Source organism: Mycolicibacterium confluentis (assembly GCF_010729895.1).
Taxonomy (GTDB): Bacteria; Actinomycetota; Actinomycetes; order Mycobacteriales; family Mycobacteriaceae; genus Mycobacterium; species Mycobacterium confluentis.
Map to the genome: position 1 here is coordinate 4,281,236 of NZ_AP022612.1, position 461,373 is coordinate 4,742,608.

Here is a 461,373-nt window from a genome sequence, read left to right on the forward strand (position 1 = left end):
GCGAGAGCACCTCCAGCGGCGCCGGCGGCCACGGCGGAGACGGCGGCGAATCCGGAGCGGCCGGCAACGGCGGTGCCGGCGGGGCCGGCGGCCACGGCGGCAGCAGCACCTCCGGTTCCACCGGCCACGGCGGCGACGGCGGCGACGGCGGCAACGGCGGCAACGGCACCCTCGGCGGCAACGGCGGCGCAGGCGGCAACGGCGTCGGCGAAGGCGCCACCGGTGGCAACGGCGGCCAGGGCGGCAACGGCGGTGCCGGCGGCCTGGCCTTGTTGGGCAAGGGCGGCAACGGCGGCAACGGCGGCGCGGCCATCGTGCTGGGCACCAACGGCGGCACCGCCACCGGAACCGCCCAAGGCGGCAACGGCGGCAACGGCGGCGACGGCGGCGACGGCCTCTTGGGCTTCGCCGGCGGCAACGGCGGTGTCGGCGGGGCCGCCGAGGTCCTCGCCTCCGGCGCGGGCAGCAGCGCCGTCGGCGACGCGGTCGGCGGCGCGGGTGGCGACGCGGTCGGCTCGGGCACCGGCGGCAACGGTGGCAAGGGCTCCCTCAAGGCTGAGGGCGCCAACAGCTCCGTGAGCGGCACCGGCACCGGCGGCAACGGTGGCGACGGTATCGACGGCGGCAAGGGCGGCAACGGCTCCATCGGCCAGATCTACGCCATCGCGAACGGCACTGCAGACGGCGATGCCACCGGAGGCTCCGGCGGCACCGCGACCGGTGTCGGCAGCGTCGGGGGCAACGGCGGCGCGGCCTGGGTCCAGGGTGGTTGGGGCAGCACCGGTAAGGCCACCGGCACCGCACTCGGCGGCACCGGCGGCGGTGCCGTCAACGGCGGCAAGGGCGGTAACGGCGGAGAAGCCCTGGTGATGGGCTTCGGCACCGTCGGCGTGGCCAACGGCACGGCCACCGGCGGCACCGGCGGCGCCTCCTTCACCGCGGACGCCATCGGCGGCAACGGCGGCTCCGGCCACGTCACCGCCTCGTTCGGCAGCGTCGACGGCAGCGGCACGGGTGGCGACGGCGGCGCCGGACTCGGCGGCAACGGCGGCACCGGCGGCCAAGGGTGGGTCACGGTCGACTCCTCCGTAGGCGCCGTCGTCGATGGCACCTCGATCGGCGGCAACGGCGGCGACGGCGGCCTGAACGGCACGAACGGGGCACGCGGCGGCAACGGCGGCAGGGGCGGCCACGCCGGGGTCCAGGCCACCGGCGGCGTCACCCTCACCGGGTTGACGTCCACCGGCGGCGACGGCGGCAACGGTGGCGATGGCGGCACCTTCGTGACCTCGGCCGCCTCGGGAGCGGGCGGCAACGGCGGCGCCGGCGGTGAGGGTGGCGCCATCTTCAGCAACCTCGCCGGTCACGGTGGGGACGGGACCGACGGCACCAACGGCGGCGCCGACGGCACCGTCGGGACCAATGGCGCCAACGGCGCCACCAATCCCTGACCGGAAGCGACTGGAGGGCCCCGCACACCGGGTGTGCGGGGCCCTTCCCGCGTCGTGACGTGCACCGATGACGAACGTCACCCGACACGCGGTCCGGACACGCCGAGCGAACATGCATCCGGCGAACCGGTTCGCGTACATTTCCTTCCCGGCAGAGAGGAGGCCATGGGTGCGGGCTGAAGCAGCGCCCAGCACCCAGGGTTTGCGGGGCTGGCAGAGACGAGCGCTGGTCAAGTACCTGACCGCGAAACCGCGCGACTTCCTCGCCGTGGCCACCCCTGGTGCAGGCAAGACAACGTTTGCCCTGCGCATCGCGGCAGAATTGTTGGCCGAGGGCACGGTCAGCAAGATCACCGTCGTCGTCCCCACCGAACACCTCAAGGTGCAGTGGGCCGCGTCGGCCGCGCGTATGGGCATCGCCCTGGACCCGAAGTTCAGCAACTCCTCGGCACAGACCTCCTCGGAGTACCACGGTGTCGTCGTCACTTACGCCCAGGTCGCCAGCCATCCGACGCGGCACCGGGTGCGCACCGAGAACCACAAGACCCTGGTGATCTTCGACGAGATCCACCACGGCGGCGACGCCAAAAGTTGGGGCGAGGGCATGCGGGAGGCCTTCGACGACGCGACGCGGCGCCTGTCGCTGACCGGTACCCCGTTCCGCAGCGACGACAGCCCCATCCCGTTCGTCAACTACGAGACCGGATCCGACGGTCACGCCCGCTCGCAGGCCGACCACATCTACGGCTACGCCGACGCCCTGGCCGACGGCGTGGTGCGACCCGTCGTGTTCATGGCCTACTCCGGCGAGGCCCGCTGGCGCGACAGCGCGGGCGAGGAGCATGCGGCGCGCCTGGGTGAACCCCTGACCGCCGAGCAGACCGCGCGCGCGTGGCGCACCGCCCTCAACCCGACCGGTGACTGGATGCCCGCGGTGATCGCGGCGGCCGATCGCCGCCTGAACCAGTTGCGCGAGCACGTGCCCGATGCCGGCGGCATGATCATCGCCACCGATCAGACCGCCGCGAGGGCCTACGCGGACCTGCTGCTGAAGATCACCGGCCAGGCCCCGACCGTGGTGCTCTCCGACGACCCCGGCTCCTCGGACCGCATCAGCGAGTTCTCCGCGGCAAGCACCAAGTGGATGGTCGCGGTCCGCATGGTTTCCGAGGGTGTCGACGTGCCGCGACTGTCGGTCGGCGTGTACGCCACGAGCGCGTCGACGCCGCTGTTCTTCGCCCAGGCCATCGGCCGCTTCGTGCGCTCCCGCCGGCCCGGTGAGACGGCCAGCATCTTCCTGCCGTCGGTGCCCAACCTGCTTCAGTTGGCCAGCGAGCTCGAAGAGCAGCGCAACCACGTGCTGGGCAAGCCGCATCGTCCCCAGGAGGACGATCCGCTCGAGGAGGCCCTGCGCGAGCAGCGCAAGGACGAGCCGGGCGAGATGGAGAACGGCTTCGAGTCGCTGGGCGCCGATGCCGAACTCGATCAGGTGATCTTCGACGGGGCGTCGTTCGGCACCGCGACCCCGGCAGGCAGCGAGGAGGAGGCCGACTACCTCGGCATCCCCGGTCTGCTGGACGCCAGCCAGATGCGCGACCTGCTGAGCCGGCGCCAGGATGAGCAGCTCCAAAAGCGCACGGCCTCAGGCGAACTGCCGCAGCTCGCGTCGACGCACGGCCAACTGCGCGAGTTGCGCCGCGAACTCAACGCGCTGGTGTCGGCGACCCACCACAAATCGGGTAAGCCCCACGGCTGGATTCACAACGAACTTCGGCGCCGCTGCGGCGGCCCGCCGGTTGCGGCGGCCAGCCGCGAACAGCTGAAGGAACGCATCGACGCGGTCCGCATCCTGAACCGCGAACTCTAAAGACCCAGCAGCTCCGGCAGGTCGGCCACCGAGTCGATGACGTGGTTGGGCTGCATCGCGAATTCGTCTGCGGCCCAACGATCCAGCGTCGCCTGGCGGAACTTCCCGGTGCGCACCAGCACACCGGTCATGCCCACAACCTGGCCCGCGAGCACATCGTTGTTCAGATCGTCGCCGACGATGTACATCTCGTCGGGCTCGACGCCCAGGCGTGCGGCCGAAGCCAGGAAGCCCTCGGGCGCAGGCTTGCCGACGGCCGTGGCCTTGCGCCCGCTGACCTCCTCCATGCCCAACAGGTACATGCCGGTGTCGATGCGCAGGCCCTCGGTCGTCGTCCACGAGGTGCTGCGGTGCATGGCCACCACCGGAACTCCTTGCGCCATCCAGTCATAGACCCAGGACAGCGTCACATGGTCGTACTCGGGTCCGGCCCCACCGAGCAGCACGACGTCCGGGGTGTCGGGCATCGGGCCGCCACGGGTGTCGACGGACGCGACGATGTCGATGCCCGGCATGTCGTCGGAGATGTCACCGCTGTTGACCAGGAAGCAGCGCGCGTCGGGGTACCGGTCACGAACGAAGTCGGCAGTCAGCACGGCCGCCGTGACCACCTCGTCGGGTGAGACGGCCATTCCCGCCGCGGTGAGCAGGTCGGCGATCTGCACCCGGGTCCGGGTCGTGGTGTTGGTCAGATACGAGCGCGCGATCTGCTGCTCCGACAGCGTTCGCAACGTCGCCGCCGCACCCTCGATCGGCTTCCATGACGTCACGAGCACACCGTCGATGTCGAAAAGCACTCCGCCGATGGCCATGCTGCGAGGTTATGCGCCCACCATCGACGCGCAAGTCGGGGGTCCTAAGAGTGAGCCCAGACACTCTCGGCGACCCACGGCGAAGCCTGCCCCGCGATCGCCCAGGCCTGCTCGGCGGGCACGTCGATCAGGACGTACCGCTTGGTGCCCGCCGCGGTCGCGGCCACCAGGGTGGCGACACCGGCTCGGCGCTGGAACCACGTCTGGCGCACAGTCCACCCGATGATGCCCGCAGTCGAGATGCAATCCCGTCGCCGTTCGACACTCCCACTTCCGGCCACCAACCAGGCCCCGTCCACGCGATGCCCGAGGGCCCGCACGCGGTCGAAAGCCAATGCGGCACTGCCCGCGAGCACAGCCAGCCACAGCGGCCAGAGCCAGAACGGCGCTCCCCCAGTCACATCGGCGACCAGCAGCACAACGGCCGCCAGCGCGGGCACCACCATGGCCCGCACCCAACGTCGGCGCGCCGCGGCGGGGCCGTGGGACACCAGGGCACCCGTCACCACATCGGGCCGTTCCACCAGACCGGTGAGCACGCGCCGCGCCGTGTCCGCGGGGCACGGCGGCAGCAGCAGCGACGACTCCCCCGTCCCACCGACACCGGTCATCACGGCATCCAGGCGGGCACCGCCGAAGGCGCGCACCAACAGGGGTTCGCGCAGGGTGCCGCCACGCAGGCGGCTCAGGTCGTAGGTGCGCTCACGCACGCGCAGAAGACCATGGACCAGGTGCAGCGTCTCGGCCCGCCGCGTCAAGACGAGATTGCCGTACGTCACCAGTGACCGGCCCACCGCCAGCACCACCGACAGCAGCACCACCGCCGTCACCACGACAGCGACCGCGGTCGCCACGCCGACGCGCGCGGCGGCATCCAACCCGGACTGCACCGCATCGGAACTGCGCAACGCCTCACCGAACCCCGCCTGGTACACCAGGCCCACTCCCGCCGAGACCGCCACCAGACCCGAGAAACTCAGCGGGCTGTAGCGCAGCCAGGCCGGCCGCCACGCGGCGAGCACCACCCCATCAGAACCCCGCTGCGGTTCCGTCGACGCCAGCGAGTCCGCGAGCAGGACGGCCCGCAGTCCCGGCACCTGATCCGACGGCACCGCGTCGAGCTCGAAAACACCGGCGCCGGTGGCCTGCTGACCCGTGGTCACCCGCACCACCGTCAGTCCGAGCAGCCGGTGCAGAGGGCGCGCATCGGTCTGCACCGAACGAATTCTGTTCCGCGGCACGGACAGTGTGTTGCGCTGCAGCACCCCGGTGCGCAGCGCGACGTTCTCGGCGTCGATGCGGTAGGTGGTGGTGAACCAGCGCGCCAGGCCCATCGCCACGATGAGACCCACGCCGAGCAGCGACCAGAGCGGGTTCTGGGTGGCCGAACCCAGCACGATCGAACCGATCACCAGCGGCAGTTGGCGCAGCACCTCATGCACGGGGTGCACCAGCAGCATGCGTGGGGAGAGGCGGCGCCAGCCCGCGCTGTCCGTATCGGCGGCGTTCACCGTCGCGCCGGTCATGTCGCGTCGTGCACGCCGAGCGCGGCGATATCGGTCAACTGCGCCACGATCTGGTCGGCCACGGTCTGATCCAAGGCGACGATGTGCACCGCGCCGGCCGAGGATGCCGTCGTGACGGACACGTTCGCCAACCCGAACAGCCGGTCGACGGGCCCGCGGTAGGAGTCGACGGTCTGGACGCGTGAGATGGGGGCGATGCGCCTCTCCTGCACCAGCCACCCGGTGCGCGTGTAGACCGCGTGCGGGCTGATCGCCCAGCGGTGCACGCGATATCGCCACAGCGGGACCACCACGACGCCCAGCACCGCGCCGACCACCGTGGTCACGGCCGCGACCGCGTGCAGCCACAGCAGGCGATGGTCCACGACGAACCAGATGAGTTGCCCGAGCGCGAGCACCAGCCACGGAATCGCGGCGCCGGTCGCCCACGCGAGAGGCGCCCGACGGCTCGGTGGGTTGGCCGGGTCGACCAGCCGAACTTCAGACATCAGCCCAGACTGCTATGCAGGTGCCCGCCACGTCCACCGCCGCCGTATGTTGTGGACATGAGCCAGAAATGGACTGAAGCCGACGTACCCGACCAATCCGGCCGCGTCGCGGTCATCACAGGTTCCAACACCGGCCTGGGATTCCAGACCGCACGCGTTCTGGCGGCCCGCGGCGCCAAGGTCGTGCTCGCGGTCCGCAACCTCGACAAAGGCAATGCCGCCGCGGCGCAGATTCTCGGGTTGGTGCCGCGCGCCGATGTCTCGGTGCAGCCACTGGACCTGGGTTCGCTGCAGTCGGTGCGCACCGCGGCCTCAGAACTCAAGTCCGCCTACCCGCGCATCGACCTGCTGATCAACAACGGCGGCGTGATGTACCCGCCCAAGCAGACCACCAAGGACGGCTTCGAGCTGCAGTTCGGCACCAACCATCTCGGCCACTTCGCGCTCACCGGACTGCTGTTGGAGAACCTGCTGGGCGTCGAGGGCTCGCGCGTCGTGGTGGTGGCGAGCATCGCGCACAACATCCGCGCCGGGATCCACTTCGACGACCTGCAGTGGGAGCGCAGCTACAACAGAGTGTCGGCCTACGGTCAGTCGAAGCTGGCCAACCTGATGTTCGCCTACGAACTGCAGCGCAGGCTGGCGGCCGCGTCGGCGTCGACCATTGCCGTGGCAGCGCACCCGGGAATCTCCAACACCGAGTTGATGCGCCATGTCCCCGGCTCGAACCTGCCGGGATACAACGCAATCGCTGGGCTGTTCACCAACAGCCCCGCCGTCGGCGCCTTGGCATCACTGCGCGCCGCGACCGACCCGGGCGTCAAGGGCGGGCAGTACTACGGTCCGAACGGTTTCCGTGAACTGCGCGGGTACCCCGTGCTCGTCGGCTCGAGCCGGCAGTCCCACGACCAGGATGTGCAACGACGGCTCTGGACGGTGTCCGAAGAGCTCACCGGCGTGACGTTCCCGGTCTGATGCGCAGCGTCTCCGAACATCAGCAGGTCGTGGCGGGCCTGATCACCCCCCGGCCGGCGCAGACCGTCCCACTGGCCGCAGCCGAGTCCTTGGCGCTGGCGGCCGACGTGGTGGCCGGGCTGTCGCTGCCGGGCTTCGACAACTCCGCCATGGACGGTTACGCGGTGCTGGCCGCCGACGTGGTGTCGGCAAGCGCGGATGACCCCGTGAGACTGCCCGTCGTCGAAGACATCCCGGCCGGCCGCACCGATCTGCTAGCCCTGGCGCCGCACACCGCGCACCGGATCATGACGGGCGCACCCGTGCCCGCCGGTGCGACGGCCGTGGTCCCGGTCGAGGCCACCGACGGCGGCACCGAGACCGTCCGCATCCGCGCGTCCGCCCGGCCCGGTCAGCACATCCGCAGGGCAGGTGAGGACGTCACCGCGGGCACCACGGTGATGCACGCCGGGCAGGTGGTCAGCCCGGCGGCACTGGGCCTGGCGGCCGCGCTGGGCATCGGCGAACTGACGGTGCGCCCGCGCCAACGGGTGCTGGTGATGTCCACGGGCACCGAACTCATCGCGCCCGGCGCCGAGTTGAAGCCCGGGCAGATCTACGAGTCCAACGCCGTCATGCTGGCCGCCGCGGTCCGTGAGGCCGGTGGTGTCGTCACCGCGGCGCCGATGGCCGAGGACGACGTCGACGAGTTCCGCGCCGCACTGCAGGCCCACGTCGGCGAATCCGATCTGATCATCACCACCGGCGGGGTCAGTGCGGGAGCCTACGAAGTGGTCAAGGACGCCCTCGGGGGTGAGGTCGATTTCGTCAAGGTCGCGATGCAGCCGGGGATGCCGCAGGGCAGCGGGCACATCGTGGTCGACGGCCGCGAGGTGCCGATCATCACGCTTCCCGGAAACCCCGTCAGCGCGTTGGTGTCCTTCGAGGTGTTCGTCCGTCCGGCGTTGCGGGCCGCTATGGATCTGCCGCAGCCGCACCGGCGTCGACGCGAGGCGGTCCTGCGCGAATCGTGCACGTCGCCGTGGGGCAAGCGGCAGTTCCGCCGCGGGGTGCTCGACGCCGAAGCTGGCACCGTGACCAGCTACGGGCCCCCGGCCTCGCATCACCTGCGGTGGCTTGCGTCCGCCAACTGCCTTCTCGAGATCGAGGAGGACGTCACCGAGATCGAGGCCGGGTCGACAGTGGCGGTGTGGGATCTCATCGATTAGCTGACAAGCGCGCGGATCCGCCCTCGGCGGGGCTCGAACGTGAGACTCTGGTGGGGAACGATCTGTCAGCAGAAGGAGATGACGATGCCTCGCAACGATCCCCCCAAGGTGGCCAAGACCTGTAGCTGCAAGTGCGGCAGGTGCAGCAACGGCGTGCACTGCGGCGCCCACTCCAGCGGCTGCAACAAGTAGCCCGACGTCGAACGATTCGACCGCCCCGGACACCACCGGGCGGCCAGATCGTTTGTGGGGGCGCTTCGACGTAAGCGAGCACTACCTACAATGGCGCTTGTGGCCCGACGCCCTCGAACGTCCGAATCGTCCTCACTGGATCCTGCACACATCGCGCGGTTGATCCGTTCCCAGGTTCCTCCGATGCATCCCGCTGGTCTGCCGTTCGTCGGCGCCAGCCTGGCCGTGGCCGCACTGGGCCGCAGGCGCAGGTGGGTCTGGACTACGGGCCTGGCGGCCGCGGCCGCCAACGCCGCGTTCTTCCGGCATCCGTCGCGCGTTCCACCGACCCGCCCCGGTGTGGTCGTGGCGCCAGCCGATGGAACCGTATGCCTCATCGAAAACGCTTCGCCCCCACCGGAGCTCGGCCTTCCCGACGAGCCGCGGCTACGCGTCAGCATCTTCCTGTCGGTGCTCGACGCCCATGTGCAGCGCGCACCCGTCGGCGGCGAGGTGGTGTCCGCGATCCATCGGCCGGGCCTGTTCGGTACGGCGGACCTGCCTGCCGCCAGCGCGGACAACGAGCGCAACAGCGTGCTCATCCGCACCCCCGACGGCGTCGACGTCATCGTGGTGCAGATCGCGGGCCTGGTGGCCCGCCGCATCGTGTGCGACGTCAAGGCCGGCGACAAGCTCGACATCGGTACGACCTACGGCCTGATCCGGTACGGCTCGCGCCTGGACACCTATCTTCCCGAGGGCTCCACTCTCCTGGTTTCGATGGGCCAGCGCACGCTGGCGGGTGAGACCGTGATTGCCGAGCTGCCGTGAAACCACGCATTAAAACCCCGCAGGTGAGCCTGCGGATGCTGCCGAGCGCCATGACCGTGGCCGCGATCTGCTTCGGGCTTTCGTCGGTCAAGATGGCGCTCGACGGCCGCGCCACCGAGGCCATGGCGTTCCTGGCCGCGGCGGCGATCCTCGACGCGCTCGACGGCCGGACGGCCCGGATGCTCAACGCCACGTCGAAGATGGGCGAGGAGATCGATTCGCTGGCCGACGCGGTGAACTTTGGCGTGGCCCCGGCCCTGATCGTCTACGCGACGCTGCTGCCGGAGTCCCGCATCGGGTGGATCGTGGTGCTGCTCTACGCGGTGTGCATAGTGCTGCGCCTGGCCCGCTACAACGCGATGCTGGCCGGCGATCAGCCCGAGTACGAGAAGCAGTTCTTCACCGGCATGCCCGCACCTGCGGGCGCCATCGGTGCGATCGGTCCGCTGGCCGCCAAGATGCAGTTCGGCGACGGCTGGTGGACGTCGGAAGCGGCCGTGTCGTTGTGGATGGTCGGGGTCTCGCTGCTTGTGGTCAGCACCATCCCGATGCGCAAGATCCACACCTTCGCGATCCCGCCGCGGATGGTGGTCCCGCTGCTGGCCCTGCTGGCCATCGGCATCGCCGCCTCGATCCAGTACGGCTACCTGGTGATCCTGACGATCATCCTTGCCTACGTCATCCACATCCCGTTCGCGGTGCGCACCAAGGCGTGGCTGGCCAACCACCCCGAGGTGTGGGACGACAAGCCCAAGCAGCAGCGCCAGGCCCGCCGCGCCATCCGCCGGGCGGAGCACCCCAACCGCGGTCAAGCGGCGCGCCGTTCGGCCGCACGACTGGGTCTGCGCAGGCCGGGGCGCCCGTGACCCGGCTGACGCTGACGGCCAGGCTCAACACCTCGGCCCTGGACGCACGCCGAGGGGTCGTCAGGTTGCATGCCGAAGCCATTGCCGCGCTGGGCATTCGGGAGTGGGATGCGGTCTCGCTGACGGGCTCGCGCACCACCGCCGCGGTCGTCGGAGTCGCCGGCCCCGGAGTGCCTGCGGGCACGGCCCTGCTCGACGACGTCACGTTGTCGAATGCGGGCCTGCGTGAGGACGCCACCGTGGTCGTCGCACCCGCGACGGTGTACGGGGCCCGGTCGGTGACGGTCACCGGTTCCAAGCTCGCGATGGGTTCGGTGTCGTCGGCGACGCTGCGTCAGGCCCTGCTCGGCAAGGTGATGACGGTCGGCGACACGGTCTCGCTGCTGCCGCGCGACCTCGGCCCCGGCACATCGACGTCGGCGGCCACCACCGCATTGGCCACCGCGGTCGGGATCACCTGGACCTCCGAACTTCTCACGGTCGCCTCGGTGGATCCCGCGGGGCCGGTCAGCGTGCAGCCCAACTCGGTGGTGAGTTGGGGCATCGGCACCGAGAGCGCGCCGGCAACGGCGTCGTCCCCGGTCCCCCGGACCGAGCACCCGACCGTCGCGTTCGACGACCTCAAGGGAGCCCACGCGCAGGCCGGGAAGCTCACCGAGTGGCTCAAACTCGCGCTCGATGAACCCCAGCTCCTCGAAACCCTCGGCGCGCCAGCCCATCTGGGCGTACTGGTGTCCGGCCCCGCCGGCGTCGGCAAGGCAACCATGGTGCGGACCGTGTGCGCGGACCGCCGCCTGGTGGAACTCGACGGCCCCGAAGTCGGTGCGCTGGCCGCCGAGGATCGCCTCTCGACCGTCGCGCAGGCCACGGCCACGGTGCGGGACGGCGGCGGAGTGCTCCTCATCTCCGACGTCGACGCGCTGCTGCCACTCGGCCGGGACGGCCGACCCGAACCCGTCTCGAGCCTGATCCTCGCCGAACTGCGCACCGCGATCAGCGCCCCGGGCGTGGCCTTCATCGCCACCTCGGCCGTGCCCGACGCACTCGACCCGCGCGTGCGGGCCCCCGACGTCTGCGACCGCGAGCTCGGCTTGAGCCTGCCCGATGCCGCGATCCGCGCCCAACTGCTCGAAGTGCTGCTGCGCGATGTCCCGACCGATCCACCCGGCGGTCTCGCCCTGAGCGAGATCGCGGACCGAACACCGGGTTTCGTCGTCGCCGACCTGTGCGCACTGGTCCGCGAGGCCGCGCTGCGGGCCGCGGCGCGGGCCAGCACGCACGGTGCCGAACCGGCGCTGATCCAGGACGACCTGGCGGGTGCCCTGACCGTGATCCGGCCGCTGTCGCGGTCGTCGACCGAGGAGATCTCGGTCGGGTCCGTCACGCTGGACGACGTCGGCGACATGGTCGCCACCAAACAGGCGCTGACCGAGGCCGTGCTGTGGCCGCTACAGCATCCCGACACGTTCGCCCGCCTGGGCGTGGACCCGCCGCGCGGTGTGCTGCTCTACGGGCCGCCCGGGTGCGGCAAGACCTTCGTGGTCCGGGCGCTGGCCAGCACCGGTCGCCTGTCGGTGCACGCCGTCAAGGGTGCCGAGCTGATGGACAAATGGGTCGGCTCCAGCGAGCGGGCCGTGCGTGATCTGTTCAAGCGGGCCCGTGACTCCGCGCCGTCGCTGGTGTTCCTCGACGAGATCGACGCGATGGCCCCGCGGCGCGGGCAGAGCTTCGACTCCGGGGTCACCGACCGCGTCGTGTCGGCCCTTCTGACCGAACTCGACGGCATCGAACCCCTGCGCGACGTGGTGGTGCTGGGCGCGACCAACCGCCCGGATCTCATCGACCCCGCGCTGCTGCGCCCGGGGCGCCTTGAGAAGCTGGTGTTCGTCGAGCCGCCCGACGCCGATGCGCGCCGCGACATCCTGGCTTCGGCGGGCAAATCGGTGCCGCTGGCCGACGATGTGGACCTCGACGCGATCGCCGCGGAACTCGACGGCTACAGCGCGGCCGACTGCGTGGCACTGCTTCGGGAGGCGGCGCTGACGGCCATGCGGCGGTCGATCGATGCCGCCGACGTCACGATGGCGGATGTGGAACAGGCGCGGGAGACGGTGCGCCCGTCACTGGACCCGGCGCAGGTGGAATCACTGCGACAGTTTGCCGATAAACGGTAGCAGATCGGCATCAGCGCAGATCAGGCCCCCCTCAGACAAAACAAGTTCAATGTCCACCCGATAGACTCTTGAACAATTGACCTAGCCCGTTTGTGGCTGACACCCCGAGGCCGGCGCCCGCCGCGCGCCGACAGGTAGGAGTGCCATGCTCGCCATTCTGTTCGCCCATGCGGTCGCTGCTGCCGTGGCGCCGCTTCTGGTGAACAGATGGGGACGGCAGGCGTTCTACCCGCTGGCGCTCGTTCCCCTGGTGTCGCTGGTCTGGGTTGCGGCGAACTGGCCCACGGGCCAGGAGTCGGCACACCAGCTCCGGATCGACTGGGTGCCCGAGCTGTCGATGGACATCGACCTGCGCTTCGACACCCTGGCCGCGATCATGAGCGTGCTGGTGCTCGCCATCGGCGCACTCGTGCTGTTCTACTGCGCCAGCTACTTCCACCACCACGACGGGCACACCGAGAAGCGCCTGCCCAGTTTCGCGGCCGAACTCGTCGCGTTCTCCGGCACCATGTTCGGCCTGGTCGTCAGCGACAACATGCTGCTGCTCTACATCTTCTGGGAACTGACAACGGTCCTGTCGTTCCTGTTGGTGGGGCACTACGCCGAGCGCGCCACCAGTCGCCGCGCGGCCACACAGGCGCTGTTGGTGACGACCTTCGGTGGGCTGGCGATGCTCGTCGGCGTCATCATCCTGGGCCAGTCGGGCGGCAGCTACCTGCTGTCGGAACTCGTCGCCAACCCGCCCACGGGCATGGCGGTCGATGTCGCACTCGTGCTGATCCTGATCGGCGCGCTGTCGAAGTCGGCCATCGTGCCGATGCACTTCTGGCTTCCGGGCGCGATGGCGGCGCCGACCCCCGTCAGCGCCTATCTGCACGCCGCCGCGATGGTCAAGGCCGGCGTCTACCTGATCGCGCGGATGTCGCCCGGCTTCGCCGATTCACCGCCCTGGCGACCGATCGTCGTGGTGCTCGGGCTGGCCACGATGCTGCTCGCGGGATGGCGCGCGGTGCGGGAGTACGACCTCAAACTGATTCTCGCGTTCGGCACGGTCAGCCAACTCGGTCTGATCACGATCATGGTCGGCAGCGGTGGCGGCGATCTGATGCTCGCGGGCCTGACCATGCTCTGCGCGCACGCGATGTTCAAGGCCTCGCTGTTCATGGTGGTCGGTGTGATCGACCACGCCACCGGTACCCGCGACATCCGGCGACTGGCCTGGCTCGGCAACCGTGCGCCCAGCCTGTTCGTGATCGCCGCGCTGGCCACCGCCAGCATGGCGGCGCTGCCGCCGTTCCTCGGATTCGTGGCCAAGGAGGCCGATTTCGAGACGCTGCTGCACAGCTCATCGTTGGGCCCCTGGGCGCCGTGGGTGCTCGGCGGTGTCGTTCTGGGCTCGGTTTTCACCACCATCTACAGCCTGCGCTTCATCTGGGGCGCGTTCGCGCGCAAGGGATTACGCGTGCCGAGCGCGCGTGTCGCCGATCTGCACCCGCCGAGCGCGGCGTTCCTCCTCGCGCCCGGCGTGCTGGCAGTCGCGGGATTGGCCTTCGGCCTGGCTCCCGGTGTCCTGGAGCAGATGCTCGACGCCTACGCCGACGCGGTCCCGGGCGGTTCGGACTACCACCTGGCGCTGTGGCACGGATTCAACCTGCCCCTGCTGCTGTCGGTCGTCGTCCTCGGGGCGGGAATCGCGGCGTTCGCTCTGCGTTCCAAGCTTCGCCAAGCGCGCATCGGCTACCTGCCTCTGGGCAATGCCGATCGGATGTACGACACGACCCTGCGCGCGCTGGACTATGCGTCGGTCAAGCTGACCGGGTCGACGCAGCGCGGTTCACTGCCGGCCACGCAGTCGGTGATCCTGCTGACCCTGGTGCTGCTGCCGTCGCTCGTGCTCGCGTTTGGTTCGCGCGATCAGCCCCATCTCGCCTTGTGGGACAGCACGCTGATGCCGATCATCGGCCTGCTGATGGTCGGCGGGGCGCTGGGCGCGACCATCTTGCGCAACCGGTTGGCCGCGGTGCTGCTGGTGGGCCTGACCGGCTACGGGTGCGGCGCGATCTTCGCGCTCTACGGCGCTCCGGATCTGGCGCTGACCCAGTTCCTCGTCGAGACGCTGACCCTCGTGGTGTTCGTGCTCGTGCTGCGCACGCTGCCCGCCGAAGCCGAAGTGCTGCACATGCGGCGGTTCCGGTTGCCGCGTGCGGCGCTGGCGCTGGGCGTGGGCGCCACCGTCACAGGCCTGGCCGCGTTCGCGATGGCCGCCCGGAACTCACGGCCCATCTCCGACCTGCTGCCCGACGCCGCCTACTACCGCGGCCACGGCGCGAACACCGTCAACGTGATCCTGGTCGACATCCGCGCGTGGGACACCCTCGGTGAGATCTCGGTGCTCCTGGTGGCCGCGACCGGCGTGGCCTCACTGGTGTTCCGGCATCGCCGGTTCGGCGCGGCACCCCGCGTGCCGGCCGGCAGCGCACCCGCGGGACAACCCGACATCGGCATGATCACCACCTACAGTCCCGCCGTCGGCGACATCACGTGGCTTCGCGGCAGCGAATACCGCGACCCGCGCTACCGGTCCCTGGTCCTCGAGGTCGCCACGCGCATCATCTTCCCGCTGATCATGCTGCTGTCGGCGTACTTCTTCTTCACCGGCCACAACACGCCGGGCGGTGGTTTCGCAGGCGGTCTGACCGCGGGCCTGGCTCTGGTGCTGCGGTATCTGGCCGGCGGTCGATATGAACTGGGCGAGACGCTGCCGCTGGACGCGGGCAAGATCCTCGGCGTCGGTCTGGGCCTGTCGGCGGGCACCGCGGTGGCGTCCCTGCTGCTCGGGGCCCCTCCCCTGTCCTCGGCACTGATCAGCTTCGACGTGCCGCTGCTGGGGTCCGTCAAGTTCGTCACGGCGCTGTTCTTCGACCTCGGCGTCTACCTGATCGTCGTGGGCCTCGTGCTCGACGTGCTGCGCAGCCTGGGCGCGCGCCTCGACGAGGAGATGCCGCCCGCCCAGATGGCACGGCGGGTGGCGCGATGACCACCTACATCCTGCCGCTGCTGCTGATCGGCGCGCTGTCCAGTTGCGGTGTCTACATGCTGCTGGAACGCAACCTGACCCGCATGCTGTTGGGTCTGCTCCTGATCGGCAACTCCATCAACCTGCTGATCCTCACGGTCGGCGGTCCCGCGGGCAACCCGCCCGTGCGCGGACGCACCAGCGGGGATCAGACGACGACGGCCGACCCGTTGGCGCAGGCGATGATCCTCACCGCGATCGTCATCACGCTGGGTGTCGCGGCATTCGTGCTGGCATTGACCTACCGGTCCTACCGATTGACCACCGCCGAAGAAGTCGCCGACGACATCGAGGATGCGCGCGTGTCGAAGCTCAAGGAGTCCGACGCGGCCGACGAAGACGAATCCGACCTCATCGCCACCCATCCCGACACCGACGAACCGGACGAACTCGACGCCCTGCCCGGCCGGGAGGGGTCCCGATGACGCCGCATCTCGGCGCGGTGCTCACGCCGCTGCCCTTCCTCATCCCGATGATTGCGGCCGCGCTGACGCTGTTCGCGGGTCGCCGCCCCAGGCTGCAGCGGTTCCTCACGCTCGGCGCGCTGGTCTCGGTGGTCATCGTGTGCGCCGTGCTGGTGTACCTGACCGACCGCTTCGGCACCATCGCGGTGCAGGTCGGCGGCTGGGGTCCGACCGAACCGGGCATGGGACCCCTGGGCATCACCCTTGTGGTGGACCGGCTTTCGGCCCTGATGCTCGTGGTCTCGTCGATCGTGCTGCTGGCGGTGGTCTTCTACGCCATCGGCCAGGGCATCCGGGACGGCGACGAACGCCAACCCGTGTCGATCTTCCTGCCCACCTACCTGGTGCTGTCGGCGGGCGTGTGCAACGCCTTCCTGGCCGGTGACCTGTTCAACCTCTTCGTGGGCTTCGAGGTGCTGCTCACCGCGAGCTTCGTGCTCCTGACGCTCGGCGCCAGCAAGGAACGCGTGCGCGCCGGCATCTCCTACGTCATGGTGTCGATGGTCTCGTCGCTGATCTTCCTGTTCGGGCTCGCGCTGGTCTATGCGGCCACCGGAACCCTGAACATGGCCGAGGTGGCGCTGCGCCTCGACGACGTCACCGAGGGCACCCGCACTGCGATCTTCGCGGTGCTGCTCGTGGCCTTCGGCATCAAGGCCGCGGTCTTCCCGCTGTCGACCTGGCTTCCGGACTCCTACCCCACCGCGCCTGCACCCGTCACCGCGGTCTTCGCGGGCCTGCTCACCAAGGTCGGTGTCTACGCGATCATCCGTGCGCACACGCTGCTGTTCCCGGGCGGGCAGATGGACCGCATCCTGCTGGTGGCCGCACTGTTGACGATGCTCGTCGGCATCCTCGGTGCCATCGCGCAGAACGACATCAAACGTCTGCTGTCGTTCACCCTGGTCAGCCACATCGGGTACATGGTCTTCGGCATCGCGCTGTCCAGCGCGCTGGGCATGTCCGGCGCCATCTACTACGTCGCACACCACATCATCGTGCAGACCACGCTGTTCCTGGTGGTGGGACTCATCGAGCGCCAGGCAGGCGCATCGACGCTGCGCCGCCTCGGCGGTCTGGCCGCCGCGAGTCCGCTGTTGGCGTTCGTCTTCGTCGTGCCCGCGCTGAACCTCGGCGGCATACCGCCGTTCTCGGGGTTCATCGGCAAGGTCGCACTGCTGGAGGCCGGCGGGGAGAGCGGCAGCGTGCTGGCCTGGATTCTGGTCGCGGGTTCTGTCGTGACGAGCCTGCTGACGCTGTACGTCGTGGCCCGGGTGTGGACCAAGGCGTTCTGGCGGGCCCGGGCCGATGCGCCCGAGGGTGAGCTGTCGGCCGCGGCGCCGTCGGTACTGCTCGCCGACCTCGACGACGACGTGACGTTCGCCGACCGCGACGACGTCGGCCGGATGCCCATCGGCATGGTGGTGCCGACGATGGCGCTGATCGCGGTCGGGTTGGCGCTGACGGTGTTCGCCGGGCCGATCTTCGCCTACAGCGAGCGGACCGCAGCCGAGGTCATCAACCGCGACGAGTACATCGCCGCTGTGGTGGGTGAGTACCGATGAAACAACCGACCGCGCGCTGGGCCTTACTGCGCATCTGGATCCTGGTCTGGCTGGTGATGGTTTGGCTCCTGCTGTGGGGCAACATTTCGGCGGCCAACGTGATCAGCGGCCTTGCCGTCGCCCTGGTGGTCACACTGCTGCTGCCGTTGCCGCCGGTTCCCGTCGAGGGCCGCGTGCATCTGCTGTCCCTGGCCAACCTCATCATCCAGGTCGCCTTCTCCCTGGTGGTCTCCAGTACGCAGGTCGCCTGGCTGGCCATCAGACCGGCCAAGCCGCCGTTGGCCGCTGTTCTGCGTGCGCACCTCAACCTCAAGTCCGATCTGGTGCTGGCGCTGGCGGTCAGCATCCTGAACCTCGTGCCGGGTTCGATCGTGCTCGAGATCGATCAGGTGCGGCGGATGATCTATGTGCACGTCATCGACGCCGGTTCGGAAAAGGCCGTGAGCAGCTTCTACCGGCAGGTCGCCAAGGTCGAGCGCCTGTTGATCCGGGCATTCGAACGCGACAACGAGTGGCGGCCCGCGGCGCGGGATGAGGACGCCGGAATGGACGGGGTGGATCGCGCATGAATACCGTCTGGGTGATCGCCGCGGTGATGCTGTCGTTGGCAGCCGCGGTCACGATGTTCCGGCTTCTCGCCGGGCCGAGCACGCTGGACCGACTGGTCGCACTCGACACCATGATCGCGGTGACGATGTGCGCGATCGGCACTTGGGCGGCCTTCAGCCTGGACACCACGGTGCTCTACAGCCTGGCGGCCCTGGCCCTGATCAGCTTTGTGGGCTCGGTCAGCATCGCGAGGTTCCGCGTGCGCGACATCGAGGGGCCGAACAAGTGAACATCCTCGACATCGTCTGCGCGGTCATGGTTCTGGGCGGTTCGGCGCTCGCGCTGACCGCGGCGATCGGCGTGGTCCGATTCCGCGACACCCTGTCCCGCATGCACTCGGCGACCAAACCGCAGGTGCTCGGCCTTCTGCTGGTCCTCATCGGTGCGGCCATCCGACTGCGCGGGCATCCCGACGTCGGCATGATCATCCTGACCGGCCTGTTCACCGTCATCACCGCACCCGTCGTCGCACAGCGCGTGGGCCAGCTGGCCTACCGCGAACAGAATCTCAAGGATCAGTTGGCCGTCGATGAGATGCGCGACTACGACAACGACTGAGCACCGCGCAGACTGACGGTCAGGTCGCGCGGGCCAGGTGCTCCCGGATCTCGTCCTGCCCGTCCGGTGGAAGCTCCAGGATCATCGTCACGATGCGCCGCACCTGGGGGTCGTGCGCCAACTGCAGCCAGCGCAGGTCGGCGTCGAGACGGACCAGGTACTGCAGATCCTCGCGGTCGTACGCATCGTCGAAGTACACCGGGCGGACACCGAAGAACTCGGCGAGCGCGATCACGGCCTGCTCCGACGGGCGCCTGCGCACGCCGCTGCGAAGTTGGGACATGTACGGCGCTGAGACGTGCACGCCCTTCTCGGCGAGCGCCCGCAGCACCTCGGAATTGGTGTAGGCACCGTTACCGGGGGCCCGGATCGCGGCGAACAGTCGGTTGAGACGGTCGGCGAAGGAGCCACCGATGCCGGCCAATGCCCGCACACTCCCGGCGTGGCGGTCCACACCGTTCCGCCGGCCACCCTGTGGCGAACGTCCGCTCCGGTGCAGGTCTGCGGTGATGTCGCGTGCGATGCACAGGATCTGACGGACCTGACCGTCGGAGTCGATGATCGGCGACAACAGGTTCTCCCAGTACTGCAGGCTGCCGCCGCGGCGCGTCGTCATGCCGACGAACGTGGCGCGGTCACCACCGACCGCGCTGTGCAGCGCGCGCAGGCCCCGGCCGCGGATCTCCTCCGGCAGCAGTTCGAGCCACGGCATCCCGAATTCGACCTCGTCCTCGGGGAGTTTCATCGCCACACAGCCGGCCCGGTTGGCGTGCAGCAGGGTGCCGTCGACACGGATGATCATGATGCAGTCGGTGCCGGCCTGCCACTCCCGGGACGGTGCCACCTTCGCGGCCGTCAGGTCCGCGTCGGCCGACAACTTCCACAGCGCATTCCGGCCCCGACTCTCGAGCTTGACCACCTCACCTCGCTTCTCCAGGATCGCCAGGCTGCGATAAAGGGTCTCGTTCATCACCGCCACGTTGAAGTTCTCGTCGAGGTGCCGACGCAGCTGGCTCGTGGACAGGGTCGGCCCCGCATTCGTCAGTGCAGTCACGATCAGGCCCCGCACGGCCTCACCGCCCGCCACCGTCACCGTCGGGCCCCCGCGGTTGAATCGGTCGCAAACACGTCGCGCCGCCAGTGTCCGATAGCCAGGTTTGCCAGCGCCCCACCGGAGGTCGGTCCCGCAGACATACTGACGCCGGGGTAAGCCGCCGATCTCCACTCAGCCAGCGCCTCCCACCCCCGCGACGCAGCAAACTGGACTACACGAAATCGACACCCCGAGGCCCACACCCTGGCGAACATTGCCTGCGCCCCAAGGGGTCGCCACTGCCGGCCTGCGCGCGGCCCGTAGGGCCTGGGCCTTCTCGCACACAGGGCAGAAAGGTCATGAAGACGCGCCTTCTGGTCACACGTCGACACCACCGAGAGGTCTGACTTCACGCTCTCCACATCAGCCATGTGACCCTGATCATCAGCCGTGCGCAATGGTCAAACCCATGAGCCATCACCTGATGGCACCCGAACCAGCAACTCACGCTAGACTCGCTGATGGCTGCATACGGGGGCAGGATGGGTGGCACTATTGGCCGACGGAATGACGATCGACGAGTTCGCTAGAGCGACGAACACGTCGGCCCGTAACGTGCGCGCCTATCACGAACGCGGAATCCTGCCGCCACCGCGGATGGTGGGCCGCACCGGGTTCTACGAGGAGATCCATCTGGATCGGATGGCCGCCATCCAGGCACTGCAGGCCGAAGGGTTCTCGCTGGCGTCCCTGCGCGCGCTGTTCGACGCATGGGAGGCCGGCGCCAGCCTCGACGATGTCGTGGGAGCCAAACACGCGCCGGTCGCCACCCGCAGCGGCGCCATCGACGTCTCGGCGCTGTACCCGCTGACCAAGTTCCGCCGCCCCGACGCCCGGGACGAGCACGTGCCACGCACCCGTCCGCTCAGCCTGCTGCCGGGCGCGGACAGCCCGCACATCCTGCTGAGCGCGCCGGGCGGCAGCGGCAAGTCCATCCTGGCGGCCGAACTGCTCAAAACCCTTCCCGGCGTGGGCGCCTGGGTGTCACTCGACGCCGACGACGACGAACCCAGCAGGTTCTGGACCGCTGTCCTGATCGCGGCCCGGACCTCGGTCCCCGATTTCGGCGACGAACTGCTCGGTCGCCTCGTGGGCGGCGGCAGTCTCGACACCGCACTGATCGACGCCGCCGATGCACTCTCGGCGCGCACCGAACCGCTCACGGTCGTCGTCGACGATCTGCACAACATCTCCGGCACCGCGGTGATGAGCCAACTGCAGTGGTTCCTGACACACGTCAGCCCGGCGCAGTGCCGGCTGCTGCTGTGCTCCCGCACGCGCCCGCAGATGTCCACGGCGAGGCTCGCGATGGGTGGACACCTGGTCATCCTCAACACCGAGGACCTGGCCTTCGACGAGGACGAGACCGCGGCGCTGCTCATCGACCGGCTCGGGGTGCCGTTGGCGCCGGCCGAGATCCACACCGTCGTCGCCCAGACCGACGGCTGGCCCGCCGGGATCTACCTGACGGGCATGGCGCTGCGCAGTGGTGCACCCGCGACGTCTGTCCTGCAGTCGCTCTCGCGCCCCGACCGTCAGACCCACGAGTACTTCTCCGAAGAGGTGCTGGCTTTTCTGGAACCCGCGCACGTGCGCTTCCTCGAGGAGATCGCGCTGCTGGAACGCTTCAACGCCGATCTGTGCGACTTCGTGCGGCAGGCCGCGGACTCGCAGCGCCTGCTCGATGAACTGGCCGACAACATGTTCGTGATCGAACTCGACGACGTCGGGTACTGGAAGCGCCTGCACCATGTGTTCGCGGGCGTGCTGCGGGCCCGGGTCGGCGCGTCGGAGGGGTTGGCGTCCCGGCACATCCGCACCGCCGCGTGGTGCGAGGAGCACGGACACCTGCCCGCGGCGGTGCACCACCTGGTCGAGGCCGGTGAATTCCAGCGGGCCGCGCGCCTGATCTCGAAGATCTACCCGATGTTCCTCAACATCAGCAATCAGGGCGCGGTGGTGTCGCAGTGGCTGCACAAGCTGCCGCCTGACCTGTTGACCCGCTCTCCAACGTTGAGCCTGGCGATGGCCTCAGTTGCGGGTCTGCGCGGGGAGCAGGACGACATGGATGCGTGGGTGGCGACGGTCGAGGCACTGTCCGCCGCGTCGGAGGCGACGCTGACCCGTTCGCTGCTGATGTTCGTGCGCGGCGCGTTCAACTTCGGCGAGGTCGAACGCGCCCTGCAGTGGGCCTGCTCGGGCTTCGCCCTGTGTCCGCCCGACGACCCGTGGGCACCCATGCAGGGCGCCTCCCTCGCGCTGCTGCGACTGCGTGTCGGCGGGCCGACGGACGAGGTGCTGTCACTGGCCGATCAGGTCCTGTCCTCAGCCCACCTGCCAGATCACCCCATCGCGCAGGCCGGTGCATGGGCGATCAAGGCCGTGGTGCTCGCCGAGCGCGGCGACCGCGCGGCAGGACTGGCCGCGGTGCTGCGAGCCAACGAGATCCGCAGCAGGTCGCGCCTGCACCGCGTGCCGCAGTCGGCCAACACGTGGGCGTCCTCGGCGCGGGCATATCGACTACTGGGCCGGACCGACTCCGCGGCGGCCGAGGCCGAGGCCGGGCACAAGATCATCGCCGGAGTGTCCGCCGAGAAGGACGCCACGGGTGCGGTGGTTCCGCTGCTGATCGAACTCATCCACGCGCGCCGCGCACAGGGCCGGGACGCCGACGCACGTCGTCTCGCCGCGGAGGTCCGCCGTCGCCTGCAGGGCATCAACGGTCCGGGCCTGATGCCGGTCTGGCTGGCCGAGGCCTGCGACGGGCTGTGATCCCCCGGTCAGTCGCCAGACAGTTGGAACTCGACCATGGCGGCCACCGTCTCGACGGCTTCACGCAACGCGGGCAGGCGCGTCGCGGGTGACGGCGCGGCCAACACCGCGTACCGGTCGGCGGGGTTCATCGGCAGCACCGTCGCCAGCGCGTACAGCCGACTTCCCGGGTCTTCCGGCATATCACCGAAGACGGCGTCGCGCGGAGGCGTCGGCGTGTTCCGGGCCGAGGCGATGCGCTCCATCAGCCGCATGATCTGATCCTCGACCGCCCCGATGTCGTCGGCCGTGACGCCCCCGGGTTCATCGGGCCACAACTCGATCGCCGCACGCGGATAGGGATCGTCGGGCAGCCATTCGGTGACCCGGAACCGTTCCCGCACAACGCATCTGAGTTGGTACTGGCCGTTCCCGTGATCTGCGAAGGTGACGATGTGGGCGAGCGCGCCAATGTCCTCGCGTTCATCGTCGCCGCCCACTTCGCGTCCTCGGGCGATGAGCACGACACCGAACGCCGGGTCGTCGGCGGCCAGGCAATCCCGCACCAGTGCGCCGTAACGCGGTTCGAACACCCGCAATGGCAGTGCCTCGCCCGGCAGGAAGGCGGACTGCAGCGGGAACATCGGTGTCTGCATCACGAACTCGTTATGTGTCGGTGTCGAGTTCTGCGACAAGGGCGTCGACGACGGCCCGCAGGTCGCCGTCGTGTTCCTCGGCGACGCGGCGCTGTCGCTGATACGACCCGCCCACCCGGGGGATGTCGGCGACGCGGGCCAGTTCCTCAGTGCACTCCAGCGATCGTGCGACGGGCTCCAGCCGGGTCAGCAGGTCGTCGAGGTCCTCGGTGACCAGGCGTTCGTTGCTCTCGTCGTCGAGGATGATGATCGCGTCGAGACCGTACCGCGCGGCCCGCCACTTGTTCTCCTGCACATGCCAGGGCGGCATGGTCGGCAGCGCTTCACCCGCGTCGAGGCGCCGGTCGAGGTCCACGATCAGGCAGTGCGTGAGTGCGACGAGCGCCGAGAGTTCCCGAATGTTGGAGACGCCGTCGAAGATCCGCACCTCGATGGTGCCCAGATGCGGCGACGGCCGGATGTCCCACCGGACCTCGTTGATGTGGTCGATGATGCCGGTCTTCTTCTGATCGGCGACGAAACCTTCGAACTCCGACCAGGTCTGGAACTGGAAAGGCAGGCCCGCGGTGGGCAACTGCTGGAACATCATCGACCGGTTGCTGGCGTAACCGGTGTCCTCGCCCTCCCACCACGGCGAGGACGCCGACAGCGCGAGCAGGTGCGGGTAATGGTTGAGCAGCGACGAGATGATCGGCATGACCTTGTGCGCCGACGACACCCCGACATGCACGTGCACACCCCAGATCAGCATCTGCCGGCCCCACCACTGCGTGCGCTTGATCAGTTCGGCGTACCGCGGCGCGTCGGTGAGCTGCTGCGTGGACCACGTGGCGAAGGGATGCGTTCCGGCACAGAACAATTCCATGCCCTGGCCGCGCACCACCTGTTGAACGGTGCGCAGCGTCGAGTGGATGTCGTCCATCGCCTCGGCCGAATTACGGCAGATGCCGGTGACCACCTCGATGGTGTTGCGCAGCAGTTCCTTGTGAACGTGCGGGTTCTCGCCGAGTTCAGCGATCACCTGCGCAGCTTCGTTGCTCAGGTCCCGGGTGGCGGCGTCGACGAGAGCGAACTCCCATTCGACGCCGACCGTCGGCCGGTAGGAGCCGGCGAAATCGATCCGGTTCCGGTGGGGGTCGAACCGACTACTCGCCGGTGATGACACCACAGGCCACCCGCTTGCCCGCGTCACCGGTGGCCATGGTGGTTTCGTCGGGGCCGGGCGTTCCGTTGACCTGGTTGTAGCGCTCCGGCGGGATGTTGGCGAAGTTGTCGGCCTTCTCGTGGATGATGATCGCGGTCTTGCCGCCGGCCAACAGGTCCTCTTCGGTGAAGGCGTCGGTGGTGGTCACCAGCTTGGCCGAGCCGTCCTCGCGCACCTGCAGCGAGCTCAGGTCGCCGCTGGCGGGGTGTCCGCTGTGGCCGGGCACCTGGAAGTGGCCACCGGCGGAGTTGAAGTCGCCGGGCGCGCCACCGTTGGGCGCCACCGAGTTCGGCTCACACTTGCCGACCGAGTGGATGTGCAGACCGTGGAAGCCGGGAGCCAGCTTGCCGGTGCCGGTGGTCTCCACCGTCACCGTCGCGTACCCGGAGCTGAACTCGAACGTCGCGGTCGCGACCTCAGCACCCGAGGCGTCGTTGATCGGCACCAGCAGCGAACCGGCCGCCGCACCGTGGCCGCCTTCCGACCCATGCCCACCGGGAGTCGACGGCGCCGGCGAACCGGTCCAGATCGACGGGGTGGTCGCCGGGGCGTCGCTGGGAACCTGTCCCGGCGGCGAGCACGCTGCCAGGAGCGCGACAGGGGCGGCAAGGACTGCGACTGAGGCGGATTTCACGGCGGTCTTGACCATGCGCAGCAGCTTATCCTGTGACCACAACAACAACGCCCGGCGGTTGGTCCAAGACCTGGGGATCCGGAATCCGGGCTTCCACTGGGGCCTCCAGAATCCGCCCGACTTCCTCAGCGGCTTCGCGCTCGCCCTCCGCGGGGCCGTAGAACACTGTGGTGACCGGGACGTCGGGCAGCGTCAGGTTGCCGGTCTCGGTGACGTTCCAGCCCTCGTCGCGCAGTCGCGTGGCGGTGCGATCGGCCGCGCCGGCCACCTCAGAGATGTTGTAGACCCGCACATCGGCCCTGGGCGCGTCGGGCGCGGCCTCGTCCGACTCGGGGGCCGGCGCCGGCGCCGCCGAGGTCGTCACGGTGGGGGTCGACGCGGTGTCGTCGCTGGAGTCGTCTCCCGAGCCCAGCGCCTGGAATCCGACGAGCAGAAAGACGACGCCGAGGAACAACAGCACCATCACCATGGCGCGCAGGGGGAGGCCGGATGAGTCCGGGACACGCTCATTCATCGGGACCAGCCTAACGTTGCGACGGGCCTACTCCGAACCGCCACCGCGAGCGGTCAGGTGACTTCGAAACCCAGGCGGCGTGCGGCGCGAGCCTTCTGGCGGCTGGCGCGCAGCCTGCGCAGGCGCTTGACCAGCATCGGATCGGCGGCAAGCGCCTCGGGGCGGTCCACCAACGCGTTGAGCACCTGGTAGTACCGGGTGGCCGACATGGAGAACAGCTCTTTGATGGCGTCTTCCTTGGAACCGGCGTACTTCCACCACTGCCGTTCGAAGGCGAGGATGTCGTGCTCGCGGCGGGTCAGCCCATCGGTGAGCTCAGCGTCATCACCCGACCGCTGTGCCCTCGCCATGGAGCCGTCCATTCGTTTTTGGCCCTTTCGCCACTGAGAAATCACCGCTGAGTACTGCGCGAACATTCAACCACGGCAGCGGGAGTTGAGACGGCAACAAACGCCGCGAGTCGGCTGACTTAAGCTAACCGACCATGGGAGTCAGACCAATCGTGATCGTGGGCGATCCCGTCCTGCACAATCCGACCCAGCCCGTGGCCGTCGGTGAGGACGGTTCGCTCCCGGCCGATCTGCCGGAATTGATCGCGGACATGTACGACACCATGGACGCCGCGCACGGGGTTGGCTTGGCCGCCAACCAGATCGGCGTCGGCCTCCGACTGTTCGTCTATGACTGCGCCGACGATCGCGGCCAGACCGCGCGCCGGCGCGGCGTGGTGATCAACCCCGTGTTGGAGACCTCCGAGATCCCGGAGACCATGCCCGACCCCGACAACGACGACGAGGGCTGTCTGTCGGTCCCCGGCGAATCGTTCCCGACGGGCCGCGCGGACTGGGCTCGGGTGACGGGCCTGGACGCCGAGGGCAACGAGATCACGCTCGAGGGCAACGGACTGTTCGCGCGCATGCTGCAGCACGAGACGGGCCACCTCGACGGGTTCCTGTACGTCGACATGCTGGTCGGCAGGCACGCCAGGGCCGCCAAGAAGACCGTCAAACGCAACGGCTGGGGTGTGCCGGGGCTGACGTGGATGCCGGGTGAGGACCCGGACCCGTTCGGTCACTGATGGTCGAACTGCCCGCGGTGGGTTCCCGGGTCAGCCTGCGCCACCGGCTTCCGCCGGGGTCGGCCAAGCCGTTGACCGACGTCGTCGGGCATCTCGTCGCGGTGGGGACAGAAGTCCTGGTGCGCACCAAGTCCGGTGAGATCGTGACTGTGGCGGCGGCCGACGTCGTCGCCGTCCGTGAGCTCTCCCACTCCCCCGTCCGGACCTCGGAGATCCGCGCGTTGGAACACGCCGCGGCGCTGGCCTGGCCGGGTGTCGAGCAGCAGTGGCTGAACGGCTGGCTGCTGCGTTTCGGGCGTGGAGTCACCAGCCGAGCGAATTCCGCTGTCCCGCTCGATGTCTCGGCCAAGTTGTCCGACCTGCTGGAGATCGCCGACTGGTACCGGCAGCGTGATCTGCCGCCCTGGGTGGCGCTGCCGGAGCGCTTGCTGCCCGTGCGCGCCGACGGCGTCAAGCACACGCGGGTCATGGTCCGCGATGTCGACGAGCACGATTCGGGTTCGGCTAGCGCGTCGGTGGCTCCTGCTTCGGTGGTACCTGCGTCGGTGGCTCATGCGGCGCTCCCCGACGCGGACTGGCTGCGAATCTACGAACGCGACGTTCCGGTCGACGTCCTCTCGGCTGTCATCGACGGCGAGGTGACGTTCGCCCGGATCGGCGACGCCGCAGTCGGTCGCGGCGCGGTGACCGCCGCTCCAGACGGCACCCGCTGGCTCGGCATCTCCTCGGTGCGCGTCGCGCCGGAGCAGCGCCGGCGCGGGCATGCCCGGACACTGTGCGAGTCGCTGTCCGCCTGGGGTGCCGCCCACGGTGCGCAGCGCGCGTACGTGCAGGTGCTGGCCGACAACGACGCCGCCGTCGCGCTGTACACGTCGATGGGCTTCCGCCTGCATCACGGGTGTCGGTACTGGCAGCCGCAGCACTGATCCGGCGCGTCGGCGGCGCCCCCTAGGATTTACGCCATGCGCTTGGCGACCTGGAACGTGAACTCCATCCGCACTCGAGTGGATCGCGTGGTCGACTGGCTTGAGCGCGCCGATGTCGACGTGCTGGCCATGCAGGAGACGAAGTGCACCGACGCGCAGTTCCCGAGCATGCCGTTCGCCGCGCTGGGCTATGAGATCGCCCATGTCGGGCTCAACCAGTGGAATGGCGTCGCGATCGCCTCGCGTGTGGGGTTGGACAACGTCGAGGTCGGATTCGAGGGGCAACCGACCTGGTCGGCCAAGCCTGACGTGGAGGCGGCCGCAGAGGCCCGTGCACTCGGCGCCACGTGCGGCGGGGTGCGGGTGTGGAGCCTGTACGTGCCCAATGGCCGCAGCCTGGAGGATCCGCACTACGCCTACAAGCTCGAATGGCTTGCCGCACTTCAGAAATCCGCTGCCAGTTGGGTCGCCGACGACCCGAGCGCGCCGATCGCACTGGTGGGAGACTGGAACATCGCGCCGTTCGATGAGGACGTCTGGGACATGGCCGCCTTCGAGGGTAGGACGCACGTGTCCGAGCCTGAGCGGGCCGCGTTCCAGGCGATGGGCGATGCCCAGTTCACCGATGTGGTGCGGCCGTTCACGCCCGGTCCCGGCATCTACACGTATTGGGACTACACGCAGTTGGCGTTCCAGAAGCGGCGCGGGATGCGCATCGACTTCATTCTGGGCTCACCGGCGCTGGCGCAGCGCGTGACGCATGCCGAGATCGTCAAGGATGAAAGGCGCCCCGGGAAGAAGGGCAGCATCGCGCCGAGTGATCATGCGCCGGTGCTGATCGATATCTGACGTTCGGCGCCGCTGCGCCGCTGTGGCCTGACGGCCCTCACCCGAACGGCTCACGCCTCACCCACTCAGCTCACCCCTCACTCAGCTCCACCCCCCGACCCGACCTCTGGTTGGGCCACGCCACCGTCACCAGCTATCGCCAACCGTCGTCGCCACCGTCACCGCGGCCCCGGCTCCCGTCTACTTCCGCCGCCCAGATCCGGGGTTGTCCACAGTTGCGACTTGGTCCACAGTCGCTGGCTTGACGTGCGTGATCTGTCGGCGGGTGAGGGCATACTCGAACATGTGTTCGATGATGATTCGCCGGACGGGCTGCTCACCGAGATCGAGGCGTGCCACCGCTTCGAGACGATGCTCATCGGCCGCCGCATGGCCGCCATCGCCCGCCTGGTCGAACACCGCACCGCTGAGGCCGAGGCTGACGATCCAGACCCCGGCTACTGCATCATCACCGGCCTGACCCGCACCAGCGCCGAGATCGGCGCCGCCCTGAACCTGGCGCCCAAACTGGCCCAGGACACCGTCGCCCACGCCGAAGCCCTCGACACCCGCCTGCCGCTGGTGGGGGCGCTGCTGCGCGGCGGCGACGTCGACTGGCCCACCGTCAAACTCATCCTGACCCGCACCGAACACGTCACCGCCACCCTGATGCCCCAGATCGACGCCCAGATGAGCCAGAAGCTCACCACCTGGTCGTCGTGGTCGCGGCGAAGGGTCATCGACACCGTCGACGCGGCCATCCACAGCCTGGACCCCGAGGCCGCCAAGGAACGCCGCGTGCACGCCGAGGCCGGGCGCCACGTCATCATCATCGCCAAACCCGACGGCACGGCCCAGTTGCGCGGCATCCTCACCGCCCCGGCCGCTGCAGCACTCGACGCCCGCCTCTCAGCGATGGGCACCGCGGTGTGCGCCGCCGATTCCCGCACGCTGCGGCAGCGCCGCGCCGACGCCCTGACCGCCCTGAACCAAGACCAGCTGCTGAGCTGCGACTGCGGACAGGCCCAATGCGCCAGCCGCACCGCGGCCCACACGGCCGCCGCCGACGCCGCGGCGGCAGCGGTTTCCCGCGGGGCAGGTGCCCGTGCAGGCGGCGCGGCCACCGGTGCCGCGGGGGTGCCGGCGGTGCGCACCGTGATCAACGTCATCGCGTCTGCGGCCACGGTCTCCGGCGACAGTGATCAGCCCGGCTACCTGCAGGGCTTCGGGATCATCGACGCCGCCCAGGTCCGCGACCTGGTGCCGACCGCCCTGCTGCGCCCCGTGTCCTGCCCCACCCTCACCACCGCCCAGGCGCACACCTACACCCCGTCAGCGGCGCTGGCGCGGTTCATCAAGACCCGCGACCTGACCTGCCGCTTCCCCGGCTGTGACCGCCCCGCCTGGTTCGCCGACCTCGACCACACCACCCCGTTCCACCACACCAACCCCGCCGCCGGCGGACCGACCGCGCCCTGGAATCTGGGCTGCTACTGCCGCGAACACCACCGCGACAAAACCTTCCTCGACTGGACCGACCACCAACTGCGGGACGGAACCATCGTGTGGACCTCACCGACGGGCCGGACTTACGAAACCACCCCCGCCGGAGCCGAACTGTTCCCCGACCTGCTCGGCCCACCACCGGCCCCCGACCTGCTCGGCCCACCACCGGCCCCCGACCTGCTCGGCCCACCACCAGCCCCCAACCCCTTCGGCCCACCGCCACCACCACGACGCCGCCACCCCCAACGCGACAAGGCCGCTCGTCGCGCCCAGGCCCGCGCGCAACTGGCCGCCCAACGGCCCCGCAACGCCGAACAACGCCGCCTCAACGCCGCCCGCCGCCAAGAGATCGACCAACGCCAATGGCGCAACCACGTGCGCAGAATGCTGCACCTGTTCAAAGGCACCCCCTCCACCAGCCCCTGGTGCACCTGGGTCAACGACCCACCCGAACCCGAAACCCTGCCCCCCGACTGGAAACCACCACCCCCACCACCCATCGACGACACCGAAGAACCACCGTTCTAGGAGGGCCCCAGAGCATGAAAATCCTTGTCGCAACGGCACTCACGCAGGGCACCAGCCCGCGCGACTACCACTACTGTGTGGAGCGCGAGTTGGTCTGGATCCAGGAACCGTGCGATCGCGACGTCAACGACCCGCAGGGTCCCTGCGGGTGCGGTCGAGGCTTCGCGGGCGCCGCCTCACACCGGGCGACCACCACCGCGGTGGTGGTCGACTCCGCCATGACACGGGACGAGGTGGTGCTGGCTTTCGAGACCAGCCTCGGCGACGGCGGCTGGCCGGCGGACTGGGCCGAGAACGTCGCCGACGACAACCTGGAGATCGCCGCGCAGCTGCCGGTGGGCGCGATCATCACGCGTGACCGCGACCGGTTCTTCCTGCGCGGTGCGCTGTTCCGCTAGCTTTCCGAGGGTTCGGTGCCATAACGGCCAGCATTGAACATTGAGGCGATTCCACCGATCACCATCATGATCGCGGCGGCGCCGAACACCACGACGAGACCGGCATGGAAGGGTCCGGTGATCAACTCGGGGAAGAACGTCTGCCCGGTCAGCACGTCGACATTGACCCCCGGATGATGAAGCGCGCCAGAGGGTTCGAGCAGTTCGGCGACCGGGTTGTAGCCCAGGAAGGCCGCGAACAGACTGCCGACGGGTGGCAGGTCAGCGACATCCTGCGCCACGGCGGCCGAAACACCTTGAGCCTGAAGACCACTGCTCAACGCGCCCGGCAGCGTGCCGGCCAACCCAACGATCATCAGCGAGAAGAAGATCCCGATCGACAACGACGAACCGGCGTTGAAGAACGTCGCACGCACACCCGAGGCGGCCCCACGCTGCGCCGCGGGCACACTCGACATGATCGCGGCGGTGTTGGGTGCGGTGAAGATGCCGCCGCCCAACCCGTTGAAGAAGATCAGGACCGCGAACACCCAGTAGTCGAAGTTCACCGGGATCAGCAGCAGCGCCACGAACGTCACGGCCATCATGACCATGCCACCCACGGTGAAGGGACGCGCACCGAACCTGTCGGACAGCGATCCGGCGATCGGGCCGGCGATCAGGAAGCCCACCGTGATCGGCAGCATGTAGATCGCGGCCCACAGCGGCGTGGACTCGAAGGTGTACCCGTGCAGCGGCAACCAGATGCCCTGCAACCAGATGATCAGCATGAACTGCAGCCCGCCGCGGCCCACCGAGGACATCAGTCCGGCCAGGTTGCCCATGCCGAACGACGTCGACTTGAACAACCGCATGTCCACCATCGGCTGGTCGACCTTGAGCTCGATCACGCAGAACGCCACCAGCAGTGCCAGGCCCACGCCGATCGAACCGAGCACCGCGGGATTGCCCCACCCGGTGGACGCGTTGCCGTAGGGCTGGATGCCGTAGGTGATACCCAGCAGCAGCACGGTCAGTCCGACGCCGAAGGTCAGCGTGCCCGCCCAGTCGATCCGCCCAGGAGTGCGCGTGCCGATCTCACGCAGCGACCTCAGGCTCCACACCGTGCCGAGGATGCCGATCGGCACCCCGACCCAGAACACGGCCTGCCAGTGGATCTCGGAGAGCACGCCACCGATCAGAAGACCGAGGAACGAGCCGGCGACCGCGGCAACCATGTTGACGCCCAACGCCACTCCCCGCTGATTGGCCGGGAAGGCGTCGGTCAGGATCGCCGACGACGACGCCATCAGCATGGCGCCGCCGATCCCCTGGATCACGCGCCACGCGATCAGCCACACGGCTCCCGCCCCCATGTGGAACGGGTCGAACGACACCGCGATCGCGGCCAGGGTGAAGATGACGAAGCCCAGGTTGTAGATGCGGACCCGGCCCAGCATGTCGCCGAGGCGGCCGAACGGGACCACGAGCACGGCCGTGACGACCAGATAACCCATCAGCATCCACAGCAGGTAGCCGACGTTGCCCGGCGCCAGCGGGTTCAACCCGATGCCGCGGAAGATGGCTGGCAGCGAGATCAGGACGATCGAGGCGTTGATGGTCGCCAGCAGCGTGCCCAGGGTGGTGTTGGACAGCACGACCCACTTGTAGTTCGGGTGGTCGTGGTCCATCTGGATGCGCCGGCGCGCGGTCGCGACCTCGGCAGTCGTCGTCTCGGTGTCGGTCGTCATCAGCCTCGTCATCTCGTCAGAATTCACATATATTAGCTATACAAATCATCTCCAAGCAATCCCTATTCCCCGCACCCGGCGTGACCATGCGCTAGGTTGGGCCCGTAACCACGGGAGCGCGCACCGAGCGTGCTGAGAGGACGGCTGGGGCCGTCGACCGGATGAACCTGACCGGGTAATGCCGGCGTAGGGAGTGATGAAGATGGCTGTACCCATTTCCGCCGTGACCACCGGGCCCATCTCGGGCAGCACCAAGGGCAGGCGCGATCTGCCCGACGGGTCGCGCGTGCCGTTCCGCAGAGTGCACCTGACCAACGGCGAGCACCTCGACCTCTACGACACCTCGGGGCCCTACACCGACCCCACCGCGACCATCGACTTGACCAACGGCCTGCCGCCGAGACCGAACGTGGTCACCGACCGCGGCACGCAACTGCAGCGGGCCAGGGCGGGCGAGATCACCAGCGAGATGGCGTTCATCGCCGAACGTGAAGGTGTCCCAGCGGAACTCGTGCGCGACGAGGTCGCTGCGGGCCGCGCGGTCATCCCCGCCAACCACAACCATCCCGAGGCCGAACCGATGGTCATCGGGAAGGCGTTCGCGGTGAAGGTCAACGCCAACATCGGCAATTCCGCGGTGACGTCGTCGATTGCCGAGGAGGTCGACAAGATGGTGTGGGCCACCCGATGGGGTGCCGACACCATCATGGACCTGTCCACGGGTGCCGACATCCATCAGACCCGCGAGTGGATTCTGCGCAACTCCCCCGTCCCGGTCGGCACCGTGCCGATGTACCAGGCGCTGGAGAAGGTCGGCGGCGACCCGACGCGACTGACCTGGGAGGTCTACCGCGACACCGTGATCGAGCAGTGTGAACAGGGCGTCGACTACATGACGGTGCACGCCGGGGTGCTGCTGCGACACATCCCGCTGACCATCGAACGCGTCACCGGGATCGTCAGTCGCGGCGGATCGATCATGGCGGCCTGGTGCCTGGCGCACCACACCGAATCGTTCCTCTACACGCACTTCGCGGACCTCTGCGAGATCCTGGCGCGCTACGACGTGACGTTCTCCCTCGGCGACGGACTGCGTCCGGGTTCCATCGCCGACGCGAACGACGCCGCCCAGTTCGCCGAACTGCGCACCCTGGGCGAGCTCACCAAGGTCGCGAAAAGCCATGGCGTGCAGGTGATGATCGAGGGGCCCGGCCACGTGCCGATGCACAAGATCGTCGAGAACGTCCGCCTCGAGGAGGAACTCTGCGAGGAGGCCCCGTTCTACACGCTGGGCCCGTTGGCGACTGACATCGCGCCCGCCTACGACCACATCACCTCGGCGATCGGCGCGGCCATCATCGCCCAGGCCGGCACCGCGATGCTCTGTTACGTCACCCCCAAGGAGCATCTTGGCCTGCCCAACCGCAAGGACGTCAAGGACGGCGTGATCGCCTACCGGATCGCGGCCCACGCGGCCGATCTGGCCAAGGGCCACCCGCGGGCCCAGCAACGCGACGACGCGCTGTCCAAAGCCCGCTTCGAGTTCCGCTGGGAGGATCAGTTCAACCTGTCCCTGGATCCCGACACCGCCCGGGAGTTCCACGACGAGACCCTTCCCGCCGCGCCCGCCAAGACCGCGCACTTCTGTTCCATGTGCGGTCCGAAGTTCTGCTCGATGCGGATCACGCAGGACATCCGCGACGCGATGGCCGAGAAGTCGCAGGAGTTCGCCGACCACGGCAACCGCGTCTACCTCCCCTTGGCAGAATCGACACCGTGAACCTGTTACCGCTCACCCCGCCGACGCAGACGCCGCTGCGGGTCATGACCATCGCCGGGTCGGACTCCGGAGGTGGCGCAGGCATTCAGGCCGACCTGCGCACCTTCGCCATGCTCGGGATCCACGGCTGCGTCGCGATGACGGCGGTGACGGTCCAGAACTCGTTGGGCGTCAAAGCCTTTCACGAGCTCCCGACCGACATTGTGGCCGATCAGATCAGCGCGGTGACCTCGGACATCGGCATCCAGGCCGCCAAGACCGGGATGCTCGCCTCCTCGGAGATCATCGGGGCCGTCGCCGAGACCTGGCGCTCGGAGGGGTTGGCCGGACAGGTCCCGCTGGTCGTGGACCCGGTGTGCGCATCGATGCATGGTGATCCCCTGTTGCACCCGTCGGCCCTGGATTCGGTGCGCAACGAACTGTTTCCGCTGGCCACCCTGGTCACGCCGAACCTCGACGAGGTCCGCCTGCTCGTCGACATCGACGTCGTCGACGAGAAGTCGCAGCGCGAGGCCGCACGCGCCCTGCACGCCCTGGGCCCGCAGTGGGCGCTGGTCAAGGGCGGACATCTGCGGTCCTCGAAGATGAGCCCTGACCTGCTGTTCGACGGCACGGACTTCCACGAGTACGAAAAACCACGCGTGCCCACGCCCCACGACCACGGCGCCGGTGACACCCTGGCGGCGGCGACGGCCTCGGCGCTGGCGCACGGTTTTTCGGTGCCGGATGCGGTGGAGTTCGGCAAATCGTGGGTCACCGAATGCCTCCGCGCGGCCTACCCGCTTGGCGCGGGCCACGGCCCGGTGTCGGCACTGTTCCGCCTGCAGGTCTCGCCGTGATCGACCTCGAGGCCATCGCGGGTGTTGCGCACGAACCCGACGGCACGCCGCAGGGCACCGTGGTGTTGACCCACGGCGCAGGCGGCAACCGGGAGTCGCCGATGCTCATCCGCCTCTGCGACGAGTGGGCCAGTCGCGGGTGGCTCGCGGTGCGCTACAACCTGCCCTACCGGCGCCGTCGCCCCAAGGGCCCGCCGTCGGGGTCGGCCAAGGCCGATCAGGCCGGCGTCGCCGAGGCTGTTGAGGCGGCACGCGCGCTGGGCGGTCCCGTGATCGCCGGCGGGCACTCCTACGGCGGACGGATGACGTCCATGGCCGTCGCCGAGGGCGCGCACGTCGACGTCCTGACGCTGTTCTCGTACCCGCTGCACCCGCCCGGCAAGCCCGAGCGCGCCCGCACCGAACACCTGCCCGCCATCACGGTCCCGACGGTGTTCACACACGGCACGTCCGATCCGTTCGGCACCATCGACGAACTCCGGACCGCGGCCGAGCTGGTCACCGGCCCGACCGAGATCGTCGAGATCACCGGCGGGCGGCACGATCTGGGCTCCAAGACACTCGACGTCCCCGCGGTCGCGGTCGACGCGGCCCTCAAACTCTTCCATCTTACTCTCGAGTAAGATACTGTGCGCTGGTGACGACTGACCAGAAGCGAAGCGGCAGGGGAACATTGACGAAGGTTCTCGGACTCGGCCTTGCGGGCGTGGGGGTGGCCCACTTCACCAGCCCCAACCTGTTCGAGCCGATCACCAAGTCGGCCTTCCCCCGTCGCACCCGCCAGCACATCTACACCAACGGCGGCATCGAGACCGCACTCGGACTGGGTCTGATCAGCGGACGGACCCGCAACGCCGCGATCGTCGGGGCCATCGGGTACCTGGCGTATCTGGGCGGCAACGCGGTGCGCAACAACCGCTAGCGCGACTCGACGCCCAGGGTCACGTGCATCATGCGGCGCACGCACGCCTGGGCATGCGCGGAATCCTGGTAGGACACCAGCCTGCCGAGGTCGATCACGAGCGCCATCGCGGCGTGCACGACGAAGCGGGCCTGCGCGCTGGAGAACTCCGGGCGGGCCTCGACGAGCAGTCGGGCCCATGACCCGACGGTCGAGCGCTGCACATTGCGGAGCATCTCCTGATCGGCGACGCCCAGGTTCACGCGCTCGGTGTAATACACATAGGACAGCTCGGGATAGGCGAAGGCGCTGGCCACGTACGCCTCGATCAACCGCTGCAGCGCCTCACGCGGGTCGGTGACGCCAGCCAGCACCGAAGTCAGCTCACCCGACACGCGGTCGGCGGCACGCCGAAACACCGCGGCCAGGATGTCCTGCTTGCCGGAGAAGTAGCGATAGATCGCCGACGTCGGAATCCCCACCGCGGCGGCGATCTGGCCCATCCCGGTCTCGTGATACCCCTGCTTGTCGAACAGCAGCAGCGACTGTTGAAGCACGGCCTCGTACCGGCCGACGGTGGCGGTCTCGGCGATTGGCCGAGGTGACACGCTCGGCTGTTCCGCGGCCTCCGCAGCGGTGGGCAGTTCGGCCTCCAGCACGGCCCCCACGAGTTGCTGCATGAGCTCCTTGATCTGCGGCGCGGGCAGTTTGGCGCGGTGGTCGGCGATGCTGCCCATGACGCTCATCGCGGCCGACGACAGCGTCCACCGCTCCGACGACGTCAGCGCCGGCCTGCGCCGCTGCAACGGAATCTGTATCCGACGGTTGACCAGCCGGATCTGCGCCATCAGGGCGGCCTGATCGTCACCCTCGAGGTAGCGACCCTCCCAGCGGTACAGTCCCGCGGAGTCCCGACTGGCCAACGCCACGTCGACGATGGAGTCGACGATGCGGGCCTGAAGTCGGGCGGTGTCCTCATCGTCGGGGTCCGGGGAGGGCTCGTCGCAGAAGTTCGTGGCGTCCACCAGTTGCTGCCCGAGCGTGAGCACCGCCGCGCGAAACATGTCGTACTTGTTGGCGTAGTGCCGATAGAGCGCCGTGGCCGAGATGTCGAGCACCGCGGCGATGTCATCCATGCCCACCGCGTGGTAGCCGCGCGCGCTGAACGCCTCCGCCGCAACCCTGGCGATCTGGGCTTTTCGGTCCTTGGGGCGCCGACGAACACCATCGGTCGAAGCGGTTCGCGATGTCGGCACGCACTCACCCTAGCGGCGATGGGCACAGTCCACCTCTGTTCCAGTCGGCCTTCCAATACCGCCGTCGGCAACGCGAATCGTGGTTAACATAGAGGTCAGACCGCCGTGCCCGCCGATCGAGAAGGATGCGCACATGCTCGCGAAGCTGCGCCAGGTGTTGAGCTACCAGTTCACGGTCGCGGAACTGATCGGCCTGGGCCTGATTCTCGGCACGCCGTACCTGATCATCGGCGTCATCTGGTCGATGACCCACACCGATCACCTCGACCACCTGACCGGCGCGGACCTGGTGGTGTCGTTCCTGGGATCGATCGTGTCCTGGCCCGTGCTGCTGATCTCCAACGTCTGCATGACATGAGCGCGCCCGCACTGTCCACGTCCGACACCCGCATCACCATCACGCGGCGCACCGCGCGGTGGGACGACCGCGAGGTGACGGTCGCCGACGCCATGGACTTCTGGTCGTTCGCGGCGGGGGCGGCCAACGTGGTCATGCAGTTGGCGCTGCCCGGCGTCGGGCACGGCGTGGCGGAGAGCGTGGTGGAGTCCGGCAGCCTCATGCACCATCCGTGGAAACGGGCCCGGACGACGTTCAGCTATCTGGCGGTGGCGATCCTGGGCACCCAGGAGGACAAGTCCGCATACCGCGAGGCCGTCAACGGCGCGCACCGGCAGGTCAGGTCCACCCCCGGGAGCCCGGTGCAGTACAACGCGTTCGACCGGGATCTCCAGATGTGGGTTGCGGCATGCCTTTTCGTGGGCCTCGAGGACACCTATCAGCTGCTGCGCGGCCAGTTGACGCCGCAGGCCGCCGAGGATTTCTACCGATCGGCCTTCCCCCTGGGGACCACGCTTCAGGTGACCGAGGACCAGTGGCCGCCCACCCGCGCAGGCTTCGACGACTACTGGAACTCCGCGTGTGCGCGGGTGTCGATGGACGACACCGTCCGGGACTATCTCACCGACCTCATCAATCTGCGCATGATCACACCCCTGCTGCGGCCGGGATACGTCCCCCTGCTGAAGTTCCTGACGACGGGTTTTCTGGCGCCGGTGTTCCGCGACGCGCTGGGCGTGACGTGGACGGCCCGCAGGCAGAAGTGGTTCGAGCGCCTGTTCCTGTTCGTCGCGCTGGTGAATCGGTTCCTGCCCAAGTTCATTCGCCAGGGCGGCAGTCAACTGTTGCTGACGGACATCCGCATCAGGGTGCGACGCGGAAAGAGGTTGATCTGATGAACGGTGAACTGACCACCCGCCGCCTGCTGGCGATGATCGCGGCCGCCGCAGTGCTCGGCATCGGCGTGCTGTTGATGTGGCAACCCGTCTACCTGCCGGAATTCGACAGCTACGGCCTGCAGATCCGTTGCGGGTCAGGCTTTCTCACCGACATGTCACATCCTGAACTCGTCGACGGCGGCGCCGGGCCGCTGCGCGACCGGTGCGAGTCGGCACTGCTGCAGCGACGGGCCTGGGCGGTGCCGATGATGGTCGTGGGCGCGGGCGTGCTGATTGCGCTCGCACTGCGCGGCACCCGCGTGGTCAGCCCGCGATCCCAGCAATGATCCGGTCGCAGACCTCGTACATCTCCTCGAGCGCACGCTCAGGATCGGCGGCCCGCGACACGTAGAGCGCGGCCTCATCGAGCGCGCCGAGCAGCACGTGCGCGGTGGGGCGCAGGGGCGTAGCGGGAATCTCGCCCTCGGCGACGGCCGCGGCGAGCATGCCCTCGATGACACCGAGCCCGTACTTGACGCCCATCTCGCGCCACCGGTCCCACCCCAGCACGGTGGGCGCGTCCACGAGGACGATCTGCTGCACCTCGGGCGCCGAACAGCACTCGAGGAACAGCCGGGCGCCCACCCGCATCGCCGCCGACGGCCCCGCCGGTTCGCGTGCGGCGATGCCGGCGCCGACGTCGGCCACCAACTGCTCCTCGACCTGCTCGTAGACCGCCGTGAACAGGTCGGCCTTGTCCGCGAACTGGTGGTAGAGCGCACCGCGCGTCACGCCTGCGGCCTCAACGATCTGCTGCGTGGACACGTCCGCAAAACCCCTGGTGGCGAACAGTTCGCGGGCCGCGGAAAGCAGGCACGCGCGAGTGGTCGCGGTGCGCTGCGCCTGGGTACGACGAGGTGAGCTCTTGACTTCCATACTGTGTGCACGTAACTTTCATACTCAGAGTTTGTAAATATGCAAAAGGATAACCCGCCATGCCACACGTCACGTTGCAGCAGTGCCGGATCGACTACCTCGACCTGGGACCCATCGACTCTCCCCACCCGCCCGTCGTGTTCGTGCACGGCATGATCGTCGACGAACGACTGTGGTCGAAGGTCGCGAACGCCCTGGCAGAACGCGGTCACCGCTGCCTGATGCCCCGCCTGCCCCTCGGCTCGCACACCACGCCCGTCACCGACCGCTCGGCCCTGACCCCACTTGCCCTGGCCGGAATCATCGGAGACTTCATCGCGGCCCTGGACCTCCACGACGTCACGCTGGTGGGAAACGACACCGGCGGCGGCCTGTGCCAGTTCCTGATCGACGCCAACCCCGAACGCATCGGCAGGCTCGTGCTGACCAACTGCGATGCCTTCGAGGCGTTCCCGCCGTTCCCGTTCGACGCCGTCTTCGCGATGCTGCGCGGGCCGCGGACGATCTCCGCACTGTTCAACCTGATGCGACTGCGTCCGCTGCGGCACTCCCCCGCGGGTTACGGCATGCTCGCGACGCACGCCGACCGCGATCTCACGGCGTCCTGGCTGGTGCCGGCCCGCACCGACCCGCGCATCGCAGGCGATCTGGCGGCCATGGCGCGCGGCATCGCGGCCACCGACCTGACCCACGTCGCGCCGCGCCTGCACCGGTTCACCAAACCCGTACGCCTGGTGTGGGGTTCGGCCGACAGGTTCTTCACGCCCGCCCTGGGCCGCCGCCTGGCCGCGGTGTTCCCCAACTCGGCGATCACCGAGGTGCCGGGTGCGCGGACGTTCGTTCCGCTGGACAACCCAGGCGCGGTGATCGACGCCATCACCGCACTGGCGGAGTCACCCGCCGCACCCTGACACGCGCCGATTGCGCTGCGATCCGGGCCGCGGTGGTGTGTAGTCATAAACCGTGATTCCGCTGACCTGGAAACCCGTCGCCAGCAGACCCGAACCTGACTTCGTCGTCGGCCCCGACGAACGTCTGAGCTGGCCCAGAACCATCGGCATCGGTGCACAGCACGTCGTGGCGATGTTCGGCGCCACCTTCCTGGTGCCCGTCCTGACCGGATTCCCGCCGGCCACCACACTGCTGTTCTCGGGCATCGGGACACTGCTCTTCCTGATCATCACCGGCAATCGCCTGCCGAGTTATCTGGGCTCGAGCTTCTCGGTCATCGCCCCCGTCACGGCCGCGGTCGCCGCCGAGGGGTCCGGAAGCGCGCTGGGCGGCCTGATCGCCGTCGGCGTCCTGCTCATCATCATCGGCGCGGTCGTCCACCTCGTGGGCACGCGCTGGATCGACATCGTGCTCCCGCCGGTGGTCACCGGCGCGATCGTCGCGTTGATCGGCTTCAACCTCGCCCCCGCGGCGAAGACCAACTTCGAGAAGGGCCCACTGGTCGGCCTCGTCACACTGCTGTTGCTGGTGGGGGCGCTCGCATTCTTCCGCGGCCTGATCGGACGCCTCGCGATCTTCGTGGCCGTCGTGCTGGGCTACCTGCTGGCCTGGGCGCTCGGCGACGTCGACACCTCGGGCATCGCGTCGGCGAGTTGGCTGGGCCTGCCGGAGTTCCAGACGCCGACGTTCTCCCTGGCCGTGCTGCCGATGTTCCTGCCCGCGGTGATCGCCCTGGTGGCCGAGAACATCGGGCACGTGAAGTCCGTCGGGCAGATGACCGGCGTGGACACCGACCCGCTCACAGGACGCGCGCTGGCGGCCGACGGTGTGGCCACGGTGCTGGCCGGCGCCGGTGGCGGTTCGGCCACCACCACGTACGCCGAGAACATCGGCGTGATGGCAGCGACCCGCGTCTACTCGACCGCGGCCTACTGGGTCGCCGGGTTCGTCGCGATCGCACTGTCGTTGTGCCCCAAGGTCGGTGCGGTCATCTCGGCCATTCCGGCCGGCGTGCTCGGCGGTGCGACGATCGTGCTCTACGGCCTGGTCGGCGTGCTGGGCATCCGCATCTGGCTGACCAACCGCGTCGACTTCAGCCTGCCGGTCAACCAGATGACCGCGGCCATCGCGCTGATCATCGGCATCGCCGACTTCACTTGGCAGATCGGCGATCTGACCTTCACCGGTATCGCGCTGGGATCGATCGCGGCACTGCTGATCTACCACGGGATGCGCGGCCTCGGCGCGCTGCGCGGCGGTCATCCCGAGGCGGTGCGCACCGACGACGTGGTCGGATAGCGCGTCAGCCCGGCCCGATCCGTTCGGAGTCGTACACCAGCAGCCTGCCGTCCGCCGAGACCACCGAGAACCAGCGGTTCTCGGTGTCGTTCTTGCCGCCCTTGACCACGTAGCGAAGCCGAGCCACCACGCTGTCGTCGTCGCGCGGTGTCACCGACAGGACCTCGACTTTCTTCACACCCGCCCAGAAGTTCTGGAAGTCGGCGTAACCGGTCTTGTTCTGGTAGTTGGTGTCGAACATGTTCCAGGCTTCACTGGTGTTCTCGGGCAACGCCCCGTACACCGCGAGCACCAGGTCACGCATGCCCTCGAAGGTCACCTCCCCGGTCGACGTCGCCGTCGGGGACGTCGGCGACGCGGGGTACGTCCCAGTCACAGGATCGGCCTGCTGGTCGTTCGACGGACCCAGGTACAGCACGAAGCCCAGCACCAGCATGAGCGCTGCGAGCACACCACCTGCCAGCAGCCACCGGGACGGGCGAGGCCGAGACCCGGCGGGCGTCGCGGCGGGCAGCAGCCAGTCCTGTTCGGTGCGCATCGCGGGAGGCAGCTGCGCGGTCGGCGTGGGCACGCGCCGCGCCGTGGCCAGGGCCTGCGCGAACTGCGTGCAGTTGGCGAATCGGTCCGCGGGATTCTTCGCCAGCGCCCGCGCCATCACGGGGTCCAGATCCGCCAGGTCTGGGCGCGATGCACCCAGCGCACGCGGTGCGGCATTCAGGTGCTGCCCGATCACCACCGCGGGGTTGTCATCGGAGAACAGCGGTGTCCCGGTGAACAGTTCGAACGCCGTCGCCGCCAGCGAGTACTGATCGGACCGGCCGTCCAGGGGCTGCCCCATCAACTGCTCGGGTGAGGAGTACGAGACGGTCCCGAGGACCGCGTTGGTCCGGGTCAACCCGTGGGTCTGGTTGAGGCTGCGGGCGATGCCGAAGTCCGCCAACAGAATCCGTCGCACCCCCGAAGCGGGGTCGGTGAGCAGGATGTTCGCGGGCTTCACATCGCGGTGCAGCAGACCGCGCAGGTGGGCATAGTCCAGGGCGTCGGCGACCGCCGCGACGATCTCGACGACCTGTTCCCGCGGGATCCCGGTCGGGTACCGCTCACGCAGCAGTCGGCCCGCGTCGGGACCATCGATGAAGTCCATCGAGATCCACAACCGGCCGTCGTCCTCACCACGGTCGTGCACCCCGATGATGTGCGGGTGAAACAGCGTGGCCACCAGGTCTGCTTCCCGGTTGAACCGCTCGCGGAACTCGTCGTTGGCCGACATCTGCGCCGGAAGCACCTTCAGCGCATCCCGCCGTGGCAGCCTGGGATGCGCGGCCAGATAGACCTCGCCCATGCCACCGGTTCCGATCATCCGCAGAACCCGATAGCCGGCGAAGGATTCGCCGTTGGTCAACGGCACGTGTCAAGTCACCTCCCGACACACGGTAAGCCCCGACCATACAGCGGTCGATCGCGGGTTTCAGATCGCGTGATTCGGGGGAACCGGCTGTTTCAATGATGACTTCTGAGTACGCCCCGTGGCGCTGGGCCGACGTGTTCGGCGACCCGGCGCAACCCGCGGTGCTGCTGTGGCACGGGATGCAGACCGACGCCCGCGAGGCGGTCCGCCCGCTCGCCACTCTGGTGGCCGAGCGTGGGTTCGGCGTGGTGGCGCCCGACTGGAACTCCCATGCGGACGACGGCGGACGGACCGACCTGCTGCGGTCGGTGGAGTTCACCCAATCGTGGAGCGACGGCGGTGGCCGCTTCGCTCTGATCGGATGGTCGCTGGGGGCGGCCGCGGCCGCGGGACTCACCATCCATGCCGACCGGTTCGGTGCCGACATCACCCACACGGTGTGCTTGGCCGGCGCCTTCACCTCACGCGACCCGATCTCGGGTGAACCTGCGGCACAGGGGCTTTCGGCGGCGCGCATCGGCGCGCCCTTCACGCTCCTGCACGGCGTCAACGACGACGTGGTCCCCGCGACCGCAAGCCGGGAGTTCGCGAACGCGCTCGAGGCGTTCGGCTGGCCAGTGAACATCGTCGAACTCCCCGCCGACCACGGCGAGATCGCGGGTGCGCGGTGGGACGCCGCGGCCGGCCGCTACGCCCCTGCCGACGACGCGCAGACCCTGCGGATCGCCGAGACCGTCGCCGACCACATCGCGGCTGCGCTGCGTTAGGGGCCGAGTGCGCGGCGGTGGCGTTTCGCGCGCTCAGGCACGCCGTTGACGCCCTCGATCGACGTCGCGTAGGTCGCGACGGCGAACGCGACACCCGAGCCCATCACCGCCAGTGCGTCCTCGTTGATGGCCTCCAGGTCATCGCGCGCGGTGTGGTAGTTCGGATCGAACGCCACGCCGGCCTCACCGCCCCACAACCGGGCCTGGACGGTGGTCTTTCGCCCGTCGGCGCCGGTGGTCATCCCGCCGACGGGCATCCCGGCGGCCAGGAAACTCTGGTAGTCGGTGCGCTGGGACAGGGGCAGATCGGCGGGGCGCTTCCCGGCCAGGTTGAGGTAGGAGGCCAGGGTGCGCTCAATGCCCTCCGACCCGATCGGCACACCCTCGGCGTCGGCGCGCGCCGACTGGTCCCCGTCGTAGGTGAAGTACCCGGCGTTCGGCGACCCGAGCATGTCGAAGTTCAGATACAGCGCAAGCGAATTCAGCTCGTCACGGCTCAACCCGTACACATAGTCCGCGGACCCCGCCAGGTTCTTCTCCTCGGCGCCCCAGAACGCGAACCGCACGGCGTTGGTGACCGAGGGTTGCGAACCGAGTTGCAGCGCGGTCTCCAGCACCGCGGCCACCCCCGAGGCGTTGTCGTTGATGCCTGGGCCCGCCGCCACGCTGTCGAGGTGCGCGCCGACGAGCACGATGTCGGTGGTGGCGCCGGTCTTGGTCTGCGCCACCACATTCCGTGAGCGCACCTTCACGTTCTTGGCGTCCAGCACGACCCGCGCAGGCGTGCTGGTGCGACGCAGCGCGGCACCGGCCTCCTCGCCCGCCACCGCGACCGGAATGGCCATCTGCTCGTAGTAGCCGCGCGGGAACAGCCCCGGCGGGCTTCCGTTGCGGCCTCCCGCACTGATCACCACCAGGGCCGCGGCGCCGCGATCGGCCGCCGCGTCGTGCTTGTCCACCACGGAGCACTTGGTGTCATCCACGACGGCGATGCCGCCCTTCACCGCGGCGGGGTAGTCCCTGGCCGAACACCCCGCGGCGACCCGCGGTGCGAACACCCGTCCGGTGGTTCCGCCTGCAGGGGTGGGGAGCAGCAGCGAGGCCTGGTCCACCTGGAATGTCCGCGCGCCGACGATAAGAGTGGGCCGACCCGGCGACACGGTGTCCAACCGCTGCAGTTCCGGGGTGTCGACCTCAAACCCCTTGTCCCGCAACAGCTCGACCACGTAATCCACGCTGGCCTCGTAACCCGCGGTACCGTCGGCCCGGTTTCCGTCGTGGTCCTGCGCGATCTCGGAGAACCGCTGCAGATGGATGCGCATCGCGTCGATCGTGACCTTGGCCGCCAAGTCCTGCGGCGACGGCATCTCGGGCGGCTCGGGCGGCGGCGAACCGCAGCCGGCCAGCACGGCGATCACCGCACAGACGGTCGCCGCGGCCCGGCGGCCGGTCATGACGGGGCGACGACGTGCCGAGTGCGGTCCGCGCGGTCCGGCATGCCGTTGCGCCCGCCCTGGTCCTGGGCGTAGAACGCCGCGACGTAACCCACGCCCGCGCCCTGGATGCCCAGTGCGGTGCGGTCGATGTGCTCGATGGTGTCGGTGTCCTTGTGGTAGTTCGGGTCGAACGGTTCGTCGGCCTTCCCGTCCCACAGCTTGGCCTGTTCGGCGCTCATCTTCTCCTCGGCGCCCGCGAACAGCCCGCCCGAGGGGATGCCGGCCAAGGTGAACGCGTCGTAATCCGACCGCCCGTCGAACGACGTGTCCTGGGATTCCTTATCGGCCGAGGCCAGGTATTCGACCAGCAGTCGTTCGATGCCCGCCGAACCCTCGGGCACCCGCGGCGCGCTGTCGTTGCGCGTGCGCGGCGCCGACTGGTCACCGTCGTAGGTGAAGTAGCCGGGGTTGGGCGAGGCGAGCATGTCGAAATTGAGGTACAGCGCAATGTCCTTGAGCTCTTCGACATCCAGTGTCTCGATGTAGTTCGCGGACCCCACTAGGCCCAGTTCCTCGGCGCCCCAGAACCCGAACCGGACGGCGTTGCGTACGTCCGGCTCCGCACCCATCTGCAGCGCGGTCTCGAGCACCGCGGCCACCCCGGATCCGTTGTCGTTGATGCCGGGGCCCTCGGGGACGCTGTCGAGGTGTGCGCCGACCATCACCACGTTGTCGGTCGCGCCGGTCTTGGTCTGGGCGACGACGTTGCGGGACTTGAACTCCCGGGTTTCGGCCGAGATCTTGATGGTGACCTGCTCGGGCTTGGCTCGCAGTGCTGCACCGTCGGCCTTGCTGACGCTGACGACGGGCACCAAGACATCGGTGTCTTCGCCGAGCGTGCCGCCCATCTCCTTCTCGTCGACGCTGTTGGCGATGATCACGCCGACCGCACCGCGGGCCACGGCGTTGGCCATCTTCTGCGCGAACGGGCAGGTGCCGCGATCCACCAGCACGACGGCGCCCTGCACCGGCAGGCCGTCGTAGTCGGTCGCGGCGCATCCCGGGGCGTCGCCCGGGCGGGCAGGCACCAGTGGCGCGGTCAGTCCCTCGGGTTTGGTGCCGATGGTGAACTGCAGCGGCATCGCCACCAGCGACGCACCGCCGGAGGTCACGGTGCCGTTCTCACCCTTGAACACCCTTACCTCGAACTCGGGGGTCTGCACGTCGAAACCCTTGTCGCGCAGGGCACCGGCCACATAGTCCACGCTGGCGTCGTAGCCGGGTTCTCCGGCCGCGCGGTTGCCTCCGTGCGCGTCGGCGATGTCCTGCAGTTTCTGCAGATGCGACATCATGGCGTCGGTGCTGATCCGCTGCCGGATCTCGTCGGCGAACTTCGCGGCATCCGCGCCCTCCCGGACGGCCTGCGGGCCTGCCGACTCCCGCCCACAGGCGCCGACGGCGACGATCAGGGCAACAACGGCGATCAGGGCAGACACTGCCCGACATAGGCGACGCACCCGCACCACGTTAGCCGTCCCGCCAAGCCTCGATCACCAGGTCCGCCACGGCGCGCATACCGTCGGCATTTGGGTGGAACGGCGCAGGGCGGCCGAACAGAAAGGCCAGCGGGAACCCGGCCCCAACGGTCCAGGGCTGCGTCGACCAGGCGTGGTGGGCACGACTCGCGTCGGCGGCGCGCACCAGTTCGCAGCCCGCGTCCGCGGCGGCCTCAGCCGTCACGTCCACCAATCCGGTGGCCAGCCGTCGTCCCAGATCGGCCTCGGCGTCGGACAGGGGCGGCGCGGGCTGCCCGGGCGGGGGCAGCAGGGTCAGGTAGTCGACGAAGAACACCCGGGCCCGCGGCGCACGGTCCCGCACGGCGGTCCCCACCGCCCGCATCGAGGCACCGAGCGCCTGAAGCGCGCGCTCGCGGGCCGCCGGGTCCAGCAGGTCGTGCATCCGGGATCCCAGCACCGGGAGGCGGCGCAGCAGCGCGGGCGCGGCGGCCGCCGACAGCATCGGCACATAGCCGATGTCGTTGCCGCCGATGGTCATCGTGACCAGCGCGGCGTCGGGCGTCACTGCCTGGATCTGGGGCGGCGTACCCCACTGCGCGTCGGTGAGCAGGTGTGCCGTCGTCGCCCCCGAGTAGGTGACGTCGACGAGGTCGAACCCCACCTCGGCGGCGACCAGGTGGGGATAGTTGCGGGCCGACCGCGCCGCGGGCCACGGCGAACCGGGGACGCGCGGCGGGATGCCGGGCCCGGCGGCCATCGAACTGCCGAGCGCGACGTAGCGGCCCGCGGTCACAGGGCCGGACTGGAGGCCTGGGCCCAGAACCGCTTGGGGATGCGGCCCGCGTGTCGGGCGAGGTGGCCTGCGGTGACGGCCGCGGCCATCGCGGCGGCCATGGCCGGCGGATCCGCGGCCCGGGTGACCGCGCTGGCCAGCAGCACCGCGTCACAGCCCAGTTCCATGGCCAGGGCCGCGTCACTGGCCGTGCCGATGCCGGCGTCGAGGATCACCGGCACGTGCGCGGCCTCCACGATCATCTCGATGTTGTGCGGGTTGGAGATGCCCAGGCCCGTGCCGATCGGCGAGCCCAACGGCATGACCGCGACGCAGCCGACGTCCTCGAGGCGGCGGGCAAGCACCGGGTCGTCCGTCGTGTACGGCAGCACGATGAAGTCGTCGTCCACCAACTGCTCTGCGGCGCGCACCAATTCGATGGCATCGGGCAGCAGCGTGCGCTCGTCGGCGATCACTTCGAGCTTGACCCAGTTGGTCTCCAGCGCTTCGCGCGCAAGCTGGGCGGTGAGCACGGCCTCGGCGGCACCGCGGCAGCCCGCGGTGTTGGGCAGCGGAGTGATGCCAAGCCGGTTGAGCAGGTCGAGAACGCCTGTGCCGGCCTCGGCGTCCACGCGACGCATCGCCACCGTCGTCAGTTCGGTGCCCGAGGCGACCAGCGCCTCCTCGAGGACCGCGAGGTTCGCGGCGCCGCCGGTGCCCAGGATCAGGCGCGAACCGAAGGTGCGGTCCGCGATGGTCAGCTTCGACTCAGCCACCCTGCACCGCCGTCACGACCTCGACGCGGGCGCCGTCGGAAAGCTCGGTGTGCCAGTCGGTTCGGGGCAGCACCGTCCAATCGACGGCCACCGCGATGCCCTTCAGGGGGTATCCGAGACGCTCCACCAGGTCTTCGACCGTGGTCTTGTCGTCGACGTCGATCTCTTCGTTGTTGACCAGGATCCTCATACCGCAACCCTCGCTTTCAGTTCGGCTGCAATGTGTTCCGCGGTCCACGGCGCCAGCAGGAAACCGGACCTGCCGTGCCCGGCCGCCACGAGCGTGGTGTCGTCGAGTCGCCCCACGATCGGGAGGTTGTCGGGGGTCATCGGGCGCAGGCCCGCGGCGCATTCGGCCAGTTCGTACTCGCCCAGCGCCGGCATCACCTCGCACGCGTCGTCGAGCAGATCCCGCACGCCCGACACCGTGGGCGCGGTGTCACGTCCGTGCTCGTACTGCGTCGCGCCGACCACCACACCGTCGGCCCGCGGCACCAGGTAGACGTGTCTGCCGTGCACCCGCGCGCGAATCACCCTTTGGGGCACAGGCATACAGCCCCTGCGCCACCGCAGTCGCAGCACCTCACCCTTGACCGGGCGGATGTCGAGCCCGGGCCACAGGCTCGGCGCGTCCACACCGTTGGCGACCACCCGCAGGTCGGCGTGGACGTCGGACAGGTCGCTCACGGGCCCGGCCCAGGTCACGCCGAGCCGCTCGCAGTGCTCGGTCAGCGCGGCGACCACGGCGCGGTTGTCCACGGACAGTTCGGTGCTCGCGGTGAATCCATGCCGGATGCCCTGGGCCAGCAGCGGCTCGATGTCGCGCGCCGCGGTCGTCGGCTCCACGGGGTGGCCCTGTTCGGCCAGCCAGTCGACGACGGTGCGCAGGTCGGCCGCGTCGGCGCGGTCCACGGCGACCACGAGCGACTCCCGGGCGGTCACCACGCTCGGCGGCAGGCCGTCCAGATAGGAGCCGGGCCCCTGCGCGCGCCACAACTCCAGCGACTCGAGGCCGATCCGCAGCAGCTCCTCTTCACCGGGCCAGGCCTCGCTGTGCGGGGCGAGCATTCCGCCCGCGACCCACGACGCGCCGGTCTGGGGGCTGCGGTGCACGCGCACCGACCACCCCTCCTGCGCCGCTCGGCGCGCCACGGAGAGACCGATGACACCGCCGCCGACGACGGCCAGGCTGGGTGCGCCGGTCATGTTGTCCTCCCTATCGCCGGCATGATCCGGATCAGGTTCGACGGTAAGGGCCCGGATTCGCTCGGCCCACTCTCAGCCCGGTTCGCCGGACTCCCGCGTTCACCTGTCCAGGGTACTCAAACCACTCTGGGTAGCCTCTACCCGTGACCCGACTCCCCCTGGACCGACTGGCCGACGCGCGCCTGTACCTGTGCACCGACGCGCGGCGTGAGCGGGGCGATCTCGCCGAGTTCGCCGAGGCCGCGCTGGCCGGAGGCGTCGACATCATCCAGCTTCGCGACAAGGGATCGGCCGGTGAGCGGGAGTTCGGCCCGCTCGAGGCCGCCCAGGAACTCGATGCGCTGGCGGTGCTCGCCGAGGCCGCGCATCGGCATGGCGCGCTGCTCGCGGTCAACGACCGGGCCGACATTGCGCGCGCGGCCGACGCCGACGTGCTGCACCTCGGCCAGGACGACCTGCCGTTGCACGTGGCGCGGGACATCATCGGCGCGCGACCGCTGATCGGCCGGTCCACACACGACAAGGCGCAGGTCGCCGCGGCCATCGACGAGGCCGTGGACTACTTCTGCGTCGGCCCGTGCTGGCCCACGCCCACCAAACCGGGCCGGACCGCACCGGGGTTGGACCTGGTCCGGGCCGCGGCGCGGTCCGGCACCGACAAACCCTGGTTCGCGATCGGCGGCATCGATCTGCCGCGGGTCCGTGAGGTGGTCGACGCGGGCGCGACCCGCATCGTGGTGGTCCGCGCCATCACCGCGGCGCAGGATCCGGCAGCCGCGGCGGCCGAACTGAAGTCGGCCCTACAGCTGGGCTGACCCCGGCAGCGGGATGTCCGCCGCGACCTCGCGCAGCCGCTGCCAACTGGCCGCGAAGCCGGGGTGCAGCGGCAGGTGCGCGACCTCGTCCTCGGGAACCCAGCGCAGTTCGGAGCTCTCCCGGTTGGGGACGGTCTCGAGCAGCGACGGCGCATCGGCGATCACCGTCGTGTAGGTCCAGCGGGTGCTGCCGTCGTCCGCACCGACCTCCGCAGTCACGACGCTGGTCCGCACGGTGACCTGATGCGCGGCCAGACCCGCCTCCTCGTGGGCTTCCCGGACAGCGGCCTGTTCGGGCGTTTCATGGCTGTCGCGCGCACCACCGGGCAGGCCCCAGGTCCCGCCCTGATGGCTCCAGGGCGCCCGGTGCTGCAGCAGAACCGCGAACGATCCGTCGGCGCGCACGGCGCGCAACAGCAGTCCGGCCGCGCCGTGGCGACCCCAGTAGTGGGCGCCGCTCTCGGAAATCACCCAACCGTCTCCGTCACCACGCACGCGCTCCACAATATGCGGGCGTCCCCCGGATGTGCGCGGCTGTCCGCCGCGTCTCCCTGCGATCACGCCCCATCAGTCACACGAGGCTCTTAGACTCGCTCTTAGGATCGTGACTACTGACGCAGATACGAAACCGCAGAAAGTGGGTTGACGGTGACGGTGGAGCTGACGCACCCGTCGACGGAACCGCTGGCGTCCCGCGCGCCCACCGCCTCCCATCAGCCTCGGCGCCGCTGGTTTCTGTGGACCACACCCGGGCGGATTCTCGCGCTCGGCGCCATCCTGGCGATGCTCGGCGTGCTGAGCGCGTTCGCGACGTCGACCACCATCGACCACCGTCAGCAGGCCCTGACCACGGTGCTCGACCACACCGAGCCACTGTCCTTCGCCGCAGGCGAGCTGTACACGACGCTGTCGGTTGCCGACGCCGCGGCCGCCACTGCGTTCATCGCGGGTGCCGAACCGCGCCCGGTCCGGCAGCGCTACGAGCAGGCGATCACCGACGCGGCCGCGGCACTCACGCGCGCCGCCAGCGGCCTGTCCGACGAGAACATGAGCCAGCTGCTGGGTCGGATCAACGCCAATCTCGCCGTTTACACAGGCCTGATCGAGACGGCCCGGACGAACAACCGCGCGGGCAATCCGGTCGGATCGTCGTACCTGTCGGAGGCGTCGTCGCTGATGCAGGGCACGATCCTGCCCGACGCACAGCGTCTCTACGAGGAGATGTCCTCACGCGTGGACGGCGAGACCACGGCTTCGACCCGGATTCCGGCACCGGTGATCCTGGTGATCACCGCGACGATCCTGTTCGGTGCGTTCGCGCACCGGTGGCTGGGCCGGCGCACCCGGCGACGGGTCAACATCGGGCTGGTCGCCGGCGGGCTGGCGATTCTGATCATGGTGATCTGGGTGGGCACGGCGCTGGTGATCTCCACCGCTATGAGCCGTAGCGCGAAGGACACCGCGGCCGAGTCACTCAAGACCGTCACCAACCTGGCGATCACCGCGCAGCAGGCCCGCGCCGACGAGACCCTGTCGTTGATCCGCCGCGGCGACGCCGATATCCGTAAGCAGTCTTACTACCAGCGCATCGAGGACATGCAGCGTCAACTCGCGGACTACCTCGAACAGGAGGACTCGATCGACAAGACCGACCTGGCCAACGCCAACACCCTGCTGGCCCGGTGGCGCGCCGCCGACGAGCGGATCAACGCCTACATCTCGGTGGGCAACTATCAGGCCGCCACCCAGGTGGCGCTCGGTACGGGAGAGGACGATTCGACGCCGGCCTTCGACAAGCTGGAGTCCGCCCTGAGCGCGGGCATCCAGGAGAGCCGCAGCCAGTTGCGCAGTGACATCGCCAGCGCCCGCCGCGTGCTGTCCGGCGCGACGATCGGCGGGGTGGTGTTGTCTCTGGGCGCCGCAATGGCGGTGGCCCTGGGACTGTGGCCGCGGATGTCGGAGTACCGATGAACCGCTGGCGCAGCATGTGTGCGTCCGTGGCGGCGGTCGTGCTGACCGGCGCCACTGCCTGCGGGCAGGCGCCGCCGGAGGCGGTGGTCCCGACGTTGACGCTGTCGCCACCCACTCCCGCCGGACTGCAGGAACTCCCCCCGGAGATCGCGCCTCCGCCGGCGACCAACGACGACTGCGATCGCACCGCGAGCCTGCGCCCGTTCACCAACCGGGAGGACGCCAAGGACGCGGTGACCAACATCCGCAACCGTGGGCGCCTGATCGTCGGGCTGGACATCGGCTCCAACCTGTTCTCCTTCCGCGATCCCATCACCGGCGAGATCACCGGGTTTGACGTGGACATCGCCGGCGAGGTGGCGCGCGACATCTTCGGCACCCCGACGCAGGTCGAGTACCGGATCCTGTCGTCGGCCGACCGCATCAACGCACTGCGCAACAACCAGGTGGACATCGTGGTCAAGACCATGACCATCACCTGTGAACGCCGCGAGCAGGTCAACTTCTCGACGGTGTATCTGACCGCCTACCAACGCATTCTGGTGCCCAGGGACTCGGCGATCAGCCAGGCCTCCGATCTGTCCGGGCGCCGGGTGTGCGCGGTCGACGGCACCACATCGCTCAAACGGATTCAGCAGATCTCCCCGGCGCCGATCATCATCTCGGTGGTCACCTGGGCCGACTGCCTGGTGGCCATCCAACAGCGCCAGGTCGCGGCCATCAGCACCGATGACACGATCCTGGCGGGCCTGGCCGCCCAGGACCCCTTCCTGCACATCGTCGGCCCGAGCATGGCGCAGGAACCCTACGGCATCGGCATCAACCTGGAGAACACGCCGCTGGTCCGGTTCGTCAACGGGACACTGGACCGGATTCGGCGCGACGGCACGTGGAACACGTTGTACCGCAAATGGTTGAGCGTCCTCGGCCCGGTACCCGCTCCCCCGACCGCCCGGTATGTGGACTAGGGGGTGGACATGAGCGAACACGACGAGGACACGACCGACTCGACCGACGAGGGCCCGTTCACCCAGCCTGCGGAGGTCGAGTTCGACTCGACGTCGACGTTGCGCCCCATGGCCACGCAGGCGATCTTCCGGCCAAACTTCGACGATGACGACGACTTCTCGACCGCGGGCACCGAACCGCAGGACCATCCGACAGCGATCACCCGCACGATCGCCCCCACCCGGCGCCTCGGCGGCGGACTCGTCGAGATCCCGCGCGTCCCCGAGATCGACCCACTCGCGGCGCTGATGAGCAACCCGGTGGTCGCCGAGTCCAAGCGGTTCTGCTGGAACTGCGGTAAGCCGGTGGGCCGCTCCAGCGCGGACGGCGAAGCCCTGTCCGAGGGCTGGTGCCCATACTGCGGGAGCGCGTATTCGTTTCTGCCGCAACTGGTTGCGGGAGACATGGTCGCCGACCAGTACGAGATCAAGGGGTGTGTCGCACACGGCGGACTGGGCTGGGTGTACCTGGCTGTGGACCACAACGTCAACGAACGACCCGTGGTGCTCAAGGGTCTGGTGCATTCGGGTGACGCCGAGGCCCAGGCCATCGCGATGGCCGAACGTCAGTTCCTGGCCGAGGTTGCGCACCCGTCGATCGTCAAGATCTTCAACTTCGTCGAGCATCCCGACAGCCACGGCGAGCCGGTCGGCTACATCGTCATGGAATACGTCGGCGGAACCTCGCTGAAGCCGAGCAGCAGCGAACGACTGCCGGTGGCCCAGGCCATCGCCTATATGCTCGAGATCCTGCCCGCGCTGGGCTATCTGCACTCGATCGGCCTGTGCTACAACGACCTCAAGCCCGAGAACATCATGTTGACCGAGGAACAGCTCAAGCTGATCGACCTCGGCGCGGTGTCGCGGATCAACTCGTTCGGATACCTGTACGGCACACCGGGTTACCAGGCTCCCGAGATCGTGCGCACGGGCCCCACCGTCCAGACCGACATCTACACCGTGGGCCGCACCCTGGCCGCACTGACGCTGAAACTGCGCACCAAGAACGGACGCTACGTCGACGGCCTGCCCGACGACGATCCGGTGCTGACCCGATACGACAGCTTCGGCCGCCTGCTGCGCCGCGCGATCGATCCCGACCCTCGCAGGCGGTTCGCCACCACCGAGGAGATGTCCTCGCAACTCCTCGGCGTGCTGCGCGAGGTGGTGGCCAACGACACCGGGGTGGCCCGACCCGGTCTGTCGACGGTGTTCAGTCCGTCGCGCGCGACGTTCGGCGTGGACCTGCTGGTCGCGCACACCGATGTGTACCTCGACGGCAAGCCGCATTCGGAGAAGCTGACGGCGGCCGAAATCGTCACGGCCCTGCCGGTTCCGCTGGTCGACCCCACCGACGTCGGGGCCACGGTGCTCAGCGCGACCCTGCTGTCCCAGCCCGTGCAGACCCTCGATTCGCTGCGCGCGGCACGCCACGGCACGCTGGACTCCGACGGGATCGACCTCGGCAACTCGGTGGAACTCCCTCTCATGGAGGTCCGGGCCCTGCTGGACCTCGGCGATGTCGCCAAGGCCACGCGCAAACTCGACGACCTGGCCGAGCGGGTCGGCTGGCGGTGGCGGCTGGTCTGGTTCCGCGCCGTCTCAGAACTCCTGACGGCCGACTACGACTCGGCGACAAAGCATTTCACCGAAGTCCTGGACATGCTGCCCGGCGAGATCGCCCCCAAGCTGGCGTTGGCCGCGACGGCCGAACTGGCCCGCAGCACCGACGAGGCCAAGTTCTACAAAACCGTGTGGAACACCGACAACGGCGTCGTGTCGGCGGGTTTCGGCCTGGCCCGCGCACAGTCGGCCGAGGGGGAACGCGAGGCCGCGGTCAAGACACTGGATCAGGTTCCGCCGACGTCCCGGCATTTCACGACCGCGCGGCTCACCAGCGCGGTGACGCTGCTGTCGGGACGGTCGATCAGCGAGGTCACCGAACAGCAGATTCGCGATGCCGCGCGCCGCGTCGAGGTGCTGCCCGAATCCGAGCCCCGCGTACTGCAGATCCGCGCGCTCGTGTTGGGCACCGCGTTGGACTGGATCGCCGACAACGAGGCCAGCACCAATCACATCCTGGGTTTCCCGTTCACCCAGCACGGTCTGCAGTTGGGCGTCGAGGCCTCCCTGCGGGCGCTCGCGCGGCAGGCGCCGACCCGCGAGCATCGGTACGCACTGGTGGACATGGCCAATACGGTCCGCCCGATGAGCACGTTCTAAATTCCCGCGAGCGCCCTGGGGTCCCCGCTTGCGGGGCGTCTGTACGCAACACGCCGGGTCAACCCGTACAAAGACGGGCGCTCGCGAAGAACGGAGTGGTCACTCGCCGTCCGCATCCCCTGGATCCACCACCGCGGCGCACGCCCGCGCGATGGCCAACTCCTCGTCGGTGGGGATGACCAGCACCTTGGTCGGCGAGTTCTCCGCGGAGATCACCCGCGCACTGCGCGCCGGACTGTCGTTGAGATGCTCGTCGATCTCCACCCCGAGCGGCGCAAGCCCCGTCAGGGCGTCACGCCGCACGTGCGCGTCGTTCTCACCGACGCCCGCGGTGAACGTGATCGCGTGGGTGTCACCCAGTACCGCCAGATAGGCGCCGATGTACTTGCGCAGACGGTGGATGTAGACCTCGTAGGCCAGTCGCGCGTCGCTGGATCCGGCGTCGATGGCCTTGTGCAGTTCGCGAAAATCGTTGACCCCGGCCAATCCCCGCACTCCGGAGCGCCGGTTGAGCATCGACTCGATCTCTTCGACCGGAATCTTCGCGGTACGGGCCAGGTAGAAGACCAGGCCCGGGTCGATGTCGCCGCTGCGGGTGCCCATCACCAGACCCTCCATGGGCGTCATCCCCATCGAGGTGTCCACCGGCCGGCCACCCGCGATCGCCGAGGCCGAGGCCCCGTTGCCCAGATGAAGCACGATCTGGTTGAGCTGGGACAGCGGGACGTCGAGGAACTTCGCGGCCTGCTGGCTCACGTACTCGTGCGACGTGCCGTGGAAGCCGTACCGGCGGATCTGCCAACGCTGCGCGACCTCGCGGTCGATCGCGTACGTCGCCGCCATCTCGGGCAGGTCATGGAAGAACGCGGTGTCGAACACCGCGACGTGCGGGACGTCGGGCAGGATTCTGCGCGCAACCTCGATGCCCAGGACCGCGGGCGGATTGTGCAGGGGCGCAAGCGCGGACAGTGCGTCGATCTTCGCCACGAACGCGTCGTCGATCAGGGTCGGCTGGTAGAGATCCCGTCCGCCGTGGACCACCCGATGCCCGACGGCGACCAGTCCGAGGGTTCCGAGGTGCCCACCGACCTCGGCGAACAGATCGAACGTCAGGCGCAGCGCGGCCTCGTGATCGGCCACCGACCGTTCCCGCTCGACCTTGAGACCGCCGAACTCGAGGCGCGCCAGCGAGTGGTCGTCCCCGATCCGCTCGATGATCCCGTTGGCCACCGACACCCCCGACTCCGGTTGCACGAGGCTGTATTTCACCGACGAGGAGCCAGAGTTCAACACCAGAACTGTTCGCTGCACTGCTCAGCCCTTCTGCGCCTGGATCGCCGTGATCGCCACGGTATTGAAGATGTCTTCGACCAGTGCACCCCTGGACAGGTCGTTGACAGGCTTGTTCAGACCCTGCAGCACCGGACCGATCGCAATCGCCCCGGCACTGCGCTGCACGGCCTTGTAGGTGTTGTTGCCGGTGTTGAGGTCCGGGAAGATCAGCACCGTGGCACGTCCGGCCACGGGCGAGTCCGGCATCTTGGTGACGGCGACGGAGGGTTCGACGGCCGCGTCGTATTGAATGGGCCCCTCCACAAGAAGTTCAGGTGCGCGTTGTCGCACCAGTTCGGTCGCGGTGCGCACCTTGTCGACGTCCGCGCCGGTGCCCGAACTCCCCGTCGAGTAGGACAGCATCGCAACCCGGGGATCGATGCCGAACTGGGCCGCGGTGCGCGCGGAACTGATCGCGATGTCGGCCAACTGCTCGGCCGTCGGGTCGGGCACGATCGCGCAGTCCCCGTAGGCCAGCACGCGGTCGGCCAGGCACATCAGGAAGATGCTCGACACCGTGGAGACGTCGGGTTGCGTCTTGATGATCTCGAGGGCGGGGCGCACGGTGTGCGCCGTGGTGTGCGCGGCGCCGGACACCATGCCGTCGACGAGGTCGTTGTACACCAGCATGGTGCCGAAGTACGAGACATCGTGGATGATCTCGCGGGCCTGTTCGACCGTGACGCCCTTGTGCCTGCGAAGCTCGGCATACTGCTCGGCGAACTGATCGCAGTACTCGCTGGTCTTCGGATTGAGAAGGGTTGCGGCCGACAGGTCGACGCCGAGTTCTGCCGCCCGCGAGCGGATCTGGGTCTCCTCGCCGAGGATCGTCAGATCGGCGACGCCGCGCTGCAGCAGTCGGCCCGCCGCCGCCAGGATGCGGTCATCCTCACCCTCGGGCAGCACGATCCGCCTGCGTGCAGCTCGGGCCCGGCACAGAAGCTCGTGGGTGAACATCTGCGGTGTGGTGACGGTGGGGATCGAGATCGACAACACCGTCAGCAGGTCGTCGATGTCCACGTGCTGTTCCATGAGTTCGATGGCCGTGTCGATCTTGCGGTGCGACGTCTTCGTGACGCGCCCGCGCGTCCCGGCCACCGCACTCGCGGTGTCGAAGGTGCCCAGGTCGGTGGTGATGATCGGCAGGCGCAGGCCGAGGCCGTCGACCAGCGCCGCGATCGACGGGTGCAGCGGCAGGCCACCGTTGAGGATCACGGTGGACAGCGACGGAAAGCCTTCTGCCGCATGCGCACTCATGACCGCGAGCACGACGTCCGACCGATCCCCGGGGGTGATAACCGCCATCCCTTCGCTCAGCCGTTCCAACACATGCTCGGCGGTCATGCCGGCCACCAGCACACCCATCGCCTCGCGGCCCAGCAGCGCGTCGGCACCGTTGATCAGCGTTCCCGAGACGGCATCCCGCAGTTCGCCGACCGACGGTGCCACCAACAGCGGCTCCTCCGGCAGGACGTAGGACCTGGGCGCAAATCGACTCAGTGCCTCGGCCACCGCCGCCAACTGTTCCGGATCGCAGCGGTTGGCGACGATGGCCGCGGTGTGCGCGTGCTGGTTGGAGATCTCGTCGAGACAGAGCCCGACCAACTGCGCGACGTCGTCGGGCGTGCGCTTCTTGCCATGGACGGCGAGAACCAGCGGTGCACCCAGATTGGCCGCGATCCGGGCGTTGACCGACAGTTCGGACGGGCTCGCGATGTCGGTGTAGTCGCTTCCCACGATCACCACGACGTCGCACAGATCCGCGACGGCGTGATACCGGTCGACGATCGCGACCATCGCGGCGTCGGGGTCCTCATGCAGTTGCTGATAGCTCACACCGACGCATTGTTCGTAGCTCAGTCCCGCGGTGGTGTGGTCGAGGAGGAGGTCGAGGATGTAGTCACGGTCCTCGCCGAGTCGGGTGATGGGCCGGAAGACGCCCACGCGGGGCGCGGTCGCGGCCAGTCGGCGCAGGATGCCCAAGGCAATCGTCGACTTTCCGGTGTCACCTTCCGGCGACGCGATGTAGATGCCGGAGGCGCGGCCGTTGTCCACCATGTCTCCAGCCTCGCACGCGCCGCACCCACCCCAAGCGGCAGCCACTCTCCATGCCAGGCGTGTGCACGCATTAGCGCCATTTTGGCAAACTTAAAGCTGAACCGCGGATCTCGAACTTATAACATTACATGCATATTGTGGCGAAGCTCACAGGGCTGCGACTCCCGATTGTGACCGAAGTCCCTAGGTGCTTTAGCTGCGCATATGTTCTCATTGTCCGGCCTCGGCGCTGCGACAAAGGATGCGACATGACGATTTCAGCAAATATCTTGCACCCGCCACCGCAGAACTCCGCCAACAAACTCGTTACCAACAGCAACAAACTTGACCATCCCAACGGCAGCGCCGAGGCGGAAGCGCCCGCGCCCGCCACGGCAGCACAGGGTTCAGACAGCTTCTGGCCGCAGGTCGCCGCGATTGTGGCACTCACCGGCGTCGGTTACATGTTCGTCTTCGCCGGCGTGGTGGCCGACGTGCTGAACGGATCACGCAATGCGTATCTGCTGACCGTTCCGGTGCTCATCCTCCTCATCGTCAGCAGTTATCGATCCTGCAATGACGGCGTCGGGGACTCGGAGTCAGACTGGATCCTCGCCGTACTGCTCGGCGTGGGTGGTCTCGTAGGCATCCACCTGTTCACCCAGCGCGGACCAACCGTCGCCGCGCTCTGGCACCTCGACCTGGTGGGCGTCGCCTTCTGGATCGCCTGTTGCGCGGTGGTGGTGGCAGGTTCGCGACGAGTGTTTCGGGCGTGGGCGGCAGGGGCGTTCCTGCTGTGCTGCCTGACACCGCTGCCCTCCCAACTCGCGGTCGCGCACTTGGGCGGTTCCGACGCTGACGCCGCGATGGTCGCCGCGGCACTGGGGGCGACGGCAGTCTTCCTGTGCGGCCGCGGAATCGCGCTGCACTGGCGCATCGCCGCTGCCGCCGGTTGTCTCCTGCTCGCCGCCATCACCACGACGACCCTCGATGGAGTGGTCGGTCTGACGATCCTGGTCCTCATCGCCGGGGGCGCGGTGCCTGTGCTGTGCGCCGCTCTCCTCTACCCGCTGCGCCCCGCGGCCAACCCCCTGCGCATCGGGGGCAGCACACCGCCGCCACTGCACCGCTCGCCCCGAACCATCGTGCTGCTCACCCTCGGTTCGCTCGGGATGCTGGCCGCGCATCCACTGCAGAGCCCACCCGCAGCGCCGGCGTCGGCACCCGCTGACTGGGTGACGAACGCAGGGTTGCTCCAGCCGACGCCCATTCCATTCATCAGTCGGTTCCTGGGCCCCGACGCGTCCCTGACCCGGTACACCGCTCCCGTCCCCGACGGGAGCCCCCCGGCCGTGGTGGATGTCATGACCAGCTCCAATCTGGCCGGGCTGCGGGACTACACCGACGCCGTCTGGTACCCCTCGGCAGAACCGCTGAACTATCGCCCGGCGGATCCGGAACTGGGCGCCCCCAACGGATCTCGGGTCGTCTACAACAATCCCGACATCGCAACCAGCGACGCCGAACAGCATTGGTACGCCGTGACATGGCTGTGGCGCACGCCGGACGCCTACGAACGTGTCACGGTGCTGGTCAACCAGTCGCAGACGTCGCACGAGCCACCCCCCATGCCGCGCCCGCTGTCGATCTCCAACACCCTGATCGATCCGACCCTGTGGTTGTCGCGCCGTCAATCATCCGACGCCGGAGAGCTGAACCCAAGCGTGATGCACCGTGCTGCCGAGGTGGTCCGTGTGATCACGGAGACCAGTGGCCGCGATGGGTGAGGACCACCAACACCGACCCCACCTGCATTTACCGCATCTCCCTCGACCGCACCTGCCCCCGCACCTGTCGGCGCGCACTGTGCTGCAAGGCAGGTCACTGAAGCGTCTGGGCGTGGCAGCGGTCCTCATCGCCGGTCTGAGCGTGTTGGCGCCCGGGTACCTTCCGGTCCTGTTGTTGACGGCGACGGCACTGGTGTACCTGGTGTCGACCGTCGACCGAAACCTTCTGATTCTCAAGGGACTTCGCTCCCCATCCTTCGTCACCATCAGCGACGAGCAGGCCTTGTCGATTCCCGACGACGAACTGCCCGTCTACACGGTGCTGCTGCCGGTCTACCACGAGCCCAAGATTGTGGAGGACCTGATCAACGGCGTCTGCCGACTCGACTACCCCAGCGACCGACTCGAACTGCTGCTGCTGGTGGAGGAGGACGACACCGAGACGCAGAACGCGCTGTCCAGCCTGCCGTTGGAGAACATCCGCATCGTCCTCGTGCCCCACAGCATGCCCAAGACCAAGCCGAAGGCCTGTAACTACGGGATGCTCCTCCCAGACCGCAGAGGTGAGCTGGTCACCATCTACGACGCCGAGGACATCCCCGACCCGCTGCAACTTCGGCGTGCGGTGGCGGCCTTCCGGAACCTGCCCGAGGACGTCGGGTGCCTGCAGGCTCGACTCGCCTATTTCAACGAACGCCAGAATCTGCTGACGCGTTGGTTCTCATTGGAATACGACCAGTGGTTCGGCCTGGTGCTGCCCGCGGTCGAGAACGCCGGCTGCGTCGTGCCTCTCGGCGGGACCTCCAACCACATGCCAGCCCGGGTCTGGCATGCGGTCGGCGGGTGGGACGAGTTCAACGTCACCGAGGACGCTGACCTCGGCGTCCGGTTGGCGCGACACGGGTACAAGACCCTGATCCTCGACTCCACCACTCTTGAAGAGGCCAATTCCGATGTCGTGAACTGGATCAGGCAGCGTTCCCGTTGGTACAAGGGTTACCTGCAGACCACGTTCGTCCACCTTCGTCACCCGCTGCAGTTGCGCCGGGAGATCGGCACCGTGGCCCTACTGAGGCTGGTCAACATGACCGGGGCGATTCCGATCACCAGCGCCCTGAACCTGGTCTTCTGGTCGACGATGCTGATCTGGATTCTCGGTCACCCCTCGATGATCTCGACGCTGTTCCCGCCGTTCACCTACTACATCTGCCTTGCCACCTTCATCATCGGGACGCCGCTGTTCATCTTCATCGAGCTGATCGTCGCGCAGGTGCTCGGCAAGCCGTACCTGTGGTGGGCGGCCCTGCTCATTCCGCTGTACTGGTTCCTGCAGTCGGTCGCCGCATTGAAGGCGATCTACCAGTTGATCTTCCGTCCGTTCTTCTGGGAGAAGACGGTGCACGGACTGGCCATTCCCTACTCGCTACAGAAATGACAGCGCCGACATGTTCCTTCTGCTCAGACTTCTCGCCGCTCTCGCGGTGGCCGTGACGGCCGTCGCGAACGCCACCTTTGCCGTTGCCGAACCGGAGGAGAACCCCGGTATCGGCTGGCGGCAACTCGGGCTGCCCGATCGAATCGACATCGTCGGTTCCGACCAGCCCAACGACGTCGCCCTTCCGGTGCCGCCCGGCGTGGTGCCAACCGTGCTGACCGGATTCATCGGATCGGTGGTCAACGTGGTCGCGGGGCGGGTCGACGTAGTCGACGCAGCCGGTATGGTGCTCGGCGGCATCGTCGTACCCGCGGACCAGAGCACCGTGTGGTTCGCCGTCGACACCGCCAACGCCAAGATCGTCGAGGGCAAGGCCAAGCTGAGTTTCGTTCTGCGTGACGGTAATCAACACGTCGACGGTTGCACTCGCCCACCCACCGTGGCCCTCACCCAGCTCGCCACCGTGTTCTCCGGCGACGTGCCCAACCCCGCCACGATCGCCGACTTCCTGCCTGGCTATCTCGAACGCATCGTGATCCGGGTCGGGCCGGACCCCGCCACCGATGTGCAGCAGGCAGCGCTGAGCCTCGTCGCCAAACTCACGCACCTGTATCGGCCGATCCCCGTCCGCATCGACGTGGACACCTCCGCCGAGATCACCCCACCAGGGGGCCCGCTGCAACGAGTGGTGGACATCCGGCACAGCGCGGATTCCGGCATGTTCATCGAGCATCCCGGCACCCCCGAGGCGGCCCTGGTGATCTCTGGCTCCGGCACCGACCTGCTCAACCAGACCCAGCTGTTCGCCGACCGACGAGTGGCACTGGCCCAAACCGCCGCCGCGAGCGTCGATTCGGTCGTGGACGACAAGCCCAAGACCACCACCATCAAGACCTTCGACGAACTCGGGATGACCACTTCAACGTCCGTGCAGGGCAGCACGACTCAGTATGTCGGTTTCGACACCGCGGCCTTCGGAGTCGGACCCGTCCAGCACGCCAGGATCCACGTGCTGGCCAACTACACGCCGATCGTCCGTGGTGAGGGTTCGGTGGTGATCCGGTCCGGATCGACCATCGTCGCCTCCCGGGTGCTCGACGACTCAGGACAACTCGATGTCACCGGTGACATCCCCAAGGAATCCATCACGTCCAACGTCGGAATAGCCGTCGAACTGCGCTACGTACCGCAGCAGCAGTGCGCACCGCCGTCGGATCGAATCACTTTCACCCTGAATCCGGCGTCGACGGTCACCGTCACACCGGGCACCGACAACCGCGGTGGGTTCCCGGTGCTGCCGGGTGCCTTCACCCCGGACTTCGATGTGGCAGTCACCGATGCGCACGGCATTCGGTACGCCTCCCACGCGATCAACCTGATGGGCCAACAGTCCAGTGTGATTCTGCAGCCGCGGTTGACCCCGCTGGCCGAGACCGGTGGGTCGGGCGCCGGCCTGCTCGTCGTTGCCCCGGGCGACGTGCTGCGCGACGCGGGGCTGAACGCACCGCTGCTGACCGGAGCCGACCACACCATCCTTGTCAGCGGCCTTCCCGTCACCGGGATGAATCTGAATGGGCCGGTGGGCGTCATCCAGGCGTTCACCGCTGCGGACCGCAACGTGTTGGCGATCAGTGGTTCCGCGGAACTGATCGAGCGAACCTTCGACCACATCCGCGGCCTGGAGGGGCGCTGGGCGTCGCTGACCGGTGATGTGGTCGCGACCGGGGCGGCCGGCGTCCCTGTGAATCTCACCGTGCGGGAGGGCGGTGCGCTGGTCAACGAGTATCCCGGTGACGGGTGGCGGTGGTGGGCGGTGGCCTCCGGGCTGATCGGGACGCTGCTGGTGATCGGCGCCGTTGCCGCAGTGCTGACCCGCCGTCGAAACCGCAATCGCGAATAGGCCCGTGACCATCGCCGCATCGGCGCCGAGCGCTCCGACCCCAGCCCCGGTGGAGCGCCCGCCGCACCGACCCCGACGCACAGTGGGCCTGGCACTGTTCGCCGGACTGACTGCGTTGTACTTCGCCATCGGCGCAGTGCTGGTCCTGCGCTACAACCTCTTCGATCCCGACTCCCCGAGTCGGGTGGCCAACGCGGGTTACGCGGTGATGAGTCGTCATGCGCATCTCTCGGCCATCGGGTTCGTCTGGAATCCCCTTCCCAGCCTCGTTCAGATTCCGCTGATGGGCCTGAGTCACTGGTGGCCGGCGCTCAAGACACACGGTCTGGCCGGTGTCATTCAAAGCTCGATGTTCATGGCCGCGGCCGCGGTGATGATCCGCCGGATCGCGCTGGACCGAGGGCTGGGTACCGCGTGGGTGTGGTTGGCAGTGGGATGTTTCGCGCTACAGCCGGCGATCATCGTCTACGGGGCATCCGGGATGAGCGAGGCGGCGCAGATGTTCTGCGTCCTGTGGGCGGTCCGCTACCTCCTGCTGTGGGTGGATTCCCAGTGGCCTGGACACCTCGGTTGGGCCGGAATCGCTTTGGGAGTCGGATATCTCGCCCGATACGAACTCGTCCCTGCCGTATGCGGGGTCATGCTGCTGATCGCCGTCCTCGCCTGGCTGCGCCCACCGCCGGGCGAACGGCTCGCGAACCTGCTGCTGTCCGTCAGCATCGTGGCCTTCCCGATCGTTCTGAGCGCGGCGATATGGGCGATCACCGGATGGATCGTCAGTGACCAGCTTTTCGCGACGGTCTCGTCGCAGTACGGCAACGAGAGTCAGGTGTCTGCCGCGGCAAGCCACGGCGGACCACAGGGCCTGGCAGCGTCCTCGGACTGGGTCGTGATCTCGGCCCGTCTGCTCGGCATGCAGCCGTTCGTCGTCATCGCGGTCGCCGGCGCGGTGGCACTCACCGTGCTTACCCGCAGGGTCGAACATCTGGTCGCAGTCGCCGCGATCGGCCCCATGGTCCTGTTCACGATGTGGGGTCAATACTCGTCGCTCACCTTCGGCTGGTTCAGGTTCTACCTGATGGCAGTCCCGCTGGTGCTGTGCATCGCGATGACCTGCTGGCGTCCCGGTGCCGAGCGGCCGACGCGATGGCACACCGGCACTCCGGTGGCGAAACTGGGCGCTGTGCTGATCTCGCTGTCGATTGCGGTCGGCTTCCCAGTGACGCTGCTGGCCTCCGCTGACCCGCGGATCGGCAACCAGCAGTTGCAGTTCGGCCTCATGTCGCTCATCCGCGACGGCGATGAATCCAGCGAGGGCCAGTGGTATCGGCGCCTCCTGGTCACCGACCGCACACTGGCCGACTACTTCGACCGACGGAACCTGCCGGACGGCTCGGTCCTCATGGACAGCTTCGTCACCTGGGGGGTCTGGTTGGAGTCCGACCGCCCCCACCAGTTCGTCATCACCAGTGACTACGACTTCAGGGCTGCCCTGAATCGGCCGTGGGACTTCGGAGTTCGATACATAGTCGCGGTCAATCCAACCGTGACCGACGCGGACGCCGTCAACCGGCGATACCCGACTATATGGGCCGACGGTGCCGGGATCGGAATGCTGGCGCTCACCGTCTACGGCGCCACCGGCGACGAGCGGTTTCGCGTCTATGAGGTCATCGAACCCCCCTCGTCGGTGGTCGACGAGCCGTCGGCGTCGACGGGGTGATCAGCCCACCAGCACCGCCGCAAACGCCGAGCAGAACCAGTCCACGTCCGAGGACGAGAACACCAGCGGCGGCCTGATCTTCAGCACATTGCCGTCCCGCCCACACACCGAGATCAGCACGCGCTTCTCCCGCATGGCATTGACGATCGTGTGGGCCCTCGCGCGATCGGCCACGCCTGCGTCGTCGACCACTTCGACACCGATGTACAACCCCGCGCCGCGCACCTCGCCGATGGTCGGGTTGTCGGCCGCCAGCGCGGCCAGTTCGGTGCGCAACGCTTCGCCGACCCGTGCGGCGTTGTCGATCAGGCCCTCGTCCTCGATCACGTCCAACACGGCGCCGGCGGCGGCCATCGACACCGGGTTACCACCGAAGGTGTTGAAGTAGGGCACGCCGCGCGCAAACGCCGACAACACCTCCGACCGCGCGGCCATCGCCGCCACCGGCAGTCCATTGGCCATCGGCTTGCCCATAGTCACGAGATCGGGCGTCACGCCGTGGCGGGTGAATCCCCACATTCCGTCACCGGTCCGGCCGAATCCCGGCTGGACCTCGTCGGCGATGAACACCCCGCCGGCCCTGCGCACCGCGGCCACCGCGGGGGCCAGCACCGTTGGATCCGGATGGATGCCGTCCGAGGAGAAGATGGTGTCGACGATCAACGCACTGCACCCGTAACCGGCGGCCCGCAAATCGGTGATGGCGTCCTCGACAGCGGCCAGGAACCGCGACGCGGTCTCCTCCCCCCACCGGTACGCGTCCGGCGCCGGCACCGTGCGCACATGGGCGCCGACGCTGGTCGCCCCGCCGATCGACGGCGAAATCGCGGTCACCGCTTCGGTGTTGCCGTGGTAGGCGTCGCTGGTGATGATCACTCCTGTTGCGCCCGTGGCCATGTGCGCCACGCGCAGGGCGAGGTCGTTGGCCTCCGAACCGGTACACGCATACATCACCTGGTCGACCTCGTCGGGCATGGTCTGCAGCAGGCGCTGCGAGTAGCCGACGATGCCGTCGTGCAGATAGCGGGTGTGGGTGTTGAGCAGTCCAAGCTGGCGCGTCACCGCGGCGACCACGCGCGGATGACAGTGCCCGACGCTGGCGACATTGTTGTAGGCGTCCAGGTACGGCGTGTCCTGCGCGTCGAAAAGCCGCGTGCCCTGGCCGCGGACCAGGTGTACCGGCCGTTCGTAGAACAGCCGGTACGCCGGGCCCAGCACCCGATCGCGCGAGGCGATCAGTGATTCGGAGTCGGGATCGAGGCCCTGGCCACCGCTGTAGCTGTTGGAATCCATGATGTTGGAAAACCCCTGTGCGGAAACCATTTTCCCGGCTCCTCATTCCTGTCTCTCGCTGAAGTGGTGTCAATGCGCGTGCGGCGTGGGCGTCACCGTTCGTGCGCCTCCTCCAGAACGGTCCGGCCCAGATCCGAATAGCGCTGCGGATCTTTATATTTGAGGTAGATGGCCAACACGATACCGGCCACACCCACCGCGCCGACCACAAACGGGATGGCGCTGAAGACCCAGTCACCCGCGGCCGCCCCGGCCGCGAACGACGCGTTCTTGGTCAACAGGTAGATCACGTACGCCATGCCGAGACCGCCGAGAAGCGGCGCCAGGAACGTCTTGAACCAGTGCGCGGTCTCGGGATGGTTCTTGTGCACGTGGAAGTACGAGATCACCGAGAACGCAGCCAGTGCCTGCACGATCATGATGGCCGTCGTGCCGAGCAGGGCCATCAGGCCATACAGGCCCGTGTACGGGTCGCGGCCGGTGAGGTCGAAGAACAGCACCACCACCGTCGCGAATCCGGTCTGCACGAACCCGGCGATGTGGGGCGATCCGTGCACCGGGTGCGTGGCTCCGATGGTCCGGCGCATACCCGGGACGACATTCTCACGGCCCAGGGCGTACAGATAGCGCGCGGCGCAGTTGTGGAACGCCATGCCACACGCGAACGATCCGGTCATCAGCAGGATCTTGAACATGTCGACGGCCCACATGCCGAAGTGTTCGTGCACGGGCGTGAAGAAGATGTCGCCGGCGGTCGACGCGTCCTGCGCCAGGGCGACGGCGTTCTCCGGGCCGGTCCCGACGATCGCCAACCACGACACCAGCACGTAGAACACGCCGATGCCGACGACCGAACTGACCACCGCGATCGGGATGATCTTCTTCGGGTTGCGGGACTCCTCGCCGTACATGGCCGACGACTCGAATCCCACCCACGACCAGAAGGCGAAGAACAGGCCGACACCGGCGGATCCCGCGACCGTGATCATGCTGCCGTCGGTTCCCGCGACCTCACCGGACAGGCTCGTGAAACCGTTCAGCGGGTTGAGCGATCCCCACGACCAACCCTGCGGGCCACCTCCGGTGAACAGCACCGAACCCGCCATCAGCGCGAGCATGATGATCTCGGTGATCAGGAAGACTCCGAGCACCTTGGCCGCGAGGTTGATGTCGAAGTAGGTCAGCACCGTGTTGACCGCGAGCATCACGACCGCGAACACGATCCATGGCACATCAACCCCGAAGAACGACTTGAAGAGATCGTTGCCGAAGAACGAGAAGATGCCGATCAGGGACGCCTCGAACACCATGTACGCCAGTGCGGTGAGGAATCCCGCGCCCAGACCGACGATTCGGCCCAGGCCGTGCGAGATGTATCCATAGAACGCACCGGTCGCCGTGATGTGCCTGCTCATGGCGGCGTAGCCGATGGCGAACAGGGTCAGGACGATCGTCGCGACGAAATATCCCGCCGGGGCGTACGCACCGTTTCCGAAACCGACTGCGATGGGCACGTTTCCGACCATCGCGGTGATCGGTGCGGCCGTGGCCACGGCCATGAAGAGCACGCCGACCAGGCCCACGGCGTTGGGTTTGAGTCGTTGTACGGATGCGCTGGATCCGGGAGAACCGGATCCAGCGGAAGGGGTGTCGATGGTCTCGCTCATTGTGATCCCGCCTGACTGCGCCGAATACCAGCCCCCTAATTGGTCTGGTATTGCCGAAGCCCCGGCACTGCAAGCTGTTCCGGGGCGGTGTGGATGCAATCGCTGACGACTCTGTCGCACGATGACGACAGAAGCTACTGACCCGAGGAATGCTGGTCAACTCCAAAAATTAGCTGTGAGAACGCTGTCAGTGCACCACATGTTGCAGGACGTGTCCGCGATGAAACGTCCATGTTAAATCGTCTTTTTTGGTCTGCTCGACGTCGCGTTCTGGTCCAGAATCTCCCCTATGCCTGGACTGCCCGAAGACCACGAGCGCTTCGCTCGGGCGGCCCTGGGCGCCTACGGACGCGCCCCGGACACGCCCCTGCGACTGCTCAGCCTCTCGGAGAACGCGACCTACCTTGTGGGCGACGTAGGGGGTGACGAGGGGTGCGACGACGAACCGGTGGTGCTGCGGGTGCATCGCCCCGGCTACCACAGCGTGGAGGAGATCCGATCCGAGTTGGATTGGATGGCCGCCCTGCGCACGCAGACTTCCGTGCGCACACCGGAACTCGTTCCGACCGTGACGGGTGAACCGGTGACGGCCGCGCACGTGGGCGACCGGATGCTGTACGTCGACGCGGTGAGCTACATCGCGGGGTGCACGGCTGAAGAGGACCCCGACGTGGTCGGATTCGACGCACTGGGCGAGCTGACGGCGATCATGCACCAACACGTGCAGTCCTGGACCGCACCCGCACACTTCACCAGGTTCCGCTGGGACCTCGACGCCATTCTGGGCCCGCATGCCCGCTGGGGTGACTGGAGGGCGGCGCATGCGTTGACCGCCTCCGATCGCGCGGTGATCGAACGGGCCGCCACCGAGATCACCGGCAGGCTCACGGAATTCGGCATGGACCCCGACCGGTTCGGCCTGGTCCACGCCGACCTGCGCCTGGCCAACCTGATGGTCGACCCGAACGCACCCGAGAGCGGCATCACCGTGATCGACTTCGACGACTGCGGGTGGTCCTGGCACCTCGCCGATTTGGGTGCGGTGGTGTCGTGGATCGAGGACACCCCAGCCGCGGAACGGATCGTCTCCGACTGGCTCTCGGGGTACCTGACCCGCCGACCCCTTCCGCCAGAGGACCTGGCGATGATCCCGACGTTCGTGATGCTGCGCCGCATCCATCTCACGGCGTGGACCGCCTCGCATCACGACGCCGATGCGGCCATCGCCGTCGGACCCGAATTCGCCACGGGTACAGCCGCGTTGGCCCACCGTTACCTCGACGAGCCGGACTGGCTGGCAGAAGCCATCGCCCGCGCCGACCAGCACGCGACCAGATAGGAGAATCCCATGTTCGACCTTCAGGGCCGCTCGGTGTTGATCACTGGGGGCAGCAAGGGCATCGGTCGCGGAATCGCGACAGTCTTCGCCAAAGCGGGCGCCAACGTCGCGGTGTCGGCGCGCTCGCAGGACCAACTCGACACGTGTGTGGGCGACTTGGACGGACTGGGCTCCGGCAAGGTCATCGCGGTGCGTGCCGACGTCAGCGACCGGGACTCGTGCACGGCGCTGGCCGAGGCCGTCACCGACGCGTTCGGCGGCATCGACGTGCTGTGCGCGAACGCAGGCATCTTCCCCGACGCGCGGTTGTCCACCATGACCCCCGAACAGTTGGAGGAGGTGCTCGGCGTGAACGTCAAGGGCACCTTCTACGCCGTACAGGCCTGCCTCGACGCGCTGACCGCCTCGGGCTCTGGGCGTGTGATCCTGACGTCGTCGATCACCGGCCCCATCACCGGCTTTCCCGGCTGGTCGCACTACGGTGCGTCCAAGTCCGCGCAGTTGGGCTTCATGCGCACGGCCGCGATCGAACTGGCACCCCATGGCATCACGGTCAACGCGATCCTGCCCGGCAACATCTTGACCGAGGGCCTGGCGGACATGGGACCGGACTACCTCGCGGGAATGACCCGCAGCATCCCGGCCGGTGCGCTGGGCACACCGGAGGACATCGGCCACCTCGCGGCGTTCCTGGCCACCCGGGAGGCCGGATACATCACCGGACAGTCCATCGCCGTGGACGGCGGGCAGGTGCTGCCCGAGTCCCCGGACGCGGTGACCCCCTAGCGGCAGGCTGCAGGCCGTGGAGGAGTCGGCCGGGGGGCCCGTCGCCGAGGACGTCCGTCGGCGGATTCTGTCGATGCTGGCGCGTGGGGACCTGCGGCCCGGCTCGCGGTTGGGCACCGAACGTGAGATGGCCGCGTCGTTTGCGGTGTCCCGCGCAACGCTGCGCAGCGCGCTGCTGCCGCTGAGTCAGGCCGGGGTGCTGGAGCGCCGAACCGGCCGCGGCGGAGGCACGTTCGTGCGCGCCGACATCGTCGAGCGCAGGGCGGCCGAACTGGCCGGACTGCCCGCGCGGCTTCACTCCGGCGGGCACACCAGCGCCACCAGGGTGCTGGCGACGGACCGCAGGACGGCGACGCCAGCCGAGGCGGCGGCACTCGAAATCGCCAGCGACGCCGAGGTGTTCCTGATCCGTCGGATCCGGTGCGCCGACGGTGTGCCGTTGTCGGTGGACCAGGCGTGCTTTGTCGCCGAACAGGTTCGGGACCTGCTGGAGCAGCCACTCGGCGGCTCGCTCTACGAGCTGCTGCGGATCCGCTACGGCCTGGTCCCGGCCAGCATCACCGAGACCATCGAGGTGGTCAGTGCCAGCCCGCGGGAGGCGCTGTGGCTCGAGATCGCCCAACGCAGGCCGCTGCTCGCGATCACCAGGGTCGCGCGCGATGCCCGCGGCCGGCCGTTCGAGTACGCCTACGACCTGTTCCGCGCGGACCGGGTCCGGTTGACCGCCACGATGTCGACCGCGGAGATCACGCCCGCACACCGCGAGCGGCGAGGTACCGACGGCCGAGTGGAGCTCGCTGTCTAACTCTGCCCGCGAGCCCCCTTACTCACCCGCGAGGGGGCTGGGGTCCGCGGGGCGTCTGTACGGGAAATCGCGGCGTGTCGCGTACCAACGCGGCCGTTCGCAGCGGAGATGTCGGCGGAAACTCAGCCCAGCTTGCGCAGCCGCGGCTCGAGATCGCGCTGGAACAGTTCCAGGAACCGCCGCTGGTCATGGCCGGGTGCGTGGAACACCAGGTGGTTCAACCCCCAGTCCACGTACTGCTTGACCTTGGCCACGGCCTCATCCGGATCCGAGGCGACGATCCAGCGCTTGGCCACCTGCTCGATGGGCAGCGCGTCGGCGGCCTTCTCCATCTCAATCGGGTCGTCGATCGAGTGCTTCTGCTCAGCGGTCAGCGACAGCGGGGCCCAGAACCGGGTGTTCTCCAGCGCGAGATCCGGGTCGGTGTCGTAGGAGATCTTGATCTCGATCATCCGGTCGATGTCGTCGGCGTTGCGCCCGGCGGCCTCGGCGCCCTCCTTGACGGCCGGGATGAGCTTGTCCTTGTACAGCTCTTCGCCCTTGCCCGACGTGCAGATGAAGCCGTCACCGGCGCGGCCCGCATACTTGGCCACCACGGGCCCGCCGGCGGCGATGTAGACCGGCACACCGCCTTCGGGAACGTCGTAGATCGAGGCGCCCTTGAGGCGGTAGTACTCGCCGTCGAAGTCCACCCGGTCGCCGAGCCACAGTTCGCGCATCAGCTTGACCGACTCACGGAGTCGCGCGAAGCGTTCCTTGAACTCCGGCCACTCCCCGACGTAGCCGGTGGCGATCTCGTTGAGCGCCTCTCCCGTGCCGACGCCCAGGAAGATCCGGCCCGGGTACAGGCAGGCCATGGTGGCGAAGGCCTGCGCGATGACGGCAGGGTTGTACCTGAACGTCGGCGTCAGCACCGACGTGCCCAACTGTAGGTTCTTGGTCCGCTCTCCGACCGCGGTCATCCAGGCCAACGAGAACGGTGCGTGGCCCCCCTCGTGGCGCCACGGTTGGAAGTGGTCGCTGACCGTGGCACTGTCCATCCCGTGCTCTTCGGCGGCCACCGCAAGTTCGACGAGTTCGCGCGGCGCAAACTGCTCCGCCGAAGCCTTATATCCCAGTTTGAGTTCAGCCACAATGTCCTTTCTACTCCACATCCCTTTCCGGACTGCGCGCCACTAGACTTCGGCGCATGACAGCCGCGCGCGTCGAGCTGAAACAGGTCACCGACTCTGTCCACCTCGCGCAGACGCCGCTGGTGAACTGGACGCTGGTGATCGGTTCCGAGGGCGTCATCCTGATCGACACCGGGTTCCCCGGCGACCGCCCGCAGGTGCTCGCGTCGCTGCGTGAACTGGGCTGCGCCCCTGAGGACGTGGCGGCAATTCTGCTCACGCACGCCCACATCGACCATTTCGGCACCGCGATCTGGTTCGCCGCCGAGCACCGCACCCCGGTGTACTCCCACGCCGACGAAGTCGGACACGCCAAACGCGAATACCTCGAGCAGGCGTCGCCCGTGGCCGTGGCGCGCCATGCGTGGCAGCCGAGATGGTTGAAATGGTCGTATGACATCGCCCGCAAGGGCGCGTTCAACCACGCCGGAATCCCGTCCACGAAACCGTTCTCCGAGGACGTCGCGCGGACGCTGCCGGGCCGACCGGTCGCCATCCCGACGCCCGGACACACCGGCGGGCACTGCTCATTCCTGGTCGACGGTGTCCTGGTGTCCGGTGATGCGCTGGTCACGGGGCATCCGACCTCGGCGCGGCGCGGGCCTCAGCTGCTGCACCACGTGTTCAACCACGACGAGTTGGGCTGTGTGCGCAGCCTCGGGGCACTCGCTCTGCTCGAGACCGAGGTGCTGATTCCCGGGCACGGCGACCTGTGGCACGGGCCCATCCGAGAACTCGCCGAGCGGGCCACCCCTAGACGCCGATGAGTCCGAGGTGTTCACGCAGCGTCGTTCCGGCATAACCGGTGCGGAACACGCCGCGCGCCACCAGCACAGGAACCACGGAGTCGACGAACTCGGTCAGACCGTCGGCGGGCACCGTGAAACCGGCGCACGCAGCGGACTGCACGCGCGAGATCATCTCGTCGGCCACCCGCTCGGGTGTTCCGCCGAACGCCGACACGTCATGAAAGTCACTGCCTGACACCAGAACCGGATGTCCACCAGGGCCCGTGGGCAGGGTCGCCAGCCCGCGCGCGACGAAGTGGTCGCCGGCGAAGTCGACGGACCGGATCCGGCCCGGGTCACTGTAGATGCCGGAATCGGTGTCGGCCAGCACCGCGTCGTCAGCCCAGGAGTCCCAGAACTCGTGCACCAACGCGACGAATTCTCGGGCGCGGGTGGCGTTCTCAGTACCGGTGACACTCCACCCGGCTCGGCCGGCGCTGAGGTGGTCCAGCGTCGCGAGCTGCCGTGAGACCTCGAAGGGTTCGGCGGACTCGATGTCCACAGCGGCGACCAGACCGATGCGTTCGGTCGCACCGGACACGGCCGCGAGCGTCGTCAGTGGATCGGGCCCACCCTGGTGCAGCACAACGAAGTCGAACCGGCCCCGCTCCGCCGTGCGGCCCAGCGACGTGATCTCGTCAGGAGCGCCGGAGAACATGGCGGCCAGGTGGATCTGGCTGCGGCCGAGCCCTTCTGACGTCACAGTCCCCACCGCTGCGCCAACAGTTCGTGGCTGCGCAGTCGGTCGGCGTGCCCGTGGGTCACCGAGGTGATCACCAGTTCATCGGCCCCGCTGAGCCTCTGCAGCGCGCTCAAGCGCTGCGCCACCTGATCCGGGTCCCCCACGAACTGTGTCGCGGTGCGGTCTTTGACGACGGCGGCCTGTTCCTCGCTCAGCGGCGGGCAGTCCTGGGGATCCGGGTAGAGCACGGCACCGCCCTGAGCCCGAATCGAATACACCCAGTGCCCATAGCTCGCGGCCAGTCGGCGCGCGGTGGACTCGTCGTCGGCCACCACAACGTCCGCCGAGATCACCACGTAGGGTTCGGCGAGTGCGGCCGACGGCTGGAACGCGGCCCGGTAGGCCTCGACGGCCTGGAGCGCCGTGGCGGGCGTGATGTGGTAGCTGGCCACGAATGGCAGCCCGCGGGCTCCGGCGACCTGTGCGCTCTGCCCCTTGCTGCTGCCGAATACCCAAGGTGTCAAACCACTTCCCTCACCCGGGACCGCATGCACGTCGACACCGTCGACGGCGAAGCTGCCCTCGATCATGTCCAGGATGTCGGCCACCTGATCGGCGAAGTCGGGCGCGGGCACACCGGGAGTCGTCAGCACGCTCGTCGCGGCTTTCATCCGCGCATTGGACATCACGGCCCGCACATCGAACGGCGGTGGGATCACGACGCCGTCGATCTCCTGCCATTCCCGCGGCGGACGGGGCGGACGGGGCTCGCGCGGGCGTTCACGCTGCGCCTCCGTGCGTCGCTGCCCGGATCGCCCAATCCCGAAGTCGATGCGGTCGGGATGCAGCGCCGCCAGGATGCCGAAGCTCTCCAGCGCCGCGATCGCGGTGGTGAAACCCAACTGGACGGCCGCCGCCCCGACGTGAATGTGGTTGGTGGCGGCGGCGATCTGTCCGGCCAGCACCGCGGGCTGCGAGCTCGCGACCGCGACGAAGTGGTGCTCGGCCAGCCAGTAGCGCCGGTAGCCCCACCGTTCGGCGTGCTGCGCCAGGTCGACGGCATTGCGCAGCGCGGTGGCGGTGTCGCTGCCCGCGCTGATCGGCGCGAGGTCCAGAACAGACAGCGGGACAGTGTTCGAATCACTCATAGCGGAGCCACATTTCGGTCGGCAGTACGTCGAAGTCCCAGGCGGGCGCGCAGTGTCTCGGAGTTTCGGTACGCGGAGCGAAACCGCCCGGTGCGCTGCAGCAGGGGCACCACACGATCTACGATGACGGGCAGGTCCCGGTGCTGCACGGCAGGACGTAACCTCACGCCGTGCACTCCGATGTCGTGCCAGCGCACGATCAGGTCGACGATCTCCTCCACGCAGCCGTCCAGAATCGCCGCATCCGAACCGAATTCGGTGTCCCCGCCGAAGGTGACGACCACGTCGGCATAGACCAACAGGTCCCCCAGCGCTGTCACTTCAGCGAGGATCGCGCGCAACTCGTCGTCGTCACTGGGCGTGATGAACACCAGATCAGCTGCGGCGGCGGCAAACTCGTAGATCCGGGTGGTATGGGCCAGGGCCGCGATCACCGGGTGGCCCTGCGGTGGCGGTGGGTCCGCGTCGTCCCAGCAACGCCGCGCGGCGTCGACGAAGCCCATCGCGTCGTCGAACAGAGCGCCGGGCTCGGCAGCCGCGCCGCCGAACAGTGCGGCCTCGTGCGCCGACGTGCTGACCCGCACCTGCCAGCCGGCCCGGCCGGCCGACACCGCGTCCAGCGTGGCGATAGCCCCGGCCACGCGCCGCGGCGCGGTGTGCGTCACGGTGGCCACCGGGATCACCCCGATGTGCTCGGTGGCGGCGGCGATGCGCGCGGCGGTCAGCACCGCGTCACCCCGGCCCGCGAGCCGGCCCGGGCTGATCTGGGCGCGCCGCCCGGGTTGCGGCGTCAATGCGTCGTCGACGGAGACGAAGTCGAGCAGGCCCCGCTCGGCCGTCACCGCCAGCGCGGCCCAGTGGTCGCCCGACAGCACCGACGGGGCATCCGGGTCGTCCCGCAGGGTGGTCCGCCACGCCTGCCGGTGCCAGCCATAGCCGTCCAGGGCCACGGCGACGTGCAGTTCGCCGCTCACCTGAGCACCTTCTCGAAGGCCACCGGGTACACCGGTCCCGCCGCGGGCAGCGGTTCGGACAGGCGGACGTACCCCGCCGATTCGTAGAGGCGCTCGGCCTCCGGTTGCCGGTCCCCGGTCATCAGGTAGACCCTGCGGTAGCCACGCTGGACGATATCGACCTCGAGTTCGTCCAGGACGCGGCGAGCGAAGCGGCGCCGACGGTACGGCGTGTCGGTCCAGATGCGTTTGAGCTCGGCGGTGGCGGCGTCGAAGCGGCGGAATGCCCCACCCGTGACGGGCACGCCGTCGAGCAGACCGACGATCAGTGCCCCGTCCGGCGCCGCGAACTCCGCAGCCGGATAGTTGAGCAGTGCCTGCCGATGCCGGTCGACCGCACCGCCGTAGCGCTGCGAATACTCGGCGGCCAGCGCGTCCAGCAGTGGCGCGGCCAGGGGGTCGTCCTGCGCGACGCGCACGAAGACCAGAGCTTCACCGGTACCGATCACCACACCAGGGTCCAACGTGGGGCCGCGGAATGCATTCCTGCGCCCAGTTCTGCTCACCGCGAGGCCAAGTTCGCCCTTGTCGCGCAAAAGTTGACACATGTAAAGTCCGGCGCATGGACAACATCCGGGGTAAGACCATCGCGATCACGGGAGCGGCCCGCGGCATCGGTTACGCGACCGCTAAGGCCCTGCTGGCCCGCGGCGCGCGCGTCGTGATCGGCGACCGCGACGTGGCCGTCCTCGACAAGGCGGTCGGCGAGTTGATCCGCCTGGGTCAGGCCACCGGATATCCCGTGGACGTGACGGACGCCGAATCCTTCGCGGTGTTCCTCGACAAGGCGCGCACCGACGGTGCGGGCCACATCGACGTGCTGATCAACAACGCGGGCGTGATGCCCGTCGGCCCGTTCCTGGAGCAGACCGACCAGGCCATCCGCACCTCCGTCGAGGTCAACTTCAACGGCGTGCTCACCGGGTGCCGCCTGGTGCTTCCGGAGATGGTCAAGCGCCACAGCGGGCACATCGTCAACATCGCCTCGATCGCCGGCATGGTCGCCGTGCCCGGTCAGGCCGTCTACGCGGGAACCAAGTTCGCTGTCGTGGGTCTGTCCACCGCGCTGGCCGACGAGTTCGCGCCGCAGGGCGTCAACGTCAGCGTCGTCCTCCCGACGTTCACCAACACCGATCTCATCTCGGGCACCAAGGCCACGGGCGCCCAGAAGCCCGTGCAACCCGAGGACATCGCCGCGGCCGTCGTCAAGGTGCTCGACAAGCCCTCGATCACGCATCTGTCCGTGCCCGGCCCGCTGCGGGCCGTCGGCGCCCTGACGCAACTGCTCCCGGCCCGGGGCCGGCGCTGGCTGTCGCACAAGTTGGGCAACGACACGGTGTTCCTGAACTTCGACGCCTCGGCCCGGGCGGCCTATGAAAAGCGCGCCCAGAACGCCACCGGCGTGCAGGAGAAGCCCGACACCTGATCCGGTCCTAACCCGGTCCCGCCCGCATGATCCGGGCGAGTTCGGCCCGCGACGAGGCTCCCACGCGCTGACAGGCCCGAAGGATGTGGCCCTCCACGGTGCGCACCGACGTCACGAGCTTGTCGGCGATCTCCTTGTTGGCCAGTCCTGCGGCCACCAACTCCGCCACCTCCCGCTGACGGCCCGTCAACGGTGTGGGTGTCGCTGGGCTGCGCGTCGCGGGGGTGCACAGGCCGCCGCATTCCTGGGCCAACTGCGCCGCGACCGAGGCCGCGAACAGGCCCCGGCTGCGGGACTGTGCGCCCGTGAACGCCACCGCGGCCTGGGCCGCGGCGTCGGCCGCCGTCGCGCGGTCGCCCACCTGCTGGTAGGCGGCCGACGCCGCGAGCAGACCCTCGCCGTCACGGGCCAGCAGGGCCTTGGCGTGCGACGCGACGGCATCGGCCAGCGGAAGCCGCAGCTGCGCGGCCAACTCACCGGCCCGCTGTGCGACAACGTCGAGGCCGTCGCGCACGCCCCACTGCACAGCGGCCTGCAGGCACGCCAGTTCGTGGGTGGGCTGGCCACGGCCGCGGGCCACGGCCGCCTCGGCCAGCACGGTGTCGATCGCCTCCTGCAGCGATCCGGCCGCCGCCAGCGCCCATCCCGTCGCGAGTGCCAACCCGGTCTGCATGAACAACGCGTCCGGTCGCACGCTCTGGCGTGCCTCGGCCAGCATCTCCGCGGCGGCCTCGGCCTCGCCCAGCTTGGCGTGCGCCTCGGCCAGGGCGAAGACGCACGCGGGTCGCAGACCCGTCGTGACGCCGTGCTTCTCGACCCCGGCCAGCGCCTCGTGCAGCTTCTTGGCCGCCGTCCCCACGTCGCCGCTCATCAGGTCCGCGACACCCGCCATGAACACCAGGTTCGCGTAGGCCAGGCTCGGCATGTCCTGCGCCAGCGCGGAGAGCGTGTCGGCCGCGCGCCGGCACTCGTCGATCCGGCCCGTCAACCGGCACGCCCGCGCATACACGCCGGCGAACCAGAACCGCATATGCGAGCTCTCATACGAATTGGCGGCCCGCTCCTGCGCGGCCCGCGTCACCACCCCGATCTCCTCGGCATGTCCCAGCGCACCCGCCGCCATGACCAGAGCCACCGCCGCGAGCATCGCGTTCTGGTCCGACAGCGCACCCGAGTCCAGCGCAATGCGTGCCTTGCGTTCCGCCTCCGAACACCTGGCGAACACCGCGTCCACGCACGCCTCGACCGAGTACCGGACGGCTCGCTGGTCGTCGGTCTCGTCGGGGCCGGCGAGGGCGGCCAGCAGTTCCTCGGCCTCGCGCGGGCGTCCCAGCATCCAGATCAGGTTCGCGGCCCGCAGCGTGGTCCAGCGGTGGCGATCGCCGACGTCGCGTTCCGACAGGTCGCGAAGGAACCCCTCGGCACCGTCGCCGTCACCGGCCAGGAATCTGTTGACCGCCATGACCTCAGCGGCGTCGTCGGACCCCGCGTCGGCAGCGGCCTTGGCGAACCTCTCCGCGAGGTCGAGGTCCAGCAGCTTCATGGTGTGCCGCGCAGCGTCGGTGAACAGCGGAGGATCCGGCGGCAGGTCGGACTCCAGCGTCAGCAGCGCGCGCCGCACCGTGACCTGCGGATCCCCGTCCGTGTGACGGGCCAACCGCTGCGCCAGTGCGCCGCGGACCTTCGACAGGTACATCTCCCCCACCGCGGCCCGGCGCAGTTCGCCGAACAGTGGGTGGGCCAACCGCATCGACAACAGATCGTTGCTGCGTTCGACCGTGATGAGCCGCATCTGCTCGGCGGCCTCCAGGGTCTCGCGGCCGACGAGGTCCTCCAGCACGTCGACGCGCAGGGGTTCACACTGCGACAACGCATCGACCACCGTGGCCAACTCGGGTGACAGCCGATCCAGTTGGTTGCCCACCAGGTCCGTCATGTTCTGCGAGACCGCGACGTCACCGTCCCAGATCCACACCCCCGCGACCTGGCGGACCCGGCCCGCGGCCACCTGGTCCTTCAACAACTGCTGCAGGAAGAGTGCATTTCCGCCGGTGAGCCGCCAAAACCGTTGGGCACTGCGAGCATCCACGGGACCCTCAAGCACAGCTTCGACCATGGCCCGCGCCGACTCGGCCGACAGCGGTTCCAGGTCCAGGCGCGCCAGCAGGCCGTCCTTCCACAACGCGCGCACGGCGTCGGGTTCCCCGGCTCCCGTGCGGACCGTGACCACCAACCGGGCCTCGCGCGTCTGCGCCAACTGATGCACGACGTGCGCCGAGAATCCGTCGAGCAGATGGGCGTCGTCGATGCCGATGGTGATGCGGCCCTGACGTTGCTGGGAGACAAGAGAATTGATTACGCGCCGCACGCTGGGGCTCGGCTCGTTGATGGTGTCGCCGAGCGCTGCCATGAAGGCACCCAGTGGAATCGGCCGCGCCGATGCCGTGCCAACCACCCAATTTGTCCGCGTGCCGGCCGCGGCGGCCTGGGTCAGCAGTTCACGCGCAAGCCTGGTCTTGCCCACGCCCGCAGGCCCGGCGATCACCACGCCCGCGTAGTTGCCAACCCCACTCAGCGCCCGACGAAGTGTCGCCAGTTCACTGTCCCGCCCGGTCAGCGCCTCCCCGCTGATCACGGGCCGACTATAACCCCGTCGGGCCTTTCAGTTGGGGCTAACGACCATTCGCGGTCAGGACAGCGCCTGATCCAGGTCGGCCAGCAGATCCTCGGTGCCCTCCAGGCCGATCGAGATGCGCACCACGCCGTCGCCCAGACCGATCGCCGCGCGACCCTCGGGCCCCATCGCGCGGTGCGTCGTGGTGGCCGGGTGCGTGATGAGCGATTTGGCGTCGCCGAGGTTGTTCGAGATGTCGATCAACCGCAGCTTGTCGAGCACCTCGAAGGCACGCTGCTTGCCGCCGTCCTTAGGCGCGTCGAGTTCGAACGTGACGACGGTGCCGCCGCCGGACATCTGCTTCTTGGCCAGTTCGTGCTGCGGGTGCGACTCGAGGAACGGGTAGCGGACCCAGCGCACCCCGGGGTGGCCCTCCAGGAACTGTGCGATGCGCAGCGCCGAGGCGGTGCTGTGGTTGACGCGGAGGGCAAGCGTCTCAAGCCCTTTCAGCAGCGTCCAGGCATTGAACGAGCTGATCGCGGGGCCGGTGTGCCGCATCAACGTCTGCACCGGGCCGTCGATGTACTCCTTGTCGCCCAGGATCGCCCCGCCGAGGACGCGGCCCTGCCCGTCGATGTGCTTGGTGCCCGAATACACGACGACATCGGCACCCAACGGCATTCCCTGCTGCAGCAGCGGGGTGGCAAAAACGTTGTCCAGCACCACCTTCGCACCTGCAGCATGCGCGAGTTCGCTGACGGCGGCGATGTCGACCAGCGACTGCATCGGGTTGGACGGGGTCTCGAAGAACACGGCCTGCGTCGGCTTACTGAGCGCGGCCTCCCACTGCTCGAGGTCGTCGCCGTCGACGAACACGGTCTCGACACCCCATCGCGGCAGGATCTCGTTGCACACCACGAAGCAGGACCCGAACAGGCTGCGGGCCGCCACCAGGCGATCCCCGGCGGACAACAGCGCGCCCAGTGCGGTGAACACCGCGGCCATGCCCGTCGCGGTCGCGAAGGCCGCGGGCGCGTCCTCGATCAGGCGAAGCCGCTCCTCGAACATCGTGATCGTCGGGTTGCCGTAGCGCGAGTACACGTAGCGGTCGATCTCGCCGGTGAACGCCTTCTCGGCGTCGGCCGCGCTGGCGTAGACGTACCCCGAGTTCAGGTACAGCGCCTCGGCGGTCTCCTCGAAGTTCGAGCGCAGCAGGCCGCCCCGCACACCGATCGTGGCCTGGCTGACGCCGTCGGGAAGCGGCTTGGGGATGCGGACGGAGGGCACCTCGCTCATGACTGCACCCACGGTAGGCCCACGGCGCGCCATCCGGTGCCGCCGCGATGCTTCTGGTCGTCGAGGTTGCCCTCGAAGCCGTCGAGCACGTTGTAGGACGGGCCGATGCCGGCCTCGGTGGCTGCCTCGGCGGCGCCGATCGAGCGGTTGCCCGACCGGCACAGGAAGATCACCGGACGCTCGCCGGGCGTGAGGCCGGCGGCCAAGAGGTCGTCGACGAACCCGTCGTTGCGGGTTCCGTCGGTGCGATTCCACTCGATGAACACGGCGTCGCGGCCGAGGCTGGACACGTCAGGCACCCCGACGAACTTCCACTCGGCGTCGGTACGACAGTCGACGAGCACCGCATCCGGGTTGTCGCTGAGTAACCGCCACGCCTCTTCAGGGGTGATATCGCCTGCATAACTCACGTGTCCGAGTTTTCCACATCAACGCAGACGGCTTGCAGCGAGACCACCCGCATGCGACCCCCGGCACACACTCCCCGGTGGGGGTCAGCGGGGCCCCAGCGTGCACAGCCGCCACGTGCCGTCCTCGTTGACGAACTCCGAGGGCGTCTCGATCTTGTCGTCCTCGGAGTTCTCGAAGTGATACACGACGGTCGCCGTCGCGCGGTCCCCGTCGACCGAGATGCCGAGCACGTCATCGACGTAGCGCGCACCTCGGGCGGCCACCGAGGCGCGCTGGTCATCGAGCACCGTGGCCTCGCTGCCCTGCTGCGCGGCGCACGTGCTGGCCTCGAATGCGGGGTAGTCGAGTCGCTGGAGCGCGTCGTTGTGGGCGATCGCGGCCCGCACGACGGCCTCGCGCCTGCTGTCGTCGCCGCCGCGAAACAGCGTCACGACGCCGATTCCGATCACGGCGAGCACAATGATCGCGAGCGCGGCCAGGAACGGCGCGGCGCTGGTTCCGCTGGAGTCGGGCTTGCGGCCGATCATGCGTCGTCCCCGCGAAGTGCCGCCGAGGCCTGCCGGGCCCGTTCCCGAGCCTGCTGAACATCCGGCGCCGTGGCGAGGGCCACCCCGAACCGAGTGCGACTCGGGCCCGGCGTCGCCGTGGGCGCCGGGAACACCAGCACGTCGCTCTCGGGGGTGCGCAGCGCCGCGCCGATGCGCGGCGCCAGATCGGCGCCGGCGGGCGGTTGGTAGGTCACCTCGGCCGCGCCCGGCGAGATCATGATGGTGTCGACGGGCAGACCCAGCGCGGCCCGCGCCTGCAGGTCGAACACCGACAGCCGTTGCGTGCGCGCCGTGACCAGCGCGCTGTCATGAGGCAGCGCGGTGACGTCCGAGAAGTACACCTCGTCACCGCGGACCAGCAGTTCCACTCCGAACACACCCCTTCCACCGAACGCGTTGACGATACGTGCGGCGATCGAGCGGGCCGAATCCAAGGCCACGGGCGTCAACTGCTGGGGCTGCCAGCACTCCAGGACGCCGTCGACGTGCCGATGCCCGATGGGTTCGCAGAACTGTGGTGCGCCGGCGTCGCCGCTGCGCACCGCCAGCAGGGTCACCTCGTGATCGATGTCGACCACCGATTCAGCGAGCACCCGCCGGTGCGCGAACCGCCCGCCCGCCGACACCGCGGCCTCCCAGGCCGGTGCGACGTCGTCGTCGCGCAGAAGCACCGACTGCCCTGCGCCGGGCACCGCGATCAGCGGTTTGACGACCATCGGATAGCCCGCGTGCAGCGCGACGCTCTGCAGTTCCTCGACCGACCCCGCGAACCAGAACGGCGCGGTCGGCAACCCGAGTTCGTCGGCCGCCAGTCGGCGCATCCCCTCACGATCCAGGCTCAGCCGCGCTCGGCGGGCACTGGGCACCACCGTCGCGGACCCGGCCTCAGCGGCCGCGAGCGCGTCCGCGGCGACCGCATCGGTGGCCGACACCACGCAGTCGGGACGGAACCGCTCGATCGCCGCGGTCAGTGCGTCGGAATCGGTGAGCGCGACCACTGCGGACTCGCCGGCGACCTGCAGGGCCGGCGCGTCGGCATGCCCGTCGACGGCGATCACGTGGGCGCCCAGTCGGGTGAAGCCGGCCACCACCTCGCGGCCCAGTTCGGCAGCGCCGAGGAGCAGCACGCGGGGCGGCCGCGGGCCCGGCGTGCCAGTCACTGCCGCAACTCCCGCACGGCCAGCAGGGCTGAACACCGTCGGGCCAGCCTCACGGCGCGCCCCGGTCCGCGAGATGCTGAATGCTGCGGAGGGGGGTACTGCGCATGGTTTCCAGGATAGGGGCACAGCCCCGAGCGGAGGTTTGCCTCGATGTCTGCCCAACTGTTGGTGGTCCTGTTGGGAGCGGTGCTGCTATCGGCGATCTCTCGGCGCTACAACCTGTCCTCCCCGTTGGTCCTGGTGGTCGCGGGGCTGGTCATCGGGCTGATCCCGGCGGTGCCGGACGTCGAACTGGACCCCGAACTGGTGCTGTTCGTGGTGCTGCCGCCGCTGCTGTGGTCGGCCGGCCTGGAGAGCTCGTATGTCAGCCTGCGCCGAAACTTCGCCCCGATCAGCGCGCTCGCGGTCGGGCTTCCGTTGGCGACGACGTTCGCGGTGGGTTTCGTCGCGTATCAGACCGTTCCCGAACTGACGCTGGCCGCCGCGCTGGTGCTCGGGGCGATCGTGGCGCCGCCGGACGCGGTGTCGGCCACGGCGATCGGCCGCCGCCTTGGACTGTCGCGGCGCACGATGACGCTGCTCGGAGGTGAGAGCCTGCTCAACGACGCGACCGCGCTCACGGCGTACAAGGTGACGCTGGGCCTCGCGATCGGCATGGCCGAGAGCGTGCAGCACGCGCTGGGTGTCTTCGCGTGGGCCGTGGCCGGCGGAGTGCTCGTGGGGTTCGTGATCGGCAAGCTGATCGTGCAGGTCCGCAGTTGGCTCGACGATTCGGTGGCCGAGAGCGCCATCGGACTGCTCGCGCCGTTCGCCATCTACCTGATCGCCGAGGAGGTCAACGGATCCGGCGTCCTGGCCGTGGTGGTCGCGGCCCTGGTCCTGGGGCACCGCTCCACCGAGGCCGGTTACGCCACCCGCCTGCAGGATGACGCGGTGTGGCGCGCCGTGCAGTTGCTCCTGGAGTCGTTCGCGTTCCTGCTGATCGGCCTGCAGCTGCCTCAGGTGGTGCGTGAGATGGAGGGCATCCCGGCCGCGACCCTGATCCTGTCGTCGGTCGCGGTGACGATGACGGTGTTGGCGGTGCGGATTGCCTGGGTGTTCGGCTTCACCTACCTGGTTCCACATCCGCGCCACGAAAAGCCGACAGCGGCAGGAACTCTGGTGGTCGCCTGGGCCGGTATGCGCGGCGTGGTCTCGTTGGCCGCGGCCTTCGGCGTTCCGCTGACGACGTTGTCGGGCGCGCCGTTCCCGGGGCGCCCGTATGTCATCTTCCTGACGTTCGTGGTGGTCGTGGGCACGCTGCTGCTGCATGGCCTGACGCTGCCGTGGCTGATCCGGCGTCTCGGCGTCAGCGGCGCCGAGGAGGCGCATTCGGACGCACTGGCCATCGTCGCAGTGCGCACCCGCGCTGCCGAGGCCGCCGAGCGTCGCCTCGATGCGAGGCTCGCCAAGGCACGTGCCGCAGGTAAACCCATGGACTCCTACGACAAGGCCGCGAAGGTGCTGCGCGAGTGGAGCCGGCGGCGACGCAACGAGGTCTGGGAGGATCGTCTCGGCCGCGGCGACGAGGAGTTGGGCCCCGCGCCCGCCGCGGCGTTCCGCCGCCTGCGGTTGGACATGTTGGCCGCCGAACGCGAGACGTTCATCGCCGAACGCGATGCCGACCGCATCGACGACGAGGTGCTGCGCACATTGATGCGCGATCTGGACCTGCAGGAGGCCACGCTCAACCGGTGACGGGCGGTACCTGCAGTTCCTCGGAGAACGACTGCATGGCCTCGACCACCGCCTCGAAGACCCGATGCGCGGCCTCCAAGTCGGTGTCGGGCAGGTCGGCCAGCGCACGGTGGTGGTGAACGGCCAGTGGTGTGAAGAAGTTGCGCGCCACCTCGACGCCGTGGTCGGCGTAGCGCAGGATCACCTTGCGCCGGTCGTCCGGATCGACCTCCCGGGTGAGGTGGCCGGAGGCGATCATCCGCTCCACCAGATAGGTGATGGCCGCACCCGACAGTCCGAGCCGTTTCCGCAGTTCCCCCGCAGTCAGCGGGGTCCCCGCGTCGTGGGCCACCATGATGTCGACCAGCGCGCGAAAGTCATTGCTGCCGAGGTCGTTCTGCGCCGCGAAAACGCGTCCGATCCGTTCGGACTCGGCCGTCAGCGAACGCACGTCGGCACCGATCAGACGTTCAAGATCGTCCCGTGGCGACACCGGCACAGGGTAGCCAGATCGGACAATGTTTAAGCAAATGAACTATCTGGGTACCTTTGGGCCTGTGAGTTGGAGTCGTCTTGCGCATGCCGTCACATCACGTCGATCCTGGCTGATCGCACTGCTGGTCATCCTGGCCTCGGGCGCCCTGATGGGACTCGCCGGCAGTTCGGACTCGTCCTCGCAGTCGCCCATCGCGCTGCCCGACACCGCCGAGTCCGCGCGGGTCGCGGCGCTGATCAAGGAGTTCCCCGGCGGCGACAGCGCGCCGGCGATCCTCGTGGTTACGCGCACCGACGGCGCACCGCTGAGCCCCGAGGACCGCGCCGCCGCCGAGGCCGCCAGCCAACGGATCAAGGGTTCCCCGCCCGCGGTGTCCGAGGACGGCCAGGCCGCGTTGTCGGCCGTGCCTGTGGACTCCAAGCTGTCGGGCTTCGCCCTCACCGACACCGTGACCTCGATGCGCGAGGCCGCGGCCGACGGTCTGCCCTCCTCGCTGCAGACCCAACTCACGGGCGGTCCCGCGTTCGGCGCGGACATCGCCAACGCGTTCTCCGGCGCCAACTTCACCCTGCTGGCCGTGACTGCCGCTGTGGTCGCACTGCTGTTGATCCTCACCTACCGCTCGCCGATCCTGTGGCTGGTCCCGCTTCTGGTGATCGCGATCGCCGACCGCGTGGGAGCCGTGATCGGCGAACGCGTCACGACCGCGGCGGGGCTGATCGCCGACGGTTCCACTGCGGGCATCACGAGCGTGCTGGTGTTCGGTGCGGGCACCAACTATGCGCTGCTGCTGATCTCGCGCTATCGGGAGGAACTGCGCCACACCCGTGAGCACCGGGTCGCGCTGGCGACCGCGGTGCGCACCGCGGGCCCGGCGATCGTCGCCAGCAACGCGACCGTCGTGCTGGCGCTGCTGACGCTGCTTTTCGCGGCGGCGCCCAGTACGCGCAGCCTGGGCCTGCAGGCCGCGACCGGCCTGGTGGTCGCGGCGGTGTTCGCGATCTTCGTGCTGCCGCCCCTGCTGGCGGTGTGCGGCACGCGGCTGTTCTGGCCCTTCATCCCCAATCCGGACGACGAGAGTTCCCAGGACACCGTCGAGACCGGCGTGTGGCACCGCATCGCCGCAGGCGTGGCCGCCCGCCCCGCAGTCGTGCTGACGGCCTCGATCGCGGCGCTGCTCGTGCTGGCCTCGGGCCTGCTCGGGGTGAACACCGGCCTGACCCAGGTCGAGCAGTTCCGGGTCAAGGCCGAGTCGGTCACCGGTTTCGAGGTGCTCTCCGAACACTTCCCGTCCGGTATGACCGACCCGACCACCGTCGTCGGTTCCACCGAAGCGGCCGCGGCGATCCAGCGCGCCATCGACGTCACCGACGGCGTGGTGTCGGCCGCCCCGCGCGGTGAGCACGAGGGCCTCACACAGTGGTCGGTGATCATCAACGCCGACCCGGCCAGCGACGAGGCGTTCGACACCATCACCGCACTGCGCACCGCGGTGCACGACGCCGACCCCGACGCCATGGTGGGCGGCGCCGATGCGACCGCGCTGGACGTGCGCGACTCGGCGAGCCGGGACCAGCTGATCATCATCCCGGCGATCCTGGCCGTGGTGCTGGCGGTGCTGTTCGTGTTGCTGCGGTCGGTGCTGGCACCTGTGCTGCTGGTCGGCGTCACGGTGCTGTCGGCGGTGGCCGCGCTGGGCCTCGGCGGCTGGGTCAGCCTGCACGTCTTCGGTTTTCCCGCACTGGACACCAGCACGCCGCTGTACGCGTTCCTGTTCCTGGTGGCCCTCGGCGTGGACTACACGATCTTCCTGGTGACGCGGGCCCGGGAGGAGACCATGACGTACGGCACCCGCACCGGCATCGTGCGTGCGGTCTCTGCGACGGGCGCGGTCATCACCAGCGCGGGCATCGTCTTGGCCGCGGTGTTCTGCGTTCTCGGCGTGCTGCCGCTGATCGTGCTCACCCAGGTGGGCATCATCGTGGGTCTCGGCATCCTGCTGGACACCTTCCTGGTGCGCACGGTCGTGATCCCGGCACTGTTCACGCTGATCGGGCCGCGGGTGTGGTGGCCGGCCCACTTCGACGCCGACGACCGTGCCGAGGCCGACCAGGCGCCCGGCCACACGCCCCGCCAAGCGGCAGCGCCCCGTCGCGACACGTAAACGTCTGCGACGACACTCCGCGTCGGTGCGCAGAGGTTTACGTCTCGCGCGTTCCGGAGGCGACGACAGGCCTCGGGGTGGCCCGCGCTCGCCGGTTGACGACCACGGCCCGGGCCAACGCCGCCGGGGTCAGCAGCGACAGCGGCGAGCGGGTGCGACTGCCCACAGCCGCCACTCGGTCGGCGGACCGCTGGTCTCGGCCCGCGGCCCCGTACATCAGTCGTTCCAGCCCGTTGAGGCTGCGTCTGCGGCTGTAGTCGATGGTGACCACCTGATGCGGCAACAGCTTTCGGCGGTAGCCCCAGCCCGTCGCGGACTCTACGCGTCACACGGTGTCGTGACGCCTGTCCTCCCCGAAGTGCAGATCGATCACCCCGGCCCGACTCAGCGCCAGCACGCTGACCACCAGCACCCAGGCTGGGAACGCCAGCACCGTCCACATGCTCAGGTCACTGGCGAACAGGAGCGCCACTGCGGCGGTGTACGTGCCGTAAATCATCCAGCGCGGCATCAGGCCGGTCTTGAGCCAGATGGTCGCCAGCGAGATCATGAAGACCGCGCCCATCCGCAGCCCGTAGGTCTTGGAGAACGTCAGCAGCAGAACTCTTCCGAATGCCGCCACCTCGGCGTGCACGGCGGGATCGACCGACACCGCGCGCGTGGCGATCAGCGCGGCGCCGACCGCCGACGTCGCGAACATCATCGCCAGGAACAACAGGCCGCTGCCGAAGAACACCGTCGCGAAGAACCGATCCTCGTACCGGCCCAGGCCGTCGCGCACCACGCCGATGAACCATAGGAAGGCGATGCCGGCGAACGGCATCAGCAGCGACGCCCACTTCAGATGGGTGGTGGCGCCGTCGAGCCACGGGGAGTCCACGTCCGCCCCCTCCGGCACGGCCGTGCGGATCAGCACCAGGGCTGCACCGAACAGCACCGCGAACAGCACGCCGGCCAGGCCGGCCGCGCGTGGAGTGGTCAAGCGACGCAGACTGTTCTGTTTCACCGGGACATTCAAACGCATTGCGCGTCAGACACCCCGCACAACGCCGAGACGGTGAGCGCGAAACCCTGGCTTCAGGGCTGCCCGGCGAGCAGACGGATCATCAGGCCGTTGGCCTCGGCCAACAACTCGTCGTCGGAGTTGCGCAGCTCGGCGTTGACGAATGCCTTGCGCCCCTCGGCTTCTCGGATCCAGCCGCGGGCGTACAACTCGACGTCGATCGGGGTGACCCGGCGGTAGTCGACGTGCAGGAATCCGGTGCGGCTGATCGGCCGGCCCGCGGCGTGGATGACCATGCCGAACAGTGAGTCGAACAGCAGCGGCAGCACACCGCCGTGCACCGCGTAGTTGCCGCCGACGTGGAACCGGCTGAACGTCACGCGCAACCGCACCTCGTCGGCCTCGAACTTCTCGACCAACCACGGCGGTGCGAGCAGGCTGCCCGCGCCGGGCAGATCGGGCACGCGGTTGGCCGGGCCCACGCCTTCACCCGCCTCGAACGGTGCGAGCTCGGACACCAGGGCCTCGGCGCGGTCGGCCACGTCGGTCCAGGTGTCCACGGAGGGGTTGGCCGAGACCGCGAGATCCTGCAGGCGGCGCATCGCCGCCACGAACCGGCCGAACCCCGGACCGGGCTGCGCGGCCTCGAAGACCGGGAAACCGCCATGCCGGTCGTACTCCGGATCCACCCTGCGCGGATCCAGACCGAAGTCGTGACTCACTACCGAGCCGCCAGGATGTCGCGGCGAACGATGGTCTGATCCCGGCCAGGACCCACACCCACGCACGAGACGTGCGCGCCGGCGAGCTCCTCGAGCCGCAGCACGTAGTCGCGCGCCTTGGCGGGCAGGTCATCGAAGTCACGGGCCTCGGAGATGTCCTCCCACCAGCCCGGCATCTCCTCGTAGATGGGTTCGGCGCGGGCGATGTCGGCCTGGGTCATCGGCATCTCGTCGGTGCGCTTGCCGTCGACGCGGTAGCCCACGCAGATCGGCACCGTCTCCAGCGACGACAGCACGTCGAGCTTGGTCAGGAAGTAGTCGGTGATGCCGTTGACCCGTGTCGCATAGCGCGCGATGACGGCGTCGAACCATCCGCAGCGCCTGCGTCGGCCCGTCGTCACACCGATCTCGCCGCCGGTCTTGGCGAGGTACTCACCGTGCTCGTCGAACAGTTCGGTCGGGAACGGCCCGGACCCGACGCGCGTCGTGTAGGCCTTGAGGATGCCCAGGACCGTCGTGATGCGGGTGGGGCCGATGCCCGAGCCCACGGCGGCGCCGCCGGCCGTCGGGTTGGACGACGTCACGAACGGGTAGGTGCCGTGGTCGACGTCGAGCAGCGTGCCCTGCGAACCCTCGAGCAGGACGGTCTCGCCGTTCTCCAGGGCCTGGTTGAGCAGCAGCCGCGCGTCGGCGATCCGGTGCTTGAAGCCCTCGGCCTGCTCGAGCAGGTTGGTCAGCACCTCGTCGGGTTCCAGCGCCTTGCGGTTGTAGACCTTGACCAGCACCTGGTTCTTGAACTCAAGCGCCGCGCCGATCTTGTCCGCCAGCAGACCCTCGTCCAGCACGTCGGCGACACGGATGCCGATCCGGGCGATCTTGTCCTGATAGCAGGGACCGATGCCGCGACCGGTGGTGCCGATCTTCTTGCTGCCCGCATAGCGTTCGACGACCTTGTCGATAGCCACGTGATACGGCATCAGCAGATGCGCGTCCGCCGAGATGAGAAGCCTGCTGGTGTCGACACCGCGCTCCTCGAGCCCGGACAGCTCCGTCAACAGCACACCGGGGTCGACGACGACGCCGTTGCCGATCACGTTGGTGACCCCGGGCGTCAAGATCCCGGACGGGATGAGGTGCAGCGCGAAGTTCTCGCCGCTGGGCAGCACCACGGTGTGACCGGCATTGTTGCCGCCCTGGTACCGCACCACCCATTGCACACGTCCACCGAGAAGATCGGTGGCTTTACCTTTGCCCTCGTCGCCCCACTGGGCGCCGATGAGGACGATTGCCGGCATGGCATAGTCTCCTGCTCGTTTGACCTGATCATTCAGGTCCAGCCGGTGACCCACCATATCCCAGTGAACTGTCAGGAGCCGCCTTGACCGTTGTGTTGCTCTTCGGAGACCGCCGCGCGCCCCGGCCTCTGCGGAGGATGCCGACCGTCCGGGTGACGGATTCGGACGACCCCAAGACCACGATCGACACCGCCACCGAGCAGGCCGAGAGAATCGTGGTGCTGGGTTCCTCGGCCGACCTGTCGACGGTCCTGACGCGCCTGATGCGCACCGAGCGGCTCGACGTCGAGGTCGCCCACGTGACGCGCCGCTGGGGTGCGGGCCGGGCCCTGACGGCAGCCGCACAGCGCGTCCCGCTCATTCGGGACGAGACGGGAACGGTGCTCGTCGGGGCCGCGCAGTGGCTGCCCGCCGACGGCGCCGAGGGGATCGAGGGCGAGGCCATCGTCGACGACACAGTGCTGTTCGACGGGCACGCCCCGGCCCTGCGCGTGGAACCCATCAACGCCATGCCGGGATTGCGCGCCGCCGTCCTGCCCGGCGGCCTGCTGCACAGACCACAGTGGGTGACGGGCCGGGCCGCCCAACTCGGCACCCCGGCGGCCACGGTGATCCGTGACGGCGTGCCGATGTCGCGGCCGGTCAAGCGGTCGACGTTCTACCGGCACACGCAGGGCTGGCTGCGGGTTGGCAGCGCGCGCGAGTAGTTTGCGGGGGTGAACGTGCGTCCCCTGCGCCAATCGGTGCGTCCGAGCCCGATCTTCCTGGCCATCGTGGCCGTCACCGCACTCGGCGGCGTGCTGGCCTGGCTCGCGACCGACACCGTGACCCCACTGGCCTATGCCGGGGTGTTCATCTTTGTGATCGCCGGATGGGTCGTCTCGCTGTGCCTTCACGAGTTCGGGCACGCGGTCACGGCGTGGAGGTTCGGCGATCACGACATCGAGGCACGCGGCTACCTGACGCTCAACCCGCTCAAGTACTCCCACCCTGGGCTGTCGATCGCATTGCCGCTGCTGTTCATCGCACTCGGCGGCATCGGCCTGCCCGGTGGCGCGGTGTACGTCCGCACGTCCGGGATGACGCCACGGCAGCGGACGCTCGTGAGCCTGGCCGGCCCGTTCGCCAATCTCGTGCTCGCGATCCTGTTGCTGATCTCGGTCCGACTGTTCTTCGATGCCGCCCATGCGGTGTTCTGGGCCGGGGTCGCGTTCCTCGCCCTGCTGCAGGTGATGGCGCTGGTGCTGAACCTGCTGCCCGTCCCCGGCCTCGACGGGTACGGCGCCCTGGAACCGCATCTGAAGCCCGAGACCCAGCGCGCGCTCGACGGCTTCAAGCAGTGGGGCTTCCTGGTTGTGGTCATCCTGTTGATCGCCCCGCCGCTGAATCGGCTGTTCTTCGGCGCCGTGGGCGAGGTCTTCGAACTGTCCGGTGTAAACGAGCAGTTCGCCTGGATGGGCAGCCAGCTCACCCGGTTCTGGTCAGCCTGGGTGTGACCCTTGCGATATATGCGTCATTACGCATAGATTGCCGGTATGGGTGCCGGCCACGATCACAGCCACAGTGACTCGCGGGTCAGCCGCATGGTCATCGCCGCCGCGATCCTGGCGGCGTTCTTCGTGCTGGAACTGACCACCGCACTGCTGATCAACTCGATCGCACTGCTCGCCGATGCGGGCCACATGCTCACCGACCTGGTCGCGATGTTCATGGGTCTGACCGCCGTGCTGCTGGCCCGGCGCGGTTCGGCGTCGGCGGCCCGCACCTACGGGTGGCACCGCGCCGAGGTGTTCACCGCCGTGGCCAACGCCGCACTGCTGCTCGGCATGGCCGCGTTCATCCTTTTCGAGGCCTTTGAACGTCTCGGCAACGCGCCCGAGGTGCCGGGCGTGCCGATGATCATCGTCGCCCTGGCGGGCCTGCTCGCCAACGCGGTCGTCGTGGTGCTGCTGCGCTCCCACGCCGAGAGCAGCCTCGCGGTCAAGGGCGCCTACATGGAGGTCATGGCCGACACCGTCGGCAGCATCGGCGTCCTGATCGCCGGCATCGTCACGGTGACCACGACATGGCCCTACGCCGACGTCGTCGTCGCGGTCCTGGTCGCACTCTGGGTGCTGCCGCGCGCGATCGCCCTCGCACGTGCGGCCCTACGGATTCTGTCGGAGTCCTCACCCACCCACATCGACGTCGAGGAACTCCGGAGTGCTCTGCAGGCCGTTCCCGGCGTCACCGGCGTGCACGATCTGCACGTGTGGACGCTCGTTCCCGGCCGCGATATGGCCACGGCCCACCTGACCAGCAGCGGTGACTCGGCTCAGGTGCTCGTCGAGGCCCGGGCCGTGCTGGCCGCGCGCGGACTCGAGCACGCGACCGTGCAGGTCGAACCGCCCGGCGTCGGCGACGACTGCGGCACCGGCAGGGACTGCTGAGCCCAGCGGGTCAGCTCAGGCCGAGTTCGGCGCGAGCCGACGGATCGCAGTCGTCGAGCAGGTCGAGACAGCGCGCGTATTCCGGGGTCTCGCCGATGGTCTCGGCGGCCCGCGCCAGCGCGGCCACGCAGCGCAGGAAACCGCGGTTGGGCTCGTGCGCGTAGGGCACCGGGCCGAAGCCCTTCCATCCGTTGCGGCGCAACTGGTCGAGCCCACGGTGGTACCCGGTGCGGGCGTAGGCGTAGGCCGTCACGGCCTTGTCGTCGTCGAGAGCCTCCTCGGCCAGCGTCGCCCACGCGACTGAGGCCGACGGATGCGCCGCCGCCACGATCGCGGGATTCTCGCCGGCTTCCAGTTCGGCTTCGGCTTCGATGTCACCGGGCAGCAGCACCGGGTCCGGTCCCAGGAGATCACCCATCCGCGTCATGGCGACCATTCTGCCGTGCCGTCGTGCGCGCCTCCCACGCGGTGGCGCCATCGTCGCGGCGCGGTCCCATGGCGCCACTCCTCACCACCTCGCACACCACTTCCCCACGCCCACCGATGCGAGGCGCCATCGTCGCGGCGCTAGGCTTGCGCTCGGACTTACTCAGCCCGCCTCATGAAGTGGAGGACCGCAGCACCGATGTCGAATCCACCTGGGCCCGATCAGGACGACGAGCAGCCTGCGCCGTCTGATCAGGACACCGCGCAAGATCCCTCGCAGCCGGACAACGCCGAGACCGAGATCTTCTCCGCGCAGGAGGATCCCGACACCGCCGCGAACCCGCTGCCCACTGTGGATCCCGGCGAACGCCGGTTCACCGCGCCGTCGGGCATGGACGCGGGCTCGACTCAGGTCATCGACACCGCCCCGGACCCCGTAACCGAGGTCTTCACCGCGGTCGGTGACACCTCTCAGGGGCCCGGACACGCCCCCAAAGTCGCTGCACCGCAAGCCATCCCGGCGCGTCCCGGCGCCACCAAGCCGCCGCGGAATCGGCGCAGCTGGGGTTGGGTGCTCGCGCTGATCCTGGTGATCGCCGCGCTCGCGGCCGTCGCAGTGCTGGGCACCGTGCTGCTGACCCGCAACACCTCGATCGGGGTGTCGCAGGAGGATCGGGTCAAAGACACGATCATGAAGTACGACACCGCGATCGAGAAGGGTGATCTGGCCACGCTGCGCGGAATCACCTGCGGTCAGACCGCGGAGAGCTACAACAACTACGACCAGAAGCAGTGGGATGAGATCCACCGACGGGTCGCCGACGCGGGCCAGTACCCCGTGATCGCCAGCGTGGATCAGGTCGTCGTCAACGGCGAACACGCCGAGGCCAATGTCACGACCTTCATGGAGTCCGACCCCAGCACGCGCTCAACCCGCAGCCTCGACCTGCAGTTCCGCGACGATCAGTGGAAGATCTGCCAGGACGCGGGCAACTGACCCACCCCCGCCGAACGCGGCGTCACTCGATCTCGAGCTCCTGGGCCAGCAACCGCATCAACCGGACGCCACCGATGCTGTTGGCCGAACCGTCGAGCGCCGGGCCGTAGATGCCGACCCCCGACCGCCCCGGGACCACCCCGATCATCGCGCCGGAGATCCCGCACTTCGCCGGAATGCCCACTTCACACGCGTACTGACCGGACTCCTCGTACATGCCGGCGAACAGCATCAGTCGCCGCACCGACCGGACATGGGACGCCTGCAGTCGCCGGCCCATCACCTCGACGTCGGCCCCCTGGGCCAGGACCCGCCCCGCGCGGGCCAGATCGACGACGTCCACCTCGATCGCGCACATTCGGCAGTACGCCGACAGCAGCTCCTCCACGTCGGTCGTCAGCAGGCCCCGACTGCGCAGGAAATACCCGAGCGCGCGGTTGCGGTCGGCCAGCTCGAGCTCGGATCGGGCCATGCCGTCGTTCACGGCGACGCCCGGGTTCCCCGTCACCGCGCGGACGAACTCCACCACCTCCTCGACTCGCCCGTCCGGGCCGTCGCCGGGAAGCATGTCGACCACGACGAGCGCTCCGGCGTTGACGAACGGGTTGACCGGAACGCCGGACTCTCGGACGAACGTCTCCAGCGAGTTGTACGAGCCGATGCCCTGGTCCCGTCCGACACGGCCGAAGACATAGTCCTCACCCCGGTGATGCAGGGCCAGCAGCAGCGTGAAGACCTTCACCACGCTCTGGATTGTGAAGCGCGCGTGATGATTTCCCGCGGTGAACAGCCGCCCGTCGCCATGATCCACCGCCACCGCCAGCTCCTCGCCGCAGGCCCGGCGAAGCCCCGGCAGGTAGGTGGAGACGGCCCCGTCCGCAAGGTGCGGGCGCACCTCGTCCACCAACATCGACAACCAGTCGTCTGCAATCACCGTCATCAGTCACCACTTCTGTGCCGTCGGAAACCGTCTCCTGCGCCTGGCCGGGCCCACTGCATGCGCGTCAGGCCCGGCCAGGGCTCGCTCACTCACGATCTAGAAATAGGGCAGGTGCGCATTCCTGTCCGCGTCTCCGACCGGCAGGTGAGACCGCTCCCATTCCGCACGCTTGGTCGCGGCGTAATCGGTGATGAAGTCCTTGCCGAACACCTGATGGCTCAACTCGTCGGCCTCGAACGCCTCCACGGCCTCCAGAAGCGTCCTCGGCAGGCGTTGGATCTCATCGCGATCAGAGGCCAACTCCGTGATCGGCTCGCCGGGATCGATCTCGTTGGCGATGCCGTCGAGGCCGGCCGCCAGGAGGAACGCACCGGCCAGGTACACGTTCGCCGAGGCGTCGGGGTTGCGCACCTCAATGGCCGGACGGTTCTCCGGCAGGCGAATCATGCACGACCGGTTGTTGGGCCCGTAGGCGATCTTGATCGGTGCCCACGAAACCGACCCGTCGACAAGGCGGGGCGTCAGCCGCTTGTACGAGTTGACCAGTGGGTTGGTGATCGCGGTCAACGCCCGGGCATGCTGGAACAGGCCGCCGACGAAGTACTTGGACTCCTTGGACCACTCCTCCTCGCCGTGGACGGCCGGATTCCCCAGCCTCAGCACGCTTTCGCCCGAACCACCGACCTCGTACAGGCCGAGGTTGAAGTGTGCGCCCGAGCCCCACAGATTGGCAAAAGGTTTTGGCATGAAGCTGACCGCGAGGCCGTGCCGCTTCGCCACCTGATGCATCATCAGGCGGAACAGCGTGAGCCGGTCCGCCATCTGCAGCAGATCCTTGTAGTAGAAGTCGATTTCGAACTGATTCACCCCGCCTTCGGCGCCCAGTGCGAACGCGTCCAGTCCGATCTGCCCCATCGTCGTCACGGCGTCGTCGAGGAAGTCCGCGACGTCATAGGTGGTCTCGACGTCGTATGCCGGACTCGGTTCGATCGCGCCGGTGGCGGTGAGCACCCCGAATCCACCGGAGGTGAGGTCCTCGGGACGGTAGAGGTAGAACTCCGGTTCCACACCCAGCGTGCAGCGATAACCCTGCTCGGCCGCGCGGTCGATCTGCTGTTTGAGAATCGAACGCGGGCACAGCGAGAACGGCTCACCCCTGTCCGACCACATGTCGGCGGCCATCCAGGCGAACCGGGTGTCCCACGGCAGCACCGTGAGCGTGTCGAGGTCGGGAAGGGTGGTGACCTCCTCCTCCACTGGATCCATCGCGCCGATGCCGTTGATGCCGCGCGGCGTATAGCGAGCAAAGCCGGCCATCAGTTCCGGCAGGAGGTGCACTGGGTGACTCTTGGCCCGTGATCTGCCGAAGATGTCGATCCACGACGCCGTGACGTACCGGACACCAGCGTCCGCCAACTCCTTGGCCTTGTCTTTGTGTGCCGGATCGATTGGTCTGAGGGTATCCATATTTCTTGGCTCTCAATTCTTTTCGCAATAGGGACGATCAGGTTCGGTTAGGGACGGAGTCTGACGCTCACCACCTTTCGTGTGCTGCGCACCGCAGCGGCCTAGCCGATCCGCCACCGGCCCCTGCTCATGTCCATCGGCTGAATGGGCATGAAGTCGCCGTACCGCTCCTGAGGAGCACTGGCGATCCGGGCGCCCTTGGGGCCGAAGGTGTATGCCGGTTCGGGGTTGAACTTCAGGAAGGCGACGTAGACCATCGCGGCCACGCAGGTGGACACGATGAAGCCGAAGTCCGCGCCGTCGAACATCTGGGCGCCCGGACCCACGTACCACCCGGTGTTCACGAACAGCATGCCGACGGTCACCGCCGAGACCCACGCGATGACGGCGCGGTGGTTGAGACCGAATGACGACCAGTACCGACCACCCATCTGGCCGCGGTTGTAGACCTGCAGCGAGTCCGGGTCGTAGTAGCCGCGGTTGTTGAAGTAACCGATCAGGTTGATGACACTCCACGGCGCGCCCAGAACGATCAGGATCGCCAGATAGGAGCTCACGATCGCCGAGAGCTGTTGGTAGAAGGCCCCGACGAAGACCAGCGCGGTCGACACGATCGACAGGTAGATGGTGGCCCGAACGCGGCTCAGGCCCGGGACGATCGACGAGAAGTCCAGCCCCATGTTGTAGATGTTGATGACCGCCTGGGCCGTGCCCGGAACGAAGGCGAGATACAGCGCGAAGAACAGGAACCAGTAGGGCACATTGTTCGCGAACTCCGTCGCGTAGGCGTTGATCGGGTCTTTGAAGGTCACCGCCGTGTAGGCGCCGAACATGAACGCGCCACCCATTCCGAAGAATCCGCCGATCCACGCTGCCCTGACTGACTGCTGGGGTGCGAACTTCGTGGTCGAGATGTGCCGCGTCCAGTCACCCACGTACGGCCCGTACGAGTTCACTGTTCCCGCACACGCGAGCATGCCCAGAATCCAGGTCGGCCAGAAGCTCCCCAGTGCGTAATCACCACCGGCGTAACTGGGGTCGAAATCCCGAGCCGCGATGAAGACGTAGACGATCATGATCGTCCCTGCTGTGGGCACCATCCACTTGGTGAAGGTGACCATGTTCGCGTGACCCAACACGGCGATGACGGTCATCACGACCGCGACGAGCGCGTAGGCCAGGATCAACAGCACCACGGTGGTGGTCTGACTCTCGATACCGAAGATCCGGACAACGCTGCGGGCCAACACCTCTCCGGCCGCCCAGATGCACAATGCGGCGAAGACGATGTCGGCTGTGATGCCCAGTGCCGAGCCGATCATTCGGCCCAGTGCACCGAAGTGCGCACCACTGGCCACCGGATTGTTGCTGCCACTTCGAAGTCCGAGCAGTCCCATCGGCGCCATCAGCGTCGCACCGATCGCCGAGCCGACAACGATCGCACTCGCTGAGGCCCACCAGCCGAGGCCCAGCGACACCGGGACCCAGCCGATGACGATGATGCCGAACGTCATGCTCCCGCCGAACAGAATCCACAACAGATTCCGCGGCTGGGAGTGGCGATCCTCATCGGGGATGTATTCGATTCCGTAGCTTTCGACCTTGCCGACGGCGTCGATCTTCGCCGCAACGGCCTGGGTGCCCTCCTGGGCGACTCGTTCTTGCATATCGGATTCCTTCGGTTTACCGGGATTGGATCAGAGTTCAACTGGGGGCGGGTCGTCGGCTATCCCGCCCTGAGCGCCTCCCATGCGCTCAGGAAGGGCCGCATCGGAGCCCGCGCCACCCCTCCTCCGATCTGCCGGCCGGAGCGGCCTGCGATGCCGATGTCCAGATACGGTGTGACGCTGCCAGACTCGGCGATCCTGGCCACATCCAATCCCAACGGGGTGCCGCGATAATTCAGAACCGGGATCAGGAAGTCAGGACTCTCGGCGACGGTGATGTCGTACATCGCTGTGGTCCGAGCGAGCATCGGCGCAACCTGCCCGCCGCTCGACCGCTGCAGGGGAAGACCTGCGGCCTGCGCGATCCCGCCCAGGCCGACCACCTCGGTGATGATGCTCTCGCCGCCCATGAATTCGATGTCGCTCTCGTCGAACCCCGGCTCGAGGCGGTGGTCCTCGAACGTCGGCAACGGGCCGGTGAACCAGGTGTCGCCTGTTCCTGAAACCTGGATTCCGAACTCTTTGCAGGAGAAGCCCATCGCGGTGACCACGCTGGAGTCCTCGTATCCGCGCATCGCGTTGGCCATCACCTTGCTCGCCGCCATGGACAGACGCAGGAAGAAGTAGTCGTCACACAATGCTGTCAAGGCGTATTCGAGGTCCAGGCCCAAGTTCTTGGCCCCGATCAGCAGCCGGCGCAGGAACAGCAGGGTGGCGGCGGCGTTGCGACTGTGCAGTTCATCGCCCATGGTGAGCGCGCGGGCCATTATCGGCTTGAGCCGCAACGGTTCCGATTGCACACTGACCAGGCCGTCCAGCGCGGGCGCCACCTGTAACCGCAGGGTCTCCAGATTCTCTCTGGTGGCCGCGGTGTAGGTGCCGTAGTTCAACCGGTCCGCGCTGTCCCCCTCGTAGAGCGTGCAGTACGCGCGGTCACCGGTCCTCTCGTCGGCAACCACCGCCACCGGCATCGACGCGGTGGTGACACCGGCCAGCGACCCCACACAACCGAACTCCTGGCAACCCCGGACGGTGATGTCGCCGCGCTCGAATGCCGCCACCGCAGCGGCTTCGTCGTCGGCCAGACCCTCGTACAGCGCGCCTCCGATGACCGCCGCGCGCTGTCCCCCGGTGTAGGCGCGGAATGGCAGGGTCGGGCCTGAAGTCAGCACGGTCGTGCGCGGCAGGCCCATGGCTCGGTGTGCGCTGTGAATTGCGACCAGAACCGGCTCGACGGCCAGCAGTGCATCCACCGCGGCACGGTTGGCCTTCTCCCGCGTACCCGACATTCCACGCCTTCCTGATAAAACGTTTTGGCACTGTCACGAATGGTCCGGCAGTTCTTGTGCGCGAGCCCATCTGGGCCCGCGCCCCACATCCGCCAAATGGTTTTGGCTGAATGGCGTGTGACGCTACTCACGTCATCGCATGGCTGTCAAGGGGGTCACAATGCGTGCGCACCGGCACTGGAAGCCCGCGCGATGAACTCCGTGGGGATCAACCGCCCCGAGTCGGCGTCCGACCCGTTCTCCAGACGGTCGATCAGCAGTTCGGCCGCGGTTTCGCCGGTACGGAACGGAAAGAGGTTGGTCGCCGAGATCTGCGGCGAGGTCAACGTCAGCGACATGCTATCCACCGCCGAGGCGACAGCTAACTCATCGGGAACCCGAACCCCGGCGCGGGCCGCCGCGTCGAGCAGCGCCAGCGCAAGGTCGTCCGAACTCGCATACACCGCGTCCGCGCCCACACCGGACAACTCCACGATCGCGTGGTCCAGATCGGCGCGGTTCAGCGAATCCACCGCCACCACAGATTCGGTCGCCTCGTGCTCGGCGATCCAGTTTCGATACCCGGCGAGGACGTCGTTGACGTAGGAGCGCTGCGTGGTGTCGGTCAGCAGCGCGGGGCGGTGTCGTCCATGTCCCGCAAAGTGATCCATCACCTGACGCGCCGCGTCGGCATGGTCGTTGTCGACGGTCAGCACGTTGCGCGTCCGGTGCAGAGCGACGCCGATCGTCACCATGGGGACGTCACTGCGGAACACCTGTTCGTCACCCTGCGGGTCGACGATGATGGCACCGTCGATGGCAAATCCGTTGAGAATGCTGGACTTCCCCCCGGAAGGCAACACCACCAGCGCGTACCGCAGACTGTCGGCCACCGCCGCAGCCCCGTTGATGAGCTCCAGGAAGTAGGCCGAGTGCGGCAGTGCCGGCCCCTGAGCCAGGCCCAGATCCGGCATCTGGATCGCAATGATCCGGCTGCGCCTCGTCACCAACTGCTGGGCGTGCACATTGGCCTGGTAGCCCAGCTCGCGGGCCGCCTCGAGGACACGATCACGCGTCTCCTCGGCGATGCGGCCGCGATTGTTCAGCACATGGGAGACGGTCGTCGGCGACACTCCCGCGGCCGCGGCCACGTCGACAATCCTTGCCACGGGTCAACGATAGCGAAGTGTGACCCCGCCCATACCAACGAACGTGACGGATATGGGCCGACGCGAGCCGGTTTCAGTGCATATCCGTCACGTTCGACGCAACGCTTAGCCCGCCGAGACGGAGCGACCCGCGCTGTGCAGGTCGTTGCAGGCCTCGATGACACGCTCGGTCATCGACGCCTCAGCCTTCTTCAGGTAGCTGCGCGGGTCGTAGACCTTCTTGTTGCCGACCTCGCCGTCAACCTTGAGCACGCCGTCGTAGTTGGAGAACATGTGTCCGGCGATCGGGCGGGTGAAGGCGTACTGCGTGTCGGTGTCGACGTTCATCTTCACCACGCCGTAGCGCAGCGAATCCTCGATCTCGGACTTCAGCGAGCCCGAACCGCCGTGGAAGACGAAGTCGAACGGCTGGGCGTCATCGGCCAGGCCCAGCTTCGCGGCGGCGACCTTCTGGCCCTGCGCCAGGATCTCCGGCTTGAGCTTCACGTTGCCCGGCTTGTACACGCCGTGCACGTTGCCGAACGTCGCGGCCAGCAGGTACTTGCCGTTCTCACCGACACCGAGGGCGTCGATGGTCTTCTCGAAGTCCTCGGGGCTGGTGTACAGCTTCTCGTTGATCTCGGCCTCGACGCCGTCCTCTTCGCCGCCGACGACGCCGATCTCGATCTCCAGGATGATCTTGGCTGCGGTCGACAGCTTCAGCAGTTCCTGGGCGATCTGGAGGTTTTCGTCGATCGGCACGGCCGAGCCGTCCCACATGTGCGACTGGAACAGCGGGTCCTGGCCCTTGGCGACGCGCTCGGCCGAGATGGCCAGCAGCGGGCGGACGAAGCCGTCCAGCTTGTCCTTGGGGCAGTGATCAGTGTGCAGCGCGACGGTGATCGGGTACTTCGCGGCGACCACGTGCGCGAACTCGGCGAGCGCCGTGGCGCCGGTGACCATATCCTTGATCCCAAGTCCGGAGCCGAATTCCGCACCGCCCGTGGAGAACTGGATGATGCCGTCGCTGCCGGCATCAGCGAAGCCCTTGATGGCCGCGTTGATGGTCTCCGAGGACGTGCAGTTGATCGCCGGGAACGCGAACGAGTGCTCCTTGGCGCGGCCCAGCATCTCGGCATAGACCTCAGGCGTGGCGATGGGCATGGGGACTTTCTCCTTCAGCGTTAAAGCCTGCAGCGGTTGTCCCTGGCAGTATCGCAGGAACCTTTTCTGTATGGCCTACCGGAGTCGATGCCTGCTCACACCGTAAGCACCATCCGGTAGCGCGCCCGGCCCGATTCCATCTCCGCGTATGCGTCGGCGGCCTCGGCAAGTGGGCGCTCCTGCACCACGGCCCGCACCCCGGATTGCACCGCGAACGCCATGGTCTCCTCGACGTCGCGGGCCGTGCCCGACGGGTGTCCCGACACCGACAGGCCCGCGGTGATCAGGTCCAGCGGGCTGATCGGCAGCGGTTCAGGCGTGACGCCGATGGTGACCAACTCGCCCTGCGGCGCCAGTCCGCCGACGGTCTGGCCCATGGCCGACGAACTCGCCGCCGTCGCGAGCACCACGACGGCCCCGCCGAGCTTCTGCAGTTCGGCCGCCGGGTCACCGGCCGTGGAGTCGATGTAGTGGTGTGCGCCCAGCTCCCGCGCGTCGTCGGCCTTGGCCGCTCCCCGTGCGATCGCGACGGTCTCAAAGCCCATCGCCCGCGCGAACTGCACGCCCAGGTGTCCCAGGCCGCCGATACCCAGAATCGCCACCAGGTCGCCGGCCTTGGCGCGAGTGTTCCGCAGGCCGTTGAACGTCGTGACGCCCGCACAGCCCATTGGCGCGGCCTCGACGAAGGACAGCTCGTCGGGGATCCTGGCCAGCGCGGTGGCCGGGGTGATCACCGACTCGGCGTACCCGCCGGCGTAGTGCAGGCTGGGCACCTGAAGTGCCACGCACTGCATGAACTGTCCCTTACGGCACGGGATGCAGCGGGTGCAGTTGCCGCCGAACCAGCCCACCGCGACGCGGTCGCCCACCTCGAAGCCCTCGACACCGTCGCCGATCTCCACGAGCGTGCCCGCGATCTCATGCCCCGGCGTCACGGGCCAGGCCAGGCCGGGGAAGCCGCCGCTGACGATGCCGTGGTCGGTGCCGCACACGCCGCACGCCGCGACCGCGATCCGGACGTGGCCAGGTGGCGGCGATTCGGTCTCGACCTGCACCAGAGTCAGCGGTTGACCTGCGGATTCGACGTGCACTGCGGTGTGGGTGGCCATCCGTTGAACCTATCGCCGGTGCGGCGCGCGCGGAAGGTCTGCGGCGCCGCGTTTACCGGGACGTATCCCGACGCCGGTATGTTGGGGCCTCATGACCAGCACGACCCTGGCGCTCATGCCGGACTTCTTGGATCCGATCAACCTGATCAACTCGTTCGGCACCTTGGCGCTGCTGGGAATCCTGGTGGTGGTGTTCGTCGAGTCCGGGGTGCTGTTCCCGGTGCTGCCCGGCGATTCGCTGCTGTTCGTCGCGGGCATGCTGGCTGCGGGCTCGGCCGCGGCCGCCACCGAGGGCGCCGATCAGGCCAACTTCCAGCTGTGGCAGCTCCTGCTGTTCATCCCGATCGCGGCGGTGCTGGGCAGCCAGGTGGGCTACTGGATCGGGCGCAACCTCGGCACCGCGATGTTCAAGCCCGACAATCGCTTCCTCAAGCAGAAGTACCTGGACGAGGCGCACGCGTTCTTCGAACAGCGCGGCCCGTTCGCGATCGTGATCGCCCGCTTCGTGCCGATCGTGCGGACGCTGGCCCCGATCACCGCGGGCGCGGCGCGGATGAACTACGGCGTGTTCACGATCTTCAACATCGTCGGTGCCCTGGTCTGGGGCGTCGGGCTGACGCTCCTGGGCTACTGGTTGGGCCAGTTCGAGATCATCCAGAAGCTGCTCGAGCCGATCTTCATCCTGATCGTGCTCGTGTCCGTCGCCCCGATGTTCATCGAGTACTTCAAGCGCCGGCGCGCGGCGAAGAACGCCTCGAACGGCGCCGAACCGGCCGCCTGAGCCGGCCCGGCCGCCTGACCGCCTAGTTCAGCTTCAGCACCTTCGCCAACTCGCGCAGTGCGGGCCGCGGGTCATCCGTCGGGGAGTTGCCCAGCGCCTGGATGACGACGTGGTCGGCGCCGGCGTCCAAGTGTGCGGTCACCACCTCCGCGGCCTGCTCGGCCGAGCCCATGCCCACCAGGGCACGGGCCAGCCGGTCTGAGCCGCCACGCACCAGGTCGGACTCGTCGAACCCCTGCCGCAACCACGAGTTGCGGTAGTTCGGCAGGCCGCTGTAGACCTCGAGATGGAGGTGCGCACGACGCAGTTGGTCCTCGTCGTCACCGCCGATCGCGACGGCCTGCTCCGACACCACCCACTTATCGGTGCCGAGGATCTCCCGGGTGACGCCGGTCTGCGAGGGCGTCACGAGGTACGGATGCGCGCCATCGGCGTGGCTGCCGGACAGCTCGATCATCTTTGGCCCCAGCGCGGCCAGCAGGCGCGGCGGACGGCCGACGCCGGGTTCGATCTGCTCGGGCAGTGCGGCCATCCGCTCCAGGTAGGTGCGCATGGTCGCCAGCGGCTTCTCATAGGTGCCGCCGAGGGCGCGTTCCACCAGCGGGCCGTGGCTGACCCCGAGGCCGAGCACGAAGCGGCCCGGATGCAGCGCGGTCAGGGTGCGGGCGCCGGCCTCGGCCGCCGAGGGCAGCCGGACGTGGATGTTGGCGATGCCCGTGCCGATCACCAACCGCTCGGTGCCCGCGAGGAACGCCGCGGACTGCGTCAGGCACTCCTTGGCGGCGGTCTCGGGCAGGAACAGCGAGCCGAAGCCGAGTTCCTCGATGTCGCGGGCCACCTGCTGAGCCTCGGCCATGGGCCAGGTGTCCGACGCCCACCAGACGCCGATACGGGACGGGAAATCGATGCGGGTGCGTTCGGTCACGCCTACAGATGCTAGGTGTCGTCGTGGTGGATGCGTCCCGCGGTCTCGGCCAACGGGCGGCCGTCGCCGCCCCAGCGCCGCGCGATGACCTCAGCGGCGATCGACACCGCGGTCTCCTCAGGCGTCCGCCCGCCGAGGTCCAGGCCGATCGGACTGCAGAGCCGGGACAGTTCGACGTCGGAGAGACCGGCCTCGCGCAGTCGCTGCACCCGATCCTCGTGCGTGCGACGCGAACCCATCGCGCCGATGTATGCCAGGTCGGGTATGCGCAGGGCGACCTCCAGCAGGGGGACATCGAACTTGGGGTCGTGGGTCAGCACGCAGATCACGGTGCGGGAGTCGACGGCGCCCGCCTCGACTTCGGCGGCCAGATACCGGTGGGGCCAGTCGACGATCACGTCGTCGGCGGTGGGAAACCTTGCCGCCGTGGTGAACACCGCGCGGGCGTCGCACACCGAGACCCGGTAACCCAGGAAGGAGCCCTGCGCCGCGACGGCCGCGGCGAAGTCGATCGCACCGAAGACCAGCATGCGCGGCCGCGGCGCACAGCTGGACACGAACACCTCCATGCCCTCACCGCGGCGCTGCCCGTCGGGGCCGTAGGTGAGCACCTCGCTGCGCCCAGCCGCGAGCAGTCCACGCGCGTCGTCGGTCACCGCGGCATCGGCGCGCGCCGATCCCAGCGATCCGTCGACATCGTGCGCGCGGACGATGAGTCGATGCCCGACCCACTCCGGGTCGGGATGGGCGATCACCGTGGCCACCGCGACCGGCACGTGCGCTTCGATGTCCGCGGCGACCTGCTCCAGCTGCGGAAAGCTGTTCTGCGACACCGCTTCCACGAAGATGTCCAGGATGCCTCCACAGGTCAGCCCGACCGCGAACGCGTCGTCGTCACTGACGCCGTAGCGCTGCAGGACGGGCCCGTCACCCGCGGCCACCTCGGTGGCCAACTCGTACACCGCACCCTCGACGCAGCCGCCGGACACCGAACCCGTGACCGTCCCGTCCGGAGCCACCAGCATGGCCGCGCCCGCGGGTCGCGGCGCGGACCGGAATGTCCGCACCACAGTGCCGACGCCCGCGGTGCCACCCGAGCGCCAGACTGCTAAGAGGTCGCTCAGCACGTCACGCACGATGCCATCTAACCGCAGCGCGCGGCGTCACTCGCGACCAGCCTCCAGCGCACGGATCAGGCTCGCGGCGTCCCAGGGCCCCTGGTGACGACGGCCGTTGACGAAGAACGTCGGCACCGAGTTGAGGTCCATCACCTCGGCGTCCTGCGCGTCGTCCTCGACGGGATGGCGCACGCGCGGAGACCGCAGGTCCTCGTCGAACGTCCGGATGTCGCAGCCGACGCTGTCGGCGTAGCGGTAGAGGTGCTCCCATTCCAGATAGTCCTGGAATCGGAACAGCGTGCGGCTCATCTCGAAGAACTTGCCCTGCAGCGCCGCGGCCTCGCTCGCAAGCGCGGCGTCCATGGCCCGCGGATGGGGGTCGGCCAGCGGCAGATGCCGCCACACGTACAGCAGTTGGTCGCCGAAGTGCGCCCGGACCTCGTCGATGGATCCGGTCGCACGACTGCAGAACGGGCATTCGAAGTCGCCGTACTCGACCAGCACAAGCGGCGCGTCCGGGTTGCCCCGAATGTGGTCGCGGTCCGGATCGACGGGCCGAACCAGCTTGGCGCCCACCGCCTCCGGTGGACTCATCCGGTCTGTGACCCGAAGGATCGTCCAGCCCAGCAGGAAGGCCGCCGCCGAGGCCACCAGCACACCGACCCGGGCCTCATCCTGTTTGACGGGGTCGGTGATCGCCAGGTCGATGATGAACAGCGAAATGGTGAAGCCGATGCCCGACAGCGCGGCCCCGCCGGCCACGCGGCGCAGCGTCAGGCCCGGCGCGAGCTGGCCGATGCCGAGGGCACGCACCAGCGCGGTCGCACCCGTGATGCCGATGAGCTTGCCCACCACCAGGCCCGCGATGATGCCCCAGGTCAGCGACGAGCCCATGGCCGCACTGATGGTCGCCTGGTCGAGGCGCACACCGGCGTTGGCCAGCGCGAACAGCGGCAGCACGACGAACGACACGTACGGGCCGAAGCCCGTCTGAAGCCGCTCGTTGATCGAGATGGACTCGCGCAGCGTGCGCGCAGCGTTACGGGCGTACTCGGAGTTCGGTGACTGCCGGAATGAGCGGATGACGTCGACGGCCTCCTCGACGCGTTGCCGCTGCGGCCGGAACACCGGGATCAGCAGGGCCACACCCACTCCGGCCAGCGTGGGGTGCACGCCGCCGAGCAGCAGCGCCGACCACAGCAGGAACGCCAGCGCGCAGTACGCGGGACCGCGCCACGCGGGCAGCAGCCGGACCAGGGCAATCGCGACCAACACCAGGCCCGCCACGACCAGCGGCCAGATCCGCAGTTCCTCGGAGTAGAACAGCGCGATCACCAGCAGCGCACCGACGTCGTCGACCACGGCCAGAGTCAGCAGGAACGTGCGAAGCCGGGCCGGATGCTTGGGCCCGATGATGGCCAGCGCACCCACCAGAAAGGCTGTGTCGGTGGAGATCACGACACCCCAGGCCCGCGCGTCCTCGCCGGAGTTGAACAGCAGAAACACCACGGCGGGGACGATGAGTCCGGCGACGGCCGCCAGCACCGGCACGACGGCCCTGGCCCGGTCGGTGAGCTCACCGATGGTGAACTGGCTGGTCACCTCAAGGCCGACGACGAAGAAGAAGAACGCCATCAGCGCGTCGTTGACGAAATGCTTGACCGACATCTCCGCGTGCAGAGATCCGAAGCTCACACCAATCTCGGTGTTCCAGAACGTCGTGTAGGTGTCGGCCCACGGCGAGTTGGCCCAGACGATCGCCAGCACCGTGAACACCAGAAGCATTGCTGCGGCAGTGTTTTCACCACTGCGGGGAGCGGTGGGGTCGCGGCCGAGCCGGCTCGGCAACAGCCGGGCCAGTATCGGCAGACTGCTGGAGCTCGACTGATCAGCGGTCACACTGCGCACGCTACCTGGCGATCAGGCCTTGAGCTGCCCTGATAGGACATGTGCCTTTTCCAGGAGCAGCGTGCCCAACTCGCGGTGGCGCGGCTCCCGGAACCTGGTCTCCACACCCGTCAGACTCAAAGCCCATGCGGGTCTTGCATTTCGGTCGAACACGGCCGCCCCGATACCCCAGCTCCCCTCCACGATCAACGCCGGGTTCACGGCATAGCCCGTGGCCCGGGTCGACTCCAGCCGACGCCGCAGCGCCTGCTCGGAATGGCTCTCACCCCATCTGGGTGTGAGGTCCACCCGGCCCAGGTACTCGTCGACTTCGCGCTCTGGGAGGTGACTCAGGATGGCGAGCCCCGCCGAGGCCACGCCCAGCGGGAACCGGATTCCCACGTGCAGCACATGCGACCGCAGGGGAAAGCTGCCCTCCTCGCTCAACACGCACACCGTCTCGTCTCCGCGGCGGGCGGACAGGAACGCACTCTCCCCCGTCTCGCGTGCGAGTTGGGTGACCACATCGCGGGCCTGCTCGATGATGTCGTACCGATTCGCCGCTCCGGCGCCCAGGAGGTAAAGCTCCGGACCCAACGTCCATCGGCCGGTCGCCAGATCCCGGTCGATCAGGCCCTCGTCGGCCAGGGACGCGAGCAGCCGGTGGGCGGTCGGACGAGCCAGACCTGCCGCTTTGGCGAGCTCCGTGGTCGACGCGCCGGTCGGCTCGGCGGCGCCGACCACCCGTAACAGCCTTCCGACACGCGCCACCACCTGGGATGTCTGCACAGTCGCCGGCACAGCACCGATGGTAGGCGTTCACATATTGGACGCAGGCGGCGGGTTCGACCATCCCGCGAACACTTTCTGTGTCATCGCGTCCATCACTTGATCGCCGAACCGGCCAAGTTGTTCACTTGACCCCACATCGCCGGCGTTTGCAGAGTGGACATCTGCGCCGAGACACGGATCAGGAGATTGAATGACTTCGAAGGTGTACCCGTCGGCCGCCGCGGCGGTTGCCGACATCGGAGACGGCGCCACGTTGGCGGTGGGTGGTTTCGGGCTGTGCGGCATACCCGACGCACTGATCCAGGCCCTCGCGGACCGGTCGACGACCGACCTGGAGGTCTTCTCGAACAACTGCGGCGTCGACGGCGTGGGCCTGGGCGTGCTGCTGGGGCTGGGCCGCATCCGTCGCGTCACGGCCTCCTACGTCGGCGAGAACAAGGAGTTCGCCCGGCAGTACCTGGCCGGTGAACTGGAGGTCGAGCTGACTCCGCAGGGCACGCTCGCCGAGCGCCTCCGCGCCGGCGGCGCCGGAATCCCGGCGTTCTACACCCCCGCCGGCGTGGGCAGCCCGGTGTCCGACGGCGGGCTGCCGTGGCGTTACGCCGCCGACGGCTCCGTGGCCGTGGCCTCCCCACCCAAGGAGACGCGAGTCTTCAACGGCAAGCGCTACGTGCTGGAAGAGGGGATCAACGCCGACTTCGCGCTGGTGCATGCCGAAGTCGGCGACACCGACGGCAATCTGGTGTTCAACAAGACCGCCATGAACTTCAACCCGCTGGCCGCAATGGCCGGTCGGATCACCATCGCCCAGGTGGAGAGGCTCGTCGAGCCGGGCCAGATCGACCCGGGAGCCGTACATCTACCCAGTGTGTTCGTTCAGCGCATCGTGCACACCGGCCCGCAGGACAAGAAGATCGAGAAGAGGACCGTCAGTGCGGCAGAGGGAGCAGGACGATGAGTGAACAGCCGACGGTGACGGGATGGAACCGCAATGAGATGGCCGCGCGCGCGGCCGCGGAGATGCGCGATGGCGAGTACGTCAATCTCGGCATCGGCCTGCCGACGCTGATTCCCGGGTACCTCAGTTCCGATGTGCGCGTCACGCTGCATTCCGAGAACGGCATCCTGGGGACTGGCCCGTACCCCACCGATGACGCGGTGGACGCCGATCTCATCAACGCGGGCAAGGAGACCGTCACGGTCAATCCCGGTGCGGCATACTTCGATTCGGCGCTGTCCTTCGGCATGATCCGCGGCGGCCACATCGACACCGCGGTGCTCGGCGGCATGGAGGTCTCCCGAACCGGCGACCTGGCCAACTGGATGGTGCCCGGCAAGATGGTCAAGGGCATGGGCGGGGCCATGGATCTGGTCCACGGCGCCGCGCGGGTGATTGTGCTGATGGAACACACCGATCGGGCCGGCAACCCGAAGATCGTCGACGTGTGCAGCCTGCCGCTGACAGGTCAGGGCGTCGTCCACCGGATCATCACGAACCTGGCGGTCATCGACGTCGTCGGCGACGGCACACTGCTTCTGCGCGAACTCGCCCCCGGCGTGTCGGCCGACGACGTGATCGCGGCCACCGGCGCCGAACTCACCCTCGCGCTGGACTGACGGTCTGGCGCGGGCTCACTCAGGAGTCCGCGCCAGCCTCCAAGGTGTGCGCGGCCTCCATCAGCATCCAACCCGACAACTGCACCGACAGATCGCGTTCGGGCACCGACGAGGCGTTCACGGCGCCCTGCACGAACTGGGCCTCCTCGCCGGCACTGGTGGGGGCGGACGGGATCACTGCGGTGCGATCCCAGAACGGCCCGAACAGTGGCAGGCCGTCGACGGTCTGCCGGTGATCCCACGCAGAGGTCGCCGAGGCCAGCACGATTCGGCGGGCGGTATCCCGCGCGTTCTCCGAATCCTGTTCGGCGCCAGGCAGTTCGGTGGCCGCCAGGGCGAGGTAGCGTGCGGTGATCCCGAAGAAGAGCCCGCCGTCCCCACCGCCGGCACCCTTGAGCACGCCGTCGGGAGCCATGTGCTCGGCGATCGCGGCGACCAGACGCGCCGCCCGCTGACCGTGTCGCTCGTCCTTGGTCCGCACCGCGAGTTCGGTTTCCAGGCCCACGACCACGCCCTGGCAGTAGGTGTACTGCGCCCGAACCAGCGATCCGGCCTTGATCCCGTCGAAGACCAGATGCGTCTCGGGGTCGATCAGCGTCTCGTCGATCCAGTCGGCCATCTGCTGCGCACGCCGCAACCGGTCCCCGTACCGCGCCAGGAAGATTCCGGCTGGGCCGTTGGCCGGCGCGTTGAAGAACTGGTCCTGTTTGCGCCACGGGATGCCGCCGCCGTCCTCGGGCACCCATGAGGTGACGAACTGGTCGGACAGCCGATCCAGGGCGCGGTGCTTGTCCACGCCCACGTGCCTGCCCGCGCGTTCGAGGGCGAGGCCGAGCCAGGCCATGTCGTCGTAGTAGCTGTTGACCCACCGGCCGTTGTTGCGGATCTGGTGGCCCCGGACCTGGCGGCGGATCGATTCGACGCGCTCGGGCTTCGGGTCACGCACCTGCGCATCGACCAGGCAGTCCAGCAGGTGGGCTTGCCACCAGTAGTGCCAGGTCTTGAATTTTCGGTCGCTGCCCGTGGGCGGCCACGCGACCACCCCCAACTGCGTGCCCGGCAGACCCCACAGCTTCTTGAGATGACGCTTGGCGATGGCAGCCTCCGCCGAGGCCGCCCGATTGGCCCATACCCGATCCATGCAAGGCATCCTGCCCTACCAGGCGTGGCTGAGGTCACCCCATTGGGTCAACCAGGTGTGCATCGCGATCCCCGCGGCCACCGATGCGTTGATGCTGCGCGTCGAACCGAACTGCGCGATCGAGACGATCATGGCGGCGCCCGCGGCCGCCTCGGCCGAGATACCCGGCCCCTCCTGGCCGAACACCATGAGGCAGTCCCGCGGCAACTGGGTCTCCTCGAGTCGCACCGCGCCCGGGACGTTGTCGACGGCCACCACCGAAAGCCCAGTGGCGCCTGCGAACTCGAGAAGCTCCGCGGTGGTGTCGTGATGCTGCAGCCGCTGGTAGCGGTCGGTCACCATGGCGCCGCGGCGGTTCCACCGGCGGCGTCCGACGATGTGCACGGTGTCGACGGCGAATGCGTTGGCGGTGCGCACCACACCGCCGATGTTGGCGTCGCTGCCGAAGTTCTCGATCGCGATGTGCAGTCGGTGCCTGCGGGTGTCGATGTCGGCGATGATCGCCTCACGCGTCCAGTATCGGTAGGCGTCGACGACGTTACGGGCATCGCCGTCACGCAGCAGTTCCGGGTCATACCGCGGGTCGTCAGGCGATGCCGTGCCGTGCTCGTCGGCCCACGGTCCGACGCCGTTGGTCCCAGTTCCCCATTCGGTCGGGCCCGGCGCGGTCACGGGGCGCCCGTCTCGGAGCTGAGATCCTCCGCCGCAGCAGTCCACAGCGCGGCATGGGTGCCGACGACCGAGACTGTCGCGTAGAGCACCGCGGCGTTGATCTCACCCTGGGTGCACAGCGATGCGTCGACGCGCACGGAGTCCAGTGAGGAGTCCGGCAGCACCAGAACCGAGGCGCCGTAGGTCGAGCACGCCGCACTCAATCCGGGCGGAGGCAGCGTCGGTGCGACCACGACCATCATCGGACCGCCACGCTGCGCCGAGTCGTCTCGATACCGCTCGGCGATGCCGCTGATCTGCAGGCCGAGAAGCATGTAGCCCCGGCCCTCGAACGCGGTCGGATCGCCGAGGGCGGCCGGGGTCAGGGGTTCACCGTCGGCGCGCCATGCCTCGGCGCTGGTGGTACGCAGCACCAGACCGGTGTCGGCGCCGTTCGTCTCGGGCAGGCCGACCGGGAACGCCGCGGGATACGCGACCACCGTGGAGGGGATGCGGTCCCGCGGTGAGTAGACGTGGACCCCGCGCACCTGCGATCTGTCCCGGATGGGGCCCAGGCACACCGTGCCTGACACCCGGCCGCCCTCCCGCGCCGCCAGGGGCGACAGATCGGAGCCCTGGACCCGCTGACAACTGCCGATCCCCGTCGCCTCGATCGGGTGCAGCAGCGCGCCGTAGAGGCCGAAGCGGAGGTCCTCCGGCTTGGCGTGCGGGGCGCCCGGATCGGAGGGCGCGGCGTCGACGTCGACGAGCACGTAGTCGGCCGCGAATCGCAGGTTGGCCACCAGGACGTTCCACCCGAGGACGGTCTGGGATTCACCTACGCGTGCGGTCGGGGCGCCGTAGGTCTGCGCGGTGTCACCGTCGTCGGCCGAGCACCCGGACAGGACCAGGGCCACCACCGTGAGGCCCACCAAGGGCGTCCGCAGCGTGGCCGCGAGGCGACCCCGGAACCTCCGTATGGTTTGCACCCTCGACTCCAGCGACTTCGTGTTGCACCTCGATCTGCTCCGCGGCAGACTCCCGATGCACTGTAGACGCAACCGTCTCATGGGCCACGAACGCGCAGAGCCAGCAAACACCGAGACGGTATTGGCCCGGACTCTGCGACAGGCGCCCCAGGCCGGTGTCGACGCCGCGGCCGACAGCCCGGGCGCCGCACGCGTCCCGGCTGCCGGGAGTGTGATCCGAACCACCACTTCACATGTGGGACAGTCGTCCCACATGTGCGAGCGCAGGGTTCGCTGATCGAAATCTACGGGTCCTTGCAGATTTCGCAAATTTTGACGCGGCCTTGAATCGTTGCTCAAAGAGTGACCTGGGTACGCATTCCGCAGCCGTGTGCGATTGCTCGCGTCAATTTTGGGTAACGATCTGGACGCGCGCCAGCAGCGAATACCCCCCAATTACGCCCTGAACAGCGGGAATAGTCCGACTTATGCCAGGGATCGCGCGATAATTGGAGGTGCTTATTAGCACGTTGGGGGGGCGCGCAAAGAAACCGTCAGCTCGACACAACCTCAGTGTGGGGCTGACCCTACGACAGGAAACAAGTGAATCTTCGCCAAGTCGAATTCCCCGCACATGTTCTTCGCCTTGACGCCAGCACCCAATGGTGGGATGCCGACACCGAGTGCACACTGCTGCTCGCCCGGCCCCAAGACGAACCTGAATTATGGAACGAGTACCTCGCTGGCGCAGAGCGCAGCTACTGCAAGCACGGTGTCGAGTGCGCACTCGACCTGGACGAGATTCGAGACGGTTCAGACACCGTCCTATTCTTCGTCGCCATCGACGATACCGGCCGGATCGTCTCCGGCGTCCGGGCCAAGGGGCCGCTGCGCAATGCCGACGACTCCCATGCCGTCGTGGAGTGGGACGGCCAGCCCGGCCTGGAGACGGTCCGCAAGATGATCGACGACCGCGCCCCCTTCGGAATCCTCGAGATGAAGACGGCCTGGGTCGCCGACGACCCCAACCGGGCCCGCAGCCTGACGAAGGTCATCGCCCGGTCGGGATTCCATGCCATGGCGATGATGGACATCCAGTTCTGCATGGCCACCGCCGGTGAGTACATCCTTGACCGCTGGAGGTCCTCCGGCGGCGTGGTGGCCGCGCACATCCCGCCGACGCCATATCCCGACGAGCGGTACAAGACGAAGATGATGTGGTGGGACCGCCGCACCTTCACCCAGCACGCCGAGCCTGAGCAGCTTGCGAAGATCCTTCGCGAAACCGCGATGCTTCGGGAGGCCACGGGCCGCGAAGGAGCCCTGGCATGACCGCGATCCTGCCCCAGCCCGTCACCACGCGCCGCGCACCCGTCACCACGCGCCGCGCGCCCGTCGCCGCGCCCACCGTCGAGACGCTGCCCGAGGCTCCGCTGAACCCACTGCCCTATCGCCAGCGGTTGGCGGCCGTGAAGTCGTATCACACGGGCACCGAACTGCTCCGCGACGCGGGCGGGCCCGTGACCAAGATCGTGCTGGGCCCGCGCTGGCTCATGCCGCCGATCGTGCTGGCCACCTCGCCGCAGGCCATCCGTGACGTGCTCGCGGTGCGGGACGGCACGGTCGACAAGATGTCGCCGGTGTTCGCCGAACTGCGGGCTGTGCTCGGCGAGAACCTTGTCGACCTGCCACACGACCGCTGGCTGCCCCGGCGTCGCACGATCCAGCCCGTGTTCACCAAGGCGCGCATCAGTGCCCTGTGCGGACACGTGACGGCCGCGGCGTCCTCAGTCGGCCGACAGTGGGAGGACGGCTCGGAGATCGACCTCGGACAGGAGTGCCGCAAGCTGACGCTGCGCACGCTCGGCAAGTCGGTGTTCGGACTGGATCTCGACGATCAGGCCGAGCGCATCGAGGAGCCCCTGCAGGTCGCGATGACGCACGCCGTGCGGCGGGCCCTGAGGCCACTGCGCGCACCGGCCTGGCTGCCCACCCCGGCGCGGCGCCGCGCTCGCCAGGCGAGCGCGGAACTGCACCGGTTGGCCGACGACATCCTGCAGGCCTGCCGCGCAGACCCCAACCGGGACGCACCCCTGGTGCAGGCACTGCTGGCGGCGACCGACCCCGAGACGGGGCGCGGGCTCACCGACCGCGAGATCCGCGACGAGCTGATCATCTTCCTGTTCGCGGGTCACGACACCGTCGCGACGACGATCACGTACGCGCTGTGGCAGCTGGGCCGCCACCTGGCCGTCCAGGACCAGGTGGCCGCCGAGGTCGCGGCGCTGGGTGATCACGAGCTCACCTCGGCGGACCTGCCCGCGCTCGAGTACACCTCGCAGGTCGTCAAGGAGGCGCTGCGGCTGTGCCCGCCCGCGCCGACCGGAACCCGCACCGCCACCCGTGATCTCGAAGTCGGCGGGTATCGTGTTCCCGCGGGCACCACGCTGGCGTTCGGTCGCATGGCGGTGCAACGGGATCCCGCGCTCTGGGACAACCCACTGGCATTCGACCCCAGCCGATTCAGCAGCAGCCGATCGGCGGGCCGGGACAGGTGGCAGTACCTGCCGTTCGGCGGCGGAGCGCGCTCGTGCATCGGCGACCACTTCGCGATGATGGAGGCCACGCTGGCGTTGGCAACTCTGCTCCGGGAGGTCGAAATCCACTCAACCGACGAGACATTCCCGCTCGCGGTGCATTTCACCCTGGTCGCCGACGGCCCGGTGCGGGCACGCGTGCGGCGGCGCCCATGACGGAGTCCGAGGTCGTCGCGTGGCGTCCGATCGTGCTCGATGAGCATGTGGCACAGGACAGTCAAAGGCTGGCCGAACTGCGCGACGACCCACGGGTGGAATTCGTCGACCACACGGCGGCACAACGGGCAGGCTTGGCCGAACTGCGCCCGGCCGTGCCCGCCGAGGTGCTCGCCGAACCGATCCGCTGGGTGCACTACCCGTGGCGACGCAGTGTCGTTGCGGTGCTGGGACCACGTGGTTTTCGCGCGTTGCGGCTCGACCGCAACCGCAACCTGATCACGTCCGCCGAGCAGGATCTGCTCAGCACGCTCACGGTCGCGGTGGCCGGGCTGTCGGTCGGTCACGTCATCGCGCACACCCTGGCGGCCCAAGGGCTGTGCGGTGGGCTGCGATTGGCCGACTTCGACGAGATGGAACTGTCGAATCTGAACCGGGTTCCGGCCACGGTGCTGGACCTCGGCGTCAACAAGGCGGTCGTGACCGCGCGCCGCATCGCCGAACTCGACCCCTATCTGGTCATCGACGTACAACCCCGAGGCGTGACCGCCGACACCGTCGAGGACTTCCTCGACGGTGTCGATGTCGTGGTGGAGGAGTGTGATTCGCTCGACATCAAGGCCGTCGTGCGCGAGGTGGCTCGACGCCGAAGGCTTCCGGTCGTGATGGCGACCAGCGACCGCGGGTTGATCGACATCGAGCGGTTCGACCTCGATCCGGAGCGCCCGATCCTGCACGGACTGCTGGGCTCCGTCGATTCCGAACTGCTGGCTGGGATGTCGGCGCGCGACAAGATCCCGCACATGCTCGGACATCTCGACGTGCCACGCGCCTCCCCGCGTGCCGCCGCGTCGATGGTCGAGGTGGGCCGCACCCTGACCACGTGGCCCCAACTCGCCGGCGATGTCGTGCTCGGGGCCACCACGATCGCCGAGGCCGTGCGCCGGATCGGGCTCGCCGAGCCCCTGCCCTCTGGCCGCAGCAGGATCGACGTGGCGGGCGCGCTCGACAACCTCGAGGACCCCCTGTCCGCAGCGGCGCCCACGCCGGTCGACGACATCGCGACGGACCCCGGGACACAGCAACCCGATGTCGCCGTCCTGATCGCCGAGGCCGCCAACCTGGCGCCGTCAGGAGGCAACGCCCAGCCATGGCACATTGCTGCACGACCGGATTCGGTCACCGTGCGGTTGGCCCCCGAGTACGCCTCGAGCATCAACGTGGACTCGCGCGGCAGCGCCGTCGCGGTGGGCGCGGCGATGTTCAACGCACGCATCGCCGCCGCGACGCATCACGTGCTGGGTCCGGTGACCTGGCGGCAGGACGACCAGAGCCCACTGGTGGCGACCCTGCGACTGGGCACTGAATCCAACCCCGCGTTGGCGGCGCTGTACGAGACGATGCGCAGCCGAGAGACCAACCGGCACCGTGGGTCCGGGAAGGCGCTCGACGACGACACCGGCGCAGCCCTGGAGCGTGCGGCAGAGTCCGAGGGCGGCCGGCTTCGGCTCGTCACCGGCGACGACGAGACGATGGCGCTCACCCGGATCCTCGCCGCGACCGACCGCATCCGGTACCTGACACCGCTGCTGCACGAGGAGATGATCGGCGAACTGCGCTGGCCCGGTGATCCGGACCCGGACTCCGGCATCGACGTCCTCACGCTGGGTCTCGACGAGAGCGACCTCGCGGTGTTGGATGTGCTCCGCAGACCCGATGTGATGGCACACCTGGCCCAGTGGGACGCCGGATCCGCGCTGGGCGACGACGTCGCCGAACGGGTGCGGTCCAGTTCGGCCCTGGGCCTCGTCTCCGTCGAGGGGCGGACGCTGCTCGACTACGCCCGGGGCGGTGCCGCCACCGAGGCCGTCTGGATCGCGGCGGCCCAGCACGGGCTTGCCGTGCAGCCCATCTCTCCGGTGTTCCTGCATGCGCACACCGCCGACGAACTTCGGATGCTCTCGCCTGCCTTCGCCTCCGACCTCGAACAACTGTCGGCGGAGTTCCGCTCGTGCGTCGGCGTCGGGCCTGACGACGGCCTGGCGCTGCTGCTGCGGTTCTCCTATGCCCCGGCGACCACCCTGCGCAGCAGGCGGCGCAGACTGGCGAGATCACCTCAGAATCAAGACAATGGATGACAGGCATCGAACCGACTCAGGGGGCAACAAGCTGTGACGCGAAGTCTCGACCTCGTCGTCACCGCCGTCGCCACTCAGCTGATGGCAGCCAATGCCGCCAACGCGGCCGAGGTCAGCGAGCGCATCCTGGCCGATCTGGTGGCCTATTTCGATGTGGACGTGAGCTTTCTGCGCCACAACGACCATGAGATCCACGCGTCCATCCTGGTCGCCGAGTGGCCTCCTCGGCCCTTCGTCCCTGACCCGGACCCGCTGCGGGTGATCTACTTCGCGGACGCCGATCCGGTGTTCAAGATCTCCGAGCACAGCAAGAAGCCGCAGGTTTTCCGGCCCGAACCCGCCACCGACGAGTACCGCCAGACCATCGAGGGCGGCGGTGGCGTACCCGACATCTCGATGGCAGCGGCGCCGCTGGTTTCGGGCGACGTCACCACCGGCGTGCTGGGATTCGTCAAGTTCGGCGATCGCGAATGGCTGCAGGCCGAACTCAACGCCCTGGAGGCCATCGGATCGCTGTTCGCCCAGTTGCAGGGGCGCATCCTGGCTGAGGAGCAGTTGCGCTACCTCGCCGAGCACGATGACCTGACCGGCGTGTACAACCGGCGTGCCCTGGTGGCGCACCTCGAGGAGCGGTTGGGCCCCGACCACTCGGGCCCGGTGACCGTGCTGTTCCTCGACCTCGACCGACTCAAGGCCGTCAACGACTATCTCGGCCACAATGCCGGTGACCGGTTCATCCGGGTGTTCGCCGAGCGACTGCGCACCAAAACCGCCGACGACTGCCTGATCGCACGCCTCGGCGGCGACGAGTTCGTGGTGGTCCCCGACAGCTCGATGGACACCACCGAGGCCGAGGCGCTGGGCCAGAGACTGCAGTCCGCGCTGCGCGAGCGCGTGTCGATCGACGGCGAGATGCTCACCCGCACCGTCAGTGTCGGTGTGGCACTGGGACATCCGGGCGTGGACTCCGCATCGGACCTCCTGCGCAAGGCAGATCAGGCCGTGCTCGAGGCGAAAGACGCCGGCGGCAACAAGATTGCGGTGTTCTCCGAGGATCTGTCCATTCGGACGGCCTTCCGCAACGACATCGAACTCCACCTGCAGGGTGTCATCGAGAGCGGCGCCCTGGTCCTGCACTATCTGCCCGAAATCGACGTGTGCACAGGCGATGTGCTGGCCACCGAGGCGCTGGTGCGCTGGCAGCATCCAACCCGGGGACTGCTGTTCCCCGATTCGTTCATCGGCGTGGCCGAGTCGATCAACCTCGCAGGCGAACTCGGCCGCTGGGTGATGCGCACGGCCTGCGCGGAGTTCGGACGCTGGCGCTCAAAGGGCGTGGGGCTCAATGCGGTGCTGCGCGTGAACGTCTCCCCCGTGCAGTTGGTCGCCGAGGGATTCGCCGACACGGTCGGGGAGATCCTGCGGGAGTTCGACCTCTCGGGCGACTCGGTGTGCCTGGAGATCACCGAGAGCCTCGTGGTGCAGGACATCGAGACCGCACGCATCACGCTGGCCGCACTCAAGGCCGTGGGCGTGCAGATCGCCATCGACGACTTCGGTACCGGTTACAGCGTGCTGTCACACCTGAAGTCACTGCCCGTCGACACCGTCAAGATCGACAAGAGCTTTGTGCGTGAACTCGGTTCCAACGCAGGCGATCTGGCGATCGTGCGGGCCATCATCGCGCTCGCCGAGGCCTTCGGTCTGGGCGTTGTGGCCGAGGGCGTCGAGACCGTCTCCGCGGCGCGGACGCTGGCCGAGCACCGGTGCCACCGCGCGCAGGGCTACCTGCTGTCGCGTCCCCTGGAGGGGGCCGCGATGGAGGCTCTGTTCGCGAAGGGTCGCATCGACCTTCCGTTCGAGGTGGCCGCGCCCGTGTCGGGCTGATCAGTCCCCGGTGACCAGGAGTTCCAGCCGGGCGAATCGACTCGCCGCCATCGTCACGAACGCCAGGTCCACGGTTGCGCCGTCGGGTACGCCCGCGCTGGGCCAGGTCAGGTCTGCGCCATCGTTGAGGGCCAGCACGACACCGTATTTGGCGCGAACGGTGCGTAACCCGTCGGGGGTGTCGAGGACCGCGCCGGTCACCCGTCCGTCGTCGAACACCAGGCCCGCCAAGATGTCCTCTGACGTCGTGGGCGCATCCTCGTCGTCCGCCTGGTCGTCCAGCCACTGCTCGAACGGCGGCAGATCCGCGCCGGCGGTGACCTCGCAGACCGGAATCACTTCGGTCACCCGACCGAACCCGGTGTACCGGGTGGTCATCCGCGGGTCGGCGACTGACGTCGACAGCACCCCACCCGGGGCGGTCACGCACTTCGCCGCCCACGTGCGCAACGACGCCCCCATGAATGTCACTGCGCCCGAGGGGTTCTGATCGGACTGACCGGGCGGGCCGTCGACCTGCCGGACCGGGAGTTCCGGCCCCACACCCTCGGGGGACGGGTCGGCGAGGTCATCGGTGACCGAGCTCAGATAGGTCGCGGTGTCCTCGTCGACGGTGTCGGAGGATGCCGCCAGGCGCACCCGAAGACCCAGTCGGACGGCGGCCAGGGCCGCGGCGGTGGCCACCGCGGAACCCGCGCACACCACGTCGACGACGTCATCCCAGTGCTGGTCGCCCAGTTCGGCGGTCTCGACGGGATCGCGTTTCGCGGGACGCTGCGTGCGCTGCGGCCGTGGCTTGCGACCGTACCGGTCAGCCATCGGCCAGTCCGAGATCAGCCAGGCCGAGCACGCTGCGGTAGGGCAGCCCTTCGGCCTCGATGATCTCGGCGGCTCCGGTGGCACGGTCGACGACGGTTGCCACGCCAACCACTTCGCCGCCACTCTCCCGCACCGCGCGGACCGCGGTCAACGGTGATGCGCCGGTGGTGCTGGTGTCCTCGACCACCAGAACCCGCTGCCCCGCAACGTCGAAACCTTCGATGAGGCGTTGCATGCCATGGGCTTTCGCGGACTTGCGGACCACGAACGCGTTGATGGGCCGGCCGGGTGCGTGCATGATCGCGGTGGCGACTGGGTCCGCGCCCAGGGTCAGACCGCCCGCGGCCGCGTAGTCCCAGTCCGCGGTCAGTTCACGCATCAGCGAGCCGATCAGGCGTGACGCGCGGTGGTGCAGCGTCGCGCGGCGCAGGTCGACGTAGTAGTCGGATTCCTTGCCGGAGGACAGCACGACCTTCCCGCGGACCACGGAGAGCTCGCGCACCAGTGCGGCGAGTTCGGCACGCTCGGGCGCCGAGAGTTCAGGTGTCAGAGTCACAACAGTGCCGGACTATCGCTGATAGTGGGGGGCCTGCCTGCCGTTGCGCGGCGGCGGCATCCGACGGACCGGTTCTGCAGGCCTGCCCGGATCGGGCCGACCGGCGGGGGCGCCTGCACGCGCGGGCGCAGACATCTCCGAGCGTCCGGCGGGCGCCAGCGGCCGACCGGGGGCCGAGGTGCGACGCGGCGCAGCGATGGCCTTCTGCGCGGTCGGGGGCAGCACCCGCAGCAGGTCGTTGAACTGACGGACGGTGCGCAACCCCTCGTCCCACTGCGCGCGGGTGCTGGAGATCGGCATGGCGACCAGGGTCCAGTTCTCCTCGTTCCACATGATCTCCGCGCAGTCCGGCGCGGTGTGGGCGAACGTGACCATCCGGCGGTCGCAGGCGCGCCGTGCGGCGTCGAGGTTGGTGGAGTACACCATGCGCGGTCCGATCGCGCCGAGCAGCCAGATGTCGTTCTCGCGCGGCTCCTTGATGCCCTTGAGGCGCAGGTCGACGACGACGCTGGTGCCGACTTTGCGGTGCAGGGCGATCACGGTGGCGACGTCGTCGAGGTCGAAGACGAAGACGGCCTCACCGCGGATCTGACCGAGCACGACGTTGCGTGCGGTCACGTCGCCGACGGTGGACATCACCCCGCGCTTCCAGCGCTGAAGCACCTCGGTGGACTCCGGCTCGTAGTCGAAGCCGTGGGACCGAGCCCAGGACTTCCGGCGACGGCCGAGCCCTCGACGCCGATCGATGTCGACATAGAGCAGCACAGCCGCACCCACGAAACAGAGTGCGGACAGCGTGAACCAGAGCGGGACCATTGCGCCTAGCCTATCTGCTGAGTGCCCGAAGAGAGAATATCCGCGGGTCACAACCCCGTTAAGAACCCCGCGAGCAGACACAGAATCGCATACCCGAGGGCTCCTCGGCACAATTCTGTGTCTGCTCGGCGGGTGGATCAGCCCAGGATCAGGCTGTCTCCGTCCGGGCTCACGTTCACCGGGACGGTGTCTCCGTCGTGCACCTCACCTGCCAGCAACATCTTGGCGAGCTGGTCGCCGATGGCCTGCTGCACCAGGCGGCGCAGCGGGCGGGCACCGTAGACCGGGTCGAATCCGCGCTGGGCCAGCCACTGCTTGGCGGGCACCGACACCTCCAGCGTGAGCCGGCGCTGCGCCAACCGCTTCTGCAGCTGAGCCAGCTGGATGTCGACGATCTCGACCAACTCCTCGGGCTTGAGCCCCTCGAAGATGAGCACGTCGTCCAGGCGGTTGATGAACTCGGGCTTGAACGCCGAGCGCACCGCCGCCATGACCTGCTCCTCGTTGCCACCCGACCCCAGGTTCGAGGTCAGGATCAGGATCGTGTTGCGGAAGTCGACCGTGCGTCCCTGACCGTCGGTCAGCCGACCCTCGTCGAGCACCTGCAACAGCACGTCGAACACATCCGGGTGCGCCTTCTCGACCTCGTCGAACAGCACCACGGTGTACGGCCGACGCCGCACCGACTCGGTGAGCTGACCGCCCTGGTCGTAGCCGATGTATCCGGGCGGGGCGCCGACCAGTCGGGCCACCGAGTGCTTCTCGCCGTACTCGCTCATGTCGATGCGGGTCATGGCGCGCTCGTCGTCGAACAGGAAGTCCGCGAGCGCCTTGGCCAGCTCGGTCTTACCCACGCCGGTCGGGCCGAGGAACAGGAACGAGCCCGTCGGGCGGTTCGGGTCGGCCACGCCGGCCCGGCTGCGGCGCACCGCATCCGAGACCGCGGTGACGGCCTTCTTCTGCCCGACGACCCTGCGGCCCAGCTCCTCCTCCATGCGCAGGAGCTTGGCGGTCTCACCCTCCATCAGGCGTCCGGCCGGGATGCCGGTCCATGCCGCGACCACGTCGGCGACGTCGTCGGGTCCGACCTCCTCCTTGAGCATCTGATTTTCCTGGGCTCTCGCGGTCGGTTCCGCGGCGTCGAGCTTCTTCTCGACCTCCGGGATCCGGCCGTAGCGCAGCTCGGCGGCCTTGGCCAGGTCACCGTCGCGTTCGGCGCGGTCGGCCTCGCCGCGCAGCGTCTCGAGCTGTTCCTTGAGGCCGCGGACGATATCGATCGCGTTCTTCTCGTTCTGCCACCGCGTGGTCAGCTCGGACAACTGCTCCTTCTTGTCGGCCAGTTCGGAGCGCAGTTTCTCCAGGCGCTCCTTGGAGGCGTCGTCCTCCTCCTTGGCCAGTGCCATCTCCTCGATCTCCAGGCGCCGCACGACACGTTCGACCTCGTCGATCTCGACGGGCCGCGAGTCGATCTCCATCCGCAGCCGGGATGCGGCCTCATCGACCAGGTCGATGGCCTTGTCCGGCAGGAAGCGGCTGGTGATGTAGCGGTCGCTCAGGGTGGCGGCGGCCACCAGCGCGGAGTCCGTGATCCGCACACCGTGGTGCACCTCGTAGCGCTCCTTGAGGCCACGCAGGATGCCGACCGTGTCCTCGACCGAGGGCTCGCCGACCAGCACCTGCTGGAACCGGCGTTCCAACGCCGCGTCCTTCTCGATGTACTTGCGGTACTCGTCGAGCGTGGTGGCACCGACCAGACGCAGTTCACCGCGGGCCAGCATGGGCTTGATCATGTTGCCCGCGTCCATCGCGCCCTCACCGGTGGCACCGGCGCCGACGATCGTGTGCAGTTCGTCGATGAACGTGATGACCTGACCGGCCGAGTTCTTGATGTCGTCGAGGACGGCCTTGAGGCGCTCCTCGAACTCGCCGCGGTACTTCGCACCGGCCACCATGGAACCGAGGTCCAGGCTGATGACGGTCTTGTCGCGCAGGCTCTCCGGCACGTCCCCGGCCACGATGCGCTGCGCCAGGCCCTCGACGATGGCGGTCTTGCCGACGCCGGGTTCGCCGATGAGCACCGGGTTGTTCTTGGTGCGACGGCTCAGCACCTGGATCACGCGACGGATCTCGGTGTCACGCCCGATCACCGGGTCGAGCTTGCCCTCCCGCGCGCGCGCGGTCAGATCGGTCGAGTACTTCTCCAGCGCCTGATAGGTGCCCTCGGGATCGGCGCTCGTGACGCGCGCACTTCCGCGGACCTTGACGAACGCCTCGCGCAACGCCTCGGGTGAGGCGCCGTGGCCGGTCAGCAGCTTGGCCACCTCGCCACTGCCCGTGGCCAGGCCGACCAGCAGGTGCTCGGTCGAGACGTACTCGTCGTCCATCTCGGTGGCCAGATGCGTCGCGGCCGTGATCGCCGAGATCGAGTCGGGTGCCAACTGCGGTGTGGAGTTGGCGCCGGTGGCGCTGGGGAGCCTGTCGAGCAGGCGCTGCGCCTCGGTGCGGATGGTCGCGGGCTCGACTCCAACCGCCTCCAGCAGTGGAGCGGCGATGCCGTCATTCTGAGTCAGCAGTGCCATCAACAGGTGGGCCGGGGCGATCTGCGGGTTACCGGCGACCGTGGCCGCCTGCAACGCAGACGTCAACGCCGCCTGGGTCTTCGTGGTGGGGTTGAACGAGTCCACGACACCTCCATTTCTTTCATGCGAGGAGCCGGTATGCGGCTCCGTTAAATGCTTGTCCCCTTTGTCAACGCCGTCAAGGGTTGAGTCTGTTCCGCTCAACTTTAACTTCTTCGCCAGCAGTTCTACGGCACCCGTTCCGGCGCGCCGTCACCAGCGCGACCAGTGCGGCCGGGATAACGTCGGGTCATGTCCGACTCCGGCGACTTCGAGTTCGAGCGGAAGTTCTTCGTCCAGGACTTTCCGGCCGTGGCAGCGTCCGACCCCAGCCCCTCCCTGATCGCGCAGGCGTACCTGTTCGCGGCCGACGGCTACGCGGTGCGGGTCCGCCTGCAGGGACCGGCGCCGGTGGAACTGGACGCCAGCCCCGCCGAACTGGTCACAGCCCTGGGCGACGAGGCGATCGGGACCATGACCGCCAAGGGACCCGCTGCGGGCGGCACCCGTTATGAGGCCGAGCGTGACCTCGATCCGCTGGTCGCCGGCCAGATCGTGTCGCGGGCCGAGCACGTCGTCCTCAAGATCCGGACCTCGATCTGGCTGGGCGAGGACGGCTGGATCATCGACCGGTTCCTGGCGGGCAACGCTCCCCTGATGCTCGCCGAGGTGGAGCGCAACTCCCCCGTCGTCGACCTCGCGATCCCCTCGTTCTGCACCACCGAGGTCTCCGAGGACGACCGCTTCCGCAACGAGCATCTGGCCCACCATCCATTCAGCACGTGGGCGCAGGGCTACCGCGACGAGCTGGACCTCGTCGGCCCGCGGTTCGTGAACAGCCTGGGACAGAATCAGTTCGAAGGCACCTGAGCGGGGCTCCCGACCGCGACGGATCCGGCAATTGGTGGCGGGTCGATTCGAACATATGATCGAAGAATGGGTGCGTCGCCGTATCACGGGCAGCCACTGCGCGACCCGTTTCGCGTGGTGCGTCCCCCGCTGCCGGTGCTCGTCGACCTCACGGTGCTGTTTCCCCGCGAACCGCACCGAACCGGCCGCTATCACCCGCACGGTCTGCAGATGCACAAGGTGGTCGAGGGCAGGCTCAGCTGCTGGGGCCTGTGTGAGCAGGGCGACTGGTGGGGACTGGTGACCTACGAGATCGACTACGGAAGCGCGCGGCGGGCGGTCACGCACTGGGTGCCCGCATGGACGCTGCGGCGCGCCGACGCGGGTCGCGGCAGTTCGGTACAGCCGAGATAGGTTCACCCCGTGTCAAACAGCCTTGGCTCGGGACTGACGGAACTGATCCCGCTCGCAGCGGTCATCGCGCTGTCCCCGCTGTCGATCATTCCCGCGGTGCTCGTACTGCACAGTCCGCGACCGCGCCCCACCGGCTTGGCTTTCCTGGCCGGCTGGGTCGTGGGACTGGCGACGCTGACCGCGCTGTTCATCGGAATCTCCGGACTGCTGGGCGGCATGCACGACAAGCCCCCGGCGTGGGCGTCGGTGGCGCGTGTGGTGATCGGCGCGGCGCTGATCGTGTTCGGCCTGTACCGATGGTTCACCCGGCACAGCAAACCGCATCAGATGCCGGGCACCGCGCATCTCACGAGCGCGCGCCCCGGCAAAGCGCTGGTGTTGGGCGCGCTGTTGTCCGTCGCCAACCCGAAGGTGCTCTTCATCTGCGCCGCCGCGGGTTTCGCCATCGGGACCGCCGGCCTCGGCAGCGCTGTCCCGGCGGCGGCGATCATCTTCGTCGCGGTCTCCGCCTCGACGGTGGCCCTGCCGATCCTCGCCTACACATTCTCGGGTGAGCGCCTGGACCCGACGCTCGAGCGCCTCAAGGCCTGGATGGAGAAGCACAATTCAGCACTGGTGGCCGCAATCCTGATCGTGATCGGACTTCTGGTGCTGTACAAGGGGATTCACGGCCTGTAACCCTCAGGCAGACTGAGTTCGTCGATGTCTGCGGTGGGATAGCGCTGCACGCTGGGGGCGATCATCCGCCATGAACCGCCCGCGGCCGCCAAGGCCGTCGGCATCGTGGTCAACCTGACGCTCCTGCTGTCACTGATCTTCATCGCGTTCGCGCTGCCCGCTGCCCCGTCGAAACCCAACGGCGTGCCGATCGGCGTCGCCGGACCCCCGCCCGCCGCCGCACTGCCACTGGCCCTGGCCGGCCTGCTGCCCGGCATCGTGTTGGTGCTGGCGTTCCGCAACCAGACCTGGCTCCAGATCGGAACGCTGTTCGCGTCTCCGCAGTGGCGTCGGTGACCATCACAGCCCTGCTGAGGTACCTGCGGGTGGGCTGTTCCTGGCTCATCGCCGTGGCTGCGCTGAGACAACGGCGCAGCAGCGCCTAAGATCGGGCATCGTGGGCCTGGAAGACCGTGATGCACTCGCCGTCCTGCGCGACGCTGTCATCAGGCCGGACGCCGAGGAGTTGATCGGGCGGTTCTACACCTGCTGGTTCGCGATCGACCCCCCGGTGCGTGACCTGTTCCCGCCCGACATGACAGACCAGCGCAAGGTGTTCCGGCAGGTGTTGGACTGGGTGCTGGGCGAATTCATCGCCCAGCGTGCCGAGGAGCCCGTCGCGTTCCTGGCCCAACTCGGCCGCGATCACCGCAGATACGGTGTCACGCAAGAGCATTACGAGACCATGGCGCATGCGCTGTACGCCACGCTGAACAGCGACCTCGAAGAGCAGTGGACCGATGAGGTCGACGACGCGGCCCGGCAGGCGATCAACTTCATCGCCGGGGTGATGAGCGGGGCGGCCCAGGCCGAGCCGGGGCGGGGCTGGTGGGAGGGCACGGTGCTCGAACACCACCGGGTGTCCCGGGACCTGGCCGTCGTCCGCCTTCAACTCGACTCGCCCCTCGACTATCACCCCGGGCAGTACGTTCAGGTCGAGGTGCCCCAGTGCCCGCGGCGGTGGCGATACCTGTCCCCGTCGATACCCGCCCAACCCGACGGGCGCATCGAGTTCCACGTGCGCGCGGTGTCCGGGGGCATGGTCAGCAATGCGGTCGTCGCCGAGACTCGGCCGGGTGACGTCTGGCGGCTCTCGAGCCCACATGGCGCCATGCAGGTCAATCGCGACGACGGCGACATCCTGATGGTGGCGGGCAGCACCGGCCTGGCGCCGCTGCGGGCGATCCTCATGGATCTGTCGCGGTACGGCGACAATCCGCGCGTGCACCTGTTCTTCGGCGCGCGCTACCCATGCGAACTGTATGACCTGCGGACCCTGTGGGAGATCGCCGCCAACAACCCGTGGCTGTCGGTGACGCCGGTCGCCGAGTACTCCACCGATCCCCCCTGGGCGGCCGACTACCCCGACCCGCAGCCGCCGCGCGGGCTGCATGTTCGGCAGACCGGTCTGCTCCCCGACGTGGTGACGCGCTACGGCGGGTGGGGCGATCGGCAGATCCTGATCAGTGGCAGCCCGGGGATGATTACCGCCACCACGGCCGCGCTCGTCGCCAAAGGCGCTCCGCCGGAACGCATCCAGCACGATCCGACGACGGGCTGACCCGCATGCACGTCGTCACCCTGCAGGACCAGACCGCGCCGGTGACGGCCCAGTTCGTGCCCGGCGCAGGCATGATCGGCATCTCGCTGGCCGACGACGGAGTCGAACTGCTTGGACAGCGCCGCGGACTCGACGCCTACCTGTCGGCAGGCAAGACCATGGGCCTGCCGTTGCTGCATCCGTGGGCCAACCGACTCAGCGCGCGCACCTACCGGGTGGGCCACGACACCGTCGAGATCGCCGAGGGCGCTGCGGGCGTCCGCACCGACGAGCACGGACTGCCCATCCACGGCCTGCTGGCCGCCCGCCCGGACTGGCGGGTGCGCGCCGAGACCGCGGATCGGTTGGTGGCCGAATACGATTTCGCGGCAACGCCGGAACTGTTGGCCAGCTTCCCGTTTCCGCACACCCTTGAGATCACGGCGACTCTGCGCGAGCGCACTCTGAGCATTCGAACCGTCGTGACCGCCACTGCCGACCGACCTGTGCCACTGTGCTTCGGCTTCCATCCCTATCTGCGACTGCCCGGTGTGCCGCGCGCCGAGTGGACCGTCGAGACGCCACCGCTTCGCCACCTCGAGGTCGACGACCGAGGCCTGCCGACAGGCGCCACCCGACTCCAGCCCGCGGCGTCAGAACCCCTGGCCGACAGGACTTTCGACGACGGCTACGACGAGGTCGCCGAGGGTGCGGTGTTCGCGGTCTCCGGTGGCGGACGACGGATCACGGTGCGATTCGACCGCGGTTACCCGGCCGCCCAGATCTTCGCCCCGGCCAGCGAGGACGTCATCTGCTTCGAACCCATGGCAGCGCCCACCGACGCGCTGACCGGGGGTGGATACGACACTGCGCGACCGGGGACACCCGCGGTCGCGCAGTTCTCGATAGGGGTTTAGCGGCGGGACTGCCGAGGTTGCCACACCACCACGGCCGTCGACGGCGTGGACTTGGAGGCCTCGCGGCGCTGGTTGGCCCGCAAGGTGTCGATCTCCGCGGCCATCTCGGACATCCGAGACTTGAGCGCCTCGACGTGGTTGGTGAGTTCGATGATGCGCTTGATGCCCGCCAGGTTCACGCCTTCGTCCTGGGACAGGCGCTGCACCTCACGCAGCAGGTCGACGTCACGCTCCGAATAGCGGCGTCCGCCACCGGAACTGCGACTCGGTGAGACCAGCCCCAGCCGGTCGTAGGTGCGCAGCGTCTGCGCATGCATACCAGCCAACTCGGCCGCAACCGAGATCAGGAACGTCCGCGCCTCATCTCGCTCTGACTTGCTCATTGCACATCACATCCGATTCCCCGCCCAGCCCGCACGCGGATCGAACCCGCTGGCCCGTTCGGCGGCAGCATAGGCCTCGAGCGCTTCGAGCGCTTCACCTTCGAGATGCGGCGGCACCGCGACCTTGACCGTGACCAGCAGGTCACCATGGCCGCCACTGCGTTTGGGCACACCCCGTCCGCGGACTCGGAGGATTCGACCGTCGGCGGTGCCCTTTGGCACTCGCACGCCCACCTTGCCCTCCAGCGTCGGCACGGAAAGGGTTGTGCCCAACGCCAACTCGGAGAAGCTCACGGGGACGGCGACAGTCAGGTCGTCACCGTCGCGGCCGAACACCTTGTCGGGCCGGACATGGACCGTGACGTACAGGTCGCCCGACGGCGCACCGCGCAGTCCGGCTTCACCCTGCCCCGCCAACCGAATCCGCTGGCCGTCCTCGACACCGGGAGGGATGCGGACGTTGATGGTCCGCGTCCGCGTGGTGACTCCGGTGCCGTGGCACTCGTCGCAGGGGTGCTCGATGATCGACCCGCTGCCACGGCATTCCGTGCAGGGCTCGGAGAACCCGAACGCCCCCTGGTTGCGGTTGACCACGCCGGCACCGTTGCAGTTCGCGCAGACCTTCGGGCTGGTGCCCGGCCGCGCACCGCTGCCGTGGCAGTTGGTGCAGGGCGCAGGACTGGTGAGCCGCAACGGCATCGCCACGCCCTTGGTGGCCTCGAGGAAGTCGAGTTCGGTCTCGGTCTCCAGGTCGTTGCCGCGGCGCGGACGACTCGGGCGGGGTTGTGCGCCCCGGCCGAACAGTCCACCGAACAGGTCACCGATGTTGGTGCCACCGGTCTGTCCCGCGGCGTCGAACAGGTCGCCGAGATTGAACTCGACACCGTCACCGCCGAAACCGCCGCCACCGCCGGGGAAGCCGCCGCCGCGCCTGCCGAATCCGCCTCCGGCGAAGAGTCGACGGGTCTCGTCGTACTCCTTGCGCTTGGCGTCGTCGGTCAGAACCTCCTTGGCCTCGGACGCGGCCTTGTACTTCTCCTCGGCCTCGGTGTTGCCCGGGTTCCGGTCGGGGTGATTGTCGGCGAGGATCTTGCGCGCAGCGCGCTTGATCTCATCCTTGCTGGCGTCGGAGGTGACGCCCAGTTCCTTATAGAAGTCCTTCTCAACCCATTCGCGTTGGGCCACCGCACGTCACCTCCTCACCTGTGTTCAACGTGTTCTTCTCATTCCGATTCTGGGGCCTGCTGGTCCGCAACGGGGGCGTTGTCGGCCGTGTCGGCGGGTTCGGCTTCCCCCACCGAATCGACCACGCCGACCATCGCGTGCCGCAGGACCTGTTCGCCAAGCCGGTAGCCCTGGCGCATGACGGTCCCGATCACCGGGTTCGCGCCGTCGCCCTCGTGCTGCACAGCCTCGTGCAACGCGGGGTCGAACTCGTCGCCCTCGGCGCCGAAAGCGGACAGCCCCAACCCTTCCAGAGTCGCGGTCAGCTTGTCGGCCACCGCCTTGAGCGGCCCGGTCTCGAGGTCTCCGTGGCTTCGGGCCCGGTCAAGGTCGTCGAGGATCGGCAGCAGCTGGCTGACGACACTCGCCTTGGCCCGGTCACCGGCGGCCTGCTCCTGGCGCAATGAGCGCTTGCGGTAGTTGTCGTACTCCGCCTTGACGCGCTGCAGTGTGCTCTTGAGATCGGCGACCTCGCCGGTGTCGGACGGAGCGCCCGCCTCCGCCTCCGGCCCACTGGGGGCCGGGGCGGAGGCGGCGTCACGAACTTCACCGGTCTCGGGATCGAGGCGCCGCTTATCGGTTACGGTCACCGGCTCCGACGAATCCCGTTCGCTCACTTCTTCTCCTGGTCATCCTCGACAACCTCGGCGTCGACGACATTGTCGTCGGCCGGTGCGCCCGCACCGCCTGCGCCGCCCTGCTCAGCCTGAGTGGCCTCGTAGATGGCCTGGCCCAGAGCCTGGGATTCGACGCCCAGCTTCTCCATCGCGGCCTTGATAGCCGAGATGTCGGTGCCTTCGAGGGCCGACTTGGCCTCGGCGATCGCGGCGTCGACCTTGGTCAGGGTCTCCTCGGGAACCTTGGAGCCGCCCTCGGCCTCACGCTGCTCGGAGACGAACTTCTCCGTCTGGTAGACCAGCGACTCGGCCTGGTTGCGGACGTCAGCCTCTTCGCGACGCTTGCGGTCCTCCTCGGCGTGCGCCTCGGCGTCCTTGATCATCCGGTCGATCTCCTCCTTGGACAGGCCGGAGCCCTCCTGGATCTTGATCGTGTTCTCCTTGCCGGTGCCCTTGTCCTTGGCCGTGACGTGCACGATGCCGTTGGCGTCGATGTCGAAGGTGACCTCGATCTGCGGGACGCCGCGCGGAGCCGGCGGGATGCCGGTCAGCTCGAAGCTGCCGAGCAGCTTGTTGTGCGCCGCGATCTCGCGCTCACCCTGATAGACCTGGATCTGCACCGACGGCTGGTTGTCGTCGGCCGTGGTGAAGGTCTCCGACCGCTTCGTCGGGATCGTGGTGTTGCGCTCGATGAGCTTGGTCATCACGCCACCCTTGGTCTCGATGCCCAGCGACAGCGGCGTGACGTCAAGCAGCAGAACGTCTTTCACCTCACCCTTGAGCACGCCGGCCTGCAGCGCGGCACCCACGGCGACAACCTCGTCGGGGTTGACGCCCTTGTTGGGCTCGCGGCCCCCGGTGAGCTCCTTGACCAGATCGGTGACCGCGGGCATACGGGTGGAACCACCCACCAGCACGACGTGGTCGATGTCGCCGACGGCGATGCCGGCGTCCTTGATCACCTGCTGGAACGGCTTGCGCGTACGGTCCAGCAGATCCTGCGTGATCTTCTGGAACTCCGAGCGGGTCAGCTGCTCGTCGAGGAACAACGGGTTCTTGTCCGCGTCGACCGTGATGTAGGGCAGGTTGATCGAGGTGCTCTGCGAGCTGGACAGCTCGATCTTGGCCTTCTCAGCAGCCTCGCGCAGGCGCTGCATCGCCATCTTGTCCTTGGTCAGGTCGATGCCGCTGGTGCTCTTGAACTTGTCGACGAGCCATTCGACGATGCGGTCGTCCCAATCGTCACCGCCGAGGTGGTTGTCACCCGAGGTGGCGCGGACCTCGACGACACCGTCGCCGATCTCGAGCAGCGAGACGTCGAACGTGCCGCCACCGAGGTCGAAGACCAGGATGGTCTGTTCCTTGCTGCCCTTGTCCAGGCCGTAGGCCAGGGCGGCCGCGGTGGGCTCGTTGACGATGCGCAGGACGTTGAGGCCGGCGATCTGACCGGCTTCCTTGGTCGCCTGACGCTGGGCGTCGTTGAAGTACGCGGGAACGGTGATGACCGCGTCGGTGATGTCCTCACCGAGGTACGCCTCGGCGTCGCGCTTGAGCTTCATCAGCACGCGCGCGCTGATCTCCTGAGCGGTGTAGTTCTTGTCGTCGATGTTGATGGACCAGTCAGTGCCCACATGCCGCTTGACCGACCGGATGGTTCGGTCGACGTTGGTGACGGCCTGGTTCTTGGCGGGCTGACCGACCAGCACCTCGCCGTTGCGCGCGAACGCGACGACCGACGGGGTGGTCCGGGAACCCTCTGAGTTGGCGACGACGACCGGATCGCCACCTTCGAGCACTGAGACGACGGAGTTGGTGGTCCCGAGGTCGATTCCGACCGCACGAGCCATAGTTACTGCCTCCTGTATAGCTTCAATAGGATCTGAGTGAACCTCGCTCAAGACTGCTCCCTCACGGGGCCGGCTGTCAAGCCAAAGTTGAGTCTGACTCACTCAAGTTGTCGATTGGTCTAACAGGCCGATTGCCGAGTTTGTTCCCGGCGCGGACTGGAGAACATGAAACAGGCCCGAAACGGCGAAACCGCCGTATCGGGCCTGAGACCGTCCCGCGCGCCAGCGCTACCCCGGTGTCGAGTGGGCCGGACTGCGCACCTGCGCGTATGCGCGTCGGTGCAGCGCCGCGAGTCCGGCCGACGTCGCGCCGATGACCAGCCACATCACCGCCTGGTTCATCAGCGTGAAAACGCGGAAGTCCGCCAACACCTCGGCCGGGAAGCCGTCGAGTACCAGTGCTCCCCCGGGCTCGCGAACCGGCCCGGGCACCTCGTGGAAGCTCGGTAACAACGCCATCGCGCACAGCATCACCGCCAGATAGCCGCCGACCACGACCCCGCCCGCGCGCCAACCGCCCCACCGCCGCGCCCACGCCGCACCCGCGACCACCGCCACTGAAGCGGCGACCACGGAGACCGCCACGAGGGTCAGGAACGCCGAACTGCGCGCAGGCACGGTGTCGTCCAGGCCGACACTGGGCGGGTTGGCGGGGTACTTCAGCCCCGGCATCAGCGCGACCGCGACGAACATCCCCGCCGCGAGCAGCAGCGCCAGCGCGGCCGGATCGGGCCGGAATCCGCGACGCTCCAACACCGTGCGCAGAAGGCCGAACGCGACCGCGAACAGCACGCCCATCACAATCGCGAACGCGATGACACCCGTGGCCGCGCCGAAGTGCTCCTGCACCGAACGGGTGAACAGCTCATGACCGTGTTCGTGACCGCCACCGAGATGCTCCTCGGCGTGTTCACGCTCACCCTCGTAGTCCACCGCGGCCCCGATCAACGGCGCGATCAGAACCCGGCTGAACACGAACGCCGCGACGCCGGCCACCGCGCCGGGCACCAGATACCGGAGCAGCGGATGCATATCGCTGTTCAGTGGCATGGGAATCCCAGAAGGTGACGGGCGTCGTGGAGGAACTCATGGACGTGGGTGTCCGAGCCGAACACCGACACCGCCCCCTGGTCGAATCCGATGAAGTAGTAGGCGATCAGCGCGAGCATCGTGATCGCCGTCAGCCGAGCAGGGGCCGCCAACGCGGCAGCGCGCACGGTGACACGCGGAACGGCGACGGTGGGATTGAGGTTGGTCATGTGGGGCCTCCCTAGTGGTCGTGGTCGTGGTCGTGGTCGTGGTCGTGGTCGTGAGCCAGGGCGTGGTCGTTGGCGTCGGTGAGCACCGGATTGGTCAGCAGCTCATGGCGATCGACCAGCTGCTCAAGTGCGGCGACCCAGTGGTCGTAGTACTGCCACTGTCCCCGTTCACTTTCCGGCGCGCCCTCCCACTCTCCGATCGTCGCGATCAGCGCCTGCTGGAACTCGCTCCACTCGTAATGCCGGAACTCCGAGAGCGCGAGCGCCAGGCCGAATGCCCGGCGCTGCCAGTCGTGATCGAACTGCGGCGCGGCCTGGTCGGTGGTGCAGGTTTCGTGCAGCTTCATGACGCCTGCCCCGCCACTGCCACGCCAATCATCGACTCGGTGGTCACCAGATCCATCAACATCTCGTCGGTGAAACCCTCAGTGCCGGCGGGCCGTTCGGGGATCACGAACCAGCGCGAGTGTCCGCTGGAGTCCCACACCTTGATCTCGGTGTCCTCGGGCAGGTCGAGACCCACCTCGGCGAGCACCTTGCGCGGTTCACGAGCGGCGCGCGACCTGAACACCGGGTCCTTGTACCAGTAGGGCGGCAGGCCGAGCACCGGCCACGGGAAGCAGGAGCACAGCGTGCAGATGACCAGGTTGTGCACGCCCGGCGTGTTGGCGACGGCCTGCAGGTGCTCACCCTCGGCGCCGGCCATCCCGTCGGGGAAGTCCAGTTCGGCGATGGCCGCGGGAGTGTCGGTGACGACCTTCACGGCGAACTCCGGGTCGGTCCAGGCCTTCACCACGATCTTCTTGCCGTTCAGCGGCGTCATCTCGGTTTCGAAGTACGCCAGCACCTTGTCGACCGTCTGCGGGGTGATGACGCCCTTCTCGATCAGCAGAGACTCCAGTGCGGCAACCTTTTTCGCGCTGACTTCCTCGCGGTCGGGCGGGTAGGCGAATTGGCCGGTCATGACTCCTCCTCAATCGGTTCCAGATAGGCCTCGAACAGTTCGGCGTACAGAGTCAGCGGGCCGTCCTCGGCGCGCTGACCCCAGATCTCCGCCGGGTCGAACTCGACGATGTAGATGGGCATCGGGTCACCGATGCCGTCGCCGGTCTCGCAGAAGTAGCCGTAGTCACCCTCGAAGACGCGCTCCACAGTGCCGACGCGTCCGCGCAGGTAACCGGGCAGCCGGCTGTGCGCGTCGGCGGGCACGTTGGCGATCCGCACGGCCGAGCCCACGGCGAACTTGGGGTGCGCGACATCGCGGCGGGGGCTGTCGCCCAAGCGCAGGTAGGCGATCACCTGATCGTCGATCTCGGGTGCCCCGTCGGCGTCAGCGGGTGCCAACTCAGCCATCCGCTCGGTGAGCTCCTCCTCCGTCACGTAGCCCTTGTCGAGGAAGAACTGGGTGATGCCGCCGAGCCATTTCTCGTAATAGCGGAACTTGAAGTAGTCGAACGGGTTCATCGCCTCGGCGCCGGTACGCAGGTCGGCCCAGGTCCATTCGTCCTTGAACCTCGTTGGCACCTCGTCGATGGGGTAGGCGGGCAGTGCGGAGCCGAGGTGGTTGGACAGGCCCATCATCGCGACGTGGATGCCGAAGATACGCTTTTCCCAATCCTCCACGAACACACGCTTTTCCAGCGACAGGGGTTCGGGCAGGCCCTCCAGGCCGCCGAGATAGTGCTGCAGTTTCATGAGGCCGGGCTTCCTTCCGGGGTCTCTGTGGCGACGGGTTTGGCGGTCATCGCGGTGGCCACGTACTCCGAGAGAATCCCGAAGGACGCCCCAAGGACGCAGGCGACCGCGGCGACCAGACCGGGGTGGGACACGGAGGTGACGGTGATGGTGTTGCCGGTGCCGGCCACCGTCGAGACCGTGGAGGCGAAGCCGATGACCACGGCGGGGGTGGTGGACAGCAACGGCACCCACGACGCCTGCACCATGAGCGCACTGCCGATGCCGACGGCAATCGCCGTGACCAGCAGGCTGCCACCCATGAGGTGCGCGGCGTACAGGCTGGCCGAGGCGATGATGACGCCGACCAGGTTCGACGAAACCGATCGCACCCAGCCGGCGGTGCCGCCGCCAACGAAGAAGAATGACGCCCACGCCAGGAACACCACCCAGATGGGCACAGTGACGACTTCGGCCGTCAACGCGACCGCCAGCCCTCCGAGGACGCCGATGCTCAGCGTCAAGGCTGTACGAGAATCCATGACTCACCTTCTTGGGAGAAGATCCGATGATGTCCGCACCGGCTTCAACAGCGGAACCACTGCGGTGAAATCAGGTTCACGGCAGCAGGTTTCAACTGCGTAACCTCTGGATGTCGAGGACCGTCGGGGCCGGACACAAAACGCGCAGATCCGGACCACGGCCGGTTCACACTGCGGACGCAGCAGATTGGCGCTACCTTGCTGACCACGGCGTGGGTGGCGGACGCGCACGGGGGTGACGAAGGGGCAGCGACATGTCCGGTGAGAATCACAACGGCAGGGCAGGCTGGAACGTCGGCAGAGGGGGGCCGAACCGTTGAAAGAGCCCAGGACCGTCGTCTTCGCGCTGTACGACAAGGTGACCCTGCAGGACGTGGCCGCACCGCTGGAGATCTTCGCGCGGGCCAACGACTTCGGCGCGCACTACCGGGTGATCCTGGCGTCGTTGACAGGTGAAGCGGTGAACACAACGTCGTTCGTCTCGCTCAAGGTGGACATGGCGCTGACCCAGGTGCCCGATCAGATCGACACGTTGATCGTGCCGGGCGGGGTCCCGCCGGATTTCGACTTCACTCCCGGGGAGCACGACATCCCCGAGGAACAGACGCCCGACGTCGTCGCAGCGGCCCTGCAGTTGGTGAGCGAACTGGCACCGCGAGCGCGTCGGGTGGCCTCGGTCTGCACCGGTGCATTCGTGCTCGCCGCGCTCGGACTGCTCAACGGGCGGCGTGCGACCACGCATTGGGCGCACTGCCAGGAGTTGGCACAGGCGTACCCGGCGATCGACGTCGATCCTGATTCGCTGTTCGTGCAGGACGGCCCGTTCATCACCGGCGCGGGGATCAGCGCAGGCATCGACCTCGGCCTCGCGATGGTGGAAAGCGATTACGGTCCCGACGTGGCTCGTCGGGTCGCGCGCTGGATGGTGGTGTTCCTGCAGCGACCAGGCGGGCAGGCGCAGTTCAGCGTGTGGACCGAGTCGGCGGTGGCGGTGTCGAGCGGACTGCGCGAGATCCTCGACGCGGTGGTCGCCGATCCCTCCGCCGACCATTCACTCTCGTCGATGGCCGCGCGGGCGGCGGTCAGCGAACGGCACCTGGTGCGGATGTTCCGGATGCAGGTCGGGATGACGCCGGCACGCTTCGTCGAGCAGGCGCGGTTGGAGGCCGCGAAAGTGCTTCTGGCGACCGGTGATCACGGTCAGGAGTCGGTGGCGAGGCGCGCCGGCTTCGGGTCGGCGGACACCATGCGGCGCACCTTCCGACGCGCGCTCGGAGTGTCTCCGAGTGTGTACCGCAGTCGATTTCGGACGACGGGCGTCGGCCAGCCGCGCTGACGCATCGTCCTGGGGCGGCGCAGTCGTGGCACGCCGGTGGAGGCTGTGCCCTCATCGGAATCGCCGCCGGACTGCTGGTCATCAGGCTCGGTGTGGCCTACATGCTCGTCGAGTCGGACCAATGGGAAGAGATCGCCGAAAAGTCGCCGCGCCCCTGGGTTCGTCGCGCACTTCGGAGGCGGTGTCTAAGCCGCTCGTCGTCGGCGGGGTATTCACTGTCAGCCCCCGCGGTGTCGGGACTCGGCTAATCGGTCCTCGACTTCACCGGACCCGCGGGCTCCCAGGTGTTCATTGCGGCGTCGATCTCGTCGTCGTCCATGGCGACCACCGGCAGCGGATCCTGATCGGGACGCTGCCGCATGCCGTTCAGCATCAGCGCGACGTACCGGCGCCACAGGTCACTGCCGACATGGCCGGCGAACTCGCTGACGGTGCCCGACAGCAGTCCGAACACCGGCAAATCGGTGGACGACATCTCCGGACGCAGGTGACCGTCGGCCTGGGCCCGTTGCACGAGTCGACGCAGCACTGGCTTGAGGCGGTCCTGAGCCTCCCGCACCCGCGGCCCGCCGTAGGCCTTGCTGAAGGCGATCTCCCGGAGCCCGCGGTCGGTGGCCGTCATCTCACACATCTTGTGCATGAACCAGGCGAACCCTTCCCACGAGTCCTCGTGACGCAGGCCCTCCTCGGCGACGTCGGCGAGTTGATGCAGGGCGTCCTCGAACAGGGCCTCGAGGAGTTCCTCCTTGGTGGAAAAGCGCCGGTAGATGGTGCCGACGCCCACTCCGGCATGGTGGGCGATGTCGTTGAGATGCGGTTCGAGGCCCCTGGTCGCGAACAGGTCCCGCGCAGCCTCAAGGATGCGCTGCCGATTGCGTTCGGCGTCCTTGCGCAGTGGGCGCTCGGTGGCGTCCGGGGTCTCCATGCCGCCGAGTGTAATGAGCGCGACACCTAACCGGATTGAATCCATCCACTTAATTGGTTAGCTTTTCTCACTAGCAAAGTGTCGGTCCGCCCGGGGCCGTCTCGTCGGCCAAAAGGGGCACCTCATTGAGTGGCGTCATCGACTGCTGGGCTGTCCGCACCCGTGAGGTGCGCGCATGACCAGGGTGCTGCGGCGCTTCTGGCTGCCCATCCTCATCGTGTGCGCGGTCGCGGCGGGCGCCTTCACGGTGAGCAATCTACGCCTGGTGTTCGGTTCGAATCCCGTGGTCGTCACCCCAGTTGGTGCTGGCATCGCCGAGGACACCGACCCCAAGGTCGTGGTCTATGAGGTGTTCGGCACCGGCGGCACCGCCGTCATCAACTACCTGGACCTCGACGGCAAGCCGCAGCGCGCGGTCGACACCCCGCTGCCCTGGTCGATCACGCTGACCACCACGGCGGCCGCCGCGAACGTCCACCTGCTGGCGCAGAGCCACGGCGACAGCATCACCTGCCGGATCACGGTCGACGGCGAGGTCAAGGACGAAAGGACCGCAACCGGCATGAACGCCGAAACCTACTGCCTGGTGAAGGCCGCATGAGCGCGACCATCGACGACGAGGCCGAGGTCAACACCAACCCGATCCCCACCGCGCGGCACCGGGCCGAGGAACCCAAGCCGGCCATCCCGCGGTTCCTGCGGGCCTTCGCGATCCCGATCATCCTGGCCTGGGTGGCCATCATCGCGGTCCTCAACACCGTCGTGCCGCAGCTGGACGAGGTCGGGAAGATGCGCGCGGTGTCGATGAGCCCCGCCGACGCCCCCTCCAAGATCGCCACGCAACGCGTCGGCGAGGTGTTCGGTGAGTACAAGACCTCCAGCTCGGTGATGATCGTGCTGGAGGGCGACGAGCCGCTGGGCGCCGAGGCCCATGAGTTCTACGACGACATGGTCGCCCGCCTTGAGGCCGACACCAAGCACGTCGAGCACGTGCAGGACTTCTGGGGCGACTCGCTGACCACGACCGGCGCACAGAGCGTGGACAACAAGGCCGCCTACGTTCAGGTCTACATCGCCGGCGAGCAGGGCGAGGCACTGGCCAACGAATCGGTCAAAACGGTTCGTGAGATCGCCTCGGACGAGAACGCTCCCGAGGGCCTGCACGTCTTCGTGACCGGCCCCTCGGCGCTGAGCGCCGATCAGACAGTCGTGGGCGACGCGAGCATGAAGACCATCGAGTTGGCGACGTTCGCCGTCATCATCGTCATGCTGCTGATTGTCTACCGCTCCGTGGTGACGACGGGCATCGTGCTGGTGCTCGTGATGGCCGGCCTGCTGTCGTCCCGCGGCATCGTGGCCGTCCTGGGGTATCACCACGTCTTCGGCCTCACCACGTTCGCGATCAACCTGCTGGTCACCCTGGCCATCGCCGCGGCAACCGATTACGCCATCTTCCTGATCGGCCGCTACCACGAGGCGCGGCGCAAGGGCCTGGACCGCGAACGCGCGTACTACGACATGTTCCACGGCACCGCGCACGTGGTGCTCGCCTCGGGCCTGACCATCGCGGGCGCGGCCCTGTGCCTGTACTTCACCCGGCTTCCCTACTTCCAGACCATGGGCATCCCGCTGGCCGTGGGCATGGTCATGGTGATCGCGTCGGCCCTGACGCTGGGCCCGGCGCTGATCTCGGTGTGCAGTCGGTTCGGCAAGGTGCTCGAACCCAAGCGCATGGGTCAGTCGCGGCTGTGGCACAAGGTCGGCACCTCCACGGTGCGCTGGCCGGGCGCGATCCTGGTGTGCGCCGTCATCGCCTCCCTGGTCGGTCTGCTGGCGCTGCCCGGCTACCACACCACCTACAACGACCGGATCTATCTGCCCGACGACGTGCCGGCCAACGTCGGATATGCCGCCTCCGACCGGCATTTCACGCAGGCCAAGATGAATCCGGACCTTCTGCTGATCGAGACCGACCACGACCTGCGCAACCCCGCGGACTTCCTGGTGATCGACAAGATCGCCAAAGCCCTTGTGCGCGTGCACGGTATCGCCCAGGTGCAGACCATCACGCGCCCCGATGGCAAACCCATCGAGCACTCGACGATCCCGTACACGATCGGCCAGAGCGGCACCACGCAGATCATGAGCAACGACTACACCCAGACCAATCTGGAGAACATGCTCGCCCAGGCCGACGATCTGCAGGTCAGCATCGACGCGATGACCGAGATGATGAACATCCAGGGCGATCTGGCCGAGGTGTCACAGAGGATGGCCGACAAGATGGCCACCACGTCGGGCGACATGTCCGACGTGCGAGACCATCTCGCGGACTTCGACGACATGATGCGTCCCATTCGCAACTACCTGTACTGGGAACCGCACTGCTTCAACATCCCGGTCTGCTGGTCCATGCGGTCGGTCTTCGATGCGCTGGACGGCCTCAACACCATGTCCGACGACTTCCAGGACCTGGTCCCCGAAATGCAGCGCATGGCCGACCTGATGCCGAGGATGGTCGCCGTCATGCCGGCTCAGATCCAGTCGATGAAGCACCAGAAGGAGGTCCTGCTCAACCAGTACGCGTCCCAGAAGGCGCAGCAGGATCTGGCGATATCGCTGCAGGAGGACATGACAGCGATGGGTGACGCGTTCGACGCGGCGCTCAACGACGATTCGTTCTACCTGCCGCCGGAGGCCTTCACCAACGCTGACTTCATCAACGGCATGGACAACTTCATCTCCCCCGACGGGCATGCTGTGCGGTTCACCATCACCCACCAGGGCGATCCCCTGACTCCGGAAGGCATTTCGCGCATCGAACCGCTGAAGATCGCGGCGGCCGACGCCATCAAGGGCACGCCCTGGGAGGGATCGTCGATCTACCTGGGCGGCAGCGCGGCCACCTACGCGGATCTGCAGCAGGGCGCCGACTACGACCTGCTCATCGTCGCCACCGCGGCGCTCATCCTGATCTTCATCATCATGATGGTGCTCACCCGCGCCGTCGCGGCGGCCGGTGTCATCGTCGGCACCGTGGTGCTGAGCCTGGGGGCATCGTTCGGTCTGTCGGTTCTGTTGTGGCAGCACATCATCGGCATCCCGCTGCACTGGATGGTGCTGCCCATGGCCGTCATCGTGCTGCTGGCCGTGGGTGCCGACTACAACCTGCTGCTGGTCTCCCGGATGAAGGAGGAGGTCCACGGGGGCATCAACACCGGCATCCTGCGGTCGATGGTCGGCACGGGATCGGTGGTGACGGCCGCGGGTCTGGTGTTCGCGTTCACCATGATGTCGATGTCGGTGAGCAAACTGATCATCATCGGCCAGGTGGGCACCACCATCGGCCTGGGTCTGCTGTTCGACACGCTGGTGGTGCGCTCGCTGATGACGCCGTCCATCGCGGCACTTCTCGGCCGCTGGTTCTGGTGGCCGCAGAGGGTCCGTCCGCGGCCGGTGCCCAGTCCGTGGCCCAAGCGCCTGCAGCAGGCTCCCGAGGAGGCGCTCACCTGATTAGGGTGGGATGCACTGCAATCACCAGTCATCGGGAGGTAACCGTGAGGAAGTCATTGCAACGCCTGGCCATAGGTGCGGCCGCGGCGGTCACGCCGTTGATGTTCGCCACCATGGTGAGCCCGGCTGTCGCCTCGGCGTGCGCGCCCGGCCAGTGGTGGGACCCCGTCGCCAACCGCTGCCAGGGTCCACTCGTGCCGAACTGCGAGAACGGCTGGTGGGATCCCGTCGCCAACACATGCCGGCCGCCGGTCTCCACGACCCCGCTGGGCTGCGAGAACGGCTGGTGGTGGGATCCGGTGGCCAACGTCTGCCGGCCACCGCTGCTGCCGGGCTAGAGAATTCGCGCTTCTGGCGCCGCGATTGCACACAGGGTCGTGCGCCGGCCCGAGCCACAGCCCTGGGTGCAATCTCGCCGCCACAAGGGCTGATCCGCTTGGGGTGAATTGCGGGCCCCGCGACGGGCCCTTACCTTCCAGACATGGGGGACCGCGCGTACGCCGCTGGCGATGAGCTGCGAGCAGTGACCGAGGACCTGGCGGATTCTGGGCTGACTGTGACCGCACACGGTGAAGGCGTGGCTGAATCCCATGCAACCTCGGATGCTGCCGTCGAGAACGCGCTGAGCGGTTGGTGTGGGCGGTCCGCCGCGGCGATGCTGGCCCGGTCGCAGGAGTGGTCGTCGACGACCAGCATGCTGCTGGTGCGACTGGGTGCGCATGCGGGGGGGCTTCACGCCTGCTCGCAGACCTTCGCCGCCATGTCCGCCGAGCACGCTGCGGCCATCGGCAAGGTTCACTCGAAATCTTCGGCCACCGTAGATCCGCGAAGCATGTAGACCGCATGACGCTGACCGTCGCTGAGATCGAGAGATGGAGCGCCGGTGACGTTCGAGAGGTGTTTCATGCCGCGACGTCGCGCGCCCAGGCTGCACAGGATGCGGCTGACGGCATCGCCACACTGCCTGCGTTGACCACCTGGGGCGGCGAGGCCGCAGCCACCGCGAAGGAGGCGTTGACCCGCACACGTCTCGACCTCGCCACACACAGCGAGGCTGCGCTGGCCGTCGCCGCTGCTGCCCGGCGGGCCGCGGACAACATTGGAAAACTGCAGGCCGAGCTCAGGCAGCTGGAGATCGACGCCGACGATGTGGGTCTTCAGATCAACGGGCAGACCAACAGGGTCGAGCGAAAACCAGGCGCCACCCACGGTTTTCGCTGGCAACAGCAGAACATCCCTCCCCTGCAGGAACGACTTGATCGGGTGGTGGCACTGGCGAACCTCGTCGATGAGCAGTTGGCCAACGCCATCTCGATGGCTGACGGCACTGCACTTGTGCCCGCAGGACCCGCCCCGCCGACATCACCCAGTCCAGATCTCGCCGCGTTGCAGCACGCTAACGACGAGGCGATGGTGAAGGCTGCGCAGCGCGTCGAGGAGGCCCGCGAAGCTCTCGCCGAAGCGATGTCCACCATGTACGTGCATGGACCAGGCACACCAGAGTTCGACGCCGCCAGTGCACAGATTCCAGTACTCAAGTCCGAGTTGGCGCAGGCATTGGCTGAGGCCGGCAGCATCCCAGATTTCAGTGGCGCCGATCCCACTTCAGTCGGTTTTGGACGGAACGGGGTCAACTTCACTTACAAGCTTCCCGATGGGCGGACCGCAACCGTCACCTCGACCAAGCTCAAAGACGGCACCGTGGAACTGTGGGACAACGGCGCTTCCGCCGTCTACAGGTACAAAGACGGGCAGTTCGTCGGCACACGGTTCCTTGATCACGGCCGCGCAGAGGCGACGGCAGAACCACTGTTCAGCGCCGTGACCACTCCATTCGGACTCGGTCCCGCGGTGAAGGGAGGCCAAGCCGCTTATCACGGACTCCGGTCGCTCTTCGCTCGCGAAAGCGCGGAGGCGCTTGTCGAATCGAGCACCGACGATGTACTGGCGCGCGGTTCCGAGATCGTCGCCAGCCGAGGGGAATCCGCTGCTGACAATTTGGCCGCGGGCCTTGTAGACGACATCGCGGCTCCGGCGATTGATTTCACAACCGATCCCATCGTCGATCCACGAAAGTTCTCGGAGTACGCACTGTCACCTGAAGCGAGCAAGGGAAAATCTGCTATCTTCGATTCATTCGGATACCGAAACGTTCCAGAAAGCGCATCGAAACTCGTCTCCGAATACACCCAACAGGCTGGTGAAAAAATCTTGGCTCGCGATTTCACCGTCAAGTCCACGGATCAATACGGCACTCGCATCGCGGTTGACATCTCTCTCCCAGGTGTTGGCGACAGAAGTGGCGAAACGGCTGAGATCGTCACTGGATGGATCATTCGACCAGACGGCACCGTCAGCTTGACTACGCCATTCTCGGGGTTCACACCATGAGCGACCACCGATTCACCCCCTATCAAGAGGCGCGCCTCGAGACCGACCGACTGTCCGATCAAGGAATTCCACGCGGGGTCCGCGTGACCGTGATCGAACTCCTTGGCGATGGCGCCTACACGGGCGTCGTATCGGTCGGCGAACTCCTGGATTCGGGCGGCCGACCTGCAGTCCTGGAAGAGATCGATCTGCAGAATCCGGACAGCCTGCTCGGTGACATCGACTTCACTGTCTACGACAGCGAATTGACACCAATAGAGCATTGACGGATACCACCAGCCATATTGCACGCTACGGCCAACCCGCCTACGCCGACATCAGAAGGGGCCTCGCCACCTGGCAGACGGCTGCCGACCCCGTCGCCACTGCCCAATCCTGAACACGAAACTGCACACAGGGTCGTGCGCCGGCCCGAGCCACAGCCCTGGGCGCAACCACGGCAACGCAGGTGACCGCAAACCTGAATCTCACAGCTTCATAAACATCACGGGTCACGTGTTCAACTCCTGCAACACCGCGGGTACCTTTGCCGCATGGCCTCAAAGCTGGCCCTGACGGGCACGGCGCTGGTGGCGGCTCTGAGCGCGGCAGCTCTGGTCAGCTGCAGCAGCTCCACCGACGGAAGACCGGTCTGCCCGGGTTGCGGCACCAATGCCGAGCCCACCATGCCCACGGTTCGACCGCCCGTGGACACCCCGACCGCCCTGCCGTCGCCTCCCGGCCCCAGTACGCCGAGCGCGCCGGGCGGCGAGACGCTGCCCACCGACGCGCAGGGCTATGTCTTTGTCGAGACCAAGTCCGGCAAGACCCGCTGCCAGCTCAACACCGAGTCGGTGGGCTGCGAATCCGAGTTCGAGAACTCCCCCGAGGTCGACGGCGCACCGGCAAACGGGGTCCGAGTGAACTCCAGCGGGGATCTGCAGTGGATCCTGGGCAACCTGGGCGACATCCCGACGGTCACCCTCGACTACCGCACCTACAACGCCGCGGGGTGGACGATCGCCGCCGACCCCAGCGGCACCCGATTCACCAACGAGGCCACGGGCCACGGCATGTTCGTCGCGGTCGAAGGCGTGAGGGCGTTCTGATGTCTGACGATCACGAGTTCTACAACGAGCCCACCCAGCGCTTCGAACCCGTCGAACCCGAACCGGCGCAACCCTGGTACCGCAAGCCGATCGTTCCGCTGATCGTCGGTGCGGTGGCCGCGCTGGTCCTCATCGGCGCGATCTACGGAATCGTCCAAGCGATGAGCAACGAATCCCCCAGCAGCACAACGACGACGACCACCACCACGTCGCCGACCACGACCCGGCCGGCCTCGGTGGTGCCGCCGCTCGTCACGACCACCGCGACGACGGAGCCGACGACCACCGAGCCCACCACCACCACGACGACCACCACGACAGACACCACAACCACAACGACCACCACAACGGCGCCGACCACCACCACCCCGACCACGTCGCCTTCGGCCACCACGGTCACCGAGACCGAGACCGTCACCGAGACCACCGTCGTCCCCCAGGAACCGCTGCCCGCCGAGGCACCCTGACCATGTGCGCCTAAGCTGGCGGTCGTGGATTTCCGGGTATTCGTCGAACCTCAGCAGGGCGCTTCCTACGCCGACCAGCTCGCCGTCGCCAAAGCCGCCGAATCACTCGGCTACTCCGCGTTCTTCCGGTCCGACCACTACCTGGCGATGAGCGGCGACGGCCTGCCTGGGCCCACCGACTCATGGGTGACGCTGGGCGCACTGGCCCGCGAGACCAGCACGATCCGGCTGGGCACCATGGTTACCTCGGCCACCTTCCGGCACCCGGGGCCGCTGGCCATCTCGGTGGCTCAGGTCGACGAGATGAGCGGTGGCCGAGTCGATTTCGGCGTGGGTGCGGGCTGGTTCGAAGAGGAGCACCAGGCCTACGCGATCCCGTTCCCGCCGCTGGGCGAGCGCTTCGACCGCCTCACCGAACAGTTGGAGATCCTCACCGGGCTGTGGACCACGCCGGGCGGGCAGACCTTCGACTACAGCGGTGAGCACTACAGCATCGTCAACTCCCCTGGGCTGCCCAAACCCGCCCAGGATCCGCACCCGCCGATCGTCATCGGGGGCAAGGGCGCCAAGAGGACGCCTGCGCTGGCGGCACGGTTCGCCTCTGAGTTCAACGTCCCGTTCGACTCGCTCGACGTCATCAAGACGCAGTTCGGCCGCGTCGCCGACGCTGTCGCTGCCGCGGGACGCCCCGCCGACTCGATGACCTACTCGGCCTGCTTCGTGGTGGCCGCCGGCAAGGACGACGCCGAGGTGGCCCGTCGCGCGAACGCGATAGGCCGCGAACTCGACGAACTGCGGACCAATACGCCCCTGGTCGGCACACCCGCGCAGATCGTGGACCGGTTGGGGCCATTCATCGAGGCCGGAGTGCAGCGGGTGTACCTGCAGGTGCTCGATCTGGCCGACCTGGACCACCTCGAGTTGTTCGCCGACGGAGTCGTCGCTCAACTGCGCAGACAGTGATGCGCGTTACTATCGGTGCCCGTGGCGCGCAACGACAATCCTGACGACGACTTCTACAGCGAACCCACGCAGTACGCCAACTACGGCGGCAGCGGCGGTCAGGCCTACAGCGAGGCCCCAGATCCCACGGGTTACCAGCAGACCCCCGACTACCGCTACGAGACAGCGGCGGCCCCTGTTCCACCGCAGCCGCCCACTCCGTGGCACCGCAAGCCCGCCGCATTGGTGCTGATCGGCGCGCTGGCCGCCCTGGTGATCGCGCTGGCCGTCTACGCCGTCGTGCAGTTGGCCGGCGGGTCGTCGGACTCCACCGACACCACCACGACCACCACCACGCCGACGACCACAACCGAGGCGCCGACACAGGGCCAGAACACCCAGGCCCCGCCACCGCCTCCTCCGCCGCCGGCCACGGAGACGGTCACCGAGACGCCGACCACCACGACCACCACCGAGGCGCCGACCACGACCGAGGAACCCACGACGACGACGGCACCGCCGACCGAGACGGTCACCGAGACCGAGACCGTGACGCCGACCCGGACGTGGCCGACGCTGCCGACGCTGTTCCCACGCCCCGGCCAGGGCGAGTAGCCCCAGCGTTTTCCCCGCGAGCGCCCGCGTCGGTACGCCGTGGTCTGCGTACAAGGACGGCCGCTCGCGGGCCAGATCACCCTGCCCCGATAGAAGTCAGTAGCCGCGCGAGGCGAACAGCGCCACCAGCGCCTCGGCACTGCGCACCGCGGCGCGGCAGGCTCGGGTGGTGAACGGGTCGTTGAGGGGATGCTCGGCGCGCCGTCGCCACCGCTGCGCGGCAGCGAACGCGGCCCGCGGCCCATCGTAGGGCTCATCTGGGGTCAGCCCCAGCCGACTGGCGGCATCGGTGCCCGAGCCGCCGATGATCCGCCGCAGCGACGCGATCTCGTCGTCATTCAATGTCGTTGGACGAGAACGCAACTGACTCAGAAGCCGCAGCTCCTCGAACGCGTGAGTGTCGGCCAGCAGCGGGTCGATGTCGGCGATGATGTACGGCGTCGCCCGGATCGGGTGGACCTCGACGAAGCGGCGCAGCGCGAGCATTGCGGTGTGCGCCTTGAGCAGTTCGGAGCGCTGGGCGAACTGCTGATCGATGACGTCACGCAGCGCCACCAGTCCGCTGCGCTCCAGAAGTTCGTCGGCCAACGTCACCGAGTCACTGACGCCGGAGCGCAGCACCGCGATCGAGATCCGGATGCCGAACATGCCGAACCGGTCCAGCAGGGCCGCACGCGTCGCGGCATCGACCGGCAGCGCGCTGTCCTCGCGGACGAAGCGGTCCACGCTGAGCATGGCCTTGTTCAGTTCAGCGGCGTCCGTTCCCGCGAGCTTCTCCAACGCCACGAACTCGCTCTGCCGCAGCGTGCGGGCCGTCAGCGCGAGCAGTCCCGACACCGGCACCACGGCCTGGCAGATGCCGGTCTTGTCCATCTCGGAGGTGAACCGCTTCGCGACGTCGTTGGCGGACAGCATGGCGTCGATTCGACCCGCGCCGATCTCGTCGGCCCGGGACGCCACACCGATCACTCCGAGTGCGCCCGCCGAACCGCCCACCAACTCACCGATCTGTTTGAGCAGTGCGATGTCGGCGGCGTTCAGCGTGCGCAGCAGGAACACCACGGCGTCCACGCGCGGCACGCCGTCGTCGGGGACAAGCAGTCGAAGCGTGCGCTCGGAGACGTCACGGGACAGCGACGACGTGCCCGGGGTGTCGATGATGGTGGTGTCGATCAGTTCGGCGGCCGGCCACTCCACGTCCAGGTCGGCCACCTCGACCGGGTCCAGCGTCGCCATCTCGAACGTCAGTCCGTCAGCACCGCGACTGATCGGGACATTCGCCCGCCTGCCGCTGTAGTGGTTCGCCGTCACCTTCGGTGTGGGCCCATGCCGGAACCACGTCACGATGCGCGTGGCCTCGGTCGCGTCGGTGGGCGCGATGTTCTCCCCCACCAGGGCGTTCACCAGCGTCGACTTCCCCGCTTTGAGGGTCCCGGCCAGGGCGATCCGAATGGGCTGATTCAACTGCCAGCCGATGCGGTCGAGTTCGTTGAACACATCGGAGCGCTGGCGGTACGCCGGTTCGCCCTGGTAGGCGCGGATGGCGCCGCCCAGGATCGCGCGGACCTGATCGCTCGTGCTCATTGAATCCTTGAGTTTACGGGCCAAGCTTCCTGGGGCTTTCGACGCTAGGATCGGCGCCCGTGGCAGCTGATGACCGGAACGACGACGAGACACCCTGGCATCACAACCCGACTGTGGTGTTCTGGGCCGGCGGTGTCGCTGTCGTGCTTCTGGGAGTGCTGGTCTATATGGTCGTCACGATGTCCGATGAGTGGAGCAAGCCCGCCGAAACCGTGCGGACCACGACGACGGCGGTCACCAGGGAAACTACGACGCGCGAGAAGACGACCATGATCATCACGCCGTCCAGCACGTCGACGACCTTCACCACCAGCGTCCCGCTGTCCACCACCGACATCGGCATCCCGCCGCCGGGAGAAACCAGCGGTTCGGACACCACCTCCCCGACCACCACCACGTCGCCGTCGGAGGAGGAAGAGGTCACTCCGACCGAGGAGACCGAGGAGACGACGACCACCACCACGCGCAAGCGGCCCAGGCTCAACGAGACTCGGACGCTGACCCCGCGCACCAGTGACTAGCCGACGGGCGTTCGCAGCTTCTCCACGTTGTCGCTGACCTGGGTGAGGATGTTGATCTGCCGCTGGAGTTCGCGGACCCGCGTGTTGCGCTCACTCTCCTGCATCTGCGCCGAGGCGATCGTCGCCTGCAGTGATTCGTTGAGCGAACGCGTGGTCTGATTGGCGATGTCGCGGTAGTGGTCGCGCAGTTGACGCTGAATCCCCTTGAGACGATCGCGGGACTCCTTGCCGACGACGAACGAGACGTCGTCGACGAACCTGCGCAGATTGGTCTTGGCCTCGTTGCGCACCCGCATCATGCGGTTCTCCATGTCCTCCTTGTAGGACTTGCGCCCCAGCAGCAGGCCGGCGCCGAGTGAGATCGGGTTGAACATGCCCAGGCCCGCAACCGAAGTCAGCATGCCGAACATGAGCACGCCGCCGTAGGAGCCACGCATGCTCGTGATCGCCTTGTGCCCCATGCCGATCGGTTTGGCCTCAAGCCTGGCCAATGACTTGAGTCCGTCGAATCCGGCCCCCATCTCCTGGGCGCTGACGTGCGGCATCTTGACCGCGTCGAGGCCGGCCTCGACGAAGGTGCGGGCCACTTCCGCGGCCAGCGCCTCCGCACGCTGGTAGGCCCAGACGAAGTTGTCGCCGACCGCCGTCGCGACGGCGTTCTCCACGTCCGCGCCGATCTCGGCCCAGTGCTGCGTGGGGTCACAGGAGTCGATGACGCTCTCGTTGTGAGCGACGATGGCGCGGAACCGTGCCCGCAGATCATGGTCGACATCCGCGGTGAGGTCGGCGATCCCGTCGTTGAGCACCTGTTGCCACAACGCGGTGTGCTGCAACGCCTCCTGGGCCTCCTGCTTGCGACGCTCGAGGTCCTCGGTGAGCTGCCGAACATCCTCCGGGTCGTTGATCGCAGACAGTTCGGCGTTCACGGCAAGGGCGAGATGTTCTGCCGCGGCGCCGATCTCGGCGATCACCTGGTCGCGAATGCGGTCGTTCTCCCGGGACAGCACCCGCTCGGAGAGGAACTTCACGATCGCCGGGAAGTTGGACTCCTCGTTGAGTTCCTTGTCGTTCATCTGCACCGCGTGACTGCGCAGCAGAGACGACGCCGGGATCATCGGAACCGACATCCCCGCCCGCTGCAGGTGCGCGGTGTTGGTCTCGACGATCTGACGCCAGTACGGGTACAGGTCGGTCTTCGTCGCGATCACCGCACCCACGGGGCACACCTCGTGGGCCTGGCGGATGAACCGCATCTCGGGCTCGGTGAACTCCTGGCTGGTGTCGCTGACCATGAGCATCGCGTCGGCGTCGGGCAGCAGCCCCAGCGTCGCCGACAGGTGCGGTTGGCCGTGCCCGCCCACGCCCGGGGTGTCGACGAACGCCAGGCCCCCCTTGAGCAGCGGACTGGGCGCGCTGACCTCCACCCGCATGACCTCGCGGCCCTGCGCCTGCGGTGCGCGCCGCAGGTCGTGCTTGATGTCGTCGATCGGGATGTCGATGACCTCGGGTGCCACCTGCCCAGGAGGCGGCGCGATCACCAGCCGGGCCGACGGCTGCTCGCCGTAGCTGACGATGGTGACCAGCGCGGTGGTCTCGTCGTCGCCGACGCGCGCGACCGGCATGTTCAGCAGCGAGTTCAGCAGTTGACTCTTACCCTGTTTGAGCTGACCGGCGATGACCACGCGGATCTGCGGATCCTTGATCCGCGTGCGAGCCACCTCGAGGCGCTGTTTGAGATCGCCCCGGTCGTTGAGTTCGGCGATCGCGGCGGTGTGGTCGATCAGTTCGACGATCACCTTCACGCGGCGCGGGTCATCCGGCTGTGTCACAGCTGCTCCTTGGTTCGGGTCCACCGTAGGCCGAGAACGCGGCGGGAACCGGAAGGCTCCCGCCGCGTCCTGCGTCAACCGCTCAGAACAGGTCGTTGCCCGATCCCAGCGAGGCCGAGTGGCCGGTGTCGACAGCGCTCGCGACCGCCGACGTGTCGTGGCTGTTGTCGAAGAGCGACGCGCTGTGCTGCGACGAGTTGTCATACACCTCGGTCTGCGAGTGGTCCGAGTAGTCGCTGACCGTGGTGGTGGTCTGCGTCTCGGTCTGGCTGTAGGCCGAGGTCGAGTTGCCGCTGCCCACGTTCGTCGCGCTGTCTCCGCCGACCTGCGACTGGTTGCCGCCGACAGTGTTGGTGGCCGTCTCGTTGCTGACGATCACGATGCCGCCCCCGCCGCCGTTGCCGCCCTGGGTCTGGTCGCCGCCGAGGCCGATGTCGATCAGGCCGCCGCTGCTGCCGCCGGCGTGGCCCCCGCTGCCGCCGCTGGCGTCGACGTCCTGGAAGACCGGGCCGTCGTTGTCCTTGATCACCGATCCGCTGCCGGTGTTGGTGGTCCCGTTGTCTTCGATGTCGCCATGTCCGACAGTCACATTCGAGCCGGTGCCGGCCCACACGTCGCCGTTGTTGACGTCGTTGTTGTTGCCCAGGACCGCACCGTCACCGCTGACGATGTCGCCGCGGTTCTCGCCGCCGACGACGACGCCGCCGTTGGTCGCGGTGTTGGTGGTCTTGTCGCCGAGGGTGATGTCACCGAAGCCGAGGTTGAAGGCGCCCTGCTGAGCGTTGGCGCCCGCATCCTGGTTGGGGCTCATGATCGGCGTGCTGTTGTGGCTCGCCAGATCGGTGTTGTTGTGGCTGGCCAGGTCGGTGTTGGTGTTCGGCGCGAACACCGGCGACGGGGACAGCAGGTTGGTCGACGGCGAGTAGTCGTAGGCCGGAGCGAACCCGTAGTGGTTGGACACCGCGCGCTGCAGGCCGACGACGGGGTCGCCGCCGCCGAGCACCAGGCTCGGCACCGCGGTGGCGGCCACGGACGACAGCTGCGCCGCGGACACTCCGGCCAGGCCGGCGTCGCGCAGGGTCGCCTCGGGGGATGCGACGAATGCGCGGGCGGCATGCTCATCGCGGAACAGGTTCAGGAGCCAATCGATCAAGCTGATCATGGTCGTGCCTTTCGGTCATCCGCCGGGGTTCCGGCTGTCTGGAGACCAATTTATGGGCGCTCAGCACGCCCCGAAACGGGGCGACCGCCCGTCTTCCCCAGCCCCCAACTAGGGGCGATAGGTGGAATGCCGTTAGGGGATTAGGGGGTCATACAGGGGAATGCGGGCTTTGAGCCTTCAACCCCCAACGCGGGACCCGAATACGCAGGTCACGGGCATCGACGTCCCACCCCTGCCCCGACGCCCGTGCCGCCAGATCGACACCAGGGTCGTGACGCGGCCCCGTTCACAGCCCTGGTGTCGATTTCGCGGCTGAAACAAGAAACCGCCGGCAGGCGCAATGCGCTGCCGGCGGTTTCGCGGGGTGAAAATCAGAACAGGTCGAAGCTCGACGCATCTCCCCCGTCGTCGGTGAGGTGTGTGGCCTCGATGACGCCGTCGTCCCAACCGGCCGGATCCTCGTGGACCACGGTCGAGGCGTCTTCAATATCGTTGAACTGCACCGGGTCGTCGAGCACCGGCAGATCGAGGCCGAGATCCGACGACACCTCCGGCACCGATGAGGTGTCGATGACGCCACCCAGGTCGTGCAGGTCAGCGAACCCGGTCTCCGGCACATGTGGCTCGAAGGCGTCGAATGCCGCGGTGGCGGCGCCACTGGTCCACACGTTGGGCCCGGCGTCGACACCGAATGTCGGCGCCGCCATCGACAGCGAGTCGGACACCATGGGAATCAGGTTGTTGACGTCCGCACTGGTCACATTGGTCAGGTGCGCGTCGGCGATCGCACCGGACGGGTCGGCGGCATACCGTGCGGCGACCTCCGGGTCGCGCACGAGAGACATCACGAAGTCGAGCAGTTCGTTCGCCATGACACGTCTTCTCCCGTTGCGCCGATACACAGACTGTTGCAGTTCGGAGCCTATAGCGATCTGCAGCGCCCGGGATCGGTGCGAAACCCAACTGCAGCCCCGCCCGATTAGGGGATCGCCCCATAGGGGATTCGCGACATTAGGGGGATTTCGCGTCGCTACGGCGACTCAGGCCTCCCGGGCCGCTATCGTGGGGAGTCTTATGAGGTGTGGACATGAGTGACGTGCTGGGGCTGTCCATCGGCCAGACCAATCTTGGGGCAGCCAGGACCGGGCGCCCGTCGGTGCTCCGGCGGTCGGTGCTGACGCTGTTCGGGCACCGCCCAGCCGAGGTCGGACTGCCCAGCGAGAACCCCAACCTCAACGAACCCGGCGTGGTCATGTGGGGATTCGTCGAACGAGTGGGCGACCCGGTTCCCCTGGTCGCCCAGGACGGATCGTCCCACCGGGGCGACGCGCTGATGACCGAGGCCCTCGAGGCCCTGGCCCGCGCGCAGGACGCCGGCAGGCGTCCCAGCAAGATCACCATCGCGGTGCCCGCACACTGGGGACCTGCGGTCATCGGGTCGCTGCGAGCCGCACTTCGCAACAAACCCTCGCTGTTCTCCGACGGCACGCCGCCTGATCTCGTGTCTGACGCCGCGACCGCGCTGGCGGCCCTGCAGACCGGGCCCGGCCTGCCCGACGGTGGCGTGGTGGCCCTCTGCGATTTCGGCGGCACCGGCACCACTGTGGCGTTGGCCGACGCCGGTGCGGGCCTGTCCCCCGTCGGCGAGGCCGTGCGGTTCACCGAGTTCTCCGGCGAGCAGATCGATCAGGCCCTGCTCAACCATGTGCTGGCCGGCGTCCAGGAGGCCCGCGACGCCGACCCTGCGGGCACCGCGGCCGTGAGTTCCCTGGCGCAGTTGCGCGGGGAATGCCGAAAGGCCAAGGAACGCCTCTCCGCCGAGACTTCCACGGTTGTCCCGGTCCAACTGCCGGGGTCGACGGTCGACGTCCGTCTGACCCGCGCCGAACTCGAGAATCTGATCACCGAACCACTGCAGGGTTTCCTCGACACCCTCGGTGACACGTTGGAGCGCAACAGGATTCCCGCTGCGCAGCTGTCGGCGGTCGCGACCGTGGGCGGCGGCGCGGCGATCCCGCTGCTGACCCAGCGGCTCTCGGAACTGCTGCGGGTGCCCGTCATCACGCTGCCCCAACCGGCACTGGCGGCCGCCGCGGGTGCCGGCGTCATCGCCGAACAGGGGCCGTCCCCCGACGCCCCGACGGGCATGGCGCAGGCGCCCGACCCCGCGGACCTCCCGACCGGACTGGCGCCGGCAGCCTGGGCGGCCGGCACCGCCGGAGCGGCCGCCACCCAGTCGGCCTCGGACGGGTCACCGTCGGCCACATTCCGCGCGCTCGCCTGGTCCCAGGACGACGAGACCGGCGGCAGCGAGGAACCCGTACCGTACTCGGGCGAGGACTACACGTTCGAGCACGCGACCAGCGCCCGCCCACCTGTCGATTTCGAGCGTGAGACAGAGGTTTTCAGCGGTGGTGACATCGAAGCGCCACCGCTGCCGTGGTATCGGCGCCCCGCGGTGCTGTTCGGTGCCGCGGCGGCCGCACTGCTCGCGGTCAGCGGCGTCGCCGTGACGCTGACCAGCAGTTCGTCCAACAGCGAGCCCGTCACCGAGACCATCACGCTGCCCAACGGTGAAGTCCGAACCACGGTCTTCGATGAGCCGACGAGCGCCACGATGACCTACACCGGCACCAACGGTGTGGTCACCTCCTCGGTGGTGCCGCCGCCGGTCACCACGACCACCACACCACCGACCACCACCACCACAACGCCGTCCACGACCACCACGACGACCACCACCACCACAACCACCACGACGCCGTCGACCACGACGACGACCACCACGCAGCCCACGACGACCCAGCCGACGACCACACAACCGCCCACCACGACCCAGCCGCCGACGACGACGCAGGCCCCGCCGACCACCACGCAGGCCCCGCCGCCGCCGACGACGACTGCGGCGCCGCCGCCGACTGTGGATCCGATCGACGACAATCCGATCGACGAGGATCCGTTGACGGAGCCGTGACCGAGGTCCCCCCGGATGCCCGCGCACTGATCAGTGCGCTCGCCGACGCTCCGCACGCGCCGGCCAAAATCGTCGTCACCGGCGGTGTGGGCACTGGGAAGACCACCACGCTCGCAGCGGTCCGAGAGGTGTTGCGCGGCGCGGGAATCGACGTCGGAACGGCTGTCGGCACCGGCACCAGGGCCGGTGATCACGCGACCGTCGTCGACGATGCCGATCTGCTGAGCGACGCCGAACTGGCGGCGCTGACGCAACTGGCCTCCGACCCGGAAGCCACGCTGGTGATCGCGTGCCAGCCGCGCGAGCAGCGTGCGGCCCTGCGTGACCTGATCACGGTCCTCGAACGCGAGAGACCCCGCGTCACCCTGGGCCCTCTGTCGCGCGTCGAAGTTGGACGCCGCCACGACAGCCAGGACACCAACGGGCTCACGGCCATCATGGCGGCCACGGCGGGCCTCCCGTTCCTGGTCGGCGCCGTGCACGCGGGTGACTCGGCGGCGTCTGCAGCCCGGACCACGCAGCACGCACTGGTCGACCGCCTGCGCCGATGCGACGAACCACTGCTCGACGCCATGCTCATCACGTCGCTGGGTTCGGGATTGGGGCCTGCCGACATCGCGGCCGCACTGCACATCGACCTCCCGCAGAGCCGCGACCTCGTCGACCGCGCCCATGCGACAGGGCTTCTGGACCCCGCCCTGGGCAGCAGGTTCCGCGCCGCAGTGCATGCCGCCGTGGCGCAGGTGCTGGGCGCGGCTCGCCATCACGAGATCGAGACTTCGCTGCTCACAACACAACTCGAGCTGTCGACACTGTCACTCGAGTTGTCGCTGCAGCTCGCCGAGCACGGGGTGCGCGATCCCGGGCTGGCGGCCACGCTGGAGTCCGCCGCCCGGCACAACACCACGCCGCTGGATCAGGCCGTGCGAATCCATCGGGCCGCGGTCGCGGCGGGCGCCGAGTCGCTGACCGCTGCGCTCGCCGACGCGCTGGCCCGGGCCGGCCAGTGCACCGAGGCCGCGGTGACCGCCGATGCGTTGTTGGGTTCGCCGGACCCCGACGTCCGCGCGAACGCCGTGCGGGTGTCGGCCGCGGTCGCCGCGCACGACGGCAACGTCGAGCAGGCCGCCGAACTGTTCACCTGGCTGGGGGCGGACGCCCGCGTCAGCGCCGCGGCAGCGCTGACGTTTCTCGCCACGGGCGACGCGCAGGCTGCGCGGGAGTCTCTGCGCGCACCCTTCACCGGTCCGCCCACCTCCGGCGTGCGTGCGGCCCGCAACTTGGCCGAGGGCCTGCTGCTCACCGTCGACCATCCCTACTCCGAAGCCATGGCCAGGCTCGGGCAGGCACTCGGCGGGCCGCCCGCGACCGAGGCGACGGTCGACACCCCCGCCGCGGTCGTCGCACTCACCGCACTGCACGCCGGCGATCCGGTCCGCGCCCGCAGCGTGCTGGCCCGCGTGGTCCGAGACGCGGTCGCCCATCCCGACCCACTCTTCGATCACCGGCACCGACTCCTGCAGGCCTGGGTGAAGATGCAGGACGGCCAACTCGCACTGGCCGCGGCAGAGGCCGCCCAGATCGACGAAGCCGGGCTTCATCGTCGGGATGGGCTGTGGCTGACGTCGCTGCGGACCGCGATCGCACGGCGCAACGGAGACTCCGGAGCACTGCAGCAGCACTGGTACGCCGCGATGGAGGTGCTCGCCGAGCATTCGATAGACCTGTTCAGCCTGCTTCCGCTGGGTGAGCTGTGGGTGGCGGCGGCGCGGATGCGCCAGCAGGATCGCCTGGCCCATCCGCTTGAGCGGGCGTTCGACCTGCTGCACCGATTGGGCGATCCGCCCGCGTGGTCGTTGCCGCTGCATTGGGCCGGCGTGCACGCCGCGATCCTGGCGAACTCGCCGGAGGCCATGGCACCGCACGGTCAGGCTCTGACGACGGCCGCGCCCGGCAGCGCCTTCGCGCGCGCGTTGGCCACCGCGGGGCGGGCCTGGCTGCGGGTGCTGGCCAATCAGGTCACGGTCGACGAGGTCACGGTCGCCGCCCGCGGCCTGGCGCAGTTCGGGCTCACGTGGGACGCCACGCGCCTCGCGGGCCAGGCCGCTCTGCAGGCGTCGGACCCCCGGGTCTCGAGCACCATGCTGCAGGTCGCGCGCGACCTCAAGATGTCGGCGGGAATGGACGTGACCGACGACCCGGTGCCCAACGCGGCACCGGGCGCCGAACGTCCCGTCCCCGCGGCACCGTCCAGTGGCGCTCTGTCGGAACGTGAGCGCGAGGTCGCCGAACTGCTCCTGCTCGGGATGCCCTACCGCGACATCGGCGCGCAGTTGTTCATCTCCGCGAAGACTGTGGAGCACCATGTCGCGCGGATTCGCCGGCGGTTGGGCGCGGAATCGCGGTCGGAGATGTTGTCGATGTTGCGGGCGATCCTGAGCCCCGCCTGAGCCCCTCCGGAGCACCCCTGGAACGGCACGGCAACGACTTCTCCACGTGAGTTAGGTCAGCCTTGGTAGCGAGCGTGACACGCCAGGTGTAACTATGAGCAGGCAAATAGCTTAAGTTACCGACGAGTAACACAGTTCAAGTTACCGGCCAGTAGCTTTGTTCAGCGGGAGGCGCACGGTGCAGCACACGCTCGAAGTGAGCAGGTTGATCATCGGTTTGTTGATGACGGCCGTTGTCTTGGTATTCGCCGCTAAACGCGTGTTGTGGCTGACCAAACTGATTCGCTCCGGGCAACCGGTCAGCGACGAAAGCGGCCGCAAGGACAACCTCTCCGAGCGCTTCCTGAACCAGTTCAAAGAGGTCTTCGCCCAGACGAAGCTGCTGAAGTGGTCCATCCCGGGTCTCGCCCACTTCTTCACCATGTGGGGCTTCTTCGTCCTCGCCTCGGTGTACCTCGAGGCCTACGGCGTGCTGTTCGCGCCCGAGTTCCACATCCCGCTGGTCGGCCGCTGGCCGGTGCTGGGCTTCCTGCAGGACTTCTTCGCCGTCGCCGTGCTGGCGGGCATCATCGTCTTCGCGATCATCCGCATCGTCCGCGAACCCAAGAAGATCGGCCGCGAGTCCCGCTTCTACGGCTCGCACACCGGCGGCGCGTGGGAGATCCTCTTCATGATCTTCCTGGTCATCGCCACCTACGCGCTGTTCCGCGGCGCCGCGGTCAACACGCTCGGTGAGAAGTTCCCGTACCAGAACGGTGCCTTCTTCTCCGACGCCATGGCCTGGCTGCTCGCCCCGCTGGGTCACACCGCGAACATGTGGATCGAGACCGTCGCCCTGATGGGTCACATCGGCGTCATGCTGGTGTTCCTGCTGATCGTGCTGCACTCCAAGCACCTTCACATCGGTCTGGCGCCCGTCAACGTCACCTTCAAGCGTCTGCCCGACGGCCTGGGCCCGCTGCTGCCCATGGAGTACAAGGGTGAGCTGATCGACTTCGAGGATCCCGCCGAGGACGCCGTCCTGGGCAAGGGCAAGATCGAGGACTTCACCTGGAAGGGCTACCTCGACATGGCGACCTGCACGGAGTGCGGTCGTTGCCAGTCGCAGTGCCCCGCCTGGAACACCGGCAAGCCGCTGTCGCCCAAGCTCGTGATCATGAACCTGCGCGACCACCTGTTCGCCAAGGCGCCCTACATCATCGAGGGCAAGGAGCGGCCGGAAGAAGGTTCCGTCGACTTCGCCGCGCTGGGTGACAAGCTGCACGGGCACGGCGTGCCCGAGGACGGATTCGCCCGCATCGAGGGCTCGGGCCCCGAGCAGGCGCTGCGTCCGCTGGTGGGCACCGCTGAACAGGGCGGTGTCATCGATCCCGACGTGCTGTGGTCCTGCACCACGTGCGGCGCGTGCGTCGAGCAGTGCCCCGTCGACATCGAGCACATCGACCACATCGTCGACATGCGCCGCTACCAGGTGCTGATGGAGTCGGAGTTCCCGTCCGAACTCGGCGTGCTGTTCAAGAACCTGGAGAACAAGGGCAACCCCTGGGGCCAGAACGCCAAGGACCGCCTGAACTGGATCGACGAGGTCGAGTTCGACGTTCCGGTGTACGGCAAGGACGTCGACTCGTTCGACGGCTTCGAGTACCTGTTCTGGGTCGGCTGCGCCGGCGCCTACGAGGACCGCGCCAAGAAGACCACCAAGGCCGTCGCCGAACTGCTGTCGGTGGCCGGCGTGAACTTCCTGGTGCTCGGCGACGGCGAGACCTGCACCGGTGACTCGGCCCGCCGCTCAGGCAACGAGTTCCTGTTCCAGCAGTTGGCAGCGCAGAACATCGAGACCATCAACGACCTCTTCGAGGGTGTCGAGACCGTCGACCGCAAGATCGTGGTCACCTGCCCGCACTGCTTCAACACCCTGGGCCGTGAGTACAGCCAGACCGGCGCCAACTACAGCGTCCTGCACCACACGCAGCTGCTGAACCGCCTGGTCCGCGACAAGAAGCTGGTGCCGGTCAACTCGCTGAGCCAGGACGTCACCTACCACGACCCGTGCTACCTGGGCCGGCACAACAAGGTCTACGACGCACCGCGTGACCTCATCGGCGACTCGGGCGCTCAGCTGACCGAGATGCCGCGGCACGCCGACCGAGGCTTCTGCTGTGGCGCCGGTGGGGCGCGGATGTGGATGGAAGAGCACATCGGCAAGCGCGTCAACACCGAGCGCACCGAGGAGGCCATCGACACCGGTGCCTCAACCATCGCGACCGGCTGCCCGTTCTGCCGCGTGATGATGACCGACGGCGTCGACGAGGTCGCGGCTGCCCGCGACATCGACAAGGTCGAGGTGCTCGACGTGGCCCAGCTGCTGCTGGCGTCGCTGGATCTGTCCTCGGTGACGCTGCCTGAGAAGGGCACGGCCGCCGCCGCATCCGCTGAGCGGGCCGAAGCCCGTGCCGCCGCGGAGGCCGCCGCCGCACCCGAACCGGAGCCCGAGCCGGAGCCGGAGCCCGTTGCCGCCGCACCGGCCGCAGCAGAGCCCGCCAAGGCCGCCGCTGCCCCGGTCAAGGGACTGGGCATGGCTGGCGCCGCCAAGCGCCCCGGCGCCAAGAAGGCTGCACCCGCCGCCGAGGCTGCCGCTCCGGCAGCAGAGGCCGCAGCACCCGCGGCACCGGCCGCACCGGTCAAGGGCCTCGGTTTGGCTGGCGGAGCCAAGCGCCCAGGCGCCAAGAAGGCCACCGCCGCTGCTCCGGCCGCACCCGCAGCCGAGACGGCAGCGCCAGCCGCTGAGGCCGCAGCACCGGCCGCTCCGGCAGCACCGGTCAAGGGCCTCGGGATGGCCGCGGGCGCCAAGCGTCCGGGCGCCAAGAAGGCCAGCCCCGCAGCTCCGGCCGCACCGGCACCCGAAGCAGCCGCACCTGCGGCAGCCGAGCCCGCCGCACCGGCCGCTCCCGCTGCTGCGGCCGCGCCCGAACCGCCCGTCGTGGGTCTGGGCATCGCCGCGGGCGCGCGTCGACCGGGCGCCAAGAAGGCCCCCGCTGCGGCAGCTCCCGCTGCTGCGCCCAAGGCCGAGCCCGCACCCGCCGCTGAGCCGGAGCCGCAGGCCCCGGCAGCCGAGGCGGCGCCCGCCGCACCGGCGGCCACGAGCGGCGCCGGCGATCGCGTCGTCGGCGACGAGGCTCCGGTGAAGGGCCTCGGCATCGCCAAGGGTGCCCGCAGGCCAGGCAAGCGCTAAGCACCACAACGTAATTCGGCCGGTCCCAATACGGGACCGGCCGAATTGCGTTTCAGGGTGAGGTGCTCAGTGTGCCGCGAGTTCGCTCGACACTGTGCCCCGCAGCAGATCACGATGGTCCGGGTGAGCGACCTCGATCATGCGCTCGACGCGTTCACTCATCGACGTGACCCGCAGATCGGCGACACCCCACTCGGTGACGACGAAATCCACATCACTCTTCAACGAGGTCACCATTGCGCTGTCGATCCGCGGCACCACCCGGCTCGCGCCTGATGCCGTGGTGGCGGCCAGGGCGGCGATCGAGTAACCGCCGCTGCCGCGCTGGGCCGCCCGGAAGTAGTCGACCTGGCCGCCGACAGCACCGACGTATCTCGCACCGGCGAACTCGGCGTTGAGCTGACCAAAGACATCGACTTCGACCGCGGAGTTGATCGCCACGAACGGCCCGGGCAACCCGGCCGCAATCCGGGCGGTGATGTCCTTCGTCGTGGCGAACTCGACCGCGCTGTTGCGATCGAGGTAGGAGTAGAGGTCGTCACCACCCACGGCGACACCGGTGACCACCGCTGCCGGCCCCTCCGCCAACGCCTTCGCCCTGTGCAACCCGACAACCCACTCCCCCAGCAGGCCGGTGTAGACCCGCAGTCCGCGCCGAGCCTGCAGGTGGGCGGCAACCGCCTCTGCGAATGCCCCTGCGCCAAGCTGGATCACGGCGTCGTCGGGGACCAGAGTAGCTACCTTGACAGCCACTGCATACTCCGCGGGCGACGGCGTCCGCGCTGGCGATCCGAGCAGCGGGCGGCTCGCCGGAATCGCGGCGGTCACCAGTGAACGATGCAGTCGGCGAGCCGAATTCGTTCTCGGCATCCGGTCGTTGACCTCGACCAGAACCACCCTCGCACGCTTCGCCGCGACGATTCCGTAGTCCACCGACGGACCGAGGTCGTAGAACCCGTCGGCGTCCGCCGGACCGACCTGAATCAGCACCACGTCAACCGGGAAGTACCCGTGCTCTATGCCGTCCTCTATTGAACTCAGGTGTGCGGCAACAATATCCAGTCGGCCAGAATGCACCTTGCGCAAGGAGCCCAACACTCCGTAGGCCGTGATGGCGGGCCGCTGCGGGGGCGCGGTCGCCCAGGCCGTGCTGAGCGAATATCCGCAGAAAGCGGTCAGCCGATCGATTTGACCGGCTGCCGCGATGAGTTTTTCGACCAGCAGCGGCGGCTCGGCCACCCCTTGGCCCACCAGTACCCGATCACCAGGGCGCAGATATTCGGCAATGTTCAGTTCTGTCATCTTTTGCCTCTCGGCTTGACCCGCCGCCACAGCGTTGGGGCGACGAGCCAAGGCTCACAGTCCGCGGAATCGAGGCGGGCGCTTCTCCCGCCATGCCAGGTTGCCTTCGCGGAAATCCTCGGTTGCCTTCAACGGCTGCTGTTCGAACCGTTCATGGGCCAAGACGTCCTCGATACCGTCCATCAGATCTGCTCGCAGAGTGCGGCGCGCGGAGGCGACGACAAGCGGTGCGGACTTGGCGATTTCGGCGGCGAAGTCCACCGCTGTGCGGTGCAGGTCCTCCGGCTCGACAAGCCTGTCGCACAGACCCACCCGCAGTGCCTCCTCACCCGCGACACGCTTCGCGGTGTAGATCATCTCGGTGGAGAACTGCGGACCCACCAGACGCGGCAGGGTGGCCGACAGGGCGAACCCCTGGCTGATGCCCAGCCTTGCGAAGTTGGCCAGGAAATAGGCTGACGTGCTCGCGACGCGGAAGTCGGCGACAAGAGCCAGACCCAGTCCGCCACCGATCGCGGCGCCGCCAACCTCGGCCACCAGCGGCAGTGGCGCGCGCACCAACCGCGGAACGGCATCGTAGACGTGCGGTCCCGCCGTGCCGCTGCCGCGTTGACCGATGAAATCCGCTCCGACACAGAAGTACCGGCTCGTGGTGCGCAGTACCACAGCACGGGCACCGGTCGACGGCAGACCCTCCAGCGTGGTCGCCAGCCTGTCGAGCAGCTCGTAATTGAAATAGTTGTGGGTGCCGCGGCTGAACGTGACCACTGCCACGGCGCTGCCTTCGTCGAGATCGACATCGATCTCGATCTGCGGGCCGTCGTTTCCCGTTGTGCTCGTGGACATCAACGCGCCTTTCGTTCCCTGAGCTCGATCATTTCGGTGAGCGTCTTCGTCCCCTCGTCCAGCCACCGGCGGACGCCTCCCGTCCAGCCGGGGAAGCCGCCCGAGCGCACTGATGCGACGTCCAGGTCAGCGGCATCGTCAAGCGCTGCGCCGGCCGCCACAGCCCGTTCGGCCACCTCGTTCAACAGCGAACAAACTAAGTCGAAGTCGACTGGAGGACCGGTGATCGAGGTCCTGGCTTCGGAGGTCAACCCTGCCCAGCAGGCCGTCTGTCGCACGTGTTCCGGTGATCCCGAGATGTCCAGGTGCCGCCTGTAGACCGATGCAATGGCCTCCTGCACGCGGCGGCCGTAGGGGCCGGCGCCGGGGGTGAGAGGAATGGTGAGGACACCGGACTTCGCCAAGGCGACGAGCAGCGGATCTTCCTCCCCGGTGCGTCCGCATTCGATTACCCGCTGTCCATCGCCGACGGCATCGGGGTAGAACCACACCTGTGTGGGCGCAGTGCACCCATCCCATGACATGCGCGCGTCAGCGTCCAGACCATGACCGCCTCCGGATTCCAAACCCGCGACGTCAATCACGGCGGCCCACGACGGCTTCCGCAGCATGTCGTTGACAGCCGGGGACAGGGGCGTCACGACTGGGCGAACGACATCGCTCGAACCCAGTGCGGTGACCCGACGCCGCAGTGCGCCGGTGTCGAAGAAATGCGTCCTGATGCAGTTCTTGGTGGCCGGATCGACCACCAGTTCACCGAAGACCGCCGACTCGAGTCGCATTGCGTCGTCGAACTTCAACTTTACGGATTCGACGGCCACCTCGATGAGCAGCTCGGCTGCGCGGTTAGCCCCTGTCGACACAGCCACCGCACTGCTGGCCAATTCGGCAGGCGCAACATCGGGTGTGCGTGGCAACGGCGTGGGTTTCGATGCGATCCACTCCCGAGCGAGCTGCTCGCCGCGCCCAAGCGAGACGGCGGGCTCATCGATCAGCCCGGCGGCCATCGCTTCGGTCAGATTCAGCTGCCGCCCGGAGAGCAGCAGTTCCTTGAGCGCCCGGGTCAGCCCCAGACGGCGAACTGTCCGGACGGTTCCTCCGGCACCTGGGAACAGCCCCAGGCCGATTTCTGGGAGTCCCACCACCGTGCGCCCGTTGTCCACGCCGATCCGGTGATGACAGCACAACGCCAGCTCGAGGCCGCCGCCGAGAGCCGGGCCGTCGATCAAGGCCACAACCGGTTTCGGGTACAACTCCAGACGCCGGTAGAGGGCCTTGCGAAGGTCGAGATCTGCGGTGAACTCGTGAATGTCCGCAGGCTGAACGGCCAGCAGTCGATTGAGATCACCACCGGCGAGAAAGGAGCGTTTGGCCGACCGCAGGATGACACCGTCGATCCGATCCTGCTCACGTCCCAGCCGGTCGATCGCCTCGGCGAGCGCCTCCACCAGCGCCGTGTTCAACGTGTTCACCCGTTGCGTCGGATCGTCCAACACGAGTGTGACGACGCCGCGGGATTCTTCCCAGCGCACCGGGTTCGTGGACAAGTCGGCCACCACAGCGCTACCGCGGACGCGGCGGCATCCGCACCGCCCCGTCGAGCCGGATGGTTTCACCATTGAGCATCGAGTTGTCGATGATGTGCTCGGCGAGCATTGCGTACTCCGATGCCTTACCCAGCCGATTCGGGTGCGGCACCGGCTCATACAGCTTCCGGCGCACGTCGTCACCGAACCGGTCGAGGATCGGGGTGTCGAACGGTCCGGGCGCGATGGTGTTGACCCGGATCTGGCGCTGGGCCAGGTCACGAGCCGCCACCAGGGTCATCCCGACGACTCCCGCCTTCGATGTGGCGTACGGCAACTGCCCGACCTGTCCCTCGAACGCTGCCACCGACGCGGTGAAGATGATGACTCCGCGATCGTCACCGGAGTGATCGTTCTTGGCCATGGAGCTGGCCGCGTAGCGCAACAGGTTGTAGGTGCCGACGATGTTGAGACGCACGATGTCCTCGAACAACTGTCCATCGCCAGGTCCGCCGTCACGATTCAGCACCCGCACCGTTCCCCCGCGCCCCGCGCAGTGCACGGCGGCACGCACCGGGCCGCGAGCTTCGGCGGCCGCAAAGGCCGCACCGACGGACTCCGGTTCGGTGACGTCGGCTGGCTCAAAGGACGCCAAATCGCCGAGGTCAGCGGCCCTCTCGGCACCCTGGGATGTGGGCAGATCCAGCAGGATCACATGGCATCCGCGCGCGACCAGCCGCTGCGCGGTGGCCAAGCCGAGCCCCGATGCGCCGCCGGTGATGACGGCAGAAGCCCCTTCGAGCTGCATATCAGTGTTCCTTTCAGCCGGTAACGACGAATCAAAGTCGCTCTACGATCGTGGCGTTCGCCATTCCACCCGCCTCGCACATCGTCTGGAGGCCGTAGCGAGAACCGGTGGACTCCAAACTCGTCAGCATGGATGACAGCAGCCGGACTCCCGAGGCGCCCAGCGGGTGCCCCAGCGCGATGGCACCGCCCAGCGGATTGAGTTGCGCACTGTCACAGGAGAATTGACTCTGCCATGCCAGCGGAACCGCCGCGAACGCCTCGTTGACCTCAGCAAAGGCGATGTCGTCGATGGACAGCTTCGCCTGGTCCAGCACTTTGTGGGTGGCGGGGATGACGGCGGTCAACATCAAAACCGGGTCGTCGCCGGCAATGCTGGTCGCCACCACCCGCGCTCGCGGCTGCAGGCCCAGGCGCGAGGCAGTCTGCTCGCTCATCACCAGCGCCGCACCCGCACCGTCGGTGATCTGTGACGAGTTACCCGCTGTCACCTTCCATTCGAGATCCGGAAACTTCTCCCGCATGTCATCGGTGCCGAACACCGGGGCCAGTCCGGCGAGGGTCTCGACGGTGGTGGCCGGCCGAATCGTCTCGTCGACCTCCACCACCTGCCCGTCCGGAAGAGTGATCGGTACGATGTCGCGGGCCAGTAATCCGTCCTGCTGCGCTTTGTGGGCGCGGGCGTGCGACTGCGCGCTCAGATCGTCCAGCTGTAAACGCGAGGAACCATACGTCTGCGCGATCAGTTCCGCGGCGACACCCTGATTGACCAACTCCGGGAAGCGGGCGTGCACACCGGGGCCTGAGGCGTCCGCTCCCAATCGATTACTGCCCAACGGAGCGTGGCTCATCGACTCGAGTCCGCCGGCGATTGCGATGTCGTAGGCTCCGGCCATCACGCCATGCGCGGCAAACGCGAGCGCTTGCTGACCCGACCCGCAGCGCCGGTCGATGGTCGTCGCAGGAACCGATACCGGGAATCCCGCGGACAACCACGCCTGCCGTCCCGGGGTGGCGGACTGTCCGGAGATCTGGTTGACGCAGCCGATGAGCACGTCGTCTACGCGCTCCGGATCGATGCCGGTGCGCTCCACCAGAGCCTGCAGCACCTGCGCCAGCAGCTCGACCGGATGCAGGGAGGCAAGGGCACCGTTCTGCTTGCCGCGCCCCATCGGGGAGCGGACGACATCGACGATCACGGCGTCGGGCATTGAATCTCCTTGGTTTGGCGGTTCATGGTCACCGGCGTAGCAGGGCCGGATCAGTCGGCTTCCGAGGGCCTTTCGGGTGCGGCGCGCAGTGCAAATGCCCCACGCCCTGCCACCTGCCACGGCAGTCCGGTCACGTGGTAGTCCCCCAGGTCTGAGCTGTTGACATTCTGGAACAGACCGGTGCTGCGGACGAACGAGTCCACGGCGAGGTCATGTGCGGTGAGCACTGTGGACACGGCGAAGCCTGCGTCGAGCAGTCGTTCGGCCAGCACGTCGTCAACGGTGAAGTCGTCGGATCCGAATTCGATAAGTTGGCCTTTGGTCTGGATCGCCGGAAGGCTGCGCCCGATGGCGTCCTGGAATCGGTTCACCTCTTCGCCGCTGCGCAATGACACCGCGAGCATCTGCCCGGCGTCGCTCATCCGCAGGAAGAAGTCGCCGCCGACTTCCGGTGCCCGATACGCCTCCGCGGGTTCGGTCCCGATCAACTCGGCGATCTGGGCGGCGGTCAGCTCCGCCATCGAGACATCGATGCCCACACCGGCGTCTCGTTCGGGAGACAGCGACCATGCCAGCACCATCGCGGAAACGGCAACACTGGTCAGGGGGTCCGCCCATGGCGTGCCGATATCGCCCATCTCGCCACGGGGATCCAAAGTGGCGTCGACCAGTCCGGAGAAAGCGTGGATGTTGTGGCCGTAGGCGCGGTACCCGGACCATTCCCCGGTGCCACCGAATCCACTCGAGGACACCAACAGTCTGGCTGATTTCCCCGTCAACACGCTCTCGGGGTCCACCCCGACCGCCTGGGCCCGCCGCGGAGTGAGGTTGTGCAGCACGACATCGTAGGAGTCGAGGTCGATCTGCTCACCCGGCACCCCCACCGCGACATCCAGCCGTGTCTTGCAGAAGTTCAGCTGATTGAAGTACGCGCTCCGGTTGACCCCAGGTTCACCTTCCGCGAACGGTCCACGGCGCCGGTAGATGTCGAGCCGGTTGGGATCTTCGAGCTTGGTCACCTGCGCCCCCATGGCGCCGAGCCATGCCGCTCCCAGCGGGATGGCGAGCACGTGTCCGGCGTCGAGGACACGCAGATCCGACAGCCCGATGACACCGTCGGCACGGCCGCCGCCATCGCCGGCCGGCACGGTGGTGACCTGAGCGGGCAGGAATACCGCGTCCGGGCCGGTCAGATTGACGGGACGGCCCACCTTGCGAGCGCGTTCGACAAACGTCTCGACGGAGTTCACTGCCGTACACGGCACACCGGCGGCTTGCAGGGTCTGTTCACACTGCTCGGCGGTCCTCGTTGATGCCCACTGGGTCATCTGTGCGTTGACGAAATCGGCGTTCTCGCGGGCATCCTCGAGAGAAGGCACGGAGTCCACCGCGGGTACCAGCGCCTTCTGGAAGGCCTGCCATTGATGTTGTTCGAGCACAAGCACGTACACCGCACCGTCGAGGCAGGTGAAGAAGCCTGACGGCGCCCCGTAACGCGCACTGCCACCCTGGTCGGGACAGTGCGACAACGCATGCCCCATCTCCAGGGTCAGGCCGGTGGCGATGACCGCCGACTGGGCCGACACGTCGAGGTGCACCGGCGATTCCTGCTCGCGACGAAGATGCAGGCCGTGCAGTGCCGCAACCGCCATCACGTATCCGGTCAACCGCAGACCCAACGTGCCGGGCGGCACGATGGGCGGATACTGCGCCCCGATGCGCGAATGCCCCAGAATGCCGGCGGCAGCCAGGATGCTGGTATCCGAGGCAAACGCATCGGCACGACTGGTCGATAGACCATACGCGCTCGCCGTCACCCAGACGGACCTGTTCTGCGCCTCCACATCCGCGAGATATTCCGCAGCACTGTGTCTTTCAGGACTGGACAGAGAGATCGGGTGCTCGATCCGGTCGGCCAGCACGATATCCGCGGCACTGGCACCGGACTCCTCCGCGTCGGCCTCTGCGGCGCCGAGCTGTACCAGGATTCGCGCCGCAACATCGAGGGCGACCGAACTGCCGGCCCTGCTGAACGTAATCCCCGCGAGCCAACCCGGCTTCAGCGCGCGGGCAGGTCGGGAAGCTGTGAGCGAAACAGAAGCACCGGAGCTCATGTGATGAGACCTTCCCTATCGTCGGGCCAGTCGCGCACGCGCACCGGCATGGAATGCCGCAACGCCCATTGCGCATCGGAGCGGGCGAAAGTCGATTTCACCAGCACCACAGTGAGGAATTTTTTCACCATACCGTACGGCTGTTCGTTATTTCAAATGTTTTGGTGACAAAACAGCCCCCTCGCCTCTTGTGGTGAGCGATCTTCGCCAGGCATGTGAAACAGCCCCGATCGCAAGGTGCGATCGGGGCTGGCTCAGAAAATACTTCGCGTCGATGACCTGCGCCGCAGCAACCGATGGTCAGCTTGCGGAGTGCGTCTCCCAGGTTGCACGAAGAACTTGCATCCCCGCATCCAGCGCATCGCCGGCCGAGAGCTCAAGCGTCCGGTAGAACAACTTCTTGGTCTCCCGCAGCGCGGCGCGGTCCATCGCCGCCCACTGCTGGGCTACCGCTACCGCGGCTTCCAACACTGCCCTGTCGGTCGCGACGGAGTTCACCAATCCGCGGGACACTGCCTCTTCGGCACCCAAACATCTTCCAGTGGTGAGCATTTCGAATGACTGCTTGCGGGTGGTCTGATGCACCAGCCCCGCGGCCACCACACTCGGCACCACCCCGCCGCGGATCTCGGGGTACTCCAGCACCAGGTCCGGCGCGGCGACAACCACGTCCGCCGCGACGGCCAGGGCGGCCCCGGCCCCGACTGCCGCGCCCTGCACGGCAGCCACAACCGGGACCCCGAGCCGTGGAATCATCTGCTGCACATAGACCAGCAGCTGCGAACGGTTCACCACGTCGGCCTTGGGATCGGCCGATCCGGCGAACTCCTTGATGTCGCCGCCCGAACAGAAGGCCGGACCCGCCCCGGCAAGGACCACGGCCGCCACCGCCGGATCACCGTCTGCCTGCTCGAGAGCATCCCTCAGTTTGCTGAGAAGTACTGTGTTCAAAGCATTCCGGGCGCGTGGCCGGTTCAACGTAAGGATCCTGATGACGGATCCCTCGGCTGGAAGGTCCTGACTGAGCAGTTCGGAATCGACCATGCTCACGCGGGGGGCTTGTTACGCCCGATGGTGGCGAACACTTCCGGCCGGTTGCCGCGCAGCCAGGTCGCAAACAGCCATCCCACCACGAACACCGCGACGATCAGCACCTGCAGCAGGGCGGCGATCACCGCCGAGCCCCCGGTCACCATGTCGAAGTGCTTCAGGGACAGGTAAATCACGATGCCGAGGCCGATCGCACTGATGGTGGGTGCGATCCTGGCGCTCCATTGCGCCCGGGGACTGTTGATCTCCGAACTCCTGCGCTGGAAGAACGCAACCACCGCGAGGCTGGTCAGGAACATCAGGATCATGATGACCACGCCGCCGGTGCCCGACAGCAGGCCGTAGAGGATGGCCGGATCGGCCCCGGTCACGGCGAACACCACGAACATCGTGATGACCGCTGCGGCGACGATCACCGAACTGACGTACGGCGAACCGAACCGCGGGTGCACCCGACCCAGCCCCGCCGGCAGAATCCGGTCCGCCCCGAGATGGAAGCAGTAGCGCGACATGATGTTCTGCACCGCCAGCATGCAGGCGAAACAGGAACCCACCGTCAGCAACAACACGGCATCACGACCCCACACCCCGACGTAGGTCTCCATCGCGTTCGGGAACACTGCCGCGAAGTCCTCGTCGATCGCCCCCAGGATGTTCTGCGTTCCATATGCGGTGATCATCGCCCAGGCGCTGAGAATGTAGAAGCCACCGATCAGCAGCACCGACAGGTACGCCGCGCGCGGTACCGTGCGCTCGGGATCCTTGGTTTCCTCACAGAACACCGCAGTGGCCTCGAATCCCAGGAAGCACACCGACGCGAAGACCACCCCCAAAGCGAGCCCACTCATGTTCAGCGAGCCGGGGTCGAACGGAGCCAGCGACCGTCCCTCCGGCCCACCGGTTTTGGTGACGGCCAGGTTGAAGACCATCACCAGCAGGACCTCGAGGGCCAGCACCGCCGAGAGCAGCTTGACCGAGAGCCCGATCCGTAGGTATCCCAGCGTTCCCGTCACGACAAAGCACGCGATCGAGTAGATCCACCAGGGCAGTTCGGGACCACCGAGCGTCTCGACGACGAAGCTGTTGGTGATCACCCCGAAGAAGGAACCCGAGCCGAGCGCGAACAGGCTGTACCCGAAGACCGCGAGGAAACTGGCGCCGAGGCCTACCCGCTTGCCCAGCCCCGCAGTGATGTAGGCGTAGAAGGCGCCGGGGTTCGGTAGATAGTTCGTCATCTTCACGTACCCGACACAGAACAGCAGGAGCACGACTGTGGTGATGAGGAAGATCAACGGCGCGCCCACACCGCCGAAGGTGATGACCACAGCCATGAAGCTGGCGACCACCAGCATCGGCGCCGCGAATGCCAGCACCGAGAAGATCAGCTCGACGACGCCTATGTGTCCCGATAGGGACCGGGAACCGTTCTCTCCTTTAGCAGGACGAATGCCCGCCGAAGGGGTGGGACTCTCCTCGCTCATATGGTCTCCCTGGAAGGTGTTGGGATTGGGGGGTCAGTCGACCGTCATCCACACGTGCTTGGTGCGCGTGTAGTGACGGATGGCGTCGATCGATGAATCGGTTCCGTATCCGGACTGCTTGAAACCGCCGTTGGGTAGTTCGGAAACACTGGACAGGTGGTCGTTGATCCAGACCTGGCCGAAGTCGAGTCGGCGCATCACCTGCAACGCCTTCTTGATATCCCTGGTCCACACCGATGCCGAGAGACCGTAGGGCACATCGTTGGCGAAGGTGATTGCCTGCTCCACCGAGCTGATCTTCTGGACGGTGACCACCGGACCGAATATCTCGTGCTGGATCAGCTCGTCTTGCTGGTCGAGATCCGTGACAATCGTCGGCTCGAGGAAGAAGCCGGGTCGGTCGATGACACCACCGCCGAGGAGGGTCTTCCCACCCGTGCGTCCCAGCATGTCCAACACCCGCTGCCGGTGTTCGGCAGAGATCATCGGCCCCATGTCGACGCCCGGTTCCACCGCTGCGTCCCCGACCTTGATCGACTTCACTTCCGCGATGAAGATTTCCAGGAACTGGTCGTATACGTCCTCATGCACCAGAACCCGGCAGGCCGCAGTGCAGGCCTGCCCCGTGTTGACGAACGAGGCGAACCGCAGACGCGATGCGACGGCCTGCAGATCGGCGTCCTCGAGGACGACGATGGGCGCCTTGCCCCCGAGCTCCATCGACAGGCGCTTGAGGTTGCCGGATGACTTGGCCGCGATCTGGCGCCCGGTCTCGCTGCCGCCGGTGAAGGAGATCATGCTGATCTTCGGGTGCTCGGCGATCGCGGCCCCGATGGATCCGCCACCGGTGATGATGTTGATCACGCCCGGCGGGAAGATCTCGGCAGCCAGCTCGGCGATCCGCAGGCTGGTCAGCGGCGCGACCTCGCTGGGTTTGAACACCACGGTGTTGCCGGCGCCGACGGCAGCGGCGATCTTGAACGCGGCGATCACGGCCGGGTAGTTCCACGGGATGATGATGCCCACCACACCGAGCGGCTCGAGCCGCACCATCGAGGTGGCACCGGTTCGGTAGTCGCCTGCAGCCACCGAGTCGAGACACCGGGCGGCACCGGCGAAGAACCGGATGATGTCGACGGACTCCTCGGCACCGCCACGGGCCTGGCCGCGTGGCTTGCCGATATCGAACGTCTCCAGGGCGGTGAACTCGTCGAGGTTCGCCTCGATAGCGTCGGCGAGTTTGAGCAGAGCCACAGACCGTTGCTGCGGGGTGGTCTGCGACCAGTCCTCGAAGCCGTCGACTGCGGCGTCCACCGCTGCCTCGAGGTCGGTGAGGTCGCTCTGGCGCACCGACGCCAGGACCTCTCCGGTCGAGGGGTTGTACACGGAGACCTCGTCCGGCCCGGACGGTTCTCGCAGTTCACCACCGATCAGAACGCGGGTGGGAAGCTGCTCGGGAACCGTGATCTTCTCAAAGTCCGTCATGTGTCTTGTAATCCAATCCTTTTGTTTCGCAGCATGATTGCGTGTCGCATACGGCCCCAGTCCGGGAGTTCGGGTGGCGGCTCAGTCCGCAATGCTGATGGCCTGGACGGGGCAGCTGCCCATCGCCTCTTCGGTTTGGTCTCGCTCGGAATCGTCGGGATTCTGGTCGTATACCAGCTCCCCGTCGTCGTTGATCTCGAACACCGACGGCGCCGCCATGGCACACAAACCGTGCTCGTCGCAGATCGAACGGTCGACTGTGACCCGCATGCTCAGCACTCCCGCCTATACGTTCTCGCCGGAATCCGGCTGATAGGTGTAGTTCTCGTCCTTGGTGAAGGCCACCGGCAGCTTCCGGAACCCGGTGTTGCCCGAATCCGGCATCATCACCGCACCGGGCAGCTCGCGAATGTCACGCAACCGCCCGGAAAGCGCCGCAAAAGCCTGCGCCATGTCGCTACGTGCAATGAAGTGGCCGAGGCAGTGGTGCACGCCAGCCCCGAAGCCGAAGTGCGGCGGACGGTCCTGGGTGATGTCGAACCGCTTCGGGTCATCCCCGATGGTGCGCGCGTCGGTTCCCGCGGATTCGTTGAACACATGGATGGTGACGCCCTCTTCGATCGTCACGCCCCCGAACTCGAAGGTCTCCAGCGCCTCTCGGGTGACCCAGCGTGTGGTCGGATTGACGCGCATGGCCTCCTCGACCGCCTTGGGTGCCAGTTCCGGACGTTGCGCAAGCAGTTCCCACTGATCCGCGTTGTCGAGGAATGTCTTCATCGCCAACGACAGCTGATTCTTCGTGGTGTCGAACGCACCGACGATCAGCAGCACAAGCAGATCCCGAAGCTCCGTCTCGGACAACGCTCCGTCGGTGGACGCCGCGCCCACCAGCCCGGCCACCAGATCGTCAGTGGGATTCTTGCGACGCAGTTCGATCAACCTGTCGGCGTACTCGTACAGCGCAGCCAGGGCCGCCTCGATCCGATCGACGTTGTCTTTAATGGCCAATCCGAAGGACAGACCCACGACGTCGATATGTCGTGCCAGCTGAGGGCCTTCCTCATCGGGAAGCCCGAGCAACCGGGTCAGTGCGCCCGTCGTGTACGGGTCGGCGAAGTCCTCCACGAACTCGAACTCGCCGCGATCGACGAATCGGTCCACCAGATCCTCGGCCAGCGCACGGAATTTCGGTCCGAGCGGGGCAACCGCCTTCTGAGTGAAGAGGGGGTTGGCTGCCTTGCGGAGACGCTGATGAGCTTCGCCCTCCTTGTGCAGGATCCAGCTGTCCCACCAGTCGTAGAGCGGCCCTTCGGTGATCCCGTTGAGCCGGGTCCAGGCGACATCACCCTGCCGCACCTTCGGGTGGCGCAGGATCTTGCGGACCTCCGCGTAGCGCAGGACGGCGATGCCATAGTTCGTCCGGGCGTACCAGGACTTCTCGCGTGCATCGTGCACCTGGTCCGAGGTGATGCTGAAGTTGGCGTCGGTGATGTCGAGGTAGGGCACCTCGAGGGTTTCGGTGGTCATGTGCGGGATTTCCTGTCTCAGAGGTTCAGACGGTGAGGCTGTGGACGGGCTGTGCGGCTCCCGAACCGGAGTGGAACTCCGCAGACATCGGTTCCAGGACCTCACCCAGCGCCGACACCATGTGGTCGATATCGGCCTCGCTGGTCACCAGGGTCGGCGCGAACTGGATGATCGGTGACCCGCGGTGCATCGCCCGGCAGATCACGCCCCGTTCCAGTAGCGCCGGGGTGATCTCACGGGACCAGCGCTGGAGTACCTCCGTCGGCAGCGGAGCTTTTGTGCCCTGATCGGCGACGAGCTCGACCGCGCGGAAGTAACCGCCGCCTCGGACGTCACCGACGATCGGCAGGCGCAGCAGCTCCGACAGCCCGCGCTGCATGTACTCGCCGAGTTCCACCGCCCGCTGGCTGAGGTTCTCCTCTTCCAGCACCGCGATGTTGGCCAGGCCGGCGGCTGCTGCGGCGGGATGACCACCGAACGTCAAACCGTGTTCGAAGACCACACCCGGGGCGAGGAAAGGCTCGACAACGTGATCCCCGACGATGACGGCGCCCATGGGAACATATCCGGAGGTGAGAGCCTTTGCCGTGGTGATGATATCGGGCTGGTAGCCCAGCACCGACGAACCGAAGAAGCCACCGGTGCGGCCCCATGAGCAGATGGTCTCATCCGAGATCAACATCACGTCGTTGGCGTCGCAGATCTCCCGCAGGCGTCGGTAGTACACCGGTTCGACGGGACGGCAACCCGCGGCGTTCTGCAGGGGTTCGACGATCACGGCGGCGACCGTCTCAGGCCCCTCCACCGCGATCACGTCGGCAACCCCTTGCGCGCAGTCCAGGGCATGCTGCTCGGGCGTCGTGTCGGCGTGGTAGCTGTCCACCATCGGAGCGTGTCGCACCGTCGGCATCAGCGGCTGGAACGGCTCCTGCATCCCAGGCAGGCCGCAGATCGCCAACGCTCCCAACGTCATTCCGTGATAGGCGCCGGTCCGTGAGATGATCTTCTTCTTGTCCGGGTTACCACGGAGCTTCTGGTATTGCCTGACCAGCTTGTATGCCGACTCCACCGATTCCGATCCACCCGAGGTGAAGAACACCCGGTTCAGGTTTCCCGGAGCCAACTCGGCGATCTTCTCCGCGAGCTGGGCGGCTGCCGGGGTCACGAAGTTCCACAGTGGGAAGTACTCAAGGGAATTGAGCTGGCGGTGCACTGCATCGGCGATCGCCCGACGCCCGTGTCCGACGTTCACCGTGTACAAGCCCGCCAAGCCGTCTACGTATCGCCGCCCTGCGCTGTCCCACACATAGGCACCCTCACCGCGAACCATCATCGGGAACGGTCGGTCCGGATAGGCGGACATCTCGCTGAAATGCAACAGAAGATGTCTGCCCGCCGCCTCGTTGAGCTGGGCTTCGTTCATCAGATTCTCTGTCATCTAGACCTTCTCACGTTTTGGTGGGCGCCCCGACCGACCCCGACACACAGCCGGAGCACTCGTTCTCCGACTGTCAGGGGACGTAGTTCAAGTAGGTATCGAAGTCCCAGTTGGTGATGGCACCGCAGAAACGCATCCACTCGTCGCGCTTGCAGCGCAGGAAGTTCTCGCGCAACTGGGGCGGCAGTGCGCCGGAGATCACCTCGTCCTGTTCGAACGCGTTCAATGCCTCGTCGAGGGTGATGGGAAGCGGCGCGAACTCCTTGGTGCCCTCGGTGGTCTCCCCTGCCTGCGCAGGCCCCGGATCGAGGTTGTTCTTCAACCCGTCGCGGACGGCAGCGACGATGGCCAGGTGTGACAGGTAGGGGTTGACGCTGGCATCGGGCTGGCGAACCTCCACCCGGCCGGGCAACGCCCGGAACGCGCAGACTCGGTTGTCGTATCCCCAGGACGTCACGCTGGGCGACCAGTTGACGTCGAGGTAACGCTTGTAGGAGTTGACCGTGGGCGACATCAGAGCGGACATGCCGCGCGCGTGGCTCAGCAGGCCGCCGACGGCGTGCAGACCCTCGTCACTCATCTGGTACTGATGCCCCGACGGATGCAGCATGATGTTCTCTTCGCCGCGCCAGAAGCTGACGTGATGGTGACAGCCGTTGGCCATGATTCCGTGCACCGGCTTGGGCATGAAGGTCGCCAGAATGCCGAGTTCCTTGGCGACCTGCATGCAGATCTGCCGGTAGGTGACCAACCTGTCGGCGGTCTTGAGGAAATCGTCGTACAGGAAGTTGATCTCCAGCTGACCCGGATCTTCGTAATCCGCCTGGATCATGGTGAACCCGAGCGCTGTGGCGTACTCACTGACCTTGGCCAGCACTTCGCGGACATCATCGAGATGGCGGTAGGAGTACGACGTTCCGATGTAGTCCGGGTAGTGACTGCGGGAGGTGTCGATCGCGTTCCGGCCGGTGAACCAGCTCATCTCCGGTTCGCAGCCACTGCGCGCGGTGATCCCGAAATCATTCCGGAGATCCTCGAGGGCAGCCTTCAAGACCGCGCGGGCGTCGTCCTCGGCGTAGGCGCCCGGGGCTTCAGCATCGTCGAGACGCCGGTAGTGAGTGCAGAACACCGTTGCGAACCGGGTGTCCCAGGGCAGGACGGCGTAGGTGTCCAGGTCGGGCATCATCAAGCCCTCCTGCGCGGTGACCGGATCCCGTCCGACGGCCTCCCCGCTCTTGGTGATGTGCTGTCCGGCGGCAATCAGGTAGGCCAGGTTCATCCCCTTGGTGGCAGCCTGAACCCAGTACTCAGTTGGGACGACCTTGCACAGCACGCGGCCCTGCACCGTCACGTACTGCAGCAGTACGTGTTTCACGCCAGCGGCGGTCATCTCGCGTTCCATCTCGATGATCCGCGCCTTGCGCTCCGCGTCTGCGTACAGCTCTTCCAGATTGGGGATCGACACTCGTCCTCCTGTGTGATTGGGCTTTGGGGCTGCTCGTCTTGTGGATGGTCCCACTCCAGGAACACGAGCGTGATTCACGTCTCAACGATAAGTTACAAGTTTAGATCTTAGTCGTCAATGGAGAGCTCGCAATTCGAAGCTCCAAGTCGCAGCTGGGACGCGTTGGACCTCTCGTCAACCACGCGCAGAAAGGCGCCACAAATGGTGTCCGACAACAACAATTGCTGCCGGTGGTACACCTCCGCCTCGGCAAGCACGAGTTCGGCTGCGTCCGAAGTTATCTCGTCGACACTGTTGAGAGAGTCGATCCAGGAACGAATCTCGACCGGGCCGGCCTCCGGGTGGAACTGGGTTCCCCAGGCGGGCTTCCCGTCGATCCTGAAGCCGTGCAGCGCGGTCGCACTACGGGCCATCTGAGTGGCGTTCGGCGGACATTCGATCTCGTAGTGCTGCCAGACCACCGTTCGGAACACCGTGGGGAGCCCACCGAAGACGGGGTCCCCGTCCGCGCCGCCACACCGGACCACGTCACCCCAGCCGTGGCGAGGAACCGTGGCCGGTCGCACCACGCCGCCGGCGACATCGGCGAGCAGCTGAGCTCCGAAACACACCCCGAGGTAGGGCGTTCCGTTGTCGACGGCCTCGCGGATCGCCGCCTTCTCTGTCACCAGCCAGGGATGCTTGTCCTCTTCGTCGACCTGCGGCGACCCACCCATGACCACCATCGCGGCATACTCGCCGATCGGGCGTGCCGGACGTTGATCGAGCGAGTAGTCCACCTCTTCGATGGCATAGCCCCGGTTCTCCACGATCGGCCTGAACAGACCCGGGTCCGAGATCAGCGGATGGTTTACCACCAGGATCGTGGGCTCACCCATGGACGGCATCAAGACCTCACCTCTCTGCTGTGCTTCTGCGGTCACGCCGGACACTCGGCTACACCTACGACGGGGAGCCGACGTACTTGTCCACCTGGGCCACATACTCGTCCAGGACCCGCAACGTCTCATCCCTGGACAGGGTCGGTAGACGCAGAGCGAGTTGACCGAATCCCAAGTCCTGCGCGACTTTCCAGTACTCGAGGTCTATCGGCACCCCCGACATCACCAGCGGAACTTCGTGCCGGGCACCCTCCCGTAGCTGCCTGACCCGCTTGGCCAACTCCTCGACCGTCATCGGATTGGACACCCAACCCGCCTCATGACGGATGATGCGTTTGATCGTCGCATCGGTCCCCCCGCCGATGAACAGTGGCGGATGCGGCCGCTGAACCGGTTTCGGCCTCATGTACGACGGTTCGAAATCGACGAATCTGCCGTGGTATTCCGCGGGCTCGGAGGTCCACAACGCCTTGACGGCCTCGATCCGCTCGTCCAGTAGCGCACCGCGCGTCTTCGGATCCGTACCGTGTTGCGACAGTTCGTCGATGTTCCAACCCGCGCCCACCCCGAAAACGAACCGGCCGCCCGACAGCAGGTCGACGCTGGCGACCTCCTTCGCGGTGATGATGGGGTCGCGTTGCACCAGGAGTGACACACCGGTGAACAGCTCGATCTTCTGCGTGACCACCGCTGCTGCAGCCAACGTCACGAAGGGATCGAGGGTGCGGTAGTAGACGTCGGGCAGATCTCCGCCCGCAGGGAAGGGCGACCTACGGCTTACCGGGATATGCGTGTGCTCAGCCACCATCATCGAACAGAACCCGCGCTCCTCTATCGCGCGCGCCAGGGTCACCGTGTCGATGGTGTCGTCGTTGACGAACACCGAGATGCCGAACTTCATCCGCCGCCCCTCAGGCCGTTCCTATAACTTAGGTTTTTATAGCTTAACAAAGAATGACTGCCATCACATCCGCACGACGGAGAGACTGCCGACACACGTTCAGTTACCGGTGAGCCGCCGGACGTGCTCCACAAAACCCTCGATGACCTGTGATTCCGGATCACGTTCCGGGTGCCACAACACACCGAGCGCAAACGGATGGTCGCGATACTCGATCGCTTCGATGATCCCGTCCTCGACACTGCGACCGGTCACGACCAGGCCTTCACCCACCTCGCGGACGCCCTGGTGGTGCTCTGACATCACAGTCGTCTGCGGCGCCCCGACGCAGCGGGCCGCAAGACTACCGGGCGTGACCCGGACGTCGTGTTTGACGAACGGCTGGCCCTTGGGCCCGACGTGGTCTTCGGCGTTGTCCAGGTGCTGGTCAAGGCTGCCGCCACAGACCACGTTCAGCAGTTGCATTCCCCGGCAGATGCCCAGCATGGGCTTGCCCGTCGCCAGGGCCCGTGTGGCGAGGGCGAACTCTGAATCGTCGCGTCGTACCGAGATTCCCCCGGTCTCCGCATGAGGTTGCTGCCCGTACCGCGCGGGGTCGACGTCGGAGCCTCCCGCCAGCAACAGAGCGTCCACCGTGTCGAGGACGAGATCGGGATCGTCGACGATTCTCTCACCGGGCGCGAAGATCACCGGCAACGCACCGGCCCGGTCGATCGCGTCGATATAGGGCTGGGGCAGAAGGCTGGCCTCAGCCGTGTAGTGCCCTAATTGGATGGTGTCGTAGACGGCGCACACTCCGATGCGGATCACCCGGCGGCCCATGTCATGCCTTTCGTCGTGGTCATACTTCTGCCTCGAGGCTCGTTCACGCGAACGGGAAGGCCTTCTCGGTGAAGTGCGCCTGCCAGAGTGTGCGCATCCGACCGTCGTCGAACATGCGCGTCAGTGCCTCATCCAGTGCGGCGACCAGATCTCCCGATTCCTTACGCAGCGCGAGGGCGCACGGATTCTTGGTGGGGCACACGAAGGCGACGCGGAGCTCGCCACTCGCGGTGACTGCGGGAAGCAGCAGCTCATCGTCGATCATGGCGTCCACCTCGCCGGATACCACGGCGTCGCACATCGCACCGAGTGCGTCGTCACCACTTCCGAACTCCACGGCCGTGGCACCGGAGAATGAACGGGCGAGCGCGATGTTCGTGGTTCCGGCCACCGCACCGACCTTTCGCCCCGCGAGGTCCTCCGCACTGGTGATGGCACTGTCCACCCGCACCACGATGCCCTCGTCGAAGGAGGCATACGGCCGGGTGAACGCCACTTCCTTCTCGCGGTCCGGGGTGATGGCCTGGCAGCACAGGATCGCATCGCATCGACCCGTGTCGAGCTCGACACGCAGCTGCCCCCACTCCTCGACCGACACCCACTCGAGCGTCAGGCCCAGCTCATCCGCCAGCGCCCGGCCGAGGTCGGCCTCGAAGCCCACACGATGGCCGTCGACAGTCGACATCAGCGGTGGCGCATCGTTGCTCATCGCGCTGATCTTCAGCGTCCCCGCGGTGATGGTGCTGAGTTTCGCGGCCATGTTGTCCTCTTCCTTCAGATTTCGGGTGTCGGTTGTTTCAGAGATCGAGCACGAGCAGCGGGCATCGGGAGCGCGACACGCACGGCATCATCAACTTGTTGGATTCGCGCTCGTCGGCATCCAGAACGCTGTCGCGATGATCCGGCACGCCGTCGAGCACAGATACCTCACACGCCCCGCAGATGCCCTCCTCGCAGGACGAGGGCAGATCAGGCGTCTCGTCCCGCAGCACGTCGAGAAGCGACCGGCCGGCGGGCACCGTCAACCGTTTCCCGGTCACCGCCAGTTCGACCTCGAAGGAATCGCCACCGGCATCGGGCGCCGTAGCGGCCCGGAACCGTTCCATGTGCACCGACGCCAGGCAATCCCGGCCTTCGATCGCGTTCAACATCGCTTCGGGTCCGCAGGTGTAGACCGCCTCTCCGGCGCTACAACCCGCGAAGACCGCATCGAGGTCGATGACTCCCCGTTCGTCCTGTGGCCACAGGTCCACCCGCGCCCCGAACCGGCGCAGTTCCTCCAGATACGGCATTCGCGTGAGAGTCCGGCCGCCGTACGTCAGGCGCCACCTACTCCCGGACGCTTCGGCATGACGGATCATCGGTAACAGCGGAGTGATCCCGATACCGCCGGCGACGAACACGTAACCGTCCGCCGGCTTGAGCGGAAAGTTGTTCCGCGGCTGCGAGACCACCAGCTGCGCACCAACGGCGAGTTCCTCGTGGATGTACCGCGATCCGCCGCGACCCTCGCGATCGAGCAGCACCGCCACGCGCCACCGGTTCCGCTCATCGACATCGGCGCACAGCGAGTACTGGCGAACGCACCCGTTGGGGAGATGCAGGTCGATATGCGCACCCGGCGACCACGGCGGCAGCTCGCACCCGTCGACGGCCTCGAAACCGACCTCCACCACGTCGTCGGCGATGTCGGTCTTGTTGATGACCCGGACTCGAATGGTCGACATTGACGCCGTCATGGCGCTTCCTTTCGTGTGAGAACCGCGCCCGGCTGATCACGACCGGACCGCTCGGATCCGACCGTTCTTTTGGCGGCCAAGATGTTTCGTCTCCAATGACGAGCCGCTCAAGCCAGGTTAATATATCTAAAACTAGATATCAAAGGTTCGCCACATTAGGGTCTTGGTACCCACGACGAAGGGACGGGTGACGATCACCATGGCGAGCATGATGCGTGCACAGCGGTTCTATGCTGACACTGGAACCGTTGCGGTAGAGGACATTCCGATCCCCGAACCCGGTCCCGGCGAGGTCCTCGTCCGTGTCGCGTACTGCGGGATCTGCCACACCGACCTCAGCGTGATCGACGGGAACTTCCCGTCGCAACAGCCTGTGGTCACCCAGGGCCACGAGACATCCGGGACGGTGGCGAAACTCGGCCCCGGCGTCGCCGGCTGGCAGGTGGGTGACCGCGTCATTGTCGAGGCCGGTAAGCCCTGCCATCGCTGCGATCGTTGTGTACGCGGCGATCTCGCGAACTGCAACCAGATGCTGATCATGGGCTGCGACTATGACGGCGGCTGGGCCGAATACACGGTCGCGCACTCGCTGGGCCTGACACGCGTCCCGGACGAGGTGTCCATGCAGCACGCGGCGATCCTCGCCGACGCCGTGGCTACGCCGTTCGGTGCCGTCGTCCGCACCGGCAGGGTGTCGGTCGGTGAGTCGGTGGGCATCTGGGGCGTCGGCGGGCTCGGCAGCCACATGGTGCAGATGGCCCGACTCTCCGGTGCCGCGCCGATCGTCGCGGTGGACACCAATCCGGCGGTGCTCGAACGCGCGGTGTCCCTGGGGGCCGACTACGCCTTCGACGCTCGCGACGAGAACCTGGCGTCCAGGATCACCGAAGCCACGCAAGGAAAGGGACTCGACGTCACCTTCGACGCCGTCGGGCGCAACGCGTCTTTCCAACAGGCACTGGAGAACACGGCCCGCAGCGGGCGTCTCGTACTGGTCGGGCTGAGTGCCGACTCCCCCAGCCTGGGAACGACGTCGGAGTTCGGTGTCTCGCGGAAGCAGATACTGGCGCACCTTGGCTACCAGAACTCCGATGTCGCAATACTCGCCGGACTGGTTGCACGCGGACGGCTGGATCTCTCGCAGTCGATCAGTGAGATTGTCCCCCTGGATCAGGTCGCCGCCGGCATCGACCGCCTTGTCCGCCAGGAGGGCAACCCGATCCGGATCCTGGTGCAGCCCTGACCGCACCAGGACCGGCATCCCTCAGCTCACTTCGTCCGGCACCGTCCACTCGGTGATGTTCTCAGCCGACCAGTAGGCCTTCATCGACGCGATCTTGCCGTCCTCGCCGAAGACCATGACCTCGAGGACCTCGATCCGCATTCTCCTGGCGCCGTAGTGCAGTGTCAGGTTGAAGACGAAGGCGGCCTCCCGATCCGTGGCTCGCAGAGTGACCAGTTCGGTTTCAGCTCGGTCGTTTTCGACGATTCCGTAGAAGTTCCAGATCGTCTGGTGTCCGACGATCGGCTCGTCGCCCACGGGATCCTCGATGACCGCATCCTCGGCATAGAGATCGACGATGTCGTCGACCCGTCCGCCCTCGGCAACAAGGTCGAGGTACCGCCTAACGGTTGAGGCCACGTGTTCCCGGCTCGGCATGGTTGGTGTCAGCCTTTCTACCGCGTGGTCACCGGCTGCGCGTAGAGCAGGTCGGTACGGTCCCGCCGCGAGCTCGGCATCTCGGGGTCGATCGGGATGTACTGGTCCGAGTCCTCCCGCCGCATCCACTCGAGGACGACAGTGCGGTCGAAGATCCGCCAACCGATATCAGCACGGTTCTCGAAGGTGTCCACATACCGGCAGGCCACCGTCCGACGGTACAGACCGTTGTCTTCGGCGCCGTTGAGCCACGGGTCGTGCGCCGCCGAGGTGATCGTCTTGTAACTGATGCAGTAGGACTCGACCCGCGCGAATTGGTTGTCGTCGGTGATATCAATCGACACATTGGAGAGCCGATGCATGCACGCCATCACGTGCCGGTGATTCTCATCGAGCCACGCCACCAACTCCTGCGGCGTGCCGTCGAACGGTCCGTGGTGATCCAGCGCGTCGCCGTGATAACACTCCAGCACCTGCTGCCAGTCCCGCCGGTCGACCGCCTGGCAATAGGCGAGAAGAACGTCGGTGATCTCAGCACGCGCGATCAACTGCGCCACCTTGTCGGCGGTGACAGTCGGCTGGCTCATTTCGTATTCCCTTCTGTAGTCGCGGGTTTCCCTGCAATCGCGTGCCCCCCATGCGGAAGGCCCGGGCGGTGGACTCCCCTCGCCAATCGCGAAGTCCACCGTCCAGGCACCCGACGGTTCGTGCTACCCCTGGCGACCGATTCGCTCGAACGTCTCGGGCCGTTTCCGGCGCAGGACGGCTGCCACGACGATTCCGATCACCAGGGACGACCACAGCGCGGTCTGCAGTCCGACCGCCACGGCAGTCGATCCGCCCGTCATCATCGTGAAGTTCGTGATCGCCAGATACAGCACAACACCGAAACAGATGCTGCCGAGAATGGGGGCGATCGTAGCGTTCCAGAGCGTGGTCCCGGGCGCCCCGCGCTTGTCGCGGAAGAAGTTGAACACGGCCAGCCCGGTGAGGAACATCAGCAGCAGGATGGCGAAGCCGCCGGTGCCCGACAACAGGCCGTAGTTCACGATCGGGTCGGACTGGCTCAGCAGAATGATCGTGGTCATCGCCACCGCCGTCACCGTCAGTGAACTGGCAGCCGGCGACCTGTGCTTCGGATGAACCCGTCCCAGTCGCTTCGGCAGAGCACCGTCGACCGCCAGGGAGAACAGATACCGAGAAAGGATGTTCTGCACGGCGAGCAGGCACGCGAACGTCGAGGTGATGATCAGGACAGTGACCGAATCTCTGGCCCAAGTCCCGACATAACTCTCCATCGCGTTGGGGAACATGCCGGCCGGGTCCTCGTTCGCCACGTCCTGGGCAGCGCTGGAACCGTACGCAGTGATCAGCAGGAAGGTGCTGACGACGTAGACGAATCCGATGAACAGAACGGCCAGATAGGTCGCACGCGGCACGGTCCTGGCCGGATCCTTGGTCTCCTCGCGATACACCGCGGTGGCCTCGAATCCGAGGAAGCAGATGGCACAGTAGAGCACTGCCAGTCCCACCTCGCCGGAGGTCAAGGCGCCCAATGTGAACGGTTCCAGCGAGCGGCCCTCCGGACCCCCGTCGCGCAGCACCGCAAAGTCGAACACCGCGATGATCCCGATCTCCAGCGCCATCGCCACGCACAACACCTTGGCCGACAGGTCAATCCGCAGATAGCCGAGAATGCCCGTGGTCACTAGACACGCAAGCGAGTACAGGTACCACGGCACCGACGGGCCACCCAGCATGTTGACGATGAAATCGTTGAGGATGTAGCCGAAGAACGACGCCATCGCCATGTTCATCATGAAGTAGCCGAAGATGGCGGTGAAGCTGGACCCCAACCCGAGATGTTTACCCAAACCCGCACTGATGTAGGCGTAGAACGCCCCCGGGTTGGGTAGGTATCGTCCCATCGCGGTGTAACCGGCCGAGAACAACACCAGAAAGACAACGGTGATTGCAAACGCCAACGGAGCACCGGCGCCGGCGAAGATGATCACAAATGAGGAGAAGCTGCCGACGACCACCACGGGGGCGGCGAACGCCAGCACGGTGAACATCAATTCGAAGACACCGATGTTTCCGCGGAGCTCCGGTGTATTCGCGGTGGCTCCATCCTGGGATAATTCAAGAGGCGACACGTCTGGCATGGGCATTCCTTTACAGGTGAGCGAGTTGCTCGAATGGCATCGACAGGTTGTCCAGAGCTCCCACTGCGGTTTACGCCAAGCACAGGCGGCTTTCGTGCTTGGCATCGCCCTGACTCACCGAGTATGGCCTATAACACACGTTTTCGCATGTTTTATGCGAAAATTCTTCTGCCCCACTCTCCCAGCCTGAATGCGTTGCGGCCGAAGTCAACTCGCCGACGACCTCAACCCAGACTGAGCGCTAGTGGTTCACCCGAATGGCCGCAGGTTCGCGCAACAGCGCCCGCAGCGTGTCCAGATCGTGCTCGACCTCCGCTTGCGGGCGGTCATAGGGGATTCCGGGGAACGACTGTTGCCACAGCGCTTCCAGCACCCCGGATCGCTCCATCGCCGAGATCGCGTCGTCCAACGGCGTACGCAGCGCAGATCCCCGAACCACCGCGATCCCGTAGACGTTTCCCGTTCGGATCGTGAATGCGATCTGGAATCCCTCTGCCGTATAGGGACCAAGCCAGATTTCGTTGTCCACCAACGCGTCGATGCGGCCGCGGCGAAGGTCCTCCAGCATCTGGTCGAACCCTTCGGCATTCGCCGGGTAGGACACCACACCGTCGCCCGCTATCGCCTGCGCCAGAACGTGATTGTTGGTCCGCTCGATGGCACCCAACCTGCGACCGGCAAGATCATCGAGTTCACGGATGTTCGATCCTGCCACCGTCAGCACCGCTTCATGGAACACGCCGTATGGCCTCGTGAAGTCGGCCAGCTCTCGGCGCGCGGCCGTGATGGTCTGGTTGTACAGGATGCCGTCGATCCGGCCGCCGGCGAGAGCGCCGTACAGGTCCGCCCACTCGAGCGTCATCCACTGCACCGACAATCCCAGGACGGCGGCGAGCTGATCGGCCAGACCCGGCTCGAATCCAGTGCGCCCACCGTCGGCATGCAGGACGTTCGTCGGCCCACTGCCCGAACACGCGCCCAGGGTCAGTACACCCGGTTGCACAAGTCCCCGGTCGGTCAACGCAGCGCCTCGGCGAACTCGCGCGGCAGGCCGTAGGCCTTCAGTTCGGTATAGCTGCCCAGGCCTTCCCGGCCCCCTTCACGTCCGATGCCGCTGCGCTTCCAGCCGCCCATCGGGGCTTGGAAGCCCGCCGAGAACCCGTTGATCTCAACGGTTCCCGTCTTGATCCGGCCAGCGACCGCCAGAGCATGCTCGATGTCCGCGGAGAACACCGCCCCGCTGAGCCCGTAGTCCGAGTCGTTCGCCAACGCGATCGCGTGGCTCTCATCGGCGTAGTTCAGCACGGCCAGTACCGGTCCGAAGATCTCCTCCTGGGCGATCCGCATGTCCGGCATGACGTCGGCGAACACCGTGGGCTCGACGTACCAGCCACGATCCAGCGAGGAGGGCCGGCCACCGCCGGTCACCAGGGTCGCGCCCTGATGCCGTCCCGAGGCGATGTAATCCTCCACCCTGGCCCGCTGCCGCTCACTCACCAGCGGGCCGATCTGAGTGTCGGTGTCAAACGGATCACCGACGGGCATCGACCGCACCAACCCAGTGAGTCGGTCGAGAAGCTCATCTCTGCGTCGTTCGGAGACGATCAATCGTGTCTTCAGGGTGCAGATCTGGCCGCTGTTGCGCAGAGAGCCCAGCCGGAGGGCTTCCACGCAGGCATCGAGGTCCGCGTCGTCGAGGATGATCGCCGCCGATTTGCCGCCGAGTTCGAGTGTCACTCGGCGGATATCCTCACCACACAAAGCGGCGATCCGGCGGCCGGCGACCGTCGAACCCGTGAACGTCACCTTGTCGACGCCGGGGTGGGAGACCAGGTACTCGCTCACCTCACGATCGGCGACGAGCATGTTGACCACACCGTCGGGAAGCCCCGCCTCCTGCAGCAGTTCGGCGATAATGTAGCTGCTCAGAGGTGTTTCCGGCGCCGGCTTGAAGACGACGGTGCACCCGGTCAACAGCGCCGGGACCATCTTGTTGATGGCCGCCATCACCGGTACGTTCCACGGCACGACCGCGGCCACCACGCCCACCGGCTCCCGGGCTACCAGCGCATTGCCCGTCGGCGCCAGCCGCAGCGAACGGAACGGGTACTGTTCGGCCGCCTCGACGTACGCATCCAGCAGTGCCAGCGGAGCTCCGAGCTGGATGGCCCGCGACTGGCTGATCGGAGCACCCATCTCTGACGTGACCAACTGCGCCACCAGCTCGAGATTCTCCTCGAGCAGGCCCCGGAAGCGCCGCAGCACCGAAATCCGTTCCGCCAGTTCCATTCGGGGCCACAGTCCGTCGTCGAAGGCGTTGCGCGCAGCGCCCACCGCGGCGTCGATGTCCTCTACCGATGCGGTCGGGACCGACGCGATCGTCTCCTCGGTAGACGGGCAGACGACGTCGATCGTCGTCCTGCCGCTGGGCGCGATCCACTTTCCGCCGATCAAAAACCGGCCGCGCTGGTCATCCGACGTCATCTGATTGAAGCTCTCCTCCGTGCGGAGCTGCGCGATACGCGGCTCGAACCTGGATGGGAATTACGGCCGACGGTCACCACATCAGGCAGACCAAGTTACCCACTAACATCTGATTCCATAGGAATGATGCCATTCGTGCGGCCCGCTGTCTACAGCGAGATCGCCCCCATCCGCTGCGGCGGTGTTTACCGCAAAACACCGGCGCCTGAGGAGATTGCCGTCGGGCCGGCTGGCAAGGTCAGCTGATACGAGCTGCCGTGACGACGAAGAGATCACGCATTCCCAGCACGTGCTCCGTCATGGCGGCCCTACTGCCCTCGGCGTCCCTTCGGGTGAGCGCCTGGACGATGTCCCTGTGACCGTCGTCGGAAGTGTGGAAGATCGTCGAGGTCTCGATATCCGGGGCGAGGCGGAGGATCGCCGCCGCCATCTCACCGATCTCGACCTGCAGTCTGACCTCTGCCGCCGCCAGCCGGGTCGAGCCGGAGGCGCCCGAGATGGCGATGTGGAACCGCGGGTCGATCTGACGGTAGTCGTCGTACGATTCGGCCGTGCACATCTGGGCGGCAAGTTCAGAGATCCGCGACAGAGCCGAGTCCGGGGCCCGCTGCGCCGCCAGCGCGGCGGCTTCGCCGCTGATGGCGACGCGCAGATCCATCAGGTCCGAGACGTACTCCGGAGTGAACTTCGCCATCGCCTGCCGAGCCTCCGCCAGCGTCGGCGGCTCCGGGCCACGCCGGACCACGGTGCCTCCTCCGTGCCCGCGCTCGGTCTCGACATATCCGGTTTCCCGCAGGATGGCCAGGGCTTCGCGCACCACCGCCACCGAAACACCCAGCCACGACGCGAATTGGGACTCAGGTGGAAGCCGGTCACCGGGGCGAAGGATTCCGACGCTGATCGCCTCGGCGATACGCCGGACCACCTGCTGCGACAGCGCCCCGCCCCGGATGGGCGCGTACACGATGTCCTGAACCACGGACGCGCGGGCCTCGACGATCAGATCGCGGACGTCGTCGCTCATCGGCGGTGTGTCTCCTTCTCTGATCGCATCAACGGGAGGCCGGCTTGGCGTGCTTGCTCTTCACCATCGTCATGAGCGCCACACATCCACGATCGATGTGTGCCGTCACCGCCGCCCGGGCCCGCTGTGGATCACGGGCGCGTATCGCGCTGACGATTTCACGATGGTCGGCGATGATCAGCTTGATCATCTCCTCGTCCTGAGAGCCGCCGACCACGGAGAGCATCACCGAGTTCGACTCCATCTCCAGGTGCGCGGTCTCGCGCCACAGCCGTTTCGAACCAGTCGCGGCTGCCGCGTTGATGTGCAGCTGCGCGTCGAGGCGCACACACTCAGCGAGGTTCCAACAAGCTTCGATCGCACCGACCAACCGGTCCAGGGCCTCGATCTCGGCACTGGTCGCCCGTTCCGCGGCGAGTTCGGTCGCGTACGCCACCACGGCCCGGCGGTAGTCGACCAGATCCTGGATCGACTCCTCGTCGAGGTCGGCGAGGCGGACCGTGCCGGTATCCGCCGGCGGCGTGGTCATCTGCGCGATGAACGTGCCTCCGCCGCGCCCGCGCCGGGTCTCGAGGTAACCGGCCCGCCGCATCTCCGCGAACGCGGAGCGCAAGGTGGCGGGTGCAATGCCGAGCAGTTGCGCCAGCACCGGCTCTGGTGGAAGTCGTTCGCCGATCTGGAGCAGGCCCGCGACGATCGCCTCCGTCAATCGCCTGGTGGTCTGCTGCACCAGGTTTCCGTCGGCCATCGGAGACAGGAACAGGTCCCGAGGATCGACTGGGTCGAACTGGGACTCCGGTTCCAGATCCGTCGCCATGTCCTTCTGCACTCTCCCAGCCGTCGGGCGCGCTGCGCACCCAGGGACGGGATCAACCGAACACTGGCACGCAGGTCTGTAAAACTCCTTCTTCGTAGGTTAGCGTGCCGACCGGCGCAGCGGTGCCCGGTTAGCCGGGTTCGCCCGCTCGGACGAGGGAGATTTTCGCCGAACGCACAAACCGTGAACTAGCGCGCCCCGACGGTGCCCGCCCTGAAAGGGCGTTCGAACTGTGCAATCGCCGCGTCAGTACGACTTCGGCAGCCCCAGGACATGCTGTGAGACGTAGTTGAGCACCATCTCCTGACTGACCGGGGCCAGGCGCAGGATTCGCGACTCACGGAAGTAGCGCTCGACATGGAACTCCTTCGAGTAGCCCATCCCGCCGTGTGTCTGGATGGCCTGATCGGCAGCCTTGAAACCGGCGTCTGCGCAGAGGTACTTCGCCATATTCGCCTCCCTGCCACACGACAGCCCCTGGTCGTAACGCCAGGCGGCGTTGCGCGCCATGAGTTCCGCGGCGTCCAGGCGGGTGGCCGCCTCAGCCAACGGGAACGCGATGCCCTGGTTCTGACCGATCGGACGGTCGAAGACGATCCGCTCCTTGGCGTAGGTGACCGCGCGTCGCAGCGCGGCCCGGCCGATGCCGAGGGCCTCGTGGGCCAGCAGAATCCGCTCCGGGTTGAGGCCGTCCAGCAGATACTTGAAACCCTTGCCCTCCTCGCCGATTCGGGCCGACTCCGGAACACGATGATCATCGAAGAAGACCTCGTACGACTGCACCGCGTTGCGACCCATCTTGGGGATGGCGTTGAGGTGCACCTGGTCTGATTCGATGTCGATCAGGAACAGCGACATGCCGTCGGTCGGGCGCGCCGCGTCGACTCGAGGTGTGGTGCGCGCAATCAGCACCATCTTCTGCGAGTCGCCGGCCTTCGTGATCCACACCTTGCGCCCGTTGATCACGTAATCGCTGCCGTCGCGCTTGGCGAAAGTGGTGATCCGGGTGGTGTCGGTGCCTGCATCGGGTTCTGTGACACCGAAACACACGTGCAGCGATCCATCGGCGGCGCGCGGCAGGATCTCCTGACACAACTCCTGGCTGCCGTGTTTGACGATCGTGTTCAGCCCGAAGATGGTCAGATGCATTGTGCTGCAGCCGTTCATCCCGGCACCGGATGCGGCCACTTCCTCGAGAAGCAGTGACGCCTCCAGGATCCCCAACCCGCCGCCACCGTACTGCTCCGGAATGGCGATACCCAGCCATCCCCCATCGGCGAAGGCATTGTAGAAATCCCAAGGGAATTCGTGCTTCTCATCCCGCTCTGCCCAGTAGTCGTCACCGAACTTGGCGGCCAGTTCGCGCACGGCGGCGCGCAGGTGTTCCTGGTCCTCGGTGAGTGCGAAATGCACGGTGTTACCTCACTTGTTGGTGGATGCGGTTTCAATCCGCCTGGCATGTCTAAGCAAAGGCTCGTCGATCATTCGGCCGCCGTAGCTGAACACGGCGCTTCCCGCGGACGCCGCGGCTTTCAGCACTCCGCGGGCCCAAGTCACGTCCTCGGCCGAAGGAGTGAACGACTGCCGGATGACCGGCACGTGGGAGGGATGGATACAGGCTTTGGCCTGGAATCCCATTTCGACCGCTTCCAGGGATTCTCTTCGCAGACCGGTCAGGTCGGGGATGTCGACGTGAACCGCGTCGACAGCGATCTTCCCGGCAGCGGCGGCAGCCAGCAATGTCATGTGCCTGGCTAGCCCAACCACCCCGTGGTAGGTGCCGAGTTGGGAGCGACTCGTCGTTCCACCGAGGTCAGCGGTCAGGTCCTCGCCGCCCCACAACACTCCGACGCAGTTGGGGTGTTCCAGGATCTGTTCAGCCCGTAGGACTCCCCTGGCGGTCTCACAGATGACGAGGACGCTGACACCGTCGAGGTGGTCGAGGTCCGACCGGTGTTGGACCTTCGGCACCATGACGGTGGCTGCTCCACTGGCACGGGCCATCCGGAGATCATCGTCATGCCAGGGTGAACCGACGGCGTTCACCCGGACCATCGCTGCTGACCCAAGATCGGCCAACGCCCCCGCCACCATCTCGCGGGCCGCATCCTTCTCCTCGGGGCCTACGGCATCTTCGAGATCGAGGATCACCGTGTCCGAACGCTCGCGCGCCTTGCCGAAGCGATCAGGCCGGTTGCCGGGACAGAACAGCATCGCCGGCCCGTTGTCGACGAAGCTCATCCCGCATCGCCCCGCGGCTTCATCAGCATCATCGCCGAACGGGATGCGGTGGCGACGACCTCACCTCGCTGGTTGGTCGCGGTGTGCAGGAAAGTAACGATGCCCACGTCGTCTCTACTCTTGGACAACCGTTTCTCCAGCACCCGAGTGGTGGCGTAGAGGGTGTCCCCGACAAACACCGGCTTGGGGAACTCCACGCTGCCGAACCCCAGATTCGCCACCGTCGTCCCCTGCGTGGTCTGGCCGACGCTCAGGCCCACCAAGGTCGACAGCGTGAACATGCTGTTCACCAGGCGCTGCCCGAACTGGGTCTCGGCGCTGCGGTGGGCATCGAGGTGGATGCTCGCCGGGTTCATCGTCAGTGTGGTGAACAAGGTGTTGTCGGCTTCGGTTACCGTGCGTCCCGGTGCATGCCGGTACTCGGTGTCGAGTTCCACCTCGTCGTAGTACAGGCCGCGTTGTTCGACGACCTTCGGCGAATGTTTCTCCATGGTGCCGGACCTCAGTGTGCGGCCGTGACCGGCTCGGCCGCACCCTGTTTGACGTGGTAGTCGTTCAGGTCGGCTTCGCGGGTGAAGCGCCAGTAGTCCACGGTGCGCCAGGGGCTGTTGACCACAACGCGGCCCTGTGAGTTCGTGTAGTAGCTGCGGGACCCCGGGTGAGTCCAGATCATCCTGGAGTGCATCTCGTCCATGGTGCGGTTGTACTTGTCGCACACGTCTTCTCGGCACTCGACCTCGGTGACGCCGGACACGAACATCTGCTTCAGCATGCTCAAGATGTAGTTCACCTGGCATTCGACGATGAAGATGAATGCGCCACCGTGCCCAAGCGAGGTGTTCGGCCCGTACAGCGTGAACAGGTTCGGGAACCGTGGGGTGACGGTACCGAGGTAGGCGCGTGGGTCGTCGTCGTTCCATGCCTCGCGAATGGACACACCATCGCGACCGTGCACCGGCAGCGTCGACAGGAATCGCGTGACGTCGAAGCCGCTGGCGACAATGATGACGTCGAAGTCGTACTCCCTGCCGCTGTGCACGGTGATCCCGTTCTCCTGCACTGCGGTGATCGGCACGTCGACCAACTCGACCTGCGGCAACGTCAGTGTCCGGAACCACCCATTGTCCAGCAGCATCCGCTTGCCGTACGGCGGATACTCCGGCACGACACGCGGAGCGAGATCCTGCCGGTCGCCGAGTTCGCTGAGGATGTAGCGCGTGAAGAACCGGCGGTGTCCGTCGTTGATCGCATTGAGCGAATGCTCGGGGTCGTGCCATTCGGGGTCCTTCTGCAGCGAAGGATAGGCCTTGCTGTCGAAGATCCACGTCAACCGCAGCCGGTACCACCATTCGTAGAGCGGAATCTCACTGAACAGGAAGCGCACCGCATCGGGAATGTCCTTGTGGAACTTGGCGAATGGGGCGGCCCATTGCTTGGACCGCTGGAAGATCGTCAAAGACTCGACGTCGTCGACGATTGCCGGGACCAACTGCATTGCGCTGGCGCCGTTCCCGATGACCGCGACTCGCTTGCCCGTCAGATCGAGGCCTGCATCCCACTGCGCGGTGTGAACGACGGTTCCCTTGAACGACTCGAATCCGGGAATGTCCGGATACTTCGGCGTGGTGAATGCACCCACCGCGGAGATCACGACAGTGGACTCGATCGTCTCGGCCGTACCGTCCGCGCGGCGCACCTGGGTACGCCACCGCTGGGCGGCCTCGTCGTAGCTGGCGTCGACGACCTCGGTATTGAACTGAATATGTTCGTAAACGCCGAATTCTTTGGCGACCGTGCGGAAATAGTCTTCGATCTCGTCACCCGGGCTGAAGTAGCGACTCCAGTCACCCTGCGCGAACGAGTACGAGTACAGGTGGCTCGGGGTGTCCACACCGCAGCCGGGATACTTGTTCTGCCGCCAAACACCACCGACATCCGGGCCCTTCTCCACGATGAGGAAGGGGATTCCCGCCTGGCGGAGCCGAACCCCCGCACAGATTCCGGACATTCCCGCGCCGACGATCACAACCCGGAAGGACTCCGGCATCTCAGCCGAGATCGGCTCGATCGTGGGATCCAGGAACGAGTTGAACCTTGCCGACATCACCTCTGCGTAGTCATCGGGGATCGACTCACCCACCGAGACGGTCATCATCCGCAGCAGCTGGTCATTGGCTGGCTGCGGAATGGCGACGGGCTTGCCGGCCCGCCAGGCCATGATCGCCTCGTAGGCACCGGCGCGGATCTCATCCTGGACCTCGACCGGAAGTCCGCCGGAGTCGTTGTCGTCGACCCCCTTGGAACGAGTCGGACGGTACGGCGGTTCAAGCCAGCGCTCGTCACCCGTCAGTTGGACGCAAAGCATCTGCAGGGTAGGGACATTCGCCAGTTCGAGCGCCGTCTTCAACGCGCTCGCGAAGTCGGCTTCGCCGGAATTGTCCTGCTGGGTCGCCATCAAGATTCTCCTCCACTGCGATTAGCGGCACGTTCGGCAGTCCCGCTACGCATGCCACGCAGGCGTGCTATTCAGACTGTCGAATTTTTGTACGGTAATACGAACCGCAAGAGGGTGTCAAACGCTGCCGACGGGGAGGTTTCCACGCGAACAGGAGCACCCCACATCAGTTGTGTTCACATTGCGCAGAAACCTGACTCAGGGCCGGTCACGCATCAGTGAGCCGAAATCGCCCTCAGGACAGACGAATGCACACTCGGCATTGAAGGAAGGCGCATCGACCGACGCCGCAACCAAAAAACCGCTTAGTTGGAGAGACCGCGCGCGGCATCGGCGACCAGACGGGCGATGTCGTCGAGCCTGGCTTCCATTCTGTTGGCCGGCCCCGCCAGACCGATCGCCGTGGTCACTTCTGTACCCGCCACCACTATGGGGCTGGCCACACCGTAGAGATCGGGCACTCCCTCCCCGCGGTTGAATGCCACGCCGGTATGCCGAATAGTCTCCAACTCAGCCTGAGCACGAGCGCGCTGCTCAGGGTCGTCGAACGTCCGGCGGAGGTATGAGTCTCTGCGGCGTTCCGGCATGAAGGCAAGGAAGCACTTGCCAGAACTGTTGGGCCACAAGGAGCGCCGTTGACGAAGCGGCGGCGAGGCACGGATCAGTTGGGTCGGCTCGACGACATCGACGTTGATCACCGACTCCCCGACCAGCACCGCCAGGATGGCGGTCTCCTCACCTGACTTCGACAGCTGTTCCAGGATGTTGCGGTAGCCCTGGTGGACCTGCTGACCACCGATTGCCAGGAGGCTGGACACCGCGGGCCCCTGGACGTAGCGCGCCCCCTTTTCCTGCAGATAACCCGTCGCGACCAGGCCCTTTGCCAATCCATGGATGGATGACTTCGGGGCGCCCAGGATGTCGGCGAGATCACCAAGGCGCAACCCCGCCGACTCGCTTGCGATCACCGCCTCGAGAATCGACATCACACGACTGACCGTGCGGTGCTCGAGGGAACGTGCGGGTGCGGATTCGGTTTCACCCTGTCCACTCACCATCGCTGGGTCCCTTCGCTCGGCGCCAGAGGCATGTGACGACGTTGGTGGCTGGCGCTGAACGGACCGAAGTGGCCTATGTGCTGACAACCCGGGCCAGCGCAAATCGGCCACCCGCCACCTCAGAACCTTAACGGACGTGCCGAGCGACAGCCCGTGACTAGCCGACCTTCGTCAGCGTGAACGGCGTCGTGGTGACCGTTCCGCCGGGGCAGCTGTAGTTGTCGTCGAGCTGAAGCGTCCCGTTCAGCGTGGCGGGGTCGACGTCGAGTTCGATGTAGGCGGGCGCGTAGCTGCCGTCAGCGCAGATGACGCCGTCCGGCTTGGTGACGATGAAGTGCCACCGACCGTGCACCATCTTCGCGGGCACGCGCCAGCCCTGATTGCTGGAGACCGTGCCCATACATCCCTCGGTCTGGCACTGCGTCTGCACCACCCAGATGTTCTCGTTGTCGCCGCCGGAATAGGCGCCGTTGAATCCCGCCTGCGGTTCCTCGGCCAGTGCCGGGGCCGCCAATGCTGTGGCCAGCGCCGTCGTGGCGGCCGCCGCGAGCATCGTCCGGGTGATCGTCGCGTGCATGGTGTGTGCCTCCTGGGCTGTGAGCGTTCCGCGAAATTAACAGGCGTGACGGCCCGAAATCGGCTGCGCGCACAGCAGACTGCCAGTCGTGTCTCAGTTGTCACCCAATGTGAGGTGAATCGCAATCTGTTCGGCGTTCGGCCGTGACACTGGCTCAACCCGAAAAAACGCTTCGACAGCCATGGGAGAATGGGGTTCATGAGCACCGAGCAGTTGCCGTGGCCTTCGGCTGGCCAGGAACCGCGGCAGCGCATCTTCACGCAGTCCACAAAGCTGCAGGACGTCCTGTATGAGATCCGCGGACCCATCCACGATCACGCCGCACGCCTGGAGAACGAGGGTCACCGCATCCTCAAGCTCAACATCGGCAACCCCGCCCCCTTCGGGTTCGAAGCACCCGACGTCATCATGCGCGACATCATCGCGGCGCTGCCGTACGCGCAGGGCTACTCGGACTCCAAAGGCATCGCCAGCGCCCGTCGCGCGGTGTTCACCCGCTATGAACTGGTCGAGGGCTTCCCCCGGTTCGACATCGACGACGTGTATCTGGGCAACGGCGTCTCCGAGTTGATCACGCTGACACTGCAGGCCCTGCTCGACAACGGCGACCAGGTGCTCATCCCCGCGCCGGACTACCCGCTGTGGACGGCGTCGACGGCGCTGGCCGGCGGCACCCCGGTGCACTACCTGTGCGACGAGACCCAGGGGTGGCAGCCCGACATCGCCGACCTGGAGTCGAAGATCACCGACCGCACCAAGGCGCTGGTCGTCATCAACCCCAACAACCCGACAGGCGCGGTCTACAGCCGCGAAATCCTCACGCAGATGGTGGATCTCGCGCGCAAGCACCAACTGCTGCTGCTGGCCGACGAGATCTACGACAAGATCCTCTACGACGACGCCAAGCACATCAGCCTGGCCACCCTGGCGCCCGACCTGCTGACGCTGACCTTCAACGGCCTGTCGAAGGCCTACCGCGTGGCCGGATACCGCTCGGGTTGGCTGGTGATCACCGGCCCCAAGGAGCACGCGAGCAGCTTCATCGAGGGCATCAGCCTGCTGGCCAACATGCGCCTGTGCCCCAATGTTCCTGCGCAGCACGCCATTCAGGTGGCGCTCGGCGGCCATCAGAGCATCGATGACCTGGTGCTGCCCGGTGGCCGACTGCTGGAGCAGCGCGACACGGCCTGGACCAAGCTCAACGACATCCCCGGGGTGTCGTGCGTCAAGCCGACCGGCGCCCTGTACGCCTTCCCGCGCCTGGACCCCGAGGTCTACGACATCCGCGACGACGAGCAGCTTGTGCTCGACCTGCTGCTGCAGGAGAAGATCCTGGTCACCCAGGGCACCGGCTTCAACTGGCCTGCGCCCGACCACCTGCGGATCGTGACGTTGCCGTGGGCCCGCGACCTGTCCACGGCGATCGAACGGATCGGCAACTTCCTGGTCAGCTACCGGCAGTAGGTCCGCCGGGACTGCGCCGCGCGTCGCCGGTGCCCTGACCCCGCGTCCCGGCCACAGGCCCGCCCTCTAGCCTGACCGGGTGGCCCACTCGCATTCTCATTCCCACAGCTCGGGACCCGCGCCCCTGGGCCCGTTGGCGGCCAGGGTCGTGGTCGTCCTGCTGATCGCGATCGGCATCCTCACCGTCGCCGGCGCAGCGCTGCTGTGGCCCAGCCAGCAGAAGGCTGACATCCCGTTGCCCTTCCAGAACTCCTCGGGCGGGGCGGTGACCACCGAGGCCGGGGACGTCCGCTCCAGCGTCCTCGGCGACTGCGGCAGTCCGTCCTCGGGCCATGTGCTCACCGCGAATCCCCTGCCCGGCATCTCGGGCGCCGGAGAATGTGTGTACGCCCAGATCGAGATCACCTCCGGCCCCAATCGCGGCGCCGACACGCTGCTCGAGTTCACGCCCGGGCCCGGCCAGCCGAATCTCGCTGCGGGCGAACATATCCGGATCATCCGCCAGGTCGATCCCCAAGGCGTCACGACGTATGCGTTCTACGACTACGAGCGCACCTGGCCGCTGGCCGGCCTGGCCGTCGCGTTCGCGGTGGTGATCGTCGCGGTGGCCCGGTGGAGAGGGCTGCGGGCCATGATCGGCATCGCCGTGGCCTTCGGCGTTCTGGTGGTGTTTCTGCTGCCGGCCCTGCGCGACGGTTCGCCTGCGGTGCCCGTGGCACTGGTGGCGTCCTCGGCGATCCTCTACGCGGTGATCTACCTTGCGCACGGCGTGAGCCTGCGGACCAGCGCGGCCCTGCTCGGCACGTTGACGTCCCTGCTGCTCGCGGCCGGGCTGTCGTGGGCGGCAATCGAACTGGTTCATCTGACCGGCCTGTCCGAGGACCAGAACAACGAGGTGGCGGCGTATCTGGGCCACATCTCGATCACCGGCCTGCTGCTCGCCGGGTTCATCATCGGCTCCCTCGGCGTGCTCAACGACGTGACCGTGACGCAGGCCTCGACGGCGTTCGAGCTGGCGAACGTCGGTGAGAACACCTCGCGGCGCGCGGTTTTCGCCGGTGCGATGCGGGTGGGCCGCGATCACATCGCCAGCACGGTGTACACGCTGGTGTTGGCGTACGCGGGCAGTTCACTGCCACTGCTGCTGCTGTTCAGTGTGGCCAACCGTTCGCTGAGCGACGTGTTGACCAGTGAGGCCGTGGCCATCGAGATCGCACGGTCCGCTGTCGGCGGCATCGCGTTGGCGCTGTCGGTGCCGTTGACGACGGCGATCGCCGCGGCCCTGGCTACCGGTCCAGCAACTCCAACAGGTACGCGCCGTACCCGGAGTTGAGCAGCGTGTGGGCGCGCTGCGCCAACTGCTCGTCGTCGATGAACCCCATCCGCCAGGCGACCTCCTCCGGGATGGAGACCTTCAGGCCCTGCCTGCGCTCGATGGTGCGCACGAAGTCGCTCGCGTCCAGCAGTGAGTCGAAGGTGCCGGTGTCCAGCCACGCCGTACCGCGGGCCATGACGTCGACATGCAGTCGACCCTGCTCGAGATACCTCTGGTTGATCTCGGTGATCTCGAATTCACCTCGCGCCGAAGGTTTCAATGAGCGGGCGATGTCGACGACATCGTTGTCGTAGAAGTACAGGCCCGGCACCGCATAGTGCGACTTCGGGGTGGCGGGCTTCTCCTCCAGCGAGACCGCGGTGCCGGCCGCATCGAATTCGACGACGCCGTACGCCGACGGGTCGGCCACCCAGTAGGCGAAGATCGCCCCGCCGTCCACGTCGTGGAACCTGCGCAGGTTGGTGCCAAGCCCGGGTCCGTAGAAGATGTTGTCACCCAAGGCCAACGCCACCCGGTCGGTGCCGATGTGCTCCGCGCCGATCACGAACGCCTGAGCCAGGCCGTCGGGCCGGTCCTGCGTCGCGTAGCTGATCGCGATGCCGAGTTCGGACCCGTCGCCGAGCAGGCGCTGGAACGCCTCGGCGTCGTGGGTGGTGGTGATGACCAGGATGTCGCGGATGCCCGCCATCATCAGGGTGGACAGCGGGTAGTAGATCAGGGGTTTGTCGTAGACCGGCAGCAACTGCTTGCTGACGCCCTTGGTGATCGGGTACAGGCGCGTGCCTGAGCCGCCCGCCAGGATGATCCCCCGCATCAGGCGTCCAGGTCGTCCTCGGTGAGGTCGGTGGCCGCGAGTGCCGAGGCCAGGTCGTCGTGCCGGAACGCCGACGTCACGTGGTCGTGAACCACCCGGAACGCCGTGGCCTGCGACGTGCCGTCGCCCAACGTCTGTTCGGCGACCACGACGCCGTCGTGCACGTACAGGTCGCCGACGGTGACCGACGTCGGCGCGTTCTGCGCCCAGTCACGCAGGGCGGCGAGGCCCTGCGCGGCGCCACTCGCGTCCCCGATCTCGATGTCGTCGCTGGACAAGTTGAGCAGCGTCTCGAAGTCCCGCTCGTTGAGCGCGTCGTGCCAAGCCAGGACGGTGGCGATCTCCGAAGTCGTCATGACAGAAAACCTATCCCAGTCAGAGCTTGGATCCGGCCAACCAGGACTGCAGCACCTGCTCGTCACCGAACACCTCGACGTCAGCGTCGGCGACGGCACGGCGGTTGGTGGTGATCAACAGCAGGTCGGCGGCGGATCCTCGCACCGCGGCGTCGGCCTTCGCGTGCTCATGCGCGAACGCCTTGCCCGTGATGAGCCACTCCCCCTCGGAGCCCAGGCCGTCCTCGGTGGCGTGCAGATGCACCGAGGACTCGCCGATTCCCGGTGACAGCATCGCCGCCAGACCCAGCCATTCGCTGATCGCGTCGGCGGCCACGGCCCCGTCCACCTCGAAGCCGACGCCAGCGGCCAGCGCCGCGTCCGCGCGGTGCACCAGCACCTCGTGCAGGCGACGCCGCACCCACCAGTCCGCGCGCTGCGGCCCGGTGAATGTCCAGACCGGGGTGTCGGCGCCGGTGCTGCCCACGGCGTCGAGCAGCGCCTGCCCGCCGTCGACGAGCCACTGCCGCGCACCGCCGTCATCGGCGGGAGGCCTGCCCTCGCGGACCTCCCGGGGGTCCAGTGCGGTGTCCATGCGGTCGCCCACGATCTGGGCGGACCAGCGGTTACCGCGGCCGACGTGGCGGAAGAGTTGGGTCATGGTCCATCCGGGGCACGACGGCACCGTCGCCTCCGGGTCGGCCGCGAAGACGACGTCGCCGAACCGGCTCACCTCGTTGAGGAACTCCTGCGCGTAATCCACGGAGTCAGCGTACGAGCCTGCCCAGACAATGCACGCGCCAATGCGCGGACTGCCAGCGGGCGACGTCGAGGCAGTTGCGCCCGTCCACGACGACCCGCGACCGCACGACCTGGCTCAGCTCGGCGGGGTCCAGGTCGGTGAACTCCTGCCATTCGGTCAGCACGAGCACCGCGTCGGCGCGTTCACAGGCCTCGAGCGCGGTCGTCGAGTAGTTCAGCGTCGGGAAGACCCGGCGCGAATTCTCCATGGCCTTGGGGTCATAGACGTTGACGGCCGCGCCGTTGAGTTGCAGCAGGCCCGCGACATTGAGCGCCGGGGAGTCCCGCACGTCGTCCGATTCGGGTTTGAAGGCCGCGCCGAGCACCGCGATGTTGGCGCCCAGCAGCGATCCCCCGCACGCGGCGGTCGCCAACTCGACCATCCTGGTGCGGCGCCGCATGTTGATGCTGTCCACCTCGCGCAGGAACGTCAGGGCGTGGTTGGCGCCCAGTTCGCCGGCCCGGGCCATGAACGCGCGGATGTCCTTGGGCAGGCAGCCGCCCCCGAATCCCAAGCCCGCGTTGAGGAAACGCCGGCCGATGCGCGGGTCAAAGCCCAGCGCATCGGCCAGCACAGTCACGTCTGCGTCGGCGGCCTCACACACCTCGGAGATGGCGTTGATGAAGGAGATCTTGGTCGCCAGGAATGCGTTCGCCGAGACCTTGACCAGTTCGGCGGTCTGCAGGTCGGTGAGTAGGAACGGCACGTCGTCGTCGAGCAGGCGAGCGTACAACTCGCGGACCGCCTGCTCGGCTCGGCGCGAATCATCCTGCACGCCAAGGACGATTCGGTCGGGGTGGCGGGTGTCATGGACGGCGTAGCCCTCGCGCAGGAACTCCGGGTTCCAGGCCACCTCGACGTCGACACCTTCGGGCGCCAAAGCCCTTGCGCGCCGAGCGAGTTCGGCCGCCGTGCCCACAGGGACGGTCGACTTGCCGACGATGACGGCATGGCGGCGCAGGCGTGGGACGAGTTCGTCGATCACGGCGTGCACGTGCCGCAGGTCCGCGCCCAGTTCGCCCTTCTTCTGCGGTGTCCCGACCCCGAGGAAGTGCACGTCGGCGAAGTCGGCCGCGGCCTCGTAGTCGGTGGTGAAGCGCAGGCGTCCCGCGGCCAGGTTGTCGCTGAGCATGGTGCGCAATCCCGGCTCGTAGAACGGGATTTCGCCCGCCGACAGTTTGGCCACCTTGCCCGGGTCGATGTCGACCCCGATGACCTCGTGCCCCAGATCGGCCATTCCGGCGGCGTGGGTCGCACCCAGGTAGCCCGTGCCGAAGACGGTGCATCGCATGGGTTCTGTCTATGCGGCGCGGGTGAGCTCAGGGCGTCGCGGCTCTGAGCGTCATGCCAACAGGAGGTGAATGCTCTGGGCGGGCTGGCTGCTGGCCCGCTGGTCGCTGGCCCGCTGCGCCGAAATTGCACTCAGGGTCGTCAGCCTCGCTGGCGCCCTGGCCCGCCGGCCCGCTGGACCACTGACGCCGAAATTGCACTCAGGGTCGTGAGCCCGCGAGATCAACAGCCCTGACTGCAATCGCGGTTCTGGACTCGGTGCGCGCTGGACCGCCGGCCCGCTGGCCCACTGCGCCGAAATTGCACTCAGGGTCGTCAGCCTCGCGAGGTCACCGCCCTGACTGCAATCTTGTGACGCGATGCCCGGTCAGTGGCCGAAGGACGGCCAGGGCCAGACCGAGTCACCCGAACCCGAGCCGGAACCCGGACCGGAACCCGAGCCCGAGCCCGAGCGCGAGCCCGAACCACTGCCCGGCCACTGCTGAGACGGCGGGTCGTAGTCGGGAACCTGCTGCTTCGGAGCCTGGGGCACCTGCGGGTACTGCGGGTACTGCGGCACTTGGGGAACCTGCGGCACCTGCGGAATCGGCACCTGGGTCACCGGCGGACGCTGCGGTTGCGGCTGCTGCGGCTGCGGGCGGGATGGCCACTGCGGCCACTGCTGCTTCGGCGGATCCCAGTCGTCGTTGTCGCGCTGCGGCGGATCCCACGGCGGCCGGAAGATCGGCGGCAGCTTGGGCCGGGGAAGCACGATCACGGGCGGCGGAATGATCGGCGCGACGATGGGCGGCGCGACGATCGGCGCGGGTGGCGGTGCCGCGGGCGGCGGTGGCGGCGCTGCCGGGGCGGGCGCCGGGGCAGCGGGAGCCGGGGCGGGCGCTGCCGGTGCCGGGGCCTCGACGAACACCGTGCGCGGAGCCTGCGGTTGCGGCGCTTCCTGCACGACGGGCTTGGGCGCCGGGATGGTCTCGGGCGGCGGCGCGGGTGCCGGCGCCTTCGGCGTGACGGCCGCGGCCGGCGGCCGGGTCGGCACGATCAGGTTCTCGCCGGGGACCGGCCGCTCATCGACCGTGGGCCTGATGCTGACCGCCAGCGAAATCACCAGCGCGGCCACCCCGATCACGAAGATCGACGTCACAGCGCTGCCGACCAGCAGGAACGGCTTGCGCTCGGCGGGCGCCTGCGGTTCCGGCGCCGGCTCTGCCAGACCCGTCAGTTCCGGTTCCTCGATGACCTCGCTGTACGCCAGGCCCGGCGTCGACGACATGTATCCGATGCCGGCGACCTGCGTCATATCGCCGTCCGCGTCGGCCTTGGCGAACGCGAGGCCCACCGTCGTCGCCTCGAACTGGGGAGCGCTCGCGCTGGCGAGCGCGGCGCCGCGGGCCAGCGCCAGCTCGGCCTCCTCCGGCGCGATGACGGGCAGCGACGTGGCGGATTCGAGTTGGAGCTTGATCGCGGCGACGCTGATGCCCGAGCCCACGACGAAGACGCCCTGCGGCGGCGCATCGAGCGCTTCGAGGCCGGCGACCATGGCCGTCAGTTCGGAGATGGCGTCTTGCGCGTGCAGATCCTGGCTCTGCACCCGGACGATCGACCCGTCGGCCGTGTCGACCACGGACACCGTGGCGGTGTCGCGTTCGAGGAACATCAGCGCGGTGCGGTCATACCCGACGGCCCGTCCGGCGGCCTGCGCCAGCGCGCCCGCGGCGTGCAGTTCGGAGACGAGCATGACGCCGTCGATCTTGTGTGCCGCCAGAGCGTCTCGCAGCGCCGCGGCCTCGTCGTGGTCACGCCATGTCACGCCGGTGGACACCAGTCGGTGGCCGCCCTCGGCGGCGCTCTCCCGGGTGCCGAGAATCGCGGCCACAACCTGCTCTGAGGCCGTTGCCGTGGACTCGTCCGACCCCACGCTGAAGGTGTCGTGATCAACCGTCAGGCCGTCGGCCTTTTCGCCCTCGACCAGCACCATGCGGACCGACGTTGGTGTCATCGACACACCAAGTACGATGTCCACTACCCCTCCAATGAAGTTTGCTACGTAGCCTTTTCACGTTCCGGACACGCCCGCCGCTCATGCAACCAGCTATGAGCTTCATCGGCACTGCCACCTGCGGTGTTACATGAGCGTCCGCTGTGAAGCTCGGCGTCGTCGCGCGACCGTGTGGGCCCCCCGTGGCCCGGTAGCTGCAACCCTACTCGCGGTCAGGAGGACTGCACGAAGTTCTGATACGACTTCGACGGTGTCGGCCCACGCTGGCCCTGATACTTGGAGCCGACCTTGTCGCTGCCGTACGGATGCTCGGCGGGGCTGGTCAGACGCAGCAGGCACAGCTGCCCGATCTTCATGCCCGGCCACAGCGTGATCGGCAGGTTCGCGACGTTCGAGAGCTCGAGCGTGATGTGGCCGCTGAAGCCCGGATCGATGAATCCCGCGGTCGAATGGGTCAGCAGGCCCAGGCGTCCCAGCGACGACTTGCCCTCCAACCGGCCGGCGAGGTCGTCGGGCAGGCTGCACACCTCGAGCGTGGAGCCCAACACGAATTCTCCTGGGTGCAGCACGAAGGGTTCGCCCTCGTCGGGTTCGACCAGGGTGGTGAGGTCGTCCTGGCGTTTCGCCGGGTCGATGTGCGTGTAGCGGGTGTTGTTGAACACCCGGAACAGGCTGTCGAGTCGGACGTCGACGCTGGAGGGCTGGACCAGGGAGTCATCGAACGGTTCAATGCTCAGTCGTCCCGCAGCCAGTTCAGCCCTGATATCCCGATCGGAGAGCAGCACCCGACGAGACTATCCGGCCCGCGCCCGTGGGGAACGGCGCACCGCGCCGCAGACCAGGGTTACCCCGCAGGACGGGCGGCCGGGTTGCTATCCTTCGTCGGCAAGCATGCCGATGTAGTTCAATGGCAGAACATCAGCTTCCCAAGCTGAATACGCGGGTTCGATTCCCGTCATCGGCTCCACATCTACCAGGGCATTTAGCTCTGGTTCGCGCGCCTGCGACCCCGTACCCCGCGCCTTCCCCGGATTGACCGTTCCGTAGTGGTGTGTCGGCATCTCATGCGGGCCGCGGCGCTGGCCCGACGAGGCGGCCGCGCCGGTGCCCTATGGCAACATGACCCCCGCTCCGGGGGACTGACTGCCGGCACGAGAAAGGTTTGGCATTGTCCGGACACAGCACCTCAGTGCGTGGTGTGGCGGCTTCGCTGGGCGCTTCGGCGTTGTTCGGCGTGGTCTTCTACATCTCCGGTGTCGTCGACGCACCCTCGGAGTTCGTGTTCGCCTGGCGGATCCTGGTCACCTTCGGCTGTTACGCGATCCTGCTGCTGCACCCCGCTGCGCGGGCGGCCTTCGCGTCGTACTGGTCCGCGCTGACCTCCTCGCGCTGGAAGCCGGTGCTGCTCGTCGTGCTGGCGCTGCTGGTGGGTCTGGAACTGTGGCTGTTTGTCTGGGCCCCGATGCACGGCCACGCCCTGAGCCTCTCGCTGGGCTATCTGCTGCTGCCGATCGCCCTGGTCCTCGCTGGCCGGTTCGCGTTGTCCACACCCGTGACCCGCACGCAGTGGCTGGCCGTCGCCATCGCCGGCGCCGCGGTGACGTACGCGATCTCCCTGTCCCCGGTGGTCTCGTGGACCACGTTCGCGGTCTGCCTCGGCTACCCGCTCTATTTCGTCCTCCGCCGCCGCGCAGGCCTTGACAGCCCCGCCGCATTCGGGGTGGAGATGGCGGCTCTGATCCCCCTCGCCATCCTCCTGATCGGGCTCGCAGACACCTCCGAGACGACCCCGTCCGGGTACGCCGGCGTGGCGGCCGTCGCCTTCACGGGGGCGGTGGCCATGGCCGCCTATCTCGCCGCGTCCGCGCTCCTCCCCATGCCGGTTTTCGGGCTCCTCGCGTACGCCGAACCGGTCCTTCTGGTCGGTGTCGCGGTACTCCTCGGCGAACGTGTTGAATCGTCCGACCTCGTCGTCTATGGACTGCTGGTGGCCGCTTTGGCGATTCTGGCGACCGACCGATACCGCGCCGCGCGTCGACGCACGCACCCAGTGGCTCTGGATCCGGTCGGGACAGCCGCTCGCGGCGGTGACTATGTTGGTCGGGAATGCTGATCAAGGAACGGGCCATGGACTCCAACACGATCTGGCGGACCATCGATGAGCAGCGTGGGCAACTCGCCGCTCTCCTCGAGACCCTCGAACCGCGGCAGTGGTCGACGCCGTCGTTGTGCCCGGCCTGGACCGTGCGCGATGTCGCGGCCCACCTCACCCTCGCGCAGGCCAGCCGGACCGAGCTGGCAGTGGCCGCGCTGAAGGCGGGCTTCCGGTTCGACGTGATGATCCGTCAGATGGCGCTGGCCGACACCGCTGACCCACCGTCGATCATCGCGCGGCTGCGCGCCATGGCGGGCTCGCGCCGACGCCCGCCGATGACCAAGGAAATCGATCCGTTGATGGACGTCCTGGTACACACCCAGGACATCTGCGTTCCACTGGGCATCGACCGCCCGATGCCGACCGACGCAGCTGTCGCCGTCGCAGAGCGGTTGTGGCACATGAAGTTCCCGTTCGCGCCGCAACGCGATCTGCCGGGCTACCGCTTCGTCGCCACGGATGCCGATTTCGCGGTGGGTCCGGACTGGGGAGCCCTCCGGGAGGCACCGATCCACGACATCGTGATGATGTTCGCGCGACGCCTCGACGTACCAGACAGCGAGCCGGAACCCGACGACGCCTGACCGCTGAACAGCGCTATCCGGTGAGGTCTGACGTGGTCTTCGATGGACCATGACGCCCGCACGCTTCGACGACGTGCCATGGCGAGCAGCCATTCTCGTGGCGTCACGCACAACGGGTGATCCGTCGATCTCTGCGGTGGACCGCTCGCGGCTCAGATCCCCGCGCAGAGCGACACGAACGGAATCGGCGCGCAGATGCCCACCGAGAAGTACGGCGTGATGTCGCCGTTCCACGCCGGCGGCGGAGGCGCAGGCGGGGGCGGGGGCGGGGGCGGTGCCGCCACGCAAGAGTTGGTCGGCGCGTCGTAGACGGTTCCCGGACCGCACTCCGCCGCACTGCTCGTTGCCGGCGCGATCAGAGTCACGAACGCGATCGGCACAACGGCCGTCACCGCGACGATTCCCGAGCGTTGAATTATTCGCATCATCGCAGGCCCCCCATAATTTCTCGGCGCTGCTCTGACCTGAATTTACGCCTCCGTCTGCCGCCGGGGAACGGCTTCTGAGATCTCTGATCAACCGCTAACCGGCGGGCTTCAACCGGGCGATGATCCCGTCAAGATCTATACGGAACATCTCCGGCCGGAAGACATGGCCACCGGGCACCTCATAGGATTCATTCGGAATACCCGCCGCCCGGAGACGATCGCGGAACTCCCGCTGACCGGCGAGCACCTGCGTCTCGTTCACGCTGTCGAACCAGTTCAGGGGATCCGGACTGGTGCCGGCGACCATGAAGATCCGCTTGTTTCGGTAGCTTTCGATCCGCTCGACCGGGTTGTCGGCGCTGACCCTGGCCTGATCCCACGACGGCGCGCCGTAGACCGTGCCGCCCGCCAGGTCCAGGACCGCCGACGTGATGTTGGCCCAGTGCACCACCAGGCCGAAATCACGACGCAGGCTCGCCGGACCGGAATGGCTGCTCACCGAGGCGAAATGGCCGTAGTACTTGGCGGCGTACTTCAACGCACCGAAGCCACCCATCGAGAACCCGCCCACCGCACGTCCGTCGTACTCCGGGAACACCCGGAAGTTCGCCTCGATCCAGGGCAGAAGCTGGGCAATGTGGAACGTCTCCCAATTGCGCGGGCCGACGAAGGAGGCCACCGGGTTCGAGTTCCAACCCGCGTGCCCGCCGTCGGGCATCACGACGATGATCGGCTTCCCCGCAGTCAGGCCGCGGATGCCCATGAAGTCGAACTGCCGGAAGTCCTCGTTGCCGCCGTGGAACATGTAGAGGACGGGGTATGCGCGTCCGCTGGTGCGGTAGTCGTCGGGCAGGAGCACGTTGACGCCGGGGTTCCAACCGATCGCCGCGGTCTGGAAGCGGTAGTACCAGAGCCGAGGGTCGTTCTCGTTGCGGTCCACGATGCGCAGGCCGAACCCATCGCTGCGTCCGATGAAGATCACCAGCATCTTGCCGACGTCGAGGGCGGCGGGGTCGGCGATGCCGTTGACTTTGGCGATCAGCGGATGGAACGCGGCGTCACCGTAGTAGCGTGCGGCCAACGCCGACAACGTGTCCCCTGCGACGACGCGGTGCCGCGTGATGTCGGGGATTATCAGGCGTTGTCCCACAGTGATTCGGTCGGATTCGGCGATCCCACTGGCGCCGGCGATCAACCAATCCAGTTCCGCATCACCGTAGAACCGCGACGCCAATCCCGACAGCGTGTCCCCAGCCACGACCGTGTATCTCGTGAAATCGGGCATGACGAGTCGTTGCCCGACGTTGATGACGTTCGGGTTGGTGACGCTACTGGCGGTGGCGATCAGGCGGTACAACTCCGCCTCGCCATAGAAGCGCAGCGCCAACGCCGACAGCGTCTCCCCCGCGGCAACCGTGTGTGTTCTGACCATGCCCCACTCCCCCTGTTACGCCTTTCGAGTCTATCCGTCGGCGCACCACCCGGTCAGCGGAATACCGTTGCAGACAGTTGATTTCGCCGGACCGCCGAGATTGCGGAGTACGCTCGATGGCGTTAGTTCGCCCAGCCCATCCGGCACCGGCGAAAGGATGCGTCATGCCCGCGGTCCGCCCGTGGACCGGTGATCCGATGTGGATCGCGGATGTGCTGCGTGCCGAGGGCCTACGGGTCGTCGAGTACCCGGGCTGGCGCGACCGGGGCCACGGCGAATTCAAGGACATCCGCGGAGTCATGGTGCACCACACCGGATCGGACAACGCCAGCGCGGCCTCCATCGCCATTGGCAGACCCGACCTTCCGGGCCCGTTGTCGCAACTGCACCTCGCGCGCGACGGCACGGTGACGGTGGTCGCGGTCGGTGTCGCCTGGCACGCCGGTGTCGGCATGTATCCGTGGCTGCCGACCAACATGGGCAACTGGCACCTGATCGGCATCGAGTGCGCCAACAGCGGAACCAGTCCCACCGCACCGCACCGAACGAACTGGCCCAATGCACAGTACGAGTCATTGGTGGGTTGCTGCGCCGCCCTCAACCGCCGAATGGCACAGAACTCCTCCCGCACGATCGGTCACAAGGAGTATGCCGGTCGCGCACAGGGCAAATGGGATCCCGGCGCGATCAACATGGACATCCTGCGCGCCGACATTCAGGCGCGGATCGGCAGCATTCCCCATCCAGCGCCGACACCGAGGCCCCCGGTGCCCGTCGGCGAGTATGCGCACATCCTGCTCTTCCGCGGCTCCGAGGGACCGCAGGTCGCCGAGCTTCAGCGCCACCTCAAGTACGGCTATCAGTCCTACGCCGGACAGCTCGTGATCGACGGCGTCTACGGCCCCCAGACCGAGGCCGCCGTCCGGTCGTTTCAGCGACGGACAAGGGGATTGAAGGTCGACGGCATCGTCGGCCCCGCCACTGCGGCGGCACTGAACCTGCGGGAGGTGCCCGGCTAGAGCGCGGTGGACGCGGCCTCGCGTAGGCGCCTACTCGAATTCCGCGGCTGAGCGCGGCCTGTCGACCCGCGTGGCGGCCTGCAGAAAAGCACCTCGCCCCCCAGTCTTTGGTCTGCTTCTCGATGATGTTCCGCCAACCCTGGTTGAGTCCTCCCGATGGCCAGCAGGGTGTCCAGATCAACGCGTCCCAGAAGTGATCGCAGCGTGGTCTGCGAGGTGGCCACCGAATAGTTCTCCACCGCGACAATCGCTTTCACCGCTTCGGTGATCCGGAACATGACAACGGCGGCCCCGCAGGCCCCGCCTCGCTTTGGGCCAGCGCGGGAAATCAGGCCTCCAGCCGGGCCCGCACCGCAGCCAGCCGCCGCTGCAGTTCCGCCTCGGTGATGACCCCGCGCGCCAACAGGGAGTGCGCCAGCGAGACCAGCTGGTTCTCCGGATACGGCAGGTCGGCGTAAAGGGTCGACGACAGCGCATCCTCCTCGTCGCGCCGTTCCTTGAAGTTCGGTACGGGCACATCACACGAGGCGTGATCCAGTGCGTCACACAGGCCGTCCAGGCTGGTCTTCCACGGCGGCACGGGATTCTCGACGCCGTACTTGGCCGCCATCCGCGGCCACACCTGCTGGCCGTCGACGATCTGGCGGAGGGTTTCGCTGTGCAACTCGGTCATGTCGGCTCCGAGGGTCAGTCGCTGACGGGGTGCACCGCGGCGCGGGTGTCGGTGATGGCGTTGGTGGTGACGCCGGGCTTGGGCAGCGCGACGCCGATCAGGCAGTCCCGCGTGATGATCTCGGTGAGCTGATCCTCGGTCCAACCTTCGGTGCCGTCCGGACGCATCGGCATGACCATGTAACGACGCTTCTGGTTGGAGTCCTGAACCCGGACCTCGACGTCGTCGGGCAGGTAGAGGCCGAACTCCGAGAGCACCTGCCGAGGCCAACGGACAAGGCGCCGACGGTAATTGGGGGTGCGGTACCACTCCGGCGAGTTGCCGAGGATGGGCCGTGGGTAGCACGAGCACAGCGCGCACACGATCACGTTGTGCAGTGTCGGGGTGTCCTCGAGGATCTCGAACGCGGTGAAGTCGCTTGGCGTGCCGAATCCTGTCGGCTCGAGCCAGTCGACACCGACCTCCTTGCTGGCGGTCATCGGCTCGGTCAGCGCAAGCTGCTTGAAGTCGGGGTCCAGCCACGCCCGGGCCACCAGGCGGGCCGCAGGCGTCGGGCCGATCTGCTCGGCGAACTCCGTGAACAGACGATGCTCCTCAGCGGTGAATATGCCCTTCTCGATACACAATTCACGCAACGCGATCTCAAGGACCTCGAAGTCGGTGACTTCGTCGACCATGGGCTTGACGGTGCGATCGTGATCATGATCGTGGTCATGAGTTGTCATGCTCATCCGTTCATCAGTCGGCGGCCTGGAGCCACCGTTCCGGAATTTCGGTCTGCAGACTGTCGGACGCGGTTCCGGTGTAGCCGTCCCACAAGGTGGCCATTCTGAAACGGACGATGTAGAACCACTCCGGTTTGGCGTCGGGCCGATCCCAGGTCTCGTCCTCGGCGGCGGGGCTCTCGTAAGACACCTCGGCGATCTCGCCGCGGGCACCGCGCACGTATTCGGGCGTGCGGGTGTAGAACAGCACCGGCATCTCGCGCACCACGACTGGGTCGCCCACCGTGAATTTCGGTGGTCCAGCCTGACCCGCATACACCTGCGGATCACCCTTGCCCGCGGCCTCGACGATGTGGTTGTTGCGCTTGACGTTCGACCCATCACCGTGGGATTTCGGTTGCGCCTCGAGCTTCCTGCCGGCGAGGCCGTCCGCGTAGCGCTCTGTGACCTCAGCCATCCGCTCGCTGAGTTCAGTGAGACCGATGTGGTGTTTCTCCACCAGCACCCGGGCCACCGACAGCAGCCAGCGCCCGTAGTACGGCAGGCCCAGGTAGACCGCGCGGCCGACGTCGACATTGCACATGCGCCGACGTTCCTCGGACAACCAGATCCCGCGCCATCCGAGCACTTCGCAGGTCACATAGGTCATGTGTTCCCAGTACTCGTACTGCTTGTTCTCGAACTTGATGGGCGCGACCGGCTCGCCGCCGAGATCGTGCACGGGCTTCGTGTATGCCGCGAGCCGCGCATGGTCGAGCAGGTCCGGCGGCGGCGCATCGGGAAGCTCGGGGTACGACGACCTCAGGCGCGAGACGAGTTTCAGTTGACTGGCGCGGCTGGCTGCATCGCTCATGATTACGCCCAACGCTCGGTAATCCGTGGCAGAGTCGGGAGTCCCCACCCCACGTTCCAAGGTAGCAGCGGACCCGGCCGTCAGGTGTGGTTTGACGACAACCATGACTCGACCGAAGTGTTCCGTCGCGGCCGATTTCTTGGAGAGGACGGCGACATGGCCCATGAGATTCAGGTGACCTTCGACTGCGGCGACCCAGCCGCGCTGGCGGCCTTCTGGGCGAGGGTGCTCGACTACCGCATCCAGGATCCGCCGCCCGGCTTCGACTCGTGGGACGCCGCACTCGAAGCCATGGGCGTCCCACCGGAACGGCGCAACGACGCGTCCGCACTCGTCGACCCTGAGGGGTCCGGGCCGCGCCTCTTCTTCCAACGCGTCCCGGAGGGCAAGGCCGCCAAGAACCGCGTGCACCTCGATGTCCGCGTGGCCGAGGGGCTGGACGGTGGCGAGCGGATGGCGGCTCTGGAGGAGTTCTGCGCGCGCCTCGTCGAACTGGGCGCCACCAGGGTCGAGCGGCACGAACCGTCGCCACCCATGCAGGCCGGGCACATCGTGGCGACCGATCCCGAGGGGAACGAGTTCTGCCTCGACTGACGGGTCAGCGCAGGTACATCTCGGACCCCGTGGGATAACCGCCACCCTTGGTGGTCAGGTGCACGTGGTCGTAGTGGCCGAGGCCGCTGGCCCGCGAACCGTTCGGCGTGTAGTAGACATCGCGCCAGATCGCGTCCTGCAGATCGAAATGATCGGCGTTCTTCAGCGCGAACGCGACGATCTCATTGCCCAGCGCGATTCCCTGGGCACTTCCCGGGTTGGGGATCATGACGTCGATGGCCAACCCGTTGGGGTGCCAGCGCAGCGCGTCGGGGCGCACGCCGCCGATGTTGTGGATCTCCGGGAAGGCCGCGCTCACCGCGCGCGCCACGAGGATGGTCTTGATCTGGAGGCCGCTCTCCGGCGCGACGCCCGCCGGCAGCACCCTGAGGTCCTGACGGCTGTACGCGCGCGAACTCGAGGCCGCGATGGTGTACCCCGGGCTCACCCCGTCTGCGGCGCCCGCAGCCACCGCCCAGTCGATCGTTCCCGGCGCGGAGGCCACGACCTCCATGCAGCAGGGTTCGGAGACCTCAGGGACCGCACGAGCGGTCTCCTTGGCAACCGGATATCCGTCGCCGCCCGCCGCCAGCAACATCACGGCGGGGACAGCGAACGCAGCCAAAATCACCGGCGATCGCGAATACTTCGGACGCCGGCGCACCAGTTCATGCCGACCCACAAGAGAGCACTTTACGTGTTAGTTGTGGGTTCGTTGCAACTTTGTGATCTTTGCGCAGCACCGAGCGGAGCGCCGTCAGAACGAAATTATCGTCACCGACAGTGCTCCTACCTGCTGTTTTGCAGCCATCCCGAGCGCTCGAAATTCGTCCGCTCCGAAACCCGATTTCGCTGGAGCCTTTTTCCGGCTTTCCTGGGGTTTCCGCTACGTGATCTTGGGCAGCGGGACGCGGTCACCGACCTCGCCGTTGGCGTCGCGCAGTGACGGCGCTGCAAGCCCCTCACGCAGCAGCCAGCGGGCCAGTTCCAGCGTCTCAGCAATCTCGCCATCCGAGAGTCGAAGACCGTCGGGCTGCAGCCGCAACGCGATGACGCCGTTCCAGGCGCCCCACAGGTACTGGGTCAGTCGCATCGAGTCGACCTCGCGCGCCTCGCCCGCTTCGATCGCCTTGTCGATCTGCCCGGCGAAGCCGCGGAGCAGTCCCCCGATACGGTCACGGATCCGCGCCTCCACGTCGTCGTCCGACAGCCGGATCACGCCCGGGTTCCGGTACGCCAGGAAGTGGAAGGCACCTGGATGCTCCAGATGGAACTTCAGGTAGGCGTCCCCGCCGGCCAGGACGCGCTGCAGGGGTGTCATCGACGGGTCGTCGCTGCGCTCCATGTAGTCGGCGAACAGCACCAGTGCGCGTTCGACGAGGTGCAGGTAGACGCCGCGCTTGCCGTCGAAGTGCGTGTAGATCGAGCCCACGGACATGTCGGCCGCCTCGGCGATCTCCTCCAGACGCGCCGTCTCGTACCCCTCCCGGCCGAACACGGCCTCGGCGGCGTCGAGGATCGCTCCGCGGGTGCGGGCGCGCCTGCGGTCCGCACGGGCCGCCGCACTGGCGGCACGGGCTTCGGAATCGGCAGCGGGCACGCGGTCAGGATAGGTGAGCACGGAGATTGGAATCTCATTCAAAAAATGAATCCACTTACAATTGTGCCTCTCGGCTGCAATTATGACGCCATGACCGAACACACCGATGTGGTCATTGTCGGCAGCCGCTGCGCCGGATCTGCCGCCGCGATCACATTTGCCAACAAGGGCGTGCGGGTGATTGCCCTAGACAGCGCCGCGTTCCCCTCGGACACGCTGTCCACGCATCTGTTCTTCCCCAACCACTGGGCCGAGATCGAACTGCTGGGCGCCCTGGATCGCGTGCGCGCCCTCGGTGCTCCCCTGCACACCCACGCGGGTGTGGGTGCGCCGGGCGTCAGCCTGGTCGGCCCGTACAACCCGTACGGGACGCTGGCCGCCGGAGCATGTGTCCGCAGACCGGGCCTGGACCTGGCGCTCGTCGAGACCGCCCGGGCCGCGGGCGCCGAGATCCGCGAGCACACCCGCGTCACCGACGTCCTGTTCGACGCGAGCGGACGCGCCGTCGGCGTCGCGTACCGGAGACGCGACGGCACGGAGTCGATCATCAAGGCGTCGCTGGTCGTGGGCGCCGACGGCAGGCGGTCAACTGTGGCCCGCCTGGTCGGCGCGCGTGCCCACCACAGCTGGGACAACCAGCGCATGATGGCGTTCGCGTACTACGAGGATCCCCGAGAAGACCTGCGGCACATCGCCATGCAGTGGCGCAACAATGACGATCTTGGCACCGCGTTTCCGTGCGACGGCGGTCAGCTCGTGGCCCTGCTGATGCCGCCGGTGACTCGCTCCGACGAATTCCGCGCGGACGCCCAAGCCGCGTTCGACGCCGGGATCGCTCGAATCCCCTCGCTGGCCGAGCGGCTCGAGGGCTGCACTCGGACCAGTCGGGTCCTGGTCTCGTACTCACATCCGTCGTACTTCCGCCATTCCCACGGCCCCGGCTGGGCGTTGGCCGGGGACGCTGGACACTTCAAGGATCCCGTTACGGCACAAGGCATTCGCGATGCACTGCGGTTCGGCCGACTACTGGCCGAGGCCACCGCGCCCCACCTCGACGACCCCGCGGCGCTGGACGCCGCGCTGGCGGACTGGGAACGTGACCGCGACGAGCAGTGCCTGGCGATGTATCAGTGGGCCAACGGCCTGGGACGCGGCGACACCGTCTCGCCCATCGAGTTCGCGGCCTACCGGTGGCTGGCTTCACAGCCCGGCGGGCCCACCGAACTGCTCGACGTGTTCTCCCGAAAGCGCGCTCCGGCAGAGGTTTTCACCGTCCCGCGGCTCGTGCGCTGGATTCGCGCCGCGGTGCACGACCCCAACGTCGACGGCCGAGGGCTGCTGCGCACGGTCCGCCGCGACCTGGCCCGCGAGGCGTCCCGTGCCGGCGAGCAACGGCTGTTCCGGCTGCGGCGTGCGCTCTCGGCGAGACGGGGCGGTGAGGTTCAGCCGGAGCAGACGTCGGGTGCGTCACCGCGCAGTGGCGTGTCGACGGGGACCGTGTAGGTCACCACCACCTGCGCGTCGTGGTCGGTGTCGTTGGCGACGCGGTGCGGAACTCCGGCGGGAATGAACACCACCTGCCCGTCGGTGAACACGCTGACCGCGCATCCGTCGGCGGTCTGCAGGGCGACGGCGCCGGCGTTGATCACCGAATACTCCGGGCCCGGATGGGTGTGCCAGCCACTGCTGGCGCCCGGCTTGAGCACGAGGTCCTGGACGATCAGATTCGATGCGGCGCCGTCGGTCACGATCGACACCGGGGCTTGGGTCGTGCCCTGAGCCAGGTCGGTGCGGACCACCTCGCCTTCGGCGGGGGTGGCGTGCGCGGTCGTCGCGACGAGCAACGGAGCGCAGACGGCGGTCAGGACGGCGCTGGGGGCGAGCAGATGGCGTCGGATACTCACCCGTTCACTGTGCGCGAACAGCACCGATTCCGCTGACTTACGCCTCGGATTCCTCGTCGGCCTCGTCGAGTGCGGTCACCGGAATGCCGTACGGCAGGAACCGCACCTTGCGTTTCGGATCGGTGTTCTGCTTGTTGGAGCGCAGTGCCTCGAGTTCGGTCGCATAGACCTGCTCGACGGTCGCGACACCACCGTCGTCGACGATGAAGATCGCCCACACCCCGGCACCGGTGTCGCCGGTGGTCTCCGGTTCCGGCCGTGACCTGCGGCCGAACTCGTCGAACAGCACGCTCCAGCCGGCGCGCTCACCCGTCGACTCGAAGATCTTGCCGACGGCGTCACGCAGCCCCTCCCCGGCCTCGCGCACGATCCGGTCCAGATCTTCGGGGTCGAATCCAAACGGCCCGTTGTTGCTCATCGCAGCCTCCACGACGGAAATCTCCCCGCACCCACTGCGGTCCCACCAGTGTGCGTGAAATCGCCGATGCGTGCCAGGAGCCTCAGGGCTGCTGCGGTTGCCCGGGCACCGGGATGGGGATCGGTGGGAGGCCCGGGATGTTGAGGTGCGTGGTGGTGATCGGCGGCGGTGTCCGCGTGGTGGTCGTGGTCGGAGGCGTCGTCGTCGTGGTCGGCGGCGTGGTGGTGGTGGTCGTGGCCGTCGTTGTGGTCGTCGTTGTGGTCGTGGTTGTCGTGGGTTCGGTCGTCGTCGTGGTCGTCGTGGTCTCCGGCGGCGGAGCGACCGTCGTGACGGGAGGCGGGGGCGGCGGCGCCGGTTCCTGCGTCACCGTCACCACCGGGGGCTCCTCGGGCGCGGGCGGCGGAGGTGGCGGCGGTTCGACCGTCGTGGACAACACCGGCATCTGGACCGTGGTCGGCGTCGTGGTCTCGCTGCTCGGGGTGGACTGCGTGGTCAGGGAGTAGGCGACGCCACCGATGGCCACGAGACCGACCAGGGCCGCACCGCCGATCGCCAGTTGAGGAAGTCGGAACCAGGGGCGCGCGGGCTCGTCGATCTCGCCGACCGCGGGCGTGTACTGGATCTGCGGTCGCGCCCCGGTCTCGTCGATGGCGTACGGATTGGGTCCGGAGTAGTCGGGGCCGGCATACGGCAGCGGCTCGGCGACGGAGTCGTCGTCCTGCGACCAGGCCAACGCGCGGAAGGTTGACGATCCGGGCGCGTCGTCGGCGACGGCAGCGGCACCCGCCCCGAGGAATCCCGCGGTGGCCGCGTCGCCCACCGCGGTGGCGATGCCCGTCGGCGCGTCGGCGTCGGGTCCGCGGGCGGCGATCAGGGCGGCACCGACCACCGCGTCGAGGTCGGGTCGCGGCGTGGTCACCACCGGCACCTGTGCACGCTCGGAAAGTCGTTGGGTGACATAGGGAATGCTGGCTCCGCCGCCGATCGTCGCGACCGCGGCGATGTTCGACCACACCAGCCGGTGCCTGTCCAACTGCTCGTCGACGGCCGCGAGCACCCCGTCGAGCTGGGGTGCGATCGCGGCCTCCAACTCGGCCCGCGTCACGCGGACCTCGGACTGGAATCCCGGCAGGTCCACCGGCACGGTGGTGGCCGTGTCCGCCGACAACCGCTCCTTGGCGCGCCGGCATTCGTCACGCAGCCTGGCCAGTGAACCGACTGCGGCTGTGGCCGAGGGGTCCGCGTCGCCGCGGTTCGCGATCCCGGCCAGGACCGTGGTCAGCAGGGCCTGATCGATCTGATCGCCCGAGAAGTCCGGGTGGCGCACCGTCTCACCGAGCGGGGTGAACCCCTTTCCGGCGTCGGCCAGCGTGATGCTCGTGCCGCTGGCGCCGAAGTCCAGCAGGGCCACGACTCCGTGCGCGGTCAGGCCGGGGTTGGCCTGCAACGCGGTCAACGCGGTGTTGGCGTCTGAGATCACGCGCGGTGCCACCCCGTTGGGCGCCAGCCTGCGATCGGAGCGCAGGGCGGCGCTGAGCGCGCGAACCGCGGCGGGACTCCAGTACGCGGGCACCGCGACCACGAGGTCGTTGGAGGGGGCGGCGACCCCCGCGGCGAGCGCCATGGCGGCGAGTGCCTCCAGCAGCAGTCGATCCGCACTGTGGCTGGACCCGTCCGGGGCCACCAGGGGCACCGGGTCGCCGACGCGTTCGACGAAGCCGCGCAGCACCAGGCCGGGCTCGTTGAGGTTGGGATTCTCCGAGGGCAGGCCCACTTCGGGCGCGCGGTGGGGATAGAGGGTCAGCACGGCGCGGCGCGTCACCGGGGGAACTCCGACACGCGCCGCGACCAGGTTGGTCGTCCCGATAGACAACCCGAGTGGGTCGGACACTGAATACACCTTGCGTCGTTACAGGGGCTGCGGCCAGTCACCCACCCTAGCGGCAGTCGCAGATTACGGGCGGTGCCACACGAACGGGATGTCGGCCATCGTCGTGAATCCCGCCGCGGCCGCGCACACCCCAGGCACCGCGTTGACGGCCTGCATCGCGGTGGCGACACTGGCCGACTGGACGTGCTCGGCCAGCGGCACGTCGCGGACGAAGCTGGCCAACGTCATCACATGCGTCCGCACCGACGGCGTGCCCTCGATGGTGATGGTCCAGCCGTGCTGCGGGGTGGGCCAGTGGGCGGGTTGCCGTTCGGCGACCGTCCACAGTGTCTCGACCTCGACGCGCGTGGCGCCCGCGCTGCGCCCCGACCAGCGCCAGCGCTGCCCTGCGACGGTGCCAGCCTGCAGGGTTCGGCCGAAGACGTCTCGGTCTGCGCTGGCCGGGATCACCTCGAGGTCGGTGACCACCTCGTCCAGGTCCGCCCCCAGGGTGTCGCCCAGAAGCCAGACCTGTTGGCGGAAAAGATCGCTGGTGAATCGCAGGCTCTCGACCTGTTCGGTGACCTCGTCCGGCGGTGCACCGAAGCGCATCTGGTCGAACGTGATGTCGACGCTGTCGTACATGGACCAGTCGGCGCGTTCCTGCACGGTGACGCGCTCGATCTCGCGGCACATGCCGGAGAGCGCCAGCGGCACAATCACTCCGAGGTTCCCGGGATTCAGCCCGGTGCCGTGCAGCGATGTGCCACCGGTGCGGCAGGCGCTGAGAAGGCGGTCGCGGTCGACGGCGTCCATGCGCGCCGGATGGAACGCGAACGACGTGGTGACGACGTTGACGCCCGCCGACAGCAGCCGGCACACCTCGTCGACGGACGGCGTCCGTGGGGTGTAGAGCACGCAGTCGGCCTCGGCCAGAAGGTCTTCGACGTTCAATGCGGCCCGGACGCCGACGTCGGCTCGGCCGATGAGTTCGCCGGCGTCGAGTCCCGCCTTGGCGTCGGTGTACACCTTCACCCCGGCCAGCGTGAGGTCGGAACGATCGAGTATGCCGCGCAGCGCTTCTCGGCCCACCGCGCCAGTGCCCCACTGCAGAACGCGGTACGTCATGGCGTCAGACGACGGTCAGCGGCAGGGACTTGCGCGGTTCGAAAGCGAAATCGGCGCCGCCGCTGAACTTCACCACCTCGACTTCGGACTGCACCTTGGTTGCGGTGTCGCCGACGGTCAGTTCCAGCGTCCAGTCGGTGTCGGTGCCGTCGACGTGCGGGACCACGAAGGGGTCGGCGGCCGTGGCGATGGCCTGCAGCGCCTTCGTCGAACCGGGTCCGCACAGCGAGATCCAGGCTCCGTCGTCGTGGGCCGCGCTGCGGTGGACCAGCATGCGGTCGCCGGTGAACTCGGCGTCGACGTAGCCGTTCGGGTTGACCAGCGGATGCAGTTCAAGGGTCCGCAGCACACCCTCGACGCCGCCGGGGAGCTTGAGCGCCTTGTGGATCCGCTCGGCGGCGATACCGGCGAGTCCGATCAGCTGTTTGGTGCAGATCTCGCGGGCCTGATCGGCGTCGGTGGCCCGGGCGTTGACCGCGAGCACGAACGACAGGTTCAGCAGGTGCATCTCCAGGCAGACCTCGTCGGCGATGCGCACCAGCGCCGACTTCGAGAAGCCGGCGAAGTCGAAGTCGCTCACGAGCGGGCCGGAGTAGTCCGAGTGTCCCTCGTCAGCGGTGTCGATGGGCGCCAGCGGCCATGTGGCCGCCCTGGTCTTCTCGATGATCTGCAGTGGCGGCAGGCCCGACACCTCGGGATTCGACGCGTCGATGGACACGGTCCAGGCGCAGTGCGGGTGCCGGTCCGCCGGCGTGCGGGGCGGGCGGTGGATGGGTCGGATCTGGGCCCGCGCGTTGGTGGCGACGGCCGTCGCATCGAAGGTCGGATCCTCGATGTCGTGGCACATTCCGCGCACGTAGTCCTCGCCCATGGGTTCGACGTCGAGCAGGGCGCCGCAGTGGTCCAGGTGGAACTCGCCGTGGTACGGGTCATGGATGACGTACCGGAAGTCCATGAACTGTGGCGGGGCGCCGATGTCGAGTTGCATGCCCTTGAAGATCGTCGGAACGTCGTCGCCTTCGAACTTCAGCGCCCGCTGGAGGCGCTTGGTGTAGATCGGGCTGGCTCCGGCCCACTCCTCGATGGCGATCTGCAGCATCTCCTCGCGGCCGAAACTGCTGATGCACCAGGCCATTCCGGATCGATCGATCATCTGGCCGATGAGCAGCAGTTCGGGCACCAGCGTGGCCAGTTCGGCACGCGACAACGAAGCGAAGCGACTGGGGGCTGTAGTCACGCTTTAAACATAGAGTCGTCAATGTTATAAAGTCAACGATGACAAGTTCGGCTTCGTCGGCCGTGCCGACCCGTCGCACCACCGCGCCCCGAAAGCGCGGCGATGACACCCGCGCGAAGATCATCGACGAGACCGTGCGCTGCGTGGTCGAAGAGGGTTTCCCCGCCGCGACCGCCAAGCATGTCGCCGAACGCGCGGGCGTCACCTGGGGCGTCATCCAGTACCACTTCGGGGATCGCAACGGACTGCTCATGGCCGTCGTCGACGACGGCGTCGCACGCCTCATCGACAGCCTCTCGACGGCCGACGTCTCCGGCCTGCCACTGCAGGCGCGCATCGAGACCGTCGTCGACATCGCCTGGGAGTGCTATCGGAGCCCGACGTCGATGGCCGCGTTCGAGATCCTGCAGTCCACCAGGGGCAGCCTCGGCGAATCGTCACACCGGCATCTGTTGGACATGAACGACGCGATCAACAGTCTGGGCCGGCTGATCTCCGAGGATCCCGCGGATCACGAAGTCGCTCAGGTCATCTGGGCAGCTCTTCGCGGCATGGTGCTGGCCGGCATGGCGATCGGGGCGCCCATCGAGTGGCAGCGGGAACGAGCCACCCTGGTGCAGATGGCGACGGTGTTCCTTCAGAATTCAGCGAGATCCGGGAAGAAGAGGGTCTGACCGGGCGGCGGTGGTTGGTCCACCGCGAGGTGGTTGGCGGCCGCGATCAGCCCCTTCAGAAGCGGGTCGCCGTACCACCGCTGGCTCATCTGTTCCCAGGTCTCGAACTCCTCGACGACGTGGCGGCGGTTCAGGGCGGGCCGAATCAATTTCTGGCCGACTTCGATGTCATCCAGTGTCGCAAGGTGATTGGCGTACTCGATCAGGACGTCGCAGCGCTCGTCGTTGTACCAGCGGATCGCGAACCCTCGGAGGGTGTCGCCGGGGTAGACGATGTGGTGGCTGACGTTGACCAGGTCGGGAATCAGCAGGTGTTGGCCTGGGATGAGAAGGTAGGGCGCTGCAATGTGGTTCGCGGCGGCCAGCATGGGGAACATCGCAACGTCGCCGTAGTGCAACTCCGCGAGGTCGAAGAGGGTGTCGGATTCGGAGACCAGGTGCCGCCGGGTGATGTACGGGACGAGCAGGTCCTGGCCCACGACCAGCTTGTCCGAGGGGGCCAGTCCGTTCGCCGCGGCCAGCGCTGCTGCGAGTTCGGGATCAGCGAAGAACCGTCGGGCCAGTGAGCGGAGGGTGTCGCCACTGGCGACATGGTGCAGAGATGCCATCTGATCAGATTCGATCCTTGGGTGGCTGCTGAGCACGCGTAGTCGACTACGCACCTTCGCCCCGGCGAAGGTGCGGCGTGTGCTGCAATGTTGGCCATGGGCGATCTGGAAGACATCAAGCGGGTCAAGTACCGCTACCTACGCGCGTTGGACACCAAGAAGTGGGAGGAGTTCGCGGGCACCCTCACCGAGGACATCGTCGGCGACTACGGTTCGTCCGTCGGCGAGGAGCACCACTTCACCGACCGGGAATCGCTGGTGGCCTACATGCGCGCGTCCCTGCCGCCCAACGTGATCACCGAACATCGGGTCACTCACCCCGAGATCACGGTCGACGGCGATGAGGCGACCGCGACGTGGTACCTGCAGGACCGGGTGATGGTGCCGGACTTCGATTTCATGTTGATCGGGGCGGCCTTCTACAACGATCGGTACCGGCGCACCGCCGACGGGTGGCGGATCAGCGCCACGGGATACGAGCGCACCTACGAGGCGACGATGTCTCTGAAGGGTCTCGACTTCAAGCTGACGCCGGGCGCCGCGCTGGACTGATCCCCCCCGCGACAGGTCTGGGGTCCCCCGCGAGAGGCCGTGTTTGTACGCCGACGCGCCGTGTTCGGCGTACAAACACGGCCCCTCACTGCTGCTTGGTGACGGCGATCATCGCGCCGGGCCGCAGCCAGCGCATGATCTCCACGAGCTTGCCGTCGTCGAGCGCCACACATCCCGCGGTGGCGCCGCCGTCGGTGGTGTGCACGAAGAACGCGCCGCCCTTGCCGGGCACGCGTTCCTTGTTCACGCCCATGACAATCGCGTGCTTGTACTGCGGGATGTGCAGATTCTCGGTGCCGCTGCTGGGGTTGGTGTTGAAGGCGCACTGGTCCTTCTTGCAGACCTGCATCAGGTTGTAAGTCGGGCTCTTCATATCGCCGTCCCACCAGTGGTCGGGCGTGACCTGGACGTACTGCAGTCCACCGCCCGGATTAGGAGCTGTGCCGAACGCGAAGTCCAGGGTGTAGACACCCATCGGCGTCATCATTGAGCCGTCGAAGTGGTCCTTCGACATGCCCTTGGCCCCGATCTTGGCCGGGATCGCCGCTGCCGCCAGTTGCCAGCCCGCGGCGCCGCGCTGCCACACCTCCAACTGGGCGTCCGAGCCGCCGGTGCCGACGACCGACAGCACCTGCGTGGCGTTGCCGACGCTGTTGGCGAACCACGGCGTGAACTCGGCATGGGCGGTCGGTGCGGCGACGAATGCCAGGCAGGCAGCGATGAGCACACTGAGCAGACGGCGTGCGTGGTTCATGGTGTCCCCATCGTCTCCCACCCCCTCCGCGACCGGCCGGGTTTGTACGCCGACACGCCGTGTTCGGCGTACAAACCCGGCCGGCCAGGGGGTGGTGCGGGGGTGTCCTCCTTGGCTGCGGGTCGCAATTGTCCAGCTAGGGCGGCTGCACTCCGCCAAATCACTGAATAGCGCCCCAGCAAAATCCGGTTACGATCGCAGGATGTCCGATGCGCCGTTTGGGGGGCTGCCGCCGGCACCGGGAACTCCCCAACCCCACACAGGCATGACCCACGCCGCCCGCACGCCCATTGCGCCCCCTCCATGGCCGCCCCAGGGGCCACCTCCCGCGCGTCGCCCGTCCCGGTTGCCGCTTGTACTGGTGTCGCTGCTGGCGGTGGCCGCACTGGCTGTGGCTATTGCGTCGTGGTTTCGGCCTGCGCCTGCCGAGGATGACTCGACTGCGCCCCAGTACAGCGAGCAGGAGATCGCGGATGCGAACGCCGCTGTGTGCGATGCGTACCACGTGGTTTACGCAGCACTCACGACTGCATCATCAAGGATCAGCACGGACCCGACAGATACCTTCGTACTATCGGTCGAACTCAAGTTGGCCCTCCATGCGTCAGGTGACTATCTGAATTCCGCGCTCCGTAAGAATCCAGCAACGCCTCAAGCCCTAGCAGCGGCCATCAACAAACTCGCCGATACATACCACCGCGCAATCTTGGACCAACTGGCTGACGCTCCAGCCGCCGACATCGAATCGCGCAGGGCCGACATCAGGTCGGCTGAGTTAGCCGTAAGGCGCGAATGCGGTGTTTGATGTTCCCGGCGGCCCGTGGGCTAAGCCCATTGTGGGTCCACATTGGCCAAGCGAAGCAGCAGTCACTGCCGCCGCAAACTCGTCACGTAATCGAGCGTCGAACCAGACGCTCCTTGAAGATTACGGGCTCCAGCTTGGTGTTACGCGAACTGGCGTTTTGGGCCCCCTCAGCGGTGTCACTGCGGACGCGACCCGGTCTGCATTTCAGAACGGGGAGACCCACTCGAATGATGTGTCACGGCGAAACGGCATCAAGAAAGCCGCTTATTCATCGGCCGCCAGCGAGCTCGAGGGCTTGAGATCGGAGCTGAGACAGGTCGCGGCAGACGCCGACAAGGAAATTTCTGGCATAGCGCAGTCCAAGAAACCGCTGCCTCAGAAGATCGCTGAGATAACTGCGGCGATTGAGAAGCACTCGGAATACGCTGCACACAGGGCAAGTCAACGTGCAGATTCAATGTTGAACTCGCTACGCGAGGTACTACTTACGCAGGGAGATCAACGAACGCCGGAAGAATTTGCAAGGGCGAACGGCATCGACATCGGCAAGCCTCCACCGCAGACTCAAAACGACATTCGCTCGTTCGTAGAGAAGAATCTCGCCGATTCATCGCAGCTGCCTCGGAGTCCGATCCGACAAGACCCGTTGACTGACAACGTCTTAGCGATGTCCGATAAGACAGACCAGGTTGCGCAGCCGATGCCGTCGCCAACACAAGACCTGACTGACTCGTCCCTAACTCGCTCAGGCGAATACAGCAACACCGTGAGCAATGTGGCGCCTGCACCGGATCAACTAACCACGAGTGCATTGCCCGCCGCCCTCCCCGACGCCACCCCAATCACCTCCCCCACGGCACCCACCGCCCCAACTATCCCAACCACAGGCACCACGCTCCCGTCCGCCAACGTCAGCGCACCCGTGGCGCCGTCGACCCCCAGCATCCCTACCGCCCCAACAACTTTCGGACCGCAACAGTTCACCGACAGTTTCACCAGGGGCATGGACATGGGGACGCCGTTGTCCACCAGCACAGAAGCGCTCACTCAGAACGTGATGGACACCGCGTTCCACCCGACGCCCCCGACGCAACCAGACTTCGCGCCCTCCACGAGCAATTACTCACCGCCGACCGTCCCCTCGTCGGGTCACGCCATCTTCGACGCACCCGCAACAAGCGTCGAGCCGGCGCAGGCCACCGAGTCCTCGACGCTGTACGCCGCCCCAGTCGCGCCCGTCGCCGCTGCACCGATCGCACCGGCAGGCCCCGTCGTACCGAGCACCACACTCCCTGCTTACGGCGCCGACCTCCGACCACCCGTCGCCGCCACGCCCGCACCACCCCCGCCACTTGCCGCCGCCCCCACATCAGCCCCGGTCAATCCGTCGGCAGGCGCAGGCGCACTCAACCAGCAGGCCGTCGTGCGCCAACAACCCACCGCGGCAACGCCACCCGTCACACCGACGGGTCTCACCGAGGCCGCCTTCGCAACGTCTGCAGGTGCCGTCGCCGGCGCCACCTCCGCGGAAGCCGCCAAACGAACCAGACTGCAGGATCTGCTCGAAGCCGTCGCCCGTCAGGAACCGAAGCTGCGCTGGGCCATTGGCGAACGTGAGGACGGCATCACGGTCTTGGTCACCGACCTCGCCAGCGGGTGGATACCTCCGCACGTCGAAATCCCCACAGGAACAACAGTTCTGCTACCAGAGCGTCGAGCGGCAAGCTTGGGGTCCCTGCTCCCCGACACCGAGATCGTCGAAAGCTGGAGCCCAGGCCAGTTTCTCCCGGACGCCAAAGACGTTGAGCAGGTGCCGATGTCGATCCGATCCCGCGATCTTCCCCAGGTGGACGACCTCAACTGGGAGCTGACACAGGCCGCCAACTGGCGTGACGGTCTGCCGAGACTGGCCCACACTCTCGCCAAGGCGGGGGTCGCGGGCACCGGCATCCTCGACACCGAAGCTGAACTCCTGCGCGAACACCTCCACGCCCAGGCGCAGAAGGTGCTCGCAACCTACCCCAACGCCGACCCCCAGGAGATCGGCAACTGGCAACTGCTGGCCGCGATCGACGCTCTGATCGCCGGCCGGAAGACCACCGTGAACTACCATTTCGCCTGGTTCCAGGCATTGCAGGGGGGACGATGACCGGCGAGATCGAATACGACGGGCACAGCTACTCCGCGGCGGACATCGTGCCGCCTCCACCCGGGATCACTCCCGACATGATTGGCCCGACAACGGTCTGGGTCGAGCAGATCCTGGCCGCGCTGATCGCCGCCGCCAACGGTGACGACCCCAAAGACATCGCCGACCTGCAGAAGGGCTACGCCGAACGCCAAGCGCTGACCAAAGACGCCCTCACGAAGTTCCCCGAGAACGAGGCGAAGTCGCAGGCGCAGTTGCAGGAGGTCAGCAAGATGGCCGAGCAGATTCCGCAGATGGCCAGCGGCATCGCCGGCGGACTCGCGGGGGCGTTGGGTGGTGCCCTGAAGCCGCTGACCGAGATGCCCCAGCAACTCGCCCAGTCCATCCAGGGTTTCCTGCAGCAGGGAATGGGCGATCTCGGGGATGGGGCTGCGGAGATCGGCCCGGAGGCTTTCGATGCCGCCGCATGGGATGAGATGGGCGGCGGCGCAGAAGGTTTGGAGGATGCCGGAGGAGCCGGCGGCGGTGGCGGTGGCGGCACGACGCCGATGTCGATGCTCGGCCCGGCAGCACCTCCCGGGGCGTCGACGACACCCACGTCGGCCCGTGCCGGTTCGATCCCGTCCGCCCCGGCGGCACCAGTCGCACCCACCGCCCCGGTCGGCGGAATGGGCGGCTACCCGATGATGCCGCCCGGCGCGATGCAGGGCGGCGGCGCCGGCGACAAGGACGACAAGACCGCCACCAAGAAGGTCTCCGTCCCGTCGGTCAAGAACGGCACACCGGTCACCGGCCGCGTCTCGGCGCCACCGACCGCGCCGACCGTCTCCAAGCAGGTCGAAGGCAAGACCGTCGCCACCCGTCGCATCGTGATTCCGAGCGACAAGAACTCCGGCAAATCCGCCGACGACCCCGGTTCCTGAATCGAGCAGCTAGCCTGGGTTGGATGACTCTGCCCTGGCAACGCAATCGCGGAATCCGACAGATCACCCAAGGCTTGGGAACCCTCGACCGCGAGGTGTTCGAAGCCATCGCCGACTCGCCCACACCACTGCTCGACACGATCATGCCGCCACTCACCCGCGCGGCCGACCACTCCAAGCTGTGGTTCGCGATTGCGGCGATTCTGATGTCTTCGGGCAACCCCGGCGCACGTCGTGGCGCGGCGCGGGGTGTCGCGACGCTCGGCGTCACCAGCATGGTGACCAACCAGGTGGCCAAACGGCTGTGGAAGCGTCCACGGCCGAACAGGACCTCGGTGCCCCTGCCCCGGCAGATCAAGCGGTTCCCGACGTCGAGTTCACTGCCCTCCGGACATTCGGCCAGCGCCGCGGCGTTCGCCGTTGCCGTCGGGCTGGAGAGTCCGGGACTGGGGTTGGCGCTGGCGCTGCTCGCCGGACTCGTCGGCCTGTCGCGGGTCGCGACGGGTGCGCACTACCCCGGCGACGTCGTGGCCGGCTTCGGCATCGGCGCAGGCATCGCGGTCCTCGGCGGCAGGCTTGTGCCGCCTGTCGTCGAGACGAGGCTGCCCCGCACCGAACCCCTCGTCGTCGACACTCCCGAACGGCCCGACGGCGCCGGCGTGGTCCTGGTGGTCAACCCCGCCTCGGGCAGCGGAACAGGCGCCCGTGTGCTCGGCGAGGTGCGCGAGGCACTACCGAGGGCCGAGATAGTCGAACTCGGCGAGGACGACGATCCCGAACAGATTCTGCGCGATGCCGCCGCGCGCGCCGAGGTGCTCGCGATCGCCGGGGGCGACGGCACGGTGTCCACGGCCGCGGCGGTGGCCATCGACGCCAAGCTTCCGTTGGCGGTGTTTCCCGCGGGGACGTTCAACCACTTCGCCAAGGACATCGGGTGCCCGACGGTGGCCGACACCGTCGGTGCCATCCGCGACGGCAGCGTGGTCTGCGTCGATCTGGTGTGCCTCAACGAGTCCCGCATGGTCGTCAACACGGCGAGCATCGGCGCGTACCCGTTCTTTGTGCAGACCCGCGAGAAGTTCGAACATCGACTGGGCAAGCCCGTCGCCGGGATCTACGCCATGCTGCACACGCTGCGCAAAGACGAGCCCGTCACCATCACGTACGACAACAAGACCCTGCAGACGTCGCTGTTCTTCCTCGGCAATTCGGTGTATCTGCCGGCCGGGTTCGCGCCATCGCGGCGCACCAGGATGGATGACGGACTGATCGATGTGCGGATCCTGGAGACCGGCCGCCCGCTCGCCCGCCTGCGGATCCTTGCCGCGTTGGCGTTCGGCCGTTTGGAGCGCAGCCCGCTGTACCACGAGATGCAGGTGCCGGAGTTCAGCTTCACGAGCGCCAACGGACCCATCGCCGTGGCCCGCGATGGCGAGGTCGGCGAGGAGTACGACGAGGCCACGTTCACGTCGATGTATCGAGTGCTGCCGGTCTTTCGGCCTCTGCCCTGAGCACCGGCAGGCACAGCAGGTAGTAGAGGTAGCCCAGCGCCCATCCGGCCAGCACATCGGACGGGTGATGGACGTTGAGCACCACCCTTGAGACGCCGATGGTCACCACAGCCACCGCACCCATGACGATGAGGGGCGTGCGCCACTGCGCGGCGACTCGGGGCAGAAACACCGTGAGCAGCGCCAGGACGCAGACCATCACACCCAGGGCGTGCCCGGACGGAAATGACGACGACGTCGCGTGAACCAACGCCGTTGACGGGCGCGGACGGTCCACGGCCTCCTTGACCACTTGAGTCAGGACTGCACTGAGTTCGACCGTGAGCAGTAGGAACACCGCCGTCCTGGCTTCGCGACGAACCGCGAACCAGACGATCAAACCCAGCGTGATCAGCCGGATCACCACCGGGCTGCCGATCAGGCTGACCCAGTCCCAGGCCCGCACCCAGCCGGGATTCTCGAGGCCGAAGTCGTTGAACGGCTGCAGCAGCCTCATGTCGAATTCATGCAGCCAGGCCCAGCTCAACAGGTAACCGACCAACATCACCACAAAGACCAGCGCCGACACCACTGCTGTCACTGCCGTCCGCGGGGTCACTCCTCACTCGTACCACAACGCTTGCGCTGCCCTTTCCGAGTCGGCGCTCTACGATGCACTTCGGTCTCTGGGAAGGATGACAATGGCGTCAGCGAAGTGCGTGGGATATCTCGGCGGGGCCGCAGTGGCGGCCGGAGTCGGAGTCGCGATGGCCGTGGGCGGGCAGGCGACGGCACACGCCGAGACCGACACGGGCACCGTCACCCCCACGCGCACCGCCAAGGTCGAGAAGACGCAACGCGTGTCCCCGGCGGCCAAGATCGAGGCGCGATTCGAGAAGCGTCGGGCCGACGTCGAATCAAGGCGGGTCGACGTCGAGAAGAGGGTCGCCGACGTCCAGAAGAAGTTCGCCGAGACGAAGCTCCCCAAGCTCGACAGGGAACTTCCGAAGTTCGATCCGGCCGACGCCGTGGAGAACCTCAAGAAGCAGTTCTCCACCGCGAAGGCGGCGAAGCTCACCGCGACAACGTCAGATTCTGTCCTGGCGGAGAAGGCCGCCAAAGCCGCGAAGGCGTTGACGCCGTTGAGTGCCGTCCAGACCACGGCGGCCGCCTCGGACACCGCGGCTGCCCCCGACACCGATGCTCCGTTCACCAACCCGTTCCGGGCCAACGACCCCGATCCCACACCCGCAGGCATGTTCGGCCCGGTGCTGTCGGTGCGCAACGTGGTTCTCCGTGTCTCGCCCGACGTGTTCGATCCGTTCGTGCGTGAGGGCTTTGAGGCCGGATACCGTGTGAGCCAGATGATTCCGTGGGTGAATCTCCCTGTCCCACTTCTTCAGATCGCGGGCGGGACGATCGGAGGCGACCAGCGCGCCACGCAGGTGGCGATCAACCAACTGCTGCTGACGCTGCCGCCGATCGGGATTCTCTACTACGGCTACGACCAGGTGGCCGATCTGCTCAATGTCGAAGTCGGCGCGGCCAGGTTCAAGGAGAACTTCTACATCAAGGCGTGGGACACCATCGATTTCCTCAATCTGCTTCACAACAAAGGCGACTCCGGACTGCCGCGCCTGAGCTGATGTCCCGGCCATGGCCGTGATACTGCGGAGGTTGCTGGGCATCGGAAAGTTGCCCAGCGACGTGCGCGGCGCAGTGGAGGGGCGAAGGACTTCTCCACCTGGCCGAATTCGTGCCGGTCATCTTGCGATTCACCGGCAGGGTGCCCGCCGTCGCGTCGCATTAGGGGCCACATCGGCGCAGAGGCGCATTGACCGGCCCATTTTGTACGCAAACCGCGGCGTGGCGCCGTACCGACGCCCCGCAAGCGGGGACCCCAGCCCGCTCGCGGGGAGGGGCTAGAGCACCTGGGCGACCACGAACACCCGCCGGAACGGGAAGAACGTCGTCCCGTCCGGACGCGCGGGATAGGCCTGCGCGAGCAGCGGAATGATCGCCCGCCGGTAGTCCTGCCAACGCTGCTCAGACAACCTGGACTTCACATCGGTCAACGCGGTCCCGGTGATCCAGTCCAGCACCGGCGTCTCCCCCGCCAGTTCATGGATATAGGTGGTCTCCCACGCATCGACCGCACACCCGGCGTCGGTGAGAAGCTCCGCGTACTGCAGGGGCGTGTCCACCACGTCGGCATCACGAAAAGTGATGTCGGCCAGGTCATCCGCGAACTCACGAGACCGGGCGACGGTACGCACGGCACGGTGCGACGCGTTGTCGAAGTTACCGGGCACCTGCATGGCGATCCACGCGCCCGGCGCCAACGTCGACGCCCACCGCACCAGCACGTCGCGATGCGACGGCACCCACTGCAGCGCGGCGTTGGACACCACGACGTCGGTGTCGGGCGAGGGTGTCCAGGCCGTGATGTCACCCACCACGGCGTCGAGTCCCCGCTCCCGGGCCGCAGAGACCATCTCGGGTGAGGAGTCGACGGCCTCGAGGACGGCGTTCGGCCACCGTTGCGCCAGCGTGACGGTCAGATTGCCCGGCCCGCAGCCCAGGTCCGCGACCCGCCGTGGGTCGGTGGCGCCGATCCGCGACGTCAGGTCGAAGAAGGGCCGTCCCCGATGGTCCGCAAAGGCCAGATAGACGTCGGGGTTCCACATGGTGACATCCTCTATGACGATGGACGAGTTCGAATCGGTACGCCGCATCTGGCAGGGCCTCGGCCTGCCGGGGATCATTGACGTGCACACCCACTTCATGCCCAAGAACGTGATGGACAAGGTCTGGCAGTACTTCGACTCGGTCGGCCCGCTCACCGGTCGCCAATGGCCCATCCGGTATCGCACCGCCGAAGAGGAGCGTGTGCACACCCTGCGCCGATTCGGTGTGCACGCCTTTACGTCCCTGGTCTACGCGCACAAACCGCAGATGGCCGAGTGGCTCAACAGTTGGGCGGCGCAGTTCGCCACGCTGACGCCGGACTGCGTCCACACTGCGACGTTCTACCCGGAACCGGACGCGCGGGACTACGTTCAGGCCGCGATCGTCTCAGGCGCCCGAGTCTTCAAGGTCCACATCCAAGTGGGCGCCTACGACCCGAACGACCCCCTGCTCGACGGGGTGTGGGGCACGCTGGCCGATCACGGCCGTCCGATCATCATCCACTGCGGTTCAGGGCCGGCACCCGGTGAGTTCACCGGCCCCGACCGCATCCGCACCCTGTTGCGGCGCCACCCGCGACTGGACCTGGTGATCGCCCACATGGGCATGCCCGAATACACCGAGTTCCTCGACATCTGCGACGACTATCCGCAGGTCTGCCTGGACACCACCATGGCGTTCACCCATTTCGCCGAGGAGATGAGTCCGTTCCCCACCGATCACCTGCACCGCCTCCGTGATCTCGGTGACCGCATCCTGTTCGGCAGCGACTTCCCGAACATCCCCTACAGCTACGCCGAAGCCATGCAGGCCATCATCGATCTCGAGGTGGGCGACGACAACTGGCTTGCGAACGTCTTCTACGGCAACGGAGCCAGGCTGTTCGGCCTCACCTGAGGAGGCGCGGGGCTACCATCGGAATCGTGGGCTCCAGTGCTGAAGCTGAACCGGTCGATCCGCCTATCCCCGTTCCCGACGTACCAGGCGCCGACGCCGGGGAACGCGGACTGCCCGACCGCTCGGAACTGACTCTCACGCAACGTCTCATCGTCGACGCCTCGGCCGTCGCCGACCTGGGCCTGCGCACCGGCGTCGCCTCGCTCGTGGGTGGTGCCATGCTCCCGCCCGTCGTGGCCGGCGTGCTCCGTGGATCCAACCTGCGCCAGGAGCGCGAGCACCTGCGGTTCTACGCCGACCTCGCCGCGGAACACGATGCGGCAAAATCGTTCCCGGCCCCAATCGCGGAACCACGCGTGTCGGTGAAACCGGCCAATGCGGTGGCCCGGTGGGTGGCGCACGGCAACGTCGAACACGTGCAGTTCCAGAGCAGCTACGAGGCCCTCAACCCGGACATGCGCAACCTGTGGCGCGGGCTGAACCGAAACAACGTCGTGCACGCACAGCACTGGCGCCACGACGACGGCCCACATCCGACACTGTGCGTCATCCACGGGTTTCTCGGCTCGCCGTACCTGTTCAACGGACTGTTCTTCTCGCTGCCGTGGTTCTACCGCACAGGATTCGATGTGCTGCTCTACACGCTGCCGTTCCACGGTCGACGCGCCGAGCGCTATTCCCCTTTCAGCGGCTACGGCTTCTTCTCCAACGGCATGGCGGGGATGGCCGAGGCCATGGCCCAGGCTGTGCACGACTTCCGCTCCATCCTGGACTATCTGGAGTCCACCGGCGTCGAGAAGATCGCGCTCACCGGAATGTCGTTGGGCGGCTACACCTCAGCGCTGATCGCCAGCGCCGATGACCGCCTGCAGGCGGTCATCCCGAATGTCCCTGTGGTCAACCCGGAGTCGGCGTTCGACGACTGGTGGCCGGCCAACAAACTGGTGGAGTTCGGCCGCTACGCCAGCGGGATCACCCGCGAAGAGGCATTCGCGTCGTCCGCCTTCCACTCACCGCTGACGTACGCGCCCAAGGTCCCCAAGGACCGGCGGCTCATCATCACCGGCCTGGGTGACCGCCTCGCTCCCCCGGAGCAGGCCGAGGCACTGTGGGAGCACTGGGACCGCTGCCAACTGCACTGGTTCCCCGGCAACCACATCCTGCATGTGAGCCAGCCGGAGTACCTGCGGCGGATGACGAAGTTCCTTGCCCCGCTGATGTTCTAGGCGCAGCCTCTAAGCATCGACGGCCACGCGTCCGGCGGGCCAGCGCACCGACTCGAGCAACTCAACCGAACCGGTCGTCGCAGTCACGACGTCGACGGCGTCAGGCGCGATCGCGTACAGCGAGGCACGCTGACGCCCGCCCAGCGGCACCAGACCGGACACCGGAACTGACTTGCCGGGGAGTTCCCCGGTGCGGATGGCGCATGCGGCCGACACCCGGGCACCCGGCGTGATCGTGAGCGTGGTCCACACCTCTTTCGCCGACGACGGCGGCAGATCCGCCAGCGCGGTCAGCGTTTCCGACAGCGATTCATCCACCGGCAGAGTGTATGCCGCGAGGAAGCCCTGCGAGCCGTCCTGGATGGCGTGCCACTTCTCCTTGGCCTCGGGCCCGAGCAGGTCCGGCACGTCGGCCTCGGTGGTGCTGACCTGCCATCCGAGCTCACGCAGATGATCGGCCAGGCGGCGCAGCGTGATCTCGGCGGTCCCGCGCAGCGGGATCCGGGCCGACCGGGCCTGCAGGGCAGACAGGTTGGCGGCCGCCGACATGGTCAGGCCCACCCACGTGGTGCGGCCAACAGCGTTGTCCCGGCTGGTGATTCGCGCGGCCTCGCAACGCAGGCCGTACCGGTCGAGGTAGCTCGCGATCACCGGGAGCGGCAGGTCACCGGCACTGTCCGGCAGCACCCGAAGGACCGCGGTGGTGCGTGCGTCGGCCGTGTCCTGCGCCACCAGATGGTGCGCTCCGCCACCACTGCGAGCACCGAGCAGGGCCACGCGGCGGCGCACGATCGTGGTGAAATGCTGTCCGCGCCACCATCCGAACAGGATGATCGAGAGCACGACGGCGATCCCGAGCAGCCACCTGCCGGTCACGGTCTGCCACGGGTAGGCCATGGCCGCGGGCACGATGGCCAGCAGCGCCAGGGAGAGTCGACCGGGTCCCGGCCACACGATCCTCACTGGGAACGTTCCTTTCGTCGATGCGCCACATAGGCCGTCGCGGCCACGGCCAGCGCCAGTGCTGCCGTACCGCCGAACGCGATGTTGCGCGGCGTGTGGTCTTCGGGCGGTGCCACGACGGGCGCCGCGATCTGGGTGCTGGCAGCGGGGCTCGGATCACCCGGCGGCAACTCCCACGTCAAGGCGGCGACGGGGTCGAGTGTCCCCGCTCCCACGACGTTGGAGGGCTCGCGGGCACCGTTGTGCGCGGTGGCCGTGAGCCGTTGGATCACCTGCACCGCAGGCAGTTCGGGGAACCGGCTGCGGACCAGGGCCGCCACGCCGGACACATAGGCCGCCGCGAAGCTGGTGCCGTCGACGGTGCGCATCGGACCGCGGTCGGTGGGCACCCCGTTGGCCAGGCCGCCGTCGCCGTTGCTGAGGGAGACGATGTTCTCGCCGGGTGCGGAGATCCCCACCCACGGACCCGTCATCGTGAACTTCGACGGCTGCCCCGTCGGCGTCAGCGACCCGACCGACAGCACATACGGCTGCCACCACGACGGCGCGGACAGGACACCGACACCCGCCCAGTTGCGGGCGTCCTCGGGATCTGCCGAACGGTTGATCGGATTGGACTCGCAGGTCTGACCGCCGGAGATCCAGTCGGGACCGGTGTCGTTCCCGGCCGCCGCCACGATTACGGCGTCCTTGTCGACCGCGGCGTACCGCAGTGCGGCGCCGAGGGCGGCCTGATCGACCGGGTTGTTCACCGGCAGACAGGTGACCGACGAGATGTTGATCACGCGTGCGCCGAGGTCCGCGGCGTGCACCACCGCGCGAGCCATCGCGGAGATGTCGGCCGACGCCCGTTCGATGGCGGGATCCCCGCCCTGCGTGCGCAGCGAGAACCGCGAGGAGGTCTGACGGATGGACAACACGCGCGCTTCCGGTGCGACACCGGAGAATTCGTCGTCGCCGGGCTGTCCGGCGATGATCCCGGCCACCAGGGTGCCGTGACCGTCGCAGTCCGTCAGTCCGTTGGTGGTGCCGAGGAAGTCACCGCCCGCTTCGACGTTGGGCAGCCGCGGCCCGGGCTTGACCCCGGTGTCGATGACGGCCACGGTCTGCCCCGCTCCACGCGAGAAGGACCACGCGTCAGAGAGATTGAGCATCTTCTGGCTCGCTGACGCCGACGCCGGGTCAGTGCCGGGCAGCACACCCGTCGTGACGCACTCGCCCTGCTGCTGCATCGCCGCCGACGGTGCGGGAGTCCCGGAGGGCGGCGCCACAGCGGGGTCGACGGTGGGCGGGGTGATCGCCCACGCGGTCGGGCTCATCAGCAGCACGACCGCAGATCCCGCCGCCGTGGCCTTGAGCCCGAGTCGAAGCACTCGGATCATCGATTGAGAACCCAGCTGAACAGTCCGACCAGGAACGCCATCACCGGAATCAGCGACGCGTCGATGCCCGCACCGAGGAAACCGATCAGGCGGCGCAGTGGCAGCGAATAGCTCTCCGGCGACGCCAGTTTCGGGTTCGCCGCGACGAACACCCAGACCAGCGCCGCGACGGCCAGCACGACGAGGGTCCACAGCGCCAGCCAGTAGTGGGCCTGGGCGGCGAACAGCACGAGCAGCGAGACTCCCGCCAGATAGGGCTGCGCCAACAGCCATGCCTTGCAGGCCGCGCTGTCCCACACGCGGGCCCGCAACACGGCTGCGACCGCGGTGCCGATGACGACGTACCACGCCGCGGGACGGATGGATGCGGCGTCACCGATGATGGCCAGCGAGCCCAGCACCGACAGCACGACCGCACCAGCGATGAAGCCGGTCTGATGCGCGTCGCTGATGCGGACGCGGCGCGGCAGATCCTCGAGAACCTTGATCGAGGGCGCCGTGGGTGCCGGGTCGCCGGGTGCGGGGATCACGGGCAGCGGCAGGCGCGCCCACACCGCGGACAGCTGAGCCGCCTGCACCGTGACCAGAAGGGCCAGCACCAGCAGACCGCAGCCCAGGGCGAGCAGCGGCAGGTGCCAGACCGCGGAGGCCGCGCCGGCGACCAGCACCCCGAACCCGATGACGGTTGTGGCGGTGAAGAACGACAGCGAACGCTCCGACAGGATCAGGCTGATGAGCGACCAGGCGGTGACGCCCGCGGCCGCGAGAATGACCTGGGCGGGGCCGAATTCACCGGGCACCGCGAGCGCGAAGGCCGCGGCGATCGGGACCAGCGCGACGGCCGCCAATTCGGCTGCGGGCTGCGACGAGCGGGCTCGCAGCAGCAGTGCGGCCACCACTGCGATCGCGGCCAGCGCCGCCACGGCGTAGAGGCCCGCCGTGTGACCGGTCGCCAACCGATGTGCGACGGCCAGTCCGGTGCCGGCCAGCAGCACCGCGACGACGGCGGCGCGGGCCGCCTTCTCGATGTGTTGCGTGCCCCACGGCCGAGTCCTGGACTCGGAGAAGATCACCGCGGCGTCGGCGATGTCCTCGACGATCCCCGGTGCGGCGGGACCGGCGGGAACCGGCTGCAGCGCAAGCAGATCACCGTCGACGACACCGACGGTGTCGAGGGTGGCGTCGAGAGAGAACGTCGCCCCACCGATCGGGGCCAGGCTGAGCCGACGCGGAACCCCCGAATCCTCCTGCTCGTCGTCGTGCTCGGGCAGCAGCTTGAACACCGCGGGCATGATCTCGCGCAGCGGAACCTGGGCAGGCAGCGCCACTTCGGTGATGCGGCCGTCGGCCAGGATCGCGACGCGCACGATCGGCAGGACCGGAGTGGCAACAGTCGCCCCGGAGATGTCTGTCATCTGTTCGTTCTCTCTCAGCTTGGTTCGGTCAGCTCTTCAGCGTGGTGAAGTCTCGTGCGACGTTCGCCGACGGGAACCATTGGCCGTCAGGCAGTGTCGCGGTCAGATTCTGTAGTGCAAGTGCAATCGCGAACGGTGTCCCTGGCGTGAACGTGGAGACCCATTCGCCGTCATAGGCACGGGTGGGACTCACCAGCACCCGCCCTTCGGCGGTGTCGAAGATCGCGACACCGACCTCGGAGGTGTCCTCCGTGGCGTCTCGGCGCTGGCCCGCGACGATCTCGACATAGCATCGGGCCCCGGCGAAGACCGCCTGCACCACGGCATGCGCGGATTCGGGGATGCCGAGATACTCCATCACCGAGGACAGTTCGGCGCCCCGACGCAACTGTTCGTCCGCGCGGGCCCCCACCCTGGCCGGCATCGCGAACTCGTCGAACGCGGCGGGACGCCGATTCGACAGACCCACCGTGACCACGGGCACCAGGCCGTGCGGATCCACGATGTCGACGGCCGTGAACGTCACGAGGTGGGCGTTGCGCAGCGCCACCACGATCCGGTCGTCACGGCACGCCACAATCCCCCGCAGCAGATCGGTGGAGTCGGATCCGCTGCCCACGAAGCGCAGTTCGAGCCAGCGCTGTGGGTGGCAGACCACCCGGATCCACTGCTCGACGGCCGGGTCGATCCTGCCGTCGGTCATCACACCCAGTCGGGTGAGGTGTTCGGTCTGACGGGCGACGAAAGCCGCCCGATCAGAGCCGTCGCGGTACGGCGGAGTGATCGCCAGCACCCAGGGGAAGGTGCCGGCGCCCACCGTGTCCGCGATGAACCAGGCCGCCTCGACGGTCAGTTCGACCGCATTAGGCGCCACTGGTCACTCCGATGAGGACTGTCAGCCCCACTTAGCACCTTCGGCGGCGTCGCGCGCCTGCATCGACATGGTGTTGGTCTCGTGCGTCGTGGACATCGCCCGGTACGCGCGCACCAACTCCTCCATCGCGGTGTTCCACTGCGCCTGCCAGGCCTGGTACGTCATACCGGTGTCGCCCTGCCATGCATTCTGCAGCGCGGCCTGCTCGGTGGCGATGTCGGCGCCGAGGGCCTGCAGCGTGCCCGCGTAGGCACCCATGTCGCCCGCATGGCCCAGCATCGCCGGGTAGTTGTACATGATCTGGGACATCAGAAACCTCCGTAGGTGCTGGCGGCGGCGGCATCCTGGGCGACGTAGGTGGCACCGGCCTCGCCGAGGTTGGCCTGCGCGACGTCGAGCAGCGTGTTCACCTTGGCGGCGACCTCGACGAAGCGCGCGTGGGCGGCCTGGAAGGCGGCCGAGGACTCACCCATGTGGAAGCCCTGAGCGGACATCGCGGCCTGTTCGGCCTGCGCGATGGTGCTGCGCATCAGCGCGGTCTTCGCGCCGAACGCCGATTCCGAGGCGATGATCTGGGGGATGTGAGCGTCGAGAAGACTCATGCTCGTTGTTCTCCAATCAGTCTGTTCAACAGGACGTTTCTTCGACTACGGACGTTCAGGTGGTGCCCCCTCTCCCCAGCTGTTGGGCAGCATGGGCGTGGTGGGGCCGTTCCCGAAGGAGTCGTCGTCGAGGGTGGTCAAACCCGTTGCCTCGCCGACCTTCTCCTTGGTCTCGGTGCCCGTGAAACCTCCGGCGGCACCCAATCGGCCCGCGCCCGCAGTCGACGCCGAGGTCGTCGGCTGCGGGGTGGGCTCGGGCGGGGTCGACGGTCCGTCGTCCATGGTCATGTACTCGTCGCGGTGTCCGCGGTCCTTGACCCCTGCGCCTCGGCGCCGCCGGGCGCGGGCCTTCTCGCGGGTCGAGGCAAGGGCCCCTGCCGCAGCGGCGGCGGCCATGTCGGAGGCCGGTGCCTTGACGCCGGTGCGGTCGGTCAGCGTCGGCCAGAAGCCCTCGCCCGGGTCGTCACCGCGCACCGCATAACCCGCCATCTCGGCGCCTGCGGCAGGCACAGGGGTCGCCGTCGCGCCTCCGGACATCGGCGCGGGCGGTGCACCGGCCCCACCCGTCGCGGGTGCGGCCGAGCCCGGCACGTTGGCCAGCGGCCACTGCTGCTCGGTGCGGATCGGTGGCGCAGGCTCCGGTGCCGCCTCTTCGAGGGGCGGTGGCACCTGGGTGAGGCGCTCCGCCAACGCGACGATGGCGGGAATGCCGAGACCGAGCACCACCGGCAGCAGCAGCGGGGAGAGCAGCAGCGTCGGATAGACGGTCAGAGCGCCGATCCATGAGACCACCTGCCATCCGAGCGCGAAAAGCAGTGGGCCCCAAGTGGTCAGCGCGGCCGTCGGGTTGGTGGCGAAGTCGGTGATCATCTGCTGGAGGATGCCCAGCGGATCTTCGAAGAACTTGACGAGTTCTTCACCGCCGGGAAGGCCCTCCAGATAGGACCGCAGCCAGTCCGGCAGGCTGCTCTCGGAACTCTCCAGTGCCGAACCCGATTCCGTCGCCTGGGCCTGCGCGCCCATCTGCGTCAGGTTGGCCATCATGGTGCCGATCTCGCCGACACCCGGCGTCAGCACGAACGGCGCGGGGGTGGTCCGCGGCGCGGTGGCCAGCGCGACCGTGCTGATCGCCTGATACGTGGTCATCGTGGTGGCCGCCTGAACCCACATCCGGGCGTAGTCGGCCTCGTTGAGCGCGATCGGAATGGTGTTGATGCCGAAGAAGTTCGTCGCGATCAGCGCGCCGCGGATGGCGTGGTTGGCCGCGAGTTCGGCCAGCGTCGGCATGGTCGCGAGCGCCGTGGTGTAGGCCGCCGCGGCCGTGTTGTGCTCGGCGGCCACCCCGGCACTGTTGATGGCGGCCTGGTTGAGCCACGCCAGATAGGGCGCATGCGAGGCGACGTACTGCTCGGCGCTCGGCCCCTCCCAGGAGCCGGCCTGCACCGAACCAAGCAGAGCCGAAAGTTCAGCCGCCGCAGCCGAATACTCGGCACTCAAACCGCTCCACGCACCCGCGGCGGCCAACAGCGCCCCGGGACCCGGGCCGCTGGACAGCAGCGCCGAGTGCACCTCGGGAGGCGACGCGAACCAGACGGGCGCGGTCATCTAGACCCCGCGGGCGATCATGTAGGTGGAGGCGGCCTGCAGGTCGCCGGTGGCATAGCTGGTGCCGGACTCGCCGACTCCGACGCCCGAGCGGCCCAGCTCCTCGACGCCTTGGGCGGCGACGGCGGAGTGCTCGAGGCCCTGCGCACTGAATCCGGCGGCGGTCTGCAGCGAGACCGGGTCGGCCGCAGGCGGAATCACCGCACTGATGAGCGGAGCGGCGGCGGCATGCGCGGCGGCCAGTCGGGCCGTCAACGACTCCACCGCGGCACTGGTGGCCACCAGGCCTTCGGGAACCACACGGAGCGTCATGGGTTACTCCCTTCCTTCGTTGTTGGTGCTGAAGTGGGTGGTGCTCACGCCGATCAACGGATTGACGAGCTGGACATGGGTCGGGGTGTCGGTGTCGTCCAGCAACACCGCGCGGCCGGCAGGCAGCCGCGAGAACCGATGGCCGCGAATCTTGCCGCCATCCTGGGGATTCCCAGACAACATCAGCGTTGTGGCCTGCAGTTCGTTCATCCTGCGCAACAACGGGTTGGTCATCAGGGCATGTCCGGAACCCGTGGCGCGGGCGGTGACGATCACCCGCAGGCCCAAATCCGACGCCTGCGACAGCAGACCGATCAGAGGTGTCCACGGCCGCTGTCCCACATACGGTCCCGACATCGCCGGAGCGTCCGGGATCTGGTCGACGTCGTCGATGATCAGGTAGTGCGTGTGCCCGGTGTAGGTCCACTTGGCCAACTCGGCAGGTGTCAGCCCGGCAGGCGGACGGCGCCCTTCGATGATGGCCGACAGTCCGAGCATCGCCGGGGTGATCCGGTCGATGTTGGCCGTGTACTCGTTGTCCGGGAACAGGGGCTCCTCGACCAGATGCAGGCGACGGTCGAGCACCGTGAAGGCCACCTGGTCGGAGGTCGAGTTCTCCCGCACTGTGCGGATGATGTGGCGCAGCAGCGTCGTCTTGCCGGACTTGGTGTCGCCGAGTGCCATCAGCAGCGGATGCGCGGCGAAGTCGACGGACACGGCCGCCAGATCCTCTTCGCGCTGACCGATGACGACCTGCTCGGCTCCCAGGTACAGCGGAGCCACGGCGGCCGGGGCCAGATCGGTCGGCAGCAGGCGCACGGCGGGTGCCGCGACACCCTGGTGCCGTGCGTTGATCTCGTCGATGCGCCCCAACTCCGGTGCCGCGAACAGGAAGTGCTCTGCGGCCATCGTCAGGCCGCGACCGGGCTGGTCGTAAGGCACACTCTCGGCCGGTCTGCGCACCGCGCCCGTGATCCGGACGTTGCTGTCCCGCGGATCGGGCAGCCGCAGTTCGAGACGCATCCCCAGGCCGTCGCGCATGGCCAGCGGGACCTCGAGCCAGTTGGGCGTGGTGATGACGACGTGGATGCCGTAGGCCAGGCCGTTGTTGGCCAGCTCGGTCACCTTGTTCAACAACGGGTTCCGCGTGTTGAACTGGTCGGTGTTGTCGCGGCCGAAGGCGTAGAGGTTGTCGATCACCAGGAACACCCGCGGGTGGATCTCCCCCGGGCCGGCCTGGCGGCGACGCGCCAGAAGCTGCTCGAGTTCGCCGAACGTGCGGCGAATGAGTTCGGCCTCCAGCGGCGAGGCGACGCTGCCGACGTGGGCCAGCGACTCCAGCGGCCGAAGCTGTCCGCCGCCGTAGTCCAAGCAGTAGAACACGACGTCACGCGGCGAGTGGGTCGAGGCCGCGGACAGGATGAATGTCTGCAGCGCGGTCGACTTGCCCGACTTCGCACCACCGTGGATCAGCAGGTTGCCCGCCGCCGAGGTGGCGTCGAAAAGCAGTGGGTCACGGCGCATCTCGAACGGACGGTCGATCTCACCGAGTGGCCACACGCCCCGGCCCTCGGGGACGGCGGCGTCGGCCAGGACACTGGAGAGTGCGACCGATTCGTCGAGCGGTGCGAGCCACAGTCGCGGCGCGTGCGGGCCGTAGCCGGCCAGCTGGTCACCGATCGTGGCGATCAGTTTCTTCGGCGGGCCGACGGGGACGTCCGCGTCGTCGAAGGGCGCCACCACGATGTCCTCGTCGGCGTCGACCTCGGCTGCGGTGAACAACTGCGGGCGGGGATCAGCAGGCACCACAATGGATCTGGGGCGCCGCGGCGGATCGTAGATGCCGTCGACGTAGGTGCTGCGGAACTTGATCGGATCTGCGCCCGGAGCCGGCACCAGGAAGCCGACGCCCTTGTGCTCCCGGCCCGACTCGATGTGGTAGGCGTCCTCGACCCCGATGATCTGCCGCGACACCGACGGACTCGCGACCTTCAGTCCGATCCGGTACGACGTGTTCTTGTCGATGTCCTTGATCTTGCCGATGTCGAGCGTCTGTGAGGCGAACAGGATGTGGATCCGGAACGAGCGACCCTTGCGGGCGACGTAGTCGAACAGTTCGGCGTACTCGGGATGGTCGGCGAGCATGAGCGTGAACTCGTCGGCGACCACGAACAGCGTGGGCATCGGAGGCAGGTCATGCCCGGCCGCGATCGCGGCCTCGTATTCGGTGACCGAGTTGAACGCGCTGCCCTGGATGCGGCGTCCGGCGTCGCGCAACTGGGTTTCACGCCGCGCGACCTCGCCACGCAGGGTGTCGGCGAAGCGGTCGGCCAGCGACTTCTTCTCCGCCATGTTGGAGATGACGGCGACGACCTGCGGGAAGTTGCGGAAGATGTCCGCCCCGGCCTCACCCTTGAAGTCCGCGTAGATCACGATCAGCCGGTCGGCCGAGTGGGTGGTCAACAGCGACAGCAGGATCGCCATCAGGGTCTGGGACTTGCCCGAACCCGTCATACCGATCATCAGCCCGTGCGGGCCCATGCCGCCCTCGGCCTCGTCCTTGAGGTCGAAGAACAGCGGCTCACCGGTGGCGGTGACGCCGATCGGCACCCTCAACTCCTCGTCCCGGCTGCGGGGGGCCCACAGGGTCGGAACGTCCAACTGCGTGGCGTCGGCGATGTCGAACAGTGTCGTGAACGTGGCTCCGCTGGTGCCGGCCGAGCGCAGGCCCGCGTGGGTGGGGTTCGAATCCCACCGCGACAGTTGACGCGCCAGATGCGCGGTCTCGTCGGCGGCCAGCGCGTCGACCCGGTCGACAGCCCGCTGCCAGCCGTTGGCACCCCACCGTTCGATCTGCCCGTCGCCGATCTTGAAGATCGGCTTCTCGGGATCGGGATACTGCTCGCGGTGCGGCGGCACATCGGAGAGGTGCACGACCGTGACGCCGGCCCAGGCCGCCGACAGCACCGATGCGGACAGGTCGCAGTCGGGATCGTCGACGATGATCAGCAGGTGCCGCAGACCCAACGTGCTGGCATCGGACCCGTCGAACAGGGGCCGCTCGGCCAGCACGGGGCCGATCTTGGCGATCAGCTCGTCGGCGCTCGACGCCAGGAAACGGGCCGGGCCGACGCCGTCGATCGCACCCGGAACATCTACGTGCGGAAGCCATTTCAACCAGGACCAGTCCTGCGACTCCAGCTCCGGACTGGCCAACGCCACACCGAGGACACCGGGATCATGCCAGGTGACCGCCTGCGCGATCCACGCCCGCACGGCCGCGTGCACCTCGGCGGTGTCGCCGAGCACCGTCAGCCGCGAGATCTTGGCCAGGTTGATGCCCGTGGGCGCCTGGCGCACGGTGCGCTGCGTCTCCAGCAGTGAGCGCAGCGCGCTGTAGGAGACGGGCTCGAGGTCGACCTCGTCGACCGCGTCCTTGACGCGCAGGGCCGTGTCCAGCGGAACGTCGTGCAGACCCGTGCGGATCACCAGGAAGTCGGAGTCGTGCGGGTCACGTTCCCACTGCCGGCGCGAGCCCGAACTGCTCAGCACCGCAGGAAGATCCACCGGGTCGGGATGCGACCACAACAGGGCGGCACGCTGGTCGGCGGCCTGCTGACGCACATTGTCGCGGACCACCGACAGGTAGCGCAGGTAGTCGGCACGCTCGGCGTCGACCTCCTCGGTGCGCATCTTGTTGTCGGTGCCGCGGTACAGGGCGGTCGCGGCCAACAGCAGAACGAAGGGGAAGAACAGGATCTGCGGTGAGATCATCCGCATTCCCGTGGCGACCATCGCCACGATCATGCCCACGATCAGGATGACGATCAGGTAGGGCAGCGCGCGACGCAGCAGCGACGGCGGAATCACCCGCGGCAGCTCCGGCGGCGCCTCGATCGTGATGGTCCCCTTGCGGAGCTGAGGCCGGGGCAGTCGCCGGCGCGCCTCGAAAATCAACCTGCTCATCGGGTCTCCGTCCCAGCGTTGCTGGCGTAGGCGGTCAGCGCGTCAGCTTTGGACAGCGCGGGCCCTGGCGCGAACAGCGACAGCACTGACCACGGGATGTCGGCGGGCGGCGGGGTCAGACCCAGCGCCCCAACGGTCTTCGCGAGTTCCTCGGCGTTGTCGGCCTCGATGCCGTACCGCACGCCGGTGTCGGCGATCCAGAACAGCGAACCCGCGATCGGTGACGCCGGTTCCTGCCCCACGGTCTGCGTCAGGTATCCGGTGCCGACCGGCAGCGCCACGCGGGTCGCCGTGGTCGCACCACCGGGCGTCAGGTCAAGCGGGCGGACATTGTCGGCGATGGGCAAAGAGGCCCCCGACAGCAGGGTCAGCGAACTGGTGCTGGCGTCGGCGGCCTTGGTCCAGCGCACACAGCTGATCGGCGCCGACGCGGGATCGACGAGCGTGAGCTGCTGCGCCGGGTAGCTCGCGGTGTCGAGCAGGCGGGACTCCGGCAGATTCGCGATCTCGTCGGGGTCCAGTCGCGGCGGCTGGTCCAGCCCATACGAATTGGTGTTGCGCAGCAGTGCGGCCAACACGGGCGAGACGGGCTGCAGCCCGTCGGGCAGCACGGCGTAGTGCAGCACCGAGCCGTCAGTGCCGTACGCCACCACGACCGCACCAACCGGTGCGGGCACCGGAAGGGGGAATCCCGCGGGGCCGCCGGCCTCGGGGATCACCGGCGCCCGCAGCGGCTGGCTTTCCGGAATCGCATTGAAGAGGCCGGGCGAGATCGACCGCGGCGCAGGAACGTTCGAGCTCAGGCCGAGCGCCGACGTCACCGCTCGGTCGGCCAGGTCGATGGGGCTGCGGCGGCCGTCCCACAGCAGCCACGCACCGCCGCCAGAGGACACCAGGATGGCGTGATCGGCGGCCAACTTCGCGGCTCGTTCGCTGCCCTCGGCGGGGGCGCCGGCGATGACGGTCACGCCGGGGTAGCTGGAGCCGACACCGTCGCACACCGTCCAGTCACCGTCGCGTGATGCGTTCTGCACCATGCGCTCAGGGGCCCCGGCGATGCCGATCATGGCACCGCGCGGAAGTTCGTCGAGCTGGGCACTGCGGACCGCGGTCGGCTTGTCGGCCGCGCCGGCGATCAGGCGGGCGGAGGTGAGGTTGAGGACCGGGTGGACCTTGCCGTTCACCTGGACGTAGAGGGCCGAGCTGTCGCGGTCGGCCAGGATCACGCTGCCGCCGACCGTTCCGCCCGGGCGGATCCACGAAAAGATCAGGCAGCCAAGCAGTCCCGTGACCACGATAAGGGCGCCGAGGACCACACCCCGGGTCTGGGTGCGCAGCGGGTCGACCAGCATGCGGGTGTCGTGCAGCGCCACCCCGGACGCCAGGCGGCGCATGACGAAGCGCCAGCCCGTGACCTGGTGCCGGGTGACGAACCCGCGACGGTAGGTGACCGCGTCGAGGTTGGTGTTCTCCGGGGTGCGCGACGTGAAGGACCGACGTTCGGAGTCCTCGGCGTTGCCGTCGCGCCGCTTGTCGTCGCTCATGCGGGCACCGTCAGGCCCAGGCCGCGAAGCAGCGGCGCCACCGACCTGCCCACATCACCGGCGGTGATCGTCATCAGCTCCTCATCAGAGAACGAATTGGTACCCGCGGCCTCGGAGTGGTCGAGGCGGAACTCGCGCTCCTCCTCGGACCGCTCGACCACGTTGCGGACGAACCGGCCGTTGCCTGCGATATCCAGGCTGCGGCGGTCCACTCCGGTCGCGTCGGGCATGGTGGCCGAGGCCAGGTGGGTGAACCGCTTCTCGAGGTCGGCCAGGGCCGCGTCCTCGAACACGCTGTCGCGCTGCTGGGCCATGGAATTGGCGATCTCGACCAGTTCCCTGGGCGTGTACGACGGGAAGTCGATGCTGCGGGTGAAGCGGGACCGCAGACCCTCGTTGGTGTCCAGGAAGCGGTCGAGGTCTGCGCGGTAGCCCGCGATGATCACCACGAGGCGGTCGCGGTCGTTCTCCATGCGCGCCAGCAGCGTGTCGATCGCGACCAGGCCGAAGTCGTTCTTGGCGCCCGTGGCCACCAGGGCGTACGCCTCGTCGAGGAACAGCACGCCGTCGAGCGCACTGTCGATGATCGCGTTGGTCTTGGCCTCGGTCTCGCCGATGTGCTGTCCGATCAGGTCGGCACGGTGCACCTCGCGGACGTTCTCCTTCTTGAGCAGCCCCAGGCCGCAGTAGATCTTGGCGACCACGCGCGCGATCGTGGTCTTACCGGTACCGGGCGGGCCGGCGAAAACCAGGTGGTGGGACCGCTGCGCGACGGCCAGGCCGCGCTCCTGACGCAGCAGCGCCATGGCGACCGACGACTTGAGCCTCGACACCTGGTCCTTGACCTCGTCGAGGCCGATGAACTCACCCAACTGCTGCTCGGCCTCGGCCAGCAGCGTGGCCTTGCGTTCATGTGCGCCCGGGTCGACGAAGTCGGCGTCACTGGGCTCGGTCTCGTGATCCCAGGGATCTGTGCGGGCCTCGATCCGCGCGGCCGACGTCGTGACGATGCCGAAGGACGGATCCGACAGGGCCTCGGCGACCTGCTCGTTCTCGGGGTTGGCCGCGTAGAGATCCTGCAGCACCTCGGCTGCGGTCTCCTCATCACCGTGCGCACGCAGGGCCAGCGCCCGGGCCAGCGAACCGTCGACGACCGCGACCGCGATGGGGCCGTCGGGTTCGTCGAGGTAGGACAGTGCGGGCGCGAACATTCCCAACCGCGCCAGAGCGGTACCCAGGGCGATCTTCACGGCGTGCGCAAAGACCGCGTCGAGGTCCTTGTCGTTGACGATCGGGGTGAGCAGCTTGACGACGTCCGACCAGCGCTGCGCGCGGTAGTGGATCGCGGTGGCGACCCAGCGGGCGTCGTGCCAACCGGAGCGCCGGGAGAGGATCTCCGAGACGATGGCGTCGGCGTCGGCCAGGCGACCGGCGGCGGCCAACGCCGCGGCGTAGGCCAACCGGAAATCGTCGGGCCCGGCGGCGCGCAACTGCAGGTACAGGCCGGTGTCATAGGTGAAGCCCAGCGCCGCGGACTCCAGTTCGATCCGGCGCTGCAGCAGGCCCGCGGTGGGCAGCGTCTCGGCGATCGCCTGCAGGACGGGAACCGAGGTGTCCCCCGCCGCGGCGAGACCGGTCCAGGCGTCGCACTGCTGGTGCGCGACGCGGGTCAGCGCGGCAAAGCCGGATCGGGCGGCGGTGAGGTCCGCTGGTCGTCGGCGGTCATAGACCGTCAGGCCGAGCGCTTTGCAGCACGTCGCGAAGCGGCTGACCACGTCATCGTCAACCCGGGTGGCGGCCAGCGCCGTGAGCACATCAGTGCCGTTGTCTGCGGTACCCATAGTCATTCCTGCGGGCGCAGCAAGGCCGCTCCCACCCCGTCTCCTCGGCTCATACACGTCGTTAACTTGTTCACGCCAACTTGCAGAAGTTAGCATTGCATAAGCTAACTGTCGAGCCTTCCCTCGGGGCGAGCCCAGCCCAGGCAGTTCTACTTTTTTATGGCCTTGACCAGGGTGTTTGCGTTGACCATCGACGCGGCCGGCGAGCCCGCCGGTGGCAGTGTCCGACCCAGCCCAGTCAGAAGTTCAGCCAGTGGCGTCCGCGCCGCATCCCAGCCGTGGGCACCAAACCACTGGTCGGCGTCGGCGAACTTCTCGTTGTAGACCAACGCGAAGAACACCGCATCACCTCCCGCGGCGCGTTCGGCGGCCTTGGCGGCCTGGAATGCGGGAGCGGGCATGGGTTCGCCCTCCTCGATTCCCACGTGGCTGCCGGGCGCCGTGAGTGCATCGATTCCGGCAAACAGTTGGCCCTGCGCCGTGGCCGGGAGGTAGATCATCAGACCCTCGGCGACGAAGGCGCTGGGCGCTGCCGGGTCGAACCCGGCAGCCCGCAGGGCGGCGGGCCAGTCGTCGCGCAGATCGACGGCCACCTCCACGCGGGTGGCCGTGGGCGACTCGCCCCGCGCTTCGAGCACCTCGCGCTTGAAGTCGAGCACGCGCGGTTGGTCCAACTCGTAGATGACCGTGCCGTCCGGCCAGGGCAGTCGGTAGGCCCGGGAGTCCAGGCCCGCGGCAAGGATGACGACCTGCCGCACGCCGTCGGAGGCGGCGGCGGCGAAGAATTCGTCGAACCATCGAGTCCGGGCACCCTGGAAGTTGACGAAGTGAGTGCCGAAATCCTCAGTGCGCAGACGGCTTTCACCCTCGGGGTCGTCGAGGGCGGCGGCCCACGATCCGCCCACCGCACGACAGAACACCTCGGCGTAGGCATCCACCGCGACCGGATCGGGTTTCTGCGCCTCCAGCGCGCGTGCCGCTGCGACGAAAAGCGCCGTCGATCCGACGCTGGTGGTGATGTCCCAGGAGTCGTTGTCAGTCCTCATGCGGGCGACGGTACGCCCGCGACCTGACAGGGTGTGTCAGACCAGGGGGCGCCCGGTCCGCACCCGCCAATCCAGGTCCTTGAGCAGGACGTTGAACGGGAGTCGGCGTGCAAAGCTCGGCAGCACGTTGTTGCCGGTGCGCAGCGCGGCCATCAGGCGGTCGAAGCGCTGCTGCCGCTGCGGATTCCACGGCAGCCGCATCTCGTCGCGGAACCTCTGCGGCAGGAAGCCCGTCGTGACCAGCTGCCAGAAGTCCTCATGCCTGCGCTGCAGCGGACCGGGCAGCCGCATTCCGCGCAGACGGTTGATCGCGATGGGATACAGATACTCCCGTACGGCGTCGTCGATGTGCACCTTCTCCAGGGACTCGTTCCAGTACCGCTCGAAGGCCACGCGATCCTGCGGCCACATCTCCTCGGGCACCTGAAGGGTCGTGGCCAGCGGCATGCCCTCGCAGTAGTGCCGGTCGGCCGTCTCGTCGTCCATCTCGCCGATGAAGGTGCGGTAGACGTCGACGCCACCCTTGTAGAGGCACGCCCCCACCCACAGTTGAAGGTCCTTGTCGAACGCGTTGTACGCCACGGGGCTCTTGCTGTCCTCGTTGGAATACACCTGGGCATGCGCGCGGTTGACGGCACGCCGGAATGAGGCCTTCTGCTCGTCGGTGCCATTGGTGGCCACCGCGAGGTAGGTGAACGTCGTGCGGGCGCGCTTGACCGGGTGCCGGTCGACGCGGCCGCTCTCGACCCGGCTCTCCATCACGCCGTAGCCGACGGCGGGCTGCGCCAACTGCATGATGACGTTGGCCGGGCCAGCCAACAGCGCCACACCCATCAACCCGTCATCGATGCTGGCACCTCGACGAGCTCGGCGTACGGGTGCGGGACGGACCTCGCTGATCGTCATGGACCTGACCTTGCCTCAAAAGTGATAACGATTGTTGTCGGAATTTTAGCGCCTGACTGTGATCGAGTGTCAATATGAGGTCCGTGGCAGAGGTCGGACGTCCAGACAGCGCTGACAGAGCGCAGCGCCCCTATCGCGGCGTCCAGGCCGGGGAGCGTCTTGCCCGGCGCCGGCAGCAGTTGATCGACGCAGGCATGGACCTGCTGGGGCAGACCGATCCCGACGATCTGACCGTGCGCGCCATCTGCACCAAGGCCGGCCTGACGGCACGGTACTTCTACGAGGCGTTCGCCGACAAAGACGCGTTCATCGAGGCGGTCTTCGACGCCGCGACGGCGAAACTCGCGACCACCACTCAGGCCGCCGTCACGGGCGTCCCCGCTGCCGACCAGAACCGCGCCGGCATCACGAGCATCGTGCGGACGATCGCCGAGGATCCCCGGATCGGTCGCCTGCTGTTCAGCACCGAACTGTCCAATGCCGTGATCCTGCGGATGCGGGCACAGCGCGCCGAACTGTTCGTCAACCTCGGCGATCTGCACATTCAGACCGCGTTGCGCGTGGGCGGCAGTAATCGCCTCAAGGCCACCACCAACTTCGTCCTCGGCGGACTGCGTCAGACCATCAGCGCATGGCTGTCTGGCGAGGTCGTGATGTCGAGCGAGGAGTTCATCGACCTTCTCATCGCGATCGTCGACGACCTGAACGACCCCAGCCTGTTCCGCGAGTGAGTGCGCCGGTCAGGCGATCGGAATGCGCCTGTCGGCCGCGGTGCGCGGCACCGTCACGGTGTCGGATTCGGTGAATTCCTTGGTCCAACAGGCGAACTCGAGCGTGATGCCGTCGGGGTCGGTGAAGTAGAAGGACCGCACGTAGACCCCGGGATGCAGGTGCCGGGCCACCTGGGCCGGGCTCTCGTCGTGGTTCAGCACCGGACCGACGCGCACGCCCTTGTCCTTGAGCTTCTGCCGGTAGGCGTCGAACTGCTCCTCAGGAACATGGAACGCCAGGTGGTTCATGGTGCTCACGGCGCTGACGATCTCGCCGAGACCGGGCAGTGCATCGGGCGACGACACGCCGGGCACCCGATCGGGCGCCTCGGTGAACCAGAAGAACGCGACGCAGGAACCGCCGCCGGCGTCGAAGAAGAAGTGCTGGCCCATGCCATTCGGCAGATCCAGGGACTTGATCAGCGGCATTCCCAGCACACCGCTGTAGAAGTCCACCGTGCGCTGCATGTCGGCGCATACCAGGGCGACGTGGTTGATGCCGCCCAGTTCGAACTCGGTGTTGACGTTCCGCGGCTTGATCATAATCTGAACGTAACATCAGATTCAGTTCCGACCAATGGCCCACAGAGGAGATCCTGGGTGACCCAACCGACGCGGCGCGGGCGTGCGACCCAGGCCGCCATCGACGACGCCGCACGCGCCGTGATCGCCCGCAAGGGAATCCTGGCCGCGACCGTCGCCGACATCGCCGCCGAGGCCGGACGCTCGCCAGCGTCCTTCTACAACTATTACGACTCCAAGGAGGCCATGGTCCGCGCCTGGGCGATGCGCTTCCGCGACGAGGCGAACGACCGCGCGCAGACGGTGACCCGGCATGGTCTCTCCGACCGCGAACGGGTCCGCGAGGCCGCCGCGGCCCACTGGCACACCTACCGCCACCGCCTCGCCGAGATGGTCAGCGTCTCCCAACTGGCGATGATCAATGCCGACTTCGCCGAGCACTGGGCTCAGATGTGCGAAATCCCCACACAGTTCATCACCGACATGGTGGTACGCGCGCAACGTCAGGGCCACTGCCAGGGTGACGACCCCGCCCTGATGGCGTCCGCGATCGTCTCAATGCTCAACCAGTTCTGCTACGTGCAGTTGGCGGGCCGTGACGGTCGGGCGGCCCCCGAGGTCGACGACGATGCGTGCATCAGGACGCTGTCCCACATCTTCTACCGCGCCATCTTCAGCAAGGAGGAGCCGTGACCGCCACCCCCGAAATCGTCCGCGAGTTCGTCGGATTGGACTCCCCCACGGTGGGACGTGCAGGGGCCGGCGGGCATCCGTGCCAGGGTCTCTACCACCGACCCGCCGACCAGTGGCCCACGGTCGCGATGATCGCCACGCACTATCAGATCGACTTCTCCGAGCACTATCTCGCCGACTACATGGCCGCACGCGGCGTCGGTTTCCTGGGCTGGAACACCCGGTTCCGCGGCTTCGAGACCAACTTCCTGCTCGACCATGCCCTGGTCGACATCGGCGTCGGCGTGCGCTGGCTTCGCGAGGCCGCGGGAGTGGAAACTGTTGTCCTGCTGGGAAACTCCGGCGGCGGATCACTGATGGCCGCCTACCAGTCCCAAGCCGTGGACCCCAACGTCACGCCGCTCGAGGGCATGCGACCGGCGGCCGGACTCGACAACCTCCCCGCCGCCGACGCCTACATCGCCAGTGCCGCTCATCCCGGCCGGCCGGAGGTGCTGACCGCATGGATGGACGGCGCGGTCGTCGACGAAGCCGACCCCGTGGCCACGGCACCCGATCTGGATCTGTTCGACGGCCACCACGGCCCGCCCTTCTCCCTCGACTTCGTGGCGCGTTATCGCCGGGCTCAGGTGGCCCGCAACGAGGCCATCACCGACTGGGCCGAAGCCGAACTGAAACGCGTGCGCACCGCCGGATTCTCCGACCGTCCGTTCACGGTCATGCGGACGTGGGCCGACCCGCGCATGGTCGATCCGACCATCGAGCCGACCAATCGCACGCCCAACCTCTGCTACGCCGGCGAACCGGTCCGCGCCAACCGGTCGGCGCGCGGCATCGCTGCGGCCTGCACCCTGCGCAATTGGATCGGCATGTGGAGTCTGCGGCACGCCCAGACCCGCGCCGAACCCCACCTGGCACGCATCGCATGTCCGGCCCTTGTCATCAACGCAACGCAGGACACCGGGGTGTTCCCGTCCGACGCCGAACGCATCTACACCGCGCTGGCCAGCACCGACAAGACGTCGGTGGCCATCGACTCCGACCACTACTTCACCACCCCCGGCGCCCGCGATCAGCAGGCGGATACCATCGCGGAATGGCTGACGAAAAGGCGATAAGGGTCCTGGCGCATTTCACTCCTGGTGAGCGCGCCGCCGCGAAGATCGCCGCAGAATCGGCCTGGCTGGACGTGCGCTGGGTGCCCGAGGACGACGACGAAGCGTTCTACCGTGAGCTGCCCGAGGCCGAGGTCATCTGGCATGTGCTGCGCCCGCTCTCCGGCGCCGACCTCGAGAAGGCGCCCAACCTCAAGCTCGTGCACAAGCTGGGTTCGGGCGTGAACACCATCGACGTCGAGACCGCCTCCCAACGCGGAATCACGGTGTCCAACATGCCCGGCGCCAACGCGGCCTCGGTCGCCGAGTGCACCGTGATGCTCATGCTGGCGGCGTTGCGCAGGCTCCCCGAACTCGATCGGGCCACCCGCGCCGGGACCGGCTGGCCCCGCGATCCCACCCTGGGTGACCGGGTCCGTGACCTGGGCAGCTGCACCGTGGGGCTCATCGGGTTCGGCAGCATCGGCAAGCGCGTCGAGCAGATTCTGCGGTCGATGGGCACCCAGGTCCTGCACACCTCCACGCGCCGGGACGAACACAGCGTCTCGTGGATGACGCTGGACGACCTGTTGAAGAAGAGCGACATCGTGTCGATCCACGCGCCGCTGACGCCAGCGACCGAGGGGCTGATCAACGCCGAGGCGTTGGCCAAGATGAAGCCCGGCGCCATTCTGGTCAACACCGCGCGCGGCGCGATCGTCGATGAGGGCGCGCTGGTGGATGCCCTGAAGTCCGGTCAGCTGTCGGCCGCCGGTCTCGACGTCTACGCCGAGGAGCCGGTCGCCGCCGACAATCCCCTGCTCAGCCTCGACAACGCACTGCTGCTGCCGCACGTCAGCTGGTTCACGGCCGACACCATGGACCGCTACCTGGACCACGCGGTGAAGAACTGCCGCAGGCTGGTCGACGGGCAGCAGCCCTACTTCGTGGTGAACTGACCCGTTCTCGAGAAAGGGCGACCATGCCGATCGCGATCAACACAGAGCATGTAGATCTGGCCGACTCGGTGCGTTCCCTGGTGGCGCGGGCCGTGCCGTCCGAGGTGCTGCACTCCGCACTCGAGACCCCGGTCGACAACCCGCCGCCCTATTGGCGGTCCGCCGCCGACCAGGGCCTGACCGGCGTCCACCTGGCCGAGTCGGTCGGAGGTCAGGGTTTCGGGATCCTCGAACTGGCGATCGTGCTGGCCGAGTTCGGCTACGGGGCCGTGCCCGGCCCGTTCGTGCCGTCGGCGATCGCCAGTGCGCTGATCGCCGCGCATGATCCACAGAGCCCAGTCCTGGCCGATCTCGCCTCCGGCGCGGCCATCGCGTCCTATGCGATCGACTCGGGCCTGACCGCGACCCGGTCGGGAGACACCCTGGTGATCCGCGGCGAGGTGCGCGCCGTGCCCGCGGCCGGTCAGGCCGGGCTGCTGGTGCTCCCGGTCGCGATCGACTCGGGCGAGGAGTGGGTCATCCTCGATGCCGACACACTCGAGATCGAACCCGTCCAGAGCCTCGATCCGCTGCGTCCGGTCGCACATGTCCGCGCCAACGCCGTCGAGGTCGGCGACGACCGGGTGCTCACGAACCTGAGCCGCAACGCCGCGCACGCCCTCATCTCGACGCTGCTGTCGGCCGAGGCCGTCGGCGTCGCCCGCTGGGCCACCGACACCGCCGCGGCCTACGCCAAGATCCGTGAGCAGTTCGGTCGGCCCATCGGTCAGTTCCAGGCCGTGAAACACAAGTGCGCCAACATGATCGCTGTCACCGAACGCGCGACGGCGGCAGTCTGGGATGCCGCCCGGGCAGTCGATGAGGCCGCGGCGGGTGCCGTGGATGCACACGTCGGATTCGCCGCCGCGGTCGCGGCGACGCTGGCCCCGGTCGCCGCACAGCACTGCGCCGAGGACTGCATCCAAGTGCACGGGGGCATCGGGTTCACGTGGGAGCACGACACCAACGTGTACTACCGCCGGGCACTGGTGATCGCGGCGGCATTCGGCCGCGCCGCCGACTACCCGCAGCGCGTCGTCGACACCGCGACCGCGACGGGGATGCGCGGCATCGCCATCGACCTCGATCCGGACACAGAGAAGCTTCGGGACGAGATCCGCGCGGAAGTCGCTGCGCTGAAAGCGATCCCACGCGAGGAACGCACCACGGCGATCGCCGAGGCCGGCTGGGTACAGCCGCATCTGCCTAAGCCGTGGGGCCGGGAAGCCTCCCCCATCGAACAGATCATCATCGCCCAGGAGTTCGCGAGCGGGCGGGTGAAACGGCCCGCGATGGGCATCGCGGCCTGGATCATTCCGTCGATCGTGGCGTTCGGCACCGACGAGCAGAAGCAGCGGTTCCTGCCGCCGACGTTCCGCGGCGAGATGATCTGGTGCCAGCTGTTCTCCGAACCCGGCGCCGGCTCGGATCTGGCGAGCCTGACCACCAAGGCCACCAAGGTCGACGGCGGTTGGCGCATCACCGGGCAGAAGATCTGGACCACCGGCGCGCAGTACTCCCAGTGGGGCGCACTGCTGGCAAGGACGAACCCCAGCGCTCCAAAACATAATGGCATCACGTACTTCCTGCTGGACATGGCCAGCGAGGGCGTGGAAGTCAAACCCCTGCGCGAACTCACCGGCAACGCGATGTTCAACACGGTCTTCCTCGACGACGTGTTCGTCCCCGACCACCTGGTGCTCGGCGAGGTGGACCGCGGCTGGGAGGTCAGCCGCAACACCCTTACCGCCGAACGGGTTTCGATCGGAAGCAGCGAGCCACCGTTCCTGCCGAGCCTGGACAAGTTCGTCGACTTCCTGCGCGACGGGCATTTCGACCAGATCGAACAGAACCGCGCCGGGGTGCTGATCGCCGAGGGGCACGCCGCCAAGCTGATGAACATGCGCTCGACGCTGCTCACGCTCGCCGGCGGCGACGCAATGCCCTCGGCGGCGATCTCGAAGCTGCTGTCGATGAAGACGGGGCAGGGCTACGCCGAGTTCGCGGTGTCCTCGTTCGGCACCGACGCCGTGCTGGGCGACGAGAAGACGCGTGAAGGTGAATGGGCGCAGTATCTGCTGGCCAGTCGGGCGACGACGATCTACGGCGGCACCTCGGAGGTGCAGTTGAACATCATCGCCGAACGACTGCTGGGCCTGCCCCGCGACCCGTGAGACGTCCGGGTCACACTGCGTCAGGGCACGATCGAGTCGACGTCAGGGCACGATCGAGTCGACGTATCCCCCATCGACTCGGAGTGCGCCGCCCGTGGTCGCCGACGCGAGCGGTGACGCCAGGTACACCACCATGTTGGCGATCTCCTCGGGTTCGATCAGACGCTGCAGAAGTGACTGCGGGCGGTGGCTGCGCATGAACTCGCGCTGCGCCTGATCCCACGGCAGCGACCTGTCGACCAACTGGTAGACGAAATCCTCGACACCAGCCGTGTGCGTCGGCCCGGCGATCACCGAATTCACGGTGACGCCCGTGCCTGCCGCGTCCTTCGCGAATCCCCGGGTGACCGCCAACAGCGCGGTCTTGGAGACGCCGTAGTGGATCATCTCCGCGGGCGTCACCAGCGCCGAGTCGCTGGCGATCTGGATCGCGCGACCCCATCCGGACTCCACCATGCCCGGCAGGTACGCCCGGATGAGGCGTACCGCTGAGAGCACGTTGACCTCGAAGAACCTGCGCCACTCCTCGTCGGTGATCTCCCGTGGCGGGACAGCCTCGAAGATTCCGAGGTTGTTGACCAGGATGTCGACCGTGGGGACCGTGGCGAGCAGGTCAGCGGTGCCGTCCTCGGTCGCGACGTCGGCAGCCACGCCGAGCGCCGGTCCCGGCAACGCCTCGACCGCCTCGTCGACGCGGGCCTGAGTGCGCCCGTTGACGACGACGCGAGCCCCCGCGGCGACCAGGCCCTTTGCGATGGCCAGGCCGATGCCCTGGGTGGATCCAGTGACAAGCGCGGTCTTACCGGAGAGGTCAATGTTCACGCCGCAGTACTACCCCCGGCGTGCTCGCCTTATTCCCCGCGTCAGTCGACCTCGATGTCCCGCAGTTCGCGTTTGAGGATCTTGCCGGTCGGGTTCCGGGGCAGTTCGTCGAGGAAGATCACCTCGCGGGGCACCTTGTAGCGGGCCAGATTGGCCTTCACGTAATCCTTGATCGCGGCCTCGTCGATCGACGCGCCCTCGACCTTGACCACGAAGGCGCGCAGGCGATGCCCCCACTCCTTGTCCTCGACGCCCAGCGCGGTGGCCTCGATGACCTCGGGGTGACCGCTGATCAGGTCCTCGATCTCGGCCGGGAAGACGTTCTCGCCGCCGGAGACGATCATCTCGTCGTCGCGGCCGCTGACGTAGAGCAGTCCGTCCTCGTCGAAATAGCCCACGTCGCCCGAGGACATCAGTCCGTCGATGATCGCCTTGCCGCCACCGCCGGTGTAACCCTCGAACGGGAACGTGTTGCCGACGAAGATCCGACCGACCTCACCGCGCGGCACCTCCTTGCCGTTCTCGTCGAACAGCTTGACCTTCACGCCCTTCACGACGGGGCCCACCGTCGCAGGGTTCTTCTTCAAGTCCTGCGGACGGGCGATCGATGCGAACGCGATTTCTGTTGAGCCGTAAAGGTTGTAGACGATCGGGCCCAGATCTTTCATGGCGCGGGTGGCGAGTTCGGCACCCAGCTGAGAACCCGAGACGAACACGATGCGCAGGCTCGACAGATCCGGCTTGGGATCGGTCTTCTCGAATTCATCGAGCAGGCGCGACAGCATGACTGGGACGACGACGATGGCAGTCACCTTGTGCTTCTCGATGTCCTCGAGCACCGTGGCCGGCTTGAACCGGCGCCGCAGCACCAGCGTGGAGCCGAGCATCATCGCGATCGTCGCGTGCAGGAACCCCAGCGCGTGGAACATCGGGGCGGGCAGCGAGGTCACCTCGCCGGCCTTGAACGGCACGTGCGACAGCACGCCGCCGATGGGCGCCAGCGATGGCGGTGTACTGCGGTTGGCGCCCTTGGGGGTTCCGGTGGTGCCACTGGTCAAGATGATGATCTTCGAGTGCTTGGTGGCCTTCGGGGCCGGTGACTTGTCGGACCGGGCGACCAGGTCGGCAATGGTCTCGTCGGTGGATCCCGACGGTTCGGACGTGTCCGGGTTGGTGCCCAGTGCCCGCAGCTTGCCCAGCGGCGGATCGGCCTGCGCGACGGCTTCGGTGTACTCGTCGTCGTAGATGATGACCTTGGCGCCCTCGCGCTCGGAGACCTCTTTGATCTGCGGGCCAGAGAATTCGCTGTTGAGCAGGATCATCCGCGCACCGGCACGTGCCGCACCGTAGAGCGCGATCAGGAACCACCTGTGATTGCGGATCAGCAGTGCGACACCGTCGCCGCCCTTGACGCCCTTGGCCAGCAGGGCGTTGGCCACCGCGTGCGCGGCCGCGTCGAGTTCGGCGAACGTGATCTGCCCGTCGTCGTCGATCACCGCGATTCCGTTGGGGTTCCGTCGCGCGTTGAGTGCCGGGATCATCCCGAACTCACCCCACCGACGGATGTCGGCGAGCAGCGCAACCATGTTCTGAGGCGGTTCGATCTTCAGCGCACCGGCCTCGAACATCTTGCGCGCGTAGTGCAATTCCGCCGAGCCACGCTCGGCATACTGCTGAAGTTTGGCCGCTGCCTGAAAGGGCACATCGGTGAGCTTTGGCATGTTCACAGACTAGGGGAATGACGGCCCGTCGCGGCTTGGAACGGCACGGTCGATCACGGTGCCCATACGATGGCAGACATGCGCCTGGAGGTGGGCGGCCGCGAGGTCGCCGTCACCCACCCGGAAAAGGTCATCTTTCCTGACCCGGGTGTGACCAAGCTCGACCTGATCAACTACTACCTCGCGGTGGCCGACGGCGCACTGCGCGGTGTGGCGGGCCGCCCGATGATCCTCAAACGTTTCGTCAAGGGCATCGGCGAGGAGGCGATCTTCCAGAAGCGTGCCCCGAAGAAGCGACCCTACTGGATCGAGGTGGCGGAGTTGAAGTACCGGTCGGGCACCTCGGCCGAGGAGGCCGTCCTGCAGGACGCCGCGGGCCTGGTGTGGGCGGTCAACCTCGGCTGCGTGGACCTCAATCCGCATCCGGTGCGCGCGGATGACCTCGACCACCCCGACGAACTGCGGGTCGACCTTGATCCGATGCCCGGCGTCGAGTGGCCGCAGATCCTCGACGTCGCGATGGTCGTCCGTGAGGTGTTGTCCGATCACGGGTTGACCGGTTGGCCCAAGACGTCCGGCTCGCGCGGCTTCCACATCTATGCCCGCATCCACCGCAACTGGCCCTACCCCAAGGTTCGGCTCGCCGCCGAGACCGTGGCCCGCGAGGTCGAACGGCGCGTCCCCGACCTGGCGACGAGCAGGTGGTGGAAGGAGGAGCGCGAGGGCGTCTTCGTCGACTTCAACCAGAACGCCAAGGACCGCACCGTCGCATCGGCGTACTCGGTGCGGTCACGCCCCGACGCCCGGGTCTCCACCCCACTGCACTGGGCCGAGGTGCCGACCTGCCGGGCCGAGGACTTCACGGTGGCGACGGTGCCCGAACGCTACGCCAGCATCGGAGATCCCTGGGCCGAGATGGACTCGTCGGCAGGCGGTCTGGAACAACTGCTGGCGCTGGCCGAGGAGCTCGGCCCAGCCGAAAAGGCCCCCAAGGCCGCGCGGTCGGCGAACCTGATCGAGGTCGCGCGCACGAAGACGCGCGATGAGGCCATGGCCGCGTTGCACATGTGGCAGGAGAAACACCCCGACGCCGCGGCACTGCTCGAACCGGTGGACATCCTGATCGACGGGATGCGCGGACCGTCGTCGATCTGGTACCGCGTCCGGGTCAACCTGCAGCACGTCCCGACCGATCAGCGTCCGACTCAGGAGGAGTTGATCGCGGACTACTCGCCCTGGGAGAACTACTCGGGCGCGCAGTGGCGCCGCTGAGACCGACCGCCGGAACGTAGGGCCCGATCAGGGTCCGCTGCCACCACGTCTTATCGCGACGCAGTTCGGACCAGGTGGAGTACCGGTACCGGTAAATCTGGACCCGCACCAGGTTGGGCGGATCATCACGAAACGGATTGTCGCGCAGCAGCTTACATGTACTCTCGTCGCCCTCCAGCAGCCGTTGGAGCAGCGTCGCCAGCCAGGGCCGGGCATAGCTCGCCGAGATGGCCGCGAACCACATCAGCCAGTCCAGGCGCAAATGGTAGGGCGCCCACTGGCGGGGCCAGCGGCGGACGTCGCCGGGCTTGCCCTTGAATTCGTACTCGCGCCAGACGGTGTGGTCGGTGATCGTGCGATCGTGAGTGCCTTCGATCACCAACTCCTCGCGCCGACGGGTGATGCTTCCGAAGGCTCCGTAGCTGTTGACCAGATGCAGTGGGTTGAAGCTGGCATTCATCCGCTGACGTCGGCCCAGCATGTTCCGCACGGGCCACAGGCTCAGGACCACCACCATCGCGGTGAACGCAAGCACGACACCGACGTACCACGTCGGTGCGGGCAGTTCGGGCGCTGCGCCGCCACGGGAGATCGCGCTGAACGCGAGAATCATGGTGAGCCAGTTGAGCCAGGCGAAGTTGCCCGAGGCCACCAGCCACAGCTGCGTCACGATGATGACACCCCCCGCGATGCTGGCCACGGGTTGCGGCGCGAACAGGGCGAACGGAACTATCAGCTGCGCAAAGTGGTTGCCCGCCACCTCGACTCGATGCAGTGGACGCGGTAGATGATGGAAGAACCAACTCAGCGGGCCCGGCATGGGCTGCGTCTCATGGTGGTACTGCAGGCACGTCAGGTCTCGCCAACATGGATCGCCACGCAGTTTGATCAGCCCGGCACCGAACTCGACCCGGAACAGCAGCCACCGCGCGGCCACGATCACCAGGATGGGCGGGGACACCTCGTCATTGCCGAGAAAGGCCACCAGGAAACCGGTTTCGAGCAGCAGAGACTCCCAGCCGAACGAGTACCACTGCTGGCCGACGTTGACGATCGACAGGTAGAGCAGCCACAGCACCAGCCACATCAGCATCGCGGCCCACAGGGGCACGAGATCGCCGGCCCCAACCATCAGCGCCCCCGCCAGCACAACGCCGATCCAGCACACCACGGCGAAGAACCAGTCGCTGTAGTAGAGCCGGAACAGGCTCGGGGCGGACCGGGGTGAAGTGTGTTGCAGGAAGGCCGGGATCGGGGTCAGGCCGTGACTGCCGATCAGCGGTCGGAACTGGCGGGCAGCCGCCACGAACGCGACCAGGTAGATCGCCGCGGTGCCGCTCTGCAGCACGGATCTTGCGAAGGTGTACTGCGGATCGACGAACCAGTCCACGGACATGGCCGCCTCCTGCTACGCCTCAGGTGCTCGTCGACTCGGCGGCCGAGCGCAGCTTCTCCAGCAGGCGCCCGGCTGCCTCTTTGAGGAACATCTCCTGATGATCGCCGCCGATCTGAATCAGCGCAATATCGGTGAATCCAGCCTTCCAGTACTCACCGACGGCGTCGACGATCGCGTCGAGGTCCGGCCCGCAGGGGATGGACTCGCTGGTGTCCTCGGGGCGGACGAACTGCGTGGCGCCCGCGAAACCGGCGGGTGTCGGCAGGTCGGCGTTGACGGCCCACCCACCGGCGAACCAGCGGAACTGGTCGTGGGCCCGCCGCAGGGCCTCGTCGGGGTCGGGATCCCAGCAGATGGGGATCTGGCCGATCACCCGCGCCGGGTTCGAGATCCCGGCGCTCCTGCGCTCGGAGTGCCACGCCTTCACGAGGTCGCCGGTGGGCTCGACGGCCACCATGTGGTCGGACAGGGGCGCGAAAGCCTTGACCGAGTCCTCGCCCGAGACCGCGACGGCCAACGGCACACCGTCGTCGGGTACGTCCCACAGGCGCGCCGAGTCGATCTGAAAGTGCTCCCCCTTCCAGTCCACCAGGTCGCCGGTCAGCAGTTCGCGGATGACGTGGATGGCCTCGGTGAGCATCTCGTGGCGGCGCGTCACAGTCGGCCAACCCCTGCCGATGACGTGCTCGTTGAGGTTCTCGCCGCTGCCGAGACCGAGCGTGAACCGTCCGTCGGCGAGGATCTGCAGCGTCGCGGCCTGCTGCGCGACGACCGCGGGGTGATAGCGCATGGTCGGGCACGTCACGTAGGTCATCAGTTCAACCGCATCGGTCGCGTGTGCGACGGCACCCAGCGTCGTCCACGCGTGTGGGGCGTGGCCCTGCGACGTCAGCCACGGCGAGAAGTGATCGCTGCAGACTTCGAAGTCGAAACCCGTCTGCTCGGCCGCGACGGCATGGCCGACGAGTTCCCGAGGTCCGGCCTGCTCGGTCATGAGGGTGTAGCCGAAACGTGTCATACCGTCCGGGTACCCGCGCGCGGAGTCGAGAAACGACGGCGTCGGGCTGGCCAGTTCTTACCGAAGAATTATGTGTCGCTACCTGCGGCCTTAAAGAGCGTCAGTAATTTCAATGGTGTCGCGCCAGTACTGGTTCGGCACATGCGAGTCCTTCGTAGACAGGTGATGACAGTGCTTCTCGACATTCGCTGGTTGAAGTTCCGGCTCTTCCACCGCCACCACCCCGCCCGCTGACCCACCTCCCCGGACTGGTCGCGCGCCCAGTTCGGCTGAGCAGAACTCTTGCGCGCACTGAGTCTCCACCGGTAACTACTTCACGGTGCTCAAGATCCTCGGCGAACTGACCGCTCTGGCCGCCGTCGTCGCGATCTCCCCCTTCACCATCATTCCCGCCCTGGCCCTTGTGCTGCACAGTGCGCGTCCACGCAGCACGGGCCTGGCCTTCATCGCCGGATGGCTCGTCAGCAAGGCTGCCATCACGGTCCTCTTCCTGCAGGTCCCGCGTCTGCTGCACCAGATTGACCGAGCGCCCGACGAGGCCGTGAGCGCCTGGGTCCGCATCGTCTTGGGCGTGCTGCTGCTCGTCGCCGCCGTCTGGCAGTGGCGCAGGCCCGGCCAGATCGAGTCGCCCCGGTGGCTGACGCGGATCAAGGAGATCACGCCCGCCTGGGCTGCGGTCGCGGGCGTCGCGCTCACTGTGGCCAACCCCAAACTGGTGCTGGCGTGCGCCGCCGCCGGATATGCCATCGGCACCGCCGGCCTGGGCCTGGGCGCCGAAACGGTCGCGGTGGTGTACTTCGCCCTGCTCGGTGGATCGAGCGCCGCGGTGCCGATCCTGGCCTACGCGGTGGCCTCGAACCGCATCGATCCGCACCTCGAGCGGTTCCGGGTGTGGCTGCAGCGTCGCGGCAAGACCCTGATGCTCGTGAGCTTCATCGTGGTCGGTGCGGTGCTGGTGTTCAGCGGGCTTCGAGCACTCTGACCGGATCCACGCGGCCCGCACGATGCTCAAGCAGTTCCACCTCGAGGACAAGGGCGGCCGACTGGGCATCCTCAAAGACCGCCTCCTCCGTGAGCGGCGACGCCAGCGGGCGTTGTCGGAGGATCCGTACTCGAGCGGCCAGAACGATCCCTTCGCAGGTCAGCAGTGATGGCCGCGCCGGGCGAGGACCCGGCGCGGCCACGCGCCGCCCTATCATTGACCGATGCCTAGGAAACCCGGGACGGCCGACCGCGCCGGGGGTGGCGACTCCAAGTCCCAGCGCACGCGTGCCCGCATCCTCGATGCCGCGGCCCACGTCCTGAGCGTGAAAGGGTTTGCGGGTACGCGCCTGACCGACGTCGCGGAGTACGCCGAATTGCAGGCGCCCGCGATCTACTACTACTTCCCGTCCCGCGAGGACCTCATCGAAGAGGTCATGTACTGCGGAATCATGGACATGCGGGAGCACCTGCAGAAGACCCTGGACGCGCTGCCGCCCGGCACCTCGCCGATGGACAGGATCTCGGCTGGGGTGGAGGCCCACCTGCGCCACGAACTCGAACTGTCGGACTACACAACCGCCTCGATCCGCAACTCCGGTCAGGTGCCCGAACATCTGCGCACCCGGCAGAAGAAGGAGGAGGCCGCGTACGGCCGAATCTGGCAGGGTCTGTTCGCCGACGCGATCGCCGACGGCGAGATCCGCGCCGACCTCGATCCCCGGATGGCCCGCCTCCTCGTGATGGGCGCACTCAACTGGGCGGCCGAGTGGTGGGAGCCGCGTCGGGATTCGGTGGAGGACATCGTGACCAACGCACAGATCCTGGTGCGCAACGGGCTTTCCCCGTCACCGGCGCCCAAGAGGCGCGCGCGCTAGTTTCCGCAGAACCCCTTGTCCAGTCTGACCGCTGCTATGTTTTGATTCTTTATTAAATTGATTTGCACGGCAGAGACATACATCGTTGACGCGGCTCGGACCGCGGTGGGCGTCACGATCTTCGAGCGGATCCGATCCGTGCAGCGCACGTTGCGCACGGCCGACCATGAGGCCTACCGCGAGACCGTCCGCGAGTTCCTGGCCCGGGACCACCAGGACTGGGAGCGGGAGCGCTGGATCGAGCGCAGCGTCTATCCCCAAGCCGCCAAGGCCGGAATCTACGCGCTGTAGATCGTCGAATCCTACAGCGGTGCAGGCGAATCCGACTACCACTACCGCATGGTGGGTGCGAGGAGGGGGCCCGCGCGAACGCGTTGTCGATTGGTCTGACTATCGCGATCGACGTCACCGGCACCTACGTCGACCGCTCAGTGCCGGCCTACAACTCAGGCGAACTCACGCCTGTCGACGCCGCCAAGGGCAAGTGGTACGTCAGCGAACTATGCGAGGGATAACGCCTGCGTCGGGCAGTTGGAGATCGCCTCCTGGACGGCCTCCACCTCGTCGGCGTCGGGTTCAGGCTTGATCACGTGGGCCTGACCGTCGTCGCCCACCTCGAACACCGAGGCGGCGGTCATCTCGCACATGCCGATACCCGAGCACTTGGTTTCATCCACCTGCACACGCATCTGCCCAGCCTCCTAGATCTCCGGCGCGGGAATCACACCGGCCGCCACTGCACCCGTGAGCCCGCCGTCGGCCGCGATGGCCTGGCCGTTGACCCAGCCGGCGGCGTCGGAGGCCAGGAAGACCACGACCGCCGCGATGTCCTCCGGCGTGGCGTGCCGGCCCAGCAGTTCCTTGACGCCGTCGAGGGTGTCCTTGCCCATGGTCTCCTCGAAGTCGGTCAGGATCGGCGTCTCGACCGGGCCCGGAAGCACGGCGTTGATCCGAAAGCCCATCTCGTGCAGCGCCAGGCCCATCGACTGGGCGTAGACGGTGGTGACCTCTTTGGAGAAGTTGTAGGCGTTGCCCCGCTGTGGGTTGTCCTTGAACCACGCGGCACCCTCTTCGAAGGTGTCGGTGGCCAACAGGTCTCGGATCGATTCGAGCCGAAGCGGCCAGCCGAAGCCCGCGGTCGACGACACGATCGTCACCGCGGCACCCGGCAGCAGTCGATCGAAGAACGACTCGGTGAGGTGCCGCACCGCCAGGCTGTTCACCGCGAGCACGAGATCCGCGGGCGCGGTGCCCGGAATGCCCGCGACCTGGATCAGGCCGTCGAACTGACCCGTGAGCTGTTCGAGGGCGGCGTCGATGCTGCGCGGGTCGGCGAGGTTGACCTCGACGTGGGTGGTGACCGCCGCGGTCGGGGTGTTGCGGTCCAGGCAGTGCACCTCCGCGCCCGCGGCCAGCAACTGCTGCGCGACCGCGTGCCCGATTCCGGACGCCGCCCCGGTGACGACGTAGCGCTTGCCAGAGAATTCCGACATCTCTCTCCTAATCGAGGGTGTAGGGCAGTGACTTGACCACCCTGAAGAAGTTGCTGGTGAGGTAGTCGGGCTCACCCAGGCGCAGCGTCGGCGCCCGGAAGATCAGCTCCCGGAAGAAGTGCTCAAGCTGCATCTTGGCCAGGAACGCGCCCATGCAGAAGTGCGGGCCGCCGCCACCGAATGCCACGTGCGGGTTGGGCTTTCGGGTGATGTCGAAGACGTGCGGATTCCCGAACGCCCGTTCGTCGCGGTTTCCCGACGAGTACATCATCAGCACCCAGTCGCCCTCCCGAATCTGCTGCCCATGAAACTCGACGTCCTGAGTCGCGGTACGGCGGAACGTCATGACCGGGGTGGCCCAGCGGACGAACTCCTCCATGGCCTGCTTGATGCGACCGTCGAAGTCCTCGGCGAGCAGTGCGCGCTGGTCTGGAAACTCCTGCAGGGCCATGGTCGTGAAGGTCATGGTGTTGCGGGTGGTGTCGGTGCCGGCGACGGCCAACAGCACGAAGAACGCCGCGATCTCGTCGTCGGTCAGCTTGCGCCCGTCGAGTTCGACCTGGGTGAGCAGGCTCGTGAGATCCGACGTGGGGTTGGCGCGCCGTTCCTCGGCCAATCCCAGTCCGATGGTGAGCAGGCCCACCAGGGAGTCCGTCATCACCTCGCCGGGTTCCCGGCCCGCGGCGACGTCGGCGTCGTTCCACGACAACATGCCGTTGGCATGCATGATGGTCTCTTCGTACAGTTCCTCGGGGACACCGACCATTTCGAAGATGGTCCACATCGGAAGCAGGCGGGACGCCTCTTCGATGAAGTCCCCCGACCGGTTCTCCAGCAGGCCGTCGACGATCCGGATCGCCTGACTGCGGATCTGATCACCGATCTTGGCGACCTGTCGCGGCGTGAACACCGAACTGATCAACCGCCGCGTGCTCGAGTGCTGGGCACCGTCCATCGCCAGGAAGGACATCGCGGCCTGGTTCACATCCTCCGGAATGGCCTCGATGAGCACCCCCTCGCGCGAGCAGAACAGCTCGGGATGCTTACTGACGTAGGCGATGTCCTCGTTGCGCGTGACCGCCCAGACACCGTCGATGTCCGCGGGCACCACAGCACCCTCGACCGGCGGATGCCAGCTGACCGGGCGTTCGTCGCGCAGGATCTTGAACGACTTCTCCCGTTCCTCGGCCGTCTGATCCCAGAAACTCAGCGGCGAGATGCTGACCGGGTCGAAGGGCGGTCGGGTGTCTGGCTTCTCGACGGTGGTCATCGGTGCACCTCCAGGTAGGACTCGCGGAGCGTTCTCTTGACGAGCTTGCCGGTGGCTGACCGCGGCAGCTCGTCGACGAAGTCGACCGACTTCGGCGCCTTGAAATGTGCCAGTCGGTCCCGCACGTAGGCGATGAGTTCGTCGGCCAGTTCGGCCGTCCCCTCGATGCCGTCGCGCAACTGAACCACGGCCTTGACCTGCTCCCCCATCTCCGAGTCGGGCACCCCGATCACGGCGACGTCGAAGATCTGCGGATGCAGGGTGAGCACGTTCTCGATCTCCTGCGGGTAGATGTTGACCGCGCCGGAGATGATCATGAAGGGCTTTCGGTCAGTGAGGAACAGGTAGCCGTCCTCGTCGAGGTAGCCGAGATCGCCGACAGTGGACCAGTTCTCGTGGTCAGGGTGCCGGGAGTCGGCAGTCTTGTCCGGGTCGTTGTGGTACACGAACGGCACCATGTCCCGCTCGAAACAGACGGTGCCGATCTGCGAACCGCGCGGCTGATCCGGCAGCGGCGGACCGGCTGAGTCAAGCAGGTCGTCGTAGGATTCGCAGCCCGGGATGTCCCCACCGAACGCGTACCCCTGTACCAGGCCGGGCACCTCGGCGGCCACCAGGCCGGTGAGCTCACGCAGGCCGGCGGAGGCGAACAGCACGCTGGCGTCGCTGTCCTCGACGATGTAGGCCACCTCAGCGGGCGCGAGGTGGCGGTTGATCGGGGGACGGTCCGGCGTGAGCGCGGCATGCGCACCGGGATACACGTTGTGGCCCCTAGACGATCAGGTCGTCGCGGCCGTCATCCGTAAGCCGCTGGATGTATCCGGGGAACAGCTTCTTACCCAGGGGAGCGATCTTGAGCAGGCTCGCGACGTTGCCCTCCACCTTGATCTTCTTCTTCGCCATGGCCAACGGCAGATTCACCTTGCCCTGCCAGTACGCGTTTCCGGTGTCGGCGGTCATCGCCATGGTGGCCATCGGGGCCACGCCGCCCTCGAAGCCCTCACGCACCGACTTGTTGGCCATGTCGATCACCACGACGGCCTCCGGTTCGGTGAAGTCGAAGGCCACCACGAGGCCGGTGTCGGCGAGCTTGGGCCCGATCTCGGGATCGGCGAACGCGGTCTCGAAGATGCCGCCGATGTACTTGGCGACCTCCGCGGAGTCAGTGAACCCCATCGTTCTCCTTAATTTATCTTCAATTCAAATTGGCCCCGGATCGGCGACGCGAGTATGACCATCGTCACACCCCGCCTAACATAGGTCAACTTATGGAAGCGGTCGATCTCGCTGGAGTTCCTGGCCGATCAGACCCGACCCGGACCTTCGTGGCGGCACCGCCCGCTTCGCATCGCCGGAGGTTCGCGTAGGGTTATGCATCGAAGAGATCTGCGACACAGCAGCGACGGAAGGACCGCGCGTGCACGAAATCCTGGCGCGGGCTGGCATCTTCCAAGGCGTTGCGCCTGATGCCGTCGCCGCGCTCGCCCGCTCCCTGGAGCCCGCGGTGTACCCGCGCGGCCACACGGTGTTCCGTGAGGGAGAACCGGGCGAGAGCCTGTTCATCATCACCTCCGGCAAGGTGAAGATCGGCCGCCGCACCCCGGACGGCCGCGAAAGCCTCATCACGCTGATGGGCCCGGCGGACATGTTCGGTGAACTGGCCCTGTTCGACCCGGGCCCGAGGACCTCGACGGTGACCACCCTGACCGAGGTCGAAGTGGTGATCATGGACCACGACGCGCTGCGCTCGTGGATCCGGGATCGCCCGCAGATCGCCGAGCAGCTTCTGCGGGTGCTGGCCCGTCGCCTGCGCCGCACCAATGACAGCCTGTCCGACCTGATCTTCACCGACGTGCCGGGCCGGGTCGCCAAGCAGCTTCTGGATCTCGCCAAGCGGTTCGGTGTTCGGGAGGGCGAATCGCTGCGCGTTGACCATGAACTGACCCAGGAGGAACTGGCACAGTTGGTCGGCTCGTCGCGCGAGACCGTCAACAAGGCACTGTCGGATTTCGTCCAGCGCGGATGGATCCGGCGCCAGGGCAAGACCGTGTTCATCGACGACGCTGCGCGGCTCGCGCGGCGCGCACGCTGAGCCTTCAACTACCGCGCAAGCGCCTGGGCCGCTGCCCTGACCGCGTCGGTCAGCGCCGTGATCGCGGCGCTGTCGAGCTTCCAGCACTGCCAGTAGAGCGGCACGTCCAGGTGTTGCGCCGCGATCGGCACCAAGCCCTCGTCGAGGAGACCCACCGGGAACATCCCCCACCCCAGGCCGGCGTGCACCGCCGCTCCGAACCCCGCGGCGGTCGGGACGTAGTGCACGGGTCGGGCGATGTCCCTTCGAAAGACCTTGCGCACCAGTCGATCCTGTAACGCATCCGCGCGATTCCAGGCCAACGACGGGGCGCGAGCCGCCGCCTCGGCCGTGAACCCATCGGATAGGTGGCGGTCGATGAAGTCCCTGCTCGCGGCAGGCACGTAGCGCATCGCACCCAGGCGGTGCACCCGGCAACCGGTGACCGGTGTCCGCTCGGTGGTCACCGCGCCCAGCACGACACCCGCGCGCAGCAGTTCCGCCGACAGATCCTGATCCTCGATGCGGACGTCGAAGAGCACGTCCGGCAACGCCGAGAACACCTCGGTGAACCAGGTGTTCATCGAATCGGCGTTGACCGCCAGGGCAATCCGCGTCAGACCCTGGCTCTCACCCGTCATCTCCGAGAGCGCCTCGGATTCCAGGAGGGCAGACTGGGCGGCCAACCGCAGCAGCGGGACTCCGGCTGGTGTTGCAGCACAGGGCTTCTCGCGGACGACGAGGACCTTGCCGACGCGCTGTTCGAGTGCCTTGATCCGCTGACTCACCGCCGACGGCGTCACGTGAAGGTGCGCCGCGGCGGCCTCGAAGCTGCCGTGCTCGATGACGGCGGCCAGAGCGGCAAGTTGGCCGGAGTCGAGTCGAGCCATCTAGGACCGGATGAATTTCAGCAGGTCAGCGTTGATGGTGTCGGACTGCGTGGTGGGCATGCCGTGCGGGAACCCGGTGTAGGTCTTGAGTGTCCCGTTCGGCAGCAGGGCCGCCGACATCGGGCCCGCGTCCGCATACGGCACGATCTGGTCATCCTCACTGTGCATGACCAGCACCGGCAGCGTGATCATCTTGAGGTCCTCGGTGAAGTCGGTCTGCGAGAACGCCACGATCCCGTCGTAGTGGGCCTTGGCGCCGCCCATCATGCCCTGCCGCCACCAGTTGGCGATGATCGCCTCCGACGACTCCACGCCCGGGCGGTTGAACCCGTAGAACGGGCCCGACGGCAGTGCCCGGTAGAACTCCGATCGGTTCGCGGCCAGCTGGGCCTGCAGATCGTCGAAGACCGACTTGGGCAGACCGCCCGGATTGGCCTCGGTCTGCACCATCAGCGGCGGAACCGCGCTGATGAGCACGGCCTTCGCGGCGCGATTCTCACCGTGCCGAGCCAGGTAGCGCACCACCTCGCCACCGCCGGTGGAGTGCCCGACGTGCACGGCGTCCCGCAGGTCCAGGTGCTCGACGACAGCCTTGAGATCGTCGGCGTAGTGGTCCATGTCGTGACCGTCGGCCACCTGGGTCGAGCGGCCGTGGCCGCGCCGGTCATGGGCGACCACCCGGTAACCGTGGGACAGGAAGAACAGCATCTGGGTGTCCCAGTCGTCTCCCGACAACGGCCACCCGTGACTGAACACGATGGGCTGCCCCGAACCCCAGTCCTTGTAGAAGATCTCGACACCGTCGTGGGTGGTCACTGTGGGCATGGTGGCGCCTTCCAGGCGGGGCGACCCCAGGCGTCGCCGACACAAGAATCATGCCAGGCAACCGGGAGTGTGCAACCGGTTCAGTGGGAGACCTTGGCGGAGCTCACCTTTCCGTTCAGAGCGATCACCTCCGGTACCTGGTCCGCGTCATTCTCGTCTCCCATCGGGTCGTTGATGGTCCCCCAAAGAGCGCAGCGTGACGGGAGCACAGCAGTAGTGGGCTACTCGAGTCAGCCGGCCCCCTGCAGTGCCGCGATCCGTTCCTCTCGCGGGAGCACCGGGCCGTCGTCGAGCTGCTCGTCGACGCCCAGGTCGGCCAGCCCGACCTGGGTCAGCAGCGAGGTCCCGTAGGCGGCCAGCACCAGTTTCTGGTCATCGCTGTGCCCGGCGTCGACCAGCATGGCCCCGATCAGGCAGATGACCGCCATCTTGTAGGCGTTGAATGCGCGATACCACGCGCGGTTCTCAACCTTGATGCCGCTGACCGCCTCATAGTGCGCCAACAGTTGATCGATGTCCAAAGCCGCTGGGTGACTGGCGATTCCGACCGGCTGCATCCAGAGGAGTTCCAGCCAGCCGATGTCGGAGAGCGGGTCGCCGACGGTGGTCATCTCCCAGTCGAAGACCGCGCTGACGTCGCCGGCGACGAAGGCGAAGTTGCCGGGTTTGGCGTCACCATGCACGAGCGTCCGGCGCGGGTGCGATTGTGGTCTGGTCTCACGCAGGCCCTGCAGCAGCCTCTCCAGGGCGGGCAAGGCAGCCCGCTTGACGCGGTGCATCTCGGTGGCCCAATGTTCCAACTCACGATCGAGGTGATCATCGCCAGCCGATTCAAGAGCGTCGAGACCGGTCGCGGTGAGATCGACGCCATGGACGGCGGCAAGCTGTTCGGCCAGGCCGCGGCACATCGACTCCACGATGTCGTCGGCGACGTCGGGAGTCTCCATCTCGTAGACGTCACCAGCGACCCGTTCCATCACCAGGAAGGGCCGGCCCAGCACCTCTCCGGTCGGTTCCAGCCACAGTGCGCGAGGAGCCCGGACTCCGGTTCTCTCCAACGCCCGCAGTATCGTGAACTGCCTTGTCAGGTCGTACGGTTCGAGCAGCGCGGGAGGTTTGGGCCGCACCCTGAGCACGACGTCGCGGCAGGTGTCACGGCCGTCACGGGTGGTGACGACGGTCAGCAGCATCATCTCGGCCGAGTGCCCGAAGTCCACGCGCGCCGGTGCCTCGATGCGGACGTCGTCGGCATCCGGCAGTTGTGTGCGCAGCCACCGACTGACGCGTTCGGCGGTGTCAGCGTCAGAGGTCACTGCCGCACCTCCTCTGGTTCTTCCGTCAGGCGGTCCACCGGGGTTTTGTCCTGGGTGAACGACGACATGTCCATCGCGGTCCAGGTGGGATACCGCGGGTAGCCCCGGCCGCCCATCAGGAGTTCGAAGATGCCCCACCCCGTCTGATCTCCCAACTGGAAGCGCATGAGCTGATCGAGTGCCATCGACTTGCCCTCGGTCTCGTCGAGCTGGGCCGGGTCCTCGCTGTTCCACAGATAGTGGATGAAATACGCTCCGCCCCCGAGGTCTTCGTACTGGCAGTGCGCCATCGGTAGACCGTAGTAGGCGTTGACGTGCTGATGCGGGGTGTCGGCGATGACCCGGTGGATCTGACCGTCCTCGTCGGTGAAGATCAACGTCGCCGTTGCGGGGCGTTTCCGGTCACCGTCGAAGGTCACGTCATGTTCGATCTTCACGAACCGCTTCGAGCGCGTGCCGTCGTTGTGGGTGATTCCGCCGTCGACGTAACGCACAGTGCCATCTGCGGATTCGATGATCCACGCTTCGATGGCGCGGTCTTCGAACCCGGCGTCGAGCCACAGCCAGAAGTCGATCTTGTCGGATACCCGCACGCCGAACGTCCTGTCCCGGCCACCGTGGAAGCCGTCGACACTGATGCGCTCGCCGTCGATCTCGACCCAGCCGGTCCAGCGGCCCGGTTCCTTCATGTGGTACATGTCCGCCAGCATCTGACCGTCAGCGTCATGCACTTTCATGGGCAGCAGTTCCCACATCGGCGCGGTCGGTTCGTAGTGCAGTTCCCATGCGATGCCGGAGGCATTGGGCTCCACGTCGAGTCGCCATCTCTTCAACGGCTCAACACACGTCCACCGCATCGGTCCGGCGCTGAGTTCGCCGCGGTCGTCACCGGTGACGGGCCGCCCCGCCAGCAGGTCCCAGTGGCGGCCGTCGGCCAGTGTGACCTTGACGTAGCCCAGCCCCGTTCCGGTGTTCGGGTTGTTCCCATAGCCGCTGGCCAGCAGCAGCGAGCCATCCGGCGACGCGGCGAAGAAGTAGCACCGGTCCGACCAGGTGGGGTCGGGATCGTGCACCTGATCGAAGGTCGTGGGCAGCTGATGGGTGAAGGACTCGTCTGCGGCGGAGTAACCCATGCCGTCAGCGTGACACTTGAAGCGCGGTCTGTAAAGTCCCAATTCGGTTGCCGCACGGGGCTTTTCACTCACTTAACCGGTCATGGGCACGGTGAAGCCACAGCAGTGACCTATGAGACATTATCGTGAAACTGTCCGATAGGGCAACAGCACGCAGGAGGCCATGCGCTGGCCATGAGACGATCGATGTCCATGACGACCGAAGAGCGGGCGGTGCAGACTCGCCTGTTGGAGGCCGCGGCACGGTGCATCGTGCGCCGCGGCGACACCCGGTTCCGGATGGCCGAGGTGGCCGACGAAGCCGGCGTGGTGCGGTCGACGGTCTACCGCTACTACGCAAGCCGCGACGAACTGCTGCTCGCCCTGCTGCTGATGCGGATCGACCGCGCCTTCGCACGGTGGATCGCCGCACTGCGCCGACCACAGGACGCCGCGAGCAGCATCCGTGCGTTGGTGCTCAACGCGGTGACCTCGGTGGACGACGACCCCCTCAACCGCGCGCTCTACGCGGCCGACGACGGTGCGCTGGTCACCGTGCTGGAGCACGGTGCCGACGCCATCACCGACGTGATGGCCGCTCAGGCCGCCCCTCTGTTCACGGCCTGGCGCGATTCCGGTCAGATCCACGCCGACCTCGATCTGCGCGACATGCTCCAGTGGATGTCCGCGACGAGTTCATTCCTGCTGACATCGGGTTGGCGCCAACGCCCCCTGCCGGCCAAGCGCAGGTTCGTCGACACCTATCTGCTGCGGGCGCTGCTCACAACGACGCCTTGAGTGCCGCCACGGTCTCCAGATCCTCCAGAGCGGCCACACCCCGCCGCGCCCCTTCGAGTGCGATGTCGTCGACCTGCATGCCGCCCATGCCCGCGGTGATCACCGGCGCGACATAGGCATACAGCGCGGCCTGCCGGAACCGCAGCCACAGGTCATCGCGGTCGAGGTCCGGTCCCCCGGAGGCGGCAAGCGTCGCTCGGTACACGTCCAACAGATCACGTTGACTGGCCCGCCGGTCTTCGCTGGCCATGCTGGTGACCAGGGTGTAGGCCAATTCGCGCGACGGATGTCCGCGTCGAACGGCCTGCCAGTCCAACAGGCCGGCCTGCCCGTTGCGGAAGTAGACGTTGCCGGGATGCGCGTCGCCGTGCATCACGGTGTGCGGTGGCGAGTCGATCAATGCCGCAGTCGCGCGGTAGTTCTCGGCGATGAAGCGCCCGTTCTCGACAGGGATGTCGGTGCGCTCCGACAGCCGCTTGATGGATGTCTTGATCAGCGATCCGGTCAACAGCGACGTCACATCACCGGAAGCGGTGTAGAGCCAGCCGAGGGGTCCCCGCCCGCTGGCCGGCAACCGACCCCAGAACCTGCCGTGCAGCTTGGCGAGCAGTTCGACGATGAGCGCGGCACGATCGACGCTGAGCGGGTGCAGCGTGTCCGGAAACTCGCATTCGTCTGCCGGAAGGTCCTCGAGCACCAGCAGATAACGGCCAGTCCACGGATCGAAGGCCGTGCCATAGCACTTCGGCAGGCCCGTCAGCTCACCGGCGAGCCCGTCGTAGAACCGCACCTCGGTGTGGCCCAGCCTGCCCAGTTCACCCATCAACCGAGTCGCGGCCGTGCTGGCGGGCAGCTTGACGAACACCGTGTCGGGAACGTCGTCACCGAGCAGCTTCAGCCTGGCACGCGACGAGGTGCCGGCATCGCCGTCGAGCACCGTGATCGATTCCACCGCGGCCCCGATCACCCGTGACAGCGTGGCGGCGTCGAGGTCAGCAGCGCAGCGGGGAAGGCCGACCCGGTTGCCGACCACGACATCGGTGGCGACCCGGCCGAAACCCCTACCGAGGTGGCCGGCCAGACCGACGACGGAGAACGCTTGGCGTGCGGTGCTGCTCATCGCCACAGCGTGACATTTTTGTCGCAGACTGTAAAGCGTCTACTGCATCCAGGTCCAGACCGACGGATCGGTCACGGGGTAGGTGTTGCACACGTCGGTGGCATGCGCGACGACGCCCTTGTTGTTGAAGAACAGCTTGGCCCAGTTCCCCCATCGGGTAGCCATCTGCTCGAAGTAGACGTTGGTGGCGGTGTTCTCCGAGTACTGACGGCGACCGGCGTAGTCCAGCGAGAAGAACCAGTTGATCCGGTCGCGAGCGCCCTGCTGCACGTCGAGGGGCCGGTTGTTGTAGTCGATCATGTAGCGCTCGTAGTACACCGGACTGGTGTCACGGGCGGCCGCCATGTACTGATCGACGGTGCACGTCGTCTTGAGAATCCGATTCGGAATCGGGTAGTTATCCGTGGCATCCGCACCGGCGACACCGGCGGGGGCAGCCAGCAGTCCGGCCGCCGTGGCCGCCACCGCAAGTCCCGCACGCACTTTACGAATCCACATAATCTGTTCTCCCTCAGTGCCGCTCGGCGGCCTGCGCCAGAACGTAGGTCTTATCCGGGCAGTAGAAATTGATGGCCGCCCCCAGGAACTGCCACGACTGCTCGGTCGTGCTGCCCTTGTTCAGTTGATCGGAGACGAACTTCGCAGACGCGAACGCATCAGCGTCCACGCCGCGGTTCAACCGCTTGCACATGATCTTGCCGATCCAGGCGTTGTAATCCTTCTGGCCGTAGATCCCGTACACGTGAAGCTGATTCGTGAAGTCGGTGTCGGGGTCAGCCTGCGCCGGCGCGGCCGTCACCAGCGCGGCAAGCGCAGCGACCCCGGCGATCACGATGCGTTTCACTTCTGAGCCTCCTGCAGTTCGGGGTTGGGCCACGGAGCCGGCACTGGGCGCTGGCGCACCATCTGCGGCCACCAGAACCACTTGCCGAGCAGCGCCGCGATCGACGGCATCATGAACGAGCGCACCACCAGCGTGTCGAACAGCAGACCCAGCGCGATGGTCGTGCCGACCTGCCCGATCACGATCAGCTCGCTGACCGCCATCGAGGCCATGGTGAAGGCGAACACCAAACCCGCCGAGGTCACCACCGACCCGGTGCCACCCATGGACCGGATGATGCCGGTGTTCAACCCGGCGTGGATCTCCTCCTTGAACCTCGCCACCAACAGCAGGTTGTAGTCGGCGCCCACGGCCATCAGGATGATCACTGACATGGCCAGCACCATCCAGTGCAGTTCGATGCCGATGATGTGCTGCCAGATCAACACCGACAGACCGAACGAGGCGCCCAAGGACATGACCACGGTGCCGACGATGACCGCCGCGGCCACGATCGCGCGCGTGATGATCAACATGATGATGAAGATCAGGCACATCGCCGCGATTCCGGCGATCAGCAGGTCGTAGTTGGCACCCTCCTGCATGTCCTTGAACGTCGCCGCGGTGCCACCGAGGTAGATCTTGGACCCCTCCAACGGCGTTCCCTTGAGCGCTTCCTTCGCGGCGAGCTTGATGGCATCGATGTGCTTGATGCCCTCGGGGCTCATCGGGTCACCCTCGTGGCTGATGATGAACCGCACCGCGTGCCCGTCCGGGGACAGGAACATCTTCATGCCGCGCTTGAAGTCCGGATTGTCAAACGTCTCCGGCGGCAGGTAGAAGGAGTCGTCGTTCTTGGCCGCGTCGAAGGCCTGGCCCATGGCAGTCGAGTTCTCCTGCATGGCCGACATCTGGTCCTGCATGCCCTTCTGCGTCTGATACATCGTCAGCATGTAGGTCTTCATGTTCTTCATGGTCTCGATCATCGAAGGCATGAGCGCGACCATCTGCGGCATCAGCTCGTCCAGACGCTCCATGTCCGGCATCAACTGCTGGATGTCGTCGGTCATGACGTCGATGCCGTCAATGGTGTCGAAGATCGACCGCATGGACGAGCACACCGGGATGTTGTAGCAGTGCGGTTCCCAGTAGAAGTAGTTGCGGATCGGTCGCAGGAAATCGTCGAAATTCGCGATGTTGTCCCGCATTTCGGCCACGTCCAGCGTCATGTTCTTCATCTTGGTGACCATGCTGTGCGTGGTGTCGGCCATCTGCACGGTGATGCTGGACATCTTCTCCATCGTGTCGATGGTGCTCTGCATGTCATCGGCCTGCTTGAGCATGTTGGCCATCATGTCCTGCTGGTACTTCTCGTTCATGCGCTGCGTGGTGCCCTGCATGCTGATCTGGAACGGGATCGAGGTGTGCTCGATCGGCGAGCCCTGCGGACGCGTGATCGCCTGCACCCGACTGATTCCCGGCACCTGCACCACCGACTTGGCGATCTTCTCGATGACCAGGAAGTCGGCCGAGTTGCGCAGATCGTGATCGCTTTCGATCATCAGCAGCTCGGGGTTCATCCGGGCCTGCGAAAAGTGCCGGTCCGCTGCCGCGTAGCCCTCGTTGGCGGGCAGGTCGGCGGGCAGGTAGTTGCGGTCGTTGTAGTTGGTCATGTAGCCCGGCAGGGTCAACAGACCGATCAGCGCCAGCGCGATGGTCGCCACCAGGATCGGACCGGGCCACCGCACGACGGCCGCACCGACCTTGCGCCACCCACGGGTACGGAGCGCGCGCTTGGGCTCAAGAATCTTGCCGAACCGCGTCGCGATGGCGACGACAGCCGAACCGAGCGTGATTCCGCAGAGCACCACGACCGTCATACCGACGGCAAGCGGGACACCCAGAGACTGGAAGTACGGCAGGCGCGTGAAGTGCAGGCAGGCCGTCGCGCCGGCGATCGTCATGCCCGAGCCGAGGATGACGTGCGCCGTGCCGTGGAACATCGTGTAGTAGGCGGACTCTTTGTCCTCACCCGCCGCGCGGGCCTCCTGGTATCGCCCGAACAGGAAGATGCAGTAGTCGGTCGCGGCCGCAATCGCCAGCGTGACAAGGAGATCGGTGGCGAATGTCGACAGGCCGATGATCTCGTACCAGCCCAGGAACGCGACCACCCCGCGGGCCGCAGCCAACGACAACACGACCGTGACGAGGGTCAGGAGGACCGTGACGATCGAACGGTAGACCAGCAGCAGCATCACGATGATGACGACGAACGTCAGAGCCTCGATCACCTTGATACTGCGCTCGCTGGCGATGTTCTGATCCGCCGTCAACGCCGCCGGTCCGGTCACGTAGGCCTTGACGCCCGCTGGGGGCTCGACGCCGTCAACGATGTCCTGGACGGCTTCCACCGACTCGTTGGCCAGGGACTCGCCCTGATTGCCCGCGGTGTAGATCTGGACGTAGGCGGCCTTGCCGTCGGGGCTCTGGGCCCCGCTCGCGGTCAGCGGATCGCCCCAGAAGTCCTGGACGTGCTCGACGTGCTTGGTGTCGGCCTCAAGCTTGGCCATCAGGTCGTCGTAGAACTGGTGCGCTTCCTCGCCCAGGGGGTCCTCCCCCTCGAGCACGATCATCACCGAACTGTTCGACGTGAACTCTTCGAAGACCTTGCCGACCCGCTGCATCGCGATCACCGACGGGGCGTCGTCGGGACTCATCGACACCGAGCGGGCCTTGCCGACCTCCGTAAGCTGCGGCACGGCGGTGTTGAGCACCGCGATCAGGGCCACCCAGCCCACCACGATCGGGATCGCGAGCGTGCGGACCCACTTGGCGATGCCCGAGTGTCGCGGGTTCGCGGCGGGGAGCGCGTCGGTGGGGGTGTCGCTCAGATGTCGGCTCATGCGGATTTCACCAGGCAATAGGTCTGAGCGTTGACGCCGGAGACGGTGCGTTCGTCCTTCACCTCGTCGTCGACGGTGATGCGGCACGTGATGGTGCTGCTGTCACCCTGGGCGACGATGTTCGGGAACACCGACGGCGCGGTGGACTCGAGCACCAGCGTCCAGGGCAGGCCGGCGCCGTCCACGCGCTGCGGCTCGGCGTCGAGGTCGAGATAGTTCACGTCGGCGTAGCTGCCGTCACCCCAGATCTCGTACTTGACGACCTTGGGGTTGAACGGTTCGGTGTCCTCGACCGGCGCGGCCGAGAGGCCGCTGCCGTCATCGGCGCCGAAGAACGTGCGGATCCGCGACACTGTCATGCCGCCGATCAGCATCACGATGACGATAACGAGGGGCAACCAAACCTTCTTGAGCACCTTCATGCCGTCACCTCGACACCGGATCCGGACAGCATGGACGCCCGACAGCCCCAACTCCACCTTGCCATTCGGCTAACTATAAAGATGGCATAGGTCTAAGCAAACTGATATGGATGCTGAAGTTCGTGATCTCGGGCACAATCAGCATGCGCGGTCGACCGAAAGGCGTTTGACATGGCGAAACCGGTGGCCCAACGGGGCTCTGCGAGGGCACGTGTCATCGATGCTGCGCTTCGTCTCTTCGCCGAGCACGGCGTGCACGCGACCTCGCTGCAGATGATCGCCGACGATCTCGGCGTCACCAAGGCCGCGGTGTACTACCAGTTCCACTCCAAGGACGACATCGTGGTCGCCGTCGTCCAACCAATCTTCAACGATCTGTCCCGGGTCGTCAGGATCGCGGCGACCATGCCGACCGCGGTGTCGGCCCGCGACGCTCTGATCAGCGGCCTGATCGACACCTCGATCGCGCATCGTCACGTCATGGCGGTCTTCTCCGACGATCCTGTCGTGCACGCCCTGGTCAAGGAACACCCCGAGTTCTCCGACGTCACCGAGGCCCTCGCGGACATGGTCACCGGTGAACACCGGGACGTCGTCAATCGGGTCACCGGTTCGATGATCATCACCGGCATCTTCGGCACCAGCACCGATCCTCGATTGGCCGACGTCGACGACGACCAGATGCGCACGGTGCTCTCACACTGCAGCCAGCAGCTGCTGAAGCTGTGCGCCGCTGAGGTCTGAGCCCCGGCAGCTTCCCCTCGGAGGTTTCGGCTCACCGACTCGGGGTTACACACCCCGCGTGAGCTTCGACCTGCGGCCCACGATCGCGCAACATGACCTGGCCCGGCGCACGCACGACTTCGCCGAGCAGGTCATCCGTCCCGTCGCGCAGGAGTACGACCAGCGCCAGGAGTTCCCCTGGCCGGTGCTCGAGGAGGCCGCCGAGCAGGGCTTCTACAGTCCGCTGTTCTACCGCGATCTGATCGGTGATCCGACCGGCCTGTCGCTGCCGATGTTCATGGAAGAGCTGTTCTGGGGCTGCGCCGGAATCGGCCTGGCAATCGTGATGCCCGCACTCGCACTCTCGGCGATCGGCCAGGCCGCCTCGCCCGAGCAGATGCTGACCTGGGCCCCGGAATGCTTCGGCACCCCAGGAGATCTCAAGCTCGCGGCCCTGGCGATCTCTGAACCCGAGGGCGGCAGCGACGTCCGCAACCTGCGCACCCTCGCCCGTCGTGACGGCTCCGACTGGGTGATCGACGGCCGGAAGATGTGGATCGGCAACGGCGGCATCGCCAACGTGCATGTGGTCAACGCCGTGGTCGACGAGGAACTCGGCCACCGCGGTCAGGCGCTGTTCGTCGTGCCGGGCGGAACCCCCGGACTCACACTGGTGCGCAAGCTCGACAAGCTGGGATGCCGGGCCTCGCACACCGCCGAACTCGAGTTCGACCAGGTTCGCATCCCGGGCGACCACCTGCTCGGCGGAGACGAGAAACTCCAGCACAAGCTCGCCAAGGCACGCGAGGTGGTCGAAGGTGGCCAGCGCTCGGGCTCCGCCGCCCTCGGAACGTTCGAGCAGACCCGGCCCATGGTTGCCGCCCAGGCGCTCGGAATCGCCCGTGCCGCACTGGAGTACATGACCACCTATGCCAACGAGCGCGAAGCCTTCGGCGCGCCCATCATCGACAACCAGGGCATCTCGTTCCCGATCGCGGATCTGGCCACCCGGATCGACGCGGCCCGCCTGTTGACCTGGCGCGCCTCCTGGATGGCCGCCACGGGTGTCCCGTTCGACCGCGGCGAGGGTTCGATGTCGAAGCTGGCGGCCAGCGAGGTCGCGGTCGCGGCCACCGAACGCGCCATCCAGACCCTCGGCGGCTGGGGCTACATCACCGACCACCCCGTCGAGAAGTGGTACCGAGATGCCAAGCTCTACACCATCTTCGAAGGAACCAGCGAGATCCAGCGCATGGTGATCTCCCGGGCCCTCGGCGCCGCGGACGGCGGTCCGCCCCTGCACGTCGAACTCGAGCCGTCGGGCGGTCCTCTCAACCGCTGGTTCGGTCGGGGTACGCCACTGCGGGGACGCGCGGCCGACCGGATGTTGTCGGCCAAGGATGCGGTGCCGGAGCCCGTCATGCGGGTCGCGATGAAATTCCTGGCGCCGCCTCGTAAGTGAACCGTACGATCGGCTGCCATGGCCCGAAGCCACCACTATGAACTCGATGTCACCTGGACCGGCAACACCGGGTCGGGAACCAGCGGATACCGCGACTTCCAGCGCGCGCACGAGGTGAGTGCCGCAGGCAAACCCGCGCTGCTGGGCTCGTCCGATCCCGCGTTTCGGGGCGATCCCGGTCGATGGAATCCCGAGGAGCTGCTGGTCGCGTCGCTGTCGCAGTGCCACATGCTCTGGTATCTCGCCCTGTGCGCCCAGAACGGCGTGGTGGTCACCGACTACCGCGACCACGCCACCGGCACCATGGACGAAGGTTCCGACGGCGGCGGCGCCTTCTCCCGCGTCACGCTGCACCCGCAGGTGCGGATCGCCGACGAGACGCAGACCGCGAAAGCCGTCGCGATCCACGAACAGGCCCATCACCTGTGCTTCATCGCCAACTCGGTGAACTTCGACGTCCTCTGTGAGCCAACGGTTCTCGGACCCCAGGGCGGTTCGGACGACGGCTGAGTCCAGGCGGGCCTCACGCTGCCGTGGCGCCGCCTCATCCCTTCGGGCGGTTGTCGATCAGACGTTTCGCCTTGCCCTCGGACCGGTCCACCGCGAAGGGTTCGACCACGTCCACCGCCACGCGTACGCCGATCCGGTCCTTGACACGGTCGGCCAGGGTTTCGGCCGCTTCGCTGCATTGGTCCGGTGTCACACCGGACCGGCCCTCCACCCGCACGGTGAGCGTGTCCAACCGTCCGTCGCGATCCAGAACACATTGGAAATGCGGTGCCAGAGTGTCGATCCCCAGGACCAATTCCTCGATCTGAGTGGGAAACAGGTTGACGCCGCGCAGGATCATCATGTCGTCGCAGCGGCCTGTGACCCTGCGCATCCGGCGCATGCTGCGGGCGGTGCCGGGAAGCAGCGCGCTGAGATCGCGGGTCCGGTAGCGGATCATCGGCAGGGCCTGTTTGGTCAGCGAGGTGAACACCAACTCACCTTCGGATCCGTCGGGCAGCACCTGCCCGGACTCCGGGTCGATGATCTCGGGATAGAAGTGGTCTTCCCAGATATGCAGACCGTCTTTGGATTCCACGCATTCCTGGGCCACCCCGGGGCCGATCACCTCCGACAGCCCGTAGATGTCGACGGCGTCGATGCCGAGTTTGCCCTCAAGCTCGTCACGCATCTGTTCGGTCCAGGGCTCGGCCCCGAAGACACCTGTGCGCAGTGAGGTGGTGCGCGGATCCATTCCGGCGCGTTCCATCGCATCGAGCAGAGTCAGCATGTAGGAAGGCGTGACCATGATGGCGTCGGGCTCGAAGTCGGCGATCAGCTGCAGCTGGCGCTCCGTCATTCCGCCGGAGACGGGTATCACCGTGCACCCGATGCGCTCCGCACCGTAGTGGGCGCCCAGCCCGCCGGTGAACAGCCCGTACCCATAGGCGATGTGGACCTTGTCGGTGGACCGCACGCCGGCAGCCCGCAGGCAGCGCGCCACCAGGTTCGCCCAGGTCTCGATGTCCGCGGCGGTGTAACCCACCACTGTCGGGCGCCCGGTGGTGCCCGATGAGGCGTGCACCCGAACGACGTCCGACTGCGGCACGGCGAACATTCCGAAGGGGTAGTTGTCGCGCAGATCGGACTTCGTGGTGAACGGGAACAGGGCCAGGTCCGTGAGGTCCTTCAGATCGCTGGGGTGCACCCCTGCGGCATCGAACGCCTGTCGGTAATGGGTCACATTGTCATAGGCGTGCTGCAGCGACCACTTCAGCCGCCGCAACTGCAGCGCGGATATCTCGTCACGCGACGCGGTCTCGATGGGTTCCACGTCATCGGGTGAGCGCTGCACGCGCTGGCCCGCGGGACGATCGACGATCTCAGTCATGGCGTACTCCGGTGGTGGCAGGGATCTTCAGGCGTCGAAATCGACGGTCAGTGACTCGGTGAGCGGGTAGGACTGGCAGGTCAGCACGAAACCAGCGTCGACTTCGCCGGATTCGAGGGCGTAATTTCGGCGCATGTCCACCGCGCCGTCGGTGACCTTGGCACGGCAGGTGCCGCACACACCGCCCTTGCACGCGAAAGGCAGATCATCGCGAAAGCGCTGGGCGCCATCGAGTATCGCGATGTCACGGGGAACGACGATGGTGCTCTCGGCGCCCTCGAGAACGACGGTGACGTCGCTGCGCGGTCCGCTCTCGGCGCTGGGAGCCTGCTCGACCGGCGAGGGTGCCGCGTCGTCGACGAAGAACAGCTCGCGGTGAACGCGGTCGGTGTCGAATCCCAGTTCGCCGAGTACCTGTGAGGCGCCGGTCACCATCCCCAGCGGACCGCACAGCCACGCGTGGTCGACGCTGTGCACCCCGACCAACTGCTCCAGCAGGGACCGGATCCGGGCCGGATCGAGCCGCCCGCTGAAGAGATCGGCCGTGCGTGCCTCTCGGGAGAGAACGTGGATCAGTTGGAGTCTGGAGCAGTGCGCGTCCTTGAGATCGGCGAGTTCGTCGGCGAACATCACGGTGGCAGACCGTCGGTTGCCGTAGATGAGCGTGACCCGGGAATCCGGATGCGCCAGTGCCGATGCCGCGATGGACAGCACGGGGGTGATCCCCGACCCCGCGGCGATGAGCAGATGGTGAGCCGCGGTCTGCGGGTCGGCGGCGAAGTGTCCCGACGGCGGTTGCAACTCGATCTCATCACCCGCGGACAGTTCGTGCACCAACCAACCGGAGAACACACCGCCGGGCACCTCGCGGACCCCGATCCGCAGGGCCGACCCGACCGGTGCGCAGATCGAGTAGGAGCGCCGTTGTTCGACGCCATCGATCATCCGCCGTACCGTCACGGATTGACCTGGCGCGAAGTGGAATTCATCCGCGTATCGCGCCGGCACGGCGAAGGTGATCGCGGCCGCGTCATCACATAGCCGCTGCACGTCTGCGACGAGCACCTTGCGGAACGGCCGGTTTCGCGCATGGTGAACCGTTGCGGACACGGACAGTTCGGCGGTGGTCATGTCAGTGTTCCTTGATTCGGTTGAACGGCTCGCCGCAGCGTGTGCAGCGATACGTCGACGTGCAGGGGGTCGGGCCGAACTCGGAGGTCTGCTCGGTCTCGAAGGAGTCGCACTGCGGGCACTGCACCCTCGGACGACGAGGGATCAGGGTCAGCGGGACGGGCCCCGACGGCTGCGGCCGTACCGGGTCGGCCGGGGCGATGCCGTGGCGCCTGAGTTTGCGCCAGCCCGTATCGGTGATCCAGTCCGAACTCCAGGCCGGTGCCAATGACGTCTGCACCTGCACTCGATCGAAACCGGCTGCGGTAAGTGCATGTTCGAGGTCGGCACGCATGGTGGCCATCGCCGGGCAGCCCGAATAGGTGGGCGTGATTGTGACGATGACGGTGCCGTCGGCATCCTGGCGAACCTCCCGGAGTACCCCGAGGTCGAGCAGTGTCAGCATCGGCATCTCGGGGTCGGGGACGGTGGCCGCGATGCCGAAAGCGCGGGACGGGACATCGGTGCTGATGGTCGACATCACCACGCCCCAGCGGGATGTGCCCGGGCCACGGACTGCATCTCGGCCAGCAGGTGGCTCAACGCCTCGGTGTGGACGCCGTCCCGGCCGGACCTGCCGGCGACCAACGCGGCTGGCCGCCAGGCCGGCACCGACAGCTTCGCGGCACGCAGAACCTGACCGATCACGCCGTCGAACTCGTCGCGCAGGCTGGACGAGTCCACGGCGACTCCCGCCAGTCGCGCCTCGACGGGGTGCGGGAGGAACAGTTCATCGACGAATGGCCACACCGACGCGACCGCGTTCTCGATCCTGCGGCGCGACTCCGCGGTGCCGCAGGCCAGCGTGACGAACCAGCGCGCGGCGTAATCGCGGTGATAGGTCAGCTCTTTGACCCCTTTGGCCGCGACGGCCGCCAGCACGGGATCGGCGGATTCCCGAAGCCGGTTCATCGCGGCCAGGCGGTGGGTGCACCACAGCAGGAGCCGCGTGATGCTGTGGGCGAAGTCGCCGTTGGGCAACTCGACCAGTCGCACGCAGCGAAACAGCGAGACGTCCCGGAAGAAGGCCAACGCGTCCTCGGCCGGCGCGGGTGCACCTTCCGGCAGGACGGGAACGACGGCCGGGTCGGCGGCGGCGGCCCGCGCCAGCAGCAGCCTGGCCTGGCCAAGCAGGTCGAGGCCGATGTTGGCCAGCGCGACCTCCTCCTCGAGTTCGGGCGCCCTGGTGCACCACTGCGTCAGCCGCTGCGCACTGATCAACGCGTCGTCCCCGAGCATCAGGCAGTAGGTCGCCAGATCGGCGCCGTCGACGCCACCGGGCAGCGTGGTGTCGACACCGGCCAGCGGATCGTCGAACCCGGTCCCGAATGCCCACTGGTCGGCCGGGTCGGCGTCGACGAGCCCGGCGTATGCGGAGTCGTGGTCGTTCATCGTGATCGGTCCTGCCTGCTCACATGTGGGGGACGTGGTCGGGGATGGCGTAGAAGGTGGGATGCCTGTACACCTTGTCGCCGCTGGGCGCGAAGTACGGATCCTTCTCAGCCGGGCTGGAGGCGACGATGTCGACCGACCGTACGACCCAGAGGCTGACACCCTCGTTGCGTCGGGTGTAGACGTCCCGGGCGTGCCGCAACGCCATCTCGTCGTCGGCCGCGTGCAGCGACCCGACGTGGACGTGGTTGAGACCGCGCCGGCCCCGGACGAACACCTCGTACAGCGGCCACTCCGCGGCCGCACCAGTTCCTGTGTTGACGTGGGTCATGCGGGCTCCCCCTCCGATTCCCGATGTGTGGCGGCGAAGGCCGCGGCGGCCTCCCGAACCCACCGGCCGTCCTCGTGGGCCTGCCTGCGGGTGGCGATGCGCTCGGTATTGCACGGCCCGTAACCCGCTATAACGGAAAAGAATTCATCCCAGTCGGGGGCACCGAAGTCGTGCGCCCCCCGGTCCTCGTTCCAGTGCAGCTGCGGGTCAGGCAGCCTCACACCCAACGCTTGGGCCTGCGGGACGGTCATGTCGACGAAACGTTGTCGCAGCTCATCGTTGGTGTGGCGTTTGATCCCCCAGTCCATGGACTGTGCTGTGTTGGGTGAGTTGTCGTCCGGCGGCCCGAACATCATCAGTGCCGGCCACCACCACCGGTCGACGGCGTCCTGGACCATGTCGCGTTGACCGTCGCTCCCGGACATCATCGTCATCAGCATTTCGTAGCCCTGCCGCTGATGAAACGATTCCTCCTTGCACACCCGGATCATCGCCCGGCCGTACGGACCGTAGGAGCTGCGGCACAACGGCACCTGATTGCAGATCGCCGCACCGTCGACCAGCCAGCCGATCACGCCGACATCGGCGAAGGTCAACGTCGGGTAGTTGAAGATCGAGGAGTACTTCTGCCTGCCGTCAATCAGTTTCGCGGTCAGCTCCGCGCGATCGGCACCGAGGGTCTCCGCCGCCGAGTACAGATACAGGCCGTGACCGGCTTCGTCCTGCACCTTGGCCAGCAGGATCGCCTTGCGGCGCAGGGACGGCGCACGGGTCAGCCAGTTGCCCTCGGGTTGCATGCCGATGATCTCCGAGTGCGCGTGCTGGGCGATCTGGCGGATCAACGTCGCGCGGTAGCCGTCGGGCATCCAGTCCCGCGGTTCGATGCGCAGCCCCTCTGCGATGAGCGCGTCGAACTGATCGACCCGCCCGGCATCGGTCTGGTCGTCGGCCTGAACTGCCGTGTCGCTCATGGAAACCTCCTCAAAAGATGTCGAGTTCGCGGTGGCGGGCGATCAGTGACCGACGAAGACCGGCTTGGCCTTGGCCAGGAAGGCCGCTACCGCGGCGCTGTGGTCGACGGATCCACCGAGGCGCTGCTGGGCCTGCGCTTCCCGTTCCAAGACGTCTCGCAGCGGCGCGGCGGCGTTGTCTCGCAGCAGTGCCTTGACCGACTGGAACGCGGCGGTGGGACCGTTCGCAAGACGGCTGGCCACGCTGGTGGCGACATCCACGACGGAATCGTCGTCAACCACCTGGTGCACCAATCCCCACTCCTGCGCGGTGCCGGCGTCGATGGTGTCCCCGAGCAGGAACATCGCGGTGGCGCGGCTGGCACCGATGGCCCGCGGCAGCGAGGCCGACAACGCGGAGTCCGCGGCCAGCCCGATGCCGGTGAACGCCGTGGCGAATCTGGCCCCGGAGCCGGCGATTCGGATGTCGGCCGCCAGCGCCAATCCCAGACCGGCGCCCACGCAGGCTCCGTTGATCGCCACGACCACGGGCACCTCGAGCGCGGCCAGCGCCGTCATGACCGGGTTGTAGTGCTCGCGGACGGTGTCCATGGCGTGCGCCGGGTCTGCCCGCAGCGCCTCGACGTGTTCGGCGAGATCCTGACCCACGCAGAAGTTGCGCCCGGTGGCCGTGATGACGACGGCGCGCGCATCGTTCTCCGCCTGCAACTCCGACAAGACCTGCAGCAGTCCGTTTTTCATGGCGCAGTCGAGCGCGTTGGACGCCGCTGGCCGATCAAGGGTGACGGTGGCCACGCCCGCGTGCAGGGTGTGGCCGACCGTGGCTGCGCCGGTCCGGTTCATGGTTTCTCCTCGGGGGACGTTGGGACAGTTGGCCAGCGGTGGAAACCGCGCCCGGTCTTTCGGCCGAGGTCGCCGGCGGCGACCTTGTCGCGCAGCAGCTGCGGGGGCTCGAAGCGCGGCCCCAGAGTTGCGTGCAGATGCTCGGCGATGGCCAATCGCACGTCGAGCCCGACGAGATCCGTGGAACGCAGCGGCCCCATCGGGTGGCGATAGCCCAGCTCCATCGCGCGATCGATGGATTCGGCGTCGGCGACGCCGTCCTCCAGCATGCGAACAGCCTCCAACCCCAGGGTCACCCCGAGTCGGCTGGTCGCGAATCCGGGCGAATCTCGAACCACCACATGGGATTTCCCCAGTGCGCCGACCCAACCCAGCGCGGCGTGCACTACCTCCTCGGCCGTCTCCGGCGCGCGGACGAGTTCGACCAGATCGGACACCGGCACCGGATTGAAGAAGTGCATCCCGATAAACCGCGCGGGATGCTGCAGGGCCGCGGCGAGTTCGGTGATGGGCAGCGAACTGGTGTTGGAGGCCAGCACTGCGGTGGGTGCGACCACCCGCTCTGCGGCCGTCAGCACATCGAGCTTGGCACTGATGAACTCGGGCACCGCCTCGACCACGAGTCCGGAATCAGCGGCCAACTCGGCGATCGCGCAGACCGTGCTCACCCGCGACAGCACCCGATCGGCCGATTCGCCCAGCGTGTCCCTTTCGGCGGCGCGGCGCAGGCCGGCGCCCACCCGCCGCAGGGCGGCCTCGGCGGCCACCGGATCGGTCTCGACGATGGTCACGCCCGCGCCCGCGGCCGCGAAGACCTGCGCGATGCCGGCGCCCATCCGGCCGCCGCCGACCACCGAAACCGTGGCGGGAACTGGACCGGGCACGGCGTTCACTTCCTGCTCCGGTCAAGGAATCGCGTCATCCGCTCGGCCTTGTCGGAGCTTTCGAACAGCACCGCTTGGGCGATGTCGTCGAGCAGCGGGTGGGGCACGTCGGCATCGAGGACAGCCTTGGACAGGCGCAGCGCCAGCGGGGACTGTCCGGCGATGCGGTCGGCGAGGGCGCACGCCGCGGTCAGCGCGGCGCCATCGGCCACCACCTCGGCGACCAGCCCACAGCTGAGGGCGGCGGCGGAGTCCAGCACGCGGCCACCGAGTATCACCTGCTTGGTGATCGACGTGCCGACCAGCGCGGGCAGCCGGTAGCTGGCACCGGCCGCGGCCAGGATGCCCAGTCCGGGTTCGGGATTGCCGAACCGGGCGCTGACTCCGGCGACCCGAAGGTCGCAGGCGTAGGCCAGTTCGGCTCCGCCACCGAGTGCGTTTCCCTCCACTGCGGCGATGGTCGGCAGCGGCAGCGCGGCGATCCGATCGAACACCGTCCGGTTGATTCCCGCGAGGGCGTCATCGCGCCCACGCTCCCGCAGTTCGGCGATGTCGGCACCCGCTGCGAAGTCCGGACCGACCCCGGTCACGATGAGGATCCGCGGTTGGGCCTCGATGCGGGCACAGACCGCGTGCAGCTCGGCCACCATCGCGGCATTGATCGCATTGCGCTGCGCGGGGCGAGCCAGTTCGACCAGCACCCGGTCGGCGTCGGCCCTCATCCGCAGCGTCTCGAACTCGTCGTCGCTCACAGCACCCGTTCCACGGCAGTACCTGCTTTCGTCGGCTCCATTAATAACCGATCGTTCGGTCGGTTGTCTAGGGCTGCCCGTGCCGCGCCGATGAATCTCCGTCGCAGCGTGGGCAATGCGATGATGATCGGCATGGCTCCGCCGCGCACCAGGTCCACCGGTCAGGTGGGCCGACCTGGCTACGACCTGGACTCCCTGCTGGCCGTCGCCGTGGGTGTGTTCAACCAGCGCGGCTACGACGGCACGTCGATGGAACACCTCTCCGCCCGACTGGGGATCAGCAAGTCGTCGATCTACCACCACGTCAGCGGCAAGGAGGAACTCCTCCGCCTGGCCGTCGACCGCGCCCTCGACGCACTCTTCGCCGCGACGGAGGCGCCCGACACCACCACCGGACCGGCCATCGACCGGCTGGAGAGCCTGGTCAAGCGGAGTGTTCAGGTGCTGGTGGAGGAATTGCCGTACGTCACGTTGCTGCTCCGGATCCGGGGGAACACCGCCGTGGAGCGGCGCGCACTGGCCCGCCGCCGAGAGTTCGACCAGATTGTCGGCAACCTGGTTCAGGAAGCCTGCGACGAGGGCAGCATCCGCCCGGATGTCGATCCGGGACTGACCAGCCGACTGATCTTCGGCACCGTGAACTCACTCATCGAGTGGTACCGGCCCAGCCGCACCCTGTCCGGCGAGGCGGTCGCCGAGGCCGTCGCCACGATGATGTTCGACGGGCTGCGCACCCGCACCCCTTCGCACTGAACACCTTGACGTTTCAGGGCGGCCACTGCCAGAGTGATTACCGAACGAATGGACGGTAGGTAAGGAGACTCGACAGTGACGGCTGTGCTGCAAAGCTATGTGACCGGCAGGTGGATCACCCCCGACGGGGAGGCCGATCCGCTCATCAACGCGGTCACCGGCGACGAGGTCGCCCGATACCCCTCGGGCGGCATGGACGTGTCCGGAGCCATCCGCTATGCCCGGCAGGTCGGCGGTCCAGCGCTTCGCGCGCTGACGTTCCCCCAGCGCGCCGCGGCGTTGAAGGCGCTGGCCAAGCATCTGACGGCGGCCAAGGACCAGTTCTACCCACTGTCCACCGCGACGGGGGCCACCACCCGCGACTCGGCAATCGACATCGACGGCGGGTTCGGCACTCTGTTCAGCTATGCGAGCAAGGGCACCCGAGAGCTGCCCAACGACACCATCGTCATCGACGGGCCACCCGAATCCCTCGGCCGCGCAGGAACATTCGTCGGACAGCACATCTACGCCTCCAGGCCCGGCGTCGCGGTCCAGATCAACGCCTTCAACTTTCCGGTCTGGGGGATGCTGGAGAAGCTCGCTCCGGCATTCCTTGCCGGCGTGCCGTCCATCGTGAAACCGGCCCACCAGACCGCCTACCTGACCGAGCTCGTCTTCCGCGCCATCGTCGACTCCGGCACCCTGCCCGAGGGCTCGGTGCAGCTCGTGTGCGCTCGACCGCAGGCGCTGCTCGAGCACCTCGACAGCCAGGACACCGTCCTGTTCACCGGTTCCGCGGCGACGGCGGCCAAGCTGCGCGGCCATCCCAACGTGGTGGCCGGTGGGGTGCGGTTCAACGCCGAGGCCGATTCGCTGAACTGCTCGATCCTGGGTCCTGACGCCACGCCGGACACACCCGAGTTCGAGCTCTACGTCAAGCAGCTCGTCGCCGAGATGACGACAAAGGCCGGCCAGAAGTGCACCGCGATCCGGCGCGCGCTGGTGCCCGCCGCGCTGCAGGACGCGGTGGTCGAGGCCACCGCCGCACGCCTGTCGGCGATCGTCGTCGGCAACCCCGAACTCGACAACGTGCGCATGGGCGCGTTGGCCAGCATCGAACAGCGCGACGAGGTGCTGCGGGCACTGAAAGCGCTGCGTGATTCGGCCACACTCGTTTTCGGCGACCCGGAGTCCTTCCACGTCGAAGGCGCCGACGCCGAGCGGGGCGCATTCCTGCCACCCCTGCTGCTCCGCGCCGACGATCCCACCGCCGCGGCCGTGCACGAGGTGGAGGCCTTCGGCCCGGTGAGCACAGTGATCGGCTACCGCGACCTCGACGACGCCATCACACTCGCCGCTCGGGGTCAGGGCAGTCTGGTCGGGTCACTGGTCACCCACGATGCCGACGTGGCGCGCAGGGTCGTCACAGCCATCGCGCCGTTCCACGGCCGCATCCTCGTCCTCGACCGTGACGACGCCAAGGAGTCCACCGGCCACGGCTCACCACTGCCCACCCTGGTGCACGGCGGTCCCGGTCGCGCCGGCGGCGGCGAGGAGCTGGGCGGCATTCGGGGCGTTCTGCATTTCATGCAGCGCACTGCGGTTCAGGCCAGCCCCGACATGCTCACGGCCATCACCGGACGCTGGACGACCGGCGCGGCGCGCACCATCACCGAGGTCCATCCGTTCCGCAGCCATCTCGAAGACCTGCGGATCGGTGACACCATCGTCGGCGGTCCCCGCGTCGTCACCCTGGCCGACATCGGCCACTTCGCCGAGTTCACCGGGGACACCTTCTACGCGCACACCGATCCCCTTGCCGCGGCGCAGAACCCGCTGTTCGGCGGGATCGTCGCGCACGGCTACCTGGTGGTGTCGCTGGCCGCGGGCCTGTTCGTCGAGCCGAATCCGGGTCCGGTGCTGGCGAACTTCGGCGTCGACGGCCTGCGGTTCCTGACCCCGGTCAAGGCCGGTGACGCGCTCACCGTCACGCTGACCGCCAAGGAGATGACGCCACGACTGTCCGCCGACTACGGCGAAGTGCGCTGGGACGCTGTGGTGAGCAATCAGAACGACGAACCGGTGGCCACCTACGACGTCTTGACCCTGGTCGCCAAGAGGGGATCGGGAGCCGCCCGTGCCTGAGGAGGAGAACATGTTCCGCATCTCGGTCTGCTACGGCCATCCCGTCGATCCGGCGGCGTTCGACGCCCACTACACGCAGACCCACATCCCGCTGACGCTGCAGATCCCCGGCCTGGCCGGGTTCACCACTGGCAGGCCGCGCTCACTGGTGCCGAACCAGGACGCGCCGTACCACCTGGTCGCCAGCCTGAGCTTCAGTTCCGCCCACGAGTTGAAGGCCGCACTGAAGTCGCCTGAAATGGCCGCCGCCAGTGCCGATGTCGCGAACTTCGCCACCGGCGGCGTCACCCTCTTCAGCACCGACGAGACCGACCACCGACGGCCCGGCTGACGTCGGTCACTGTGGACGCCGGGTGCGGCGCCAGTCCGTTCGAGGGGCCGCGCCGATGTTGGCGTGTGCGCAGTTCAGGGCTTCCCAGCACCACCCGAACGACTATGTTGACATGATGTCACACCTGTCGTTACGTTCACCGTGAGAGTGGAGGAGACGCGATGAGTAGGGCACCCCACGTCGGCCAGAGTCCGCCGGGACAGAAGTTGCGGCGACTGGCCGCCGGCGGCGGCAGCTACCTCGCCGACGAGCAGGCCGCCGGTGAACTGCATCTGGTGGTCGTGCGCTCCCGCGAGGCGCACGCGCGCATCTCGGTCGACACCGAACGAGCCCGCACCGCCCCCGGGGTGCACGCGGTGCTCGTCGGTGCCGACGTCCGCCCGCACACCGACCCGATGGGTCTGATGTGGACGGCACAGATTCAGGCCGACGCGCCGACGTGGTGTCTGGCCGGAGACCGGGTCCGCTACGTCGGAGAGCCGATCGCCGCGGTGATCGCCGACGACGCCTACCTGGCCGAAGACGCCGCCGAACTCGTCGACGTCACCTACGAGCGGTTGCCGGCCGTAGTCGAACCCAGCGCCGACAGCCGACCACTGCTCTATGCCGACTGGACCGATAATGTCTTCGGCCGCAACCGCTTCGAGGCGGGCGACCCGGTCGCCGCGCTGGCCGAGTCGGCGCTGGTCGTCTCGGGACGCTACACCAGCAGCCGAGTGGCCGGACTCCCGTTGGAGACCCGCGGCGTGCGTGCGATGTGGGACATCACCGGTGAGTCCCTGACGATGTGGACCTCGACGCAGGCGTTGCATCAAGTCCGCGCCTCGTTGAGCGACTCCCTGCGGGTGCCCGAGTCCCGGATTCGGGTGTGCTGCCCCGACGTCGGCGGCGCGTTCGGCAACAAGGTGTGTGCCTACGTCGAAGAGACGCTGGTCGCCTTCGCCGCACGCGTCGTCCGCCGCCCCGTCCGGTGGATCGAGAGCCGACCGGAGTCCTTCGTCGCCACCGTCCACGGACGCGGGACGACGGTCGATCTCGAGTTGGGATTCAACGCCGACGGCACCATCACGGGCCTGCGGGCCACCGTGCTGCTCGACTGCGGGGCCACCCCCTACATGGCCGGTGCGGGGTCGGGCGTGGTCACGTCGGCCATGCTGACCGGACCGTATCGGGTCAGTGATGCACTCGCCGAACTGGTCGCTGTGGTCACCAACAAAACCCCCATCGGGGCCTACCGGGGCTTCGGGATGCCCGAGGCCACCTTCGCGATCGAACGTGCGCTCGACGAGGGCGCTCGTCGCCTGGAGATCGATCCGATGGAGATCCGCCAGCGTAATCTGTTGCGCCCGGACGAACTTCCGTATTGGACGCCGGCCATGATGTGCCTGGACAGCGGCCGCTACGGCGAGCTGCTCGGCTTGGTCGCCGACCGGTTCGACTGGGACCGCGCCCGGCGCGAGGCGGCGGATGCCCGCGCCGCGGGGCGACTGGTCGGTGTCGGCACCGCCTGCTACCTGGAGGCCTCGAACTTCGGCCCGTCGACGTCCGCGGCCATGATGGGCATCAACAACCCCGGCCACGACCGCGCGGTGGTGCGGATGGACGCCTCCGGGCTGGTGACCGTGCTGACCGGGCAGACCCCGATGGGTCAGGGCGTCGAGACGGTGCTGGCCCAGGTCGCCGCCGACGAGGTTGGTGTGGCGCTTGCCGACGTTTCGGTGGTCTGTGGTGACACGCAGGCCTGTCCATACACCGGCTACGCCAGTGGTGGCAGCCGCGGCGCCGGGGTCGCCGGATCTGCGGTCATGATGGCTGCTCGGGGACTGCGCGCCCAGATGCGTGCTATCGCCGCGCACCTGTTGGAGGTCGATCCGTCGGCTGTCCTCGACACCGAGTTCGGCTTCGCCACCGTGGCCGGGAAACAGGTCAATGTCGCCCAGGTTGCCCAAGCTGCCTGGCGCGCAACGGATCTGCCTCCGGAGGCCCAACCCGGACTCGAAGCGGGATTCACCTACGATCCACAGAACTTCGCGTTCACCTTCGGCGCGGTGGCCGCCGCGGTGGAGATCGACCCCGACACCGGAACCGTGACGGTGCAACGGCTGGTCTACGGGCACGACTGCGGCGTACAACTCAACCCCGCGCTGGTCGAAGGGCAGATCCACGGCAGCACCGCACAGGGTATCGGTGCGGCGCTGTACGAGGAGCTGCCCTACACCGCCGACGGGCAACCCGTCGTGCAGTCCCTGTGGGACTACGCACCACCGCTGCCGGGCAATATGCCGCCGATCGAGTCGGTCCACCTCGAGACGCCGTCGCCCTTCTCCCTCAACGGGGCCAAGGGGGCCGGAGAGAGTGGCGCCATCCCGCTACCCGCGGTCGTGGCCAACGCCATCCGGGACGCCCTCGGCGCCGACCACGGCCACGTCGTCGACACCGTTCCGATCACCGCCGAGCGACTGCTCGCCGCACTGTCCCCGATGGCCGCACACCCCATGGGCCCGCTGGAGCCGGCCGCGCCGGCCCGCAGCAGCGCGTTCTGACAGCTGCGGCGGACCTAACCGCGGTCGAGAACCTCGTCGCCCGTGAGGATCCCGGCCTCGGTGAGCCGACTGAAGAAGGTCGGCAATCGAGGATTACCGCGCGCGGCGCTGTCCAGCAGCCGCCTGGCCTCCGTCGGGTTTCCCCACCGCGACTGCAGTACGGCACGCCAGAAGGTGGCCTCGGGGTTGTCGCCCAGCACCGCGGAGGCCTCGGCCAGCGCGGTGTCGGCGGCGCGGTAGACGCTGTCGGGCTGCGACGGCCCCAGAATGGGACCATCCGGGTCGAAGACCACCGCCGACATCGCGTCGAAGGCATCGTTGAGGTCCAACAGCCGGCTCAGCTCCCCGAGCGGGTCGTGATGGTCATCGACCCGCAACTCCCGCACGACGCCGTCCCACGGTGCATCGGTCTTCACACCGTCGACGACGAGCACGGCACCGGACTGGCGGCCGCGGATGTCACCGCCGGCCTCGTCACCCGCGCGCAGCCCGGCCAGCAGTCGACGAGCCAGATCGCCGGTGGCCTCCTCGAATCCGCGAACCACGGCCCGCGGCACGTCCTCGTTGTCGAGCATGTTGCCCAGGCCGACCACATGCGGGCCCCTGGCGACGCCGGCCGCTCCGACGCACCGGCCGCCACTGTGGATGCCGAATCCTCCGGCGGCGTCGAGGAAGGCCACCTGCCTGACCTCGGGTGCCGAGTCGGTCGCCAGCAGCTGCTCCAGCGCCTGCGGGGCGCCAGCACCGGCTCGCATCGCGGCCAGGCCGCGCGGGCCATATCCCTTGACCGCGAACGCCTGGGTGGCGACCACACCGACGCCGGCCTCGGCCCACGTCACCACCGACCCCACGCCCATGTAGTGCGAGTGCGACGCGACCCCGAGATGACCGGTGACCGGATCGCGCGCCACCAGTGAGAAGGTCATGAGAAGTCGGTCTCTGCGCACAACTGGGTGATGTGCCGTTTGTATTCGGCGGTCTGGGTCAACGGCATGAGCTTGCCGAGTTTGGCCACATCGCCGCTCAACTTGATGCGGCCCTCCATGAACGCCGCCGTGGGGGCAAGCTCGCCGCGCAGGATCGCGATCGAATCGTCGAACGAGGACGTCATGGTGCCGTCGGCGGCGGGGTCGTCGCCCAGCAACTGCTCGACGATCCTGCCGTCGCGGACGTCGGCGTAGTACCGGATGTCCTCTCCGCCGGGGGCGTTGGTGAGGCGATACTGCACGCGTGCCGTGGCTCCTGGACGCGTCTGGAACGCCTGCTGCAGCTCACCCTGCCGGGTCAACCATTCCTGCGACACATATTTCAGTTGATTCACTGGTTCTCCTCCAAACGGGTGGTCGGGGTGGGGGCCTGGGCCGCGGCGGTGCGCTGGGCGACCAGCTCCTCGGCCGCGGCCAAGATCGGGGTGTATCCGGTGCACCGGCACAACGACGAACTCAGATGCCGCCGGATGTCGTCCCGCGACGGGCACTCCCCCGCGTCCACGGCTGCCAGCAGCTCCTCGATCAGCACGACGAAACCCGGTGTGCAGAAGCCACACTGCAGCGCGTGGTGGCGCACCAGGCACTCCTGCACCTCCGAGAGCCCGTCGATCGGGGTGAGGCCTTCGACGGTGACGATCTCGGTGCCGTCGGCCTGGGCGGCCAACATCAGACAGGAACGGGCCGAACAGGCGTCGACGAGCACATTGCAGGATCCGCACAGGCCCTCACCGCAGCCGAGGTGGGTGCCGGTGAGGCCGAGCCGGTCCCGGAGAAAGTCGACCAGGGTCATGCGGGCCGGCACGGTGCTCTGCCAGAGCCGGCCGTTGACCCGCACCGCGATGGCGGGTTGGTCCGCAGCAGTCATTGCAGATCCTCTCGTAGCCGACGCAACTGGCGGGCGACCACATTGACCGCCAGCAGTCGGCGGTGCTGCGCGCCGGCGCGCGAGTCGCTGGCGAATTCAAGTCCTGAGACCCAGGATTGGACCACTTCGTCGATGGTCCGATCGTCGGGTGATCCGGCCAGCGCGGTGGTGACCTCGTGGGGTGCCAGCGTCGGCGGCTGTCCCTCGCCGCCGAGTCCGACCCGCAGATCAGCGTCATCGTCGGTACGCGCGCTGACGGCAACGCTGAGCAGTGGGGTGTCCCCGGCACCGCGGATGGTGACCTCCTCGAAACGGCCTACGGTGCCGACCGCCGGTCGATCGAAGCGCACGCTGTGCAGCAACTCGTCGTCGGCGAGGGCGGTGCGGCCCGGCGGCCCGAAGAAGTCCGCGGCGGCAATGCGCCTCTCTCCGCGCGCCGACACCGCCGTGATCTCGCCCCCGAGAACCACCAGACACACCCCCAGCTCCGCGGCCGGATTGGCATTGGCCAAGCTGCCGCACACCGTGCCGCGATTGCGTGTCGTCACCTTGCCGACCCACGGAAGCGCCTGCGCCAAGACGCCGAACGATGTTGTTGCGGCGTGCTTCTCGGCGGTGCGCTGCGTCACGGCCGCTCCGATACGCAGAGCTTCTGCGGTGGCGTCGAACTCGTGCAGCTCCTGCACTCGGGTGATGTCGATGAGCCGTCGCGGACGCTCCTGACGCCGGACCAGCCGCGGCATCAGGCTCTGCCCACCCGCCAGGATCCGGGTTCCGGCGGGGTCCTCGGCCAGTTCGGCGCACACCTGCGCGACGGTGGTCGCGGCGACGTAGCCGAACGGCGCCGGACGCATCAGGAACCCTCCGACGTCCCACTCGGACCGCGCACCTCGACGCGGTCGAGGTGCGCGGCGACCAGGGCGGCAACCTGGCGCGGAGCTTCGATGTGCGCGAGGTGTCCGAGCCCGGCGAGCACCCTGCATTCAGTGCCCAGTGCAGCGGCGAGTACCGAACCGACTGCGGGAGAGCAGGTCTGGTCGTACTCGCCGGTCAGCACCAGAGCGGGGGCCCGCACGCGGGCCGCCTCCGCGGTCACATCGGAGGTCAGCGCCGCGCGCAGCACCCGCTCCACCACGGCCTCATCGCGGCCAGCGGCCGACCGCACCAACTCCTGCACCATCTCGGCCGTGGCGTCCGGGCCGAAGCTCGCCGGGGCCAACTGCGCCAGAAACGTCTCCGTACCCAGCCGGCGCAGTTCGGCCGCTGCGGCCTCGACGTCGACACCGCCCGCGATGCTCAGCGCCCCGCCGATCAGGGTCAGCGATGCGATCCGGTCGGGATTGGCAGCCGCCAGGGCCAGGCACACGGCGCCGCCGAACGAGGAGCCGACCAGGTGCGCACTGGTGAGGTCCAGGGCCGACATCGCCGCGCTGACGTCGGCGGCATAGTCGGCCGCGCCGTACTCGGGGCCCGGTTCCGACTCGCCGTGACCGCGCAGATCCACCGCCACGACGTTGCGGTCAGCGAAACAGCCCGCCACCGAGGACCATTCGGCGGCAGCCCCGTTGATGCCGTGCACGAACACCAACGCGGTGCGGGCCGAACCAGGCTCACCGCGAAGGCAGCTGATGCGCCCGTGGGGGCCCTCTACGTTGATCCGCCGCATGGGTCAGCTCCGCTCACACGCCAGCGGCACCGTCACATGCCGTTCATCTGGTCAGGCACGTGCACCGAGAAATGGGTGTGCACCAGTTCCCAGTCCCCGTCGCGGCGGCGCCAGATCTCGGTGCTGCGCATGCCGCCGTCGAAGGTGCCCAATTCGCCGAAGTCGCCCTGGTAATGGCTGAGGTAGGTCACCCATGCGACATCGCCGTCGACCTCGACACGCTCGTCGCGCAGTTCGGTGCTGACCGCCGGTGAATTCATGTTGGCCGACAACGTGTCCCATAACCCGGCGATGTGATCCTGCCCGATGTAGGCCGAACCGTTGAGGTTGTACCAGACCAGTTCGTTGGGTGTGGGGGTGACCCGGCGCCGCAGGTAGCTCGAGTCGAGCGGACCGTTGGCATCGACGAATTCGCGGTGCAGCCGCATGATCTCGGCCACGTCGGCTTCGACCGAAGATGTGCTGGTGGTCATGTTTGTTCTCCCGGTGTTGAGGTGAATGTGTTCTTTCAGGCCATGGCGGCCGGTGCCGGCCGGTTCGCGGCCAGCAGCTTGACCAGATCTGGCACCTGGTCGGGGGGCATGAGGGGGGCGATCGCGATCTCGTCGACGCCGGTCCCGGCGTAGGCGGCCAGCGCTTCGCCGACACCCTCGGGCAGACACACCAGTGCCATGGCGTCGACCACCTCGCCGGTGAGCACCTGTGCGACCTCGGCCGGTCGGCCGGAGGCCAGCGCCGTCACCAGTGCATTGGGCGCAATCGCACCCGCGGACAGGTATTCCAGCGTCGGTGCGTCGAAGGTCGACAGCACCGACGCGACCTGCGCCCGAGCCTGCGCAAGATCCTCGCTGACGACCGCTGGCACGACCACCGAGATCCGAAAGTCCGCGCGCGGCCGGCCGTATTCAGCCAGCAAGCGCTCGACCTGCGCGACGGTGTCGGCCAGATAAGTCCGCGATGCCCCGGCACTGAGGCACACGCCGTCGGCGTATCGCACCGCGGTCTGCACCATCCGGGGTCGCACCGCCATGATGTCCAGTGCCGGTGCCGCCGCCGGTGGGTTCAGCTGGTAGTGCGCGAAGCTGAAACCCGGGTATTCCTCGGTGATCTCGGTGCCGGCCAGCGCCGCCTTGAGCGCCTGATGCAACGCGACGGTGGCGGCGATCGGCTTGTCGACCGAGCGACCGAGCTTGGCCACCATGTCGGGCACGCCGGTGCCGATCGCGGCCCGCACCCGGCCCGGGGCGATCTCGGCCAACGACGCCAGTTCCATCGCCGCGGCGCCCGGATGCCGACTGGCCGGGTTGATGCCCATCAGTGCCAGCTCGAGGCGCTGCGTCTCACGAAGGTAGACCGTCGCGGGCACCACCGCATCATGGGCGCAGATGTGTTCGGCGTACCACAGGCCGTCGAACCCGCACTCCTCGGCGGCGTGCACCGCCGGCAGGTCGGCGAGGATCGGACCGAACCCGGTGAAAGACAAACTCAGTCGCACAAGCGTCACACCCTTCCGAAGCAGATTGGTGCTAGCGAACTACAAGTGCGACACCGTGTCAACGTTTACGTCTAACTGCCTGTGCGGAGTGTGCGAGACTGGACCACATGACCGCCCGCCAGTCAGATCTGCAGGCGCGCCGACGAGAGCACCGCCGCAATGCCCGCCGCCGACTCCTCGACGCCGCCCACAGCCTGCTCGAGCAGAAGTCCTGGACCGAGATCTCGCTCGACGACATCACCTCCGCCGCGGAGGTGGCGCGCACCGCGTTCTATCGTCACTTCGACGATCGGCAACACCTGCTGATGACGATGCTCAGCGACGTCGGACTGGAGTTGGACCACGTCGCCGACAACTGGCTGGCCGAGTCCGACGATCCGGTGGCCGAGTTGCGGCGCAGCCTGGAGGCTCTCACGGCGCTCTGGGGTGAGCACGGGAGGTTGATCGAAGCGATCTCCGACACCGCACGCCACGATCCCGAGATCGGCGCTCTGTACCGCGAACTCGCCGACCGCTTGGCCGAGCGGACGGCGCGCCGCATCGAGGCGGATGTCGCCGCGGGGCGCAGCCACATCACCGATCCACACGAGGTCGCGCGCGCGCTCACGTGGATGAACGAGCGGTACCTGATCGCGGCGCTCGGCCAGCAGTCCAGCACTGACCCGGCCACCGCGGCCGCGGCATTGACCACCATCTGGATCAACACGCTGTACGCGCCCGTCGAGCGCGACCCCGAATGACCAATCGGCTGGTGGTCCGCGGCGGCCACGTCTTCGACCCCGTCGGCGGCACTGCCGCACCGGCGGACGTCCTGATCGAAGGCGACCGAATCATCGACGTCGGCATCGACCTGGATGCCGACACCGCGGTCGACGCCACTGACCACCTGGTCGTGCCGGGCTTCATCGACACTCACGTGCACGTCATGCTCGACGACGTCGACACCATGCGGCTTATCCAGACTCCGTTCTCCCTGAGGTTCTTTCAGGCGGCCCGCAACCTGCAGCTGACGCTGCGCGCCGGCATCACCACCGTCCGCGACGCCGCGGGTGCCGACCTCGGTGTCAAGCAGGCCGTCACCACCGGCCTCGTCGACGGACCTGATATGCAGATCGCCATCGGCATGCTGAGCCAAACCGGCGGACACGCCGACGAATGGCTGCCCTCGGGCGAATGCGTGCACGCGTTGTGGCCCCCGCATCCAGGCCGGCCCCCGACCGTGGTCGACGGCGTCGACGAGATGCGCAGGGCGGTACGTGAACTCGTGCGGGCCGGAGCCGACGTGCTGAAGGTCGCGACCACCGGGGGCGTGATCAGTCCGCGCAGTGACCCACGGCGCGCACAGCTGTGCGACGAGGAACTCGCGGTGCTGATGTCCGAAGCGCGGGCCGCCCACGTCCACGTCATGGCCCATGCCCAGGGCGCCCAGGGCGTCAAGAACGCGATCCGCGCGGGGGTGCGCTCGATTGAGCACGGCGTGTACCTCGACGATGAGGCCGTGGACATGATGGTGCAGAACCGGACGTGGCTGGTGCCGACGCTGTCCGCACCGCACGCCATCCTGCGCCAGTCTGAGACCTCCGGCGGAATTCCAGAGAACATGCGGCAGAAGGCGATCGCCGCGATCGAGGCCCATGAGGCATCCGTGCGACTGGCTCACTCAGCCGGAGTGCCCATCGCCATGGGCACCGACGCGGGCATCTCCCGCCACGGCGAGAACCTGCGCGAACTGGAGTTGATGCATCGGCTGGGGATCTCGGCGGTCGATACGCTGCGCGCCGCGATGACCTCGGCCGCCGACCTGCTCGACATCGCCTCCGACGTCGGCGAGCTGGCACCGGGCAAGCTGGCGAACATGGTGCTGCTGGCGGGTTCGGAGGTCTCGGTGGAAGGGCTGCCCGAACGGGTTCGCACGGTCATCCGGCGCGGTGTGAAGGTCCGGTAGCCCCAGGGCAGAGTGTTCACCGCCGGCGGCCGGATGCCTCCGGTGTGGACAGACATCTGCCGCAACCGCCTCAACCGAGCATTCTGTCCGACATATCGGCGGCCCGCTGTCCACCGGGCCGTCTGCTCCCTACCGTCGTCACCTGATCGCTGAAATGAGAGGTGCGACAATGGATACCGCTGACGGCCTGCGCTGGGCTGGGGAACTCACGCTGACCCGCCACGACCCGGACACCGGCGCGACCTTCATCATTCGAGTCGACTCGGTCCGGCACGGACGGTCCGCGGGCGGCACCCGGGCCGCCCGATACGACTCGCTCACCGACGCTCTGCGGGATGCGGCCCGGCTGGCCGAGGCGATGTCGTTGAAGATGGCCGTCAGCAACCTGCCGATGGGCGGCGGGAAATCTGTCATCGCGCTCCCGGCCCCCCGCCGGGATCTCGACGAATCCACCTGGCGGCACATCCTGCGCCTGCACGCCGAGAACATCGACAGGCTCAACGGCACGTACTGGACCGGGCCCGACGTCAACACGAACTCGTCCGACATGGACACCCTCAGCGAAACAACGAAGTTCGTCTTCGGCAGGTCCCCCGGCAGGGGTGGCGCGGGCTCCAGCGCACACAACACCGCAGTCGGCGTCTTCGAAGCGATGAAGGCCACCGCGCGCTTCGCCGGACTCGGCGAGCTCGACGGGCTGACCGTGCTGATCCAGGGCCTCGGTGCGGTGGGCGGTCGCCTCGCGATGCTGGCGGCCGACGCCGGCGCGCACCTGCTGGTGGCCGACGTCAACGCCGACCGCCTGCGGTGGGCGCAGGAGTTCGGCTGCCGCCCTGTCGATCCCGACGCGGTCACCAGTGCACCGTGCGACATCCTGGCACCCTGCGCGCTGGGCGGTCTGATCGACGACGCCGTGGCACAGCGACTGCCGGCGGCTGCGGTGGTGGGGGCGGCCAACAACATCCTCGCCGGGGAACACGCGGGAGAGATCCTGCACGAGCGCGGAGTTCTCTACGCCCCCGACTTCGTCAGCAACGCCGGCGGGGCGTACCACCTCGTCGGCCACGAGGTGCTCGGCTGGGACGCCGACACGGTGGCCGACCACACCGCCGATATCGGTCAGACGTTGACCGAGGTCTACGAGATCAGCTCCGCCGGGGCGGTTCCCACCGACGCGGCGGCTCGCGATCTGGCCCGGCGCCGCGCCGAGGCGCAGCCCTGACTGGCCCTCACAACCATTCGCAGCGCTGGTCGTTCCACTCCTCGAACACCAACCACGTGCGGCTGGAACGGATGCCCGGCAGGCCGTGGATCTGTTCGAGCACCACGTCCCGCAGCGTCTTGTTGTCGGGAGCCCGCACCACCACCAGGACGTCGAAGTCGCCCCCCACCAGGGTGAACCGCTCGACATGACGCAACGTCTTCAACTGCTCGGACAGGCCGCGCCACGAGTCCTGCAGGATGGTCAGCGCGATCAGGGCCGAGGTGGCGAATCCGGCCTTCTCCATGTTGATCCGGGCGGTGAATCCCTCGATCACACCGGCCTTCTCCAGGCGCTCGATACGCGCGTAGACATGCGTCCGCGAGACGTGCGCGCGCTGTGCCAGCGCCAGCATCGACTGTCGGCCGTCCCGGACGAGTTCACGGATCAGCCTGCGGTCGACGTCGTCGAGTTTGACGTGGGTCTCATCCATCTGTTCACCGGCCACTTTCAATCGCCGTCATTCCGGGACATTATGCCGCTGAGAATCACTGATCTGGGCAATCCGTCCGCAGAAATCCCATCTGCGTTGTCATCCAACCACCGAATGCCGACGATCGTAGGACATCTAGGAATCCTGGAGGAAGCCGTGACTGTCGCCGAACCGGCCGACGTAACGCTGTATCAGACTTTTCTTCCCGCCGACTCAGCCGTGCAGTACCTCGACCCCGAGGGTCAGCCCGTGGTCAGCGGTGCCCGCTATCGGCGGCCCGACGGCCGGCGACTGCTGGCCATGTATCGCAACATGGTGCTCGGACGTCGGTTCGACGAGCAGGCGTCGGCCTTGACCAAACAGGGCAGGCTTGCGGTGTATCCGTCGTCGCGCGGCCAGGAGGCCTGCCAGATCGCCGCAGCGATGTGCCTTCGCGACGAGGACTGGCTGTTTCCCACCTACCGCGACTCCATGGCCCTGGCGGCCCGCGGCATCGACCCGGTTGACGTCCTGAGATCGCTTGCCGGCGACTGGCATTGCTGCTTCGATCCGGTCCGGAATCACACCGCGCCACAGGCCACGCCGTTGGCGACCCAACTGTTGCACGCCACGGGCCTGGCCCACGCCCTGGATCGCAGATCCGCCGGGGCGGCGGTGCTGGCGCTGTGCGGTGACGGCGCCACCAGCGAAGGCGACTTCCATGAAGCGCTCAACTTTGCCGCGGTGTTTCACGCGCCGGTGATCTTCCTGGTCCAGAACAACGGCTTCGCCATCAGCGTGCCCCTGTCGCGTCAGTCCGTCGCCCCGTCGTTGGCGCACAAAGGTGTCGGCTACGGCGTCGGCAGCGAGCAGGTCGACGGCAACGATCCGGTCGCCATGCTCGCGGTCCTCGACGCCGCCCGAGAGCACGTGCTGGCCGGCAACGGTCCAGTCATCATCGAGGCGCACACCTATCGAGTGTCGGGCCACACCAATGCCGACGACCCGCGGCGCTACCGCACCGACGAGGAGGTGACCGAGTGGATCGCGCGAGATCCGCTGCGCCGACTAGAGATCCACCTGCGCACCGAAGGCCTGCTGGACGATGCCTACGCCGCCGCGGTGACAACCGAGGCCGAGGAGCTCGCCACTGCGATCCGCGACGGGATGAACCGGGATCGCCCCGTCGACGTCGACGACCTGTTCCGACATGTCTACGCCCAGCCCACCAGCCAGCTTCTCGAGCAGCGGGAGCAGGCCCGCGCCGACTCGCATCTCGACCACTCGGAGGATCACCGATGACCCTGACCACCATGGCGGAGGCACTCAACGCCGCACTGCGCGACGCGCTGACCGACGACGATTCGGTGGTGGTGTTCGGCGAAGACGTCGGTAGGCTCGGCGGAGTCTTCCGGGTCACCGACGGACTCGCCGAGACATTCGGTGCGAATCGATGTTTCGACACTCCGCTCGCCGAATCCGGAATCATCGGATTTGCGGTGGGAATGGCGATGGGCGGCTACCGCCCGGTCGTCGAGATGCAGTTCGACGCCTTCGCCTACCCGGCGTTCGAGCAGATTGCGTCCCACGTGGCCAAGATGCGCAATCGCACCCGCGGTGTGTTGTCGGCGCCGCTGGTGATCCGGGTGCCCTACGCGGGCGGCATCGGCGGGGTGGAGCATCACTGCGACTCCAGTGAGGCCTACTACGCCCACACCCCGGGCCTGAAGGTCGTCACCCCAGCCACCGTCGCGGACGCCTACGGCCTGCTGCGCGCGGCGATCGAAGACCCCGATCCCGTCGTCTTCCTCGAACCCAAGCGGCTGTACTTCTCGCGGGCCGACGTCGAGCTGCACCGCGGCCCGCGAATCGGTCGGGCTCAGGTGCTGCGGTCCGGCGCGGACGTGACCGTGGTGGCCTACGGCCCGACGGTGGAACCGGCGTTGCAGGCCGCCGCCGCGGCGGCCGAGGACGGCCGCGACATCGAGGTGATCGACCTGAGATCGATCGTGCCCTTCGACGACGAGACCGTCACCGCGTCGGTCCGCAGGACCGGCCGCTGCGTGATCGTCCAGGAGGCACAGGGTTTCGCGGGGGTCGGCGCCGAGATCGCCGCCAGAGTGCAGGAGCGGTGCTTTCACCACCTGGCCGCTCCCGTCCTCCGAGTGACCGGGTACGACATCCCCTTTCCGCCACCACGGCTCGAGCGATGGCACCTGCCCACCAGCGACCGAATCCTCGACGCGGTCGACCGTCTGCAGTGGGATGACCAGCCTGACGACCGCTGGGTGGTCGGCGCATGAGCGATCAGACATTCGTGCTGCCAGACCTCGGCGAGGGGCTGACCGACGCGGTGATCGCCGACTGGCTGGTCGCCGTCGGCGACACGGTCACGATCGACCAACCGGTGGTGGAGGTCGAAACCGCCAAGGCCTCGGTTGAGGTGCCGGTCCCTTTCTCCGGCACTGTCGTCGAACTCCACGGAGATCCCGGCGCCACGCTGGCCGTCGGTGCGCCGCTGATCAGCGTGCGCCCCGATGAGTTCGCCCAACACCGCAACGAAGAGCGGGCCGGATCGGGCAACGTGCTGATCGGCTACGGGACCAGCGTCGAGGACCAGCCCCGTCGCCGGCGGCGCCGCGCACCGGCACCGGGCAGCGGCACAGCCGCCAAGGTCATCTCACCGATCGTGCGCGGGCTGGCACTGCGCAACGGCGTGGACCTGACGACGCTATCCCCGAGCGGCACTGGGGGGACCATCACCCGCGCCGACGTCGAGCGGGCGATCGCGACTCCGGCACCGGCTCCCGCGCACGAGCACCGCATCCCGGTCACCGGAATCCGCAAGGCCATCGCCGACAAGCTTGGCACCAGTCGCCGCGAGATCCCCGACGCCACCACCTGGGTCGACGCGGATGCAACCGGGCTGCTCGAGGCCAGGCGGCAGCTCGGCGGAAGGCAATCGGTCAGCCTGTTGGCGCTGCTGGCCCGGCTGAGCATCGCGGCACTGCGGCAGTTCCCCGAACTGAACGCATCCTTCGATGCCGACCGGCAGGAGATCTTGCGGCACAGCCACATCCACCTCGGTGTGGCGGTTCAGTCGCCGCGCGGGCTGGTGGTCCCGGTGCTGCGGCACGCCGACGCACTCGACACCGTGACGCTCTCGGAGAAGCTGGCCGAGGCCACCACCTCAGCACGCGAGGGCAGGCTCACCCCGGCCCAGATGTCCGGCGGCACTGTGACGTTGAACAACTACGGCGTGTTCGGTGTCGATGGATCTGCGGCGATCATCAACCACCCGGAGGCGGCCATCCTGGGTGTCGGCCGCATCATCGACCGGCCCTGGGTCGTGGACGGCGAAGTCGTCGTGCGCAAGCTCACCCAGTTGTCGCTGAGCTTCGACCACCGCGTCTGTGACGGCGGATCGGCTGGCGGGTTCCTGCGCCTGTTCGCCGACTATGTGGAGAACCCCGTGGCGGCGTTGGGCCGGCTGTGACGACGCAGAAGAACAGCGATGTGCTGATCCTCGGCGGCGGGCCGGCCGGGTACTCGTGCGCACTGCGGGCCAGTCAACTCGGCCTGTCCGTGACACTCATCGAAGCCGACCGACTCGGTGGGACCTGCCTGCATCGCGGCTGCATCCCGACGAAAGCACTGCTGCACACCGCGGAGGTCGCCGACACCACCCGCGCCGCAGTCGACGTCGGTGTCCGGGCCCGCTTCGACGGCGTCGACATGGCCGCTGCGCAGGCCTACAAGAACGCAGTGGTCACCCGACTGCACCGCGGGCTGGAAGGCCTGGTGACCAGCCGGAAGGTCACTGTGGTGACCGGCACCGGGCGCTATCTCGGCGGTCGCCGTGTGGAGGTGGACGGCGCCGTCCTCTCCGGCGACGCCGTGGTGCTGGCGACCGGTTCCACACCGCGCCAGGTGCCGGAGCTCGCGTTCGGTGGCCGGATCCTTCGCAGCGACGAGGCGCTGGAGCTGACCGATGTGCCCCGCACTGCCCTGGTGGTGGGTGGTGGAGTCATCGGCGTCGAGTTCGCCAGCCTGTGGACATCGCTGGGTTCATCGGTGACCGTCGTCGAATCCCTGCCACGGCTGCTGGCCGGGGAGGACGCCTGGGCATCCGACATCCTGCAGCGAACGCTGCGTGGTCGCGGAGTGACCGTCAGGACCGGCATCACCATCACCGGTGCGACCCAGACCGAGGACGGCGTGACGGTGGGCACCGAGGACGGCGACACGATGACGGCGGAGGTGGTGTTGGTCGCCGCCGGCCGGGAGCCGAGGTCACAGGCGCTCGCGGAGGCGGGCATCGCAGTACATCGGGGGTTCGTCCGCGTCGACGCCAGGCTTGAGAGCAACCACCCGGGGGTCTACGCCATCGGAGATCTGGTGGCGGGCCACCAGCTCGCGCACCGCGGCTTCGCGCACGGCATCTTCGTTGCGGAAGTGATCGCCGGACGCGACCCCGTGCCGGTGACCGAACATCTCATCCCCCGGATCACCTACTCGCATCCCGAGGTGGCCTCCGTCGGGCTGACCGAAACCGCGGCCCGCGCCGAGTACGGCGAAGTCACCACGACCGTGTACGGCCTCAGCGGCAACGGTCGCAGCCAGATCCTGCGAACCTCCGGCGGCATCAAGGTCATTCGACGCGGGCCCGCGGACGCGGATGGTCCCGTGGTGGGAATCCACTGCGTCGGCGACCGGGTCGGCGAACTCATCGGCGAAGCCCAGCTGATCGTCGGCTGGGAGGCGACTCCGGCGGACGTGCGTCCGCACCTGCACGCCCATCCCACTCAGAACGAGGCGCTCGGCGAAGCCCTGCTGGCGATGTCGGGTGCACCCTTGCACACACACTCCTGACCGGCTGCCTATCGTGAGGTGGTGAACAGCGAGGACGCGGACGCCTTCTTCACCGTCGACGGTGAGTCGCTGGTCCCGGCGCCGATGGCGCAGGGGCCGTGGGGAAACACGGTCAGCGGGCACATTCTGGGCGGTCTCGCCGGGTGGGCCGTGGAGCAGGCCTGCCCAGATCCCGGCCTGCAGCCGGCCCGGCTGACAGTCGACATGCTGCGCCCGACGCTCATGCAACCGCTGCGCGTGCGCACCGAGGTCCGCCGTGAGGGCCGGCGCATCAAGGTCGTCGACACCGACATCACCCAGAACGATCAGATCGTCTGCCGCGCGACCTCGGTGTTCCTGCGCCGCGGTGAGCATCCCGAGGACCAGATCTGGTCACCTGCGGCGGCTGTTCCACCGGTCCCCACTGAGCCGCCGACGATTCCCCAGCACATGCCGTTCGAGCTGTGGGCTTACGGGATCGACACCCTGCACGGCTCGCTGGGCGGTACGCGCCAGGAGTGGCAGCAGGCACACAGTCGCAAGTACGCCTGGGTGCGGGAAGTGCGGCCGCTCATCGCGGGCCATCCGCTGACGCCATTCACCCGCGTCGCTCTGGCCGCCGATGTCACCAGCGCGTTGACGCACTGGAGCACCGGCGGTCTGCGCTACATCAACGCCGACTTCACGCTGTCGCTGAGCCGCCTGCCCGACGGGGATTTCGTCGGCCTGGCATCGGATGGGCACAACGGTGCCGAGGGCGTGGCATCCGGATCGGCGACGCTGTTCGACCAGCGCGGTCCGATCGGCCACTGCATCGCGATCGCCCTGGCCCAACCCGCCGACGCGTTCCGGCCGCCGAACCACATCGGGCTGAGCTGACCTAAGGCCTGCCGGTGCGTTCCCGGTGCGCACAGCCGGGCCAGCAGCAGGGCCGCCGCTTCCCCTCCTCCAACTCCTCCTGAGTCCGGCGGATGCGGCGCTCGCGTGTGGTCGGCTGCTTGGCATCCTCGACCCAGCAGATGAACTCGTTCCGGGCCAGCGGCGTGATGTCGTTCCAGGCCGCGAGCGCGGTCGCGTTCGCGGCCAAGGCCGCCCGGAGGTCCTTGGGCAGGTCGTGCACCACTCCGCCCGAGACGCGTTGAGGGCTCATGACTCCACTCTGACATGCAGCACCGCAGCCCCGCATCGGCTCAGGTGAATCTGACTGGGAGCCTTGCCCATCCACGGACACTCGACGTGTGCGCCATGGCGACGTTGTCGTAGTCGACCTCCCAGTCGGTCCAGCGCTTGACCACCTCTTCGAACGCGATCCGCGCCTCCAGGCGAGCAAGGGCCGAGCCCAGACAGAAGTGCAGGCCCTGTCCGAAGCTCAGATGTCCGCCCCTGCGATGGATGTCGAAGCGGTCGGGGTCGACGAAATGCGCCTCGTCGCGGTTCGCCGAGCCATTGAGCAACAACATGTATGAGCCCTCCGTCACGGTCTGCCCGTACAGTTCGACGTCCTGTGCGACATAGCGGGCCTTCACGGGGGACGGCGCCTGGTAACGCAGCGTCTCCTCGACCGCCCCGGGAATCAGCGCGGGATCGACGACGATCTCGCGTCTCTGATCGGGATTCTCGGCGAGGAGTTGGCCCATGAACCCGATCAACCGAGCCGTGGTCTCGTTGCCCGCCCCGGCGATCATCGCGGTGTAGGCGAGGACCTCGGTGCGCTCCAGGGGACGCACTGAGCCGTCCGGTTCCTCGACACGGGCATTGAGGAGATCGGTCATCAGGTCGTCGGAGGGATGCGTCGCGCGCCATTCGATGTACTCGGCGAACATCGCGATCGAGTCCTGGAAGATCGTCGGACTGATGTCCTTCGGTGTGCCGTCGGACGCACCGACCGTGATGTTCTGGTCCGTGCGGTCGCGGATCTGTTTCTGCCCCTCCTCCGGAATGCCCAGCAGGTAGCCGATGGTCCGCATCGGCATGAACGCCCCGAGGTCCGCGACGAAGTCGAACCCGTCGGAGTCCCGTAGGGGATCCAATGCGCCGGAACAGAAGTCGCGCACCATGTCCTCGACGGCCAGCATCCGGCGGGGCGTGAACACCTTGGACAGCAGGCGACGATGCAGGTCGTGCAGCGGCGGATCCTCGAATAGGAGAATGCCCGGCGGCACCTCGATCCCGGCGAACAGGATGTCGGCGGTGGTGCCCCGGCCGGACCGATAGGTCTGCCAGTCCGGCAGCGCCCGTGCGACGTCGTCGTACCTGCTCAGCGCATAGAAGCCGTACTTGTCGTTGAAATACAGCGGGGACTCGGTGCGCAGGCGCTGCCACACCGGGTACGGGTCGTCGTCGATGTCGAAGTCGAACGGGTCGTAGTACACCCCGGTGGTGGGTTCAGTGGTCACGAATCCGCCTTTAGATAGTGCTTACTACCTAAAACTGTAGAACACCGCCCGCTATCTTGAAAGCACAGAATCTCCGAGTTCGGAATCGAGGAGTGGCGCACCGTGCCCCAGCGATCACCGGCCGTGCGTCGGCCCCGTGGCGAGCCACGCAGGCTGCTGCTCGACGCCGCCCGCACCCTGTTCGCGCGGCAGGACTACCGAAGCACCACCACGCGTGAGATCGCCGAGGCCGCGGGTGTCACCGAGCACCTGTTGTTCCGCCATTTCGGTTCCAAGGCCGGCCTGTTCCGGGAAGCGCTGGTCCTGCCCTTCACCGAATTCGTCGACGAGTTCGGCCGGACCTGGCAGTCGGTGGTTCCCGAAGAGACGGCCGAAGAGGATCTCGCGGGTCAGTTCGTCGGCAGGCTCTACGACATCCTCGTCGAGCACCGTGGTCTCCTGGTGACGCTCGTCGCCGCCGACGCACTCAGCGCCGAGGAGACCGCCGACGCAGGCATCGCCGAAATCGCCCGGGCCCTGACCACACTCGGCGAGATCAGCGCTCAGGGCATGCGCCTGCGCGGGATTCCGGCGGAGTCACCCGATCTGCCCGCACACTCGACGGTGGCGATGATCGTCGGCATGGCCGCGCTGCAGTCGACCTTCTTCGGGCCGGAGCCGCCGCCGCGGGACGCCATCGTCGACGAACTCGTCCAGGCCTCGCTGCACGGTTTCCTGCACCGCAACGAGTAACCCCCTCCCCCGCGAGCGCCCGTGTCGGTACGCCGACACCCCGCGATCGGCGTGCCAACGCGGCCGCTCACAGTCACCCGCAGTCTTGAATTGACCCTCAGGCCCGTGTTTTGACCCAGGCTGACCGGGGCAGTCTGCATAACAGAATGGACCAGTCGAAGGCGCCGTTTCTCGACGCGGTCGCGGCCTATCTACGAGGCATCCGCCGACCTGGATCGACTGCAGGTGCTGCTGGACGTCGCCGGCACCGGGACGTCGGGTTTTCAGGCCGCCGACTGGTTGCGGGAACAGTGCGGAATCGACATGGGCATGAGTGACCACCGACGGACCCTGGCGACACTGTCGTTCGCCGACGACGAGCGCAGCATCCGACGACTGGTCGACGCCATGACGCGGTGGCGCGATGCCGCCTGCTCCTTCGACCCAGCCCCGAGGAACTGCAGTTGGCGACCGTGACCCTGCCCCGGACGCGTTCTTCGGCGCCACCGAGATGGTGCCGGTGTCGCAGGCGGGACGTGTTGCGGCGGAACAGATCACGCCGTACCCGCCGGGCATCCCGGCAGTGGTGCCGGGCGAGCTGATCAACGACGCCGTTCTCGAGTACCTGGGCGACGGACTCGCGGCCGGAATGGCACTGCCGGATCCCGCGGACTCGAAGCTGGAGCACGATCGCGTCGTCGCGTGACTCAGTCGGGCCGGCTGCCCACCTCCAATGCGGCGAGATCGGTTGTGCCGTCGAAGATCACGCGCCCCCACTCCCGGACTCTGCAGCGCAGGGTGCCGGCCAGGTACTCGTAATCGCTGTCGATGTTCCGGCGTTCGGCGGGAAGCGGCACGGGCAGCACATGGGGCCCCTCGGCGGTTCCCTGCCCGTCAAGCTCGACGCTGTAGCGCAGCGTGCGCGCACGGATCCGCCATCGGTCCTCGCCGCCGCTGTAGGACACCCACGCCGGCGGCGTGATCCGCAGCAGTCGGTCCGGCAATCGCACCACCACACCCGTGACGTGCCCGCGCAGCGGTCCGAACTCCAGCAGGCCGCCGGAGAAGGCCACGCAGACGTCGGCGTCGCCGAAGTCGTGGGCCTGGCCCCACCACCATCGACGAGGGAACCCCGCTCCCCAGTTGCGTTCGCCGTACAGCGTGGCGTCGGTGAACGTCCACTGCTGATCGCCGCACCGCACCGTCCCCGACGCATGCCCGCCCAATCGGTATGGATGCCAGTACTGGTTCAGGAACGGCACGGCGGAGACGAATCCGCTTCCCCCGAACGCGCCCGACCACTCGTGCCGGTCCTCGAAGGTCAGGTCAAGGGAGCAGTCACCGATGGACATCACGAGCGCCTCGCGCGAGGCGTCGACGAAGTCACCGCCCGACCGTGCCTGCACCCGGAACTCATTCTGGTCCGCCCGAACAGAGTCGATGGCGCTCGATCGCACGACACCACCGGGATGCAGGGCGATGGCCGCCGTCGACCAGTCGCCGCACGCATGCCGGTTGGCGCTGCAGAGGGCGATGACGACGCGTCCGGTGGCCGGGTCGGAGAGGCGCCAGAACCAGCCCTCCATCTCGGTGCCGTGCGACGGCAGCGGATCTCCGAACGGAACGTCAGCGCCGGTGCGGCGGTACACCGACACCGCTGAACGGCCGGCCCGCTCGAGGGTGCCCACGATGTCCATGGGTATCCAGGTACCCGCGGCGTCGCGCGATCAATCGGGACGGCCTTCGGTGAAACCGCCGCCGAGCAGCACCTCCTTCGCCCTCATTCGCCCCCTCGCCGTTGGCCGCACCGCCGGTGTCGCCACGTCGACGAACACGGCGACCACCCTCGGACCGGCCTCCTGGGGGCTCGCACACGCGAGGATGTGACCGATTCCACAAGCACCGCGCCAGTGCGTTTGCGGGAGCGCCTCGCCGCGTTGACGCGTGCGTAATAAAACCGCAGGACAACGCGGCGGCTAACTCTATGGCAGACGATATATGCTTATTTCCCAGGAAGGACCGCGGATGGGTGCGTTTTTGGCAACACGACTATTGATCTTGTTCGCCCCGTGGCGCAGCATTGGAACGTCCGATAACTTAGCGGCCACGGGGAGATCGTCGCCCACTCACTCATTTCCGAGAGGTGGCTTACATGTCAGTGCTGCATCCTGCGGAACCCATTCGCATCGGACGCGAAACCGACGACGATCCCCACCTCTTCGTCCCGGCCACGGACACCAGACCGAACGGGTTCTCGCTGCGAGATCTGCGGGTCGCAGCGGCCAACCAGCTCGAACTCTGGGCATCCGGCCAGGAGTGCGACGACTTCCGCCGGGACTACCTCAACGACCTTGTCGCCGACCTGCGCGCGAGCGCCCTCGACGTCGAGGCGAATCAGCTTGATCTGTGGAGTGCCGGCAAGGTGTGCGACGAGCAGCGGCGCAGCCACGTCCTGGGACTGGTCGCTGAACTCCGCGCGCTGACCTGACGCGTCACCCCCTCGGGGTCACCGCCACCCGTAGAAGGCAGTGGCCACCGACCTGCTGTCGATGAACCGACGGCCCAGCCACTCCGCGATGCGCGGGCCCTCCTCGGCTGTCGCGTTCTCACAGGGGTGATCCACCGACACCAGCGTCGTGAACGCCGCGGCCGGTGTATCACCGCCTGCGAGGGACGCCAGCATCAGCACCGTCTGGGGTGCAGTCGCGACCGTCCCCACGACCAGGTCGGCTGCCACCGGAACAACGTGCCCGGGCCTCCGAAACGTATCGGGCGTGCTGCTCGGGTCGCTGAGCATGTTGATGGTCGTGGTGCGATCGACAGCTGAGATGCCGGTGGTGATTCCAGCCGAAACATCCACGGCGACATAGCTGTTCGAGCATCGTGAGTCGAGCTCGGCCGGCATGGCCGGAATGCGCAGCGCACGAAGCCGTCGACTCTGCATCGCGACGAAGAGGAGGCCCGACCCGTGCCGGACCAACTCCGCCGTCGTATGGGGCGTCGCCGCCGCCGCCGACAGTGCCATGACACATTCACCGTCGTAGCCGATGATGACGGGATCGCCCTGCGCAAAGTCGGCCACAGCAGCCGCGAATCCGCGTGACCGATGCGCGACGCGTGCTGGGGCGAACCCGTCGACACTGTGTGACGTCGTTGTCATCGAATGCCTTCCTTTAGTCGGTGCGGGCAGATGCCCGAGCGGCCTCGACCCGAGTGGTGAGGGTTTCTTGGCGCCATCGCCAGATCCCTCGGCTCAAGATCGGTTGGCCGTCCACTCCGAGTGGGTCCACCGGCGGAGAATCGACAGGAGCGCTGTAGGGCGAATCTTCGGCGAGTGTCGACAACCAGCGCTCCACCCGGACGATGAGTTCTCGCTGCTCAGCCTTCATTCGGTCGGGGTGCTGGTGCGCATAGACGATGATCTCGTCGAGGCGCTCACGCAGGCGAGTGCACGTCATCCCGAATCTGGGCAGCACCTCTTCGGGTTCTGGACCCCCGTATCGGGCCCACTGCACCACGAAAGTCACGAGATCCCAGTCGAATTCCGCGATGGAGTCGATGTGATCGTGCACCGCAGTCATGACTGCACCCTCCTCCGAACACCCAACACAGCCGTTCGCCCTTGCGTTGGAATGGGTTTGAACGTAGCGACACATGAAATCCGATTGCGGTGACAGCTCTGCGCATGTCGAGATCTGTTCCTGCTGAACGTCCCAACGCCGATGCCACGCGGCGAATGGCCTTTCCCCACTGGTACCCTGAGCTCTGAAAACGCGGTATAGACACGGTGTGGAGAGGCAGAGCTCAGGTGTCCCGAGACAATGCTCGGTCCGAGCCGACCCGCGCCGCGTTGCGACAGGCCGCCCTCGACGTGGCCTGCGAATACGGTGTCAAGGGGGTCACCCACCGACGTGTCGCCGCCGCCGCGTCCCTTGCGCTCGGTTCCGCCAGCTACCACTACGAGAACATCGATGAGTTGATGTTCGAGGCGTTCGCCGCCTGGGTGCAGAGGCAGACCGAGCGCTTTCTGCCCCCGTTCCGCGCCGCCGTCGACGAGGACACGCTGGTCGCCGCCGTGCTCAACCTGCTCTCGGTGATGTACGGGGACGAGAAGGACCGAATCCTGCTCTTCGAGATCTACGCGCACTCGGTGCGTGACGTCGCCTACCACAAGCTCGTCGAGAACTGGTCGGCGTCCACTCGCGCCGAACTGACGCGCCTCTACAGCAGTGAAGTGGCCCAGCGTCTGGAAGCGACCTGGGAGGGCATCGGCGTCCAGCTGGTCATGGGCGGATCGGTGGCGTCGGAGAAGGACGCCGAACCGCTGCTTCGACTGGTGTTGAGCCAGGAGAAGCCGAAGACCGGCAGGCGCCGGAGCACTTCCGCGAAGGGCGCCAAGGCCGGCTGACCCAACCTGGCGCTCAGGCCTCGGGCGAAAGTCCCCAGTCGGATGCCCGAGACACCGCGACTCCGCAGCCGCACTCTCCCGAGGGTCCTGGGTGGCCGTCATCTCGATGCGTTCTCTCCGAGGCGTGTTCTGTGCTTGAGTTTGAACATAAGTTCAACTACCAGCAAATATAGATATCGGTGTGATCCACGTCAATGCTTTCTGGGTCATCTGTCCAAGTCTCTTTCGCCAGACGTGCAAACGCCCCGAAAGGTCTCCCACCTACGCGGGAGCCTCTCGGGGCGAGAGCCAGTTCCGTCAGTGGCCGCTGCTGATTGGCCACTTCCTCCTCACCGCTCGTACCTGGCAGTCGGGCCACCTCCTCCGCCCCGCTCGTTCCTCGCGGCGCTGCGTCGGTGCCCGGCTGGCGCATCGTCAGTGGCCGCGAGCGACCCACTCGTCGTAGTTGACCAGTTCCCCACCGATCGTGGTGGTGTCACCGTGCCCGGTGTAGACGACGGTCTCCTCGGGAAGAAGGCCGAGCCTGCTCTTGATCGAGTCGAGGATGGTCGGGAAATCCGAGTAGGACCGTCCGGTGGCGCCGGGTCCGCCCTGGAACAGGGTGTCACCGGAGATCACCGCGTTCAGGCCGGGAGCCGACCAGCACACCGACCCGGGCGAGTGACCCGGCGTGTGCAACGCGTGCAGTTCGATCCCGCCAGCGGTGAGCACGAGACCGTCCTCGACGCTGCGGAACTCCTTGTCCTGGTGGACCTCTCGCCACAACATCTCATCGGCCGGATGCAGGAACACCGGGGCATCGAGTGTCACACCGAGTTCGGGGGCGACGGTGATGTGGTCGTTGTGGCCGTGGGTGCAGATGACGGCGACGACGTTGCGGCCGGCGACGGCCTCGATGATGGGGTCGGCGGTGTGGGCGGCGTCGAAGACGATGACGTCGTTGTCGTCACCGACGATCCAGATGTTGTTGTCGACGTCCCAGGTGCCGCCGTCGAGGCTGAAGGTGCCGCTGGTGACCACGCGGGTGATGCTCATTTGAGCACCACCACCGAGCGCAGCACCTCACCGGCGTGCATCTTGTGGAACGCGTCCTCGATGGCGTCCAGGCCAATGCGTTCGGAGACGAACTTCTCCAACGGAAGCCGGCCCTGCAGGTAGAGCGAGATCAGGGTGGGGAAGTCGCGTTCGGGCAGGCAGTCGCCGTACCAGGAGGACTTCAGCGAGCCACCGCGGGAGAAGAAGTCCACCAGCGGCATCTCGAGCGTCATATCGGGGGTCGGCACGCCGACGAGCACCACGGTGCCGGCCAGGTCGCGCGCGTAGAAGGCCTGCTTCCAGGTCTCCGGTCGGCCGACGGCGTCGATGACCACGTCAGCACCGAACCCGTCGGTCAGATCCTGGATCGACGCCACCACGTCAGCGTCCGCGGCGTTCACCGTGTCAGTCGCACCGAATTCCTTCGCCTGCGCCAACTTTCGATCGTCGAGGTCGACGGCGATGATCTTCTTGGCGCCGACCAGGGCGGCGCCGGCGATCGCGGCATCACCCACACCGCCGCAGCCGATCACGGCCACCGTGTCATCGCGGGTCACCGCGCCGGTGTTGATCGCCGCGCCGATGCCGGCCATCACACCGCAGCCCAGCAGGCCCGCGACCGCCGGATCGGCGTCGGAATCGACCTTGGTGCACTGTCCTTCATGCACCAGGGTCTTGTCGGCGAACGCCCCGATCCCCAACGCAGGGGTCAGCTCGGTGCCGTCGGTCAGCGTCATCTTCTGGGTGGCGTTGAACGTGTCGAAGCACAGGTGCGGGCGGCCACGCTTACAGGCCCGGCACTGCCCACACACCGCACGCCAGTTCAAGATCACGAAGTCGCCCGGCTCGACGTTGGTCACGCCCTCACCGACCGACTCCACCGTGCCCGCGGCCTCATGACCAAGAAGGAACGGGTACTCGTCGTTGATCCCACCCTCGCGGTAGGTCAGATCGGTATGACACACCCCGCACGCGAGAATGTCGACGACCACCTCACCGGGACCCGGATCCGGGATCACGATGTCGACCAACTCCACGGGCTGCTTCTTGGACCGGGAAATCACACCGCGCACGGTCTGACTCATTCTTGGCTCTCCTGTCTGATGCACCCGCGGGTGCTGTCGAACTGCAGAATCACTCGAGGCCACGCCCCCACACGTGCGGGCGTGACCTCGAGTGAGGACTTCTGACTCAGCGAATAGGGTCGTGGTTGTAACCGGTCAGCAGCATGTGGCCGGCGTCCACCAGTGACATCGTGCCCGTCACCTTCGCGGCCAGATCCGAGTGCAGGTACACCGCGGTGTTCGCGATCTCCATCGGGTCCAGCAGGGCCGTGCCCTTCAAGACGTTGAAGCGATGGCCGCCCTCGACCAGGTCGTCCCGCGTACCACCGGGATGGCCCGAGATCAGGTCGTATCCGGGCTGGTTGTCGAGCATCGGGGTGTCCACCGCACCCGGGCTCACCGAGTTGCAGCGCGCACCGTGGGGGGCCAGCTCAAGCGCGACGGCCTTCGCCAGCCCGATGACACCGTGCTTGGCCGCGGTGTAATGGGCGTAAATGCCACCCGGCTCCAGTCCGTCGACCGACGCCGTCATGACGATCGAACCGGACTGACGCTCGATGAAGTGCGGCGTCACGGCTTTCGCCGATCGCCACACGCCGCTGAGGTTGATGCCGATCATGTCCGACCAGGTCTCTTCGGACAATTCCCAGAACGCCCCGGTGGACCAGATGCCCGCGTTGGCGTTCAGCGCATCGATCTTCCCGAACTCGGCAATGGTGGCCGCAACCGCTCCGTCGAGATCCTCCTGCGACCGGACGTCGCCGGTGAAGGTCAACGCACGCTTGCCGAGTCCCTCGACCAGCGATGCGGTCTCCTTGAGGTCATCGGGGGTGCCCAGCGGATAGCCGACCGAGTCGAGGTCCTGCGTGCGGTCGAAAAGCGCCACGTCGGCGCCTTCACGCGCCGAGGCGATGGCGTGCGCGCGGCCCTGGCCGCGGGCTCCACCGGTGATGAAGACGACCTTTCCGTCCAGCAAACCCATTGTCAGAACTCCTTAGTGTCGAGTGGATGTCGGAGCGGACTGCCGATCAGCCCGCGGTGGAGCCACCATCGATCGGATAGACCGAACCGGTGCAGTAACGGGTGCGGTCCGAGGCCAGGAACAGAACCAGTTCGCTGATCTCCTCCGGCTGGGCGATCTTGGCGATGGGCTGCGTGTTGACCCATTCGTCGAAGTCCCAGTAGGGGTTCGAGGCCATGATGACCTTCTCCTCGTCCAGCATGGGCGTGTCGACACAGCCGGGAGCGATCGCGTTCACCCGGATGTTGTCACCGGCGTAGGTCAGAGCGGCCGACTTGGTCAGACCGACCACGGCGAACTTGCTCGACACATAGGCCGCGTAACCCCAGGAGCCGACGATTCCCATCATCGAAGCGGTGTTCACGATCGCGCCGCCACCGGCGCGCTTGAGCGCGGGGACTGCCGCACGGATGCCCTTGAAAACGCCCGCCGCGTTGGTGTCGATGACGTTGCCCCACATGTCATCGGAGCAGACGTCGGCCGCGTCGCAGCTGACGATGCCGGCGTTGTTGATCAGGATGTTGAGGTTTCCGAACTCCTTCTCGGCGCGGGCGACGGCAGCGTCCCAGTCCTCGGTCAGGCGGACGTCCAGGTGCTGGTAGACGGCTTCGCCGCCGTTCTGCCGGATCTCCTCGGCGACGGCCTCGCCGAGTTCGTCGCGGATGTCGGAGACGACGACCTTGGCGCCCTGCTCAGCGAAACGCTTCGCGTGCGAGGCCCCTTGACCGCGGGCGCTCCCCGAAATCAGTACCGTCTTGCCGGCGAACTCAAGCGTCACGTTCGAATCTCCATATCTGTGAATCGTTACCCACGCCTTTGGGGCGCATCCGCCTGACGCGACATTGCGGCAGACGGACGACGGGAACACTTTGAACTTTTGTTCAAGCTAGGTTGGGAACTATGATCACCCGCCACCTATGGGCTGTCAACCCGAAACCGCAGGTTGGTGAACTCGAATTCTTCGAACCCTGATCTCTGCGCCGTACCGGTTGACGACCCGTGTGCCTGCAGGTACTTTCATCGCAATATTGAACAAATGTTCATACTTTCTCGAGTCCCGTAACACCTGCCCGTCGCGCCCCCGCGACCAGCGGGCCGCAGCACCCCTGGCTTTTCATCGGTTCGGCCTTCCCTGGCCGAACTCCTGTCGTCACATCTGAAAGGAAACTGGTGCAATGAAATTCGGCGTATTCAACATTCCCTACGCCCTGGGATACTCCTCGGGCAAGCGGACCGCCCGCCAGGTCATCGACTGGGACCTGCAGATCACCAAGTGGGCCGACGAGTACGGACTCGACGAGGCGTTCTACGCCGAGCACTACACGCTCGGTGACGAGCCGTCCCCCGCGCCCGACCAGATGATCGCCGCGGCTTCGCAGCTCACCTCGAACATCACCCTCGGCGCCGCCGCCCACCTGCTGCCGTACCACAATCCGGTCAGCCTGGCGCATCGGATGATGTGGCTCGACCACATGACCGGCGGTCGCTACATCGCCGGCGTCGCCCCGGGCGCCTACCCCAGCGACGCTCAGCTGTTCGGCACCGGTATGAACAACCCGAAGATGCTCGTCGAGGCGCTCGACATCATCGAGGCGATCTGGACCCGCACGGGCCCATTCAAGATCGAGGGCGAGTTCTTCTCCGTCGATATGCCCGCCTTCGACCCGAACATCGCCGGACCGCACCTCAAACCTCTTCAGCAGCCGGGCATTCCGCTGATGATCACCGGCATGCAGCCGACCTCACCGTCACTGACCGAGGCTGGCCGCCGCGGTGCGATCCCGATGAGCCAGCAGGTGCACGAGTCGGTGCTCGTGCAGCACTGGGACGCCTACTCCAAGGCTGCCGCCGAGGCTGGCCGCACGCCTTCGCGTGGCGACTGGCGCATCTGCCGGGACTACTTCGTCGCCGAGACCGACGAAGAGGCCCGCGACCGCGTGTTCAACGGCGCGCTCGGCAAGCTGTGGGGCGAGTACAACATCCCGACCTTCGTGCACAAGCTGGGCATCGGCGACCTCATCGCCGGCGGGACGATCCCGGCCGAGGAGCTGTCGATCGAGTGGATGGTCGACAACTTCCTCATCGTCGGCTCGCCTGACACCGTGATCGGCAGGATCGAAGAGCTCTACAAGAAGGTCGGCGGCTTCGGCAGCATGGTCACCTTCTGCCACGAGTACTACGACGAGCCCGAGGTGTACCGCCGCAGCTTCGAGCTGATGGGCACCAAGGTTCGCCCCGCGCTCGCCCATCTCACCGGCGAATAGTCGCCACCCCCCAATAGGAAAGAAGGATATGTCCACCATCCGTAAGTTCGACCCCAAGACCGTCGAGGTGACCCCCGCCCCTCGTGAAGACAGCAACGCCGCCGTCTACTCGAACCGGCTCTACGCCAATGACGCCGAGACCCAGTTCCATGGCATCTGGAAGGCCGAGCCCGGCGTGCACGCCAACCTGCCCGGCCAGGAGACTGTGGTCGTCCTCGAAGGCAAGGCCACAGTGACCGGTCAGAACGGCGACAGTATCGACGTCGCCGCGGGTGACCTCGTGTTCGTCGACGCGGGCGAAGTCGCCACCTGGACGGTGCACGAGACGCTGCGCAAGGTCTTCGTCATCAACAAGTAGTCACCCGGTGTGGGGCGTCCGAAAGGGCGCCCCACATCACTCTTCGGGCAGTGTCTGCAGCGCGATCCAGGCGTTGACCCGAAGCTGCGGATCCTCCAGCGATCCGCGCAGTTTCGCCTCGATCGTCGCCACTCTGTTCCGCACCGTATTGCGGTGTATCCCCAGCGCTTCACTCACCTTCAGGTGCGACCCGTGATGGGTCAGGAAGCAGCGCAACGTCACCAACTGCTCCTCGGTCATCTCACCGAGAAGCGCTGTCGCGAACTGGGCCGCGTCCGCCGGATCGATGAGTCCCAGCGGTCCCCGATGCACCATTTCGTCCCAGCCGACGACCGGAGTCGCAGAACTCGCCTGGGTCAGAGCGATTCCCGCCGTGCGGTGGCTCTCCGGCGCATCCACCGGCCCGCCCCGGCTGCCCATTCCCACCGTCATCCCGATGCCTGCCAGCCTGCCGGCCAGCACGGCGGCGCCGGAGTCCGCGATCGCAACCCACAGTTGGCCATCCCGCACTGTGCCGATGCCCGAATGACTTTCGACGATGTCGAGCGCGTCAGACAGCGCATCCGCTGGACCTGCCGCGTGCACGATGCGCATCGCCGCGGGAATGTCCGGCGCATTCGGATCGATGCCCAGGACGACATCCGCAGTGCCCCGGTCACCAGCCACCAGGAGTTCCACGGCCCGACCGGATACGACGCGTCGGGTCTGTTGTGCCTGATGCTCCTGCTCCGCGATGAGTCCCAGGAGCGCCACCGACGTCGTCACCGCGCTGCGCTGGCTCAGTGACAGCCGCGGCGGTCCGAGCGCGGCGAGCATCGGGGAACGGCGGTTGGCTGTGCCCACCGGTTGTACGACGGTGGTGCCGGTCGGGTCGGCCAGCACGGCCGATGATCGGTTCTTCTGACTGCGCAGCACGAGGATCTCGTCGGCGACGCGATCGAGGTCGAGCTCGCTGCGGCGCGCGCCAACCGGACCCATCAGCACGTCCCCGTCGACCGAGAGCAGTGCCGCGGCACCCTGCAGGGCATGTGCGAGCACCGGAAGCACCGCGCGAGCACCGGTCGGCTTAGCGGCGGCGGCCGTGAGCCTGCGTTGGAACTCCAGAGCCTCGCCCGCCGAGGCCTGCTCCTCCTGCATGAGAAGACGGGAGACACGATGGCTGATCGCCACGAACGGCGTGGGACGAGGAACTTCGAAGAGGTTCAACCCTGCACTGCGACAGGCTGAGACGAGCCTCCGCGGCACCTGCGCATAGTTGATGCCGATCGCGAATCCCACGCCGACGGTGCCGGAACGAACCAGCGCCTCGACGTACGTTCGCCATTCAGCGTTCCATGTCGCGGTCTGCAGTCCGGTGGTGAGCAGAAGCTCGCCACCCTGGAAGAACGGCGTGGGGTCTGGCAGTTCGCTGGATGCCACCCAGCGGATCTCCTGGTCCGGCTGCGCGAGCACGAGGGACCGCAGCGCCAACTCGGAATCCTCGAGCAGTGCCGCGACCTCCACCATAGGGACATAGTTGCACAACTCATGTCTTGCTCACTGTGCACCCTGACCCTCGCGCGCATAACAGCGCTTGCCTACCGTTTCTGCATCGGGTCGACCAGCGACAGGAGACACAGTGACCACCATCGAGACCACCGCATCCGACCTCGCCCAGCGGCGGCATCTTGCCACCGCCATCCCGGGTCCGAAGTCGGTGGCGCTGCAGGCCGAGAAGCAGGCCGCGGTCGCTGCCGGGGTCGGCACCACGCTGCCGGTATACGTGGTCGCGGCCGGCGGTGGCGTCGTCGTCGATGTCGACGGGAACTCGCTGATCGACTTCGGTTCGGGTATCGCGGTGACCACCGTCGGCAACAGCGCTCCGGCGGTCGTGGACGCGGTCACGGAACAGGTCCGGGCCTTCACCCACACCTGCTTCATGGTGACTCCCTACGAGAGCTATGTGCGCGTGGCCGCGGCGCTGAACCGCATCACCCCCGGTGATCACGACAAGCGCAGCGCGCTGTTCAACTCGGGCGCCGAGGCCGTCGAGAACGCTGTCAAGATCGCCCGTGCCTACACCGGCCGCCAGGCCGTGGTGGCCTTCGACCACGCGTACCACGGCCGCACCAACCTCACGATGGCCCTGACCGCGAAGTCGAAGCCGTACAAGTCCGGCTTCGGCCCGTTCGCCTCCGAGGTCTACCGGGCGCCGATGTCGTATCCGTACCGCGACGGGGGCCTCGACGGCGCGGCCGCCGCCAAGGACGCCATCACCGTCATCGAGAAGCAGATCGGCGCCGACAACCTCGCCGCCGTGGTGATCGAGCCGATCCAGGGCGAGGGCGGCTTCATCGTCCCCGCTCCGGGCTTCCTGCCGGCCCTGGCCGCGTGGTGCCGCCGCAACGACGTCGTGTTCATCGCCGACGAGATCCAGTCCGGCTTCGCCCGCACGGGCCAGATGTTCGCCTGCGAGGACGAGAACGTCGTGCCTGACCTGATCCTCACGGCCAAGGGCATCGCGGGCGGCCTGCCGCTGTCCGCCGTCACGGGACGGGCCGAGATCATGGACGCTGCCCCTGCCGGGGGTCTGGGCGGCACCTACGGCGGCAATCCCCTGGCATGCGCCGCCGCGCTCGCTGTCATCGACACCATCGACTCGGAGAACCTTCTCGACCGGGCCCGCCAGATCGGCGACACCATGCTGGATCGGCTCCGCACCCTCGCGGCATCCGACGCTCGGATCGGTGACGTCCGTGGCCGCGGCGCGATGATCGCCGTCGAACTGGTTGAGGAGGGCACCAAGACGCCCGACGCCGCGCTGACAGCGCGCATCGCGGCGTACGCCCACGCGCAGGGTCTGATCGTGCTCACATGCGGCACCTACGGGAACGTGCTGCGGTTCCTGCCCCCACTGTCCATGCCGGATCACCTGCTGGCCGAAGGCATGGACATCCTCGAGCAGGCCTTCCGCGAGAACTGACGCCCTTCCCCACCCTTAGGAGACAACCATGTCCATCACCGACATCATCACGGGCCTGCGCCCCGCAGAGGGCCTCATCATCGGGGGCGAATCCAAGGCTGCCGCTTCGACGTTCACCGTCGAGGATCCCGCGACCGCCCAAACGCTGACCGAGGTCGCCGACGGTGACGCCGCTGACGCCACCGCCGCGGTCGACGCCGCTGCCGCGGCGTTCCCCGCGTGGGCCGCGGCCACACCACGGTTCCGCGCCGACATCCTGCGCCGCGCCTACGAACTGATGGTCGCCGACGTCGACCGCCTCACCGCGCTGATCTGCGCCGAGAACGGCAAGAGCCAGGCCGACGCGCGCGGCGAGGTGATCTACGCGGCCGAGTTCTTCCGCTGGTTCGGCGAGGAGGCCGTGCGCACCGACGGCGGCTACGGTCTCAGCCCGTCCGGACTGGCCCGCACCATCGTCACGCACCGACCGGTCGGTGTCGCCGCATTGATCACGCCGTGGAACTTCCCGGCCGCCATGGCCACCCGCAAGATCGCACCGGCACTCGCCGCCGGGTGCACCGTGGTGCTCAAGCCCGCGGCGCTGACGCCGTTGACCGCGATCGCCATTGTGCAGATCCTCGAACAGGCCGGCGTGCCCGCCGGTGTGGTCAACCTGGTCAACAGCGCCAAGTCGGCTGAGATCGCCTCCACCTGGCTGGCCGACGACCGCGTCAAGAAGGTGTCCTTCACCGGTTCCACGGGCGTCGGCCGAATTCTGCTGGAGCAGGCGTCGGCCCGGATCGTCAACGCCAGCATGGAACTCGGCGGCAACGCACCCTTCGTGGTCACCGCCGACGCGGATGTCGACGCCGCGGTCGAGGGGGCCATGGTGGCCAAGTTCCGCAACAGCGGACAGGCGTGCACGGCGGCCAACCGGTTCTACGTCCACGCCGACATCGCCGACGAGTTCGTCGCCCGATTCGGCGAAGCCATCTCCGCACTGCGCGTCGGACCGGCCGCCGATGAGGCGTCGCAGATCGGCCCGATGATCAGCGCGGGTGCGGCGAAGACGATCCGGGAACTCATTGCGACGACCGTCGATGCCGGCGCGTCGGTGGCCGCGACGGCTTCAGCGCCCTCGACGGGCCACTTCGTGGCGCCGGCGCTGCTGACGGGCGTGCCTGCCGATGCGGAGATCCTGCAGACTGAGATCTTCGGTCCTGTCGCGCCCGTCGTGGTGTGGGACGACGAGGATCAACTGGTCGAATGGGTCAACGGCACCGAATACGGTTTGGCGGCTTACGTTTACGCCGGACGACTGCAGGACGCGCTGCGGATTGCCGAGCGCACCGACGCCGGGATGGTCGGCATCAACCGAGGGATCGTCTCGGATCCGTCCGCGCCGTTCGGCGGCACCAAGCAGAGCGGTCTCGGCCGTGAAGGTGCCCGCATCGGCCTGCACGAGTTCCAGGAGACGCAGTACTTCAGCGTCGGCGACTGACGCGTGGGAGGCCGGGTGCGCAGCGCTGCGCACCCGGCCCAGGCCTCTCCGCCGCGGTCAGGACCCTCGGCTAGTCGCGGGCCTCGGACTTCACGTACGTCGACATGAGCCGGCTGAAACCGCGGACCTGCGCCTCAGCCTTGGCGGCCTGCTCGGGCCCCATGGCGATGAACTGGAAGATGATCCCGTCACCGACCGCCTGGATCAGTTGGGTGAGTTCTTCATCCTCTCCAAGACCCATCGTGGCCAACGAAGCCGCCGTGTAGTGGTGATAGATCCGGTAGATGTGCTTGACGTAGGCAGCCAGACGCGGCCGATGCCTCGCCTCCAGAATCATCTCCATCTGAAATGCCTGGACGTCAGGCTTCTCTCGCATTACGTCCACCAGATGCCCGTAGAAGTCATTGCCGTCCTCGACCTCCGTGATGGTCGGGAGTGTCACCTCAAGGGCGTAGTTCAGCGCCTCCTCGAGAACCTCGTCGAGCGAGTTGAAATGATGCTGGATGGTCCCGTGCGTCACGTTGGCCTCTTTGGCCAACGAACGGTAGGTCAGCTTCGTCAGGCCTTCTCGCGCCACGAGGCTCACGGCGGCGACGATCAGGGCCTGACGCCCTTCCCCGTACGCGACTTGACCTTTGGGTGGCGATCCCAACGACAGCTCCCTAATGCTCGGCGAGACAGGCGCGCCAGGCGTGAGTCCGTTGACCTGCTGGCGGCCACACTGTGAACTCGTTCCTGACGGTAACGCAACGCTCCGGAGTTCGCTGCGCGTGCGGGCGAGTCTGCTTGCACCCCCGCGTCACTCCGACGACTGTGCAAGCCAACCCTGATCGGCGACGCGCTCAGTCGCGGGACTGGGCGGGATCGTCGTCGTCCAGCGCGGGGGCATGACCGGCCGGAACACGTGTCCGCAGTTCCTCGGCGAGATCGGCCACGAGGAGCCGACGGCGCTCTTCGAACTCCTCGTCCTCCCCCCACAGGCTCAACTGGTTAGCAAGTGCATCGCTGGCCTCAGCACGCAGTTCCGACACCAACTCGACGAGGTACTCCCGACGGAAGTCGTCACATGCCTGGCCAGTGGCCCACAGTTCGAGTTGATTCGCCGCGGCGATCATCAGCTCCCGCAGCGCCTGCCGTTCGTCCAAAGACCGCCCGTCAGCATCCAGATCCGAGGGCGCGGACGCACACGGACCGATCTCGGCCGGATCACTGACAACCTTGGCCGACCGGCGTCTGGCTGTGATCGGATTGTGTTCGGCAAAACGCGACAACGATCCACCCCTCCCCCTGCGCACCGATCACCCCCGCGGTACGGCGCTGAGGAAAGTGTGCCACAAGCACACACACCCGCTGACTGGGGTGCGCCGTAACGGTCCTGATCTGCCGATTCGGGCGCTCGTAGGCGGCGGCCCGGGACCGGCCGTGTTTAGCCGTGCCGACTGGCGTCGTCCGCCGGGGGCTCACTCGCGCCGAGTCGCGCGCCGTCGACCGCGCCCGCTCCGCATGCGCAGATCAGCGCTGCGACCGGCACCACGATCAGGGCTTGGTTCAGCGAGACGAATTCAGCAAGCCACCCAATGACCGCCGGACCGGACAGCGTCGCGACGTAGCCGAGTCCCACGACGTAGGACAGCTCCTTGCCCGACCCGCCCGAGACCGCGCCGGCGGCCGTGAACACCTGCGGTATTCCGCCACAGATGCCCAGGCCGAAGATCGCCCACCCCAAGAGGGTGAGGATCAACGAGTCCGTGTACACGACGAGCACCGCTCCGACCGTGGCCACGGCCGAACCCCACCGCAGCACCCGAACCGCGCCGACCCGATCCGCGATGCGATCGATCGTGAACCGTCCGATCGTCATCGCGACCACAAAGGCCGTGAAGGCCATGGTCCCAGTGGTCGGTGAAGCCCCTCGGTGCTCCTGCGCATGCAGGCTGCTCCAGTCCATGGCCGACCCCTCGGCCAGGAACAGCAGGAAGGAGAGAACTCCCAGGACCGCCAGTCTGCGCCACCGTGCCGACTTGTCGACCGGTTCGGAGGACTCTTCGAGCGGCGCCTCGACCTGGACCGGCCCGGATCCCATCCATCGGCGCCACAGCGCAGGCTTGACGGCGATCACGGCCCCCGCGCTCACCAGGCCGATGATCAGCGTCACCACAGGGGCCTTGGCGTGGACCGCGAAACCCACTGCGCTGCCCAGTGACCCGAGCGCGGTGCCGACAGAGAAGAACCCGTGAAACAGCCCCATGATGGGCCGTTCGTAGTCACGCTCCACCTCGACCGCAGCGACATTCATCGCCACGTCCCCGGTGCCGACGCAGATCCCGAAGACGACGGCCGCCACCATGGCCTGCGCCATGGAGGCCGCACACATCGGAACCACGACGGCCAGGGCCATCGCTGTCACGCTGATCAGCGAGACCGGCCCACTTCCGAAGCGGTCGGACAGCCTTCCGCCCACCTGCATGCCCACGACTGCGCCGACGCCCACCGCCAGCAGCACCGTGCCCAGCTGCCCCGCGGTGAGACCGACGGACTCCTTGAGTTCCGGCAGGTGCACGGCCCAGGTGCCGATGGTGACGCCGAAGGCGGCGAACAGCACCAGAACCGCTACGCGAGCGCGCGGTCCGGCACGGTCGAGTTGGTCTGCGGCGAAAGCGGACAGCTTCGTCGCTCCTTCCTGGACGAGCGGGACGTTCGGTCCGCTCTCGCGCACGACCGACTGAGGCGGCCAACCCGACACTTTGAACATATGTAGAAAATTGGCTGTGCCTAAATTAACCGTCGCCAATTGTGCCGTCAACAGGAGCGGGCAGCCCATCTTCGCGTTGAGACGGCACCCGGGGTGGCGCGCACTCGCACTCCACCACCCTCGGTGCGATCTCACCGCGCATTAGGATCTCTAATGCACATCAAAAATCATTAGCTGTACTCAGATCGCCCCGCGCCCTAGCGTGGCAGTCATGCCCACCCCCCTGGTCTTCGCGACCGGCTTCCTGACCAGCATCACGCTGATCGCCGCGATCGGTGCGCAGAACGCCTTCGTGCTGCGCCAGGGCATCCGCCGCGAGCACGTGGGTGCCGTGGTGACGTTGTGCGCGGTCTCGGATCTGGCGCTCATCGCGATCGGCATCGCAGGCTTCGGCGCCGTCATCGCCGCGCATCCCGATGTCGTCACCGTCGCCAAGTTCGGCGGCGCGGCGTTTCTCGTGGGCTATGGCCTGCTGGCGGCCAAGCGCGCCCTCACACCGGGAACGCTGACCCCGTCCGACGTCTCACCGGCGCGACTGGGCGCGGTGTTGGCGACGTGCCTGGCCCTGACGTTCCTCAATCCGCACGTCTACCTCGACACCGTCGTACTGATAGGGGCGCTGGCCAACGAGCACCGTGATGCACGGTGGCTGTTCGGGATCGGGGCGGCCGCCGCGAGTGCGGTCTGGTTCACGACGCTGGGTTACGGGGCAACGCGACTGTCCGCGTTGTTCGGCAGGCCCGCGACGTGGCGAGTTCTCGACGGTGCCGTTGCGGTCACGATGATCTCTTTGGGCGTGTACCTCGCGGCGTCATGAGATGTTCTGCAACAATCGTAGGAATGGACGCCCGCGAACCACTCGGTCTCCGGGAACGCAAGAAAATCCGCACCCGAGACGCGATCCGGCGTGAAGCCTTCCGACTCTTCGAGCGGAACGGCTACCCCAACACGACCGTCGAGCAGATCGCTGAGGCCGCCGACATCTCGTCGCGCACCTTCTTCCGGTACTTCCCCGCCAAGGAACACGTCCTCATCGACGACGACCTGATCCCGCCGATCATCGAGGCGTTCATCGCGGCCCCTCCCGAGTTGCCTCCGCTCGAGGCCTACAAGCAGGCCGTCCAGACCTCATTCGCGAAGTTGACCCCGGAACAGCGGGACAACGCCATCCGCGGGCAGCGACTGATGTACTCCGTGCCCGAGGCGCGTGCCATCCTCTACTCGGACTACGTCCGACTGATCGGCCTGATCGCCGACGCCCTCATGATTCGCCTGGCCGAACCCGTCTCCGACTTCGAGCGCCGTATCCTCGCTGGTTCGATCGTCGGCGTGCTGATCGCGTGCTCCGACGGCACCCCGATGCCGGGCAGCCCGATTTCGGACGGTCTCGACATCCTGAGCCGAAGGCTCACCCTGGACAGCCCCGGGCACGACACAATGGGCTGATGGCCCACAACAAAACCGTGTTCATCACGGGCGCAGCAGCAGGAATCGGGCGCGCCACCGCATTGACCTTCGCCCGCAGGGGCTACACGGTCGGCGCCTACGACATCGACGAAGCCGGGCTTGCGACGCTGTCCGCCGAGATCGCCGCACTGGGCGCCGCGGTGCGCACCGGCCACCTCGATGTCACCGACTTCGACGAAATGTCTGCTCGGACAGCCGAATTCGTTGCCGCGTCCGGAGGCAGGCTGGACGTGATGATCAACAACGCTGGGATCCTGGTCGCGGGAAGGTTCGCCGACATCGCGGTGCCCGCCCAGCGCAGGATGATCGACGTCAACTGCGTCGGGGTTCTCAACGGCGCACACGCCGCCCACGCCCACCTGCGCGCCACCCCGGGGTCGGTGCTGGTCAACCTCGCCTCGGCGTCAGCGATCTACGGCCAGGCCGAGCTCGCGGTGTACAGCGCCACCAAGTTCTTCGTCCGCGCCATGACCGAGGCGCTGGACCTCGAATGGGGCGCCGACGGCATCCGGGTCATCGACATGTGGCCCCTGTTCGTCCAGACCGCGATGACCGACGACATCCACACGGGCAGCACGTCGTCGCTGGGCATCAACCTCACGCCCGACGACGTCGCCGACGCGATCGCCGCTGCCGTCCACCCGTCCTGGCTCCGACGCCGCATCCACCAGGTGCACTTCCCCGTCGGGACCCAGACCAAGGTGTTCGCCCTGGGGTCTCGGTTCAGTCCGGCGTGGCTGACCCGGTTGTTGAACAAGAGGGTGTCGCAGTCCTGACGTTCTGATCTTGCTGCGCACAACCCTGTCTGGGCCTCACCACGGTCATTAGGGTCGGCCCGCATGAACGAAGACTGGCTCGCCGTCATCGTCGGCCTGGCCCTGCTCACCCTCGTCCTCGTCGGTGCGATTCCGGGCAGCGTGATCCCGTGACCGAACAGAACACCGAGACCACTCCCGTCCCCGACGACAGCACCCCACCGCGGACGTCGATCGGCACCATCGCTGCCGGAGTACTGGTGGTGATCGCCCTTGGCGCGGCCACCCGATACCTGGAGACGAATGTCCCGAAGTGGGCGTCGGGCACGTCGTTCGCCGGGGTGGCCAAGTCCATCGAGTTCCCGGTCTATGCGATCGCCATCGGCCTGCTCGGCAACGTCCTGCTGACCAAACTTGCTGTGCGCGATGCGCTTTCAGCGGGGTTCCGCACCGAATTCTTCATCAAGACCGGCCTGGTGCTGCTGGGCGCCTCGATCAACCTGAAGCTGCTGGTGACGGCGGCGGGACCGGCGATCCTGCAGGCACTGCTGCTGATCTCCATCGTCTTCGGGTTCACGTGGTGGCTCGGCGGGCGGCTGGGACTCGACGACAAGCTACGGGCACTGCTGGCCTCGGCCGTCTCGATCTGCGGTGTGAGCGCGGCGATCGCGGCCGCCGGTGCGGTGCAGGCCAAACGCGAACAGTTGGCCTATGCCGCGTCGCTGGTGATCGTGTTCGCGCTGCCGTCGATCTTCCTGCTGCCCTGGTTGGCCAGGCTGCTCGGACTTCCCGACGCAGTGGCCGGCGCGTGGATCGGCGGCAACATCGACACCACGGCCGCGGTCGCGGCCGCAGGCGCGATCGCCGGTGAGGACGCCCTGCAGATCGCGACCATCGTCAAGACCACTCAGAACGCCCTGATCGGCATCGTGGCCATCGCGCTGACGGCGTACTTCGCGTTGAAGATCGAACGTCGCACCGATGCGGCCGCGCGCCCATCGCTGCGGCAGTTCTGGGACCGCTTCCCGAAGTTCGTCCTCGGATTCATCGCGGCGTCGATCATCGGCACGCTGTACCTGCAATACGCGGGATCCGACGGCAAGGCCACCATCTCCAGTGTCAACGATCTGCGAACCTGGTTCCTGATCTTCGCGTTCGTGGCGATCGGCCTGGAGTTCTCGTTGAAGGGCCTGCGCGAGGCCGGATGGCGTCCGATCGCGGTATTCGCCTCGGCGACCGTGGTGAACATCGTCGTCGCCCTCGGTCTGGCCGTGCTGCTGTTCAGCAATTTCTCCACGGGAGGCTGACGGCCGGGCATAGCCTCAGCCGATGACGCCATGGACCAGGCGTGAGTTCCTCACGGCCACGGGCGTGGCCGGTTTGGCGCTGACGGCCTGCTCGTCGGAGTCCTCGTCCGGCGCCAATCCCGACAGCGGCGCCGTCACCCTCAAGCACGCATTCGGGGAGACCACGATCCCGTCGCCGCCGAAGAGAGTGGTCAGCGCCGGGTTCACCGAACAGGACGACCTGCTCGCGGTCGGCACCGTCCCGATCGCGACCACAGAATGGTTCGGCGCAGAACCGTTCGCGGTATGGCCGTGGGCGCAGTCCGCGCTTCGGGGGGCACAACCGACCGTGCTGCACATCGATGACGGCATCCAGGTCGAGCAGATCGCGGCCCTGAAGCCCGATCTGATCGTCGCGATCAACGCGGGATGTGATGAGGCGACCTATGAGAAGCTGTCGGCGATCGCCCCGACCCTCCCGCAGTCCGGGCGGTCGCCCTTCTTCGAGTCGTGGAGAGACCAGGCCACCGCCATCGGCCGGGCGACCTTCTCGGGCGATCGAATGACCGCACTGATCAAGGGTGTCGAGGACCGGTTCACGGCCGCAGGCACGGCCAACCCGCAGTTCAAGGACAAGTCGGTGCTTCTTCTGCAGGGGAGCACCGAGTGGGAGAACAGCGTCATCGCCAGTACGCCGGGGTGGCGCACTGGCTTCCTGACCCAGATGGGTCTCGTCATCCCCGACAGCATCACCGAATTCACCGACGACGGTCACGACCGCGCCGTCATCCCATTGGACAAGGTGGGACCCGCGCTCGACGCCGCCGACGTGCTGATCTGGGCATGCGAGAGCGAGGAGCAGCGTGCGGCGCTGCTGGCCGACCCCCGCATCGCGGAACTGCGGGCCAGCAGGGAGAACCGCAACGTCTTCACCACGCGGGAACAGGCGGGCGCGATCGCGTTCGCGTCGGTGCTGTCCTATCCCCTCGTCGCCGATCAGCTGCCGCCCCTGCTCGCGCAGGCCCTCGCCTGAGCGTCCCCATGTTCGTCCGCGAGCGGCCTCGTTCGCACGACTGAGCGCGGTGTGTCCGGTACCAACGCGGGCGCTCGCAGGGAAGGGGGCGGGTGGGGTCTGCTTGGATAGCTCAAGTGAACGACACCGAACACGCATCAGGCTTCGCGCGGGTCGGGTCCGCGTACTACCCGGTCCTGGTCTCGGTGTTCACGGCGCTGGTGATCATCTCGAACGTCACGGCCACCAAGGGCGTGGCCTTCGGCCCGATCATCACCGACGGCGGATTCATCGTGTTCCCGCTGACCTACATCATCGGCGACGTGCTCTCGGAGGTGTACGGCTTCAAGGCCGCGCGCCGCGCGATCATCCTCGGCTTCGCGATGAACGCCCTGGCCGCGTTCGCGTTCTGGTTGACGATCTACCTGCCCGCGGCGGACTTCTACGAGAACCAGGCGCACTTCGAGAACGTGGTGCACTCCTACACGCAGTTGATCGTCGCCGGCCTGGCTGGATTCCTCGTCGGGCAAACCATCAACGCCTGGGCGGTGGTGGCGATCAAGGCGCGGACCAAGGAGAAACACCTGTGGGCCCGCCTGATCGGATCGACGTTCCTGGGCCAACTCGGCGACTCGCTGGTGTTCTGCGCGATCGCCGCCAATGCCATCGGCATCAGCACATTTCGCGATTTCGCGGTCTACACGGCACTGGGTTGGTTCTACAAGACGGCGGTCGAAGTCGTGCTGCTGCCGGTCACGTACCGGGTGATCGCGTTCATCAAGAGGCGTGAGCCCAGTTATGAACCGATGGTCTGAAAAATCGCCATCTCTGAAATGTTGATAAGGCCCCTCTGGCGACCCAGTAAAGTCACGAGCTTCCTAAGCTACTCGGCGGTAACGTCGTGTCATGAGCCTCACGGTGGACTTGTTAACCTCTGGCAGGGCGCAACGCGTGGTGCGTGATTACGGCGACTGTGCCCTGCTTCTTGAATGCGAAGATTCGGCCGAGGTGCTGGCCTGGACGGCCACTCTGAGGCACGCGGAACTGCCGGGAGTCCTCGACATCGTCCCGGCCGCACGAACTGTGCTGGTGAAACTGGACGGGCCGCGATACCAGGCTCCGACCCGGCAGCGACTGGCCAAACTTCCCCTCACCGAGCCGGTGGTCGACGCCCCCGCGAGCGGTCAGCCCGACGTGGTGATCGACGTCGTCTACGACGGCGAAGACCTCGTCGAGGTGGGTCGTCTCACCGGGTTGGACCCGGTCGGAGTGATCGCCGCGCACATCGGCACGCTGTGGCGGGTCGGGTTCGGCGGCTTCGCACCCGGCTTCGCCTATCTGATCGGAGGCGACCCCAGACTGAATGTCCCGCGCCGAAGCGACCCCCGAACCAGGGTGCCCGCGGGAGCGATCGGCCTCGCGGGCGAGTTCAGCGGTGTCTACCCCCGGGAGTCCCCCGGCGGATGGCAGCTGATCGGCCGCACCGACGCCGTGCTGTGGGACATCGAACGCGAGAATCCGGCGCTGCTCACGCCGGGCATGTGGGTGCAGTTCAGGGCCGCGTGAAGGGAACCGTCATGACAACGCTGGAGATCATGCACACCGGACCGCTGGCCCTCGTCGAGGACCTCGGCCGCCCCGGCAAGGCGCATCTGGGCGTCACCCGGTCCGGCGCGGCCGACCGGCGCTCGCACACGCTCGCCAACCGCCTGGTGGCCAACCCCGACGACCGGGCCACGGTCGAGGTCACGATGGGTGGGCTCGTCGCGCGGGTGCAGGGCGGCGACGCCGACATCGCCGTGACCGGAGCCGACACCGATCCCATGGTGAACGGAAAGCTGTTCGGCACCAACAGCATCTGCCATGTCCGGGACGGCGATGTGATCACCCTGGGGTCGCCCTACACCGGCATACGGAGCTACCTCGCGGTGCGCGGTGGCATCGACGTTCAACCGGTGTTGGGATCGCGCAGCTATGACGTGATGTCGGCGATCGGGCCCGTGCCGCTTCAGCGTGGCGATGTCCTGCGCATCGGCACCCACAACGGGGAGTACCCCGAGGTCGACCAGGCGCCAGTGGCGGGGATCGAGAGCCAGCTCGTCGACCTGCGGGTCATCGCCGGCCCCCGCGACGACTGGTTCGTCGCCCCCGATGCGCTGGTGCACACCGTCTGGATCGCCTCCGAGCGCAGCGACCGCGTGGGCATGCGCCTCAGCGGAACCCCCATGCAGTACCGCTGGCCGGATCGGCAGCTGCCGTCGGAGGGCGCCACCCGCGGCGCCATCCAGGTGCCGCCCAATGGCCAACCGGTGATCCTGGGCCCCGATCACCCCGTGACCGGCGGCTATCCCGTCGCGGGTGTGATCGTTGATGCCGACATCGACAAGGTCGCCCAGATCCGACCCGGACAGCCCGTTCGGCTGCATTGGGCCCGCCCCCGCGGCTAGCGCTTCCACCACCGAGCGACCATCCTGGTACAGGACACGCCGTCCACGGCGTACCTGGATGGTCGGTCGCGGCGAGGAGGGACTCAAGCGTGCACCCGGAGGTCCACACCGCACGCCTGCTGCACACCTCGGATCTCGACGACGAGACCCGCGAGGACGCCCGCCACATGCTCGACGCCGCGTTCGACGGTGACTTCTCCGATGACGACTGGGAGCACGCGCTGGGCGGTATGCACGCCCTGGTCACCCACCACGGCGCCGTGGTCGCCCACGCATCAGTGGTGCAGCGCCGACTGATCCACGACAGTGCGGCCCTGCGCTGCGGGTACGTCGAAGCCGTTGCCGTGCACCCGGACTGGCGCGGACAGGGGCTCGGTGCGGCCGTCATGGCCGCGGCCGAACAGGTGATCCGCGGGGCGTATGTGCTCGGTGCCCTGGGCGCTGCCGAGAATTCACACGGCTTCTATGCGGGCCGCGGCTGGCGGCGGTGGGAGGGGCCGACCTCGGTGCTGGCCCCCGGCGGCCCGACGCGGACCCCGGACGACGACCACAACGTCTTCGTACTGCCGGTCGACGTCGAGGTGGACATCAGCGCGGAACTGATGTGCGACTGGCGGGCCGGCGACGTCTGGTGACTTCGAGCGTAGTTTGGATAGCGTGACGGAGCAGTCTACGGATGAATTCCGCCCCACACTGGAATCCTTCGACCACCTCTATCGCGGTGAGCCGGTCGTCGAAGGCGGCCCCCCTCCCAGCGGTGTCCCGTGGGACATCGGCCGGGCGCAGCCTCGACTGGCAGAACTCGAAGCCCTCGGAGCCATCAAAGGCGAGGTCCTCGACATCGGCTGCGGCCTCGGCGACAACGCCATCTACCTCGCCTCACGCGGTCACTCCGTCACCGCCCTCGACGGGTCGGAGGCCGCGATCGAGCAGGCCCGGCAGCGTGCCGCCGACGTCGGCGCCGTCGTCACGTTCGGCGTCGCCGACGCCACCGCGTTGACGGGATACGACGACCGGTTCGACACCGTCGTCGACAGCGCGCTGATGCACTGCCTCGACGACGCAGGCCGACACGCGTACGCCGCGGGCCTGCACCGCGCCACCCGACCCGGAGCGCGCTGGTTCATCTACTGTTTCGCCGACGCGAACGTCAACGGCGTGGTCACGCCCATGCACGGAGTGCCCGAGGCGACCCTGCGCGACGTCCTCACCCGCAACGGATGGCGGGTGGACTTCCTGGGACCGACCACCTACCTGGGCAATACGGCCGGGTTCACCGCCCCGCCGGGACCACCGCCCGAAAACATGCCCGCCGCACAAAGTGCGGAGATGAAGAAGATGGCCGAGCGGATGGCGGCGATCCTGCCCTTGATCGATGATGGCCTGGTGCACCTGCCGTTCACCGTGGTGCACGCCACCCGCGTCGGCTGATCCTCACAGACCGGGTTCGCACGGGGTGAGCGCATGTTCACCCCGGGGTCACCGCCTGGCGAGTTCGGGAAACAAACCGTTCCTAGCGTGGATCACATGATCACACGCGGCCGGGGTGAGACATCGCCGCAATCGTTGGGTAACGCAGGCGAAACACCGCCTCTCTACACAGGAGCCATGCCCGAGAACGACTGGGCACCGCTGACCGGATATCGCGTGGCGGTGACCGCCGCGCGACGCTCCGAGGAACTGTGCACGCTGCTGCGCCGCCGAGGAGCCACAGTGTGCGCCGCAGCCGCCATCGCGATGGTGCCGCTGCCCGACGATGACGAACTGCACCGCAACACCGAGGCCCTGATCGCCGCCCCACCCGACATCGTGGTCGCCACGACCGGAATCGGGTTCCGCGGCTGGATGGCCGCCGCCGACGGGTGGGGGCTGGCCGCCGAACTGACCGGGGCGCTGGGTCGGGCCCGCGTCGTATCGAGGGGTCCGAAGGCCACCGGCGCCCTGCGGGCCGCTGACCTGCCCGAGGAGTGGTCCCCGGAGTCGGAGTCGTCCCGCGAGGTGCTGCAGTACCTGCGTGAAGCCGGGATCGCCGGCCAGCGCATCGCAGTGCAGTTGCACGGTGCGACTGACGAGTGGGACCCGTTTCCGGAGTTCCTGGATGAACTGCGGGCCGCCGGCGCCGACGTCGTGCCGATCCGCGTCTACCGCTGGCGTCCGGCGCCGCGTGGAGGCGCCTTCGACACACTCGTGTACGGAATTGCCGACCAGCAGTACGACGCCGTGAGCTTCACGTCGGCGCCCGCGGTCGCGGCGACGCTGCTGCGGGCCGCCGACCTCGGGGTCGAGGCCGAAGTGCTGACCGCGTTGCGCGGACCCGTCCACGCCATGTGCGTCGGCCCCGTGACGGCCCGCCCGCTGGTGCGCCTCGGGGTGCCGACGTCGTCACCCGAGCGGATGCGGTTGGGCGCGTTGGCGCGTCACATCACCGACGAACTTCCGCTGCTGCGCTCCCGCACGGTGCTGGCCGCGGGCCACAACGTGGAGATCCGCGGGACGTGCGTCATAGTCGACGGTTCGGTGAAGTCCCTGTCCCCCGCGGCGATGGCCACCATGCGCGCGCTCGCAGACCGACCGGGGACGGTGGTGTCCCGTCGCGACCTGCTCGCCGCGCTGCCGGGCGCGGGAACCGACACCCACGCTGTTGAGACCGCGGTGCTGCGGCTGCGAACGGCCCTGGGGGACAAGAACATCGTGGCCACCGTGGTCAAACGCGGATATCGGCTGGCAGTGGACGAGCACCCGGCGGGTGCGGCATGAGGGAACTGGTGCTGGTTGCCCACGGGACACGCAAACCCGGCGGCGTGGAGATGATCGGTCACCTGGCCGACCGGGTCAGCACGAGCCTGGGCCAGCGGGTGCGCGTGGCCTTCGTCGATGTGCTTGGCCCGACCCCCGCCGAGGTGCTGGCCTCGCTGCACCGCCAGCGCGCGGTCCTGGTGCCGGCATTCCTCTCCAGCGGATACCACGTCCGCAACGACATCCCCGAGCATGTCGAGGCCAGCGGCCATCCCGATGTGACGGTGACGCCCGCGTTGGGCCCGTGCCCGCAGATGGTGCGCGTCGTGACCGAGCGTCTCATCGAATCCGGTTGGCAGCCAGACGATTCAGTGGTTCTGGCCGCCGCAGGCACGTCTGATCTCAACGCTCAGCGCGACCTTCGGGTGACCGCGACGCTGCTGTCGGCCGCGCTGGGCAACCGTGTGGAACTGGCCTATGCGGCGACGGGTGAACCCCGGGTCGCCGACGCCGTAGCACGGTTGCGGGAACGCGGGGCCGGGCGCGTGGTGGTGGCGTCATATCTGTTGGCGGACGGTCTTTTTCAGGATCGCCTGCGCACCTCCGGCGCTGACGTCGTCACCGAACCGCTGGGCCTGCACCCCGGCACGGTGCGACTGATCGCGTCACGGTTCCGGCGGGCGGCGGTGCCGTCGCTGATGAGCGCCTGACCCTGCTTTCTTGCTCCTGCCTCGTGCTCCCGGGCTCTGTGGGCGCTACGGCTCTGGGCGCTGCGTCACTGGGCGCCGCGACACTGGGCGCCGCGTCACTGGGCGCCCCGGCGCCCCACTCCCCCACGACACTTAAACCCTCGCGACGACACGCCGAGCAACGTCGCAGAGGTTTAAGTCTCGGCGCGGGACCGGGTGCAATGTGGGTCTACAGGCGCGCCGGCGGGGCCAACCAGCCAGCGTGCGGCGGCGCGGGACCGGGTGCCGTCACGACCCGGCTAGGTGCACCCGCTCACGCTGATCCGTCTGCCCACGTTGGCGCACACCGAGACGTTGGGCGGTGGTGGCGGAGGGGGCGCGGCGTCAAAGTCCTCGGGCAGCGGCGCGTACGCCGATGGCGGCGGAGCCCACGGCGCGATCGCATCGGCGACGTTGCCGCACCCACTCACCGAAACATGTCGGCCGCCGACGCTTCCGCACACGTCGGCCAGGCTGGTCGCGGGCGCGGCAACTGCTCCGATCGCCTCGATTCCAGCGGCCATCGCCACCGCGGAGATGCCGACCATCCCGGCTCTGGTCCATCGATTCATGGTGGCCTCCTTGATCGTGGATCAAGTGAAGCACAACGGGATCGGCTGGCGGGCCTCAGCGGCCGACTTCGACGATTCCGTTCTCGCCGGCGCGGACGGCGTAGATAGGAACGCTGACCGAGGGATCGTCCAGGCACGTCCCATCCTCCAACGAGAAGGCCTGCTTCTTGATCGGTGACTGCACCGTCGGCCGTCCCGCCCGGTCACCGACGATGCCCCGCGACAGCACCGCCGCACCCGAGAACGGGTCGACGTTGCCCACCGCCTGCAGGCGGCCGTCGGGAAGCCGGAACAGGGCGGCCTGTGACCCGTCGTCCAGCAGCACCGCGACACCGCGGCCTGGGAGGAGACGGTCGTAGTGGCACGCCGCGGTCCAGACCGCGACGTCGTTCAACAGCGTCATGGCTGATCCTCTCGGGGTGCGAAGGCGGGCATACCGATCGGCACCTTGCGGCCCGACCTCTCGGTGAACTGCACTGTGGGATCTGCGGTTTCCGGTGCGTTGACGAAGGACACGAACCGCGAGAGCTTGCTGGGATCCTCGAGCACGCCCTTCCATTCGCACGCGTATCCGTCGACATGGCGGGCCATGGCGGCCTCGAACTCCTCGGCCAGGCCGAGCGAGTCCTGGCACACGACGTCACGCAGGTGGTCCATCCCGCCGTCGAGGCTCTCCACCCACGGCGCGGTGCGCTGCAGGCGGTCGGCCGTGCGGATGTAGAACATCAGGAAGCGGTCGATGTAGCGGATCAGCGTCTCGGTGTCGAGATCGCCGGCCAACAACTGCGCATGCCGTGGCGTCATCCCGCCGTTGCCGCCGACGTACAGGTTCCATCCCGTCTCGGTCGCGATCACCCCGACGTCCTTGCCGCGCGCTTCGGCACATTCCCGAGCGCATCCGGACACGCCCATCTTGATCTTGTGCGGCGCCCGAAGCCCGCGGTAGCGCAGTTCCAAGTCGATGGCCAACTGCACCGAGTCCTGCTGCCCGTAGCGGCACCAGTCGCTGCCCACACAGCTCTTGACCGTGCGCAGCGACTTGCCGTAGGCGTGCCCGGACTCCATGCCGCCGTCGATCAGGCGCCTCCAGATGAGCGGCAACTGCTCGACGCGTGCGCCGAACAGGTCGATGCGCTGCCCGCCGGTGATCTTGGTGTAGAGCCCGAACTCCTTGGCGACCTCACCGATCAGGATCAGCTGGTCGGCCGTGATGTCGCCGCCGGGAACCCGGGGCACCACCGAGTAGCTGCCGTTGCGTTGGATGTTGGCCAGGAAGTGGTCGTTGGAGTCCTGCAGCGAGGCCTGCTCGCCGTCGAGGATGTGGTCCGAACTGGTCGACGCCAGGATCGACGCGACGACCGGCTTGCAGATGTCGCAGCCGGACCCCGTGCCGAACCTCCCGATCAGGCCGCTGAACGTGCGGGTCCCGGTGGCCGTGATGACCTCGAAGAGTTCGGCCCGGGACTGGCTGAAGTGTTCGCACAGGGCCTTGGACTGCTCGACCCCCTGCGCCTCGAGAAGCTGCTTGAGCAGCGGCACGCAGGACCCGCACGACGTGCCCGCGTTTGTGCACGCCCTGAGTCCGGGCACGTCGGCGCACCCGCCGCAGATGGCATCCTTGAGCTGGCCCTTGGTGACGTTGTTGCACGAGCAGATCTGGGCTTCGTCGGGCAGCGCGCCGACCCCGAGAGCGGCTGCGCCCGAACCGGCGTCGGCCGGCGTGATCAGCGCGAGCGGATCGCCTGGGAGCTGCCCGCCGACCATGGGCCGCAGCACGCCGTACGACGACGCATCGCCCACGAGTACGCCGCCGAGCAGCGTCTTGGCGTCATTGGAGAGGACGAGCTTGGCGTAGGTCTGGTTGACCGGGTCGTTGACGACCACTTCGAGGCAGTCGGGCGTGACGCTCATGGCGTCACCGAAGCTCGCGACGTCGACGCCCAGCAGCTTGAGCTTGGTGGACATGTCGGCGCCGGGGAACTCGGCACCGCCGCCCACGAGACGGTCGGCAACCACCTCGGCCGTCGTGTATCCGGGTGCCACCAACCCGTAGCAGCGGCCCTCGATCGCTGCGACCTCACCGACGGCGTAGATGTGCGGATCCTCGGTGGCACAGGACAAGTCGGTGAGCACGCCACCGCGCTCGGCGACCTCGAGGCCCGCGAACCTGGCGAGCTCGTCACGGGGACGCACGCCGGCCGCGAACACCACAACCCCGGCGTCGATGACGGTGCCGTCCGACAGGTTGACGGCCATACCGCCGTGTGCGGTCTGCTCAATGGACTGCGTGCCGACCGCGAGGTGCACGTCGATGCCCAGCTTCGAGATCATGGTGCCCAGCAGCGCGCCGCCGGCCTCGTCGAGCTGCTGGGCCATCAGCCGTGGCGCCATCTCCACGATGTGGGCATGCAGACCGAAGCCCCGCAGGGCGTTTGCGGCCTCGAGTCCCAGGAGTCCGCCGCCGATGACCACGGCGCGGTCGGTGTGCCCGGCGGCCGAGGCCGCCCGGGCCGCATGGCGGATCGCGTCGAGGTCGTCGAGCGTGCGATACACGTGGCACCCCGGCAAGTCATGGCCGGGCACGGGCGGGACGAAGGCGTAGGAACCCGTCGCGAGCACCAGCACGTCGTAGCCGTACCGCTCACCCGTTTCGGTGGTCACGACCTGCCGATCACGGTCAAGCTCCGTGACGCACGCACCGAGTTCGAGGCGCACGCGCGGGTCCTCGGCGTAGGTGTTACCGCTCAGCGCCATCCGCGTGCGATCCCAGTGCTCGGTGTAGGAGGTCAGCCCCACCCTGTCGTAGGCGGGGTCGGCCTCCTCACCGAGAACCGTGATGTGCCAGTCGCCGTCGGTGTCCCGGGCACGCAACGCCTCGACGAAGCGGTGCGCGACCATCCCGTGGCCCACCACGACACATGTGTGTGACTGCATACGCCAGACGCTAAGCAGCCGTTATTGCCGCGATGTCGTCTCAGTGTGAACCGATCATCACATCGTGCTCACACACCGGATCCGGGTCTGTGAGGCCGCTGATTTCTCGCCGAGACTGCGGCGGTTGCGATCTCCCGACGGGAATCTCGTCCTCCCGACAGTCTCGGCGTTTTCCAGTTCAGCCCCAGCGGGCCAGGATCTCCTTGGTCCGCGCCGACAGCGCGGCCTGCAGGAACGGGCCGAAGCTGATGCGGCCGACGCCCAACGGGCCGAACGACGCGGGATCGTCCTGATCGGGCAGGGCGATCGCATTGACCGGCAGCGGAAGCTCGGAAGTCAGGCGGCGCAACGTGTCTGGGTCGTGCCGGCCGACCGGGTACAGCGAGTCCGCGCCGGCCTCCGCGGCCTCCTTCATGCGGGCGATCGCGCGGTCCACGCGGTCACCCTCGTCGCCGTCCTGACGCAGGAACAGGTCGGTGCGGGCGTTGACCACCACGTGCACGCCCGCGGCGTCGGCGGCCTGGCGCAGCGTCGCGACCAGGGCCGCGTGCTCACTCGAGGACCGCAACCGCTTGCCCTCGCTGTGCACGGTGTCCTCGATGTTCAGGCCCACCGCCCCCACCCGCAGAAGTCCGGCGACCAGCTCCCCTCCGGGCAGTCCGTAGCCCGACTCGATGTCCACCGAGATCGGTACGTCGACCTTCGCGGTGATCTGAGCGACGCGGGTCAGCAGATCATCGAAGGACATGCCCTCGTTGTCGGGTTTGCCGACCGAATCGGCCACCGGATGGCTGCCGACGGTCAGGGCCGTGAACCCCGCGTCCACGGCGAGGGCGGCCGACCAGGCGTCCCACACCGTGGGCAGCACCACCGGGTTCCCCGGCACGTGCAGCGCCAGCAGCGCGTCAGCCTTCTGCGCCAGATCGGTTTCACTCATCGCTTCTCCTTCATCGGGTACTCGAATCGGTTGCTCGTCGGTCTTCATAGCCAATCCCAGGCACTCCCGCGACATTCCAGACGTGACGTGAGTCACGTTCTGATCGTGATGTGACTAGCATCGGTTGTCGTAATGTGATCCCTGACACCCTTCAGCCCAAGGAGGTCGCGTGTCCAGCACCACTGAACTCGCCGAACTGCACGATCTCGTCTCCAACCTGCGCCGCTGCGTCACCTCGCTGCGGTCCCGGTACGGCGAAAGCCCGGCCATGAGGCGGATCGCGCTCGACGCCGACCGCATCCTCAACGATGTCGAGCTGCTCGACACCGATGCGAACGACCTCGATCTGTCGCGGTGCGCCGAACGGCACACCGGCGAGAAGATCCCGGTTCCGGACACGCAGTACGACCAGGACTTCTGGCGTGACGTCGACGACGAAGGCGTCGGCGGTCACAACCCGCGCCGATGACCTGATCGCTGCACACGTCCCCGCTTAACCCTCCCCTCCCCAGCCGCTGACGCATGCCGCCACAGAAGGAACTTGAGTGATATGAGCGCGCCCACAGCCGACCGCTCGAAGACCGGCGTCTTCTCCGCCACCCGCGCAAAAATCCCCCAGAAGACGCTGCGCACGGACAGTTGGCTGAAGTCGCCCATCCTCACCAACCTCGGATTCGCGGCCTTCCTCATCTATGCGACGGCACGGGCGTTCATGCAGGACCACTTCTATGTGGAGCAGTACAACTACCTCACGCCGTTCTATTCACCCTGCGTGGTGAACTACGACCCGGCGACCGGTTCGGGATGCCCGGAAGGTGCCGCGCACTTCGGCACCTTCCTCCCCGACCTGTGGTTCCTGCCGTACGCAGCGTTGTCGTTGCCGTTCCTGCTGCTGTTCCGGCTCACCTGCTACTACTACCGCGGCGCCTACTACCGCTCTGTGTGGCAGTCACCGACTGCGTGCGCGGTGGCCGAGCCGCACGCGAAGTACACCGGCGAGACGCGCCTGCCCCTGATCATCCAGAACACCCACCGCTACTTCTTCTACATCGCGGGCATCATCTCGATCATCAACACGTACGACGCGGTGACGGCCATGTGGAACAACGACGGCTTCCGCTTCGGCGTGGGCAACCTGATCCTGTGGGTCAACGTGATTCTGCTGTGGACCTACACGCTGTCGTGCCACTCCTGCCGGCACGTAGCCGGCGGGCGGCTCAAGCACTTCTCGAAACACCCTGTGCGGTACTGGCTGTGGACGCAGATCAGCAGGCTCAACACCCGACACAAGCTGTTCGCGTGGATCACTCTGGGCACCCTGATGCTGACCGACTTCTACATCATGTCCGTGTCATTGGGTCTTCCCGACCTTCCGATCATCCCCTGACACAGCCCCCGAAAATCGAAGTGAGAGTAGATGACTGACCTAGAACGGCACCAGTACGACGTCGTCGTCATCGGTGCCGGCGGCGCCGGACTACGCGCGGTGATCGAGGCTCGCGAGCGCGGCCTGCGTGTCGCGGTGGTGACCAAGTCGCTGTTCGGCAAGGCACACACCGTGATGGCCGAGGGTGGTTGCGCGGCGGCCATGCGCAACGTCAACACCAAGGACTCGTGGCAGGTGCACTTCGGTGACACCATGCGCGGTGGGAAGTTCCTGAACAACTGGCGGATGGCCGAACTTCACGCCCAGGAGGCCCCCGACCGGGTCTGGGAACTGGAGACCTATGGTGCGCTGTTCGACCGCACCAAGGACGGCAAGATCAGCCAGCGAAACTTCGGCGGACACACCTACCCGCGTCTCGCGCACGTCGGCGACCGGACCGGCCTGGAGATCATCCGCACTCTGCAGCAGAAGATCGTCTCCCTGCAGCAGGAGGACAAGCGCGAGCTCGGTGACTACGAGGCGCGGATCAGGGTCTTCCACGAAACCAGCATCACCGACCTGATCAAGGACGGGGACGCGATCGCGGGGGCCTTCGGTTACTACCGCGAGACCGGAAACTTCGTGCTGTTCGAGGCGCCCGCGGTGGTGCTCGCGACCGGCGGCATCGGCAAGTCCTTCAAGGTGTCGTCCAACTCGTGGGAGTACACCGGCGACGGCCACGCCCTGGCTCTGCGCGCCGGATCGGGCCTGATCAACATGGAGTTCATCCAGTTCCACCCGACGGGCATGGTCTGGCCGCTGTCGGTCAAGGGCATCCTGGTCACCGAGGGTGTCCGCGGCGATGGCGGGGTGCTGAAGAACTCCGAGGGCAAGCGCTTCATGTTCGACTACATCCCCTCGGTGTTCAAGGGTCAGTACGCCGAATCCGAGGAGGAGGCCGACCAGTGGCTCAAGGACAACGATTCGGCTCGCCGCACCCCTGACCTGCTCCCCCGCGATGAGGTGGCCCGCGCCATCAACAGCGAGGTGAAGGCCGGTCGCGGCTCACCTCACGGCGGCGTCTACCTCGACATCGCCTCGCGCATGCCTGCCGAGGAGATCAAGCGCCGACTGCCGTCGATGTATCACCAGTTCATCGAACTGGCCGAGGTGGACATCACCAAGGACGAGATGGAGGTCGGACCGACCTGCCACTACGTGATGGGTGGTATCGAGGTCGATCCCGACACCGGCGGCGCCGACACCCCGGGTCTGTTCGCCGCCGGTGAGTGCTCCGGTGGTATGCACGGGTCCAATCGGCTTGGCGGCAACTCACTTTCGGATCTGTTGGTGTTCGGCCGGCGTGCCGGTTTGGGCGCCGCCGACTATGTGCGTGGGCTGGCGAGTCGTCCCGCGGTGTCCGACGCCGCACTGGAGGAGGCCACGAACCTCGCGCTCTCGCCGTTCGAACCCAAGCCCAATCCCGAGAACCCCTACACGCTGCACTCCGAACTGCAGGAGTCGATGAACGACCTGGCAGGCATCATCCGCAAGCAGGGGGAACTCGAAGAGGTCCTGGTCAAGATCGACGAACTGAAGAGGCGCTACCAGAACGTCACCGTCGAGGGCGGCCGTGTGTTCAACCCGGGCTGGCACCTCGCGATCGACATGCGCAACATGCTGCTGGTCAGCGAGTGCGTGGCCAAGGCCGCGCTGCAGCGGACGGAGAGCCGCGGCGGCCACACCCGCGACGACTATCCGGAGATGGACGCGAACTGGCGCAACACGCTGCTGGTGTGCCGGACTGAAGGCGGCGACGACGTGGTCCCGGGCGTCAGAGTGACACCCGAGCAGCAGGATCCGATGCGACCCGACCTGCTCGCGGTCTTCGAACTCAATGAGCTCGAGAAGTACTACACCGACGCGGAATTGGCCGAACACCCCGAACGGAAGGGCTGACATGGGCACCTACAACGCCAGCATGCGTGTGTGGCGGGGCGACCAGAGCGGCGGCGGCCTGGAGGACTTCACGGTCGAGGTCAACGACGGCGAGGTGGTGCTCGACATCATCCACCGACTGCAGGCCACCCAGACCCCGGACCTCGCGGTGCGCTGGAACTGCAAGGCGGGCAAGTGCGGATCCTGCTCGGCCGAGATCAACGGCAGGCCCAGGTTGATGTGCATGACACGGATGTCGACGTTCGACGAGAGCGAGACCGTGACCGTCACCCCGCTGCGGACCTTCCCGGTGATGCGTGACCTGGTCACCGACGTGTCGTTCAACTACGAGAAGGCACGCCAGATCCCGTCGTTCACGCCGCCGAAGGATCTGCAGCCCGGCGATTACCGGATGCAGCAGGAGGATGTGAACCGGAGCCAGGAGTTCCGCAAGTGCATCGAGTGCTTCCTGTGCCAGAACGTGTGCCATGTGGTTCGTGATCACGAAGAGAACAAAGAGGCTTTCGCGGGTCCGCGGTTCCATATGCGCATCGCCGAACTCGATATGCACCCACTGGATACCGTGGACCGTAAGGACATGGCCCAGGAGGACTTCAGCCTGGGGCTGTGCAACATCACCAAATGCTGCACCGAGGTGTGCCCCGAGCACATCAAGATCACGGACAACGCACTGATCCCGATGAAGGAACGCGTCGCCGACCGTAAGTACGACCCGATCGTCTGGCTGGGGAACAAGCTGTTCAGGCGTTAGAGCCGCAGCGAAGCAGGGCGAAGGAGGGCGTTCGCCTGATTTCGCCGAGGCTGTCGTTACCGCGGCCCCTTCTCGCACTTCCGCTCGGTAACTACAGCCTCGCTGAGGGGCGGGCTTGCGCATAGGAGCTTGCGGGTCAGCCGCGGCCGGAACGAACCCAGCCGCGCGGGTCTACCGGGCTGGAACGCCCGAGGCTGTAGTTTTCGAGGCCCCTTCTCGCACTTTTGCGCGATAACCACAGCCTCGCTGAGGGACGGGCTTGCGGGCGAGCCTCCGGGAGTGACCTCGGGAGGGTGAGCTTGCGGGCGAGCCTCCGGGGGTGGGCCGGCGGACAGAGAGAACGGCGCGGACACGTCAGCCGGGTCGGAGGGAACCGCGCGGGCACCTCGGCCTGGTCATCGAGCCACTGGCGTTTCCAGGTATCGCGCGTACAGTCGGGATCAGCAGCGAGTAACCGGCGAAAGGCACGTCATGCCACACCGAGGGACTGTCAGCGTCAATGACATTCGCACCGCGATCCGCGAACTCACAGCCCGGGCCAATCTTGCCCGCAAGGAGGGCAGACCGGAGGACGCGGCCGAGATCGAACAGCGGATTGACAGCTACCGCGAGCGGCTTGCCGAGCGCCCCTGAAGCTCGCTGAGGTCAGACGCCCAGCTTGCGGAACGTGCTGCGGTGGAAGACGATCGGCGCCACATCGGGATTGACCGTGATGTCGCTGACCCGCAGCACCACGATGGTGTGATCCCCGGCCGGCACCAACTGCTCGATGGTGCTCTCGAGCCACACACTCGTTCCGTGAATGAACACCGCACCCGATTCGCGTGACTCGGTCTCGAGTCCGGCGAACCGGTCACCGGTCTTGGCCGCCAGAGTGCGGGCCGCAGCGTCGTGGGCCTCGCCCAGCACACTGATTCCCAGCGACGGCAGGTCCTGGAGCTTGGGCCACGTGGTCGAGGAGTTCTGCACACAGAACGACACCAGCGGCGGGTCCAGCGACACCGGCACAAATGTGCTGGCTGCCAGGCCGACGAGGGTGCCCTCGACCTCTGCGGCGATGGCGATGACTCCGGACGGAAAATGGCCGAACGCTTCACGCAGCGATGTCGGGCTCAGTTCTGGTGCGCTCATAACTCCCCTATCGTCACACATGACCCTGTGTGGCGGCCACGTCTGGGTGAGCCCCGGGACGGGCTTGTGCCGGTAGTGTGACGCGCATCATGTGGATTCCGCTCCTGATGATGGCCGTCGCGGTCAGCCTGGAGCCGTTCCGGATCGGCATGACGGTCCTGATGATCAACCGACCGCAGCCGGCCCTGCAGCTGCTGACGTTCCTCGTCGGCGGTTTCCTGATGGGAACCGCCGTAGGCGTGGTCGTGCTCTTCGCGTTGCGGCCCGCCCTCGGATCGGCGCATTTCACGTTGCCGAGGGTCCAGATCGTGGTCGGCGCGATCATTCTGCTCAACGCGGTCTTGGTGGCCGCGGGCGTCCTCGGAGGCGGACGAGCCGACGGGCGGCAGGACCGGCTGATCCGCAGGCTGGAACCGGTGACGAATCGCGCGCGGCGACTGCTGACCGGCAGCTCGCTGTGGACGGCCGGAATCGCCGGTCTGGGGATCGCCCTGCCGTCCGTCGACTACCTCGCCGCGCTCGCGCTCATCGTCGCCTCCGGGGCCGCGGCGACGACGCAACTGAGCGCCTTAGTGGTGTTCAACGTGGTGGCCTTCGCACTCATCGAGATTCCGCTGCTGTGCTACCTGGTCGCACCCGACCGCACCCGCACCGCTCTGTCGGCGTTCTACGACTGGCTGCGGTCGCAGGGTCGCCGGGGCGTGTTCGTCCTGCTGACCACGGTCGGCTGCGTGTTGGTCGGGGTCGGGGTTGCCGGCCTGCAGCGATGATCAGGGCCGAGGCGGGTTGTTCAGCACGTACTGAACGCCCGCCAGCAACTGCGAGACCGGGTCCGAGCCGCCACCGAACGCGGCCTGGGTGGCCGGCGCGGTGACCGCTGCGGGGTCATAGCCGTTCACCGGATCCACCGTGACGGGCGCGGTCAGCGGATCGTCGTTGCGGGAGTAGCCCGCGTCGACGTATGGCATGAGCACCGCGTCGAGCTTGATCAGCGTGTCCTTGGGCAACCCGAGGTACTTGAACGGCATCACCAGCGGGAGATGCTCCTCGGGGATCATGAACGTCGTGGTCTTCGCTCCCCGGGAGTTGACCGTGGTCCGGATGTTCTGCGGTGGCACCATGCTCGGGTTGGTGAAGGCCACGGCGGTGTGACCCGTCGCCAGGCCGACGATCGCGTTGCCCACGGAGATCCAGTTGTCGGATCGGTCCGGCCAGTCGGCGATGCTGTCGTAGGCCGAGACGAATTGGTAAGTGTCGTACTGGCTTTCCACCGGCGGCGGGATGCGGTAGTCCAGCGAAGGGACGACACTGCCGACAGGGAACATCTGGGTCAGGAAACTCTCACCGAAGGCGTGCCGGGCCACCGGATCGCCGTACATCGCGAAACTCAACTGGTCCGGCGGTGGGGCCGCCGGATCGTATGCCAGCTTGGCCTGCACGTCGTTGAGCACCATCGCGCCCTCGGACAGTCCGATCGCGGTGCCCTTGCCGCCAGCGCGGACCGCGTTGAGGACGTTCGGGGTCCCCTCGTCGACCGACTCGCCGACACTGGGGCCGTCGATGCCGATGCCGGGGAAGAACCGTTCGAGTTCGCCGATGCCCGGGAACAGACGTTCCAGCGTGTGCCCCTGCACCTGCCCGGCGGGATAGTCGACGATCTGACGGTCCAGTCCGGGGAACCAGTCCGCACCCGTGCGCATGATGTATTCGTCGTACGGGATGCCGAGCACATGAGCGCCGCCCAACGCGTAGGCCCGGCCGGGGGTGCCCAGCGGCGGCGGACCCTCGGCGGGAGCGGGAGTCGGCGGCACGACCGGCCTCTGGTCGTCGGCTGCCGCGGGCCCGAGCGCCAGGCAGCCGACGACGACGACGGTGGTCAGTGTCGTGCCGAATGCGAGTAGTCGTCTCACGGTCTACGCATCCTCCCCGCCCTGCTCGGCTGCATTGAGAACCCTACTCCGGCTCACGCGTCCAACCGGACGAACTGTTCCTGCTGATATTGCACAGTGCATGCGGCGCGGCGGATCTTTCCGCTGGTCGTCGTAGGAATCGACCCGAAGGGCACCAGGACCAGGTCCGCGACGCTCAAACCGTGCGCGTTGGCGATCGCGGCGGTGACATCGCTCCTGACGGCACTGAGCCGACGGATCGCCTCATCGTCGAGGTCGGTCGATCCCTTGACCTCGACCACGGTCACCAATTCTTCCGTGCTGCGCACGGGAACCGAGATGGCCGCGACCCGTCCGCGGGTGATCTCCTGCACGGTCGCCTCGATGTCTTCGGGGTAGTGATTGCGTCCCCGGATGATCAACAGATCCTTGATGCGGCCGACGACGAACAGTTCGCCGCCGTGGATGAAGCCGAGGTCACCGGTGCGCAGCCACGGTCCAGCCTCGGTTCCGGGCGACGGATCGACCAGTGTTGCGCCGAATGTGCTGTGGTCCGTCGAAGGCTTACGCCAATAGCCCTCGGAGATGTTCTCGCCGTGCACCCAGATCTCGCCGATCAGGCCCAGCGGGCGTTCGCGGCGGGTCTCGCTGTCGACGATCCGCACCGAAGGTGACTGAGGCACTCGGTATTTCACCAATGCCGTGCCCTTGCCGGGTGGGCAGGGCCGAACACGTCCCGCGCCCAGTTCCTCGGTGTCGAAGTGACCGGCCGGCGACGCCTCGTTCCACGTGCCCGCCGCCACGAAGACGGTGGCCTCGGCCAGACCGTAGGCCGGACGCATCATGTGGTCGGCGAAGTTGAAGTGCGCGAAGCGATCGACGAAGCGGTGCAGCGTCGCCGGTTCCACGCGCTCGGCGCCGCTGATGATGCCCACCACCCCGCCGAGGTCCAGGCCCGCCAGATCGTCGTCGCGGGTTTTGCGGGCGGCCAAGTCGAACGCGAAATTGGGCGCCGATGACCACGCGTGCGGGTTCTGGGCAAGCGCGCGCACCCACCGGGATGGCCTCTCCAGGAACGCAACTGGGCTCGTCAGCTCGGCGCGACGCCCACACAGGATCGGTGCGCAGACTCCGAGCACCAGACCCATGTCGTGATAGAACGGCAGCCACGACACGAGCGTGGCGTCCGACGGCAACGGGGAGTCGGCGAAGAAACTCCGCATCAACTGATCGAAGTTCGTCGTGAGGTTGCGGTGCGACACCATGACACCCGTCGGCAGCCGGGTGGACCCGGAGCTGTACTGCAGGTAGGCGATGCTCGGCAGGTCGGTCTGCGCCCGGCTCAACCAGTCCTCGGCGTCGAGGTGCAGCGAGTCGATTTCGACGATCTTCGGCGCGGTGTCCAGACGGACCGACGCGACGACGTCCCCCACGTCGGCAGCGACGGCGGATGTCGTGAGGACGACCGCGGGCTCAGTGTCGGCGAGGACCGCATCGACGCGGTCGTGATTCGAGCCCCGGTGCGGCAGCGGGAGTGGGACTGCGATGCGCCCAGCCTGCATGGCGCCCAGGAACGCCAGGATGTAATCGAGGCCCTGCGGCGCCAGGATCAGCGCCCGGTCGCCGACAGACCCGTGCAACGCGATCTCACGCGCGACGTTTGAGGTCTGGCGCGCCAGCTGGGACCACGTGAGGCTCTCGGCCACGCCCTCCGAGTTGAGGTCGTAGTCGGTGTAGGTGAAGGCGACGTCGTCGGGTCGGAGGCTCGCGCGACCGTGAAGCATCGAGAGAATCGATGCGGACGACGTCGACGCAACCTGATTCAGCGTGACCTCCGGAGTCCCGAGAGCGACCGCCCCGCGAAGGGCTGCACCATCTGCATTCCTCACCACTTCGCTCCGTTTCGTAGTTTCACACACATCGCCGGTGGGCGCTGGCCGGCGGCTACCCGCTCACTTCGGCGGGCTCCCTCGACTTCGGCCGCTGCGGCCCGAATCGCGACGGCCACCAGTTCGCACGCCCGACCAGCGTCGCGATCGCGGGCACCGTGATGGTGCGGACGACGAAGGTGTCCAACAGAATTCCCACACCGATCACGAATCCGCCCTGGACCACGATTCCGATACTGGAGAACAGCAGACCCGCCATCGAGGCCGCGAAGATCAGGCCCGCCGCGGTGATCACGCCGCCTGTCGAACTCAACGTGCGGATGACCCCGAAACGCACACTGTGCGGGGATTCGTCGCGCAACCGGGACACGAACAGCATGTTGTAGTCGGCGCCCACCGCGACCAACACCACGAACGCCAAAGGCGGGACGCTCCAATGCAACTGCTGACCGAGCAGGACTTGGAAGGTCAGCACGCCGATGCCGATGGCGGCGAAGTACGACACCACCACCGATCCGACCAGATACAGCGGTGCGATCACGGTGCGCAGCAGCACCATCAGGGTCAGCAGGACGACGATCAGGGTTGCGGCGATGATGAATCGGATGTCGCGCTGGTAGTAGTCGCGGGTGTCGCGCAGGGCGACGGGGAAACCACCCATCGAGATCGTCGCGTCCGACAGCGCCGTGTTCGGCTGGGCGCCACGGGCGACGTCGCCGATCTGGTTGACCTGATCCATCGCCTCGGCGCTGAACGGGTTGAGCTTCGTCTGCACCAGGTATCGGACCGAGTGACCGTCCGGCGAGACATAGGCCGCAGCCGCCTTCTTGAAGTCCGGGAAGTTCAGCACTTCGGCCGGGATGTTGAACCCCGCCTGCGCGGGGTTCGCAGCGTCGGTCCGCATGGTCAACAGGAACGTCGACGCCTCGTTGAGCCCCGCGGCGATCACCTTGACCTGCTTGACGAGTTCCTCCACGCCGCCGGCCACCTCCCGGCTGCCGCCCGCCAGGCGGTTGGCACCCTGCTGCAGTTCAGCCAGCCCCGCCTGCGGCCCGCCGGGACGGTCCAGCCCCATGGCCTTCGCGGCCCTGGCGACGCTGGCCATGGCGGCGTTGAGCCGGTTCACGGCGGTGTTGAGGGTCTGGCGGTCTTCGACGCCCTGGAGCTGCTGGGCGAGAGTGTTGATGTCGTCGAGCTGTCCGTCATTGCGTGCATCGACGAGCTTCTGGAACTGAATGCGGGTGTCGGCGCACGAGGGGTTGGCGTCGCAGACCTGGTTGCCCTGCAGTGCTGCCAGCACCGGGCCGATCCAGGCGAACATGTCCTTGACGGCTCTGAAATTGACTCCCATCGCGTTGCCGAGCGCGTTGATGCTTGCGACCAGCTTGGCCGCGGTCTCGACGTCCCGGACCAGCTTGTCGCCCCCGTACTCGGTGCGCACCGAGGAGAACGTATCGACCACACTCTGGATGCTGGGCACGATCTGGTTCACCTGCCTGCGCACGTCAGCGAGGCTGTCGGCAAGCGTGGCGGCACCGTTCGACAGGCGGTTGAGGTCACCCGCGCGCTGACCGATCTGGGCCGAGCCGTCCGCCAACCGGTCACCGACCAGGCCTGCCTGGTACGTGGCCCGGAACTCCGGCGGCACCTCCCCCAGCGGCCGGGTCACGCCGCTGACCAGACCGACATCGGGCAACTGCGCGACGCGCGAGGCCAGCTGTTCCAGGTCGGCGAGGGCTCGGGGTGAGCGCAGGTCGTGCGGCGACTGGATCAGGATGTATTCGGGGATGGACTGCGCGATCGGGAAATGCTGTTCCACCGCCGCGTATCCGATCGAACTCGACGCCGTGGCGGGGACGACCTTGCGGTCGTCGTAGTTGTAGTTCGCGAACGTCGCGAGACTGGCCAGCAGGGCCAACACGAGCAGGCTCCCGACGAGGTGCGCCACAGGTCGGCGGACGATCCGGATGCCGGAGCGCCGCCAGAACCGGGCGGTCAATTCGCGCCTCGGTTTGACCCAGCCACGTGGCCCGGCGAGCACCAGAATCGCCGGCAGCAGGGTCACCCCGGCCAGGAATGCGACGCCGATCCCGATCGCCGCCGTCGCCCCGACCGTCCGGAACACGCCCATCTTCGCGAAGCTCAGCAGAAGAAACGTCAGCCCGACCGTGGTCGCGGACGCGGCGATCACCTTGCCGATCGAGATCATCGCGGCCTTGACCGCCTCGTCGTAGCCGCGGCCCAACCGCAGGTAATCGTGATAGCGGCTGATCAGGAAGACCGCGTAGTCGGTTCCGGCGCCGGCCATGATCGCGCTCAAGAACACGATGGACTGATTGGAGACTCCCGCGCCGGTCAACTGCGAGAAACCTGCGGCCACGGCCTGCGCGATCACCAGCGACGATCCGATCGTCACCAACGGCAGCAGCATCGTGACGGCGCTGCGGTACACCAGTAGGAGCACGCCGAGGACCAGGACCGCGATCGCGATCTCGATGGGCAGCCGATCCTTTTCACCGGCGACGGTGAGGTCGGCGACCGTGGCGGCAGGCCCGGTGATGTACACCGTCAGCGGCCCCTGGGGCGAGTTCCGTTCAATCAGGTCAGAGACGCGGTTGAAGGACTCGAAGGCCCGCGGTGTGCCCAGCTCCCCCTCCAGACTGACCGGCAACACCCACGTCGTCTTGTCCTCGCTCGTCAGAAAAGGCCGCAGTTGCGGCGTGCTGACGAAATCCTGGACTGACACCACGTTGCTGACGTCGTCACGAAGGACTGACACGAGTTTGCGGTAGACGGTCTCGTCGTCGGGTCCGAGGCCGTGCTCGTTGATCAGCGCGACCAACAGAAGGTCATCGTTGCCTGATTCCTGGAAGGCCTCGGCCATCTTCACGGCGGCGACGTTCGAAGGCGCACTGCTGGGCAAAATCTGCAGCGGGTGTTTCTGGGCCATCTCGCCGAGCGATGGGAATGTCAGCGGAAGGGCCGCGGCCAGAGCGAGCCAGATCCCGATGACCACCAGGGGCCATCGCACCACCATCTCGGCCAGCCGTCGCATATCGCCCTCACGCCCACATCGCGCTACGCGACGCGGCCCCAGTTCCCGCTGTCTGCGACCTGAACAGACACTGCCTTCATCGCCGCCATATAGCGGGCCGCCGATTTTCGGGCGACTTCATTGTCGGGGTGCATGATCGCCATCGTTGTCCCCTCGCCGTATCGGAATATGTAAATGGTGAGCTGGCAGGAGAACCGACCGTCCGGATAGATGCCGATGTTGTCGGCAAGCCCCATCTCGGCCGCGGCCAGAACGGCATTCAAGGGTGCCGCGCCACCGTGGAAGAAGTTCGACACCGGGAAGTTCGGCTGTGGCCAGTTCAACCACGGCGCGAGTTCCAGCGCCCGGTAGTACGGCACCTTGGCCATGTTCAGGCTCGAGTCGAACGATGTCTGCGCCGACCACGCGGCCTCCCCGAACGACGCTGCGCCGATGGGAATGGTGATCGGAATCAGGCCCGTGAACCAGCCCTGCGTCATGAAATTGTCCGTGGCGTTGCGCGAGTCCCTCGGCGTCAAACCGTAATAGGTGAGTGCCCCGGTCAGCTCGTGCTCCACCTGGGCGAGGCAGGCGAACAGGCCGCCGACGAAGCGCGCGCCCGCGCCGGTGCAGGCCTGTTCGAACCGTTCAGTCTGCGCGGGCTCCATCAGGACTTCGGTGGTCATATCGCTGCTGGTCGACTTCGCGGGGTTGCCGAGCGGGAGCGGAAACTCCGGAAAACCGCCATTGTTGTTCTCGGCGAACTCGATCCATGTGCGCACCTCGGGTGAATCGAGGGTCAGCTCGGCCGTGCGCTCGCGTTCGCGGACACAGAAGTCGTCGAAGCTGCCGGCCTCGGGAAGCTGAAGCGTGAGCCCGCTGCCGCTCAGCGCCGAGTACATCCCGTTGGCCTCCATCATGGTGGTGCCGATCAACGTCGCATCTCCGTGAACGTGATCCATGGCCGCGAAGAACGTGAAGTTGTCCTCGTTCTGGATCACGCCGAAGGTGAAGCAGCCCCACTCCAGCGGACTCGGTATGTCGACGACGTGAGCGAGGATCTCGTCGATGGTCATGCTGCCGTGGTCGACCGGGCAGAACTCGATATCGGCAGGATCCTCGAGGGCGCGCCTGGCAAACTTTCCGTCGTCCATGCGCTCAAACCAACTGCGGAACGTGTCGTGGCGACGAAGGTAGGTGTTCACGGCGTCGTCCATGGCTCCGATGTCACACTGGCCACGTACTTCACAGCTCGCGATGATCTGGCGGGAGAAGTTCAGACCCACACCTGTTCGCTCGGAATAGTTGCGAAGATGTTGATTCTGCATGTAGCTGACGGGTATCAGACTGACTGGTGCCCGGCGGGCTTTCTCCGCCGACTCGGCCGTAGGGTGCCATGAAGTCACCGAACCAGGTTTCAGAGCCCATTCACCAAGTGGGCCAACCGTTATCCTGCCGATCCGCAAAGCCTTGGCCCTCCCAAAATCTCCCACTCGGCCCGCTCTGAACCCAGCGGCGGCCGTCCCCGAACGAACATAACCCGGATTGACCGTGTTCGCCCAGCGCCATCTGATTCCCGCAGAGCAGAACCGCGCATTCAGCTGCAGACAATGCCATAGTGGGCGACGGAGAAGTTGGCTTTGGGGGACGTCAACTGATTCGCAGGACTCTGTTCCAACCGCCGACTGCAAGGGAGGGCACCGGCATGGAATCCACGTCAAGCCCGATCCAGCAAGCACCTCGTTTCGCGATCATCGGTTACGCGGCGCGACTTCCAGGGGCACAGGACGCGGAGGCGTTCTGGGAACTGCTGCGCGAGGGCCGCGATGGGATATCGGAGGTGCCCGCCGACCGCTGGAATGTCGATGAGTTCTTCGACCCGGAGCCAGGTACACCCGGCAAGGTGGTGACCCGTCGCGCGGGTTTCGTCGACGATCCGACAGGATTCGACGCGCCGTTCTTCGGGATGTCGACCCGCGAGGTCAGGCTGCTGGACCCGCAGCACCGCCTTCTGCTGGAGACCTCGTGGCGCGCCGTGGAGCACTCGGGGACCGCGCCCACGGCGCTGGCAGGCACCAACACGGGTGTGTTCGTGGGCCTGGCCACCCACGACTACCTCGGAATGGCCTCCGATGAGCTGACGTATCCCGAGATCGAGGCCTACATGGCCATCGGCACGTCGAATGCCGCCGCAGCAGGCCGGATCAGCCACCGCCTGGGACTCCAGGGCCCCGCCGTTGCCGTCGACACGGCCTGCAGTTCGTCGCTGGTCGCAATCCACCAGGCGTGCCAGGCACTGCTGCTGGGCGAATGCGATCTGGCCTTGGCCGGCGGCGCCAACGTCCTGCTCACCCCGGCCACGATGATCACGTTCTCCAGCGCGCACATGCTCGCACCGGACGGCAGGTGCAAGACCTTCGACGCGGCCGCGGACGGCTACGTGCGCGGCGAGGGCTGCGGCGTCGTCGTCATCAAGCGTCTCGAGGACGCGATCTCCGACGGTGACCAGATCCGGGCCGTAATCCGAGGCAGCGCGGTCAACCAGGACGGCGCCTCGGGCGGGCTGACAGTGCCCAACGGAGGCGCCCAGCAGCGGGTGATCGCCGACGCGCTCAAACGCGCCCACCTCGAGCCCAGCGACGTCGACTACCTCGAAGCTCACGGCACCGGCACCTCGCTGGGTGACCCGATCGAAGCCCAGGCGGCCGGTGCCGTGCTCGGCGCCGGACGAGCACCCGGCGAGCCGCTCCTGATCGGTTCGGCGAAGACCAACATCGGCCACCTCGAGGCCGCCGCCGGGATCGCGGGCGTCCTCAAGGTCGTCCTGTCGCTCGAGCACGAGACGCTGCCCAAGCACCTCAACTTCGAACGGCCCTCACCGCACATTCCCTGGGACCGGCTGGCGGTCGAGATCGTCACGGAGACCCGGCCCTGGCAGCGCAATGACCGGCCGCGCATCGCCGGCGTCAGCTCGTTCGGGTTCGCCGGGACCAACGCGCACGTCATCCTCGAAGAGGCCCCCGAGCCGGCAGGAGCACGGGTTCCCGACGGGGAGGCGCCGGACAACCGGTTCAGCATTCTGCCGTTGTCGGCGCACACACCCACGGCCCTGGCCGAGGTGGCCGACCGCTACCGCGGCTGGTTGAGTGCCCATCCGGAGGCCACCCTGGCCGACGTGTGTTTCACCGCGGGCACCGCACGGGCGCACCTTGAGCACCGAGCCGCGCTGGTGGTCAACTCGAGGGACGCGGCCGTCGAACTGCTGGGCGCGGTCGCCGACGACCGACCCGCACCGGGCCTGGTTCGCGGGCAGTCCCATGAGCCACCGAAGACCGCGTGGCTGTTCACGGGTCAGGGCAGCCAGTATCCCGGCATGGCGCGCGAGTTGTTCGACACCGAACCGGTTTTCGCCGAGACACTGACCAGTTGCGCCGCCGCGGTTGCCGATGTTCTCGACAGGCCACTGCTTGACGTGATCTTCGATGTCGACAGTCCCGACGAGAAACTGCGGCAGACCTCCTACGCCCAGCCCGCGCTGTTCGCGGTGGAGATGGGTCTGGCACGACTGTGGCAGCACTGGGGATTCGAACCCGATGTGGTGCTGGGCCACAGCGTCGGCCAGTACGCGGCGGCCTGCGTCTCGGGCATGATCAGCCTGACCGACGGCGCACTTCTGATGGCCGAACGCGGGCGCCTGTTCGGCAGCCTGCCCGCCGGAGGCCGCATGGTCGCGGCGTTCACCACCGCCGATCGCGCGGAGAGTGTGACCGACGAGTTCCCGAGCCTGTCGGTGGCCGCGTACAACGGTGCCAATACCGTATTGTCAGGCCCCGCAGCGGATCTGGAGCGGGCGGTGACGACACTGGCGGCCGACGGCGTGCGGTGCGACTGGCTCGAGACCAGTCACGCATTCCACTCGGCCCTGCTGGACCCGATCCTCGACGAGTTTGAGGCCTACGCGCAACGATTCACCTTCGCTGCGCCACAACGCATCCTGATCGACAACCGCACCGGCGCCGCGCTCGGCAGGAGTGTGAAGCTCGACGGCACCTACTGGCGCAGGCACGCGCGCCAACCGGTGGAGTTCGCCAAGAGTGTGCGCACCCTCTCCGATCTGAACTGCCGCCTGCTGGTGGAGATCGGCCCACGGCCGGTGCTGACCGCCGCGGCGCTCGGGGCGTGGCCCGACCCAGCCACCGCCCCGCGGGTCATCGCGTCGCTGCGTCCCAACACCGCCGACCACCGGCAGATCACCGAAGCCGTCGCCGACGCCTATGTGCTGGGCCACCTTCCCGACTTCGGCGCTCTTCGCCGGCACCATGCCCACAAGCTCGACCTGCCCACCTACCCCTTCGAACACCGCCAGTACTGGTATCGGGACAATCGCGAAGAGCCCAACCAACTGCAGAACGTCGCCGCTCCCCGGACCCAGACCGTCGGCCTCCTCGAAGACGGTCGCATCGAGGAACTCGCGGCCCTGCTGGGCGACTCGCGCGATGATCCGCACACCCTCGAGGTGCTCAGCAGACTCGCCACCCAGCACAACCAGCAGCGGGGCACACAGTCCATCGCCAACGATCGATACGAGATCAACTGGCAGACAATCAAATCCCCACCGACCGACGCCACCGAGGCTGCCAGCCTGCTGGTTGTCGGCGACGGCACCGGCGCCGTCCAGCCCCTGGTCGATCTGTTGATGGAACGCGGAGTTCGGCACCGGATCGTCGGGTTGCCGGTGTCCGATGACGACGAGACGCGACTCAGCGACGAGTTACGCGCGTTCGCAGTCGACGGATCGACGCTGCACATTCTGAACGTGGCGGCCGTCGACTCCGATCCGGACACCGACGGCGCCGCGTCGATGCACTCGCTGCTGCGGATGCAGCACCGAGTCCTGAGCGGCACCCGACGACTCTTCCGCGCCGCGGCCGCGGCCGACCTGCGGGCGCCCATCTGGTTGGTGACCCGTGGTGCGCAACGCGTCACCGACACGGACGCCGTGGCCCCGGATCAGAGTTGCCTGTGGGGATTCGGCCGCGCTGCCGCCCTTGAGCTTCCACACCTGTGGGGCGGCCTGGCCGACCTGTCGGTCGCCGGTCAGGCCACCGAGTGGTCCGCACTGCTGGAACTGGTGACGGCAGCGCGCGGCACCGACACGAGGGAGGACCAGATCGCACTGCGCGGTCAGACGGTCTTCGCACCCCGGCTGGTCCGGCGGACCGATCCGCCCAGCGGCCGACCCCTGGAACTACGCGCAGACGCGACCTACCTCGTGACCGGCGGACTCGGCTCCCTCGGACTGGAGATCGCGGGACACCTGGCGGCCCACGGCGCCGGGCACCTGGTTCTGACCAGTCGGCGCGGACCCGGCGACGCGGCACGCGCGCGCATCAAGACACTGTGTGATCAGCACGGCTGCGACATCAGAGTCGTCACCGCCGACGTCGCCGACGTGCACGACGTCACGCGCCTGATGACCACCGAAATGGCCAGCCTTCCCCCGCTGGCCGGGATCGTCCACGCCGCGGGGGAACTCGGAGCCACACCACTGACCGACCCCGACACCACCGAGCTTGATCGCGTGTTCGCCGGGAAGGTCTGGGGGGCTTGGTATCTGAGTGAGGCCACGGCAGATCTGCCGCTCGACTTCTTCATCAGCACGTCCTCGATCGCCTCGGTGTGGGGAAGCTTCGGCCAGACCTCCTACGCCGCCGCGAACGCATTCCTCGACGGGCTGGCCTGGCGACTGCGGGAGCGGGGAGGCGTCAGCGTCAACTTCGGCCCCTGGTCAGCGGGCATGGCCGATGCGGAGTCCCGAGCCCGATTGGGCCAGCGCGGCGTCCAAACGCTCTCCCCAGCCGACGCCCTGGCGGGTCTGGCCGATGTCGTGACGGCCTCGGGGACACAGGGAGTCGTGGCCCGGATCGACTGGGCCCGATTCCTCCCGCTCTATCAGCAGGCGGGCCGACGGGCGCTGCTGTCCGAACTCGAACGTGAACTGCCCGCCGACCTGACTACAGCGGCGTCGCCCGGCACCGCGTCCGGCAGGACGCCCCTGGTCGAGAAGCTCACCACCGCACCCGTCCAGCAGCGCAGCCGAATCCTGACCGATCACCTGCGCGGTGCGGTGGCCGACGTGACGCGCCTCGACCTCGCCGAAATCCGCGAAGACGCCGGCTTCTTCGACCTCGGCATGGATTCCCTGATGGCCGTTGAGCTCCGACGCCGCATCGAACAGGGCCTCGGCCACGAGATACCCATCACCCTGGTGATGGATCACCCCCGCCTGTGCGACGCGGTTGACTACCTGCTCGGCGAGGTGCTCGAACTCAGCGAACCGACCGCCGATGCGGGGTCCAGGCAGGCCGCGGCAGCGACGACGCGCACGGACGAACCGATCGCCATCGTCGCAGTGTCGTGCCGATTCCCCGGCGCGCCGAATCCCGAGGCGTTCTGGGATGTGCTGTCCGGCGGCGTCGATGCGATCCGGGAAGTCCCCGAGGATCGGTTCGACATCGACGAGTTCTACGACCCCGATCCCGAGGTGCCGGGCAAGACATACACGCGTTTCGGCGGGTTCCTCGAGGGGATCGACGGATTCGATCCCGAGTTCTTCGGCATCTCGCCGCGCGAGGCGGTCTGGATCGAGCCGCAGCAGCGTCTCATGCTCGAAACCGTCTGGGAGGGAATCGAACGCGCCGGGTACGCGCCGTCGGCACTGCGGGGCAGCCGAACTGGAGTCTTCACCGGCGTGGCTGCCAACGAGTACGCGCATCTGCTGTCGTCGGAGTCGATCGACAAGATCGAGCCCCACTTCATCACCGGCAACGCGCTCAACGCCATCTCGGGTCGGGTCGCCTTCGCACTCGGACTCGAAGGACCGGCCGTGGCGGTTGACACCGCATGCAGTTCGGCGTTGGTGGCAGTTCACCAGGCCTGCCAGGCACTGCATTCCGGGGACTGCGATCTCGCGGTCGCAGGCGGTGTGAACGTCCTGCTGAGCCCCGTGACGATGGTCGCGGCCTCGCGCGCCAGAATGCTGTCCCCGGTCGGTCGGTGCAAGACCTTCGACGCCTCGGCCGACGGCTATGTCCGCAGTGAGGGTTGCGGCGTCCTGGTGCTCAAGAGACTCAGCGACGCACAGCGCGACGGCGACCGGGTCTGCGCGGTGATCCCCAGCAGCGCGGTGAACCAGGACGGCGCGTCCAGCGGGCTGACGGTGCCCAACGGCGGTGCGCAGCAACGCCTCATCGAGACCGTACTGTCCCGCGCCGGCCTTTCGGGCGGCGATGTGGACTACCTCGAGGCGCACGGCACAGGCACGCCCCTGGGTGACCCCATCGAAGTCCAGGCCGCCGCGGCCGCCTACGGCACGTCACGAGACGCGGACCGCCCCCTCCTGATGGGATCGGTGAAGACCAACATCGGGCACCTCGAATCGGCCTCCGGGGCAGCGGGGTTGATCAAGGTCGTGCTGTCGTTGCAGCACGGACTGCTGCCGCAGAGCCTGCACTTCGAGACGCCGTCACCACACATCCCGTGGGATTCGCTCTCCGTGCGCGTGGTGGCCGAGGCCACCCCGTGGGAAGCCAACGGCAGGCCCCGGCGCGCGGGGGTGAGCTCGTTCGGATTCACCGGCACCAATGCCCATGTACTGGTCGAGGAACCCCCGGTACCGGAGAGCGTCCCCGACGAGGAACCGACCGGTGTGGACCGACCCGTCGATGTGCTTGCGCTGTCGGCGCGTTCGCCCGAGGCGCTCGTGGCGTTGGCGCAGCGCTACGACGCCTGGCTGCGCGCCCACCCGGACGCCGACATCGCGGAGGTCTGCCTGACCGCCGGGGCAGGCCGATCGCATTTCGAGCACCGCGGCGCGCTGGTCGTGGATTCGGTCGAGTCGGCGCGGACGGGCCTGGCCGACCTGGCCGAAGGCCGCACCCGCCCCGGCGTGCTGCGCGGCGAGCAGGTGCACCGCCCGACGACCGCGTGGCTGTTCACCGGGCAGGGCAGCCAGTATCCCGGGATGGCGCGCGAACTGTTCGCCACCGAACCGGTATTCGCCGACACGGTGACGCAGTGCGCCGACGCGGTGGCGGACATCGTGGCCCGTCCCCTGCTGGAGGTGCTGTTCAGCGACGACCGCGAAGTCGGGGAGATGTTGCGTCACACATCGTTTGCGCAGCCCGCGCTCTTCGCCGTGGAGATGGGCTTGGCGCGACTGTGGCAATCCTGGGGCATCGAACCCGACGTGGTGCTGGGGCACAGCGTGGGCCAGTACGCCGCCGCATGCGTGGCCGGAGTCTTCAGCCTTGAAGACGGTGCCCGCCTGATGGCCGAACGCGGCAGGATGTTCGGCAGCCTGCCCGACGGTGGCCGGATGATGGCTGTGTTCGCCGACGCCAAACACGTCGAGCAGGTCGCCGGCGGGTTCCCGCGGGTGTCGGTCGCCGCCTACAACGGCCCCAACACCGTGCTGTCGGGCCCCGGTGACGACCTGGAGCAGATTTTCGAATGCTTCGGAGAACAGGCGGTCCGCTGCACCTGGCTCGAAACCAGCCATGCCTTCCATTCCGCACTGCTGGACCCCGTGCTCGACGAATTCGAGTCACGTGCAGCGCAGTTGGAGTACGCGGCGCCGACCCTGCCACTGGTCTGCAACCGCACCGGTGCCGTACTCACGGCCCAGACCCCGCTGGACGCGAACTATTGGCGGCGGCATTCCCGTCAGCCCGTACAGTTCGCGGAAAGCGTGCGCACCGCAGCAGCGCTGGGGTGCTCGATCCTGATGGAGATCGGCCCGCAACCGGTTCTGACCGGAGCCGCGGTGCAGGTGTGGCCGGAACACCTCGCGCCGCCGCGGGCCGTGGTGTCACTGCGCAAGGGGGTCGGCGACCGCCGCCAGATTGCCGACGCGATCGCGGCGGCCTACGTCGGTGGCCATCGACCCGACTTCACCGCTCTGCATCGTCAGTCGCGGCGCACCCTGGAACTGCCCACCTATCCGTTCCAGCGGCGCAGTTTCTGGCCCAAGACCTCCGGGTTCACCGCCAGTGGGGCGGGTGGGGTGACATCTGGAATCCTCGGCAGCGCCATGGAACTCGCGTCGGGTGACACCGTCTACTCCAGCCGGTTGTCCGTCAAGTCGCAGCCCTGGCTCTGTGACCACGTCATCTACGGCACCGTCGTCGTGCCCGGGGCGACGTATGCGGCGATGGCGCTGGCCGCCGTCGGGACCCCGGCCCGGGTCAGGGATGTCTTCTTCTACGAGCCGATCATTCTGCCCGAGAAGGCGTCTCGTGAAGTCCAGCTGACGCTGCATCCGCAGCAGACCGAGGGCGAGCTGAGTTTCCAGGTGCACAGCCGCCCGTACGGAGAGCGTGGTGCTGACTGGTCACTGAACGCCGAGGGCACGGTGCTCACCGGCGCCGACGACGAACCGGTGTCCGAGCAGGACGATCCCGTGGACGAGGCGATCGAACGCCTTGAGCGCATGCGCCCGCAGGACCTTTTCGAGACGTTCGCCGACCTCGAATTGGCGTGGGGGCCGACGTGGTCCGGATCACTGAAATCGCTGTGGCTTGGCGACGGCGAGGCGATCGGCGACATCCTGGTCGGCGCCGAGCTTGCCGAACAACTGGGCACCGAACCCATGCACCCGGTCCTCATGGACCTGTGCACCGGAGTCGCCTTTCCCGCGTTCCCGGCGGTTCTGGCCGCCGAGCAGGGCGTCAACGATCTGTTCCTTCCGCTGCGCTACGGGCAGGTCACGCTGCGGGAGAAGATGCCGCGGAGGTTCTACTGCCACGCGCGGTGGCACAGCAGCGCCCTCGACAGCGAGACGCAGGTCTTCGACCTCGACTTCCTGGATCGGAGTGGTCGCCCGCTGGGCGGTATCCGCGAGTTCACCGTCAAGCGCGCCCCCCGCGAGGCACTGCTGCGGGGTCTCGGTGGTGACGCGACCCGACTGCTCTACACCCTCGGCTGGCATGAGGTTCCGCCGCCGACACCCGACGACGAGACCGCACCGGTCAGCGGCACCTGGCTGATCTCCGGGTTCGGCGCACTCGCGGCCGAGGTCCCGGGTTGCATCCCGTTCGACCGCGCGGGTGATCCAGAACCTCTGGGACAGTTGCTGAGCCAGGCTCACGAACGCGGGATGCCGTTCTCCGGCGTCGTCTGGCGCGCGACCCCGCCCCGCGACGGCGAGTCGGGCACCGACATCGTGGCGCGGATCGAGTCCGAGATCGCCGATCTGCTCAGCGCAGTGCACACCGCGCAGCGCGGCGAGGTGAAACTGCCCGGCGGACTGTGGATCGTCACCGAGCACGCGGTGGCCTGCGAGTCCGGTGAGCCTGTGGACCCCGTGCAGGCCGCGCTGTGGGGCCTTGGCCGCACCGCGATCAACGAAGAACCGGCGCTGCGCTGCAGGCTCGTCGACTCGGACGGATCACCCGAGGCGGTGCAGACCCTGGCCGCACTGCTGACGAACCCCGGTCCGTCCCTGGAAGAGCCCGAACTCGCGGTGCGACAGGGGAAACTGCTGGCATCCCGGCTGTTGCCGTGGGCACGCAGCGGACACCTCTCGGTGCCGCGCGGGGGCGATTACGCGCTGGCACCCACCGAACGCGGCGCGATCGACAACCTGCGGCTCACCGAGACCGAGGTGCCGCCACCCGGCGACGGCTATGTGCAGGTCCGTGTGGAGGCCGCCGGACTGAACTTCCGTGACGTGCTCAACGTCCTCGGCCTCTATCCCGGCGACCCGGGGCCGATCGGCGGCGACTTCGCAGGCGTCGTCACGCAGTTGGGCGACGGTGCCACCGGACTTGAGGTGGGGCAACGCGTCTACGGCTTCATGCAGGGCGCATTCGCCAGCCGGTTCAACGTGCCGGCCCAGCTTCTGGCGCCCATCCCGGACGGGGTCAGCGCGGTCGAGGCCGCGACGATTCCAGCCGCGGCGCTGACCGTCCGACTCGCCTTCGACTGGGCTGCGGTGCGGCCCGGCGACCGGGTCCTGATCCACGCCGCCAGTGGCGGGGTCGGTCTGGCGGCGATCCAGATGGCGCAGCGCTGCGGTGCCACGGTGTTCGCGACGGCCAGCACCTTCAAGCGTGCGACGCTGCGCAGCATGGGCGTCGAGCACGTGTACGACTCGCGCACCACGGATTTCGCCGATCAGATCCTCGCTGACACCGACGGTGCGGGTGTGGACGTGGTCCTCAACAGCCTGACCAACGAGGGCTTCCTCGACGCGACCGTGCGGGCCACCGCGAAGAACGGCCGCTTCGCCGAGATCGCCAAACGCGACATCTGGACGCCCGAACAGATGGCCGAAGTCCGTCCCGACATCAGCTACGAGATCGTCGCGCTGGACACGGTGACCATCACCGAACCCGAACGGATCCGCGCGCTGTTGACCGAGGTGTCGCGAGGGTTGGCCGCGGGCGACTGGATCCCGCTGCCTGCCGAGATCTACCCGCTGACCGAGGCGCGGGCCGCGTTCCGGCGCATGCAGCAGGCTCGACACATCGGCAAGATCGTGCTGCAGATCCCAGAGCCTTTGCAGCCCAAGCCTGATCGCAGCTATCTGATCACGGGTGGGCTCGGGGCGATCGGCCTGCACACCGCGTCACACCTGGCCCAACTCGGGGCGGGCGACATCGTGTTGACCAGCCGTCGCGTGCCCGATGCGGAGGCACAACAAGTGATCGACGAGATCGCCGAACGGTGCCGGTGCCGTATTCACGTCTGGTCGGCCGATGTCGGTGACGAGGGCGAGGTGGGTGCGCTGCTGAACCGGATCCGCGCGGAGTTGCCGCCGTTGGCCGGTGTGGTGCACCTCGCCGGCGTGCTCGACGACGCGCTGCTGTCCCAGCAGGATCTCGACCGGTTCCGAACAACACTGGCGCCAAAGGCATTCGGCGCGGTTCACCTGGACCGGTTGACCAGGGATGACGATCTCGACTTCTTCATCGTGTCGTCCTCGGTGTCGAGCCTGTTCGGGTCGCCCGGTCAGGCCAACTACGCCACCGCCAATGCCCTGTTGGACGGGTTGGTGGCGCAGCGACGAGCGCACGGACTGCCCGCCACGGGTATCAACTTCGGCCCCTGGGCCCAGGGCGGCATGGCGTCATCGGAGGCCGCGACCGCCAATATCAGTGCGCAGGGCCTGATTCCGCTGGATCCGTCGGCGGCGCTCAGCGCACTCGCCGAGGTCGTCGCCAACGGAACCGGCCAGGCGACCGTCATCAAGGCGAACTGGCAGCGCGCGGCGAAAGTGCTGGGCAGTTCGCGGCCACCGATTCTGGATCTCGTGTTGCCGCGTGCCGAAGGTGAGGTCACCGGAGACAGCGAGCTGCTCAAACAGCTCATGGAGGTCCCTGTGCCGCAGCGGGCCGGGTTCGTCACCGAATTCCTGCAGCGCGAGGTGCAGAACTTCCTGCGACTGGCGCAACCGCCCGCCGCGACCAGTCGCTTCCTGGACCTGGGCACCGATTCGCTGATGGCGATCGAGCTCCGCAACCGTCTGCACAGTCAGTTCGGCGGCAAGTTCACGATCAACGCGACCGCGGTGTTCGACTACCCGACCATCGGGGGCCTGGCCGAGTATCTCGTGGCCCAACTCCCTGACGCGGAGTCGGAGGCCCGGGGCGAGACGAAGGAAACTGAAGTCACTGCTGCAGAGGAGGATTCATTGCAGCTCGATCCCGTCGAGGGATGACTTGGGTACGCCCCGCCCGAGAAGAGAACGCGTCACGAAGGGAACTTTCGATGACCAGGAGGCGGCGGGGTGCACGTGTATGACGCGGCGGGTGCGACGGAGAGACGGCGGGTGAGACCCAGTCACTGCACCCAGCGCGTCGCCTCGACCTCCGGCGGCAGCGGCGGGTGCAGCGGCACGTCGAGCCCGTCGTAGATGCCCGGCTTCTGGGTGGCCAGCCAGTCGATGGCCCCCAACAGCCGATTGGCGGCCGTGGTGTTGCCTCCGTCGGCGCGGGTGCCACCCGGCACGTCGGCGCGAACCACGATGCTCAACTGCGGGTCGCCGTCGATGACCACCCGATGGTCGCCGACGCCCTGATCCGGTTGCGGCCACTCCGGCGCGCAGGCGGGGTCGATGCGGGTGATGTGGTCGATGACCACCCGTTCGACGCCCTGGGCCCAACCGATCACCTGGACCCGAAACGCACCCTGGGTGCCCTCTTCGAAGCGCCCCAGCACGTTGTCGACGGTCCCGCCGAGCGGAAGCCGCTCGACCTTCTCGGTGATGTCGTCGATCTCCAGGCCCAGACCGCGGCCGATCATCCGAACGTTGCCGCCCCAGATCATGGTGGGGATCGACGGGAGGAGCATCATCGGCACCGGATCCTGCGGTCCCATCGGCCCCCCGAACCCACAGAGCACCCGCACAGCGTAGGGCTGGTCATAGGTGGAGTAGTCGAAGATCTCCTGACAGCGGATGGTGCGGATGCGGGTGCACAGGCCTGCCGCGGCCACAGCGAGCGCGTCGTTGGCCCATCCGGGGTCCACTCCGCTGACCAGCAGCGTGGCGTTCCCGGCGATCGCGGCGTCGGTGAGCCGCTCGACCCACTCGGCCGGCGCCGAGGCGGGGTCGTACAGCGAGTACAGCGCCGGGGTCACGACGTGTTTGCCAGCGCGCAGGCAGCGTTCGATGTCCGCGACGGCCTCCTCCGCGCGGATGTCACCGGAGGCCATGTAGGCCACGGCATCACACAACTGCAACGCATCGTCGACATCGATGGTGGCGGCCACGCCCGTGGAGGACTCGAGCCGCGTGAACGTCGCGGCGTCGCGACCGGCTTTATCCTGCGACGATGTGATCAGCGCGGCGAGTTCCAGCCCGGGGAATCCGACCACCGACCGGATTGCCGTCGACCCCATGTTGCCCGTGCCCCACACCGCGATTCGACGCATCCGCCCACCCTAGAGGCCGCCGGAGTGACGATCGTCACATTCCAGCGAAACCGCACGTCAGGTAGGCATTTTACGGGTGCGACAATGGTCGATCAACCGTTGGGTTGGGCCGCGTCGCGAAATTGCTCGACATCACGTTTGCGTTGAAGTTACCGACCGGTATAGTTGCGCACAGTTACTGGTGGGTAACTTATCCCGAGTACCCAACCCCAATGTGGCGTTCTCGACGAGGAGGAAAGATGGGCCACTACAAGTCCAACGTTCGTGACCAGGAGTTCAACCTCTTTGAGGTCCTGGGCATCGACAAGGCACTTGGCCAGGGCAAGTACAGCGACATCGACGCGGAGACCCTGCGCGAAATGCTGCACGAGCTCGCTCGCCTCGCTGAGGGGCCGATCGCCGAGTCGTTCGCCGACGCCGACCGCAATCCGCCCGTGTTTGACCCTGAGACCCACTCGGTGACGCTGCCGGAGTCGTTCAAGAAGTCGATGCGCGCGCTGTTCGAGGGCGGCTGGGAGAAGGTCGGCCTGTCCGAGGAGCTCGGCGGTGTGCCGGTTCCCCGCGCCGCGCAGTGGGCCCTGATCGAGCACATCCTGGGCGCCAACCCCGCGGCCTACATGTACGCCATGGGTGCGGGCATGTCGGAGATCTTCTACAACAACGCCACCGACGAGCAGAAGAAGTGGGCCACGCTGGCCGCCGAGCGCGGTTGGGGCGCCACCATGGTGCTGACCGAGCCCGATGCCGGCTCCGACGTCGGCGCGGGCCGCACCAAGGCCGTCCAGCAGCCCGACGGTTCGTGGCACATCGACGGTGTGAAGCGCTTCATCACGTCGGCCGACTCCGACGACCTGTTCGAGAACATCATGCACCTGGTGCTGGCCCGCCCCGAGGGCGCCGGCCCGGGCACCAAGGGTCTGTCGCTGTTCTTCGTCCCGAAGTTCCACTTCGACCCCGAGACCGGTGAACTGGGCGAGCGCAACGGCGCATTCGTCACCAACATCGAGCACAAGATGGGCCTGAAGGTCTCCACCACGTGTGAACTGACCTTCGGCCAGCACGGCGTCCCCGCCAAGGGCTGGCTCGTGGGCGAGGTGCACAACGGCATCGCTCAGATGTTCAACGTCATCGAGCAGGCTCGCATGATGGTGGGCACCAAGGCCATTGCCACGCTGTCCACCGGTTACCTCAACGCGCTGGAGTACGCCAAGGAGCGCGTGCAGGGCGCCGACATGACCCAGATGACCGACAAGACCGCGCCGCGCGTCACCATCACGCATCACCCCGACGTCCGTCGCAGCCTCATGACCCAGAAGGCCTACGCCGAGGGCATGCGCGCGCTGTACCTCTACACCGCGTCCTTCCAGGACGTCGAGGTGGCCCAGGCTGTGCACGGTATCGAAGCCGGTCTGGCGCACAAGGTCAACGACCTGCTGCTGCCCATCGTCAAGGGCTACGGCTCCGAGCAGGCCTACGCCAAGCTCACCGAGTCACTGCAGACCCTCGGCGGTTCGGGCTTCCTGCAGGACTACCCGATCGAGCAGTACATCCGCGACTCCAAGATCGACTCGCTGTACGAGGGCACCACGGCCATCCAGGCCCAGGACTTCTTCTTCCGCAAGATCGTCCGGGACCAGGGCCAGGCACTGTCCTACGTGGCCAACGAGATCAGCGAGTTCGTCAAGAACGAGTCGGGCAACGGCCGGCTGAAGACCGAGCGCGCGCTCCTGGCGACTGCCCTCGAGGACGTCCAGTCGATGACCGCGACGCTGACCGGCTACCTGATGGCCGCGCAGGAGGACTCCGCCAGCATCTACAAGGTGGGGCTGGGCTCGGTCCGCTACCTGCTGGGCGTCGGTGACCTGGTGGTCGGCTGGCTGCTGGCCCGCCACGCCGCGGTCGCCATCGCCAAGCTCGACGAGGGCGCCACCGGTGCCGAGAAGTCGTTCTACGAGGGCAAGATCGCCGCGGCGTCGTTCTTCGCCAAGAACGTCCTTCCGCAGCTCACCAGCACCCGCGGGATCATCGAGAAGATCGACAACGATCTGATGGAACTCGACGAATCCGCGTTCTGATCGGCTGACAAGAACCGGGCCCCACCGGCGGTGGGGCCCGGTTTTTCGTGCGCTGACGGCCCTCTGGGGCTGGCAGACTCGGCTGCATGGCCTCCAGCGCGCGGCGCTGCTGCTGATCCTGTCGGTGGGGCTCTTTGCGGTCGGCGTGGTCATCGGCCGTCCAGCGGTGGTACTCGTGGGATCTGGTGACGCGCCCGAGACGACGTCGTCGCCGCGACGCTCGAATGGGTGCGCTCACCATTCGCGTACGTGCAGTCCACCGCGTCGCGATCGCGGTGGCTGCCTTCTTCGGCCTGGCGTACCTGACCATCTGGGCACTCGATGGCGCCCAACGAGTTTGGGGCCGCCGCTGGAGTCCCCACGTCTCCAGCGACGGCGGCCTGTGAACCTCAACGCGGGCGTCAATACACGCCCTCAATTGAGGATGCTCCGTGTTGCCGTCGGGTCGGGGGGTCAGACGGCAACACGGAGCTATCCAGTACTTCGATTACCCCATCGGAAGCGTTACAAACCTCCGACGAGATTTTTCGCGCGCTGCGTCAGGCCTCGAGGATCGCGGTGACGCCCTGCCCGCCCGCGGCGCAGATCGAGATCAGACCCCGCACTGGCGCACCCGTCTCGGCCTTCTTCTCGGCAAGCTGTTTGGCCATCTGGGCCACGATCCTGCCGCCGGTCGCGGCGAACGGGTGGCCCGCGGCCAACGAGGAACCGTTGACGTTGAGCTTCGACCTGTCGATCGACCCGAGCGCGGCGTCGAGACCGAGGCGCTCCTTGCAGTACTCCTCGGACTCCCACGCCGCCAATGTGGCCAGTACCACCGAGGCGAATGCTTCATGGATCTCGTAGTAGTCGAAGTCCTGCAGCGTCAGACCGTTGCGGGCCAGCAGTCGGGGAACGGCGTACGTGGGGGCCATCAGCAGGCCGTCGGCGCCGCTGACGTAGTCCACCGCGGCGGTCTCGGAGTCGACGAAGTACGCCAGCACCGGCAGGTTGTGCGCCTCGGCCCAGTCCTGGCTGGCGAGCAGCGCCACCGAGGCGCCGTCGGTCAGCGGGGTGGAGTTGCCCGCGGTCATGGTCGCGTCACCGTTGCGGACGCCGAACACCGGCTTGAGCGTGGCCAACTTCTCCGGCGACGAGTTGGGTCGCAGGTTGTCGTCGCGGTAGAGGCCGAGGAACGGCGACACCAGGTCGTCGAAGAAGCCGCGGTCGTAGGCCGCGGCCATATTGCGGTGGCTCGCGGCGGCCAGAGCGTCCTGGTCGACGCGCTTGATGCTCATCTTCTTGGCGGTGACGGCCGCGTGCTCCCCCATCGAGAGTCCGGTGCGCGGTTCGCCGTTGGTGGGGATCTGCACCCCGACGGATGCGGGCAGCCTGCCGACGAGCTTGAGTCGGTCGAGGTTGGACTTGGCCCGCCGAAGACCCAACAGCGTGCGGCGCAGATCGTCACCGAAGGCGATCGGCGCGTCCGACGTGGTGTCGACGCCGCCGGCCGCGGCCACCTCATAGCGGCCCAACGCGATGCCGTCGGCCGCGGCGATCGCCGCCTGCAGTCCCGTGCCGCAGGCCTGCTGCAGGTCGAAGGCCGGCGTGTACGGCGACAACGCGCTGCCGAGCACACATTCGCGCATCAGATTGAAGTCGCGGCTGTGTTTGAGCACTGCGCCGCCGATGACCATGTCAAGGCGCTGGCCGGTGAGATTGAAGCGTTCGACGAGGCCGTCGAGGGCCGCGGTGAACATGTCCTGATTGGACGCCTCGGCGTACGCGCCGTCCGAGCGGGCGAACGGGATGCGGTTGCCGCCGAGCACCGCGACGGGGCGCCGAGCGGCCGGATTCTTGGAACCGGATTGTGCACTGGTGGCCACGGGTATCTCCGTACTGGTCGGTTTGAGGTTGTGGACCTGTTGAGGCCATACTACCCACTGTTCTTACTCTGCAGTAAGTTCGTAGCCGACAGCACATGCCTGATCGACGAGAGGTGACCTTCGTGGCCCCCAAGCTTCCGAACGACCTGTACTCCCAGGTGGTCCACTCCGCGCCGGGTTCCTTCCTGGCCAAGCAGTTGGGCATCCCGTCGCCCGAAACCCTGCGCCGGTACAAGGCAGGCGAGCCCGCACTGGCGGGGCCGCTGCTGATCGGCGGGGAGGGCCGCATCGCGGAACCGATGCGCGCCGCGCTGGCCGAGGACTACGACCTCGTCGGCGACAACCTCGGCGGCCGCTGGGCCGACCGGTTCGGGGGCCTGCTGTTCGACGCCACCGGCATCACCACACCCGCCGGCCTGAAGGCCCTGCACGACTTCTTCACTCCGCTCCTGCGCAACGTCGGCCCGTCGGGGCGGGTCGTTGTGGTGGGCACCACGCCGGAGGAGGCGGGCAGCGCCGACGAGCGGATCGCGCAGCGCGCCCTCGAAGGTTTCACGCGCTCGCTGGCCAAGGAGATGCAGCGCGGCGCGACCGTGTCACTGGTGTACCTGTCCCCGCAGGCCAAGCCCGCGGCCACGGGTCTCGAGTCGACGCTGCGTTTCCTGTTGTCGGCCAAGTCCGCCTACGTCGATGGTCAGGTGTTCCGCATCGGCCCGGCCGACGCCACCCCGCCCGCCGACTGGGATCGGCCACTGGACGGCAAGGTGGCGATCGTGACCGGCGCGGCGCGCGGCATCGGCGCCACCATCGCCGAGGTGATGGCGCGAGACGGCGCCAAGGTCGTCGCCATCGACATGCCGCCCGCCGAAGGCGCACCCGACGCCCTGACCGAGACCGCTGCGAGGGTCGGCGGCACCGCGCTGGCACTCGACGTCACTGCCGACGACGCGGTCGACCGCATCACCGCACACCTGGCCGAGCACTACTCCGACCACAACGGCGGCAAGGCCGACATCCTGGTCAACAACGCGGGCATCACGCGCGACAAGCTGCTGGCGAACATGGATGACGCTCGATGGAATGCCGTCATCGCCGTGAATCTTCTTGCGCCGCAGCGGCTCACCGAGGGACTGGTGGCCAACGGGACGATCGGCGCGGGCGGCCGGGTGGTCGGACTGTCATCGATGGCGGGCATCGCGGGCAACCGCGGCCAGACCAACTATGCGGCCACCAAGGCCGGCATGATCGGCCTGACCGAGGCACTGGCGCCGGACCTCGCCGAGAAGGACATCACCATCAACGCCGTGGCTCCGGGCTTCATCGAGACCAAGATGACCGAGGCCATCCCGTTCGCGACCCGCGAAGTGGCCCGGCGGATGAACTCGCTGTTCCAGGGCGGCCAACCCGTGGATGTTGCCGAGGCCATCGCCTACTTCGCCAGCCCCGCCAGCAACGCGGTCACCGGGAACACGATCCGGGTCTGCGGCCAAGCCATGCTGGGGGCGTGATGGCAGGCGCACAACAGCCCGGCGGGTTGACCAACATGTTGCGCGCGGCGGCGGGTGCGCTGCCGTTCATCTCCCGTGGCGACACCCTGCCCGACCGCACGCTGACGGTCTCCGAACTGCCGATCGACCGTGCCAACGTCGCGGCGTACGCGGCCGTGACGGGCCTGCGCTATGGCGACACCGTGCCGGTCACCTATCCGTTCGTGCTGGCCTTCCCGACCGTGATGGCGTTGATCACCAACTTCGATTTCCCGTTCGCCGCAATGGGTTCGGTGCACGTCGAGAACCACATCACAGCGCACAGGCCGATCGCCGTCACCGATGTGGTGTCAGTCAAGGTGCACGCGGAGAACATGCGCGAGCACCGGAAGGGTCTGCTGGTCGATGTTCTCACCGAGGTCAGCGTCGGCAACGACGTCGCGTGGGAGCAGGTGACGACCTTTCTGCACCAGCAGCGCACGAGCCTGTCCGACGAACCCAAGCCACCGCCGCAGAAACAGCCCAAACTGCCGCCGCCGGACAGCATCCTGCGGATCACGGGTGGCCAGATCCGTAAGTACGCCTCGGTGGGCGGGGACCACAACCCCATCCACACGAGTTCTGTCGGCGCCAAGCTGTTCGGATTTCCCACCGCGATCGCGCACGGAATGTTCAGCGCCGCGGCTGTTCTGGCCAACATCGAAGGCCAGTTGCCCGACGCACTGCGGTACTCGGTGAAATTCGGCAAGCCGATTCTGCTGCCGGCCAGCGCGGGGTTGTACATCGACCGGGTCGCCGACGGCTGGGACCTGTCGCTGCGCAACCTGCAGAAGGGCTACCCGCACCTGACGGGCGAGGTGCGCGCACTCTAGCGAGCGTTGAGGCCGCACTGGCGGCGGGAATTGGCGCGTTTCGCCGCCCTCAGTGCGGTGTCAGCGGGGAGAGCAGTGCGGTGTCAGCGGGGAGAGCAGTGCGGTGTCAGCGGGGAGAGCAGTGCGGGATCAGTGGGAGGCCGGTGCAGCCTCGGGTTTGCCCTTCAGGCCGCGCCAGAACAGGTTGATCAGCAGTTCGACGGCGTCGTTCACGTCGACATCGCCGGCACTGACGCGCGTCGCCACGGCCTCGCCCGCACCCACGAGCGCGATCGCCATCATGTTGAAGTCGGTGTCCGGCTCGGGGTTCCGCGTGCCGGTGCTCAGCAGTCGCGCCACCAGGTCGATGATGCGCTCGCGGCCTTCTCGCACCGTGTGCGCGAACGCCTGCGAACTGGTGGCCTGGGTGTACAGCACGATCCACGACGCCCGGTTGGCATCGATGTAGGTCAAAAACGACAGGATCGTGTTGCGGAGCATGTCGCGGGGCGGCAGCGTGAAATCCACATCCGCGCGGACGGCCTCGATGAAACGGCTCAGCTCACGGCTCAGGCAGGCGCCAAAGAGCTCCTCCTTGGACCCGTAGTACAGGTAGAGCATGGGCTTGGAGATCTCGGCCTTGGCCGCGATCGCGTCCATCGACGTCTCGTGATAGCCGTTGACCGAGAAGACCTCCACGGCCGCGTCGAGCATCTGCTGTTCGCGCACGGCACGCGGCAACCGCTTGGTACCACCCGCCATGCCGCTCACCCTTCGCTGAACAAGAAGTTTACCCAAGAGTAAGGGTGTCAGCAGGCGCGGGCGCCGCCCTTGGCTGCCGTCACGCGCTGCAGCGCGCCGTCGACCGCGGCCATCGGCAGCTCGCCCGCGGCGACCGCGGCCTCGAGCCGATCCAGCACCGCGGGCACTTCGCCCGTGCTGACCCACAACGCGACGTCGACGCCGGCCTGCAGACTGCGCAGCACGGCCTCGGCCACGCCGTACCGCTGGTTGATCGCGCCCATCGAGGACAGGTCGTCGCTGAACACGAGGCCGCCGAAGCCCGGTCCACCGTAAGCGCCGCTACGCAGCAGGCCGACCGCGGCGGGGCTCAGGCTGGCCGGGTCATTGCCGGTCAGCCCGGGCACCTGCATGTGTCCGATCATCACCGCGACGGGTCCCTGGGTGGTCAGCGTGCGGTACGGCACCAGGTCGGTGGCCTCGAGCTCCGCGAGAGGCGGCGTCACCACCCCATTGACATGCGAGTCACCCGAGGCCTGGCCGTGGCCGGGGAAGTGCTTGAGCACCGGCAGCACCCCGGCGTCGCGCAGGCCGCGGGCGTAGGCACCGGCGTACTCGGTGACCACGGCCGGGTCGGACCCGAACGAACGGTCGCCGATCACGGTGTCGTCGGCGGCCGACGTGATGTCCACGACGGGCGCGAAGTCGACGGTGATGCCCAGGCCACGCATCTTGTGGCCCCGGTCGAGCGCGATCTGGTACACCTCGTCGGGAGTCTTGGTGGCCGCGAGAACCCGCGCCGACGGTTGGCTTCCGATCAGCGACGCCAACCGCGAGACCCGGCCGCCCTCCTCGTCGACGCTGACCGCCAGCGGCAGCGGACCGGCACTGGCCGCGATACCGGCCAGTGAACCGTCGGTGAGCATGGATTTATCGGTCCAGCTGCCGATGAAGATGCCGCCCACGTGGTGATTGGCCACCACGGCGCGGGCATCGGAGGCGCCCGTCACCCCGACCATCACCAACTGAGCCAGCTTGTCCCGCGTGGACAGCGCCGCGACGTCGCCGCATCCGGCGGGTGCCAGCGGGACGGGATTGCTCAACGGCACCGAGGCCGGTGAGGACGCAGGTGCCGTCTCAGGCGCCGGTGACGGCGACGCGGACGGCGATTCGGCGGCCGGCGAGCAGGCCATCAGCAGTGCGGGCAGCGTCGCGACGGACACGACGGCTCGGGTGAACGTGATGGTGAATGCCATACCTCATGCTGTCATGCACACCACATTCAGTCAGCGTCTGGGCGCGGGCCGCGCGTCGACTACTGTGCAGAAACCGCTGGAGCGCCTTTCACGCGCTCCGGATCATTCGCGCGGGCAACGAATTTCGCGTCCTGGCGGCGCAGGCGACCCAAGATAGGGGATGATGGGGCATGTCCGTCGTGTTGATCGCCTACGACGGGACCGACAATGCGCAGCGCGCGGTCACCCACGTGGGCCAGTTTGTGTTGGCGCAGCGTGTCGTGGTGCTCACGGTGTGGACGCCGATCCGCCCGGGATCCGACCCCGTCAGCGTGGACCTCGACGGCCCACCCGATCCCCCAGACCTCGACGATCTCGATGACCTGGACATCGCCTACGCCGACGCCCAGCGCACCAACGACGAGGGCCTGCGGTTGGCCAAGTCGGCCGGACTGTCCGCCGAACCGCTGTGTGTCGCGGTCACCGGGACGGTGTGGCGAACCATCATCGAGGCCGCGGACCGCATCGAGGCCGACCTCATCGTCACTGGAACCCGAGGTACGACAGGACTGCGGTCCCTGCTGCAGTCCTCGGTCTCCGACCATGTGCTGCGACACGGCAAGCGTCCGGTGCTGATTGTGCCGCCCGGCACCTGAGAGGCCACATGCTAGGTTGGCTGGCAGCCCACCGACAGATCGACAGCGCTGAGGAGCCCCACATGACCCGGTTCGTGGTGCCAGCCGCCGCCAGCATCGTGGTCGGTCTGCTGCTCGGCGCCGCGGCTGTCTTCGGCGTCTCCCTGATGGTGCAGCAGGACACCAAGCCGCCGATCACGGCAGGCGATCCGGCGTCGTCGGTCCTGAACCGGGTCGAATACGGCGACCGCAGCTGATCTGAGCGCGCAGTCCGAAGCGACCCGTCCGGGAGGGTCGATGACCTGCCCGCAGGGGTTGTCCCGCCGATGGCTGTGGCTGGTCGGCACCCTCAGCCTGATCCTGACGTTCGCGCAGTCTCCAGGTCAGATCTCTCCCGACACCAAGCTGGACCTCACCGCCAACCCGGTGCGTTTCCTTGCGCGGGCCGCGCACCTGTGGAACAGCGAACTCCCCTTCGGCCAGACCCAGAACCAGGCGTACGGCTATCTGTTTCCCCACGGCGCCTTCTTCGTAGCCGGCGACCTGCTCGGGCTGCCGGGTTGGGTGATCCAACGCCTGTGGTGGGCCCTGCTCCTGGCCGTCGGCTTCTGGGGCCTGCTGCGGGTCGCCGAGGCGCTCGGCATCGGGACGACGCCCTCGCGCGTGATCGCGGCGCTTGCCTACGCGCTGTCGCCCCGCGTGCTCACGACGTTGGGGTCGATCTCCTCGGAGACCCTGCCGATGATGCTGGCCCCGTGGGTGCTGCTGCCGGTGATCCTCGCGATGCGGGGCGGGCACCACCAGTCGCTGCGAGTGCTTGCCGCCCGCGCGGGCGTCGCGGTGGCCCTGATGGGCGCGGTGAACGCCGTGGCCACCCTGACTGCGTGCCTGCCCGCGCTGATCTGGTGGGCATGCCACCGGCCCGACCGCCGGTGGTTGAGGTTCTCCGCGTGGTGGCTGCTGAGCACGGTGCTTGCGGTGGCCTGGTGGGTGGTCGCACTGGTGCTGCTGGGGCGCGTCAGCCCGCCGTTCCTGGACTACATCGAATCCTCCGGTGTCACCACGCGGTGGGCCTCGCTGGTCGAGGTGCTGCGCGGCACCGACAGCTGGACCCCGTTCGTGGCGCCCAACGCGACCGCGGGCAGTTCCCTGGTGACCGACCCCGTCGCGATCCTGGCGACGACGCTGGTGGCCGCGGCAGGCCTGGCCGGCCTGGCACTGCGCACCATGCCCGCGCGCGGCCGCCTGGTGCTGATGCTGCTGACGGGCGTGACGCTGCTGGCGCTGGGCTATGCGGGCGGACTGGGGTCCCCGCTGGCCCATCAGGTGCAGTTGTTCCTGGACTCCGGGGGTGCGCCGCTGCGCAACGTGCACAAGCTCGAACCCCTTGTACGCCTGCCCCTCGTGCTGGGCGTGGCCCATCTCATGAGCCGGATTCCGCTGCCGGGCAGCGCCCCGCGGGCAGTGTGGCGACGGGCGTTCGCGCATCCCGAGGAGGACAAGCGGGTCGCCGTCGGGATCGTGGTGCTGGCGGCCCTGGCCGCGAGCACGTCGCTGGCCTGGACCGGCCGGCTCACGCCCCCAGGCAGTTTTGAGGCCATCCCCGACCACTGGCATCAGGCCGCGGAATGGCTGACCCACAACAACACCGGGACGCCCGCTCCGGGCCGCGTTCTGGTGGTGCCGGGCGCGCCGTTCGCCACTCAGATCTGGGGCAACACCCGCGACGAACCGCTGCAGGTGCTCGGCGAGAGCCCGTGGGGTGTGCGTGACTCCATTCCGTTGAACCCGCCGGAGACCATCCGGGCCCTGGATTCGGTGCAGCGTCTCTTCGCGGCGGGCCGGCCGTCCGCCGGTCTCGCGGATACCCTTGCCCGCCAAGGTATCTCATATCTGGTGCTGCGGAATGACCTGGACCCGGACAACTCCCGGTCGGCGCGGCCGATCCTGGTGCACCAGTCGATCGAAGGCTCCCCCGGCCTGACGAAGGTGGCCCAGTTCGGCGACCCAGTCGGTCCGGGCACCCTCGAAGGCTTCATCACCGACAGCGGTCTGCGGCCGCTCTACCCGGCCGTGGAGATCTTCCGGGTCGACCCGGACCACACGGGTGTCACCAACCCTGGCGCGCCGTACCTCGCCGACACCGCCGCCATGGCACGCATCGACGGCGCCCCGGAAGCGCTGCTGCGCCTCGACGAACGGCGTCGTCTGCTCGGCGAATCACCGCTGGGGCCCGTGCTGTTGACGCAGGATGCCGAGGCTGCCGGCCTGCCGTCCGACGTCGTCACGATCACCGACACCCCGACGGCACGCGAGACCGACTACGGCCGCGTCGACGACCACTCGTCGGCGGTGCGCACCCCCGACGACGAGAGGCACACCCACAACCGGGTGCCCGACTACCCCGCGGCAGGCACCGACCTTGTGTACGGCGGATGGACCGGCGGACGCCTGACCGCGTCGAGTTCGGCGGCCGACGCGACGGCGCTGCCCAATGTGGCGCCCGCCGCGGCCCCCGCGTCCGCCATCGACGGGGACTCCGCGACAAGCTGGGTGTCCAACTCGCTGCAGGCCGCGGTCGGACAGTGGCTCCAGATCGACTTCGACCACCCCGTCACCAATGCGACGCTGACTCTGATACCGAGCAGGTCGACCATCGGCGCACAGATCACCCGGATGGAGATCTCGACGGCCACCGGAACCACAACCCTTCGGGTGGATCAGCCCGGAAAACCCGCCGTGGTGGCACTGCCGTACGGCGAGACGCCGTGGGTGCGGATCACGGCCGCGGCCACCGACGACGGTTCCAGCGGTGTGCAGTTCGGCGTGACCGATCTGGCCATCACGCAGTACGACGCCTCCGGATTCGCCCACCCCGTCGACATCCGGCACACCAGAAACGTGCCCGGCCCACCCGAGGGCGCGACCGTCGGAATGTGGGACCTGGGCGCCGAACTGCTGGGCCGGCCCGGGTGCGTCTCCGCCGTGGACGGCGTGCACTGCGCCTCGCCGCTCTCGCTGGCTCCCGAGGAACTGGTGAACCTCAGCCGGACCCTGACCGTGCCGCAACCCGTCTCCGTGACGCCGACGGTCTGGGTGCGGCCCCGGCAGGGACCCGGGCTGGGTGAACTGGTCCGGCAGCCGGGAACCACTCGCGCCGACGGAGACTCGGACTCGTTCGATGTTCTCGGGACGGCGTTCGCCGCCACCGACGGCGACCCGCGCACGTCGTGGACCGCGCCGCAGGGCGTCGTCCAGCACCGCACCGGGCCGACGCTGACCCTGACACTTCCCGAGGCCACCGAGGTGGCCGCGGTTCGGCTCACGCCCAGCGCCTCGGACCTGCCCACCCACCCGACCCTGGTGGCGGTCGACCTGGGCGACGGCCCCCAGGTGCGCGCGATGGAACGGATGGGGACGCAGACACTTTCCCTGCATCCACACAAGACGAAGACCATCAAGATCAGCGTGCTGGACTGGGACGACGTCATCGACCGCACCGCGCTGGGCTTCGATCAGGTCAAACCGCCCGGCCTCGCCGAGGCACAGGTGCTGCGGCCCGACGGCACGCCGATCGCACCGGCCGACGCGGCGAAGAACCGCGCCCGCAGCATCGAGATCGGCTGCGGCAAGGGCCCGGTGCTCGCGGTCGCCGGCCGGTTCATGCACACCTCGGTCAGCACCACCGTCGGCGAACTTCTCGACGGCACGCCACTGCAGGCGCACCCGTGCGAAACCGAGCCGATCGATCTGCCCAGCGGCCAACAGGAGTTCCTGGTGAGCCCCGGTTCGGCGTTCATCATCGACGGCGTGCAGTTGACCGGACCCGCGGCCAAGGAGATCCGGCCCGCGACGGCGTCCGAGGTGCCGGCCGCGCACTGGGGCCCGGACCATCGCGAGCTGACCGTGTCCGCGGCCGACACCGCCCGCGTGCTCGTGGTGCCCGAGAGCATCAATCCCGGGTGGACGGCCCGCACCTCCGACGGCGCCGTGCTGACCCCGATCAGCGTCAACGGCTGGCAGCAGGGCTGGGTGGTGCCACCCGGAACACAGGGGCCGGTGACGCTCGAGTTCGGTCTGAACTCCCTCTACCGTGCGGGACTCGTCGGCGGGCTGGCACTGCTGCCCGTCCTGGCGGCGCTGGCGCTGCTGCCCTCCCGACGTCGCGAGGACGCTGAGCCGGTCTCGGTCTGGAAACCCAAGGCGTGGTTGGCGGTCGGTGGCGCACTGCTTGCGGGCCTGCTGATCTCCGGCATCGCGGGTGCCCTGGTGGTCGGTTCCGCGGTCGCCCTGCTGCGCCTGCTCGACGGCCGAGAGCGGGCATGGAAGGTTGTGACGCTGGGCGGGGCCGCGACGGGGTTGATCCTGGCCGGAGCCGCGGTGGCGCGCCACCCGTGGCGCTCGGTCGAGGGGTACCTGGGGCATTCGCCGTGGGTGCAGTTGGCGGCCCTGATCAGTGTGGCCGTCGTGGCGGCGTCCGTGATCACCTGGCCTCGCGAGGTCGCCGAACCCGCACTGCGGGAGCCGCGATCCGCTTAGCATCACTCAAGTGACACAGGTCCACACCGTCCGCGGCCCGATCGACACCGGCGACCTCGGGGTCACCCTGATGCACGAGCACGTCTTCATCCTGTCCCCCGAGATGATGCAGAATGACCCGGCCATCTGGGGCGACGAACAGGCACGCCAGCGTGCCGCGGTCGCACGACTCAACGAACTGAAGGCGCGCGGCGTCGACACCATCGTCGACCTCACGGTGATCGGCCTGGGCCGCTATATCCCCCGCATCGCGCGCATCGCCGAGGCCACCGACATCAACATCGTCGTCGCGACCGGCGTCTACACCTACAACGACGTGCCGATGTACTTCCACTTCCAGGGACCCGGCACGGCGCTGCCCGGCCCCGACCCGATGATCGACCTGTTCATCCGCGACATCACCGAGGGCATCGCAGGCACCGGTGTCCGCGCGGCGATGCTCAAGTGCGCGACCGACGAACCGGGTGTCACGCCGGGCGTCGACCGCGTGCTGCGGGCCGTCGCGACCGCCCACCGGCAGACCGGGGTGCCCATCTCGACCCATACGCACGCCTCGACGCGGCGCGGCCTCGATCAGCAGCGCATCTTCGCCGAGGAGGGCGTCGACCTGACTCGCGTCGTGATCGGGCACTCGGGCGACTCGACCGACCTCGACTACCTCGAGGAACTCATCGCAGGAGGGTCGTATATCGGCATGGACAGGTTCGGCGCGGACGTGTACCTGCCGACTCCCGAACGGGTCGACACCGTGGCCAAGATGTGTGAGCGCGGACATGCCGAGAAGATGGTGCTCTCGCATGACGCGTCGTGCTTCATCGACTGGCTGCCCGAGGAGGCCGTGCCGGTGGTCCTGCCCAACTGGCATTACCTGCACATCCACAACGATGTGCTGCCTGCGCTTCGGCAGCGCGGCGTCACCGAGGAGCAGATCACCACGATGCTGGTGGACAACCCGAAGCGGATCTTCAGCGCGCAGGGCGCCTACTGATGACCGATCCGATCCCGACGCAGTTGACCGCGCTGGCCGCCGCCGCCCCTGATGCGCCTGCCATCACCTGCGAGGGCCGCACCGTGACGCGGGCCGAGTTGGACAGCGCGACCAATAGGCTGGCCCGAGCCTTCGCTGATCTCGGTGTCGGACAAGACGATTACGTGACGATCTCGGTGCCCAACTCGATCGAGTGGATCGAGGCGGCGATCGCGTGCTGGAAGCTGGGCGCGGTGCCCCAACCGCTGGCGCCTGCCATGCCCGACGACGAGTTGGCCGCGATCCTGGACCTGCGCGAACGTGCACTTCTCGTCGGGCGCAGCGATCCCCGCGGCCGGACCCCGCACGTCCCGCCCGCGTTCACCCCCGACCCGCGGCATTCGGATGCCGCACTGCCCGAAGCGATTTCGCCGGTCTGGAAGGCGATGGCCTCGGGCGGCAGCACCGGCAGGCCCAAGCTCATCGAGACCGGCGGAGACAGCCGCGTGTCCGCCCTGCTCGGATTCCCGCTCGGCGCGCAGGAGAACGACGTGCAGCTGATCTCGGTGCCGATGAGCCACAACACGGGGTTCACGGTGGCCGTCGCGGGCCTGCTGCTCGGGCACCACCTGATCCTGATGCCCCGGTTCGACGCGCACGAGTTCCTCCGGCTTGTGACCGAGCACCGGGTGAACTTCCTGGCGACCGTGCCGACGATCATGCAGCGACTGCTTCCGGTGTACCGCGCCGACCCGCAGGCCTACGACCTGAGCTCGATCCGCCGACTGTGGCATCTGGCCGCGCCGTGCCCGCCGGCGGTCAAGGAGGCGTGGATCGAGCTCGTCGGGCCGGAGGCGGTGTGGGAACTGTACGGCGGCACCGAACTTCAGGCGCTGACCTTCATCTCCGGGGATCAGTGGCTCGCGCACCGCGGATCGGTCGGGATCGTGGTCGCCGGGGAGATGAAAGTGCTCGACGACGACGGCCGCGAGTGCGCACCCGGCGAGGTGGGTGAGATCTACATGCGGGCCGCACCGGGAAGCCCGCCCACGTACCGCTACATCGGGGCGACGGCGAAGTCCCGGGACGGTTGGGAATCGATCGGCGACCTCGGATGGTTCGACGAGGACGGCTTCCTGTACCTGTCCGACCGCCGGGTCGACATGTTCACCGTCGGCGGCAAGAACACCTATCCGGCCGAGATCGAGAACGCCCTCAACGAGCACCCCCATGTGCTGTCGGCCCTGGTGGTCGGGATACCGCACGAGGACCTGGGCCAGGTGCCGCACGCCCTGGTGCAGCCTGCTCCGGGGTCGGGTCTGGACTCCGATGCGGTCGTGGCCCACCTGCGGCAGTGCCTGGAGGCGCACAAGGTGCCGCGCAGCGTCGAGTTCGTCGACCGACCCCTGCGTGACGATGCGGGCAAGGCCCGCCGGTCGGCCGTACGCGACCAGGTCATCGCGGCGCGCGGCCGCTGACCCTCACCGCGCGATCGCGGGCTCCGGGGTGTCGTCGGCCGAACTGTCCAGCGGTGCAACGCGATCGGCGCGGCGCCTCTCCCAGTTCCGCAGCGCCTGCCGGCACGGGTTCTCGATCAACGCGTAGCTGACGGCGGCCATCGCGAACCCGAACACCAGCGTGAGCGCGAGGATCACCGGCATGGCGCCGTTGAAGACGAACTTGCCGACCACGGGGAAGGCCATGGCCAGCGCGGCCAGATGCCACACGAACAGGCCGTAGGACCACCGACCGAGCGTGACCATGATGGGGCTGCCGAGGATGCGGTGGTCGGTGTCTGGCCGGTCGAGCACCAGCGGCGCCAAGAGTCCCCAGGCGATGATGGCGCCCATCGCGGTGCGCACGACGAACTGCCCGAGCGTGGCCGGGGTCAGCCCCTCCGGTCCGGCCAGTGGCGAGGCCGAGATGACATAGGCCACGGCGACGATCAGCGCCATCACCCAGCGTCGGCGCGCCAGTCGGTGCATCCACCCGACCGGGCTGACGGTCCACTCCGCGAGCAGCATCCCGGCGCCGAACCAGGACGCGTAGGCCGGCGGCCAGTTCAGGAAGTTGATGCCCTCGGCGGTCTCGATCGGCAGCAGACCCCACGCCAGGCTGATGACCGCGACCGCGGCGATCACCGGAATCCGGGCCCGCACGGGCAGGCGGCGGGCCAGCAGCGCCAGGAACGGGAGCACCAGATAGAAGGTCACCTCGACCGACAGGCTCCACATCTGTGTCAGGCCGGGGGTCAGGGTCAGGGGCACATAGATCTGCGTCAGCGTTAAATTCGCCAGCCACACTGTGGAATTGGCGCCCGTGGCGTCGGGAAGCAGCAGCAGGATGACGATGACCGCGACGAGGTACCCCGGCATGATGCGCACGATGCGTGAGCGCAGGTAGTGCCCGGTCGGCGGACGGCGCCGCAGACCGCGCGCCGCGGCCGCGTGCCCCCGCCACAGCAGGAATCCCGACAGCGCGAAGAACACCGCAACGGCCAGGTCGAACCGGGACAGCAGCCGGCCCGTCACGCCGCTGGACTGGGCGGTCTGGAAGGCGACGTGGGTGATCACCACGCCGATCGCCGCACACGCCCGCAGGCCCTCCACGGGCGGCAGGAAGCTGCGGGTTCCGCCCACGCCTTCGGGGACGGGCGCCACTCCGTCGACACTGCTGCTCACCGCACCCAGTGTGCCCGCACCCAGTCGATGGGCCACGAAGACCCGACGATAAGCCGGGGCCTTAGGGTCTGCTGTTAGGGTTCGAACGGGTTTGCCTCGACTGCCCGGACCGGAAGGAAGGTACGCGCGCCTTGAACCGTGCAGTGACGTTGCGTGTGGCCGCGTGCGGCCTGCTGGGGCTCGGAGCGGCCCTCCTCATCGCCGCCCTGCTGTTGTCGACCTACACGACGAGCCGAATCCAGAAGATTCCGCTCGACTTGGACGCGACGCTGGTGAGCAACGGCACCGGAAGCGCCCTGGATCCCGACTCGCTGAGCCAGCAGAACTTCGTCATCGACAAGAACGTGCCGCTGGTGTCCCAGCAGCAGATAAGCGTCGAGTCCCCGGCCAACGCCGATGTCGTGACTCTGCAGGTCGGCACGTCGGTGCGGCGCACGGACAAGCAGAAGGACAACGGCCTGCTGCTGGCCATGGTCGACACCGTGACGCTGGACCGGTCCACCGCTGAGGCCGTCTCCGACGAGACTCACCCCGGCGGTTCGGTGCAGAAGCCGCGCTCGATCGACGACGCCAAGGCCCCCACCAACATCGCACTGCCCCACGAGGGCCTGTCGTACCGCTTCCCGTTCGACACCGAGAAGAAGACCTACCCGTTCTTCGATCCGATCGCCCAGAAGGCCTTCGACGCCAACTACGAGGGTGAAGAGGACGTCAACGGGCTCACCACCTACCGGTTCACCCAGAACGTCGGCTACGACGCCGACGGCAAGCTGGTCAAGCCGATCAGGTACGCGTCGCTCTATGACGACGAGGTCGACAGCGAGGTCACCGCGATGGCCTCGCAGTGGGGTGTTCCGGGCGAACCCGAGGAGCGCATCACGATGCAGCGCTTCTACGCCGCGCAGCGCACGTTCTGGGTCGATCCTGTGTCGGGCACCATCGTCAAGGCCGAGGAGCACGCGAACCATTACTACGCGCGCGACGAACTGCGGCCCGAGGTCGCGCTGGTCGACTACAAGGTGACCTCCACCCAGGAGACCGTCGAGGACCAGGTGGCGGCCGCCCGCGACGAGCGGGACAAGATCGCACTGTGGTCGCGCATCCTGCCGATCACCTTCACCGCGGCGGGCCTCATCGCCCTGGTCGCCGGAGCACTGCTCGGCTCGTTCGGGATGCGCGCTGAGGCCGAACTGATCGATCCGGGCCTGGACCGCGATGAGGGCGGATTCTTCGGCGGCTTCGCGAGCCGACGCGGCGAGGACACCGGTCCGATGCCCGCGGCGGAGGCCGAAACCGAGAAACTCCCGGCGCAGCGGCCGGATCTGCATCGCGAGCAGGGCCCGCCCAACCAACCGTGACCCGGCGCAGCGCGGCGGTGCCCGCGTACGCGCTGGTACTCGCACTCGTCGTCACCGCCCCACTGCTGGGGCCCGGGTATCTGCTGCTGCGGGACGCGGTGTCCACACCGCGCTCGCACCTGACCGACACCGCCCTCGGCCTGTCCCAGGCCGCCCCGCGTGCACTGCCGCAGGATTTCCTGATGGCGCTGGTCTCGCAGGTCGTCGACGGCGGAATTCTGCTGAAGGCGCTGTTGATCGCGGGCCTGTGGGCGGCCGGCTGGGGTGCCGCCCGACTCGCCGACACCGTGCTGCCCGACGTGGGCCTGCCGGGCCAGTTCGTCGCGGCCACGGTGGCGATCTGGAATCCGTATGTCGCCGAACGTCTTCTGCAGGGGCACTGGAGCCTGCTGGTCGGCTACGGCTGCCTGCCGTGGGTGGCCGTCGCGATGCTGCGCCTGCGCGCAGGTCAGACCGGTTGGTCCGGACGCGCCGGGTGGGCCGCGTTGGCGTTCTGGATCGCGCTGGCCGGCCTGACCCCGACAGGCCTGCTGCTGGCCCTCGTCGTTGCGCTGGTCTGCGTCAGCGCACCGGGAACCGGTGCGAGCCGGATTCGGTGCGCGGCAGGCGCGGTGTCCCTCGCGGTGCTGTGTGCGCTGCCCTGGCTGGTTGCGGCCGCGGTCTCCGACTCACTGTCCGGGTACGACGCCTCCGGTGCGGGCACGGCCGCCTTCGCGGCCCGCGCCGAACCCGGGTTGGGCACCCTCGGCAGCCTTGCCGGGCTCGCAGGAATCTGGAACGCGCAGGCCGTGCCCGGATCCCGCACGACACTGTTCGCGCTGGCCGCGACCGCGGTGCTGGTGGTCATCGTCGCGGTCGGGGTCCCGGCCGTGCTGCGGCGACGGTCGGCCGTCGGCCTTCTGGTGCTCGCCGCGGCCGCGGTGCTGCTGCCGGCGGTGCTGGCGACCGGCGTCGGGGTGGCGGCCGTGGAGGCCGCGTCCTCGGTGCTTCCGGGTCTGGGCGTGCTGCGGGACGGGCAGAAGTGGGTGGCGCTGGCCATGCCGGGCTACGCGGTGGCCGCCGCGGGCGCGGTCGTCACGCTGTCGCGCTGGAGGATCGGCGCGCGCCAGGTGGTGACGGCCACAGCCCTGTGCGCCGCTCTGATCGCGGTGCTGCCCGATCTCGCGTGGGGCGTGTGGGGTTCGGTGCGGCCCGTGCAGTACCCGCCGGGATGGGCCGCCGTCGCCGAGAGGATCGACGCGGACCCGCACGTCGTCGCGGTGCTGCCCGCCGACGCCATGCGGCGGTTCGACTGGGCCGGACCGGCCCCCGTGCTCGATCCGCTGCCGCGGTGGCTCGACGCCGACGTGCTGGCCACCGGAGACCTGGCGATTTCGGGTCAGACGGTGCGCGGCGAAGGTGGCGACGCCCGCGCGGTGCAGGACCTGCTGCTGGCCGGCGGCGACCCCGCCCGCCTGGCGGACCTCGGCGTGGGCTGGGTGGTCGTGGAGGCCGACTCTGAGGGCGAAATGGGTTCAGCGGCAACCACTCTGGATCGGCTGCCGCTGGAGTACGCCGATGAGCACATGCGGCTGTACCGGATCGAGGGCACGCCTGCGCCCCAGACGAATCCCCGGCGCGGCCTCTTGATCGCGGCGCACGCCGTGTGGTTGGCGGTGCTGCTCGCGGGCTTTGTCGGTCAGATCTCGGTCGGTCAGACCAGGTCGGTCAGACCAGGCCGCTGACTCGACGCCCGGACTGAACGGTCTGGAGCACGTGGCCCATGGCCTGCGCGCTCTGCGGCCAGGAGAACTCGAGGCAGCGGGCCTGGGCCTTGCTGCCCAACTCGTCACGCAGCACGGGGTCGGACAGCACGTCCTCGAGTCGGTGCACCAGTTCGGACCGGTCGTCGACCAGGATTCCGGTGACACCGTCGACGATCGAATCGGTCAGGCCGCCCGAGGACCGGTAGCCGATGGTCGGCACGCCGTGCTGGGCGGCTTCGACGACGGCCAGCCCCCACCCCTCTTTTCGTGAGGGCAGCACATGCACCCACGAGCGTTGCACGACATGGTGTTTGGTCACGTCGTCGACGTGGCCGTGGAACGTGACGGCATCCGAGATACCCAGCGCCGCGGCGTGATCGACCAGGTTCTGCTGCCACCAGCCACCGCCCACGACGTCGAGGTGCAGACCCGGGATCCGCTCACGCAGCACCGCGACGGCGTCCAGGGCATCCTCGATCTGCTTGTGCGGCACCAGTCGGGACAGCACCGACACCCGGGGGGCAGCCGACCGCGGCGCGGTCAGCGTGGCCGCGGGGGCCGGGTCGAGGCCGTTGCGCACCACCGCGATGTGCCGGGGGTCGACGCCGAGTTCGGACAGATCGCGCATCGACGGCAGCGAGACCGTGACGTACTGGTTGTGCCGGTGCAGGCGGGGTGAGAGCCAGGACTCGACGAACCACCCGAACCTGCCGGTGCGCCGCCCGGCCACGGGCCACTGTTCGCGGTGGCAGTGGTGCACCAGCACCACAGCGCGACGCCCGTAGGCCAGCCGCGCCAGGAAGGGAATGCCGTTCTGGGTGTCGATCACGACGTCCGGGCGGGCATGCCGCAGCGGTCCCAGCCCGAACCGGGCCAACACCATGGCCAGGCCGGCCCAGACGTACACCGAGTAGGCTCCACCGCCTCGTGAGATCCGGACACCGTCGATGACACCGCGTCGCGGCGCCCCGGGATACCGCGCGGTGCGCAGCGTGACGCGCACTCCGGACGACGCCAGGTGCGCACCGATGCGCTGCACGTAGGCTTCGCTGCCGCCGCCCTGTGGGTGCCCGGTGTCACGCCAGCACAGCATGAGGACGGAACGTACGGGAGGGGCGGACATCGCACCCCAGAGTAGCTGGACCAGGACCCAGACCCCCAGCCGTGAGCGCTGCGTAGGGTGACCCGGTGGGCATCACCGACATCTTCTCGAGGCGCGCGACGCTGGCCAGGTCGGTGCGGCTTCTGAGCGAGTTCCGCTACGAGCAGAGCGACCCCGCCCGCTTCTACACCGCACTGGCCGAGGACACCGCGGCCATGGTCGGCGATCTGTGGGCCGGCGTTGACGGCGGTCGCGCTCCCGTGGGGCGCACGGTGCTCGACGTCGGCGGCGGCCCGGGATACTTCGCTGACGCGTTCACCGCGCGGGGTCTGCACTACATCGGCGTCGAACCCGATCCCAGCGAGATGCACGCGGCCCCAAGCCTGGACCGCAGCGCGGGCAGTTTCGTGCGCGCCTCCGGGATGGCGCTGCCGTTCGCGGATGACAGCGTCGACATCTGCCTGTCCTCCAACGTCGCCGAGCACGTGCGCGACCCGTGGCGGATGGGTGCCGAGATGCTGCGGGTGACGCGCCCCGGCGGCCTCGTGGTGCTCTCGTACACGGTCTGGCTGGGTCCGTTCGGCGGTCACGAGATGGGCCTGACGCACTACCTGGGCGGCGCGCGCGCCGCCGCACGCTACACCCGTAGACACGGCCGCCCGCCGAAGAACAACTACGGATCGTCACTGTTCGCGGTGTCGGCCGCCGACGGCCTGGAGTGGGCGGCCAGCACAGGTGCGGCCCTGGCCGCATTCCCTCGCTACCACCCGCAATGGGCCTGGTGGATGACCGAGGTGCCCGTGCTGCGGGAGTTCCTGGTGAGCAATCTGGTGCTCGTCCTTCGCGCCCCGTAGACGGTGGACTGAAACAGGTTCTCGTTTCTTGACGGGGTGGGTAATGTTTTCGCTATGACACAGACGACGTCGGCCATCAAGACCGAGTACGACAAGCTCTTCATCGGTGGGCAGTGGGTTTCGCCGAGCACCTCCGAGATCATCGAGGTCTTCTCGCCTGCCACCGGGGAGAAGGTCGGCGAGGTGCCACTGGCCGCCAAGGCCGACGTCGACGCCGCCTTCGCCGCGGCCCGCAAGGCGTTCGACGAGGGTCCGTGGCCCCGCAAGACCCCGCACGAGCGGCAGGCCGTGCTGGCCAAGGCCGTCGAACTGATCGAGGCGCGCGCCGACGAGTTCAAGGCGCTGCTCAAGCTCGAGACCGGTCAGCCACAGACCATCGTCGACATGATGCAGTACGGCGCGGCCATGTCGACCCTGCACTTCTACGCCTCGGCGGCCGACAAGTTCGCGTGGAAGGACATCCGCGACGGCGCCTACGGCCAGACCCTGGTCCTCAAGGAGCCGATCGGCGTGGTCGGCGCCGTCGTCGCCTGGAACGTCCCGTTCTTCCTGGCCGCCAACAAGCTGGGCCCGGCGCTGCTGGCCGGATGCACCATCGTGCTCAAGCCCGCGGCCGAGACCCCGCTGACCACCAACCTGATGGCCGAGGTCTTCGCCGAGGCCGGCCTGCCCGAGGGCGTGCTCTCGGTGGTGCCCGGCGGCCCCGAGACCGGACGCGCGCTCACCGACAACCCCGAGATCGACAAGTTCACCTTCACCGGGTCCAGCGCGGTCGGCAAGGAGATCGGCAAGATCGCGGCCGAGCGCCTCAAGCCGTGCACGCTGGAGCTGGGCGGCAAGTCCGCGGCCATCATCCTCGAGGACGCGGACCTGGACTCCACGCTGCCGATGCTGATCTTCTCGGGCCTGATGAACACCGGTCAGGCCTGCGTCGGGCAGACCCGCATCCTGGCACCGCGGTCGCGCTACGACGAGGTCGTCGAGAAGGTGGGCAACGCCGTCGGCGCCATGCCGGTCGGCCTGCCCGACGATCCGGCCGCCGCTGTCGGCCCGCTGATCTCGGAGAAGCAGCGTGAGCGCGTCGAGGGCTACATCAAGAAGGGTGTCGAGGAGGGCGCTCGCCTGGTCACAGGCGGCGGCCGGCCCGAGGGCCTGGACAGCGGCTGGTTCGTGCAGCCCACGGTGTTCGCCGACGTCGAGAACTCCATGACCATCGCGCAGGAGGAGATCTTCGGTCCCGTCCTCGTGGTGATCCCCTACGAGGACGAGGCCGACGCCGTGCGCATCGCCAACGACTCGGTCTACGGCCTGGCGGGTTCGGTGTACACCACCGACAACAAGAAGGCTCTCGAGATCGCGTCGCAGATCCGCACTGGCACCTACGGCGTCAACATGTACGCCTTCGATCCGGGCGCACCGTTCGGCGGGTACAAGAACTCCGGCGTCGGCCGCGAGTGCGGACCCGAGGGCATCGCGGGCTACTGCGAGTCCAAGAGCGTGCTGCTGCCGTTCGGTTACACCCCGGAGGACTGACCCCCTTTTTCACCGCGAGCAGACGCGGAATCGCACGGTTCCGGTCCGGAATGTGCGAGTCCGCGTCTGCTCGGCGTTTCACGGCACTACGCGTTACGGTAATATCGTTCTCTGTAAACTGACATGCCATTCTCAGGCCGTCGAAACTCGGAGAGCCAATGACCAGACAGAGCAAGGCCGCGATCATCGCCGCCGCCCGCAGTGCGATCGCCACGGCACGCAAGGGCACCCTCGCCAACATGCAACCCACCGAGGTGGCGAAGCCCATAGTGGCGGCTGCGGTCGAACGCTCGGGCCTCGAGGTGTCGGCCTTCGACGACCTGATCCTGGCCGAGAGCCTGCAGGGTGGCGGCGACAGCGCCCGCTACATCGCGGTCGACCTGGGTTTCGAGAACATCCCGGGTGCCGCGGTCAACCGCCAGTGCGCGTCGAGCCTGGCCGCGATCGCCTTCGGCGCTGGGCAGATCGCCTCGGGTATGAGCAACGCCATCCTGGCCGGCGGCATGGAGTCGCTGTCGAACATGCCGCAGTTCCTCAAGCGCAAGGCGTTCACGTCCGGCAAGGAGGCCGGTGACTTCGAGCGTTGGGCCCCGATGGCCAACCCGCTGAGTTCGCCGGACGCCCCGCCCTACGACATGTCGATCACGGTCGCGCACAACTGCGCCGTGGAGTACGGCATCACTCGCGAGGATCAGGACGCCTGGGCCCTGCGCAGCCATCAGCGCGCCGTCAAGGCCATCGACGCCGGTTCGTTCGTCGACGAGATCGTGCCCATCGAGGTGCCGCAGCAGGACGGTTCGACCATCACCTTCGCGCAGGACGAGCATCCCCGCCGCGATTCGTCGCTGGAGACGCTGGCCGGCCTCAAGGTGCTGCACCCCGAGATCGAGGGCTTCTCGGTGACGGCGGGCAACTCGTCGGGCACCAACGACGCCGCGGCCGTGGTGGCCCTGGCCGCCCCGACGACGCAGCAGAACGTGCTGGCCAACGTGCTGTCCTGGTCGCAGGTCGGTGTGGCACCCAAGCGCACCGGCAGCGGTCCTATCTACGCAATCCCGAAGGCGCTGGAACTCGCGGGCCTGAAGATCTCCGACGTCGCGCTGTTCGAGATCAACGAGGCCTTCGCCGCTCAGGCCGTGGCCTGCACCCGACAGCTCGGTCTCGACGAGGACCTGGTCAACGTCTACGGGTCCGGCATCAGCCTCGGCCACCCGATCGCGGCCACGGGCGCGCGCATGGTCACCTCGGCCATCCACGAACTGCGTCGCCGCGGCGGCGGCATCGGTGTGCTGTCGATGTGCGCGGGTGGCGGCATGGGCGCCGCGATGGTCATCGAGGTCGTCTAACCCCGACATCGGAAAAAACGCCGCCCCGGGTCTCCGGGGCGGCGTTTTTCCTGTATTCGGTCAGTCGCTGGCGGGCAGCGGCTTTGCCTCCTTGAGGCTCAGCGGTGTGGCGCCGACTGACAGCGTGCCCTTTCCGGCCTTGGTGACCAGCACCTCGGCGCCCGAGTCGTCGACGTAGCGCTTGCCCATCGCGGTGCCGTCGGCGAATGCGGGATCGATGTCACCGCCGGACTTCTCGGCGTCCAAGGCGACCATCGGCGAACCGCCGCAACGCAGATCGTCGAGCGCGTCGGCAGTCTTGACCACGATCACCTGCGTGTCGTCGACCTGACTCTGCAGGCGCGTGCCGTTCTTCACCATGGGGCCTCCTACTTGTCGTGTGTGTCCTGCAGGCTTGCGACGATCTCCCGCCGCAACAGCTTGCCGGTGGCATTGGTGGGCAGTTCGGTGGTGAACACCACCCGGTCCGGGGTGCGCGACCCGCGCAACTGACCGCGCACGTGCTCGCGCAGTTCCTCGGGATCGGGATCGATGCCGACGACCGGGACCACGACCGCGACGATGGCCTGACCCCACTGCGCGTCCTCGACACCGACGACCGCGACCTCGTGCACGTGCGGATGCTCGATGAGCACGTCCTCGAGTTCGGCAGGCGCGATGTTCTCCCCACCCCGGATGATGGTGTCGTCGGAGCGGCCCGTGATGAACAGGTAGCCCTCCTCGTCGAGCGCGGCGATGTCCTTGGTGGGGAACCAGCCGTTCTCGTCGAGCACCGAACCGATGCCGGTGTACTTGCCGGAGACCTGCTCACCTCGGACGAACAGTTCGCCGGGTTCGCCGGGGCCCAGCACATTGCCCGCCTCGTCGCGGATCTGCACCTCGATGCCGGGTACGGGCTGGCCCACCGATCCGAGTCTTTTCGCGATGGCCTCGTCGTCGTTGCCGTGGGCCACGCGGTGGTCGTCGGGCGTGAGCACCGCGATGGTCGAGGATGTCTCGGTCAGCCCGTAGGCGTTGACGAAACCGACGTGCGGAAGCAGTCCCAGGGCCTTGCGCACCAGCGGCAGACCGACCTTGGACCCGCCGTAGGCCAGGTTGCGCAGCGTGGGCAGGTCGTGGCCGCCGGCCTCGAGCACCGTGACGATGCGGTCCAGCATCGTCGGCACCACGGTCGCCGACGTGACGCCCTCCTGCTCCACCAGACGCACCCACTCAGCGGCGTCGAAGTTGGGCAGGTACACCATCTTTCGGCCCGCGTACAGGTTCGACAGCGCGGCCGAGACACCGGCGATGTGGTACGGCGGCACACAGATCAGCGCGGCATCTGTCGGCTCGGCCGCACCGAACTCGACCGTGCCCGTGATGTAGGACGTCAGATTGTTGTGACTCAACTCCACAGCCTTGGGCGCCGACGTGGTGCCCGAGGTGAAGAGGACGACGCCGACGTCGTCGGGATCGGCGAACTCCGCGACCGGATCGGCCGTCTTGGCCGCGGCGAGGAACTCCGAGGATTCCATGACCGCGATGCCGGCGTCGCCGACCATGTCGCGGTAGCGCTCGTCGACGACCACCAACGGCTTGGGCAACCGCTCGATCAGCGCCTGGATGCCCTCTGCCGAGAGGCGGTAGTTGATCGGGGTGAACGCCCGCGCGGCGCGCGCCGAGGAGAACAGCAGCAGCGGCAGCAGCGCGCCACCGGTCCCGACGTACACCACATGCTCGGCGCCGGCGGCCGCGATCACACCCGCACCACCGTCAGCGAGGTCGGACAGTTCCTGCGTGCTCAGGCGGGTATCGTCCGAAACGACCGCCACCCGGTCAGGGTCGCCGGACAGGGCCATCTCCAACAGCAGTGAGATGCTCATCGCCACCGCCGGGGAGTGGCGTTTTCGAATTCGAAGAACATGATTCTCCGATTAAACCACAGGGCGTCGGCCTGCCAGAAGGGTCAAAAACGGCCCCGGTGGGGCCTGCGAGATCACCGCGGGGCCGGGGTGCCGCCGAGATTGCGCTGAGGGTCGTTCGGCACCGCGACTGACAGCCCTCAGGGCAATCTCGGCGGGGCCGACAGGCTATCCCCTAGGCCTATCCCCCAGCCCCCATCCCCCAGCTCCTATCCCCCGCTCTGCGCCAGCGCGCGCAGACGAAGTCGGCGTTGACCCCCGAATCGGCCAGCACCCACTCCGACCTGGTGGGCAGCAGACGCGCGCCCGCGCCCAGCGTGCAGGGCGCATACGTCACGATCATCTCGTCGATCAGGCCGGCGCCCTGGAACTGTGCGGCCACCTCTCCCCCGCCCACGATCCACACGTCCTTGCCGCCCGCGGCCTCGACCAGACGCGGATGCAACTCTTCGGCGGGTCCGGCGAACGTCTCCACGGGATGACCGGGGGCGATGATCTCGGGGCGGTGCGTGATGACCCAGGAGGGCTGGGTGTACATCCACTCGCCGGGATGGTTGCGCAGGATCCAGTCATAGGTCTTCGACCCCATCACCAGCGCGCCGATCGTCGAGATGAAGGCCTCGTAGCCGAACGGCCCGTCGGCGTCGACGGCCCGCGACGTCAACCAATCGAGGCTGTCGTCGGTGTCGACGATGAACCCGTCCAGGCTCGAGGCGGTGAAGTACACGGTCGACATCAATGGCTCCTCATCCAGTCCAGGGGGTCGCCCATCCCGGCGGGCACGCCCAGGCGTGCCAGCATGGCCCGCGCGAGTCCGCGGCGGTGAGCGGAGTAGGTCAGCACGTGCGCGACGATGCCGAACAGCTGGAACGACTCGGGTGGATCGCACAGTGCGTCGATCACGGTGTCGGACAACCTTCCCCGCGCCGTGACGTCGGTGACCATGGCCACCCATCGACGGCTGACGTCGTCGTGGTGGGCGGCCAGGTCCTGCGGTGTCGTCGCGGGATCCGCGTGCTCCCGCGACGGCTGGTCACGGCCCTCGATGCTGGCCAGCCACACCTCCTTGGTCCACACGATCGCAGCGAGCACCGCGCCGACGCTGGGTTCGGGACCGTCCCACTCCAGCACCACCTGGCCCGGCGAAAGCTCCTGTGTCCATTGGTCTTTCGTGAGGCATTCGGCCCGCCGGATCAGGTGCGCGGTGTCGGCGATGTCATGGTCGATCATCAACCGCGACACCGCGGAGTCCTGATGGCCACCGGGTTCGGCGTCGATCCACAGCGACTGCGGCGGGTGGAAGTGCAGACCGTTGGGCGCGGGCAGCCGAAAACCGCGCCCGGACTCCGCGACCTGTGACGGCGGGACGCCGAAACTGCGCCGGAACGCTCGGGAGAACACCTCGGGCGACGACCAGCCCTCGGCCGCGGCGACCTCCGCGACGCCCTCACCGCGCCCCAGCCGCCACGCGGCCCTCTCGAGCATGATCCTGCGCCGCAGCGCCGCGGGTGGTTCTCCGGTCAGTCGCCGCACCTCGCGAGAGAAGTGGAACTCCGACGCATGGATGCGCCGCGCCATGTCCGGCACCCCGGCCGCGGACTCGTCACCGGGCACGACCGCGTCAAGCAGTTCCCGTAATCGGTCTCGTCCGGTGCCCACGAACGGTTCGGCGCTCACGTTGTCCGAGTATTCCGTGCAGGGCCCGCCGTGGACATGACGATTCCTGCTGCGCCGTGCGTGCAAGGATTGACCGCCGTGAGCAGTTTCGACGCGTTGTGCGCCGACGAACCCGAACTGGCGGCGCTGCGCGCCTCGGTCCGCGACTTCCTGACCGCCGACCGCGCCGAGTACGGCTGGGAACCCGGTGTGGACACGTGGCTGTCGGCGTGGGAGGAGGGCTTCAGTGCGCGCCTCGGTGACGCGGGATTCCTGGGCCTGACGATTCCCACCGAGTACGGCGGTCGCGGCCTGAGCCATCTTCACCGCTACGTCGTCACCGAGGAACTGCTGGTCGCCGGCGCCCCGGTGGCCGCGCACTGGATCGCCGATCGGCAGGTCGCGCCCGGTCTGCTGGCCTACGGCACCGAGGAGCAGCGGCACCGCATCCTGCCCCGCATCGCCGCGGGTCGGTTCTACTCGGCGATCGGCATGAGCGAACCCCAGTCGGGTTCCGACCTGGCCGCCGCGGCCACCCGGGCGACGCGCACCGACGGCGGGTGGGTGCTCAACGGCCGCAAGGTGTGGACCAGCGGCGCACACCTGGCCCACCAGGTGGTGGTGCTGGCCCGCACCAGCCCACCCGATCCCGACCATCGCCATGCCGGGTTCAGCCAGTTCCTGGTGCCCACCGACGCGGGCGGGGTCACGATCGACCCGATCGTGTCGATGGACGGCCAACACCACTTCAACGAGACCATCTTCGACGACGTGTTCGTCCCGGACGCCGACGTGCTCGGTGAGATCGGTGACGGCTGGCATCAGGTGACGGCCGAGCTGTCCTTCGAACGCAGCGGGCCCGAACGGGTGTTGTCCACGGTCACCGTGATTTTGGCGGCGATCCGCGCGTTGGCGCAGCAGTCGTCCGACGCCGGTGCGGCCGCGGTCGGCGATCTGGTGGCCCGCCTGGTGTCGCTGCGGCAGTTGTCGGTGTCGGTGGCCCGCGCGCTCGCGGCCGGGGAGTCCGCCGCCAACCAGGCCGCCCTCGTGAAGGATCTGGGCACGCGGTTCGAGCAGGACTCCGTCAACCTGGTCACCGACCTGCTGGACCACCTCGACGACGACTCCCCGCATCAGGACCGGTTGCGCGCGATGCTCGACATCGCGCGCGTGCACTCGCCGATGGTCACGCTGCGTGGAGGCACCAACGAAGTGCTGCGCGGTGTCGTGGCACGCGGGATGGGGTTGCGATGAGTGACGCATTGGCGGGCGGGGTCTTCGCGACTTCGGGCGGCGACGGATCCTCCGACGAGCACAGCGAGTTGCGCGCGCTCGTCGACGACATCGGCCGCCGGTCGTTCGAGGCCCGAATCGGGCAGCGAAAACTGCCCGAGGCGTTCGACTCCGAGGCCTGGTCCACTCTCGAGGACACCGGCCTGAGTCGGCTGACCACCACCGAGGATCTCGGTGCGGGCCCCACCGAGGCCGCCATCGTGCTGCGCGGCCTGGCCCGGCACGCGGTCGCCGCGCCCGTCGCCGAAACCGACCTGCTGGCCGCCTGGCTGGCGCAGACCGCGGGCGTGCCGGTGCCGGAAAGCGGACCGCTGACCCTGGCCGTCGTGGACGCCGACGGCGCCGCGCGCGGCGTGCCGTGGACACGGGCCTGCGCGGCGGTGGTGCTCGCGGCCCGCACCGACGACGGATTGCGGGTGGCGGTCGCGCGCCCCGACGAGTTGGACATCACCGACGGGCACAACCTGGCCGGCGAACCCCGCGACCTGGTGCGCGCCGCCATTCCCGCCGATGCCGTGCCGTGCGGCGCCGCCGTCGCCGACGAACTGACCCGGCGCGGGGCGTGGGCGCGTTGCGTGCAGATCATGGGTGTGCTCGACGCGGCCGCCGAGATGACCGTGGCCCACACCCGCGAGCGCGTGCAGTTCGGGCGGGCGCTGAGCCGCTTCCAAGCCGTCCAGCACTCCCTTGCCGGCATGGCCGGGGAGATCGAAAGAGCGCGTGCTGCAAGCACACTCGCGGTGACAGCCGCGGCCGACCATGGGTTCGCCAGCGCGCAGGCCGACTACGCGGTGACGCTGGCCAAGATCACCCTGGGTCGTGTGGTCCCGGCCGTCAGCACCACGGCGCACCAGTTGCACGGTGCGATCGGGGTGACGATGGAGCATCAGCTGTGGTCCGCGACCAACCGCGCACACAGTTGGATCACCGAGTTCGGGAGCACGGGTCACTACGCGCGCAGACTTGGCCGACGCGCCTTCGACGCGGCGGGTGGCTCCGACGGAACGCTGTGGGATGCGCTGACCTGGGCGCAGTGATCAGGCGTCCAGCACCTCGGTGATCCGGTCGTGCACGTCCCCGATCCCGCCCACGTCAAGGCCGAAGGTGTTCATCAGCACCTCGAGCACCTGGGAGGCGTTCGCATAGCGGACGTGCTCGGTGGGGGCGCCGACGCTGTGCACCGCGAGATTTCGGCCCCGCAGGTTCCACCGCGCTCCGTCGACGATCTTCGACGCGCTCAGGCCCACCACAAACGTCGATTCGGGATGCGTTGAGACGTACCAGCTTCCGACCTGAAGGTCGATCGGAGGACGGGGTTCGTCGGCGAAGAGGTACAACGGCCGCCAGGTGTCACCGATCAGCGTCTCGAGCACGAAGTCGCCCCCGTGGACGCCGATGCGGTACGGCTCGTTCGGAGTCTGCTGCACCAGGCCGGGCGTGAATTCGATGGGCGCCGTGAGCGTCTGCCCGCCGAAGCCGACGTCGACCAGATACCGCTGTGCCACACCCGGTATGCGCACCGCAAGGAGTTGATGCGTGAGCGGGCCCGGCGTCGCATCGACCCCGTCGGGATTCATCCACACCACGCGGGCCGTCAGGGCGTCGACGAAGAAACCCACGCTCTCAAGCACGTACCGGAACAGGCCGTTCTGCTCGAAGCAGTAACCGCCGCGACTCCGGTGCACCATCTTCGCGAAGAGCGCTTCGACGCTCAGATCACCAACCGGAATGCCCATCAGCGGGTCGAGGTTCTCGAACGCGATGTGCGTCAGGTGCGCGCTGACCAGGGCGCGCAGCACGTCCAGCGTCGGTGCGACTGGTCCGGCCCAGCCGATGCGTGCCAGGTAGTCGCCGACGTCGACTGTCGACTCAACCCGCAGTGCCTCTGCAACCATGCCGCCATGCTGCCGCCTCAACCCAGGTTGAGGTCAAGCGAGTTTTCGACACCGAACTGCGGTTGCCGAGAGCCACTCCCTCGGCAACCGGTGTCAGATCAGCTGCCGGTCCAGTTGGGGGCGCGCTTCTCGGCGAAGGCGACGGCCCCCTCCTTGGCGTCCTTGGACATGAACACCGGCGCGAGGATCTTCATCTGCTCGGTCCACTGCTCCTCTGCGCCCCAGTAGCGCGACTGCACGATGATCTTCTTGGTCGCGGCCACGGCCAGCGGACCGTTGGCGGTGATCTTCTCCGCGAGCGCGATCGCGGCGTCGAGGGCCTGACCCGGTTCGGCCAGCACGCTCACCAGACCGAGCTCATGCGCCCGCTGCGCGGACAGGTTGTCACCGGTCAGCGCGAGCTCCATCGCGATGGCGTACGGGATGCGCTGCGGCAGGCGCAGCAGGCCGCCGCCGCCTGCCACCAGCCCACGCTTGACCTCGGGGATGCCGAAGGCCGAATCGTTGGCGGCCACGATCAGGTCGGTCGACAGCGCCACCTCGGTGCCACCCGCCAGGGCGTAGCCCTCGACCGCAGCGATCAGCGGCTTGTCCGGCGGACGCTGGGTGAAGCCCAGGCCCCGTCCGTCGATGTCGCAGCGCTCGCCGCGGGCGAATGCCTTGAGGTCCATGCCGGCACAGAAGGACCCTCCGGCGCCGGTGACGATGCCGACGGACAGACCGGGGTCTGAATCGAGGCGGTCCATCGCGTCGGCGAGGCCCTGGCTGACGGCCAGATTCACGGCGTTCTTCGCCTTGGGCCTGTTGATGGTGACGATCAGGATGCGGTCGCGCTGTTCGACCAGAACTGCGGGTTCGGTGCTCTCTTCGCTCACGCCGCCATCGTAAACGGTACGGTAAGCCCATCGGGGGTTGCCCCGATCTTCGGATTGCCCACAACACCCGAGTGGTCGGTACCATCAAAACTAGAACACGTTTCAATTCGGCCCCAGGGGGACACGGTGAGCCCGAGCAACGCCAACGATGTCGACATCAGCGCCGGTGAGATCGCCAAGTGGGATCCCGGCCTGACCGAGACCGTGATGGGCCTGATCCGGCCGCTGACCAAGCTGTGGCACCGCTCGGAGGTGCGTGGACTCGAGCACTTCCCCGCCGGCGGCGCCCTGGCGGTCGGCAACCACTCGGGCGGCCTGTTCGCGATGGACGTCCCGGTGTTCGCTATCGCCTTCTACGACCACTACGGCTACGAACGTCCGGTGTACACGCTGAGCTTCGATCTGATGTTCACCGGTCCGACGGCCGACTTCTTCCGCAAGACCGGATTCATCCCCGCCAACCACAGCAACGCCGACGAGGCCTTGCGCTCGGGCGGCGTCGTCGTCGTCTTCCCGGGAGGCGACTACGACGTCTACCGCCCCACCACGGCCCGCAACAAGATCGATTTCGGCGGACGCACGGGCTACATCACGGCCGCGCTCAACGCGGGCGTGCCCATCGTGCCGGTGGTCGGCATCGGCGGCCAGGAGAGCCAGATCTACCTGTCCCGCGGCACCGAACTGGCCAAGCTGCTGCGCCTCGACAAACTGGTGCGGGCCAAGATCCTGCCGCTGTCGTTCGGCTTCCCGTTCGGTCTCTCCGCCGTGGTCCCGGTGAATCTGCCCCTGCCCACCAAGATCGTCCAGCAGGTGCTCGAACCGATCGACATCGTCGCGCAGTTCGGGGAGGACCCCGACATCGACGAGGTCGACGCCCATGTGCGCCGCGTCATGCAGCGCGCCCTGGACCAGTTGGCGCAGGAGCGCCGTTTCCCGGTGATCGGCTGACCTCAGATGCCCAACATTCCGGTTCTGGGCCAACTGGCCTCCCCGGTGCTCTCGGCTGCCGGTCTCCTCACCACGATGGCCCGCGCGGGCGTGATCGCCCCCATGCGCCCCGACAAGTACCTGCGCGTGATGGCGGCGGCGCAACGCGAAGCCCGTTCGGTGGCAAGCGGTTTCGCCATGTCGGCCCAGCGCAGTCCGGACTCCGTGGCGCTCGTCGACGAGATCGGTGAGCTGACCTTCGCGCAGATCGACCGGCGGGCCGACGCGTTGGCCGTCGCACTGCAGGAGCAGGGTGCGCGCTGCGTCGGCATCATGTGCCGCAACCACCGCGGGTTCGTCGAATCCCTGATCGCGGCCACCCGGATCGGCGCCAACGTGCTGCTCCTGAACACCTCGTTCGCCGGTCCCGCCCTCGCCGAGGTGGTCAACCGGGAGAACGTCGACGTGCTCATCTACGACGACGAGTTCACCACGACCGTGGATCGCGCCCTGGCCGATCGTCCGGAGGCCACGCGCGTCGTCGCCTGGACCGACGCCCCGCAGGGCAACCAGACCGTCGAGACGCTCATCGAGTCCCACCTCGGACGCCGGCCCGCACCGCCCGAGTCCCGGGGGCGACTGATCCTGCTCACCTCGGGCACCACGGGAACGCCCAAGGGCGCCAAGCACGCCGGCGGCGGACTGGGCGAGCTCAAGGCGATCCTGGATCGGGTGCCGTGGCGCACCGACAAGACCGTCGTGGTGGTCGCCCCGATGTTCCATGCCTGGGGCTTCTCCCAACTGGTGTTCGCGGCCTCGATGTCGTGCACTGTGGTCACCCGCCGGAAATTCGACCCCGAGGCCACGCTGGAGTTGATCGACCGGCACCGCGCCTACGGCCTCTGTGTCGTGCCGGTGATGTTCGACCGGATCATGGATCTGCCCGACGACGTGCGGGCCCGCTACAGCGGACGCTCGCTGCGGTTCGCCACGGCCTCCGGATCCCGCATGCGCCCCGATGTGGTGACCAAATTCATGGATGAGTTCGGCGACGTCATCTACAACAACTACAACGCCACCGAGGCCGGCATGATCGCCACCGCCACCCCGGCTGACCTGCGGGCCGCTCCCGACACCGCGGGCCGACCCGCGGTGGGCACCGAGGTGCGCATCCTCGACGCCGAACACCGAGAGGTCCCGGTCGGTGACATCGGCCAGATCTTCGTGAGAAACGGATCACAGTTCGACGGGTACACCAACGGCGCCACCAAGAGCTTCCACGACGGCTTCATGGCCTCGGGCGATCTGGGCCGATTCGATGATGCCGGAAGGCTTTTCGTGGTCGGACGCGACGACGAGATGATCGTCTCGGGCGGCGAGAACGTCTACCCCATCGAGGTCGAGAAGACCCTGACCACGCACCCGGACGTCGCGGAGGCGAGCGTCATCGGGGTCGAAGACCAGGAGTACGGTCAGAGGTTGATGGCCTTCGTCGTCCTCACCGACGGCGCCGCAGCGTCCCCCGATGACCTCAAAGCACACGTCCGGGAGAACCTGGCCAATTACAAGGTGCCCCGAACCATCACCGTGCTGGACGAACTGCCCCGCAACAACACCGGAAAGGTGCTGCGCCGTGAACTTGAGGCTCAGGCGAAAACCGAATGACAAGTGGACGCTGGCCCGTGCCGCGCTTGAATTGGCCAACGCCGCCAACGGCGTTCGACCGCTGGCACGCAACGGGTACCTGTCCATCCCTGTCTTCGCATTCGGCTGGCCCACCACGGAACTGGCGCCGTTCTACCTGACCGCGTCCGCGGCCGACGCGCTGCGCCGCGGTATCCGCGGCGACTTCGCCAGCAGGCGTGGCCGCCTCGCGCTGCTGCTGCACGCCGTCTCGTGGGGCCTCCTCGCGCTGTTGACGCGCCGCAACGTCGCGTCCGAACCGTACTTCGACGCGGGTCTGAAGGAGGCGCTGGGCGAGAACTACCGCGAGATCGCGGCCACGTCGCAGCCGGCCCAGCAGGCCCGCAAGCACGCAGGCGTGGTCGGCACCGGCTTGTCCCGTCGTCGCTACGTCGAGAAGACCGAATCCATCTCATACGGCCCCTACGGCGGCGCCAACCTGGCCGACATCTGGCGGCGCGGCGATCTGCCCAGAGACGGTAAAGCACCCGTGCTGCTGCAGGTCCCCGGCGGCGCCTGGACCATCGGCATGCGGCGCCCACAGGCCTACCCCATGCTGAGTCATCTGGCCGAACGCGGGTGGGTGTGCGTGTCGATCGCCTACCGGGTCAGCCCGCGCAACACCTGGCCCGACCACATCGTCGACGTCAAACGCGCGCTGGCCTGGATCAAGGAGAACATCGCCGACTACGGCGGCGACCCCGACTTCGTGGCGATCACGGGCGGATCGGCCGGCGGACACCTGACCGCGCTGACCGCCCTGACCCCCAACGACCCCGACTTCCAGCCCGGGTTCGAAGACGCCGACACCTCGGTGGTGGCGGCGGTGCCGGTGTACGGCCGCTACGACTGGTTCAGCACCGAGGGTCGCGGCCGCCGCGAGTTCATGCAGCTTCTGAGCTGGGTGGTCACCAAGGTCGGGCTGACCAAGGGCCGGCAGCTGTACCTCGACGCCTCCCCGATCAAGCGCCTGCGCGCCGACGCGCCGCCGTTCTTCGTCCTGCACGGCACCGACGACTCACTGATTCCGGTGCCCGAGGCACGCGAGTTCGTCGACGCGCTGCGTGAGGTGTCGAACTCGGCCGTCGCCTACTCGGAGATCCCGCACGCCCAACACGCGTTCGACATCTTCGGCTCACCGCGTGGGCACTACACGGCCGAAGCGATCGAGCGGTTCCTGTCCTATGTGCAGGCGCGCAGGCACGTGACGGCGGAGGCTATTGCGCCATCGCCTTCTCGACAACCCTGAGTGGCTCGGAAAGCCCTGCCGCACGGCGGATCTCGATGAACTCGGCAACCATTGCGGTGGTCAGTTCGTGCGCGTCGTCGAGCGTATCGCTGTCGGCGAGCACCGAGATGTTGAGCTGGTCGACGTAGCTCCACACCGTGATGTTCAGGCCGCTGGCCGCGGTGACCGGGCCGACGCTGTAGATCTCGGTCACCAGGGCGCCGCCCACCCGCCCGTACTCACGCGGGCCGGGAACGTTGGAGATGTTGAGGTTGAACACCTTGTTGGCGACGTCCTTGCCCGACAGCCAGCGGAACAGTGCCTCCATCCCGGCCGGCGGCACGTAGTCCGACCAGCGGCTCACCAGTTCCGGGCCGATCAGGAAGTTGCTCTCCTTGGCGGTGGCCGCGGCGTCATGCGTGTGCTGGACCCGGCTCAACGGGTCATCGAGGTGCACCGGCACCGGCATCAGCACGCCGGTGAACCGGTTGCCCGAGATGCGTTCCGGGGAGAAGTCGAAGCTGACCGGTACCGAGGCCAGCAGCGGATGGTCGGCGTGACCGTCGTAGCGCAGCAGCAGTTTGCGCAGTGCACCGGCCGAGATGCTCAGCACCAGATCGTTGATGGACACGTCCAGCGCGCTCTTGGTGTCCTTGATGTCGGCCAGCGACAACGACGCGGTGGCGAATCGCCGTTCCGGGCTGATCTTGTGGTTCATGAACGTCGGGGGCGGGGTGAACGGCCGGGTCAGTTCCGGAGAGAACTTGCGGGAACTGCGGCGCACACGCTGCACACCTTGGGCGGTGTACTTCAGCGTCGAAGGCGCCTTGCCGATCTGGCGGAAGTGATCGCGGAACGCCGACCGCACGAGCTGTGACCGCGTGGGCGCTGGGTCGGGGGCGTAGGACGGCCCCGCCGCTGGGCCGGCCTGCAGGTCCATTCCCCGGGCCAGCAGGTTGGCCGAGGCCACTCCGTCGGCCAGGGCGTGGTGGATCTTGTTGACCACGGCGATCCGGCCGTCGGCCAGTCCGTCGATGTAGTACATCTCCCAGAGCGGACGACTGCGGTCCAGCTGGGTGGATCCGATCTCACCGATCGCGGCGTCGAGTTCGCGGCGGCCGCCTGGGGCGGGCAGCGTCAGCGGCCGAACGTGGTATTCGAAGTCGATGTCGCAGTTCTCCCGCCACATCGGGTGGTGGAACTTGAACGGGATGTCCACCAACTCCCAGCACAGCGGTTCCAGCAGGTGCAGCCGACTCCGGATGACATCGCGGAACTCGTTGACGCCGAACGTGCGGTCGCCCATGTCCACCATCTCGACGATCGCGATCTTGAGGGTGTGCATGTGCACGTTGGGCGCTTCGCTGTAGAGCAGGAAGGAATCCCACCCCGTGAGTCTTTTCATCGCACCCCTCCGTTTCACCCCGCCCCTGCACGGGACATTACAACGGCAGCTGGATCAGATGATCTGTTTGGCCCCGATTGTGTGACGTGTGCGATGAATCTCATTGAGGAACAATTTAATTGCCGTCGCTGCCGAACCGGTGCGCGCACCGTCGGTCATATCGAAGGCGTGTCCGGCGCCGGGCAGTTCGACGTAGCCGACCGGTGAGGTGGACACGTTCTCCAGGCGATGCACGAAGGCGCGGGCCTGCTCGACGGGGATGATGGTGTCCCCGCTGCCGTGCACCACGAAGAACGGCGGCGCGTCCCGGTGCACCCGGGCGATCGGCGAGGCATCCCGGAAGATCGCGGGGTTGGCGTCGATGCGCTGCTTGACCACGACCCGCTCGAGGAAGTCGACGAACCGCACCCTTTCGGTCGTGGATTTGTCCTGCCAGTCGTAGCGCCCGTAGATCCCGACGACCGCGTCCACTGAGGTGTCCGACCCGTCCGCCAAATGTTCTTGGTATACCGGGTCATTGGCGGTCAGGCCGGCCAGGGCCGCCAGATGCCCGCCCGCCGAACAGCCCGCGATGGTCACGAAGTTGCGGTCCCCGCCGAATCTGTCGACGTTGGCTCGCGCCCACGCGATGGCAGCCTTGACGTCGTGCAGATGCTGCGGCCAACGATGGTTGGGCGACACGCGGTAGTCGACCGAAAGACACACCCATCCGTTCTCCGCAAGGTGCGACATCAGCGCGTACCCCTGCAGGATTCGGCTTCCGTGCACCCACGCGCCGCCGGGGACGAAGAGCATCACCGGCGCGCCTGCCGGCAGATCCTTACGCCGCCAGACGTCCAGCAGTTGAGTTGGGCTGTCGCCGTAGCGCACCGATCCTCGGTGCAGGAGCCTGCGGTGTTCGAGCGCCTTGAGCACCGGCGGGGTGCGCTCGGGCGCAGGCCATTCGATCTCGAGGTCAGTCGGCGGTACCACGCCGCGCAGTGCCGCATCGGAGACCGCGTGGGTCTGATCCCGTTGGCTCCTGCGGAGTTCACCCGCGCCGGGCGCGAACCAGGACTTCGCGGACGCGGCGACGATGTCCGGGGCGTGCCGCATGCCCCAGACGCTCATCGCGGCGTACCCGCCGAGGGGTTCCAGGTGTCTGCCGATCACCGGCAACTGCGTGGAGGCCAGGCTGGCCGCGAGGAGATAGTCGGAGGGGCGTGCGCGCAGCAGCCAATTGGCGCGGGACCACAGTGTCGGACCCGGAAACCGGGTCTCGGGTCGAACCGTCATTTCGCGAGAGTACCCCCGCGCTACCCACCAGTAACGACACTTTTGGCGAAGTGTCTACCTGTTTTTGCCCGGGGCGCGTGTCGGAATGCGACACGCCGAGCTGATCTTGAAAGAGAGCACTTCAGAAGGGTCCTGCTGGGTTGACAGTAGGGTCGACGGTATGGCAGTCGAGACCTCGCGTCACAGGGTGCACCCCGATCTTCGGCAGGCGGCGCGAATCGTCCCGCGATCTCCGATCCGCGCCGCGACGCTCCCCCTGTTCCGAGTGGGCTCGCGCATGCAGAAGCGCCTGCCCGCCAAGAACCTTCTGGTGCTGACCACCAGCGACGGTGTCGAGATCCGGCTGCACCGCCCCGCGGGTCAGAGTTCACCCGGGCCCGCGATGCTGTGGTTGCACGGTGGTGGTTTTGTCATCGGCACGGCCGCCCAGGACGACCACCTCTGCCGCAGGTTCACCAAGGAGCTCGGGATCACCACCGCCTCAGTGGAATACGGACTCTCACCGGAGAACCGCCACCCCACCGCCCTGGAGCAGTGCCACTCCGCGCTGACGTGGCTGGCGCGCCTGCCGTCGGTGGATCCGGACCGGATCGTGATCGCCGGTGGCAGCGCCGGCGGGGGTCTGGCCGCGCAGTTGGCGTTCCTGGCCCGCGACCGCGGCGAGGTCACGCCCGTGGCCCAGCATCTGGTGTATCCGATGCTCGACGACCGCACCGGCAAGAACAACGAGGGTGACAATCCCGGCTTCCGACTCTGGGATGCGCGCAGCAATCAGTTCGGCTGGCAGTCCTACCTGGGCGACGCCGATCCCAACTCCGTCGTGCCCGCCCGCCGCACCGATCTGGCCGGCCTGCCGCCCGCCTGGATCGGCGTAGGAACCCTCGACCTTTTCCACGATGAGGACCTCACCTACGCCGAACGCCTGCACGAGGCGGGCGTGCCCTGCACAGTCGACGTCGTCGAGGGCGCGTTCCACGGCTTCGATCAGATCGCCCCGCAGAAGCACGTCTCCAGAAACTTCTTCCGCGCGCAGTGCGCGAGCTTGCGAGCCGTACTGGGCTGACCTGCACGGTAGCCTTCGCGGGTTAAAACTCGACACGTGTCAACCCGGCGTCGGCCCGGGTTCGGCCATCTGTGACACTGTTGGCATGAGTGTGAGTGCGACAGCCGAACAGAAGGCGCTGCGCGAAGCCGTCAGCGCCTTGATGACCAGGCATTTCACCGAGGAGCGCGTGCGGGAGCTGATGGCGACCGACACCGCCTTCGACGAGGCCGCCTGGCAGGAGCTTGCAGACATGGGTCTGCTGGGCCTGTTGATCCCCGAGGAGCAGGGTGGCGCCGGTGCGGGCTACAGCGACCTCGGCATCGTGGTCGAGGAATTGGGCAGCGCGCTGTTCTGCGGCCCGTTCCTCCCCTCGGCCGTCCTGACCCCCGCACTGCTGCTTGCCACGGCCGACGACGCCGAGCAGGGCTCCGTGCTGCCGAAGCTCGCCGCAGGCGAGTTGGTCGCGACGGTGGCGTTCGCCGAGGGCAACTCGACCGAGGTGCCGACCGAACTCGAGACCACGGCCACCGAGTCCGGCGGGCAGTGGACCCTCACCGGCGAGAAGAAGTTCGTGCTGGACGCCGGGATCGCCGGTGTCGTCTACGTCCTGGCACAGACCGACGCCGGACCATCGGTCTTCGCCGCCGAGGCGGACGCCCCGGGACTCGAGGTCACGCTGTGCAACACCGTCGACCTCACGCGCAAGCTCAGCAACGTGCGGTTCGACAACACCCCGGCACGCCTCGTGGGCCAGGCCGGCGCGGGCGCCGACGCGTTCGGTGCCGCGGTGCAGGCCGGCTCCATCGCGCTGGTCAGCGAGCAGGCGGGCGGCGCTCAGCGCGCTATGCGCCTGGCCGTGGACTATGCCAAGACCCGCTTCCAGTTCGGTCGCGCGATCGGCAGCTTCCAGGCCGTCAAGCACATGTGCACCGACATGCTGCTGGAGGCCGAGTCGTCAGTGTCGGCGGCACGGCACGTCGCGGCGGCGTTCGACGCGGGTGCCGACGGTGCGGCCGCCGATCTGGCGCTGGCGCAGGGCTACTGCTCGGACGCGTACGTGTACGTGGCGGCCACCGGCATCCAGGTGCACGGCGGCATCGGTTTCACCTGGGAACACGCTTCACACCTGTATCTGCGCCGCGCGCGCAGCGACGCTCAACTGCTCGGCACCCCGGCCTCGCACCGGGAGCGCTACCTGACCTTGAAGGGGGCCTGATGAGCACCGACATCCGCACTGAGGTCCGCGAATGGCTGGCCGCCAACTTCACGCCCGGCATGGACCGTGCCGAGTGGGCCAAGCTGGTCTTCGAGAACGGCTGGGCCGTGCCCAGCTGGGAGCCCGAGTGGTACGGCCGCGGCCTGAGCGATGCCGAATCCCGTATCGTGGCAGCCGAATTCGCTGAGGTGGGCGCCAAGGGGACCGGCCATGACCGCGCCAACCTGTTCGCCTGCACACTGCACGACCACGGCACCGAGGAGCAGAAGCGCCGCCTGCTGCCGCCGTCGCTGCGCGGTGAGACCAAGTGGTGCCTGCTCTACAGCGAGCCCGGCGCCGGATCGGACCTCGCCGGCCTGCGCACCCGCGCCGACCGCGACGGCGACAACTACGTCATCAACGGCCAGAAGGTGTGGACGTCGTTCGCGGCCACCGCCGACTACGGCCTGCTGGTGGCCCGCACCGACTGGGATGTGCCCAAGCACCGCGGGATCAGCTTCTTCATGTTCCCCATGCGCCAGGACGGCGTCGAGGTGCGCCCGATCCACCAGATCACCGGTGAGTCGGAGTTCAACGAGGTGTTCATCACCGATGCGTTGGTTCCCGCCGACAACCTGATCGGTGAGCTCAACGGTGGTTGGGGCGTGCTCCAGTCCGCGCTGGGCTACGAGCGTCGCCTGATGGGTGACCTGGCCCGCACCTCGAAGGCGTCCAGCAAGCCGCAGGTCGAGAAGACCGACGACAAGGACACCCTGATCGGTCTGGCCCGCGAGTTCGGCAAGCTGGACGACAGCCACACGCGTCAGCAGATCGCGAAGATGGACGCCCTGGCGGCGGTGAACAAGTGGAACACCGCGCGCGCCAAGGCCGCCCGCGGCATCGAAGGCGCCATCCTGCAGGCACTCGGCAAGATCGCGATGTCGCGCATCCTGCACGAGACGGCCAAGGTGCAGACCGAGATCGTGGGGCCCGAGTCGATGCTGGCGGGCCCCGAGAACCCGGTGGGCGACGGCGTCACGTTCCGCACACTCAACGCCTACTTCACCTCGATCGGCGGCGGCACCGACCAGATCCAGCGCAACATCGTCGGCGAGCGCATCCTGGGCCTGCCCAAGGAGCCGGAGCCCTACAAGGAGACCGCGTTCCGCGAACTCCCGCACTGATCACTGCGTAACAAGCTCACCGCCGATGATGGTCGCCGAGACCATCTCGGCGGTGAGTGCGTTCAGGGCCTCCTGCGGCCCGGCCGACAACATCACGAGGTCACCGGCCTCACCCACCGCCACCGCGCGGGGTCGGGCCGGGTCCGACGCGTGACCGAGGAACATGGTCAGCGCCGCGCGCGGTGAAACGCGTTCGGCCTCACCGAGAATCGCCCCCGCCGGAGTCTGACGGCGCACCGCGGCGCGCATCGCGGCCCACGGGTCGGCAGCGCCGAACGGGGTATCCGTGGACAGTGCGACCGCGACGCCGGCGTTGACCAGGGTGGCCACCCGCCACAGATCCGGAAGCTGTTCAGCGGGAACGTCGTCCAGATACTCGTCGCCGCGCTCGGCGACGAAGTTGGGCTGGGTCACGACCGTGACGCCGAGTTCGGCCAGATCGCCGAGGAGATCCGGCGGGACGACGGCGGCGTGCTCGATCCGGTCCCCTCTGCGGGTTCGGGCTGCGCGCAACGCGGCCAGCGCCACCACCAGTTGGCTGTCGGTCACGCAGTGCACCGCGACCGGACGTCCGCCGTCATGGCAGCGGCGCACCCATTCGGTCAATGCGTCCAGATCCAGCGTCGGGTCGTCCAGGATGACCTTGGTCGCGCCCAGCGTGACGCCGGGGACCTCGCCGACCTCGGGCGGTGCCATGCAGTGCAGGCGCTGCCGCAGTTGGCCTGAACGCCGTGCCGCGGCAAGCTTTTCGAGGTCGGCGCGGCTCTGACCGGGGGTGGCCTCGGTCAGGCCCGTCACACCGTACGACGTCAGCACCGCGCTCAGCGGGCCCAACGCAGGCACTCTCCGTGGCCAGGCCGCCAGCGAGTCCGTGCGGAACAGTCGGCCGTCGGTGTCTTCCCCGAGGCCCACCCGGGCCAGGGCCGCCGAGTTGAGCACCCACATCGCACCACTGCGGTGCTGCACACGCACCGGCCGGTCCGGCACCAGGGCATCCAGCACCGCGCGATCCAGTGGGCCGGCCACCGAGTCGTGATAGCCGACCGCGCGCACCCAGCCGTCGGCGTCCACCGGCGCCTGCTGCAGTGCGGCGGCGAACTCGGAGCGAGACCGCGGCGGGCCCACCCGTACGGAGTCCAGCGCGGCGGCGGTGGCCAGAAGATGCACATGGTGGTCGTGAAGGCCGGGCAGCACCAGGCCGCCCCGGGCGTCGAGCACGTCCTCTCCGCTGCGCGCAGACAGGTTCGGGCCGACAGCGGTGACCGTTTCCTCGACGCGCACGTCGACGGTTCTGCCGTCGAGCAGGGCCGCGCGCTGGATCAGCACGGCGGGCCGATCCTGCCGGCGACCAGAGCCTCGACCTCGGCCTGATGCGCCCCCAATTCGGCTGCGGAAGAATCAATTCCGACCGGGGTGGCCGGTGGTGCGTCGACGACGGCACCGGAGGGACCCGCCGCGTAGGTGGCCGCGACTGCGGACATCGCGACCTCGGCGAGCAGACCCCCTCCACGCTGCACGGCGTCGAGCACCGCGTGTGCCGCGGCGAGCCCCGTCAACGGGTCGGCGATGGCGTCACCGACGAACACCGGGCCGTCGGGGCCGCGGCCCACGAGTCCACCGGCCACCGCGGCGTCGTCCCCGAAGGCCACCCGAGCGCGGCCGTTCTCGTCCGTGCCGTGCCCGGTGATGCGCACCCAGACCCGGCCGGACAGCGGCGCAATGTCATGCGGTCCGAGGCCGCGGCGCGTCAACGCATCGGGACGCGAACCCTCCAGCACCACGTCGGCGGCCTGAAGCAGACGGGCCAGCGCGTCCCGGTCCCGGTCGAAATCTGCTGCGTAGCAGAGCTTTCCAGCATTCATCCAGTCAAAGAACCGGCGGTCACCCAGTCTGGTCCCGTCGGGCCGGCCGGGGCTCTCGACCTTGACCACGGTCGCGCCTGCACGGAACAGCAGTTGCCCACACAGGGGCCCGGCCCACATCGAGGACAGGTCGACCACCAGCAGCTCCCCCAGCGGGCGCGTCGGACCCGCAGTGCCACAGCCGATCACGCGCGGGGGTGCGCCCTCGGCCTCGCCCAGGGCGGCCACCGGCAGGCCCAGCAGCACCGCGCGCTCCACGACGTCCGCCGAGGTCCGCGCCGCGGCCCAGCATTCGATTGCCGGCCACGGATCGTCGGCGCTGTCGTCGGCCTCCAGCAGTGCGGGGACCGCGGCGAGGTCGTCGGTGCGCGACAGCGTCAACGCACTCCAGCCGTCGAGGGTGCGCAGCAGTCGGGTGGCCCCGCCTGCCGAGACTCGGCCCTGCGGCGCCAGTTCCAGCAGAGCGGCCCGGCCGGAGAGCAGTTCCCAGGCGTCGACGTGCCCGGTCAGCGCGTCGGCCTGGTCAGCCAGGACGTCTGCGACGGCCTGCGCACGCGAGAGCACGGAATCGGTGATGCCGAGTGTGCCCATGGCGAAATTGTCCCTGCCCGTCACTCGATCGCGTCGATCAGCCCCCAGGCCAGCGCGGTGTCGGCGTCGATCGTCTGACCCGACAGCACCAGGTGGGCGGTGCGCCAACGGCCGATGCGCCGCGTGATGCTCACGGTGCCACCGGCCCCCGGAATCAGGCCCAGCGACAACTCAGGGAGGCCGAACACCGTGCCCGGGGTGCACCGCACGGTGCCACAGAATGCCGCCATCTCCAGGCCGCTGCCCAGTGCGCGGCCGTGCACCTGAGCGCGGCAGGCGGGGCCGAGGCGCGCGGTGAGCGCATCGAGTGCCAGCGCGGGGCTGTACCGGGTGCGGGCCAGGTGCGCGCTGGCCGGATCGTCGAACGTGCCGAACTCCGCCAGGTCCCCGCCGCTGCAGAACGACGGGCCGGCGCCCGACAGCACCACCTCGTCGACGCCCGGGTCCAGCAGCGCCACGTCGAGCGCCTCGAGCAGCGCGGCCCGCGCATCGGTGCTGAAGGCATTGTGCCGCTGTGGCCGGTTGAAGGACACGTACAGCGTGTCGCCGTCACGATGGGCCAGGACGGGATCGGGCGTCTGCGGAACCTGCGCCGGGCCGCGCTCGGTGAGCCAGCGCGCGAACTCCGATCCCGACTGCAGCGTGGAGTACGCCAGCGATTCGGTGATCACGCCAGGTGCCGCGGGCGCGTGCACGTCCACGGCGCGCAGCACGTCGTCGCAGACCGCCGCTGCCTGCGGCCACCGCGTCACGCGGTCGGTCAGGTCTGCCAGGGCCTCGTCGACCGACGGCACGGCCACCGTGCGGCGATCATGCGCCGGCCCCTCGACGAGCGTGAATGTCGCGCGCTCCAGCCAGAACTCGGCGTGGGGATGCGCGATGTCGCCCGTCGCGATCACGACGCCTGTCGGACAGGCCCCCTCAGTCAGGGGCGCGGGGTCCGACAGGTCGACGATGATCACCGGTTCACTATGACGTGCCGCCGCCGTACCTGGCGATCAGGCTCTGCTTGTAGAGCTTGCCCGTGTCGGTGCGGGGCAGTTCAGCCTCGAACGAGATGCTGCGCGGGCACTTGTAGTGCGACAGGCGTTCCCGGAGCCAGCCGATCAGTTCGTCGGCGAACTCGTCGGTGGCGTCGGCCTGATCGACGGTCTGCACGACACCCTTGACGCTCTGGCCCATCTCGTCGTCCGGGATGCCGAACACCGCGGCGTCCATCACCTTGGGGTGCGTGACGAGCATGTTCTCGGCTTCCTGCGGGTAGATGTTCACACCGCCCGAGATGATCATGTGGTGGCGGCGGTCGGTGAGGTAGAGGTAGCCCTCCTCATCGACATATCCGATGTCGCCCACCGTCTTCCACCCGTGCGTGTTGCGCGACTTGGCGGTCTTCTCGGTGTCGTTGAGGTACTCGAAATCGTTGCCGCCCTCGAAGTACACCTCGCCGGCCTGACCGGCGGGCAGTTCGTTGCCGTCCTCATCGAGAATGTGCACCACACCGGTCATCGCCTTGCCCACCGATCCGGGGTGCGTCAGCCATTCCTCGGCGGTGATCAGCGTCGCGCCGATGGCCTCCGAGGAGGCGTAGTACTCGTCCACGATCGGACCCCACCAGTCGATCATCTGCTTCTTGACCTCGACGGGACACGGCGCGGCCGCGTGCATGACGCGTTTGAGGCTCGACACGTCGTACGAATCGCGGACGTCCTGCGGCAGTTTGAGCATGCGGGTGAACATCACCGGCACGAACTGACCGTGCGTCACCTTGTGCTTGGCGATGGCGTCGAGGCAGCCCTCGGCGTCGAACTTGTCCATCACCACGGTGGTGTGGCCTGCGGCCTGCACCTGCATCGACCACACCGAGGGCGCGGTGTGGTACAGCGGCGCGGGGCTGATGTACACCGAGTCAGGCGACATCCAGAAGCTGACCAGAAGCGCCATCATTCCCGGCACCTCGGTCGGCGGCAGATGCGACAGTTCACGCTTGATGCCCTTGGGCCGGCCCGTCGTGCCCGACGAGTACTGCAGCAGATCGCCCTCGATCTCGTCGTCGATCGGGGTGGCGGGCTGATCGGCCACCGCCTCCGGGTAGCGCGCCCACCCGTCGAGATCGTCGTCGGCGATGAGCAGCGTGGCGGGCAGGCCGCCGGGCAGTTCCGAGCCCAGGTTCTCCAGGATCTTGCGCGTGCCCGCCGAGCCCACGATGGCCGAGGCGCCGCTGTTGTCGACGATGTAGGCGGCCTCGGCGGCGGTCAGATGTGTGCTGATCGGCACGTAGTACAGGCCACTGCGGCGCGCAGCCCACATCACCGCGTGGATGTGCTGGTTGTTCTCCATGAGGATGGCCACCGCATCGCCCTCTTTGAGGCCCTGCTTGCGGAAGTAGTGGGCCAGTCGGTTGGCGCGGGCCTCGAGTTCGTCGAAGGTCACGACGGTCCCCGAGGGGTACATGATGATGGCCGGCTTGTCTGCCCCGATGTGCTCACGGATCTGCATGAAAGCACTTTACTTTGCACATGTTGACAGGTGTCAACCGGTTGGTTGGTCGGCTCGAATTCTGCCGCGCCTCAACCCCGGAAACGCCGCGAGCGCTCACCCACGGTTTCGGGTGGGAAACCGTACGTGGGTGAGCGCTCGCGGGAAAGAGTTTCTAGCCCTCGGCCAGACGCGTCTTGAGCGCGTCGAACTCGTCCTTGATGCCGGTCGGCAGTTTCTCACCGACGAACTCGAACCACTCCTCGATCAGCGGCAGTTCGGCCCGCCACTCGTCGGCGTTGACCGCCAGGGCCTCGTCGACGTCGGACGCGTCGACATCCAGACCCGACAGGTCCAGGTCGCCCGCGGTGGGCACGGTGCCAATGGCCGTGGACTGTCCGCCGGCCTTCTGCTCGATGCGCTCGATGATCCACTTCATGACACGGCTGTTCTCGCCGAATCCCGGCCACAGGAAGCGGCCGTCGTCGCCGCGGCGGAACCAGTTGACGAAGAAGATCTTCGGCAGCTGGGACTCGTCGGCGTTCTTGCCGATGTCGATCCAGTGCTGGAAGTAGTCACCGACGTTGTAGCCCAGGAACGGCAGCATCGCCATCGGGTCGCGGCGCACCGTGCCGACCTTGCCCTCGGCCGCGGCGGTCTGCTCGCTGCCCAGCGTGGCGCCGATGAAGACGCCGTGCTGCCAGTCGCGCGCCTGGGTCACCAGCGGGACCGTCGTCTTGCGGCGACCGCCGAACAGGATGGCCGAGATCGGCACGCCCTGCGGGTCATTCCACTCGGGGGCCAGCGTCGGGCACTGCGACATCGGGGTGCAGTAACGCGAGTTCGGGTGCGCGGCCTTGCCGTCCGACTCGGGCGTCCAGTCCTCGCCCTTCCAGTCGATGAGGTGCTGCGGGTCGCCCTCGAGGCCCTCCCACCAGACGTCGCCGTCGTCGGTCTTGGCGACGTTGGTGAAGACGGTGTTGCCCGCCGCGATGGTCTTCATGGCGTTCGGGTTCGACGACCAGTTGGTGCCGGGCGCGACGCCGAAGAAGCCGAACTCGGGGTTGGTGGCGTAGAGGCGGCCGTCCTTGCCGAACCGCATCCAGGCGATGTCGTCACCGACGGTCTCGGCGCGCCAGCCTTCGATGGTGGGCTGCAGCATCGCGAGGTTGGTCTTGCCGCACGCCGACGGGAAGGCCGCCGCGACGAAGTACGCCTTGTTCTCCGGCGAGATCAGCTTGAGGATCAGCATGTGCTCGGCCAGCCAGCCCTCGTCGTGGGCCATGGCCGAGGCGATGCGCAGCGAGTAGCACTTCTTGCCCAGCAGCGCGTTGCCGCCGTAACCCGAGCCGAAGCTCCAGATCTCGCGGGTCTCCGGGAAGTGGGTGATGTATTTGGTGTCGTTGCACGGCCACGGCACGTCCTTCTGGCCGGCCTCGAGCGGGGCGCCCAACGAGTGCAGTGCCTTGACGAAGAAACCGTCGGTGCCGATCTTGTCCAGCGCGGCCTGTCCCATCCGGGTCATGGTGCGCATCGAGACGACGACGTACTCCGAGTCGGTGATCTCCACGCCGAGCTTGGGGTCTTCGGCGTCCAGCGGGCCCATGCAGAACGGGACGACGTACATCGTCCGGCCGCGCATGCTGCCGCGGTACAGATCGCTCATCAACGGCCGCATCTCGGCGGGGTCCATCCAGTTGTTGGTCGGACCGGCGTCGATCTGCCGCTCGGAGCAGATGAAGGTGCGGGACTCGACGCGCGCGACGTCGGAGGGGTCGGACAGTGCGAGGTAGGAATTGGGCTGCTTGTCGTCGTTCAGGCGCTGAAACGTGCCCGCCTCGACGAGCTGATCGGCCAGCCGCGCGTACTCCTCCTCGGAGCCGTCAGCAAACACCACCCGATCGGGCTGCGTGAGTTCGGCAACTTCGGCAACCCAGGCGAGCAGTCCCTTATGCGTCGTTGGGGCCGAATCAAGGCCTGGGATGGTCGCTGAAGTCATGAAGTTCTCCTGCTCAGGTTTATTCGTGTTCCACCCTCGAGGACGCAGACCCCCGGTTTTCGGGCGGATCGCGCTCGACGGTCGTCCCTGGTTAGAGGTTAACGCGGGCGACACACGCGCGGACAATCGAGACCCTGTCCAAATACTCACAGGAACGATTCAGAAAACGTCAAGTGCGATATTCAACCGCTCTCAGCGCCCGTGGACCCACGCCCGCGCTGCCAGGATGCCGCGAAGAGATCAATTGGTCCATATTCTGGCGAGTCGACACGGCGCGCAACCCGAAGGGCGCGCCGAGCGCCGCCGCAGGGCGTTTTCGCAGAGTTCCACAACGCCGTGAAGCTGTGCGCAGACCGCGCATCGCCTGGGACGACAACCTGTTCGTCAGCGCCCCGGACCCTGCTGCGCGGCAATCACAGACACCGCGTCATTCTGCTCGCCAGCAACGCCTTCATCACTGCCTGAGGCACTCAACTCGTGGCGCACCCGGGTCAGGGCGGCGAGCACGGACGGCAACGCCGCATCACGGGCCGCGGCCGCCTGGGAGCGCGCGGCGGCGTGCTCGCGCAGTTCGACGTCGATGCGGTTGAGGTCCGCCGCCAGCCGGGCGTTGTCGACCTCGACCTGATGCGCGAGCACCGACGTCATCGCCATCTCGGTGGCCAGCACCCGGGTGGCCACCGCCTCGTCCAGCGACGACCGCAGCGCGGCGGCCCGCTCACCGATCCAGCGATCGATCACCGCGCGGTCGAGCAACAGCGCACGGGTGCCGACCATCCAGGCCGCGACGGCCACCCCGATCAGGGTGCACACCACCGCGCCCGCGACCGTCCAGCCCGGGGCCAGGTCGGCGAACAGCCGACTCAGTGACAAGGCCACGCCCAGCCCGAAACCGCCGCCCACAAGGACCATCAGTCGGGTCTCGAGGCCGCGGGACTTCAACGGCGGCCGACCCACGGCGGGCACCGACACCCGCGCGGGCGCGACCCGGTCCGGCGCCACCCCCAGTTCGACCGCGACATCCGTCAGGTGCTCGACGATCCCCGCGTCCACCTCGCCGACCACGGCCGACATGCGCTGCTCGACGTAGCCGAGGAACTGCGGCACACCCCGCCGGGTGACCTCGGCGGCGTCCTCCTGAAGTTCGGTGCGCACCGAAGCACACCGATTGCGGGCGAAATACGACAACTGCAACCGGGCCTGTTGGATCTGACTGCGAAGTGCCACTGCGCGTTCCGATTTGCCCACCCGCACGGCACGCGCGGCCTCGGTGCGCTCAGCCTGCAGAGCCGCGACCCGGGCCGCGCGGCCAGGACTCTCGACCGCCTCACGGTGTCGACGCGCGGCGTCAATGAGTCGAAATTCCCAGGCCCGCAAGCGGTTTCGCCGCTGCAGCGAGGGATCCAACAGCGCCGCATCCAACGCGGCGAGCAGGTCGTCGATCCGTGGGCTGCCCAGATCGGGCGCGGCCGCCACACCGACCCACGGCACGCCGCGGTAGCGCTCGTCGTGGGCATCGAGGATGCGCCGGTCCTCGTCGAGCACATCACGCCAGTTCGCGTGGGCGTCGATCTTGGCCACTGCCGCCACCACCACATCGGTGTGTGCCGCCGCGGCGTCGAGCACCGCGCAGTCGGAATCTGTCAGCGGGGCGACGGCCGACGCCACGAACACCACCGCGACGGGGGCCTGTCCCGGCCTCAGATCGTCGGACTCGACGAACTCGACATCCGGGCGACGCTCCCGAAGCAACGCCACCACACTGCTGGACCCGGCCAGCCAGGGCCCCGTCACGAGCACCACATCGCGCCTACGGATCGCGGGCGGTGGCACCTCGGGGGCCAGAGCACCGACGAGTTCGTCGACGGGGTCACGGGTTGCGCCGGTCATGCCCGATCACCAGATTCCAGCAGGCGCAACGAACCGCGCGCGAGGTCGAGTCCACACTGCCGATGCAGCGCAGAAACCGGGCCTGCGGCGTAGCGGCGCCATCGGATCGCCTGGGCTCGCGGCGCGCGGGACGGCGGCGTGACCGCCACTCCGGCGGCCCGCAGCACCTCGGCCGCGGCATCCATCACCGCGAGAACCGTGTCGTTCGCGTGCAGGAACTCGGCCGCGTCCGCGTCGGTCACCGCACGGGCCTCAAGAACCTGGTGTGCGGCAAGCACTCTGCGGTAGCGCGCTGGAGCACCGGCCTTCGCGAGACCGTCCAGCAGGCCGTCGAGACCACTGACTGCTCGGAACACCGCGCGAAGCCGGTCGGCACCCGCATCGGGTTCGGCGCGCACTGTCAGCACGGCGTGGGCGACGCCGAACAGACCGAGTTCGGACACCAGGCGGGCCCGGTGAGCCGCGGACACGGGGTGCGCCCCGGCGACGAAGGCGTCCGCGCTGCTCATGTCGGCCGGGTTGGCCACGAGCGTCCGCACCGCCGTCAGCACCTGTTCATCGACGACGGCCTCGTCGACTGCGGCCCGCGCCGGCAGCGCCGCGAGCGGCACGGCCACCACCCCCGTCGTCGCCGTCACCTGTTCGGCCAGACGACGCGACCGGGCCATCGGCCCGTCGCCGCCGAGGCCCGCCAGGTCGGCCTTGTTGACCACCACGAGGTCGACATCACCGCAATCGAGGACCTGGCGGTCCTCGGGTTTGCACACTTCGGCCAGGACGTGGACCCGCACATCGGGGTGCTCGCCCGCGGCCACGATCGGGTGTCCCGCCGCGGCGACGACCACCGTCACGGCGCGACTGCCGACGCCTCGGCGACCGGATATGCCGATCCGCAGGGGTGCGCGCAGCGCTTCGCCGAAGTTGCGCGTGATCGCCTCAGTCATCTCGTGCCATGGTGACACTGCCGCCCCGGAGGCGCGACCCGCTCGCCCTTTCGTTGTGGACAAGCTGCGTTATGGACAAGCGCCATCATGGACAAGTCCGCGCAGTGGCACCCGCCACCTTCGATAGGCAACTGTTGGATATCAATCTGTCCCACGATGCAGGTCCCCCGGCCGTCATGGGTAACGATGGGGGGATGCGTGCGCACTGTGGGGCCGAGTCAGCGAAACCTGTCGCTGAACCCTCCGAGCCCGCCGATCCCGACGGCTCCGCTGCCCCCGAGCACCGCCGAGTGACCAGTTTCCGGACCCGGCGCTCCACCCTGACCGAGAAACAACAGCGCACTTGGGACCGCCTCTGGCCCCAGCTGGGCACCCAGGCCCGCACCGAGGCCGGGCCCGCCGAGCGGTTGGACACGACCGCCTGGTTCGGCCGCACCGCGCCGGTGATCCTGGAGATCGGCTGCGGGACCGGAACCTCGACGTTGGCGATGGCACAGGCCGAACCCGACCTCGACGTCGTGGCCGCCGAGGTCTACAAGCGCGGGCTGGCCCAACTGCTGTGCGCGATCGACCGTGAGGGCGTCACCAACATCAGGATGGTCCGCGGCGACGGCGTCGAGGTCCTCGAGAACATGTTCGCGCCGGGATCGCTGACCGGCGTGCGGGTGTTCTTCCCGGATCCCTGGCCCAAGTCCCGCCACCACAAGCGGCGTCTGCTGCAGCCCTCGACGGTCGCGCTGATCGCCGATCGGCTCCGGCCGGGCGGTGTGCTGCACGCGGCCACCGACCACGCCGGTTACGCCGAGCAGATCGCCGAGGTCGGCGACGCCGAACCACTGCTGCGTCGGGTCCCGGTCGCCGAGCAGGCCGGCCTGCCCATCTCCGTGCAGCGTCCGACCACCAAGTACGAGTCGAAGGCGCACCACGTCGGCAGCGCGATCAGCGAGCTCGTCTGGGAGCGCCGATGACCATGGTGGATCCGGGCACCGAAACCGACGAGGGCGAATCCGAGGTCGTTCGCCGCGTACTGCTGGTCTGGGACGCACCCAACCTCGACATGGGGCTGGGCGCGATCCTCGGGGGTCGCCCCACCGCCGCGCACCGCCCGCGGTTCGACGCGCTGGGACGCTGGCTGCTGGCCAGGACCGCTGAGGTGGCCGAGGCCAGCGGCGACCCCGGTGCGGCCGTCGAACCGGAAGCGACTGTCTTCACCAACATCGCCCCAGGCAGCGCCGACAATGTGCGGCCGTGGGTCGAGGCGTTGCGTAACGTGGGTTTCGCGGTCTTCGCCAAACCGAAGATCGACGAGGACAGCGATGTCGACGCCGACATGCTCAACCACATCGCCCTGCGACGTGAGGAGGGTCTGGCCGGGCTGCTCGTGGCCTCGGCGGATGGGCAGGCGTTCCGCCATCCGCTCGAGCAGATCGCCCGCGAGGACGGCGTCCCCGTGCAGGTGCTTGGATTTCGCGAACATGCGAGTTGGGCGCTAGCGTCGGATACCTTGGAGTTCGTCGACCTGGAAGACATTCCTGGCGTTTTCCGGGAGCCGCTGCCGCGAATCGGCCTAGATTCGCTTCCAGACGAGGGGGCGTGGCTGCAGCCGTTCCGACCGCTGTCGTCGCTGCTCGCCTCCCGGGCTTGACGCGAATCGCCTGGTCAGAGACAACTACAGAACTTTGGTGTGATGACAGCGCGCACCGCGCGCTGACAAGACTTTTGAGGAGCTTACGTGTTCGCCTGGTGGGGTCGAACGGTACATAGATACCGGTTCATCGTCATCGCGGTGATGGTTGCGATGTGTCTCGGCGGTGGCATCTACGGAATGAGCCTCGGCCAGCACGTCACCCAGAGCGGCTTCTACGACGAGGGCAGCGAGTCGGTCAAGGCTTCGGTGCTGGCCGACGAGGTGTACGGACGCGACCGACTCAGCCACGTCGTCGCGATCCTGGAGGCGCCGGAGGGCAAGAAGGTCAACGACCCGGCCTGGTCCAAGAAGGTCGCCGGCGAACTGGACCAGGTCCAGAAGGACCACCCAGACCAGATCCTGCAGTGGGTCGGGTACCTGAAGGACCCGTCGGCCGACCCCACCGCGTCGGGCTTCAACACCAAAGACGGTAAGCGGACCTTCATCATCATGCCGCTCAAGGGCGACAACGACGACGAGATCCTCAACAACTACAAACTGCACGTCAAGGAAGACCTGGAGAAGGTCGACGACGGCAAGATCGAACTGGCTGGCCTGCAACCGCTGGCCAATGAGTTGACCGGAACCATCGCCGAGGACCAGTTGCGCGCCGAGGTTCTCGCGCTGCCGCTGGTCGCGGTGGTGCTGTTCTTCGTCTTCGGCGGTGTCATCGCGGCCTTCCTGCCCGCCATGGTCGGTGGTCTGGCCATCGCCGGGTCGATGGGCATCCTGATGCTCATCACGCACTTCCAGCAGGTGCACTACTTCGCCCAACCCGTCGTGACGCTGATCGGCCTGGGTATCGCGATCGACTACGGATTGTTCGTCGTGAGTCGATTCCGAGAAGAGTTGGCCGAGGGGTACGACACCGAGACGGCGGTGCGCCGCACGGTCATGACTGCCGGTCGAACGGTGGTGTTCTCGGCGGTGCTGATCGTGGCGTCGCTGGCCGGCCTGCTGCTGTTCCCGCAGGGGTTCCTGAAATCGCTGACGTATGCCGGTATGTCCTCGGTGATGCTGGCCGCGATCCTGTCGGTCACGGTGCTGCCTGCCATCCTGTCCATCCTGGGCCCGAACGTCGACGCCTTCGGGGTGCGCACCCTGCTGCGGGTGCCGTTCCTGCGCAACTGGGGCTTCTCCCGGGCCATCATCGAATGGCTCGCGGACAAGACACAGAAGACCAAGACCCGCGAAGAGGTCGAGCAGGGTTTCTGGGGCCGCCTGGCCAACCGCGTGATGAAGCGGCCCTTGGTGTTCGCCGTACCGATCATCATCCTCATGGTTCTGCTGATCGTCCCGCTCGGGAAGCTCGCGCTGGGCGGCATCAGCGAGAAGTACCTGCCGCCGGACAACTCGGTCCGGATGGCGCAGGAGGACTTCGACCGCACCTTCCCCGGCTATCGCACCGAGCAGTTGACGCTGGTCATCCAGGACGCGACGCCGGAGCAGGTCGAGCAGATCGCCACGCGAGCGTCCGGGATCCCCGGGTTCACCAACCCCGAGTGGACCGAACGCGCCGTCGCGCCGAATCCTGACGACCCGAGCGCCAAGGCCGAGAAGACCGCGGACAACGTCACGGTGATCCAGAACGGCCTCGAGGTGCGCAACGACGCCTCCAAGAAGATGGAGGAGTTGCGGGCCATCCCCATGCCCAAGGGCGTGACGATGTGGGTCGGCGGTACGCCTGCGCTTGAGCAGGACAGCATCGCGACCATGTTCCACAAGCTGCCGCTGATGGCGGTCATCCTGTTGACCACTACGACGCTGCTGATGTTCCTGGCGTTCGGTTCGGTGGTGCTGCCCATCAAGGCCGCGGTGATGAGCGTGCTGACCCTCGGTTCGACACTGGGCATCTTGACCTGGATGTTCGTCGACGGACACGGGGCGGGCATCTTGAATTACACGCCCACCCCGCTGACCGCGCCGGTGATCGGCCTGATCATCGCGGTCATCTACGGCCTGTCCACGGACTACGAGGTGTTCCTGGTGTCCCGCATGGTCGAGGCCCGCGAACGCGGCATGTCGACCACCGAGGCGATCCGGATCGGTACGGCCACCACGGGTCGACTGATCACCGCGGCCGCGCTGGTTCTCGCGGTGGTGGCCGGTGCGTTCGTGTTCTCGGACCTGGTGATGATGAAGTACCTGGCGTTCGGCCTGCTGTTCGCGCTGCTGCTCGACGCCACCGTGGTCCGGATGTTCCTGGTGCCCGCGATCATGAAGATGCTCGGCGACGACTGCTGGTGGGCACCACGCTGGATGAAGGTGTGGCAGAACAGGATTGGGCTCGGCGAGATCCACCTGCCCGACGAGCGCAAACGTCCCACAGGCGATCCCGACGAAGACGCCCTGGTCGGTGCGGGAGCAGGCGTCGCAGACCGGCGTCCGCCGCACGATCCGACTCATCCCACACCGGACCTGCCGTCGCGGGCGCGGACCGAGGCGCCGACTCGAGCCCTACCCGAGGCGCCGTCCGGAGCAGGCACCCGTCGCCTCCCCAGCCCCGAGCCGGATACCGGCGAAGGCGACGTCCCGACAACGCGTTTCAGCTCCGCCCGCAACGCCATGCGCAATGCCGTGAACAACGCGGCGCAGGCCGCGGGGTCAGTGACGCAGCGGAATCAGCCGCCGCGCCCGCCGGCGTCCGGGTCCGGAGAGCGCGAGATCGAGTCCTGGCTGGGCGAACTCCGCGGCAAGCCGGGAAGCCCGGCGCCGCAGCCTTATACGCAGACGGGGCCGTCGTCCGACCCGACCCGGTCGATGGCGCCGGGCACCGCGTCGGACGCCACCACGGCCATTCCGGCGCAGAACCCGGCTGCCGACGAGGAGCCCGCGACTCGGGCCATCCCCGTCAGCAAGCCGCGCCAGACTGACACCGACGCCGCCACCGAGAAACTCAACGCCCGTGGCGACGACGAGAAGCCGCCGCGCCGTGGCGGGGGCGTCAGCGCGCAGGATCTGCTGCGCCGCGAAGGCCGCCGGATCTAGCTGCTTCTCTTCATCGCGAGCGTGTCGGGGTCTCCCCGGCACGCTCGCGGTGTTCTGTGGCTAGGACTTCTCCGGCACCTCGTCGGCCGGGGCGTCGATCACCGGACCCCGACCCTCCTCGAGGAGCGCCTCCTGGCGCTCCTCCTCGGCCTCGGGATCCTCGGCGACCAGGACTCGCACCGCACTGTTGAGGAACGCGATGAGCGGCACCGCGAGCAGGGCACCGACGATGCCCGCCAGCACACCACCGCCTGCGATGCCCAGCACGACCGCAAGGGGATGGATCGACACCGCGCGGCCCATGACCAGCGGCTGCAGGATGTGGGCCTCCAACTGCTGCACCGCGATGATCAGGCCCAGCGTGATCAGGGCGTACAGGAAACCCTTGGCGAGCAGGGCCACCACGACGGCCAGGAACCCGGTGATCACCGCACCCACGAGGGGGATGAACGCACCGAGGAACACCAGTGACGCCAACGGCAGGGCCAGCGGAATGCCCATGATCGCCAGGCCCGTACCGATGCCGATGGCGTCGACGAGCGCCACCAGGAACGTCGCGCGGATGTAGCCGATCAGCGAGTGGAAGCCCGCGCGCCCGGCGTCACCCACCCGCTCACGGACAGTGGCCGGGAAGATCTTCTGGACGAAGGCCCAGATGTTGCGGCCGCCTTGCAGGAAGAAGATGAGCGTGAACAGCACAAGCAGTGCGCCGGTGACGATCTCGGTGAGGGTCGCGGCCGTCGAGAGCGCCCCACTGGTCAGTTGTTCCTGGTTGTTGCGGATGGCCTCGATCGCGGCGTCGCCGGCATGGTCGATCTGCTCACGGCTCAGGTTGAGCGGACCCTCGACGAGCCACGTGCGGGCCGAGTCGATGCTGCGGGTGACCTCTTCGGTCAGGCTCGGCAGGCCTTTCACGAACTGGCTGACGACAAACGTCATGATGCCGCCCAGGATCGCGAAGCCGCTGAGCAGCACCAGCGCGACGGCGCCGCCCCGCGGCGCACCACGCCGGTCCAACCAGTCCACGGCGGGCAGCAGCAGCGCGGTCAGCATCGTCGCCAGTGCCACCGGAACAACGAGTATCAGGAGATTCTTCACCACCCACAGCACCGCGATCAGCGCCGCCAACAGCACCAGTAGACGCCACGCCCAGGCGGCCATCTTGCGGACCAACGGGCTGACCGACGCATCTTCCGACAGAGGCGATGACATCTGGCCAGCGTAACCGCGGATACCGGGCGCGCCGGGCTTCCACGACGCTCGTCAGCGTCCCGCGCCGTTACCCTGAACGGCGTGTCCCATGACGCGCCGGCCAGGGACGCCACCGATGAGACGGGACCTGGCCGCAGCAGGTACTGGTGGCTGCGCTGGGTGATCCTCGGTGTCGTCGCCATCGTGCTGACCATTGAGGCCACCCTGGTCTGGGATCAACTCGCGAAGGCTTGGCGCAGCCTGCTCAGCGCCAACTGGTGGTGGGTGCTGGCCTGTCTGGCCGCGGCGATGCTCTCGATGCACAGCTTTGCGCAGATTCAACGCGAACTGCTGCGCGCCGCGGGTGTGCGGGTCCGGCAGGGGCGCTCGGAGGCGGCCTTCTACGCGGGCAACGCGCTGAGCACGACTCTGCCGGGCGGCCCCGTGCTCAGCGCGACGTTCATCTACCGGCAGCAGCGCCTGTGGGGCGCCTCGCCGGTGGTGGCGTCGTGGCAGCTGGTGATGTCCGGCGCCCTGCAGGTGGTGGGCCTGGCGCTGTTGGGCCTCGGCGGCGCATTCCTGCTGGGCGCCAAGAACAATCCGTTCTCGCTGCTGTTCACCCTCGGCGGATTCATCGTCCTGCTGCTGCTGGCGCAGGCCGTGGCGTCCCGCCCGGAACTGCTCGAGGGCATCGGGGTGCGCGTGTTGGCCTGGATCAACCAGGTCCGGGGCAAGCCCGCCGACACGTGGCTGGACAAGTGGCGCGAGATCCTGCGGCAACTCGAGTCGGTGAGTCTGACTCGCCGGCAACTCGGCACGGCCTTTGGATGGTCGTTCTTCAACTGGGTCTGCGATGTGGCATGCCTGGCTTTCGCGGCATACGCCGCCGGTGGCCATCCCTCACTGGCCGGACTGACGGTCGCCTACGCCGCGGCCCGTGCCGTCGGGTCCATCCCCCTGATGCCCGGCGGCCTGCTGGTGGTCGAGGCCGTGCTGGTGCCCGGCCTGGTGTCCAGCGGTATGACACTGCCCGCCGCGATCTCGGCCATGCTGATCTACCGACTGGTGAGCTGGATCTTCATCGCCGCGATCGGCTGGGTGGTGTTCTTCTTCATGTTCCGCACTGAGAGTCAGGTCGATCCCGACCTCTCGGCGGCGCCACCGGAGGCCGCGACCGCATCGTCTGAAGCAGCCGCATCACCCGCCGACCCCGAACCCGCCGCGGACACAGGCGACTCCGCATTGCAGGGCCCGCTGCCGCCAATGCCAGAGGGGCCCGGGCCCGAGCGGGCGCGGCGCGCCGACGAGGATTGCTGACCCGCGCCCATCAGCGCGCCGACCGTGATTTGATCTGCCCCATGACGCGTCCTCTGCCCCGCCGCCTGCTCCAGTGCGCCGCGACCCTGCTGGTCGTGACGGGCATGGCCGCATGCTCGTCGGATCCGGCCACCACCGAGACCACCGCCACGAGCACTGCCCCGCCGATGCCGACCCCGCTGATCGGCTCCGTGCTGGCGCCGCCGATCCCCGTGCCGGCCACCGACGGACGCACGCACCTGGCCTATGAGCTGGTCCTGACCAACGCCCTGCCGGGCAACGCCACACTCAACTCGCTGACCGCCAAGACCGGTGACCGCAGTCTGTTGACTCTCTCCGGCGACAACCTGAAGTACTGGACCCGGGCGTTGGGCGACACCGCGACGCCGACGACCGTCATCCCGGCCGGTGGCACCGCCATCGTGTGGCTCGATGTGGTCGTCGACAACGGGGCCGAACCGCCGTCCGACATCACCCACTCGGTCGACCTGACGGTCAGCAAGCCGATTCCGGGACTGGTGCCCGCCAAGGTGACCCAACCCGTCGCCCCGGTGACGGTCGCGACACGCAAGCCCGTGGCCATCGACCCTCCACTCGACGGCGCCAACTGGGTCGACGCCAACGGGTGCTGCGGCACCTCTTCCCACCGAATGGCGCTCAACCCGATCAACGGAGCGCTGTGGGCCGCTGAGCGGTTCGCGATCGACTACGTGCAGATGACCGACGACTTCCGGCTGTTCAGCGGCGATCCCACCAAGCTGGAGAGTTACGCGTTCTTCGCCGCGCCGATCCGTGCGGTCGGCCCGGGCAAGGTGGTGGCCGTCGTCGACAACCTGCCCGAGCAGGTGCCGTCCAAGACCCCCTCGGGTCTGCCCCTTGATCAGTACGGCGGCAACCATGTCGTGCAGGATCTCGGCGACGGCAACTACGCCTTCTACGGGCACCTCAAGCCGGGCAGTATCAGCGTCAAGGCCGGCGAGGATCTCGAGCCAGGTCAGCAGATCGCCGAGCTGGGGAACTCCGGGAACACCACTGCCCCGCACCTGCACTTCCACGTGATGGACAACCCGGACCCCTTGGCCGCCAACGGCCTCCCGTTCGTCATCAAGTCCTTCCGACTGGACGAGCGACTGGCGTCGGCCGAGAGTGTGAACAAGCTGTTCACCGGCCAGCCGGCACCGCTGCAACCCGGGTTCGCCGCACGCGACGAGGTCGAGGTGCTTCCCCTAGACCGGGACGTCATGACCTACTCTGTCGCGCAATGAATCAACGCAGGGTTCTCGTCGCGGTTCTGGCGGACGTCGTGTCCGTCGTGGTGTTCTGTGCGCTCGGACGGCGCAGCCACGCCGAAGGTCTGACGCTGGCGGGCATTGCCGAAACCGCCTGGCCGTTTCTGACCGGCGCGGGTGTCGGCTGGCTCGCATCCCGCGGGTGGCGTGCACCCACCGCGATCGCGCCGACGGGCGTGGTGGTCTGGCTGTCGACGATCATCGTCGGGATGCTGCTGCGCAAGGCCACCTCGACGGGCGTGGCCGTCTCGTTCATCATCGTCGCCTCGCTGGTGACGGCGGCCCTGCTGCTGGGCTGGCGCGGTGCGCTAGCCGTCAGCCGGCGTCGCGACGGTCAGAGTCGCGCGTAACCCGCCGAGTGGGCCGTCGGACAGTTCGATGTGCCCGCCGTGCAGCGCCGCCTGCTGGGCCACCAGTGCCAGCCCGAGCCCGGACCCGCCAGAGGCGGCCGTGCTCCCCCGGGAGAACCGTCCGAGCACGATCTCATGCTCGTCGGCCGGCAACCCGCACCCGTTGTCGTCGACGATGATCGCCATCTCGCCCGCGTCGCGGCGCGCGGTCAGCACTATGCGCGAGGCCCTGCCGTGCGTGATGGCGTTGCGGACCAGGTTGTCGACGGCCAGCCGCAGGCCGCCGGGCCAGCCGAGGATCACGCCGTCTGCCGGTTCGGCGAAGTGCGTGTCCACGACGATCTCGACGGTGCCGCCTGGACGGGTGTTCTCCCGCGCCACTCGGTCCAGCAGTTCCTCGATGTCAACCAGTTCGCGGTCCTCGGCCTGGGCGAGCTGACCCGACGCCAGTTGCCCGAGCGCCGTGATCGTCGCCTCGACGCGGCGCTGGGCCCGCGCCAGGTCGGCGACCACCTCGTCGCGCTCGTGTGGCGGGAGGTCGTGGATGCGCAGGGTGTCCAGGTCGGCCCGCATCGCGGTCAGCGGCGTGCGCAGTTCATGGGCCGCATTGGCCGCGAAATCCTGTGCGGCCTGCAGCGACTGTGTGGTCGAAGCCTGCGCGGCGGCCAACCGGAGCAGCATGCCGATCATGGCCTCCGACAGGTCCTCGGCCTCCTTGACGCCGCGCACGGGATCGATCTGGTCGACCCCGCCCTGGCCCAGCCGCTGCGTCTGTTCGGTGAGCCTGCGCAGGGGTCGTGTCGCCGCACCGCCGAGCAGCCAGCCCAGACTGCCCGCGATGAAAAGGGCCACCACCGCGATGCCGACGTAGAGCGGGATGCGGGCGCTGTTCAGCAGGATGCTGTCGGTCCGGATGCCGATCGACATGAGAATGCCCTGCCGGTCCAGCAGCACCGTGCGGACGCGGTACTCGACCCCGTTGACGGTGACGGTGTCGGTGCCCGGCGGAAGCTGCGGCAGCTGCAGTCCACGTTGGAACACCACCTCGCCCGTCGACGCCGAACGCCCCGTCGAGAACACGGCATGCGACGCGTCGTTGGCCCGGCTGCCGCCGGTGCTGGCGTCGACGATGGCGTCCAGGCGCCGGTCCAGTTGCGCCGAGTCGTTGCTGGCCAGCGCGAACGAGGTGAGCACCACGAGCGCGCCGACCACCGCGGCCGCGGCGATCGCGGCCGCGATCGCGACCCGGGTGCGCAGCGACGCACGGTAACGCAGCCAGCGCTTCGGCCGCGTCGGGTCGGTCACGGATCGGCCCGGAGCACGTATCCGATCCCGCGGACGGTGTGGATCACGCGCGGCACACCTTCGCGTTCGAGCTTGCGTCGCAGGTAGCTTACGAAGACGTCGGCCACATTGGTGTCGACGTCGAAGTCGTAACCCCACACCAACTCGAGGAGTCGCTGCCGCGACAGCACCACGCCTGCGTTCTCCACGAGCACCGCGAGCAGGTCGAACTCCCGCTTGGTGAGATCGGCTCGGTCTCCTTCGACGAACACCAGGCGCCGTGCGGTGTCGACGGTCAGAGGCCCGACGGTCATGGCGTCGGAGTGTTCCTCGGCGTGGGTCGCGCGGCGCAGCAGTGCCCGAAGACGAGCGACGAGTTCACCGAGGTCGAACGGTTTGGTCAGGTAATCGTCGGCACCGGCCTCAAGACCGGCGATGCGATCGTTGACGGTGTCCCGCGCCGACAGCACACAGATCGGGATGTCGTTGCCCAGGGCCCGCAATGCGGTCACGACCGCGACACCGTCCAGTTCGGGCATCTGCACATCGAGGACGAGCGCATCATGCGATTCGCTGGACAACAGCCGGAGGGCTTCCTTGCCGTTGGCCGCGACCCTGACGTCGAACCCCGAATGGCGCAGTCCACGCGCCACCGAGGTCCGAACGTCCGGATCGTCGTCGACCATCAAGACCGTGTGGCCCACACCGTCACGTGCGGGCTCATGGGCCACAGCGGGCACTAGTCGTCTGAGAGTGCGGGATCGCTTGCCGCCCCGCAGCGCTCCCGAATGTCGAACAGCGGCTGCCGGATGCCCGTGAGCTCGGCTTCGATCTGGGGGTTGGCGTCCAGGTATTTCCGGACCTCGGCCTTGATGGTGTCGTGGTCGGCACCCTCGAGGCTTGTGAAGAACGCGTTGACGTCAGGATGCGTGAACAGGTACGCCGAGGTGGATGCGGACACGCCCGACGCGACTCCCGCCAGGTCTGCGGCGGTGCAGTTCGGCGGCGGCGGCGGATCGGCGAGCGCGGAGGGGGCTGCAGCAAACAGCACCGCTGTGCTGAGCGCACCGGCACCCATAACGCCGATCACCGCGCGACGAGCGGAAAACCTCATGTTCGAGCTCCTTAGACGGGTGTGGAAGGCCTGGTCGAACCTGCACAGTGCAGGCGACATCGCTCATCCAAGCAGATTCGCTTGACACTTTCCTGCCTAGTCGTCAGACGATTCGGAGAAAGTCGCAGATCCGCAGGTCACCGACCCCTCGGCGGGCCCGTCAGCCGGGAGTGCTGGTGGCGCCCGTCGCGGCGGGCACCGCGACGCCGGGTCCCGGCGCGGGGCCCGTGCCGGTCACTGGCGAAGCGTCGGGCAGTCCGCCCTGCTGCGTGGTCTGCATGATGCTCAGCACCTGGGGCAGCGAGATCGGCAGCTTGCACTTCGTCGACAACGCGGTCAGCGGCTTCTGGATGGTCTGCAGGTCCTTGGCCGCGGCGGGGTTGGCGTCGAAGTAGGTCTTGAGGGCCACGAGCGACTGCGGGCCCGCAGCCTGCTGCGAGATCCTCGTCAGCGCCTGGTTCGTTTCGGGGTGCGAGTCGAGATACAGGCCGGTGTTGTTCGCGACCGTGCCGATGGTCCTGGCCACCTGACTGGCCGCACAGGGGTCGGGTGCCGCGCTGGCGGTCGGCCCCAGCAACAGCAGCGTGCCCGCGCCGCCGAATGCGGTGGCCATCAGCACAGCACCGATCCTGCGGCGCGTCGATTGTTCGGTCCTGCCCATGGGGATCACTCCTTACGGTTCGCGAACATCTATCGGGCCGACCGGCCCCGATGTTTCAGCGCAGACGCCATCCGATGGTCCCCGATCCGAGGATGGCCATCCGCCATGGTGCCATCCCCCGCCACGCGGGCCCATCCTCGACAGCACCCCCGGACGACTCGAACAGGCGATTTCGGGGCGCCAAAGGACTCGGCGCCCGCAGCGCGGCTCGAGATCGCGCGCAGATCACAATGTGGCGAACGTTACAGTTCGGTTCTCCGCGCGGATTCCTCGTCCAATGCGGACACAGGCTGCTGCGGTAGGCTCTGCCACACCTATTCCGGCAGAGGACGCGGGAGTCCACCATCCAGCAGTTCATGATGCGCCTGAGCCGCAACCTGCGCAGATTTCGCTGGCTGGTCTTCGCGACGTGGCTGCTCGCGCTCGTGCCCTCGATCTATCTGGCACTGACTAATTCCAGCAACCTCACGGGCGGTGGCTTCGAGGTCGCCGACTCGCAGTCGCTGCGCGTCCAGTACGCCATCGAGGACCACTTCCCCAACGAGGGCGCCTCGCCACTGGCCCTGGTCGCCGCCCCGCGCGCCGACGCGACGTACGCCGACATGAACGACGCCGTCGCGTTCCTGCAGCGTGTGGCGAGCGAGGTCCCAAGCGTCAGGGTCGTGCCCAACCCCATCCAACCGCCGCCGGGCCCGGACCGGCCCCACGTGGTGTCGCTGAACCTGGATTTCGAGAACTCCGGTGCGGTCGACGTGGCCAAGCAACTGCGTGCCAAGGTCGGCATCGACGGCGATCGGCCCGGTGAGATCAACGATGGCCGGGTCCGGCTCTACGTCATCGGCCAGGGCGCCCTGGGTGCTGCAGCCTCGGAGACCACCAAGCACGACGTCGCCGAGGCCGAGAAGTGGAACCTGCCGATCGTCCTGATCGTGCTGTTGGCGGTGTTCGGCTCGCTGGCGGCCGCGGCCGTCCCCCTGCTCCTGGGCGTGTGCACCGTCGTGGTCACGATGGGCGTGGTGTTCTGGCTGTCGTCGTTCTTCACGATGTCGGTCTTCGTGACGTCCACGGTGTCGATGTTCGGCATCGCGCTGGCGATCGACTACTCCCTGTTCATCCTGATGCGGTTCCGGGAGGAACTGCGGGCGGGCCGCGACGTCAGCCAGGCCACCGACGCGTCGATGGCGACGTCGGGCCTCGCGGTGGTGCTCTCCGGCGCCACGGTCATCGCCTCGGTGACCGGCATCTACCTGATCAACACCCCCGTGCTGAATTCGATGGCCACCGGCGCGATCCTGGCGGTGGCCGTCGCGGTGCTGACCTCGACGACCCTGACGCCGGCGGTGCTGGCCATATTCGGCCGTCGCGTGGCCAAGCGATCACGCCTGCTGCACTGGGGGCGCGGCATCGAGTCCACGCAGTCCCGGTTCTGGACCCGCTGGGTCGGCTGGGTCATGAAACGGCCCTGGGTGTCGGCGCTGTCGGCCACGGTGTTCCTGTTGGCGCTCGCCGCGCCCGTGTTCTCCCTCGTACTGGGCAACAGCATGCTGCGGCAGTTCCCGTCGTCGCACGAGATTCGCGGCGGTGTGGGCGCGGCGGCCGAAGCGCTGGGCCCCGGCGCGCTGGGCCCGGTCCGGGTGCTGGTCAGCTTCCCCGACGGCGACGCGTCCGCGCCGCAGAACTCAGCCGTCGTCGACAACGTCGCCCAGAAGATGGATGAGGCCATCCACATCGTGTCGGTGTCGGAACCGGTGTTCTCCGACGACAGGCACAGCGCGCTGCTGTCCGGGGTGCTGACCGTGGATCCCGAGGACATGGCGGCCCGCAGCACGATCGACTGGCTGCGCAGCGAACTGCCCCGGGTGCCGGGCGCGGAGAACGCATCCGTCGATGTCGGCGGTCCCACCGCGCTGATCAAGGACTTCGACGACAGGGTCGCCACGGCCGAACCCTTCGTGTTCCTGTTCGTCGCGCTGATCGCATTCGTGATGCTGCTGATCTCGATCCAGTCGGTGTTCCTGGCGCTCAAGGGCGTCCTGATGACGGTGCTGTCCGTCGCCGCGGCCTACGGCAGCCTCGTGATGATCTTCCAGTGGGGCTGGCTGGAGGCGCTGGGCTTCGAACGCATCTCATCGATCGACAGCACGATCCCGCCGCTGGTCCTGGCGCTGACGTTCGGGCTCTCGATGGACTACGAGATCTTCCTGCTCACCCGAATCCGTGAGCGCTTCCTGCAGACCGGCGACACCCGCGACGCCGTGGCGTACGGCGTGAGTACGAGCGCGCGGACCATCACCAGCGCCGCCCTGATCATGATCGCGGTGTTCGTCGGCTTCGCCTTCGCGGGAATGCCCCTGGTCGCGCAGTTGGGTGTGGCCTGCGCCGTGGCGATCGCGGTCGACGCGACCGTCGTGCGACTGGTCCTGGTGCCGGCCCTGATGGCGATGTTCGACCAGTGGAACTGGTGGCTGCCGCGCTGGCTGGCCCGCATTCTGCCGTCGGTGGATTTCGAGAAGCCGCTGCCCAAGCTGGACCTCGGTGATCTGGTGATCATCCCCGAGGACATCTCGGCGCTGGTCGCGCCCAGTGCTGACCTGCGAGTCGTCGTGAAGTCGTCGGCCAGGCTGCGGGACCTGGCTCCCGACGCCATCACCGTCGCCGATCCGCTGGCCTTCTCGGGCTGCGCCGGACTGCAGACCCTGGCGGGCCGGGTCCGCGGCAGCGACGACGCACACCCGCCGAAATCGACTCGCGCCGGCATCGTCAAGGAGCGCACCGATCGCATCGCGCGACCGGTCCATCCAGTGACGCGGTGGCGAGACCGTCTCGACGTCGCACTCGACGCGCTGGCGACCGAGACCGAGTTGGGTTATCACGATGCTGTGCTGGAGCGTTTGGCTCCCTTGGAGACCACGACCGTCCAGTTGCCGACCGGCGACCGTCTGCAGATCCCGACGGGTGCCGAGACGCTGCGACTCCAGGCTTATCTGCTGATGTCACGCAACAGCGGCGCAGACTACGCGGCGTTTGCTGACCTGGTTGACGTCCTGGAACCGCAGACCGCAGCGTTGGTGCTGTCGGGGATGGACAGGTATTACTGTGGGCGAACACCCGCAGGTCTGTGGGTCGCGACCACTCTGGTCCGCCGACTCGCCGAGCCCGCGCCCGACGACGTCGACGGCGTGTGGGCCGAACCCGGCAGGCAGGCGGAGTGGGATCGGGTCAGGCAGCGCTGCCTGGCCGTGGCCGTGGCGATGCTTGAGGAGGCGAGGTGACCTTGGCAGCAAGGGATGCCGACCGCAGCCACGGCAACGGAGTCCCGGCACGTGGCCCGGATCGTCCGGTCGAAGTCTGGCCCACCTCCGCGATTCGTTCTGCGCTGCAGGACGGCGACATCAGCGTGTGGCAGCGCATCGTCCTGGCGATCAAACGCGACCCCTTTGGCCGCACGGCCCGACAGGTCGAGGAAGTTCTGGCCAACGCCGAACTCATCGGCGTCTCCAAAGCGATGCACGAGGTCATCGCCCGCAGTCGTCAGCATCTGGAGGCCAACGAACGCGCCGAGGCCGCCCGGCACATCCGCGTCCTGATGGACCGCTCGGGTCTGTCCGATCCCGAGTTCGCCTCGCGCAGCGGGATTCCTCCGCAGGACCTCGAAGTCTACCTCAGCGGCAAGGTCAGTCCCCCGGCCTCGTTGATGATCCGAATGCGACGACTCTCGGATCGCTTCGCCAAGATTCAGGAGCAGCGCCGCGGTCGCGGCTGACCCTGCGCCGCACCGCGGGTGACATCACCTGACATGCTCGACGTCGTGTCTGACGATCTCGACCAAATCCTGCGGACCACCCGCACCATCGCCGTGGTGGGCGCGTCGGCGAATCCCGCGCGGCCGAGCCACGACGTGTACCACTACCTGCGGGCCACCGGCCAGTACACGCTGTACCCGGTGAACCCGACCATCACCGAACTCGACGGCGACCCGGCCTTCGCGAGCCTTGCCGATCTGCCCGTCGTGCCCGACATGGTCGACGTGTTCCGGCGCACCGAGGAGTTGCCGGGAGTGCTCGCCGAGATCCTGGCGCTGCCGCAGCGGCCCAAGTCCCTGTGGCTGCAACTGGGCCTGGTCGATGAGGACGTCGCCCGCGAGGCCCGGGCCGCCGGCATCGCCGTCGTGATGGACCGCTGCCTCAAGGTCGAACACGCGCGGTTGCGCTGAGCTGCCTGTAGGGCCTCAGCCCTGCGGGTTGGGCGTGTTGATCGGCGCCACGTCGAGCACCACCCAGCGCCCCTCGGGTTTGCCGAGCGTGACCCGCAGCGCGAGCACCGCACGCGTCGGCGCCTGTCCCGGCGTGCTCTGCGTCCCACGCATGACCACCGCCACGTTGGCGCCGTCGGTGCCCAGCGCTTCCACGCCGGCCGAGATGGTCTGAGCCTGCGCCGAGATCCTCTTGCGGGCGAGGTCTTCGGTCGACTTGCCGAAGTTGGCCTTGAACGCCTCGGCCTGCGCGGGGGCCATCAGGGCCGCGGCGCGCTCGATCGACGCCATCGGGTCCTGCGGCGAGAATGTCGCCGTCGCCTCCGAGACGGCCGTCGCCAGGCGCACCACTTCCTGCGCGTCGTTGTTGAGCTGCCGGTCGGGCAGCGTCAGCCGCGTGTAGCCGACCACGACTGCGGCCGCCACCAGCCCGGTCATCAGCGCGACCACGGCCAACCGCAGACCGGGGCCGTCGTCGTCGGTGCCCGCAGTCACGCGGTCCCGCCGCCACAGCACCGCGTTGACGATCATGGCCTCGACGATCAGCAGGCCCAGGATCGAGCACACCGACACCCACCACAGCGGCCAGTCGAGGAAGGACCCGATCGCCAGCAGCGCGACGATCGCCACCAGCGGTGCGGCGATGTCGAAGGCCAGCACACGCCAGGTGTTCCTCATCGCATTGACTCCAGACGTGAGATGAGCAGTCGGCCGTCGACGTCGGAGACGCCGAGGCGCAGGTTCCAGCGCACGGTCTGCGGTGTGCCGCCCACGTTCTGACTCACCGATGACGCGATGACAAGCACCGTGTCGGTCCGGGACGCGACGTCCTGCGGCAGCGGAGGCGATGGTGGCGGTGAGCCCGGTTCGGTGTCGAGGTCACGGTGCACCGACTCGTAGGCGACCGCCTCGATCTGCCCGCGGGTCTGCGACTTCAGGGTCTTGACGACGTCGGTGTAGGGCGTGACGGCGGCCTCGAAGTCGGCGTTGAGTTCGCCGACGGTGCCGTCGTGCAGTCTCTGCAGGCTGGCCTCGACGGTGGCCGCGTTCATGTTGATCAGCACGCCTGTCCAATCGGCGGCGGCCTGCATGACGCGAGTGCGGTGGTCCAGTTCGGCGACCTGGTCGCGGTGCCCTGCGTAGATCAGCCCGGCGAGCACCACCCCGGCGACCGCGACGACGGCAAGCACCGCCGAGGCGATTCCGTAGAGCGAGAAGACGGGCCCGGGGGCCGGCACCTCGGTGGCGTCAGCGCTGCTGTCGGGCTCTGTGACCTCGGCGTCAGGCATGGCCGTGAGGGTACCCGGCGACTTCTGGTAAGGATGAAGCCGTGACGGTAGAAGCCATTCGCTCGGGCCTGGACCTGAGCTACGTCGATGACCACTCGCGCCCGCAGGACGACCTGTTCGGTCACGTCAACGGCCGCTGGCTGACCGACTACGAGATTCCCGCCGACCGCGCCACCGACGGCGCCTTCCGGTCGCTGTTCGACCGCGCCGAGGAGCAGGTCCGCGACCTGATCACCGAGGCCGCCGCGAGCAACGCCCCGGCGGGCACCGATCAGCGGCGCATCGGCGATCTGTACGCCAGCTTCCTCGACGAGGCGGCCGTCGAGAACCGCGGCGTCACTCCCCTGCTCGACGAGCTGACTCAGATCGACGAGGCCGCCGACGCCGACGCGCTGGCCGCGGTCATCGGCGCGCTGCAGCGTGCCGGGGTCGGCGGCGGTGCCGGTGTCTATGTGGACACTGACTCCAAGAACTCCACGCGGTACCTGCTCCACGTGAGCCAGTCGGGGCTGGGCCTGCCCGACGAGTCCTACTACCGCGACCCGCAGCACGCCGAGATCCTGGCGGCGTATCCAGACCACATCGCGCGGATGTTCGCGCTGGTCTACGGCGGGACCGCGCAGGACCACGCGGACACCGCCGAGCGCATCGTCGCGCTGGAGAAGAAGTTGGCCTCGGCCCACTGGGACGTCGTGAAGCGGCGCGACGCCGACCTGACCTACAACCTGCGCGCCTTCGCCGACCTCGCCGACGAGGCCCCCGGCTTCGACTGGACGGCGTGGATCACCGCGCTCGGCAGCAGCCCCGAGAAGTCCGCTGAAGTCGTCGTGCGCCAACCCGACTACCTGACGGCGTTCGCCGCGCTCTGGGCGGGCGAGTCCCTGGACACGTGGAAGGACTGGGCGCGCTGGCGCCTGATCCGCTCCCGTGCCGGCATGTTGACCGATGCCATCGTGGCCCAGGACTTCGAGTTCTACGGCCGGACCCTGAGCGGCACCGAGGCCATCCGCGATCGCTGGAAGCGCGGTGTGAGCCTCGTGGAGGGCCTGATGGGCGACGCCCTGGGCAAGCTGTACGTCGCACGCCACTTCCCGCCCGAGCACAAGGCGCGGATGGACGTGCTGGTGGCCAACCTGCGGGAGGCCTACCGGGTCAGCATCAACGACCTCGAGTGGATGACGCCGGAGACCCGGCAGCGCGCGTTGGCCAAGCTGGACAAGTTCACGCCCAAGATCGGCTACCCGGCCAAGTGGCGGGACTACTCGCAACTGGTCATCGACCGCGATGACCTGTACGGCAACTGCCGCCGCGGCCACGAGGTCGACTCCGATCGCGAACTGGCCAAGCTCGGTGGGCCCGTCGACCGCGACGAGTGGTTCATGACCCCGCAGACCGTGAACGCCTACTACAACCCGGGCATGAACGAGATCGTGTTCCCCGCAGCGATCCTGCAGCCGCCGTTCTTCGACGCCGACGCCGACGACGCCGCCAACTACGGCGGCATCGGTGCGGTGATCGGCCACGAGATCGGGCACGGCTTCGACGATCAGGGCGCCAAGTACGACGGCGACGGCAACCTGGTGGACTGGTGGACCGATGCCGACCGCGCCGAATTCGGGCTGCGCACAAAGGCTCTCATCGAACAGTACGACGACTTCGTGCCGCGCGCCCTCTCCAATGAGTACCACGTCAACGGCGCGTTCACGGTGGGCGAGAACATCGGCGACCTCGGCGGCCTCTCGATCGCACTGCTGGCCTACAAACTGTCGCTGGGCGGCAAGGAGGCGCCGGTGATCGACGGCCTCACCGGGGTGCAGCGGGTGTTCTTCGGCTGGGCACAGGTGTGGCGGACGAAGTCCCGCGACGCGGAGTCGATCCGTCGCCTCGCCGTGGACCCGCACTCGCCGCCGGAGTTCCGCTGCAACGGCGTGATCCGCAACATGGACGCGTTCTACGAGGCGTTCGGCGTCGGCCCCGACGACGAACTGTTCCTCGAACCCGAGCACCGGGTGCGCATCTGGAACTGACGCACGTCGTCTGACGGTGTCCCCCGCGGGCCACCGATTGGCACCCACGGCCGTATCGGAACCTGTGTCGCTGCATAGCATTTGAGGCGAGCAGTGACGGAGGTCACGACTGCCTTTGTGCAGGTCAGCCAAGCAGTGGGAGAAACCATGACGGCGAACATCGTCAGCGACGCCGAGCAGGACGTGGCGGCGGTCAATGTCTTCGATCCGAGTTGGTGGGCCGACGGGCCGCCACACGGGCTCTTCAAGCGCATGCGACAGCAGTCCCCGGTGCATTGGAACCCCCTGCCGGACGGCACCGGGTGCTGGATGTTGTTCCGCCACGCTGAGATCTCCGAGGTCAGCCATGATTCGGAGACCTTCTCCAGCCGACGGGGCGGGGTCTTCATCAACCCCGATCAGCTGGTGAATCTCGACGTCATCAGCAACATGCTGCTGTACATGGACCCGCCCACGCACACCCGGCACCGCAAGATCCTGGCCAAGGTGTTCACCCCGGCCGCGGTGGCCAAGATGGAGGAGGGGATCCGCGCGCGGGTCGTCACCACCATCGACAAGGTCATAGAGAGCGGCCGGGCGGACTACGCGGCCGACATCGCCGTCCCGATCCCGCTTCTCATCCTGATGGAACTGATGGGCGCGCCGGAGGAGGACCTGCCCTCGTTCTACGACTGGACCGAACGCATCGAGCAGGAGATCCGGTCCCCCGAATCCAATTCGGGCGCAGGCGTCTTCATGGAGATGGCCGGCTATCTGGCGCAGCAGGTGGCGCGCCAGTCGGAGGCCGCGATCGAAGACTCGCTGGTGATGCGGTTGCGCAACGCCGTGGTGGACGGCGCGGAACTGACCGATCTGGAGATCGTGATGTTCTTCGGTCTGCTGACCTTCGCGGGCAATGACACCACCCGAAACACCGCGGCCACCGGGCTTCTGACCCTGCTTGAGCATCCGGAGGCGCTGGCTGCGCTGTATGCCGATCCGACGCTGATCCCCACCGCGGTGGAGGAGATCCTGCGCTGGACGTCGGTGGTCCAGTGGTTCGCCCGCACCGCCACGCGCGACGTCGAGTTGGACGGCAAGCGCATCTCGGAGGGCGACAAGGTCGTGATGTGGTACGGCAGCGGCTCCCGTGACGAGCGCGTCTTCGAGAACCCGGACGTCTTCGACATCCACCGCCCCAAGTCTGAGCACGTCGCGTACGGCGGCGGTGGACGGCACTTCTGCCTGGGCGCGAGCCTGGCTCGGATGGAACTGCGGATCATCCTCGAGGAGGTGCTGGGCCGGATGAAGGACCTGCGCCTGGACGGCAATCCTGAACTGGTGCCGTCGAACTGGGCCTACGGTCTGTCGACGCTGCCCGTCGCGTTCACGCCCGGCGCCCGGTCGGACGCCTGACCCAACCCGAACATGACTGAGCCGCCCACCATTTCGGTGGGCGGCTCAGTTGTTGACGGAGCGCTGAGTCTCAGAACAGTCGACGCATCAGCGCGAGCGCACGCTTGGTGTGCGGCGGGTACACGAACGTCGGGTCCGGCTTCGCCGGCTTGGCCAGAACGGCCCGACGGTGGCTGAGCGCTTCGAAGCCCCAGCGGCCGTGATACGCGCCCATCCCACTGGCACCCACGCCGCCGAAGGGCAGTTGCGGCACCAGGCAGTGCATTGCGACGTGGTTGAGGACCGCTCCGCCCGAGGGGATCCGGTCCACGATCTCGCGCCCACGGCGCGTGGAGCTCGTGAACACATACGCCGCCAGCGGTTTCGGCCCGCTGTTGACGTATTCGACGGCTCGATCCACCGAGTCGACCGTGATGACCGGCAGGATCGGTCCGAAGATCTCCTCTGCCATCACGGCGTCGGTGACCGGCGGGTCCACCACCACGGTGGGTTCCATCCGCAGCGCGTCGCGGTCGACTGCCCCGCCGTAGGCGATCTGACCATCCGTGGTGCGCAGCATTGCCGCGAGCCGGTCCAGGTGTCGTTCGTTGACGATTCGCATCGCCGGAACCGTTTCCTCGGAACGGAATTCGCGCAGGCATGCGCTCAGCTGCGCGACGAACCGGTCCCTGACCGACCGCTCGACCAGGACGTAGTCGGGAGCGATGCAGGTCTGCCCGGAGTTGAGCAGCTTGATCCACGCGATCCGTCGGGCCGCGACGTCGATGTCCGCGTCGGCGGTGATGATGACCGGGCTCTTGCCCCCGAGTTCCAGCGTGACCGGTGTGAGGGTCGGGGCCGCTGCCGCCATGATTCTGCGGCCAATCTCGGTCCCGCCCGTGAAGAACGCGTGGTCGAAGCCCTGCGCCAAGAGGTCCTGGGTGATCGCGGCGTCGCCCTCGACGACCCGGACCGCTTCGGGATCGACGTACTGCGGCACCAGCCTGGCCAGCAGCGCCGAGGTGGCCGGGGCCAACTCCGACGGCTTGATGACGGCGCAGTTGCCCGCGGCCACGGCCGCCACCAGGGGACCCAAGCTCAGGTAGACGGGGTAGTTCCACGGGCCGATGATGAGCACCACCCCGAGCGGCTCGTACTGCACCCAGCCCCGGCCTGGCAGCTGAGCCAGCGGCAGGCTCACCCGTTGCCGCCGCATCCACTTCTTGAGGTGCTTGCGGGCATAGGCGGCCTCGGCCTTGGTCGAGGCGATGTCTCCGAGCCAGGACTCCTGCGCCGAGCGGCCCAAATCGGCCGCCAGCGCCTCCGCGATGGCCGGCTCCTGTTCGCTGACCAGCCGTTCGATTCCGAGCAGCTGCTCGCGCCGCCACTCCAGTGAGCGGGTGCGGCCGGTGGCGAAGCACCGCCTCGTCTCGGCCAGCACTTCCACGGCCCCGCAGGACTGCGGACTGGTCTGCACAACCATGTATGGATCCCTTCATCGTCACTATGAGCGCCATCACATGCTGACGCTGAAGGGGCGGCCATAGGTTCGACCCGCGTGCCAATTAGTGGCCTCTGGGGGCCAACCACGCCGAATACAGACCGTCCACATGCAGAATCGCCCGGAATCGGGTGATTCCGGGCGATTTCTGCGTAGGGGCGGGTCTAGAACATCTGCCAGTCCGACGCGCCGTCGGGCTGGCTGTACAGGCCCTTGCTGTTCTTGATGACGACGGGATCGCCGCTGCCGAAGTTGTCGAAGAACCACTGGGCGTTGGCGGGGCTCAGGTTGATGCAGCCGTGGCTGACATTGCGCTTGCCCTGATCGCCCACCGACCACGGCGCGCTGTGCACGAAGATGCCACTGTTGTCGATCCGGACCGCGTCCTGCACCTTGAGCTTGTAGCCCTCGGCCGAGTCCACCGGCACGCCGTAGGTCGAGGAGTCCATCACGATGTCGGCGAACTTCTCCAGCACGTAGTAGGTGCCGTTCTTGGTCTCATGCTTGCCGTCGGGCTTGCCCATCGACACCGGGAAGGTCTTCTCGAGCTTCCCGTTGCGCATGACCTCCATCTGCTTGGTCTTGTCGTCGATCGTGGCGACCAGGTAGTCACCGGTGCGGAAGGTGGACTTGGTGCCCGCCGCGTCGATGGTCACGACGGTGTTGGCGGGCCAGAAGTCCTGCGGACGCCAGCGCAACTGCGTGTCACTGACCCAGTAGAAGCGGCCGGGCACCGGCGGCACCGACGAGATGTGCACGGCGTCCTGCGCCATCTGCCGGTCGGCGATCGGTACGGCGAAGTTGATGTAGATGGGCTTGGCCACACCGACCATCGACCCGTTCACCGGGTTGAAGGTGGGCGGCCGGAACGGTGGGGTGCCCTCGAACGGCAGCGGGTTCTGGCCCGCGGGCGTGCCCTCGGGGATCACCGAAGGCGCGCCGTAGTTGTTCAGCGGCACCGGGGCGGCCGGGTCTTCGGCAGCCGCGGGGGCCAGCGGATCTGCCGGTGGCGCCGGGGGTGCGAACGGGTCAACGGGCGCGTCGACGACGGGCGGCGGTGGCGGGTCGCCGGGGGTGACCTCAGGATCTGCTGCCGCGGGTGTCACCGCGAAAGACAGCAGTGCGGCGGTGCCCACAAGTGCGGCCACCGACTTCGCGGCGCGGCTTCGGATCAAGCTCGCCATGTACCAACCTCCAGTCATCGGCTCGGTCCAGTGTGGCACAACCAGGAGACCAGCTACGGAGAGCGCGGGCCGCCAAAGGCACAACCAGACCCGACCCACTTGGTCGTGACCTGTGGAGACCATCGCCTTGACCACGAGCTTTGTTACACAGTCATACCGCGTCCGCGGTCCCGAACAGCCCGCGACTGGCGGCGACAGCGCCCAACGCGCAGATCATCAGCAACGTCGAGATTGCGATTGTGACCGCAATGCCAGCGGTGTCGTAGAGGATTCCGCCGGCCAGCGAACCTCCCATGATGCCGATCTGGAACGCCGCGACATACCTCCCCGATGCGGTGTCGGGGTCATCGGGGGCCGCCCGCATCGCGGCCGCCTGCAGCATCGGCGGCAGCGCTGTCGCCATCGCTCCCCAGAGCATGATCGCCAGGCTGCCGACCAGCACCGCGGCCACGCCGTGGGCCGGGGAGGACGCGAGCACGGTCAGCACGGCCAACGCCACCGAGACGCTGCCCAACCCGACCAGGACCGAGCGCTTGGGCCGTCGGTCAAGCGGACCCGCGAGCGCGGCCATGGCGGTCAGACCCGCGATGCCGTACCCCACGAGCAGCCAGGCCAGCCGCGCCCCGTCCACACCGATGACATCGCGGATGATCACGACCACGAACGTATAGGCGATGAAGTGGGCGCCGACTCCCACCGCCGTCAGCCCGCACAGCAGGTTCAGGCGGGCACCGACCGGGCGGCGGAAGCGACGGTTCGCACCGGACTGCGCCGCGAGCTTCAGTTCGGGCAGCATGAACCGGGCCGCCACGGTGACGACCCCGGCCGCCAGGGCGATGGCGCCGAAGGCGGGGCGCCATCCCCACAGTTGGCTCATGGCCGCCGTGAGCGGGCTGCCCACGACCAGCGCCAGCGCCGAACCGACGTAGACCGCGGTCGTGGCGCGTCCGGTGTGAGTCGGCGGGACCAAGCGGGCGCCGATGGGCGCGATCACCGACCACATCAGGCCGTGGGTCAGTGCACTCGACACTCGGCCTGCCGCGAGCACCGCGAAGTCGGGGGCCAGCGCCGACACGGTCTGCGCGACGGTCAGGGTGCACAGCGTGACCAGCAGGACCCGTCGGCGCGACCACTGCGAGGTCCAGCGCACCAGTGGCACGGTCATAACCGCGGCGACCAGGGCGTATCCGGCCACCAGTGTGCCGACCAGGGCCTCGCTGACGTCCAGCTCAGCCGCGATCGCGGGCAGCGCGCCCACGGGTGCCAACTCGGCGGTGACGTAGATGAAGGCCGCGGTCGCCAGCACCGCCAACTGCGCCGCGACGCGGGGCGTCCACGGGCGGGTCGGGTCTGGCCGCACGGCGACAGTCATCGTGGGGCCACGGTATCGACTTCACCCACCCGGGTGTGGGACGCCGCCGCGCGGCGTCCCCGTCAGGACCGCACGAGGCGCGCGATGGCGGCGGACGCCTCGGCGAGTTTCCTGTCGGCCTCGTCCCCACCCTCGGCCACGGCGTGGCTGACGCAGTGGCCCAGGTGTTCGTCGAGCAGTCCGAGCGCCACCGACTGCAACGCGCTGGTGACGGCACTGATCTGGGTGAGGACGTCGATGCAGTACTTGTCCTCGTCGATCATCTTCGCGATTCCGCGGACCTGCCCCTCGACGCGCCTCAGACGCTTGGCGTAGTTCTCCTTGTTCGGCGAATAGCCATGCGCGGCAACTTCTTCCGTCATGATCCGAGCATCTTCTGCATCTGGGCGATCTCAGCCTCCTGCGCGTCGATGATGTGCTGCGCCAGCGTCTTCGCATCGGCGTTGACGCCGTTGGCCAGTTCAGCCTTCGCCATCTCCACCGCACCCTGATGGTGGGCGATCATCGACTCAAGCCACAGCTTGTCGAACTCGGGGCCCTGCAGCGTCTTGAGTTTGGCCATGGTGGCCTCGTCGACCATCCCGGCCATATCGCCGTGCCCGCCGTGCCCGTCGTGCCCGGAGGACGGGTTGTCCTCACCGCCGCTCCACTGCACCAGGAAGGCCTTCATGGTGGTGATCTCGGGTTCCTGCGCCGCGGAGATCTGCTTGGCGAGCGCCAGCAGTTCGGCGTTGGTGCTGCGATCAGGCACCAACGCCGACAGTTCGACGGCCTGCTCGTGGTGCGGGATCATGTTGGTCGCGAACGCGACGTCATCGGCGTCAAATCCCGCCGGTTCGCCGGTGATCTCGATGGTCGGCACGTCATGACTGTGATCGGTGTGCCCGTCCCCGGCTTCGCCCGGCGCAGGGTTGTTGCACGCCGACACGAAGAGAGCGGTGGCGGAGGCCGCCAGGATCGCGAGCAGACGGTTACGAGTCATGAACCCACCGTACCCGGTACCCCTGGAGGGTATCCAAAAGTGATCGGGACGCCTGCTCAGAAGACCATACTGGTTCCCATGGCCTCAGCCCCGGACATCAAGCCCCGCAGTCGCGACGTCACCGACGGCCTCGAGAAGGCCGCCGCGCGCGGCATGCTCCGCGCCGTCGGCATGGGCGACGAGGATTTCGCGAAATCCCAGATCGGCGTCGGGTCGTCCTGGAACGAGATCACGCCGTGCAACCTGTCGCTGGCCCGCCTGGCCAAGGCCGTGAAGGAGGGCGTGTTCGAGGCCGGCGGGTTCCCCATGGAGTTCGGCACCATCTCGGTGTCCGACGGCATCTCGATGGGCCACGAGGGGATGCACTTCTCCCTGGTGAGCAGAGAGATCATCGCCGACTCGGTCGAGACCGTCATGCAGGCCGAACGCCTCGACGGTTCGGTGCTGCTCGCGGGGTGCGACAAGTCGCTGCCCGGGATGTTGATGGCCGCCGCGCGCCTGGACCTGGCCAGCGTGTTCCTCTACGCCGGGTCGATCCTGCCCGGTCGGGCCAAGCTGTCCGACGGCACCGAGAAGGACGTCACGATCATCGACGCCTTCGAGGCGGTCGGGGCGTGTGCGCGCGGCCTGATGTCGCGTGAGGACGTCGACGCGATCGAACGGGCAATCTGCCCCGGCGAGGGCGCCTGCGGCGGGATGTACACGGCCAACACCATGGCCAGCGCCGCCGAGGCCCTGGGCATGTCGCTGCCGGGTTCGGCGGCACCGCCGGCCCCCGACCGCCGCCGCGATGGATACGCCCGGAAGAGCGGCATCGCCGTCGTCGAACTGCTGCGCCGCGGCATCACCGCGCGCGACATCCTGACCAAGGAGGCATTCGAGAACGCCATCGCGGTCGTGATGGCGTTCGGCGGGTCCACCAACGCGGTGCTGCATCTGCTGGCGATCGCCTACGAGGCCGGGGTCAAGCTCACGCTGGAGGACTTCACCCGGGTCGGCAACAAGGTGCCGCACCTGGCCGACGTCAAACCCTTCGGGGCGTACGTGATGAACGACGTCGACCGCATCGGAGGTGTGCCGGTGGTGATGAAGGCTCTGCTGGACGCGGGCCTGCTGCACGGCGACTGCCTGACCGTGACGGGGCAGACCATGGCCGAGAACCTCGCGCACATCGCGCCGCCCGACCCCGACGGCAAGGTGCTGCGGGCGTTGTCGCAGCCGATCCATCCCACCGGCGGCATCACGATCCTGCACGGGTCGCTGGCCCCGGACGGTGCCGTGGTGAAGTCGGCCGGGTTCGACTCCGATGTCTTCGAAGGCACCGCAAGGGTTTTCGAGCGTGAGCGAGCGGCACTGGATGCGCTGGAGGACGGCACCATCACCGGTGGCGACGTGGTGGTCATCCGCTATGAAGGGCCCAAGGGCGGGCCGGGTATGCGCGAGATGCTGGCGATCACGGGCGCCATCAAGGGCGCGGGCCTGGGCAAGGATGTGCTGCTGATGACCGACGGGCGGTTCTCGGGCGGCACCACGGGCCTGTGCGTCGGACACGTCGCCCCCGAAGCCGTCGACGGCGGACCCATTGCGTTCGTACGCGACGGGGACAGGATCCGACTCGACGTCGGAAAGGGGTTGCTCGACATCCTGGTCGACGCGGACGAATTCGAGTCCCGCAGGGCGGGTTTCGAGCCGCTGCCGCCGCGCTACACCACCGGGGTGCTGTCCAAGTACACCAAGCTGGTCGGCTCGGCGGCCCTCGGGGCGGTCTGCACCTAGCCCAGACCTGCCCCGGCCGAGCGGATTCCGGCCCACCCCTGCGCACCCGGCGTCCGTAACTGGCCCGTGTTCGCGATGACACGAACCGGTAATCCGATCCCGATTACCTGTGTCCCGTGACCGACAAATTCCATCTGGGCTGGTTCCTGAACTTCGTCGCCGACGAGTGGAAGGGAATGTGGGGAGACGGCGGGCAGGATTTCACCGGCGACTTCTACGTCGAGGTGGCGAAGTCCCTGGAGCGCGCCAAGTTCGACTACATCCTGATCGAGGACAAGCTGATGGTGTCGACGGCCTACGGCGGCACCATGGAATACGACCTCAAACATGGGGTGAACCCGAAACACGATCCGGTGCCGCTGGCGGTGCTGATCGCGGCGGCCACCAAGCGGATCGGCGTGGTGCCCACCATGTCGACCAGCTTCTACCCGCCGTTCCTGTTGGCCCGGCTGTGCAGCACCGTCGACCACATCGCGCGGGGCCGGTTCGGCTGGAACGTGGTCACCTCGGCCGAGGACCGGTCCGCCCAGAACTTCGGTCTGGACCATCTGTACGAACACGACGAGAGATACGCCCGGGCCTCGGAGTACCTCGATCTCGTCAGCCAGCTCTGGGAGTCCTGGGAGCCCGACGCCATCGAACGCGACCACCTGACCGGGACGTACGCCAACCACAAGAAGGTCCACACCGTCGACTTCGAGGGCAAGTACTACAAATGCCGCGGTCCGCTGAACACGGCGCCGTCGCCGCAGTACCGGCCCACCATCGCCCAGGCCGGGGCGTCGCCCCCGGGACGCGAACTGGCCGCCCGGCACGCCGACACGATCGTCTCTCCGGCCAACACTGTGGAGGCGATGAAGGAGTACCGCGACGACATCCACGCCCGGATGCGGGCGATCGGCCGCGACCCATCCGAGTGCAAGGTGCTCTACCTGGCCTCCCCCGTCGTCGCCGACACCTATGAGGAGGCGGTGGCCAAGCGGGAGCGCTGGTTCAACGACCCGGAGAACATCGAGTACATGCTGGCCGAGCTGTCCTCGATCACCGAAATCGATTTCGCCGCCTTCGATCTCGACGCGCCGCTGCCGAAGGACCTGACCACCAACGGCGAACGCGGCACCCTCGCGGCGTTCGTGGCCGGCGGTGAGGACAAGACCCTGCGTGAACTCGTGACCGGCAGCGGGCTTTTCAGCCACACCCCGTTCGTCGGCACCCCGGCCCAGGTGGCCGAGGAGATGGGCGACGTGATGGCTCAGGTCGGCGGTGACGGCTTCCTGCTCACCACGCCGGTGATGCGTCTGAACCGCCGCTATCTCGCCGAGATCACCGAGGGGCTGGTGCCGGAGTTGCAGCGGCGCGGGCTGACCCGCACCGAGTACACCACCACGATGCTTCGCGACCACCTGCGCGAGTTCTGACAGGGCACGTTGGCGCCGCGACCGGTCGACCTGACCCCCCGGTTAAGATCGCTGCGCTATGACTGAGATCGACCAGCGCGTCCCCGCCCCTGTCCAGCCGCCGTTCCGCTCGTTCACGGGCGTCATCGGTTCGGCGATCTTCGTGAGTCGCTGGCTGCAGGCACCGCTGTACCTGGGACTGATCGTCGCGCAGGCCGTCTACGTGGTGGTGTTCTGGAAGGAACTGATCCACCTGGCGAAGGACTTCAACCATCTCGACGAGGCGTCGGTGATGCTGATCGTCCTGGGCCTGGTCGACGTCGTGATGATCGCCAACCTCCTGATCATGGTGATCATCGGCGGTTACGAGACATTCGTGTCCCGCATCCGGATGGACACCCACCCGGACAAGCCCGAATGGCTCAGCCACGTCAACCCCAACGTGCTCAAGGTCAAGCTGGCGATGTCGATCATCGGCATCTCATCGATCCACCTGCTGAAGTCCTTCATCAACGCCGAGAACCTCTCCCCCGAGACGCTGAAGTGGCAGACCATCATCCATATGGCCTTCATCGCTTCGGCCATCGGACTGGCCTACGTTGACTGGATCTCCGCGCGGGTCGCCGCAATCAACAACCATTGATTTTTTCGCCCAGAGTTGGGCTATTGCACGCCATTCATCGATATCAGTGAAATAAGTCAACTCTCGGCGCGAACCCCCGAATCACGATGCCGATTCGCCGAGGGCCACCCCCCATTCAGGCCCTCGGCGTCGACGAGTCCATGTTACGAAGATCGCCTCACCCCACGCGTCCGCCGAACGTACGAATCGCCCTGAACAGCAGTTTTCGAGCCGGAGTGTGACAAATAGGGCCACAGTGAATGTTGGTTCCGCTGTTTCAGAATTCCAGTCAGCGGCATGTAATACGTACGTATGAATCCGCATTTCGGCTGTAATCCCAACGTATCAATATCCACTCCGCGACCTTTCGTCACGTAGTGCGAATCGGTAACTTTTCGGCCACCAATCAATTCCGAAAAGGGTTCACAATCGCAATTCTTTTCGGGCGCCGAAAAGGAGAATCACATGCGGACAGTCATCATCGCCGGCATTGCGGCAGTGCTCGCCAGCAGCAGCATCGCGATCGCCAGTCCAGCGCAGGCGGGGTGCCAGAGCGCCTTCGTGGGCATCTTCGGCGGCGGTCAACGCTGCGACGGACCGATCGACCAACTCGGGAACTACACGCGATGCGACAGCGGTCACGGCATGGGGTTCGGCGGATCGAACTGCTACGTCGTCAACGCCAGCGACCCGGGCCAGCCGCCGCGGATTCCCTGACCGCGGCGGCTCAGCGCGCGCAGCCAGCGAGAGGGCTGTCACGGCTGCGCCCACCGTCGCCGGGCGCGATCTCGAGGAGGTCTCCGTCACGGAAGACCCAATCACTGCGCTCTCCGGTGACGGTCCCCTCCCCGGCCTCGGCGACGGCGGGACAGTCCGGATGCCGGGCACGGATCTCCTCCGCCCGCTGTCCGAGATCGACGACGAGGAACCCGCTCGCCGTGAAGGGCCGAGCGGGTTCCCGGTCACCCTCGGCCAGCCCACATCCGCACAGCATCAGCGCGACCAGAACAAGGCCGCACCGCGCCTGACCCATTCAGCCTTCATTGGCCATAGTTCCGGTGTCGCATCGGACTTCGACCCACAGCGTTCCCCCCGCTTCCACCACCTCCGGTGCGCCTGGTGACTCACGCAACCCGCGCACGAGCCCCTGCGCCTCCCCGCCCGGGTCGCTCACGATGCTCACGCTGACCTCGCCGCTCGACCCGGTGACGACCAGTCGGAGCAGCGACTGCGCCATCTCGGCCGCGCGACGGAGAGGCGTCACCAACGCCTCAATCTGCTGCTCGGTGAGGTCCGGCAGGTCCCCCGCGAGGTCCACGGTGACCTCGACCCCCTTGGCCTCAGCCGCGTCGACGAGGTCGCGCAGGTTATGCATCAGCGGATGACCAAAGGTGGTCGCCTGGTCGAACAGGGCCCGCAGGCGCCGCGACTCGGCCCGCGCCCGGTGCCGCAAGTCCGCGGTGACCGGGTCTCCCGCACTCAGCTCGCGCAGCAGCGGCACCACGTTCTCGACCAAAGCGGCGTAGCGACGCTGGTATTCGGCGTTGACCGCCTGCTGGATTCGGAGTCGCGCGGTCAGCCGTCGGCGAGCCTCGGTTTCCCCGTGCGCCTCCCGGGCGGCTTCCCGCACGAGTCCGTTGAAGACCAGCGCGAAGATCTGGACACTCAGGATGCTGGCAGTGCCCAGGCCGATGTTGACCAGCACCGTGGCCGAGGGCTGGCAGATCACCTCCACCACGGCCCCCGCCGCCCAGTACCCCGCAAGCACCGCCACACCACGCCGCAGGGACCCGTCAAGCAGCAGTGGGAGCACGCACCAGCCGATCGCATTCTGCGCCCAATGCGCGTGTCCACCAACCAGTTCCGGCGGGATCAGGAGGGGCTGCAGGACGGTGACGGCAAGCAGGGCCACCCCGGCAGCAACCGTCCGACCCCGACCCCAGCGTCGATGCAGAATCCCGGGAACGGCGGCCAGCGTCGCGGTCGCGGCAATGATCGCCAGCAGAGTGTCGAACCACCCTGCACCGCCATAGGAGTCGGCGTAGGGCACCGAGAAGGCCAGGTTGGCCAACGCATAGAGCACCAGCGCCAAACCGTAGCGGATCCTGACACGCTCGATGAGGCGGTCCGGATCCGACGCATCCTCCGCCCGACCCTCCACACATCCTTCGGCCCAAAACAATTCGACTTCCGTACCGACGCCGGGCTCTGACCGCAGGGTCGCTCGGCCACCGGCCCGGTGCATTCTGGCGAAGATCGAGTCAGTCACACCATGGCCGATCCGAGACGCCTCGGGGTCGAATCCCACTCCGTCGTCGGCCAGGCGGACCGAGCCGGGCAGGACGGTGATCCGCAACAGGTCGGCCCGCGCGTGCCGGTCGACGTTGTTCATCACCTCCCGCGCTGCGGCGATCACCGGTTCGGCGGACTCGCCCGCAAGCCACAACTCACCGACTCCGCTGAACTCCACCGGGGTTCGCAGATGCGCGGCGCATTCCCGCAGTGCCCCCACGATCTCCGCACGCGGAGGCGGGGCTTTCCACCCGCCGCCCGCGAGCAGACCGAGATCGCGGCGAGCCTGCTCGGCCAGCCTCCGCGACGAGATGGCCGCGCCCTGTCCCGCCATCATCAGCGTGGATGCGGCCGTGTCATGGAGCAGCGCGAGCTGTTCGCGTTCAAAGGATCGGACCGCCCCGGCGACCTCTTGATCAACCTCTGCCGACTGGCGCGCTGCCCGAGCCTGGTCGACAGCTTCCGCGATCCGCAGCACCATGAACCGGATCAGCGCGGCGGTAGCCCACTGGAGCGCGAAGTAATACAGCGCCGCAACCGAACTCACCTGTTCCCAGCCGATGACCGCGGCACTGCCGCAGGCGTACGCCACCGCGATCCCCAACGCCAGCAGCAGGCTCACCCATGCCGTTACCGACACCGAGAACGCGATGACCGCGGTACCCGCGATCGCCAGTGGGGCGCTGTTGAACAGGTGGAACTGCATGTCCGGCACGAGGAGCGGGATGCCCAGGCAGACAGCGATCACCAGGACATAGTCGACCGCCCCGGGCAGGCCACCCACGGACCGAGTCAGGATGCGATACAGCGACCAGACCGCCACCGCGCCGAGCAGCCACCTCCCGGATCCGAGGGTCATCGAGTGCGGATCGACCAACGTCACGGCGGCCGCCACCACGTTGACGACGCTGCGCATCAGCAGACCGACAGTCGCCGCATGACGACTCAACTGCCGGAGTGCGGCGTCGAGTCCCGCCCGTTCAGCGCCCGCGCTCAACTGCGGCATGCGCATTCCATGGCGAGGTCGGCGATTTCTCGGAATCGCATTTCTGACGCCCCCGTCAACCCTGACCCACCGGGGAAGCCGAATGTCGATTACGATCTGTCAACCGAAGCCGTTCTGATTGCAGTTCACGCATCGTGACGCAGAAAACGAACGCATTGGGGCGCGGGGTGGAGGTGTTATGTCGGCAGAGGCGGTGCAGCCGCAACCGGTGACGATTGCCGTCATCGACGATCACGATGTGGTGCACGCCGGCATTGAGGCGTGGTGCGCCGACGCAGAACCGGAGATCAGCCTCCTGGCGAGCTTCACCACGCCCGACGATTTCCTGCTCTGGCACGACAGGCACGACGGAGCGGTTGATGTGGTGCTGCTCGACCTGCAGATCGAGGGCAACCGACCCGACTTCGACACATTGGCCACATTGTGCGGGTCGGGGCACCGCGTCATTGTCTATTCGCATCTCACCGCGGATGAGGTCATACTGACCTGCCTCGATCTCGGGGCCGTGACGTACCTGACCAAATCCGAGGGAAAGCGCCATCTCATCGAGGCGATCCAGGCTGCGCATTCCACCACGCCCTATGTCGGACCGCGAATGGGTAAAGCGCTGTTGAATGACAACACCCTCGGTCGCATTCGACTCTCCGAGCGCGAAAAGGAGGTGCTCATCGCCTGGTTCCAAACCGAGAGCAAGGAACTGGTCGGACAACGTCTCTACATCGCCCCGACGACCGTGCGGACTCATCTGCAACGCGCCCGCGCGAAGTACGCCTCGATCGGCCGGCCCGCCCCGACCAAGTCGGCACTGCTGGCACGTGCGATCGAGGACGGCATCCTGAGCCTCAACGACCTCTGAGCGCATCCGGGTCAGGGGATCACAGGGGCGCTGACACAGTTGGGAAAGGACCTGAGTTCGGCGGCGGGCACGCCATCCGCAGTCGCCTGATCTCGGCAGACGCTGCTCGGGAATCCGGTGTAGTGCCGCCACCCGTAACTGTGCAGTTGGAACAGCATCGTGGAGTCCCCTGACGCTCCTGTGCTGGCGTAGGCCCAATCGCCATAGCAGCGCAGCACGCTCACGTTGGATCCGAAGCCCGTGGAGATGGCGCCGGGATCGCAGTCCGCGTCGGCCCGCGATTTCCCAACTGCCCCAGGCACACCGACCAGCATCGCGGCGCCACAGGCCGTGGCGACGGGCACCACCCATTTCGCGAACATCACCTGCACACCCCTCGAATCTCCATATCTGCTCCATCAAAACAGAAAGAGCACCGCTGCGATGTCCTCCGAAGGGGCTACGCCACAGCCCGATAAGAGGTCCGAGAGGCTCCGGATGCCGTCCTCGATCCCCCGCGCCAGCAGCGCCGAATTCGTCGGGGCGGCAGGACCTGTGGAGTCGGCGATCACAGGCACTTCTTCAGGCACATTATCGCGACCTTGTCGTGCCGACGACTGTCATCCGAAGGACCGACAGCGCAACCACACCCGATGCTGGTGTGATGGGGCACGTTGGGGAGAGCCTGCATTGCAGACACATCGCGGAGGTCCGATGGGAATGGTTGGCGCTGACGTCGACCAACTTCGGGTACTCGCGCGCACCCTGAGGCAGGCCGCCGACCGTCTGGAGTCCGCGTCCGGTGCCGTCTCACGTCAGCTGTCCGGGGTGGGCTGGGCCGGTCCCGATGCCGAGCAGTACAGGTCGCAGTGGCAGGGCGAATCACAGGGGCTGCTGAGTTCGGCGACGGCCGCCCTGCGGGAGACCGCCAACGCCGTCGAACGCAATGCCGCAGACCAGGACCAAACGAGTCGCGCCGACGGTGGTGGTGCACCCACCTCGCTGGGCCTGCCGCCGTCGTTGATGCACGTCCTTCCGTATCCGATCGGCGGCGTCCCGGAGGACAATCCGCTGGTGGACATCCGCGACTTCCTGAAGTCGAATGCGTTGTGGCCCATCACCTGGGCTGCTCTGTTCGGCGGGCTCGACGGCGTCGCGGCGTTGCCGCTCCTGGACGCTCTCGGACTGGCCGCGGACAACCGCATCGACGATGGCGAGAAGATGCTCGAAGCGGCGAACTCAGCCACTGACGTCGCGGGCGGCCTGCTGAAATCTCAGGCCACCCCCGTCGGCTACCTGTCCGGTGTCGCGTTGTCGCAGTGGGGTGATGTGCTCACCGCCGCCGCGCGGGCGGATTTCAGCGAATCCGCCCTGCGAACCACCGTCGACTATCTGGCCGACGATCCAGGCGGCGCCTTCGAGGCCGCGCGCGACGCCGTGGTCGGATACGTGCCGAAGCTGTTCTCGAATCTGTTGCCCTGGTAGAAGGAATCGCCCCGATGGAAGAGACCGCACTTCTCACCGACGACGAGATCATTGCGCTGTGTGCCGCCGACGGGCGTCCGTGGCCATTGGGGTTGCCGACCGTCGATGCCACCCGTGAAGAATTGATCCGGGCAGGCATGCGCGGTATGCGGTCGCTGATGGTGCGCCGCCTCGCCGGCGGCAACGCAGATCAGCCCGGAGTGCGTCCGCATGAGCTGATCGCCCAGGATGTGGCGGCCTTCCTCGATGCGACAGTGCGGGTCGGAGCCTATCTTGCACCCGCAGAGGATCATTCGATGCTCGCTGGCGCCTCGGTGACCGCTGCTCAGACCACGGACGGTTGGGTCGTTGACTCCACCACGTCCGCCGGCGTCCATGCCCTGCGGGCGGCCACCTCCGACGAGGCCGCAGCGGCGGTCATCGAACTCGCCGAGAAGACCTACCGCGGTGAGTTCTTCGGCGACGAGGCTGAAGCAGCGAACTGGGCGTGCGTGATCCGATTGGGTCACGGCACCTCCGGCAGCATCGTCCTGGGCTGGCGATCGATCAGTGGCACGGTCGACGGCACAGCTGTCCATGAGTGGGACACACAACTGATCCGCAACGCCTTCGGCGCGGCCGCCGCGTGAACCTCAGAACGGGCTGAAGTTCTCCCGACTGACGAAGAAGCCACGCCCACCGGGAAGGTGCACGCAGGTGAGGCCATTCTCCTCAGAGGCACAACCGAAATCACAGGAGATCAGAGCACTCCCGTAGGGCAGCACATTGGCCTCCTGGGGTACCTGCACGCCGCCCGTGCACACCCCGTCTTCGGCACCGTCGGCGGACAGCCACACGTGATCAGTTGCCCACGCGACCCCGAGGAGCGCGTTCGACGACGTCGCCCGGTGAACTGGGCTGCGCCGTCGTGGTCGTGACGGTCGGATCCGGTTGCGTCGACGCCGCACTGGAGGTGACCGGGGTGGGCTCCGACGCGGGTCCCTCGGGAGCCGAGCACGCGGTCAACGCGAACCATCGCACACCGCCAGCACCAAAGCGATCGACCGCACCATGTCCGAAGCCTGCCAGCCGCAGTGGATTTCGACGGGCTAACCGGTGCCGAAAGTCGACGCTCCGCTCAGCAGCGCCCAGACGATGAACGTGGCAAGCCCGATCACGATCACCACCACGGTGATCAACCCCGCGATGATGACCTTGGGACTGGCGCCAAGACCCGCGTCGGCGGGCTTCCGCGATGCGGCGGACACTCTGCGTGCAGGCTCGACCGGCACTCGTTGTGGGCCGGTCTGCGAGTGCGCCGCCAACGACCCGGTGCTGCGTGCCGATGCCTGGGTGAGTCGACGGGTGCGACGCTCGCGGTCGATCGCACACCAGGGGCAGTACGGCGACGTGGCCGGCACCTGATGGCGACCGGATGGGCACCTGGTCAACTGGATCCGCAGCAGGTGCTCCCGCCACTCCTGTGCGGAAGGCCGCGCCGCGGGGTCCCGGGCCCCGTCGGTGAAGGCACGCACGAACAGGTGCTGGATCTCTGTGGGCAGGAAACTCAGGGGCGGGGCCAACGGATGAGTGTGCAGCCTCGAAGAAGGCCCGCCCGCCCAGCTCCCCGACCGTGCCAAGGTCAGCGCATCCGGTTGTTCGCCGTCCCCGACCCAGGTGCCCCGCATGAAGGGGTGATTGCCTGCCATGAGCAGTTGGTGGATGTGCACCGCAAGCGCAAACAGATCGGACTCCCTGTCACGCGCCAGGTTTCGCAGGTCTACACCGGCCAGTTCCGGGGCGGTGAACTCGGGCCGCCCTACCCCGCACAGGAATCGGCGGCCTGAGGTGTCGGTGAACTGCATCGAGTCGCAGTCCACCAACGTCACCTGGGTGGCATCCGAGACCAGAATGTTTCGCTCCTGAAAGTCACCGATCACCGCATCCACCCGGTGTACGACCTGCACGGCAAGACACAGGTTTGCGGCCGTGTTGACCAGGTGCTCCCAAGTCGCGTGCCGCGTCCACTGCGGCGCGGTGGGCAGGGGCTCCTCCCGATTCGACGGGTTGCTCATGGTGTGGATCTCGACCGCAGTCTCAGTGGCGATGC

Annotated in this window: 421 protein-coding genes, 1 tRNA gene, 4 pseudogenes and 1 riboswitch (2 of these 427 only partly in view); of the genes and pseudogenes, 187 read left to right on the top strand and 239 right to left on the bottom strand. The window is 67.7% G+C overall.

The features are described 5' to 3' along the window. Positions 1–1,451, top strand: the 3' end of a protein-coding gene (locus tag G6N34_RS28320) for a PGRS repeat-containing protein (protein ID WP_179965783.1). The gene continues 3,862 nt to the left of window position 1, outside the view; only the last 1,451 of its 5,313 coding nucleotides appear in the window; its start codon lies beyond the left edge, outside the window; the stop codon is at positions 1,449–1,451. Between the two features lie 169 nt (positions 1,452–1,620). Then, on the top strand, positions 1,621–3,318 hold the full coding sequence (locus G6N34_RS20320; protein WP_109788672.1) for a DEAD/DEAH box helicase: 1,698 nt from the start codon (positions 1,621–1,623) through the stop codon (positions 3,316–3,318). Here G6N34_RS20320 and G6N34_RS20325 read toward each other — a convergent pair. The 3 genes from G6N34_RS20325 to G6N34_RS20335 are packed head-to-tail and all read right to left on the bottom strand — an operon-like array spanning position 3,315 to position 6,144. Then, positions 3,315–4,130 carry an HAD-IIA family hydrolase gene (locus tag G6N34_RS20325; protein WP_085155939.1) on the bottom strand — a complete coding sequence of 272 codons (816 nt, stop codon included), beginning with the start codon at positions 4,128–4,130 and terminating at the stop codon, positions 3,315–3,317. The two genes, G6N34_RS20320 and G6N34_RS20325, sit on opposite strands and share 4 nt — an antisense overlap. A 44-nt stretch (positions 4,131–4,174) precedes the next feature. Beyond that, complete coding sequence (locus G6N34_RS20330) at positions 4,175–5,656, bottom strand: PH domain-containing protein (protein WP_085155936.1); 1,482 nt, start codon at positions 5,654–5,656, stop codon at positions 4,175–4,177. Further along, a complete protein-coding gene (locus G6N34_RS20335) occupies positions 5,653–6,144 on the bottom strand; it encodes a PH domain-containing protein (RefSeq protein ID WP_085155934.1) in 492 nt (163 codons plus the stop codon). The genes G6N34_RS20330 and G6N34_RS20335 overlap by 4 nt, the downstream gene beginning before the upstream one ends. 57 nt (positions 6,145–6,201) lie before the next feature. Here G6N34_RS20335 and G6N34_RS20340 point away from each other — a divergent pair, with 57 nt between their 5' ends. From G6N34_RS20340 to G6N34_RS20390, 11 genes are all read left to right on the top strand, one after another. Further along, positions 6,202–7,119 (top strand): SDR family NAD(P)-dependent oxidoreductase, encoded by a 918-nt coding sequence (locus tag G6N34_RS20340; RefSeq protein ID WP_085155931.1) that lies wholly within the window; start codon positions 6,202–6,204, stop codon positions 7,117–7,119. Then, positions 7,119–8,327 carry a molybdopterin molybdotransferase MoeA gene (gene moeA / locus G6N34_RS20345; RefSeq protein WP_085155929.1) on the top strand — a complete coding sequence of 403 codons (1,209 nt, stop codon included), beginning with the start codon at positions 7,119–7,121 and terminating at the stop codon, positions 8,325–8,327. The genes G6N34_RS20340 and moeA overlap by 1 nt, the downstream gene beginning before the upstream one ends. 291 nt (positions 8,328–8,618) lie before the next feature. After that, complete coding sequence (locus G6N34_RS20350) at positions 8,619–9,329, top strand: phosphatidylserine decarboxylase (RefSeq protein WP_407663240.1); 711 nt, start codon at positions 8,619–8,621, stop codon at positions 9,327–9,329. Next, positions 9,326–10,195, top strand: a complete 870-nt coding sequence (gene pssA, locus G6N34_RS20355) for a CDP-diacylglycerol--serine O-phosphatidyltransferase (protein WP_085155923.1) — start codon at positions 9,326–9,328, stop codon at positions 10,193–10,195. Before G6N34_RS20350 ends, pssA begins: the two co-directional genes overlap by 4 nt. Continuing rightward, on the top strand, positions 10,192–12,369 hold the full coding sequence (locus G6N34_RS20360; protein ID WP_085155921.1) for an AAA family ATPase: 2,178 nt from the start codon (positions 10,192–10,194) through the stop codon (positions 12,367–12,369). The genes pssA and G6N34_RS20360 overlap by 4 nt, the downstream gene beginning before the upstream one ends. A 145-nt stretch (positions 12,370–12,514) precedes the next feature. Next, entirely contained in the window at positions 12,515–15,406 is a 2,892-nt protein-coding gene (locus tag G6N34_RS20365; protein ID WP_085155918.1) for a Na+/H+ antiporter subunit A, read from the top strand. Continuing rightward, entirely contained in the window at positions 15,403–15,870 is a 468-nt protein-coding gene (locus tag G6N34_RS20370) for a Na(+)/H(+) antiporter subunit C (protein WP_085155916.1), read from the top strand. Before G6N34_RS20365 ends, G6N34_RS20370 begins: the two co-directional genes overlap by 4 nt. Beyond that, positions 15,867–17,474 carry a Na+/H+ antiporter subunit D gene (locus G6N34_RS20375; protein ID WP_085155913.1) on the top strand — a complete coding sequence of 536 codons (1,608 nt, stop codon included), beginning with the start codon at positions 15,867–15,869 and terminating at the stop codon, positions 17,472–17,474. Before G6N34_RS20370 ends, G6N34_RS20375 begins: the two co-directional genes overlap by 4 nt. After that, positions 17,471–18,043, top strand: a complete 573-nt coding sequence (locus G6N34_RS20380) for a Na+/H+ antiporter subunit E (RefSeq protein WP_085155910.1) — start codon at positions 17,471–17,473, stop codon at positions 18,041–18,043. Before G6N34_RS20375 ends, G6N34_RS20380 begins: the two co-directional genes overlap by 4 nt. After that, positions 18,040–18,312: a monovalent cation/H+ antiporter complex subunit F gene (locus G6N34_RS20385; RefSeq protein WP_085155908.1), complete on the top strand. Its 273-nt coding sequence runs from the start codon at positions 18,040–18,042 to the stop codon at positions 18,310–18,312. Before G6N34_RS20380 ends, G6N34_RS20385 begins: the two co-directional genes overlap by 4 nt. Beyond that, positions 18,309–18,641: a monovalent cation/H(+) antiporter subunit G gene (locus tag G6N34_RS20390; protein ID WP_085155905.1), complete on the top strand. Its 333-nt coding sequence runs from the start codon at positions 18,309–18,311 to the stop codon at positions 18,639–18,641. Before G6N34_RS20385 ends, G6N34_RS20390 begins: the two co-directional genes overlap by 4 nt. Positions 18,642–18,660: 19 nt before the next feature. Here G6N34_RS20390 and G6N34_RS20395 read toward each other — a convergent pair whose 3' ends face one another. Continuing rightward, positions 18,661–19,734 (bottom strand): PAS domain-containing protein, encoded by a 1,074-nt coding sequence (locus G6N34_RS20395; RefSeq protein ID WP_085155902.1) that lies wholly within the window; start codon positions 19,732–19,734, stop codon positions 18,661–18,663. A 486-nt stretch (positions 19,735–20,220) separates the two neighbouring features. On the opposite strand from G6N34_RS20395, the gene G6N34_RS20400 reads away from it, so the two are divergent. After that, a complete protein-coding gene (locus G6N34_RS20400; RefSeq protein WP_234813084.1) occupies positions 20,221–22,506 on the top strand; it encodes a winged helix-turn-helix domain-containing protein in 2,286 nt (761 codons plus the stop codon). An 8-nt stretch (positions 22,507–22,514) separates the two neighbouring features. Here the strand turns inward: G6N34_RS20400 and G6N34_RS20405 are convergent, their stop codons facing one another. The 5 genes from G6N34_RS20405 to G6N34_RS20425 are packed head-to-tail and all read right to left on the bottom strand — an operon-like array spanning position 22,515 to position 25,855. After that, entirely contained in the window at positions 22,515–23,141 is a 627-nt protein-coding gene (locus G6N34_RS20405) for an LON peptidase substrate-binding domain-containing protein (protein ID WP_085155897.1), read from the bottom strand. Positions 23,142–23,151: 10 nt separating this feature from the next. Further along, positions 23,152–24,309, bottom strand: a complete 1,158-nt coding sequence (locus G6N34_RS20410) for a glutamate--cysteine ligase (RefSeq protein ID WP_085155894.1) — start codon at positions 24,307–24,309, stop codon at positions 23,152–23,154. Next, complete coding sequence (sodC, locus tag G6N34_RS20415) at positions 24,287–24,994, bottom strand: superoxide dismutase[Cu-Zn] (RefSeq protein ID WP_085155891.1); 708 nt, start codon at positions 24,992–24,994, stop codon at positions 24,287–24,289. Before sodC ends, G6N34_RS20410 begins: the two co-directional genes overlap by 23 nt. Before the next feature lie 10 nt (positions 24,995–25,004). Continuing rightward, positions 25,005–25,493, bottom strand: a complete 489-nt coding sequence (locus G6N34_RS20420; RefSeq protein WP_085155888.1) for a LytR C-terminal domain-containing protein — start codon at positions 25,491–25,493, stop codon at positions 25,005–25,007. A gap of 53 nt (positions 25,494–25,546) precedes the next feature. Next, positions 25,547–25,855 carry a nucleoid-associated protein NapA gene (locus G6N34_RS20425; protein WP_068250728.1) on the bottom strand — a complete coding sequence of 103 codons (309 nt, stop codon included), beginning with the start codon at positions 25,853–25,855 and terminating at the stop codon, positions 25,547–25,549. Between the two features lie 122 nt (positions 25,856–25,977). On the opposite strand from G6N34_RS20425, the gene G6N34_RS20430 reads away from it, so the two are divergent. The 5 genes from G6N34_RS20430 (at position 25,978) to G6N34_RS20450 (ending at position 30,757) form a co-directional block, all read left to right on the top strand. Then, the gene (locus tag G6N34_RS20430; protein ID WP_085155885.1) at positions 25,978–26,571 is read left to right on the top strand and encodes a peptide deformylase; all 594 of its coding nucleotides are present in this window, start codon (positions 25,978–25,980) and stop codon (positions 26,569–26,571) included. After that, positions 26,571–27,497: an N-acetylglutamate synthase, CG3035 family gene (locus G6N34_RS20435; RefSeq protein ID WP_085155882.1), complete on the top strand. Its 927-nt coding sequence runs from the start codon at positions 26,571–26,573 to the stop codon at positions 27,495–27,497. Before G6N34_RS20430 ends, G6N34_RS20435 begins: the two co-directional genes overlap by 1 nt. A gap of 36 nt (positions 27,498–27,533) precedes the next feature. Then, positions 27,534–28,346 (top strand): exodeoxyribonuclease III, encoded by an 813-nt coding sequence (locus G6N34_RS20440; protein ID WP_085155879.1) that lies wholly within the window; start codon positions 27,534–27,536, stop codon positions 28,344–28,346. Positions 28,347–28,631: 285 nt separating this feature from the next. Continuing rightward, entirely contained in the window at positions 28,632–30,359 is a 1,728-nt protein-coding gene (locus G6N34_RS20445; RefSeq protein ID WP_235680638.1) for an HNH endonuclease signature motif containing protein, read from the top strand. Positions 30,360–30,373: 14 nt separating this feature from the next. Beyond that, positions 30,374–30,757: a DUF7715 family protein gene (locus G6N34_RS20450; RefSeq protein ID WP_085151602.1), complete on the top strand. Its 384-nt coding sequence runs from the start codon at positions 30,374–30,376 to the stop codon at positions 30,755–30,757. Here G6N34_RS20450 and G6N34_RS20455 read toward each other — a convergent pair. Beyond that, on the bottom strand, positions 30,754–32,499 hold the full coding sequence (locus tag G6N34_RS20455) for an MFS transporter (protein ID WP_407663241.1): 1,746 nt from the start codon (positions 32,497–32,499) through the stop codon (positions 30,754–30,756). The two genes, G6N34_RS20450 and G6N34_RS20455, sit on opposite strands and share 4 nt — an antisense overlap. A gap of 88 nt (positions 32,500–32,587) precedes the next feature. Continuing rightward, a riboswitch (TPP riboswitch) is annotated at positions 32,588–32,698 on the top strand. Here G6N34_RS20455 and thiC point away from each other — a divergent pair. From thiC to G6N34_RS20475, 4 genes are all read left to right on the top strand, one after another. After that, entirely contained in the window at positions 32,690–34,267 is a 1,578-nt protein-coding gene (thiC, locus tag G6N34_RS20460; protein ID WP_085151866.1) for a phosphomethylpyrimidine synthase ThiC, read from the top strand. Its footprint overlaps the riboswitch before it by 9 nt. Beyond that, positions 34,264–35,106, top strand: a complete 843-nt coding sequence (gene thiD / locus G6N34_RS20465) for a bifunctional hydroxymethylpyrimidine kinase/phosphomethylpyrimidine kinase (protein ID WP_085151603.1) — start codon at positions 34,264–34,266, stop codon at positions 35,104–35,106. Before thiC ends, thiD begins: the two co-directional genes overlap by 4 nt. Next, positions 35,106–35,729 (top strand): alpha/beta hydrolase family protein, encoded by a 624-nt coding sequence (locus tag G6N34_RS20470; protein ID WP_085151867.1) that lies wholly within the window; start codon positions 35,106–35,108, stop codon positions 35,727–35,729. Before thiD ends, G6N34_RS20470 begins: the two co-directional genes overlap by 1 nt. 14 nt (positions 35,730–35,743) lie before the next feature. Then, the gene (locus G6N34_RS20475; RefSeq protein ID WP_085151604.1) at positions 35,744–36,028 is read left to right on the top strand and encodes a DoxX-related protein; all 285 of its coding nucleotides are present in this window, start codon (positions 35,744–35,746) and stop codon (positions 36,026–36,028) included. Here the strand turns inward: G6N34_RS20475 and G6N34_RS20480 are convergent. Next, on the bottom strand, positions 36,025–37,263 hold the full coding sequence (locus tag G6N34_RS20480; protein ID WP_085151605.1) for a TetR/AcrR family transcriptional regulator: 1,239 nt from the start codon (positions 37,261–37,263) through the stop codon (positions 36,025–36,027). The genes G6N34_RS20475 and G6N34_RS20480 overlap by 4 nt on opposite strands. A 133-nt stretch (positions 37,264–37,396) precedes the next feature. On the opposite strand from G6N34_RS20480, the gene G6N34_RS20485 reads away from it, so the two are divergent. Genes G6N34_RS20485 through G6N34_RS20495 form a run of 3 tightly spaced genes read left to right on the top strand, consistent with a single transcriptional unit; the run spans position 37,397 to position 38,825 of the window. After that, entirely contained in the window at positions 37,397–37,621 is a 225-nt protein-coding gene (locus G6N34_RS20485; protein WP_085151606.1) for a hypothetical protein, read from the top strand. Then, positions 37,618–38,496: an oxygenase MpaB family protein gene (locus G6N34_RS20490; RefSeq protein WP_085151607.1), complete on the top strand. Its 879-nt coding sequence runs from the start codon at positions 37,618–37,620 to the stop codon at positions 38,494–38,496. The genes G6N34_RS20485 and G6N34_RS20490 overlap by 4 nt, the downstream gene beginning before the upstream one ends. Next, positions 38,496–38,825 carry a hypothetical protein gene (locus tag G6N34_RS20495; RefSeq protein WP_085151608.1) on the top strand — a complete coding sequence of 110 codons (330 nt, stop codon included), beginning with the start codon at positions 38,496–38,498 and terminating at the stop codon, positions 38,823–38,825. Before G6N34_RS20490 ends, G6N34_RS20495 begins: the two co-directional genes overlap by 1 nt. Here the strand turns inward: G6N34_RS20495 and G6N34_RS20500 are convergent. Beyond that, positions 38,803–39,414: a TetR/AcrR family transcriptional regulator gene (locus G6N34_RS20500; protein WP_085151609.1), complete on the bottom strand. Its 612-nt coding sequence runs from the start codon at positions 39,412–39,414 to the stop codon at positions 38,803–38,805. The two genes, G6N34_RS20495 and G6N34_RS20500, sit on opposite strands and share 23 nt — an antisense overlap. A 59-nt stretch (positions 39,415–39,473) precedes the next feature. Here G6N34_RS20500 and G6N34_RS20505 point away from each other — a divergent pair, with 59 nt between their 5' ends. Further along, positions 39,474–40,325: an alpha/beta fold hydrolase gene (locus G6N34_RS20505; RefSeq protein ID WP_085151610.1), complete on the top strand. Its 852-nt coding sequence runs from the start codon at positions 39,474–39,476 to the stop codon at positions 40,323–40,325. A gap of 52 nt (positions 40,326–40,377) precedes the next feature. Then, positions 40,378–41,664 carry a uracil-xanthine permease family protein gene (locus G6N34_RS20510; RefSeq protein ID WP_085151611.1) on the top strand — a complete coding sequence of 429 codons (1,287 nt, stop codon included), beginning with the start codon at positions 40,378–40,380 and terminating at the stop codon, positions 41,662–41,664. Positions 41,665–41,668: 4 nt separating this feature from the next. Here G6N34_RS20510 and G6N34_RS20515 read toward each other — a convergent pair whose 3' ends face one another. Then, a complete protein-coding gene (locus G6N34_RS20515) occupies positions 41,669–43,072 on the bottom strand; it encodes a serine/threonine-protein kinase (protein WP_085151612.1) in 1,404 nt (467 codons plus the stop codon). Positions 43,073–43,167: 95 nt separating this feature from the next. On the opposite strand from G6N34_RS20515, the gene G6N34_RS20520 reads away from it, so the two are divergent. Beyond that, on the top strand, positions 43,168–43,839 hold the full coding sequence (locus G6N34_RS20520; protein WP_085151613.1) for an alpha/beta hydrolase family protein: 672 nt from the start codon (positions 43,168–43,170) through the stop codon (positions 43,837–43,839). On the opposite strand, the gene G6N34_RS20525 is transcribed toward G6N34_RS20520, so the two are convergent. Genes G6N34_RS20525 through thiO form a run of 6 tightly spaced genes read right to left on the bottom strand, consistent with a single transcriptional unit; the run spans position 43,836 to position 49,546 of the window. Next, on the bottom strand, positions 43,836–45,293 hold the full coding sequence (locus tag G6N34_RS20525) for a M28 family peptidase (RefSeq protein WP_085151614.1): 1,458 nt from the start codon (positions 45,291–45,293) through the stop codon (positions 43,836–43,838). The genes G6N34_RS20520 and G6N34_RS20525 overlap by 4 nt on opposite strands. Beyond that, on the bottom strand, positions 45,290–46,801 hold the full coding sequence (locus G6N34_RS20530) for a M28 family metallopeptidase (RefSeq protein ID WP_085151615.1): 1,512 nt from the start codon (positions 46,799–46,801) through the stop codon (positions 45,290–45,292). The genes G6N34_RS20525 and G6N34_RS20530 overlap by 4 nt, the downstream gene beginning before the upstream one ends. Position 46,802: 1 nt before the next feature. After that, entirely contained in the window at positions 46,803–47,585 is a 783-nt protein-coding gene (locus G6N34_RS20535; protein WP_264016726.1) for an SGNH/GDSL hydrolase family protein, read from the bottom strand. Continuing rightward, entirely contained in the window at positions 47,582–48,340 is a 759-nt protein-coding gene (thiG, locus tag G6N34_RS20540) for a thiazole synthase (protein ID WP_085151616.1), read from the bottom strand. Before thiG ends, G6N34_RS20535 begins: the two co-directional genes overlap by 4 nt. Further along, entirely contained in the window at positions 48,333–48,530 is a 198-nt protein-coding gene (gene thiS, locus G6N34_RS20545) for a sulfur carrier protein ThiS (RefSeq protein ID WP_085151617.1), read from the bottom strand. The genes thiG and thiS overlap by 8 nt, the downstream gene beginning before the upstream one ends. Then, on the bottom strand, positions 48,527–49,546 hold the full coding sequence (thiO, locus tag G6N34_RS20550; protein ID WP_085151869.1) for a glycine oxidase ThiO: 1,020 nt from the start codon (positions 49,544–49,546) through the stop codon (positions 48,527–48,529). Before thiO ends, thiS begins: the two co-directional genes overlap by 4 nt. A 143-nt stretch (positions 49,547–49,689) precedes the next feature. Here thiO and thiE point away from each other — a divergent pair, with 143 nt between their 5' ends. Beyond that, the gene (gene thiE, locus G6N34_RS20555) at positions 49,690–50,361 is read left to right on the top strand and encodes a thiamine phosphate synthase (RefSeq protein WP_085151618.1); all 672 of its coding nucleotides are present in this window, start codon (positions 49,690–49,692) and stop codon (positions 50,359–50,361) included. Here the strand turns inward: thiE and G6N34_RS20560 are convergent. Then, positions 50,347–50,856, bottom strand: coding sequence for an NUDIX hydrolase (locus G6N34_RS20560; protein ID WP_085151870.1), 510 nt, complete (start codon positions 50,854–50,856; stop codon positions 50,347–50,349). The two genes, thiE and G6N34_RS20560, sit on opposite strands and share 15 nt — an antisense overlap. Before the next feature lie 153 nt (positions 50,857–51,009). On the opposite strand from G6N34_RS20560, the gene glnX reads away from it, so the two are divergent. The 3 genes from glnX to G6N34_RS20575 are packed head-to-tail and all read left to right on the top strand — an operon-like array spanning position 51,010 to position 55,562. Further along, a complete protein-coding gene (gene glnX / locus G6N34_RS20565) occupies positions 51,010–52,332 on the top strand; it encodes a protein kinase G-activating protein GlnX (protein ID WP_085151619.1) in 1,323 nt (440 codons plus the stop codon). Further along, a complete protein-coding gene (locus G6N34_RS20570; RefSeq protein WP_179965785.1) occupies positions 52,329–53,300 on the top strand; it encodes a glutamate ABC transporter substrate-binding protein in 972 nt (323 codons plus the stop codon). Before glnX ends, G6N34_RS20570 begins: the two co-directional genes overlap by 4 nt. Positions 53,301–53,309: 9 nt before the next feature. After that, entirely contained in the window at positions 53,310–55,562 is a 2,253-nt protein-coding gene (locus G6N34_RS20575) for a serine/threonine-protein kinase PknG (RefSeq protein WP_085151620.1), read from the top strand. A gap of 99 nt (positions 55,563–55,661) precedes the next feature. Here the strand turns inward: G6N34_RS20575 and G6N34_RS20580 are convergent, their stop codons facing one another. After that, positions 55,662–56,873, bottom strand: coding sequence for an acetate kinase (locus G6N34_RS20580; protein WP_085151621.1), 1,212 nt, complete (start codon positions 56,871–56,873; stop codon positions 55,662–55,664). 3 nt (positions 56,874–56,876) lie between these two features. Next, the gene (gene pta, locus G6N34_RS20585; RefSeq protein WP_085151622.1) at positions 56,877–58,952 is read right to left on the bottom strand and encodes a phosphate acetyltransferase; all 2,076 of its coding nucleotides are present in this window, start codon (positions 58,950–58,952) and stop codon (positions 56,877–56,879) included. Between the two features lie 248 nt (positions 58,953–59,200). On the opposite strand from pta, the gene G6N34_RS20590 reads away from it, so the two are divergent. The 4 genes from G6N34_RS20590 to G6N34_RS20605 are packed head-to-tail and all read left to right on the top strand — an operon-like array spanning position 59,201 to position 65,776. Then, complete coding sequence (locus G6N34_RS20590; protein ID WP_109788456.1) at positions 59,201–60,718, top strand: hypothetical protein; 1,518 nt, start codon at positions 59,201–59,203, stop codon at positions 60,716–60,718. Continuing rightward, positions 60,711–62,153 (top strand): glycosyltransferase, encoded by a 1,443-nt coding sequence (locus G6N34_RS20595; RefSeq protein WP_085151872.1) that lies wholly within the window; start codon positions 60,711–60,713, stop codon positions 62,151–62,153. The genes G6N34_RS20590 and G6N34_RS20595 overlap by 8 nt, the downstream gene beginning before the upstream one ends. Before the next feature lie 10 nt (positions 62,154–62,163). Further along, positions 62,164–64,053 carry a hypothetical protein gene (locus tag G6N34_RS20600; RefSeq protein ID WP_085151624.1) on the top strand — a complete coding sequence of 630 codons (1,890 nt, stop codon included), beginning with the start codon at positions 62,164–62,166 and terminating at the stop codon, positions 64,051–64,053. Positions 64,054–64,057: 4 nt separating this feature from the next. Further along, positions 64,058–65,776: an ArnT family glycosyltransferase gene (locus G6N34_RS20605; RefSeq protein WP_234812866.1), complete on the top strand. Its 1,719-nt coding sequence runs from the start codon at positions 64,058–64,060 to the stop codon at positions 65,774–65,776. On the opposite strand, the gene G6N34_RS20610 is transcribed toward G6N34_RS20605, so the two are convergent. Then, the gene (locus tag G6N34_RS20610) at positions 65,777–67,099 is read right to left on the bottom strand and encodes an aspartate aminotransferase family protein (protein ID WP_234812867.1); all 1,323 of its coding nucleotides are present in this window, start codon (positions 67,097–67,099) and stop codon (positions 65,777–65,779) included. 62 nt (positions 67,100–67,161) lie between these two features. Beyond that, positions 67,162–68,736: an APC family permease gene (locus G6N34_RS20615; protein ID WP_085151627.1), complete on the bottom strand. Its 1,575-nt coding sequence runs from the start codon at positions 68,734–68,736 to the stop codon at positions 67,162–67,164. 289 nt (positions 68,737–69,025) lie between these two features. On the opposite strand from G6N34_RS20615, the gene G6N34_RS20620 reads away from it, so the two are divergent. The 3 genes from G6N34_RS20620 to G6N34_RS20630 are packed head-to-tail and all read left to right on the top strand — an operon-like array spanning position 69,026 to position 71,666. Beyond that, positions 69,026–70,075 (top strand): phosphotransferase enzyme family protein, encoded by a 1,050-nt coding sequence (locus G6N34_RS20620; protein WP_085151628.1) that lies wholly within the window; start codon positions 69,026–69,028, stop codon positions 70,073–70,075. A 9-nt stretch (positions 70,076–70,084) separates the two neighbouring features. Continuing rightward, positions 70,085–70,861 carry a 3-oxoacyl-ACP reductase FabG gene (gene fabG, locus G6N34_RS20625; RefSeq protein WP_085151629.1) on the top strand — a complete coding sequence of 259 codons (777 nt, stop codon included), beginning with the start codon at positions 70,085–70,087 and terminating at the stop codon, positions 70,859–70,861. 16 nt (positions 70,862–70,877) lie between these two features. Continuing rightward, positions 70,878–71,666, top strand: a complete 789-nt coding sequence (locus tag G6N34_RS20630) for a GntR family transcriptional regulator (protein WP_085151630.1) — start codon at positions 70,878–70,880, stop codon at positions 71,664–71,666. A 122-nt stretch (positions 71,667–71,788) separates the two neighbouring features. Here G6N34_RS20630 and fgd read toward each other — a convergent pair whose 3' ends face one another. Further along, entirely contained in the window at positions 71,789–72,799 is a 1,011-nt protein-coding gene (gene fgd, locus G6N34_RS20635) for a glucose-6-phosphate dehydrogenase (coenzyme-F420) (protein ID WP_085151631.1), read from the bottom strand. Between the two features lie 56 nt (positions 72,800–72,855). Between fgd and G6N34_RS20640 the strand changes: the two genes are divergently transcribed. Continuing rightward, positions 72,856–73,605, top strand: coding sequence for an MBL fold metallo-hydrolase (locus G6N34_RS20640; RefSeq protein ID WP_085151632.1), 750 nt, complete (start codon positions 72,856–72,858; stop codon positions 73,603–73,605). Here G6N34_RS20640 and G6N34_RS20645 read toward each other — a convergent pair. Genes G6N34_RS20645 through G6N34_RS20660 form a run of 4 tightly spaced genes read right to left on the bottom strand, consistent with a single transcriptional unit; the run spans position 73,592 to position 76,921 of the window. Next, positions 73,592–74,329: an LLM class flavin-dependent oxidoreductase gene (locus G6N34_RS20645; protein ID WP_234812868.1), complete on the bottom strand. Its 738-nt coding sequence runs from the start codon at positions 74,327–74,329 to the stop codon at positions 73,592–73,594. The genes G6N34_RS20640 and G6N34_RS20645 overlap by 14 nt on opposite strands. After that, positions 74,326–75,456, bottom strand: a complete 1,131-nt coding sequence (locus G6N34_RS20650) for an LLM class flavin-dependent oxidoreductase (RefSeq protein ID WP_085151633.1) — start codon at positions 75,454–75,456, stop codon at positions 74,326–74,328. The genes G6N34_RS20645 and G6N34_RS20650 overlap by 4 nt, the downstream gene beginning before the upstream one ends. Beyond that, on the bottom strand, positions 75,453–76,430 hold the full coding sequence (locus G6N34_RS20655; RefSeq protein WP_085151634.1) for an LLM class flavin-dependent oxidoreductase: 978 nt from the start codon (positions 76,428–76,430) through the stop codon (positions 75,453–75,455). Before G6N34_RS20655 ends, G6N34_RS20650 begins: the two co-directional genes overlap by 4 nt. Beyond that, complete coding sequence (locus G6N34_RS20660; protein WP_234812869.1) at positions 76,427–76,921, bottom strand: GNAT family N-acetyltransferase; 495 nt, start codon at positions 76,919–76,921, stop codon at positions 76,427–76,429. The genes G6N34_RS20655 and G6N34_RS20660 overlap by 4 nt, the downstream gene beginning before the upstream one ends. Positions 76,922–77,031: 110 nt before the next feature. Here G6N34_RS20660 and G6N34_RS20665 point away from each other — a divergent pair, with 110 nt between their 5' ends. Beyond that, positions 77,032–77,895, top strand: a complete 864-nt coding sequence (locus G6N34_RS20665) for an SDR family oxidoreductase (protein ID WP_085151636.1) — start codon at positions 77,032–77,034, stop codon at positions 77,893–77,895. Between the two features lie 7 nt (positions 77,896–77,902). Here G6N34_RS20665 and G6N34_RS20670 read toward each other — a convergent pair whose 3' ends face one another. From G6N34_RS20670 to purT, 5 genes are all read right to left on the bottom strand, one after another. Beyond that, positions 77,903–80,530 (bottom strand): LuxR C-terminal-related transcriptional regulator, encoded by a 2,628-nt coding sequence (locus G6N34_RS20670; protein ID WP_085151637.1) that lies wholly within the window; start codon positions 80,528–80,530, stop codon positions 77,903–77,905. Between the two features lie 54 nt (positions 80,531–80,584). Next, on the bottom strand, positions 80,585–81,805 hold the full coding sequence (locus tag G6N34_RS20675) for an O-succinylhomoserine sulfhydrylase (protein ID WP_085151638.1): 1,221 nt from the start codon (positions 81,803–81,805) through the stop codon (positions 80,585–80,587). After that, complete coding sequence (locus G6N34_RS20680) at positions 81,802–82,215, bottom strand: rhodanese-like domain-containing protein (protein WP_085151639.1); 414 nt, start codon at positions 82,213–82,215, stop codon at positions 81,802–81,804. Before G6N34_RS20680 ends, G6N34_RS20675 begins: the two co-directional genes overlap by 4 nt. A gap of 84 nt (positions 82,216–82,299) precedes the next feature. Continuing rightward, positions 82,300–82,743 (bottom strand): Rv0361 family membrane protein, encoded by a 444-nt coding sequence (locus tag G6N34_RS20685; protein ID WP_085151640.1) that lies wholly within the window; start codon positions 82,741–82,743, stop codon positions 82,300–82,302. Next, positions 82,740–83,924 carry a formate-dependent phosphoribosylglycinamide formyltransferase gene (purT, locus tag G6N34_RS20690; RefSeq protein WP_234812870.1) on the bottom strand — a complete coding sequence of 395 codons (1,185 nt, stop codon included), beginning with the start codon at positions 83,922–83,924 and terminating at the stop codon, positions 82,740–82,742. The genes G6N34_RS20685 and purT overlap by 4 nt, the downstream gene beginning before the upstream one ends. Positions 83,925–84,074: 150 nt before the next feature. On the opposite strand from purT, the gene G6N34_RS20695 reads away from it, so the two are divergent. Continuing rightward, positions 84,075–85,661, top strand: coding sequence for a Na+/H+ antiporter (locus tag G6N34_RS20695; RefSeq protein ID WP_085151641.1), 1,587 nt, complete (start codon positions 84,075–84,077; stop codon positions 85,659–85,661). Here G6N34_RS20695 and G6N34_RS20700 read toward each other — a convergent pair. Beyond that, positions 85,651–86,139 carry a MarR family winged helix-turn-helix transcriptional regulator gene (locus tag G6N34_RS20700; protein WP_085151642.1) on the bottom strand — a complete coding sequence of 163 codons (489 nt, stop codon included), beginning with the start codon at positions 86,137–86,139 and terminating at the stop codon, positions 85,651–85,653. The two genes, G6N34_RS20695 and G6N34_RS20700, sit on opposite strands and share 11 nt — an antisense overlap. Positions 86,140–86,284: 145 nt before the next feature. Here G6N34_RS20700 and G6N34_RS20705 point away from each other — a divergent pair, with 145 nt between their 5' ends. After that, positions 86,285–88,300, top strand: coding sequence for an MMPL family transporter (locus G6N34_RS20705; protein WP_234812878.1), 2,016 nt, complete (start codon positions 86,285–86,287; stop codon positions 88,298–88,300). A gap of 37 nt (positions 88,301–88,337) precedes the next feature. Here the strand turns inward: G6N34_RS20705 and G6N34_RS20710 are convergent, their stop codons facing one another. From G6N34_RS20710 to G6N34_RS20725, 4 genes are read right to left on the bottom strand one after another with little or no spacing between them, the layout of a single operon-like run. After that, on the bottom strand, positions 88,338–88,583 hold the full coding sequence (locus tag G6N34_RS20710) for a hypothetical protein (RefSeq protein WP_207576321.1): 246 nt from the start codon (positions 88,581–88,583) through the stop codon (positions 88,338–88,340). A gap of 42 nt (positions 88,584–88,625) precedes the next feature. Beyond that, entirely contained in the window at positions 88,626–89,324 is a 699-nt protein-coding gene (locus G6N34_RS20715; RefSeq protein WP_085151645.1) for a hypothetical protein, read from the bottom strand. 53 nt (positions 89,325–89,377) lie between these two features. Beyond that, positions 89,378–90,025: a PaaI family thioesterase gene (locus tag G6N34_RS20720; RefSeq protein WP_085151646.1), complete on the bottom strand. Its 648-nt coding sequence runs from the start codon at positions 90,023–90,025 to the stop codon at positions 89,378–89,380. Continuing rightward, complete coding sequence (locus G6N34_RS20725; protein ID WP_085151875.1) at positions 90,025–91,320, bottom strand: adenylosuccinate synthase; 1,296 nt, start codon at positions 91,318–91,320, stop codon at positions 90,025–90,027. Before G6N34_RS20725 ends, G6N34_RS20720 begins: the two co-directional genes overlap by 1 nt. Positions 91,321–91,457: 137 nt before the next feature. Between G6N34_RS20725 and G6N34_RS20730 the strand changes: the two genes are divergently transcribed. From G6N34_RS20730 to G6N34_RS20740, 3 genes are read left to right on the top strand one after another with little or no spacing between them, the layout of a single operon-like run. Beyond that, complete coding sequence (locus G6N34_RS20730) at positions 91,458–92,027, top strand: hypothetical protein (RefSeq protein WP_234812879.1); 570 nt, start codon at positions 91,458–91,460, stop codon at positions 92,025–92,027. A gap of 9 nt (positions 92,028–92,036) precedes the next feature. Continuing rightward, the gene (locus G6N34_RS20735) at positions 92,037–92,816 is read left to right on the top strand and encodes a site-2 protease family protein (RefSeq protein ID WP_085151648.1); all 780 of its coding nucleotides are present in this window, start codon (positions 92,037–92,039) and stop codon (positions 92,814–92,816) included. A 39-nt stretch (positions 92,817–92,855) separates the two neighbouring features. Then, a complete protein-coding gene (locus G6N34_RS20740) occupies positions 92,856–93,749 on the top strand; it encodes a cation diffusion facilitator family transporter (RefSeq protein ID WP_085151649.1) in 894 nt (297 codons plus the stop codon). A 10-nt stretch (positions 93,750–93,759) separates the two neighbouring features. Here G6N34_RS20740 and G6N34_RS20745 read toward each other — a convergent pair whose 3' ends face one another. After that, on the bottom strand, positions 93,760–94,176 hold the full coding sequence (locus tag G6N34_RS20745) for a DUF3151 domain-containing protein (protein ID WP_085151876.1): 417 nt from the start codon (positions 94,174–94,176) through the stop codon (positions 93,760–93,762). Between the two features lie 198 nt (positions 94,177–94,374). Between G6N34_RS20745 and G6N34_RS20750 the strand changes: the two genes are divergently transcribed. Then, positions 94,375–95,172 (top strand): Rv0361 family membrane protein, encoded by a 798-nt coding sequence (locus G6N34_RS20750; protein WP_085151650.1) that lies wholly within the window; start codon positions 94,375–94,377, stop codon positions 95,170–95,172. Between the two features lie 22 nt (positions 95,173–95,194). On the opposite strand, the gene glsA is transcribed toward G6N34_RS20750, so the two are convergent. The 7 genes from glsA to G6N34_RS20785 form a co-directional block, all read right to left on the bottom strand. Continuing rightward, positions 95,195–96,112 carry a glutaminase A gene (gene glsA, locus G6N34_RS20755; RefSeq protein WP_085151651.1) on the bottom strand — a complete coding sequence of 306 codons (918 nt, stop codon included), beginning with the start codon at positions 96,110–96,112 and terminating at the stop codon, positions 95,195–95,197. Between the two features lie 96 nt (positions 96,113–96,208). Continuing rightward, positions 96,209–97,579 carry a glutamine synthetase family protein gene (locus G6N34_RS20760; protein ID WP_085151652.1) on the bottom strand — a complete coding sequence of 457 codons (1,371 nt, stop codon included), beginning with the start codon at positions 97,577–97,579 and terminating at the stop codon, positions 96,209–96,211. Positions 97,580–97,680: 101 nt separating this feature from the next. After that, positions 97,681–99,246: a purine-cytosine permease family protein gene (locus tag G6N34_RS20765; protein WP_085151653.1), complete on the bottom strand. Its 1,566-nt coding sequence runs from the start codon at positions 99,244–99,246 to the stop codon at positions 97,681–97,683. A 59-nt stretch (positions 99,247–99,305) separates the two neighbouring features. Continuing rightward, positions 99,306–100,535, bottom strand: a complete 1,230-nt coding sequence (locus G6N34_RS20770; RefSeq protein WP_085151654.1) for a YlbE family protein — start codon at positions 100,533–100,535, stop codon at positions 99,306–99,308. A 155-nt stretch (positions 100,536–100,690) separates the two neighbouring features. Further along, positions 100,691–101,683, bottom strand: a complete 993-nt coding sequence (locus G6N34_RS20775; protein WP_085151655.1) for a LacI family DNA-binding transcriptional regulator — start codon at positions 101,681–101,683, stop codon at positions 100,691–100,693. A gap of 105 nt (positions 101,684–101,788) precedes the next feature. Continuing rightward, positions 101,789–102,844 carry a class II fructose-bisphosphate aldolase gene (fbaA, locus tag G6N34_RS20780; protein ID WP_264016750.1) on the bottom strand — a complete coding sequence of 352 codons (1,056 nt, stop codon included), beginning with the start codon at positions 102,842–102,844 and terminating at the stop codon, positions 101,789–101,791. A 77-nt stretch (positions 102,845–102,921) separates the two neighbouring features. Beyond that, positions 102,922–103,935, bottom strand: a complete 1,014-nt coding sequence (locus G6N34_RS20785; protein ID WP_085151657.1) for an alcohol dehydrogenase catalytic domain-containing protein — start codon at positions 103,933–103,935, stop codon at positions 102,922–102,924. Between the two features lie 91 nt (positions 103,936–104,026). On the opposite strand from G6N34_RS20785, the gene G6N34_RS20790 reads away from it, so the two are divergent. Continuing rightward, a complete protein-coding gene (locus G6N34_RS20790; protein ID WP_085151658.1) occupies positions 104,027–104,716 on the top strand; it encodes a DedA family protein in 690 nt (229 codons plus the stop codon). 22 nt (positions 104,717–104,738) lie between these two features. On the opposite strand, the gene G6N34_RS20795 is transcribed toward G6N34_RS20790, so the two are convergent. The 4 genes from G6N34_RS20795 to G6N34_RS20810 are packed head-to-tail and all read right to left on the bottom strand — an operon-like array spanning position 104,739 to position 109,447. Further along, positions 104,739–105,641, bottom strand: a complete 903-nt coding sequence (locus tag G6N34_RS20795; protein ID WP_085151659.1) for an LLM class F420-dependent oxidoreductase — start codon at positions 105,639–105,641, stop codon at positions 104,739–104,741. Between the two features lie 11 nt (positions 105,642–105,652). Then, a complete protein-coding gene (locus G6N34_RS20800; RefSeq protein WP_085151660.1) occupies positions 105,653–106,777 on the bottom strand; it encodes an XdhC family protein in 1,125 nt (374 codons plus the stop codon). A 27-nt stretch (positions 106,778–106,804) separates the two neighbouring features. After that, the gene (gene nhaA / locus G6N34_RS20805) at positions 106,805–108,628 is read right to left on the bottom strand and encodes a Na+/H+ antiporter NhaA (RefSeq protein WP_264016751.1); all 1,824 of its coding nucleotides are present in this window, start codon (positions 108,626–108,628) and stop codon (positions 106,805–106,807) included. Between the two features lie 51 nt (positions 108,629–108,679). Then, positions 108,680–109,447 carry an IclR family transcriptional regulator gene (locus G6N34_RS20810; protein WP_085151661.1) on the bottom strand — a complete coding sequence of 256 codons (768 nt, stop codon included), beginning with the start codon at positions 109,445–109,447 and terminating at the stop codon, positions 108,680–108,682. Between the two features lie 181 nt (positions 109,448–109,628). On the opposite strand from G6N34_RS20810, the gene G6N34_RS20815 reads away from it, so the two are divergent. Further along, the gene (locus G6N34_RS20815; RefSeq protein WP_179965786.1) at positions 109,629–110,396 is read left to right on the top strand and encodes a CoA transferase subunit A; all 768 of its coding nucleotides are present in this window, start codon (positions 109,629–109,631) and stop codon (positions 110,394–110,396) included. Then, entirely contained in the window at positions 110,393–111,055 is a 663-nt protein-coding gene (locus G6N34_RS20820) for a 3-oxoacid CoA-transferase subunit B (protein ID WP_085151663.1), read from the top strand. The genes G6N34_RS20815 and G6N34_RS20820 overlap by 4 nt, the downstream gene beginning before the upstream one ends. 19 nt (positions 111,056–111,074) lie before the next feature. On the opposite strand, the gene G6N34_RS20825 is transcribed toward G6N34_RS20820, so the two are convergent. From G6N34_RS20825 to G6N34_RS20835, 3 genes are read right to left on the bottom strand one after another with little or no spacing between them, the layout of a single operon-like run. After that, a complete protein-coding gene (locus tag G6N34_RS20825) occupies positions 111,075–112,196 on the bottom strand; it encodes a glycoside hydrolase family 76 protein (protein WP_085151664.1) in 1,122 nt (373 codons plus the stop codon). Positions 112,197–112,211: 15 nt separating this feature from the next. Next, a complete protein-coding gene (locus G6N34_RS20830; RefSeq protein WP_085151665.1) occupies positions 112,212–112,868 on the bottom strand; it encodes a TrmH family RNA methyltransferase in 657 nt (218 codons plus the stop codon). Further along, a complete protein-coding gene (locus G6N34_RS20835; RefSeq protein WP_085151878.1) occupies positions 112,865–113,794 on the bottom strand; it encodes a hypothetical protein in 930 nt (309 codons plus the stop codon). Before G6N34_RS20835 ends, G6N34_RS20830 begins: the two co-directional genes overlap by 4 nt. 624 nt (positions 113,795–114,418) lie before the next feature. Here G6N34_RS20835 and G6N34_RS20840 point away from each other — a divergent pair. The 4 genes from G6N34_RS20840 (at position 114,419) to G6N34_RS20855 (ending at position 120,593) form a co-directional block, all read left to right on the top strand. Then, positions 114,419–115,147 carry a hypothetical protein gene (locus G6N34_RS20840; RefSeq protein WP_085151666.1) on the top strand — a complete coding sequence of 243 codons (729 nt, stop codon included), beginning with the start codon at positions 114,419–114,421 and terminating at the stop codon, positions 115,145–115,147. Continuing rightward, complete coding sequence (locus G6N34_RS20845) at positions 115,144–116,568, top strand: cytochrome P450 (protein ID WP_085151667.1); 1,425 nt, start codon at positions 115,144–115,146, stop codon at positions 116,566–116,568. The genes G6N34_RS20840 and G6N34_RS20845 overlap by 4 nt, the downstream gene beginning before the upstream one ends. Beyond that, a complete protein-coding gene (locus tag G6N34_RS20850) occupies positions 116,565–118,706 on the top strand; it encodes an Rv1355c family protein (protein WP_085151668.1) in 2,142 nt (713 codons plus the stop codon). Before G6N34_RS20845 ends, G6N34_RS20850 begins: the two co-directional genes overlap by 4 nt. A gap of 81 nt (positions 118,707–118,787) precedes the next feature. Next, positions 118,788–120,593, top strand: a complete 1,806-nt coding sequence (locus G6N34_RS20855) for a bifunctional diguanylate cyclase/phosphodiesterase (RefSeq protein ID WP_109788473.1) — start codon at positions 118,788–118,790, stop codon at positions 120,591–120,593. Here the strand turns inward: G6N34_RS20855 and G6N34_RS20860 are convergent, their stop codons facing one another. From G6N34_RS20860 to clpB, 4 genes are all read right to left on the bottom strand, one after another. Further along, positions 120,594–121,412 carry a hypothetical protein gene (locus G6N34_RS20860; RefSeq protein ID WP_085151670.1) on the bottom strand — a complete coding sequence of 273 codons (819 nt, stop codon included), beginning with the start codon at positions 121,410–121,412 and terminating at the stop codon, positions 120,594–120,596. It lies immediately after the preceding gene. Then, complete coding sequence (pyrE, locus tag G6N34_RS20865) at positions 121,405–121,962, bottom strand: orotate phosphoribosyltransferase (protein ID WP_109788474.1); 558 nt, start codon at positions 121,960–121,962, stop codon at positions 121,405–121,407. Before pyrE ends, G6N34_RS20860 begins: the two co-directional genes overlap by 8 nt. Before the next feature lie 18 nt (positions 121,963–121,980). Further along, a complete protein-coding gene (gene ttfA, locus G6N34_RS20870; protein WP_085151672.1) occupies positions 121,981–122,784 on the bottom strand; it encodes a trehalose monomycolate transport factor TtfA in 804 nt (267 codons plus the stop codon). A 137-nt stretch (positions 122,785–122,921) separates the two neighbouring features. Beyond that, positions 122,922–125,468 carry an ATP-dependent chaperone ClpB gene (gene clpB, locus G6N34_RS20875; protein WP_085151673.1) on the bottom strand — a complete coding sequence of 849 codons (2,547 nt, stop codon included), beginning with the start codon at positions 125,466–125,468 and terminating at the stop codon, positions 122,922–122,924. A 186-nt stretch (positions 125,469–125,654) separates the two neighbouring features. Between clpB and G6N34_RS20880 the strand changes: the two genes are divergently transcribed. The 3 genes from G6N34_RS20880 (at position 125,655) to G6N34_RS20890 (ending at position 127,343) form a co-directional block, all read left to right on the top strand. Continuing rightward, positions 125,655–126,272, top strand: coding sequence for a CYTH domain-containing protein (locus tag G6N34_RS20880; protein ID WP_085151674.1), 618 nt, complete (start codon positions 125,655–125,657; stop codon positions 126,270–126,272). A 66-nt stretch (positions 126,273–126,338) separates the two neighbouring features. Then, positions 126,339–126,665: a hypothetical protein gene (locus G6N34_RS20885; RefSeq protein ID WP_085151675.1), complete on the top strand. Its 327-nt coding sequence runs from the start codon at positions 126,339–126,341 to the stop codon at positions 126,663–126,665. A 9-nt stretch (positions 126,666–126,674) separates the two neighbouring features. Continuing rightward, the gene (locus G6N34_RS20890; protein WP_085151676.1) at positions 126,675–127,343 is read left to right on the top strand and encodes a GAP family protein; all 669 of its coding nucleotides are present in this window, start codon (positions 126,675–126,677) and stop codon (positions 127,341–127,343) included. Here G6N34_RS20890 and G6N34_RS28325 read toward each other — a convergent pair. Continuing rightward, positions 127,331–127,456: a hypothetical protein gene (locus G6N34_RS28325; RefSeq protein ID WP_264016729.1), complete on the bottom strand. Its 126-nt coding sequence runs from the start codon at positions 127,454–127,456 to the stop codon at positions 127,331–127,333. The two genes, G6N34_RS20890 and G6N34_RS28325, sit on opposite strands and share 13 nt — an antisense overlap. Between G6N34_RS28325 and G6N34_RS20895 the strand changes: the two genes are divergently transcribed. The 3 genes from G6N34_RS20895 (at position 127,449) to G6N34_RS20905 (ending at position 129,839) form a co-directional block, all read left to right on the top strand. Beyond that, a complete protein-coding gene (locus tag G6N34_RS20895; RefSeq protein WP_085151677.1) occupies positions 127,449–127,679 on the top strand; it encodes a hypothetical protein in 231 nt (76 codons plus the stop codon). The two genes, G6N34_RS28325 and G6N34_RS20895, sit on opposite strands and share 8 nt — an antisense overlap. Before the next feature lie 100 nt (positions 127,680–127,779). After that, positions 127,780–128,943: an FAD-binding oxidoreductase gene (locus tag G6N34_RS20900; protein WP_085151678.1), complete on the top strand. Its 1,164-nt coding sequence runs from the start codon at positions 127,780–127,782 to the stop codon at positions 128,941–128,943. 5 nt (positions 128,944–128,948) lie between these two features. Next, entirely contained in the window at positions 128,949–129,839 is an 891-nt protein-coding gene (locus G6N34_RS20905; RefSeq protein WP_085151679.1) for an aldose 1-epimerase, read from the top strand. On the opposite strand, the gene G6N34_RS20910 is transcribed toward G6N34_RS20905, so the two are convergent. The 10 genes from G6N34_RS20910 to G6N34_RS20955 all read right to left on the bottom strand — a co-directional run bounded on the left by G6N34_RS20910 (position 129,836) and on the right by G6N34_RS20955 (position 137,385). Further along, positions 129,836–130,222 carry a heat shock protein transcriptional repressor HspR gene (locus G6N34_RS20910; RefSeq protein ID WP_085151680.1) on the bottom strand — a complete coding sequence of 129 codons (387 nt, stop codon included), beginning with the start codon at positions 130,220–130,222 and terminating at the stop codon, positions 129,836–129,838. The two genes, G6N34_RS20905 and G6N34_RS20910, sit on opposite strands and share 4 nt — an antisense overlap. Before the next feature lie 6 nt (positions 130,223–130,228). After that, entirely contained in the window at positions 130,229–131,407 is a 1,179-nt protein-coding gene (dnaJ, locus tag G6N34_RS20915; RefSeq protein WP_085151681.1) for a molecular chaperone DnaJ, read from the bottom strand. Between the two features lie 38 nt (positions 131,408–131,445). Beyond that, on the bottom strand, positions 131,446–132,063 hold the full coding sequence (gene grpE, locus G6N34_RS20920; protein WP_085151682.1) for a nucleotide exchange factor GrpE: 618 nt from the start codon (positions 132,061–132,063) through the stop codon (positions 131,446–131,448). Then, positions 132,060–133,910, bottom strand: a complete 1,851-nt coding sequence (dnaK, locus tag G6N34_RS20925; protein ID WP_085151683.1) for a molecular chaperone DnaK — start codon at positions 133,908–133,910, stop codon at positions 132,060–132,062. Before dnaK ends, grpE begins: the two co-directional genes overlap by 4 nt. A 228-nt stretch (positions 133,911–134,138) precedes the next feature. After that, on the bottom strand, positions 134,139–134,960 hold the full coding sequence (locus G6N34_RS20930; RefSeq protein WP_085151684.1) for a CbtA family protein: 822 nt from the start codon (positions 134,958–134,960) through the stop codon (positions 134,139–134,141). Then, a complete protein-coding gene (locus G6N34_RS20935; protein WP_085151685.1) occupies positions 134,951–135,169 on the bottom strand; it encodes a CbtB domain-containing protein in 219 nt (72 codons plus the stop codon). Before G6N34_RS20935 ends, G6N34_RS20930 begins: the two co-directional genes overlap by 10 nt. Positions 135,170–135,180: 11 nt before the next feature. Beyond that, positions 135,181–135,516, bottom strand: a complete 336-nt coding sequence (locus tag G6N34_RS20940; RefSeq protein ID WP_085151686.1) for a nitrile hydratase accessory protein — start codon at positions 135,514–135,516, stop codon at positions 135,181–135,183. Beyond that, entirely contained in the window at positions 135,513–136,133 is a 621-nt protein-coding gene (gene nthA / locus G6N34_RS20945) for a nitrile hydratase subunit alpha (protein WP_085151687.1), read from the bottom strand. Before nthA ends, G6N34_RS20940 begins: the two co-directional genes overlap by 4 nt. After that, the gene (gene nthB / locus G6N34_RS20950) at positions 136,130–136,864 is read right to left on the bottom strand and encodes a nitrile hydratase subunit beta (protein WP_085151688.1); all 735 of its coding nucleotides are present in this window, start codon (positions 136,862–136,864) and stop codon (positions 136,130–136,132) included. The genes nthA and nthB overlap by 4 nt, the downstream gene beginning before the upstream one ends. Then, a complete protein-coding gene (locus G6N34_RS20955) occupies positions 136,861–137,385 on the bottom strand; it encodes a DUF1097 domain-containing protein (protein WP_085151689.1) in 525 nt (174 codons plus the stop codon). Before G6N34_RS20955 ends, nthB begins: the two co-directional genes overlap by 4 nt. A 316-nt stretch (positions 137,386–137,701) precedes the next feature. Here G6N34_RS20955 and G6N34_RS20960 point away from each other — a divergent pair, with 316 nt between their 5' ends. After that, complete coding sequence (locus G6N34_RS20960) at positions 137,702–138,721, top strand: GlxA family transcriptional regulator (protein WP_179965787.1); 1,020 nt, start codon at positions 137,702–137,704, stop codon at positions 138,719–138,721. 244 nt (positions 138,722–138,965) lie between these two features. Here the strand turns inward: G6N34_RS20960 and G6N34_RS20965 are convergent, their stop codons facing one another. Next, positions 138,966–139,646 (bottom strand): TetR/AcrR family transcriptional regulator, encoded by a 681-nt coding sequence (locus G6N34_RS20965; RefSeq protein ID WP_085151691.1) that lies wholly within the window; start codon positions 139,644–139,646, stop codon positions 138,966–138,968. A gap of 175 nt (positions 139,647–139,821) precedes the next feature. Here G6N34_RS20965 and G6N34_RS20970 point away from each other — a divergent pair, with 175 nt between their 5' ends. From G6N34_RS20970 to G6N34_RS21015, 10 genes are all read left to right on the top strand, one after another. Next, positions 139,822–140,247, top strand: a complete 426-nt coding sequence (locus G6N34_RS20970; RefSeq protein ID WP_085151692.1) for an MmpS family transport accessory protein — start codon at positions 139,822–139,824, stop codon at positions 140,245–140,247. Further along, entirely contained in the window at positions 140,244–143,159 is a 2,916-nt protein-coding gene (locus tag G6N34_RS20975) for an MMPL/RND family transporter (RefSeq protein WP_085151693.1), read from the top strand. The genes G6N34_RS20970 and G6N34_RS20975 overlap by 4 nt, the downstream gene beginning before the upstream one ends. A gap of 101 nt (positions 143,160–143,260) precedes the next feature. Continuing rightward, positions 143,261–143,497: a hypothetical protein gene (locus G6N34_RS20980; RefSeq protein WP_085151879.1), complete on the top strand. Its 237-nt coding sequence runs from the start codon at positions 143,261–143,263 to the stop codon at positions 143,495–143,497. A gap of 143 nt (positions 143,498–143,640) precedes the next feature. Continuing rightward, the gene (locus G6N34_RS20985; RefSeq protein WP_085151694.1) at positions 143,641–143,997 is read left to right on the top strand and encodes a hypothetical protein; all 357 of its coding nucleotides are present in this window, start codon (positions 143,641–143,643) and stop codon (positions 143,995–143,997) included. A 5-nt stretch (positions 143,998–144,002) separates the two neighbouring features. Next, a complete protein-coding gene (locus G6N34_RS20990; RefSeq protein WP_085151695.1) occupies positions 144,003–145,550 on the top strand; it encodes an Rv0964c family protein in 1,548 nt (515 codons plus the stop codon). Further along, a complete protein-coding gene (locus tag G6N34_RS20995) occupies positions 145,547–145,816 on the top strand; it encodes a hypothetical protein (RefSeq protein WP_085151696.1) in 270 nt (89 codons plus the stop codon). The genes G6N34_RS20990 and G6N34_RS20995 overlap by 4 nt, the downstream gene beginning before the upstream one ends. Before the next feature lie 267 nt (positions 145,817–146,083). Next, positions 146,084–146,638 (top strand): hypothetical protein, encoded by a 555-nt coding sequence (locus G6N34_RS21000; RefSeq protein ID WP_085151697.1) that lies wholly within the window; start codon positions 146,084–146,086, stop codon positions 146,636–146,638. After that, on the top strand, positions 146,638–147,105 hold the full coding sequence (locus G6N34_RS27755; protein ID WP_179965788.1) for a hypothetical protein: 468 nt from the start codon (positions 146,638–146,640) through the stop codon (positions 147,103–147,105). The genes G6N34_RS21000 and G6N34_RS27755 overlap by 1 nt, the downstream gene beginning before the upstream one ends. A 24-nt stretch (positions 147,106–147,129) precedes the next feature. After that, entirely contained in the window at positions 147,130–148,068 is a 939-nt protein-coding gene (locus G6N34_RS21010) for an LLM class F420-dependent oxidoreductase (protein ID WP_109788458.1), read from the top strand. Positions 148,069–148,089: 21 nt separating this feature from the next. Continuing rightward, complete coding sequence (locus G6N34_RS21015; protein WP_085151700.1) at positions 148,090–148,662, top strand: hypothetical protein; 573 nt, start codon at positions 148,090–148,092, stop codon at positions 148,660–148,662. 96 nt (positions 148,663–148,758) lie between these two features. On the opposite strand, the gene G6N34_RS21020 is transcribed toward G6N34_RS21015, so the two are convergent. Next, the gene (locus tag G6N34_RS21020) at positions 148,759–150,246 is read right to left on the bottom strand and encodes a dynamin family protein (RefSeq protein ID WP_085151701.1); all 1,488 of its coding nucleotides are present in this window, start codon (positions 150,244–150,246) and stop codon (positions 148,759–148,761) included. A 59-nt stretch (positions 150,247–150,305) separates the two neighbouring features. Here G6N34_RS21020 and G6N34_RS21025 point away from each other — a divergent pair, with 59 nt between their 5' ends. Then, the gene (locus G6N34_RS21025; RefSeq protein WP_085151702.1) at positions 150,306–150,767 is read left to right on the top strand and encodes a hypothetical protein; all 462 of its coding nucleotides are present in this window, start codon (positions 150,306–150,308) and stop codon (positions 150,765–150,767) included. Here G6N34_RS21025 and G6N34_RS21030 read toward each other — a convergent pair. From G6N34_RS21030 to G6N34_RS21040, 3 genes are all read right to left on the bottom strand, one after another. Next, the gene (locus tag G6N34_RS21030; RefSeq protein ID WP_085151703.1) at positions 150,764–152,596 is read right to left on the bottom strand and encodes a dynamin family protein; all 1,833 of its coding nucleotides are present in this window, start codon (positions 152,594–152,596) and stop codon (positions 150,764–150,766) included. The genes G6N34_RS21025 and G6N34_RS21030 overlap by 4 nt on opposite strands. A gap of 82 nt (positions 152,597–152,678) precedes the next feature. Then, a complete protein-coding gene (locus G6N34_RS28330; RefSeq protein ID WP_085151704.1) occupies positions 152,679–153,758 on the bottom strand; it encodes an IniB N-terminal domain-containing protein in 1,080 nt (359 codons plus the stop codon). A 371-nt stretch (positions 153,759–154,129) separates the two neighbouring features. After that, positions 154,130–154,630: an Rv0340 family IniB-related protein gene (locus G6N34_RS21040; protein WP_085151705.1), complete on the bottom strand. Its 501-nt coding sequence runs from the start codon at positions 154,628–154,630 to the stop codon at positions 154,130–154,132. A gap of 215 nt (positions 154,631–154,845) precedes the next feature. Here G6N34_RS21040 and G6N34_RS21045 point away from each other — a divergent pair, with 215 nt between their 5' ends. The 3 genes from G6N34_RS21045 (at position 154,846) to G6N34_RS21055 (ending at position 162,414) form a co-directional block, all read left to right on the top strand. Continuing rightward, positions 154,846–156,732: an Hsp70 family protein gene (locus G6N34_RS21045; protein ID WP_085151880.1), complete on the top strand. Its 1,887-nt coding sequence runs from the start codon at positions 154,846–154,848 to the stop codon at positions 156,730–156,732. After that, the gene (gene iniR, locus G6N34_RS21050; RefSeq protein WP_197746693.1) at positions 156,729–159,182 is read left to right on the top strand and encodes an isoniazid response ATPase/transcriptional regulator IniR; all 2,454 of its coding nucleotides are present in this window, start codon (positions 156,729–156,731) and stop codon (positions 159,180–159,182) included. Before G6N34_RS21045 ends, iniR begins: the two co-directional genes overlap by 4 nt. A 223-nt stretch (positions 159,183–159,405) precedes the next feature. After that, positions 159,406–162,414, top strand: a complete 3,009-nt coding sequence (locus tag G6N34_RS21055; RefSeq protein WP_179965789.1) for a (Fe-S)-binding protein — start codon at positions 159,406–159,408, stop codon at positions 162,412–162,414. Between the two features lie 66 nt (positions 162,415–162,480). Here G6N34_RS21055 and G6N34_RS21060 read toward each other — a convergent pair whose 3' ends face one another. The 19 genes from G6N34_RS21060 to G6N34_RS21145 all read right to left on the bottom strand — a co-directional run bounded on the left by G6N34_RS21060 (position 162,481) and on the right by G6N34_RS21145 (position 183,009). Continuing rightward, positions 162,481–163,716, bottom strand: a complete 1,236-nt coding sequence (locus G6N34_RS21060) for an acetyl-CoA hydrolase/transferase family protein (RefSeq protein ID WP_085151707.1) — start codon at positions 163,714–163,716, stop codon at positions 162,481–162,483. A gap of 54 nt (positions 163,717–163,770) precedes the next feature. Further along, positions 163,771–164,562 carry an enoyl-CoA hydratase/isomerase family protein gene (locus tag G6N34_RS21065; RefSeq protein ID WP_085151708.1) on the bottom strand — a complete coding sequence of 264 codons (792 nt, stop codon included), beginning with the start codon at positions 164,560–164,562 and terminating at the stop codon, positions 163,771–163,773. After that, complete coding sequence (locus tag G6N34_RS21070) at positions 164,562–166,109, bottom strand: enoyl-CoA hydratase/isomerase family protein (RefSeq protein ID WP_163645455.1); 1,548 nt, start codon at positions 166,107–166,109, stop codon at positions 164,562–164,564. The genes G6N34_RS21065 and G6N34_RS21070 overlap by 1 nt, the downstream gene beginning before the upstream one ends. 16 nt (positions 166,110–166,125) lie before the next feature. After that, positions 166,126–166,896 carry an SDR family NAD(P)-dependent oxidoreductase gene (locus G6N34_RS21075; RefSeq protein WP_085151710.1) on the bottom strand — a complete coding sequence of 257 codons (771 nt, stop codon included), beginning with the start codon at positions 166,894–166,896 and terminating at the stop codon, positions 166,126–166,128. A 31-nt stretch (positions 166,897–166,927) separates the two neighbouring features. Further along, complete coding sequence (locus G6N34_RS21080) at positions 166,928–168,106, bottom strand: thiolase family protein (protein ID WP_085151711.1); 1,179 nt, start codon at positions 168,104–168,106, stop codon at positions 166,928–166,930. A gap of 50 nt (positions 168,107–168,156) precedes the next feature. Next, positions 168,157–170,220, bottom strand: coding sequence for a CoA transferase (locus tag G6N34_RS21085; RefSeq protein ID WP_085151712.1), 2,064 nt, complete (start codon positions 170,218–170,220; stop codon positions 168,157–168,159). Next, the gene (locus tag G6N34_RS28335) at positions 170,217–170,351 is read right to left on the bottom strand and encodes a hypothetical protein (RefSeq protein WP_264016732.1); all 135 of its coding nucleotides are present in this window, start codon (positions 170,349–170,351) and stop codon (positions 170,217–170,219) included. The genes G6N34_RS21085 and G6N34_RS28335 overlap by 4 nt, the downstream gene beginning before the upstream one ends. A gap of 169 nt (positions 170,352–170,520) precedes the next feature. Further along, a complete protein-coding gene (locus G6N34_RS21090; RefSeq protein WP_085151713.1) occupies positions 170,521–171,264 on the bottom strand; it encodes an enoyl-CoA hydratase/isomerase family protein in 744 nt (247 codons plus the stop codon). A 2-nt stretch (positions 171,265–171,266) separates the two neighbouring features. Next, a complete protein-coding gene (locus G6N34_RS21095) occupies positions 171,267–172,751 on the bottom strand; it encodes an APC family permease (protein ID WP_085151714.1) in 1,485 nt (494 codons plus the stop codon). A gap of 33 nt (positions 172,752–172,784) precedes the next feature. Beyond that, positions 172,785–174,236, bottom strand: a complete 1,452-nt coding sequence (locus G6N34_RS21100; RefSeq protein ID WP_085151715.1) for an aldehyde dehydrogenase family protein — start codon at positions 174,234–174,236, stop codon at positions 172,785–172,787. A gap of 81 nt (positions 174,237–174,317) precedes the next feature. Further along, complete coding sequence (locus tag G6N34_RS21105) at positions 174,318–174,506, bottom strand: ferredoxin (RefSeq protein ID WP_085151716.1); 189 nt, start codon at positions 174,504–174,506, stop codon at positions 174,318–174,320. Between the two features lie 15 nt (positions 174,507–174,521). Further along, on the bottom strand, positions 174,522–175,763 hold the full coding sequence (locus tag G6N34_RS21110) for a cytochrome P450 (RefSeq protein WP_085151717.1): 1,242 nt from the start codon (positions 175,761–175,763) through the stop codon (positions 174,522–174,524). Between the two features lie 25 nt (positions 175,764–175,788). Then, positions 175,789–177,201 (bottom strand): aspartate aminotransferase family protein, encoded by a 1,413-nt coding sequence (locus G6N34_RS21115; protein ID WP_085151718.1) that lies wholly within the window; start codon positions 177,199–177,201, stop codon positions 175,789–175,791. A 73-nt stretch (positions 177,202–177,274) separates the two neighbouring features. After that, positions 177,275–178,666: a glutamine synthetase family protein gene (locus G6N34_RS21120; RefSeq protein ID WP_085151719.1), complete on the bottom strand. Its 1,392-nt coding sequence runs from the start codon at positions 178,664–178,666 to the stop codon at positions 177,275–177,277. Between the two features lie 107 nt (positions 178,667–178,773). Continuing rightward, positions 178,774–179,553: a type 1 glutamine amidotransferase gene (locus G6N34_RS21125; protein WP_163645457.1), complete on the bottom strand. Its 780-nt coding sequence runs from the start codon at positions 179,551–179,553 to the stop codon at positions 178,774–178,776. A 55-nt stretch (positions 179,554–179,608) separates the two neighbouring features. Beyond that, a complete protein-coding gene (locus tag G6N34_RS21130) occupies positions 179,609–180,448 on the bottom strand; it encodes an LLM class F420-dependent oxidoreductase (RefSeq protein ID WP_085151721.1) in 840 nt (279 codons plus the stop codon). Between the two features lie 99 nt (positions 180,449–180,547). Beyond that, the gene (locus G6N34_RS21135; protein ID WP_085151722.1) at positions 180,548–181,270 is read right to left on the bottom strand and encodes a gamma-glutamyl-gamma-aminobutyrate hydrolase family protein; all 723 of its coding nucleotides are present in this window, start codon (positions 181,268–181,270) and stop codon (positions 180,548–180,550) included. A 43-nt stretch (positions 181,271–181,313) separates the two neighbouring features. Next, the gene (locus G6N34_RS21140; RefSeq protein WP_085151723.1) at positions 181,314–182,030 is read right to left on the bottom strand and encodes a substrate-binding periplasmic protein; all 717 of its coding nucleotides are present in this window, start codon (positions 182,028–182,030) and stop codon (positions 181,314–181,316) included. A 37-nt stretch (positions 182,031–182,067) separates the two neighbouring features. Next, positions 182,068–183,009 (bottom strand): PDR/VanB family oxidoreductase, encoded by a 942-nt coding sequence (locus G6N34_RS21145; RefSeq protein WP_085151724.1) that lies wholly within the window; start codon positions 183,007–183,009, stop codon positions 182,068–182,070. Positions 183,010–183,208: 199 nt separating this feature from the next. On the opposite strand from G6N34_RS21145, the gene G6N34_RS21150 reads away from it, so the two are divergent. Beyond that, positions 183,209–184,252 (top strand): zinc-binding dehydrogenase, encoded by a 1,044-nt coding sequence (locus tag G6N34_RS21150; RefSeq protein WP_085151882.1) that lies wholly within the window; start codon positions 183,209–183,211, stop codon positions 184,250–184,252. Positions 184,253–184,273: 21 nt separating this feature from the next. Here G6N34_RS21150 and G6N34_RS21155 read toward each other — a convergent pair whose 3' ends face one another. From G6N34_RS21155 to G6N34_RS21215, 13 genes are all read right to left on the bottom strand, one after another. Further along, positions 184,274–184,651, bottom strand: coding sequence for a nuclear transport factor 2 family protein (locus tag G6N34_RS21155; protein WP_308213237.1), 378 nt, complete (start codon positions 184,649–184,651; stop codon positions 184,274–184,276). Between the two features lie 35 nt (positions 184,652–184,686). Continuing rightward, a complete protein-coding gene (locus G6N34_RS21160) occupies positions 184,687–185,256 on the bottom strand; it encodes a nuclear transport factor 2 family protein (protein ID WP_085151726.1) in 570 nt (189 codons plus the stop codon). A gap of 123 nt (positions 185,257–185,379) precedes the next feature. Next, positions 185,380–186,834 carry an APC family permease gene (locus tag G6N34_RS21165; RefSeq protein WP_163645459.1) on the bottom strand — a complete coding sequence of 485 codons (1,455 nt, stop codon included), beginning with the start codon at positions 186,832–186,834 and terminating at the stop codon, positions 185,380–185,382. 241 nt (positions 186,835–187,075) lie between these two features. After that, positions 187,076–187,855 (bottom strand): substrate-binding periplasmic protein, encoded by a 780-nt coding sequence (locus G6N34_RS21170; protein ID WP_085151728.1) that lies wholly within the window; start codon positions 187,853–187,855, stop codon positions 187,076–187,078. Next, a complete protein-coding gene (locus G6N34_RS21175; RefSeq protein WP_085151729.1) occupies positions 187,852–189,318 on the bottom strand; it encodes an aldehyde dehydrogenase in 1,467 nt (488 codons plus the stop codon). Before G6N34_RS21175 ends, G6N34_RS21170 begins: the two co-directional genes overlap by 4 nt. Before the next feature lie 238 nt (positions 189,319–189,556). Then, positions 189,557–190,342, bottom strand: coding sequence for a FadR/GntR family transcriptional regulator (locus tag G6N34_RS21180; protein WP_085151730.1), 786 nt, complete (start codon positions 190,340–190,342; stop codon positions 189,557–189,559). A 28-nt stretch (positions 190,343–190,370) separates the two neighbouring features. Then, positions 190,371–191,159 (bottom strand): FadR/GntR family transcriptional regulator, encoded by a 789-nt coding sequence (locus G6N34_RS21185; RefSeq protein WP_133057754.1) that lies wholly within the window; start codon positions 191,157–191,159, stop codon positions 190,371–190,373. Between the two features lie 246 nt (positions 191,160–191,405). Next, complete coding sequence (locus tag G6N34_RS21190; protein WP_085151732.1) at positions 191,406–192,572, bottom strand: acyl-CoA dehydrogenase family protein; 1,167 nt, start codon at positions 192,570–192,572, stop codon at positions 191,406–191,408. A gap of 9 nt (positions 192,573–192,581) precedes the next feature. Beyond that, positions 192,582–193,400, bottom strand: coding sequence for an HpcH/HpaI aldolase/citrate lyase family protein (locus G6N34_RS21195; protein ID WP_085151733.1), 819 nt, complete (start codon positions 193,398–193,400; stop codon positions 192,582–192,584). Continuing rightward, positions 193,397–193,891 (bottom strand): MaoC family dehydratase, encoded by a 495-nt coding sequence (locus tag G6N34_RS21200; protein ID WP_085151734.1) that lies wholly within the window; start codon positions 193,889–193,891, stop codon positions 193,397–193,399. Before G6N34_RS21200 ends, G6N34_RS21195 begins: the two co-directional genes overlap by 4 nt. 11 nt (positions 193,892–193,902) lie before the next feature. Continuing rightward, positions 193,903–195,855: a flavin-containing monooxygenase gene (locus tag G6N34_RS21205; protein WP_085151735.1), complete on the bottom strand. Its 1,953-nt coding sequence runs from the start codon at positions 195,853–195,855 to the stop codon at positions 193,903–193,905. A 305-nt stretch (positions 195,856–196,160) separates the two neighbouring features. Further along, a complete protein-coding gene (locus G6N34_RS21210) occupies positions 196,161–196,913 on the bottom strand; it encodes an IclR family transcriptional regulator (RefSeq protein WP_085151736.1) in 753 nt (250 codons plus the stop codon). Positions 196,914–197,070: 157 nt separating this feature from the next. Further along, entirely contained in the window at positions 197,071–197,490 is a 420-nt protein-coding gene (locus G6N34_RS21215; protein ID WP_085151737.1) for a hypothetical protein, read from the bottom strand. A gap of 189 nt (positions 197,491–197,679) precedes the next feature. Between G6N34_RS21215 and G6N34_RS21220 the strand changes: the two genes are divergently transcribed. Together G6N34_RS21220 and G6N34_RS21225 are read left to right on the top strand one after the other, a co-directional pair. Beyond that, positions 197,680–198,954: a pyridoxal phosphate-dependent aminotransferase gene (locus G6N34_RS21220; protein WP_109788459.1), complete on the top strand. Its 1,275-nt coding sequence runs from the start codon at positions 197,680–197,682 to the stop codon at positions 198,952–198,954. Positions 198,955–199,033: 79 nt separating this feature from the next. Continuing rightward, positions 199,034–200,287 (top strand): YibE/F family protein, encoded by a 1,254-nt coding sequence (locus G6N34_RS21225; RefSeq protein ID WP_085151738.1) that lies wholly within the window; start codon positions 199,034–199,036, stop codon positions 200,285–200,287. Here G6N34_RS21225 and rfbA read toward each other — a convergent pair. The 6 genes from rfbA to dcd all read right to left on the bottom strand — a co-directional run bounded on the left by rfbA (position 200,241) and on the right by dcd (position 206,309). Beyond that, entirely contained in the window at positions 200,241–201,104 is an 864-nt protein-coding gene (gene rfbA, locus G6N34_RS21230) for a glucose-1-phosphate thymidylyltransferase RfbA (RefSeq protein ID WP_085151739.1), read from the bottom strand. The two genes, G6N34_RS21225 and rfbA, sit on opposite strands and share 47 nt — an antisense overlap. Further along, positions 201,104–201,460, bottom strand: a complete 357-nt coding sequence (locus G6N34_RS21235) for a nuclear transport factor 2 family protein (protein WP_085151740.1) — start codon at positions 201,458–201,460, stop codon at positions 201,104–201,106. Before G6N34_RS21235 ends, rfbA begins: the two co-directional genes overlap by 1 nt. A gap of 19 nt (positions 201,461–201,479) precedes the next feature. Further along, a complete protein-coding gene (locus G6N34_RS21240; RefSeq protein WP_085151741.1) occupies positions 201,480–202,202 on the bottom strand; it encodes a maleylpyruvate isomerase family mycothiol-dependent enzyme in 723 nt (240 codons plus the stop codon). A 4-nt stretch (positions 202,203–202,206) separates the two neighbouring features. Then, the gene (locus tag G6N34_RS21245) at positions 202,207–203,532 is read right to left on the bottom strand and encodes a UDP-glucose dehydrogenase family protein (protein WP_085151742.1); all 1,326 of its coding nucleotides are present in this window, start codon (positions 203,530–203,532) and stop codon (positions 202,207–202,209) included. Positions 203,533–203,898: 366 nt separating this feature from the next. Continuing rightward, a complete protein-coding gene (locus G6N34_RS21250) occupies positions 203,899–205,548 on the bottom strand; it encodes a DUF7159 family protein (protein WP_420088820.1) in 1,650 nt (549 codons plus the stop codon). 188 nt (positions 205,549–205,736) lie between these two features. Then, positions 205,737–206,309 carry a dCTP deaminase gene (gene dcd, locus G6N34_RS21255; RefSeq protein ID WP_085151744.1) on the bottom strand — a complete coding sequence of 191 codons (573 nt, stop codon included), beginning with the start codon at positions 206,307–206,309 and terminating at the stop codon, positions 205,737–205,739. Between the two features lie 108 nt (positions 206,310–206,417). Here dcd and G6N34_RS21260 point away from each other — a divergent pair. From G6N34_RS21260 to G6N34_RS21270, 3 genes are all read left to right on the top strand, one after another. After that, a tRNA-Gly gene (locus tag G6N34_RS21260) sits at positions 206,418–206,491 on the top strand. Between the two features lie 201 nt (positions 206,492–206,692). After that, positions 206,693–207,637, top strand: a complete 945-nt coding sequence (locus G6N34_RS21265; protein WP_234812871.1) for an EamA family transporter — start codon at positions 206,693–206,695, stop codon at positions 207,635–207,637. Positions 207,638–207,651: 14 nt separating this feature from the next. Beyond that, complete coding sequence (locus G6N34_RS21270; RefSeq protein WP_085151884.1) at positions 207,652–208,263, top strand: maleylpyruvate isomerase family mycothiol-dependent enzyme; 612 nt, start codon at positions 207,652–207,654, stop codon at positions 208,261–208,263. A gap of 152 nt (positions 208,264–208,415) precedes the next feature. Here the strand turns inward: G6N34_RS21270 and G6N34_RS21275 are convergent, their stop codons facing one another. Further along, complete coding sequence (locus G6N34_RS21275; protein WP_085151746.1) at positions 208,416–208,691, bottom strand: hypothetical protein; 276 nt, start codon at positions 208,689–208,691, stop codon at positions 208,416–208,418. Positions 208,692–208,785: 94 nt separating this feature from the next. Further along, a complete protein-coding gene (locus G6N34_RS21280; protein ID WP_085151747.1) occupies positions 208,786–210,123 on the bottom strand; it encodes an alpha/beta hydrolase-fold protein in 1,338 nt (445 codons plus the stop codon). 164 nt (positions 210,124–210,287) lie between these two features. On the opposite strand from G6N34_RS21280, the gene G6N34_RS21285 reads away from it, so the two are divergent. Further along, positions 210,288–211,142: a peptidoglycan recognition protein family protein gene (locus G6N34_RS21285; protein WP_085151748.1), complete on the top strand. Its 855-nt coding sequence runs from the start codon at positions 210,288–210,290 to the stop codon at positions 211,140–211,142. A 91-nt stretch (positions 211,143–211,233) separates the two neighbouring features. Here the strand turns inward: G6N34_RS21285 and G6N34_RS28125 are convergent. The 4 genes and pseudogenes from G6N34_RS28125 to G6N34_RS21305 form a co-directional block, all read right to left on the bottom strand. Continuing rightward, a pseudogene (locus G6N34_RS28125) lies at positions 211,234–211,429 on the bottom strand (slipin family protein); the annotation flags it as partial. Between the two features lie 41 nt (positions 211,430–211,470). After that, on the bottom strand, positions 211,471–211,815 hold the full coding sequence (locus tag G6N34_RS21295; protein WP_085151749.1) for a thiocyanate hydrolase: 345 nt from the start codon (positions 211,813–211,815) through the stop codon (positions 211,471–211,473). A 14-nt stretch (positions 211,816–211,829) separates the two neighbouring features. After that, complete coding sequence (gene scnC / locus G6N34_RS21300; RefSeq protein WP_109788476.1) at positions 211,830–212,540, bottom strand: thiocyanate hydrolase subunit gamma; 711 nt, start codon at positions 212,538–212,540, stop codon at positions 211,830–211,832. A 13-nt stretch (positions 212,541–212,553) separates the two neighbouring features. Beyond that, positions 212,554–213,393, bottom strand: coding sequence for an SH3-like domain-containing protein (locus G6N34_RS21305; RefSeq protein ID WP_085151751.1), 840 nt, complete (start codon positions 213,391–213,393; stop codon positions 212,554–212,556). A 156-nt stretch (positions 213,394–213,549) separates the two neighbouring features. Here G6N34_RS21305 and G6N34_RS21310 point away from each other — a divergent pair, with 156 nt between their 5' ends. Then, the gene (locus G6N34_RS21310) at positions 213,550–213,987 is read left to right on the top strand and encodes a VOC family protein (protein ID WP_085151885.1); all 438 of its coding nucleotides are present in this window, start codon (positions 213,550–213,552) and stop codon (positions 213,985–213,987) included. Between the two features lie 4 nt (positions 213,988–213,991). Here G6N34_RS21310 and G6N34_RS21315 read toward each other — a convergent pair whose 3' ends face one another. After that, positions 213,992–214,669, bottom strand: a complete 678-nt coding sequence (locus G6N34_RS21315; RefSeq protein WP_085151752.1) for a VldE C-terminal domain-containing protein — start codon at positions 214,667–214,669, stop codon at positions 213,992–213,994. 204 nt (positions 214,670–214,873) lie between these two features. Beyond that, on the bottom strand, positions 214,874–215,587 hold the full coding sequence (locus G6N34_RS21320; RefSeq protein ID WP_085151886.1) for a TetR/AcrR family transcriptional regulator: 714 nt from the start codon (positions 215,585–215,587) through the stop codon (positions 214,874–214,876). A 90-nt stretch (positions 215,588–215,677) separates the two neighbouring features. Here G6N34_RS21320 and G6N34_RS21325 point away from each other — a divergent pair, with 90 nt between their 5' ends. Beyond that, positions 215,678–217,090, top strand: coding sequence for an NAD(P)/FAD-dependent oxidoreductase (locus tag G6N34_RS21325; RefSeq protein WP_085151753.1), 1,413 nt, complete (start codon positions 215,678–215,680; stop codon positions 217,088–217,090). Here G6N34_RS21325 and G6N34_RS21330 read toward each other — a convergent pair. The 5 genes from G6N34_RS21330 to G6N34_RS21350 form a co-directional block, all read right to left on the bottom strand. Then, positions 217,030–217,491 carry a cupin domain-containing protein gene (locus G6N34_RS21330; protein ID WP_085151887.1) on the bottom strand — a complete coding sequence of 154 codons (462 nt, stop codon included), beginning with the start codon at positions 217,489–217,491 and terminating at the stop codon, positions 217,030–217,032. The genes G6N34_RS21325 and G6N34_RS21330 overlap by 61 nt on opposite strands. A gap of 37 nt (positions 217,492–217,528) precedes the next feature. Next, entirely contained in the window at positions 217,529–217,909 is a 381-nt protein-coding gene (locus G6N34_RS21335) for an Rv0313 family protein (RefSeq protein WP_085151754.1), read from the bottom strand. Positions 217,910–217,991: 82 nt separating this feature from the next. After that, entirely contained in the window at positions 217,992–219,800 is a 1,809-nt protein-coding gene (locus G6N34_RS21340; protein ID WP_085151888.1) for an Hsp70 family protein, read from the bottom strand. 63 nt (positions 219,801–219,863) lie between these two features. Then, positions 219,864–220,907, bottom strand: coding sequence for an NAD(P)H-dependent amine dehydrogenase family protein (locus tag G6N34_RS21345; RefSeq protein WP_085151755.1), 1,044 nt, complete (start codon positions 220,905–220,907; stop codon positions 219,864–219,866). A 4-nt stretch (positions 220,908–220,911) separates the two neighbouring features. Next, positions 220,912–222,144, bottom strand: a complete 1,233-nt coding sequence (locus G6N34_RS21350; RefSeq protein WP_085151756.1) for a hypothetical protein — start codon at positions 222,142–222,144, stop codon at positions 220,912–220,914. Between the two features lie 38 nt (positions 222,145–222,182). Here G6N34_RS21350 and G6N34_RS21355 point away from each other — a divergent pair, with 38 nt between their 5' ends. Next, positions 222,183–222,818: a TetR/AcrR family transcriptional regulator gene (locus G6N34_RS21355; protein WP_085151757.1), complete on the top strand. Its 636-nt coding sequence runs from the start codon at positions 222,183–222,185 to the stop codon at positions 222,816–222,818. Here G6N34_RS21355 and G6N34_RS21360 read toward each other — a convergent pair. Next, entirely contained in the window at positions 222,782–223,426 is a 645-nt protein-coding gene (locus G6N34_RS21360) for a LysM peptidoglycan-binding domain-containing protein (protein ID WP_085151758.1), read from the bottom strand. The genes G6N34_RS21355 and G6N34_RS21360 overlap by 37 nt on opposite strands. 96 nt (positions 223,427–223,522) lie before the next feature. Here G6N34_RS21360 and G6N34_RS21365 point away from each other — a divergent pair, with 96 nt between their 5' ends. After that, entirely contained in the window at positions 223,523–223,978 is a 456-nt protein-coding gene (locus tag G6N34_RS21365; protein WP_085151889.1) for a nuclear transport factor 2 family protein, read from the top strand. Positions 223,979–224,063: 85 nt separating this feature from the next. Here the strand turns inward: G6N34_RS21365 and G6N34_RS21370 are convergent, their stop codons facing one another. Then, positions 224,064–224,732, bottom strand: coding sequence for a L,D-transpeptidase family protein (locus G6N34_RS21370; RefSeq protein WP_085151759.1), 669 nt, complete (start codon positions 224,730–224,732; stop codon positions 224,064–224,066). 1,808 nt (positions 224,733–226,540) lie between these two features. Between G6N34_RS21370 and G6N34_RS21375 the strand changes: the two genes are divergently transcribed. The 3 genes from G6N34_RS21375 to G6N34_RS21385 are packed head-to-tail and all read left to right on the top strand — an operon-like array spanning position 226,541 to position 230,120. Continuing rightward, a complete protein-coding gene (locus tag G6N34_RS21375; protein WP_109788460.1) occupies positions 226,541–227,686 on the top strand; it encodes a DUF5631 domain-containing protein in 1,146 nt (381 codons plus the stop codon). Next, on the top strand, positions 227,683–228,609 hold the full coding sequence (locus G6N34_RS21380) for a hypothetical protein (RefSeq protein ID WP_085151762.1): 927 nt from the start codon (positions 227,683–227,685) through the stop codon (positions 228,607–228,609). Before G6N34_RS21375 ends, G6N34_RS21380 begins: the two co-directional genes overlap by 4 nt. Positions 228,610–228,632: 23 nt before the next feature. Further along, a complete protein-coding gene (locus G6N34_RS21385; RefSeq protein ID WP_085151763.1) occupies positions 228,633–230,120 on the top strand; it encodes a bifunctional phosphatase PAP2/diacylglycerol kinase family protein in 1,488 nt (495 codons plus the stop codon). On the opposite strand, the gene G6N34_RS21390 is transcribed toward G6N34_RS21385, so the two are convergent. Continuing rightward, entirely contained in the window at positions 230,074–230,718 is a 645-nt protein-coding gene (locus tag G6N34_RS21390) for a phosphatase PAP2 family protein (RefSeq protein ID WP_085151764.1), read from the bottom strand. The genes G6N34_RS21385 and G6N34_RS21390 overlap by 47 nt on opposite strands. 82 nt (positions 230,719–230,800) lie before the next feature. Between G6N34_RS21390 and G6N34_RS21395 the strand changes: the two genes are divergently transcribed. After that, on the top strand, positions 230,801–231,745 hold the full coding sequence (locus tag G6N34_RS21395) for a hypothetical protein (RefSeq protein WP_133057756.1): 945 nt from the start codon (positions 230,801–230,803) through the stop codon (positions 231,743–231,745). A 276-nt stretch (positions 231,746–232,021) separates the two neighbouring features. Here the strand turns inward: G6N34_RS21395 and G6N34_RS21400 are convergent, their stop codons facing one another. Further along, positions 232,022–232,786, bottom strand: coding sequence for a trans-aconitate 2-methyltransferase (locus G6N34_RS21400; RefSeq protein ID WP_085151766.1), 765 nt, complete (start codon positions 232,784–232,786; stop codon positions 232,022–232,024). 19 nt (positions 232,787–232,805) lie between these two features. Between G6N34_RS21400 and G6N34_RS21405 the strand changes: the two genes are divergently transcribed. Both G6N34_RS21405 and G6N34_RS21410 read left to right on the top strand, forming a co-directional pair. Beyond that, the gene (locus G6N34_RS21405; protein WP_085151767.1) at positions 232,806–233,684 is read left to right on the top strand and encodes an amidohydrolase family protein; all 879 of its coding nucleotides are present in this window, start codon (positions 232,806–232,808) and stop codon (positions 233,682–233,684) included. Between the two features lie 26 nt (positions 233,685–233,710). Further along, positions 233,711–234,910 (top strand): alpha/beta hydrolase family protein, encoded by a 1,200-nt coding sequence (locus G6N34_RS21410; protein WP_085151768.1) that lies wholly within the window; start codon positions 233,711–233,713, stop codon positions 234,908–234,910. Between the two features lie 9 nt (positions 234,911–234,919). Here the strand turns inward: G6N34_RS21410 and eccE are convergent, their stop codons facing one another. The 13 genes from eccE to G6N34_RS21475 form a co-directional block, all read right to left on the bottom strand. Next, positions 234,920–235,873 carry a type VII secretion protein EccE gene (eccE, locus tag G6N34_RS21415; protein ID WP_109788461.1) on the bottom strand — a complete coding sequence of 318 codons (954 nt, stop codon included), beginning with the start codon at positions 235,871–235,873 and terminating at the stop codon, positions 234,920–234,922. After that, positions 235,870–237,255: a type VII secretion-associated serine protease mycosin gene (gene mycP / locus G6N34_RS21420; RefSeq protein WP_085151769.1), complete on the bottom strand. Its 1,386-nt coding sequence runs from the start codon at positions 237,253–237,255 to the stop codon at positions 235,870–235,872. Before mycP ends, eccE begins: the two co-directional genes overlap by 4 nt. Further along, a complete protein-coding gene (eccD, locus tag G6N34_RS21425; protein ID WP_085151770.1) occupies positions 237,252–238,670 on the bottom strand; it encodes a type VII secretion integral membrane protein EccD in 1,419 nt (472 codons plus the stop codon). The genes mycP and eccD overlap by 4 nt, the downstream gene beginning before the upstream one ends. A 28-nt stretch (positions 238,671–238,698) precedes the next feature. Further along, positions 238,699–239,544, bottom strand: a complete 846-nt coding sequence (locus G6N34_RS21430; protein WP_085151771.1) for an ESX secretion-associated protein EspG — start codon at positions 239,542–239,544, stop codon at positions 238,699–238,701. A 21-nt stretch (positions 239,545–239,565) separates the two neighbouring features. Continuing rightward, positions 239,566–239,853 (bottom strand): WXG100 family type VII secretion target, encoded by a 288-nt coding sequence (locus G6N34_RS21435; protein WP_085151772.1) that lies wholly within the window; start codon positions 239,851–239,853, stop codon positions 239,566–239,568. Beyond that, complete coding sequence (locus tag G6N34_RS21440; RefSeq protein WP_085151773.1) at positions 239,853–240,146, bottom strand: type VII secretion protein EsxS; 294 nt, start codon at positions 240,144–240,146, stop codon at positions 239,853–239,855. The genes G6N34_RS21435 and G6N34_RS21440 overlap by 1 nt, the downstream gene beginning before the upstream one ends. Positions 240,147–240,191: 45 nt before the next feature. After that, positions 240,192–241,751: a PPE family protein gene (locus G6N34_RS21445; protein WP_085151774.1), complete on the bottom strand. Its 1,560-nt coding sequence runs from the start codon at positions 241,749–241,751 to the stop codon at positions 240,192–240,194. Beyond that, the gene (locus G6N34_RS21450) at positions 241,752–242,063 is read right to left on the bottom strand and encodes a PE family protein (RefSeq protein ID WP_085151775.1); all 312 of its coding nucleotides are present in this window, start codon (positions 242,061–242,063) and stop codon (positions 241,752–241,754) included. A 3-nt stretch (positions 242,064–242,066) separates the two neighbouring features. Continuing rightward, entirely contained in the window at positions 242,067–246,029 is a 3,963-nt protein-coding gene (gene eccCa, locus G6N34_RS21455) for a type VII secretion protein EccCa (protein ID WP_085151776.1), read from the bottom strand. Further along, positions 246,026–247,573, bottom strand: a complete 1,548-nt coding sequence (gene eccB / locus G6N34_RS21460; protein WP_085151777.1) for a type VII secretion protein EccB — start codon at positions 247,571–247,573, stop codon at positions 246,026–246,028. The genes eccCa and eccB overlap by 4 nt, the downstream gene beginning before the upstream one ends. Then, the gene (gene eccA / locus G6N34_RS21465; protein ID WP_085151778.1) at positions 247,570–249,414 is read right to left on the bottom strand and encodes a type VII secretion AAA-ATPase EccA; all 1,845 of its coding nucleotides are present in this window, start codon (positions 249,412–249,414) and stop codon (positions 247,570–247,572) included. The genes eccB and eccA overlap by 4 nt, the downstream gene beginning before the upstream one ends. A gap of 149 nt (positions 249,415–249,563) precedes the next feature. Further along, positions 249,564–250,460, bottom strand: a complete 897-nt coding sequence (locus G6N34_RS21470) for a class I SAM-dependent methyltransferase (protein ID WP_085151779.1) — start codon at positions 250,458–250,460, stop codon at positions 249,564–249,566. 36 nt (positions 250,461–250,496) lie between these two features. Next, the gene (locus G6N34_RS21475; protein WP_085151780.1) at positions 250,497–251,366 is read right to left on the bottom strand and encodes an oxygenase MpaB family protein; all 870 of its coding nucleotides are present in this window, start codon (positions 251,364–251,366) and stop codon (positions 250,497–250,499) included. 83 nt (positions 251,367–251,449) lie between these two features. Between G6N34_RS21475 and G6N34_RS21480 the strand changes: the two genes are divergently transcribed. Further along, entirely contained in the window at positions 251,450–252,097 is a 648-nt protein-coding gene (locus tag G6N34_RS21480) for a TetR/AcrR family transcriptional regulator (RefSeq protein WP_234812872.1), read from the top strand. A 9-nt stretch (positions 252,098–252,106) separates the two neighbouring features. Here the strand turns inward: G6N34_RS21480 and G6N34_RS21485 are convergent, their stop codons facing one another. Beyond that, complete coding sequence (locus tag G6N34_RS21485; protein ID WP_085151782.1) at positions 252,107–252,679, bottom strand: VOC family protein; 573 nt, start codon at positions 252,677–252,679, stop codon at positions 252,107–252,109. 57 nt (positions 252,680–252,736) lie between these two features. Here G6N34_RS21485 and G6N34_RS21490 point away from each other — a divergent pair, with 57 nt between their 5' ends. The 4 genes from G6N34_RS21490 to G6N34_RS21505 are packed head-to-tail and all read left to right on the top strand — an operon-like array spanning position 252,737 to position 257,617. Next, positions 252,737–253,351, top strand: a complete 615-nt coding sequence (locus tag G6N34_RS21490) for a TetR/AcrR family transcriptional regulator (RefSeq protein WP_085151783.1) — start codon at positions 252,737–252,739, stop codon at positions 253,349–253,351. Next, a complete protein-coding gene (locus G6N34_RS21495) occupies positions 253,348–254,469 on the top strand; it encodes an alpha/beta hydrolase (RefSeq protein ID WP_179965790.1) in 1,122 nt (373 codons plus the stop codon). The genes G6N34_RS21490 and G6N34_RS21495 overlap by 4 nt, the downstream gene beginning before the upstream one ends. Then, positions 254,448–255,404: a 2-hydroxyacid dehydrogenase gene (locus G6N34_RS21500; protein WP_085151891.1), complete on the top strand. Its 957-nt coding sequence runs from the start codon at positions 254,448–254,450 to the stop codon at positions 255,402–255,404. The genes G6N34_RS21495 and G6N34_RS21500 overlap by 22 nt, the downstream gene beginning before the upstream one ends. Positions 255,405–255,427: 23 nt before the next feature. Next, positions 255,428–257,617, top strand: a complete 2,190-nt coding sequence (locus G6N34_RS21505) for an acyl-CoA dehydrogenase family protein (protein WP_085151784.1) — start codon at positions 255,428–255,430, stop codon at positions 257,615–257,617. Positions 257,618–257,659: 42 nt separating this feature from the next. On the opposite strand, the gene G6N34_RS21510 is transcribed toward G6N34_RS21505, so the two are convergent. Together G6N34_RS21510 and fadD2 are read right to left on the bottom strand one after the other, a co-directional pair. After that, a complete protein-coding gene (locus G6N34_RS21510; RefSeq protein ID WP_085151785.1) occupies positions 257,660–258,439 on the bottom strand; it encodes an SDR family NAD(P)-dependent oxidoreductase in 780 nt (259 codons plus the stop codon). Positions 258,440–258,480: 41 nt separating this feature from the next. Further along, positions 258,481–260,160: a long-chain-fatty-acid--CoA ligase FadD2 gene (gene fadD2, locus G6N34_RS21515; protein WP_085151786.1), complete on the bottom strand. Its 1,680-nt coding sequence runs from the start codon at positions 260,158–260,160 to the stop codon at positions 258,481–258,483. Between the two features lie 69 nt (positions 260,161–260,229). On the opposite strand from fadD2, the gene G6N34_RS21520 reads away from it, so the two are divergent. Beyond that, positions 260,230–261,432 carry a DNA polymerase domain-containing protein gene (locus G6N34_RS21520; protein ID WP_085151787.1) on the top strand — a complete coding sequence of 401 codons (1,203 nt, stop codon included), beginning with the start codon at positions 260,230–260,232 and terminating at the stop codon, positions 261,430–261,432. Here G6N34_RS21520 and G6N34_RS21525 read toward each other — a convergent pair. Further along, entirely contained in the window at positions 261,329–262,822 is a 1,494-nt protein-coding gene (locus G6N34_RS21525) for a lipase maturation factor family protein (RefSeq protein WP_085151893.1), read from the bottom strand. The two genes, G6N34_RS21520 and G6N34_RS21525, sit on opposite strands and share 104 nt — an antisense overlap. A gap of 25 nt (positions 262,823–262,847) precedes the next feature. Continuing rightward, the gene (locus G6N34_RS21530) at positions 262,848–263,846 is read right to left on the bottom strand and encodes an LLM class F420-dependent oxidoreductase (RefSeq protein ID WP_085151788.1); all 999 of its coding nucleotides are present in this window, start codon (positions 263,844–263,846) and stop codon (positions 262,848–262,850) included. A gap of 319 nt (positions 263,847–264,165) precedes the next feature. Here G6N34_RS21530 and G6N34_RS21535 point away from each other — a divergent pair, with 319 nt between their 5' ends. The 4 genes from G6N34_RS21535 (at position 264,166) to G6N34_RS28515 (ending at position 265,996) form a co-directional block, all read left to right on the top strand. Further along, positions 264,166–264,828 carry a GAP family protein gene (locus G6N34_RS21535; RefSeq protein ID WP_085151789.1) on the top strand — a complete coding sequence of 221 codons (663 nt, stop codon included), beginning with the start codon at positions 264,166–264,168 and terminating at the stop codon, positions 264,826–264,828. Between the two features lie 22 nt (positions 264,829–264,850). Further along, a complete protein-coding gene (locus G6N34_RS21540) occupies positions 264,851–264,997 on the top strand; it encodes a hypothetical protein (protein WP_163645268.1) in 147 nt (48 codons plus the stop codon). Between the two features lie 54 nt (positions 264,998–265,051). Next, a complete protein-coding gene (locus G6N34_RS21545) occupies positions 265,052–265,705 on the top strand; it encodes a TetR/AcrR family transcriptional regulator (protein ID WP_085151791.1) in 654 nt (217 codons plus the stop codon). Positions 265,706–265,810: 105 nt separating this feature from the next. Further along, on the top strand, positions 265,811–265,996 hold the full coding sequence (locus G6N34_RS28515) for an acyl-CoA dehydrogenase N-terminal domain-containing protein (protein ID WP_085151792.1): 186 nt from the start codon (positions 265,811–265,813) through the stop codon (positions 265,994–265,996). Between the two features lie 209 nt (positions 265,997–266,205). Here G6N34_RS28515 and G6N34_RS21555 read toward each other — a convergent pair whose 3' ends face one another. The 5 genes and pseudogenes from G6N34_RS21555 to G6N34_RS21575 all read right to left on the bottom strand — a co-directional run bounded on the left by G6N34_RS21555 (position 266,206) and on the right by G6N34_RS21575 (position 269,644). Next, on the bottom strand, positions 266,206–266,394 hold the full coding sequence (locus tag G6N34_RS21555; RefSeq protein ID WP_085151793.1) for a ferredoxin: 189 nt from the start codon (positions 266,392–266,394) through the stop codon (positions 266,206–266,208). Positions 266,395–266,406: 12 nt separating this feature from the next. Beyond that, a complete protein-coding gene (locus tag G6N34_RS21560; protein WP_085151794.1) occupies positions 266,407–267,198 on the bottom strand; it encodes a coniferyl-alcohol dehydrogenase in 792 nt (263 codons plus the stop codon). Positions 267,199–267,205: 7 nt separating this feature from the next. Next, positions 267,206–268,468: a cytochrome P450 gene (locus G6N34_RS21565; RefSeq protein ID WP_085151795.1), complete on the bottom strand. Its 1,263-nt coding sequence runs from the start codon at positions 268,466–268,468 to the stop codon at positions 267,206–267,208. Next, positions 268,465–268,923 (bottom strand): annotated as a pseudogene (locus tag G6N34_RS28520) (AMP-binding enzyme); the annotation flags it as partial. The gene G6N34_RS21565 and the pseudogene G6N34_RS28520, both read right to left, overlap by 4 nt. Before the next feature lie 316 nt (positions 268,924–269,239). Then, positions 269,240–269,644 (bottom strand): SCP2 sterol-binding domain-containing protein, encoded by a 405-nt coding sequence (locus G6N34_RS21575; RefSeq protein WP_085151797.1) that lies wholly within the window; start codon positions 269,642–269,644, stop codon positions 269,240–269,242. 241 nt (positions 269,645–269,885) lie between these two features. Here G6N34_RS21575 and G6N34_RS21580 point away from each other — a divergent pair, with 241 nt between their 5' ends. Then, complete coding sequence (locus G6N34_RS21580) at positions 269,886–270,560, top strand: Crp/Fnr family transcriptional regulator (protein WP_085151798.1); 675 nt, start codon at positions 269,886–269,888, stop codon at positions 270,558–270,560. A gap of 8 nt (positions 270,561–270,568) precedes the next feature. Here G6N34_RS21580 and G6N34_RS21585 read toward each other — a convergent pair whose 3' ends face one another. The 4 genes from G6N34_RS21585 to G6N34_RS21600 all read right to left on the bottom strand — a co-directional run bounded on the left by G6N34_RS21585 (position 270,569) and on the right by G6N34_RS21600 (position 274,700). Then, a complete protein-coding gene (locus tag G6N34_RS21585; RefSeq protein ID WP_085151799.1) occupies positions 270,569–271,429 on the bottom strand; it encodes a LysR family transcriptional regulator ArgP in 861 nt (286 codons plus the stop codon). Continuing rightward, complete coding sequence (locus tag G6N34_RS21590) at positions 271,430–272,254, bottom strand: alpha/beta fold hydrolase (RefSeq protein WP_085151800.1); 825 nt, start codon at positions 272,252–272,254, stop codon at positions 271,430–271,432. It abuts the gene before it with no gap. A gap of 230 nt (positions 272,255–272,484) precedes the next feature. After that, positions 272,485–273,567 (bottom strand): phosphotransferase family protein, encoded by a 1,083-nt coding sequence (locus G6N34_RS21595; protein ID WP_085151801.1) that lies wholly within the window; start codon positions 273,565–273,567, stop codon positions 272,485–272,487. Then, positions 273,564–274,700 carry an Rv3169 family protein gene (locus G6N34_RS21600; protein ID WP_085151802.1) on the bottom strand — a complete coding sequence of 379 codons (1,137 nt, stop codon included), beginning with the start codon at positions 274,698–274,700 and terminating at the stop codon, positions 273,564–273,566. Before G6N34_RS21600 ends, G6N34_RS21595 begins: the two co-directional genes overlap by 4 nt. Before the next feature lie 192 nt (positions 274,701–274,892). Between G6N34_RS21600 and G6N34_RS21605 the strand changes: the two genes are divergently transcribed. Further along, the gene (locus tag G6N34_RS21605; RefSeq protein WP_234812873.1) at positions 274,893–275,477 is read left to right on the top strand and encodes a TetR/AcrR family transcriptional regulator; all 585 of its coding nucleotides are present in this window, start codon (positions 274,893–274,895) and stop codon (positions 275,475–275,477) included. Here G6N34_RS21605 and G6N34_RS21610 read toward each other — a convergent pair. Genes G6N34_RS21610 through G6N34_RS21630 form a run of 5 tightly spaced genes read right to left on the bottom strand, consistent with a single transcriptional unit; the run spans position 275,461 to position 280,745 of the window. Next, positions 275,461–276,597 carry a phosphotransferase gene (locus G6N34_RS21610; protein WP_085151804.1) on the bottom strand — a complete coding sequence of 379 codons (1,137 nt, stop codon included), beginning with the start codon at positions 276,595–276,597 and terminating at the stop codon, positions 275,461–275,463. The two genes, G6N34_RS21605 and G6N34_RS21610, sit on opposite strands and share 17 nt — an antisense overlap. Positions 276,598–276,636: 39 nt before the next feature. Then, positions 276,637–277,095 (bottom strand): DUF5078 domain-containing protein, encoded by a 459-nt coding sequence (locus G6N34_RS21615; protein WP_085151805.1) that lies wholly within the window; start codon positions 277,093–277,095, stop codon positions 276,637–276,639. Positions 277,096–277,108: 13 nt separating this feature from the next. After that, positions 277,109–277,441 carry a DUF732 domain-containing protein gene (locus G6N34_RS21620; protein WP_085151806.1) on the bottom strand — a complete coding sequence of 111 codons (333 nt, stop codon included), beginning with the start codon at positions 277,439–277,441 and terminating at the stop codon, positions 277,109–277,111. After that, positions 277,438–280,323 carry an MMPL/RND family transporter gene (locus G6N34_RS21625; protein WP_085151807.1) on the bottom strand — a complete coding sequence of 962 codons (2,886 nt, stop codon included), beginning with the start codon at positions 280,321–280,323 and terminating at the stop codon, positions 277,438–277,440. Before G6N34_RS21625 ends, G6N34_RS21620 begins: the two co-directional genes overlap by 4 nt. After that, positions 280,320–280,745 carry an MmpS family transport accessory protein gene (locus G6N34_RS21630; RefSeq protein WP_085151808.1) on the bottom strand — a complete coding sequence of 142 codons (426 nt, stop codon included), beginning with the start codon at positions 280,743–280,745 and terminating at the stop codon, positions 280,320–280,322. The genes G6N34_RS21625 and G6N34_RS21630 overlap by 4 nt, the downstream gene beginning before the upstream one ends. A gap of 171 nt (positions 280,746–280,916) precedes the next feature. Here G6N34_RS21630 and G6N34_RS21635 point away from each other — a divergent pair, with 171 nt between their 5' ends. Genes G6N34_RS21635 through G6N34_RS21645 form a run of 3 tightly spaced genes read left to right on the top strand, consistent with a single transcriptional unit; the run spans position 280,917 to position 283,440 of the window. Continuing rightward, on the top strand, positions 280,917–281,489 hold the full coding sequence (locus G6N34_RS21635; protein WP_085151809.1) for a TetR/AcrR family transcriptional regulator: 573 nt from the start codon (positions 280,917–280,919) through the stop codon (positions 281,487–281,489). Between the two features lie 58 nt (positions 281,490–281,547). Then, the gene (locus G6N34_RS21640) at positions 281,548–282,930 is read left to right on the top strand and encodes an acyl-CoA dehydrogenase family protein (RefSeq protein ID WP_085151810.1); all 1,383 of its coding nucleotides are present in this window, start codon (positions 281,548–281,550) and stop codon (positions 282,928–282,930) included. 18 nt (positions 282,931–282,948) lie between these two features. Continuing rightward, positions 282,949–283,440 carry an OsmC family protein gene (locus G6N34_RS21645; protein WP_085151811.1) on the top strand — a complete coding sequence of 164 codons (492 nt, stop codon included), beginning with the start codon at positions 282,949–282,951 and terminating at the stop codon, positions 283,438–283,440. Positions 283,441–283,474: 34 nt separating this feature from the next. On the opposite strand, the gene paaK is transcribed toward G6N34_RS21645, so the two are convergent. From paaK to G6N34_RS21690, 9 genes are read right to left on the bottom strand one after another with little or no spacing between them, the layout of a single operon-like run. Next, positions 283,475–284,809, bottom strand: coding sequence for a phenylacetate--CoA ligase PaaK (paaK, locus tag G6N34_RS21650; protein WP_085151812.1), 1,335 nt, complete (start codon positions 284,807–284,809; stop codon positions 283,475–283,477). A 27-nt stretch (positions 284,810–284,836) separates the two neighbouring features. Then, positions 284,837–285,940 (bottom strand): 1,2-phenylacetyl-CoA epoxidase subunit PaaE, encoded by a 1,104-nt coding sequence (gene paaE / locus G6N34_RS21655; protein ID WP_085151813.1) that lies wholly within the window; start codon positions 285,938–285,940, stop codon positions 284,837–284,839. A gap of 1 nt (position 285,941) precedes the next feature. After that, positions 285,942–286,460 (bottom strand): 1,2-phenylacetyl-CoA epoxidase subunit PaaD, encoded by a 519-nt coding sequence (paaD, locus tag G6N34_RS21660; RefSeq protein WP_109788479.1) that lies wholly within the window; start codon positions 286,458–286,460, stop codon positions 285,942–285,944. After that, positions 286,460–287,371, bottom strand: coding sequence for a 1,2-phenylacetyl-CoA epoxidase subunit PaaC (gene paaC, locus G6N34_RS21665; protein WP_085151814.1), 912 nt, complete (start codon positions 287,369–287,371; stop codon positions 286,460–286,462). The genes paaD and paaC overlap by 1 nt, the downstream gene beginning before the upstream one ends. Positions 287,372–287,390: 19 nt before the next feature. Then, complete coding sequence (paaB, locus tag G6N34_RS21670) at positions 287,391–287,702, bottom strand: 1,2-phenylacetyl-CoA epoxidase subunit PaaB (protein WP_085151815.1); 312 nt, start codon at positions 287,700–287,702, stop codon at positions 287,391–287,393. Next, complete coding sequence (gene paaA, locus G6N34_RS21675; RefSeq protein WP_085151816.1) at positions 287,699–288,673, bottom strand: 1,2-phenylacetyl-CoA epoxidase subunit PaaA; 975 nt, start codon at positions 288,671–288,673, stop codon at positions 287,699–287,701. The genes paaB and paaA overlap by 4 nt, the downstream gene beginning before the upstream one ends. Before the next feature lie 42 nt (positions 288,674–288,715). After that, the gene (locus tag G6N34_RS21680; RefSeq protein WP_085151817.1) at positions 288,716–289,516 is read right to left on the bottom strand and encodes an enoyl-CoA hydratase/isomerase family protein; all 801 of its coding nucleotides are present in this window, start codon (positions 289,514–289,516) and stop codon (positions 288,716–288,718) included. After that, on the bottom strand, positions 289,513–290,400 hold the full coding sequence (locus G6N34_RS21685) for a 3-hydroxyacyl-CoA dehydrogenase family protein (RefSeq protein ID WP_197746694.1): 888 nt from the start codon (positions 290,398–290,400) through the stop codon (positions 289,513–289,515). The genes G6N34_RS21680 and G6N34_RS21685 overlap by 4 nt, the downstream gene beginning before the upstream one ends. A 5-nt stretch (positions 290,401–290,405) precedes the next feature. Next, entirely contained in the window at positions 290,406–291,122 is a 717-nt protein-coding gene (locus tag G6N34_RS21690) for an enoyl-CoA hydratase/isomerase family protein (RefSeq protein ID WP_085151895.1), read from the bottom strand. A 162-nt stretch (positions 291,123–291,284) separates the two neighbouring features. On the opposite strand from G6N34_RS21690, the gene G6N34_RS21695 reads away from it, so the two are divergent. From G6N34_RS21695 to G6N34_RS21710, 4 genes are all read left to right on the top strand, one after another. After that, complete coding sequence (locus tag G6N34_RS21695; RefSeq protein ID WP_085151896.1) at positions 291,285–291,905, top strand: TetR/AcrR family transcriptional regulator; 621 nt, start codon at positions 291,285–291,287, stop codon at positions 291,903–291,905. Positions 291,906–291,980: 75 nt separating this feature from the next. Continuing rightward, complete coding sequence (gene paaZ / locus G6N34_RS21700) at positions 291,981–294,032, top strand: phenylacetic acid degradation bifunctional protein PaaZ (RefSeq protein WP_085151819.1); 2,052 nt, start codon at positions 291,981–291,983, stop codon at positions 294,030–294,032. Positions 294,033–294,042: 10 nt separating this feature from the next. Then, positions 294,043–294,363: an EthD family reductase gene (locus G6N34_RS21705; protein WP_085151897.1), complete on the top strand. Its 321-nt coding sequence runs from the start codon at positions 294,043–294,045 to the stop codon at positions 294,361–294,363. Between the two features lie 161 nt (positions 294,364–294,524). Beyond that, the gene (locus G6N34_RS21710; RefSeq protein ID WP_085151820.1) at positions 294,525–296,906 is read left to right on the top strand and encodes a xanthine dehydrogenase family protein molybdopterin-binding subunit; all 2,382 of its coding nucleotides are present in this window, start codon (positions 294,525–294,527) and stop codon (positions 296,904–296,906) included. A gap of 14 nt (positions 296,907–296,920) precedes the next feature. Here G6N34_RS21710 and G6N34_RS21715 read toward each other — a convergent pair whose 3' ends face one another. From G6N34_RS21715 to G6N34_RS21745, 7 genes are read right to left on the bottom strand one after another with little or no spacing between them, the layout of a single operon-like run. Beyond that, a complete protein-coding gene (locus tag G6N34_RS21715) occupies positions 296,921–297,832 on the bottom strand; it encodes a DUF1028 domain-containing protein (protein WP_085151821.1) in 912 nt (303 codons plus the stop codon). After that, positions 297,829–298,227 (bottom strand): SCP2 sterol-binding domain-containing protein, encoded by a 399-nt coding sequence (locus G6N34_RS21720; RefSeq protein WP_163645461.1) that lies wholly within the window; start codon positions 298,225–298,227, stop codon positions 297,829–297,831. Before G6N34_RS21720 ends, G6N34_RS21715 begins: the two co-directional genes overlap by 4 nt. Then, positions 298,224–298,760 (bottom strand): (2Fe-2S)-binding protein, encoded by a 537-nt coding sequence (locus G6N34_RS21725; protein ID WP_085151823.1) that lies wholly within the window; start codon positions 298,758–298,760, stop codon positions 298,224–298,226. The genes G6N34_RS21720 and G6N34_RS21725 overlap by 4 nt, the downstream gene beginning before the upstream one ends. Further along, the gene (locus tag G6N34_RS21730) at positions 298,757–299,614 is read right to left on the bottom strand and encodes an FAD binding domain-containing protein (protein ID WP_163645463.1); all 858 of its coding nucleotides are present in this window, start codon (positions 299,612–299,614) and stop codon (positions 298,757–298,759) included. The genes G6N34_RS21725 and G6N34_RS21730 overlap by 4 nt, the downstream gene beginning before the upstream one ends. Next, on the bottom strand, positions 299,614–300,426 hold the full coding sequence (locus G6N34_RS21735) for an alpha/beta fold hydrolase (RefSeq protein ID WP_085151825.1): 813 nt from the start codon (positions 300,424–300,426) through the stop codon (positions 299,614–299,616). Before G6N34_RS21735 ends, G6N34_RS21730 begins: the two co-directional genes overlap by 1 nt. 32 nt (positions 300,427–300,458) lie before the next feature. Next, positions 300,459–300,899 (bottom strand): YybH family protein, encoded by a 441-nt coding sequence (locus G6N34_RS21740; protein ID WP_085151826.1) that lies wholly within the window; start codon positions 300,897–300,899, stop codon positions 300,459–300,461. A 35-nt stretch (positions 300,900–300,934) separates the two neighbouring features. Continuing rightward, positions 300,935–301,921 carry an LLM class flavin-dependent oxidoreductase gene (locus G6N34_RS21745; RefSeq protein ID WP_163645465.1) on the bottom strand — a complete coding sequence of 329 codons (987 nt, stop codon included), beginning with the start codon at positions 301,919–301,921 and terminating at the stop codon, positions 300,935–300,937. Between the two features lie 107 nt (positions 301,922–302,028). Here G6N34_RS21745 and G6N34_RS21750 point away from each other — a divergent pair, with 107 nt between their 5' ends. The 3 genes from G6N34_RS21750 to G6N34_RS21760 all read left to right on the top strand — a co-directional run bounded on the left by G6N34_RS21750 (position 302,029) and on the right by G6N34_RS21760 (position 305,088). After that, positions 302,029–302,661 (top strand): TetR/AcrR family transcriptional regulator, encoded by a 633-nt coding sequence (locus tag G6N34_RS21750; RefSeq protein ID WP_085151828.1) that lies wholly within the window; start codon positions 302,029–302,031, stop codon positions 302,659–302,661. Next, positions 302,658–303,866 (top strand): metal-dependent hydrolase family protein, encoded by a 1,209-nt coding sequence (locus G6N34_RS21755; RefSeq protein ID WP_085151829.1) that lies wholly within the window; start codon positions 302,658–302,660, stop codon positions 303,864–303,866. Before G6N34_RS21750 ends, G6N34_RS21755 begins: the two co-directional genes overlap by 4 nt. A gap of 169 nt (positions 303,867–304,035) precedes the next feature. Then, on the top strand, positions 304,036–305,088 hold the full coding sequence (locus G6N34_RS21760) for a Glu/Leu/Phe/Val dehydrogenase dimerization domain-containing protein (protein ID WP_085151830.1): 1,053 nt from the start codon (positions 304,036–304,038) through the stop codon (positions 305,086–305,088). Between the two features lie 7 nt (positions 305,089–305,095). Here the strand turns inward: G6N34_RS21760 and G6N34_RS21765 are convergent, their stop codons facing one another. Then, entirely contained in the window at positions 305,096–305,560 is a 465-nt protein-coding gene (locus G6N34_RS21765) for an Lrp/AsnC family transcriptional regulator (RefSeq protein ID WP_085151898.1), read from the bottom strand. Positions 305,561–305,716: 156 nt separating this feature from the next. Here G6N34_RS21765 and G6N34_RS21770 point away from each other — a divergent pair, with 156 nt between their 5' ends. The 5 genes from G6N34_RS21770 to G6N34_RS21790 all read left to right on the top strand — a co-directional run bounded on the left by G6N34_RS21770 (position 305,717) and on the right by G6N34_RS21790 (position 311,269). Further along, entirely contained in the window at positions 305,717–306,841 is a 1,125-nt protein-coding gene (locus G6N34_RS21770) for a thiamine pyrophosphate-dependent dehydrogenase E1 component subunit alpha (RefSeq protein ID WP_085151831.1), read from the top strand. Next, on the top strand, positions 306,838–307,842 hold the full coding sequence (locus tag G6N34_RS21775; RefSeq protein ID WP_085151832.1) for an alpha-ketoacid dehydrogenase subunit beta: 1,005 nt from the start codon (positions 306,838–306,840) through the stop codon (positions 307,840–307,842). Before G6N34_RS21770 ends, G6N34_RS21775 begins: the two co-directional genes overlap by 4 nt. Next, a complete protein-coding gene (locus G6N34_RS21780) occupies positions 307,839–309,035 on the top strand; it encodes a dihydrolipoamide acetyltransferase family protein (RefSeq protein WP_085151833.1) in 1,197 nt (398 codons plus the stop codon). Before G6N34_RS21775 ends, G6N34_RS21780 begins: the two co-directional genes overlap by 4 nt. Then, positions 309,032–310,411: a dihydrolipoyl dehydrogenase gene (lpdA, locus tag G6N34_RS21785; RefSeq protein ID WP_085151834.1), complete on the top strand. Its 1,380-nt coding sequence runs from the start codon at positions 309,032–309,034 to the stop codon at positions 310,409–310,411. Before G6N34_RS21780 ends, lpdA begins: the two co-directional genes overlap by 4 nt. Before the next feature lie 84 nt (positions 310,412–310,495). Continuing rightward, complete coding sequence (locus G6N34_RS21790; protein ID WP_085151899.1) at positions 310,496–311,269, top strand: thioesterase family protein; 774 nt, start codon at positions 310,496–310,498, stop codon at positions 311,267–311,269. A 1-nt stretch (position 311,270) separates the two neighbouring features. On the opposite strand, the gene G6N34_RS21795 is transcribed toward G6N34_RS21790, so the two are convergent. Beyond that, on the bottom strand, positions 311,271–311,540 hold the full coding sequence (locus tag G6N34_RS21795; RefSeq protein WP_085151835.1) for a YdeI/OmpD-associated family protein: 270 nt from the start codon (positions 311,538–311,540) through the stop codon (positions 311,271–311,273). Positions 311,541–311,580: 40 nt separating this feature from the next. Beyond that, on the bottom strand, positions 311,581–312,786 hold the full coding sequence (locus tag G6N34_RS21800; protein WP_085151836.1) for a cytochrome P450: 1,206 nt from the start codon (positions 312,784–312,786) through the stop codon (positions 311,581–311,583). 102 nt (positions 312,787–312,888) lie between these two features. Here G6N34_RS21800 and G6N34_RS21805 point away from each other — a divergent pair, with 102 nt between their 5' ends. After that, positions 312,889–313,518: a TetR/AcrR family transcriptional regulator gene (locus G6N34_RS21805; protein WP_085151837.1), complete on the top strand. Its 630-nt coding sequence runs from the start codon at positions 312,889–312,891 to the stop codon at positions 313,516–313,518. Positions 313,519–313,713: 195 nt separating this feature from the next. Next, a pseudogene (locus tag G6N34_RS21810) lies at positions 313,714–314,203 on the top strand (Orn/Lys/Arg family decarboxylase); the annotation flags it as partial. 1 nt (position 314,204) lies between these two features. On the opposite strand, the gene G6N34_RS21815 reads toward G6N34_RS21810, so the two are convergent. After that, positions 314,205–315,194, bottom strand: coding sequence for a tocopherol cyclase family protein (locus G6N34_RS21815; RefSeq protein WP_085151838.1), 990 nt, complete (start codon positions 315,192–315,194; stop codon positions 314,205–314,207). 455 nt (positions 315,195–315,649) lie between these two features. Between G6N34_RS21815 and G6N34_RS21820 the strand changes: the two genes are divergently transcribed. After that, positions 315,650–315,985, top strand: coding sequence for a hypothetical protein (locus tag G6N34_RS21820; protein WP_085151839.1), 336 nt, complete (start codon positions 315,650–315,652; stop codon positions 315,983–315,985). Between the two features lie 18 nt (positions 315,986–316,003). Here the strand turns inward: G6N34_RS21820 and G6N34_RS21825 are convergent, their stop codons facing one another. Together G6N34_RS21825 and G6N34_RS21830 are read right to left on the bottom strand one after the other, a co-directional pair. Continuing rightward, positions 316,004–316,657, bottom strand: coding sequence for a 3,4-dihydroxy-2-butanone-4-phosphate synthase (locus tag G6N34_RS21825; RefSeq protein ID WP_085151840.1), 654 nt, complete (start codon positions 316,655–316,657; stop codon positions 316,004–316,006). A gap of 13 nt (positions 316,658–316,670) precedes the next feature. Then, positions 316,671–317,078, bottom strand: a complete 408-nt coding sequence (locus G6N34_RS21830; RefSeq protein WP_085151841.1) for a hypothetical protein — start codon at positions 317,076–317,078, stop codon at positions 316,671–316,673. A gap of 227 nt (positions 317,079–317,305) precedes the next feature. On the opposite strand from G6N34_RS21830, the gene G6N34_RS21835 reads away from it, so the two are divergent. After that, positions 317,306–317,905, top strand: a complete 600-nt coding sequence (locus tag G6N34_RS21835; RefSeq protein ID WP_133057757.1) for a TetR/AcrR family transcriptional regulator — start codon at positions 317,306–317,308, stop codon at positions 317,903–317,905. Positions 317,906–318,319: 414 nt separating this feature from the next. Here G6N34_RS21835 and G6N34_RS21840 read toward each other — a convergent pair whose 3' ends face one another. The 4 genes from G6N34_RS21840 to G6N34_RS21855 form a co-directional block, all read right to left on the bottom strand. Further along, positions 318,320–318,940 (bottom strand): MBL fold metallo-hydrolase, encoded by a 621-nt coding sequence (locus tag G6N34_RS21840; RefSeq protein ID WP_163645469.1) that lies wholly within the window; start codon positions 318,938–318,940, stop codon positions 318,320–318,322. Then, positions 318,937–320,025, bottom strand: coding sequence for an S-(hydroxymethyl)mycothiol dehydrogenase (locus G6N34_RS21845; protein WP_163645470.1), 1,089 nt, complete (start codon positions 320,023–320,025; stop codon positions 318,937–318,939). Before G6N34_RS21845 ends, G6N34_RS21840 begins: the two co-directional genes overlap by 4 nt. Before the next feature lie 106 nt (positions 320,026–320,131). Next, the gene (locus tag G6N34_RS21850; protein ID WP_085156820.1) at positions 320,132–320,986 is read right to left on the bottom strand and encodes a mycofactocin-coupled SDR family oxidoreductase; all 855 of its coding nucleotides are present in this window, start codon (positions 320,984–320,986) and stop codon (positions 320,132–320,134) included. 46 nt (positions 320,987–321,032) lie between these two features. Continuing rightward, positions 321,033–321,803, bottom strand: coding sequence for an SDR family NAD(P)-dependent oxidoreductase (locus G6N34_RS21855; protein ID WP_085156823.1), 771 nt, complete (start codon positions 321,801–321,803; stop codon positions 321,033–321,035). Positions 321,804–322,200: 397 nt separating this feature from the next. On the opposite strand from G6N34_RS21855, the gene G6N34_RS21860 reads away from it, so the two are divergent. Next, positions 322,201–323,289: an LLM class flavin-dependent oxidoreductase gene (locus tag G6N34_RS21860; protein ID WP_085156826.1), complete on the top strand. Its 1,089-nt coding sequence runs from the start codon at positions 322,201–322,203 to the stop codon at positions 323,287–323,289. Positions 323,290–323,317: 28 nt separating this feature from the next. Continuing rightward, positions 323,318–323,647: a cupin domain-containing protein gene (locus tag G6N34_RS21865; RefSeq protein ID WP_085156829.1), complete on the top strand. Its 330-nt coding sequence runs from the start codon at positions 323,318–323,320 to the stop codon at positions 323,645–323,647. A 36-nt stretch (positions 323,648–323,683) separates the two neighbouring features. Here the strand turns inward: G6N34_RS21865 and G6N34_RS21870 are convergent, their stop codons facing one another. Next, positions 323,684–325,153: a PucR family transcriptional regulator gene (locus tag G6N34_RS21870; RefSeq protein ID WP_085156832.1), complete on the bottom strand. Its 1,470-nt coding sequence runs from the start codon at positions 325,151–325,153 to the stop codon at positions 323,684–323,686. 112 nt (positions 325,154–325,265) lie between these two features. Between G6N34_RS21870 and gabT the strand changes: the two genes are divergently transcribed. Together gabT and G6N34_RS21880 are read left to right on the top strand one after the other, a co-directional pair. Further along, complete coding sequence (gabT, locus tag G6N34_RS21875; RefSeq protein ID WP_085156836.1) at positions 325,266–326,609, top strand: 4-aminobutyrate--2-oxoglutarate transaminase; 1,344 nt, start codon at positions 325,266–325,268, stop codon at positions 326,607–326,609. 28 nt (positions 326,610–326,637) lie between these two features. Further along, a complete protein-coding gene (locus G6N34_RS21880; RefSeq protein WP_085156839.1) occupies positions 326,638–328,089 on the top strand; it encodes an NAD-dependent succinate-semialdehyde dehydrogenase in 1,452 nt (483 codons plus the stop codon). A gap of 70 nt (positions 328,090–328,159) precedes the next feature. Here the strand turns inward: G6N34_RS21880 and G6N34_RS21885 are convergent, their stop codons facing one another. The 3 genes from G6N34_RS21885 to G6N34_RS21895 all read right to left on the bottom strand — a co-directional run bounded on the left by G6N34_RS21885 (position 328,160) and on the right by G6N34_RS21895 (position 330,841). Next, positions 328,160–328,675, bottom strand: a complete 516-nt coding sequence (locus tag G6N34_RS21885) for a TetR/AcrR family transcriptional regulator (RefSeq protein ID WP_234813108.1) — start codon at positions 328,673–328,675, stop codon at positions 328,160–328,162. Between the two features lie 256 nt (positions 328,676–328,931). After that, entirely contained in the window at positions 328,932–329,234 is a 303-nt protein-coding gene (locus G6N34_RS21890; protein ID WP_133057824.1) for a hypothetical protein, read from the bottom strand. Positions 329,235–329,515: 281 nt separating this feature from the next. Then, entirely contained in the window at positions 329,516–330,841 is a 1,326-nt protein-coding gene (locus G6N34_RS21895) for an MFS transporter (protein WP_085156848.1), read from the bottom strand. Between the two features lie 211 nt (positions 330,842–331,052). Here G6N34_RS21895 and G6N34_RS21900 point away from each other — a divergent pair, with 211 nt between their 5' ends. From G6N34_RS21900 to G6N34_RS21960, 12 genes are all read left to right on the top strand, one after another. Beyond that, positions 331,053–331,658 carry a LysE/ArgO family amino acid transporter gene (locus G6N34_RS21900; protein WP_085156851.1) on the top strand — a complete coding sequence of 202 codons (606 nt, stop codon included), beginning with the start codon at positions 331,053–331,055 and terminating at the stop codon, positions 331,656–331,658. 23 nt (positions 331,659–331,681) lie between these two features. Beyond that, on the top strand, positions 331,682–332,287 hold the full coding sequence (locus G6N34_RS21905) for a TetR family transcriptional regulator (protein ID WP_085156854.1): 606 nt from the start codon (positions 331,682–331,684) through the stop codon (positions 332,285–332,287). Next, positions 332,287–333,084: an SDR family oxidoreductase gene (locus G6N34_RS21910; RefSeq protein WP_085156857.1), complete on the top strand. Its 798-nt coding sequence runs from the start codon at positions 332,287–332,289 to the stop codon at positions 333,082–333,084. Before G6N34_RS21905 ends, G6N34_RS21910 begins: the two co-directional genes overlap by 1 nt. 149 nt (positions 333,085–333,233) lie before the next feature. Further along, entirely contained in the window at positions 333,234–334,370 is a 1,137-nt protein-coding gene (locus G6N34_RS21920) for a YeiH family protein (RefSeq protein ID WP_085156860.1), read from the top strand. Positions 334,371–334,392: 22 nt separating this feature from the next. Continuing rightward, entirely contained in the window at positions 334,393–335,382 is a 990-nt protein-coding gene (locus tag G6N34_RS21925; protein ID WP_085156863.1) for an ABC transporter substrate-binding protein, read from the top strand. Between the two features lie 107 nt (positions 335,383–335,489). Beyond that, entirely contained in the window at positions 335,490–336,176 is a 687-nt protein-coding gene (locus G6N34_RS21930; protein ID WP_179965846.1) for a queuosine precursor transporter, read from the top strand. Positions 336,177–336,267: 91 nt separating this feature from the next. Then, a complete protein-coding gene (locus G6N34_RS21935; RefSeq protein WP_085156868.1) occupies positions 336,268–336,927 on the top strand; it encodes a 5-oxoprolinase subunit B family protein in 660 nt (219 codons plus the stop codon). An 11-nt stretch (positions 336,928–336,938) separates the two neighbouring features. Continuing rightward, positions 336,939–337,808: a 5-oxoprolinase/urea amidolyase family protein gene (locus tag G6N34_RS21940; RefSeq protein WP_085157279.1), complete on the top strand. Its 870-nt coding sequence runs from the start codon at positions 336,939–336,941 to the stop codon at positions 337,806–337,808. Positions 337,809–337,897: 89 nt separating this feature from the next. Further along, positions 337,898–338,443 carry a GNAT family N-acetyltransferase gene (locus G6N34_RS21945; RefSeq protein WP_085156871.1) on the top strand — a complete coding sequence of 182 codons (546 nt, stop codon included), beginning with the start codon at positions 337,898–337,900 and terminating at the stop codon, positions 338,441–338,443. A 22-nt stretch (positions 338,444–338,465) separates the two neighbouring features. After that, on the top strand, positions 338,466–339,239 hold the full coding sequence (locus G6N34_RS21950) for a class I SAM-dependent methyltransferase (RefSeq protein ID WP_085156874.1): 774 nt from the start codon (positions 338,466–338,468) through the stop codon (positions 339,237–339,239). A gap of 177 nt (positions 339,240–339,416) precedes the next feature. Continuing rightward, on the top strand, positions 339,417–340,565 hold the full coding sequence (locus G6N34_RS21955; protein WP_085156877.1) for a uroporphyrinogen-III synthase: 1,149 nt from the start codon (positions 339,417–339,419) through the stop codon (positions 340,563–340,565). Next, on the top strand, positions 340,562–341,254 hold the full coding sequence (locus G6N34_RS21960; RefSeq protein WP_085156880.1) for a sirohydrochlorin chelatase: 693 nt from the start codon (positions 340,562–340,564) through the stop codon (positions 341,252–341,254). The genes G6N34_RS21955 and G6N34_RS21960 overlap by 4 nt, the downstream gene beginning before the upstream one ends. Positions 341,255–341,532: 278 nt before the next feature. On the opposite strand, the gene G6N34_RS21965 is transcribed toward G6N34_RS21960, so the two are convergent. The 4 genes from G6N34_RS21965 to G6N34_RS21980 all read right to left on the bottom strand — a co-directional run bounded on the left by G6N34_RS21965 (position 341,533) and on the right by G6N34_RS21980 (position 345,715). Then, positions 341,533–341,796 (bottom strand): hypothetical protein, encoded by a 264-nt coding sequence (locus G6N34_RS21965; RefSeq protein WP_085157282.1) that lies wholly within the window; start codon positions 341,794–341,796, stop codon positions 341,533–341,535. A 103-nt stretch (positions 341,797–341,899) separates the two neighbouring features. Then, positions 341,900–342,247 carry a nitrite reductase small subunit NirD gene (gene nirD, locus G6N34_RS21970; RefSeq protein WP_085156883.1) on the bottom strand — a complete coding sequence of 116 codons (348 nt, stop codon included), beginning with the start codon at positions 342,245–342,247 and terminating at the stop codon, positions 341,900–341,902. Further along, on the bottom strand, positions 342,244–344,778 hold the full coding sequence (nirB, locus tag G6N34_RS21975; protein ID WP_085156886.1) for a nitrite reductase large subunit NirB: 2,535 nt from the start codon (positions 344,776–344,778) through the stop codon (positions 342,244–342,246). The genes nirD and nirB overlap by 4 nt, the downstream gene beginning before the upstream one ends. Positions 344,779–344,956: 178 nt before the next feature. Next, positions 344,957–345,715, bottom strand: coding sequence for an isocitrate lyase/PEP mutase family protein (locus G6N34_RS21980; protein ID WP_085157285.1), 759 nt, complete (start codon positions 345,713–345,715; stop codon positions 344,957–344,959). 169 nt (positions 345,716–345,884) lie between these two features. On the opposite strand from G6N34_RS21980, the gene G6N34_RS21985 reads away from it, so the two are divergent. From G6N34_RS21985 to G6N34_RS27640, 5 genes are all read left to right on the top strand, one after another. Further along, on the top strand, positions 345,885–346,184 hold the full coding sequence (locus G6N34_RS21985) for an Rv0250c family protein (RefSeq protein WP_085156889.1): 300 nt from the start codon (positions 345,885–345,887) through the stop codon (positions 346,182–346,184). A gap of 81 nt (positions 346,185–346,265) precedes the next feature. Further along, a complete protein-coding gene (locus G6N34_RS21990) occupies positions 346,266–347,102 on the top strand; it encodes a succinate dehydrogenase subunit SdhC (RefSeq protein ID WP_085156892.1) in 837 nt (278 codons plus the stop codon). 30 nt (positions 347,103–347,132) lie between these two features. Further along, on the top strand, positions 347,133–349,040 hold the full coding sequence (locus G6N34_RS21995; RefSeq protein ID WP_085156895.1) for a fumarate reductase/succinate dehydrogenase flavoprotein subunit: 1,908 nt from the start codon (positions 347,133–347,135) through the stop codon (positions 349,038–349,040). A 1-nt stretch (position 349,041) separates the two neighbouring features. Next, positions 349,042–349,791 (top strand): succinate dehydrogenase/fumarate reductase iron-sulfur subunit, encoded by a 750-nt coding sequence (locus G6N34_RS22000; protein ID WP_085156898.1) that lies wholly within the window; start codon positions 349,042–349,044, stop codon positions 349,789–349,791. Positions 349,792–350,262: 471 nt separating this feature from the next. Then, positions 350,263–350,424, top strand: coding sequence for a hypothetical protein (locus tag G6N34_RS27640; RefSeq protein WP_109788691.1), 162 nt, complete (start codon positions 350,263–350,265; stop codon positions 350,422–350,424). 12 nt (positions 350,425–350,436) lie between these two features. Here the strand turns inward: G6N34_RS27640 and G6N34_RS22005 are convergent, their stop codons facing one another. Then, entirely contained in the window at positions 350,437–350,922 is a 486-nt protein-coding gene (locus G6N34_RS22005) for a flavin reductase family protein (RefSeq protein WP_085156901.1), read from the bottom strand. An 89-nt stretch (positions 350,923–351,011) separates the two neighbouring features. Between G6N34_RS22005 and G6N34_RS22010 the strand changes: the two genes are divergently transcribed. Further along, positions 351,012–351,692, top strand: coding sequence for a GAP family protein (locus G6N34_RS22010; protein WP_085156904.1), 681 nt, complete (start codon positions 351,012–351,014; stop codon positions 351,690–351,692). Here G6N34_RS22010 and pe read toward each other — a convergent pair whose 3' ends face one another. The 4 genes from pe to G6N34_RS22030 form a co-directional block, all read right to left on the bottom strand. Then, positions 351,693–352,832, bottom strand: coding sequence for an acyltransferase PE (pe, locus tag G6N34_RS22015; RefSeq protein ID WP_085156907.1), 1,140 nt, complete (start codon positions 352,830–352,832; stop codon positions 351,693–351,695). A gap of 53 nt (positions 352,833–352,885) precedes the next feature. After that, the gene (locus G6N34_RS22020) at positions 352,886–354,637 is read right to left on the bottom strand and encodes an AMP-binding protein (RefSeq protein ID WP_264017134.1); all 1,752 of its coding nucleotides are present in this window, start codon (positions 354,635–354,637) and stop codon (positions 352,886–352,888) included. 118 nt (positions 354,638–354,755) lie between these two features. Continuing rightward, on the bottom strand, positions 354,756–357,755 hold the full coding sequence (locus tag G6N34_RS22025; protein ID WP_085156913.1) for an MMPL/RND family transporter: 3,000 nt from the start codon (positions 357,753–357,755) through the stop codon (positions 354,756–354,758). Positions 357,756–357,778: 23 nt separating this feature from the next. Beyond that, complete coding sequence (locus G6N34_RS22030) at positions 357,779–359,200, bottom strand: condensation domain-containing protein (RefSeq protein ID WP_085156916.1); 1,422 nt, start codon at positions 359,198–359,200, stop codon at positions 357,779–357,781. A gap of 239 nt (positions 359,201–359,439) precedes the next feature. On the opposite strand from G6N34_RS22030, the gene G6N34_RS22035 reads away from it, so the two are divergent. Further along, on the top strand, positions 359,440–370,455 hold the full coding sequence (locus G6N34_RS22035; protein WP_085156919.1) for a type I polyketide synthase: 11,016 nt from the start codon (positions 359,440–359,442) through the stop codon (positions 370,453–370,455). A gap of 122 nt (positions 370,456–370,577) precedes the next feature. Here the strand turns inward: G6N34_RS22035 and G6N34_RS22040 are convergent, their stop codons facing one another. Beyond that, positions 370,578–371,669 (bottom strand): NAD(P)H-dependent amine dehydrogenase family protein, encoded by a 1,092-nt coding sequence (locus G6N34_RS22040; RefSeq protein ID WP_085156922.1) that lies wholly within the window; start codon positions 371,667–371,669, stop codon positions 370,578–370,580. Positions 371,670–371,908: 239 nt separating this feature from the next. Here G6N34_RS22040 and G6N34_RS22045 point away from each other — a divergent pair, with 239 nt between their 5' ends. Next, positions 371,909–373,744, top strand: a complete 1,836-nt coding sequence (locus tag G6N34_RS22045) for an acyl-CoA dehydrogenase (RefSeq protein ID WP_085156925.1) — start codon at positions 371,909–371,911, stop codon at positions 373,742–373,744. Between the two features lie 22 nt (positions 373,745–373,766). Beyond that, positions 373,767–374,130: pseudogene (locus tag G6N34_RS22050) on the top strand (DUF1361 domain-containing protein); the annotation flags it as partial. A gap of 153 nt (positions 374,131–374,283) precedes the next feature. Here G6N34_RS22050 and G6N34_RS22055 read toward each other — a convergent pair. After that, positions 374,284–375,609, bottom strand: a complete 1,326-nt coding sequence (locus G6N34_RS22055; RefSeq protein WP_085156927.1) for an acetyl-CoA C-acetyltransferase — start codon at positions 375,607–375,609, stop codon at positions 374,284–374,286. Positions 375,610–375,731: 122 nt separating this feature from the next. Between G6N34_RS22055 and G6N34_RS22060 the strand changes: the two genes are divergently transcribed. Beyond that, the gene (locus G6N34_RS22060) at positions 375,732–377,117 is read left to right on the top strand and encodes a 3-oxoacyl-ACP reductase (RefSeq protein WP_085157288.1); all 1,386 of its coding nucleotides are present in this window, start codon (positions 375,732–375,734) and stop codon (positions 377,115–377,117) included. Beyond that, positions 377,117–377,968 carry a MaoC/PaaZ C-terminal domain-containing protein gene (locus tag G6N34_RS22065; protein WP_085156930.1) on the top strand — a complete coding sequence of 284 codons (852 nt, stop codon included), beginning with the start codon at positions 377,117–377,119 and terminating at the stop codon, positions 377,966–377,968. Before G6N34_RS22060 ends, G6N34_RS22065 begins: the two co-directional genes overlap by 1 nt. Before the next feature lie 129 nt (positions 377,969–378,097). Here G6N34_RS22065 and G6N34_RS22070 read toward each other — a convergent pair whose 3' ends face one another. Beyond that, positions 378,098–378,709, bottom strand: a complete 612-nt coding sequence (locus tag G6N34_RS22070) for a TetR/AcrR family transcriptional regulator (protein ID WP_085156933.1) — start codon at positions 378,707–378,709, stop codon at positions 378,098–378,100. 47 nt (positions 378,710–378,756) lie between these two features. Next, the gene (locus G6N34_RS22075) at positions 378,757–379,944 is read right to left on the bottom strand and encodes a glycoside hydrolase family 3 N-terminal domain-containing protein (protein ID WP_085156936.1); all 1,188 of its coding nucleotides are present in this window, start codon (positions 379,942–379,944) and stop codon (positions 378,757–378,759) included. Positions 379,945–380,114: 170 nt separating this feature from the next. Between G6N34_RS22075 and G6N34_RS22080 the strand changes: the two genes are divergently transcribed. From G6N34_RS22080 to G6N34_RS22100, 5 genes are all read left to right on the top strand, one after another. Further along, positions 380,115–380,579, top strand: coding sequence for a universal stress protein (locus G6N34_RS22080; protein WP_085156940.1), 465 nt, complete (start codon positions 380,115–380,117; stop codon positions 380,577–380,579). A gap of 62 nt (positions 380,580–380,641) precedes the next feature. Continuing rightward, the gene (locus G6N34_RS22085; protein ID WP_068243847.1) at positions 380,642–380,815 is read left to right on the top strand and encodes a DUF2613 domain-containing protein; all 174 of its coding nucleotides are present in this window, start codon (positions 380,642–380,644) and stop codon (positions 380,813–380,815) included. 40 nt (positions 380,816–380,855) lie between these two features. Further along, positions 380,856–385,097: an alpha-(1->3)-arabinofuranosyltransferase gene (locus tag G6N34_RS22090; protein WP_085156943.1), complete on the top strand. Its 4,242-nt coding sequence runs from the start codon at positions 380,856–380,858 to the stop codon at positions 385,095–385,097. Positions 385,098–385,107: 10 nt separating this feature from the next. Beyond that, on the top strand, positions 385,108–386,085 hold the full coding sequence (locus G6N34_RS22095) for a phosphotriesterase family protein (RefSeq protein WP_085156946.1): 978 nt from the start codon (positions 385,108–385,110) through the stop codon (positions 386,083–386,085). Beyond that, a complete protein-coding gene (locus G6N34_RS22100; protein ID WP_085156949.1) occupies positions 386,085–387,542 on the top strand; it encodes an AMP-binding protein in 1,458 nt (485 codons plus the stop codon). The genes G6N34_RS22095 and G6N34_RS22100 overlap by 1 nt, the downstream gene beginning before the upstream one ends. Before the next feature lie 3 nt (positions 387,543–387,545). Here the strand turns inward: G6N34_RS22100 and G6N34_RS22105 are convergent, their stop codons facing one another. Beyond that, the gene (locus tag G6N34_RS22105) at positions 387,546–388,745 is read right to left on the bottom strand and encodes an acyltransferase family protein (protein ID WP_234813109.1); all 1,200 of its coding nucleotides are present in this window, start codon (positions 388,743–388,745) and stop codon (positions 387,546–387,548) included. A gap of 131 nt (positions 388,746–388,876) precedes the next feature. Here G6N34_RS22105 and G6N34_RS22110 point away from each other — a divergent pair, with 131 nt between their 5' ends. Next, on the top strand, positions 388,877–390,103 hold the full coding sequence (locus tag G6N34_RS22110) for a cell envelope lipid trafficking protein PgfA (protein WP_085156953.1): 1,227 nt from the start codon (positions 388,877–388,879) through the stop codon (positions 390,101–390,103). Further along, entirely contained in the window at positions 390,100–391,827 is a 1,728-nt protein-coding gene (locus G6N34_RS22115; protein WP_085156956.1) for an MmpA family trehalose lipid delivery protein, read from the top strand. The genes G6N34_RS22110 and G6N34_RS22115 overlap by 4 nt, the downstream gene beginning before the upstream one ends. Here the strand turns inward: G6N34_RS22115 and G6N34_RS22120 are convergent. Beyond that, positions 391,811–392,971 carry a glycosyltransferase family 4 protein gene (locus G6N34_RS22120; protein WP_085156959.1) on the bottom strand — a complete coding sequence of 387 codons (1,161 nt, stop codon included), beginning with the start codon at positions 392,969–392,971 and terminating at the stop codon, positions 391,811–391,813. The genes G6N34_RS22115 and G6N34_RS22120 overlap by 17 nt on opposite strands. A gap of 65 nt (positions 392,972–393,036) precedes the next feature. On the opposite strand from G6N34_RS22120, the gene G6N34_RS22125 reads away from it, so the two are divergent. The 3 genes from G6N34_RS22125 to G6N34_RS22135 all read left to right on the top strand — a co-directional run bounded on the left by G6N34_RS22125 (position 393,037) and on the right by G6N34_RS22135 (position 396,683). Next, the gene (locus G6N34_RS22125) at positions 393,037–393,804 is read left to right on the top strand and encodes a class I SAM-dependent methyltransferase (RefSeq protein WP_085156962.1); all 768 of its coding nucleotides are present in this window, start codon (positions 393,037–393,039) and stop codon (positions 393,802–393,804) included. 54 nt (positions 393,805–393,858) lie between these two features. Further along, positions 393,859–395,337, top strand: a complete 1,479-nt coding sequence (locus tag G6N34_RS22130; protein WP_085156965.1) for an aldehyde dehydrogenase — start codon at positions 393,859–393,861, stop codon at positions 395,335–395,337. Positions 395,338–395,495: 158 nt separating this feature from the next. Further along, a complete protein-coding gene (locus G6N34_RS22135) occupies positions 395,496–396,683 on the top strand; it encodes a thiolase family protein (RefSeq protein WP_085156968.1) in 1,188 nt (395 codons plus the stop codon). 60 nt (positions 396,684–396,743) lie between these two features. Here G6N34_RS22135 and G6N34_RS22140 read toward each other — a convergent pair whose 3' ends face one another. The 4 genes from G6N34_RS22140 to G6N34_RS22155 all read right to left on the bottom strand — a co-directional run bounded on the left by G6N34_RS22140 (position 396,744) and on the right by G6N34_RS22155 (position 400,264). Next, positions 396,744–397,043, bottom strand: coding sequence for a hypothetical protein (locus tag G6N34_RS22140; RefSeq protein WP_085156971.1), 300 nt, complete (start codon positions 397,041–397,043; stop codon positions 396,744–396,746). 8 nt (positions 397,044–397,051) lie between these two features. Continuing rightward, a complete protein-coding gene (locus tag G6N34_RS22145) occupies positions 397,052–398,548 on the bottom strand; it encodes a class I adenylate-forming enzyme family protein (RefSeq protein WP_085156974.1) in 1,497 nt (498 codons plus the stop codon). 220 nt (positions 398,549–398,768) lie between these two features. After that, complete coding sequence (locus G6N34_RS22150; protein WP_085156977.1) at positions 398,769–399,323, bottom strand: dihydrofolate reductase family protein; 555 nt, start codon at positions 399,321–399,323, stop codon at positions 398,769–398,771. Continuing rightward, complete coding sequence (locus G6N34_RS22155; protein ID WP_272937826.1) at positions 399,323–400,264, bottom strand: helix-turn-helix domain-containing protein; 942 nt, start codon at positions 400,262–400,264, stop codon at positions 399,323–399,325. Before G6N34_RS22155 ends, G6N34_RS22150 begins: the two co-directional genes overlap by 1 nt. 36 nt (positions 400,265–400,300) lie before the next feature. Here G6N34_RS22155 and G6N34_RS22160 point away from each other — a divergent pair, with 36 nt between their 5' ends. Together G6N34_RS22160 and G6N34_RS22165 are read left to right on the top strand one after the other, a co-directional pair. Beyond that, positions 400,301–401,497 (top strand): acyl-CoA dehydrogenase family protein, encoded by a 1,197-nt coding sequence (locus G6N34_RS22160; protein ID WP_179965791.1) that lies wholly within the window; start codon positions 400,301–400,303, stop codon positions 401,495–401,497. After that, positions 401,494–402,573, top strand: coding sequence for an acyl-CoA dehydrogenase family protein (locus tag G6N34_RS22165; protein ID WP_085156983.1), 1,080 nt, complete (start codon positions 401,494–401,496; stop codon positions 402,571–402,573). Before G6N34_RS22160 ends, G6N34_RS22165 begins: the two co-directional genes overlap by 4 nt. On the opposite strand, the gene G6N34_RS22170 is transcribed toward G6N34_RS22165, so the two are convergent. Both G6N34_RS22170 and G6N34_RS22175 read right to left on the bottom strand, forming a co-directional pair. Further along, positions 402,574–403,431 (bottom strand): arylamine N-acetyltransferase family protein, encoded by an 858-nt coding sequence (locus G6N34_RS22170; RefSeq protein ID WP_085156986.1) that lies wholly within the window; start codon positions 403,429–403,431, stop codon positions 402,574–402,576. A 98-nt stretch (positions 403,432–403,529) separates the two neighbouring features. Next, positions 403,530–404,306, bottom strand: a complete 777-nt coding sequence (locus tag G6N34_RS22175; protein ID WP_085156989.1) for a crotonase/enoyl-CoA hydratase family protein — start codon at positions 404,304–404,306, stop codon at positions 403,530–403,532. Positions 404,307–404,513: 207 nt separating this feature from the next. Between G6N34_RS22175 and G6N34_RS22180 the strand changes: the two genes are divergently transcribed. From G6N34_RS22180 to G6N34_RS22190, 3 genes are read left to right on the top strand one after another with little or no spacing between them, the layout of a single operon-like run. Continuing rightward, the gene (locus G6N34_RS22180) at positions 404,514–405,254 is read left to right on the top strand and encodes a 1-acyl-sn-glycerol-3-phosphate acyltransferase (RefSeq protein ID WP_085157296.1); all 741 of its coding nucleotides are present in this window, start codon (positions 404,514–404,516) and stop codon (positions 405,252–405,254) included. 6 nt (positions 405,255–405,260) lie between these two features. Beyond that, on the top strand, positions 405,261–406,898 hold the full coding sequence (gene fadD12, locus G6N34_RS28135; RefSeq protein ID WP_085156991.1) for an acyl-CoA ligase FadD12: 1,638 nt from the start codon (positions 405,261–405,263) through the stop codon (positions 406,896–406,898). Further along, positions 406,867–408,165, top strand: coding sequence for an alpha/beta hydrolase (locus G6N34_RS22190; RefSeq protein WP_234813110.1), 1,299 nt, complete (start codon positions 406,867–406,869; stop codon positions 408,163–408,165). The genes fadD12 and G6N34_RS22190 overlap by 32 nt, the downstream gene beginning before the upstream one ends. On the opposite strand, the gene G6N34_RS22195 is transcribed toward G6N34_RS22190, so the two are convergent. Together G6N34_RS22195 and G6N34_RS22200 are read right to left on the bottom strand one after the other, a co-directional pair. Next, entirely contained in the window at positions 408,134–409,549 is a 1,416-nt protein-coding gene (locus G6N34_RS22195) for a WS/DGAT/MGAT family O-acyltransferase (protein ID WP_085156997.1), read from the bottom strand. The genes G6N34_RS22190 and G6N34_RS22195 overlap by 32 nt on opposite strands. A gap of 54 nt (positions 409,550–409,603) precedes the next feature. Further along, positions 409,604–410,824, bottom strand: coding sequence for an alpha/beta hydrolase (locus G6N34_RS22200; RefSeq protein ID WP_085157000.1), 1,221 nt, complete (start codon positions 410,822–410,824; stop codon positions 409,604–409,606). Positions 410,825–410,984: 160 nt separating this feature from the next. Between G6N34_RS22200 and G6N34_RS22205 the strand changes: the two genes are divergently transcribed. The 3 genes from G6N34_RS22205 to G6N34_RS22215 all read left to right on the top strand — a co-directional run bounded on the left by G6N34_RS22205 (position 410,985) and on the right by G6N34_RS22215 (position 414,248). Continuing rightward, entirely contained in the window at positions 410,985–411,887 is a 903-nt protein-coding gene (locus G6N34_RS22205) for an alpha/beta hydrolase (RefSeq protein ID WP_085157004.1), read from the top strand. An 85-nt stretch (positions 411,888–411,972) separates the two neighbouring features. Then, complete coding sequence (locus G6N34_RS22210; protein WP_085157007.1) at positions 411,973–413,085, top strand: acyl-CoA dehydrogenase family protein; 1,113 nt, start codon at positions 411,973–411,975, stop codon at positions 413,083–413,085. After that, positions 413,085–414,248, top strand: a complete 1,164-nt coding sequence (locus G6N34_RS22215) for an acyl-CoA dehydrogenase family protein (protein ID WP_085157010.1) — start codon at positions 413,085–413,087, stop codon at positions 414,246–414,248. Before G6N34_RS22210 ends, G6N34_RS22215 begins: the two co-directional genes overlap by 1 nt. Here G6N34_RS22215 and G6N34_RS22220 read toward each other — a convergent pair whose 3' ends face one another. From G6N34_RS22220 to G6N34_RS22250, 7 genes are all read right to left on the bottom strand, one after another. Next, complete coding sequence (locus G6N34_RS22220) at positions 414,249–415,574, bottom strand: amidohydrolase family protein (protein WP_085157014.1); 1,326 nt, start codon at positions 415,572–415,574, stop codon at positions 414,249–414,251. Next, on the bottom strand, positions 415,568–416,701 hold the full coding sequence (locus G6N34_RS22225; RefSeq protein ID WP_085157017.1) for a CoA transferase: 1,134 nt from the start codon (positions 416,699–416,701) through the stop codon (positions 415,568–415,570). The genes G6N34_RS22220 and G6N34_RS22225 overlap by 7 nt, the downstream gene beginning before the upstream one ends. Before the next feature lie 20 nt (positions 416,702–416,721). Next, positions 416,722–417,657: an enoyl-CoA hydratase/isomerase family protein gene (locus G6N34_RS22230; RefSeq protein WP_085157299.1), complete on the bottom strand. Its 936-nt coding sequence runs from the start codon at positions 417,655–417,657 to the stop codon at positions 416,722–416,724. Between the two features lie 13 nt (positions 417,658–417,670). Continuing rightward, positions 417,671–419,197: a fatty-acid--CoA ligase FadD4 gene (fadD4, locus tag G6N34_RS22235; RefSeq protein ID WP_085157020.1), complete on the bottom strand. Its 1,527-nt coding sequence runs from the start codon at positions 419,195–419,197 to the stop codon at positions 417,671–417,673. A gap of 154 nt (positions 419,198–419,351) precedes the next feature. Beyond that, complete coding sequence (locus G6N34_RS22240) at positions 419,352–421,175, bottom strand: phosphoenolpyruvate carboxykinase (GTP) (RefSeq protein ID WP_085157023.1); 1,824 nt, start codon at positions 421,173–421,175, stop codon at positions 419,352–419,354. A 384-nt stretch (positions 421,176–421,559) separates the two neighbouring features. Next, the gene (locus G6N34_RS22245) at positions 421,560–423,065 is read right to left on the bottom strand and encodes a hypothetical protein (protein WP_085157026.1); all 1,506 of its coding nucleotides are present in this window, start codon (positions 423,063–423,065) and stop codon (positions 421,560–421,562) included. Continuing rightward, on the bottom strand, positions 423,062–424,009 hold the full coding sequence (locus G6N34_RS22250; RefSeq protein ID WP_085157028.1) for a hypothetical protein: 948 nt from the start codon (positions 424,007–424,009) through the stop codon (positions 423,062–423,064). The genes G6N34_RS22245 and G6N34_RS22250 overlap by 4 nt, the downstream gene beginning before the upstream one ends. Before the next feature lie 176 nt (positions 424,010–424,185). Here G6N34_RS22250 and trmB point away from each other — a divergent pair, with 176 nt between their 5' ends. The 3 genes from trmB (at position 424,186) to G6N34_RS22265 (ending at position 428,684) form a co-directional block, all read left to right on the top strand. Next, complete coding sequence (trmB, locus tag G6N34_RS22255; RefSeq protein WP_085157031.1) at positions 424,186–424,977, top strand: tRNA (guanosine(46)-N7)-methyltransferase TrmB; 792 nt, start codon at positions 424,186–424,188, stop codon at positions 424,975–424,977. Beyond that, positions 424,974–425,654 carry an NYN domain-containing protein gene (locus G6N34_RS22260; RefSeq protein WP_085157034.1) on the top strand — a complete coding sequence of 227 codons (681 nt, stop codon included), beginning with the start codon at positions 424,974–424,976 and terminating at the stop codon, positions 425,652–425,654. Before trmB ends, G6N34_RS22260 begins: the two co-directional genes overlap by 4 nt. An 87-nt stretch (positions 425,655–425,741) precedes the next feature. Then, on the top strand, positions 425,742–428,684 hold the full coding sequence (locus tag G6N34_RS22265) for a trehalose monomycolate exporter MmpL3 (RefSeq protein WP_085157036.1): 2,943 nt from the start codon (positions 425,742–425,744) through the stop codon (positions 428,682–428,684). 60 nt (positions 428,685–428,744) lie between these two features. Here G6N34_RS22265 and G6N34_RS22270 read toward each other — a convergent pair whose 3' ends face one another. Continuing rightward, the gene (locus G6N34_RS22270) at positions 428,745–429,896 is read right to left on the bottom strand and encodes an AI-2E family transporter (protein ID WP_085157039.1); all 1,152 of its coding nucleotides are present in this window, start codon (positions 429,894–429,896) and stop codon (positions 428,745–428,747) included. Between the two features lie 81 nt (positions 429,897–429,977). Between G6N34_RS22270 and G6N34_RS22275 the strand changes: the two genes are divergently transcribed. Genes G6N34_RS22275 through G6N34_RS22285 form a run of 3 tightly spaced genes read left to right on the top strand, consistent with a single transcriptional unit; the run spans position 429,978 to position 432,831 of the window. Beyond that, positions 429,978–431,192, top strand: coding sequence for a lysylphosphatidylglycerol synthase transmembrane domain-containing protein (locus tag G6N34_RS22275; protein ID WP_085157042.1), 1,215 nt, complete (start codon positions 429,978–429,980; stop codon positions 431,190–431,192). 41 nt (positions 431,193–431,233) lie between these two features. Further along, the gene (locus tag G6N34_RS22280) at positions 431,234–432,457 is read left to right on the top strand and encodes a M23 family metallopeptidase (RefSeq protein WP_085157045.1); all 1,224 of its coding nucleotides are present in this window, start codon (positions 431,234–431,236) and stop codon (positions 432,455–432,457) included. After that, positions 432,454–432,831, top strand: coding sequence for a DUF3054 domain-containing protein (locus G6N34_RS22285; RefSeq protein ID WP_085157048.1), 378 nt, complete (start codon positions 432,454–432,456; stop codon positions 432,829–432,831). The genes G6N34_RS22280 and G6N34_RS22285 overlap by 4 nt, the downstream gene beginning before the upstream one ends. On the opposite strand, the gene G6N34_RS22290 is transcribed toward G6N34_RS22285, so the two are convergent. The 4 genes from G6N34_RS22290 to G6N34_RS22305 all read right to left on the bottom strand — a co-directional run bounded on the left by G6N34_RS22290 (position 432,790) and on the right by G6N34_RS22305 (position 435,890). Further along, positions 432,790–434,136 carry a HAMP domain-containing sensor histidine kinase gene (locus G6N34_RS22290; protein WP_085157051.1) on the bottom strand — a complete coding sequence of 449 codons (1,347 nt, stop codon included), beginning with the start codon at positions 434,134–434,136 and terminating at the stop codon, positions 432,790–432,792. The genes G6N34_RS22285 and G6N34_RS22290 overlap by 42 nt on opposite strands. Further along, the gene (locus G6N34_RS22295) at positions 434,133–434,801 is read right to left on the bottom strand and encodes a response regulator transcription factor (protein ID WP_179965847.1); all 669 of its coding nucleotides are present in this window, start codon (positions 434,799–434,801) and stop codon (positions 434,133–434,135) included. Before G6N34_RS22295 ends, G6N34_RS22290 begins: the two co-directional genes overlap by 4 nt. A gap of 53 nt (positions 434,802–434,854) precedes the next feature. After that, positions 434,855–435,229, bottom strand: a complete 375-nt coding sequence (locus G6N34_RS22300) for a heme-binding protein (protein ID WP_085157057.1) — start codon at positions 435,227–435,229, stop codon at positions 434,855–434,857. A 160-nt stretch (positions 435,230–435,389) separates the two neighbouring features. Then, on the bottom strand, positions 435,390–435,890 hold the full coding sequence (locus G6N34_RS22305; RefSeq protein WP_085157060.1) for a hemophore: 501 nt from the start codon (positions 435,888–435,890) through the stop codon (positions 435,390–435,392). A 356-nt stretch (positions 435,891–436,246) separates the two neighbouring features. Between G6N34_RS22305 and G6N34_RS22310 the strand changes: the two genes are divergently transcribed. Genes G6N34_RS22310 through G6N34_RS22320 form a run of 3 tightly spaced genes read left to right on the top strand, consistent with a single transcriptional unit; the run spans position 436,247 to position 440,103 of the window. Then, entirely contained in the window at positions 436,247–439,162 is a 2,916-nt protein-coding gene (locus tag G6N34_RS22310) for an MMPL family transporter (RefSeq protein WP_085157063.1), read from the top strand. A gap of 2 nt (positions 439,163–439,164) precedes the next feature. Continuing rightward, complete coding sequence (locus G6N34_RS22315) at positions 439,165–439,653, top strand: transcriptional regulator (RefSeq protein ID WP_085157302.1); 489 nt, start codon at positions 439,165–439,167, stop codon at positions 439,651–439,653. A 45-nt stretch (positions 439,654–439,698) separates the two neighbouring features. Further along, complete coding sequence (locus G6N34_RS22320) at positions 439,699–440,103, top strand: CoA-binding protein (RefSeq protein WP_085157305.1); 405 nt, start codon at positions 439,699–439,701, stop codon at positions 440,101–440,103. Between the two features lie 15 nt (positions 440,104–440,118). Here G6N34_RS22320 and G6N34_RS22325 read toward each other — a convergent pair whose 3' ends face one another. Further along, complete coding sequence (locus tag G6N34_RS22325; protein ID WP_085157066.1) at positions 440,119–440,820, bottom strand: hypothetical protein; 702 nt, start codon at positions 440,818–440,820, stop codon at positions 440,119–440,121. Continuing rightward, on the bottom strand, positions 440,817–441,431 hold the full coding sequence (locus tag G6N34_RS22330; protein ID WP_085157069.1) for an Rv1363c family protein: 615 nt from the start codon (positions 441,429–441,431) through the stop codon (positions 440,817–440,819). Before G6N34_RS22330 ends, G6N34_RS22325 begins: the two co-directional genes overlap by 4 nt. Positions 441,432–441,472: 41 nt before the next feature. On the opposite strand from G6N34_RS22330, the gene G6N34_RS22335 reads away from it, so the two are divergent. Continuing rightward, entirely contained in the window at positions 441,473–443,458 is a 1,986-nt protein-coding gene (locus G6N34_RS22335; RefSeq protein ID WP_085157072.1) for a M13 family metallopeptidase, read from the top strand. Between the two features lie 147 nt (positions 443,459–443,605). Next, entirely contained in the window at positions 443,606–444,853 is a 1,248-nt protein-coding gene (locus G6N34_RS22340) for a cytochrome P450 (RefSeq protein WP_085157075.1), read from the top strand. A gap of 70 nt (positions 444,854–444,923) precedes the next feature. Here G6N34_RS22340 and G6N34_RS22345 read toward each other — a convergent pair whose 3' ends face one another. From G6N34_RS22345 to G6N34_RS22365, 5 genes are all read right to left on the bottom strand, one after another. Continuing rightward, positions 444,924–446,315, bottom strand: a complete 1,392-nt coding sequence (locus tag G6N34_RS22345) for an aldehyde dehydrogenase family protein (protein ID WP_085157078.1) — start codon at positions 446,313–446,315, stop codon at positions 444,924–444,926. A 182-nt stretch (positions 446,316–446,497) separates the two neighbouring features. Further along, positions 446,498–447,517 (bottom strand): L,D-transpeptidase, encoded by a 1,020-nt coding sequence (locus G6N34_RS22350; protein WP_085157081.1) that lies wholly within the window; start codon positions 447,515–447,517, stop codon positions 446,498–446,500. Positions 447,518–447,668: 151 nt separating this feature from the next. Next, on the bottom strand, positions 447,669–448,889 hold the full coding sequence (locus tag G6N34_RS22355) for an MFS transporter (RefSeq protein WP_085157084.1): 1,221 nt from the start codon (positions 448,887–448,889) through the stop codon (positions 447,669–447,671). 62 nt (positions 448,890–448,951) lie between these two features. Then, entirely contained in the window at positions 448,952–449,251 is a 300-nt protein-coding gene (gene ricR, locus G6N34_RS22360; protein ID WP_085157087.1) for a copper-sensing transcriptional repressor RicR, read from the bottom strand. After that, positions 449,248–449,871 (bottom strand): DUF305 domain-containing protein, encoded by a 624-nt coding sequence (locus G6N34_RS22365; RefSeq protein ID WP_085157090.1) that lies wholly within the window; start codon positions 449,869–449,871, stop codon positions 449,248–449,250. The genes ricR and G6N34_RS22365 overlap by 4 nt, the downstream gene beginning before the upstream one ends. A 78-nt stretch (positions 449,872–449,949) precedes the next feature. Between G6N34_RS22365 and ilvD the strand changes: the two genes are divergently transcribed. The 4 genes from ilvD (at position 449,950) to G6N34_RS22385 (ending at position 454,383) form a co-directional block, all read left to right on the top strand. Further along, positions 449,950–451,647, top strand: coding sequence for a dihydroxy-acid dehydratase (gene ilvD, locus G6N34_RS22370; RefSeq protein WP_085157093.1), 1,698 nt, complete (start codon positions 449,950–449,952; stop codon positions 451,645–451,647). A gap of 116 nt (positions 451,648–451,763) precedes the next feature. After that, positions 451,764–453,065, top strand: coding sequence for an NtaA/DmoA family FMN-dependent monooxygenase (locus G6N34_RS22375; RefSeq protein ID WP_085157096.1), 1,302 nt, complete (start codon positions 451,764–451,766; stop codon positions 453,063–453,065). Between the two features lie 58 nt (positions 453,066–453,123). Beyond that, positions 453,124–453,687 carry a TIGR00645 family protein gene (locus G6N34_RS22380; protein ID WP_085157100.1) on the top strand — a complete coding sequence of 188 codons (564 nt, stop codon included), beginning with the start codon at positions 453,124–453,126 and terminating at the stop codon, positions 453,685–453,687. 444 nt (positions 453,688–454,131) lie between these two features. Then, positions 454,132–454,383, top strand: a complete 252-nt coding sequence (locus G6N34_RS22385) for a hypothetical protein (RefSeq protein WP_085157103.1) — start codon at positions 454,132–454,134, stop codon at positions 454,381–454,383. A 10-nt stretch (positions 454,384–454,393) separates the two neighbouring features. On the opposite strand, the gene G6N34_RS22390 is transcribed toward G6N34_RS22385, so the two are convergent. Further along, positions 454,394–454,699: a hypothetical protein gene (locus G6N34_RS22390; protein WP_085157105.1), complete on the bottom strand. Its 306-nt coding sequence runs from the start codon at positions 454,697–454,699 to the stop codon at positions 454,394–454,396. Next, a complete protein-coding gene (locus G6N34_RS22395) occupies positions 454,700–456,964 on the bottom strand; it encodes a sensor histidine kinase (RefSeq protein ID WP_085157308.1) in 2,265 nt (754 codons plus the stop codon). Positions 456,965–457,142: 178 nt separating this feature from the next. Here G6N34_RS22395 and G6N34_RS22400 point away from each other — a divergent pair, with 178 nt between their 5' ends. Continuing rightward, positions 457,143–457,820 (top strand): response regulator, encoded by a 678-nt coding sequence (locus tag G6N34_RS22400; protein ID WP_085157108.1) that lies wholly within the window; start codon positions 457,143–457,145, stop codon positions 457,818–457,820. A gap of 11 nt (positions 457,821–457,831) precedes the next feature. Here G6N34_RS22400 and G6N34_RS22405 read toward each other — a convergent pair whose 3' ends face one another. After that, positions 457,832–458,182 carry a hypothetical protein gene (locus G6N34_RS22405; RefSeq protein ID WP_133057825.1) on the bottom strand — a complete coding sequence of 117 codons (351 nt, stop codon included), beginning with the start codon at positions 458,180–458,182 and terminating at the stop codon, positions 457,832–457,834. A 331-nt stretch (positions 458,183–458,513) separates the two neighbouring features. On the opposite strand from G6N34_RS22405, the gene G6N34_RS22410 reads away from it, so the two are divergent. Continuing rightward, positions 458,514–459,284, top strand: a complete 771-nt coding sequence (locus G6N34_RS22410) for a WXG100 family type VII secretion target (RefSeq protein WP_133057826.1) — start codon at positions 458,514–458,516, stop codon at positions 459,282–459,284. Between the two features lie 14 nt (positions 459,285–459,298). Next, positions 459,299–459,913 (top strand): hypothetical protein, encoded by a 615-nt coding sequence (locus G6N34_RS22415; protein WP_085157117.1) that lies wholly within the window; start codon positions 459,299–459,301, stop codon positions 459,911–459,913. 3 nt (positions 459,914–459,916) lie between these two features. Here the strand turns inward: G6N34_RS22415 and G6N34_RS22420 are convergent, their stop codons facing one another. The 3 genes from G6N34_RS22420 to G6N34_RS22430 all read right to left on the bottom strand — a co-directional run. Further along, entirely contained in the window at positions 459,917–460,120 is a 204-nt protein-coding gene (locus tag G6N34_RS22420) for a hypothetical protein (protein WP_085157120.1), read from the bottom strand. A gap of 4 nt (positions 460,121–460,124) precedes the next feature. Further along, a complete protein-coding gene (locus G6N34_RS22425; protein ID WP_085157123.1) occupies positions 460,125–460,304 on the bottom strand; it encodes a hypothetical protein in 180 nt (59 codons plus the stop codon). A gap of 68 nt (positions 460,305–460,372) precedes the next feature. Further along, positions 460,373–461,373, bottom strand: partial view of a hypothetical protein gene (locus tag G6N34_RS22430; RefSeq protein ID WP_085157316.1) — the 3' portion only. 307 nt of this gene lie beyond the right edge of the window; the window shows 1,001 of its 1,308 coding nt (coding positions 308–1,308); the start codon falls outside the window, past its right edge; its stop codon occupies positions 460,373–460,375.

Excerpts from the sequence above, each read along its gene's own strand:
- G6N34_RS20325 (WP_085155939.1), bottom strand. The coding sequence starts at position 4,130 with ATGGCCATCGGCGGAGTGCTTTTCGACATCGACGGTGTGCTCGTGACG.
- G6N34_RS20330 (WP_085155936.1), bottom strand. The coding sequence starts at position 5,656 with ATGACCGGCGCGACGGTGAACGCCGCCGATACGGACAGCGCGGGCTGG.
- G6N34_RS20335 (WP_085155934.1), bottom strand. The coding sequence starts at position 6,144 with ATGTCTGAAGTTCGGCTGGTCGACCCGGCCAACCCACCGAGCCGTCGG.
- G6N34_RS20340 (WP_085155931.1), top strand. The coding sequence starts at position 6,202 with ATGAGCCAGAAATGGACTGAAGCCGACGTACCCGACCAATCCGGCCGC.
- moeA (WP_085155929.1), top strand. The coding sequence starts at position 7,119 with ATGCGCAGCGTCTCCGAACATCAGCAGGTCGTGGCGGGCCTGATCACC.
- G6N34_RS20365 (WP_085155918.1), top strand. The coding sequence starts at position 12,515 with ATGCTCGCCATTCTGTTCGCCCATGCGGTCGCTGCTGCCGTGGCGCCG.
- G6N34_RS20370 (WP_085155916.1), top strand. The coding sequence starts at position 15,403 with ATGACCACCTACATCCTGCCGCTGCTGCTGATCGGCGCGCTGTCCAGT.
- G6N34_RS20375 (WP_085155913.1), top strand. The coding sequence starts at position 15,867 with ATGACGCCGCATCTCGGCGCGGTGCTCACGCCGCTGCCCTTCCTCATC.
- G6N34_RS20380 (WP_085155910.1), top strand. The coding sequence starts at position 17,471 with ATGAAACAACCGACCGCGCGCTGGGCCTTACTGCGCATCTGGATCCTG.
- G6N34_RS20385 (WP_085155908.1), top strand. The coding sequence starts at position 18,040 with ATGAATACCGTCTGGGTGATCGCCGCGGTGATGCTGTCGTTGGCAGCC.
- G6N34_RS20405 (WP_085155897.1), bottom strand. The coding sequence starts at position 23,141 with ATGCAGACACCGATGTTCCCGCTGCAGTCCGCCTTCCTGCCGGGCGAG.
- sodC (WP_085155891.1), bottom strand. The coding sequence starts at position 24,994 with ATGGTCAAGACCGCCGTGAAATCCGCCTCAGTCGCAGTCCTTGCCGCC.
- G6N34_RS20420 (WP_085155888.1), bottom strand. The coding sequence starts at position 25,493 with ATGAATGAGCGTGTCCCGGACTCATCCGGCCTCCCCCTGCGCGCCATG.
- G6N34_RS20425 (WP_068250728.1), bottom strand. The coding sequence starts at position 25,855 with ATGGACGGCTCCATGGCGAGGGCACAGCGGTCGGGTGATGACGCTGAG.
- G6N34_RS20430 (WP_085155885.1), top strand. The coding sequence starts at position 25,978 with ATGGGAGTCAGACCAATCGTGATCGTGGGCGATCCCGTCCTGCACAAT.
- G6N34_RS20435 (WP_085155882.1), top strand. The coding sequence starts at position 26,571 with ATGGTCGAACTGCCCGCGGTGGGTTCCCGGGTCAGCCTGCGCCACCGG.
- G6N34_RS20440 (WP_085155879.1), top strand. The coding sequence starts at position 27,534 with ATGCGCTTGGCGACCTGGAACGTGAACTCCATCCGCACTCGAGTGGAT.
- G6N34_RS20450 (WP_085151602.1), top strand. The coding sequence starts at position 30,374 with ATGAAAATCCTTGTCGCAACGGCACTCACGCAGGGCACCAGCCCGCGC.
- G6N34_RS20455 (WP_407663241.1), bottom strand. The coding sequence starts at position 32,499 with ATGACGAGGCTGATGACGACCGACACCGAGACGACGACTGCCGAGGTC.
- thiC (WP_085151866.1), top strand. The coding sequence starts at position 32,690 with ATGGCTGTACCCATTTCCGCCGTGACCACCGGGCCCATCTCGGGCAGC.
- G6N34_RS20485 (WP_085151606.1), top strand. The coding sequence starts at position 37,397 with ATGCTCGCGAAGCTGCGCCAGGTGTTGAGCTACCAGTTCACGGTCGCG.
- G6N34_RS20490 (WP_085151607.1), top strand. The coding sequence starts at position 37,618 with ATGAGCGCGCCCGCACTGTCCACGTCCGACACCCGCATCACCATCACG.
- G6N34_RS20495 (WP_085151608.1), top strand. The coding sequence starts at position 38,496 with ATGAACGGTGAACTGACCACCCGCCGCCTGCTGGCGATGATCGCGGCC.
- G6N34_RS20500 (WP_085151609.1), bottom strand. The coding sequence starts at position 39,414 with ATGGAAGTCAAGAGCTCACCTCGTCGTACCCAGGCGCAGCGCACCGCG.
- G6N34_RS20505 (WP_085151610.1), top strand. The coding sequence starts at position 39,474 with ATGCCACACGTCACGTTGCAGCAGTGCCGGATCGACTACCTCGACCTG.
- G6N34_RS20520 (WP_085151613.1), top strand. The coding sequence starts at position 43,168 with ATGATGACTTCTGAGTACGCCCCGTGGCGCTGGGCCGACGTGTTCGGC.
- G6N34_RS20525 (WP_085151614.1), bottom strand. The coding sequence starts at position 45,293 with ATGACCGGCCGCCGGGCCGCGGCGACCGTCTGTGCGGTGATCGCCGTG.
- thiS (WP_085151617.1), bottom strand. The coding sequence starts at position 48,530 with ATGAGGATCCTGGTCAACAACGAAGAGATCGACGTCGACGACAAGACC.
- thiO (WP_085151869.1), bottom strand. The coding sequence starts at position 49,546 with ATGACCGGCGCACCCAGCCTGGCCGTCGTCGGCGGCGGTGTCATCGGT.
- G6N34_RS20570 (WP_179965785.1), top strand. The coding sequence starts at position 52,329 with ATGAACCGCTGGCGCAGCATGTGTGCGTCCGTGGCGGCGGTCGTGCTG.
- G6N34_RS20575 (WP_085151620.1), top strand. The coding sequence starts at position 53,310 with ATGAGCGAACACGACGAGGACACGACCGACTCGACCGACGAGGGCCCG.
- pta (WP_085151622.1), bottom strand. The coding sequence starts at position 58,952 with ATGGTGGACAACGGCCGCGCCTCCGGCATCTACATCGCGTCGCCGGAA.
- G6N34_RS20590 (WP_109788456.1), top strand. The coding sequence starts at position 59,201 with ATGACGATTTCAGCAAATATCTTGCACCCGCCACCGCAGAACTCCGCC.
- G6N34_RS20595 (WP_085151872.1), top strand. The coding sequence starts at position 60,711 with ATGGGTGAGGACCACCAACACCGACCCCACCTGCATTTACCGCATCTC.
- G6N34_RS20600 (WP_085151624.1), top strand. The coding sequence starts at position 62,164 with ATGTTCCTTCTGCTCAGACTTCTCGCCGCTCTCGCGGTGGCCGTGACG.
- G6N34_RS20610 (WP_234812867.1), bottom strand. The coding sequence starts at position 67,099 with ATGGTTTCCGCACAGGGGTTTTCCAACATCATGGATTCCAACAGCTAC.
- G6N34_RS20615 (WP_085151627.1), bottom strand. The coding sequence starts at position 68,736 with ATGAGCGAGACCATCGACACCCCTTCCGCTGGATCCGGTTCTCCCGGA.
- G6N34_RS20620 (WP_085151628.1), top strand. The coding sequence starts at position 69,026 with ATGCCTGGACTGCCCGAAGACCACGAGCGCTTCGCTCGGGCGGCCCTG.
- fabG (WP_085151629.1), top strand. The coding sequence starts at position 70,085 with ATGTTCGACCTTCAGGGCCGCTCGGTGTTGATCACTGGGGGCAGCAAG.
- G6N34_RS20640 (WP_085151632.1), top strand. The coding sequence starts at position 72,856 with ATGACAGCCGCGCGCGTCGAGCTGAAACAGGTCACCGACTCTGTCCAC.
- G6N34_RS20650 (WP_085151633.1), bottom strand. The coding sequence starts at position 75,456 with ATGAGTGATTCGAACACTGTCCCGCTGTCTGTTCTGGACCTCGCGCCG.
- G6N34_RS20665 (WP_085151636.1), top strand. The coding sequence starts at position 77,032 with ATGGACAACATCCGGGGTAAGACCATCGCGATCACGGGAGCGGCCCGC.
- G6N34_RS20675 (WP_085151638.1), bottom strand. The coding sequence starts at position 81,805 with ATGAGCGAGGTGCCCTCCGTCCGCATCCCCAAGCCGCTTCCCGACGGC.
- G6N34_RS20685 (WP_085151640.1), bottom strand. The coding sequence starts at position 82,743 with ATGATCGGCCGCAAGCCCGACTCCAGCGGAACCAGCGCCGCGCCGTTC.
- G6N34_RS20695 (WP_085151641.1), top strand. The coding sequence starts at position 84,075 with ATGTCTGCCCAACTGTTGGTGGTCCTGTTGGGAGCGGTGCTGCTATCG.
- G6N34_RS20705 (WP_234812878.1), top strand. The coding sequence starts at position 86,285 with ATGGGACTCGCCGGCAGTTCGGACTCGTCCTCGCAGTCGCCCATCGCG.
- G6N34_RS20715 (WP_085151645.1), bottom strand. The coding sequence starts at position 89,324 with ATGCGTTTGAATGTCCCGGTGAAACAGAACAGTCTGCGTCGCTTGACC.
- G6N34_RS20725 (WP_085151875.1), bottom strand. The coding sequence starts at position 91,320 with ATGCCGGCAATCGTCCTCATCGGCGCCCAGTGGGGCGACGAGGGCAAA.
- G6N34_RS20730 (WP_234812879.1), top strand. The coding sequence starts at position 91,458 with ATGCCGACCGTCCGGGTGACGGATTCGGACGACCCCAAGACCACGATC.
- G6N34_RS20740 (WP_085151649.1), top strand. The coding sequence starts at position 92,856 with ATGGGTGCCGGCCACGATCACAGCCACAGTGACTCGCGGGTCAGCCGC.
- G6N34_RS20745 (WP_085151876.1), bottom strand. The coding sequence starts at position 94,176 with ATGACGCGGATGGGTGATCTCCTGGGACCGGACCCGGTGCTGCTGCCC.
- G6N34_RS20750 (WP_085151650.1), top strand. The coding sequence starts at position 94,375 with ATGTCGAATCCACCTGGGCCCGATCAGGACGACGAGCAGCCTGCGCCG.
- glsA (WP_085151651.1), bottom strand. The coding sequence starts at position 96,112 with ATGACGGTGATTGCAGACGACTGGTTGTCGATGTTGGTGGACGAGGTG.
- G6N34_RS20760 (WP_085151652.1), bottom strand. The coding sequence starts at position 97,579 with ATGGATACCCTCAGACCAATCGATCCGGCACACAAAGACAAGGCCAAG.
- G6N34_RS20765 (WP_085151653.1), bottom strand. The coding sequence starts at position 99,246 with ATGCAAGAACGAGTCGCCCAGGAGGGCACCCAGGCCGTTGCGGCGAAG.
- G6N34_RS20770 (WP_085151654.1), bottom strand. The coding sequence starts at position 100,535 with ATGTCGGGTACGCGGGAGAAGGCCAACCGTGCCGCGGTGGATGCACTG.
- G6N34_RS20785 (WP_085151657.1), bottom strand. The coding sequence starts at position 103,935 with ATGGCCACCCACACCGCAGTGCACGTCGAATCCGCAGGTCAACCGCTG.
- G6N34_RS20790 (WP_085151658.1), top strand. The coding sequence starts at position 104,027 with ATGACCAGCACGACCCTGGCGCTCATGCCGGACTTCTTGGATCCGATC.
- G6N34_RS20815 (WP_179965786.1), top strand. The coding sequence starts at position 109,629 with ATGACTTCGAAGGTGTACCCGTCGGCCGCCGCGGCGGTTGCCGACATC.
- G6N34_RS20820 (WP_085151663.1), top strand. The coding sequence starts at position 110,393 with ATGAGTGAACAGCCGACGGTGACGGGATGGAACCGCAATGAGATGGCC.
- G6N34_RS20825 (WP_085151664.1), bottom strand. The coding sequence starts at position 112,196 with ATGGATCGGGTATGGGCCAATCGGGCGGCCTCGGCGGAGGCTGCCATC.
- G6N34_RS20845 (WP_085151667.1), top strand. The coding sequence starts at position 115,144 with ATGACCGCGATCCTGCCCCAGCCCGTCACCACGCGCCGCGCACCCGTC.
- G6N34_RS20850 (WP_085151668.1), top strand. The coding sequence starts at position 116,565 with ATGACGGAGTCCGAGGTCGTCGCGTGGCGTCCGATCGTGCTCGATGAG.
- G6N34_RS20855 (WP_109788473.1), top strand. The coding sequence starts at position 118,788 with ATGGCAGCCAATGCCGCCAACGCGGCCGAGGTCAGCGAGCGCATCCTG.
- G6N34_RS20860 (WP_085151670.1), bottom strand. The coding sequence starts at position 121,412 with ATGGCTGACCGGTACGGTCGCAAGCCACGGCCGCAGCGCACGCAGCGT.
- ttfA (WP_085151672.1), bottom strand. The coding sequence starts at position 122,784 with ATGGTCCCGCTCTGGTTCACGCTGTCCGCACTCTGTTTCGTGGGTGCG.
- G6N34_RS20880 (WP_085151674.1), top strand. The coding sequence starts at position 125,655 with ATGTCCGACTCCGGCGACTTCGAGTTCGAGCGGAAGTTCTTCGTCCAG.
- G6N34_RS20885 (WP_085151675.1), top strand. The coding sequence starts at position 126,339 with ATGGGTGCGTCGCCGTATCACGGGCAGCCACTGCGCGACCCGTTTCGC.
- G6N34_RS20905 (WP_085151679.1), top strand. The coding sequence starts at position 128,949 with ATGCACGTCGTCACCCTGCAGGACCAGACCGCGCCGGTGACGGCCCAG.
- G6N34_RS20910 (WP_085151680.1), bottom strand. The coding sequence starts at position 130,222 with ATGAGCAAGTCAGAGCGAGATGAGGCGCGGACGTTCCTGATCTCGGTT.
- dnaK (WP_085151683.1), bottom strand. The coding sequence starts at position 133,910 with ATGGCTCGTGCGGTCGGAATCGACCTCGGGACCACCAACTCCGTCGTC.
- G6N34_RS20930 (WP_085151684.1), bottom strand. The coding sequence starts at position 134,960 with ATGCCACTGAACAGCGATATGCATCCGCTGCTCCGGTATCTGGTGCCC.
- G6N34_RS20935 (WP_085151685.1), bottom strand. The coding sequence starts at position 135,169 with ATGACCAACCTCAATCCCACCGTCGCCGTTCCGCGTGTCACCGTGCGC.
- G6N34_RS20940 (WP_085151686.1), bottom strand. The coding sequence starts at position 135,516 with ATGAAGCTGCACGAAACCTGCACCACCGACCAGGCCGCGCCGCAGTTC.
- nthA (WP_085151687.1), bottom strand. The coding sequence starts at position 136,133 with ATGACCGGCCAATTCGCCTACCCGCCCGACCGCGAGGAAGTCAGCGCG.
- nthB (WP_085151688.1), bottom strand. The coding sequence starts at position 136,864 with ATGAAACTGCAGCACTATCTCGGCGGCCTGGAGGGCCTGCCCGAACCC.
- G6N34_RS20955 (WP_085151689.1), bottom strand. The coding sequence starts at position 137,385 with ATGGATTCTCGTACAGCCTTGACGCTGAGCATCGGCGTCCTCGGAGGG.
- G6N34_RS20965 (WP_085151691.1), bottom strand. The coding sequence starts at position 139,646 with ATGGAGACCCCGGACGCCACCGAGCGCCCACTGCGCAAGGACGCCGAA.
- G6N34_RS20970 (WP_085151692.1), top strand. The coding sequence starts at position 139,822 with ATGACCAGGGTGCTGCGGCGCTTCTGGCTGCCCATCCTCATCGTGTGC.
- G6N34_RS20975 (WP_085151693.1), top strand. The coding sequence starts at position 140,244 with ATGAGCGCGACCATCGACGACGAGGCCGAGGTCAACACCAACCCGATC.
- G6N34_RS20980 (WP_085151879.1), top strand. The coding sequence starts at position 143,261 with ATGTTCGCCACCATGGTGAGCCCGGCTGTCGCCTCGGCGTGCGCGCCC.
- G6N34_RS20985 (WP_085151694.1), top strand. The coding sequence starts at position 143,641 with ATGGGGGACCGCGCGTACGCCGCTGGCGATGAGCTGCGAGCAGTGACC.
- G6N34_RS20990 (WP_085151695.1), top strand. The coding sequence starts at position 144,003 with ATGACGCTGACCGTCGCTGAGATCGAGAGATGGAGCGCCGGTGACGTT.
- G6N34_RS20995 (WP_085151696.1), top strand. The coding sequence starts at position 145,547 with ATGAGCGACCACCGATTCACCCCCTATCAAGAGGCGCGCCTCGAGACC.
- G6N34_RS21000 (WP_085151697.1), top strand. The coding sequence starts at position 146,084 with ATGGCCTCAAAGCTGGCCCTGACGGGCACGGCGCTGGTGGCGGCTCTG.
- G6N34_RS27755 (WP_179965788.1), top strand. The coding sequence starts at position 146,638 with ATGTCTGACGATCACGAGTTCTACAACGAGCCCACCCAGCGCTTCGAA.
- G6N34_RS21020 (WP_085151701.1), bottom strand. The coding sequence starts at position 150,246 with ATGAGCACGAGCGATCAGGTCCGCGCGATCCTGGGCGGCGCCATCCGC.
- G6N34_RS28330 (WP_085151704.1), bottom strand. The coding sequence starts at position 153,758 with ATGATCAGCTTGATCGATTGGCTCCTGAACCTGTTCCGCGATGAGCAT.
- G6N34_RS21040 (WP_085151705.1), bottom strand. The coding sequence starts at position 154,630 with ATGGCGAACGAACTGCTCGACTTCGTGATGTCTCTCGTGCGCGACCCG.
- G6N34_RS21045 (WP_085151880.1), top strand. The coding sequence starts at position 154,846 with ATGAGTGACGTGCTGGGGCTGTCCATCGGCCAGACCAATCTTGGGGCA.
- G6N34_RS21055 (WP_179965789.1), top strand. The coding sequence starts at position 159,406 with ATGACGGCCGTTGTCTTGGTATTCGCCGCTAAACGCGTGTTGTGGCTG.
- G6N34_RS21060 (WP_085151707.1), bottom strand. The coding sequence starts at position 163,716 with ATGACAGAACTGAACATTGCCGAATATCTGCGCCCTGGTGATCGGGTA.
- G6N34_RS21065 (WP_085151708.1), bottom strand. The coding sequence starts at position 164,562 with ATGTCCACGAGCACAACGGGAAACGACGGCCCGCAGATCGAGATCGAT.
- G6N34_RS21075 (WP_085151710.1), bottom strand. The coding sequence starts at position 166,896 with ATGCAGCTCGAAGGGGCTTCTGCCGTCATCACCGGCGGCGCATCGGGG.
- G6N34_RS21080 (WP_085151711.1), bottom strand. The coding sequence starts at position 168,106 with ATGCCCGACGCCGTGATCGTCGATGTCGTCCGCTCCCCGATGGGGCGC.
- G6N34_RS21085 (WP_085151712.1), bottom strand. The coding sequence starts at position 170,220 with ATGAGCTCCGGTGCTTCTGTTTCGCTCACAGCTTCCCGACCTGCCCGC.
- G6N34_RS28335 (WP_264016732.1), bottom strand. The coding sequence starts at position 170,351 with ATGGTGAAAAAATTCCTCACTGTGGTGCTGGTGAAATCGACTTTCGCC.
- G6N34_RS21090 (WP_085151713.1), bottom strand. The coding sequence starts at position 171,264 with ATGGTCGATTCCGAACTGCTCAGTCAGGACCTTCCAGCCGAGGGATCC.
- G6N34_RS21095 (WP_085151714.1), bottom strand. The coding sequence starts at position 172,751 with ATGAGCGAGGAGAGTCCCACCCCTTCGGCGGGCATTCGTCCTGCTAAA.
- G6N34_RS21100 (WP_085151715.1), bottom strand. The coding sequence starts at position 174,236 with ATGACGGACTTTGAGAAGATCACGGTTCCCGAGCAGCTTCCCACCCGC.
- G6N34_RS21105 (WP_085151716.1), bottom strand. The coding sequence starts at position 174,506 with ATGCGGGTCACAGTCGACCGTTCGATCTGCGACGAGCACGGTTTGTGT.
- G6N34_RS21110 (WP_085151717.1), bottom strand. The coding sequence starts at position 175,763 with ATGACCACCGAAACCCTCGAGGTGCCCTACCTCGACATCACCGACGCC.
- G6N34_RS21115 (WP_085151718.1), bottom strand. The coding sequence starts at position 177,201 with ATGACAGAGAATCTGATGAACGAAGCCCAGCTCAACGAGGCGGCGGGC.
- G6N34_RS21125 (WP_163645457.1), bottom strand. The coding sequence starts at position 179,553 with ATGCCGTCCATGGGTGAGCCCACGATCCTGGTGGTAAACCATCCGCTG.
- G6N34_RS21130 (WP_085151721.1), bottom strand. The coding sequence starts at position 180,448 with ATGAAGTTCGGCATCTCGGTGTTCGTCAACGACGACACCATCGACACG.
- G6N34_RS21135 (WP_085151722.1), bottom strand. The coding sequence starts at position 181,270 with ATGGGCCGCCGGGTGATCCGCATCGGAGTGTGCGCCGTCTACGACACC.
- G6N34_RS21140 (WP_085151723.1), bottom strand. The coding sequence starts at position 182,030 with ATGGCCGCGAAACTCAGCACCATCACCGCGGGGACGCTGAAGATCAGC.
- G6N34_RS21145 (WP_085151724.1), bottom strand. The coding sequence starts at position 183,009 with ATGACGGCGTCAATGTCGACCATTCGAGTCCGGGTCATCAACAAGACC.
- G6N34_RS21150 (WP_085151882.1), top strand. The coding sequence starts at position 183,209 with ATGGCGAGCATGATGCGTGCACAGCGGTTCTATGCTGACACTGGAACC.
- G6N34_RS21160 (WP_085151726.1), bottom strand. The coding sequence starts at position 185,256 with ATGAGCCAGCCGACTGTCACCGCCGACAAGGTGGCGCAGTTGATCGCG.
- G6N34_RS21165 (WP_163645459.1), bottom strand. The coding sequence starts at position 186,834 with ATGCCAGACGTGTCGCCTCTTGAATTATCCCAGGATGGAGCCACCGCG.
- G6N34_RS21175 (WP_085151729.1), bottom strand. The coding sequence starts at position 189,318 with ATGACGTCGGATGACCAGCGCGGCCGGTTTTTGATCGGCGGAAAGTGG.
- G6N34_RS21180 (WP_085151730.1), bottom strand. The coding sequence starts at position 190,342 with ATGAGCGACGACGTCCGCGATCTGATCGTCGAGGCCCGCGCGTCCGTG.
- G6N34_RS21185 (WP_133057754.1), bottom strand. The coding sequence starts at position 191,159 with ATGGCGACGGATCTGGAACCGGAGTCCCAGTTCGACCCAGTCGATCCT.
- G6N34_RS21195 (WP_085151733.1), bottom strand. The coding sequence starts at position 193,400 with ATGAGCTTCGTCGACAACGGGCCGGCGATGCTGTTCTGTCCCGGCAAC.
- G6N34_RS21200 (WP_085151734.1), bottom strand. The coding sequence starts at position 193,891 with ATGGAGAAACATTCGCCGAAGGTCGTCGAACAACGCGGCCTGTACTAC.
- G6N34_RS21205 (WP_085151735.1), bottom strand. The coding sequence starts at position 195,855 with ATGGCGACCCAGCAGGACAATTCCGGCGAAGCCGACTTCGCGAGCGCG.
- G6N34_RS21210 (WP_085151736.1), bottom strand. The coding sequence starts at position 196,913 with ATGGTGAGTGGACAGGGTGAAACCGAATCCGCACCCGCACGTTCCCTC.
- G6N34_RS21215 (WP_085151737.1), bottom strand. The coding sequence starts at position 197,490 with ATGCACGCGACGATCACCCGGACGATGCTCGCGGCGGCCGCCACGACG.
- G6N34_RS21220 (WP_109788459.1), top strand. The coding sequence starts at position 197,680 with ATGGGGTTCATGAGCACCGAGCAGTTGCCGTGGCCTTCGGCTGGCCAG.
- rfbA (WP_085151739.1), bottom strand. The coding sequence starts at position 201,104 with ATGCGGGGGATCATCCTGGCGGGCGGCTCAGGCACGCGCCTGTACCCG.
- G6N34_RS21235 (WP_085151740.1), bottom strand. The coding sequence starts at position 201,460 with ATGACGACTTCGGAGATCGCCACCGTCCTGGCTTGGCACGACGCGCTC.
- G6N34_RS21245 (WP_085151742.1), bottom strand. The coding sequence starts at position 203,532 with ATGCGATGCACCGTCTTCGGCACGGGCTACCTGGGTGCGACCCACGCC.
- G6N34_RS21270 (WP_085151884.1), top strand. The coding sequence starts at position 207,652 with ATGGACTCCAACACGATCTGGCGGACCATCGATGAGCAGCGTGGGCAA.
- G6N34_RS21275 (WP_085151746.1), bottom strand. The coding sequence starts at position 208,691 with ATGATGCGAATAATTCAACGCTCGGGAATCGTCGCGGTGACGGCCGTT.
- G6N34_RS21280 (WP_085151747.1), bottom strand. The coding sequence starts at position 210,123 with ATGGTCAGAACACACACGGTTGCCGCGGGGGAGACGCTGTCGGCGTTG.
- G6N34_RS21285 (WP_085151748.1), top strand. The coding sequence starts at position 210,288 with ATGCCCGCGGTCCGCCCGTGGACCGGTGATCCGATGTGGATCGCGGAT.
- G6N34_RS21295 (WP_085151749.1), bottom strand. The coding sequence starts at position 211,815 with ATGACCGAGTTGCACAGCGAAACCCTCCGCCAGATCGTCGACGGCCAG.
- scnC (WP_109788476.1), bottom strand. The coding sequence starts at position 212,540 with ATGACAACTCATGACCACGATCATGATCACGATCGCACCGTCAAGCCC.
- G6N34_RS21305 (WP_085151751.1), bottom strand. The coding sequence starts at position 213,393 with ATGAGCGATGCAGCCAGCCGCGCCAGTCAACTGAAACTCGTCTCGCGC.
- G6N34_RS21310 (WP_085151885.1), top strand. The coding sequence starts at position 213,550 with ATGGCCCATGAGATTCAGGTGACCTTCGACTGCGGCGACCCAGCCGCG.
- G6N34_RS21325 (WP_085151753.1), top strand. The coding sequence starts at position 215,678 with ATGACCGAACACACCGATGTGGTCATTGTCGGCAGCCGCTGCGCCGGA.
- G6N34_RS21335 (WP_085151754.1), bottom strand. The coding sequence starts at position 217,909 with ATGAGCAACAACGGGCCGTTTGGATTCGACCCCGAAGATCTGGACCGG.
- G6N34_RS21345 (WP_085151755.1), bottom strand. The coding sequence starts at position 220,907 with ATGACGTACCGCGTTCTGCAGTGGGGCACTGGCGCGGTGGGCCGAGAA.
- G6N34_RS21355 (WP_085151757.1), top strand. The coding sequence starts at position 222,183 with ATGACAAGTTCGGCTTCGTCGGCCGTGCCGACCCGTCGCACCACCGCG.
- G6N34_RS21360 (WP_085151758.1), bottom strand. The coding sequence starts at position 223,426 with ATGGCATCTCTGCACCATGTCGCCAGTGGCGACACCCTCCGCTCACTG.
- G6N34_RS21365 (WP_085151889.1), top strand. The coding sequence starts at position 223,523 with ATGGGCGATCTGGAAGACATCAAGCGGGTCAAGTACCGCTACCTACGC.
- G6N34_RS21370 (WP_085151759.1), bottom strand. The coding sequence starts at position 224,732 with ATGAACCACGCACGCCGTCTGCTCAGTGTGCTCATCGCTGCCTGCCTG.
- G6N34_RS21375 (WP_109788460.1), top strand. The coding sequence starts at position 226,541 with ATGGACATGGGGACGCCGTTGTCCACCAGCACAGAAGCGCTCACTCAG.
- G6N34_RS21380 (WP_085151762.1), top strand. The coding sequence starts at position 227,683 with ATGACCGGCGAGATCGAATACGACGGGCACAGCTACTCCGCGGCGGAC.
- G6N34_RS21385 (WP_085151763.1), top strand. The coding sequence starts at position 228,633 with ATGACTCTGCCCTGGCAACGCAATCGCGGAATCCGACAGATCACCCAA.
- G6N34_RS21395 (WP_133057756.1), top strand. The coding sequence starts at position 230,801 with ATGGCGTCAGCGAAGTGCGTGGGATATCTCGGCGGGGCCGCAGTGGCG.
- G6N34_RS21400 (WP_085151766.1), bottom strand. The coding sequence starts at position 232,786 with ATGTGGAACCCCGACGTCTATCTGGCCTTTGCGGACCATCGGGGACGG.
- G6N34_RS21405 (WP_085151767.1), top strand. The coding sequence starts at position 232,806 with ATGGACGAGTTCGAATCGGTACGCCGCATCTGGCAGGGCCTCGGCCTG.
- mycP (WP_085151769.1), bottom strand. The coding sequence starts at position 237,255 with ATGATCCGAGTGCTTCGACTCGGGCTCAAGGCCACGGCGGCGGGATCT.
- eccD (WP_085151770.1), bottom strand. The coding sequence starts at position 238,670 with ATGACAGACATCTCCGGGGCGACTGTTGCCACTCCGGTCCTGCCGATC.
- G6N34_RS21435 (WP_085151772.1), bottom strand. The coding sequence starts at position 239,853 with ATGTCCCAGATCATGTACAACTACCCGGCGATGCTGGGCCATGCGGGC.
- G6N34_RS21440 (WP_085151773.1), bottom strand. The coding sequence starts at position 240,146 with ATGAGTCTTCTCGACGCTCACATCCCCCAGATCATCGCCTCGGAATCG.
- G6N34_RS21445 (WP_085151774.1), bottom strand. The coding sequence starts at position 241,751 with ATGACCGCGCCCGTCTGGTTCGCGTCGCCTCCCGAGGTGCACTCGGCG.
- G6N34_RS21450 (WP_085151775.1), bottom strand. The coding sequence starts at position 242,063 with ATGACGCTCCGTGTGGTTCCCGAAGGCCTGGTGGCCACCAGTGCCGCG.
- eccCa (WP_085151776.1), bottom strand. The coding sequence starts at position 246,029 with ATGAGCAGGTTGATTTTCGAGGCGCGCCGGCGACTGCCCCGGCCTCAG.
- eccB (WP_085151777.1), bottom strand. The coding sequence starts at position 247,573 with ATGAGCGACGACAAGCGGCGCGACGGCAACGCCGAGGACTCCGAACGT.
- eccA (WP_085151778.1), bottom strand. The coding sequence starts at position 249,414 with ATGGGTACCGCAGACAACGGCACTGATGTGCTCACGGCGCTGGCCGCC.
- G6N34_RS21470 (WP_085151779.1), bottom strand. The coding sequence starts at position 250,460 with ATGAGGACTGACAACGACTCCTGGGACATCACCACCAGCGTCGGATCG.
- G6N34_RS21475 (WP_085151780.1), bottom strand. The coding sequence starts at position 251,366 with ATGACGATCAGCGAGGTCCGTCCCGCACCCGTACGCCGAGCTCGTCGA.
- G6N34_RS21485 (WP_085151782.1), bottom strand. The coding sequence starts at position 252,679 with ATGATCAAGCCGCGGAACGTCAACACCGAGTTCGAACTGGGCGGCATC.
- G6N34_RS21500 (WP_085151891.1), top strand. The coding sequence starts at position 254,448 with ATGGCTGACGAAAAGGCGATAAGGGTCCTGGCGCATTTCACTCCTGGT.
- G6N34_RS21505 (WP_085151784.1), top strand. The coding sequence starts at position 255,428 with ATGCCGATCGCGATCAACACAGAGCATGTAGATCTGGCCGACTCGGTG.
- fadD2 (WP_085151786.1), bottom strand. The coding sequence starts at position 260,160 with ATGCCAAAGCTCACCGATGTGCCCTTTCAGGCAGCGGCCAAACTTCAG.
- G6N34_RS21520 (WP_085151787.1), top strand. The coding sequence starts at position 260,230 with ATGGCAGACATGCGCCTGGAGGTGGGCGGCCGCGAGGTCGCCGTCACC.
- G6N34_RS21530 (WP_085151788.1), bottom strand. The coding sequence starts at position 263,846 with ATGACACGTTTCGGCTACACCCTCATGACCGAGCAGGCCGGACCTCGG.
- G6N34_RS21540 (WP_163645268.1), top strand. The coding sequence starts at position 264,851 with ATGCTCAAGCAGTTCCACCTCGAGGACAAGGGCGGCCGACTGGGCATC.
- G6N34_RS21545 (WP_085151791.1), top strand. The coding sequence starts at position 265,052 with ATGCCTAGGAAACCCGGGACGGCCGACCGCGCCGGGGGTGGCGACTCC.
- G6N34_RS21555 (WP_085151793.1), bottom strand. The coding sequence starts at position 266,394 with ATGCGTGTGCAGGTGGATGAAACCAAGTGCTCGGGTATCGGCATGTGC.
- G6N34_RS21560 (WP_085151794.1), bottom strand. The coding sequence starts at position 267,198 with ATGTCGGAATTCTCTGGCAAGCGCTACGTCGTCACCGGGGCGGCGTCC.
- G6N34_RS21565 (WP_085151795.1), bottom strand. The coding sequence starts at position 268,468 with ATGACCACCGTCGAGAAGCCAGACACCCGACCGCCCTTCGACCCGGTC.
- G6N34_RS21575 (WP_085151797.1), bottom strand. The coding sequence starts at position 269,644 with ATGGGGTTCACTGACTCCGCGGAGGTCGCCAAGTACATCGGCGGCATC.
- G6N34_RS21585 (WP_085151799.1), bottom strand. The coding sequence starts at position 271,429 with ATGGCTCGACTCGACTCCGGCCAACTTGCCGCTCTGGCCGCCGTCATC.
- G6N34_RS21590 (WP_085151800.1), bottom strand. The coding sequence starts at position 272,254 with ATGCCCACAGTGACCACCCACGACGGTGTCGAGATCTTCTACAAGGAC.
- G6N34_RS21600 (WP_085151802.1), bottom strand. The coding sequence starts at position 274,700 with ATGGGTTACTCCGCCGCAGACGAGTCCTTCACCCATCAGCTGCCCACG.
- G6N34_RS21605 (WP_234812873.1), top strand. The coding sequence starts at position 274,893 with ATGACGACCGAAGAGCGGGCGGTGCAGACTCGCCTGTTGGAGGCCGCG.
- G6N34_RS21610 (WP_085151804.1), bottom strand. The coding sequence starts at position 276,597 with ATGAGCAGCACCGCACGCCAAGCGTTCTCCGTCGTCGGTCTGGCCGGC.
- G6N34_RS21615 (WP_085151805.1), bottom strand. The coding sequence starts at position 277,095 with ATGTGGATTCGTAAAGTGCGTGCGGGACTTGCGGTGGCGGCCACGGCG.
- G6N34_RS21625 (WP_085151807.1), bottom strand. The coding sequence starts at position 280,323 with ATGAGCCGACATCTGAGCGACACCCCCACCGACGCGCTCCCCGCCGCG.
- G6N34_RS21630 (WP_085151808.1), bottom strand. The coding sequence starts at position 280,745 with ATGAAGGTGCTCAAGAAGGTTTGGTTGCCCCTCGTTATCGTCATCGTG.
- G6N34_RS21635 (WP_085151809.1), top strand. The coding sequence starts at position 280,917 with ATGGCGAAACCGGTGGCCCAACGGGGCTCTGCGAGGGCACGTGTCATC.
- G6N34_RS21645 (WP_085151811.1), top strand. The coding sequence starts at position 282,949 with ATGGCCCGAAGCCACCACTATGAACTCGATGTCACCTGGACCGGCAAC.
- paaK (WP_085151812.1), bottom strand. The coding sequence starts at position 284,809 with ATGACTGAGATCGTCGATCGTCCCGCGGGCCAGCGCGTGCAGCGCTCA.
- paaE (WP_085151813.1), bottom strand. The coding sequence starts at position 285,940 with ATGACCACCGCCGAACTGTCCGTGTCCGCAACGGTTCACCATGCGCGA.
- paaD (WP_109788479.1), bottom strand. The coding sequence starts at position 286,460 with ATGTCGACCATCAGCACCGATGTCCCGTCCCGCGCTTTCGGCATCGCG.
- paaC (WP_085151814.1), bottom strand. The coding sequence starts at position 287,371 with ATGAACGACCACGACTCCGCATACGCCGGGCTCGTCGACGCCGACCCG.
- paaB (WP_085151815.1), bottom strand. The coding sequence starts at position 287,702 with ATGACCCACGTCAACACAGGAACTGGTGCGGCCGCGGAGTGGCCGCTG.
- paaA (WP_085151816.1), bottom strand. The coding sequence starts at position 288,673 with ATGAGCGACACGGCAGTTCAGGCCGACGACCAGACCGATGCCGGGCGG.
- G6N34_RS21680 (WP_085151817.1), bottom strand. The coding sequence starts at position 289,516 with ATGAACCGGACCGGCGCAGCCACGGTCGGCCACACCCTGCACGCGGGC.
- G6N34_RS21690 (WP_085151895.1), bottom strand. The coding sequence starts at position 291,122 with ATGAGGGCCGACGCCGACCGGGTGCTGGTCGAACTGGCTCGCCCCGCG.
- G6N34_RS21695 (WP_085151896.1), top strand. The coding sequence starts at position 291,285 with ATGGCTCCGCCGCGCACCAGGTCCACCGGTCAGGTGGGCCGACCTGGC.
- G6N34_RS21705 (WP_085151897.1), top strand. The coding sequence starts at position 294,043 with ATGTTCCGCATCTCGGTCTGCTACGGCCATCCCGTCGATCCGGCGGCG.
- G6N34_RS21710 (WP_085151820.1), top strand. The coding sequence starts at position 294,525 with ATGAGTAGGGCACCCCACGTCGGCCAGAGTCCGCCGGGACAGAAGTTG.
- G6N34_RS21715 (WP_085151821.1), bottom strand. The coding sequence starts at position 297,832 with ATGACCTTCTCACTGGTGGCGCGCGATCCGGTCACCGGTCATCTCGGG.
- G6N34_RS21725 (WP_085151823.1), bottom strand. The coding sequence starts at position 298,760 with ATGACTGCTGCGGACCAACCCGCCATCGCGGTGCGGGTCAACGGCCGG.
- G6N34_RS21730 (WP_163645463.1), bottom strand. The coding sequence starts at position 299,614 with ATGCGTCCGGCGCCGTTCGGCTACGTCGCCGCGACCACCGTCGCGCAG.
- G6N34_RS21735 (WP_085151825.1), bottom strand. The coding sequence starts at position 300,426 with ATGCGGCGGATCAACGTAGAGGGCCCCCACGGGCGCATCAGCTGCCTT.
- G6N34_RS21740 (WP_085151826.1), bottom strand. The coding sequence starts at position 300,899 with ATGACCACCAGCACATCTTCGGTCGAAGCCGACGTGGCCGAGATCATG.
- G6N34_RS21750 (WP_085151828.1), top strand. The coding sequence starts at position 302,029 with ATGACCGCCCGCCAGTCAGATCTGCAGGCGCGCCGACGAGAGCACCGC.
- G6N34_RS21755 (WP_085151829.1), top strand. The coding sequence starts at position 302,658 with ATGACCAATCGGCTGGTGGTCCGCGGCGGCCACGTCTTCGACCCCGTC.
- G6N34_RS21760 (WP_085151830.1), top strand. The coding sequence starts at position 304,036 with ATGGATACCGCTGACGGCCTGCGCTGGGCTGGGGAACTCACGCTGACC.
- G6N34_RS21765 (WP_085151898.1), bottom strand. The coding sequence starts at position 305,560 with ATGGATGAGACCCACGTCAAACTCGACGACGTCGACCGCAGGCTGATC.
- G6N34_RS21775 (WP_085151832.1), top strand. The coding sequence starts at position 306,838 with ATGACCCTGACCACCATGGCGGAGGCACTCAACGCCGCACTGCGCGAC.
- G6N34_RS21780 (WP_085151833.1), top strand. The coding sequence starts at position 307,839 with ATGAGCGATCAGACATTCGTGCTGCCAGACCTCGGCGAGGGGCTGACC.
- G6N34_RS21790 (WP_085151899.1), top strand. The coding sequence starts at position 310,496 with ATGGCGCAGGGGCCGTGGGGAAACACGGTCAGCGGGCACATTCTGGGC.
- G6N34_RS21795 (WP_085151835.1), bottom strand. The coding sequence starts at position 311,540 with ATGAGCCCTCAACGCGTCTCGGGCGGAGTGGTGCACGACCTGCCCAAG.
- G6N34_RS21815 (WP_085151838.1), bottom strand. The coding sequence starts at position 315,194 with ATGGACATCGTGGGCACCCTCGAGCGGGCCGGCCGTTCAGCGGTGTCG.
- G6N34_RS21820 (WP_085151839.1), top strand. The coding sequence starts at position 315,650 with ATGTCAGTGCTGCATCCTGCGGAACCCATTCGCATCGGACGCGAAACC.
- G6N34_RS21825 (WP_085151840.1), bottom strand. The coding sequence starts at position 316,657 with ATGACAACGACGTCACACAGTGTCGACGGGTTCGCCCCAGCACGCGTC.
- G6N34_RS21830 (WP_085151841.1), bottom strand. The coding sequence starts at position 317,078 with ATGACTGCGGTGCACGATCACATCGACTCCATCGCGGAATTCGACTGG.
- G6N34_RS21840 (WP_163645469.1), bottom strand. The coding sequence starts at position 318,940 with ATGAGCATCACCCGCGTGGTCACCAGCGGCACCTTCAGCCTCGACGGC.
- G6N34_RS21845 (WP_163645470.1), bottom strand. The coding sequence starts at position 320,025 with ATGAGTCAGACCGTGCGCGGTGTGATTTCCCGGTCCAAGAAGCAGCCC.
- G6N34_RS21850 (WP_085156820.1), bottom strand. The coding sequence starts at position 320,986 with ATGGGTTTGCTGGACGGAAAGGTCGTCTTCATCACCGGTGGAGCCCGC.
- G6N34_RS21860 (WP_085156826.1), top strand. The coding sequence starts at position 322,201 with ATGAAATTCGGCGTATTCAACATTCCCTACGCCCTGGGATACTCCTCG.
- G6N34_RS21865 (WP_085156829.1), top strand. The coding sequence starts at position 323,318 with ATGTCCACCATCCGTAAGTTCGACCCCAAGACCGTCGAGGTGACCCCC.
- G6N34_RS21870 (WP_085156832.1), bottom strand. The coding sequence starts at position 325,153 with ATGGTGGAGGTCGCGGCACTGCTCGAGGATTCCGAGTTGGCGCTGCGG.
- G6N34_RS21880 (WP_085156839.1), top strand. The coding sequence starts at position 326,638 with ATGTCCATCACCGACATCATCACGGGCCTGCGCCCCGCAGAGGGCCTC.
- G6N34_RS21895 (WP_085156848.1), bottom strand. The coding sequence starts at position 330,841 with ATGTTCAAAGTGTCGGGTTGGCCGCCTCAGTCGGTCGTGCGCGAGAGC.
- G6N34_RS21900 (WP_085156851.1), top strand. The coding sequence starts at position 331,053 with ATGCCCACCCCCCTGGTCTTCGCGACCGGCTTCCTGACCAGCATCACG.
- G6N34_RS21905 (WP_085156854.1), top strand. The coding sequence starts at position 331,682 with ATGGACGCCCGCGAACCACTCGGTCTCCGGGAACGCAAGAAAATCCGC.
- G6N34_RS21910 (WP_085156857.1), top strand. The coding sequence starts at position 332,287 with ATGGCCCACAACAAAACCGTGTTCATCACGGGCGCAGCAGCAGGAATC.
- G6N34_RS21925 (WP_085156863.1), top strand. The coding sequence starts at position 334,393 with ATGACGCCATGGACCAGGCGTGAGTTCCTCACGGCCACGGGCGTGGCC.
- G6N34_RS21935 (WP_085156868.1), top strand. The coding sequence starts at position 336,268 with ATGAGCCTCACGGTGGACTTGTTAACCTCTGGCAGGGCGCAACGCGTG.
- G6N34_RS21940 (WP_085157279.1), top strand. The coding sequence starts at position 336,939 with ATGACAACGCTGGAGATCATGCACACCGGACCGCTGGCCCTCGTCGAG.
- G6N34_RS21955 (WP_085156877.1), top strand. The coding sequence starts at position 339,417 with ATGCCCGAGAACGACTGGGCACCGCTGACCGGATATCGCGTGGCGGTG.
- G6N34_RS21960 (WP_085156880.1), top strand. The coding sequence starts at position 340,562 with ATGAGGGAACTGGTGCTGGTTGCCCACGGGACACGCAAACCCGGCGGC.
- G6N34_RS21965 (WP_085157282.1), bottom strand. The coding sequence starts at position 341,796 with ATGGCCGCTGGAATCGAGGCGATCGGAGCAGTTGCCGCGCCCGCGACC.
- nirD (WP_085156883.1), bottom strand. The coding sequence starts at position 342,247 with ATGACGCTGTTGAACGACGTCGCGGTCTGGACCGCGGCGTGCCACTAC.
- nirB (WP_085156886.1), bottom strand. The coding sequence starts at position 344,778 with ATGCAGTCACACACATGTGTCGTGGTGGGCCACGGGATGGTCGCGCAC.
- G6N34_RS21980 (WP_085157285.1), bottom strand. The coding sequence starts at position 345,715 with ATGAGTGAAACCGATCTGGCGCAGAAGGCTGACGCGCTGCTGGCGCTG.
- G6N34_RS21990 (WP_085156892.1), top strand. The coding sequence starts at position 346,266 with ATGAGCGCGCCCACAGCCGACCGCTCGAAGACCGGCGTCTTCTCCGCC.
- G6N34_RS21995 (WP_085156895.1), top strand. The coding sequence starts at position 347,133 with ATGACTGACCTAGAACGGCACCAGTACGACGTCGTCGTCATCGGTGCC.
- G6N34_RS22000 (WP_085156898.1), top strand. The coding sequence starts at position 349,042 with ATGGGCACCTACAACGCCAGCATGCGTGTGTGGCGGGGCGACCAGAGC.
- G6N34_RS27640 (WP_109788691.1), top strand. The coding sequence starts at position 350,263 with ATGCCACACCGAGGGACTGTCAGCGTCAATGACATTCGCACCGCGATC.
- G6N34_RS22005 (WP_085156901.1), bottom strand. The coding sequence starts at position 350,922 with ATGAGCGCACCAGAACTGAGCCCGACATCGCTGCGTGAAGCGTTCGGC.
- G6N34_RS22010 (WP_085156904.1), top strand. The coding sequence starts at position 351,012 with ATGTGGATTCCGCTCCTGATGATGGCCGTCGCGGTCAGCCTGGAGCCG.
- G6N34_RS22025 (WP_085156913.1), bottom strand. The coding sequence starts at position 357,755 with ATGCGACGGCTGGCCGAGATGGTGGTGCGATGGCCCCTGGTGGTCATC.
- G6N34_RS22035 (WP_085156919.1), top strand. The coding sequence starts at position 359,440 with ATGGAATCCACGTCAAGCCCGATCCAGCAAGCACCTCGTTTCGCGATC.
- G6N34_RS22040 (WP_085156922.1), bottom strand. The coding sequence starts at position 371,669 with ATGCGTCGAATCGCGGTGTGGGGCACGGGCAACATGGGGTCGACGGCA.
- G6N34_RS22045 (WP_085156925.1), top strand. The coding sequence starts at position 371,909 with ATGGGCCACTACAAGTCCAACGTTCGTGACCAGGAGTTCAACCTCTTT.
- G6N34_RS22065 (WP_085156930.1), top strand. The coding sequence starts at position 377,117 with ATGGCAGGCGCACAACAGCCCGGCGGGTTGACCAACATGTTGCGCGCG.
- G6N34_RS22070 (WP_085156933.1), bottom strand. The coding sequence starts at position 378,709 with ATGGCGGGTGGTACCAAGCGGTTGCCGCGTGCCGTGCGCGAACAGCAG.
- G6N34_RS22075 (WP_085156936.1), bottom strand. The coding sequence starts at position 379,944 with ATGGCATTCACCATCACGTTCACCCGAGCCGTCGTGTCCGTCGCGACG.
- G6N34_RS22080 (WP_085156940.1), top strand. The coding sequence starts at position 380,115 with ATGTCCGTCGTGTTGATCGCCTACGACGGGACCGACAATGCGCAGCGC.
- G6N34_RS22085 (WP_068243847.1), top strand. The coding sequence starts at position 380,642 with ATGACCCGGTTCGTGGTGCCAGCCGCCGCCAGCATCGTGGTCGGTCTG.
- G6N34_RS22090 (WP_085156943.1), top strand. The coding sequence starts at position 380,856 with ATGACCTGCCCGCAGGGGTTGTCCCGCCGATGGCTGTGGCTGGTCGGC.
- G6N34_RS22100 (WP_085156949.1), top strand. The coding sequence starts at position 386,085 with ATGACCGATCCGATCCCGACGCAGTTGACCGCGCTGGCCGCCGCCGCC.
- G6N34_RS22120 (WP_085156959.1), bottom strand. The coding sequence starts at position 392,971 with ATGTCCGCCCCTCCCGTACGTTCCGTCCTCATGCTGTGCTGGCGTGAC.
- G6N34_RS22130 (WP_085156965.1), top strand. The coding sequence starts at position 393,859 with ATGACACAGACGACGTCGGCCATCAAGACCGAGTACGACAAGCTCTTC.
- G6N34_RS22135 (WP_085156968.1), top strand. The coding sequence starts at position 395,496 with ATGACCAGACAGAGCAAGGCCGCGATCATCGCCGCCGCCCGCAGTGCG.
- G6N34_RS22140 (WP_085156971.1), bottom strand. The coding sequence starts at position 397,043 with ATGGTGAAGAACGGCACGCGCCTGCAGAGTCAGGTCGACGACACGCAG.
- G6N34_RS22145 (WP_085156974.1), bottom strand. The coding sequence starts at position 398,548 with ATGAGCATCTCACTGCTGTTGGAGATGGCCCTGTCCGGCGACCCTGAC.
- G6N34_RS22150 (WP_085156977.1), bottom strand. The coding sequence starts at position 399,323 with ATGTCGACCGTGTACTTCACCGCCTCGAGCCTGGACGGGTTCATCGTC.
- G6N34_RS22160 (WP_179965791.1), top strand. The coding sequence starts at position 400,301 with ATGACGATTCCTGCTGCGCCGTGCGTGCAAGGATTGACCGCCGTGAGC.
- G6N34_RS22165 (WP_085156983.1), top strand. The coding sequence starts at position 401,494 with ATGAGTGACGCATTGGCGGGCGGGGTCTTCGCGACTTCGGGCGGCGAC.
- G6N34_RS22170 (WP_085156986.1), bottom strand. The coding sequence starts at position 403,431 with ATGGTTGCAGAGGCACTGCGGGTTGAGTCGACAGTCGACGTCGGCGAC.
- G6N34_RS22180 (WP_085157296.1), top strand. The coding sequence starts at position 404,514 with ATGGGCCTGATCCGGCCGCTGACCAAGCTGTGGCACCGCTCGGAGGTG.
- fadD12 (WP_085156991.1), top strand. The coding sequence starts at position 405,261 with ATGCCCAACATTCCGGTTCTGGGCCAACTGGCCTCCCCGGTGCTCTCG.
- G6N34_RS22195 (WP_085156997.1), bottom strand. The coding sequence starts at position 409,549 with ATGAAAAGACTCACGGGGTGGGATTCCTTCCTGCTCTACAGCGAAGCG.
- G6N34_RS22200 (WP_085157000.1), bottom strand. The coding sequence starts at position 410,824 with ATGACGGTTCGACCCGAGACCCGGTTTCCGGGTCCGACACTGTGGTCC.
- G6N34_RS22205 (WP_085157004.1), top strand. The coding sequence starts at position 410,985 with ATGGCAGTCGAGACCTCGCGTCACAGGGTGCACCCCGATCTTCGGCAG.
- G6N34_RS22210 (WP_085157007.1), top strand. The coding sequence starts at position 411,973 with ATGAGTGTGAGTGCGACAGCCGAACAGAAGGCGCTGCGCGAAGCCGTC.
- G6N34_RS22215 (WP_085157010.1), top strand. The coding sequence starts at position 413,085 with ATGAGCACCGACATCCGCACTGAGGTCCGCGAATGGCTGGCCGCCAAC.
- G6N34_RS22225 (WP_085157017.1), bottom strand. The coding sequence starts at position 416,701 with ATGGGCACACTCGGCATCACCGATTCCGTGCTCTCGCGTGCGCAGGCC.
- fadD4 (WP_085157020.1), bottom strand. The coding sequence starts at position 419,197 with ATGCAGATCCGTGAGCACATCGGGGCAGACAAGCCGGCCATCATCATG.
- G6N34_RS22240 (WP_085157023.1), bottom strand. The coding sequence starts at position 421,175 with ATGACTTCAGCGACCATCCCAGGCCTTGATTCGGCCCCAACGACGCAT.
- G6N34_RS22245 (WP_085157026.1), bottom strand. The coding sequence starts at position 423,065 with ATGACCGGCGCAACCCGTGACCCCGTCGACGAACTCGTCGGTGCTCTG.
- G6N34_RS22250 (WP_085157028.1), bottom strand. The coding sequence starts at position 424,009 with ATGACTGAGGCGATCACGCGCAACTTCGGCGAAGCGCTGCGCGCACCC.
- trmB (WP_085157031.1), top strand. The coding sequence starts at position 424,186 with ATGGGTAACGATGGGGGGATGCGTGCGCACTGTGGGGCCGAGTCAGCG.
- G6N34_RS22260 (WP_085157034.1), top strand. The coding sequence starts at position 424,974 with ATGACCATGGTGGATCCGGGCACCGAAACCGACGAGGGCGAATCCGAG.
- G6N34_RS22270 (WP_085157039.1), bottom strand. The coding sequence starts at position 429,896 with ATGTCATCGCCTCTGTCGGAAGATGCGTCGGTCAGCCCGTTGGTCCGC.
- G6N34_RS22280 (WP_085157045.1), top strand. The coding sequence starts at position 431,234 with ATGACGCGTCCTCTGCCCCGCCGCCTGCTCCAGTGCGCCGCGACCCTG.
- G6N34_RS22285 (WP_085157048.1), top strand. The coding sequence starts at position 432,454 with ATGAATCAACGCAGGGTTCTCGTCGCGGTTCTGGCGGACGTCGTGTCC.
- G6N34_RS22295 (WP_179965847.1), bottom strand. The coding sequence starts at position 434,801 with ATGGTCGACGACGATCCGGACGTTCGGACCTCGGTGGCGCGTGGACTG.
- G6N34_RS22300 (WP_085157057.1), bottom strand. The coding sequence starts at position 435,229 with ATGAGGTTTTCCGCTCGTCGCGCGGTGATCGGCGTTATGGGTGCCGGT.
- G6N34_RS22305 (WP_085157060.1), bottom strand. The coding sequence starts at position 435,890 with ATGGGCAGGACCGAACAATCGACGCGCCGCAGGATCGGTGCTGTGCTG.
- G6N34_RS22310 (WP_085157063.1), top strand. The coding sequence starts at position 436,247 with ATGATGCGCCTGAGCCGCAACCTGCGCAGATTTCGCTGGCTGGTCTTC.
- G6N34_RS22325 (WP_085157066.1), bottom strand. The coding sequence starts at position 440,820 with ATGAGGAACACCTGGCGTGTGCTGGCCTTCGACATCGCCGCACCGCTG.
- G6N34_RS22330 (WP_085157069.1), bottom strand. The coding sequence starts at position 441,431 with ATGCCTGACGCCGAGGTCACAGAGCCCGACAGCAGCGCTGACGCCACC.
- G6N34_RS22340 (WP_085157075.1), top strand. The coding sequence starts at position 443,606 with ATGACGGCGAACATCGTCAGCGACGCCGAGCAGGACGTGGCGGCGGTC.
- G6N34_RS22345 (WP_085157078.1), bottom strand. The coding sequence starts at position 446,315 with ATGGTTGTGCAGACCAGTCCGCAGTCCTGCGGGGCCGTGGAAGTGCTG.
- G6N34_RS22350 (WP_085157081.1), bottom strand. The coding sequence starts at position 447,517 with ATGGCGAGCTTGATCCGAAGCCGCGCCGCGAAGTCGGTGGCCGCACTT.
- G6N34_RS22355 (WP_085157084.1), bottom strand. The coding sequence starts at position 448,889 with ATGACTGTCGCCGTGCGGCCAGACCCGACCCGCCCGTGGACGCCCCGC.
- ricR (WP_085157087.1), bottom strand. The coding sequence starts at position 449,251 with ATGACGGAAGAAGTTGCCGCGCATGGCTATTCGCCGAACAAGGAGAAC.
- G6N34_RS22365 (WP_085157090.1), bottom strand. The coding sequence starts at position 449,871 with ATGACTCGTAACCGTCTGCTCGCGATCCTGGCGGCCTCCGCCACCGCT.
- ilvD (WP_085157093.1), top strand. The coding sequence starts at position 449,950 with ATGGCCTCAGCCCCGGACATCAAGCCCCGCAGTCGCGACGTCACCGAC.
- G6N34_RS22380 (WP_085157100.1), top strand. The coding sequence starts at position 453,124 with ATGACTGAGATCGACCAGCGCGTCCCCGCCCCTGTCCAGCCGCCGTTC.
- G6N34_RS22385 (WP_085157103.1), top strand. The coding sequence starts at position 454,132 with ATGCGGACAGTCATCATCGCCGGCATTGCGGCAGTGCTCGCCAGCAGC.
- G6N34_RS22390 (WP_085157105.1), bottom strand. The coding sequence starts at position 454,699 with ATGGGTCAGGCGCGGTGCGGCCTTGTTCTGGTCGCGCTGATGCTGTGC.
- G6N34_RS22395 (WP_085157308.1), bottom strand. The coding sequence starts at position 456,964 with ATGCCGCAGTTGAGCGCGGGCGCTGAACGGGCGGGACTCGACGCCGCA.
- G6N34_RS22400 (WP_085157108.1), top strand. The coding sequence starts at position 457,143 with ATGTCGGCAGAGGCGGTGCAGCCGCAACCGGTGACGATTGCCGTCATC.
- G6N34_RS22405 (WP_133057825.1), bottom strand. The coding sequence starts at position 458,182 with ATGTTCGCGAAATGGGTGGTGCCCGTCGCCACGGCCTGTGGCGCCGCG.
- G6N34_RS22410 (WP_133057826.1), top strand. The coding sequence starts at position 458,514 with ATGGGAATGGTTGGCGCTGACGTCGACCAACTTCGGGTACTCGCGCGC.
- G6N34_RS22415 (WP_085157117.1), top strand. The coding sequence starts at position 459,299 with ATGGAAGAGACCGCACTTCTCACCGACGACGAGATCATTGCGCTGTGT.